The organism is Flavobacterium sp. GSB-24, from assembly GCF_027924665.1.
Lineage (GTDB): Bacteria > Bacteroidota > Bacteroidia > Flavobacteriales > Flavobacteriaceae > Flavobacterium.
Genome location: NZ_AP027043.1, coordinates 115,343 through 576,715, shown reverse-complemented (window position 1 = coordinate 576,715; position 461,373 = coordinate 115,343). Strand labels below are relative to the sequence as shown.

Here is a 461,373-nt window from a genome sequence, read left to right as displayed (position 1 = left end):
TTGGTTCAGTAACTTCTGCAGCTATTGGTTCTTCAGTTTCTTCTGTAATCGGTTCAGGAATTTCAGCAGTGATTTCTTCTTTAACTTCTGGTTCGTAAGATTCCTCAAGTTCAATGATTGCGGCAGGAGTTTCTATTTGAGCGGCAGCGGGAGTTATTTCCTCTTTATCAAAAATTGTTTCTAATTCTGAAGTAATATCATTTTGTCCGATTGTTGGTTTTGCAGCATCAAAATTTTCTTCTACAAACTTTAATACCGCTAATTTCTCATATAATTTCTGAGTTTCAAGATACAATTGATTGATATCGGACTTGTTTTTAAGTTTCAAAATTCGATGTGCAATGCTGATTAAATCGGCTTCCAATTTTTTTTTCATAACTGTTGAAATTATAGTGAATAAGGTATTTTAGTGTATTTAATGTCTGAATGTCTTTATTCTGAAAGAAATCCAAAAGATATTTTTTTATTTCTGTTAATAAGCGTTAGCTAATCTCCGATTTGATAAAAATTTTCTACTTTTGAAAAAATGTAAAACAGCACATTTTTACGTCGATTTATTACCAGTACAAAGTAATAAAAACTATTCATTTTTAAAGGCAGAAAAATACAAAATGTTTCTCGAAAATACAGTAAATCACAAAGAACAATTTGGTTGGATTGAAGTTATTTGTGGATCAATGTTTTCGGGTAAAACCGAGGAATTAATCCGCAGATTAAAACGTGCTCAATTTGCCAAGCAAAAAGTCGAAATTTTCAAACCCGCAATCGATACCCGTTATCATGACGAAATGGTAGTGTCGCACGACGCTAATGAAATTCGTTCCACTCCAGTTCCCGCAGCGGCCAATATTTTAATTTTGGCGCAAGGTTGCGATGTGATTGGTATTGACGAGGCTCAGTTTTTTGATGATGAAATTATCACGGTTTGTAATGATTTAGCCAATCAGGGAATTCGTGTAATTGTTGCCGGACTTGATATGGATTTTAAAGGAAATCCGTTTGGACCAATGCCGGGACTTATGGCAACAGCTGAGTATGTAACCAAAGTGCATGCAGTTTGTACCAGAACTGGAAATTTGGCCAATTATAGTTTTAGAAAAACAGATAATGATAAATTGGTTATGCTGGGTGAAACTGAAGAATACGAGCCACTTAGCCGTGCAGCGTATTTTAATGCAATGAAGAAAAATGAGGAAAAATAATTAATTCCATTTAATATTTACTTAGCAATTCGAGAAAAGAAATTATGAGAAAACAGAATCTTTTATTATTAATTATAATTGGTGTTGCTTTGGCCGCTGCAGCTTTTTTTCAATTTTATCTTTCTGAAAATGCTGATGAAGTAAATACCGAAGTAAAGGAATTAGTTGAAAAATACAATAAGAATTGCCCGCTGATAATTCAAGAAGGAATTCGTTTAGATAGCGTGACTTTGCCAGAGGAGAGGAATGTTCAATACAATTTAACATTAATGAATGTCGTTAAGGAAACTGCAGAAGTTAATGTAATTCAGGAAGAAATTGAAAAAAGTCTCGTAAGTACTGCAAAAGCAAATCCTGGACTTCAGGTTTTTAGAGATAATGACTATACGTTGGTTTATAGTTACAGTGATAAAAAGAAAGCATTTTTATTTACTGTAAAGATATTACCAGATCAATATAAATAATTTAGCGTTCTAGAGACGTTACTAAACCCGACAGATTTTTAAAACCTGTCGGGTTTCTTGTTTTAAAGAAATAGTAATATTTCATTCCGTAGGAATGTCTCATCGGTAGATATAATTTGATATGGGTGGTTTACGTTCCATAAGACGTTTGATTAGAGAACAAATTATTATTGAGGTTAATTTCGTAAAAACAGGTGTCCCTACGGGACACAATGCAATACATTGTTTTTTTGCTACCGATGAAATATTCCTACGGAATATAAACAATATAGGGATATTATTTTTGGTTAATTGATAAAACCTGTCGCGTTTGCTGCTTTAAAGAAATAGTAATATTTCATTCCGTAGGAATGTCTCGTCGGTAGATATAATTTGATTTGGGTGGTTTACGTTCCATAGGAACGTTTGATTAGAGAACAAATTATTATTGAGGTTAATTTCGTAAAAACAGGTGTCCCTACGGGACACAATGCAATACATTGTTTTTTTTGCTACCGATGAAATATTCCTACGGAATATAAACAATATAGGGATATTATTTTTGGTTAATTGATAAAACCTGTCGGGTTTGCTGCTTTAAAGAAATAGTAATATTTCATTCCGTAGGAATGTCTCGTCGGTAGATTATAATTTGATCTGGGTGAGTTTACGTTCCATAGGAACGTTTGATTATAGGATAAATTATTGTTGAGGTTAATTCCGAAAACAGGTGTTCCTACTGAACACAATTTATCACATTAATTTTTTTAGACCGATCAAATATTCCTGACGGAATACCGAATACAACATCATTTGAAATAATAAACAAAAAACCTAACAGGTTTTAAAACCTGTTAGGTTTGCTATTCTTGTAAAACTTTATTTTTCTTAATCTCTTAATGGTTAGAAAAAACAAAAAAAACTAAATCTTCTTTCTCATTCTTGCAACTGGAATATCAAGCTGCTCACGATATTTTGCAATCGTTCTTCTTGCAATTGGATATCCTTTTTCTTTTAAGATTTCAGCCAATTGATCGTCTGGAAGCGGTTTCTTTTTGTCTTCTTCTTCGATTGTATTCTTCAGAATTTTTTTGATTTCCAAAGTCGAAACATCTTCACCTTGATCATTTTTCATCGCTTCAGAGAAAAATTCTTTGATTAGTTTTGTTCCGTATGGTGTTTCAACATACTTGCTGTTCGCTACGCGCGAAATTGTCGAAATATCCAAACCAACCATATCCGCAATATCTTTCAAGATCATTGGTTTTAGTTTGGTTTCGTCACCATCTAAGAAATATTCTTCCTGATAATGCATAATTGCATTCATCGTTACAAATAGTGTTTCCTGACGCTGTCTAATCGCATCGATAAACCATTTTGCAGAATCTAGTTTTTGTTTGATAAATTGAACAGCATCTTTTTGAGCCGATGATTTATCACGAGAATCTTTATACGTCTGCATCATTTCCTGATAATCCTTAGAAACATGCAGGGAAGGAGCATTTCTCCCGTTTAAAGTCAATTCAAGTTCGCCATCAACAATTCTGATTGCGAAATCAGGAACCACATTTTCAGTTACTTTATTGTTTCCAGTATAAGATCCGCCCGGTTTAGGGTTTAGTCTTTCAATTTCGTGAATTGCTTTTTTAAGCTGTTCGTTAGAAACGCTGTATTTCTGTAGTAGTTTATCGTAATGTTTTTTCGTAAAAGCATCAAACTGATTTTCGATAATATCGATCGCTAGATCAACATATTCAGTTGGTGTTTTGTGTTTTAACTGAAGCAGTAAACATTCCTGTAAATCTCGTGCACCAACTCCAGAAGGTTCTAATTCGTGAATCACGGTCATCATTTTTTCGACCATTGCTTCATCAGTATAAATTCCCTGAGTAAAAGCCATGTCGTCTACAATATCTGGAACGCTTCTGCGGATGTAACCCATATCATCAATACTTCCCACAAGGAATTCGGCGATTTCGCGTTCTTCATCATTTAAAATAAAAGTATTTAACTGATTGATTAAATCCTGATGAAAACTAATTGGAGAAGCAAATGGAGTTTCACGTTCTTCGTCGTCACTGTAATTATTCACCTGAGTTTTGTAATCAGGTGTATCGTCGTCGCTTAAATATTCATCGATATTAATGTCGTCTGCTTCGATTCTGTCAGATTCTGCATCATCATAATCGTCGTAGTCTTCATTTGCGAATTCATCTGCTTCGTATTCATCTTCTTTTCCAGCTTCCAGAGCCGGATTTTCGTTCATTTCTTCTAATAAACGTTGCTCAAAAGCTTGCGTAGGCAATTGAATTAACTTCATCAGCTGAATTTGCTGTGGAGATAATTTTTGGGATAATTTTAAATTTAAAAATTGCTTTAGCATAAAAAAAGTTGCTAAGATACTAAGGCACTAAGGTGCTGAGTATCTTATATTGGCGAATTAATTCGCGGTTGAATTATTTTTTATTTATATTTTAAAAACTTAGAATCTTAGCACCTTAGTACCTCAGAATCTTAGATTAAAATTCCGCACTACCAGGAGTTCTTGGGAAAGGAATTACGTCTCTAATATTTGTCATTCCTGTTACAAACAATACCAAACGCTCAAATCCTAATCCGAAACCTGCGTGAGTGGCAGAACCAAATCTTCTGGTGTCTAAATACCAGTATAATTCTTCTTCGTCGATGTTTAAAGCTTTCATTTTTTCAACCAAAACATCGTAACGCTCTTCTCTTTCAGAACCACCAACGATTTCTCCAATTCCAGGGAAAAGAATATCCATTGCACGAACTGTTTCTCTTCCTGGTTCTGTGTTGTCGTTCAAACGCATGTAAAACGCTTTAATATTTGCTGGGTAATCGTATAAAATTACAGGGCATTTAAAGTGTTTTTCAACCAAGTAACGCTCGTGTTCAGATTGTAAATCAGCTCCCCATTCGTTAATTAAGTAGCTGAATTTTTTCTTTTTATTTGGAGTTGAATCTCTTAAAATATCAATTGCCTCAGTATAAGAAACACGTTTGAAGTTGTTTTCTAAAATGAAGTTTAGTTTTTCCAACAAACTCATTTCGCTTCTTTCAGCCTGTGGTTTTGATTTTTCTTCTTCTAAAAGTCTTCCTTCTAAGAATTTCAAATCGTCTTTACAGTTGTCTAAAGCATATTTGATTACGTACTGAATAAAATCTTCAGCCAAATCCATGTTGTCATCAAGATCATTGAAAGCAACTTCTGGCTCGATCATCCAAAACTCAGCCAAGTGACGAGAAGTGTTTGAATTTTCTGCTCTAAAAGTTGGTCCAAAAGTATAAATCTGACCCAAAGCCATTGCGAAAGTTTCACCTTCTAATTGTCCAGAAACCGTTAAGTTCGTATGTTTCCCAAAGAAATCTTTTTTGAAATCAATGTTTCCTTCTTCGTTTTTTGGAAGATTATCCAAAGGCAGAGAAGTTACCTGAAACATTTCTCCAGCACCTTCAGCATCAGCACCAGTAATAATTGGCGTATTTACATACACAAAACCTTTATCCTGAAAATATTTGTGAACTGCATAAGACAATACTGAACGCACACGCATAATTGCTCCAAAAGCATTTGTACGTACACGTAAATGTGCATTTTCGCGTAAAAACTCCAAAGAGTGTTTTTTAGGCTGCATTGGGAATTTCTCCGCATCAGAATCTCCAAGGATTTCAATTTTCGAAACCTGAATTTCGTATTTCTGACCTGCACCTTTACTTTCGACCAAAGTTCCAATTACAGAAACCGCAGCTCCAGTTGTGATTCTTTTTAAAATCTCTTCTGGTGTATTTTCAAAATCAACAACACATTGTATATTATTAATGGTAGAACCGTCATTAAGCGCGATGAACTGATTATTTCTAAAAGTTCTCACCCATCCTTTTGCATTAACCTCCTGAAGCGTCGTAGTACTGTTTAATAAGTCTTTAACCTTTGTGTGTCTCATTTTAATTTTAGATTTATAGATTGCTGATTTTAGATCAAAATAAAACCAGTGTTTTTTATATCGAATTGCAAATATAAAGGATAATAATTAATTTTTGAAGCGGATTCCTGCTCTTCACTGTATCTTTCTGTTTTTAAAGAAAAAACAGAAAGGATGCCGCTTCGATCAGGGCTAGAGCACTCGGTTTCAAAAGAAGCAATTTTAGTGAGATTTAGTATTTCTCTCATTTTTGTCATTTCGACGAAGGAGAAATCTCCGCAAGTAGCTCCGTCTAGTATTTCCTAGCTTTGCGGAATATATTGCGGAGATTTCTCCTTCGTCGAAATGACAAGATTGGATAAAACTTTTAAGATTAATATTATTCTTAAAATTATAACTCAAATATTTTATTAAACTTTTGTTCTAAACTTTTCATTTTTCGTTTAGGAAGCCATCTAGTATGTAATACTGAAAAGACAATAAATAAATTAAAGATTAAGTACACTTGGACAGGAACTTTTTCTATTAAAATAAATACTGAATTACATAAAATAAATACAATAAGTGGATAATATTTTAGCCAAATTATCTGAATTTTATGCGTTGGCTCAATAGTGTAATTAACAAATAAAGTTCTGTTTGTAATTCTGTAATTTCCTTTAATCATAAAAAATGTTGGCGATACAGCAGAATTTGTTGTTAAACGAAATGTTGAGTCGTCAAAATTTCCATAGAAAGGTTTTGAAAAACTTCCAAATATTCTAAATACACCAAATGGACTGATTAACTTAAGTTTTGGGTTTCCAATTACCGTATTTTCTCTGATTCGATTTCTGAATTCAGTAATATTAAGTTTTGATTCCATTCTTTATTTTGAATTCAATTCGTGTCAAAAAAAATTACTTCTCCAAACTCTCCAATTCCTCTTTCTTAGTTTTCTTCTTCTCAAAAGTTAAAACCAACGAAGGCAATACAACTAGGTTCGCAAACATCGCAAAAGCCAGCGTACAAGAAATTAATCCTCCAAGAGCAATGGTTCCGCTAAAGCTTGATAAGGTAAAAGTTGCAAAACCTAGAATTAAAACTACAGATGTGTAGAAAGTACTAATTCCAGTTTCTCTTAAAGCACTAAAAACCGATTTTTTTACTTTTCCATTACTTTGAAGCAAGTCATGTCGATACTTCGCCATAAACTGAATTGCGTTATCAACCGAGATTCCGAAGGCGATACTAAATACTAAAATCGTAGACGGCTTTAACGGAATTCCCAAATAACCCATTAGTCCAGACGTAATACAAAGTGGCAAAACATTTGTAATTACCGAAGCCATTACCATTTTGAACGAACGGAATAAATATAAAATTAGAACCGCGATCGTTAAAATTGCAAAGATTAAGGACTCGATTAAGTTTTCAACCAGATAAGAAGTTCCTTTTTGGAAAACCAATGCTTTTCCGGTAACAGTAACTTCGTAACGATCTTTTGGGAAAATTTCATCAATTTTAGAATTTAATTTTTTCTCGACTTTCGCCATTTCATCCGTTCCGATATCCTTCATGAAAGTTGTGATTCGGGCGTACTGGCCAGTCGAATCAACGTAAGCTTTCATTAAATTTTCTTTACTGTTTTTAGTTGCATTTTTAGCATAACTCAAAATAAAAGTCTGCTCCTGCGAAGTCGGCAGTTGATAATATTCAGGATTTCCATTGTAGAAAGCCTGTTTAGAATATTTAACCAAATTTACAATCGAAACTGGTTTTGCCAATTCTGGAATCTCAGAAATTGTATTTTGCAATTCGTCCATTTTACGAATAGTCGAAGCTTTCATAACACCTTTTTTCTTTTTGGTGTCAATCATAATTTCCAACGGCATTACACCATTAAACTCTTTTTCGTAAAATAAAATATCTTTAAAGAAAGAAGCGCTTTTTGGCATTTCACCAATTAAACTTCCTGAAACCTTCATTTGAGAAACTCCGATTACACTAAAAACCAAAAGCAAACCGTAAATGATGTAAACGTATTTACGTTTTGTTCTCACTAAATCTTCTACAACATTCAGCAAAGTCGAAATGTAGGTTTTAGTCAAATGGTATAAATGTTTTTCATTTGGCAATGGCATAAAACTGTATACAATTGGCACAATGAAAAGCGTCAATAAATAAACAGATATTACATTGATTGAAGTTACTAAACCAAATTCAAAAAGTAAATCGTTTCCAGTAATCATAAACGTAGCAAAACCAATCGCTGTTGTTAAATTCGTCATTAAAGTAGAAACCCCAATTTTTGAAATAACACGCTGTAATGCTTTAGCTTGATTATTGTGTAATTTAATTTCCTGCTGGTATTTATTGATCAAGAAAATACAGTTTGTAATTCCGATTACAATAATTAACGGCGGAATAATCGCAGTTAAAATCGTGATTTTATAACCAAATAATCCAAGGGTTCCAAACGACCAGATTACACCAACGATTAAAATACAAATTGAAATGAATGTCGCTCTAAACGAACGGAAAAAGAAAAAGAAAATCAAAGAAACGGTAAATAAAGCCGCACCGATGAACAATCCGATTTCGCCTTTCATATCGGCAGCATTGATCGTTCTGATGTATGGCATTCCTGAAACCTTAAGATCAATTCCAGTTGTTTTTTCGAATTTATCGATTTTCGGAACTAAATTTTCAAGGATAAAAGTCTTTCTTTCTGCGGTATTTACCAGTTTTTTATTGATGTAAATCGCAGAACGAACACTGCCGCTTTCTTTATTAAACAAAAGTCCTTCGTAAAACGGCAAATTATGAAACAAATCGTATTGAACGCTTTTTAAATAAGCTGGATCTAAAACTTTGCTTTGATCGATAAAAGGCGTTAAAACAAATTTTTCGTTAACCGTATCTTTTTCAAGCTTTTTTAAATCATTTAAGGAAACGACCAAATCAACTTCTTTAGATTTTTTTAAACCTGTCATCAATTCATTCCACGCCGCATAATTTTTTGGCGTAAAGAATTTAGGATCTTTAAAACCAATAACGACAAGGTTTCCTTCTTCACCAAATTTATCCAAGAATTTTTGGTATTCTTTATTCGCAATATGATCTTTAGGAAGCAAGTTTGCTTCGGTATAAGTCATAGCTAGGTTTTTCCATTGAAAACCAAGGAAAATCGTTAAAGCAGATAGGACAACTAGAATTGTAATTCTGTTCTTAAGTATAATTCGGGCCAATTTCTCCCAAAATCCAACTTGAATCGCGTTTTTCATAAAATCTTTAAAAATGGTTGCAAATGTAGTGAAAAGTGCTCGAAATCATAAATAATCGATTGTATTTTACTTAACGTTAACACAAAACCTCCAATTTATGGTTTGTGATATATTTCTTTCTTTTTGCGGTTTACTCATCAGCTTTTCTCATATTTGCACTAATTAAAACGAAGAATTTAAAAATTAGTATACGTGCTCAACCTGTTCAATATTGTTCTGGTTGCTGAAAAATAAAAACGATAACAAAATGCAGGATAACAATACCACAACTTTTATTTTCTTAGCAATTCTGCTGCTCTTGATCGTCATAATTTGTTTTATGATGTATCAATTAATGCAGACTAAAAAAGCAAAAGAAGATGCAGAAAAAAGTTTTTATGCTTTAGAGGTAAAGGTGAATGATCTGCAGCTGGAGAATCTGGAGTCAAAATTAAATCCGCATTTATTCAAGAATATTCTAAATTCAATTCAGTCGCATGCATATCAGACTTATTTTGCTTTAGATAAACTCGCCAATGTTTTGGATTATATTCTATACGAAAGCAAAAAGAAATTTGTAACGGCAAAAGAAGAGATTGATTTTGCGTTGAATTTAATCGAAATCAATAAAATCAAAATCAGTCCGCTTTTTGAATTAAAAGTTAAAACTAATATTAATCAAGATGATAAATTATACGATCAGCCACTATTGGCGCCGTTAATTTCTATTGATTTAATCGAAAATGCTTTTAAACATGCTGATCTTCAAAGTGCAGATGCTTTTATTTCTGTTGTTTTTGAGTTTAAAGACAATGCTTTTTTTATGACGGTTTCGAATAAAATCTCCGATAAAAAAGTGCTCAAAAAGGAGCGAAGCGGTTTTGGACATGCCACTCTGGAGCATCGTCTTCGAATTATTTATAAGAATAATTTCAAACTCGATAAGTTTATAGAAAACGATGTTTATATTGCTCATCTAAAAATTGATTTACTTGAATACAAAACTGAAATGCTTGCTTCTGGACGATGAGCTTCCTGGATTAACGTATCTTAAAATGCTTTGTGAACAAATTCCAGAACTGGAAATTGTAAAAACGTATAATAATCCGCAGAAACTTTTGTCTGATATTTCAGATCTGGATTTTGATCTCTTAATTTCTGATATCGAAATGCCAGGCATGGACGGTTTGCATTTGGCTGAAATGCTCGATGATAAATTGGTCATTTTTTGTACGGCTTATAAAGATTATGCCGCAGATGCTTTTAATATAGATGCAGTAGATTATATCACAAAACCTGTTAAATTGGAACGTCTGCAAAAAGCAGTCTCAAAAGCTTTTGAACGTTTTGATAAACCAGATTCGGCTAAAAAATTCATACAGTTGAATACAGATAAAGGAAAAACTTTGCTGTATTTTAATAAAATTCAATACATCAAAACGGCTGTAAGCGATAGCCGTGACAAAACGGTTCTGCTTTCTGACGGAAGTTTTCTGAATTTAAAAAACGTAAAATTCGACACCCTTTTAAACGAATTACCCGAAGCCGATTTCTGCCGAATAAACAAAAAAGAAATTGTGGCAGTAAAGGCAATAAAATTCTTTAATCATAATGAAATTGTATTGCATCATCTAGAAGAAAAAAATAAAAACACGACTTTAATTTTAAGCGAAACCTATCGTTCTGATTTTTTGAAGAAAGTGAAGATATAGAGTTATTTATGTGTTAGGCTGAGCGAAGTCGAAGCTTTGTTCTCGAAATAAAGCCTTAGATTCCATTCACATTTCTAGTAGATTTTTGTTGAGCTTTAGAACTTATTACAAAGTTTTTCCGACTTGTTACATACATTGAAAATTAGCAGGAAATTTGTTTTTTCACTTGAAGCTCACTTCTGATATTTGCGGCAATAAATTAAAAGAACGAGTTATGAATAACATTAAAAACTCTTTATTCTACGTAACAATTATTGGAGGTTTTACCGCTCTAATATATTGGATAATTTCAAAGGGCGCAGCATTAGAAGTTGGACGCGATATTGTCAAGAAAAAAATAGAAAGTAATCATTGGAATGACTTCCTTCATTCAATGATCGAAAATTTACAGCATCCGCTGGCTATTTTATTAGCACAAATCGTGACTATTATTTTAGTAGCACGTTTATTTGGATGGTTTTTTAGAAAAATCGGACAGCCATCTGTAATTGGAGAAATGATTGCCGGAATTGTTTTAGGGCCATCTTTGGTCGGAATGTACTTTCCAGAATTCTCTGCGGCTTTATTCCCAAAAGAATCATTAGGAAATTTACAATTCTTAAGCCAGATTGGTTTAATACTTTTCATGTTCGTTATCGGGATGGAACTTGATTTGAAAGTACTGAAAAACAAAGCACACGATGCAGTTGTTATCAGCCATGCCAGTATCGTAATTCCGTTTGCTTTAGGATTAACATTGGCTTATTTCATTTATCACACTTTTGCCCCAATTGGTGTTGAGTTTTCTTCTTTCGGACTATTTATGGGAATTGCCATGAGTATTACTGCGTTTCCGGTTCTAGCGAGAATTGTTCAGGAACGCGGTATGCAGAAAACAAAACTCGGAACTATTGCCATTACTTGTGCCGCTGCAGATGATATTACTGCATGGTGTATTCTTGCCGTTGTAATTGCTATCGTAAAAGCAGGCTCATTTACAAGTGCATTATACGTGATTGGATTGGCGATTTTATACGTGATCATAATGTTGAAAATCGTTCGTCCGTTCCTAAAACGTGTTGGAGATTTAAATTCAACAAGAGAAAGTTTAAATAAACCAGTTGTTGCTATTTTCTTTATTACACTTTTAATTTCAGCTTATGCTGCAGAATTAATTGGAATTCATGCTTTATTTGGAGCTTTCCTTGCAGGAGCAATTATGCCTGAAAATAATAAATTCAGAAATATATTTATTGAGAAAGTAGAAGACGTTGCCATAATTGTATTATTGCCTTTATTCTTTGTGTTTACAGGTTTGCGTACGCAGATTGGTCTTTTAAACGATCCTGAATTATGGAAAATTACTGGATTAATTATAGCGGTTGCTGTTGCTGGTAAATTTTTCGGAAGTGCGTTGGCAGCTAAATTTGTTGGACAAAATTGGAAAGATAGTTTGGCAATTGGAGCTTTGATGAATACAAGAGGTTTAATGGAACTTGTAGTTTTAAATATTGGATATGATCTTGGAGTTTTGTCAACAGAGATTTTTACCATGATGGTAATTATGGCTTTGGTAACTACTTTTATGACAGGCCCAGCTTTAGATTTTATAGGCTTTATTTTTAAAGACAAAGCGACGAATGTACCGCAGGAAATTGGAAGTAAGAGCAAATATAAAATCCTGCTTTCGTTTGCAACTCCAGAAAGAGGGAAAAAACTTTTAAAAATTGCCAACAGTTTGGTTAAAAAACAACCAGATAATTCAATTGTAACAGCAATGCACTTGTCTTTAAGTACAGAAATTCACTCTTTTGATGTGAAAGATCATGAACGTAAAATGTTAGTTCCGATTATCGAGGAATCCAACCGATTGAATCAAAATATTGTGAGTCTTTTTAAAGTTTCTAATGATATAGATACGGATATTATTGATTCGGCAAACCAAGGAGAATATGACTTATTATTGGTTGGTTTAGGACAATCTATTTTTGATGGAACTTTACTTGGAAAGATTCTTGGTTTTACAACCCGAATAGTAAATCCAGATCGTTTAATCGATAAATTCACAGGAAAAGAAGGATTGTTTGAAAATTCTCCTTTTGACGAAAGAACCCGTCATATTATTGCAAAAACGAGAATGCCGGTTGGTATTTTTATCGATAAAGATTTTGAAGAAATAAATCAGGTTTTTATGCCTGTATTCAGTAGAGAAGATGCTTTTTTAATTGATTATGCTAAAAAACTAATCAATAATAACGGTTCACAGATTACAGTTTTAGATGCCAGCGGTGAAGTAAAAAACACTCGTGATATTCAGGAAACTATCCGATCTATCGAACAGATTGCGCCAAATCATATTATGATTATGCATGATAGAACAATTAAAAAAGAATTTTTAGATGGTCAAGACTTAATGATTATAAGTTTAGACAGCTGGAAAAAATTAATTGAATCTCAAAGTACTTGGCTGAACAATACACCTTCAGTCCTGATTTTGAAACCATAATTTTTTTAAATATCAATTTTTTTATCCCGAGGCTTCGGGACCAAATTCCAATTTTTATGATTGGGATTTGGGATTTTTTTTTGATTCTTTCTTGCACGCATACCTTTGTCAAAGTTTTAAACTTTGATAAAGGTTTTTTTGTCATTTCGACGAAGGAGAAATCTCCACGAGTAACTCCATAACGAATATCCAATCTTTGTAGAGGTCCTTACGGAGATTTCTCGTTCCTCGAAATGACAGACTATCTGAAGATTTTTTTTAAGCATGTTTTTTGTCATCCTGACGAAGGAAGGATCACACTAGCGATTCGGCAAAGTAATTTCACATAAAGAATTGCCAATCTTTGTCGAGTTACGAGTGTGATCCTTCCTTCGTCAGGATGACAAACCTATCGTAAAAATTGGAATTTAACTCTTAAAGCCCAAGATCAAGTACATAAGAAATCTTAACTGCAATATTGTCTTCAAACTTCAATAATTGGTTTGGGCCATAACGATAGAATCCGCCAAGACCGAAACCTTTGTAGATTTTGTTTAGCTCAATTCCCGATTCAAAATAGCCTTTATCAAGTGTTTTGTAGTCTGGTCCAACATGTTGTTCTGGTTTTTCCATATTTCCCCAAGCCATTCTGGTTACTAAAACCAGCGACGGACGAACTTTTCTCATAATTTTAATACGGTCAAAACCATGCTTGATTTGAAACATAAGATATTGACTAGAGAAGAATTCATTAAAATACATGGTTTCAAAGGCATTTCTTCCTGCAAAAGTAATACGCTGAATAACAGTTTCTTTGGTTAAATTATTTGGAGAAGTATTATACAAATGAGTAATAGGAACATCTCCCATTGCATAACCTGCCTGCAAAAGCAAACTCGTCTTCTGGCGATTTAAATATTGTTTTTCGTATTCGGCTTTAAAATCTATTTTGCTGAAAGTAAAATCATTATCAAATACATTTGGTAATGACTGTGTGTATTGAAACGTAAACCTTGGAAATTTTTTATCTGTTTCATTTCGTCCCGTTGGAGTCTGCATAAACTCGCTGAAAGGCGCCCATACAATCGACAGCATTGCTGTAGTCATTACATAGCTGGAATATAATTTTCCGTTATGATTAAAAAGATAATCAAATTTAGGTTCAATATAATTTCGCGAAACTTCTAAAACTGCTTCAGTTTTCGGAATAAATTTAGTCTGGATATTACCTCGCCATCCTGAATATTCGTAAAAAGTACTAATATTAATTGGCCGCGGGTCATAAATTTTAAACACACGTTTGTCTACACTGAAAACGGTACTTGCAATTTCCCGTACGTCATCAGCATAATAACCATTCAGCCAGGTATTGGTATATTTATCTAATAAAACGCCGGCTCCCACACTGTATTTAAAAACACCATCTTTGGTTCCGTATGCCGTATAACTTTCAAGTCTGAAGTTTTTCGAAAAGCGATCATTTGTAATTCCGCCTAAACCAATTCGGAAACCTTCATAATTATTAAAACTTATAATCTTCTTTAAATCCAGATCAACAGGACCAATAGGATAGAAGCCATTAATAATTTTTCGGCCTATTCCTAAACGCTTTTCAACTCTATTGCTCACCGAAAGACTGTCTAGTAATAAATATGTTTTTTGGCTTTTTAAGTCAAGATTTTCTTTGCGGTAAGCTTCCCAAAACGATTCAGGTTTTTTGGCCGCATCGTCTTTAATTTCGATATAAAGCGATGGATTTTTTATAGCAGTATTGGTGTTGACACGAATATCGAAACTATTACTTTCTGAAAGTAAATAGGTGAAATCTGAAGCCACTTTTTTTCTGGGTTCAAAATTTTCTTCAACATCTCCGTCAAACTGAATCGTTCCTCCTAAAATTCTAATATCATCGTCATTTTTTCCTTTTACAATTTTGAATGTGGTATTGCTTTGAAACCAAATTTTTTCTTTCGGAATATATTCAAATTCGTGAATACCGCTAATATCCAAAACACCTTTAATTCGCATTACCGCTTTCGCAACAGCAAAATTTTCTTTATCAATATACAATACGCCTTCTAAGCCAGAAGATTTTCGCTTAAGTTTATTTTTGAAATAAATCATATACGTGTCGCGGCCTTTGATGCTGACAGTATCTAATAATTTATAATTATAACTCGATGGCGCTTGATTAGAAATCGGATTTTCATATTTCGTTTCAAACAATTCGTACTTCGGATCGTAAATGGAAATCGACTGGAGGTTAAATGCTAGAACTTCATAAATAGGCTGTTTAAAACCAGCTATTTTGGTGCCAAGAACAGTTTCTTTTAATTTGTTATTTCCAAATTGATATTCCGAAACTTTTTCGGTCTGAAATAAATGCTGTCTGCTTACAATTTCTTTAAACTTATAATCAGAAGAATCAACATTGATGATTTTTTTATTTAAATCTTTGTAAGATGCAGTAGAGTCGATTCTGCCGTCTATCGAATCTGGATTAGCGGTTACAATAAGTTTGTTGTATGTTTTGTACTCAAAATTATTGAGTTTTTTCTGCGGATCATTTAGCGGTTTATTGGCAATAACTTTTCGAATTATCGTCAATGCAGGATTTTCATTAGAAACCACAACTTCTTTCAAATCATCTGTCTGCTGTACAAGCGAAACGGCATAAAAAGTTTTATTGCTGATTAATGCAATGGTTTTGGTTTGAAAACCAACATAAGATACTGATATAGTTGTAGCAGATGTGCTGATTTTAAAAATAAACTTCCCGTCAACATCTGTAATAGTATTGTTGTTTTCTGAGGTGGTTATTGTGGCAAACGGAAGAGGTTTGTTGTTTGAATCGGTTACGATTCCGTTTATTTGAAATTGCGCTTGAAGAGTAAGCGTAAAAAACAAAGTCAAAAAACAAAATAGCTTCATACAGAATGATATAGTTTCAAAAACGAAAAGAATTTAATTTTCGTATGCAAAAATAACAATAAAAAAATCCGTCTGGTACTATTCACCAGACGGATTTTTTAAATATCTCAGATCTTTGATTACACTTTCATGATTTCGGCTTCTTTTAAAACCAATAATTCATCAATTTTTTTAATAAAAGCGTTTGTCAAGTTTTGAACTTCTTCTTCAGCAGATTTGCAAATGTCTTCAGAAGTTCCTTCTTTTTCTAATTTTTTGATTTCAGTATTTGCATCTTTACGAGAGTTACGAATACCAATTTTAGCATCTTCAGCCTCAGATTTTGCTTGTTTAGCCAAATCACGACGACGCTCTTCTGTCAATGGCGGTACGCTGATGATTACCATATCGCCATTGTTCATCGGGTTAAATCCGATGTTTGCAATTAAGATAGCCTTTTCAATTGCTTGCAGCATATTTTTTTCAAATGGCTGTAATGTAATTGTTCTAGCATCTGGAACGCTGATTTTAGATACCTGAGAAAGCGGTGTTGCAGATCCATAATAATCTACAAAAACACCTCCAAGCATTGCTGGAGAAGCTTTTCCTGCACGAATATTAAGAAATTCTTTCTCTAAGTGTGCAATAGTACCATTCATCGATTCTTCAGTACTTTCTAAAATAAAGTCTATTTCTTCAGTCATTTTTTTTTAGTTTTCAGTTTTCATTCTCAGTTTTCAGTTAAAGTCTTATTTATGCGACTGTAAACTGTTACTGATGACTATATATTAACTACAGTTCCTATGTTTTCGCCTTCGCAGATTTTCAACAAGTTTCCAATTTTATTCATATCAAAAACAACAATTGGTAATTTGTTTTCTTGACTAAGTGTAAATGCAGTAGTGTCCATTACATTTAAACCTTTTTTGATTACATCGTCAAACGAAATAAAGTCAAATTTTACTGCAGAAGCATTTTTTTCAGGGTCAGAATCATAAACACCATCAACACGAGTTCCTTTTAAGATAACATCAGCATTAATTTCGATTCCTCTTAAAACTGCTGCAGTATCTGTTGTAAAATATGGATTTCCGGTTCCAGCACCAAAAATTACGATTCTGCCTTTTTCTAAGTGGCGGTCTGCTCTTCTTTTAATGTATGGTTCTGCAATAGATTCCATTTTTAAAGCAGTCTGCAAACGCGTTTTCATTCCTTTATCTTCAAGAGCACCTTGTAAAGCCATTCCGTTAATTACAGTTGCAAGCATCCCCATGTAATCACCTTGAACTCTATCCATTCCAGAACTTGCTCCAGCAACTCCTCTAAATATATTTCCTCCTCCAATAACAATTGCAATCTCTACTCCTTTACTGTGAATCTGCTTAATTTCATCTGCATATTCGGCTAATCTTTTTGGGTCTATACCGTATTGTAAATCACCCATTAGCGCTTCGCCGCTAAGTTTTAGAAGAATTCTTTTATATTTCATGTGTGTGTCGCGTTAATTTGTGCAAATATAGACATATTCTGATTTTTAGAAATAATGTTTGTAAAATTATTTTAAGAAGGTTGTATTAATTAAATTTTTTATTTTTGTAGGAAATATTTTATTAGTATTTTCAAATTTAGATAGATGAAAGATATAAATAAATTAAGAGATAGATATATTTTACTATTTGGTGAAATTGATGGAGTTTCCACAGAAGACTTAAATAAAATTGAAAGTGAATTACAAATAAGTTTGCCTATTGACTTTAAAGAAATAGCAAGTTTTTGTGATGGCAGTATTTGGCTACATTCTTTTTTATTTGATGATTCAACTAATCTCATTGGGGAAACCCTAAGAATTAGAAAAGCTGTTGCTATACCAAACAGATTTATTGTGCTTGCTGAGCATGATATGAGCGTATTTCTAATGGATACAGAAAATAAGCCACCAATTTTATGGATTGATTCAATAGAAATTACCAAATTGGAAAAACAAGATTTTATATCTAAGCCATATATATGGGATGATTTTTCAGATTTTTTTGAATACTTGTTAGATGAGGAAGAAGAAGAGCGAAATTATTAATTGCATTTTTATTTCTTTTCAAATTTTTTGAATATTTAATACTATTGTTTTTAAATCTGACAAATGTCATTATCCTCGTCTTTCTAAATTTTGTATTTTTATTCTATCCTAAAAATCAAACCAATATGAAAAGCATCGTAGCCAAAGCATTATTCAACAGTCATTCTTATGCTGAATACAGAAAATTAGTAACCGATTTATTGTCTGAAGGAAAGTCGACAGGAAACGAACAATCGGAAAGCTTGACTAATTATTCCAAATTAAACGAAGCGAGAATGAACAGACTGGAGAAAACCATACAAATTGCAGAACCTATTATTGATAAACTACAACATTTAGACAATCATTATATATGGCTGGTACTTTCTGAAGGTTGGTGCGGCGATGCAGCGCAGATTCTTCCCATTTTAAATAAAATGGCTTTGGCTTCAAACAAAAAAGTGGATCTAAGAATAGCTTTGCGTGATGAAAATGATGATTTAATGAATCAATATCTCACAAATGGCGGAAGGGCAATTCCTAAAGTAATTGTTATTTGTAAAGAAGCCGGAATTGTTCGTGCCGATTGGGGACCAAGACCAAAAGGTGCCGCTGAATTAATGGCAAATCACAAAAGAGAGGTTGGCCCAATTGATGAAAAGATAAAAACAGATTTACAATTGTGGTATTTGGCAGACAAAGGAATCTCGGTTCAAGAAGAATTGCTGGAAATTATGGAGAATATTAAATATAATCGACTTTGATTTTGGTAATGTGTTGATAACAAATAATTTGGTTGATAAAATTATCTTAAAGTGTTTTTATTTTACTTCTTATTTTGTAACTTAGTAAATATAATCCCACTTCTATTATAACTTTCTGATTTACTCTTTTTATTGGTGTTTATTTATTGTCTAACATTAAAATACACTATTATGAAAAAGTTATTTGAAAGATTTTATGATTTCTTTTCTCAATTTTTATTTGGAGGGAAAAATGTGCCTCACTATTAACTCAATGAATCAGTATGAGATAATTGTACTATTTGTTTAAAGAGTTGGCACATTACTATTTTCAAATTTGTAATGTGCTATTTTTATTTTTTACTACAGGCTTTCCTCGAAAAGAGTAATATCAATCGCATTTTTTACATCGTAATTGCCAATTTTGGTGCGGCGTAATACAGTTAAATGTGAACCTGAATTCATCGCTTTCCCGAAATCGTAAGCTAGAGAACGAATGTAAGTTCCTTTACTGCAAACTACTCTAAAGTCGATTTCTGGCAGTGCAATTCTTGTAATTTCAAATTCGTGAATAGTGGTTTTTCTGCTTTCAATTTCTATAGATTCGCCAGCGCGTGCATGTTCATATAAACGAACACCATCTTTTTTAATAGCCGAAAAAATAGGCGGTTTTTGATCTATTTCTCCTAAAAACTGCTTTACTGTTTCGTGAATCAAAGCTTCATCGATATGATCTGTTGGAAAAGTCTGGTCGATTTCTGTTTCTAAATCGTATGATGGAGTAGTGGCTCCGATGTAAAAAGTTCCAGTATATTCTTTTGCCTGACCTTGAAGCTCCGAAATTCTTTTGGTGAATTTTCCAGTACAAATCAATAAAAGTCCAGTCGCCAGCGGATCTAAAGTTCCGGCGTGACCAATTTTGAACTTTTTAGGAAGTCCAACTTTATTAATTAAAAGGTATTTTAATTTATTGACAGCTTGAAACGAACTCCATTTTAATGGTTTGTCAATCAATAAAACTTGTCCGTCTAAATATTCTTCAGGTGTCATTATATGATGGTAAGCGGGTGAATGAAAAAGTGAATCAATAATAAAATGATTCCAGCTAAGATTCGGTAATAACCAAAAACTTTAAAGCCATTTTTAGTTAAAAATCCGATGAAAGTTTTAATGGCCAAAAGTGCTACAATAAAAGCAACAATGTTTCCGATAACAAGCATATTAATTTGCTCGTGAGACAATTCAAATCCTGCTTTGTAATAATCGTAACATTTTTTTGCTGTTGCGCCTAACATAGTAGGAACTGCTAAGAAAAATGAAAATTCAGCAGCAGAAGTTCTTGTTAGTTTTTGTGACATACCACCTACAATACTAGCACCGCTTCGTGAAACTCCAGGAATCATTGCCAGACATTGAAATAGTCCAATTTTAAAAGCTTTTGCGTAAGTAATCTCAGTTGAAACTTCAGGATCATTTGGTTTGTTGAACCATTCGTCTACTTTCAATAAAATAATTCCTCCAATTAGAAGTGAAATAGCAACCGTAACAGGATTTTCTAATAAGCCGTCAATAAAATCACTTAAAAGTAATCCTAAAACCACTGCAGGAATAAAAGCAACTAAAAGTTTAAAGTAGAAATCAAATGTTTGAAAGAAACGTTTGAAATATAAAATTACAACCGAAAGTATAGCACCAAGCTGAATTACAATTGTAAAAAGTTTAGTGAAATCGTCATGAGCGATTCCAAAAAATGAAGAGGCAATAATCATGTGTCCAGTTGAAGAAACAGGTAAAAATTCTGTAATTCCTTCAATAATGGCAAGAACGATAGCTTGTAATGTATTCATTTAAATTAGATTTTTAGATTTTAGTCCCGAAGCGTCGGGATAGACTTTTAGACTTTTCTAGAAAAGATTAATCTAATAATCTAAGATGTCTGAAAATTCTAAGTAGTCTAAGAAAGTCTATTTAGATTTTTTGAAAATAGAATAAATCGTAATTCCAAAACCGATTAACACAGTTGTCGGTGCTAAACGGATACGTCTAAAACTAAAAATATCTTCGTTAAAAACATTCGGATCTTTACTTCCTCCGCCAGACATTAGAATAAATCCTAATGCAATAACAGCAATACCAATTAATAAGATTTTATAATTGATGCTGTCAAAAAGGAATTCCTGTTTTGGCTGTTCCTGAGCTTGTTCTTTGTTATTGTTGTTGTTTTTCATTTTGTCATTGCGAGGTACGAAGCAATCTCACCCTCTTTTGAGTTTATTTTTATCTAAAGCAATCTAAAATTAATAAAGATCGTCAGTTCTTAAATTCAAGAAACGTTGTGTTGCAAAATGTGTGCTAATCCAAGTAATCAAAACACCTAATCCGAAAACAGCAACTAAAACCAAAGCGATTAAAACTTTGTCTTCTAAAATTCCTAAACCAGGGAAATTAGTTTCTACATAAATTAAAAGTGCAATCAAGGCGATAATTGCCAAACCAGCGCCCAGCATACCTAATTTTACACTTCGCATTACAAATGGTTTACGAATAAATGCTTTGGTTGCTCCAACCATCTGCATAGTTTTGATGATAAAACGATTAGAGTGAATTGATAAACGCAGTGAACTATTGATTAATAAAACAGCAATTATAGTAAGGAAACCACTGATTATTAAAATCCACATACTAACTTTTTTGATGTTGTCATTTACCAGATTTACCAATTGTTTGTCATAAACAATATCTTCAATCATCGTATTTTTTTTCAAATTACTTTCAATCTCTAAAATGCTGTCTCTTTCTACATAATCAGCTTTTAAGTGAATGTCGTATGAATTTAATAACGGATTTTCTCCTAAAAAAGTTAGAAAATCTTCTCCAATAATATCAGTGTGTTCTTTAGCTGCTTTTTCTTTAGAAACATAAGCAAAAGATCTAGCGAATGGTGCTCTTTTCAATTCGGTATTAAAAGCTTTGATGACGCTGTCATTAGCTTCATTTTTAAAGAAAACGGTCATGGCGATTTTTTCTTTAAAATCGTTGGCCAGTTTTTTAGAATTAATAATGAATAATCCCAGTACTCCCAAAAGGAATAAAACCAAGAATACACTTAATACAACCGAAAAATAAGAGGAAATTAACCTGCGCTTTTGAAATTTATCAAAGTTAGAACTCATAGTTTGCTTAAATTATGTGGTAAAAATAATAAAGAATTTCTTTATTTAAAGTTAATAACGAACTTTTATACTATAAATGTACAATTTGATATTGAATAAAAGTTTATTTAACTGCAAACAAGAATAAGTTTTTTTTAAGATTACTTATCTGAGGGCATAAAGCAGATTTTACCGCAAAGTGCGCAAAGTAATTTAAATTGTATAAAACACAAAGCTGCGCAAAGTTCTAGCGGCATAAAGCTTTGTGAACTTATATGTTTTGTATCTACCGCTAAATAAAAACCTTAGCGAACTTTGCGGTTGAAAAAAACGTTGAACCTTAAAATTTACTTTTCAAAAACTACATGAAATGCGACTCTATATTAAGTATTTTTAATAATTTGGGTAGTTATTTTGATATTTTATTTGTTTGTCTATGAAATGCTTTGGTACAAACCACAATAAATGTAAATTTGCGGCTAATTAACTAGTGAAAAGCCTTAGAACCTTAGTCACTTAGAATCTTAGTCACTTAGAAATGAAATACAATCCAAACGAAATTGACGCCAAATGGCAAAAATATTGGGCAGAAAATCAAACTTTTGCAGCAAAAAATAACTCTGAAAAACCTAAACATTATGTACTCGATATGTTTCCTTATCCATCTGGAGCGGGATTACACGTTGGGCATCCGCTGGGTTATATAGCTTCAGACGTTTATTCTCGTTTCAAAAGACATCAAGGTTTCAATGTTTTGCACCCGATGGGTTACGATAGTTTTGGATTACCTGCAGAACAATATGCAATCCAGACAGGACAGCGTCCAGAAGATACAACACGCGTAAATATTGACGGTGGTGTAGACAAAGAAGGAAAACAAATCGCAGGATATAGAAAACAATTAGATAAAATCGGGTTTTCATTTGATTGGAGTCGTGAAGTGCGAACTTCAAATCCTGATTATTACAAACATACACAATGGATTTTTATTCAATTGTTCAATTCTTGGTATTGCAAAAAACAAGGAAAAGCATTTGATATTTCAGAATTAATAACTGTTTTTGAAGAAAGCGGAAATGCATTAGTCGAAGCAGTTTGCGATGATAACGTAGTAATTTTTACTGCTGATGAATGGAATTCTTATTCTGATGATCAAAAAGAAAAAATCTTGTTGCAATACAGAATGACGTATTTGGCAGAAACCGAAGTAAACTGGTGTCCAGGCTTAGGAACTGTTTTGGCAAATGACGAAATTGTAAACGGAGTTTCAGAACGTGGAGGCTTTCCTGTTATAAGAAAAAAAATGACACAATGGAGTATGCGAATTTCTGCTTATGCCGAACGCTTGCTTCAAGGTTTAAATGATATTGATTGGAGTGAGTCTATAAAAGAGAGTCAGCGTAATTGGATTGGAAAATCTGTAGGTGCATTGGTAACTTTTAATGTGAAAGATCATAACGAAGTTATAGAAGTGTTCACTACTCGTCCTGATACTATTTTTGGAGTTACATTTATGACTTTGGCACCAGAACATGATTTGGTAGTTAAAATTACAACTCCAGAACAAAAAGCTGCTGTTGAAGCCTATATAGAAAAAACAGCAAAACGTTCTGAGCGTGAGCGTATGGCAGATGTAAAAACTATTTCGGGAGTATTTACGGGTGCTTATGCTGAACATCCATTTACAAAAGAACCAATTCCAGTTTGGATTGGAGATTATGTTTTGGCAGGTTATGGAACAGGTGCTGTAATGGCGGTTCCTTGCGGAGACGAAAGAGATTTTGCTTTTGCTAATTTCTTTAAAGGTCAAAACGGAATGCAGGAAATCAAAAATATCTTCGCTAATGTTGATATTTCAGAAGCTGCTTACGGATCAAAATACAACGTTGAAATCGCAAATTCTGATTTCTTAAACGGATTGAATTATAAGGAGGCAACTCAAAAAGCAATTGCTGAATTAGAAAAAATTGGTCAGGGAACTGGTAAAACAAATTACCGTTTGCGTGATGCTGTTTTTTCTCGTCAGCGTTATTGGGGTGAACCATTTCCAGTTTATTATGTAAATGGATTGCCAAAAATGATTGATGCACAGCATTTGCCAATTATTTTACCTGAAGTAGAGAAATATTTACCAACAGAAGATGGTTTGCCTCCATTAGGAAACGCAGCAGTTTGGGCTTGGGATACAAAACAAAACAAAGTTGTCGATACTGATTTAGTTGACAATGTTTCGATTTTTCCTTTAGAATTGAACACTATGCCAGGTTGGGCAGGAAGTTCATGGTATTGGATGCGTTACATGGATGCACACAACGAAAATGAATTTGCAAGCAAAGAAGCATTAGCTTACTGGGAAAATGTAGATTTATATATCGGAGGAAGCGAGCACGCAACAGGTCACTTATTGTATTCTCGTTTCTGGAACAAATTCTTAAAAGACAAAGGTTTTGCTCCAACTGAAGAGCCATTCAAAAAACTGATTAATCAGGGAATGATTTTGGGAACTAGTGCGTTTGTTTACAGATTAGAAGGAACAAATACTTTTGTATCTAAAAATAAAATTGGAGATCAAAAAGTTCAGCCAATTCACGCTGACGTTTCAATGGTAAATTCATCAGATGAATTAGATGTTGAAAAATTCAAAGCTTGGAGAGAAGATTATGCTGATGCTGAATTTATTTTAGACGAAAACGGAAAATACATTGTAGGCCGAGAAGTTGAGAAAATGTCGAAATCGAAATACAATGTAGTAACTCCAGATGATATTTGTGCAGAATATGGTGCTGATACATTACGTTTATACGAAATGTTTTTAGGCCCATTAGAGCAGGCAAAACCTTGGAATACTGCTGGAATTTCTGGTGTATTTGGTTTCTTGAAAAAATTATGGCGATTGTATTTTGATGATAATGGCTTAATCGTAAATAACGACGAACCAACAAAAGACAATTTGAAATCGTTACATAAAACCATCAAAAAAGTGGCTGATGATATTGAGAATTTCTCTTTCAATACTTCGGTTTCTCAATTTATGATTTGTGTAAACGAATTGTCTTCTCAAAATTGTCATTCAAGAGCAATTTTAGAGCCGTTAGCAATTTTAGTTTCGCCATATGCGCCTCATATTGCAGAAGAATTATGGTCGCAGTTAGGACATACGACTTCTATTTCTGAGGTTGCTTTCCCAATTTTTGATGAAAAACATTTAATCGAAACCAATAAAGAGTACCCAGTTTCTTTCAACGGAAAAATGCGTTTCACAATCGAATTGCCTTTGGATTTAACCAAAGAACAAATCGAAGAAATCGTAATGAAAGACGAAAGAACTCAAAAACAGTTAGATGGAAAAACTCCGAATAAAGTGATTATTGTTCCTGGGAAAATAATTAACCTAGTCGGTTAATTATTTTAAAATTCCAATATAAAAATTCCAAATTCCAATTTTACGATTGGGGTTTGGGATTTTTTTTGTTTTATAATTGCTGTTGTATGTCATTGCGAGGAACGAAGCAATCTCATTTAGTATGTTTTTTAGCTTGTTAGTGCGGTTGTTTCGTTCCTCAAAATGACAAGATTGTGGAAAAAACTTTGCGACCTTGCGCCTTTGTAAGCAAGACACCCTAGCGTTCCTTGCGTAAATCTTTGCGGTTAAAAACCCGAGCAAACATTGGCGTTTTAAATTTTTTTATTAAAAATTTAAAAACTTTTGTAACATTTTAATAGTCGTCGTATCAAAAGCATGGATCCGATTTAATTAACAACTTAAAACTATTAAAAATGAAAAAGTATATCATCTTAATTATCGCATTCTTATTCTCTGCATTATGTATCAATGTTTTTGCACAAACAAAATCATATCCTTTTGAGGTTATCAAAACAGGAAAAGGAAAACAATCTATAATATTTATTCCTGGTTTTGCTTCTTCTGGAGAAGTTTGGAACGAAACCAAAGCAGCTTTCGAAAAAGATTTTACATGCTATACACTTACAATGGCTGGATTTGCCGGAGTAAAACCACAACCTAATCCTTCATTCGAAAACTGGAAATCAGGAATTGCCAATTATATCAAAGACAATAAAATCGAAAAACCAATTTTAGTTGGCCACAGTATGGGAGGCGGGCTTGCGCTGGCAATCGCTTCAGATTATCCAGATTTAATTTGTAAAATTGTGGTTGTCGACGCGCTTCCGTGTTTGGCTGCTTTGAGCGATCCTTCTTTTAAATCAAAAGAAAATAATGACTGTTCGCCAATGGTTACTCAAATGGCAGCAATGAATGAAACGCAGTTTTATGATATGCAGAAACAAACGATGCCGAGACTTTTGCAAGATTCATCAAAATTAGAAATGGTTGTAGACTGGAGTGTAAAATCGGATCGAAAAACTTTTTCGGAAGTGTATTGTGATTTCTTTAATATCGATTTGAGAGAAAGAATCTCGGCGATAAAATGTCCGTCATTAATTTTATTAGAATCTTATTTTATAAATTTAAAACCGGCAATCGAAGGGCAGTATAAAAACTTGAAAACAGCTAATTTTCAATATGCGGATAAAGGTTTACATTTTATAATGTACGATGACAAAGATTGGTATTTGGCACAATTAAACTCTTTTATAAAATCTTAATATGGAATTCGAAGATATCTACAAAACATATTGGGATAGAATTTTTAGGCTTTGCATGGGTTTTGTAAACGATTATGACGCGGCGCAGGATTTGACTCAGGAAACGTTTATAATTGTCTGGCAGAAACTGGAAAACTTTAGAAATGAATCTTCTATTGGAACCTGGATTTTTAGGATTGCTTCTAACAATTGCCTGAGGCAGATCGAAAAACAGAAACGTTTTCCAAAATCAGAGCTGCCTGTTCATCTTTCAGAAGAAAAACAAGCCTCATTGGAACCTCAAATTCAGTTTTTATACAAATGTATTGCTGAATTACCCGAAACAGAACGTATTATTATTTCGCTGGAACTGGAAGATGTAAAGCAGACAGAAATTGCCAAAATTGTTGGACTTTCTGATGCAAATGTGCGAGTAAAAATTCACAGGATAAAAGAAAAATTGACCGAAAAATTTAAAGAAAATGGACAACGATAACAATATAGATTTTAAAGATTTATGGAAAAAACAATCTGTAAGTCAGCCAGATATGAGGGATTTACTGGCAAGAATAACCAAGTTCAAAAAGGCAGGATTAAGAAGTTTATGGATTGTTAATATATTGCTTTTGGCTACCTGTATGTTTATTGTTTGTATTTGGATATATTATCAACCGCAATTTATTTCGACTAAAATCGGAATTGTCATAACGATTCTGGCCATGGTGATTTATTTATTCACCTATAATAAATTACTGAGCAAGTATAAAAATATTGAAGCCACACAAACCAATCAAGAGTATCTTCAAAATTTAATTATAATTAAAAAGAAACAACAATTTCTGCAGACCAAAATGATGACTTTTTATTTTCTGGCGCTTACAGTTGGTATTTGTTTATATATGTATGAATATGCCAGTAGAATGACGCTTTTAGGAGCTGGTTTAACGTATGGTATTACTTTATCATGGATGTTGTTCAATTGGTTTTATCTTCGCCCGAAACAAGTCAAAAAACAGCAGGAGAAAATAAATAGTCTAATTGAGAAGTTTGAAGAAGTGAACAATCAATTAGAGTTATAAAAAAAGAAGCTTCGTAATATTACGAAGCTTTACTTTTTACCAAAAAACTAAAATCTAAATTTTAAAGTAACATTTATAGAGGAAAAACGTAAGGAGTAAGAGATAAAACAATTATTCCGTCGCTAGTTGCTGTTGCAGTTAGTTCGTTTTGCAATTTTCCGCCAACATAAATTTTACCAGTTAAAGTTTGTCCAGCAACTCCGCCATATCCACTTGCGCTTAATGATGCTCCCATAGATTTTGCTTCAGCTGTAAATTCTTTAGTCCAAGGAAGCTTAGTAATGTCTTCATTTAATGCGTTCCCGCCTTTTTCAAAATAAACAGTAGATAATGTTCCTGTGTAATTTCCAGTTATTTCATATTTTACATCTCTTGAAGCTGTTCCAGTGTTATTATCGTCATTGTCGCTGCTGCAAGAAACTGCTGTAAAAGCAAGAGTCAATACAATTGCTAAAGTTTTTAAAATCGATTTCATAATAAAATTCTTAAATTAATATTCATAGTCAAACAAAATTAGACCCTTACTAAAGAGATATCAATACCTGATAAAATGTATTTTTTATTACCTGATATCAGGTAAAAGAGCTAATTTTTTTTTGAAAGTCGCTAAGCTTTAATAACTTTGAGTAAATACCCATTTATGAAGAAAATCTACGCCTTTATCTTTTTTTTATTTTTTTCTGCTATTTCCAATTCACAAGTAATCCTTTCATTAGATGACGATACGGTTTACATTGACAGTATTGTTAAGTCTACAAAAAATGTAAAGTCCGACAGCATTAAAAGTTTGAACAGTTTTAGACTGTCCAAATTATTTTTAATGGTTCAGGATGCCAAAAAATCCAAAGAATACCTCGAACAAGGAAATCGATTAAAAACAAAATTTCCTTTCTTACGGGATATTTCGCTTTATTATAATGCTTACAGTTTTATTGAAAAAGGCGATATAGATGGTTTTGAAAAAGCCTTATTAGAAGCTAATGAAAAACTTAAAAAATACCGCTATAAAGAAGCTTATAGGATTCGGGCAATTATACTTCAGAATTATGGTATTATGCAGCAGCGCAAGAATAATGAAAATGCTTATATGCGCCTGTTGGTGAATGAAGCTATTCCTATTGCCAAAAAAAGCGGTGATTATGAATTAATCAGCGGTTTAAATAAAGCCGTTGCCATTATTTTCATGAATAATGGTGAAAGGGAAAAAGCTGCAGAATATCTCGATCAAGCCCAAAAATATATCGAAAATACTACTAAAAAGTCTCCGACGCTTGCAGAGTCTAAAATGGAAACTTATATCATAAATGCAGAGAATTTGGTAGAACTTAAACATTTTTATGATGCTAAAAGTATACTCGATAAAGCTTTTGTGACCTTAAAAAAATATCCAGAATCGAATTTGAATGATTCTTATTTTTATGCAGAAGGAATTTATTATGCTAAACAAAATAAACACAATGAAGCATTAATAAGTTTTGAGAAAGGCATAAATTCTTCTATAAAACATGGTAACTCTATCGCATTAAACAGATTAAAATTTGCGGAGTATGAAGTGCTTTTTAAACTCAAAAACTACGTTAAAGCTAAAAGTAATCTAGAATATCTGGTGCAAAACACACCATTTATTGTTGACAAAAAAAATTATTATAAAGAATTATCTAAAGTTTATAATGCGACAAAAGAATACTCCAAAGCCTATTCGTATTCGCATAAATACAATGTTATAAATGATAGTTTGAACGATGCCAATCTGAAAAATGAAATTATTGAACTCGAGGCAAAATATAAAAAAGCAGAAAGTGAGAAGAAAATCTCTTTACTGCAGTCAGAAAATGAAAAAGCAGTTTTACAAGTCAATAATAATCGATTAAACACAATGCTTTTTGCAGCGCTTTCGTTTTTGTTGTTCCTAACAGTTTTGTTTTTATGGATTTATAATAACTATCAAAAAAAGCTGAGTTTTCAGAAAGAAGTCAATTTACAGCAAGAATTATCAGCGCTTGAAAATCAACAGAAATTATCGATTTCAAATGCATTGATTCAAGGTGAAGAAATCGAACGAAAGAGAATTGCAAGAGATTTACACGATGGATTAGGAAGTATGCTTTCTGGCTTGAAAATGCATTTGAGTCTTGTCAACCGAGAAAATAACGAAAACAGTCCGAACATTAATGAAATGCTAAACGACTCGATTAAAGAGCTTCGTAATATTTCTCAAAATTTAATGCCCGAAAGTTTAATGAAATTGGGACTTGAACATGCGTTGAAAGATTTGTGTGTTTCTCATTCTACTTTAGAAACTGTCGTTGAGTTTCAGTATTTAATTAAAAAATCAAAATTTCCACAGCATTTTGAAATTATGATTTATCGCATAATACAGGAACTTCTAAATAATGCTTTAAAATATGCTAAAGCTTCACAAATTTTAGTTTCCTGTTCGCAGAATAAAGATGTGTTCTTTATTACTGTAGAAGACAATGGAGTAGGATTTAATGTAAAACACGCCGAAAAAAGAGAAGGTATGGGACTGCGAAATATTAAAAACCGCGTCGCATTTTTGAATGGGAAACTAGAAATTGATTCGGTTGTCAATAAAGGGACTTCAGTATATATTGAATTAAAAATTTAAATCCAGACTATATAAATGATACATAAAACAGTAATTGTAGACGATCATCCGATTGTGATTTCGGGAATAGCAGGTTTGTTGTCGGATTTGGATGCTATTAAGATCGTAGAAAAATTTGAGTCGGGAGTATCGCTTTTAGAATATATCGAAGACAATAAAGTTGATCTCATCTTAATGGATATTTTTCTGCCAGTTATAAATGGCGTTGATTTGTGTAAAACCATTAAACAAAAACATCCTAAAATTGTAATTATCGGCATGAGCAGTCAATCTGAAAGAAGCTTGGTAATGCAGTTTATTCAAAATGGAGGGAATGGCTATATCTTGAAAAATGCCTCTTTTGATGAATTTAAAAATTGTATTTATAAAGCTATTGAAGGTGAAATTGTTTTTAGTGAAGAAGTAAAAACCATAATCAGCCAGCCTTTATCTGAAGACTTAGAACGCATTCCAGGTTTAAGCAGAAGAGAACGTGATATTGCATTATTGCTTTCGCAGGGAAAATCGACTCAGGAAATTGCAGATGATTTGTTTTTGAGTTTTTTGACGGTTCAAACTCATCGTCGAAATATTCTTCAAAAATATAAAATGAAAAACGTAGCAGAATTGATTGCTTTTCTGCTTAAGAACAATATGTTAAACTGAGACAAATTCGGTAAATAAATGTCAAAATGACATTTTGTTAAAATGGTTCATAATTTGCAGTTTGTTTTGTAAATTTAAAAATCAATCTAAAAACACTAGAAAATATGGGATCTGGATATCTAATTATTGCTGGAGCTATAATGTTGTTCAGCTGGCTGGTAAGTTCTCAGCTAAAGAGCAAATTTGAATTATATTCGAAATTGCAACTAAGAAACGGAATGAGCGGTGCTGAAATTGCCGAAAAAATGCTTGCCGATAACGGAATTACAGATGTTCGTGTTATTTCGACACCAGGTCAGTTAACAGACCATTATAATCCTTCAGATAAAACAGTAAATTTAAGTGAAGCCGTTTATAATCACAGAAACGCGGCAGCTGCAGCAGTTGCAGCACACGAATGCGGTCACGCCGTACAACATGCAATTGGTTACGAATGGCTGACAATGCGTTCAAAATTAGTGCCAATCGTAAGCGTTGCTTCAAACTACGTGCAATGGATTTTAATTGCGGGAATCTTAATGATTAAGGTTTTTCCACAATTATTATTAATTGGGATTATAGTTTTCGCGGCAACAACCTTGTTTTCGATTATTACACTTCCTGTAGAATACGATGCGAGTAACCGTGCGCTGGCCTGGTTGGAAAATAAACAAATGCTGACACAAGAAGAGCAGGCAGGAGCAAAAGATGCTTTAAAATGGGCTGCAAGAACGTATGTAGTAGCTGCAATTGGTTCTATCGCCACGTTGCTGTACTATATCTCGATTTATTCGGGAAGCAGGAGAAATTAGTTAATTTAAATTTTCAATATTTTAAAATTCCAAATTCCAAATCTGTCAGGTTTGGAATTTTTTTATTCTTTCCGATAACGAATGAATCAGTAATACTTTTCGAATTTGGAATTTGGATTTTGAAAATTGGAATTTTAGATTGCTAAAGCTGAATCTGTCTATCAATCTGCTGATCTAAAGAAATAAAAGTTTCAGTTCTCGAAACACCTTCAATCGCTTGAATTTTGGTATTTAGCAACTGCATTAAATGTTCGTTGTCACGACAGATGATTTTAATTAAAACAGACCAGTTTCCAGTAGTATAATGGCATTCTAAAACTTCAGGAATTTTTCTAAGTTCTTTTACAGCTTCCGAATTTCGGGAAGCTTTATCCAAATAAACTCCAATAAACGCCATTGTGTTGTAACCTAAAACCTTTGGGTTTACAGTAAATTTAGACCCAGAAATAACGCCGGATTGCTCTAATTTTTTTAATCTCTGATGAATTGCCGCACCAGAAATTCCGATTTTATTGGCGATTTGCAAAATTGGTTTTCGGGCATCGTCCATTAAATACCGAAGAATTTCTTTATCGATACCGTCAATTTCAATTAAGAGGGAGTTGATTTTCATAACTTATAATTTGAAACTATTTTTTGTGATTTGGGTTTAGAATAGAAATCAAATGTAATTAAAATGGCTTGTAAATAGAAATTCCAATGTAAAAAACCCAAATTCCAATTTAAGAAAATCCAAATGCGTTCCAGTGGTTGAACCACTTATTGTGTTTGATTTATGAAGTCGTTAAAACAAAAAATCCAAATCCCAGTGATTAGTTGGAATTTGGATTTTTAAAAATTATATTTCTTAATGTTATTTTCCTTTGTTTGCTTCTGCAACGTATTTTTCTAAAGCCATTGTCATAGAAGGTGTTTCAGGAGTTGGAGCAAGAATATCAATTCTTAAACCATGATCTAAAGCTTCTTTTTGAGTTGTGCTTCCAAATACTGCGATTCTGGTGTCGTTTTGTTTGAAATCTGGGAAATTCTTAAACAAAGATTTAATTCCAGTAGGGCTGAAAAAAGCTAAAACGTCATAATAAACATCAGCTAAGTCAGACAAATCACTCATTACAGTTCTGTAAAAAATAGCTTGTGCCCAATCTACTTTAAGACTGTTTAATGTTATAGGAGCATCTGCATTTAATTGATCAGATGCAGGAAGTAAAAACTTTTCGTCTTTGTACTTCTTAATCAGCGGAGATAAATCCGCAAAATCTTTTGCTCCAACGTAAATTTTACGTTTTCTGTACACAACATACTTTTGAAGGTAAAACGCAACAGCCTCAGATTGACAGAAATACTTCAATCCTTCAGGAACTTTATAACGCATTTCATCAGCAACTCTAAAAAAATGATCTACAGCATTTCTACTTGTTAAAATGATCGCAGTGTAATGATTAAGATCGATTTTTTGTAATCGAATCTCTTTTGCGCTAACCCCTTCCACATGAATAAATGGTCTGAAATCAATTTTTATTTTGTGTTTTTGTTGGAGCTCAAAGTAAGGAGAATTCTCCACTTTAGGTTCAGGCTGTGACACCAAAATTGTTTTCACTTTCATATTATAAACATTTTCTAAGCACTCCCTTTTGTTATCCAATAATAAAGAAAATAATAAGGGGCTATTTCAAGAGCGCAAAGATATAAAATAAAATAAAATAACTTGCTGATAATTGCGTTTTGATATGTTTTAATTGAAATAAAGTAAGAGTATACACTAATACACAGGGAAATACCTATGATTATTATCGGTATGATTTGTGGAATATTATTGTAATAGAACAAAATAGCATTGATTGGAAGGATTAAAACGCCAATATATGTTCTGTAAGTTACTTTTTGTAAGTTAAAAAGTTCTACAAATTCATCAATGTTGAATGAAGTTGCTACGATTTTCTCGATTAAATACTTTCCTAAAATGAAATAAAGAAGGAAAGTTGCGATCTGAATAAACAAAACCCAATCAGTTTTAGAGGCCTGTCCAAAAATGTTCATCGTAAGCAAAATGAAAAATGCGTACGAAACAATTTGTACAAAAAATAAACCAACTGTAAAACTGCTTTTTAAATGGTTGTTGTCGCGATAAATTTTAGCATATTTATCAGAAAAAATAAGTTTACTAAATTCACTAAATCTAGATTCATAAGCAGATTTTGTCATGGCAACAACAGCAAAGGTCAGCACAAACAAAAGTGTTGCCCAGTCTTTGTTTTCCAGAATTCGAGGATGAAGTTGTTCAATCATAGCGTTACAAAATTAGTAATTTTTTGATGCAATACTTTTATTATATATTTATTATGAATCAAATGCTATAAAAAGTTTACTTTTGCGGTGAAATTACCGAGAAAAAATGAATGATAGTATTGTCATAATTCCCACATATAACGAAATTGAGAATATAGAAAGTATAGTAAGAGCAGTACTTTCGCAGCATAAATCTTTTAATCTGCTGATTATTGATGACAATTCTCCTGATCATACTGCAAAAAAAGTGATTGCATTACAGGAAGAATTTCCAGATAAGCTTTTTTTAGAACAAAGAACCAAAAAATCAGGTTTAGGAACAGCTTATGTTCATGGCTTCAAGTGGGCTTTAGAACGCAATTATCAATTTATTTTTGAAATGGATGCCGATTTTTCCCATAACCCAAATGATTTAGAAAAGCTGTACGATGCCTGCCATTTTGGTGGCGCAGACCTTGCAATTGGTTCTCGTTATGTAACGGGTGTAAACGTTGTAAACTGGCCTCTAAGCCGAGTTTTGATGTCTTATTTTGCATCGGTTTACGTGAAATTTATCACAGGAATGAAAATTCATGATGCCACTGCAGGTTTTGTATGTTACAAACGAGAAGTTCTGGAAAAAATCAATTTGAATAAAATAAAATTTGTTGGGTATGCGTTTCAAATCGAAATGAAATACAGAACATACTGTGCAAAATTTCAAATTACAGAAGTTCCTATTATCTTTACAGATAGAACAAAAGGAGTTTCTAAAATGAGTAATGCCATTATTAAAGAAGCTATACTAGGCGTAATTTCACTTAGATTAAGAAAATTAGTCAATTCATTATAAACCAACATCATGAATAGGATTTTAATAAAAAATGCCAAAATTGTAAACGAAGGGACAATTTTTGAAGGAGATGTTTTAATAGAAAATGATTTGATTGTTGAAATTGCCGACAGCATTTCGTTAAAAACATCAGATTGTATAGTAATCGATGCCGAGGGAAGTTATTTAATGCCGGGAGCAATTGACGATCAAGTACATTTTAGAGAACCAGGTTTAACGCATAAAGGAGATCTCGAATCTGAATCTCGAGCTGCTGTTGCTGGAGGGATTACTTCTTTTATCGAACAGCCAAATACGGTTCCTAATGCAGTAACACAAGAAATTTTAGAAGATAAATATCAAATTGCATCTCAAAAATCATTTGCGAATTATTCGTTTATGATGGGTGCAACAAATGATAACTTAGAGGAAGTTTTAAAAACAAATCCAAAAAACGTTGCCGGAATTAAAATTTTCTTAGGTTCGTCAACAGGAAATATGCTGGTGGATAACGAAGCAGTTTTAGAAAAGATTTTTTCTAGCACACCAATGCTAATTGCGGTTCACTGCGAAGATGAAACTACAATTCAAAATAATCTTGCTGCTTTTAAAGAGCAGTATGGAGAAGATGTTCCCGTAACTGCGCATAATTTAATTAGAAGTGCAGAGGCTTGTTATATTTCTTCTTCAAAAGCAGTTGCTTTGGCAAAACGCACAGGAGCAAGACTTCATATTTTCCATCTTTCAACTGCGAAAGAAATGGAATTGTTTACGAATAAAATTCCGTTAGAAGATAAAAAGATTACTGCTGAGGTTTGTGTGCATCATCTTTGGTTTACAGACGAGGATTATAAAACAAAAGGTAATTTCATTAAATGGAACCCAGCCGTAAAAACTGCCGAAGATCGTGCTGAACTTTGGAAAGCTTTGAACGACGGGCGAATTGATGTAATTGCTACAGACCACGCACCTCATACAAAAGAGGAAAAAATGCAGTCGTATTTAAAAGCACCTTCTGGTGGTCCGCTTGTACAGCATGCTGTTGTAGCTATGTTTGAAGCACATCATCAAGGTAAAATAAGCGTGGAGAAAATAGTGGAAAAAATGTGCCACAATCCAGCTAAAATTTTCAAAATTGAAAAAAGAGGTTTTATAAGAGAAGGTTATCACGCCGATTTGGTTATTGTAAATCCGAGCCTGCCTTGGAGTGTAAAACCAGAGAATATTTTATACAAATGCGGATGGTCGCCTTTTGAGAATTTTACTTTCAAATCTAGAATTACGCATACTTTTGTAAACGGAGAATTGGTTTATAATAATTTCAAAGTAAAAGATACGAGAGCCGGAAAACGATTATTATTTGACAGATAAAAAACGACTATGAAGAACTTTATAGTAATAGTATTGGTTTTGTTTCTTTCTATAAGCTGCAAAAAAGAGCTGGTAAAACAGCCTGCGAAGCTTATTGAAAGAGAAAAAATGGTTGATATCATGTATGATTTGTCGCTTCTTGAAGCAATGAGGTATCAAAAACCATTGTCTTTAGATTCGATAAACAGTGATCCAACAAAATTTATTTTACAAAAATATAAAGTAGACAGTCTGCAGTTTGTTCAGAATAATATATATTATGCTTCTGATTATGAAAGCTATAAAGATATGTTTGATGAGGTAAATAAAAGATTGGCTAAAAATCAAAGAGCAGCAGATTCTCTTGCAAAAATCGATGAGAAAAAAGCAGCAAAAGAGAATAAAAATAAGCCAAAGGAATTGAAGGAAGTTTCGAAAGATTCTATCAAAAAAAACATTCCAAAAATCAATATTGATTCTATAAAAATGGCGCAAAGAAAAAATAGAAGACAATTATAATTTTGAACTGTCTTTAATGTACTGATGAATATCAGTAAAAACCGTTCCTAGAGCGGTTTTTATTTTTTCATTACTATATAAATTCTTAGAGTAAGAGGCTTTTGCAGTTGCTTTGGTAATACTTCTTTCTCTAAAAAATAAGGTCGAAAATATTCCATCAGCAATCCATAAGAAATTCATAAAAAATGGTTTAGCATGGATATGAGGTCTTTTTGCTTTTAATGCATCTGCAACGGTATTTAAAAGATCTCTAAAAACAATGTTATCTGCAATTAATGTAAAACGTTCATTTTTAATGTCGCTTTTCATTAATTCAATAGTAGTTTTTATTACATCATCCACAGAAATAAATCCAGTACTTCCGAGTGTGTAAAACGGAAGGCCGTTAGAAACTTTTTGGTAGATTTTACTGCTTCCTTCTTCAAAAATCGTCATTTTGGGTGGACCTAAAATTACTCCAGGATTTACAATAATCACCTTTAAGCCTTCTTGCTGTCCGCGCCAAACTTCCATTTCAGCACCATATTTAGAAATGGCGTAATCGCTGTGTGGTTTTTCGGGATTCCAATCTGTTTCTTCGGTAATATGCGTTTCGTGTGCTGCAATATCGCCCAAGGCAGCGATTGAACTTATAAAACAAAATTTTTCTATGTTTTTGGCAATAGAAAAATTAACCATGTTTGCCGTTCCTTCGATATTTGTTTTTCTGAGTTTTTCTTCGTCTCTCGGATCAAATGAAATCAAGGCGGCACAATGATAAACCTGAGTGATGTCGATAAAAGCATTTTCTAAGGAAGGAACATCTAAAATATCAGCCTCAATCCAATTTATTTTTTCAAATAAATCTGGTTTTTTATAGAACTCAAAAACCGATTTTGTTTTTTCGATTTTACTTTTTGATCTATAAACAGCCCGAACATTTTCTCCATTTTCAATTAAATGAAGTAATAAATGTGCGCCGACTAAACCAGTTCCTCCAGTTACTAATATCATTTTGTAAAGATAAGTTTTTTGGTTTAAGGTGCAAAGGGACAAAGGTTCAAAGTTAAAAAGGTTTTGGTGTTGAAATAGATTTTGTAATTGACTTTTGCGATTGAAATTGATGTTGAAACTGAAATTGAAATTGAGTTTTACGATTGATATTGGAATTGCTTTTTGATATTGCCATTGCCATTGATTATATTTGCGCAAATTATTTTAAAAAATGAAGAATCTAGTTGAAGAATTAAAATGGCGCGGGTTATATCATGATAGTATGCCTGGAACGGAAGAACAATTACTAAAAGAGGCTACCACTGCGTATATTGGTTTTGATCCAACGGCAGATTCACTGCATATCGGGAGTATGGTTCAGATTATTTTATTGGTTCACCTAAAAAATTTCGGACACAGACCGATTGCTTTAGTGGGTGGGGCAACAGGAATGATTGGTGATCCTTCTGGTAAATCTGATGAAAGAAATTTGCTTGACGAAGAAGCTTTGGCTAAAAACGTTGCAGGAATTAAAAGTGTCTTGTCTCGTTTCTTAGATTTTAGTTCAACCGAAGCAAATGCACCAGTAATGGTGAATAACTACGATTGGATGAAAGAATTCTCTTTTATCGATTTTGCACGTGAAGTTGGAAAAAGAATTACTGTAAATTATATGATGGCTAAAGATTCTGTAAAAAAGAGATTTAGCGGTGAAGGTGAGGGAATGTCTTTTACAGAGTTTACATATCAGTTAATTCAAGGTTACGATTTTTATCATTTATATAAAAATAACAACTGCATCTTGCAAATGGGAGGTTCTGACCAATGGGGTAATATTACCACGGGTACAGAATTAGTGCGCAGAATGGGAGGCGAAAACGCAAAAGCTTACGCTTTAACAACGCCTTTGATTACAAAAGCAGACGGATCTAAATTCGGTAAATCTGAAGGAGGAAATGTTTGGTTAGATGCTGATAAAACTTCGGTATATAAATTTTACCAATTTTGGGTAAACACTACAGATGTTGATGCTGAGAAATATATCAAAATCTTTACTTTCTTAGATAAAGATACTATTGATGCATTAATTGAAGAGCATAAAACAGCTCCGCATTTAAGAGTTTTGCAAAAGAAACTGGCAGAAGAAATTACTGTTTTTGTTCACAATAGAGAAGAATTAGAAAAAGCAATTCAAGCTTCTAATATTTTATTTGGAAATTCAACTGCAGAAGATTTGAAAAAATTGGATGAAGCTACTTTTTTAGAAGTTTTTGATGGAGTTCCGCAAGCTGAAATCGCAAAAGCTGATTTAGAAAACGGATTGGATATTATTACTGTTTTGAATGAAAAAACAGGTTTTTTTAAATCGAACGGAGAAGCTAGAAGAGCTTTAACAGCTAATTCTATTTCTGTAAATAGAGAGAAAATAAAAGAAGATTTTGTATTAACATCAAATGATTTGATTAATAATCAATTTGTTTTATTACAAAGCGGAAAGAAAAATTATTTTGTGATTCGCGTTGTTTAATCTTTTAATCGAGTAGTTGTTTAATTGTTTAATCGGAATTTTGCGATTAAATAAGAGACATTTTTATAATGTCAGAAATCCGAATATTCGAAAAGAATATTCGGATTTTTTCGTTTAACGAACGATTCGTTCCGTAGGAATGTCTCATCGGTAGAATAAAAATTTGGATTTCGTTTTACGTTCCGTAGGAACGTTTGACTAACAGAGAGAGTATTGTATAATAACAAGTGCCCCTACAGGACACAATGCTAAATAATATTCTTTTTTCTACCGATGAGATATTCCTACGGAATATTAAAATTATGGTTGTTATGTACTGACCAAGTAAAAAGAGATTATTAGGACTGTATTTGTTCTGGATTGGTTAATTTATTCACTGAACCAAATTTATTTTTTTGGGACTTTTGCTCTTTAACTTCTACTATGAAAAAGTATATGTTTTTTTACTAAGTTTATCATCTTAAAACAAACATAAGATATGCTTCTAATTTTATTTATTTACTGGATTTGGAAAGGCTTTACTAATCTGGCCTTAGAATATGATAAGAACAAATGGGGTTATTTCGCTATTGGAATAATATCTTATTATGCAGGAACTCTTCTTGCTGGATTTGTTGTAGGGCTTCTGTCTGTTTTTATTGGAGGTTTAGATAGTATTGATGACAGTAGTTTTAGCAGTGCAGGATGGAATATACTTTTTGTACTTTGTGGAGTTCTGACTTGTTATGGAGTTTATAAATTATTAGAACACAAAGGTCAAAAAGAAAAACTACTACAGAAAAAAGAAGGTATAGAAAGTATTGGTGTAAGTGATGAAAATTGATTTTTGATTACGAGTTAATTGTTTAATCGAAAGTAAATATGATTAAACGGTTCAACAAATCAACGATTAAACTATAAAACCATCAAATTACAACCGCGAATATCAGAATTATCAAAACGTCCCAAAACCTCGAAAGAGTTGTTGGGATTTTTTTTGCCTAAATCTTGTGTGGCAATAAAGGAGCATGAATTAATATTTGCCAAATCAATAACATTGATTCCGCCAGTTTTTCCATCCTTCACATAAGTGAGAGCATCTTCTGGATCGCGAATTAAAATATTCATCCAAGACGGACATTCGAAAACACCTTCTCCTAAAGAATAGGCCTGCGCTAAAAGTTCTGTCATTCCGTATTCTGAATGAATAGAAGAAACGCCGAAACCTTTGCAAAGCTGTTCGTGCAATTCTTCTCGGATCATTTCTTTGCGTTTTCCTTTCATACCTCCAGTTTCCATTATAATGGTATTTTGAAGATTGAATTGATGTTTTTCGATCAAATCTAATAAAGCGTAAGTCACGCCAATTAAAATAACATTTTGACCCGAATTGTCCAGTTCAATTAGCTTTTGGGTAAGTTCTCCGTAGTTGTGTAAATAAAACCCACTTTCTGGCTGATTAGAGAGTTTAATTAAGTCATCGACCATATAGATTAACGAAGATCCTTCACGTTCCAAATAAGACGGCAAAAGGGCTAAAACTACATAGTCTTCTATATTGCCATAAAACTGAGAAAATCCTTTGCGATAACTTTCTTCGTAAAGCTTAACATCTGTTACCAAATGCCTGCTTGTAATCATTCCAGTAGTACCGCTGCTGGTAAAAGTTACTTGCGCGGAATCATTGTTTGAAACTACGTCGTGGCTTTTGAAAAATTGAATAGGTAAAAATGGAATTTGTTGTAATGACTTTACCTGTTGCGGATTAACTTTTAGGAAATCACAAAAATCGCGATAAACCTTATTGTTTTCGTGCTGAAAACGAAACACTTTTAGTGCTATTTTTTCAAATTGTTTCTGACTCGAAATCGTAAATATATCGCTGGCTGTGATCAAAACTTTTTTTTGCAAAGATATTTATTTTTTAGTCGCAGTCACAGTTTTCAGTTGCAGTTTGTAAACTGAGAACTATGACTGAAAACTAAAAAAGCTCCATTTGGAGCTTTTTCTATATCTTAACGGATAATGAGTTTTCGGGTTGCAGATGCGTTTTGTTCGCTTATCTTAATGATATAAACCCCTGAAGGTAATTCGGCAACATTTAATTCTCTAGAGGTTAAATGTGCTTGCAGTACTTTTTTTCCTAAAATATCAAAGACAATAACTTCTTTCTCTAAATCGTTCTTAGAGGATATGTACACTTTGCCATTAGTAACAGGGTTAGGGTACAAGCTTAGCCCCTCAATAGAAGTAGATTCTTGAGTTTTTGGTAATTGCTTGCTGTCTTGCGCCGAGACGCTCACAGTAAAGAAAAATGCCAATAAGAAAGTAATATAAAAGTAGTTTTTTGCCATCGCGTATATTTGGATATTGTAAATATACAAAAAAAATTACAAAAAGTGCGCCAAAAAAAAACATCCTAAATATTTAGGATGTTTTTAACATTATGTGTTCGAAGTTATTAAGAATGTTATTTTGATAATAACTTGGTTAGCAAAAAAAGCTGTCTGAAATATTTCGGACAGCTTTTTTGTTTTTTATGATCTAAATTTGGATTATTTAGTCCAGTTAGCCCAAGTTGGTAAGTCAGCACCAGCACCAGCACCAATTGCACCAGTAGTTGTTCCAGACAATTTAGGACCAGTTACATCAGTGATCTGAGCTCCAAAAGTATAGTTTGTGATAGTAAAGTTACCAGCAGCAATATTTGCAGTTGCACCAGCATCTGTAGATAATTTAGCAAGAGCAGCAGGCATATCGTTAGCAACATATAAGTTTGTGTAAGCTTGTTTTCCACCACCTTCTTTGTAGTTGATTGCTTTTTCATCAGCTGTAAAAGTAGCACCACCTTTAATGATAGAGATGTTAGTTATTTTAGCGTTAGTCATTGGAACAGCCCCACTTGGATCTTTAGCGTTAGTAGATCCTTCAACTCCTGCTTTACTTACACCTTTAATGTAAACGTTTGTAGCAGTACCTTGCCATCCGTCAGCAAAATCTAAAGAATCATCATAAGAGTTTATGATTGTTAAGTTAGTAGCATTTACTGCTCCACCGAAAAATTCGATTCCGTCATCACCACTTTCGAAAGTGTAGATGTCAGACACTATAGTTCCAGAACCTACTCCGAAGAAAGAAACTCCATTGTATTCTTTTTCAGAAGTGTATTTAGAACCTGTGTAAGAAATTTTCAAGAAGTTAATATTTCCAGAAGAATCTGAATTGTCATTTCCTCCGTAGCTTAAACCACCTACTTCAGAAGTACCATTGTCTCCAGTGTTTACTTTACCATTACCAGCGATAATTAATCCACCCCAGTCACTTTGAGCAGGAGTTGCTTTTCCAGATGTCATAATAACTGGTTTCGCAGCTGTACCATTGATGTTAATTTTAGCGTTTCTTTCTACAGCAATATATAAAGAAGTTGCTTCTGCAGTAGGAGAACTTTTAATTACTGTCCCAGCAGGAATTACTAAAGTAGCTCCACCTTTAACAACTAAACCTCCAGTTAAAGTATAAGTTTGAGTAGGATCTAAAGTTACAGTACCGTCTTTAATCTCTCCTTTTAAATCGTCAACTTTTAAAACAAAAGAGCTGTTGTTTGTGTCTTTGTTATCATCAGAACTACAGCTTGTTAAAGCAAGTCCTAATATTGCAGCCATTGCAAATAAACTTTTTTTCATTTTTGTTGTGTTTTATTGTTTTATTTATTTAAGGCAAAGTAAATGAACATATGTTTTTGCTGAGTTAAGACGATATTAACAATCTATTAAGTATGATGGGGTAAAACCGTACCGTCTTAATATAAAATTTACATTGCAATTTTGGATAAAAAAAAGGTGATTAGTATTGTCTAATCACCTTTTATAATTTATTGAAAATATCTCTCTTAGAAAGTGTAGTTTAAAGTAAGTCTTAGATCTGAACCAGCTTTGTATGAAGTCACTATAATGTCACCAATAGCTTCTTTTCCTGGTACTTTCCCTTGCTCTTGTACACGCTCGAAAGTTGGGTTTAAAATGTTGTTGTAAATAAGACCTAATTTTAAGCTTTTAGTCAAACTTGTGTTCAAGATAAAATCTAACTTATTCACAGCTTTGTCAACCATGTTTCCAACTCTTGAAGTTCCAATTACAGCAAGTTTATCTGAGAAATAAGAGTAAGATACTGTTGCTGAAATATCCTTACTTTCTGTAAATTGATTTAAGAATGAAATGTTAGCATTTGCTAAGAAGTTAGAAGCTCCGGTTAATTTACTTTCAGTAAATGTAAAGTTTGCTCCAAAATCATTTTCATTGTTTACTTTATCATTGCTTAGATCTTGGTTTGTGTATAAATATGATCCGTTTGCATCAAAAGAAAGTTTTGTTTTTAAGTTATCATTTTTTTCAATTTCAAAAATGTCTTTTCTAAATTCTACTTCAACCCCTGCTACTGTTCCTTTATCTCCTGTATTTGCATATGAAATGTCATTTGAAGACGAATTCAAGAACATTTCGTTGATTGGATTTTGAATGATTTTTCCAAATGCAGTTACGGAGATTAACTCACCTGCTTTCGGGAAAAATTCCCATCCTAAATCGAAATTATAATTTGTTGAAGCATATAAATTAGGGTTTCCTTCGTATGCTTGTGCTACATCTTCGTAAATAATTGGCACTTTTTCTTTAAACTGAGGAAGCGTATATGTTTTACTAGCAGAAAACTTTAAGTTTTGCTTGTCTGTTAATGTATACTTTGAAATTAAACTTGGTAAGATATTAAATTTAGAGTCATTTGAACTGTCTCCGCCTGGAACTGTTGTTGTGATATAGTAAACATTCTGAGTCAGTTGCTCTAATCTTGCACCTAATATCACACTCAATCTTTCAGTTAAAGAATATTGAACATTCAGGAATGCAGCATTGATATCTAAGTTTCCATTATATTCTTGGTGGATTCTATTTGAGTAAGATGAACCCCAGTGTGCAGGATCTAAATAGTTGTCTACGTGGTGAATATCTTCTTTAGGAAAAGAAATTGTGCTTCGGTCTGGGAAGAACGAATATTGTTCCATGTCGTAATCTACATCCTTAAATTTTCCTGAATAACCAACAGTTACCTTTCCCTTATAAATATCATCACTGCCTTTTTTGAAGTTATAAGTAAGCGCAACATTTGCAGCGATTTCATTTTCCTTTAAATCTTGAAAAAATCGGTGATTATTGATGTTCGAATTAGTAAAGAAAGTATAGTCTATCGCATTTGGAGCATATACAAAAGAGTTTTGCATACGATCTGGAATTGCACTGTTAGAAATACTGTATCCTACTCCCCAATTTAAATTCCACTGATCGTTGAATTTGTTTTTTCCTGTTAATTGGTTTACAATTAATTGAGTTCTTTCAAAAGTTCCACGTTTAATAAAACCAGTAATTTGTTGAGTAGCATCTCCGCCACCGTCAAAATTTTGATTTGTTCCTTCGTACTCACTGTAATCCTGATCACTTGAATTTAAGAATAAAGAAGTAAAGAAGATCGAGTTTTTATTATTGATTTTATAATCAGCTGTACCCATAACAGTTGTTGTAGTGTTATGTTTGTAAGCCGTTCTAACAAAGTCAGAAAAGATATCTCCGTCAGAAGTAATTCCTCCTCTGCTGTAACCTTCAGTATATTTGTTTTTTGCACTGAAAGATCCTGTGACAAATGTACCAATTGAACTTTCGTCATTGATATTAAATTTCTTTCCTCCAGATAATGTGTAAAAAGCATTTAATACATTTTTGTTCTCTTGTCTATCCCAGCTTGTTGTATAACTATAAGGAAGTAAAGGAGCATCAGGAATACCTACTTTTTTAAATCCAGTGTAAGACGGTCCGTCTTGCAGGTAAAAATGATCTTGTCCTAAAACATTTGTGTTTGCTCCAGTACCGATAGAAAAAGTAATAAAAGGGCTTCCGCTGAATTTTTTAGCGCTGATGTCAATATTAGCTCCTCCAAAATCGGCATAGTTTTGAGCTTCAAAAGTTTTGCTGATTCCAATATTATCTACAATGTTTGTAGAGAAAATTTCTAAAAGAATGTTTTTGTTTGCCGGATTGTTTGATGGTAACGGAAGACCATTTAAAGTAGTTACATTGTAACGGTCACCTAAACCTCTAACAAAGACATTTCCTGAGTCATCTTGTTTAGAAACTCCACTAACTTTTGCAACTGCATTAGCCACATCATTAACTCCTTTTCTAGCTATTTCCTCAGCACCAATTGCAGCTTTAAAAGAAACTGCGTTTTTTTGATCTAATAATAATGCCGATTCTTTTTGTTTGTTTACTGTTGCAGATTTTACAACTACATCCTTAAGTGTATAACTTCCAGAAGAAAGAGTTTGATTGATAACTACAGTTTCATTTGCTTTTACAGCAACTGGAGTTTCTACAGATTCATATCCTAAAAAACTAAAAATAAGAGTATAATTTCCTGGATTTACGCTCAACGAATATTTTCCGTCTACGTCAGTGTTTACGCTAATATTTGTACCTTTAACTAAAACATTAGCAAATGGTAAAACTTCATTGTTCATTTCTTTGTCGGTTAGAACTCCAGAAATTGTACCTTTGTTTTGCGCGATCGAAATCGTACAGATAAATAATGCAATAAAGAGAAATCTTAAATTGAATTTCATTTCAGTGTTGTGTTTAATTTATTTTTGTGCAAAGAAATAACTGCGCCGTGAAGTCCATGTTACGAACTTGTTATGTTTTTGTGTGCTAAAGATTATCAAATTGTTACCAGATTAAATTACCGTTAACACCAATTTTTAAAGGTTCTTTTGTTAGTATATTTACCCTGTGAAATAAAAAACATCGGATAAATAATTAAAAAGATTTGATGTAAAAATCTCAATTTTTGCTATTTATGAAAAAAACACAAACTAAGATTTTATTAGTTGACGACGAACCGGATATCTTAGAAATCGTTGGCTATAACCTTGCTCAAGAAGGCTACCAGATTGTTACAGCTTCTAACGGAAAAGAAGCTATAGCAAAGGCTCAGAAAGAATTGCCAGAATTAATTATTATGGATGTGATGATGGCAGAAATGGACGGAATGGAAGCGTGCGAGCATATTAGAAAAATTCCTGAATTAAATAATGTTATCATAACATTCCTTACAGCAAGAAGTGAAGATTATTCTCAAGTAGCTGGTTTTGACGCTGGTGCTGATGACTATATTACCAAACCTATTAAACCAAAATTATTGGTATCGAAAGTAAAGGCTTTGTTAAGAAGGTTAAAAGAACAAGAAGTGGTTTCAGATACTTTAAATGTAGGCGGAATCGAGATTAACCGTGAAGAATATAAAATCATAAAAGGCAATGTAGAAATTGCTTTGCCAAGAAAAGAATTCGAATTATTTTATTTATTAGCTTCAAAACCTGGAAAAGTTTTTAAAAGAGATGAAATTCTAGATAAAGTTTGGGGTAACGAAGTTGTAGTTGGAGGAAGAACAATTGATGTTCACATCAGAAAACTGCGCGAGAAAATAGGCGAAGACCTTTTTAAAACTATAAAAGGAGTTGGTTATAAATTTGAAGTATAAACAGTCAATAAAAATTTGAACCATATAAGTGATATAATTTCATTTAAATTATAGAACGTACTTTTGGTTATACTATACTAAGTTCATCTTTGTCAAAGTTCAAACTTTGATAAGATGAACTTTTTAAATTCTTATTTTTATGGTAAGAATTATGAGCTTTGAATTTAAATGAACTTATATCACTTATATGGTAAAACATAATAATCTCTTAATGGTTAAATATTATCAATGAAAATTAATTTTAAAAAAACATACAAATTTGCTATAAAATCGGCATTGTATATTAGTCTCTTCTCGACTGGATTTGTGCTGATTCTAATGTCTTTATTTTATAAAAACCAACTGAAACATCAAGTAGCTTTTGGGATAATTTTCATCATTGCGATTTACATATTCTCGTTCTTGGTTATACAATATCGTGTAGAACGTTTCATTTATAGAAGAGTAAAGAAAATTTACGATGAGGTTTCGTTATTAGAATCTACAACGCTTATCAATCAGCCAATTAATACTGATATGGAAACGCTTTCGCGAGAAGTGAAAAAGTTTGCAACCGATAAAAAACTCGAAATCGAAATGCTCGAAATTCGAGAACAATACCGAAGAGAGTTTTTAGGAAACGTGTCGCACGAACTTAAAACGCCTTTGTTTACCGTACAAGGTTATGTTTCAACTTTACTTGATGGCGCAATGGATGACAAACACATTCGCAAAAAATATTTAAAACGTGCCGAAAAAGGTGTAGAGCGTTTGATATATATAGTTGAAGATTTGGATATGATCACCAAATTAGAATCGGGCGATTTAGATCTAAATATGACCGATTTTGATATCGTTGAGCTCATTCAAAATGTTTTTGATTTATTGGAAATGAAAGCCGATAAAAAGAAAATCAAATTGGCATTTGAAAGTAAAAATGTGCAGTCAGTTATCATTCGCGGAGATCAGGACAGAATTCAGCAGGTTTTAGAAAACCTAATTGTGAACTCCATTAAATACGGAAAAGAAGGCGGTTTAACAGAAGTCGGAGTTGTAAACTTAACCAAGAAAAAAGTCTTGATTCGTATTAGTGATAACGGAGAAGGAGTTGAAAAACAAAATATCCCAAGACTTTTTGAACGTTTTTACCGAGTTGATAAAAGCGGAACCCGTTCTGAAGGAGGTTCTGGTTTAGGATTAGCGATTGTAAAACATATTATTGAAGCGCATAAAGAGAAGGTTTATGTAGAAAGTGAGTTCGGAATTGGTTCAGAATTCTCTTTTACGCTCGAAAAAGCATTTAAAAATCAAAAAATAGACGTTAAAAAATCGTAACGTCATTTTTGCTGAAAGCCCTAAAATGAAGGTGTTTAACAATAAATCAACATTTCGTTTTCGGCCATAACATTAAATTTTTATTATAGTAACATCTGGTTAATGATTTCTTAACATAGGTGCTCCATCTTTGCATCCTGAAATTAAGGGAATTACAGAACTAATGATAAAAAGAAAAATAGCAGCCATTTTATTGCTGATAACTTGTGCCGCTAATGCGCAGGAAACAAACAAACAAGAACTAAATAAACAGGATGTAAAAAACGAAGTAATGCGTATTTTAGATTCTATCAACAAAGCAAAACTTCCGGAGACTAAATCTGGAGGAGGAGTTGAAGAACATTGGTATGACAGAATCTCTTTAAGAGGTTATGCGCAAATCAGGTACAACGGACTTTTTTCTACAAACGACAAAGTTTCCTGCGATCAATGCGATAAATCCTGGGGAACAACTTCTACAGCTCCAGATGCAAAAGCAAACAATGGACTTTTTATCCGCCGTGCGCGTTTAGTGTTTTCGGGTCAGGTTCATCCAAATGTGTTTTTCTATTTCCAACCCGATTTTGCGAGTTCGCCAAGTACAGGAATTCAAAATTTTGTACAAATTCGTGACCTTTATTTTGATCTTTCTTTTGATAAGAAAAAAGAGTACCGAGTTCGTGTTGGGCAGAGTAAAATTCCATATGGATTTGAAAACATGCAGTCAAGTTCGCAGCGTTTGACTTTAGACCGTGCCGATGCTATAAATAGTTCAATAGCAAATGAGCGTGATTTAGGGATATTTTTTTACTGGGCACCAGCCGAAATTAGAGAGCGTTTTGCGATGCTGGTTAGAGATGGCTATAAAGGTTCGGGTGATTTTGGTGTATTTGCTTTTGGAGTTTACAATGGGCAGATTGCAAATAAACTGGACGGAAATAGAGATCTAAATGTGGTTGCAAGAGTAACGTATCCATTTGTAATTGGAAGTCAGATTATCGAACCAGGAATTCAGGCTTACACAGGAAAATGGGCTTTTACGGGAGAAATATCATCTGGAGTTATAGTAAACGATCCGCAGTATGTAAAAGACCAAAGGGTAGGAGCAACATTTGTTTTATATCCAAAACCATTCGGAATCCAGACAGAATATAACATAGGAAGAGGACCTCGATACAATCCACAAACCAATACAGTTGATGAAACAGATTTGAATGGAGGATACGTTTTATTAAACTACAAATGGGACATTAAAAAACAACATGTTTATCCTTTCGCCAAATTTCAATATTATGACGGAGGAAAAAAATACGAGAAAGATGCCAGAAGTTATGTGGTTAGAGATTATGAATTAGGTGTCGAGTGGCAGCCAATTAAAGCTTTCGAATTAACAGCATCTTATGTAATTGCAGACAGAACTTTTGAAGACAGTGCACTCCCAATAAATAGACAGAAAGGAAACGTTCTAAGATTACAAGTGCAGTTTAATTTCTAAAGAATAAAAATAAATCCCTGTTAATTAGTGATTTTGCGAATAAAAATCCGTTTAATCTGTGTTCTGATTTTGACGCAGATTAAACGGATTCTCTATAGTAAAGACATAGATAAATACGGATTTTTAATGAGAATTATTCTCGAAAACAGTAAATAAGGAATCCCAGTCGATATTATTTTCAAATTGGGACAATCCTTTAAACGACTTTACTTTTGATAAATCTTCAATAGTAAAGTCGTCCTGCATGGCATACGGTACTAAATTTTCCTCTTGAAGTTTTATCGCCAGATATTCTTGTTCATATTGACCAGGAGTTGGAATAAAAAAAGCTTTTTTACCCAATTTGGCTAAATCCATTACAGTAGTATAACCCGAGCGGCATAATACAAACTCACTTTCGTTAAAAGTTTGTTCCAGCTGTTTTGAGTTCATGAAATTATAATACGTTATATTTCCTGCCTGCCATTTTTCCTGTGATTTTTGAATAATTCCCTGTACAAAAACTACTTTACCAGGATATTTAGCAGCTTCTTTCTGCAGCTTTTCATCTAAGTAAGTACGCTGTGGCTCAGGTCCCGATAATATAATCATTAGATCATATATTTTAGGAGTATCCTTTTTCTTCATGCGGCTCAGCGGTCCAATATATTTTAAATTGAGGTCGTTGTTTTTAAGATGACCTAAATCTCCGGTAAGATTTACTTCATCATTTGTATCAGGAACCCAGCATTCAGTATATTTTTTAATAAAATGCTGATGACATTTACTCGTAAACCAAGTAGTATTGCCAGTCATCACATTCAATTGATGCGTCATAAAAACAGAAGGCACTTTTTTGCTGAAAACCCCTAATCTGTTGTCTGAGATTATACCATCAATACCGTATTTTTTGATCCAGCTATTGACCATTTTTTTCTCATCTAAAATAGCAGTAATCATTTTAGGAAGATTTTTGATCAGCTTCCATTTAAAGTTTTTACCATTCTTTGCATATTCAATATGATAAGAAGGCAGTTCTAAAGTTTGTATATAAGGAAACTCTTTTCGCAGCAAAGCCAAAGCAACACCATCTGAAGCGATAATGGGAATATAATTATTCTCCTGAAGCGCTTTAATGATAGGAATGCATCTAGTTGAATGGCCAAGTCCCCAATTTAATGGAGCTACTAAAATAGTTTTATTCGCAGAATAATCAATGCTCATTTTTAACGCTTTTTAAAAACGAAGATAAAGAAATATGTTTTCTATGTTATTTTAAGGATATTACTAAATTATTAAGTCAATATTTTTTTTAAGGTTCTAAGATGCTGAGGTACTAAGGTTCTGAGTATTTTTTTTATGAAAAAAAAGCCGAACAATAGTTCGGCTTCAAATAGTGTTTCTTAGATTCTCAGAACCTTAGTGCCTCAGCACCTTAGTCTCTCAGAACCTTTTAAACTAATCCTGAATGTAAGTTTTATTCCCATTTTTATTAATGTAGTATTTACCACCTCTTGGTCCAGTATATACTTTTTTACCATTATATTCACCTGTAACTTTATCTGGAACAGCTGGTGCTTTTTCATTTGTTTCCTTCAAAGTCTTTGCAGCTGATTTTTTTGTAGCGTCAGCTGTAGCTTTGTCTGCTGTTTTTTTAGCTTTGTCAGATTCAGTTGTTGCTTTTTTTGCATCGCTTTTAGCTTTAGCAGCTTCCTTGTCTGCAGTCTTTTTTGCTTTATCGGCAGTTTCTTTTTTTGCTTTTGCCGAAGCTTCTTTCGCATCGTCTGCTGCTTTTTTAGACTTTGAAGCTTCTTTTTTTGCATCAGCTGAAGCTTTATCTGCAGTTGATTTTGCTTTTTTTGCTGAAGCTTCCGTTTTGCTTTTCGCAGTTTTTGCTGTTGTTTCCTGAGCGTAGAAATTAGAGGAGAAAACAACTAAAAAACAGATTATTACTAATTTTTTCATAAGGTTATATGTTTAAATTCAAACTAAAATTAAACAATTTTTTGTCATCTTTTTCGCAGGTCATTAAAAATATGCACGAAGCTGAACATTTCCTGTATGAATCGTATTTCCTGTTTCGCTTTTACGGCCCTGATAATTTAAATTAACATCTAAGAAAGACGTAATATTCTTTTGCAGAAGAAGTTTCCAAACTAAATTTGATCCAGCCTGCAGTCCTTCAAGCATCTGAAAACCGACAGATGAAAATTCATTTCCATTAAATTTATTTTCATAAAAAGAAAATTCTCCATTTACGGTTACTTTCTTTTCGCCTGCATAAGAAAAAGAAGTTCCAATTCTATTTTGTTTTAAAGTTTCAAAATTGCCAATTTGATTCTTCTTGTTTTGAAGCTCATAAAAGAAATCCAATTTGGTGTTTTTAGAAAACAAATAACTAATTTTTGGGGCGAGCTGCCAGCCATTAATGTCGTAATTCTTCTCAGTAAAATCTTCAGAAACCAAATCAGTTTTTATGGTTTTGCTAAAAAGATTAAACAGCCAGCTTTTTTGATACAAATGAGTATATTGAAGCTGATGCGAATAATTGCGGACATTTTGCGAACCTATAGAAAGCAGGCTTTTGCCTTTATTTACAAGATAAGAATACGTAACAGAATGTTTTTGTCGGCCTCGATTGTAAAACAAACTGTTTCTAAAACTCGAATTCAATCCTAAAATATTTTCTTCAGAGGAATCAAAGGGATTAAGTTCCAGCTTTTCGCCTTCGCTTTTTACTTTTCGATCCATTATAAAAGAAGTCTGATTGTAGAAATAAGATAATATTTTTTTATAACCTTTCTCATTCTGCCATTGCAGCGGATTCAATGTCAAAGACTGCGAGAACTTATTTTGGTTCGTTTTAATATAAATCTGGTTCGGTAAAAAGATTCGAACATATTTCGCCTGATCTTGAAAAACCGCAATTTCAAATTCCTGTAATTCCTGAATTCCGTTTCCGTTATAATCATTCCAAGTATAAACTCCCTGTCCGGTTGGAACTTCAACATACGTAAATTCCTGCTGTGCAATAGTTCCAGAACTCGTTTCGTAAGCTGTTCCAATCTGCATTAATTGATTGAAAAAACGATCATTATATAAAACTCTAGAATTTAATGAAGGTTCGTTTTTTCTCGTATTATCTGTAAAATCTAAATTTCGATAACTTGCATAAACTGCTAAATCAGTTTTTTTGTTTTGAATCAATTTCGACTTTAAATAATAAGTCTGCGAATTATTAACGTGCTGCAATAGTCCGTTTTGTAAACTATCATTTCTCCTTTGTAAAAAGCCTATTTCGACAAAAACTTTAGTACTGTCGCCTCTTCCTGTAAAAACGCCATATTCTGAGAATCTTTGGCTTAAAGCTGAAAACTGATTGGTAATTTTATCTTTTTCCTGATTATCTTCTAATTGCATACTGCCTCCAATCCAGTTTTTACCAAAATGATATTTGGTTCGGGTTTGGTTTCGAATGAATTTTGAGGTTGAAGCAGTTGCATCAGAATTTAAAAAACTCCCATTGTTTTCGATCGTCCAGTTTTTTATTTTAAAAAGAGCCGTTGTTGTATGTCTGGATCCCGTGTAACTTTCGCTGAAATCTAATTTCTCAAACTGATAATTTATTAATCCTATATTAGAAGTTTCCTTTTTAGAATATAAATCAAAATTTAAACCTGTAACCAGCAGACTTTGATTGCCCAAAAGTGTTCCCGTTAAGTTCCAGTCGCGATTAAATTCAATATTATATAAACGCTCAACCGATTTGAAATTTTGCTGCACATATTGATAATTTCCAAAAACATCTAAATTCCAGCTTCTAGAAAAAAGTCGTTTTTTGATGTTTGTTTTAAAAGCAACGCCTTCATTATTGCCATCATCAATTTTAGAAAATAAATTTTGATCGTTATTGCTCACAGCCAATTCAAAATCGACTAAAGTTTTCTCGTCCGGATTATATTTCCCCAAGAAAGTGGCGACTTGAAGTTTAATTGGTGCTACAAGCTGTACAATTGGTTCATAATTTCCTTGCAGAACTCCATTAACAGGCGCAGCATATTGATAAATTCGTTCGACAGAATTGTTGTTTTGAATGATATAATTTCCAGCATTTGCACCAACAAGACTAAATCTTACATTGTACAGAACATCGGCTGGATTATTAGAATATTCATAAACTTCCACTGAATTTACCAATGTTTTTTTATACAAGATTTTGTTGTCGGCATAACTATCTTCGTAGGCAGAAGGCGCTTTCATTAAATTGATGTTATCTCCAGCTTCACTCAAAATCTGGACTTGTTCTGTAGAAAGATTTTGCTGCAAAGGTTGATTTTTCATGTCATTTTCAGAATAGACATAACCGCCAAAACTCCAGTTTTTATTTTCGTGTGTGGCACCGGCGTATGTTACCAATCGATTGTAATTTCTTTCAGAATATTGGTATTCTACATTAATCCTCATTTCTGAAGTTATGGTGAAAAGCGAAGTAAAAACAATTTCTCCAGCATTATAATCAATTACATAATCGTTGTTTTCGCCGCGTTTTAACAAAACACCGTTTACGTAAACACGTTCTGAACCTGAAATAACCAAAACATATAACTCACCGTTTTGACCTTTTAGTTTATACGGACCTTGATTTCCTTCTTGACCTATAAAAGTACTTTTAGCATATTGTCCTTTTACAAAAGCAACTGATGCAAAAACATTGGTTTTACTTTTTTCGGTATCAAAATCAAAGCTGGCAGAAATTCCTTGAACCTTTTTATTGAAACTTAAAAATTGTGTTTTGCGATTCTCTAAGAAAACATCGCCTGCGCGAATGTTCCAATCATCACTGAAAAGTTCCATGAAAATATTATCGAACTGATCCAGCTTTTGCGAATAACCGCCATCCTGCAGGGGAATATTATTGTCTTGAAGAGAAGCTCTCAAGCTGACTTTATCTGAAATTTTACCCGTAATCTGTAAATCTAAATTGGAATTTAAAACCGTGCTCTGATTATTCCCAACTGTAATGCCTCGCGTAATGCTTCCAGAAGTGTTCAAACCATCAAAAGGCGTTACTTTTTTAGCATTTGCATTATTATCAATTCGGTACAATTTTTCGGTTCCAACGTCGCTGCTTACAATCTGATCCGATTTGTAAAGACTGTATTCTTTGGTTAAGAAATCGGGATATTTTAGATAGTTGACAATTAAAGTGTCAGAGGCAGATTGGAATTTTTCATTTAAAAGTAAAAAGCCTTTTTGAAAATCAATTTTGTAGAAAGTCGAATCAATCGGTTCGTTTTTGATATTTAAAAGCTCGAAGAAACTGGAATTAATACTCACTTTTTCCAGCCGAATGGTGTCTTTTGAGGTTACTATTTTTTTGGTTTTGTACAGCGATTCAGTTTCCTGAGCCTGAAGCGCAGAAAACCAGATGAAAACCGTCAAAAACAGTAATTTTTTCAACATAATACTTTAACTCTGAAAAGTCAAAAGTAGTATTTATAATTGGGAAAAATAGAAACAGAAATTTTGAGTTTTTAAAATGATGAAGTGCTTTGTTTTTCTTCATTTTTTTCGTTTCTCAATAGTTTCTTATAAGTTATAAAAACTGCAATAAATGTTAAGAAAGGACCAATTGAATTTCTGAAATCTGAAAATGAAATGTCATTTACATTTTCTTTTTTTAATATAGGACTTAAGTCTATACCAATGAATATGATAATGAAAATAAGTAAAAGGACTATTATGAATTTTTTGGTTATCATATGATGAGATAAATTACTTTATACTTTGTGATAAAACTACTAAATATAATTAAAAAAAGGCTTCATCAATTAAGATGAAACCTTTTATAATGAATTGAAATAATTAACGCTTAGAAAATTAATTTAGTTCTTTAGTCACAATCTGCATCGTTTCGCGGCTGACTTGTTTTAATAAAACTTCTTTGTTGGCCTCAACAGTGTGAGCAGCGTCTTCATTAAAGTGACGGATAGTGTAAAGTGTTACATTTTCATTGAAATCAACTTTGAATTTTTTCGAAAGAATCGCATTCAAATCGTTGAAATTTCCAAATTTATCTTCCACACAAACAGAGAAACTAATCGCAGAATTCTGAATCAAGTTTACTTTGATTTTAAATTCGTGGAATAATCCAAAGATCTCACTGATATTTTCTTCCATTATAAAAGAAAAATCAATTGATGAAAGTGAAATTAAAAGCTGTTCCCTTTTTACAATAAAACACGGATTTTGTGGTTCCAAATCAACTCCTTTAGAAACACAAGTTCCTTTTAATAAAGGGTTGATAAAAGATTTTACGTATAACGGAATTTCTTTTTTCTGTAATGGCTGTAATGTTTTTGGGTGAATTACTGTTGCACCATAAAATGCCAATTCGATAGCTTCACGATATGAAATCTGGTTCAATAAACTCGCATTTTCAAAATAACGCGGATCGGCATTCATAACTCCAGGAACGTCTTTCCAGATTGTAACACTTTCAGCATTTAAGCAGTAAGCAAAAATTCCAGCAGTATAATCAGAACCTTCGCGTCCTAAAGTTGTAGTGAAATTGTTCTCGTCTGCACCCAAAAATCCCTGAGTAATATTTAATGTTTTTCTAGGAACATTTTTACTGATAAGCTGTTGTGTAGTTTCCCAATCTACTTCTGCATCTCTATAATTTGCATTGGTTTTGATGAAATTACGAACGTCAAGCCATTGCGTCTGAATTCCCATGAAATTCATGAAATGACTTAAGATATTAGTCGAAATTAATTCACCAAAACTTACTACTTGATCGTAAACAAAGTTATAGTTTGGAGATTTATTATGCGATAAAAAATATTCCAATTCAGCAAACTGCGCATTTACGGCAGCAAAAACCTCATGTTTTTCGTCTTCAAATAAATCTAATAATATTTGATTGTGATATTTTTTTATTTCTTGTACAGAAGAACTTAATTCTGCCGATTTGTCAAAATAATTTTTGATAACAACTTCAAGAGCATTTGTAGTTTTACCCATCGCCGAAACTACCAAAATTACATCTTCATAACCCACTTTCTGTAAAACGTCGTATACGTTTTTAATTCCATCTGCATCTTTTACCGATGCTCCACCAAATTTAAATACTCTCATTTTTAATTAATAGATTTTTAGATTTTAGATTTCAGATTCAAATCGAAACCTAGTATTTTTTAATTTTTTTGCCTGAATTATTTCAATTAAAAGGATTTAAATCTTTGTTAGTTCGCCACGAATTTCACAAATTGACACGAATTAATTAGTGAAAATTAGTGAAATTCGTGGCAAAAACCTTTTAAACTGTGCAAACTGCTTTTATAATTTTTCTAAGAACGAATTAACTCCAGCTTCATCCATTTGCACCACTTGCCAGTCTTCTAGAATTTTTGCGCCAGAATTCTTGTAAAAATTAACTGCAGGTGTGTTCCAGGCTAAAACATTCCATTCTACTCTTCTCACTCCATCTCTTTTACCTTGCTTCATGATTTCGGCATACAGAGCAGAACCTAAACCAGTACCGCGCATTTTCTCTTTTACAATTAAATCTTCAAGGTGTATTGTTTTTCCCTTCCAGGTAGAGTAGCGGTAATAGTATAAAGCAATTCCAACAATTTCTTTTTGTTTTTCGTCGTTTTCGATCTCTGCAACAAAAACATGAAAAAGTGGTTTTTCCCCAAAACCATCACGCACTAAATCCTCTTCTGTAATAACAACCGCTTCGGGTTCTTTTTCGAATATTGCCAGCTCCTGAATTAGCCCCAACACCGATTTCATATCTTCAGGATTTCCTTTTCTAATATTCATAATTGGTAAACGTTATTTTTTTGTCCTTTATAGTATTGCTTTTTCCTAATGCAGCATTTGTTTTCACCAAGACATGCAAGAGGCAATTTCATGTATTCGTATTTTTATCTACATATTATCAAAGAAAAACAGAGCTTTGATTGTTGCTTTGTGTAAAATATTAGCAAATATACAATAGTAGCAAACTAACAAAATAATTTTTAAATCATTCTCACAAAATAAGCGATATTTGTGACTTAAAATTAAAACTATAACGATTTAGCAATGGAAGAACGCAATAAAACACTGGGAGAGTTTATTATTGAGAACCAAAAAGCATTTCAGTATTCGTCGGGAGAGCTCTCGCGAATTATCAACTCTATTCGATTGGCAGCAAAAGTGGTCAATCATAAAGTAAACCAAGCGGGTTTAGTGGATATTATCGGCGCTGTAGGCGAGCAGAATATTCAGGGCGAAGACCAGCAAAAATTAGATGTCTATGCAAACGAAGTATTTATCCAGACGTTAATAAACCGTGAGATTGTCTGTGGTATTGCTTCTGAAGAAAACGACGATTTTATTACAGTTCAGGGGAGCGACAACTGTCATAATAATAAGTACGTGATCTTAATGGATCCGCTTGACGGATCTTCAAACATTGATGTTAATGTTTCTGTGGGAACTATTTTTTCTGTTTTCAGAAGAATTACTCCAATAGGAACTCCGGTAACTAGCGAGGATTTTTTACAACCGGGAATCAATCAAGTTGCAGCAGGCTACGTAATTTATGGAACTTCGACAATGCTGGTTTACACAACAGGTTATGGAGTAAATGGGTTTACGTTAAACCCAGCGATTGGAACATTTTATCTTTCGCATCCGAATATGAAGTTTCCGAAAGACGGACACATCTATTCGGTCAACGAAGGTAATTATGTTCATTTTCCGCAGGGAGTAAAAAATTACATTAAATACTGCCAGCGCGAAGAAGGAGACAGACCTTACACTTCTAGATATATAGGAAGTCTGGTTGCCGATTTTCATCGAAATATGATCAAAGGCGGTGTGTATATTTATCCGACAAGTTCAAAAGCGCCAAAAGGAAAATTACGTTTATTATATGAATGTAATCCAATGGCATTTCTTGCAGAACAAGCAGGAGGAAAAGCCACAGACGGCTTTGGAAGAATTATGGAAATCCAGCCGACCGAACTGCACCAAAGAGTTCCGTTTTTCTGCGGAAGTTATAATATGGTAGAAAAAGCTGAGGAATTTATGGCAGCTGAGTAAAGTATTCAGTTTTCAGTCTCAGTCTCAGTCACAGTTTTTGGAGACTGTTTAACTCTAGCTTACATTTCAAACCCGACAGGTTTCTAAAACCTGTCGGGTTTCTTTTGAGGAAAAGTTAGGATTCAGTTTAAAACAGAAAACCCGAAAGATTTTAAATCTCTCGGGTTTTTTATTTTATTTCAATTTAAGCATCAGTAAAAAACTGAATACTGTGATTGTAAACTGAATACTAAAAAATTACTTGTTCATATTTTCCATTTCGAAAAGGAAAGTATCTAAGTCTACTTTTTTGTCAACTAATGAAAGAGCTTTAGCAACAATGTAGTTTACGTTTCCTGGAGTAAATCCTAATGCTAATCCCATACGAGTTAACATAACTTCTTGCTGGTCTCCTAAATGATGATCTACATGAACCATTCTTGCTAAATCATATAAACGCTCCAAACGTTGAGTATATAAATAAGGTGGGTTTATTGGATGTTTCCACGGATCTTTAAGAATTTCTGTATATTCTTCTGCTGAAATTTCTAATCTTGAAGCTAATTTGTCCAAAAAGTCTTTTTCTTCTGGACTTACATGTCCGTCAGCGAAAGCTACACGCACAATTGCAGAGAAATGACCTCTGTTTCTTTGTTTGAATTCGTTATCAAATAATTCTGAAAATGGCATAATTAAATCGGTTTTTATGCAACAAATATAATCCTATTTTTAAATTATTGTTTTTAAATTTCTCATAAAATTTAACTTATTTTTATTGAATGAATTAAGTGCTTAGATCTTTAATTTTGAAAATTAATCGTAAGTTTACAACCCCTAATTATTTAATTATAGAATACCTATGTCACAATTTTGGATTTATTTTCAAATAGGATTAAAACATGTTTTGGATATTAATGCCTACGATCACGTTCTTTTTTTAATCGCCTTAACCGTTCCGTATTTATTTAAGGACTGGAAAAGAATTTTTCTCTTAGTTTCCTTGTTTACAATTGGACACACATTAGCTTTAATTCTTTCCGTTTACGGCATAATAGCGATAAAAGTAAATATTGTAGAATTTCTTATTCCAATTACAATTTTAGTAACCGCTCTGTATCATTTGTTTACAGCAGGAAAGACTTCTAAAAATGATGGTGTGAATCTGGTATTTTTCATAACTTTATTCTTTGGAATTATTCATGGTTTAGGTTTCTCTAATTATTTCAAAACAATATTAGGAGGATCTGCAACATCAAAATTGTTACCTTTGGGAGAGTTTGCTCTAGGAATCGAAGCTGCTCAATTGGTAGTTGTTTTTGTTGTGCTGGTAATTTCATATATAGTGCAGACTGTTTTCCGTTTTTCAAAACGCGACTGGGCACTAGTAATGTCGGCTTTTATTATTGGAGTTGTAATTCCGATGATTATTGAAAGTCCGATTTGGAACAGATAATATAAATGGAAGTAAAAAAACTGAATAAATACGATAAAGCTTATCTGCGAATTGCAAAAGAGTGGAGTCTGCTTTCGTATTGTAAACGAAAACAAGTTGGTGCCATTATAGTAAAAGACAGAATGATCATTTCTGATGGTTACAATGGTACGCCATCTGGATTTGAAAATTGCTGTGAGGATGAAAATGGTCTAACACGCTGGGACGTTTTACATGCAGAAGCAAATGCAATTCTAAAAGTAGCAAGATCGACACAATCTTGCGAAGGTGCAACCTTATACATTACACTTTCACCTTGCAAAGAATGCAGTAAATTAATCCATCAATCGGGAATAAAAAGAGTGGTGTACAAAGACGGATATCGTGACGATTCTGGAATTCAATTTTTAATAAAGGCAGGTGTTGAAGTAGAACATATTCCTGTTTTAGAAGAGTAATGAAATTTAACTCAAAATATTTACCAATAGTAATAGGAGCGACTTTTGCTCTTGGAACAATTGCGGGCAGCCTTATGAATGCTCCTGCAAGCGACCAGCTTTTGGCTAAAAATTACTCTAAAACTAAGCTTAACAAATTAATTGATTTTATCAATACAGAATATGTTGATAGTGTCAATACAGATTCGATTGTAAATCTTACAGTCGATAATATTCTTTCTAAATTAGATCCGCATTCTGTTTATATTCCGCCAAGCGAACAAGCAGAAGTTGCTGAAAGTATGAAAGGAGATTTCGTCGGAATCGGAATTAATTTTTATATGTATAAAGATTCTGTTGCGATTATAAAACCAATCGAAAACGGACCTTCAGCGAAAGCGGGACTAAAATCTGGAGACCGAATTTTATTTGCCGGGAAAACCAAATTATACGGTAGAAAATTACCTTCAGACAGCTTATTCTCAAAATTAAAAGGTTTGCAAGGTTCGGAAATCGAATTGACAGTTTTTAGAAAATCAGAACAAAAGAAATTAAAGTTTAAAGTAAAACGAGATATTATTCCAATTAAAAGCGTTGATGCTTCTTTGATGATTGGAAATAATGTTGGATACATCAAAATCAATCGTTTTGCCGAAACCACTTTTAATGAATTTAAAACTGGTTTAACAAGACTCAAACAAAAAGGAATTCAATCACTTGTAATTGATCTTCGTGACAATGGAGGCGGTTACATGGAAGAAGCAATAGCAATCGCAGATGAATTTCTAAAAGACAAACAGCTGATTGTTTTTACGAAAAGTAAAAATGGTACGACTGAAAAAACGTATGCAACAAAGGCAGGTAGTTTTGAAACTGGAAAAGTATATGTTTTAATTAATGAAAACAGTGCTTCTGCCAGCGAAATTTTAGCTGGAGCAATCCAAGATAATGACCGAGGTACAATTGTAGGCCGACGTTCATTCGGAAAGGGTTTAGTGCAACGTGAAATGGATTTTAATGACGGATCTGCCGTAAGATTGACTGTTGCGCGTTATTATACTCCAACTGGAAGATCAATTCAGAAACCCTATAAAAAAGGAAACGAAGAATATTTTAAAGAATCAGAATCTAGAATCGCTACTGGAGAATTATACGCAAAAGACAGTATCAAAGTGGCTGATTCTTTAAAATTCAAAACTCCTAAAGGTAAAATCGTTTACGGCGGCGGCGGAATTGTCCCTGACGTTTTTGTTCCGATGGAAGCTGAACATGGAAATGAAAATGTTGGTTATCTATTACAAACTGGAATTGTAGGCCATTTTGTTTTTGAAGAATTGGATAAAAATAGAGATGCTTTTGCAGGACTTAGTTTTGCTGCGTTTTTAAACAAGATGAAAACATCAGATGTTTATTTCAAAAAATTCAAAAACTATATTCTTATGACAGGTTTGGATTTAAAATTAGATAAAACCAAATCGCTTGTAAACCGATATATCACTGCCGAATTTGCGAGACAGTTGTATGGAGAATTGTATTATTATGATGTGATCTTGAAAGAGGATGCGATGATTAAAACAATTCTTAATCCTAAGAAGTAACTTCAATTTTTTATACGATGAAAATAGAAACCGTTATTAATGCAGAAATAGAACTTCTAACTGCTATTAAAAATTCGGATGTTTCTGCATTGGAGACAATCCTGCACGATGATTTATTATTCAATCTTCCAGATGGACAAACGATCACTAAAGAATTTGATTTGAATTCCTATCGCTCTGGAAAAATGAAAATAGATTTTCTAGAAGCTTCAGATCAAATTATAAATATAATAGACGATTCTGCTGTCGTTGCAGTTACTATTTCATTAAAAGGAAGTTTTGATAATAATCCAATAAATGGTGTTCTTAAGTACATCAGAGTTTGGAAACAGTTTGAAAGTAATTTAAAAGTCATTGCAGGAAGCTGTATCCAGCTGGCATAAATTTTGAAAAGAAATTTAATAATAACATAAAACAAAGCTTCGTAAACTTGACTTACTTTGTGACTAAAACTCAAATATGAAAAATTTAAAAAAAATAAGTTTCCTTGTACTTCTAATGGCTTTTGTAATCTCTTGTACAACTATGAAAAATGATACAAATGGTGCGGTTTCAGGAAAAGTAGAATCTATAGAATCTGGAAAAGACGGTTACACAGCAAAAATTACTACAGATAAAAAAGAAGTATATTTTGCGACAATCAGTATTGTAAACGTGGGCGGACCGCAAAATTACAAACAAGTAAAAATTGGTGACGTAGTTTCTGTAACAGGAGAAAAATGGAAAACCGACGATGAGAATCACATTAAAGTCACAGAAATCGTTTCGGTTAAATAATTATAAAGGCGCTAATTTTTATTGGTGCTTTTTTAGAAGTTAAGTGCAATTAATAAAAAGTAAAGATTTTGAGAAAAATATTCAATACTCTTTATCTAATAATAAATACTTTAATAGTAGCTTTTTTTAGTTTTTTCTGGATTGGGAGCTATGAACAAAAAATGGAAGTGTATAATGCACTTCCATTTTCTTTTATTTATCGATTCCTCGGATTAACAGCTATTGGTTTAACAGGAATCATTGTATTGATTTTGTTTAATTTGCTCATTGATAAGTTTTTCTCTAGAAATACTAATTTTAATGCTTTGAAAGAGTTATGTTTTCAAGGCCTTAAAATAACAGCATTGTTTGCTTTTCTGGGAACTACTGTAGTATTTTTTCTTTAAAAGAATTATCGAATACTATCGTGGGCATGAGTCTGCACACCGTTATTCCATAAGGTTAGAATATCAGTTGCAACAGCAGCACCGCTTCCAGCAGCGATAGCCAATTGGCTTCTCCAGCCGGCTAAAGTTCCAATCACATAAATGCCGTCGGCAACTTTATGGTCGTCGTTTTTAAGCTGAATTCGTTGTTTTTCTGGAAGTGCTTTTTTATGGGGTTCAACATATTGCATTAAACCTTCAATAGCAAATGTATTAGCAGACCCAATTCCGACAACTATATTTTTTGTCTTATAAGAATTTTTGTTGGTAACTACAGTAAATTCAGGATAACTGCCTTCAATTCGAATTACTTTCTCATTCGGAATTTGAGTAATATGCGGATAAGTTATCGCCAAATCCTGTGTGCTTTCAATTAGCAATTCAGAGCCTAATTTGCCTGGTGTAATACCATAAGCATTGTAAAAGATTGCTTCTTGTAAAGAAGAATTTTTCTGATGAGTAAAAATCCCGATTTTTTTGTCAGTAACAAAAGTTTTGTTTTTTGCGGATCCTAAGACAAGAGCACAAGACATACCAGATACTCCACCGCCAATAATTAAAACGTCAAACATGTTATCTGTTTTCATTCATTTTTTCCTCAATTCTTTTTGAAATCCTAAAGATCAAAAGAATAAGAACAGCACAAAATGAAGCTGCGATTCCAATAAAAGCTACAATACTGTCTCCTTGAAAAGGATTTTTAAAGTCTAATAGCGTAATATTAAAAACAATTAGAGCTAATGCTAAAAGCACTAAGATTGAAGTGAAAATTTTCATATGATTGTCTTTGTTTGTCTAAAATAATAAAAGTAGAACCTAAAGTGAAAATGAACTCCAAGTTGTATTTTAGAATATTTTACGGGGTAAATTTATAAAAATAAAATTTAGACAAACAAACCTTTAACATTAGCAGCGAATAATTTAACAGCAATTGCTAAAAGTATCACCCCAAACGTCTTACGAACTACTCCAAGTCCGTTTTCTCCTAACAAAGTTTCAATCTTTTTAGACGATTTTAGAACAACATAAACCAATATAATATTAAGTACAATCGCGATAATAATATTAATAGTATGAAATTGAGATCGAAGTGATAATAAAGTCGTCATAGTTCCTGCGCCGGCGATTAAAGGAAAGGCTAGAGGAACAATAGAAGCAGAACCTGGTTCTTCGTCACGATAAATTCTAATTCCTAAAATCATTTCTAATGCCAGAAAGAACAACACAAAAGAACCCGCAACGGCAAACGAATGCACGTCGATACCTATAAGGTTCAATAAGCCTTCTCCAACAAAAAGGAAAACAATCATAATAGCACCAGCCACAATAGAAGCTTTTTCAGATTCGATGTGTCCCACTTTTGCGCGTAGATTGACAATAATAGGAATTGAACCCACAATATCAATTACGGCAAAAAGCACCATACTAACTGTAATGATTTCTTTGAAGTCTATATCTAACATATCGCTTTGATTTTAAGGGATTAAAAACTGCTGCAAAAGTAGATAATAAAGTTAGGTGTTTTTTCAATACAATTCACTTTTGTTATAAAAACACGTTTTAGTTGTTAAAAAAGTGATATTTGTAACAAATGATTCTTTTTACCACAGAGATTCGCAAAGATTTTCCACAGAGTTACACAAAGATTTTAAAGTTAGATCTTGAAACCTTGTGAACTTAAAAAGTTCTGCTCCATAAAACTTTGTGTAACTCTGTGGAAACCTTTGCGTCCTCTGCGTTAAATTTTCCTTCAAACCTGTAGAAAAATTTGAAAGTATTTTATCTGCTTTCTTTGACTATCTTTGCACTTTATAAATTAGAGTATTTTAATATCATGTTTCAGTTAGGTAAAACTATTATTTCAGAAGATATTCTGGAGAAAGAATTTGTGTGCAACTTGTCTGCTTGTAAAGGGGCTTGTTGTGTTGATGGAGATGCGGGCGCGCCTTTAAATGAGGCTGAAACGAAAATCTTAGAAGAAATCTATCCAAAAGTAAAACCCTTTTTACGAAAAGAAGGAATTGCAGCAATCGAAGCACAAGGAACTTGGGTAACCGGAACCGATGGTGATCTTGAAACACCGCTTATTGATAATAAAGATTGTGCTTATGTGATTTTTGATGGAAAAACTGCGCTTTGCGGAATCGAGCAGGCTTACAACCAAGGAATTGTAGATTGGAAAAAACCAGTTTCTTGTCATTTATATCCAATTCGTGTAAAAGACTTCACAGAATTTGCTGCGGTCAATTATGATAAATGGGATATTTGCGATGATGCTTGTTCGTTAGGAAAAGAATTGGAAGTTCCAGTTTATAAATTTGTCAAAGAAGCGTTGATAAGACGTTTTGGAGAAGACTGGTATTTGGAGCTTGAAAAAGTGGCTGAAGAACATAAAAATTCTTAGAAAATCGGCTATTCTTATATAGTCTTTTTGACTATATATTTTGACTCAAAAGAATAAAGTTTTGACTCAAAAAAAACTTTTTAAAACTATTTTAAATCTCTTGCTTTTTATATTAAAAAGTCTATATTTTACGGGGCTTCACGAGATAACTCTTGTGTTTAAATAATTCATTTACAGTAAATTAGTTATTTGTATGAAAATGTTTCGAAAATTTAACGTTGTTAAAAACTACGTCAAATTGTGAATAAGTTTGGCTTTCATTTTTGACGTTAAATGACAATCTTTGTAGTCTACTGAATCAGTAAAAATTCAATAAAAAAATTAACAGAATCTGTCATGTCACAAATCGAACCAATATTACAAGAAAATAAAAACCGCTTCGTTATTTTTCCGATTAAACATCATGATATTTGGGAATGGTACAAGAAAATGGAAGCAAGTTTTTGGACTGCTGAAGAAATTGACTTACACCAAGATTTGACAGACTGGAATAATAAGCTGAATGATGATGAAAGATATTTCATTAAGCATATTTTAGCATTCTTTGCTGCTTCTGACGGAATCGTAAATGAAAACCTTGCTGAGAACTTTGTAAATGAAGTTCAATATGCAGAAGCGAAGTTTTTCTACGGATTCCAAATTATGATGGAGAATATTCACAGTGAGACTTATTCTTTATTAATAGATACTTACGTTAAAGACGAAGCAGAAAAAGCAGAATTATTTAATGCTTTGGAAGTTTTCCCTGCAATTGGTAAAAAAGCAGAATGGGCTTTAAAATGGATCGAGTCTGATTCGTTTGCTGAAAGACTTATAGCTTTTGCTGCAGTTGAAGGAATCTTTTTCTCAGGTGCTTTCTGTTCAATTTATTGGTTGAAAAAACGCGGTTTAATGCCAGGTTTAACTTTCTCTAATGAATTGATTTCGCGTGACGAAGGCGTACATTGTGATTTTGCAGTTCACCTTCACAATCACCATTTGGTAAACAAAGTGCCAAAAGAAAGAATTAAAGAAATTATTGTTGATGCACTAGATATCGAAAGACAGTTTGTAACTGAATCTCTTCCGGTAAGTTTAATTGGTATGAATGCTGGTTTAATGACACAGTATTTAGAGTTTGTTGCCGATAGACTTTTGGTTGAATTAGGATGCGAGCGCGTTTACGGATCAGCGAATCCATTCGATTTCATGGACATGATTTCTCTTCAAGGAAAAACTAATTTCTTTGAAAAACGTGTTGCCGAGTATCAAAAATCTGGTGTGATGAACACAGACAGCGATGCTCAGAAAATTTCATTTGATGCAGATTTTTAGACAACAAAAATACTTTTAGCATCTACTCTTCTAGAGGTGCTGAAAAAAAAGATTAACAGAATATTTTAAGGTTGAATCTCTTTCCCAAATCGCAGATTCAATGACAATTTTTGACGTATTTAAATTCGATTTTCGAATTTGAAACGAGTAACTATTGAGAATTCGGTAATTCTCAAAAAATAATTTAAAAACACGCAATGTTTAAGTGCTGGAAACCGTTTTTCTAGTGTCTTTCATTTTTTCAATAACTAAATTTAGTAAGCTTATGTATGTAGTAAAAAGAGATGGCCACAGAGAGCCCGTAATGTTTGATAAGATTACAGAAAGAATCAAAAAATTGTGCTACGGCTTGAATGAGCTTGTAGATCCGGTAAAGGTAGCGATGAGAGTTATCGAAGGATTGTATGACGGAGTTTCTACTTCTGAATTGGATAACCTTGCGGCAGAAACTGCAGCATCTATGACTATTGCTCACCCGGATTATGCACAATTAGCAGCTCGTGTGGCAATTTCAAATCTACATTCTAATACAAAAAAATCTTTCTCAGAAACGATGAAAGATATGTATCACTACGTAAACCCAAGAAACGGTCAAGACGCGCCGTTAATTGCTGATGACGTATATAAAGTGATTCAGGAAAATGCTGCTTTTTTAGATTCTCACATCATTTACACAAGAGATTTTAATTACGATTACTTTGGTTTTAAAACCTTAGAGCGTTCTTATCTTCTTAAAATAAACGGAAAAATCGTAGAGCGTCCACAGCACATGTTAATGCGTGTTTCTGTTGGTATTCACTTAGACGATTTAAAATCGGTTATTGAAACTTACGATTTAATGTCTAAAAAGTTCTTTACGCATGCAACGCCAACGTTGTTCAATGCAGGAACTCCAAAACCTCAAATGTCTTCTTGTTTCCTTTTGGCAATGCAGGATGACAGTATTGATGGTATTTACGATACATTAAAACAAACAGCAAAAATCTCGCAGTCAGCGGGAGGAATTGGACTTTCTATTCATAACGTTCGTGCAACAGGATCTTACATCCGTGGTACAAACGGAACTTCAAACGGAATTGTTCCGATGTTGAGAGTTTTCAACGATACGGCTCGTTACGTAGATCAAGGTGGAGGAAAACGTAAAGGAAGTTTTGCCATTTACATCGAAACTTGGCATGCTGATATTTTTGATTTCTTGGATTTAAAGAAAAATACAGGGAAAGAAGAAATGCGTGCGAGAGATTTATTCTTCGCGATGTGGACATCAGATTTGTTCATGAAACGTGTTCAGGAAGATTCAACTTGGACTTTAATGTGTCCTAACGAATGTCCAGGGTTATATGATGTTTACGGAGATGAATTCGAAGCTTTATATACAGATTACGAATTTAGAGGAAAAGGTAGAAAAACTATCCGCGCTCGTGAGTTGTGGGAGAAAATCCTAGAATCTCAAATCGAGACAGGAACGCCATATATGTTGTACAAAGATGCAGCAAACCGTAAATCGAACCACAAGAATTTGGGAACAATTCGTTCTTCGAACTTGTGTACAGAGATTATGGAGTTTACATCTAAAGATGAAATCGCAGTTTGTAACCTAGCTTCTATTTCGTTGCCAATGTTTATTGAAAACGGAAAATTCGACCACGAAGCGCTTTACAATGTTACAAAACGTGTAACTCGTAACTTGAACAAAGTAATCGACAGAAACTACTATCCAGTAAAAGAAGCTGAAAACTCAAACATGCGTCACCGTCCGGTAGGATTAGGAGTTCAAGGTTTAGCAGATGCTTTCATTATGTTACGTATGCCTTTTACAAGCGATGAGGCTAAAAAATTAAACCAAGAGATTTTCGAAACCTTATACTTCGCTGCAGTAACCGCTTCTATGGAAATGGCAAAAGAAGAAGGTCCATATTCTACATTTGAAGGTTCTCCAATGTCACAAGGAGAATTTCAATACAACATGTGGGGTATGAAAGATGAAGAATTATCTGGTCGTTGGGACTGGGCTTCATTAAGAAAAGAAGTAATGGAACACGGAGTTCGTAACTCATTATTGGTTGCGCCAATGCCAACAGCATCAACTTCCCAAATTCTTGGAAACAACGAAGCTTTTGAACCATATACATCAAACATTTACACACGTCGTGTATTGTCTGGAGAGTTCATCGTAGTAAATAAACATTTACTAGAAGATTTAGTAAAATTAGGTTTATGGAACGAAGATTTGAAACAAGAAATTATGCGTCATAACGGATCTGTTCAAAATATAGATAAGATTCCGCAAGACTTAAAAGATCTTTATAAAACAGTTTGGGAAATGTCGATGAAAGATATTATCGATATGTCTCGTCAAAGAGGTTATTTTATTGACCAGTCTCAATCATTGAACTTGTTCATGCAGGATGCCAACTATTCTAAATTAACGTCAATGCACTTCTACGCTTGGCAGTCAGGTTTAAAAACAGGAATGTATTACTTAAGAACAAAAGCGGCTGTAGATGCGATTAAATTCACATTAAACAATGATAAAAAAGAAGAAACAGCTCCATCATTAGTGACAGAAACTGAAGCAATCAGTGTTGAGGATTACAAAGCTATGCTTTTAAAAGCTCAAGCAGCAGATCCTGAAGATTGTGAAATGTGTGGAAGTTAATTTTAGATTTTAGATCTTTAAAAATATAAAAGCAGTTATTGTAATGATAACTGCTTTTTTTTATTTTATATTTGTTTTTTAATAGTAAAAATAATACAAATATCAAAATGCAAATTGATACGTATAATAGAATTGCAAAACAATTAAAAGAAGAATATTCTAAACTATCAGATTTTGAAATTTTATCACTAGCAATTCAAATACAGAGAAATCAAATTTTAGAGAATGGATTGGCAGTTAGCTCATCAGATAAATATCCGAGTGCGCTAGAGGCAATAGCTATTGCACTAGGATATGAAGAAAGTAATTCCGTTACTATTACTGATGTTTTACGAAATATTGTAAATAGGGAAGAAGCTTAATTATTTTTAAATGTTAGGATCAATTAGTTGCACTTTGGTGCAACTTTTATACATTTGTACTTTATGAGTTATAATCAAAAGATTAGAACTGTCATTTTTTTTAAAAATTATTTCAATGAATTTTTTGTCAAACAAAAAGAAAAAGTTCAACAAAAAATAGTTTGGACGATTAATTTAATTGAAGAGCTTGATAGAATTCCCGAAACGTATTTGAAATTTATTGAAAACACAGATGGACTTTATGAAATTCGAATACAACAAGCAAATGATATTTTTAGAATTTTTTGTTTTTTTGATGAGGGAAAATTAGTTGTATTAGCTAATGGATTTCAAAAGAAAACTCAGAAAACACCAAAGAAAGAAATTAAAAAAGCTTTAAAAATTAAAAAGGAGTATGAAAACGAAAAATAAGAACCTAACAACCTTAGAAGAGTTTAAAGAGCAACATTATGGAAAAATTGGAACACCAAAACGAGACGAACTAGAATCGGGATATGAAAATTTTAAAATTGGGGTATTGCTTCAGGAAGCCAGACTTCAAAAAGGAATGACTCAAGAAGAACTTGCATTAAAAGCGGGAACAACAAAATCGTATATTTCTAAGATTGAGAATAACGTAAAAGAAGTTAAATTTTCGACCCTGCAGAAAATTGTAGAGCTTGGTTTGGGAGGTCATTTAGAGCTGTCAATTAAATTATAATTTGAAATAAATGAATTTATTAGAAAGAATATTTCAGAATAAAAAAGAGTTTTACAATCTCGCTTTGGAATATTTTCAAAATATAAATTCAGCAATATATGAAGATACTAAATTCGATATGATTGTTTCAAAATCAATCTCTATTTTGATTGACCACGATTTTATTCCAACTCCTTGTATTGAGATCAAATTAGAACTTCGCAAGAATCAGATTAAGAGAGGTAATTATTTTCTTTATGTTAGTGAAAATAAAGAATTCATAGATGAGCTTCTAATAACATAACTCGTGGTTGAAACCACAGGCTGATTATGACTGCTCAATATTAAATAAACAATATCTCAAAAAAATCACCGTTCTAATATTACCAAAGACTTTTAAAACTTAGCACCTCAGAATCTTAGCGACTTAGCATCTTTTAAAATTAAACCTTTAAAAGAAAGTCAAGTCTTATTGTAATAATTTCTGAACGATGAAAAAAAGCAGTCTTTGGTCCCTTCGATTAGGTTTTTCAGGAAAACAAGCTTCAACAATTGAAAAACTCGGATTAGAAAAATTTCTAAAACATTCTTACGATTCAAAGTTTGACACAGAAATGCCAGCGTTTCTGCAAGATCAGCCTAAAAACACTTTAGAGCTTAAGCAAGTTCGGGAATTAGTCAAAAATTCAGATCCAGAAACCAAAAAGGAAATTCAGAAAAAAGAAAATCAAGCAACCGCCGCACTTAAAAAGTGGTGGATTGCCAAAATGCGTAATGACAAATTTCCATTACGCGAGAATATGGTTTGTTTTTGGCACAATCATTTCGTTTCCACTTCTCAAAAAGTAAAAATCAATTACTGGATTTACCAACACAATATGATTTTACGCGAAAATGCTTTTGGAAATTTTAAAGATTTAACCAAGCAGATTCTGAAATCGAATGCAATGGTGCGCTATCTCGATAATGGCGATAATAAAAAAGGTAAAATCAACGAAAACTTAAGCCGTGAATTACTCGAATTATTTACCATTGGAATTGGAAATTATACCGAAGATGATATTAAAAATGGCGCCAAAGCTTTGGCAGGTTTGAATATTGGCGATGACGGCGCTGTTTACAGAAAAAATATCGAAGATAATAGTGATAAAACCTATTTCGGGAAAACCGGAAATTGGAAAGCAGATGATTTAGTCGATATTATTTTCGAACAGAAAAACATTCCGTATCTCATTACTAGAAAAATTTTAAAATGGTTTGTATATGATAATCCGCCAGAAGAGTTAGTGGTGTATTACGGAGATTATTTTAGAAAACAAAAGTTTGAAATCGAGCCTTTGCTGACAAAGATTTTTACTGAAGAATTTAAAAAAGAGAATTCGGGAAATAAGATTAAAGACCCGTTGGTCTATATTTTACAGCTTTGCGATGAATTGCAGATTGAGAATGTTGATGATGCCGCAATTATGGCATTTATAAAACAGCAGGGAATGGATTTGTATAATCAGATCAATGTAAAAGGCTGGGATGGCGGAAATTCATGGCTGACTTCGCAGATTTATCTCCAAAGAAACAATACATCCGATTTATTATGCAGTGGCAAAAGCCTAAACAGAAAGGTTTTAAAAACTATGGTAAACGGCGTCGAAAAAGAAAAATCAGAATATGAAAAAACTGCGGTAAAAGTAGTTTTTGATTCGGATGGAAATAACAAAACCATTATCTCTGAATTGTCAGAAAGATTGTTGTTTTCTGTCAGCAATTCGGCTCAAAAAGACATGGAGAATCTTTTGAAATATGATTTCGATCCAAAAGATCCTCATGCCGATTTTGCTGTGGTCAGAGTTTTTAATTATATCACAAAACTGCCTGAATATCAATTAATCTAGAAAATAAGAATCATGAATAGAAGAAATTTTCTAACGTTAACAGGAACATTTACAGGCGGGATGCTTGTACTTCCTAGTTTTTTACATGCTTTTGGTTCGCAGCCCAATTTAGTAATTGGTGAGCAATGTATTGTTTTTGTGCAGTTGAATGGCGGAAATGACGGTTTGAATACTTTTATTCCGTATGATGATCCATTGTATTATGAGCTGAGAACAAAAATTGCATTGAATAAAGATGCAGTTGTGGGAAAAAATAACGGAATGGCTTTTCATCCGTCGCTAAGAAATTTTGCTCAAATGCAGCAAAATGGAGATTTAACTGTAATTCAGAATGTCGGTTATCCAGAACCTATTCGTTCGCATTTTAGAAGTCAGGAAATCTGGCAGACTGCGACAGATTCTAATAAATATATAAATGAAGGCTGGTTGGGAAGATTTTTAGATCTGCAATGCAACGGCCATCAGGCGACTGCGGGAATAAATTTAGATTCGATTGATAATTTAGCTTTAAAAGGAGTAGAGCCTAATTTTATAACGGTGAAAGATCCAGATCGATTTAAAGTGAAATCTAAAGAAGAAAATGTGACTTTGTCTAAAAATCCGCATTTAGATTTTGTTCGAAAAATTGCTAATTCTGTTACCGAAGGTTCAGATGAAATCCAGAAAGCTTTAGCAAAATCTAAAACGGAAATCAGTTATCCTAAAACAGAATTATCTAAAAACCTGGAATGGATTGCAAGACTAATAAAAGGAAACTTAAATTCAAAAGTATATTACACTTCACTTAACGGATTTGATACGCATGATAATCAGCTTTCAATTCACGAACGAAAATTGACAGATTTAAACGATTCGATCTATAGTTTTTATTCAGATCTAAAAGAAGCGCAGTTATTGCAGAATGTCACCGTTGTAGTTTTTTCTGAATTTGGGCGACGTGTAAAAGACAACGGAAACGGAACGGATCACGGAACTGCAGCGCCAATGTTTATTATTGGAGGAAATAATAAAGGAACGATTTTAGGAAAAAATCCAAATTTAGCCGACTTAGACAATGGCGATTTAAAACACGAAATAGATTTTAGAAGTGTTTATGCTTCTTTATTAAAAGAAAAAATGAATTTCGATTATTCTAAAATTGGGATTGCTAATAAGCCGGTTTCGGGATTGTTTGCATAATCGCAATCTTGTCATTTCGACGAAGGAGAAATCTCCGTTAGAAAACTCTACAAAGATTGGCGCTTTTGATTACGGATTTACTTGCGGAGATTTCTCCTTCGTCGAAATGACAAATAAACCGAATTTTGCTGGTAAATCATCTTCGAAATACTATTTAAATATAAAAAAACTTAGAACCTTAGCACCTCAGAATCTCAGAGCCTTAAAAAAACCAATTGTAAATATCTCATTTCAAGCCGATATTTTTATATTATCCTACAAAACCTCCTAAATTTGTTAAGAAATCCTTTTTTGTTTCATAAAATGCATTATTTTTTTTGGTGCAGTAAAAATAATTTATACATTCGCAGAGAATTTATTGAAAAACACAAACAAAATGTCTAATAACCGTTTTTATTTTAGCAACTCTTTTTATTTCTTCTTTAGTAGAAGTAAGGATTGTGCTATGGTTATTTGAGAAATATAAAATACAAATAAAACTAATATACAATCCTGATGCAAATCAGGATTTTTTTTTGAATATATGACAACGAAAATTGCAATACAAGGTATAAAAGGTTCTTTTCATCATCAGGTTGTGAAGGAGTATTTTTCTGAAAATGTGGCTATTGATGAGTGTTTGTCTTTTGAAGAATTAGTCGACAGCCTTCTTTCTGGAAAATCAGACCAAGCAGTTATGGCGATTGAAAATTCGATTGCAGGGCCAATTATTCCAAATTATGCTTTGATTGACAAGAATAATTTACACATTATTGGAGAGCATTATTTGAGCATTCACCAAAATTTAATGACTTTAAAAGGTCAGAAAATCGAAGACATAAAGGAAGTTCATTCGCACCCAATGGCACTTTTGCAATGCATGGATTTCTTAAAGCAATATCCAAACATCAAATTGGTTGAAGATAAAGATACAGCCGAAACAGCAAGAAGAATTCAGGAAAAACAATTAACCGGAATTGCTGCAATAGGAAGTAAAGTAGCTTCAGAAATGTATGATTTAGAAATCATTGCGCCGGAAATTCAAACGATCAAAAACAATATGACCCGTTTTGTGATTATCAAAAAGCAAAATTCATTTTTGCCAGAAAACGAAATCAACAGAGCTTCAATCAAATTTGAATTAGATCATAAAAGAGGAAGTTTAGCAGCAGTTTTAAACGTAATGAGCGACTGCAAACTGAATTTGACAAAAATTCAGTCACTTCCAAAAATCGAAACACCTTGGAAATATTCATTTTTCGTAGACGTAACATTCGAGAAATATGAAGACTTTGCAAAAGCAAAAGCATTACTGAATATAATGGCAGAATATTTAAAAGTTCTGGGAGAATACAAGAATACAAAACCTTTTATTGGTTAGATGTTATTAGTTAAAAGTTAGAAGTAAAAAAGAGCCTAAAGCCTAAAGCTTACGGCCTAAAGCAATATAAAAATGATTACAACAGCAAAACGATTAGATACAGTTGAAGAATACTACTTCTCATCAAAATTGAGAGAAGTTCGTCAATTGCAGTCTGAAGGAAAATCGATCATCAATATGGGAATTGGAAGCCCTGATTTGAGTCCGTCAAAAGCAGTAATTGAAGCAGTCGCTGCAGCAATTCAAGACGAAAACAGACATGGTTATCAAAGCTATCAAGGATTACCGGAATTGAGGCAGGCGATGGCAGATTTTTATAAAGATCAGTTTGGTGTTGAAGTGAATCCTAATAATGAGATTTTACCTCTGATGGGTTCGAAAGAAGGAATTATGCACATTTCGTTAGCATTTTTAAATGAAGGCGATCACGTTTTGATTCCGAATCCGGGTTATCCAACTTATACTTCAGTAACCAATTTGGTTCAGGCAGTTCCTGTTTATTATGATTTGAAAGAAGAAAATGGCTGGGAACCAGATTTTGAAGCTCTTGAAAAATTAGACCTTTCGAAAGTAAAAATTATGTGGCTTGGATATCCTCACATGCCAACAGGAGCGAGAGGAAGTTTAGCGTTATTTGAAAAATTGGTTGCTTTTGCTAAAAAACACAATATATTATTGATAAACGACAATCCGTATAGTTTTGTTTTGAATGATAACCCGATGAGTTTATTGCAGGTTGAAGGAGCGAAAGAGGTTGCTTTAGAATTAAACTCACTTAGTAAAACATTCAACATGGCAGGCTGGAGAGTCGGAATGGTTTTAGGAAATCCTGAAATTATTGATGCAGTTCTAAAAGTAAAAAGCAACATGGACAGCGGAATGTACTACGGAATTCAGAAAGGTGCGATTGTGGCTTTAAAATGTGATAAATCGTGGTTTGAAGACCAAAATAAAATCTACAGACGCCGCAGAGAATTGACTGAAAAGTTAGCAGAAAAATTAGGCTGCGAAGTGTATAAAGAAGGAGTTGGATTATTTGTTTGGGCAAAGCTTCCTGAAGGAATCGAATCATCAGAAAAGTTCATTGACGAAATATTATATGAGAAACACATTTTCATCACGCCGGGAACAATCTTCGGAAGCAATGGTGAAGGATATATTAGATTCTCATTGTGTGTGAAAGAGGAAAAAGTACAGGAAGCGATAGATCGATTTTAGTAATTGTAGATATCAGATTTTAGATTTTAGATTTTCAGGCTGAGCGTCTCGAAGCTTCGGGAAAAGCCTTTTTTAATTGGAATTTGGAATTTAAAATTTTGGAATTTAAAGAAATAGTATGAAAGTATACGTAATAGGAATAGGATTAATAGGCGGTTCGATGGTGCTGGACATCAAAGACCAACATCCTGATTCGACAATTTTTGGAATTGATAATAACGAAAAACATTTGCAGGAAGCAATTGATTTAGGAGTTATCGATGAAGCAGGAAGTTTTGAAGATTTGGCTGAAGCCGATTTTGTAATTGTTTCGGTTCCGGTTGATGTGGCGCTGACAGTTTTGCCTAAAGTTCTGGATTCGGTTGGAGATAAAACGATTGTTTTTGAAGTAGGTTCAACGAAAAAGCCAATTTGTGAAGCAGTAGCTAATCATCCGAAAAGAAGAAATTTTATCGCTACGCATCCGATAGCAGGAACGGAGTTTTCGGGACCTTCGGCAGCGATAAGAGGTTTGTTTAAAGGAAAGACAAACATTATCTGCGAAGTGGAAAAAACCACTTTTAAATTGCAGGAAAAGGCATTAAAGCTTTTCAGCGAAATAGGAATGAGGATTCGATATATGGACCCGACTTCGCACGACAAACACATTGCTTACGTTTCGCATTTATCGCACATAAGTTCGTTTATGCTTGGGAAAACGGTAATGAACAAAGAAAAAGACGAACAGGATATTTTTGATATGGCTGGAAGTGGATTTGAAAGCACCGTTCGTTTAGCAAAAAGTTCACCGGCAATGTGGACACCGATTTTTAAGCAGAACAAGGAACACGTTCTGGAAACATTAGAAGAATATATTTCAAATCTCAGTCGGTTTAGGGATTTGTTGAAAGATGAAAATTACAACGCCATTTTTGAAGAAATGGAAAGCACAAATAAGATAAAAGAAATACTAAACGGATTAACAACAACTAAAAAGTAAATTAGAATTAAAATGGAAAATAAGAAAGAAATGAGAAAGTGGTTAGAAGATTTCAATTTAAATCACCCACTTGTGATAGCTGGACCATGTAGTGCAGAGACTGAAGATCAAGTATTGAAAATTGCTCACGAATTAAAAGATTCAAAAGTTAGTGTTTTCAGAGCTGGAATCTGGAAACCAAGAACGCGTCCGGGAGGATTTGAAGGTGTTGGGGAAATTGGTTTAAAATGGTTGCAGAAAGCAAAAGCTGAAACTGGTTTATTAATGGGAACTGAAGTGGCAACTGCAGCTCATTGTAAACTAGCTTTAGAACACGATATCGACGTTTTATGGGTTGGTGCACGTACAACTGCAAATCCTTTCGCAGTTCAGGAAATTGCTGATACTTTAAAAGGAACAGATAAAATCGTTTTGGTTAAAAACCCAGTAAACCCAGATTTAGCTTTATGGTTAGGTGGTGTTGAGCGTTTACATATGGCTGGAATTGAGAAGTTAGGAGTTATCCACAGAGGTTTCTCTACTTACGAAAAAACAAAATACAGAAATATTCCAGAATGGCAGATTGCTATCGAATTGCAAAATAAATTTCCTGATTTACCATTAATCATCGATCCATCTCACATTACAGGAGATCGTAAAATGATTTTTGAAGTAACGCAAGAGGCTTTAGATTTGAACTACGACGGGATGATTATCGAAACGCACTACGATCCAGACAACGCTTGGTCTGATGCTGCGCAACAAGTTACTCCAGACGCTTTGAAACAAATCATTAAAGATTTGACTATCAGAAAAACGGATGATACTACAGATGAGTACAGCCAAAAAATGACAAAATTAAGAGCTAACATCGACGTACTTGATGCTAACTTATTAGAGTTATTAGGAAAACGTATGAAAGTTGCTGACGAAATTGGTCAGGTGAAAAAAGATGCAAACGTTGCAATTCTTCAAAACAACCGTTGGAACGAAATTTTAGGAAAAATGATCTTGGAAGGTGAGAAAAAAGGTCTTACTGAAGAGTTTGTTTTGAGAATGTTCAAAGCGATTCACCAGGAAAGTATTGGTCATCAAGAGAAAATTTTCAACGCATAATTTTGCTGAACCATATAAGTGATATAAGTTAATTTTAGTTTTTGAAAACAAGATCCCTAAATTTTCTTATAACATTAATTGAAGATAGATTGTTTTTTAAAATCTCCATTACTTTGAAAGAAGTTTTGGGGATTTTTGTTTTTAGATTATATCAACCAACGTTTGAATCTTAATGGCGGAACGTTTTTCTCAATCAATTCAGAAGGTTGAAACCTTGGGCTATGTTTAAAATTATTCATTTATCTTTGCAGGGATTTAGTTTTCAAATCTGAAATCTAATCCCGAAGTTTCGGGACAACAATCTAAAATTAAAGAATGACAGGAATCGTATATAAATCTACAGGAAGCTGGTATACCGTAAAATCTGAAAAAGGTGATTTTATTGAATGCCGTATGAAAGGGAAATTCAGAATGAAAGGTATCAAAAGTACCAACCCAATTGCTGTAGGCGATATTGTCGATTATGAATTAGAAGAAACTTCCGATGCCATTACGGGAACGATTTATAATATCCATGAAAGAAAAAATTATATCGTTCGTAAATCAGTTAACTTATCTAAGCAGATTCATATTATTGCATCAAATATTGATCAGGTTTTTTTATTGATTACGATTGATAATCCGCCGACAACGACGAGCTTTATCGATCGTTTTTTGGTTACTGCAGAAGCATACGGAATTGAAGCTATCCTGATTTTTAATAAAATTGATACGCTTAACGAGCAAACTTTAGACGATCAATTGTATTTACAGCATATTTATACCGAAATTGGATATAAATGTCTCAGAATTTCATCAACAGAAAATAAAGGCGTTGACCAGTTAAAGGAAATGATGATTGGAAAAGTAAGTATGTTTTCCGGACATTCTGGAGTTGGAAAATCAACTTTGGTGAATGCAATGGAACCAAGCCTGCATTTAAAAACAACAGTAATTTCAGAACAAAGCAAACAAGGACAGCATACGACTACTTTTGCCGAAATGTATGATTTATCTTTTGATGCGCGAATTATTGACACACCAGGAATTAAAGGTTTCGGAATTGTCGATATGGAGCCATCTGAAATCAGCGGTTATTTTCCAGAATTCTTCAAACTGAAAGACCAATGTAAGTTTAACAACTGTTTACACAAAGAGGAACCTCATTGTGCGATAAAAGCAGCTTTAGAAAAAGACGAAATCGCTTGGTCACGTTACAATAGTTATCTTAAAATCCTTGAAGGAGATGACGAGCATTATCGCAGCGATACTTATGGTGAAGATCGTGCAGCTAGTGATGAAACGAGAAAATAAAAAATCAATTTTTAAAATTCCAAATTCCAATTGTAAAGATGTACTGCTGTGTATCTAACGTCCAGAAATAAAATCCAAATAATCTTTTAATCATGGTGTAAAAGCCACTCCAGATAAATAATGAAAATAGTAATCCAAAGAGTTTCTCAAGCATCAGTAACTGTAGAAGGTCAAAAAACAGCAGACATTAAAAAGGGTTTATTAGTTTTAGTTGGAATTGAGGATGCCGACACTCAGGAAGATATTGACTGGCTTTCTGGAAAGATTATTAAAATGAGAATTTTTGGAGATGAAAATGATGTTATGAACTGCTCAGTTCAAGATATTGACGGCGATATTATTGTAGTAAGTCAGTTTACACTTCATGCTTCGACTAAAAAAGGGAACCGTCCATCTTATATAAAAGCAGCAAAACCAGATTTTGCAATCCCTATGTATGAAAACTTTGTAAAATCTCTAGAAAAAGAATTGGGCAAAAAAGTTCAAACAGGAATTTTCGGTGCCGATATGAAGGTTAATCTCTTAAATGATGGACCAGTTACCATAATAATGGACAGCAAAAATAGAGAGTAAAATTTTATTAAACATTTGTTAAGGATTTCTGAAAATAATATATATTTGACGAAAATACCTACTAATGAAAAACCTCTTTTGCGCGTTATTTTTTGTTATAATCACGGTTAATTCATTTGCTCAAAAGAGCGATTATTCCATTTTAAAAATTTCTGATAGTCTTAAAGAAAACGCCAATGCTGTTCTTCGTTTAGACCAGATAGATATTGTTATTGCTTCGCAACGAAGTATGAATATCAAAGTACAAAGAGTTGTTTCTGTTTTAAATAATAAGGGTTTAAACGATATTGATGCTTTTCAGAATTATGATAAAACAACTTCCATAAAAAGTATTGAAGCCGTTGTTTATGATGCCTTCGGAAACGAAATAAAAAAAATCAAACGAAAAGATTTTAAAGATCAAAGCGCCGTAAGCGGGAGTACCCTTTTTTCAGATAATCGAGTACTTTATTTAGATTATACTCCTATTTCTTATCCTTTTACAATTGTTTATACTAGTGAGGTAGAGACTTCAAACACCGCGTTTATACCACAATGGTATTTTTTAGGCGGTTATTATTTAAGTGTAGAAAAATGTGCGCTGAATGTTACTTTCCCAAAAGAGCTGGGGTTTAAAAAGAAAGAGTTCCGTTTTTCTGATTTTAATATAACAAAAACAGTTGATACAGATACCAAACTGAGTTATACAGCTGTTAATATCCTAGCTCAAAAGCAAGAAGATCTTAGTCCTTCTCAAACAGATCTTTTTCCTAAAGTCATGATGGGACTTGAACATTTTCATTTAGAAGGAGTCGATGGGACGGCTACCACTTGGGAAGCTTTTGGGAAATGGTATGGAGAAAAAATCCTAACTGGAACTACAACTTTACCAGAAGAAACTAAAGCAAAAATAAAAGCACTTGTTGGCAATGAAAAAGATCCTGTCAAAAAAGCAAAGATTATTTACGATTATGTTCAAAAAAAATCTAGATATGTAAATATTGCGGTAGGCATTGGCGGCTGGAAACCAATGCTGGCAACAGATGTAGATCGTTTAGGGTATGGAGATTGTAAAGCATTGTCAAATTACACAAAAGCACTTTTACAAGCCGTTGATGTTCCTTCATACAATACAATTTTATACGGAGATCGCTATAAATCGGATATTCAATCGGATTTTGTTTCCATGCAGGGGAACCACATGATTCTTGCTGTTCCAGATAAAGATAATTATATCTGGCTGGAATGTACCAGTCAAGATGATCCTTTTGGTTATCAAGGAACTTTTACAGACGATAGAAATGTTTTGGTAGTAAAGCCAGAAGGCGGTGAAATTGTTCGAACTAAAATTTATGACGATAAAGGAAATACTCAAACAGGAAAAGGAACTTATACAATTGATGAGAATGGAAATTTTTCTGGTACTTTAAAAATAGCTTCCCAAGGAAGTCAATATGCTGCTAAATCCAGAGTTGAGAATTTACAGCCAAATGAGAAAGAGGAACATTATAAAGAATATTGGGATAACATCAATAATTTAAAATTAGGTAAAATAACTTTTACTAATGATAAAGAGAATATTCTTTTTACCGAAGATGTTCAGTTAAGTGCATCAAATTATGGTGCTGTTTCTGGAAATAAAATGATTTTTGTTGTCGATGCATTCAACCAATATACCGGAAATGTAAAGCGCATTAGAAACCGTAAAAATCCATTTCAAATTCAGCGTGGCTATTTAGATACAGATGAAATTGAGATAAATCTTCCAGCAGGTTTTAGTGTCGAATTTCTGCCTCAAAATTATGAGTTAAAAGGAAAATTCGGAGAATATAAAACAGAAATCCTTAAAAAAGAAAACAACAAAATAACCTATAAAAGATCTATGTTCTTAAACAAAGGAAAATATTCAAATAAAGAATATGACGAATACCGTTTGTTTATGGAGCAGGTTTCTAGAAATGATAACGCCAAAATAATACTAACCAAGAATTAAAACTATAACCAAAAACAACCAATGAAAATTATTAAACTTTTTAGCCTGTCTGTGATTTTATTAATCGCTCCCAAAGCGATTTCACAGGATTTTAGATTAGGGAAAGTTTCTGTTGCAGAATTAGAACAGAAAGCACATCCTAAAGATACTTCAGCCGTAGCGGCAATTTTGTATAAAAAAGGAGTGTCTAGAATGGAATTTGACCAAAACGACGGTTTTTACATGCTGACTGATGTAGAAACTCGTGTCAAAATTTATAAAAAAGAAGGATATGACTGGGCCAATCAAGCAGTTTGGTACTACAATACTAACAATCTAAAAGAAAGAGTGTTTTTTTCAGACGCAGTTACTTACAATTTGGTAAATGGTAAAATTGAAAAAACAAAATTAAAAAGTGACGGATCTTTTGATGAAGTCCTTTCGAAATATAGAGGGCAAAAAAAGATTACAATGCCTAACATTAAAGAAGGTTCTGTAATAGAATTTCGATATACGGTAAGATCTCCGAGTGATGCAATGATTCGTGATTGGGATTTTCAATCTTCTGTTCCTGTAAATTATTCTGAGTTTAAAGTAGCATACCCAGAATATTATGTTTTTAAACCAAGACAGAAAGGATATGTTTTTCCTAAAATCACAACATTAAAAAATCCTAAATCGATAACTATTACTAGTAAAGAAAGAGGAGGAAATGGGATGGTGGCAAAAACTGAATTTTACTCTGATAAAGTAGATTATATAGAAACAGAAGTTACTTATGTAGCACAGGATTTCCCTGCCTTAAAAGATGAAAGTTTTGTCAATAATATTGACAATTACAAATCAAGTGTAGAACACGAACTTTCATTAACTCATTTTCCAAATAGACCAATTAAAGAATATTCTACCGATTGGAATTCTGTTGTTCGAACAATTTATGAATATGAAGATTTTGGTCCAGAGTTAAATAAAACAGGATATTTTGAAGAAGATCTAAAAAAATTATTAGCAGGAATTACTACACCTGAAGAAAAGATGTGGGTAATATTAAACCACGTAAAATCAAACGTAAAATGGAATGGTTATACAGGTTATGGCTGCGATAGCGGAGTTAAAAAAGCGTATAAAGAAAAAACGGGTAATATTGCTGATATCAATTTAATGCTAACTGCGATGCTGCGTCATTCTGGACTAACAGCAAATCCTGTTTTAGTAAGTACCCGCTCTAACGGAATTGCATTGTTCCCGAACAGAACAGCTTTTAATTATGTAATTGCTGCAGTCGAAACTCCAAATGGATATATTTTATTAGATGCAACTGATAAGTATTCAACACCAAACGTTCTTCCTTTTAGAACGCTGAATTGGATGGGAAGATTGATTCGAAAAGACGGAAGTTCAGAAGAAATAGATTTAATGCCTAAAAAAGCATCAAATGATATTGTTTTTATGAATTATGATATTGATGCCGAAGGACATGTTAAAGGAAAAACAAGAAGACAATGCTCAGATTATAATGCAATGATTACGAGAGAGAATTTCGAAAAATTAAAAGAAGAAGAGTATTTAGAGAAACTTGAAAATAATAGTGGTAAAATCGAAATAAGCGAATACTCAAGAACAAATGAAAAAGATTTATTAGCTCCTGCTATCGAAACTTACTCATTTACCGGAAATAATTTGTGCGAACTTATTGGCGGTAAAATTTATGTGAACCCAATGCTGTTTTTTGCTAAAGACAAAAATCCATTTAAGCAGGATGTTCGCGAGTATCCAGTAGATTTTGGATATCCGTTTTTAGATAAATACAATATTACAATTAAAATTCCAGAAGGTTTTGCTGTAGAAACGCTCCCAGCTGCAGTTGCTTATAACATGGAAAATAATTTAGGAAGTTTTAAATTTAATATTGCTGCAAACGATAATGTACTTCAATTAAGTATAGCTCATCAAATAAATGAAGCAATCGTTACCACAGAACAATACGAAATGCTGAAAGAATATTACAAAGGCATGATTGAAAAACAAACAGAAAAGATTGTTTTAAAACGTATTTAAGATGTTTAGATCTCTCTTAATTTGTATTGCTTTATTTTGGAATACTATAAATATCCAAGCTCAAAATTATGAGCTTGGAAAAGTAACTATTGCCGAATTACAAGAGAAAATACATCCTGTAGATTCTTCTGCGCCAGCTGCAATTTTATTTAAAAAAGGCAAAACTGTATTTAGTTACAATGATAAAACAGGATTTTCTGCCATTCACACTTATGAGTTCAAAATTAAAATTTATAAAAAAGAAGGCTTAAAATGGGCCGATCAAAAAGTGCATTACTATGTTGGTTACCAGAATTTGAATGAAGATTTATTAACCTTTTCAAATGCAGTTACTTATAATTTAGAAAATGGTAAAGTAGAAAAGACAAAGTTAGAAAGCCAAGGATCGTTCAAAAAGAAAATTAATGAATATTGGAATGAAAAAGGAATAACGCTTCCTAATGTAAAAGTCGGTTCTATCATAGAATATAAATATGTTTTAAAATCTGAAAATATCAGCGAGTTTCCTGATTTTGATTTTCAATTTAGCATTCCATTAAACTATTTTGAGTATAAGACAGAATTCCCAGAGTTTTACATTTACAAAACTATTTTAATTGGCGGACACACGATAGAAAATAATTCTAAACTTGTTAATGGAAGCCAGAATTTTACCAATGAATATGGACAAAGCCGCTGGATGTCCTACAAACAAATTGATGCATTTTATTCTGGTAAAAATATTCCAGCTTTAAAAGAAGAACCTTATGTAAATAATATTGAAAACTATAGAGGATCTATTCAGCACGAATTAGAGCGTGTTCGCATGCCAGAACAGCCAGTTAAAGATTTTACTATTACTTGGGAAGGAGTGGCTTCAACAATTTATAAAGAAGATCATTTTGGAAAAGAACTTAATAAAAACAATTTCCTTTTGGCAGATGTTCAAAAATTATTAGTCAATGTTGAATCTCAAACAGAAAGAATGAACATTATTTTTCAATTCGTTCAAAATAAAATGAACTGGAATGAAATTAATAGCTGCCTTACTGATAAAGGTGTCGAAAAAGCATACACAGATCAGACAGGAAACATTGCCGAAATTAATTTTATTTTACTTAATATGCTGAAATGGGCAGGTATAGAAGCTAATCCTGTTTTAGTAAGTACAATTGAAAATGGAGTGCCAGTTTATCCAACAAGAATGGGATTTAATTATGTAATTGTTGCAGCCGAAATAGACGGAAAACAAATCCTGTTAGATGCTTCTCGTAAATTTACATCACCCAATATACTTCCATTAAATATCTTAAATTGGAAAGGCAGATTAATCAAAAACGATGGTACTTCTAAAGAGATTGATTTAGTCCCTGTAAAACCTTCAAGAGAAGTTTCAAATTTGACTTTCAAAGTAAATGTAAATGGAAAAATAGACGGCAAAATTAGAATTCAGAAAACAGATTATGAAGCTTATAAGTTTAGAGTTCAAAACGGAAACAGAAATCAAAAAGATTATATTGAAAAACTAGAACAGCAGCTTGGCGATTTAAAGATTTCCGATTATCTCGTAACCAATAAAATTTCCAATTTATCCGATCCAATTGTGGAAACCTTTAGTTTTGAAACCGATAATTTTGTTGAAAATATAGGAGGAAAACTTTATATAAACCCAATGTTGTTCTACACACCATCTAAAAATCCTTTTTTACAAGAAACTAGACAAATGGGCATTTATTTCGGATATCCAAAACAAGAAAAAGTTTTAGTCAATGTAGAGATTCCAGAAGGTTATGTCGTAGAAACACTTCCTTCTCCTGCTAGGTTTTCACTCGAAGATAATTCTATAACTTTAGTGTTAAATGTTTTAAATGAAGGAAACAAAATTCAGTTTAGCTTTTCAAAAGACATTAACAATAGTATTTTTGCAGCCGAGCACTACAATACATTGAAAATTCTTTTTCAGAAAATGATTGCTAGTCAAAACGAAAAAATTGTTCTAAAAAAAGCTTAAAGATGGATTTAAAAAATGCCCAATTAGATGTTGATACCTGGATAAAAGAACATGGTGTTCGTTATTTTAACGAATTAACAAACATGGCTCAGTTAACAGAAGAAGTAGGTGAAGTAGCAAGAATTATTGCGCGCAGATACGGAGAACAATCAGAAAAGGAAAGTGATAAAAACAAAGATTTAGGCGAAGAACTAGCCGATGTCGTTTTCGTGGTTTTATGTCTGGCAAATCAAACAGGAATCGATTTACAAGCCGCTTTTGATAAAAAAATGGACTTAAAATCGGTTAGAGATAAAGATCGTCATAAAAACAACGATAAATTGAAATAATTGTGAAATATTACTCCTAAGTTTTGAATTATGAGTTTTGAATTTTGAATTATGAATGGGGAGTGGTAAATTGCGGGGCTGAATTATGTTTCTAATCATTCATAATTCAAAATTCACAACTTACAATTAAAAAAATGAATTTAAAATTAAGCACGAATTCAATATTCACTATTGATGATTCGCAACTAAATATCACCGGTTCTAAAAGTGAAACGAATCGCTTACTATTACTAAAAGCATTATTTCCAAATATCACTTTAGCCAATACTTCAAATTCCGATGACAGCGAAGTAATGCAGAAAGCACTTGCAGGAAATGACGAAATTGTAGACATACATCACGCAGGTACAGCAATGCGTTTTCTTACAGCTTATTTTTCTGTTAACGAAGGAAGAGAAGTGGTGTTGACAGGATCGAGCAGAATGCAGGAACGTCCAATCAAAATTTTGGTGGAAGCTTTGGCTCAATTAGGAGTTGAGATTTCATACGAGAAAGAAGAAGGTTATCCGCCAATCAGAATCAAAGGGAAAAAAGTTACTGCTTCAAAAGTAAAATTAGCTGCAAATGTAAGCAGTCAATATATTTCGGCACTTTTATTAGTTGCTTCAAAACTAGATAATGGTTTAGAATTGACTTTAGAAGGAGAGATCACTTCAATTCCATACATTAAAATGACTTTGGCTCTTTTGAATGATTTAAATATTCAAACTAGTTTTGAAGGAAACGTAATCAAAGTTTTTCCAAAAGAAGCAGTCGAATCAAAAGAAATGGTTGTAGAATCAGACTGGAGTTCTGCTTCTTATTTCTTTAGTTTAGTGGCGCTGTCGGATGCTGCCAAAATCACATTGAGCAGTTATAAAGAAAACAGCCTGCAGGGAGACTCAGAATTAGTTTCTCTTTATGAAAAAATGGGTGTGAAAACTACTTTCCAAAATAACAAAATGACTTTGGAGAAAGTTGCTGGATTCAATTATGAAGACGTAAATTTTGAATTGAACAATACACCAGATATTGCGCAAACAATTGTAGTGACTTGTTTAGGTTTAGGTATTGGATGTCACTTAACGGGTCTTCATACTTTAAAAATCAAAGAAACGGACAGGCTAGAAGCTTTAAAAATCGAGCTTACAAAATTAGGAGCCAATATTTCTGTAACTAATGACAGCTTGACTTTAGAGCGTTCTGGAAATATTAATCACGATGTACATATCGCGACATACAACGATCACCGTATGGCAATGGCTTTTGCTCCTTTAGCAATTAAAGTTCCAATTATTATTGATGATGCAGAAGTTGTTTCAAAATCCTACCCAGATTTCTGGAATGATTTAAAAGCTTTAAATTTCCAAGTTTCAGAATTGTAGAAATAATTGAACCATATAAGTTATATAAGTTCATTTAAATAAAAGTGCAATAAAACATAGCCTCTGGTTTCAACCAGAGGTTTTTTTATGTTCGAATTTGAGTATAATCGTAAAGTTTGTCATTTCGACGAAGGAGAAATCTTCGTAAGTAACTCCGCAACGAAAATCCAATCTTTGTCGAGCTACTTCCGAAGATTTCTCCTTCGTCGAAATGACAATAATACGTTGAACAGGTTTGTGTAAGAAAAAAAACATTTTAAATGGTCGCTAAAACCGCACAAAATCAAGGACTTTTGAAAATAAACGTCAAAACACTTGACAACGCCTATCTCACAATCGTATATTTGCAGGCGATTTAAAATTTTAGATAAAAAAGTCTAAGATTGATATTTTAAAATCTAACTTCAAATATGAAATTATCACACTTCAATTTCAATTTACCGAAAGAACTTTTGGCTGAATTTCCAGCAGAAAACAGAGATGAATCTCGTTTAATGGTAATTGACCGTAAAAAAAACACTATCGAACATAAAATGTTTAAAGACGTTATCAACTATTTTGATGATGGAGACGTTTTAATTCTTAATAATACAAAAGTTTTCCCTGCACGTTTGTACGGAAACAAAGAAAAAACTGGAGCTAGAATTGAGGTTTTCTTATTAAGAGAATTAAATTCTGAGCAACGCCTTTGGGACGTTTTAGTAGATCCTGCTAGAAAAATCCGTATTGGTAACAAACTTTATTTTGGTGACGATGATTCATTAGTTGCTGAGGTAATTGATAATACAACTTCTCGTGGTAGAACTTTACGTTTCTTATACGATGGCTCTTATGAAGAATTCAGAAACAAATTGACAGAACTTGGAGAAACTCCAATTCCTAAATACATCAACAGAGAAGTAACTGCCGAAGATGCTGAAAGATACCAGACTATCTACGCAAAAGAAGAAGGAGCTGTAGCAGCGCCAACTGCTGGTTTACACTTCTCAAAACACCTTTTGAAAAAATTAGAAATCAAAGGAGTAAATTTTGCTGAGGTAACTTTACACGTTGGTTTAGGAACTTTCAATCCAGTTGAGGTGGAAGATTTATCTAAACACAAAATGGATTCAGAGGAATTGATTATCAATCAACAAGCTTGTGATATTGTAAATGAGGCAAAAGCAAAGAAAAAACGTATTTGTGCAGTAGGAACAACTTCTATGCGTGCAATCGAAAGTTCTGTTTCTTCTCAAAATACTTTAAATCCGTACGAAGGATGGACAAATAAATTTATTTTCCCTCCTCATGATTTTAGTATTGCAAACTGTATGATTACAAATTTCCACACGCCAAAATCAACATTATTAATGATGATTTCTGCTTTCTGTGGTCATGATTTAATGAAAAAAGCATACGACGAAGCGATCAAAGAAGGATACAAATTCTATTCTTACGGAGACGCGATGTTAATTCTTTAATTAGAATTTATTTTACATAGAGACCCGACAAGTTTTTAAAACCTGTCGGGTTTTCTGTTTTTATAGTTTTATTTCAAGTTTCAGGTTTCAAGTTCGTTCTGCAGTTAACCGCAAAGTGCGCAAAGATTTTTTGCTCAGTTTGTGTTTGACAGGCGCTAAAGAACGCAAAGCTTTGCGAACTTAGCGTTTGTAAATGTCAACCTTGATAAAAATCTTTGCGCACTTTGCGGTTAACACAAAAAGCATATCAACTTGAAACCTGAAACTTGAAACAAAACAAACAAATTTTGTTATTTTAGCATCCAAAACAAAAACACAATGACTTTTCAAAATACACGCGAATTCGCGAAACAACTTGATGCTCAAGATGCATTAAATCATTATCAAAACGAATTTATTTTTCCAAAAGTGAATGATAAACGTGTCATTTATTTTACAGGAAACTCTTTAGGATTACAGCCAAAACGTACCAAAGCTTATGTTGATGAAGTAATGAATGACTGGGCAGAATTGGCTGTCGAAGGTCATTTTTATGCACAAAAACCTTGGTGGGATTATCAGGAAAGATTTGCAGAACCGTTGAGTAAAATTGTCGGCGCCCTTCCGTCAGAAGTTACTGTAATGAATACTTTGACAGTAAATCTCCATTTACTAATGGTTTCTTTTTATCAGCCAAAAGGAAAACGTTATAAAATTATCTGCGAAGAAAAAGCTTTTCCATCAGATCAATATATGTTTCAGAGTCAGGTTCATTTTCATGGATATAAACCAGAAGATGCTATCGTAGAAATTAAACGTCGCGAAGGCGAACACAATATTCGTCTTGAAGATGTTTTAGCAAAAATTGAAGAAGTTGGCGATGAACTGGCTTTGGTTTTAATAGGAGGGGTAAATTATTATACCGGACAAGTTTTCGATATAAAAACTATTACAGCGGCCGGACAAAAAGCGGGTGCAAAAGTAGGCTGGGACCTAGCACATGCTGCTGGAAATATCAAATTAGAATTGCATGATTGGAATGTAGATTTTGCAGCTTGGTGCAGTTATAAATATATGAACTCAGGACCTGGAAATGCTTCTGGAGTTTTTGTTCATGAAAAACATCATAACGATTCAGATTTACCGCGTTTTGCAGGCTGGTGGGGACACAATAAAGAACGCCGTTTTAAAATGGAACCCAACTTTGATCCAGTTCATGGAGCAGGAGGATGGCAGATTAGTAATCTTCCAGTCCTTTCTTTAGCACCATATTTGGCTTCTGTAGAAATGTTTGCTGAGGTTGGAATGGACGCCTTAATTGCAAAACGTGATCATATTACCTCTTATTTAGAATTTATTCTGCACGAAATTGACAAAGAAGTAAAAGGGAATTTTGAAATTATTACGCCTTCAAACCCTGCAGAGAGAGCTTCACAATTATCAGTTTTTCTTCATGGAGAAGGAAGAAGTTTGTTCGATTATTTAATGAAAAATGGAGTAATTACAGACTGGCGTGAACCAAACGTAATTCGTTTAGCTCCAGTTCCATTATATTGTTCTTATGAAGACATGTACGACTTCGGGCAAATTCTGAAAACAGGAATTTTAGGGAAGTAAAAGTTGATGAATCTCGCAAAGGCGCAGAGTCGGAAAGTTTAATCTTAAAGTTTGAATAGCGTCCAGCTTTAGCTGGATGACAATAAAACATAAATCAAAAGGGCTTTAGCCAAACTGTAAAAGTTTGGCTAAAGCCTTTTTTTATATTCCGCAAGAAAGTAGTGATGAGAAAAAAACTTTGCGGCTCTGCGCTTTTGTGCGATTAATAAATCAACTACAATAATTAATAATTAAATATCAAATCTTCTAATCTTCTAATCTTATAAACTTTCGAAAAAATTCTGTAACAATCATTATGGCAGATATTCCGTATTTTGTAATGTATAATTATTAAAACTATAATCATGAAAGGCTTATATATAATTTTAGCGGCGATTCTTTTAACTTCTTGTCAAAATCAAAGTAAACAAGATTTAAATAAAGCCAAGCAAGCCAGTATTGATTCAATGAAAGTTGAGATTAATAAACAACGCGTTATCGATTCAATGAAGACGGAAATGGCTAAGATAAAAGAAGAGCAAAAAGTTGAATCTGAAAAAGAGAAAGTTGTAGTGGTGCATCAGCAAGCTGCAAACGGAAATACAGCAACAACAACGACTACAACCAAAAAGAAAGGCTGGAGTGCAACTGCTAAAGGTGCTGTAATTGGTGCTGGAGTTGGTGCCGCAACCGGAGCAATCGTCAGTAAGAAAAAAGGCGAAGGAGCTATTATTGGAGGTTTGGCCGGTGCTGCTTTAGGAACAGGAACTGGTGCTGTTATTGACAGCAAAAATAAAAAAGAATAGATATTAAATCTTTATAATAAGAACGCCGATTTAGAATCCTAAATCGGCGTTTTGTTTTATGCTAATTCTAATGTGGGAATTTGAATGGCATTCAATTCTGATTTATAGAAATTGAATTGATTTCGTATTTTATCTTCTTCTTTTTTAAAATACAAAGTAGATGAAAGTAAATTTTGATAATATTCAATTCCTTCTAGAATATTTATTTTAAAAGAATTCCATTTTTTTAGTTGATTGGCCGTTAATTCGCCAGAAATAGTTTCGATTTCATTTCTAAAATAATCAACATACATTTTTAATTCCTTCACAAATAAATTCGGACGATCATTAGTTCTCAAAATCGATTTTCCTTGATAAATGTGCTGCAGCATATCTTTTAAAGAAACTTCTTGATCAAAATAAGCCAGATTTGGTCCCGGACAAATTACCACACCCTGCGACTGGCCTTTTATTTTAATATCATTTTCAAGATAAGAAGCATTTGCTAAACCAACGCATAAACAAGATTTCTCTGTTATTTTGATTTTGCTTTTTTCGAATTCTTCTGGAGATAGAGAATCTTTTTTTGCATCTAATTCTTGTAGTTTAATATCCTGATATTTTTTGGATGCCGTACAAATTCCGTGTGGATCGTATTCTTTACTTAAAGCCAAAAATTTCTTTGGGCAAGAACTTCCAGCCTTATTTTCTTCGATGCGTTTTTGCTTTAAAATTTCGTTTGTCGTGCCTCGTAAAGTGTTAAACGGAACTCCCAAAGGCGAAATGTGACTTAGGTAAAAATCGTCTTCTTTGGCATTCTTTAATAAACTTCTAGTTTCCTGATCTACAGATGTTGCTTCGGGAACTAATAAAAATGGAGATCCCCAGCCAACAGAATCGACTTTATATTCGTATAATAAAAATTCATGTTCTTCTGCAGTTCCAACACCGCCTTGAACTGTAATTTTTAATTCTAAAGGTGTTTCTGGAAAAACTTGATTTTTGAGCTGTAAAGCTTTAATCATTAAATCGTGAGCCGATTGTACCAATTGTTCTTTTTTCTGCTTGAATTCTTCTAAAATAGTGCCCAATAAGAGTCCATCAGTGGCAAAGGCGTGACCGCCGCAGTTTAATCCAGATTCGATTCGGTATTCAGAAACCCAAAGTCCTTTTTTGGCCAAGAAATTTCCCTGAATCATTGCCGATCTAAAATCGCTCACTTTTAAAATGATTTTCTTTTTAAGTTCGTTTTTTTCGTTTGGGAAAAAATCTTGAAAGTTCTCAAAGTAACCGAATAATCTCGGATTCATTCCAGCAGAAAGTACAACAGAAGATTCTAAATTACTTTTTGCAAAACCTCTTAAAGCGGCATGGGCATCATTAAATTCTACAGGAAGCTGTGCGTTTTTAACAAAATTATCTTTATCCAATTTTGTCATAATGTTTACGTCGATTTCGCCAGGAAAAAGATGCGTTTCGATATAATTCTGAATGTTTTCTTTAAAAGCAATTCCGTCATCCAGCAAATTTTGAAATCCTTTTTTAATGTCGGAAGTATTCGGCAGCATCGACATAAAGTTTTCAAGTGTCGTTTTGCTTTCGGCTAATTCCTTCTTAAAAATTTCGAATTTTTCTTTTACAATTTTGTCAACTAAATTTAAGTAAGACGTAATTCTTTCGGCCCGGTAATCGTGAAATTTCTGGGTAATTTCTTCGTAGGGAATGTTGAATTTAGTGCTGTAGAAATTACGCATTTTTTCAATTAAATCGTCATCGGCAATAGAAATAACAGACGAAATACCATATTGTGCAACACGAATTGGACTGTCAATCGTATAGGCAAGACCCATTACAGGAATATGAAAAGTATGTAAAGGTGTTTTTGTCATTTGTCTTTGGGTTAAAATAAAGACAAATATTGAAAAAATGATTTTTCTAAAACCTGATAATTGTCAGGTTTAATTTGTTGCCGCGAATTACACGAATTTCCACTAATTTTTATTCGAAATATTTTAAAAATAATTCGTGAAAATTAGTCTAATTCGTGGCAAAAAAAACTATATCAAAATCTTCTTCAAAGATTCTGCAATACTTCTCCATAAAAAGTTGTAGAATGATTTTTCCTGAATTCTTTCCAGTTCAACTTCAGCAGTTTTTGCTTTGTCTTTTGAATCATTTTTGACTAATAAATTGACAATTGCCGATTTGAGCTTGGCTTCTTTTTTAGGATCTTTTTTCTTGTAAAGTTTTACTTTTAGATCATCATAATCTAAAGAGGCGTTTCCTTTAGAAATATTATCATTTCCATAAAAATTAAATCGGTACTTATTAAAAACTCCTGTAAACGAGGCATTCATATACGGTTTACTGAATTGTCCCATAGCCCGAACATCAAAATTTGAAATTACACCTTGAATGTGAAATCCGTCATTTTTATCGAGAACGTTAAAACTCCAATCTACATCGAGAGGAGAGGTTTTCATGAAAATACATTTTACTTTAATTTTTACATCATTCGTTTTTTTCAAACCAAAACCACTTCGCAGATTAGTTGCCTGCAGATTGAATTTATCAAAGCTTAAAATTCCTGGACCTTTAGAGAAATCAATTTCTTCTTCGTAAACCAATTTCGATTTAAGAACTTGCAAAGTATCAATTTGAAGTGGGAATTTTATATTTCGCAATAAATGATTGTACAGGTATTTTTTACTCAAATCATCTTTCGGCATTTTGCCACGATAAATATTCGCATCAAAATGATTGATTACAACTGAATTTGCTTTAAAGAAAAAACGATCATTTTTAAAACCCCAATCCATTTTTGAAACTTGTGCCGAATCGAATTTTAGCGTATAAATATCTTTTTCTTTATCTAAACGTTTAATAAAATTTGGGCGGTTAAATTGCGGAATATTAGAGAAATTATTAATTTTTAGAAAGTTTTTCTCGGTGCTTATTTTACCAATATTAATATGATAAAAAGCACTTGGTCTGTAAAATAAACTGTCAATTACTAAAGTGTAGCTTTCATATTGCAGCGGAATTTTTTCTTTTAAAGTCGCATCCGTCAGCAAAATCCCTTCTAATTTCAAAATGATTTTCTTGATGCTGAAAATAGGTTTTTCGGTATCCAAAGAAACCACATCGACAGTTCCGTCATTGAGATAAATATTCGAAACTGCAATAATCTTACGAAAAGGTTCAAGAATTTCGCTTTTAATACTTTTGCTGTTATTGATAAGTTTCTCGCCTTTTTTATATAAAATCACTCGCGGTTTATTGATAATAATACTTTCGGCTTGAATAATATCACGGAAAGCTAAATCCCAAACATTAAAATGTTTGATTGTAATAGATTCTATTTTAGAAAAAAGTCCGTTTTTACTGTCTTTAGGCTGGTTTTTCGGGCTTACCAATAATGTCTGAGCATAGATATTTCGAGAAAAAAGAGAGACTTCAATTTTTTCGTAATTGATATTGTACGCTGTTTTATTTTTCTCGTGAATAATAATCGGAAGCTGTTTTTTAATCCAGTAATTCAAACCTATATTGGCAAAAACCATTAGCAGAAAAAGAGAAATTACACCGATTGCTATTTTTTTATATATGGACATTTATAGGATTGGTTTTAAATACATAAATTTAGGCTTTTAAAAAGAATGATTTTTACATTATTCTTCTTTTCGATTACATCATTTTACCAACTTATCGTTTATACCTTTTGCAAAATATGAGAAGATTTAAAAAATTTCTGCTGGTTTTATTAGTACTTATAATTATAATTGGAGTTGGTTTATGCGCTTATATTTTTCATTTAAAACCCAAGTACGAAGGAGAATTGCAGCTGAAAAATATCCAAGAAGAAACTACAGTTTATTTTGATGAATTTGGTATTCCTCACATCTATGCCAATTCTGAAAAAGATGCCATGACCGCGCTCGGCTACGTTCATGCGCAGGAAAGATTATGGCAGATGGAATTACTTCGCAGAATTGCACCAGGAAGATTGTCTGAAATCTTTGGTTCTGTTGCACTTAAAAATGATGAATTTTTTGCTGGAATTGGTATTGAAGAAGCTTCTGCGAAAGCGATTGCCAAATTAGACAAAAACAGTGAAAGTTATAAATTGGCAGAAGCTTATCTGGATGGAATCAATCAATATTTGGAGGAAGGAACAACACCAATCGAATTTACTTTGGTTGGCGTAAAAAAGCAAAAGTTCACTATAAAGGACGTTTACAATATATTTGGTTATATGTCTTTCAGTTTTGCAATGGCGCAAAAAACAGATCCTTTATTGACAGATATTAAAAATAAATATGGTGCCGAATATTTAAAAGATTTAGGAATTGAAGGTGAGTTTAATACTACCCAAATTAAAATTTCTAAAGAAAATACAGAAGAATATTCAGAGATTGCAAAATCTGTTGCGGCAATGCTGGATCAATCGCCAATTCCGCCGTTTATTGGAAGCAACAGCTGGGTTGTTGGTCCTCATAAATCTAAAAGTGGAAAAGTGATTTTTGCAAATGATCCGCATATTGGATTTTCGCAGCCTGCCACTTGGTACGAAGCTCATATTGTAACACCAAAACATGAATTATATGGTTGTTATCTTGCGGGAACTCCATTTCCGTTACTGGCACACAATCGTGATTACGCTTACGGTTTAACAATGTTCGAAAATGATGACATCGATTTTTATAAAGAAAAGAATAAAGCTGGAGATCCCACTCAATATCAAACACCTAGTGGTTTTGCAGCTTATGAGACCAGAAAAAAAGTAATCAAAGTTAAAGATACTTCAGATGTGGTCTTGACAATTAAATCAAGCCGACACGGACCAATTATGAATGATTTTTTGGAACGTTTGGAAAAGAAAACTCCAATTGCAATGTTGTGGACTTACACCCATCAGCCAATTCAGATTCTAGATGCAGTTTACGGACTTTCGCATGCGAAGAGTAAGGACGAATTTAAAAATGCCGTAAAACTTGTCGCGGCGCCGGGACTTAATGTAATGTATGGAGATGCTAAAGGAAATGTGGCTTGGTGGGCAACAGGAAAATTATATAAACACAAAGAAGGTGTAAATACACATTTGATTTTAGATGGATCGAGCGGAAATGATGATATTACCGAATATCTAGATTTTGATAAAAACCCATCATCAGAAAATCCGAAATGGGGTTATGTTTATTCTGCTAATAATCAGCCTGAAGCTATAGATAATGGATATTTGTACCCAGGATATTACCTGCCTGAAGATCGTGCAAAAAGAATTTCAAGTTTAATGGATGCGAAATCTGATTGGGATAAAGAGACCATTAGTAAAATGATTTATGACAATACCTCTGATGTTGCTGTTGAGGTAGTTAAGAATTTGATTTCGAATATTGATCTTAACTCAATTTCAGCAACAGAAAAAGAAGCCATAAAAGTTTTAAAATCATGGAAAGGAACCAACAATTTAGAGGATACTGCGCCAACGATTTATAATAAATGGATTTATTTATATCTAAAAAATACTTTTGAAGACGAAATGGGCGAGGAAAATTTCAATCTCTTTTTAGGAATTTCTGTTGGAAAACAAGTTATCGCCAATCAAATTAAAAATGAAAATTCGGTTTGGTGGGATAATATTAAAACTAAAAATGTAAAAGAAACTAGAAAACAAATTGTTTCAAAATCTTTTCATGATGCAATTATATCATTACAAAATCAGTTAGGAAATACTGTTTCTAATTGGAAATGGGGAGAAGTACATACCGTTGAGCACGAACATCCTTTAGGAAAAGTGGCAGCGCTTAGAAGATTATTTAATGTCGGGCCATTTAGTTCGCCAGGTTCAAATGAGGTAATCAATAATTTGTTTTTCGGATTTAATGACGAAGGAAAATATTATACAAAAGGCGGACCTTCAACCAGAAGAATTGTTGATTTCTCTGATGTCGAAAACAGCTGGAGTATTCTGCCTACGGGACAATCTGGAAATCCGTTTAGTAAACATTACGACGACCAAGCCGAAATGTACAACGCTGGAAAATTCAGAAAAATGAAATTGAATAAAGAAGAGATTATAAAAACTTCAACAAAGTTGGTTTTTAAACCGAAGGGATAGTTTTGTTTCAAGTTTCAAGTTTCAGGTTTTTTTACTCTTTGTAAAAGTTTAAAACCAAGATTTTGAAGAAATTTGTATTAAACAAAATAACCAGAATATTGTCATTTCGACGAAGGAGAAATCTCCGTAAGTAACTCCGCAAAGAGAGTTTAATCTTGGTCGGGCTTCTTGCGGAGATTTGCTCCGCCAGTCACTATTGCTCGAGTCTCCTTCGTCGAAATGACAAAAATGAGAAGACAACTTAAAATTGAATCTTTGTGTCAAAGTTTTAAACTTTGACAAAGAGTACAAAAACTTAGAATCTTAGCATCTTAGAACCTTAGCACCTTTTTATTTAGAAATATACTTCCCCTTCACAATATCAGCAGCAAAAATATTCAGATTATTAATAAGCACTTTATTATTAGTCATTACATTTTTAGTCTGGTAAGCGGTGTCTTTTTCATATGCTTTTAATAAAGTTTCCAGTTCTACTTCATCAAAAACAACAAAACTGTTGTAAATCGCATCCCTGAAATTTTTATAATTAATGCTTTGACTGATCTCCATTGTTTTCTGGTCATTCCAGCCTTCTTTTGCCGAAGTTTCGTTTATTTTCGATAAACAAAAATCAATCACATAATTTTTATAATGTGCTGCTTCGACGATTTTATCAATTATAATTCTGTTTTGCTGTGAAGGCATTGCTGGAGCTTGCGAATTGTTTTGTGATAAACAGTTTAAAGAAATAAATAAACATAAAAATACAGCCAGAAAGCCTTGTTTCTTAAAATTTTTCATAGGTTAAATTGTTATTTTGGGTCGGGCTAAAATAATATTTTTAAAGCTAAATTATCCAATTTGAATGTTAGAAATTGTAACAAAAAAAACTCCGATAAAAAAGATTTGAATCTATTTTATCGGAGATAATTTTAAAAGGATTTTTTAAATGTTATTTAGTTTTACTTTTTGAAAGTTCATCTAATACTTTTTTCCCGTTTTCATTTGAAGGATCTAATTCGACTGATTTTTTGTAATTCGCGATAGCTAATTTTTTATCACCATCTGCTAGATAAGCTTCACCTAAACTGTCAAAAGCATTTCCTGATTTTGGGAAAGTTTCAACGTTAATTTTGAAAACTTCAATTGCTTCTTTCTTTTTTCCGTTTTGTAATAACTGATATCCAACTCGATTCATATCTCCTTCTTTGATAGCGTATGTAGGATCATTTTTCAGTTTTTTATAAGTTTCGGTTCCAGTCGCTGCGCCTTTTTCATTATAGATATCCAATAAATCTAATGCCAGCGATTTTTTAGGCTGATCAAACGGCTGATTGTATAAAATAGCACGAATAGCAGTGTTCATTTCGCCTAAAACGGTTCCGCCTGTATTGTTTAATAAAACTACAAGATTCTTATCTGCAGGAATACGAGAAATGATTGTATTAAATCCGTTAATACCGCCTCCGTGCTCAATAATATTTAATTTACTGTTTTCTCCATTCGGAGCTTCATAAGTTGACCATCCATATCCATAAAAACCGCCCCACGCTTTAATATATGGTTTGTATAAAGATTCTATGGATTTTTCTGAAAGCAGTTTGTTTGTATAAAGCGCCTGATCCCACAAATACAAATCTTCTACCGTTGAGTACAAAGATCCAGCGGCATACGGAATGCTCATGTCAAGATATGCAGCGTTTACAATTTTTTTTCCCTGTTTTTCGTAACCAGCCGCTCTGTTTTTTAAAATGACATCGCTGTGGTCATAACCAGAATTAACCATTTTTAAAGGTGTAAAAATAATTTCCTGTAAATATTGTTCGTATGTTTTCCCTGAAATTTTTTCAATAATATAACCCAATAGAAAATAACCAGAATTGCTGTAATTGAATTTTTCGCCAGGCGTAAATTCAAGCGGCAGACTTGAAAACGTTTTTACGAATTCTTCTGGAGTATACGGATTTCGAGCTTTATCTTTAAAAAAGTTTGGCGCACTGGTATAATTCGGAATTCCAGACGTGTGTGTCAATAAGTGATGAATTGTAATTTTACCACCATTTTCTTTTGGATAATCTGGCAGATAAGTTGTGATTGGAACATCTAATTTCAGTTTTCCTTCTTCAGCTAGTTTTACTATTAAAAACGCTGTAAATTGTTTGCTGATAGAACCTAATCTGAATTTAGTATCAGGCTGATTTGGAACATCCCATTCCATATTGGCCAAACCAAAACCTTTTTTTAAGATTACTTTTCCATTTACGGCAACGAGAGCGGAGCCGTTAAATTGTCCGTATTCGTTGTATTTAGCTAAAAGCTGTTCAATTTGCTGTGCTTTATCTTGTGCAAAAGTGCTTAAAGCCGAGATTTGAAAAACTACAAAGAGTGCAATAAGTTTGATTGATTTTTTCATAATGATTGATAGTTGGTTGAAATAAATGATTCATTTTTGATTGATGATTGAAACCTGATAACCATTAGATATTCAGTGTTTTGTGTCGAAATTACGATTTTTTACTGAAATAAATGTAAGGTCTTAAAATGTTAGACGAGCGATTTTCGATTTGGTTTCACAATCAATCAATTTTTTTTCATTTAATTTAAAAAACGAATTCGAGCATAGACTAAAAGCTACTCTTTATACGGTCTATATTGGCTTTATTTCGTTTCGATATCGACTATTTTTCTTCCATTTTTTCCTAGGTAATGCACAACGATATCTTCATAAATTTTATAGCCGTCATCAACATTGGTAAAAATTACTAATCCTTGTTTTGTTTGTGGCAACAGTAAAAAAATAGTCTGAACACCTTTGTCTGCACCACCATGCGATAAAGCATAGTTTTCATTTCCTAAATCATAAATTTCAAAACCCAGACCAAAGTATTTGTCTTTTTTTGTTGAAACCTGATGTGATTTCATTGCTTCAAAAACTTTTTTGCTTAAACCGTCACCGTTCATAACGCTGCACAAAAATGTTCCGTAATCTTCAATAGTTGTTAGTAAATCGTCTGCGGCACTGGCAGTTTTATTTTTTGTTGGTTCATAGGCATTTCCTTTGTTGTCATAATTAATTGCATATCTCAAAAGATCGATTTTATTATTCCAAATAAGTTGAGAGTCATTCATTTTCAACGGCTCAAAAATTAATTCTGAAGCCAGCTGATCTAATGTTTTGTGAAATTTTTTCTCCAAGGCTTTTCGTAAATACTCAAAACCTTCTCCGGAATATTGGTATTTAGTTCCAGGTTTGAATTTGAAATCCAGTTTGTTAGAATCATTAAAAGACCTCCAATTCGGAAAACCAGTCTGATGACTTAAAACAATTCTGGTCGTCAATAATTTTAAATAGGGATCTTTTGCAATATCTGGATCTGTCCAATATTTATAAAGAGGTTCATCTAAATCCCATTTTCCAGAACTTACTAACTTTAAAGTTACAACAGCCGTAACCGGTTTAGTTAAAGATGCGACATTCCAAATCGTATTGTAAGGTGCCGAAACACCTTTTTGAAGTTCGCCAAAAACCTTTACCTGTTTTAGTTTACCATCCGTAATAATGCCGATTCCTAAAGTGGGAACATTATTTTCTTTAAGCCATTTTTCTGTTTCTTCAACATTGTCAAAAAGGCCAACTTTATTGGCTGTAGAACTTGTCATTTGATGATTGTAACTCAGCGATCGGGCTAATTTCCATTCTTTATTTTTTAAAAGCCAAAGATGAGTAAACTTGGCAAAGCTTCCTGCTTCTTCGGGTTTTTCAGCAGTGCTTTCAAAAAATCGATGCGTGCCCATTTGTATGGCGCCATACAAAACGCCTTTTTTGTAAAGCGGATAAATTTCAGTACTTCCATCAACTAATTCTCTGCGGTAATTGTATTTTCGGGGCGTTGCACAAATTCCGTTTTTTAAGTTTTTTAAAAATAGCGCCTTGTCCGAAATACTGTCTTTGTCGTGAAAAAACTCAAAATCGTCCGTGTATAAGTTCTCAAATTGTTTAATGTCGCAAGTATTAAAGCCAATATTAAAAAGAAGACTGTCTTTTGACATAATGGTCTTGTACAAAGCCGAGCTTTTTTCTTCCTGCGAGAATGCGATTTGAATTTGGATGAGAAGTACTCCAACTAAAAAAGTTTTTAGTTGAAAAAAAGTGTGATTGATTTTCATTTTGATTGATGAATGATGATTGATTTTGCAAAAGTAAGTCAATCATTATTTGCAAAATTGTATAAATGCGAATACTTATCTTTTTTGAGAAAGAAAATACGAATCGGGATCGAACGTTTTTGGAGTCGTTTTGGTGACATCTTTAAACTTTTTTATAAAATGCGACTGGTCAAAATATTTGTTGTAAAGAGCGACATCAGTTAGTTTTAATTTTTCTAAATCAGAATTCACCATTTGGTCAACCGATTTTCTGAACTTCAAAATCTGAATGTATTTTTTAATTGTAAGTCCAGTTGCGGTCTTAAATTTGATTTGCAGTAATCGCTGTGATAAATTTAATGTTTTGCTAATTTCCGAAACCGAAATTTCTTCGTTATTAAGTTTAATGATTTCACATATTTTTTCAACTAGATCTTTGTCTGGATTTGAAAAAGTCAATTCTTCAAAATATACATTAATTGTATCTAGCAAAGTTTTAATATCTAAATAAGTATGAATTTTAAAAGGTAATTCTTCGCCATTAATATGAACAATAGAATCTGTAAAATCGCCTAAATCATATTTCGGAAACATCGAAAGCGTCCAGCCATGAAACTGTATAATTGTAACTTTAGTTTTGTGCTGGATATTGACCAAAACTTTATTGGTCATTTGCGAACAAAAGTAAATGCCTTCGTTCATCTCGTATTTCTTTTTACTCGTATGAACTTCTATCGCATTTCCGCTTACAATGGCGAGATTAAAACAGCCGTTTGGTAAAACGAGTTTGTTTTCGATCAGGTCTTCGCCGATGCTGTTGTCCAGACACCAAATTTTATTAACGAACCTTTCCGTTTTTGGAGTTACGTAATGTTCTGAGTAGAGGTTCATTTTTTTCGATTTGCCAATATTTTGTTTAATAATTCTAATTATACTAAAGTAGTATTTTTAATTAAGATTTTTATTGACATTGGAATCTATAAAATATATTATACATGATTTAGTTATGAAAATAGATGCCGCATGAGGGATAGAGGCAGTATCCTTTTATGAAGAGAAACGGAATAAAAGATATAGCCGAAAGCCCGGCCCGAAGGGACATGCCCAAGTAAATATTAGACTTGATGGGCAAATATTTGGTTTATTTTAAAGCTTATGTGTAATTATTACTTATTTTTACGTTCTTATATATTAGATTTTCCCTGATGCAAACTTCACTAAAAATTGCAGTTGTAGGTTCTGGACTTGTAGGATCACTGCTGGCAATTTATCTTAAAAAAGCTGGTCACACCGTTCATGTTTATGATCGTAGTCCTGATATTCGAAAAATTAATTTTTCTGGTCGCTCAATTAATCTGGCAATGTCCAACCGAGGCTGGAAAGCGCTCGATGCAGTTGGTGTTGGAGATTCGGTAAGAGAAATTGCAATTCCGATGGACAAACGTGCAATTCATCTAGTAGACAAACTGAATTTTCAGAATTACGGACAAGAAGGCGAATCTATATACTCAATTTCCAGAGGAAAGCTAAACCGAAAAATGATTGATCTTGCAGAAGAAGCTGGAGCCGAATTTCATTTTGAACAGAAAATCTGGGATGTTACCTTAAGCGACGCGACGCTGCATATTGGCGAAAGCGAAAGAGGAGAGTGGGAGGAAAGAAAATACGATATGGTTTTTGGAGCAGATGGTGCTTTTTCTAGAATCCGCCACAGAATGCAGCGTCAGAGTATGTTTAATTATTCTCAGGAATTTTTAAACATGGGTTACAAAGAATTGAACATTCCAGCAAATGCAGACGGAACGCATAAATTAGACAAAAATTCTTTTCATATTTGGCCAAGAGGAGAGTACATGTTAATTGCGCTTCCTAATCTTGACGGAAGTTTTACCTGTACTTTATTTATGCCTTTTGAAGGTCAAAATTCTTTTGAATCACTTGTTGATCGAAAAATGGTAGAAGATTTTTTTGAGAAAAATTTCCCAGATTCTATTGAAGTAATTCCAGAACTGGCCAATGATTTCTTTAAAAATCCAACCAGTACTTTGGTGACCATGAAATGTTTTCCGTGGACTTACGAAGATAAAATTGCTTTGATCGGAGATGCCTGCCACGCAATTGTTCCATTTTACGGACAAGGAATGAACGCAGGTTTTGAAGATATTACGGTTTTAAATGAAATGATAGAGAAATTTGGAGACGACTGGAAAAAGATCTTTACCGAATATCAAATTTCCCGTAAACCAAATGCCGATGCAATTGCAGAACTTTCATATCGAAATTTCATGGAAATGAGTACAAAAACGGCAGATGAAAAATTCTTATTACAAAAGAAAATAGAAAAGATATTTTCAGATAAACACCCAGATAAATGGATTCCGCTTTACAGCCGTGTAACTTTTAGTGATCGTCCGTACGCAGAAGCTTTGGCTATTGGAGATTTCCAAAACGGAATTATGGAAGAAGTTTTAAAGCTGGATAACATCGAAAATATCTGGAATTCTCCCGAAGTCGAAAATAAAATTCTTGAATTGTTATCTAAATAATTTTAACAACAATGTCAATATCAATTACAATTTTCAATATTGTAATTGATATTTGTTTTTTGACATTGTGGTATTGTTTATTTCTTAAAGATTTTGGTTAAAACTCCAAAAACACCTCTAATAAAAGTAGCGCTTGTTACAACTTTCAAAACCGATTTTCCAACAACACTTGCTGTACTTGGTTCTGCTTTTGAAGATCTTGTAGGCGCTTGTTCTTCTTGCTCTGCTGTAGCTTGATTAGCGCTTTCAATTTTCTTGGTCAGTAGTTCGTAAGCACTTTCTCGGTCTATTTCTTCAGCATATTTTTTGACCAATTTCGATTTGTTGTTTATTTCATCAATTTCAGAAGCAGATAAAATATCCATACGGCTTTGTGGCGCACGCATCATTGTCGCAACAAGCGGAGTTGGAACACCTTTTTCGTTGAGCGCTGTAACCAAAGCTTCTCCAATTCCGAGACTTGTCAGTAATTCATCTGTTTTATAAAATTCAGAAGTTGGGTAATTGTCCGCTGTTTTTTTAATTGCCTGACGATCATTTGCCGTGAAAGCCCTAAGCGCATGCTGAATCTTTAATCCTAATTGAGCTAAAACGCCGCTAGGAACATCCATTGGATTCTGAGTTACGAAATAAACACCAACACCCTTAGAACGAATTAATTTTACAATAGTTTCAATTTGCTCTAACAATGCCTTACTGGCTTCATTGAAAATTAAATGTGCTTCGTCAATAAAAATCACTAATTCAGGTTGTTCTGCATCTCCTTTCTCAGGCATTTTTTGATAAATTTCCGCCAAAAGGCTTAACATGAAAGTAGAAAATAATTTAGGTTTGTCCTGAATATCCGTCAAGCGAATGATATTTACATAACCTTTTCCATTCTCATCAATTCTCATTAAATCATCAGTTTCAAATGATAATTCGCCAAAAAATATGTCGCCTCCTTGTTGCTCTAATTCGATAATTTTTCTAAGAATTGTTCCAGTAGTTGCAGTTGAAATTTTACCATAGCTTGCAGTAATTTCATCTTTGCCTTCTTCTGTAATATAATTGATAACTTTCTTAATGTCTTTTAAATCTAGTAAAGGCATTTGGTTATCATCGCAATATTTAAATATAACCGCTACAACTCCAGCTTGAGTATCATTAAGATCTAATATTCTAGAAAACAAAACAGGTCCAAATTCAGAAACCGTGGCACGCAGACGAACTCCGTTTTGTTTAGACAACGACATTAGTTCAACTGGAAATGAAGCTACATTATAAGGTATGTTTATTTTTGAATGTCGTTCTGTAATAAAACCTTCCTCTTTTCCTTCTTTAGCAATACCGCTAAAATCACCTTTAATATCCATCATTAAAACTGGAATTCCAGCATTCGAAAGCTGCTCAGAAAAAACTTGGATTGTTTTAGTTTTTCCTGTTCCGGTTGCACCAGCAATTAATCCGTGGCGATTTAAAGTTTTTAATGGAATTTTCACATGCGCTTCTGCAAGTGGCTCACCGTCAAGCATTGCGCCCCCAAGGATGATGCTGTCTCCCTTTGAAGAGTACCCTGTGTTTATAGCAGCAATAAAATTATCTTTTCTATTCATGTTTTTATTTGTAATTTAGATGGTTATATGAGTATTGCTTTGTTTTTGGGCATTTTTATTGTGGTTTTTTTTAGTAAGAAAAAGCTTTTTTTGATTGAAAATTTAATAAAAAAAAAATTCGCAGCTTTTTAAGAAGATATCAATGGAATCTTTGAATATTTACTAAAACGTTGTAATTTTTCTAATTATCTACCTTTTTTTTGTTTTATCTAAAAAATGATGGTGGCAATTTAATGAGATATTTTTTAAATTGAAGTTAAATTTCGGTCAATAAAATTAAAAAAAGTTTTTTTATTTAAACTAAACGTATAAATTTGCTCCTCTACAAGTTAAATATAACTAAAAAATAAAAATTATTTAAAACTATTAAAATTAAAAAAAATGGCAAACGTTAAAGTTAAAAAAGAAAGCACTTCAAATGGGGGAGGAATGATTACAGGAATCATTATTGTAGCGTGTATCTTAGTAGGGGTGTTTATTTGGAAAGTAATCATGGGGGATTCTGCTAACTTCGAAGGAGGTAATCCAGAAACAGGACATCCAATCAATACATTAGGACAAGTATATAAAGGAGGTTTCATCGTACCAGTATTATTAGGTATGTTTTTAATGGTTGTTGTTTTTTCTATTGAAAGATTTATTGTTATCGGTAAAGCTGCTGGAAAAACTAATCTTGACAAATTCATGAAAAGTGTTCAAGGTAGTATTAAAGAAGGAAACATCGAAGCTGCTATCGCTTCATGTGACAAACAACAAGGTTCAGTTGCAAACGCAATTAAATCTGCTTTGGTAAAATACCAAGATGTTAAAAAAGAAGGATTCAACAGCGAAGAAGCTTCAGAAGTAATCCACAAAGAAATTGAAGAGGCAACTTCATTAGAAATGCCAATGTTAGAGAAAAACATGACTATTATCTCTACTTTAGTATCTTTAGGTACATTAGGAGGATTATTAGGAACTGTATCTGGTATGATTAAAGCGTTTGGTGCGTTAGCTTCTGCTGGTACTCCTGACCAAGCTGCTCTTGCAACAGGTATTTCTGAGGCACTTATCAACACTGCAACAGGTATCTCTACTTCTATCTTAGCAATTGTTTCTTACAACTTCTTTACTGCTAAAATTGACGATTTAACTTACTCTATCGATGAGGCTGGTACTACAATCGTTAATACTTACAGAAAATTCAGAGGAAGTTTAAGACAATAATTAATTTTTGATATTTATATCAAAAAAATAAAATAAAAAGATAATGGCTAAAATAAAAATGAAAAAAAAGTCGACATCGACAGATATGACTGCGATGTGTGATGTTGCATTCCTTTTGCTAACGTTCTTTATTTTGACCGCTACTGCTAAAGTGCCAGAAGCACTTCCTGTAGATACTCCAGCATCTACTGTACAAACTAAATTGCCAGATACAGATTTGGCGATTATTACAGTAGGAAAAGGAAAAGTATTTTTTGACATCAAAGGTAGAGAGGTTCGTAAAAGAACTCTTGAAGGAATTGGTGCAAAATATGGTATTACTTTCTCTGAAGAAGATAAAGCCAAATTTGCATTAATGGACGATTTTGGTGTGCCAGTTACAGGTTTAAAGCAAATCATTGACATGAAAGCGGCGGACAGAACCAAAGCAAATCAGCCTGGAATTCCTTTGGATTCATTAGATAATCAATTAAAAGAATGGCTTTTAATCTCTAGAAGAGCTACAATTGATTTAGATGATAAAGAATTGCAGATTGCTATTAAAGGAGATGCTAAGGAAGAATATCCAAAAATTAAAAAAATTATGGATATTTTGCAAGATCAGAAAATCAATTCCTTTAACTTAGTTACAGGTACGAGAGGAAAAGACTTTTAATTAAAAAATATACACTAAAATGGCTGAATTAAATACCGGCGACGGTGGCGGTGGTAAAGGTGGTAAAGTAAGAAGCAAAAAGCAGAATTCTAAAGTCGATTTAACGGCTATGGTGGATTTGGCATTCTTATTGATCACATTCTTTATGTTGACCACTTCGTTGTCAAAACCACAATCGATGGATTTGTCGTTGCCAGATAAAGACGATGATCCTAATAAACCGAAAGTTGATACCAAAGTGGATGAAAATCGTACTATGACAGTAATGTTAGGTGGAGACAATAAAATGGTTTATTACATGGGGTTATTGGCTAGTCCTAAAGTAGGACCAAAAGACATAACTTATGGTAAAGATGGTATTCGTAGAGAATTATTAAAACAAAAAAAGAATGTTTTAGCTTATTCTGCTGCTTTAGGGAAACCTAAAAACGGTATCATTGTGATCATTAAACCAACTAAAAAATCAAATTACCGTAATTTGGTTGATATATTGGATGAGATGGCAATTTCAGGAGTAGATACTTATGCTATTGTTCCTGAGTTTTCACCAGAGGAAACGAAATTGATAGATAAAAAATAAGAGCAATCTTAAGTTTTATCAACTTAAAAATCAAGAGATATGAAATTAGATATTATAAAAAATCAGTGGCTTGATATCGTATTCGAAGGACGTAATAAGATATATGGAGCATACGAGCTGAGAAAATCGAACGGTAAAACAACTGTGAAAGCACTTGTGATCGGTTCACTTATTTTTAGCTTCGCAGTTGCTGCCCCTCTTATTGCAAGTTTCTTACCTGATTCTTCTGAAGAGGAAGTAAACAACGATATTAAGATTGCAACGGTAAAATTACCTCCAAAGAAAAAAGAGGAAATTAAACCAAATACACCACCACCTCCGCCACCTCCACCAAAAGTGGATCAAGTGAAATTCGTAAAACCAGTGGTTGCGAAGGCAGAGGAAGTTACTGAAGATCCACCAAAAATTGTGGATTTGAAAGACAAAAAAGTTGGTGCTGAAACTATCAAAGGAGATCCAGATGCAGTTTTAACTGTTGATGAACCAGTTGGCAAAGGACCAGTATCAGAGGTTGTACAAGAAGATAATACTGTATATAATACAGCAGGTATCGAAGTAAAACCAGATTTTCCAGGAGGAATTGATAAATTCTACAAATTCGTAGGAAACAATTACAAAACTCCAGAAGAAGAGGGTCTTAAAGGTAAAGTTTACGTTACGTTTGTAGTTGAAAAAGACGGTTCATTAACCGACATTAAAGTTTTAAGGGATATCGGTTACGGTACAGGAGCAGAAGCAATTCGTGTTCTTAAAAAATGTCCAAAATGGACTCCTGGCGAGCAAAATGGTAAAAAAGTTAGGGTACTATACTCTCTACCTATTACTATTCAATCTGCAGAATAATGTTAAAAGATATGCTTAATAATATTCAGAAGAAATCGCTCAAAGAGCGATTTCTTCTTGTTTTAGGAATACTGTTTTTTTTAATTTATCTTGTACTCGGTTTAATGATTATGTTTTGGAAAAAGCTGCCGCTTAACATGGAACCAAAATATAGATATGCTTTCGGTGGATTATTGATTGTATATTCTGGAATAAGATTTTTAAGATTAATTAATTCAAAAGAAGAATAATTATGTTGAAATATAGTAAGGCTTTAGGTTTGATTATTTTTGTCTTTTTGTTTGCCATGTGTAACCAAAAAAGCAAGAATGAAGCTGAAAAAGAAACCATTTTAAAAGGATCGCTAGATGTTGCTGTTGATGAAACAGTTAAACAAATAGTAGATGATCAGGTGGCTGTTTTTGAAGGTACTTACTATGATGCAAAAATTACAGTTAAACCAAAGTCAGAAGCAGAAGTAATAAATGATTTGTTGAATCAAAAAGCTAAAGTCGCGATAACGACCAGAGATTTAACAACAGAAGAAAAAGCTCGTTTTGAAAAAAGCAAAATTAATCCGCGTGTCACACCTTTTGCGCACGATGCGATTGCATTTATTTCCAGCAAAAACAATAATGATACACTAATTGCGTTGAAAAGTGTAATCGATTTTATACAAGGAAAGCCAGATTCTAAAATAAGGGGATTAGTTTTTGATAATCCTAATTCAAGTACAGTTCGCTATATGAAAGAATTAGCGAAAGTTAATGAGGTTCCTAAGACAGGAGTTTTTTCTTTTAAAACAAATAATGAAGTAATCAAATTTGTTTCTGAGAATGAGGGAATGGTGGGTGTTATTGGTGTTAACTGGTTGTATCAGCCGACACCTGATATGACGGAGGTCATCAAGAAAATAAATGTTTTAAGTGTAAAAGGATTAAATAGTGATAAATATTATAGTCCGACTCAAGATGACTTAGCATTAGGTAAATATCCTTTGGCACGTGATTTGTTTATTATCAATTGTCAAGGCTATTCAGGTTTAGGAATGGGATTTGCTTCATTTGTAGCCGGAGATATTGGTCAACGTATAGTTTTGAAGTCAGGATTATTGCCATACAAGACTCCTGGGCGTAAACTTAAAATAAGGAATGAAATTATAAAAGATAACGAATAAATTAATTACGATAAAGATGAATAAATTTAAAATTTTTAGTCTTGCATTAGTAGCTTCGGCGACTGCGGCAACAGCGCAAGACATCAACCAAGCAAAAAAAGCGATTGATGCAGAACAATTTGATAAGGCAAAAACAATCCTTAAATCAATCATCAAATCTAAACCTTCAGATGGTGAAGCAAATTTTGTTTTAGGGAATGTTTATTTAAATCAATCTGTTGTAGACTCTGCTAAAATCTATTATAATAATGGATTGCAAGCTTCGGATAAGAAAAACTTAAACTACATTGGTTTAGGACAATTAGATTTAGATGCTAAAAATGCAGCTGCAGCTCAGGCTAATTTTGCTTTAGCAACTAAAGACATGAAGAAAAAGGATGTAAATGAGTTTATTTATATCGCTAGAGCTTACATGAATTCTGATAATCCTGATTATAAAAGTGCTGTTGACGTTTTAAAACGTGCTTTACTAGTTGATCCTCAAAATGCTCAAGCACTTTTAGCTATTGGTGATGCATATTATGGATCTAATAATCAAAATGATGCTTATAAAGCTTATCGTGATGCTTTTACAGCTGACAATACTTTACTAAGAGCAAAAATGCAGTTAGGAGTTTTATTAAAAGGTGCTAAATCATATGATGAGGCAATTAAATCTTTCAATGAAGTTATTGCATTAGATGCTAATTACGGACCAGTTTACAGAGAACTTGCTGAAACGTATTACAAATGGGCAAGAAATAAACCTTCTACTGCTAAAGTTAATTTACAAAATGCAATTACAAACTACGAGAAATATTTAAGTTTAACTGATTATTCTCTAGATTCTAAAATGCGTCATGCAGATTTCTTAATCTTAGTGAAAGATTACAAACAGTTAGAAACTGTTGCAAACAAAATGATTGCACAAGATAAAGTTAATCCTAGAATTTACAGATATTTAGGATATGCTGCTTACGAAAATGGGAACGTTGATGTAGCTATTAAATCTATCGAGGATTTCATTAAAGCTCCAGGAAATAAAGTAATTGGAAGAGATTATTACTACTTAGGGTTAGCAAAAATTAAAAAAGGAACTGCTGCAGATGGTACAATTGATCAAGCTGCGTTTGATGCAGGTTTAGCAGATATTAAAAAAGCAATTGAATTAGAGCCTTTAGTAGTTGAGGAATTTGCTGATTTTGGAAAAGAATTGTTTGGTAAAAAACAATATAATCAAGCAGCATCTATTTTTGAACTGGGAGCAAATAATAAAGAATCTAAAAATTATTTAGATGATGCTGTTTATTATGGAATTTCTGTTTACTATGGTAATGCTGGTAAACCTCTAGAAAGCCGTGATAAAGTTGCTTTAGAAAAAGCAAATGCTACGTTTGATAAAGTTCTTGAAGCGTCTCCAACATACGATGAGGCTTATTTGTACAAAGGAAGAATCAATAGTGCATTAGACAAAGATGATTTGATTATCAAAAACTATGAAGAATACGTAACTAAAATTACAGCAAAAGGTGCAGAGGAAGTGGCTAAACCTGCAACGGCTAAAAAAATCGTTGAGGCTTACAATGCAATCGGAGCTGCTTATGCAAATACTGATAAAGTAAAAGCTTTGGAGTATTTTAATAAAACTTTAGTTTTAGATCCAGCAAATACTTACGCTGCACAATCAATAAAATCTTTAAAATAATCTAGATTTTTTAAAATAAATAGAAAACCGATAGTTCAATAAACTATCGGTTTTTTTGTTCCGTATATTATTGACTATCTTTGCATTCTTAAAATAATAAAATGTTACCAAAAGAAATACAATTAGAAGTAAATAAAGGAGCAATGCTTCCTTTGATGGAGGAATTTTATACCATTCAAGGTGAAGGCGCGCATACAGGCAGAGCTGCTTATTTTATTAGAATTGGAGGATGTGATGTGGGATGTCATTGGTGTGATGTAAAAGAAAGCTGGAATGCAGCAATTCATCCGCCAACAAGTATTGATTTAATTGTTGAAAATGCAGCAAAATATGCTGATACGGTTGTTGTAACTGGAGGTGAGCCTTTATCTTGGGATATGACGCTTTTGACAGAACGCTTAAAAGAAAAAAACTTAAAAGTTCATATAGAAACTTCAGGCGCTTTTGAATTATCTGGAACATGGGATTGGATCTGTCTTTCTCCGAAAAAGAATAAATTACCAACTCAGACTGTGTATGACAACGCTCATGAATTAAAGGTGATTATTTATAATAAGCACGATTTTATCTTTGCGGAAGAGCAGGCAGAATTAGTAAATGATGATGCAATCCTATTCCTTCAGCCAGAATGGAGTAAAAAAGAGGAAATGACTCCTCTTATTGTTGACTATGTTATGAATAATCCGAAATGGAGAGTTTCATTACAAACACATAAATATTTAAATATACCATAACAAAAAAAGCCTCTTTATTTGAAGAGGCTTTTTTGTATACATGAAGTAAACAAATGTATAAATGATATACATTTTGTTAATTCCAGTTTTTATATTTTTTTAAGCTAGTAATATGTGCTAAATGATGATTTCCATGCCAAGCATATGATCCGATAATCTTTTTGATTTTATTTTCTGAATTATCTGAAGGATGAACAAAAGTTTTCTCCAAATCAGATTCTGATAAATTTTTCATTATATAAGCTAATCTAAAATGAAGTCCTTTCAATAAATCAAGTGTCGGCTGTATTGGCATCGTTAGATTGTCATTCAATTCAGACCAAAGAACTTCATCATAAGCTTTAATCACTGGATTGTTTTCTGTTAAAGCCCATTTAATTCGAATGTAACAATTCATATGACTTTCTGCACAATGATGAATAACTTGTCTCACTGTCCATCCGTCTGGACGATATGGCGTGTCTAATTGTTCGTCGGTTAAATGAAGTGTTTCATTTTTTAATCTCTTTGGGAAACTTTCTATTTCTTCAATTTTTTCTGAAAGATATGTTACAGAGTAATCATTAGGAGCTATAAATTTTCCAATCGGATATTTTAATTTTTCTAAATCTAATTCGGTCATATTTTAATTGGTTTATTTTTTAAATAGAAAGTTTAGCTAAATAATCGTAATGTTCACCTTCGAGAATCAGCTCACAATTTAATCCATTCGCAATCGCAGCATTTTGAAGTGTGTTATAATCTAAATATAACCAATTAAAAGCTTCTTCTTTTTCGTTTTTGTAACTTAAATTAAAAACAAGTTCTCCATAATAATCATTTTCAGAAGGTATCCATTTGCCGCCATCTTCATCCTCATCAAACATATAAATGATATCGGAGCTGTCAATTAAAATTTGTCCGCCAGAATTTAGAAGCGATTTTAATTTTCCAAGATATTTATTGCAGTCCTTTAATTTACCAAAAATTCCAGTTCCGTTCATTAGAAGTAAAATGGTATCAAATTTTTCACCTTCAAAATCTAAAATGTTTTCAACTTTAGCATTTTTAATTCCTCTAAGAAGACAAGTTTCGATTGCTTTTTCCGAAATATCGATAGCAGTTACATCTAGATTACGTTCATTTTGTAGTGAGAGGGCATGGCTTCCCGCTCCGCAACCAACATCGAGTGTTTTTCCTTTTGCCAGTTGCAATGCTTTTTGTTCAATTAAAGGCATTTCATTATAAGAGCGAAAGAGATATTCAATGCTCATTTCATCTTCTTCAGAAATCGAAGTTTCTGTAATAATATCTTCAGGTGAATTATTGGTATAGAAATCAAATATCGCTTTTCCAAAAAGATCTTTCATTGTTTTAGTCAAAGTTTAAGGTTTCAAGTTTAAAGTTGCTTAATTTTGCACATCATCTTTAAATTCTAAACTTGAAACAGATTTTAAATAACTTAAGTAAGTTAGCCAAAGATAAGCATATCGAGAATAAAAAGTATTTCGATAAGCTCAAAAAGAAACAGCCGAAGAATTTAGATTACATTATGCAGGATTTGCACAATGCAGAATTTAAAAGAACCGATTGTTTGAAATGCGCTAATTGTTGTAAAACAACAGGTCCACTATTTACTTTGGCTGACATTGAGCGTATCTCAAAACACTTAAGACAAAAGCCACAGCAGTTTATTGAGCAATATCTTCGAATTGATGAAGACAAAGATTATGTTTTACAAAGCGTTCCTTGTACTTTTCTGGATAGCGAAAACTATTGTATGATTTATGATGTTCGCCCAAAAGCCTGTAGAGAATTTCCACATACTGATAGAAATAAGTTTCATCAAATATCTCACTTAACATTAAAAAACGTTGAAATTTGTCCAGCAGCTTTTAATATAGTAGAAGAGATGAAAAAGAAACTTCCATTATAGTAAAATTAAAAAATGTAATTATCTTAGAGAGAATAACATTTTCTCTTTTTAAAATGTACTTTTGAAAGAAGTAATAATAATTAAAGAAGCCCTGAATTTGAATTTAGAATATTTTATAGCCACAAGACTTATTACTGCCAAAAACTACAAAAGCAGTATTTCGGCGCCCATAATAAAAATTGCTATTTCTGCAATTGCAATAGGAATTATTATGATGATTGTTTCGGTTGCAACTGGAATAGGATTGCAGAAGAAAATCCGTGATAAAGTTTCGGCATTTAACGGACAGATTATAATTTCTAATTATGATAATAATAATTCTGAAGTTACTATAGTTCCAATTTCCAAGAAACAAGATTTTTATCCAAATTTTAAATCAGTTCCAGAAGTTAGTCATATACAAGCGATAGCAAGTAAAGCAGGAATTATTAGAACTGAAAATGCATTTGAAGGAATTGTGTTTAAAGGAGTAGGTGCCGATTATGATTGGAACAATATTAATGAATACATTGTAGAAGGAAAACTGCCTGATTTTTCAAAAGCATTAAATGAAGATGTTATTATTTCTAGATTTCTGGCAGATCGATTAAATTTAAAAGTAGGAGATCAATTCAATACATTCTTTATTAAAGAAGAGCAGGGAAAACTTCCTAATAGTCGTCGATTCAAAATTTCGGCCATATTTAATTCGGGGTTCCAGGATTTCGATGCAACATATATAATAGGAGATATTCGTCATATTCAGAGAATTAATAGATGGAATGAGGATCAAATTGGAGCATTTGAAGTTTTTGTAAAAGACTTTAACGATATAAAATCTGCAGGTGATCAGATTTATGAGCAGACGTCTTCGAATCTAGATACCAAAACCATTATAGAAAAGTATAGTTATATTTTTGATTGGCTTCAGTTGTTTGATTTCAATATCGTAATCATCTTGGCAGTAATGATTCTAGTTGCTACAATCAATATGGTTGTTGCTTTATTAGTACTTATTCTAGAGAGAACTCAAATGATTGGAATTTTAAAATCGATGGGAGCAAATAATTGGACAGTTCGCAAAATATTTCTTTACAATGCATTCTATTTAATCCTTCGCGGATTATTCTGGGGAAATTTAATTGGGATTTCAATTTTATTAATCCAGCAGCACTTTGGAATAATTCAGCTTAATCCTGAAAATTACTATGTAAATCAAGCTCCAGTTTATCTAAATTGGATTTATATACTTTTATTGAATTTACTAACTATCGCTATTTGTTTTTTAGTGTTATTAATACCATCATATATAATAACCAAAATATCTCCGGTAAAAGCAATTCGTTTCGATTAAAAATATAAATTAAAGTGTTCATACAACCCGACAGGTCTTAAACCTGTCAGGTTTATTTTTTCTACTTATTTACTAATAGTAAAAAAATCCGTCAGGCTGAGCGAAGTCGAAGCCTCTCATAGTGATTTGGAATTTGGAATTTTAAATTTGGAATTTGCTTTTAGATAAGAAGCATAATCCCGCTGTCCGTTCCAGCCTTCTTCTTTTTAAAGAAAAAGCAGAAGGATTTTCTCTGAATCCTCGGGACTGTCAGGGCTGGGGCATGTATTTTTAAAAGAACATTAGAATAAATAAGGAATATAAAATCTCTTAAAGTGCCGGCACAGGGCAGTAAAAATTAAAAACTCTGCAAAAATGGAATGTAATATAGGAGTTAAATTGAGGAAATGCTGTCCTGGCAAAGAAAAAACTGACAATGGTTCAAAAAAGCTGATAATGTAAATGGAGAGTTATCAGTGTGTTAAGAAAAACTTTCAAAAAAGATGGAAAAAATATAAAAAAAAGTCTTGCAGATGTAAATAAAGGTAGTACTTTTGCACCCGCAACAACGAAATGTTCACAGAAATACCGGCAGGAAAAAACTAATTAAAAGAGAAAAGAAATTTTCAAAAAAAGATTAGAAAAAGCTTGTGGGAATGGAAAACGGATATTACATTTGCACCCCCGCAGAACACGGGAAGTTCCTTGAGATACTGAGAGAAGAATTGGAGAAAAAGAGATTTAAAAATTTCAAAAAAAACTTTAATTTTTCTTGCAGGAAACAAAAAGAATTTTTAGTTTTGCACCCGCTTTGAAACACAGGCGGAATAATAAAGAAGACACGTTCGTAGACATATTGAATTGACAGCCGTTTTAACAGAGATGTTAGAACAAGAGAATAAGAGTAATAGAATTGTAAGATTCGAAAAGAACCGATAGATAAATCATCGCAGTATAATATTACAATATACGATGAAGAGTTTGATCCTGGCTCAGGATGAACGCTAGCGGCAGGCTTAACACATGCAAGTCGAGGGGTATAAGTCTTCGGATTTAGAGACCGGCGCACGGGTGCGTAACGCGTATGCAATCTGCCTTTCACAGAGGGATAGCCCAGAGAAATTTGGATTAATACCTCATAGTATTACGACCCGGCATCGGGATGTAATTAAAGTCACAACGGTGAAAGATGAGCATGCGTCCCATTAGCTAGTTGGTAAGGTAACGGCTTACCAAGGCAACGATGGGTAGGGGTCCTGAGAGGGAGATCCCCCACACTGGTACTGAGACACGGACCAGACTCCTACGGGAGGCAGCAGTGAGGAATATTGGACAATGGGCGCAAGCCTGATCCAGCCATGCCGCGTGCAGGATGACGGTCCTATGGATTGTAAACTGCTTTTGTACGAGAAGAAACACTGATTCGTGAATCAGCCTGACGGTATCGTAAGAATAAGGATCGGCTAACTCCGTGCCAGCAGCCGCGGTAATACGGAGGATCCAAGCGTTATCCGGAATCATTGGGTTTAAAGGGTCCGTAGGCGGTCTTGTAAGTCAGTGGTGAAAGCCCATCGCTCAACGGTGGAACGGCCATTGATACTGCTGGACTTGAATTATTAGGAAGTAACTAGAATATGTAGTGTAGCGGTGAAATGCTTAGAGATTACATGGAATACCAATTGCGAAGGCAGGTTACTACTAATGGATTGACGCTGATGGACGAAAGCGTGGGTAGCGAACAGGATTAGATACCCTGGTAGTCCACGCCGTAAACGATGGATACTAGCTGTTGGGAGCAATTTCAGTGGCTAAGCGAAAGTGATAAGTATCCCACCTGGGGAGTACGTTCGCAAGAATGAAACTCAAAGGAATTGACGGGGGCCCGCACAAGCGGTGGAGCATGTGGTTTAATTCGATGATACGCGAGGAACCTTACCAAGGCTTAAATGTAGATTGACCGTTTTGGAAACAGAACTTTCGCAAGACAATTTACAAGGTGCTGCATGGTTGTCGTCAGCTCGTGCCGTGAGGTGTCAGGTTAAGTCCTATAACGAGCGCAACCCCTGTTGTTAGTTGCCAGCGAGTCAAGTCGGGAACTCTAACAAGACTGCCAGTGCAAACTGTGAGGAAGGTGGGGATGACGTCAAATCATCACGGCCCTTACGCCTTGGGCTACACACGTGCTACAATGGCCGGTACAGAGAGCAGCCACTGGGCGACCAGGAGCGAATCTATAAAGCCGGTCACAGTTCGGATCGGAGTCTGCAACTCGACTCCGTGAAGCTGGAATCGCTAGTAATCGGATATCAGCCATGATCCGGTGAATACGTTCCCGGGCCTTGTACACACCGCCCGTCAAGCCATGGAAGCTGGGGGTGCCTGAAGTCGGTGACCGCAAGGAGCTGCCTAGGGTAAAACTGGTAACTAGGGCTAAGTCGTAACAAGGTAGCCGTACCGGAAGGTGCGGCTGGAACACCTCCTTTCTAGAGCCTCAATTGTTAGCACGAAGGTTATGAGTTAGAAGTTATGAGTGATGCGTCTTGACGCTTAACCCTTAACGTATAACATTTAACACAATGGCACGATGGGGAAAAAAGATGGTTTTCTTCAGGTATCTGAATTGGAGATTGTATTACTCTTGCTGTTAATTTAAAAGAAATGAAAATTAAGTAAAACAGAGTCTCGTAGCTCAGCTGGTTAGAGTACTACACTGATAATGTAGGGGTCGGCAGTTCGAGTCTGCCCGGGACTACTTTTTTAAGATTGTTAATTGTAAATTATAAATTACAAAAGACAGAATAAAAAAAGACTGTAAGCTTGATTAAAAGGAAATTTTAGGGGTTGAGGCCTTATGAGAACTAATTCATAACTCATAACTAATAACTCATCACTAAGAAAATGGGGGATTAGCTCAGCTGGCTAGAGCGCCTGCCTTGCACGCAGGAGGTCAACGGTTCGACTCCGTTATTCTCCACAGGTCCGAAAGGACAAAAGTTCATTGACATATTGAGATAAGAAAATAATAAGAAAGTAGAAAGCGTTTTTTACAATTTTATTGTAAAAAACAAAAAAAAACGGTCCTGATTAATTTTAGGATTGGTACAATAAGCAAAATAAGGGCGTATGGGGGATGCCTAGGCTCTCAGAGGCGATGAAAGGCGTGATAAGCTGCGAAAAGCTGCGGGGACGGGCACACACCGATTGATCCGCAGATACCTGAATGGGGCAACCCGCTATGCTGAAGGCATAGCACACCGATAGGTGGGCAAACCCGCTGAACTGAAACATCTAAGTAGGCGGAGGAGAAGAAAACAAAAGTGATTCCGTAAGTAGTGGCGAGCGAACGCGGATTAGCCCAAACCGGTGCTGTTACGGCAGTGCCGGGGTTGTAGGACCGCGGTATTTTATGTACAAGGAACCGGAAGCTTCTGGAAAGGAGCACCATAGAGGGTGACAGTCCCGTACGGGTAACAAGTATAATAGATAGCGGTATCCTGAGTAGGGCGGGGCACGTGAAACCCTGTCTGAATTTGGCGGGACCATCCGCTAAGGCTAAATACTCCTGAGAGACCGATAGTGAACCAGTACCGTGAGGGAAAGGTGAAAAGAACCGTGAATAACGGAGTGAAATAGATCCTGAAACCATACGCTTACAAGCGGTCGGAGCCCTTTCGTGGGGTGACGGCGTGCCTTTTGCATAATGAGCCTACGAGTTAACGTTGCTGGCAAGGATAAGTGTTTAAGACATGGATCCGCAGCGAAAGCGAGTCTGAATAGGGCGCTTTAGTCAGTAGTGTTAGACGCGAAACCGTGTGATCTACCCATGGGCAGGTTGAAGCTGTGGTAACACACAGTGGAGGACCGAACCGGTTGACGTTGAAAAGTCTTCGGATGACCTGTGGGTAGGGGTGAAAGGCCAATCAAACTCGGAAATAGCTCGTACTCCCCGAAATGCATTTAGGTGCAGCGTTATTTTAGTTATACAGAGGTAGAGCTACTGATTGGATGCGGGGGCTTCACCGCCTACCAATTCCTGACAAACTCCGAATGCTGTATAATGATTGATAACAGTGAGGGCTTGGGTGCTAAGGTCCAAGTCCGAGAGGGAAAGAACCCAGACCATCAGCTAAGGTCCCCAAATATATGCTAAGTTGAAAGAACGAGGTTTGTCTGCCCAGACAGCTAGGATGTTGGCTTGGAAGCAGCCATTCATTTAAAGAGTGCGTAACAGCTCACTAGTCGAGCGGACGAGCATGGATAATAATCGGGCATAAGCATATTACCGAAGCTATGGATTTACAGTTTACTGTAAGTGGTAGGGGAGCATTCTGACAGGGCAGAAGGTGTATCGTAAGGTATGCTGGACCGGTCAGAAAAGAAAATGTAGGCATAAGTAACGATAATGCGGGCGAGAAACCCGCACACCGAAAAACTAAGGTTTCCACAGCTATGCTAATCAGCTGTGGGTTAGTCTGGTCCTAAGGCGAACCCGAAAGGGACAGTCGATGGCCAACGGGTTAATATTCCCGTACTGCTTATTACTGTGATGGGGTGACGGAGTGATGAAAGCGCCGCGGACTGACGGAATAGTTCGTTAAAGTACCTAGCTATATTCTCTGCAGGCAAATCCGCAGAGAATGGTGAAATACGATAGTACTCGGAGTCTTCGGACAAAGAGATAGTGCGCCTAAGGGCTTCCAAGAAAAACCTCTAAACTTCAGGTAATAAGCACCAGTACCGTAAACCGACACAGGTAGTTGAGGAGAGAATCCTAAGGTGCTCGAGAGATTCATGGCTAAGGAATTAGGCAAAATAGACCTGTAACTTCGGGAGAAAGGTCGCCCCGAGCAATCGGGGCCGCAGTGAAGAGGTCCAGGCGACTGTTTATCAAAAACACAGGGCTCTGCAAAATCGTAAGATGAAGTATAGGGCCTGACACCTGCCCGGTGCTGGAAGGTTAAGAGGAGATGTTATCTTCGGAGAAGCATTGAATTGAAGCCCCAGTAAACGGCGGCCGTAACTATAACGGTCCTAAGGTAGCGAAATTCCTTGTCGGGTAAGTTCCGACCTGCACGAATGGTGTAACGATCTGGACACTGTCTCAGCCATGAGCTCGGTGAAATTGTAGTAACGGTGAAGATGCCGTTTACCCGCAGTGGGACGAAAAGACCCTGTGCACCTTTACTATAGCTTAGTATTGACCTTGGATAAATGATGTGTAGGATAGGTTGGAGACTGTGAAGGGGCGTCGCCAGGCGCTTTGGAGTCATTGTTGAAATACAACCCTTTGTTTATCTGAGGCCTAACCCCGCAAAAGCGGGGGACATTGCTTGGTGGGTAGTTTGACTGGGGTGGTCGCCTCCAAAAGAGTAACGGAGGCTTCTAAAGGTTCCCTCAGTACGCTTGGTAACCGTGCGTAGAGTGCAATGGCATAAGGGAGCTTGACTGAGAGACATACAGGTCGATCAGGTACGAAAGTAGAGCATAGTGATCCGGTGGTTCCGCATGGAAGGGCCATCGCTCAAAGGATAAAAGGTACGCCGGGGATAACAGGCTGATCTCCCCCAAGAGCTCATATCGACGGGGGGGTTTGGCACCTCGATGTCGGCTCGTCACATCCTGGGGCTGGAGAAGGTCCCAAGGGTTGGGCTGTTCGCCCATTAAAGTGGCACGCGAGCTGGGTTCAGAACGTCGTGAGACAGTTCGGTCTCTATCTACTGCGGGCGTTAGAAATTTGAGTGGATCTGATTCTAGTACGAGAGGACCGAATTGGACAAACCTCTAGTGTATCTGTTGTCCCGCCAGGGGCACCGCAGAGTAGCTACGTTTGGAAGGGATAAGCGCTGAAAGCATATAAGCGCGAAACCCACCACAAGATGAGATTTCTTTTAAGGATCGTGGAAGATGACCACGTTGATAGGCTATAGATGTAAAGGCAGTAATGTCATAGTCGAGTAGTACTAATAATCCGTAAGCTTATGTACACCCTTTTCTCCCGGCTGCGGCCGGGAGAAGAAACTTTCTAAAATATATTTACTTTTCTTTATCTCAGTATGTTAAAATATTTGCCTGTCGCGGGCAGTTATGAGTCTTGGGTTACAAGTCAGGAGTTGAAAAACAATAAACTCTAAACCAAAATCCAAAATCCATAACTAAAAACCTTAAGGTGGTTATTGCGGCGGGGCTCACCTCTTCCCATCCCGAACAGAGTAGTTAAGCCCGCCTGCGCAGATGGTACTGCAGTATTGTGGGAGAGTATGTCGCCGCCTTTCTTTAAAGAATCCTCATCATTTATTTGATGGGGATTTTTTTGTTTTGTATGCATTTTATTATTCTATCTTTTATTTTCTTTAATTATTAAATAATTTTGCATGTGTGTATATTTACTTTCTTTTTAATAATTTGGTCTTAAATCGCTTAAATTTAATATAACAGTGCTAACTAATAATGCTTTTATATTTTATCGAATTTTAGTTTTAAATTAGATTTCTAATAAAAAGAAGAAATGGAAAAACTAATTCAGATTATAAATGGTTTTCAAGAATTAGATTTCGAAACAGAAGAAGCGATAAAGAAATATTTTGTTCTTGAAAAATATAAAAAAAATGAATTGATTATTGAGCAAGGTAAGATCTGTAAAAAAGTATATTTTATTAGATCTGGAACTGTTCGAAGATTTAGTTTTGAGAACGAGATAGAAGTCACAAAGTGGATTTATACCGATGATCAGTTTGTAACATCCTTAAGTAGTTTTTTTGAGCAGAAACCATCATTTGAAAATTTTCAAACCTGTGAAGAGACTATTCTGTATTCGTTATCTTATTCTGATGAACAGATCTTATTAGAATATCCGCTTTTTTCAAAATTTCATATTAATCAATTGCGTCTTTATCTTTCTAAGATTAATGAATTTAATCATCTATTTCGTGTAATGACTGCACAGGAGAAATACTTATTTCTTTTGGATTCTTTTCCTCAAATAATCATCAAAGCAAAATTAAAACATATCGCTTCCCTAATTGGTGTTAGCCAGGAAACTTTAAGTAGAATTCGAGCTTCAATTTCTTGACATTACATCAAAAAATGCTATTTATTTTTTTTGAACTTTTGTAGTTTATAATTAAAAGTTTAAAAGTTGAAAAATAATAGGATTGGGAAAAGAGCGGTTATTGGGAAGAATGTTCATATTGGTGAATTTACTTCAATTGAAAATGATGTTATAATTGGCGACAATACTTGGATTGGTAATAACGTAAATGTTTTAAGTGGCACAAGGATTGGAGAAAATTGTGAAATTCATTCTGGTGCTATTTTAGGTGGAATTCCTAAAGATTTGAAATATAATAATGAATGTACTTTTCTAGAAATTGGCAATTATACTATTATTCGTGAATTTGTTACCGTAAATAAGGGAACTGCGTCAAAGTATAGAACTGTGATTGGCAATAATAATTTGATTATGTCTAGTGCGCATATAGGTCATGATTGTATTATTGGTAATAATTGTATCATAGGTTTTAGTGTTGGAATAGCAGGTGAAGTGAATGTTGGTGATTGGTGTAATATTAGCGGACTAACAGCTATTCATCAATTTTCTACTATAGGTGAGCATGCTATGGTTAGTGGTTTAAGCCGTGTTGTTAAAGATGTTCCTCCTTATATTCTAGCGGCACACGAGCCTTTGCAATACGCTGGGCTAAATACATTAGGATTAAAGAGAAGAGGCTTTGATTCTTCTAAAAGAGATGAATTGAAATCTATTTATAGAATTTTGTTTCAAGAGCGAAGAAATATTAAATTTGCTTTGCAATTAATTGAAAGTGAGTTTAAGCAGACTCTAGAGCGTGATAAAATTATGAACTTCATTAATGATTCTAAACGAGGAATTATTAAAGGTTACGAATATAGATCTTAATTTTAGTAAACTAAATTTTTAGGTATTATGACTAGTTACAGTGCAAATTCTAAAGTTGATTTTTATTTTGAGAAAGAAGAAAAATGGAAAGCTGAATTAGAACAATTGCGTGCTATTGTTTTGAATTGTCATTTAGCTGAAGAGTTAAAATGGGGAGTTCCTTGTTATACTTTCGAAAAGTCAAATATTGTTTTGATTCATGCATTCAAGGATTATTGTGCTTTACTGTTTTTTAAAGGTGCTTTGATGAAGGATCCAGATAAGATATTAATTCAGCAAACAGAAAATGTTCAAGCAGCACGTCAAGTTCGTTTTATTAATCTTAAAGAAATAGAAAGTAAAAAAGAGGTGCTTAAACAATATATTTATGAAGCTGCTGAAATTGAAAAAGCTGGTTTAAAAGTAGAACTGAAAAAAGTTTCTGAATTTGAGATTGCGCAAGAGTTTCAAGTTAAACTAGATAGCGATCCTGATTTGAAAAAGGCTTTTTATGCTCTAACTCCAGGCAGACAGAGAGCTTATTTGCTCCATTTTTCGCAGCCTAAACAATCTAAAACAAGAGAGGGAAGGGTAGAGAAGAATATCCCAAATATTCTTATTGGAAAAGGTTTAAATGACTAGAGAAAATCTTAAAAAAAATAAAGAGAAACGACCTTGATTAAAAGTGCTTTTTTTTGATTGTCATATGAATTTTAATAAAAATAAAGTGCCCGCGAACTTATAATTGTTTGTGGCTTACTAAATCTTATTTAGATTTGAATGTTAATTTGTAGAATTTGGGATGCTTGACTACTTAATAATTGGGTCTAATACTAATAGCAAAGAATATTATTTTAATGAATGCTGTCAAAACTGACACAGCCATTCTCTAACAACATTTTGAAATTCTTGACGGATCACGAGGAGTAGCTGCATTTGCTGTATGGAATAGTATATATAGATTCTAATAAGAATTTTATAGGTCATGGTTTTTTAGTGGTAGATTTTTTCTTTTGTCTCTCTGGTTTTGTGATAGACTACGCTTACGATGATCGCATGCTAAAATGGGAATTTTATAAATTTTTTGTATCCAGAATTTTTAGATTATATCCTTTTGTAATTGCAGGTTCTACTATAAAATTTTTAATTCATTTCTTATGTTTTAAAAGCAAAAAGAATTAGTATATTTGAAAGGGTAAAGTGTAGACTATACTCTATACTTTGTTGTTTTCTTTTAAAAAAAATAGAACTATGCTTGTAAACGAATTATCAAAAAAAACGGGATTATCAATTCATACTATTAGATACTACGAAAATTTGGGAATGATAAAGGGATTGACTGACGAAAAGGTGACATCTAATAACTATAAACACTACGATGCTAATACTATTGAGCGTTTAGAAATTATCATAGAAGCAAGAGAAGTGGGATTTACTCTAGCAGAAATAAAAAAAATATTGAAAAGCTGGTTCGAAAGCACTGATTCAAAACCGGAAACATTAGAACTTTTTCAAGCCAAAATAAAAGAGATTGATGATAAAATGAAATATTTCAAACAGACTAAAAGTCTTCTCGAAAAAGTATGCGAGAAAATAAAAAGCAATAAAGATTGATGGTTAAAGTTTAAAATGTGTAGAAAACCCCTTAAGAGCTTAAGGAGTTTTTTTTCGGATTTGATTTTTATTGTAAAATGATGAACTACTGTAAAGAGCACCATTTGATTAATTCGGGATACAATTTATCAATCTTATTTTCTTGTTTTTCTTTCTGAGACTTTTTAATTCCGTGTTAAATTCTTTCATTTTAACGAAACCTCTTTCAATCATTACGGCTTCTACTTCATTATTAATGTCCAAAAGTAGTTTATGTCATTCTTATAAATTTCCTCAGCATACAGTATAAAAACGGCAAAAAAAAACTCCTTAATTTCTTAAGGAGTTTCTTGGTGGGCGATGAGGGGTTCGAACCCCCGACCCCCTCGGTGTAAACGAGGTGCTCTGAACCAGCTGAGCTAATCGCCCTATTTTACTAGGTTGCTATCGTTTGTGATTGCGAGTGCAAATATACGCTAGTTTTTGAGTTCTGCAAAGAAAATCGAATAAAAAATAAAACTTTTTTAAAAATAATTTATATCTCGCTGTTTATGAATTTGTTATTAAAATGATTTTTTTGAAGTTCTTTCTAGATTCAAAGTATATTTTAGTTCAAAGGCAATTCGGCAACGACAAAAGTACTTCCGCCAACATAAATTAAATCATTTTCCGAAGCATTTTTTTTGGCTTCCGCGAAAGCGATGGCGACAGAATCGTATTTTTCTCCAATCAAATTGTGTTTTTTTGCTTCACTTTGTAAAGTTTCGGCTGGCAAAGCCCGTGACGAATCTGGATGGCAAAAATAATATTGCGCTTCTTTTGGGAAAAGTGGCAAAATAGAATCTAAGTCTTTATCATTTACAACACCGAAAACAATATGAAGTTTTTCAAATGCTTCCTTTTTAAGCTGATTCATTACAACTTCTAATCCATGTTTGTTATGCGCAGTGTCACATATTATTTTCGGGTTCTCTCCCAATTGCTGCCATCTGCCTTGTAAACCAGTATTTTTCACAACATTTAACAAGCCTTGTTTTAATTCTTCATTCGAAATCTTAAAATCAGTTTCATTATTAAGAATTGAAATAGTCTGCTGAACCGTTTTCTTATTGTGGAATTGATAATCACCAACCAAGTCAGACAAATAAATTTGATCAATTAAATCAGATGCAAAATAGATAGGAGCTTTATTTTCTTCAGCTTTAGCTAAAAAAACAGGTTTGGTTTCTTCGGTATATTCTCCAATTACAACTGGAACATTCGGTTTAATAATTCCCGCTTTTTCACCTGCAATCGCTTCCAATGTGTTTCCTAAAAACTGCGTGTGGTCTAAACCTATATTGGTAATTATCGAAACCAAAGGTGTAATGATATTTGTTGCGTCTAATCTTCCTCCAAGGCCAACTTCAATAATAGCAATATCAACTTTTTCAGTTGCAAAATAATCAAAAGCCAATCCAACCGACATTTCGAAGAAGCTCATATCATTGGCTTCAAAAAAAGATTTGTGCTTTGCAATGAATCCGCAGACAAAATCTTCGGAAATTTCTCTTCCGTTGATTTTAATCCTTTCTCTAAAGTCTTTTAAGTGTGGAGAAGTATACAATCCTACGTTGTAACCTGCCTCCTGTAAAACCGAAGAAAGCATATGCGAAGTAGAACCTTTTCCGTTTGTACCCGCAACATGAATGCATTTCAAATGATCCTGAGGGTTGTCAAGGTGAGCTGCTAATAACTTAATATTAGTCAAATCTTCTTTGTATGCTGAAGCACCTTGCAATTGGTACATTGGAAGTTGATCAAACATCCACTCGGTAGTCTCTTGATAGTTCATTTATTTTGGATAAAATGGTTGTTGATTGAAATAAATTTCGATTTTTGTAGTTTAATATTACAGCGAAAATTATCTTTATTGCAAATTTCAAATATTTTTTAGAATTAATTATTAAAAACCAGAATTAATATATGTTTAGTTTTATTCAATTACAAACAGATACAATCGCACAGGCTTCAAATGTAGTGATCGAAAAGATCGCTCCGCAAAATGAAATTTCAATGTTTGGCTTTATTATGAAAGGAGGAGTCTTCTTGATTCCGATTGCGATTCTATTGTTTTATACTATTTATGTAATCTTTGAACGTTATATGTACATCAGCCGAGCTTCAAAAATTGACGGCAGATTAATGCAGGATGTTGGAGATAAATTGCATTCTGGAAATATTGAATTGGCAAGAACAATTGTAGAAAGAAATAATACTGCTGCTGGAAATATTTTAAAAGAAGGAGTTTTGGTAATTGGACGACCAATTGCAGAAATCGAATCAAACATGGACCGCGCCGCAGACATCGAAATTGGCGAAATGGAAAGACGTCTTGGTCATCTTGGACTTATCGCTGGTATTGCGCCAACACTTGGTTTCATCGGAACAATTTCTGGGGTAATTAAAATTTTCTATAGTATTTCGGTTACAGAAAATATTAGTATCGGAAACATTTCTGGAGGTTTATATGAAAAAATGATCAGTTCTGGTTCTGGATTAATTGTTGGTATTATTGCTTATAGTGCTTACCACTTATTAAATGGAAAAATTGATGATTTTGCTTTAAAAATTCAAAAGCAGATTTTAGAATTTGTCAACATAATTCAAAGAGCATAAACTATGTCTATTAAACGAAAAAGAAGATTTCACGCCGAAGTAGCGACTTCATCTTTGAGTGATATTATGTTTTTCCTGCTGTTGTTTTTCTTAATTATCTCAACACTGGCAAATCCGAATGTTATTAAGATGACATTGCCAAAAGCGAAAGCGAATGAAAAAACCAATAAACAATTAATTAGTTTGTCGGTTACAGAAGATAAAAAGTTCTACATTGACAAACAAGAGGTTGATTTTGAAAACCTGGAAACAAGTTTAATGTCTAAAATTGGAACAGATAAAGAACAAACAGTTGTTGTTCGAATCCCTTTTAATTTGCAAGTACAAGATTTAGTAGATGTTTTGCAGATAGGAGTGAAGAACAACTTAAAGTTTGTAATTGCGACAAGTCCGAAGTAGATTTACAATTAGGGCGTGACCCCAATAAAAAAATGGGCAAATCATCATCATGTTGATTCGCCCATTTTTTTATTGAGGTCGGGCTATCCGCGCTACTTCGGTAGCTTGCTTCTATCCCTCACGCAAACACAACATAAATTTTACATAACAATATGTCATCCTGAGCGAAGTTGAAGGACATACAAGTAATTCCTCAAGGAGAATCACCAATCTTTGTAGAGCTTCTTGCGTGTCCTTCGACTTCGCTCAGGATGACAAACTAATTGTAAGTAATTAGATAGAAACTAAAAAAGGCTTTCTGAATTTTCAGAAAGCCTTTTTTATGTTAATTATAATTTTTGTAAATCTGTGCAATTCGTGTTTTAATCCAAACTAAAATTATAAATAATTTTTCCCACTTGTTTGGCTGCAGCATTTGCATCTGCCGACCATTTTGTGTTTAATGCTGCAATTTTAGCTTGTTCTAATAAACAACTTGCAGTGTTGGTTGTTCCTTTTACTCCAGCTGTAGCGCTTATCGTTTTTCCGTTTTGATCAACAGTAACTTCTACAACCACTTTTCCTTCTTCATTGCAAGTATATTTTGGAGCAGGTTTAGATAATGCCTTTCGTCCGTTTAAAGAATATCCAGATCCACCGCCAGAACCACCGCCGCTTCCAGCTCCGTAACCGCTTCCTGAGCCGATACCACTTCCAGTTCCGTTACCGCCTCCAGTTCCTCCGCCAGAACCACCACTTCCATAATAACCGTTAGAGTTTAAGCTTCCGTTGGCTTTTCCTTTATTTCCAGCTGCTTTATCATCTCCGTCACCACCTTTATTTGAACCTTTCATAATGCTTGCTAGTGCATCGTTTGTCGAATTAGAAACTTTTGGTTTTTCAGGAACAGGTTTTTGTACAGGTTTTTCAACTGGGACAGGTTTCTTAGGCTTTTCTTTTGTTGGAATTACGACGTCATTATCTGTAGTTGTATTTTCCTGCGTAATAATAGCTTCTTCTGGAGTTGATTTTGCAGGTGCTTGTTTTATATTGTTTTTAACATCCAGAACTTCACTTTTATAATTAGCACCAGAACCAAGATCACTATCGCCAAAATTTACAGTAACGCCACCGCCACCTCCGCCGCCATCTGCAAGTGCTACATTATTTTCTGGATTATAAGGAGGCCAAAAACGTATGAATAAAAGCAATAGAATTAGTACAGCATATATTGCTGTGGTGAGTAGTAATGATTTCTTTTGATCTGAAGAAATAGTGGAACTCATTTTGATTCTGAATTTTGAAATGTATTATTTTAAAAACGTTTAAAAGTACTAAAAATTGTTTAGAATGTGCGAGAGAATTTGACCTCAAAGTTCGCAAAGATTTGTGAAAAGAAACGCAAAGTTTCATTTGTCTCAAATTTTAGCAAATCTCCGATTAAGTTCGCAAAGCTTTGTGTAAATCTAGCTTTGCGAACTTAATATTTAGATATTGCTTGCGCTGTGAATTAAACTATCTTAGCGTGCTTTGCGTTAAAAAAAGGCTTGTAATTATAACGCAAAGTTCGCAAAGATTTGCGCAAAGAAACGCAAAGTTTAATTTATCTCAAATTTGAGCAAATCTCCGATTAAGTTCGCAAAGCTAGATTTACACTAAGCTTTGCGAACTTAATATTTAGATATTGCTTGCGCTGTGAATTAAACTATCTTAGCGTGCTTTGCGTTAAAAAATCTACGAGAAACAAAAAAAGGACCAAATTTAAATTTGATCCTTTTAATATTATAATAGAAAACTACACTAATTGTTTCAATGCAATTTCAAAAGCAGTTGCACTAATATTTGTTTTTGACGAATTCAAAGCGTGAGCTTTTACAATCGCATTTTTTATAATTTCAGAAGTATCGTTAAAAATAGCTTCGTCTGTCATTTGAACTTTTTTCTCCATGAAATAAGCGAAAACTCTCGCCATTCCGCAGTTTGAAATAAAATCCGGGATCAAACTTACTTTATGATCTACTTCTTCCATAATAGAACCAAAGAAAATTTCTTTATCAGCAAAAGGAACATTTGCACCGCAAGAAATAACTTCTAATCCATTTGCAATTAAGCTGTCAATTTGAGTTTGAGTTACCAATCTTGAAGCGGCACAAGGAGTGAAGATTTCAGCACCGATAGTCCAGATTTTAGAATTAATCTCTTCAAACGGAATCATATTATCGGCAACTAATTTATTTCCGTCTTTATTTAAAAACAAAGATCTGATTTCTTCAAAAGAAAAACCTTCTTCTTTAATCAATCCGCCGTCGCGGTCAATAATTCCGATAACTTTTGCTCCCATTTCAGCTAAATAAAAAGCTGCTGCAGAACCTACATTTCCAAAACCTTGAACGATTGCTTTTTTACCTTTTATGTCTCCGCCATAAGTCGCGTAAAAATGACGAACCGCTTCTGCAACACCAAAACCAGTAATCATATCTGCTACTGTATATTTTCGTGTAACGTCTGGTGAGAATTTTGGGTTTTCAATAACTTTAATTACACCTTGACGTAATTGACCAATTCTGTTGATTTTATCAGCTTCAGTTGGTTTAAAATGTCCGTTGAAAACACCTTCCTGCGGATGCCAAACACCACATTCTTCTGTCATCGGAATAACTTCGTGAATCTCGTCAACATTTAAATCTCCTCCAGTTCCGTAGTAACTTTTTAATAAAGGAGAAACCGCTTTGTACCAACGCTGCAAAACACCTTTTTTACGCGGATCGTTCGGGTCAAAATTTATTCCAGATTTAGCACCGCCAATTGCAGGGCCGGAAACAGAGAATTTAACTTCCATAGTTTTAGCCAGTGACAAAACTTCGTTCATGTCTAAACCTTTTCTCATTCTTGTTCCTCCACCCGCAGCTCCTCCACGAAGTGAATTAATAACAGTCCACCCTTCGGCTTCTGTTTCTGAATCTTTCCAATTGAAAACAATTTCAGGTGCCTTGTTTTCAAATTGTTGTAATAAATCTTTCATTTTGTTGTGATATGTTTATTTTGTGTAAATGTATAAAATAGAATAATGAGAATAATGTATTTGGATCCAAATTTATAAAACAAAAAATAAAGCCGAAAACAAATTGCTTTCGGCTTTAATATTATATTCTATTTTGGAAATTACATTCCTAATAAATTCTTTTTCAAAGTTTCATCAACTGGTTTATCAGAAAGCCAGATTCCAAATAATGCTTTTTTGAAATCAAATCCCTGGATTTTTCCCTTTAAAACTTCATTTTTATAAACATTTAAAGTTTGATCAAGCGGATTGTAAGCTAATATAAACACATCTTTTTCTGTAATAGCATCGCTTAAAAATGACTTGAAAGTTTCAATTCGAGGACGAAGTTGGTCAAGATTTGCACCAGCAGATTTTTCAAAACCTGCATTCATGGCTTTTGTTAATTTATTAGAAGAAACCATAGAAGATGTAATTTCAATTCTGATAGCCATTTCTGTGTCGCTATCAATAATAAATTGAGGATCTTGACTTAGTTGAGATAAATACAGTGCTTGCACGTAAACTTCTAACCACATTTTTGATCTTCCGCCTGCTCCATTAAGTTGTAATGTTTTACCCTGATATTCTATTTTTCTAGGAACTGTTACACCATTAACATCGATTTGGGTTTGTGCCGAAACGGTCGAAAATTGTAAGCTTAAAAGGAGAGTAAGTAATAGTAAAATCTTTTTCATGTTCTGTCAATTTTTTATTTTTTGGGTAAAAATAATGCTAATTTGTCAATTTTTGATGTATGTAGAGAATGTTTTTTTCGAGAAAAGATTTCATTTGAAATTTGTATAGTATTAAAAATCAAATTAGTAAGAGATATTTTACGTAGTTTTACGTATTTTAAGGATTGTTTAATCTTTCTTTCGGGAAGATTTGTCGATTTTTTCGTTGTTTTTTCGATTTAAATGGGAGAATTTGAATTTTAAATTTTAGAAAATTTGCTGCAATATTAATGCTCATTTGAAAGAAAACCTAAATTATTACGAAAACGTTATCGTTATCTTTGTAGATCTATTAATTTTATATGCGTGCATTGTAAAATTGACTTTTAAAAAGTATCTTTGGAAGCCTTGAATTAAAAATTCAGGCTCCGAAAAAACAAAAACAAAACTAACATCATCAACTAAAATGCATTATTTTTTGGTTGAAAAACATTTAAAGTAAACTACTATGGATTTTAATCTTACCGAAGAACATTTAATGATTCAGCAGGCAGCAAGAGATTTTGCTCAAAATGAATTACTGCCAGGAGTTATTGAACGCGACGAAAAACAAATTTTTCCAACAGAGCAAGTAAAGAAAATGGGAGAATTAGGTTTTATGGGAATGATGGTTGATCCTAAATATGGCGGAAGCGGCTTGGATGCTATTTCATACGTTATTGCAATGGAAGAAATTTCTAAAGTTGATGCATCTGCTTCAGTAGTGATGTCAGTAAACAATTCTTTGGTTTGCTGGGGATTGCAGGAATTTGGTACAGAAGAACAGAAACAAAAATATTTGCCAGGTTTGGCATCTGGAGAAATTCACGGGGCTTTTTGTTTAAGTGAGCCAGAAGCAGGAAGTGATGCCACTTCTCAAAAAACAACGGCAATTGATATGGGAGACCATTATTTGGTAAACGGAACTAAAAACTGGATAACAAACGGAAATACAGCATCGGTTTATTTAGTAATTGCACAAACACATCCTGAATTAAAGCATAAAGGAATTAATGCTTTGATTATGACTAAAGATATGCCAGGTTTCTCAGTTGGTCCTAAAGAGCAAAAAATGGGAATACGTGGTTCTGATACACATTCGCTAATGTTTTCTGATGTAAAAGTTCCGAAAGAAAATAGAATTGGAGAAGATGGTTTCGGATTTAAATTTGCAATGAAGACTCTCGCCGGAGGTAGAATTGGTATCGCTTCTCAAGCATTAGGAATTGCATCTGGAGCTTATGAATTAGCATTAAAATATTCTAAAGAACGTAAAGCATTTGGAACAGAAATCTGCAATCACCAAGCAATTGCTTTTAAATTGGCAGATATGGCTGTTAATATCGAAGCAGCACGTCATCTATGTATGAAAGCGGCTTGGGATAAAGATCAAAATAAAAATTACGATGTAAGTGGTGCAATGGCAAAATTATTTGCTTCACAAGTTGCCATGGATACAGCCGTAGAAGCAGTTCAAATTCATGGTGGAAACGGATACGTAAAAGAGTATCATGTTGAGCGTATGATGCGTGATGCAAAAATTACCCAGATTTACGAAGGAACTTCAGAAATTCAAAAAATTGTAATTTCAAGAGCAGTTATTGCTGGATAGATTTTCGATACATATATTTAAATACCCTTTCTGCTTTTAGTTTGAAAGGGTTTTTTTATGATTATTCTTTTAGTTTTCATAAGTTTATGCTTTCAAGTAAATCTCATTCTTTTTCAATACTAATTCTACACCAAAATATTATGAAAAAACTATACTTTCTACTTCCTTTTATTTTTTTAGCTTGTAAAACGAGTACTATAACAACGGTTGAAAAAGGATCTCAGTCAAATTCAAAACCAATTGCGGTTAACTATAAAGTCAGCGAAACTGAAATTTCAGATTTCTTAAAATATCTTTCTTCAGATGAATTGGAAGGACGTGAAACAGGAACTAAAGGAATTGAAAAAGCAGCCGTATTTTTAGAAGATTTTTTAAAGAAAAATAATGTCAAGCCCTATTTTAAAACCTATCGTGATACGTTGACTAATTTTAAAAGCCCAGCCTTTAATATTGTTGGAGTTATTGAAGGAACAGATCCAGAATTAAAAAAAGAATATGTTGTTTTAAGTGCTCATTACGATCATATTGGTATAGAGAAAAAAGAACAGGCAGATAAAATAAATAATGGAGCTAATGATGATGCTTCGGGTGTGACTTCTGTTGCAGCGATGGCGAAATATTTTAGCGAAACCAAATCTAATAAAAGAAGTATTTTAGTCGTATTTTTTGCTGGAGAAGAAAAAGGTCTGCTGGGTTCAAAAAGTTTAGTTGAAAAATTGAAAAAACAGAATTTTAATCTTTACACGCAATTAAATATCGAAATGATTGGTGTGCCGATGAAAAGAGATTATCTAGCTTATATTACAGGTTTTGATAAATCGAATATGGCAGATAAAATAAATGAATACACAGGAAAAAAGACAATCGGATTTTTGCCAAAAGAAGCAGAATATCAATTGTTTTATAGATCTGATAATTATTCTTTTTTTCAGGCTTTTGGAAAACCATGCCAATCCATAAGTACCTTCGATTTTGAAAACTTCGATTTTTATCATCATGTTTCAGATGAATTTAAGTTAATGGATATTCCACATATTACAGCATTTACTCAGGAATTATTGCCGGCAGTTACCAAAATAGCAGTTACTGAAACGCAAGAAATAACCATGAATAAATAAGAGGTCATTTTACTGCATTTGATTATTTTTGCTTCATGAAAAATATTATTGTTACCGGAACGAGTAGAGGGATTGGTTATGAACTAGCGTTGCAGTTTGCAAATGCAGGAAATCAGGTTTTGGCCATTTCAAGAAAAATACCAAAAACACTTTTGGAACACCAAAATGTAACTTGTTTGTCGATTGATTTAGCCGATGAAAAAGCTTTAGCAGAAGTAGATCAATTTCTTTCTTCGACTTGGAAAAAAGTAGATGCAGTTGTTCATAATGCAGGAGCTTTACTTTTAAAACCTTTTGCAGAGACTACACAAGCGGATTTTGAAAGCATTTACAAAGTGAATGTTTTCGCAGTTGCTAATCTTACTAGAATATGTCTGCCTTATTTGCAAAAGGGAAGTCACGTTGTCACGATAAGTTCAATTGGCGGCGTACGCGGAAGCCTTAAATTTGCAGGATTGGCTGCTTACAGTTCAAGTAAAGGAGCTGTTATTACTTTAACGGAGTTATTAGCAGAAGAATATAAAGAGCAAGGTATTTCGTTTAATGTACTGGCTCTAGGTTCTGTTCAAACTGAGATGTTAAACGAAGCTTTCCCTGGTTATCAGGCTCCAATTTCTGCTGAAGGAATGGCGACATACATTTATGATTTTACTCTTAACGGAAATAAATACTTTAACGGAAAAGTGCTTGAAGTTTCATCAACAAATCCGTAAATTAAATTCCAAAATAAAAAAAACAAATTCCAATTTTAAAACGTCTAACATCTAATAAATAACATTTAATTTTAAATTGAGCGACACTCTAGCTAAATATATTCCCGAACATGCGGTAAAACCCGTTTTTGATTTGATAGTTGCCAATCAGGTGCACTTGAAAATTGTAAACGAACGTCAGACTCGTCATGGTGACTATAGGAGAGGACCGAGCGGGAAACATGAAATTACAGTTAATGCGAGTTTAAATAAATATAGGTTTTTAATTACGCTGATTCATGAAATTGCACATTTGGTTGCTTTTGAAAAATTTGGGCGAAATATAAAACCTCACGGAAATGAATGGAAATATACGTTTCAGCGCTTAATGGTTCCGTTTATAAGACCAGAAATATTTCCAGGTCACATTTTGCCTTTACTGGCAAGACATTTTAAAAACCCTTCTGCAAGTAGCGATACAGACACCACTTTATCCTTAGCTTTAAAACAGTATGATAAAGAAAATGATAAAAATTACGTTTTCGAAATTCCTTACGGAAGTATTTTTAGAATCAAAAACGGTAAAGTTTTTAAAAAAATAGCTGTTAGAACAAAACGTTTTGAGTGTTTAGAAATCAGTTCTGGGAAAACTTACCTTTTTAATCCAAATGCAGAAGTTGAGTTGATTACTTTAAAATCTCAATAAAAAAAAACAAATCCCAATCATAGGGAAGAAATTTCAATAAAAAAATTCCAAATTCCAACTGTAGATCAGTATTGGAATTTGGAATTTTTTTATTGGAATTTTAAATAAAGGTTTTAACCCTTCAAATAAGCTTCTCTTACTTTTTTGAATAAGTTTGAAGAATAAACAAACTTCACAATATCTTTATTATCAGTTCTAAAGATTTCCTCTTTTGTTCCCTGCCAGGCTTTTAATCCTTTTTTTAAAAAAACAATATTCTCTCCAATTTCCATTACAGAGTTCATATCGTGAGTATTAATTACGGTTGTAATATTGTATTCTCTCGTAATTTCCTGAATCAAATTATCAATCAAAGTTGATGTATTAGGATCAAGACCTGAGTTTGGCTCATCGCAAAACAAATATTTTGGATTATTTACAATCGCGCGGGCAATAGCCACACGTTTCTGCATACCACCTGAAATTTCAGAAGGCAATTTTTTATGTGCTTCAACTAAGTTTACTCTTTCTAAAACAAAATCAACACGTTCTTTGATTTGTGCCTTAGAGTTATTTGTGAACATTCGCAATGGGAAAGCTACGTTTTCTGCAACTGTCATCGAATCAAACAAAGCACTTCCTTGAAAAACCATTCCAATTTCTGTTCTTAGCGCTCTTTTTTCATCTGGATCCAAGTCAGAATAAACTCTTCCATCGAATTCAATTGTTCCAGAATCTGGTGTGTGAATCCCTAATAACGTTTTAAGTAAAACTGTTTTTCCAGATCCACTTTGTCCAATAATCAAGTTGGTTTTTCCAGTTTCAAAAACGGTCGAAACGCCTTTTAAAACTTTACTATCACCAAATGATTTTTCTATGTTTTTTACTTCTATCATTATCCTAATAATAATTGAGTTAATATATAATTAAAAAGAATGATACAAACAGATGTCCATACAAACGATACCGTACTTGCTTTACCAACTTCTAATGCGCCACCTTTCATGTAATAACCATGAAAAGATGGAATAGTTGCCAATAACATTGCGAAAATTAAAGTTTTAATGAAAGCATAAGTAATATGGAAAGGAATAAATTCCATTTGCGCACCTTGAATGAAATCTTGGCTAGTCGAAAATCCTCCGTATGCACAAGCAAGCCATCCTCCAAAAATTCCTAAAAACATACTAATCCCGATTACAAAAGGGTACATTAATAAAGCTACGATTTTAGGGAAAACAAGATAGTTTAATGAATTAACACCCATAACTTCTAAAGCATCAATCTGCTCTGTAACACGCATTGTTCCGATACTTGAAGTAATGTAAGATCCCATTTTTCCAGCCATAATAACCGAAATAAAAGTAGGAGCAAACTCCAAAATTACAGATTGACGTGTAGCAAAACCAATTAAATATTTTGGAATTAAAGGATTAGTTAAATTAAGAGCAGTTTGAATGGCTACAACTCCACCAATAAAGAAAGAAATAAAGCAGACAATTCCAAGAGAGTCAATAATTAAATCATCGATTTCTTTGAAAATCAAATTTTTCATAACAGGCCATTTGGTCTGTTTATTGAAAATTTCTTTAAGCATTAAAAAATATCTTCCTATTTGGGATAAATAACGAATTAGCATCATAAGTTTTACAAATATTGGCTAAGGTAAAAAGAAGTTACGAGTTTTGGGTTATGAGTTCAAGTTTTTCGGTCGTTTTAGGGATCAAATTAACTTTTCTTTCATTTTTTGCAAACGATACTTTCTAATAAATTTAGCTTGTTCAGGGTTAACGAGTAAAGGAGTTTTTGCTTTTTTTGCTTTCAAAAAACCTTTAATATAATCTAAAAATAGGAATGGCTTTTTCTTCATCATCGCTAATTTTGCCGATGCAATTGCGGTAATCCAAAAACCATATCCTAAAGTATAAAAAGCTTCGCCTTGTTTATAACGAGCTGTTTTATTGTAATTTGCACCAGTTGGTTTCAAATGTTTTACATGTAAAGACTGGTCTGTAACGATTTTCCAGTTATAAAATTTACACAATAATTCATCTACAGTATCCCAGCCCATTGCAGGTTTTAACCCGCCAATTTGCTGAAAAGTTTCTTTTCTGTAGGCTTTCAGCGCGCCGCGAATGTGATCTTTATCGGTAAGGTTTTCTAAAACCCATTCGCCGTTTTTATCGATATAACAAAATCCGCCAACCATTCCGATTTTAGGATTAGACTCGAAATGTTTAATGATAGTTTCGAAATAATTTGGTGGAAAAATTAAATCTCCGTCTATTTTTACAATAATATCATAATTAGAATCCAAAGTTTCAAAACCTTTTTGAAAAGCCTGAATGACTTTGCTTCCCGGCATATGTATAGCATCTGAAGTTTTATTTACAACAGAAATAAACGGATTCTCCTTTGCAAAACTCAATACAACTTCTTCTGTCTTATCCGTAGAATTGTCGTTTACCACAACAACTTTTGATGGTAAAACAGTTTGTGAAACCAAAGATTGTAAAGTCAAGCCAATTAAATCTTGTTCATTATGCGCGGGAATAACGATGTAATACTTCATTTTAAATTCCAATTTTTTTAAATTCCAAATTCCAATTGATGAGAATAAATCCCAACTTTCTAAAATTCCAAATTCCAATTTTAACCATGTCAGTAAAATTGGAATTTGGAATTTAATATTGGAATTTTATTTTATTTTTTCAGCAGCAACAATATAATATCTTGGAGTGAAATATCTTAATAAGGGTCTGAATCCGAACTTTTTTACTGGATGTGTAAATTGCAGCCGATCTGTGATTTTCCATCCCGTTTTTTCTAAAAGCCAGTCTAACTGCCAGTCTTCAAATTCATGATAATGTCTGTCCCACATATCTGTTTTAGAGCGATAAGCTGGTGAAAACCATAAACGTAACGGAATTGAAATTAAAAGTTTATCACATTTTACGTTTTGTAAAATTGTATATGGATTTAGCAGATGTTCGAAAATTTCAAATGCTGTAAAAACAGTATATTCTTCTGTTTGTAAAGCCGTTTGATCGTTGTCTAAATCTTCTCCTTTTGTATTTTTTACCGTATATCCATTTTCTTCCATTATTTTAGAAAACGGATTTGGTACGCCAAAATCAAAAATGGTTTCTGATGTGTTAACGTGCTTTTGTAAAAATTCTAAAGTAAGTTTGAATCTTTTATTCGGAAACGTTTTTTCGTACATAGTAATGCGAGGAACGAAACAATCTCTCGTTCTTGATTTTAATTAGGTCGCAAATATACTAAAAAGTCCGCATTTTAAGATGCGGACTTTTTTAAGTTTTCAGTTTTGAGTCGCAGCTTACAGTTTGTCGAACTAATTATTGTGACTGATTACTGTGACTAAATACTAGTATCTATAAACAAATGCATTAACATTCATTCCAGCTCCAACAGAAGCAAAAATAACAACGTCTCCTTTGTTTATTTCGTGATTTTCTATTTTTCCCTGCAGAATTAAATCATATAAAGTTGGAACAGTTGCAACACTGCTGTTTCCTAAATCGTGAATGCTCATTGGCATAATATCTTTAGGTGATGTTTTATCGTATAGTTTGTAAAAACGTTCGATAATAGCTTCGTCCATTTTTTCGTTTGCCTGATGAATCAAGATTTTTTTAACATCGTCAATTCCAATACCGCTTTTGTCTAAACAGCTTTTCATAGCCAATGGAACCTGACTTAATGCAAATTCGTAAATTTTACGACCATACATTTTAATGTATTTGATATCTGGATCTAAGTCTGGATTATACGATTTTCCAAAATAAAGATAATTCGCTTCATCGTTGGCAAAAGTGGCGCTTTCATAAGATAATAAACCAGCTTCATCAGTAGAAGCTTCTAAGATTGAAGCACCAGCACCATCAGAGTAAATCATCGAATCACGATCATGATCGTCTACAACTCTAGATAAAGTTTCAGCACCAATTACTAAAACTCTTTTTGCCATACCAGATTTGATAAAAGCATTTGCCTGTAGAACACCTTCAATCCAGCCCGGACATCCAAAAAGAATATCATAAGCAACGCATTTAGGATTTTTAATACCTAATTTATTTTTAACACGAGTTGCTAAACTTGGTAAAATATCCGTTTGATGTGTTCCAGTTTTAACATCACCAAAATTATGGGCAAAAATAATATAGTCTAGAGTTTCAGCATCAATTCCTGCACTTGCTATTGCTTTTTCTGCAGCAAAAAAGGCTAAATCAGACGCATTATATTGTGGTTCGGCGTAACGGCGATTTTCAATTCCAGTAATACCTTTAAACTTTTTTATAACAACTTCGTTAGGGTAACCAAATGGAGTTCCATCTTCATTTAAAAAAATATGTTTATCAAAATCTGTATTCTTTACTTCTAAATTAGGAATGTAACTCCCAATACCAATAATTTTTATTTTCATTTCTTTCCTTAAATTATCCGATAAATTTCATGCTAAAGTATAAATAAAAATATGATAACTATCATAAAAAATACTATGCATGCATATAATTATGAATAAATGATTTTTTACAAGATATATTGTTTATTTTTTAATGATTTTTTAATTTTTCCGAGATTTCAAACGATTGAAGGAAAAGTGAGGAAAAAGTTTTTTTGTTTCAAGTTTCAAGTTGCAGTGTAACGTTAAACCTGAAACTTGAAACAAAATTAAAAAACAAAACCCGATAGTTTTTAAAACGTATCGGGCTTGAATATATTATAGTGAAACTAATTTCTTAGCTCTCCATATAAGCTTCAATAGGAGCGCAGCTGCAAATTAAATTTCTGTCTCCGTATGCATCATCTACACGACGAACAGATGGCCAGAATTTATTTTCAGCAATATAATCTAATGGGTAAGCTGCTTTTTCTCTAGTATAAGGGAAATCCCAAGAATCAGTAGTTAACATTGCTAATGTATGAGGTGCATTTTTCAATACATTGTTTTTATCATCAGCAGTTGCAGTTTCAATCTCTTTTCTGATTGAGATAAGAGCATCACAAAAACGGTCTAATTCTGCTAAATCTTCAGATTCAGTTGGCTCAATCATTAAAGTTCCAGCAACTGGGAAAGAAACCGTAGGAGCGTGGAAACCGTAATCCATCAAACGTTTTGCGATATCACCAACTTCAATTCCGTTTTCTTTAAATGCACGACAATCTAAGATCATTTCGTGAGCCGCTCTGCCGCATTCTCCTGTGTAAAGAATTGGGTAGTGATCTTCAAAACGAGATTTCATATAGTTAGCATTCAAAATCGCGTGCTCTGTAGCGCTTTTTAATCCTTCAGCACCCATCATTGTAATGTAGCCGTAAGAGATTAAACATACTAAAGCAGATCCGTAAGGTGCAGATGAAATAGCTGTAATAGCTTGCTCTCCACCAACTTTTAAGATTGGGTTTGTTGGTAAAAATGGAACCAGTTTTTCGTTCACACAAATTGGTCCAACACCAGGTCCACCGCCACCGTGAGGAATAGCGAATGTTTTGTGTAAGTTTAAGTGACAAACGTCAGCGCCAATTGTAGCAGGATTTGTTAATCCAACTTGCGCATTCATGTTGGCACCATCCATATATACTAATCCGCCGTTTTCGTGGATTAGTTTAGTGATTTCGATAATTGAAGATTCAAAAACACCATGAGTAGAAGGATAAGTTACCATTAAACAAGATAAATCATCTTTGTGTTCAATCGCTTTTTCTCTTAAATCTTCTACATCAATATTTCCTTCCGGAGTAGTCTTAGTAACAATGATTTTCATTCCCGCCATCGCTGCAGAAGCAGGATTTGTTCCGTGCGCAGATGAAGGAATTAAACATACATTACGGTGACCTTCGTTCCTTGATAAGTGGTAAGCACGAATCGCCATTAAACCAGCATATTCTCCTTGAGCTCCAGAGTTAGGCTGTAAAGTTGTTCCAGCAAAACCTGTAATTACATTTAATTGTTGCTCTAATTTTTTAAGCATCGTGATATAACCTTCTGCTTGTTCAACTGGTGCAAACGGGTGAATGCTGTTCCAGTTTGGCATTGATAAAGGTAACATTTCTGAAGCTGCGTTTAACTTCATCGTACAAGAACCTAATGAAATCATTGAGTGATTCAATGATAAATCTTTACGCTCTAATTTTTTGATGTAACGCATGATCTGACTTTCTGAATGATGATTGTTGAAAACATCATGCGTTAAGAAAGAAGATGTTCTTTCTAATGAAGCAGGTAATTGACTTGCAGTCGCTAATTCAGAAACAGTAAAAGTTTCTTTTCCTAAAGCTTCAGCAAAAATGGCAATAATTTGGTTGATGTCAGCAATTGAAGTCGTTTCGTTTAATGAAATCGAAATCGTGTCAGCATCAACATAAAAGAAGTTTACTTCGTTTTTCTCAGCAACAGCCTTTACTTTTTGAGCGTCAGCTTTTACCAAAATAGTATCAAAGTAAGCAGTGTTAGTTTGGAAAACGCCTAATTTATTTAAAGCTTCAGCAGTAGTAACTGCAGATGCGTGAACTTTGTTTGCAATATATTTTAATCCTTCTGGTCCGTGGTAAACCGCGTACATTCCAGCCATAACTGCTAATAGAACCTGAGCAGTACAAATGTTTGAAGTTGCTTTTTCACGTTTAATGTGCTGCTCACGAGTCCCTAACGCCATACGTAAAGCACGGTTCCCGTTTACATCAATAGAAACTCCGATAATACGACCTGGCATAGATCTTTTATATTCATCTTTAGTTGCAAAAAAAGCAGCGTGAGGACCTCCGTAACCCATTGGTACACCAAAACGCTGTGAAGTTCCAACAACTACTGCAGCTCCCATTTCTCCTGGAGAAGTTAAGGCAGCCAAAGATAAAATATCAGCAGCAAAAGCTACTTTAATTTCGTTTTCTTTTGCTTTAGCAACAAAAGCGCTGTAATCGTTTACCTGACCATATTTTCCTGGGTATTGTAAAATAGCTCCAAAAAACTCAGTTGAAAAATCAAAATTTTCGTGGTTTCCAACAACTAATTCAATTCCAATTGGAGTTGAACGTGTTTGAAGTACAGATAAAGTTTGTGGTAAAATTTCTTCAGAAACGAAGAATTTATTGGTATTGTTTTTCTTTTGATCACGAGTACGAACATCAAATAACAAAGCCATTGCTTCTGCAGCAGCTGTACCTTCGTCAAGTAAAGAAGCATTTGCAATTTCCATTCCTGTCAATTCGATAACAGTAGTTTGGAAATTTAAAATCGCTTCTAAACGACCTTGGGCAATTTCTGCTTGATAAGGTGTATAAGCTGTATACCATCCTGGATTTTCGAAGATATTTCTCTGAATTGGAGCAGGAACAATAGTTGGATGATAACCCAAACCAATATAAGATTTGAATACTTTATTTTTCTTTCCTAACTCTTGAATGTGATTTGCGAATTCATATTCCGTCATTGCAGGATCTAAATTCAAAGGCGCTTTTAAACGGATATCGTCCGGAAGGGTTTCATAAACAAGTTGTTCAATCGAATCAACTCCAATAGTTTTCAGCATGTGCTGAAGATCAGTTTCTCTTGGACCAATGTGTCTTAAAGCAAAAGCATCTGTTTTCATGTAGCTATCTAATGTTTTTAATTGATGTGTTCGTGCACCATTTTGCTGTACGAATCACATTTAAAAGTAAATGTGTTGTTTTTTTGTGGCGCAAAATTAAGTATTATTAATAATTTAATGGGTATTTTTAACTTCAATTTTTATCAAATTTCCAACTAAAGAGTTGATTTGTTACCAATTGATTAGATTTGAGGCATGAAACTTTTAAAACAAATTTTCGATTTTTATTTAAACAGCAGTATTCACGTGGCTTTATCGTGTTATGCTTTGGTTCGAATTACGTTTTATTTCTTTCATCTTCAATATGATGAGCCAATGGCTTTCTTTGTTTTTTTCGGAACAATTGTAGGATATAATTTTGTAAAATACGATGCTTTGGTTCGGGTAAAGAAAAAACCAATCGGAAATCAGCTAAAAATTATTGCTGTTTTAAGTTTTATTTCGCTGCTTTTAGTCGGCTATTATTTTTTTCATTTAAAAAGGATTACTCAAATCGTTTCGGTTGGAATTTTTGCGATAACCGCACTTTATACTCTGCCATTTTTTCCGAACAAAAAAAATGCGCGAAACTGGGCAGGCGTAAAAATTTATATTGTTTCACTTTGCTGGGTAGGAGCGACATTGGTTTTGCCCTATCTAAATGCTGAAGTTCCTTTTACAGCCAACTTTTTTATAAAATGCCTGCAGCGTTTTGTCTTGGTTTTTGTGCTGATTTTAGTTTTTGAGATTTTAGATTTAGCCAACGACGATCCGCATTTGCAAACCGTTCCGCAGACAATAGGCGTAAAACGAACTAAGATTTTAGGATTTTCGCTCCTAGTTCCGTTTTGGGTTTTAGGAATTTTGACTTTTACACTTCACGATCTTATTATCAACCTCGTTATGGTTGTGACCTTAATGTTGTTTATTCTGTTTGCCAATACAAACCGCTCGAAATATTATACTTCTTTTTGGGTCGAAAGCGTTCCGATTTTTTGGTGGCTGATGATTGCTTTTTTATAAATAATGGTATTTGCGTCTTTAATTTGGGCGTGCCCCTCCGGGTCGGGCTATCCGCTCCAAGTCCTCGCACTTCCTTCGTCAGGCTGTGGGCTATCCGCTTCTATCCCTCACGCAAACCGTAAAACAAGAAAATTCATTTTCAAAATTAGTATTTTCATTTAACGTTTCCCACGTTGAAACCTCGGGCTATGTTTGAAATGAATTGATTTAAAAATAAATTTCCATTTATCCTTTTTGAATTGCCTCCAGCTTTAGCTGGAGGTAAAAAGTGTCTCCAATCTGGCTTTAGCCAAATGATAAAGTTTGGCTAAAGCCAAAAGTATTCAACCTTATTTCTCCTCCAGCTAAAGCTGGAGGCAAGTCACTAGCTTCAAAAATCTGCTAAATCTGTGTGAAAAATAACTCTTCGATTATTTCAAGTCCAACTAATCTATTTTAGTTTTTTGCTTGGCAAGACCCTTTTATTTTCAATTCTGTTTTTCAGAAACCTGTTTCAGAACTTTATTTCTCTCTAAAAGAAAATTCGTTAAGTGCTTTTTCAGAAATAAAACATCAAATAATTTCCCGAAAATGCCAAAAGGAGTTTCATATTGCATTTTATCTTTCATGATTGTAATTCCCTTTTCTTCTTCAAAAAAATGTTCATGTTTAAAAGATTTAAATTTGCCGCGTTCCATTTCATCCACAAAATAATCATACAAATTCATTGCAGTAATTCTGCTTTTATGAGTCAAGTAAAAACCAAAATGTTTGCCTCGCCACGTAACTTTTTCGTTTAAATTTATCAAACCAGATATTACGCCGGCAATTGCTTTTTCATTTGATTCACTTGCAGATTGTTGATGAATATCGATATTTCTTGAGGCATCAAAAACGATTTGTTTGGGTGCGTTTATTTTGGTAATTAAGTTTATAGTTGTCATGATTTACATTTTTTTTACAGAATATTGTCATTTCGATCCCGAGGCTTCGGGAGAGAAATCTTCGTGAGAAGCTCGACAAAGATTGGCTTATTGGAACGGAGTTACTTGTGAAGATTTCTCTCCCGAAGCCTCGGGATCGAAATGACAAATAGTGCTTAAATTAAATTTTCAAAGGCCTCATCAATATCTCCAAACTTAAATTGAAACCCATTTTCCAAAAGTCGTTTCGGAATCACATTTCTACTTTTCAAAACCAATTCGGTTTCTGTTCTAATAAAGAAAGATCCGATTTCAAGAAAAAATTTACTCATCGGAATTCCAAAAGGAAAACCAACTGCTTTTCTCAGTTTCAGCATAAAATTATCATTTCTGATTGGCTTTGGAGAAACGACATTTATTATTCCGCCAAGTTCTTTCTCAATAATAAAATCAACAGCATTCGCAAAATCTTCTTCATGAATCCAGCTTATAAACTGATTGCCGCTTCCTTGTTTTCCTCCAAAACCAATTTTCGCCAAAGTTTTTAACGGAATAAAAGCACCGCCATCTTTCCCCAAAACAATTGAAGTTCGCAAAGCCGTTTTTAAAGTCTTTGGCGTTTCAGTTTTAAAGAAGGCTTTTTCCCAAGAAAGCGCCACATTTATCGAAAAATCATTTCCAATTTCGCCGTCAATTTCATCCATTTGTTTGTCTAATGAAAAACGATAAATGGTTGAGGTTGATGAATTCAGCCAATGTTTCGGCGGATTTTGGCAATTTAAAATGGCTTTATTTAGAATTTTGGTACTTTCAATTCGAGATAAAAGAATCTCTTTTTTATTTTCTTTAGTATACCGACAATCAACAGATTTTCCGGCAAGATTTATTAAAACCGCTGCGTTCTCCAATTCCTTTTCCCAGCCGGAAAAACTTTTGGCATTCCAATTTACATATTTAATTCCGTTAGTTATCTGAGATTTTCCTCTGGTCAGAATTACAATTTCTTCAAATTTATTTTTGAAATGATGGATTAAAACTTGTCCTAAAAATCCAGTCCCGGCGGTGATGATAAGTTTACTCATTTTTGATAGTTTTTCAGGTTAAACCTAACAGGTTTTTAAAACCTGTTAGGTTTCTGTAGAGAAATTAATTTAAAATAAAAAGCAAAGCAACAATTCGATATAAAATCCAGGTGTAAGATAAATAAAAGGGAAGTTTTAAAACTTTTACTCTTCTAAAATGTTCTGCACACATAATGAAAACCGTAATTCCAAACCAACCTAGAACACACATTTCCGGAAGATTGATAAACTGATTCAGAATCAAAATCGGAATTAAGATCAAAGATCCCATTAAAGAAACCGTCATTAAATTTCCTGCATAATTGATTATGGTTTTTTTATCGAATTTTAAAATAAACAAACTTTGAAAAGCAATCTGTCCAAAAGCCAAAATAATTTCTCGGGCAATATTTGATTTTGGTAAAATCGGAATCAAATTAGAATATCCAAATAAAACCAAACTCGTAATAGTTAACGCAAATCCAATAAAAAAGAATCTGTATTTGTAATTGAAATCAGGCGTGCACTCTAATTTGTTTTCTTCTTTTACAGTTCCCGGAATGATTACTTTTCGGTTATAAGAAACAAAAGAATACATTTTTTTCAGAACAAAATGAATCGGTTTTATAGTTGCGATTTTTTCTATTAAAGGAAAAGAAAATCCAATCACTTTTATCAAACTATCAATTCCGTAAGTGACTGTTTTTGTTTTATTATTAATCAACGCAATTTCATTTGGCGCTCGTTTTAAGTCTACAAAACTTTGTTCTTCATCAGAAAGTTGACAATAAGATTTTCTTCCATTTTCATCGAGCATTCCGCTTTTTACAAAGCCGGTTGTATATAAACTGCAAAGCGGACAATCTTCATCATAAAGTAAGGTTTGGTTTTCGAGCGTTTTCATGATTTTTGGTTTTAAGGGTTAATAATTTGATTAGTACATTTCTTCTAAAACAGGATTTGATTATAGTTTTCTTTCATTCTTTACTGTGATTTTTGAACCTTTTGCTAAGAAAACTGAAGTTGGTTTTTCGTCTAGAAGAAATCCAAAATCGTTTCCATAGATGTTTCCATTCTGCTTTTAAAAGTTAATATGGTCAATTTTTTTTATAGATTATTACTGAAATGTAAATAGCAAGTAAAAAAGGAATAGGAATTATACTGTAAGTGATTATGTCGGTATAACCAATAAAAGCATTAAAAAACCAAAGAATAAAAAAGATTGCAACAAAAGTTATATAGATAATAAGAGTTTTATCTTTTGGATTATCAACAAGCATTTTTACTCCTATTGAAAATTGAAGAACATTGTTGATAATAAAGCTAAAATTATAGCTCCTTCTCCAAATACAATAGCACTTAGTAAAATTGTGAAAGGAAGAGCTAGTGCGAATGTGTTGATTTTTTTTATAGTTCTCATTATTATTGATTGTTTTAAACTTTCAGAAAAAAATGAAAGTTTTGATTAAATTTTTTTATTTCATGATTTTTATAATCAAACGCCCTAACCAGTTTTCGTTGAATTCGGTCATTTTGTCTAACATATTATCTGCTTTTAAAACGAAATCATACAATTTGGTAGTCTGATCTATAAAGTGTTTTTCTTCTGCAGAATCTTTTGCTTCGATAGTCGAAACTTCTTTTAAGATTTTAAGCGCAGGCTTAATTTCTCTTTTGCTTCGTTCTCTTGAAATTTTTACGGCTAATTCGTCTAAATCTTTTTCGGCAGTAAAAAATTCTCTTCTTTCTCCCGCTTTGTATTCTTTATAAACAATTCCCCAATCCATTAAAGCTCTTAGGTTCATGCTGGCGTTTCCGCGTGAGATTTGCAATTCTTCCATAATATCTTCCATAGAAACAGCATCGTTTGAGACCATTAATAAAGCGTGGATCTGTGCCATCGTTTTATTAATTCCCCATTGAGAACCTAACGCTCCCCAGGTTTGTACAAACTTATTTTTTGCTTCTTTGAATTCCATGAAACAAATGTAAGTAAAAGTTTTTAAACTTTCAAAAATAAATGAAAGTTAATTTTGTAATTATAAAGTTATGTTAATTCAGGTCTTGAAATTTTTGATTAAATAATGATGCGGCTATTTTTGTAAAAATCACATTTATGGAATTATACTACACCTTTTCAGTACTTATCGTGCTGGCTTCTTTCTTCGCCTATTTAAATTTAAGATTTTTAAAACTTCCGGGAACGATCGGAATCATGATTATTGCCATGTTGGTTTCCGTTGGAATTCGTCTTTTAGGAGATTCTTATTTTCCTGCAACTACCAAACATTTTTTTGATTTGATAAAAGAATTCGATTTCAACGAAATTCTAATGGGGGCAATGTTGAACTTTCTTTTGTTTGCCGGCGCGCTTCACGTAAACATGTCAGATCTTAAAGAGCAAAAAGTTTCTATTATGATTTATTCTACAGTAAGTGTCGTATTGTCAGCATTAATTATTTCTATGCTGCTTTTTTATATAACGCCGCTTCTCGGAATAAAAATCCCTTATATATTTTGTTTGGTTTTCGGAACCTTAATTTCTCCTACTGATCCAATTGTGGTTTTGGGAGTTTTAAAAGAAGCTAAAGTTCCTAAAAGAATAGAAACTAAAATCGTTGGAGAATCCTTGTTTAATGATGGAGTAGCGGTTGTAATGTTTGCCGTTGTTCTTAAAATGGCAACCGACCCCACTTTTGATATGAGTTTTGCTTCTATCGCCTGGCTGTTTGCAAAAGAGGGAATCGGCGGACTTTTATTAGGAGCCGTTCTCGGATTTACAACATCAAAAGTCATGAAGAAAATCGATGATTATAAAGTTTCGGTCTTGATAACACTTTCGATTGTTATGGGAGGATTTTTGATTGCACAAAGTTTACACGTTTCGAGTCCGCTGGCAATGGTTGTTGCCGGATTGATTATTGGTAATTATGGCAAAAAAGTTGCGATGAGCGAAGTGACTCAAGATTATTTAGGGAAATTCTGGGAACTTATTGACGAGATTCTGAATGCTATTTTATTCTTGTTTATTGGCTTTGAATTATTATTACTGCCAGATTTAAATAAACAATTGCTGACAGGTTTTGTAGCTATCTTTATAGTACTTTTTTCGAGATTAACATCGATAGTTCTGCCTTGGAAATTCTTCGATATTTTTAAGTTCTTCGGAATCAAATCGGCCTATAACAAAGGTTCTTTGATGGTTTTGGTTTGGGGAGGAATTCGTGGCGGAGTTTCTATTGCACTGGTGCTTTCTATGCCTGAGGGAGAATATAAAAACCTTTTGTTGGAAGTAACTTATATTGTTGTACTGTTTTCAATTGTAGTGCAAGGACTGACTGTGGGGAAATTGGCCAAAAGAGTTTTAGAGAAAGAGTAGAAAGAACATAGAACATAGAATAAAGAGTAAAGACTTAAGATTTTTTATCTTTAGATTATAGACTAAATATTAAAAAAAAACCTGCAAGATGTTCTTGCAGGTTTTTTTATCGTTTGTCTTCTTTGGAATAATTTGATTCTCCATTAATATTAATTTCTCTGCCTAAAAAGCGAGGTTGTCGATTTCTCAAAACATCAAAAAAAGATTTGAAGATTGAACCATATTCTCTAAAGCAAACATATTTATAGCCAAGATATTCTCCTTTGTTCGCCGAATATCCAACAGATTTAATTCCGAGTTTTTGTCCGATGTAAATAGCGCGGTTTAGATGATATTCCTGAGATATTAAAGTAGCTCTTTTAATTTTAAAAATATGTTTGGCGCGATACATTGTAGAATAGGTATCGAAACCGGCATAATCAATAAATATCTTTGTTGTGTCAACTCCGTGATTAAAACAGTAATTTTTCATAACCGTTAATTCGTCATATTCTTCTCGGCCGTTATCGCCAGAAAGTAAAATTTTATTAATACGTTTTGCTTTCCAAAGCAGAATCCCGGCATCCAGACGGTCTTTTAAATATTTACTTGGTTGATCACCATTAATTCCCGCACCAAAAATAATTCCGACATCATTTTTAGGGAATCTTTTAAGCGAATAATAAATGTTCTTTTTCGTGGAAGATTTTACATAATAGTTTACAGAAACAATTGCAACTATTCCTAGAATTGCAAGATAAAGGAAGATTTTAAAATATTTTTTCAATTTATTTTTTGTAAGATTAAGATTTAAAATGCGAAGGTAACTAATTTTACTGTCAGACAAAATCAAATAAAAAAACCGAAGCAGAAATGCTTCGGTTTTGTCTAATATTCTAAGAAGTCTACAAAAGACCCGCTCTCTTCAATAAAGCTTCCGGTTTTGGTTCCTGACCTCTGAAACGTTTGTATAAAGTCATCGGATGTTCTGTTCCTCCTTTTGAAAGTACATTATCTTTGAATTTCTTCGCCACTTCTTCATTAAAGATTCCCTTTTCCTGGAAATATTCAAAAGCATCAGCATCTAAAACTTCTGCCCATTTGTAGCTGTAATATCCAGAAGAATAGCCACCTTGGAAGATATGCGAAAAAGCCGTACTCATTGCATTTTCTTTTACATCTGGATACAATTGTGTATTGGCAAATTGTTCCGTTTCAAAAGCTTTTAAGTCTGTAATATTAGTTGGATCTTGTCCGTGCCAAGCCATGTCTAAAAGTCCGAAACTTAATTGGCGTAAAGTTGCCAATCCTTCTTGGAAACTAGCACTTTCCTTAATTTTCTGTACATATTCAATCGGAATAATTTCTCCCGTTTCATAATGTTTAGCGAATAAAGCTAAAGCTTCTGGTTCGTAACACCAGTTTTCCATAATCTGACTTGGTAATTCCACAAAATCCCAATAAACAGAAGTTCCTGATAAACTTGGATAAGTGGTGTTGGCTAACATTCCGTGTAAACCGTGACCAAATTCGTGGAATAAAGTCGTTACTTCATTAAAAGTTAATAATGAGGGTTTTGTTTCTGTTGGTTTTGTAAAGTTGCAAACGTTCGAAATGTGCGGTCTTTCGTTTACACCGTCTTTTACATATTGTGATTTGAATGAAGTCATCCAAGCGCCATTTCTTTTTCCTTTTCTTGGGAAGAAATCAGCGTAGAAAATAGAAACTAAATTGTTTTCAGCATCTCTTACTTCATAAGTTGTTACTTCTTCGTGGTATTTGTCAATATCAAAAACCTCGGTAAAAGTTAAACCATATAATTTTTTTGCAACTGTAAAAGCACCTTCTAAAACTTTTTCTAACTGAAAATAGGGTTTTAGTTTTTCATCATCTAAATTAAAAAGCTGTTGCTTTAATTTTTCAGAATAATAAGCACCGTCCCATTTTTCTAATTGTTCAATCCCGTCTAATTGTTTCGCGAAAGCGGCCAATTCAGCGAATTCTTTTTGAGCTGCAGGTTTTGCTTTTGCCAATAAATCATTTAAGAAAGAGAAAACTTTCTCTGGACTTTCGGCCATTCTTTCTTCCAGAACGAAATGTGCGTGTGTTTTGTATCCTAATAAATTAGCTCTTTCAAAACGTAATTTTGCAATTTTTAGAACATTTTCCTGATTGTCAAATTCATTATTCTGAAACGCTTTTGCACCAAATGCAATTGCCATTTTTTTACGTAATTCGCGATTATCGGCATAAGTTAAAAACGGAACATAACTCGGATGATCTAAAGTAAAAATCCAGCCTTCTTTTTCTTGATTTTTGGCTAATAACCTAGCGGCTTCGATTGTTCCTTCCGGCAAACCAGATAAATCTTTTTCATCTGTTAAATGCAATTCGAAATTATTGGTTTCTGCTAAAACATTTTCGCCAAACTGTAAACTCAGTTTCGATAATTCTTTGTCAATTTCTCTTAACTGATTTTTTTTGTCTTCAGGTAAATTGGCACCGTTTCTAGAAAAACTTTTATATTTTTTGTCTAATAAAGTTGTTTGCTCTGGGTTGAGGTTCAAATTTTCTTTTTGATCGTAAACTGCTTTTACTCTCGCAAATAAATCGGCATTTAGGCGAATGTCATTTCCGAATTCTGAAAGCAGAGGTGAAACTTCCTGTGCAATTTTCTGCATTTCGTCATTCGTTTCAGCCGAATTCAAATTGAAGAAAATACTCGAAAGACGATCTAAAATATCACCAGAAAAATCCATCGCGACAATTGTGTTTTCAAAAGTCGGCGCGTCTGGATTATTTACGATTGCATCAATTTCGGCTTTAGCCAAAGCAATTCCTTCTTGAAAAGCTGGAACGTAGTCTTCGATTTTAATTTGAGAAAAAGGTGCGGTGTTATGTTTAGTTATAAATTTTGAAAGTAAAACACTCATTATGATATAAATTTTTTTATTAATTGAAGTCGAAATTTTTGAATTCCAAAGATAGCAATTTATAAAAATCTATTCATCTATATAAAATCGATTCTCGGCATAAAATCCTCTTAAATTGTGTTATAGATATGTTATTTATTCCTGCGGACGGTTTTAAAAGCGTAAATTGACAAAATAGGATTTGCATATAAAATGCCAGTCATAATTATAAAAATAAATAGGATGAATTATCAAGTTGTAATAAATAATATAGATACGGTAAATGAAGTAGAAGGATATTGGTCTGATGAAGATTTGATTGCCTTATTAGAAAAATTCAATTATCCTGACGGAGCGACAGCAGATAAATCGAGTCTGCCGGAATTATTAGAAATGGCAATTTCTGATTATGAGCCAAACGAAGCTGCGCAGATTGTTTTAGAATATAAATTAGGTGATCAATTAAGCGAAGGACAGATTGAGCAGATATCGAACAATATGTTGATTGATAAAGTTTGTGAAGAATATCCAGAAATACACATGCAAGGTACTTTATTTCATGTCAATCAATTGCTTTTTAAAGCTTACAACGGGAAATTTCCAAATGCAAAAGCCTCTGTTGTTCATTTTTCAATGACGCCTACTGATGGCGAAGCACAAAAGTTAACGCCCGAAAATGTATTGAAATTATTGAATAATGGTTTGTCCGATCGAAATCTTATCAAGAGATTATTCGAAAATCAAATTTCTCAAAATATTCCATTTCCGGAAGCCGAAAGTATTATTTGGGAACTGACAACAGAAGATAATATAAATTATGATTTGGTTACTTCGGAAAATTGGATCAATAAAGATGATATAGAGGAATCTGAATTTGAATCTGTTTTGGAAGAAGTTGAAGATGTAGCGTAATTTCAAAAAGATAAAATAATAATAAAAAAAGGCTTCGCGTAATGTGAAGCCTTTGTTTTTTTATCCTGCAAGGTTTTCAAAACCTTGTAGGTATTTTTGAGGGATTAAGCTTTATAATCAGACCTACAAGGTTTTGAAAACCTTGCAGGAACAGATACGTAATTTACTTTTTTAATCCTTCAGCCGCTTTATTAACCGCAGCTTTCAATTCTTCTTTATAAGAAATAATAGTATCCAGCACTTTTTTATCATGACTTCCGATGATTTGTGCCGCTAAAATTCCCGCGTTTTTTGCTCCGTTTAAAGCAACCGTTGCAACAGGAACTCCGCCCGGCATTTGCAGGATCGATAAAACTGAATCCCATCCATCAATAGAATTACTAGATTTTACCGGAACTCCAATTACAGGAAGTGGAGACATTGAAGCTACCATTCCTGGTAAATGTGCTGCACCGCCTGCACCGGCAATAATAACCGAAATACCGCGAGTATGTGCATTTTTACTGAAATCGAATAATTTTTCCGGCGTTCTGTGTGCCGAAACGATATCTACTTCAACCTCTACATTAAATTGTTTTAATATGTCGATGGCATCCTGCATAACTGGCATGTCTGAGATGCTTCCCATTATAATGGCTACTTTGCTCATTTTATTTTTTGTTTATTTTGTTTTGTTTCAAGTTTCAAGTTTCAGGTTTCAAGTTTCAAACTGATGACTGCGACTGAAAACTATTGTGAAATCACTTTAATAGTATTCTTAACATCCTCTGCAATACGTCTGGCTTCCTGCATATTTTCATTTACTATCGTTACGTGTCCCATTTTTCTGAAAGGACGAGTTTGTTTTTTACCGTAAATATGAGGAGTAACGCCATTCCATCCTAAAATAGTTTCGATGTTTTCGTAAACAACATTTCCAGAAAAACCTTCAGCGCCTACTAAATTTACCATTATTCCGGCCACTTTACTGTCTGTGTTTCCTAACGGAAGATCTAAAATAGCACGTAAATGATTTTCGAATTGTGATGTGTAACTTGCCTCAATTGAATAATGCCCAGAATTGTGCGGACGCGGAGCCACTTCATTCACTAAAATTTCGTCTTCGTTGGTTTGGAACATTTCAACAGCCAAAAGTCCAACGTGATTGAATTTTTCAGAAACATTTAAAGCAATTGCTCGGGCTTTTTCGGCTACTTTTTCGTCGATTCTTGCAGGGCATATTACATATTCAACCTGATTTGCTTCTGGGTGGAATTCCATTTCTACAACGGGATAAGTTTTAATTTCTCCAGATGGATTTCGTACCACGATTACCGCTAATTCATTTTTGAACGGAACCATTGTTTCTGCAATACATTCTACATTTGGTAAATCGTCCATGTCAGAAATCTGGCGAATTACTTTTACGCCATTTCCGTCGTAACCAAATTCGGTGCATTTCCATACAAACGGAATTGTGATTTCATTGTTTCCAACTGATTTTTGCAAATGCAGTGGACTTTCAAATCGTAAATAAGATGCAGTTGGAATATTACTTTCGGTATAAAAATCTTTTTGAGTTCCTTTATTCTGAATTCCTTTTAAAGTTTTTGGAGACGGATATACTTTTACACCTTCATTTTCCAATTGTGTCAAAGCTTCAAGATTTACCAATTCGATTTCGAAAGTCAAAACATCGACTTGTTTCCCGAAGTTGTAAACCGTTTCATAATCCATTAAATCGCCTTGAAAGAATTTATTACAGGCAATTTTACTCGGCGCTTCGTCACTTGGATCTAAAACATAAGTTTGTATGTCAAATTTTCTGGTGTCAGACAAAAGCATTTTACCCAATTGTCCGCCGCCTAATATTCCTAATTTAAAATCAGAAGAAAAATAATTCATTTTGTGTTGTGTTTTTGCAAAGATACCTTTTAATCTTTTTTTAGCCAAAATTTAGTTTTTTACCACAGATTTAAAGATTAGAAATGATTTTTTTAAGTTGCCACGAATTACACGAATTTTCACGAATTATTTTAGAAAATGAGTTAAATAAAAATTTGTGGAAATTTGTGTAATTCGTGGCGACTCAATTATTTTATTTTTTTCAAAACTTCTTTTGCGACGGCTTTATAAGCGGCGGAATGATCTCCGAAATCTTTGTCAATAATCACTTTTAATTCAGGATGAATCCAATCGTAATAATTTCCTAGAATGTATAAAGTTCTAATGGAATAGGCTTTTGTTGCGACTTTAACATCACTTATAAGCCAGTCAAAACTTGCTTCGATGCAGTCTTGAAGATTTTCTTCAGAAAGTTTAATGCAATTTTCGTTTTTCTTGTAATGTGATTTTATAAGAAGCTGTACCACTTTTGCAATTGGGCGAAGCGAACTTTCATCTTTTAAAACTTTCAAATTGGAACAGAAAAAATCGAGATGCGGCTGAAGCCAAAGTAATTCTTCGTAAGAAACAAATTCTAAAATCCAGCAGGCTTTATGATTGTTTTTGTCTGATGGCGTAAAACAAATTGAAACCAATTCACCAAAAAGTGATGGGTTTTCTAAAATATCCTGTGCAGCTATGAGACGATTTTCCCGATAAGCATTTACATAATCCAATTTTTTTTGCAATTCAGACGGCATCTTTGTGGTATTAAATACTCTGCTAAAATAAGTAATTTAGTGAGATAATTCCGAAATAATTTATTGGTAATCCGGGATAATAAAATCTTGGCTGTGCATTTCCTACTGCGGTCGCGTTAGTCAGAATCATCGAAGCGTACTTTTCGTTCGTGACATTATTTACGCCAGCATCAATATGAGCTTTTAAACCAGATAAAATTTCGAATTGATAACCCGTTTTTAAATTTAATAAAGAATAAGAATCAGAAAAATCTGCGTTAGAATCATTTAGCGGAATTTTATCGGTAAACTGAAAATCGGCTGTAAAGTAAAATCCTGAACTCGTATTTAAAATAAAACCAGTACTCGCCGTATTGGCAGGGACTCCAGTTAATTTGTTTCCAGAAAAATCATTTCCATTATCAACAAATTCCTTAAATTCATAATTTCCAATCGATGTTCCGATATAAGAATTTAGATTAAAAATTCGATTAATTGGCCAATTGTGATTGAGTGAAATTTCGATTCCTTCGTGAAAAGTTTTTCCAGCATTTACACCTTCGTATTGGTCGTCGCCAATTCTTTTCGCAACCAATAAATCTTTAATTTCCATTCGGTAAATCGCAATTTGTGTATATAGTTTTTTGTTGAAGAAATGAAGTTTTCCGCCCAATTCAAAATTGTAACCTGTCTCGGGTTTAATGTTTGGATTGATGTTTCCAGTTGAGGTTAAAGTTTCTTCGGTTGCAGGAAGAGAAAATCCTCGGCTTACAGAAAAGTAAAAAGTTCGAACTTCATTCGGTTTGTATAAAAAAGAAAGCTGCGGTGAAAAAATTCCATCATAACTGTATTTTTCCTTCGGATAATTCGCGGAAGCGGGAAAATCATTTTGAAGTTCAAATTTTGTTTTGTTGTAATTTAATCCTGCTTGAATTTCAAATTGATCGGAAAGTAAAGTTCTAATTTGCGAAAAAATATTGTAAAAATGTCTTTTTTGATCGGTTGCCGTAAGCTGATCGCCTTGTAAACTTCCATTTCCATTATTTTGCTGATAGAGATTTTCGAAAGTATTACCGCTGTAATTATCCCTGAAATATTCAATTCCGCCAATAAATTGATTTTTGATTTTTCCAATTGTAAAATCTCCCGAAAATTGAGTTCTGACACCTGATGCAAAAGTATATTGGCGTAAAATATCAAAAGGACGTGGTTCGTTGCTGTCTTTATAATTGATAAAAACAGAAGTCGAATTGTTGAGGTAATCGTTTATTCTGAAATCATAAGCCAATCCGCCGAGAGTCGATTTATATTCTTTAAATCCTTTTGAAGCGACCCAAGTTGGTGCGCCCGCCTGCGGATTATTTTCAAAAGTTGTTTTGTTAATTGAGCTCGGAATAAAAGCTTTTAAATAAGTATAATTAGAAAAATATGTCAGCTTGCTGTTTTTCTTTCGAAATAATTCCCCAGAAAGTGTAATTCCTTCCCGATTATAGGCGCTGTTTTCGCGCCAGCCATCTGTTTTTAAATTGTGATAATTCAGACTTACGGAAGCGCTTTTTTCATTCAAATCAAAACCGACTCTATTTTTCAGTAATCCAAAAGAACCAAAAACAGAACTTACTTCAGCTTGATATTGCCCATTTTTTAAGGTTTGTGGTGAAATTAAAATCGCACCGCCCAATCCTGCGCCATAAATACTCGAAAGCGGTCCTTTTATAACTTCAATCTGATTAATATTTTGAAGATCGATGTCGTCAATTACCGTTTCGCTGTTTCCAGATGTCAAAGGAATGCTTCCGTAAAAGGCTCTGATTTTATTTGTTCCGTAAGGAGTTCTGGCGCCAATGCCGCGAATCGAAATTCGGGTTGTAGTAATATTTGACGATTGCATAAAAACACCTGGAATAGTGTTAATGACATTACTGATGTCGGTAGTGTTATTTCGAAGTAATTCTTTTTCAGATAAAATGCCAATAGAAGCAGGGCTGTTTTGTAAATCTCGGTTAATATGGAGCGGACTTATTAAAACTTCATTCAGTTTTTGGGTTTTTACAGAATCAATATTTTGAACTTCTTTTTCCTGTGCTAAAATGTTTTTAGAAATAAAAAGAATAAAGAAAAAAAGAAGGTATTTTTTGGACGGCATAAATGGAATGGTTAAAATGCAGTTTTATTAACACATAGAAACATAGGTTTCATTGAGGCAAAAAGGCGTTTCACTTTTCCTAAAGTCACATAGCTATGTGTGAAAACGGGTTTTCTTTTTAATCTTAATCTACGAAACAAAATCTATGTCTCTATGTGTTTAATTTTTATAGTTTGGAATTTGGAATTTGGAATTTGGAATTTCTATTTTTAAAAACTTTATTTATTCGCAGTAACTTTCCAAATAGTATTTCCGCTGTCGTCATTTACCAAAAGCGATCCGTCATTCATAACCGTTACCGCAACTGGGCGCCCGTAAACTTCAGCTTTATTAGAATCAGAAATAAAACCAGTTAAGAAATCTTCTGGTTTTCCTGAAGGTTTTCCATCTTTAAAAGGAACAAAAAGCACTTTATATCCTGAAATTTTAGAACGATTCCAAGAACCGTGCTGACCTACAAAAGCACCGTTTTTGTATTTTGCAGGAAAAGCGTCTTTAGTGTAAAAAGCCAGTCCTAAAGATGCTGTGTGAGATCCTACCGGAACATCAGGAACAATTGCTTTTTCGACTAAATCTTTTCTTTCACCTTTCAATCGTGGGTCAGGAATACTTCCAAAGTAAGAATATGGCCATCCGTAGAAACCATCTCTTTTTACACTTGTAATATAATCTGGAACTAAGTCGTCGCCTAATTCATCGCGCTCATTTACAGCAGTCCATAATTCTTTGTTAGCTGGATTCCAATCCATTCCAACAGGATTTCGCAATCCCGAAGCATAGATTTTTTCGCCTGTTCCGTCAGGATTAATTTCTAAAATAGCGGCACGACGAACTTCTTTGTCCATTCCGTTTTCGCCCACATTACTTCCGGAGCCTACAGAAACATAGATTTTGCTCCCATCAGAACTTGCCAATAAATTTCTAGTCCAGTGGTTGTTGTAACCGCCGGCAGGAAGTTCAAGAATTTTTTCACCTTTTGTTTCCAATTTCAACGGATTGTTTTTGTAAGGATAACGATATAATCCGTCGGTATTTGCAATGTAGAAAAAGTCTTTAAGAACCAGCATTCCAAAAGGTTTGTTTAATCCAGATATAAAAACTTCACGAGTTTCAAACTTTCCGTCTTTATCTTTATCGCGTAAAACCGTAATTTGATTTTTGCTGGATCGCGTACCGCTTTCGACAACAAAAATATCTTGGTTGGGCGCAATATAAGTCCATCGCGGATTTTCAAATCCGTCAGCAAATTTAGTTACAGTAAAACCTTCTGGTGCTTTTGGTGTTTTGCCTTCAGACCAGCCTATAACTTTGCTATTGTTCGTTTTAGATTCAGTTGCGTAAGGCGGTGGAAGCGTTAAATCACCAATAGCAGTTTTTACAATAGTATTGGGTTGTTTGGCTAAAACTTCTTTTTCTTCTTTTTTAACTTGTCCGTTACATGCGGTCATTAGTGCCAATAATGATATAGAAAATAGTGGTAAGGATTTTTTCATTTGAATTCTTGGAGTTAAATATTTATATCACAACAATTTACTCAAATTAAAAATACCGTCAAAAAATAATTTGTAATTATTAACTGATATTTAACATTCGTAAAAAATATCGGTATACAGTTTATTTTGATAGAAGCAGTTAAGTTGTAATTCTGTATCTTTGTGCATTATTTTAAAAAGAAAAATAATGATACAACTTCACGATAAACAATTTGTTCCGTTTATTTCGGCTAAAGAAATTGATTTTGCTTTAACTAAAATAGTGGCTCAGGTAGAGGATGATTTTGGAGATGATACACCAATTTTTATTGGAGTTTTAAATGGCGCTTTTATGGTAGTGTCAGATTTTTTAAAGAAATACAAAAAACCATGCGAGGTTTCATTTATAAAAATGGCATCGTATGAAGGAACTGAAAGTACTAATTCTGTTAAAGAATTAATAGGAATCAATCAGGATTTGACTGGAAGAACGGTTATAATTATTGAAGATATTATCGATACAGGAAATACGATCGAAGAATTAAAACGTTTGTTTAAAGAAAAAAATGTAAAGCATTTTAAAATTGCCACTTTATTCTTTAAACCAGAAGCTTATAAAAAAGACATTAAGATAGATTACGTTGGAGTTCGTATTCCAAATAAATTTATTGTAGGTTACGGTTTGGACTACGATGGTTTAGGGAGAAACTTAACGGAAGTCTATAAATTAGCGGAATAAAAAAACACAACTATATATTCATTTAAAAACTTCTGACAAAAATTAGAAGTAACAACACTCATTTCAATTATGATTAACATTGTTTTATTTGGAAAGCCTGGAGCAGGAAAAGGAACTCAGGCAGAATTTTTAAAAGAAAAATATAATTTAACACATCTTTCAACAGGAGATATTTTTCGTTTTAATTTAAAAAATGATACAGAACTAGGTAAAAAAGCAAGAGTTTTTATGGATAATGGAGAATTGGTTCCATGCGAAGTAACAACTGCAATGTTAATTGATGAGGTAAAAAAACATCCTGATACAGCAGGATTTTTGTTCGACGGTTATCCAAGAACAATTAATCAGGCTGAGGCTTTAGATAAATTTCTGCCAACAATTGGGTCAAGCGTAACTGCAACAATCGCTTTAGAAGCAGATGACGAAATTTTGGTAAAACGTTTATTAGAAAGAGGAAAAACAAGCGGAAGAGCTGATGATCAAGACGAAGAAAAAATTCGTGTGAGATATCAAGAATACAATGAGAAAACAGCTCCGCTAATTGGATATTATAAAGAACAAAATAAGTTTCATGCCGTAGACGGTATCGGAACTATTGAACAAATTACAGAGCGCTTAACGTCAGTTATAGATAATTTGTAGAAGCTTTTTCCAGCTGTACGTTACAAGTCCTCGCTAAAAAAACTATTTTTCCAAACCCTAAAACGAGCTTCCGCTGGTCGCTGTTTTATGGCAGGAAAAATTAGTTTTTTTAGCTCCGGGCTTTTCACTTCCATCTGGGCTAGAATAAATTGAGAGTACAAATTGCATTTAACAAGACCATTTTATAACGAATCCCCTATCAATTGGAAATACTAATTATATTTTTTCTAATTCTCTTAAACGGAGTTTTCTCCATGTCCGAAATCGCTTTGATTTCTGCCCGTAAAAACAGGCTTGAAACAGCCGCGAAAAAAGGCAATAAAAGTGCTAAAACAGCACTCGATTTAGCCAATTCGCCAAACAAATTTTTATCTACAGTACAAATCGGAATTACCTTAATCGGAATTTTAACAGGTATTTATTCTGGAGATAAAGTAACTGCAGATGTTGAAATTTTCGTTGCCGGTTTTGCATTTTTAAAACCTTATGCACACTCAGTAGCTGTTGGAATTGTGGTTGTAATTTTAACTTTCTTCTCATTGGTTTTAGGAGAATTACTTCCAAAAAGAATCGGATTAAATTATCCAGAAGCAATTGCAAAAATGGTAGCAATGCCAATGAAAGTAATTTCGATAATTACAGCACCTTTTATCTGGCTTTTAACATCTTCGACAGATTTTCTATTGAATGTTTTTCAGATAAAACCAACCGCCGACGGAAAAGTTACAGAAGAAGAAATTAAAGCCATCATTAAAGAAGGAACTGAAGTTGGAGAAGTTCAAGAAATTGAACAAGATATTGTGGAACGTGTTTTTCATATCGGTGATAGAAAAGTAAACTCTTTAATGACGCATCGCAAGTCAGTCGATATGCTGCCATTAAAAGCAGATAAAGAAAAGATTAAAGAATTGGTGGTTCAGGATCTGCATACGGTTTACCCAGTTTATAATGATAATTACGATGATATAGTTGGAGTAGTAACTCTTAAAAATATCTTCGCTAGTATCGAAAATGATAATTTTGATTTATCAGCTATCGTTTCTGATGCGCCTTATTTAATGGAGCAGACAACAGCTTACAAAGCGTTGGAAAATTTCAAGAAAACTGGCGTTCATTATGCTTTAGTTTCAGACGAATATGGAGTTTTTCAAGGTTTGATCACGTTGAATGATATTCTGGAGGCTTTAGTTGGAGATGCATCTGAATTTTATAAAGATGAATTTCAGCTTATAGAAAGAGAAGATGGTTCTTGGCTGGTTGACGGGCATTATTCGTTACACGATTTCTTAACGTATTTTGAGTTAGACGAGTTGACAAACGATTACGAAGTAAACACTGTAAGCGGCATGATTATGACTGAGCTTTCTCATATTCCAAAAGAAGGAGAAAAACTAGTCTGGCAGAAATTCGTATTAGAAGTTGTCGATATGGACGGTGTAAAAATTGATAAAGTGCTTGTGAAAGCGCTTAAAGAGTAGAGAGAATTTGTTTCAAGTTTAAAGTTTCAGATTTCAGGTTAGCGCAACGCACTTAACTTGAAACTTGAAACCAGAAACTTAGAAACTACACATAAACAAACAAAAATGACAGAAGGGAATTTTGTAGATTACGTTAAGATATATGTTTCTTCCGGAAAAGGAGGAAAAGGATCTACGCATTTACATAGAGAGAAATTTATTGAAAAAGGTGGTCCGGACGGAGGAGATGGAGGCCGCGGAGGGCATGTATATTTAGTGGGGAATAAAGGACTTTGGACATTATTTCATTTAAAGTTTGCACGTCACATTAAAGCTGGACACGGTGGAGATGGTGGTGGAGACCGCAGTACAGGTGCAGATGGAGAAGATAAAATTATTGAAGTGCCGCTAGGAACTGTTGTAAAAGACAAAGAAACTGGTGAAACACTTTTTGAAATTACAGAACACGGAGAAAAACAAATTCTTGCAAAAGGAGGAAAGGGAGGTTTAGGAAACTGGCATTTTAGAAGTTCGACAAACCAAACGCCTCGTTACGCACAGCCAGGTTTACTTGGTGTGGAAATGGATGTAATTTTGGAACTTAAAGTTCTGGCAGATGTTGGTTTAGTTGGTTTTCCAAATGCAGGAAAATCTACTTTATTGTCTGTTTTAACTTCGGCAAAACCAAAAATTGCAGATTATCCTTTTACAACACTAAAACCTAACTTAGGAATTGTTGCGTATAGAGATTTCCAATCTTTTGTAATTGCAGATATTCCTGGAATTATTGAAGGTGCAGCAGAAGGAAAAGGTTTAGGACATTATTTCTTAAGACATATTGAGCGTAATTCGACTTTACTGTTTTTAGTTCCAGTTGATACGCCAGATATTAGAGCAGAATATGATATTTTAGTTAATGAATTAACTAAATACAATCCTGAAATGCTGGATAAAGAACGTCTTTTAGTAATTTCAAAATGCGATATGCTGGATGATGAATTAAAAGCAGAGTTAAAAGCAGAACTAGATGTAACATTCAAAGATGTTCCTTACATGTTTATTTCATCGGTTGCACAGCAAGGTTTGACAGATTTGAAAGATAAACTTTGGAAAATGCTTAACGAATAATACAATACGTACTATTCTATAAATATAAAACCCGACAATTTCTATTGTCGGGTTTTTACTTTTTGTGCAGAAACAAAAAGTAGAAAGGATTTTACTCGTAACTAAATCCTCCAATTTATAATGCGAAGTTTTTAGAAACTCCAATGTTTAAAGTTTTTCCAAAATCAAAACCTAAACGTTCTTGTCTTGGATCATTTTTTCCGTCAAGATTATCGTAGTTAATTCCTCCAATAGAAAAATTCAAACCAAAACCATTTTTCATATTGATAAATAAAGCAGGTGTTAAACTTGCATACATTCCTTTTGCATTGTTTAATGAAGTGTTTTGGTATCCAACACCTAAATCTGTGTAGAAAGAAAACATTTGAGAAAGTGGTGTTGAGTAACGTACAAAACCTCCAATTTTGTATTTTTCTGTTTTGTCCACCCCAGTAGTTTTTACATTCATGATTGAACCTTCTACTCCAGCTGTCCATTTTTCAGCAAATTGATATCCAACTCTTGGAGAGAATTCAAAATTTTCAAGTTTCGAATCACCAATTTTCTCAGAAGAGAATCCAACATTTCCGCCTAACAAGATTGAGTTTTTTTGCGCACTCGCAATAGTTGTAACTAGTATTACAACTGCTAGTAATAATTTTTTCATTTTTAATTTTATTTATTTGGAAGGCAAATTTAAATCAAAACATTTTGTAAGAAATATTTTAAGCTATAATTTTTTAATTGAAAGTTAATTTTTACAAATAATAATGAGTTTTAATTTTTAAAATCAATTTTTTGGAGATTTTTAATTCTTTCGCTGTGTTTATGGTGTTAAATTTAAACTTTGCTATCATCTTAATAAAATTATGAATTTCGCAAAATCAAGTATTATTTAATTTATTATGTTTTGTTTTTTGGAGTTATGTTTATTTTTTTTGCGAAAATGAGTTATATTCGCATCACTTAAACAAAATAACATGAAAAAAGTAGTTTTATTCTTGACCATGTGCCTTATGGCTTTTCCAGTAAGAGCCGATGAAGGAATGTGGTTCTTGATGTTTATCGAAAGATTGAACCATAGAGATATGGAGAAAATGGGCTTGCAATTGACAGCCGAAGAAATTTACAGCATTAACAATCATAGTTTAAAAGATGCCATTGTGCAATTTAATGGAGGTTGTACTGCTGAAATAGTTTCAAACAGCGGATTGGTATTGACTAATCACCACTGTGGATATAGCGCGATTGCAGAACTTTCAACAGCAGAACAAAATCATTTGAAAAATGGTTTCTGGGCAAAAAATCGTTCAGAAGAACTAAAGCCTAAATCTTTATACGTTCGTTTCTTTGTTCGTATGGATGATGTTTCTAAAAGAATTTTGTCTAAAGTAAACGATACAATGACAGAAACAGAAAGAAACAAAATCATTCAACAAGAGATTAGTTTAATTGAAAAAGAAAATAGCGAAAATGGAAAATACACTGTTTCTGTTCGTCCTTTCTTTCAAGGAAATGAATACTACTATTTCGTTTATCAAGATTATACAGACGTTCGTCTAGTGGGAACGCCACCAGAAAGTGTTGGTAAATTTGGAGGTGATACAGACAACTGGGAGTGGCCTCGTCAAACGGGAGATTTCTCTATGTTTAGAGTTTACGCTGATAAAAACGGAAATCCTGCAGCATATTCAAAAGACAACGTGCCATTGCAGCCTAAACACTATTTACCTGTAAGTATTAAAGGGGTAAAAGAAAATGATTTCGCAATGATTTTAGGATATCCAGGTAGAACAAACCGTTGGATGCCGGCTGGCGGAATCGAACAAAACATTAAATATGCTTATCCTGCTTGGGTTGAAGGTGCAAAAACCGGAATGGACCAAATGAAAGAGTATATGGATAAGGATGCAACTGTTCGTTTACAATATGCTTCTAAATATGCTTCGACAGCTAATTATTGGAAAAACCGTCAAGGTATGATTGATGCGTTGACAAAAGCTGGAACTGTAGAAACTAAAACAGAACAAGAAGATAAATTCTATGAGTGGGCAACTAAACCTGCTAATAAAGAAAAGTACGAGAATGTAATTCCGACTATCAACGATTATTACAGAGAAACAAACTTAAAAGCACGTCACGATAATTATTTGACACAGCTTTTACGTACTTCTAGTTATGCAACTGGACCAGCGAATTTAGGAAATGCATTAATTGCTTACTACAAAGAAAATGATGCTAAGAAAGCTGAAATGCTTCCTAAAATTAATGCATTGGTTGAAAGTATCTATGGTGAATTTTACGCTCCATTAGAAAAAGACGTTTTAACAGCACAATTAAATTTATACGCTTCTAAAGCTGCTGAGTATGGACTTGCTCCAGAAATTGCAAAAATGAAAACTGCTAATAATGGTGATTTTACTGCAGATGTGGCAAAAGCTACAGAAGTAAGTTATTTTACTAATAAAGAAAAAGTATTAGCGTTTTTAGCAGATCCAAAACCATTGGCAATTGTACACGATCCGTTGTATATTATTTCTAATGATTTATTGACGAAATACCGTTCTAAAACAGATGATCAGGCAAAAGCTGATGATGGTTTCGCAACTGCTTACCGTAAATTGGTAGAAGGTTTAAGAGAATCAAAATTAAATGCAATTAAATATCCAGATGCAAACTCTACTTTGAGATTAACTTACGGAAAAGTTCGCGCTTTACCTGCAGATACTCGTAATGAAGATGCTAAAATTAATAACTATACAACAATGGAAAGTATGGTTAAAAAATACAAAGCAGGAGATCAAGAATTTGACCTGCCAGCTCGTTTATTGGAATTGAACAAGAAAAAAGATTTCGGACAGTATGCTGATAAAGCTGGCTACATGCCGGTAAATTTCTTAACTGATAACGATATTACTGGAGGAAATTCTGGTTCGCCGGTTCTTAACGGAAAAGGAGAATTAATTGGAATTGCTTTTGATGGAAACATCGAAGCTATGGCTGGAGACGTAATTTTTGATCCTAAATTACAAAGAACTATCAACGTTGATATTCGTTATGTACTTTGGATTATTGACAAATACGCTGGAGCTAAAAATATTATTGATGAATTGACGATTGTGAAATAATCTCATTTTATTTATAAATTAAACCCGACAGGTTTCTTCTAACGCTTGTCGGGTTTTTTGTTAAATAATTTTAGTGCTAATCAATAATTTATTTTCAAAACCAAATAGAGCATACTATATTTCCTTATTTTTGAAGAATAATTAACCGGTTTAATCGTTGAATTGTGTATTCGTTTAATCGAATAAACGATTCAACATATAAACGATTCAACGTATTCAATGAAAACACATTTCATCGCCATTGGCGGAAGCGCTATGCACAACCTTGCATTAGCATTACATAATAAAGGATATCAGGTTACAGGAAGTGATGATGCTATTTTTGAACCTTCAAAATCAAGATTAGAGAAAAAAGGGATTCTTCCTGCAGAAATGGGCTGGTTTCCAGAAAAAATTACTTCGGATATTGATGCGATTATTTTAGGAATGCACGCAAAAGCTGATAATCCTGAATTATTAAAAGCGCAGGAATTAGGTTTGAAAATCTATTCGTATCCAGAATTTTTATACGAACAATCTAAAAATAAAACTCGTGTTGTAATTGGTGGTTCACACGGAAAAACTACTATTACTTCGATGATTCTTCATGTAATGCATTATCATAATATCGCTGTCGATTATATGGTAGGAGCACAGTTGGAAGGTTTTGATACAATGGTGCATCTTACAGAAGAAAATGATTTTGTGGTTTTGGAAGGTGATGAGTATTTATCTTCTCCAATTGATAGACGTCCGAAATTTCATTTGTATCAACCCAATATTGCCTTAATTTCTGGAATTGCCTGGGATCATATTAATGTTTTTCCAACCTACGAAAACTATGTAGAGCAGTTTGAAATTTTTATTGAAAAAATTACAAATGGAGGAATTTTAGTGTACAACGAAAATGATCCAGAAGTAAAACGTGTTTCTGAAGCAGCAACAAATCCGATTAGAAAAATTGCTTACAAAACTCCAGAGTATTCTGTCAATGATGGAGTAACATTATTAAAAACCCCAGAAGGCGATATGCCAATTGAAGTTTTTGGAGCACACAACTTGAATAATTTGGCCGGAGCAAAATGGATCTGCCAAAATATGGGCGTAGACGAAGCAGATTTTTACGAAGCTATTGCAAGTTTTAAAGGAGCATCTAAACGTTTGGAGAAAATTGCGGAAGGAAAAGGAAAAGTAGCTTATAAAGATTTTGCCCATTCGCCAAGTAAAGTAGCTGCAACTACTAAAGCGGTAAAAGAACAATATCCAAACAGAACTTTAGTGGCTTGTTTAGAATTGCATACGTACAGCAGCTTAAATGCTGAGTTTTTGAAAGAATATGAAGGAGCTTTAGAATATGCTGATGTTGCAGTAGTTTTTTATTCGCCAGATGCGGTGAAAATTAAACAATTAGAAGAAGTTACTTATGAGCAGATTGCAACTTCATTCAACAGAAAAGATTTAATTATTTATACAAATCCAGCTGAATTTAAGGAATATTTATTCCATTTAAATCTCGATAATTCTGCACTTTTATTAATGAGTTCTGGTAATTACGGAGGCTTAAACTTTGATGATGTAAAGGGGTTGATTAATTAGATAATTAGTCAATTTGAAAATTATGGAAGATGCCGATTGCTTTATGCAGTTGGCATTTTTTTGTGCTTAATTTAAATTTTCATATTTGAAGTTATTTGCAATTTTAACCATATCGAAAGTAGATTAAACTAGTATTAGTGTTTTTATTTTTAAATAATTAATATTTATTGAAAGATTTTTCTTCTTTTTAATATCTTCGTCCCTAATAAAATTATTCTAATTTATGGAAAAATCTAATTTTCCGATCACAGATTGGTCCGAAGATGACAAGCCTCGGGAGAAATTAATGTTGAAAGGAAAGGAAGTATTAAGTGATGCCGAATTAATTGCAATTTTAATTGGTTCTGGAAGTCGAAATGAATCTGCGGTTTCTTTAAGTAAGAGAATCTTATCAAGTGCAGGAAATCTGAATGCTTTAGGGAAATTGTCTATTTCAAGTTTAATGCAATTTAAAGGAGTAGGTGAGGCAAAAGCAATTTCTATTGTCGCGGCATTAGAATTAGGAAGAAGGCAAAGAAGTGAAGATGCGTTAATATTCAAAAAAATATCTTCTAGTAAAGCTGTTTTCGAGATAATGCAGCCAATTATTGGAGAACTTCCTCATGAAGAATTTTGGGTGCTTTTTCTTAATAATTCTAATAGCGTTATTTCAAAGTCTCAATTGAGTAAAGGAGGTATTACGGGAACTGTCGTAGACGTTAGATTAGTTTTTAAATTAGCCATGGAAAATGGGGCTACTGGTTTGATTTTGTGCCATAATCACCCCTCTGGAAACTTAAATCCTAGTGATGCAGACAAGCAAATTACCAAAAAAATAAAACTTGCGGGAGAAAGTCTAGATGTTAAAGTTTTAGATCATTTGATTATAACTGAATCAAAATATTATAGTTTTGTAGATGAAGGAATTTTTTAATACATGAATACCAAGATTACAGACATCTTTTTTGATTTAGATCACACACTTTGGGATTTTGATAAAAACTCAGAAATGGCTTTTGATCGTATTTTTAAAGAGAAATACGCGGAAATCCCTACCGCAGATTTTATTAAACAATATATTCCTATAAATCAGGAATGCTGGAGGTTATATCAAAATGATAAAATTACACATCAGGAATTACGTTACAATCGTTTAAAGTTTTCCTTTGATGCTTTAAATTATGTAATATCAGAAGAAAATATCTTTGAAATTGCTAATGATTACATTGAGTTTCTAACAGATAACAATTATCTTTTTGATGGCGCAATAGAAGTTTTGGAATATCTAAAACCAAAATACAAACTTCATATTATTACCAACGGATTTGCTAATGTGCAGGAAAAAAAAATAAATAATGCTTCGCTTGGAGGTTATTTTGCTACTATTACAAATTCGGAATTAGCAGGAGTTAAAAAGCCAAATAGTATTATATTTGATTATGCATTACAATTGGCCAATACTTCAAAAGAAAACAGTATTATGATTGGAGACGATTTTGAAGCCGATGTAAATGGCGCTTTAAATGCAGGCTTGGACGCTATTTTCTTTAATGAAAAAAAATTGGATGTTTCCGGAGATTATAAACAAATTAACCATTTATTAGAACTAAAAAAATATTTATAATGATGAAGATTAAACTTTTAATTACTGCAATTTTATGTTCAGTTGTTGGATTCGCGCAGTCTGTTAATGATTACAAAGCTGTAATTGTCCCTCTAAAATACGATTTTATAAAAACAGATAACCAATATCGTTTGGCAACTTTGAGTAAACAGAACTTACTTAAAGCAGGTTTCGAAGCTTTTTATACAAATGAACAACTGCCAGAAGGATATACAGATCGCTGTCAGGTTTTATACATTGATGTAACAAAAGATAGTGCTTTTTTGGTAACTAAACTTATTGTTCAATTCAAAGATTGTTTTGGTCAAGTTGTTTTTACCTCTGAAGTTGGAAGAAGTAAAGAAAAAGATTATGACTTAGCATACAGAGAAGCACTAGAGAATGCTTTTAAATCTGTTTATGCATTGCATTATAAATATAGCGGTACTCCCGTTACAACTTCTAAAACATCATCTGCCCCTGTAAGAACGAATGCTGCAACTGCAGCAGTTACAACAGTTGCCGCAGCTCAAGTTGTTGCTGCAACTCCATCTCCAGATTTAAAAGATCCAAATTTATTATATGCGCAACCAACAGAATCTGGTTATCAGTTAATAGATAAAACACCGAAAGTAGTAATGAAGCTTCTTAAAACTTCTCAAAGTAATGTTTTCATCGCCATAAAAGATAATGTTCAAGGTTCTTTAATCTTAAAAGAAGATGGACAATGGTACTTTGAATCGTACCAAAATGATAAATTGGTTTCAGAAAAAATTGTAGTTAAATTTTAAAATATAAAATACGGTTTAATAGCCATATTTATTTTTCCAACGGTTCTTTAAAAATTCTCGGTTGCTGTTCTCTCTAGAATTGTTTCCAGGATTGTAAAGAACCGTTTCTTTTATAGCATCTGGCAGGAATTCTTGTTCCGCAAAATTATTAGCATAATCATGCGAATATTTATATTCATCGCCATATCCTAATTCTTTCATTAATTTAGTTGGCGCATTTCGCAAATGAATTGGTACTGGTAGATCTCCAGTTTGTTTTACCAATTGCTGTGCATTTCCAATTGCCATATACGAAGCATTACTCTTTGGAGAAGTTGCAAGATAAATAGCGCATTGGCTTAAAATAATTCGGCTTTCAGGATATCCAATAGTTGTAACTGCCTGAAAAGTGTTATTGGCCATGATAAAAGCTGTCGGATTTGCATTGCCAATATCTTCGCTAGAAAGAATTAGCATTCTTCGAGCAATAAACTTCACATCTTCACCGCCTTCAATCATTCTAGCGAGCCAATAGACGGCACCATTGGGATCACTTCCGCGAATTGATTTTATAAAAGCTGAAATAATATCATAATGCTGTTCACCAGTTTTGTCATATAAAACAGTATTCTGCTGTACTAATTCTAAAACACGATCGTTGGTAATTGTTATTTCGTCACCAGCAGATGCATTAATGACCAGTTCAAAAATATTGAGCAATTTTCGGCCGTCACCACCTGATAGGCGTAATAAAGCCTCTATTTCTTTAAGATTTATGTTTTTTGTCAATAAATATGTATCAGTTTTCATTGCGCGTTTTAATAGCGCTTCTAAATCGGCTTTTGTAAAAGCATTTAGTATATAAACTTGACAACGTGACAATAATGCAGGAATCACCTCAAAACTTGGATTCTCTGTCGTAGCACCAATCAAAGTTATCCAGCCTTTTTCGACCGCAGCCAAAAGGGAATCTTGTTGTGATTTGCTAAATCTGTGAATCTCATCTATAAAAAGAATAGGATTTTTAGCAGTAAACAAGCCGCCACTTTGCTTTGCCTTTTCGATAACATCGCGAATATCCTTTACTCCAGAATTTATTGCACTCAAAATATAAAAAGGTCTTTTTGATTCTTGTGCAATAATTTGGGCAAGAGTTGTTTTTCCTGTGCCCGGAGGTCCCCAAAAAATCAAAGAGGGGATTATTCCTTTTGAAATTTGTTGTGTTAAAGAACCAGTCGGACCAACCAAATGGTGCTGGCTAATATAGTCTTCTAATTTTTGCGGGCGAATGCGTTCTGCTAATGGTGCTTCCATTCTACAAAATTACTATTTTTAGATTTAGATTTTATTTATTGAAAGTTAAAACAATTGATACTAAGAAGGATTGTTACAATCTGAGACATTTTTGGGTTTTTCTTATATGACAAAATATCAGTAAAATATTTTTGGATAGTTTTTTGAGCTCTAACAATTGTTATTGATAAAAATATGAGCGACACTAATTTTAAATTTTCAAATTCTGTTATTGGACTTCCTTTATTTTTTGTCCTTTTTTTGTGGATTATATACTGGATGCAGATTCGCTTTGATTTTGATTTTTATCGATACGGAATTTATCCAAGAGACTTTTTGGGTTTGCGAGGAGTTTTGTTTAGTCCTTTTATTCACGAAAATTTAGACCACTTATATAATAATAGTATTCCGCTTTTAATATTATTAGCAGCGATACAGTTTTTTTACCCGAAACAGACATTTGGAGTGATTGCTTACGGAATATTGTTTTCTGGATTAATTACCTGGGTTGTTGGAAGAGAAAATTTTCATATTGGTGCAAGCGGATTAATTTATGTTTTGGTAAGTTTTATTTTCTTCAAAGGAATTCAAACCAGATATTATAGATTAGTCGCTTTGTCACTAACTGTTATTTTGCTTTATGGTGGAATGATATGGTATGTTTTTCCTGATGTTGATCAATCTATTTCTTGGGAAGGACATTTGGCGGGGCTTATTACAGGTTTTGCTCTAACATTGTTTTACAGGACACCAGAATATGCAAAACCAATTGTTTACGACTGGCAGCGTCCAGATTTTGATCCAAATCAAGATCCGTTTATGAAGCATTTTGATGAAGATGGTAATTTTGTGAACATTTCGAATGATGAAGAAGAAAGCCATATAGAATATTTTTCGTCTAGTTTTCCAGTCAATTACATTGTTACAAAAAAAACTGAATTGGATGACGAAATTTAATTTGATAGTTTTCTTAGCTAAAAAAGATTAAATTTGTTAGTGTAACAGTTTAATTTCAAGCAACATGAAGAAAATAATATTTTTAATTTTATTGTTCTGTTTTGTTTGTAATAGCAAATCTAATGCTCAATGTGAGATTAAAAATAGGATACAGCCAGATGGTAGTATGCAATATTATTTTGATCCTGCTGTCTTTTATACGACAAAATCAAAGTCATTGAAAATTAATATCGTAACAGATAAGGAACATTACTTTGTAGCGTTACAGCCAACTCCTTTTCCAGACAAGAAAATTGGAAAAAAGATTAAAGACGATTTAATAATTCATCTAGCAGACAATAATATTTATAAGCTCGTTCATTATGATACCCAATACCAGAGAAATGATTCGATTATGCAGGTCCTTTATTTAATTGATGAAAAAGATATTGAGGCATTCTCGAATTATGAAGCTGTCATTGCAGAGATTAATATGCAGGGAACCGAATTTGTGAGAAGTTACCATTTCAAACTACATAAAGATGCAATTATTGAGCAGCTTAAATGCTTTTTGAAAAAAGAAGAAAATTAGTTATTCTTCTTCATCCTTCGGATTATGATTATTAACAATTCTCTTTTGAAGATTTCTGAGAAGGTTATTAAAGCTTATTGTTACTGATGCCGCATTAGTGATTTGGTTCCCACTATTTCTAGGTAAAAACTCATTGCAGTAGGTGAGCTCAATCTGAATGTCGTCTGAAAATAAATATCCTGCCCCAACATTTAGTCTATTGCGATCAAAAAAACTTTCTCCTGTAACTTTTGTTCCAGATTTTATATAAATTTCATCAGAAGCAACTGCATATATTACTCCTTCTCTTAAAACTTTGCTGTTTATTGGTTGTATGTATTTTATTTGTTGACGGTATCGAAATACATTTTCGTAGTCATCATCTTGATTTTTCATGTGACGAAATTCCGTTCGCATTCTAGTACTCAAAGTGTAGCCGGTTTTATGAAAGTAATAAATTCCCTGAAGAGCAAAACGCCATTCTGGAGATTCAAATTGTCCAATTTCAGGCACGTCTTTGTTATTGTAATGAGCTATAAAAGTTGAAAATTTCCATCTAGGCGAAAAGTAGTAATGAGCCCAGCCTCGTATAGATCTTTGAATTGTATTTTCGAATAAATTTGAAGAAGATTCAGTACTGCTGTATGCAGCACTTAAGTCTATTTCCGTAGACCATTTTTTGCTGAGAGTCTGATTAAATTGAATCTCATTCCAAAACTGATTGTATGTAGTGTTTTGTCCGTAGCTGTTTGTAATCATCAAGACTACAAACAAGCATCGGAGTATAGCAATTATTAATTTTGGATTAGATTTTGAAAGCATTAATTAAATTTTTAATTATTCATTCTAATCTTATTCTCAATTTTGATTTAGCTTCTTTGACGAACAGCTTCGTATAAAAATGCGCCACAAGCAACCGAAACATTTAAAGATCCTATTGAACCAAACATTGGTAGTTTTGCTTTCTCATCTACTATTTTTAAAACAGAAGGATTTATTCCTCGATCTTCAGACCCCATGATTATTGCTAATGGAGAATCTAGTGCTATATCATAAATATTTTGATCGGTTTTTTCAGTTGCAGCTACTGTTTTAATGCCAGAGCCCTGCAAATAGAATATTGCATCTTTTATATGTTCTACTTTACAAATCGGCACATTAAAAACAGCACCAGCCGAAGTTTTAACAGTATCACCATTTACAGGTGCAGAACCTGCTTTTTGTACAATGATACCGTTTACACCTGTACATTCTGCTGTTCTAATGATAGCTCCAAAATTTCGAGCATCAGAAATTTGATCTAATATTAAAAATAATGGTTTTTTTCCAGATTCAATAGTTGATTCCACAAGATGTTCCAAATCGATAAAACCGATAGGAGAGATGGTGGCAACTGCACCTTGATGATTATTTGGAGTAAGACGATTTAGTTTTTCTACAGGTACGTAAGAGAAGTTAATGTTAGCACGTTTCATTACCTTCATTAAATCTTTCATCAACTCACCAGAAATCTCTTTCTGAATGAAGACTTTGTCTACTTCTTTTCCTGCCTGAATTGCTTCTATGATGGCTCTAATGCCAAATATTTGATGTTCTTTTTCCATTAGGCAAATATAGGTATAATGTTTATATAAAAAAACCGCTCTGAATTAACAGAGCGGTTTAATATTGGCATACTTAAATATTAAGTATTAGTGTTCGTCTTCATAGAAACCAGTTCTCTTATAACCTTTGATCTCATAAATAGTTCCTGGATCATCTGAGAATTCAGCTTTAAAAGAGATTCCGTCAACTGTATGACCTCCAGTCGATGTAGCACCATTCTTAGTGATTTTACCTTCTGTTATATTCACATTGATATCGTATCCATCAACGCTACTTGCTAAATTACTTCCTGCAAATGATAATGCGCTAAGAGTTACAGGTGACTTAACTTTAAAGTCCCATACGTGACCATGATCATCAATCCACATCTCTTTTCCATCATTTGCTGATGTATTGTAAGTAGAAATAAGTGCATAGTCTGCTACTACAGTTCCATTAACTAATGTTTGAACGTACCAGTCTCCAGACATATCCTTTGTAGATGTTCCTCCTGGATTAGTATCGCCAACTTCATCACAAGCTGCAAACGACGTAAGCACAAGTACAGCTGCTAGAATACGTGTTATATTTTGTTTTAATTTTTTCATTTTAATATTTTTAGATTAACGTTTGAATATTCTATCAGCAGTACCGAAGAATGCAGTAGCAGTAATTGACCATTTCCAGTTGTTCTTGTCTGTAATTGTTCCAATGTTACTTTCTGCATCAATACCTGTATCTGAAGCGTCTGCCTTGAAAGGTGCGTAAACTTGTTTGTCATCTATATTATAGAATTCCATCTTTAATACGTTTGGGTCACCTACAGTATATCCAGTTGCGTTGTCTGTAAAATAGTGTCTGTCTCCACTTCCTACTCTAGTTACATTATTAGCGTTACCGCTTCTAAAAAAAGTACCTGTTAAATCAATTGTGCTTGGTTTGTTGCTCAATACAATTACAGTACGTGTAAGTGAAGCAGGAAAGCCATCGCTATTTACTGCAGAATATCTAAGTTTGTAAACTGTAGGTTTGCTAGTATCAACTGTACCGTCAATCGTTACTGGAAGAACTTGTCCGTTAGCTTCAGCTTCTACGCCAGCTTCTGTATATGTTTCTCCTTGCGTAAGAACAACTAGTGCATCACCATTCATTGTCAAGTTAGCGTATGCAGTTACTTTTGAAACTCCATCGGTAGATTCTTCACATGAAGTTAATAATAGTCCTGAAACTACCATTAAGGATATAAATATTTTTTTCATTGTTTTAATTTTTTTAGTTAACATCCCACCATACTGGAGCAGTTATTTTTGCTAAAGCTGGAGCGTTTGGATTTCTTGTTTTTACAGTATTTGGTAAAACAATTCTTCTAGGGAATAATCCACCTGTTACATTTTCAACAGATACTCTAAATTGTCCAGGGATGTAGTCTTCATCATCTTGAGGAACAGCAGATTCTTTAGGGAAGCCTGTTCTGTTTTGCTCTAAGAAAGATTCGTAACCATTTCCAGGGAAACTAGCAATCCATTTTTGAGTGATAATAGCCTCGATTTGAGCAGCTGTTCCTGTTGCTGGAAAAGCATATTTTCCTCCAGGAGCTAAGAAAGCTGCTGGGCTTCCAACCGCTGGAATAGTAGTTGTGCCAAGTAGAGATGGGCTATTGTATTTAGCGAAATTTGCTTCAACTCCTAAATCATATTTTGCTTTTGCTCCAGCACCACCATAATATCTTGTAAGTGCTTCAGCTTGTAAAAAATAGCTTTCTTCTGCGCTTAAGAAGTAAACTGGAGTTTTTGGATAAAGAGTTACTAATGAAAGTCCAGTCGCAGCATTTTCAAAATCACCTTGGTTATTTGGATTTCCTGGCCCATAATATTTATTTAAACGAGGGTCTAAATTTGACTGTAAATAAGTATATAAAGTTTTACTAGCTCTAAGGTTTAGAGTTGTGTTCAACTGTCTTCTGTCAGTTTCATATAATGGGTTACTTCTGTCTGCAGCATCTTCAAATTGAGTCATTGCGGCATCAACATCCAAGAATTGAGCACCAGAATTAATTAAGGTAGTAATTCCTGATTGAGCTAAAGCAGGATCAACTTGCGTTAATCTCAAATGTAATTTTAATAATAAAGTATTACCAAATTTCGTCCAGTTTTCCATGTTACCATTGAAAATGAAATCGTCTTTTGCTGGTGCCGTACCTACTGAAGAGCTTAGATTCTTTGATAATGCTAATTTTAAATCGTCTATCATCAAAGTATAAACTTCTTTTCCAGTATTGAATTTAGGTTGCAAAATACTTGCATTATTTGCTTCAGCATAAGGAATAGCATCATATAAGTCAGTCATTACTTGAGAAGCTTCTACTTCAAGTACAGTTGCAATTAAGTAATAATTCCAATTTCCTTCTTTTTCAGCTTGTGCTTTTACAACTCTAATGTCATTTAAAGCATCAAACATTGCAGTGTAGCCTGTTTGGTAATCATTGGTTCCAATACTATATTGATCAATGTCTTTGTATTGATTCGAAGTAGTGTTTTGTGTCCAAAATTGAGACCAGAATCCGCCAATAAGTGCGTAGTATGATCCTTGCGCACCTGCTAGACCTGCAATACCTGCAGGTAAAATAGTGCTATTAGCTTGTCCAGGAGGTAAAGAATCTGGATCTCTATTAATGTCAAATGTTTCATCACATGACACTAATAAGAAAAGTGCTGCTATTATTGTTGTTATTTTTTTCATTTTTCTATATATTATTTTAGAATGATAATTTTAAAACTCCACCTACTGATCTTTGTGATGGGTTAGATGCAAATTCTCCAAAATCAGAGATTACGCCTGTACCGTAAGTTCCAGTTTCAGGATCTGTATATGGGTTTGCTCCTGGAGTCCACATGAAAAGGTTTCTTGCGTAAACTCCAAGTGAAATTTTGTTTAATCCCATATTTTTAGTAACTGAAGAAGGGAAGTCATAATTAAAATTAATCTCTCTTAATCTAACAAAAGTTTTGTCAATTACGTGAGTTTTTTCAATACCAGGGTTGTTTGTAGTATTGTAGAAATTAGTAACAGTTTCGAATGTAAGCGGAGTTGTGTTTTCAGTATAAGTAACATTTCCTGCTGCATCTACATTTTCGTTAACTGAGTTAGGAACGATAAATGGGTTTCTATCATTATAAGTAGTTTCGATACCATTTCCTACGAAATGAGAAAGTCTTTTAGTATAGGAATAGAATTCTCCACCTTGTTTCCAGTCTAATGAGAAAGCTAAGTTAAAGTTTTTGTACTTGAAAGTATTTTGTAATCCCATTACGAAATCACGTTGTGAATTTCCAATTTTTTCAATATCGTCACTTACTTCGTACATACCAGTTGATGCATTTACAATATATTGTCCAGCTGCATTTGTTTTTGGAACTTGAGAATAGAAAGTACCGATTGGCTCTCCTTTAGTTGCTCTAAAAGTTACACCATAAGCACTTGTTAAATCAACATAAGAATTTCCTCCAGTTAATTCAGTAACCTCATTAAGGTTTTTAGTGAATGTATAAGTTAGGTTCCAAGAGAAATCCTTGTTTTTAATTGGGCTACCAGTTACAGAAAGCTCAATACCTTTGTTTACCACGTCTCCAGCATTAATAGCTTTAATTGTGTAACCTGTAGAAGGATCTAAAGGTAAGTTTACAATTACATCAGAAGTTGTTTTGTGATATAATGCGATATCATAACTAATTCTGTTTTTGAAGAAAGATCCCTCAGCTCCAACTTCATACTCTACAGTACTTTCTGGTTTTAAATCAGGATTTCCAAGTCTTCCAGAAGCTTCGAAGAAACTTACTCCTCCAAGTGGAGATGCTAGTATACCAAAGTTTGCAGCTGCAGAACCTGAAATATAAGAATCTTCAGTTACATATGGTGAAGTGTCATTTGCAATTTTAGATGCAGCACCTCTTAATTTTAAGAAAGTACTTCCGTTGTCAATTACAATTGCACCAAGTGATAAAGATGGGTAGAAATATGCGTTATTACTAGTTGGTAAAGTAGAAGTTTTATCTTCTCTTCCTGTAATAGTAGCAAAATATCTGTTCTTGAAAGCAAATTCAGCAGAAGCATAAACTGCACCAGTTCTTCTTAATGAGTTTGATTGTGTAATTACTGGTCTAAGAGCTGAGTTCGAAAGCTCGTAGAAACCTGGAATTCCTAAGTTAGTAACAGTATTGAATAATTGGTCAGATTCTCTTTTGTTGTAGTTCAAACCTCCCAAAAGATTTAATGTCCAGTCTTCGCCTAAGTTTGTGTTATAGTTTATGTTGAAGAAAGTATCGAATTCGCTGAATTCTGATCTTCCTTCTGTAACTCCTCCAACTACTGGGTTAGCACCAGCTACAGCCTGAGGAGTACCTGGAAGGTAATCTACGATCGCTCCGTAGCTTTTAAGTCTTTCAGTTCTATAGTTACCACCAATTTGCCATGTAGCTGTAATCTTATCAGTTAATTTATAACTTAAGTTAATGTTACCAAAAAGGTTGTTTCCAAATATTTTTGTGCTGTTCTCGTTAATTGAGAAATATGGGTTTGCAGCATAAGGAGTGAAATAATAATCTGGAGTATTAAAAGGATTATTTTTGTAATCTTTTAAATCTACAATACTTATATCACGTGGGATTTGTAATAAATCTTGTTGTAAAGTTGAACCTTGACCAGCATCATCACCTTGTCCTGTATTAATAGCGCTTTGGTTTTTGTATACATAATTAATAGAAGTTCTTAAAGTGAATTTTTTTCCTTTTAATCCTCCATTAAATCCTAATGATTGTTTTTGGTATAAGTCAGCATCAGTTGGAACAACTCCATCACTGTTTACATTTGAGAATACTAAAGAGAAATCTGAAGTATCACCGCCTCCACTAAGAGTTGCAGATTGTGTAGACAATACACCAGTGTTGTAGAAGTCTCTTACGTTATCCTTTAAAGCAACATAAGGCTTAAGTTGTTGAGTATTTTCATATATAGTTCCCCATGGTCTAACTTCTCCATTAAATGCAGGTCCCCAAGAACCATTCTCATTACTGTAAGTGTTAGCTCCTGAATAACCTTCTCCGCTCCATCCTTGTCCAAATTGGTTTTGCAAATGAGGAACTCTAGCTACTTCACTAAATTCTGTTGAAGCTAATAAGTCAACTTTAATTCCAGAGTTTGCTTTTCCTTTTTTAGTTGTAATGATAATTACACCACCACCAGCTCTTGAACCGTATAAAGCAGATGCTGCTGCTCCTTTAAGAACTGTCATACTCTCGATATTGTTCGGGTCAATGTCACTAATACCATTTCCAGCATCATAAGATCTTGTCGTAGTAGTAGTTCCAGTAGCGCTGTTGTTGATAGGTGTTCCATCAACTACATAAAGAGGACCATTGTTTCCTGTAATCGTGTTCAAACCACGAATAACTACTTTTGTAGAAGCTCCTGGTTGAGATGGAGCAGTAATATCAACCCCTGCAATTTTACCAGAAAGTGTCTCGAATGGGTTTGTGTTAACTACTTGAGTAAGCGCGTCTGCTTTTAAAGTTGTAGTTGCGTAACCAAGAGATTTTTTCTCTCTTTTGATACCGAAAGCTGTTACAACTACGCCTTCAAGTTCTTGAGCTCCTGCATCTGCTAGTTTTACATTTACAGTAGAAGAACTTGCTGCTACTTCTTGAGTTTTCATCCCAATGTAGCTAAATACCAAAATTTGGCTTGGTGATACTTTGATCGAAAATTTACCATCAAAGTCAGTTTGTGTTCCCGTTTTAGTTCCTTTAACTAATACACTAACACCCGGTAAAGGCATTCCTGCATTGTCAGAAACTGTCCCAGAAACAGCTCTTTCTTGCGCAAATGATAATTGCGCAACTAGTACTAGTAAAAGTACTAAGAATCCATTGAACTTTAGTTTCATTTTTAAATATTTTGAATTAGTATCGCAAAACTCTTAATAATTTGTTAACTTTCCTAATAAAAAAAATATTTTTTTCGTTAAACATCAAAATTTAACATTATAACATATGTTTATGATAGTGTTATATAATTGCAAATCCGAAGTTTTTTCTGCTCCATTCGTAAGGTTTATTTTTAATATCCCACTTGTTGTTTGTATACTAACGCCAATGCCAATTCCTATTAATTTTTTTAATTGATTTTTATTCGAATTGCTCGTTAAGTCTTGGTATAAGGCATAATCGATGATTGAGTTTATGTAGAAGCTTTGTGATAATAAATATCTATATTCTGTAAGAATCATTGAAGTGTAGTTAGCTTGAAGGCTATTTTCTAAAAAACCTCGAATAGAATTCATTCCTCCAAATCGAAATAATTCATTTGAAATATAGTTTTGACTCTTTAAGATATAATTTTGTGAATTTATGTTAATGAAATTTTTAGGATTGAGTTCAAAATTGTACTTAAAGTTTATGTTTGCAAAGAGCTGGTTGCTTATGCCTGCTGTTTGAGGATTGTTGTTGGTTGTTCGTTTTCCAAACCCAAGTGCGGTGTTGATAAATGTTTTATTTATGAATATAGGATTTCGAAAGTCTGCCTTTTGAAAGTCAAATGTAACTGTGGTAAACGAGTTGTTAAAATCGCTTATTGTTGAGTTGTTGGTGTTTTGAATATCACTAGATTCTGTGGATTGATATCCAATGTATAATTTTGAATTGTAATTCAAATAATATCCAAGATTGATATCTGTTTTGGTATTTTGAAAAGTGCTGTCTTGTTTGAATATGTTCAGTTGAGCTTTTATGCCTATTGGAGATTTAAATAAATATGGGATTTCGAGTTTGGTGTTAAAGGTTTTTTGTTGATTACCGTCACTCTTCCAATAAAGTGAAAATTTTTCCCCAGCCCGAAGTGTGTTAATTAATGATATGTCTAAATATCCATTTAGAACTAATTTTTTGTTTTCGTCATTTGAAAAGCCGATGTATCCATCGAAAGTATTTGCTTTTCGTTTTTCAATGTATGCGTAGACTTTAGTTGAGTCTTTTGTGAAAAGTATTTCTGGATATTTTGTTTGAGAAATAAATTCAAAGCTGTTGATATCGGCATGGATTTTTTTTATTATTTCTTGGTTGAAAGTTCTGTTGATATATTTCTTGTTTAATTGTTTTAATGCTCCTTTTGGGAAATAATCTTTAGAATTGAGATTTGTGTAATTTAGGATAATTGAATTTAAGGTTCTTTTTTTTTCAGAATCGAAATTTAGGTCAGCATAAATTATGGAATTCTTTTTCTTAATGTTTTCCAGTTTTATCTTTGTAAAAGCAAAACCTGCTTTTTCATTGTTTAAGATTTCTTGATTTAAAAAATTTTCTAGTTCTGAATAAGGGATAAACATGCTGTCTTTTGCTGTTTTTTTTGACTCGGAAAAAAAAGAGTTTATACCTATATATATATGTACTTCTTTTATCTTGTTTTTTAGATCGATTGTAGAGGTAAAAGTGCTGTCATTTATTTTGTAGGTTTCTAGTTTTTTAGAATCGGTATATCCCTGTTTTGTTAGTTCTTTTGAAACCAATTCGATTTCGTTATAAAGAGATTTTAAATTAGAGTGCTTTTTTGCGTATGGAATGGAGTCAATTGTTTGATTTTGTTTCTTATCAATTCCATTTATATTCAAATAAAAAGATTGTGCGAAACAACTTGAAGTAAAAAGAAAAAGAAGTATGTGTGTTAATTGTTTCAAATGCAATTGTTTTGTTGATTAAATGTAAAGCAAATATCTAATGTTTCTTTGTGAAATCATAGATATAAATAATGTTGTTGAAAATTAATGATTTAACGTTTGTATAGTGAAAAATATTTTATACATTTGCAACCCCGTAAAAAGCGGGAATTTAATAAACATAATAATTTTTAGTATTAATTATGCCAACAATTCAACAATTAGTAAGAACAGGAAGAACTCAGATAACTAAGAAGAGTAAATCGGTTGCTTTAGATTCTTGTCCTCAAAGAAGAGGGGTTTGTACGCGTGTTTACACTACTACACCAAAAAAACCAAACTCTGCAATGCGTAAAGTTGCGCGTGTACGTTTGACAAATGGTAATGAGGTGAATGCTTACATTCCTGGAGAAGGACACAATCTACAAGAGCACTCGATAGTATTAGTTAGAGGCGGAAGGGTAAAAGATTTACCAGGTGTTAGATATCATATCGTTCGTGGAGCGCTTGATACGTCAGGTGTTGCGGGAAGAACGCAAAGAAGATCTAAGTACGGTGCTAAACGCCCAAAAGAAGCAAAAAAGTAATTTAAAAACTTTTAAGAAAAAGACATGAGAAAAAGAGCGGCAAAGAAAAGACCACTTTTACCAGATCCAAGGTTTAACGACCAATTAGTAACGCGTTTTGTGAATAACTTAATGTGGGATGGTAAGAAATCTACAGCTTTTAAAGTATTTTATGATGCTATTGATATCATTGAATCTAAAAAGCAAAATGATGAGAAGACTTCATTAGAGATCTGGAAAGATGCTTTAACAAACGTTATGCCTCACGTAGAAGTACGTAGCCGTAGAGTTGGTGGAGCTACATTTCAAATCCCAATGCAAATTCGTCCAGACAGAAAAATTTCTATGGCAATGAAGTGGTTAATACTTTATTCAAGAAGAAGAAATGAAAAATCTATGGCACAACGTTTAGCTTCAGAATGTTTAGCTGCTGCTAAAGAAGAAGGTGCTGCAGTTAAGAAAAGAATGGATACTCACAAAATGGCAGAAGCTAATAAAGCATTCTCTCACTTTAGATTTTAATTCGTAAGAAATGGCTAGAGATTTAAAATATACAAGAAATATCGGGATTGCTGCTCACATTGATGCTGGTAAAACAACAACTACTGAGCGTATTCTTTTTTACACTGGAAAGTCGCATAAAATTGGTGAGGTGCACGATGGTGCTGCAACAATGGACTGGATGGCGCAAGAGCAAGAAAGAGGTATTACAATTACTTCTGCAGCTACAACTTGTACTTGGAATTTTCCAACTGAGCAAGGTAAGGCTCTTCCAGAATCATTGCCTTATCACTTTAATATTATTGATACTCCTGGGCACGTTGACTTTACTGTAGAGGTAAACCGTTCTCTACGTGTACTTGATGGATTAGTTTTCCTATTTAGTGCTGTTGATGGTGTTGAGCCTCAATCAGAAACTAACTGGAGACTTGCTGATCAATATAGAGTTCCTCGTATGGGATTCGTAAATAAAATGGACCGTCAAGGTGCTAACTTTTTAGCTGTATGCGGACAGGTTAAAGATATGTTGAAATCGAATGCGGTTGCAATTACTTTGCCTATTGGTGATGAAGCAGATTTTAAAGGTATTGTTGACTTAGTGAAAAATCAAGCTATCGTATGGCATGATGAGACTCAAGGAGCTACTTTTGATATCGTTGACATCCCTGCTGATATGGTTGACGATGTAAAACACTACCGTTCTATCCTTATCGAAGAGATTGCTACTTATGATGAGAATCTTTTGGATAAATACATGGAAGATGAAAACTCTATTACAGAGGAAGAAATCAACAATGCATTAAGAGCTGCTACAATTGATATGGCGATCATTCCAATGCTTGCAGGTTCTTCTTTTAAAAATAAAGGAGTTCAATTTATGTTAGATGCTGTTTGTAAGTATTTACCATCTCCATTAGATAAAGAAGGTATCGAAGGTATTCACCCTGATGATGCTGAATTATTAGAAGAAGATCAAACTAAAATCTTGCGTAAGCCAGATGTAAAAGAGCCGTTTGCTGCTTTAGCGTTTAAAATTGCTACTGACCCATTCGTAGGTCGTTTAGCTTTCTTCCGTGCTTACTCTGGTCGTTTAGATGCTGGTTCTTATGTTTTAAATACTCGTTCAGGTAATAAAGAGAGAATCTCTCGTATTTACCAAATGCACGCTAATAAGCAAAATCCAATCGAATATATTGAGGCTGGAGATATTGGTGCGGCTGTAGGATTTAAAGATATAAAAACTGGAGATACTTTGTGTGATGAAAAGAATCCAATTATTTTGGAATCTATGAAATTCCCAGAGCCAGTAATTGGTATCGCTATTGAGCCTAAAACTAAAGCTGACGTTGATAAAATGGGTATGGCTTTGGCGAAATTAGCTGAAGAGGATCCGACATTTACAGTTAGAACAGATGAAGCTTCAGGTCAAACTATTATTTCTGGTATGGGTGAGCTTCACTTAGATATCTTAGTTGATCGTATGAAACGTGAGTTTAAAGTTGAAGTGAACCAAGGTGAGCCTCAAGTTGAATATAAAGAAGCGTTTACAAGATCTGCTCAACATAGAGAAACTTACAAGAAACAATCTGGAGGTCGTGGTAAATTCGGTGATATCGTATTTAGAATCGAGCCTGCTGATGAAGTTGATGGTAAAGTTCCTGTAGGATTACAGTTTGTTAATGAAGTAAAAGGTGGTAACGTTCCTAAGGAGTATATTCCTGCTGTTGAGAAAGGTTTCCGTGAGGCTATGAAAACAGGTCCATTAGCTGGATATGCTGTTGATAGTTTGAAAGTAACTTTGTTAGATGGATCTTTCCACCCCGTGGATTCTGATGCTCTTTCTTTTGAATTAGCGGCAAGAATGGGTTATAAAGAGTCAGGACGTGCTGCTGGAGCTGTTATTCTTGAGCCAATCATGAAAATTGAAGTTATTACTCCAGAAGAAAATATGGGTGATATCGTTGGTGACTTGAACCGTCGTAGAGGTCAAGTTAATGATATGGGTGATAGAAATGGTGCTAAAACTATTAAAGCTGATGTTCCTTTGTCAGAAATGTTTGGATATGTAACTACATTAAGAACATTATCTTCTGGTAGAGCTACTTCAACAATGGAGTTTTCTCACTATGCAGAAACACCTTCTAATATTTCAGAAGAGGTAATCAAAAAAGCAAAAGGTAACGCTTAATTTTAAGAAAATGAGTCAAAAAATCAGAATAAAACTAAAATCTTACGATCACATGTTGGTAGATAAATCTGCTGAAAAGATCGTAAAAACAGTAAAAACTACTGGAGCAGTTGTAACAGGTCCAATTCCGTTGCCAACTCACAAAAAACTTTTCACTGTATTACGTTCTCCGCACGTTAACAAAAAAGCGAGAGAGCAATTTGAAGTAATGTCATACAAGAGATTGATTGATATTTATTCATCTTCATCTAAAACTATTGATGCTTTAATGAAACTTGAATTGCCAAGTGGGGTTGAAGTAGAGATAAAAGTATAATTTTTTTATTATATTTTATATATAAAAAGCGAGGCATTTCTGTCTCGCTTTTTTTGTTTTACTTTTTAGGTTTTGAAATTTGGATGCTTTCTTTTTTGTTGGCTTTTCGATTTATTGCTTTGCGTAATTCTCTTTGTTTTAGGGTGCTGGCGTTGTTTTGTATTTTTCTTTTATTAATTAATTGTTAAGTGCTGTTTTGATTATTATTAAAATAAAGGCTTGGAATTTTGGGCAAGAAAAAATCTCTTATATGATTCATTTGATGCTTGGATTTTGATTATGAGCGATTTAATTTTTGTAACCGTTTGGTATATTCAATTTTAATGTCTACTTTTGCACTCCCTGTTTGGAAATTTCTGTTATTTTCAAATTGAAGGGAATTTTAGTAATTAATAATTAATATTTATGTCTGGGTTAATTGGTAAGAAAATCGGCATGACTAGTATTTTTGACGAAAACGGGAAAAACATTCCTTGTACAGTAATCGAAGCTGGTCCATGTGTTGTTACCCAAGTCAGAACCAAAGGTGTTGACGGGTACGAAGCGTTGCAACTAGGTTTCGATGACAAAAACGAGAAACATTCTACTAAAGCGGCTTTAGGTCACTTTAAAAAAGCTGGAACTGTTGCTAAGAAAAAAGTCGTTGAATTCCAAGATTTCGCAACCGAACAAAAATTGGGAGATCTTATTGATGTTTCTATTTTTGAAGAAGGAGAATTTGTAGATGTACAAGGTGTGTCTAAAGGTAAAGGTTTCCAAGGTGTTGTTAAACGTCACGGTTTTGGTGGTGTTGGACAAGCTACTCACGGTCAACACAACCGTTTAAGAGCGCCAGGTTCTGTAGGAGCTTCTTCTTATCCATCTAGAGTATTCAAAGGAATGCGTATGGCTGGAAGAATGGGAGGAGAAAATGTAAAAGTTCAAAACCTTAGAGTTTTAAAAGTGGTTGCTGAAAAGAACTTACTTGTTATTAAAGGATGTGTTCCTGGACATAAAAACTCTTATGTAATCATTCAGAAGTAATGGAAGTAAAAGTATTAGATTTCAACGGAAAAGATACTGGTAGAAAAGTTCAACTTTCTGATTCAGTATTCGCAATTGAACCAAACAATCACGCTGTATATCTTGATGTTAAGCAATATCTTGCTAATCAAAGACAAGGTACTCACAAGGCTAAGGAAAGAGCTGAAGTAACTGGAAGTACACGTAAAATTAAAAAACAAAAAGGAACTGGTACTGCTCGTGCAGGAAGTGTTAAGAATCCTTTGTTTAAAGGTGGTGGAACAGTTTTCGGACCAAGACCAAGAAGTTATTCATTTAAATTGAATAAAGGCTTAAAAAGATTGGCTAGAAAATCAGCTTTCTCAATCAAAGCAAAAGAATCAAACATTGTTGTTCTTGAAGACTTTAATTTTGAAGCGCCAAACACTAAAAATTTCATTAACGTTTTGAAAGCTTTAGGGTTAGAAAATAAAAAATCTCTATTTGTGTTGGGTGAGTCAAATAAAAATGTATATTTGTCGTCACGCAATTTAAAGGCTTCAAGTGTCGTAACTAGCTCAGAATTAAGCACTTACGCAATATTAAACGCTAATAATTTAGTGCTTTTGGAAGGTTCTTTAGAGTTAATTGAAGAAAATTTAAGTAAATAATAGGAATATGAGTATCATAATTAGACCTATAGTAACGGAAAAAGTAACCAAAGAAAGTGAAGTTCTAAACCGCTTCGGATTCGTTGTTGACAAAAAAGCAAACAAAGTTCAAATTAAGAAAGCTGTTGAGGCTGCTTATGGAGTAACTATCGTTTCTGTTAACACAATGAATGTGAGACCAGATAGATCTACTAAATACACTAAAAGTGGTTTAATCAGTGGAAAGACAAATGCAATTAAAAAAGCAATTGTTCAAGTACAAGAAGGAGAAACAATTGATTTTTACAACAATATCTAAGATAGAAAAATGTCAGTAAGAAAATTAAAACCTATTACCCCAGGTCAGCGATTTAGAGTTGTGAATGGTTATGACGCCATTACAACTGATAAGCCGGAACGCTCTTTGATAGCGCCGATAAAAAACTCTGGAGGTAGAAATAGTCAAGGAAAGATGACCATGCGTTATACGGGTGGTGGTCACAAGCAGAGATATCGTATTATTGATTTCAAAAGAACTAAAGATGGAATTCCAGCTACAGTGAAATCAATCGAGTACGATCCAAATCGTACTGCATTTATCGCTCTATTAGCTTATGCTGATGGAGAGAAAACTTATGTAATTGCTCAAAACGGATTGAAAGTTGGTCAGAAATTAGTTTCTGGTCCAGAATCTCAACCTGAAATTGGTAATACATTACCTTTAAGCAGAATTCCTCTTGGAACTGTTATATCTTGTATTGAGTTACGTCCAGGACAAGGAGCTGTTATTGCTCGTTCAGCTGGAACTTTTGCTCAGTTAATGGCAAGAGACGGGAAATATGCAACAATTAAAATGCCATCTGGAGAAACAAGATTGATCTTGTTAACTTGTTCGGCTACAATTGGAGCTGTTTCTAATTCTGACCACCAATTAGTTGTATCTGGAAAAGCAGGTAGAACAAGATGGTTAGGAAGAAGACCTAGAACTAGACCAGTAGCGATGAACCCAGTTGATCACCCTATGGGAGGTGGTGAAGGACGTTCTTCTGGAGGGCACCCACGTTCAAGAAACGGATTGCCAGCTAAAGGTTACAGAACTCGTTCTAAGAAAAACCCGAGTAACAAGTATATCGTAGAACGTAGAAAGAAATAATAAGATATGGCACGTTCATTAAAAAAAGGACCTTTCGTTCATTATAAATTAGACAAGAAAGTTCAAGAAAACATTGAAAACGGAAACAAAGGAGTGGTAAAGACTTGGTCTAGAGCTTCTATGATTACTCCTGACTTTGTTGGACAAACTATCGCAGTTCATAACGGTCGTCAATTTGTACCAGTTTACGTAACAGAAAACATGGTAGGTCACAAATTAGGAGAGTTTTCACCAACTAGATCTTTTAGAGGTCATGCTGGAGCAAAAAATAAAGGTAAAAAATAAGAAGCAATGGGAGTTCGTAAAAGAGAAACAGCAGATGCGAGAAAAGAGGCTAATAAGTCTATTGCTTTCGCAAAATTGAATAACTGCCCTACTTCACCTAGAAAAATGCGCTTAGTAGCGGACTTGGTAAGAGGTCAGAAGGTAGAAAGAGCACTTAACATTTTAAGATTCAGTTCTAAAGAAGCTTCAAGAAAATTAGAAAAACTATTATTATCTGCAATCAATAACTGGGAGCAAAAAAATAGTGAAGGTAATTTAGAAGAGGCTGGATTATTTGTTAAAGAGATCAGAGTAGATGGTGGAATGATGTTAAAAAGACTTCGTCCAGCTCCACAAGGTCGTGCACACAGAATAAGAAAACGTTCTAATCACGTTACAATCGTGCTTGGAGCTATCAATAACACACAAAGCAATTCTTAAGCAGCATGGGACAAAAGACAAATCCAATTGGAAATAGACTTGGTATCATCAGAGGATGGGACTCAAACTGGTATGGTGGAAATGATTACGGTGATAAACTTGCCGAAGATCACAAAATCAGAAAGTATATCCATGCTCGTTTATCAAAAGCTAGTGTATCAAAAGTAATCATCGAGAGAACTTTGAAACTTGTAACCGTTACTATCACTACTGCTAGACCTGGTATCATTATCGGAAAAGGTGGACAAGAGGTAGACAAGTTAAAAGAAGAACTTAAGAAAGTTACTGACAAAGAGGTTCAAATTAACATTTTTGAAATTAAAAGACCTGAATTAGATGCTTATCTTGTGGCGACAAGCATCGCTCGTCAAATCGAAAGCCGTATTTCTTACAGACGTGCAATCAAAATGGCTATTGCTGCTTCTATGCGTATGAACGCTGAGGGTATCAAAGTTTTGATTTCTGGACGTTTGAATGGTGCTGAGATGGCTCGTTCAGAGGGTTTCAAAGAAGGTAGAATTCCTCTATCAACTTTCAGAGCTGATATTGATTATGCTTTGGCTGAAGCTCACACTACTTATGGTAGAATGGGTATCAAAGTATGGATCATGAAAGGTGAAGTTTACGGTAAGAGAGAACTTTCTCCGCTTGCTGGAATGGACAAAAAACAATCTGGTACAGGTGGTGGAAAAGGTGGAGATGCTCCTAGAGGCAAATCTAACTTTAACAAAGGCGGAAAACCAGACGCTCGTAAAAGAAAGTAAATTTTTAAACTAAAGAAAAATGTTACAGCCTAAAAGAACAAAATACCGTAAGGTACAAAAAGGTAAAATGAAAGGTAACTCTCAAAGAGGGCATGAACTTTCAAATGGAATGTTTGGTATTAAATCTGTACATGAAGATGGTATGTTCTTAACTTCTCGTCAAATTGAAGCTGCACGTATCGCTGCAACTCGTTACATGAAGAGAGAAGGACAATTATGGATTAAAATATTTCCAGACAAACCTATTACTAAGAAACCTCTTGAAGTACGTATGGGTAAAGGTAAAGGAGCAGTTGAGTATTGGGCTGCTGTTGTTAAACCAGGAAGAATTATGTTTGAAGTTGGAGGAGTTCCGTTATCAGTTGCAAAAGAGGCTTTACGTCTTGCAGCTCAGAAACTTCCAGTAAAAACTAAGTTCGTCGTTGCTAGAGATTTCGAAGCATAATTTATATTTATTATGAAACAATCAGAAATAAAAGATCTTTCTGCAGCGGAGTTGCAAGAAAAACTTAGTCAAACTAAGAAAGTATATGCTGACCTAAAAATGGCTCACGCTATTTCTCCAATTGCTAACCCACTTCAAATTAGAAGCGTTAGAAGAACAGTTGCAAGATTGGCTACAGAGTTAACTAAAAGAGAGTTACAATAATTGTATTCTGCTGAAAGATGGAAGAAAAAAGAAATTTAAGAAAAGAAAGAATAGGTGTTGTTACTTCAAATAAAATGGATAAATCTATTGTTATTGCTGAAGTAAGAAAAGTAAAACACCCATTATACGGTAAGTTCGTGTTGAAAACTAAGAAATATGTTGCACACGACGAAACAAACGACTGTAACATTGGAGATACTGTAAGAATTAGCGAAACGCGTCCTTTAAGTAAAACAAAATGTTGGAGATTAGTTGAAATCTTAGAAAGAGCTAAATAATTATGGTACAACAGGAATCAAGACTAAAAGTAGCAGATAACACGGGAGCAAAAGAAGTTTTAACTATCCGTGTTTTAGGAGGTACCAAAAGAAGGTATGCCTCTGTTGGTGACAAGATTGTAGTATCTATTAAAGATGCAACTCCTAACGGTAACGTTAAAAAAGGAGCTGTTTCAACTGCAGTTGTTGTGCGTACCAAAAAAGAAGTGAGAAGAGCTGATGGTTCTTATATCCGTTTCGATGACAATGCATGTGTTCTTTTGAACGCTGCGGGGGAAATGAGAGGAACTCGTGTTTTTGGTCCGGTAGCAAGAGAACTTCGTGAAAAACAATTCATGAAAATTGTATCATTAGCACCAGAAGTGCTTTAATTCGTTTTAAGATGATAAAGCTAAAAATTAAATCAGGAGATATCGTAAGAGTTATTGCTGGAGACCATAAAGGTGCTGAAGGTAAAGTTCTACGTGTTTACCGTGAGAAAAATAAAGCGATAGTTGAAGGTGTAAACATGGTTTCGAAACATACAAAACCAAGTGCTAAAAACCCTCAAGGTGGTATCGTTAAAAAAGAAGCTTCTATTCAAATTTCTAACATTTCACTAATTGATCCTAAAACTAAGGAAACAACTAGAGTAGGTATTAGAGTAGAAGGAGATAAGAAAGTAAGATTTTCAAAAAAATCTAATCAAGTACTATAGTAATGGCATATACACCTAGACTAAAAGAAGAATATAAGAGTAGAGTAATCTCTGCTCTTAAAGAAGAGTTCGGATATACAAACGTTATGCAAGTTCCAAAACTTGAAAAAATCGTTTTGAGCCGTGGAGTTGGTGCAGCTGTATCTGATAAAAAACTTATTGACTATGCTGTTGATGAGTTAACAAAGATCACTGGACAAAAAGCAGTATCTACAATCTCAAAGAAAGACGTTGCGTCATTCAAATTGAGAAAAGGGATGCCTATTGGAGCAAAAGTTACTTTACGTGGTGAAAGAATGTATGAGTTTTTAGATAGACTTATTACTTCTGCTTTACCACGTGTTAGAGATTTCGGTGGTATTAAAGCTACTGGTTTCGATGGAAGAGGTAACTACAATCTTGGAGTTTTGGAGCAAATCATTTTCCCAGAAATTGATATTGATAAAGTAAACAAAATCTCAGGAATGGATATTACTTTTGTTACTACTGCAAAAACAGATAAGGAAGCAAAGTCATTATTGGCTGAATTAGGATTACCTTTTAAAAAGAATTAAGACATGGCTAAAGAATCAATGAAAGCCCGCGAGGTTAAAAGAGAGAAAACGGTAGCTAAGTACGCTGAAAAAAGAAAAGCTTTATTAGAAGCTGGAGACTATGAAGGCCTACAAAAATTACCTAAAAATGCTTCACCAGTTCGTTTGCACAATCGTTGTAAATTAACAGGTAGACCAAGAGGTTATATCCGTCAATTCGGTATTTCACGTGTAACTTTCCGTGAAATGGCTAACAATGGATTAATTCCAGGTGTAAAAAAAGCCAGCTGGTAATTTAAAAAAAGTTTATAAATTGATTAAAGGTTCAGGAGGCAGAGTGCTTCCTGAAAACCATAATCGCAATCAAATACATATGTATACAGATCCTATTGCAGATTATTTGACTAGAGTTCGTAATGCTGTGGCTGCAAACCACAAAGTTGTTGAGATTCCAGCATCTAATCTTAAAAAAGAAATAACTAAGATCTTATTTGATCAAGGTTATATCTTAAGTTACAAATTTGAGCAGAACACAGTACAAGGTTCTATCAAAATTGCTTTAAAGTATGATAAAGATACTAAGGAGCCAGTAATTAAAGATATCCAAAGAATTAGTAAACCTGGTTTACGTAAATATGCAGGTGCTGCCAAATTACCAAGAATCCTTAATGGATTAGGAATTGCAATTGTTTCAACTTCAAAAGGTCTTATGACTGGAAAACAAGCGAAACAATTAAATGTAGGTGGTGAAGTAATTTGTTACGTATACTAATTTTAAAGACTAAATAAGATGTCAAGAATAGGTAAAAGCCCAATTGTAATCACTGCTGGTGTAACTGTAGAAGTTAAAGACGGTATTATTACAGTAAAAGGAAAAAAAGGTCAATTAGTTCAGGAGTTTTCGGACGTAAATGTAACTGTTGAAGGCGATCAAGTTTTAGTAGAAAGATCGTCTGATCATAAAGACCACAGAGCAAAACACGGATTATATAGATCTTTGATCAATAATATGATTATCGGTGTTTCTGAAGGTTTTACAAAAGAACTAGAATTAGTTGGAGTTGGTTATAGAGCTTCAAACCAAGGTCAAAAATTAGATTTAGCTCTTGGATATTCTCACAATATTGTTTTGGAAATTGCTCCAGAAGTATCTTTAGAAACAATATCTGAAAAAGGTAAGAACCCTATCGTAAAATTAACATCATTTGATAAACAACTTTTAGGTCAAGTTGCTGCGAAAATCAGAGGTTTCCGTAAGCCAGAGCCATACAAAGGAAAAGGTGTTAAATTTGTGGGTGAAGTATTAAGAAGAAAAGCAGGTAAATCAGCTTAAAAAATAAGATTATGTCATTAACAAAATCTGATAGAAGACAGAGAATTAAATTCAGAATTAGAAAATCGGTTAGTGGTTCTGCTGCAAGACCTAGACTTTCTGTTTTTAGAAGTAATAAAGAAATTTACGCTCAAATTATTGATGATGTAAATGGAGTTACTATATTAGCTGCATCTTCAAGAGAAAAAGAAATAGGAAAAGGTACTAACGTTGAAATCGCTGCTGCTGTTGGAAAATTAGTTGCAGAGAAAGCGTTAAAAGCTGGGATTGATACAATCACTTTTGATAGAGGTGGTTATTTATATCACGGTCGTATTAAATCATTAGCAGAAGGCGCAAGAGCCGCTGGACTTAAATTCTAATATATTATGTCTAAATACAAAAATGTAGAATTGGTAAAACCTAGTGGTCTTGAACTTAAAGATCGTCTGGTAAGTGTTAATCGTGTTACTAAAGTTACAAAAGGTGGTAGAGCTTTCGGTTTTTCTGCTATTGTAGTTGTAGGTGATGAAAATGGAGTGGTAGGTCATGGATTAGGAAAATCTAAAGATGTTTCTGAAGCAATTGCGAAAGCAGTAGAAGATGCTAAGAAAAATTTAGTTAGAATTCCTTTGAATGGTCAATCTGTTCCTCACGAACAAAAAGGAAAATTTGGTGGTGCACGCGTATTTTTAATCCCAGCATCTCATGGTACTGGAGTTATCGCTGGTGGAGCTGTTCGTTCAGTTCTTGAATCAGTAGGAATTCACGATGTATTGTCGAAATCTCAAGGATCATCAAATCCACACAACGTAGTAAAAGCAACTTTTGATGCTTTATTGCAAATGAGAAGTGCTCATACTGTTGCAAAACAAAGAGGTGTTTCTTTAGAAAAAGTTTTTAAAGGTTAATTCAAGGAAATTATGGCTAAATTATTAGTAAAACAAGTAAGAAGCAAAATCAACTGTCCTCTTTCTCAAAAGAGAGGTTTGGAAGCTTTAGGTCTACGTAAAATTGGACAAGTTGTGGAGCACGAGTCAAATCCTGCTATCCTTGGGATGATAAACAAAGTTAAACACTTAGTTTCTGTTGAAGAAGCTAAATAACAAATACTGTTATGAATTTAAGTAACTTACAACCTGCTGAAGGATCTACACACAATCAAAATAAAAGATTAGGTAGAGGAGAAGGTTCTGGAAAAGGTGGTACCGCTGCAAGAGGACACAAAGGGGCTAAATCTCGTTCTGGTTATTCTAAAAAGATTGGTTTTGAAGGAGGGCAGATGCCACTTCAAAGACGTGTGCCTAAGTTTGGTTTCACAAACATCAATCGTAAAGAATACGAAGGTGTTAATTTAGATACTCTTCAATTATTGGTAGATAAAGGTGCAATTACTGATTCTGTCTCAATGGCAGATTTCGTGGCAAATCGTCTAGCTACTAAAAATGAAATCGTTAAGATTTTAGGTAGAGGAGAGTTGAAAGCAAAATTAAAAGTAACTGCCCACAAATTTACTGCAACTGCAAAAGCGGCTATTGAAGCTGCTGGTGGAGAAGCTGTAACTATATAACTTATCTATTAAGATGAAGAAATTTATTGAATCAATAAGTAATGTTTGGAAAATCGAAGAACTAAAGAATAGAATCTTAATTACGTTAGGATTACTTTTAGTATATCGTTTTGGAGCACACGTTACGCTTCCTGGAATTGACGCAACGCAATTGACTGGTTTAGCGGGACAAACTAAAAATGGTCTAGGATCTATTCTAGACATGTTCACCGGGGGTGCTTTCTCTAAGGCTTCAGTTTTTGCTTTAGGTATCATGCCTTATATTTCTGCGTCTATTGTTGTTCAGTTGATGGGGATTGCGATTCCATATTTACAAAAACTTCAAAATGATGGGGAAAGTGGTAGAAAAAAGATTAATCAAATCACTCGTTGGTTGACAATCGCTATCACATTGGTTCAAGGTCCAACTTATATCTATAATTTATACAGAACATTGCCTAGTAATGCATTTTTGCTAGGCTTTAATTCTCCTGAATTTTTGTTCTCTTCTGTTATAATCTTAGTTACTGGTACAATTTTTGCTATGTGGCTTGGAGAGAAAATTACAGATAAAGGTATTGGAAATGGTATTTCATTGTTAATTATGGTTGGTATTTTAGCTCGTTTACCGCAAGCTTTTATTCAAGAGTTTACAACTCGTGTTACCAATAACAATGGAGGTCCAATGTTATTAGTTATTGAAATTATTGTGTGGCTGTTAGTTATCATTTCTTGTGTATTGCTTACAATGGCAGTACGTAGGATTCCTGTACAGTATGCTCGTCGTACAACTACTGGGGATTACGAACAAGATTTGGCAGGAGGTAATAGACAATGGATTCCTCTTAAGCTTAATGCTTCTGGGGTTATGCCAATTATTTTTGCTCAGGCAATTATGTTTATTCCTGCAGCTGTAGCTGGATTGTCTAAATCAGATACATCACAATCTATTGTTGGTGCATTTAGTAATATGTTTGGTTTTTGGTATAATTTTGTTTTTGCAACTTTAATTATTGTATTTACATTCTTTTATACTGCAATCACTGTACCTACTAACAAAATGGCTGATGATTTAAAGAGAAGCGGTGGTTTTATCCCGGGCGTTCGTCCAGGAGCTGAAACTTCTGATTTCCTTGATAAAGTGATGTCTTTAATAACTTTCCCAGGATCTTTATTCCTTGCTTTGATTGCTGTGTTCCCAGCTATTGTTGTAAGTATTATGGATGTACAACAATCTTGGGCGATGTTTTTTGGGGGTACCTCATTAATAATTATGGTTGGTGTTGCAATAGATACTATTCAACAGATCAATTCATACTTGTTAAACAAACATTATGATGGTTTAATGAAGACTGGTAAAAATAGAAAAGCGGTAGCTTAATATATTTATGGCAAAACAATCAGCAATAGAACAAGACGGATCAATTATTGAAGCATTATCAAATGCGATGTTCCGTGTAGAGTTAGAAAATGGACATATCGTAATTGCTCATATTTCTGGAAAAATGCGTATGCATTACATCAAATTATTACCTGGTGATAAAGTGAAACTAGAAATGAGTCCTTATGATTTGTCAAAAGCAAGAATTACTTATCGATATTAAAGGATATTCACTATGAAAGTTAGAGCATCAGTAAAAAAGAGAAGTGCCGAGTGCATTATCGTGCGTAGAAAAGGGAGACTGTACGTAATAAACAAAAAGAATCCTAGATTTAAACAAAGACAAGGATAATTATGGCAAGAATAGCAGGGGTAGATATCCCAAAAAACAAAAGAGGTGTTATTGCACTTACCTACATCTTCGGATTAGGGAAAAGTAGAGCTATTGAGATTTTGGAAAAAGCTCAAGTTAGCCAAGATAAAAAAGTTCAAGATTGGAATGATGATGAGATCGGAGCAATTCGTGAAGCTGTTTCATTTTACAAAATCGAAGGAGAATTACGTTCTGAAATTTCATTAAACATTAAACGTTTAATGGATATTGGATGTTACAGAGGTATTCGTCATAGATCTGGTCTTCCATTAAGAGGGCAAAGAACTAAAAACAACTCAAGAACAAGAAAAGGTAAAAGAAAAACTGTTGCTAACAAGAAAAAAGCAACTAAATAATAAGTAATATGGCTAAAGCAACTGCAAAAAAACGTAAAGTTATCGTTGAATCAACGGGTGAGGCTCATATTTCTGCCACTTTTAATAACATTATTATTTCTTTGACTAATAAGAAAGGTGAAGTTATCTCTTGGTCTTCAGCTGGTAAAATGGGTTTCAGAGGTTCTAAAAAGAACACTCCTTATGCAGCTCAAATGGCAGCAGAAGATTGCGCTAAAGTAGCACTTGAGGCAGGACTTAAAAAAGTGAAAGTTTATGTAAAAGGACCAGGTAACGGACGTGAGTCTGCTATCCGTTCTATTCATAACGGTGGAATTGAAGTTACAGAGATTATCGATGTTACTCCAATGCCTCACAACGGATGTCGTCCTCCAAAAAGACGTAGAGTTTAATTTTTTATTTTTATAGTATAAACAAGGTAGAACATAAATTATCGAAGGATTAGACCTGAATTCATAATTTCTACCTTAAAATTTTTTTTAAAATGGCAAGATATACTGGTCCTAAAACCAAAATCGCTCGTAAATTTGGCGAGGCAATCTTCGGAGATGATAAATCTTTCGAAAAAAGAAATTACCCACCTGGACAACACGGGATGGCTAAAAAAAGAGGAAAAAAATCTGAGTACGCTGTTCAGTTAATGGAAAAGCAAAAAGCTAAATATTCTTATGGAATTTTAGAAAAACAATTCAGAAATTTATTCGAAAAAGCATCAGCGACTAAAGGAGTAACTGGTGAAGTTTTATTACAATTATGCGAAGCAAGATTAGATAATGTTGTTTTTAGAATGGGAATTGCTCCATCTAGAAGAGGTGCGCGTCAAATCGTTTCTCACAGACACATTACTGTAAATGGAGAGGTTGTTAATATTCCTTCTTACCACCTTAAGCCTGGTGATAAAGTTGCAGTTCGTGAAAAATCTAAATCTTTAGAAGCTATCGAACGTTCTTTATCAAATTCAAGTCATGTTTATGAATGGATTACTTGGAACAATGATCTTAAAGAAGGAACTTTTGTTTCTGTACCTGCGAGACTTCAAATTCCAGAAAACATTAAAGAACAATTAATCGTAGAGTTGTACAACAAATAATAATTGACTTAGTCGAAATTTATGGCAATATTTAATTTTCAAAAGCCCGATAAAGTTATCATGATCGATTCAACCGATTTTGAAGGTAAATTCGAATTTAGACCTTTGGAACCTGGTTACGGATTGACAGTTGGTAATGCACTTAGAAGAGTTTTGCTTTCAGCATTAGAAGGTTATGCAATTACATCTGTTCGTATCGAAGGTGTAGATCATGAGTTTTCTACTATTTCAGGTGTTGTTGAAGATGTTACCGAAATTATCCTTAATCTGAAACAAGTACGTTTCAAACGTCAAATTGAAGATATCGATAATGAATCAGTTACTATTTCTGTTTCTGGTAAAGATCAATTAACAGCAGGTGATTTTCAAAAATTTATCTCAGGTTTTCAAGTTTTGAATCCAGACCTTGTTATCTGTAATTTAGATTCTAAAATCAAATTGAACTTCGATTTAACAATCGAAAAAGGTAGAGGATACGTTCCTGCTGAGGAGAACAAAAAACAAAATGCTGCAATTGGAACGATTTTTACAGATTCTATTTTTACTCCGGTAAAAAATGTAAAATATGCAATCGAAAATTTCCGTGTAGAGCAAAAAACAGATTACGAAAAATTGGTTTTTGAAATTAAAACTGATGGATCTATTAATCCAAAAGATGCTCTTACTGAAGCTGCTAAAGTTTTAATTCACCATTTCATGTTGTTTTCTGATGAAAGAATTACACTTGAGGCTGACGAAATTGCACAAACAGAATCGTATGATGAAGAGTCATTGCATATGAGACAATTGCTTAAAACTAAGCTTGTTGATATGGATTTATCTGTGAGAGCATTAAATTGCTTGAAAGCGGCTGAAGTTGATACACTTGGTGATTTAGTATCGTTCAATAAAAATGACCTAATGAAATTCCGTAATTTTGGTAAAAAATCTTTAACTGAACTTGATGAACTTGTTGCAGTGAAGAATTTAACTTTCGGAATGGATTTAGCTAAATACAAATTAGATAAAGAATAATTTACTTCATATTTTGCTCTCCATAGTGGATTGTAGCAAGATGAAGATAAAAAAAACACGTCATGAGACACGGAAAAAAATTCAACCACTTAAGCAGACAGACTGGACATAGAAAAGCTATGTTGGCTAATATGGCTTGTTCTCTTATTGAGCACAAACGTATTAACACTACTGTTGCTAAAGCTAAAGCGCTTAAACAATTCGTTGAGCCTTTAATCACAAAATCAAAAGAAGATACGACTCACAATCGTCGTATTGTTTTTGCATACCTACGTAGCAAATATGCTGTAACTGACTTGTTCAGAGATGTGGCTGCTAAAGTTGGAGACCGTCCAGGTGGATACACTCGTATCATTAAAGTTGGAAATCGTTTGGGAGATAATGCTGATATGGCAATGATCGAACTTGTTGACTTCAATGAACTTTACAACGGAGGTAAAAAAGAAGTTAAAAAAGCAAAAAGCCGTCGTGGTGGTAAAGCTAAAAAAGCAGAAGCTGCTACTCCAGAAGCTCCTGCTGCTGAATCAGAAACGACTACTGAAGCTTCTGAATAATTATGAAAGTAATCATTCTATAATATTAAAGGATAAACTAATTTTTAGTTTATCCTTTTTTTTTGATTTTTTGAAACCTCAAAAGTGTAACATATTTAAAATAATAGGTTTTATTTTTATGAGTGAAAGTTTTAAAAAATCTTGGAAGGGCTTCTTTAAAGAAGTAAATTTGCAAAATTTCTAATTACATTTAAAACCATGATTTTGGTTTTATAACTTGATAAAAAACAATACAAATTAAATAATGAAATACACAACACGAAAAAGCGCCATTTTATTACTTAGTGATGGAACAATTTTTCACGGAAAATCTATCGGAATTAGCGGTAAAACTTTTGGTGAAGTTTGTTTTAATACTGGAATGACGGGATATCAGGAAATTTTTACTGATCCTTCTTATTTCGGACAAATAATGGTTACGACTAATCCGCATATCGGTAATTACGGAATCAATGATTTAGAAGTAGAGTCAGAGAGCGTTAAAATTGCTGGTTTAGTTTGTAAAAACTTTAGCTTTAACTATTCTAGAGAAGGTGCTTCTGGAAGCTTAGAAGATTACTTTACAAAACAAAATCTTATTTGTATTTCTGATGTTGATACCAGAGCTCTTGTTAGTTATATTCGTGATAATGGAGCTATGAATGCAGTTATCTGTACAGATGGAACTTCTGTTGAAGACTTGAAGAAAGAATTAGCAAATGTTCCTGATATGGAAGGACTGGAATTGGCTTCTAAAGTGTCTACAAAAGAACCATACTTTGTAGGAGATGATAATGCTACATATAAAATTTCAGCACTTGATCTTGGAATTAAAAAGAATATTCTAAGAAATCTTGCGAAAAGAGATTGTTATATTAAAGTTTTCCCATACGACTCAACATACGAAGATTTAACAGGGTTTAATCCTGATGGTTATTTCTTATCAAACGGACCTGGTGATCCGGATCCGCTTTTTGGTGCGATCGAGGTAGCAAAAAGAATTATTGCTGATGATAAACCTTTATTTGGTATTTGTTTAGGGCATCAGGTAATTGCACTTGCTAATGGAGTGAAAACTTATAAAATGTTTGGCGGGCACAGAGGTATAAATCATCCAGTAAAAAATCTTATTACAGGGAAAGGTGAAATTACTTCTCAAAATCATGGTTTTGCTGTAAAAAGAGAAGCTTTAGAAGGTCACCCTGAATTAGAGCTTACTCATATACACTTAAATGATGATACAGTTGCAGGAATGAGAATGAAGAATAAGAATTGTTTCTCAGTACAATACCATCCAGAAGCTAGTCCAGGACCACATGATTCTTCATACTTGTTTGATCAATTTGTAGAGAATATTAAACTTGCTGGGTCTAAAACGATGTAGTTAATAAATAAAGGTGTTTAATAACTAAAATGCGTTTATAGTATTAAATATTTTTATAATTTCGGAAAAAAAATATAATTTATTAATAAAAAACAAAAATAATGAGTATTATAATTAAAGTTCACGCAAGACAAATTCTTGATTCTAGAGGGAATCCTACTATTGAAGTTGATGTAGTAACTGAAAATGGAGTTTTAGGTAGAGCTGCTGTTCCATCTGGAGCATCAACTGGAGAGCACGAAGCTGTTGAATTACGTGATGGAGGTAAAGCTTATCTAGGTAAAGGTGTTTTGAACGCAGTGAATAATGTAAATACTGTTATTGCTGAAGAATTAGTTGGAACTTCTGTTTTCGAACAAAACACAATCGATCAATTAATGATTGATTTGGACGGAACTCCAAACAAATCTAAATTAGGAGCTAATGCAATTTTAGGAGTTTCTTTAGCTGCTGCAAAAGCTGCTGCTAACGAGCTAGGTCTGCCATTATACAGATATGTAGGTGGTGTTTCTGCTAACACATTGCCAGTTCCAATGATGAACATCATTAATGGTGGTTCTCACTCTGATGCTCCTATTGCATTTCAAGAGTTTATGATTTTCCCAGTAAAAGCAACTTCTTTTACACATGCTATGCAAATGGGAACTGAAATTTTCCATAGTTTGAAAAAAGTATTACATGATAGAGGTTTAAGTACAGCTGTTGGTGATGAAGGAGGTTTTGCTCCAAACTTAGCTGGTGGTACCGAAGATGCTTTAGATACAATCAAACTTGCTGTTGAAAAAGCTGGATATACTTTCGGTGACGAAATTATGATTGCTCTTGACTGTGCTGCTTCAGAATTTTATGTAAACGGTAAATACGATTATACAAAATTTGAGGGAGAAACTGGAAAAATCAGAACTTCTGAAGAGCAAGCTGATTATTTAGCTGACCTTGCTTCTAAATATCCAATTATTTCTATCGAAGACGGTATGTATGAAGATGACTGGGATGGATGGAAATATTTAACTGAAAAAATTGGAAACAAAGTACAATTAGTAGGTGACGATTTATTTGTTACAAATGTTGCTCGTTTGTCAACTGGTATTGAAAAAGGAATTGCTAATTCAATCCTTGTAAAAGTTAACCAAATTGGTACTTTAACAGAAACAATTGCAGCTGTAAACATGGCGAAAAATGCTGGTTACACATCTGTAATGTCTCACCGTTCAGGAGAAACTGAAGACAATACAATTGCAGATTTAGCTGTGGCTTTAAACTGTGGTCAAATTAAAACTGGTTCAGCGTCTCGTTCAGACCGTATGGCGAAATACAACCAATTATTGAGAATCGAAGAAGAATTAGGAAGTACAGCATATTTTCCTGGTTTAAATGCTTTTAAAATCAAATAATTATAAAAGTTATATATTGAAATGAAACCATCTGTTTTTGCAGATGGTTTTTTTTGGACTTTTAACAAATTCATAGCAGTATTCTTTTTTTAATTAGTCTTAAATTCATTAGATTTGGTAAATTATTATTTAAAGAATTATTTCCAAGATATTATGTCAAAAATAGCTACATTAGAAATAGATGGTAAAAAGATTGAACTTCCGGTAATCACAGGAAGTGAAAACGAATCAGCTATCGATATTAACAAATTACGTGATTTAACTGGTTTTATTACAATTGACCCAGGTTATAAAAATTCTGGATCTTGTAAAAGCGAAATCACTTTCCTAGATGGAGAATTAGGAATTTTACGTTACAGAGGATATTCAATCGAAGATTTGGCAGAGAAAGCTAGTTTTTTAGAAGTGTCTTATCTTTTGATTTTTGGAGAATTACCAACAGCTCAAGAATTAGAGCAGTTTGAAAATGGTATTAAAAAACATACTTTGGTAAACGAAGAGATGAAAAATATCATAGATGGTTTTCCAAAAACAGCTCACCCAATGGGCGTTTTATCTGCTTTAACAAGTGCTTTAACAGCATTTAATCCTAAAGCTGTAAATGTTGATAACGAAAAAGAAATGTATGAAGCCATTTGTAAAACAATGGGTAAATTTCTTGTAATTGCTACATGGACATACAGAAAATCTATGGGATATCCATTAAATTATTACGATAACACAACTGGTTATGTTGATAATTTTATGCAATTAATGTTTAAATTACCTACAGGACCTTACTCAGCAAATCCAGTAGTTGTGGATGCTTTAGATAAATTATTTATTCTTCATGCAGATCACGAACAAAACTGTTCTACATCTACAGTAAGAATGGTAGGTTCTTCTCACGCTGGATTATTTGCTTCAATTTCTGCTGGGGTTTCTGCACTTTGGGGGCCTCTTCACGGTGGAGCAAATCAGGCAGTTCTTGAAATGTTGGAAGAAATCAACAAAGACGGAGGTGATACTGATAAATTTTTGGCGAAAGCAAAAGACAAAAATGACCCATTCCGTTTAATGGGATTCGGTCACAGAGTTTACAAAAACTTTGATCCAAGAGCAAAAATCATCAAAAAAGCAGCTAAAGAAGTATTAGAAACTTTGGGTGTTGAAGATCCGATTTTGGAAATTGCTAAAAAATTAGAAGCAGCAGCTCTTGAAGATGATTACTTCAAATCAAGAAACTTATATCCAAATGTTGATTTTTACTCTGGAATTATCTACAGAGCTTTAGGGATTCCAACTGACATGTTTACTGTTATGTTTGCAATTGGAAGATTACCAGGTTGGATCGCTCAATGGAAAGAAATGCGTGAAAACAAGGAGCCAATTGGAAGACCTAGACAAATTTACACAGGACACCCTTTAAGAGACTTTAAGTCGAATAAATAAAAAACTAAAGCTTCACTTAACTGTGAAGCTTTTTTTATCTTTGTCCAAAATATAATAAAGTTATGTTGCAATTAAATGTAAAGAACGAAACGTCAAGACTGCGTGCCGTAGTTTTGGGTTCTGCCGTTCATAATGGGCCGACTCCATCTATAGAAGAAGCCTATGATCCTAAATCATTGGAACATATTAAAGCAGGAACATATCCTATCGAAAAAGATATGACTGCTGAAATGGATGCTTTTAATGCTGTGTTTCAAAAGTATGATGTAACTGTTTACCGCCCCGAATTGATAGAAAATTACAATCAGATTTTTGCAAGAGATATTGGATTTGTAATTGATGATGTTTTTATAAAATCTAATATTTTACCAGACCGCGAGCGTGAACTGGATGCCATTCAATATGTAATTGATCAAATAGATCCTTTAAAAGTCGTGCGTCCGCCGGAAGAAGTTCATATCGAAGGCGGAGATGTCATGCTCTGGAATGATCATATTTTTATAGGTACTTATAAAGGAAGCGATTATAAAGATTATATAACTGCAAGAACAAATATGCATGGCGTCAATTTTATAAAAGAATTATTTCCAAGTAAAATTGTAAAAGAATTTGATCTGGTTAAATCCAAATTAGAAGCCCGCGACAATGCATTACACTTAGACTGTTGTTTTCAGCCGGTTGGAAAAGACAAAGGAATAATTTATAAAAGAGGTTTTCGTGAAGAAGCAGATTATCTGTATTTGGTAAATTTATTCGGGAAAGAAAATTTATTTCATATCGAAAGAGAAGAAATGTACAATATGTTTTCCAATGTATTTTCGATTGATAAAGATATTGTGGTTTCTGAGAAAAATTTTACCCGATTAAATAACTGGCTTCGTTCAAACGGATTTACTGTGGAAGAAATTCCGTATGCTGAAATTGCAAAGCAGGAGGGTTTATTGAGATGTTCAACACTTCCATTAATTAGAGACTAGAAAAATAAGTTTCAAGTTTCAGGTTTCACGATTAAAACTTGAAACCTGAAACCTGAAACAAAAAAGATAAATAAAATGAGACAAACAACAAATGCAATCGTAATGATTCGTCCAGTTGCTTTTAGAATGAATGAGCAGACGGCTGTAAATAATTATTACCAAAAAGTATTAGACGGATTATTGCCAAGCACCGTTAACGCTAAAGCCCAGCAGGAATTTGATGCTTTTGTTGAGAAACTGAGAGCTGTTGGCGTTGATGTAACGGTTATTGAAGATACTTTAGAAACAGATACCCCGGATAGTATTTTTCCAAACAACTGGGTTTCATTTCATGAAAATGGCGATGTTGCGCTTTACCCAATGTTTGCTGAGAACCGCCGCCAGGAACGCCGCGAAGATATTTTAGATACTCTAGAAGAAAAAGGATTCGAGATCACCAATATAATGGATTATACTTCTGCAGAAGAAGATGGTATTTTCTTAGAAGGAACAGGAAGTTTATTATTAGACAGAGCCAATGGAAAAGCATATTGCGCCTTATCGCCAAGAGCAGATGAAGAATTGTTTATAGAATTCTGTGAAGATTTTGATTATGCCCCTGTAATTTTTGAAGCTTTTCAGACTGTTGACGGCGAGCGTAAACTAATTTACCATACAAATGTAATGATGTGTCTGGGCGAGACTTTTGCTGTTATCTGCGCAGATTGTATTGACGATAAAAAAGAACGTAAAATGGTTCTGGATAATCTTAAACAGGATCAGAAAGAAATCATTTTAATAACCGAAGCCCAGGTAAATAATTTTGCTGGAAATATGTTAGAAGTCAGAGGAAACGATGATAAGCGCTATATTGTCATGAGTGCGTCGGCGCATCAAAGTTTAACTTCTAAGCAAATTGCTCAATTAGAAAATCATGCTGAAATTTTAAGTTCAAGTTTAGATACAATCGAGGCTTGCGGCGGCGGAAGTGCCAGATGTATGATGGCTGAAGTTTTCTTGCCTAGAAGTTAGAAACATAAAAGATTAAAAAAGGGATAAAATCAAAAATATGATTTTATCCCTTTTTTATTTCAATTATATTTTTTTTACATCAAATTTCCTTTGATAATATTTACTATTGAACTTACGATATACTGAATTCCAATTGAAATTACTATAAAACCAACAATTCTAGAAATAGCAACTATACCAGAAGCTCCTAGAATTCTAGCTAAATAATGAGCGCTTTTTAGTATTACAAAAATTGCTACTGCAATTGCTAATATAGCCAATGATGAAATTATTATTTCATGGATTTCATGGTGTTCTTGATAAAAAGCAATTAAAAGTGACATTGAACCAGGACCAGCAAGCATCGGAATTGCTAAAGGCGTTAGAGCAATGTCATTTCTTTGTTGTGCTTCATTTTCAATTTTTTTATTGATTCCTCGTTTTTTATTGAATTTTCCTGAGAGCAGAGAAAAGCCAGAATTCACAATAACAATTCCGCCGGCAATTCTTAAAGCATCAATGCTGATTCCAAAAAAAGTCAATACATATTGTCCTATGAAATAGGAAACCAATAATATTATGAAAACATTAATAGCAGTCCAAAGTGAGATTCGGGATCTTTCTTTTTGTGAATCGTGTTGGGTTAGTCCGACAAAAATAGGTACGGTTCCAATTGGGTTTAGTACAGAGAACAAAGCAGCAAATAAGTAAATAAATAATTCCATATTGGTTTGGGTTAATAAAGTAAAAGTAGTTATTTTTTGATGTTTTTATAAGAAATAATGTTAGGATAATGTTTTTAATTGTTGTTGATTCTGAGTCAAAGACATAAAGATTAAATGGTTCTTTTTGATTACTTTTGCAATCTAAATGAAAACAATGAAAAGTAAAAAAACATTAGTTATAGGAGCATCGACAAATCCAGAGCGTTATTCATACAGAGCTGTAAATATGCTCGTAGGAAAAGGACATTCTGTTTTAGCGATTGGTCAAAAAGCAGGAGAGGTAGCCGGAGTAAAAATTCAGACTAAAGCAATACCAGTAAAAAACATTGATACAATTACTTTATATCTGAATCCAGGTCGTCAGAGAGATTATTATAATTATATAATTGAAGCAAAACCAAAAAGAGTTGTCTTTAATCCAGGAACTGAAAATCCAGAATTATATCAGTTATTAGAATTGAATGATATTCAAGTAGAAGTAGCTTGTACACTGGTTTTATTAGCAACAAATCAATATTAAAATACTTAGCGGTTTACTTTGCAACGAGATTCACTTTGATCAAATAGATATTGTTTTATAATTAATTTGCAGTATTTATTGGTATTCAATTTAATTGTACCAATGCCAGCTAAACCATTAAAAGTATTACTTTTGTCGTCATGGAATTTTCATCAAAATTAATTGAAAAAGCGGTTAACGAAATGTCGCAATTACCAGGAATTGGTAAACGTACAGCACTTCGATTAGTTCTTCATCTGCTTAAACAGCCCAAGGAACAAACCTCTTTTTTGTCTCAAGCATTATTAAATATGCGTGAGGATATTAAGTTTTGCGAAAGCTGTCATAATATTTCTGATACTAAAATTTGCGAAATATGTGCCAATCATCTTAGAAATCATGAGACAATATGTGTTGTTGAAGATATTCGAGATGTAATGGCGATAGAAAATACTGGCCAGTTTAAAGGAATTTATCATGTCCTTGGAGGGAAAATTTCACCTATTGAAGGAGTTGGGCCAAATCAGCTAAATATTTCGAGTTTGGTTGAAAAGGTGAAATCTGGGAAAGTGGTTGAAATTATTTTTGCTCTAAGTTCAACAATGGAAGGAGATACAACGAATTTTTATATTTATAAACAAATTGGAAATTCGGATATTGTAATCTCAACAATTGCAAGAGGAATATCTGTTGGAGACGAGTTAGAATATGCTGATGAAGTAACACTAGGAAGAAGTATTTTACACAGAGTTCCTTTCGAAAAAACTTTTAAAAATAATTAACCCCCAAATAATAATTACGTTTTTTCTATAGATTAAAGGAAAAACTATATTTGTGCTAAAATTAGACTAATGACAAAAAACAGCTTTTATCTATTCTTATTAATCTCGGTATTATTTACGTCTTGCATTCCGATTAAAGATTTAGTTTATCTTCAGGATAAAAGTACTTCAAGTGAGCAGAGTTCTATTGCTGCAGTAGAATCAAAACCATACAGATTACAGGTTAATGATGTTTTAAGTGTTACTATAAAAGCAATTGATCCCAAGTTGGTTTCTATTTTTAATACAACCAATACGGTCGATGGTGCCCAAACCTCAAAATCGGAATCTGGTCTATATTTTGACGGATTTACAGTTGATGATCACGGAAATATAAGAATGCCAATTTTAGGGGAAATAAATGTAATTGGTTATACTCTTGATGAAGTTCGTGTAAAAATTGAAAAGAAATTACTTGAAGAATATTTCAAAAGCGAAGCTAATATTTTTGTTACCGTAAAATTAGCAGGATTTCGATATACAATTAACGGAGAAGTTGGAAGTACAGGCACAAAAACATTATTTAAAGATAATGTAACTATTCTAGAAGCTATTGCCAATGCTGGAGATATTACTACTGTAGGTAATAGAAAGTCAGTAACTGTAATTCGTCAAACGCCCACAGGTGTGCAAATGAACGATATTGATCTAACAGATATAAATGTGATGAAATCACCCTATTATTATTTACAGCCAAACGATTATATCTATGTAAAACCGTTAAGGCAAAAAACATGGGGAACTGGTCAAACAGGTATACAGTCAATTGGAACCATCATTACATTGTTATCTTTAGCAACAACAGTTTATCTTATTATCAAAAATTAAAAGATTTAGAAAATGTTAGATATTAAAGATTTTTCCATTTTTGAGAATCATTCCAATTTTGATTTTAAGGGATTTTTGTTAAAAATTGCCAGTTATTGGAAATGGTTTTTAATTAGTTTAATTATTGCATTTACAATAGCTTATCAAGTAAACATTCGTAAAGAGAAAATTTACGGAATGCAGACTATGATTTCTATTAAAGAAGAAAGTAATCCGTTTTTTACTTCAAATACAAGTTTAGTTTTTAACTGGGGGGGAATCTCAGATCAGGTAAATGGAATTTCTACTATTCTAAAATCGAGATCTCATAATGAATTGGTAGTTGACAAACTGCAATTTTATATCGATTATTTAGAGCAGGGAAAATATAATTTTATTGATTCTTATGGAGCTGTTCCTTTTTATATAGATATTGATAAATCAAAAGGACAGTTAGCCAATACATTAATAAGCATTAAGTTCTTGAGTGAAAATGAATATCAAATTCAAATTCCGTTTGAAGGTAATTCTGTTTCCTTAATTACATATAGTACAAATACTTATAGCAATACTTCTGTACAACCGGGAAATTTTTCAAAAAGATATAAAGTAGGAGAACATGTTAATCTTCCTTTCTTAAACTGGAAACTTCAAATAAACGATAATCCAGGTTTCTATAAAGGGAAAGAATATTTTGTCAAATTCAATGATTTTGACGGAACTGTGGCCGCATATAGAGGAATAAATGTTGAAGGTGATAAAGGAAGTGGTTCATTGCTGACATTGTCGATGCAGGGAACAAATAAAGCTAGAATGGTTGATTATTTAAATTCGACTGTGAAAATGCTTATCAAAATTCAGTTAGATGGTAAAAATCAATTTGCAACAAATACTATTCGATTCATTGATAGCACTCTAGTTGCGATGGAATCCCAGTTGAAACAAACTGGTAATGAACTGAAATCTTTTCAAAAAGATAAAAACATTTTTCAAATAGAAGATGGCGGTTCTAAAGTTTCAGACAAAATAATGAATTTTGATGTTGAGAAAGATGAAGTAACTCGAAAAATAGCATATTACAATTCGTTAAAATCATATTTAAACAGCAGTAATGATTATTCTAGATTACCAGCGCCTTCAGTAGCAGGAATTGAAGATCCAAATATTGTCGCGAGTGTTTCAAAGTTAATTGCGCTTTCCACTCAAAGATCAGAAATGGCTTATGCTGTAAAAAGTGAAAAAATCTTTAAAGATTTTGACAATCAAATGGAAGCTGTAAAAAATGTGCTTCAAGAGAATATTGCGACAGCAAAAACGTCATTACTTTATGATTTGTCATTAGTAAATGCGAAAATTGGCCAAGCAGAAAGCACTGTTCGAAAACTTCCTGCTGAACAGCAAGAACTGCTTAAAATCAAAAGGAAATATGATTTAAATGATAATATCTATACTGAATTTCTTCAAAAGAGAAATGAAGCAGAAATTGTAAAAGCTTCTAATTTATCAGATATCCATTTTATTGATCCGGCAAAAGATATTGGAGGAGGCTTAATTGGGCCTAAAACTTCTGTGAATTATGTAATGGCTCTATTTTTAGGGACTTTAATTCCTTTATTGTTTGTTTTTGCAATATTCTTCATTAATAATTCTATTCAGAATACAGAAGATATTAGTAAATTAACTCAAATACCATTGCTTGGAGTAATTGGTATAAATAAAGACTCAAAAAGTTTAGCGGTATTCGATAAACCTAAGTCTGCTCTTTCTGAGGCTTTTAGAGGAATACGATCTTCTCTTCAGTTTTTATATAAAAAACAACAAGTAAGCGGATCAAAAACTTTAATGATTACTTCTTCAATTAGTGGTGAAGGAAAAACATTTTGTTCTATAAATATTGCAACAGTTTTTGCGTTAAGTGAAAAGAAAACTGTAATTGTTGGTTTAGATTTAAGAAAACCTAGATTAGCAGATGAGTTTGAATTGACAACACCTTTAGGAGTTGTTAATTATTTAATTAAGCAAAATAGTTTAGAGGAAATTACCAATTCAACTCAAATTCCAAATTTAGATGTGATCCTTTCTGGTCCAATTCCGCCAAATCCTTCTGAGCTTATATTAAGTGATGCTATGAAGGAATTAATTGATGAATTAAAGCAGAAGTATGATTATGTAATTTTGGATACACCTCCAGTCGGTTTAGTTGCCGATTCATTAGAATTAGTTCAGTTTGCAGATGTAACATTGTATATTGTTAGACAGAATTATACCAAAAAGGAAATGATTACGTTGCTAAATACGAGAATCAAGCGTGGAGAATTAAATAATGTTAGTATTGTATTAAATGGCTATGAAAATAAAGCTAAATACGGTACAGCTTACGGGTATGGATATGGCTATGGTGCTTATTCAAACGGTTATCATGAAGAGGAAGTGAAAATTGGTTTTTGGCAAACACTTTTAAATAGATTTAGAAAAAGCTAATCTTTTGGTTAATGGAAAACACAGCAAAAAATATAATTTTAATTACAGGTGGAGCTGGATTTATCGGTTCAAATTTGACGGAGTATTTTTTAAAATGTGGTCATAAAGTAATTTGTTTAGATAATTTTTCGACTGGGCATCGCCATAATTTAAAAGATTTTTTAGATAATCCTGATTTTAAATTAATTGAAGGAGATATTCGAAATCTTGAAGATTGTAATGTGGCTGTTGAAGGAGTAGATTACGTTCTGCATCAAGCAGCTTTAGGATCTGTTCCTCGATCAATAAAAGATCCTATCACTACAAACGATGTAAATGTTTCTGGTTTTTTAAATATGCTTACTGCGGCTCGTGATGCAAAAGTAAAACGTTTTGTATATGCTGCTAGTTCTTCAACTTACGGAGACTCTGAAGGATTGCCAAAAGTAGAAGAGGTAATTGGAAAACCATTATCTCCTTATGCTATTACTAAATATGTGAATGAATTATATGCTGAAATCTTCAGTAAAACATATGGATTAGAAACAATTGGATTGCGTTACTTTAATGTTTTCGGAAGAAAGCAAGATCCCAATGGAGCTTATGCAGCTGTAATACCGAAATTCGTCATGCAATTCATGAATTACGAAAGTCCGATAATTAATGGTGACGGAAATTATTCTCGTGATTTTACATATATAGATAATGTGATTCAGATGAATGAGCTGGCAATGACGAGTCAAAATCCAGAAGCAGTTAATTCTGTTTATAATACAGCGTTCGGAGATAGAAACACATTAAATGATTTAGTTAAATATTTAAAAGAATATTTATCTGAATTCGATCCAAAGATAAATGACGTTCAAGTTGTTTATGGAGAAAATAGAGCTGGCGACATTCCACATTCGCTGGCAAGTATTGAAAAAGCAAAAAAAGTACTAGGCTACAATCCAAAATATTCTTTACAAGATGGATTAAAAGAAGCTGTTGAGTGGTATTGGAATAATTTAAAATAAACTAGATCAAGATAATAATAGATCAAATGAAAATTACAAAAATTTGCTGCATTGGTGCAGGATATGTTGGTGGGCCTACAATGGCAGTAATTGCTCAAAAATGTCCACATATTCAAGTTACAGTTGTCGATTTAAATGAACAAAGAATTGCAGACTGGAATGATCCAAATCCTGAAAATATTCCAATATATGAGCCGGGACTTTCTGAAATTGTTTCGGAAGCAAGAGGAAGAAATTTGTTTTTTTCTACTGATGTTGATAAAGCAATAGACGAAGCTCAAATGATATTTATTTCGGTAAATACGCCAACCAAAACTTATGGAAAAGGAAAAGGTATGGCAGCAGATTTAAAATATATCGAATTATGTGCAAGACAAATCGCGAGAGTTGCAAAGCAAAATAAAATAGTTGTTGAAAAATCGACTTTACCAGTTAGAACGGCTGAAGCAATTAAAAGTATTTTAGATAATACAGGAAATGGAGTTCAATTCCAGATTTTATCTAATCCTGAATTTTTGGCAGAAGGAACAGCAGTTACAGATTTATTAAATCCTGACAGAATTCTTATTGGTGGAGATACAACTCCAGAAGGTCAAGAAGCAATTCAAGCACTAGTTGATGTTTATGCAAATTGGGTAAATATAGACAAGATTTTGACAACAAATGTTTGGTCTTCAGAATTGTCTAAACTTACTGCAAATGCATTTTTGGCACAACGAATTTCGTCCATCAATGCAATGTCGGAATTATGCGAAAAAACAGGTGCAGATGTAAATGAAGTTGCGAGAGCAATTGGGATGGACAGCAGAATTGGTCCAAAATTTCTAAAAGCTTCGGTAGGTTTTGGTGGCTCTTGTTTTCAGAAAGATATTCTGAATTTGGTTTACATCGCAAAATCATATGGATTAAATGAAGTTGCAGATTATTGGGAGCAGGTAATTATTATGAATGATCATCAAAAAAGAAGATTTTCGAATAAAATTGTTCAAACATTATATAATACAGTAGCCGATAAGAAAATTACATTTTTAGGCTGGGCTTTCAAAAAAGATACAAATGATACTAGAGAATCTGCTGCGATTTATGTTGCGGATGACTTAATCAATGAACAAGCTAAAATTTCAGTTTACGATCCAAAAGTTTCAAGAAATAAAATGCTTTCCGATTTAAATTATTTAGAAACAAGAATAGCAGATGAAAATGCAAATGCTTTAAATGTTTTCGATAATGCCTATGAAGCCTGTAAAAATTCTCATGCTATTGCAGTCTTAACAGAATGGGATGAGTTTACAACGTACGATTGGAAAAAAATTTATGACTCTATGCATAAGCCCGCATTTGTTTTTGACGGAAGAAATATTTTAAATGGTAAAGAATTAGAATCAATTGGCTTTGTTTATAATGGAATAGGTTCTTAAATTGATTTTGTAGTGAAGTGAAAGTGGAAAATGTGAAGTAGTAGTGAGTTTTACTTCGTTATAAATAAAAAAATGAATTGGTACGTAGTCTATACAAAACCTAAATGGGAAAAAAAAGTTGCAGATAAGCTGAGTCAATTGGGTATAGAAACCTATTGCCCTCTAATTACTCAAGTTAAACAATGGTCAGATCGAAAGAAAAAGATTGAAGTTCCACTTTTTAATTCGTATGTTTTTGTTCAGTTATCAGATTCTGAAAGGAATTCGGTTTTTCAGGTAGCAGGTGTCGTGAGATATCTATTTTGGTTAGGCAAACCAGCTATTGTAAAAGATCAAGAAATAGAAATTATAAAAAAGAGCCTTAAAGCTCCTAATATTAGTGATGTAACTGTTTCGGCAATTCAAGTGGGAGATAAAATCAAATTAGAATCAGGGGCATTTAGTAATCAAAATGCAATTGTACAAGAAATATCTAATAGTTATTATACTCTTGTATTGGAAACATTAGGATGTGTTTTGAAAATAAAATATAAATAACAGCGTTATCAAAGTAAATTAACAGAAGAGAGAATCTTTTTTAGATTTTTTTCTTCTGTTTTTTTATAAAGTAATTATTTACACCCTGATTAATAACGCATTGGAATTAAGTGCTTTTTTATTAACAATTACTTTTTAAGTAATACGGGAAACCGTATTGAAAAAGTAGAGTTATTGTACTATATTTGCCGAAAATGATTAATTTAGGTATCTGGGTCAAAGATTTGTGACTCAGAACGGCGAAGCCGTGAGTTTTAGTGACCTAAATAAATTAAAAAAAATGGAATTAAAAAATAAAGTAAAAATTGCGGTTATTGGTTTAGGATATGTTGGATTGCCTTTAGCTCGATTATTTGCTACAAAATATTCAGTTGTTGGGTTTGATATAAATGAATCAAGAGTTAATTCTTTAAAATCCGGAACAGATACAACCTTAGAGGTTGAAGATGATGTTTTACAAAATGTCCTAGTTGATTCACCAGATCAAGAAATAGGTTTATATTGTACAACTTCATTACATGATATTGCAAATTGTAATTATTATATAGTTACGGTTCCTACACCTGTCGATAAAAATAATCGACCAGATTTAACACCATTGTATAAATCTAGCGAGACGGTTGGAAAGGTTTTAAAAAAAGGAGATGTTGTCATTTATGAATCTACAGTCTATCCAGGTGTTACAGAAGAACAATGTGTGCCAGTTTTAGAACAAGCTTCAGGTTTAGTATTCAATGAAGATTTTTACGCAGGATACTCTCCAGAAAGAATAAACCCAGGAGATAAGGAACATACCGTTGAAAAAATTTTAAAAGTGACTTCAGGTTCAACTCCAGAAATAGGTTTAAAAGTTGATGCTTTGTATAAATCAGTAATCACTGCAGGAACTCATCTAGCTCCATCAATTAAAGTTGCAGAGGCCGCAAAAGTTATTGAAAATTCACAACGTGATATCAATATTGCTTTTGTAAACGAACTAGCTAAAATATTCAATTTAATGAATATTGATACTCAAGAAGTATTAGCAGCAGCTTCAACAAAATGGAATTTTTTACCCTTTAAACCAGGCCTTGTTGGCGGACATTGTATAGGAGTAGATCCTTATTATTTAGCACAAAGAGCACAAGAATTTGGTTATCATCCCGAAATAATTTTAGCAGGAAGACGTTTAAATGACAGCATGGGAGAATATGTGGCTTCACAAATAGTTAAGCTAATGATAAAAAAAGGCATTTCTGTTAATGGAGCTGAATTGCTAATGCTTGGTATTACTTTCAAAGAAAATTGCCCAGATGTTAGAAATACTAAAATTGTTGATGTTGTAAAAGCATTAAAAGAATATGGAATTTTAGTAACAATATATGATCCACTTGCAAATGCAAATGATGTAATAAAAGAATATAATTTAATAACATTAGGCTCTCTTCCCAACAATAAATTTGATGCGATAGTTCTAGGTGTTTCTCATTCGGAATTTTTAGAGTTAGATTTTGCTGAATTGCAAAAATCAAATAGTTTATTGTATGATGTAAAAGGAGTTTTAGGTAATATAGCCGATAACAGGTTATAATATTTGAAGCTTTTTTAATTTAAAAAAGAAAAATGGAAAATAATAATTCAATTATACATGTAGTTTTAACAGGTGGTGTAGGAAGCAGATTATGGCCACTTTCTCGTAAGAGCCAGCCAAAACAATATTTAGAAATATTTGAAAATAAATCTTTATTTGAAATGACTGTTGAACGTAATAGTCATTTAGCAAATAAAGTAATGGTCGTAGGTAATGTCGACAATCATCATTTGAGTGGTAAAGTAATGGATAAAACCAATACAACTTATTTGAATATTGTTGAGGCTACTCCAAGAAATACAGCAGCTGCCATAGCATTTGCGGCTTTTGCATCAGATCCTGATGATGTTTTAATTATAACTCCTTCTGATCATATTATTGATAAAATGGATGATTATAACAATGCTATCCAAGAAGCAGTTTCAAAAGCTAAAGAAGGTTTCATAGTAACATTTGGAATTATACCTACAAAGCCAGAAACAGGTTATGGTTATATTGAATCGAAAGGTGATAAAGTCGTATCATTTCGTGAAAAACCTAATGAAACAACTGCAAAAGAATTTATTGCAAAAGGTAATTTTTTATGGAATAGCGGCATGTTTTGTTTTAAGGCAGGAGTACTGTTAGATGAGTTAAAGCAATTTCAGCCAGATGTTTATGAAAAATCCAAAGCAGTTTGGGAAGCATCGAAAGAAGGATTTTTAGATTTGGAACTATCAATGCAAATTCCGTCCATTAGTATCGATTATGCTGTGATGGAACGCAGTAAAAAAATTAAAGTCGTTCCTGCTTCTTTTTCATGGTCAGATTTAGGTTCTTTTGAATCGGTTTATGATTATTTAATTCTGAAAGGGCATCCAGTTGATAAGAACGGTAATATGGTTATTGGTTCTGGGAAGCACACAACTTTTCTGGGACTAAAAAATACTATTTTTGTTTATACAGATACCGCTAATTTAATTTTGCAAAAAGAAAACTCACAAGATGTAAAAGATATCTATAGTGAATTAGAAAAAATAAATTCAGATTTATTAAATTAATAAAATTAAAATGAAAAAAATTCTTATAACTGGCGGCGCTGGTTTTATTGGTTCTCATGTAGTAAGACGTTTTGTTAATAAATATCCAGATTATCAAATCTTTAATTTGGATGCCTTGACTTATGCTGGGAATCTGGAGAATATAAAGGATATTGAAGATAAATCAAATTATACTTTCGTAAAAGGAGATATTGTAGACGAAAATTTTATAAACAATCTTTTTACAACACATAATTTTGATGGTGTTCTGCACTTGGCCGCAGAATCTCATGTTGACCGCTCTATAGAAGATCCATTAGCTTTTGTGAAAACTAATGTTATTGGAACCATGAATTTATTAAATGCAGCTAAAAATCAATGGAAAGATAATTTTGAAGGAAAAAGATTTTATCACATTAGTACAGATGAAGTATATGGTTCATTAGGAGCCGACGGACTTTTTACAGAAACAACTCCTTACGATCCAAATTCACCGTATTCAGCATCAAAAGCTAGCTCGGATCATTTTGTGCGCGCTTATGGAGAAACTTATGGCTTACCATATGTCTTGACAAATTGCTCAAACAATTATGGTTCATATCATTTTCCTGAAAAACTAATACCGCTTTTTATAAATAATATTATTAATAATAAACCTTTGCCAGTTTACGGAGACGGAAATTACACTCGTGATTGGTTGTTTGTAGAAGATCATGCAATTGCTATAGATTTAGTTTTTCACCAAGGGAAAAATCACGAAACTTATAATATTGGGGGATTTAACGAATGGAAAAATATTGATTTGGTTAAATTATTATGCCAGATTATGGATCAAAAATTAGAAAGAGAACCTGGAACATCCCAAAATTTAATTACATACGTGAAAGACAGACCTGGTCACGATTTAAGATATGCTATCGATGCTTCAAAAATAAATAAAGAGCTAGGATGGAAGCCATCTGTAACTTTTGAACAAGGTTTGGAAAAAACTATAAATTGGTATCTTAATAATGAAGAGTGGCTGCAGAATGTAACATCTGGCTCTTATAAGGAATACTATGAAAAACAATATTCATAACAACTATTTTAAATGCTTATTTTTTTAAGATTAACTTAAATCACATGAAAAAAATAATATACGTTCTTATTCTGTTTCTTACTTTTTTGTTCTCTTTTAATGCAAGTGCACAAGATATTCTTAAATCGAAAGATTTAAGTACAATAAAAGTTGACTATTTATCGGATGATGACTTGGCTAAAATAAGTGCGCAGCTGAAAAGTAATAATGCTACTATTGATCAAGTAGAATCTATGGCACTTTCTAAAGGAATGAGTCAAACAGAATTTAATAAGCTGAGAATTAAACTTAGTGAATTTGAGAAGAAAAATTCTAAAGGGAACGCAAAGGATAAAGATAATAAATCCAAAATAGGAACCAAGGATTCAGGAAGAAAGCAGGAAGAAATTAAAAATGAAAAAGTTAAAGATTCAGCTAATGCCTTAATTTTTGGCTCAGAATTGTTTGACAATCCTACGCTAAATTTTGAACCAGATTTGAAATTAGCAACACCAATGAACTATGTTTTAGGGCCTGGAGATGAATTGCAAGTGAGTGTATATGGAGTTCAGGAATATAATGCAAGCATACCTGTTAGTGTTGAAGGTAAAATTACAATTGATTATGTCGGACAAATTTCTGTGTCAGGGATGTCAATTGAAGCGGCTACTCAAAAAATTAAGGCAGCTATAGCAAGAGTATATAGTACAGTTTCGTCTGGACAATCTCAAGTAAGTGTAAGTTTAGGACGTATTCGTACTATTAAAGTTACCGTTGTTGGAGGTAAACAGCCAGGTAACTACTCTATCTCTTCTTTAGCAACAGTTTATAATGCATTGCATTTGGCTGGAGGACCTGGGAAAAATGGAAGTTACAGAAACATTGAATTAATTAGGTATAATAAAGTTTATAGAAATATTGATATCTACCGCTTTTTAGTAAAGGGAGATCAATCTGACAACGTTAGTTTAAAAGATAATGATGTAATTAGAATTCCTGCTTACAGTCAAAGAGTTACAGTTGAAGGGGAAGTTAAGCGTCCAGGGATTTTTGAAATGAAAAAAGGAGAAAAATTCTCTGATCTATTGAATTTTTCATCCGGATTTAACGAATTTGCATACACTGCATCTGTAAATGTCTTGCAAAAAACGGGTAAAGAATTTAAGGTTCATGATATAAACGAGAGTGAATATAGTACTTATCAACCACAATCCGGAGATGTATTTCGAGTTACTAAAATTCTAAACCGTTTTGAAAATCGTATCAAAATTGAAGGTGCAGTTTTTAGGCCAGATTATTATTCGTACACTGAAGGAATGAGAATTTCTGATCTTATTACAAGAGCAGAAGGCTTGAAAGAGGATGCTTATACCAAAAGAGCAAGAATTATTCGTTTAAAAACAGATTTAACAACAGAAATTGTAAATGTAGATTTAAGTGCAGCGCTTTCTGGGGATTTAAGTGCCGATCTTGAATTGAAAAGAGAAGATATTGTAACGGTTTACTCAATATTAGATTTTAGAGAAGAATATAAAGTAACCATAGATGGAGAAGTAAAAAATCCAGGAGAATATGAATACTTTGATAATTTAACACTTAACGACTTAGTAGTTCAGGTAGGAGGTTTAACTGGTTCAGCTTCTAAAAGAGTTGAAATTGCCAGAATGGTAAAATCTGATGAAATTGATGACGCAGATCCTAAACGCATTGAATTGGTTGAACTGGAAATTACAGCAGATAATAATGAGCAAATAAAAAACTTTGTTTTAAAACCATTCGATGTTATTAATATAAGAAGAATGGCGGTTTATGAAAAACCTGAAATGGTTTCTATTACTGGCGCAGTAAGTTACCCAGGTAAGTACGTTTTAGCGAATAAGAAAGAAACAGTTTATAATGTGGTAATGAGAGCTGGTGGACTAACTTCTATTGCTAATCTAGATGGTATGAAAATCAAACGACCAATTAAAAAAGAACAAATTGAACAATTAGAACGAGTTGATCTAAATTTATCAAAAAGTGATACAATCAAAGAAAAATTAAGCAAAAAATTAAGTGAAGATTTAAAATACGTAACAATTCCTGTGAATTGGGAAAAAATTGTAAAGGATAAAAATCATTATTCGAATGTTACATTATTTCCTGGAGATGAGATAGATGTAGCGGTATATAATGAGGGTGTAAAAGTGACAGGAAATGTATTGTTGACTTCCGAAATACCATATAGAAGTGGAAAAGGTTTTAAATATTATATCAATTCTGTTGGTGGTGTAGATAGTAAGGGATGGAAGAGAAAAGCATATATAATTTATCCAAATGGAAAAGCTGATGTAACAACTTCATTTTTATTTTTCAGATCATATCCTAAGGTTGAGCCAGATTCACAAATTGTTGTTCCAGAGAAGCCTGAGAGAAAAAAAATGAGTGCTGGAGAGTGGGCTGGTCTTGGAACTGCGTTTGCTAGTTTGGCATTGTTAATCGTGACAGCATTTAAATAATTTTATGGAAGACAAAAGAAGTGAAAACGAAGAAATTTCTTTAAAAGAATTGATAGGAAGAATAAGGTATTTAGCTGTCTATTTGAGTTCAAAATGGATACCCATTGTTTTAGCAGTTATTGTTGGAGCAGGTTTAGGATTGGCATATTCTTATATTAAAAAGCCTGTTTATACTGCTACATTATCCTTTGCTTTAGAAGATGAAAAAGGAAGTGGTGGATTAGGAGGCGCTTTAGGTCTAGCTAGTTCTTTCGGTTTAGATTTGGGAGGAAGTGGTGGTGGAATATTTACCGGTTCAAATTTAACAGAGCTCTTTAAGTCAAGAACAATGGTTGAGAAAACGCTTTTGTCTCCAGTTAAGTTGAATGGAAAGGAGATTTCTCTAGCTGAAATGTATATTCAGAATAATGAATGGCGTAAGGCTTGGACAGAAAAGCCTTTTTTAAATAATATTCAATTTTTACCTAATGATGATCGCCAGAAATTTACAAGAGTTCAAGATAGTATTTTGGGTATAATGTATGATAATTTATCTAAAACTGGTTTATCAGTTGGTCAAAAGGACAAAAAAATATCAATTATAAATATAGATGTGTCTTCAACCAACGAGTTATTCTCAAAATATTTTTGTGAAGCTTTGGCTAAACAGGTAGGAACATTTTATATAGAAACTAAAAGTAAAAAAGCCAGAATGAACATGGCTATTTTAGAACGTCAAGTTGATTCTATTCGCAGAGAATTGAATGGTGCAATTACTGGAGTAGCAGTTGCAAATGACAATACTTTTAATTTAAATCCTGCATTGAATGTTCGAAGAGCACCATCGGCGAGAAGACAGGTTGATGTTCAAGCTAACACAGCAATATTGACAGAATTAGTTAAACAATCTGAATTAGCGAAAGTTACTTTGCGTAAAGAAACACCTTTAATTCAAGTTATTGATAAGCCTATTTTACCATTGCCTAAAGAGAAATTTGGGAAGCTAAAGGGATTAATCTTAGGAGGGATTTTGGCTGGGTTTTTAGTATCGGTGGTTTTAATTTGTAGGAAAGTGATTGGCCACCTATTAAATTAATTTTGATAATGAACATATGAAGCAAAAAATAATAAATTTCCCTAAGATTTATGATCCAAGAGGGAATCTTACATTTTTACAATACCCAGATCAAATTCCATTTGAGATAAAAAGATCATTTTGGACTTATGATGTGCCTGGAGGTGAAATTAGGGGTGGGCATGCATATAAAAATCAAAAAGAAATTATTGTTGCTCTAAGCGGAAGTTTTGACGTAATAATTACTAATCCCGATGGCTCAACTGAGAAAATTTCATTGAATAGAAGTTATTACGGATTATATCTTCCTGCAAAAACTTGGAGACATATGGAAAATTTTTCAACCAATTCTTTGGCATTACACGTCTCAAGCGAAGCCTTTTCCCATAATGATTATATTAGAGATTTTGAGGAATTTAAACGAGAGTTAGAAAATGAGTAATAGAAAAACTGTTTTCGATTGCAATCTATTGTACCTGGAGCAGAAAGGAGATAGAAATGGACATATAACAGCTATTAATAATAGTATTGAAATTCCTTTTGATATAAAAAGGATTTTTTACTTATACGATATTCCTGGTGGAGAATCTCGTGGAGCTCATGCACACAAGGAATGTCATCAATTTTTGGTTGCAGCTAGTGGTAGTTTTGAAGTCTTGTTAGATGATGGGGTAACGAAGAGGCAGGTACTTTTAAATAGATCTGATTTAGGATTACATATTCCTCCTGGTATTTGGGCTTCCGAAATTAATTTTTCTTCTGGATCAATATGTTTGGTTTTAGCTTCACACACATACTATGAAAAAGATTATATTAGAGATTATCAAGATTTCTTAAATTACATAAGAGAAAATGACTAAAATTCATCCTTTATCAGACGTTCAATCACAATACATAGGCGAAAATACTATGATTTGGCAATATTGTGTGATACTTAAGGATGCAATTATTGGAGATCATTGCAATATTAACTGTCAGGTATTTATTGAAAATGATGTCAAAATTGGAAACTATGTAACGATTAAACCAGGTGTGCAAATTTGGGATGGTGTTACTTTAGAAGATCATGTTTTTATAGGCCCAAATGTTACTTTTACAAATGATTTGATACCTCGGTCAAAACAATACCCCGAAGCCTTCGAAAGAACTATAGTAGAAAAGGGAGCTTCTATTGGAGCCAATGCCACAATAGTGGCTGGAAATATCATAGGAGAATATGCTTTAATTGGCGCAGGTAGTGTGGTTACAAAAAATGTGCCTCCATATACAGTATGGTTCGGAAATCCAGCACAACAAAAAGGAATGATAGATAGTAAGGGAAATATTACCTACTTTAAGAAATGAATTAAAATTGCACACTTTCTAATATATATATAAATTTATTTAAATGATATTTCCCCTCTCGCTTATGATACTTTAAAAATATCATTTATTATAATCACAACATTAATAGTAAGTACTCTTGCGTTTGAATTCGTTGAAAAAACACTTAATAAAAAAATAAAGAACTATTTTATATGATTAAATTTCTTGATTTACAAAAAATAAATCTTGCCCACCAAAAAGAAATAGAAGAAAGATTATTGAATACTTTTCGTTCAGGATGGTATTTGTTGGGAAATGAAGTAAAAGCTTTTGAAGACAATTTGGCAACATTTATCGGCGTTAATCACGCGATAGGTGTGGCAAATGGCTTAGACGCTTTAAGATTGATTCTAAGAGCATACATTGAACTTGGAGTTATGAAAAAAGGGGATGAAATTATAGTTCCTGCAAATACCTATATTGCCTCAGTATTGGCAATTTCAGAAAATGGTCTTGTACCTGTTTTTGTCGAGCCAGATATTGATACTTATAATATTGATGTTGCAAAAATAGAAGAAAAATTAAATAAGAATACTAAAGGAATTCTTATTGTACACTTGTATGGTCGTGTGATTTTTTCTGAGCAATTGCAAGATCTTGCGAAAAAACATAATTTGAAAATTATCGAAGATAACGCGCAGTCTATAGGATCAAAATGGAAAGGAAAGAGAACAGGTAGTTTAGGAGATGCTGCGGGTTTTAGTTTCTACCCAGGTAAAAATTTAGGAGCACTTGGAGATGCAGGTGCAGTAACGACAAATGATGAATTGCTAGCAAAGACAATTCGTGCATTGGCTAATTACGGATCTAATCAGAAATATATCAATATCTATCAAGGTTTAAATTCGAGATTAGATGAAATTCAAGCTACTGTTTTAGATGTAAAGCTAAAATATATTGATGCAGATAATTCTAGAAGAAGGGAAATAGCTAATAAATATATTTCAGGTATAAAAGCAGCAAATATTAAGCTTCCATCACTACCAGATACTGCAGAAGAGCATGTTTGGCATCTGTTTGTTATACGTACAAATGAAAGAGAAAAAATTACGGATTACCTTAATGATAAAAATATCCAAACTTTGGTTCATTATCCTATTCCTCCGCATAAACAGGAAGCATATAGCGAATTAAATCATCTAAGTTATCCAATTACTGAGCAAATTCACGATGAAGTTTTAAGCTTACCTATAAGTCCTGTAATGAGTGATGAAGAGGTAGAATATGTGATTGCAGAACTAAATAATATATAGTTAATAATTTTAAATGAAAAAGTATATCAAGAAGAAAATTTTATCTTTTTTAGATAAAAAAGGATTTCAGAGAAAACCTGTTTGGGAAGAACCACAAGTGGTTCTGTACGATCAAATGAAAAGTGTTTTTACTCCTCAAAATGATAAAATTATTTCTATAATTTTTTCGAAAGATAGAGCTATGCAACTTGATGGTTTTTTGGCTAGTTATTTTGAGAATGTTAAAAATTACTCCGAGATAAAAGTTTTATTCCATGTAAGCAACGAAGCACATAAAAAATCTTATTCTGATTTACAAAAAATTTATACTGATTTTCCAGTAGAATTTATTCAGGAAACAAACTTCAGGAATAATCTAATTGATACAATAGAAAAATCTTCGGAAGATCGCCTCATTTTTTATGTAGATGATATGCTTTTTTCTCAAGAGATTGACTATGATTGGATAAAAACTGTAGATCCTTTAATTGATATTGTGTGCCTTTCTAGAGGTAAAGATCTTAATTACAGTACGGTTTTAGCTAAGAAAATTGAGGTTCCTTCCTTTAGCAAAATTTCAGAAAATTTATATAAATTTAAATGGGATGAGATTAAAGAATTTTCAGACTGGACATATCCAATTGGGGTATCGGGATATATGTTTTCTCGTTTAGAAATTTTGGAAATGATAAAATCTACCAATTTTAAAGCTCCTAATTCTCTAGAGCATAATTTACAAGCGTTTTTACCTTATTTTACTAAACGTGGAGGCGTTTCTCTCGAAAATGTTGCAACTCCTTGTGTACATACTAATTTAACACAAACAGAAGGTTATAATAATATTTTGGGACATTATTCACTAGAAGAGCTATTGGATTTATGGAATACAAATAAAAGAATTAATCATAGTGAGTTTATAGGACTAAAAGTTTCGGAAGCTGAAGTTAAGAAGTATAATTTTATTAATAGAGCGGAATAATTGTAATAGCAGTGAAGAAATTAATGAATATGAACATGAAAAGTCTTTTAAGAAAAATCTACAGAACTTTTATTCCAGCACCTAAGAAAAAAATTAGTGGTAGTGCTACAATTGATAATTGTGAAATTAATGATTTTGTAAAGATATCTCAACATTCTTATTTCTACAATTCAAGTATTCAGTCTTACACCTATTTTGCGGGATTTAATAGTGTGATGAATGCCTCTGTTGGAAAGTTTTGTTCTATTGGAGATTTCAGTATAATTGGCGCAGGGAATCATCCAGTAGATTTTATTTCAACTAGTCCAATTTTTTATTCTCCTCATGCACAATGTGGTATTACATTTTCTGATGATACATATTTTGATGAAATGAAAAAAACTACTATAGGAAATGATGTATGGATAGGGGCTTACTCTATTGTAATGAGTGGGGTAAAGATTGGAGATGGTGCTATTATTGCTTCAGGTTCTTTTGTAAATAAAGATGTTGAACCTTATTCCATTGTAGGTGGTACACCAGCAAAACTAATACGTAAGAGGTTTGATGACGTTGAAATAAACAAATTACTGAAATTGAAATGGTGGGATAAACCTGAGCATTGGCTAAGAGAAAACTTTAAGTTATTTCATGATAAAGCTAATTTACATCAATTTTTTTAAATAATTTTTAATGACTGAAGAAGATAATGTTGATTATAAAAGCACTTTAAAAAATACAGTTGCTTTTGGGGGCTTGCAGTTCATAAATATCTTGATTTCTATAGTAAAGGGAAAATTTTTAGCAGTTTTTTTAGGTCCCATAGGATTAGGTATCAATAATGTTTTGCTTAATAGTTTAAATATGATTACTACGGCAAATGATTTAGGATTGGATCTAAGCGCGGTAAGAAGTATTTCGGAAAATTTAGATAATGAGAATAAAGTAATTCGAACAGTTACAATTGTTCGAAAACTTTTTTTATGGACCGGAATTTTGGGTGCATTGTTTACGATCTTATTTTCTAGTTTTCTAAGTTTTTGGACTTTTGGCACTTATGATTATACATGGTCATTTGTTTTTTTATCGTTATATGTATTATTTACAACTATTACGAAAAGTCAACAAACTATATTACGAGGAATTAGAAAAATTGATTATATTTTAAAATCAGGTCTTATCGGATCTATTGCGGGATTAGTAATCTCTATTCCGTTATTTTATTTTTATGGTGAAAAAGGTATAGTGCCTACATTAATATTGACATCTTTTGTAATTTATATTACATCTTTGTATTTTTTTAAGAAAGTAAATCTACAAAATATAAAAGTCAAAAACTCAGAAGTTATAGCGGAAAGTAAGAGCATGGTTAAGCTCGGAATAATGCTTATGATTTCTATTTTTATTGGAATGACTGTTAAGTATCTAATTAGTATTGGTATAGGCAGAATTGGAAATTTCAAAGATGTTGGACTATATACGGCCGCTACTTCTATTTCTGGGCAATATATAGGATTTATATTAGCAGCACTAGGTGCCGATTATTTTCCAAGATTAGCAGCAGCTCACACTAATGTAAATAAACTGAATAAAGTTGTAAATGATCAGGCTGAAGTAGTTTTATTGTTGGCTACACCTATTCTTATTATTATGATTATTACCGCACCACTAATGATAAGAGTCATATTAACTAAAGAGTTCATGCCTATAGTATCTTTTATTCGGTTTATAGCTTTAGGTTCATTTTTTCAATTATTTTCTTATTGCTTAGGATACATATCATTCGCAAAGAATGATAAACGTACTTATTTGTTTTTAGAAGCGGGTTTTGGAGCTTCATTACATTTGGTAGCGACTCTTGTATGTTACTATATATGGGGTATAGATGGATTTGGCTATGGTTTTGTGATTATTTATGTAATTTACACTTTAGTGATTTCTGTGATTACATTTAAATTGTATCAATTTCGTGTGTTTAAAGAAACATTAAAGTTTTTTACTGTTAATTTTGCATTTATCTTATCTACGTTCTTGCTTTTCTTAATTTGGAATAACGTTATATCTTATTTATTAGGTACCGTTATACTATTCGCTAATATTGCATACTCTTATAAACAATTGAACAAAAAATTGAACATTTTAGAATTTGTAAGATCTAAATTAAAAAAAAGATAAATTAGACATACATCGAAAATATGTCAGTCTAATATATAAAGACATTAAAGTAACTTAGGTTATGGTTGTATATCAATTTATAACAAAAATATTTATTTAGGAGAATACAAATTTCAAGAAAAATTTAATTTTTTACTATCATTAGATAAAACCAAACAATTAAATTCTAATAGCATATACTAAATATAAATCATGCTGTTGCAAGCTTTTACTTATATGAAAAATTATATTATATTTTTTTAAGAGATGTTAGAAAGAAATAACGAATTGCCACTTGTATCGATTATTGTACCGGCTTATAATCATGAGAAGTATATTGAAAACTGTATTGATAGTATTATTAATCAAAGTTACAAGAACATTGAAGTTATCATTATAAATGACGGATCTACTGATAGAACATTAAGTAAGCTTTCTTCTTACAAAAACTTTGAGCAGGTAAAAATAATTAACCAAGAAAATAAAGGCTTATGCAAAACACTTAATCTTGGTCTTTCTTTAACAAAAGGAAAGTACATTTCCATATTAGCATCAGATGATTATTTGATTAATGATAAGCTTGAAAAGCAAGTAGCTTTTTTAGAATATAATCCTCAATATGGTATGTGCTGTGCAAAAGCATATGAAGTTGATGACGCAGGTAAAAATTTGGGTACAGTTGGAGCTGTAGTTGATGAAAACGAATTATCGTTTCAAAATCTTTTAGACGGAAATAAGATAGCTATATTAACGGCATTACTAAAAAGTAATGTGTTTGATGAGGTTGGAGGTTTTGATGAGGGTTTATATATGGAAGATTGGGATATGTGGCTTAGGGTTTCAAACAAATATAAAATAGGCTTTTTAAACGAATTTGTGGCCTATTATAGAAAACATGAAACAAATATTTCTAGTAAGATTAATCTAATGGAAAGATGCAAAATTCAAACTATAAAAAAATGGAGAAATTTAGATAACTATCCGATAGTTTATAAGCGTCAAATATTAAGATCCTTTAATGAATTAGCCGGAAAAGATAAAATTAACGCATTTAAATTTATAAAAGAAGTGATTCCATTTTGGTATGCTCCCTATTTTTATAGAGGGTTTTTAAAATTATTGGTTAAATGGTAAATAAAAAAAATATTTTATTAATCACTTCTGCTCAATATGGTTACCATACTGATAGTTATTTTTACGCAGATTTATTATCAAAATACTATAACGTGTTTTATTTGGGCTACGATCATGGAGGTGAATATTTTGAGACTAAAAATGTTCATGTTTTTCATGTACCTTTTAAATTAGGTAAAATTAAAAGCAGAATTGCAATGATGAAGCTGGCATCAACTTTACATAAAAAAGAAACTTTTACACATACAATGATTTTTTATTTTACATTTTCTAGTTTGTTTAAGTTTTGTTTAGGAGATTCTATCCAGATTATGGATATTAGAACAAGTTTTGTTTTTAATAGTAAATTAAAAAGATATGCGTATAATCGACTAATGTGCTTGGAAACTAGTCTTTTTAAACATGTTACAATTATTTCAAAAAGTTTGCAAAAATATTTGAGAATTACTAAAGAGGCGCATGTTCTGCCATTAGGAGCACCCGATTTCATTACTAATGAAAAAGAATTCAGTTCGTTAAAATTAATGTATGTGGGAACATTTTATGATAGAAATATTGAACAAACAGTATTTGGATTTCATCGATTTTTAATCGGTTCTGGTTTTCCCAAAGATGTTAAATATACGATAATAGGATTTGGTAGTGAAGAGGAAAAAATAAAAATAAATAATGCTATAAAGGATAATAATCTAGAAGAATATATAGATTTCAAGGGAGAAATACGTTATCCGGCTTTAACTAGTTATTTTTTAGAAAGTAATGTTGGCATTTCCTTTATCCCGCTTACTTCATATTATGACTGTCAACCACCTACAAAAACTTTTGAATATCTTTTAAACGGTATGGCAGTATTAGCTACGAAGACAAGTGAAAATGCGTTGGTTATCAATAGATCGAATGGCGTTTTAATTGGAGATTCCACACAAGAATTTTCAGAAGGTTTAGTAGAACTTTATAGATTAAGAAAGACTTTTAATAGTAACTTAATTAAACAAAAAGCAAGTAAATTTACTTGGGAATATATTGTGGAAAATAATTTACATCTATATTTAGAGTCATTACAGAAATAATATTTAAAATATGTTAATATTCATAATATTATTTTGCTTGTTAATACCTGGGTGTTTTTTTTTCAAGAAAAGCATTTATAGTGGTCTTTTCTTGTTCGGTGTAATCATTGTTTTAGCTTTATTTGCTGGATTTCGAGGTCAGATTGATAATGATTACAATAGCTATTTAGCTATGTTCGAAATGATAAAAAAACCATCTGAATATTTTACAGATTATTCGACATTTTCTTATTTAGAACCTTTTTACTATCTTATTCCAGCTGTCTATAAGCTTTTACCATTCGACTCCTATGTTCTGCTTTTTGTTTTTTTTGCATTTTTAGGGGTAGGATTTAAATTATTATCAATATGGAAGTTGAGTGATAACATTGGCCTTGCGGTCATTACTTATTTTTCTTTCTTTTTTCTTTTACATGAAATGACTCAAATCAGAATCGGAATAGCTTCTGGTATAATGTTAATTTCTATATCAATGATTAAGGAAAGAAAAATATTTTTATTTGTAATGACAATTTTATTTGCGACTTGCTTTCATTATACGTCACTTTTGTTTTTGCCAATTTATTTTCTTGATTCTGAAAAGATAAATAAGAAATTATGGACGGGAATTTTGACGGTTCCCTTTATACTATATGTATTAAAAATAGATTTTATTCAGTTAATTTCAATTTTAAGTTTTGGTATTTTTGCTGAAAAACTAACTGTATATCAAAGCATGTTTGAATTGGGTCAATTTTCTGATAAAGTAAATATTTTAAATGTTCGGATACTATTACAGATATTTTTAACAAGTTTATTTCTTTACTATGCGGATTTTCTTCAGAGTAAAAACAAATATGCAGTCTTATTGTTAAAACTTTCAGTGCTGTCGCTTACTTTCTTTATTCTATTTGCAAGTCTGCCAGTTTTTGCTTTTCGTTTTCAGGAATTATTTGGCGTAGTTCAGATTGTTCTTTATCCATTTATTTTTTATATCGTTAAGGAAAAATATATTGGGATATTTGTTGTTATCTTCTTAGCATTACTAACTTTGTTGTTCAATTTATATTATCTACAATTGCTTAAACCTTATTTTTAATGTCAGTATCAATTATTCTAGTAAATTATAATACAAAAGATTTTACTCTACAATGTATAAATTCAATATATAATCATACGAGAGAGGTTGATTTCGAAATCATTGTTGTTGACAATAATTCTACTGATCAATCCGTAGAAGCAATTCAAGATCAATTCAAAGACGTTATTGTAATAAAAAATACTGAAAATAAAGGATTCGGTGCGGCTAATAACATAGGTATTAATTATGCTACTAAAAAATATGTTTTTTTATTAAACACTGATACTGAGTTAATAAGTAATTCCATAATGGAATTATTCAACCGAATGGAATCCAAAGAATGTCAGCATATCTTGTGTTCAGGTGTTAATATCATTTATCCGGATTTTGAACCACAAGAGTCGTACGGTAATTACCCCTCTTTAAAAGGGATTTTTCTTGGAATGTCTGGATTAAAGGTTTTTTTTCGTAAATATTATGATCGTTATTTAGCAACTGGTAAAATTTGTGATTTCAATAATGTTAAGGAAGTTGATCACATTGTTGGTGTGGCAATGTTTATTAATAAAGAAAAATTAATTAATCAAGTTGGTTTATTTGATGAAGATTTCTTTTTATATTTTGAAGAAACTGAATTATGTTACAGGATAATAAAAAACAATTTTAAAATTTGTTTGTTTCCTGATCTAAAAATTATACATCATTTAAGTAAATCCATGTCGTCTAATTTAAAAAAACATATTTATTTTGAAAGGAGTAGATATCTATATTTTAAGAAAACTGGAATGAAATTTCCTGGTCTGATAAAGGCGGTTTCATTTTTGTCATTTCTCAGGTATAGTATAACACAAAGAGATATTAAATATATCTATTCAATTAAGCAATTGTATGAAAAATTATAAAGGGGTACTTGGGATTAATTTATTAAATTTCAACTCTGATAAATTAGCCGGCGCAGGATATTTTATTAAGCGAATATTTTATCAGTTACAACTTGAAAACTTCAACAAAAGAATTGTAATTTTCGTTCCTAATAACTTAGACGTATCAAAGGTTTTTGATCTAGATTGTAATAAATTAGATTTTGAAATTGTTAAAATCGCAGGAATTAATTCGTTTATTAAAAGAATAATTTTTGAGCAGACATTATTTATTTCTTACTTAAGGAAATTGGATTATTACTATAGTCCAACGCCTGCATTACCGATTTTATTAAAAGTATTTTTGCCTAATATTAAGAGTATTGTTACTATTCATGATTTAATACCCTTTTATTTTCCTAAAAAATATCCTTTTTTTAGAAGATTATATGTGAAATTGATCACAAAATTAGGAGCTAAGTTTGCTGATACAATTATTACAGTTTCGAAATCTACTAAAAAGGATTTAATCTCACATTTTGACATTAGCCACGATAAAATAGTTATTGTTTATAATTTTATTCCTGAATTGATTAAGGAAGAAGAATCTATTATTAATAAATATTTTGTTACGGTATCTACAATTGAGCCAGGCAAAAATTTGATTAATATTATTAAGGCTTTCTATGAATTTCAACGCTCAGATAAGGGCAAAGATTTTCTTTTTTACATTTGTGGTAAAGATGGATGGGATAGTAAGAATATATATAGTCTTGTTGATGAACTAGGTCTGCAAGACAAGATTGTCTTTACTGGATATTTAGAAGAAGATAAAAAAAATGATCTTATAAAAGGAAGCTACGCAATGATTTATGTTAGTTTTTATGAAGGATTTGGGATTCCACCGCTTGAAGCAATGTACTATTCTAAGCCATCTATTGTTTCAAACAATTCTTCATTACCAGAAGTCGTTGGTTTGACAGGTCTATTATGTAATCCTAATAATTCTGTAGAAATTTGTTCAGCTATGAAAGAAATGCTTCTTCAAAGGAGCAGTTTAATAAAAAATATTCCATCGCAATTAGAGTTTTTTGACCCTTCTAAACAATTAGAAATATTTATCAATGCGATTTATGTTAAATAGAGATCTTTCCGTTGTTCTATCTGTTTATTTTAAAGAAAACCCTACTTATTTGAGGCAATCCTTGGAATCGGTTATTAATCAAACATTAAAACCAAAAGAAATCGTTTTAGTAAAGGATGGAGCATTAACGTCAGAATTAGATTCTGTAATTGAAGAATATGAACGAAATTATTCGAAAGTTTTTAAAGTAATAGCCTTGCCTGAGAACAAAGGCCTTGCAAATGCACTTAATGTTGGAATAAATAATGCAAAATATTCATTAATAGCAAGAATGGATTCTGATGATATTTGCTTTAATGATAGGTTTGAGAAACAGATAAATGCTTTAAATGAATTCAATTTAGATATAGTTGGTGGACAAATAATAGAATTTGGTAGAGATATTAATGATGTAATATCACATAGGATAGTACCTTGTGAACATTCTGATATAGTAAAATTACTTAAATTTAGATCTCCATTTTCGCACCCAACTGTTTTGTTTAAGAAAGAAGTTTTTAATGTTTTAAAAGGATATGATTCATCAATTTTTCCCGAAGATTACGATTTTTTTGTAAGAGCTTATTTGGGAAAATTTAAACTTGGAAATATTCCAGATGAAGTTTTATGGTTTAGAATAGGAGAAAATAGATCTGAAGCAATAAAAAGAAGATGGGGAGTTAAGTATGCAAAAAATGAATTTAATCTTTATAGAAAATTCTTGCGAATTAGTTTTTTTAATTATTCCGATTTTTTTAAGGTGGTTTTCTTTAAGATTCCAATTAGAGTAATGCCTTTTTTTATGTTTAAATTTATTTACTACAAAATTGCAAGATAGTGATAAATAATATACAAAATAAAAGTGTGATTATTACCGGTTTATCTGGATTTGTAGGCTCAAATCTTAAACTCTATTTAAAAGACTCATATAAAATTGTACCATTAAGTACACGTTATTTGCCTAATCAACAATTTGAAATTAATACAGATGTGATCATTCATCTTGCTGGTAAGGCACACGATTTAAAAAAAGTTTCTGTACCTCAAGATTATTACGATAGTAATTTTGAATTGACTAAACAGTTATTTGATGCTTTTTTAATTTCAGGTTCAAGTGTTTTTATTTTTATGAGTACAGTAAAAGCAGTTGCAGATGAAGTAAAAGGCGTTTTGAAAGAAGATGAAATTCCAAATCCAAAAACACATTACGGTATAGCAAAGCACCAGGCAGAAAATTATATATTGAATAAGAAATTGCCAGATGGTAAAAGGGTTTTCATACTTAGACCTTGTATGATTCACGGTCCTGGTAATAAAGGCAATCTGAATTTATTGTATCAATTAGTTTCAAGAGGTTTACCATGGCCACTAGGCGCATTTGAAAATAAAAGATCTTTTTTGAGTATAGAAAATCTTTGTTTTGCTATTAGAGAGTTGATGGAAAACGAGAGAATACCTTCGGGGATTTTTAATGTAGCAGATGATGATCCATTGTCTACCAATGAATTATTGGAATTGTTAGGGGTAAGTTTAGGAAAAAAAAAGAGAATATTAAATTTACCACGAAAAGTTATTAATTCGATTGCTAAATTAGGAGACGTCTTGCGCTTGCCATTAAATAGAGAACGTTTACAGAAGCTAACAGAAAATTACATTGTTAGTAACGAAAAGATTGTAAAAGAATTAGGGAAATCTTTTCCCGTAAAGTCAAAAGAGGGGTTGTTGAAGACTTTTGAGTCATTTAAAAAAATAAAAAAAATAAAAAAATGAAAGTTGCACTTATAACGGGAATTACAGGACAAGATGGTTCATATTTAGCAGAACTATTATTAGAGAAAGGATACATGGTTCATGGTGTTAAGAGAAGAGCTTCTTCTTTCAATACACAACGAATAGATCATATATATCAAGATCAACATGAAGCTCACGTAAATTTTAAGTTGCACTATGGAGATTTGACTGATTCTACTAATGTCATTAGAATTATTCAAGAAGTACAACCTGATGAAATCTATAATTTAGGGGCTATGAGTCACGTAAAAGTGTCTTTTGATTCTCCTGAATATGTTGCTAATGTCGATGGAATTGGTACGCTAAGAATTTTGGAAGCGGTTCGTATTTTAGGTTTAGACAAGAAAACTCGTATTTATCAAGCTTCAACATCTGAATTGTATGGTGGTTTAGCTGAAAATAAAAATGAAAAAGGACTTTATGATGAACAGTCACCTTTCTATCCACGTTCACCTTATGGGGTTGCAAAAATTTACGGTTTTTGGATTACAAAAAATTATAGAGAAGCATATAATATTTTTGCTTGTAACGGTATTTTATTTAATCATGAGTCACCAAGAAGGGGAGAAACTTTTGTAACTCGTAAAATAACAATGGCCACAGCTGCTATTGCTTTGGGAGAACAAGATTGTTTATACTTAGGAAATTTAGATGCTCAACGTGATTGGGGACATGCGAAAGATTACGTAGAAGCTATGTGGCGTATTTTGCAACAAGATGTTGCAGAAGATTATGTAATTGCTATGGGAGAAACTACCTATGTACGTGATTTTGTTAAAATGTCATTTGCAGAAGTTGGAATTGAGATAGAATTTAAAGGAGAAGGAGTAGATGAGAAAGGATATGTTGCATCATGCAATAATCCTGACTATCAAATTCAGATAGGTAAACAAGTAATTTCTGTTGATCCACAATATTTCCGTCCAACAGAAGTTGATTTACTTATTGGTGATCCTACTAAATCAAAAACAAAATTAGGATGGGTTCCTAAATATGATTTGGCTGGGTTAGTGAGAGAAATGATGATATCCGATCTTGAATATGTTAAAAGAGAAAAGATGTTAAATGAAGTAAGATCTGCAATTAGGTACTAATTTAAATAAAATCAGAAAAATTTATATTCTTGATTTACAATTGTAATTATGAATTTAAAAGATAAAATATATATAGCTGGACACCGTGGAATGGTGGGCTCGGCTATTTTGCGTCAACTGAAAACAAAAGGATATACCAATTTTGTTTTGAAGACTTCTTCAGAGTTAGATTTAAGAAAGCAGCAAGATGTTGCAGATTTCTTTGCTGAAGAAAAACCTGATTATGTTTTTTTAGCCGCTGCTAAAGTTGGAGGAATTATAGCAAATAATACTTACAAAGGAGATTTCATTTACGAAAATCTGATGATACAAAATAATATAATTCATCAATCTTACTTAAACAATGTAAAGAAGTTGATGTTTTTAGGTTCTTCATGTATTTATCCTAAAATGGCTCCTCAGCCATTAAAGGAAGAATACATGCTTACAGGAGAACTAGAGCCTACAAACGAACCTTATGCTATTGCAAAAATTGCAGGAATAAAAATGTGTGATGCATACAGGGATCAATTTGGATGTAATTTTATTTCTGTTATGCCAACAAATCTGTATGGACCTAATGATAATTACGATTTAAAGAATTCTCATGTTCTTCCGGCAATGTTAAGAAAATTTATTACTGCAAAACGCAATAATGATACTTCCGTAACAATTTGGGGAACTGGAAGTCCAAAAAGAGAATTTCTGCATGCAGATGATCTCGCCGAAGCTTGTTTGTATTTAATGGAAAATTACAATGAACAAGGATTAGTAAATATCGGAGTAGGAGAAGATATCTCAATTTTAGATCTAGCTATTTTGGTTAAAAAAGTAGTTGGTTTTGAAGGTGAAATTTTAACAGATACTTCTAAACCAGATGGTACGCCTCGTAAATTAATGGATGTCTCTAAATTAAATGGTTTTGGCTGGAAAGCAAAAACAAGTTTAGAAGAAGGAATTCAGAAAGTTTACGATGAAATTAAAGATATTAATTGGGAATAATTTCATAAAATGGAATATACAATTTTAGGAATTATTTTAATGATCATAATGCTGCTTTATTTTAAAGTGGCAGATCGTTTTAATATAATAGATAAACCTAATCAAAGAAGTTCTCATACAGAAATAACTTTAAGAGGAGGAGGGATTATTTTTTGGTTTTCAGCGCTAATCTATTTTGTTCAGCATATTCAAACAAATTATTTCTTCTTTACAGGAATAACACTTGTGAGTTTAGTTAGTTTTTGGGATGATATTCAAAGTTTACCAAATAAGATTAGAATTTCAATTCATTTTCTTTCTATCACTTTGATTTTTATTGATTTAGGTTTGTTTGATTTTTTTCCAATTTGGGGGACATTTATTGTATACATTTTAACTATCGGTTTAATAAATGCTTATAATTTCATGGACGGAATTAATGGTATTACTGGTATCTATACTTTAACTGTGATGGGATCTCTGCTGTATGTAAATTCAAATATTCAGCTATTTTCAGACGGAAGTTTTATAAAATATGCAATGATTGCAAGTTTGGTCTTTTTGTTTTTTAATTATAGAAAAAAAGCAAAATGTTTTGCAGGAGATGTTGGGAGTATTGCCATAGCATTTTGGGTAATTTATCTCGTTTTAAAACTAATTCTCGCAACAAATTCATTGATTTGGCTCTTATTTCTAGCAGTATATGGAGTTGATGCTATTTGTACTATTATGCATCGTTTGTATTTGAAACAAAATATATTTGAAGCACATCGTTTACACTTTTATCAAATTCTAAGCAATGAATATAAAATACAGCACAGATTGGTAGCGCTGTTATATGGATTAATTCAAGCTGCAATCTCATTATTAGTTGTAAGCCTTTATCAAAAAAATAATGATTTAATTATTTTTATAATAGTAATTCTGCCTTTACTTATTATTTATTCGTTTAAGTTTTATTTGTTAAATAAAAGTAATTTGAGATTAAAAGCATGAAACCAAAAGTAATTCAGGGAGGAAAGTTTGAAGATCAGAGAGGTAGTATTTCTTTTGTGAATGATTTCAGTTTTTCGGAAATCGAAAGGTTTTATATTATAAGTAACTCGAAGGAGAATCCAATCCGTGCTTGGCAAGGACATAAATTAGATGCGAAAAATTTTTATTGTCTTTCAGGATCCTTTAAAATTCATTTTATCAAAATTGATAATTGGGATAGTCCTTCTAAAGATTTATTTATTGAGACCGTTCATGTTTCGGAATCGGATAGTAAAATAGTTCATATTCCTGCAGGTTATGTAAATGCTGTCGAGTCTTTACAAGAAAATTCAAAATTAATGTCATTTTCTACATTGCCACTGGCAAATGTAAGTGAGGATGATGTGCGTTACCCGTCAGATTATTGGCCAATTTAAAATGAGTAATAAAAGAATTTATTTGTCGTTGTCTGAGGGGAGTGGTTTTGAGCAAGAATATATTCAAAATGCCTTAATGTCAAATTGGATTACTTCTGGAGGACCATATGTTGATCAATTTGAAAATAAACTTCAGGATTATTTTGACAATGGATCATATGTAGCTGCATTAAATTCTGGAACATCTGCCATACATTTGGCATTAGTATTATTAGGAGTTGAGAGTGGAGATGAAGTAATCTGTCAGAGTATGACGTTTTCTGCTTCTGCAAATCCAATTCTGTATCAGAATGCAATTCCAGTATTTGTTGATAGTGAACCTGAAACCTGGAATATTTGTCCACAGAATCTAGAGGATGCTATAAAAGATCGAATACAAAAAGGTAAGAAGCCAAAAGCTATAATTGCTGTTCATTTATATGGGATGCCTTATAAAGTTGATGAAATTCATAGTGTTGCAGATCGTTATGGTATTCCAATCATTGAAGATAGTGCTGAAGCTTTAGGTAGTAGCTACAAACAAAAAAAATGTGGCACTTTTGGTTCTTTAGGAATTCTATCATTTAATGGCAATAAGATTATTACAACATCAAGTGGAGGTGTGATTATTTCTAACTCTAAAGAAATAAAAGAAAAAGCAATTTTTTTTGCAACACAATCAAAAGATCCAGTTACACACTATCAGCATAGCGAAATAGGCTATAATTATAGAATGAGTAATATTTGTGCTGGTATAGGTCTTGGACAAATAAAAGTATTAGAGGATAATATTAAATCAAGAAGAGAAAACCATTTTTTTTACAGAGAAATTTTTAAAGAAATTAAAAAAGCAGCACTTTTTGATAATTTTAATGACGATTTTTTTTCCAATTACTGGTTAAATACAATTTTGTTAGAAACAAAAGAAGACAGGGAAATTTTAAGACTTGCTTTTGATGAATCAAATATAGAATGTCGTCCATTATGGAAACCAATGCATTTACAACCTATTTTTGAAAAATATCCTTATTATGGAAGTAATGTGGCCGAAACATTATTTGAAAAGGGATTATGTCTGCCATCTGGATCAAATTTAACAAATGAAGATAAAACTAGAATTAAGAAAGTTATATTTAACTTTTTTAAATAATTTGAATATTTAAAATGAAAATCGAGAAAACATTTATTAAAGACTTAGTAATTGTAGAACCAACTGTGTTTGGAGATGAGAGAGGCTATTTTTTTGAATCTTACAGTAAAACTAAATTTGAAGATTTAGGTATTAATATAGAATTTGTTCAAGATAATCAATCCTTTTCAAAAAAAGGAACCTTAAGAGGACTACATTATCAAAATCCGCCATTTGCACAAACTAAATTGGTTCGTGTTTTAGAAGGTGAAATTATTGATGTCGCAGTAGATTTGAGAAAGGATTCCCCTACTTATGGAAAATCTTTTAGTATTCTATTATCTGCAGATAATAAAAAACAACTTTTGGTACCACAAGGTTTTGCACATGGTTTCTCAGTTATAAGTGAGACTGCATCAGTGATGTATAAATGTGATCAGTTTTATAATAAAGCTTCTGAAGGAGGAATAAAATATGATGATCCATCACTTAATATTGATTGGGGAATGAACTTAGATGAGGCTATTGTTTCAGAGAAAGATCAAATTCTACCTTTTATTGATAACTGTAATAGCCTGTTTTCATGGAAAGAATTCTTGTAACAGGAGCAAATGGGCAATTAGGATCGGAATTAAACGTAATTGCTAAAAAACATTCAAACTACGAATGGGTATTCGCTGATAGAACCAATATAACTTTAGATGATTTAGATTTACTTCAAAATCAATTAGAGGAAATTAAGCCAAATGTTATTCTTAATTCTGGAGCTTATACTGCTGTTGATAGAGCTGAATCAGAAAAAGATTTAGCCTTTAAAGTAAATCATTTGGCAGTAGAGTTAATGGCAAAATATGCTAAAGAAAATAACGTCAAATTAATTCATGTTTCTACAGATTATGTTTTTGACGGTACTTCGTCCATCGCTTTAAATGAAGAAGCTGAAACTAATCCTATAAATATTTATGGAGAAAGTAAATTGGCTGGTGAAATCGCTTGTTTAAAAGAAAATCCAGATTCAATTATTATTAGAACATCTTGGGTTTACAGCAAATTTGGAAACAATTTTGTAAAAACGATGCAGCGATTAATGCAAGAGAGAGAAGAAATTAAAGTTGTAAATGATCAGATTGGCTCACCAACATATGCTGCCGATTTAGCTCAAGCAATGATTAACATTATTGAATCACCAAAATGGATTCCTGGAATTTATAATTATTCAAACGAAGGTGAAATTAGCTGGTACGAATTTGCACTAAGTATAAAAGAACTTGGAAGTTATAATTGCAAAGTAGGAGGGATTCCATCCTCATCTTATCCAACTCCAGCAAAAAGGCCAAGCTTTTCATTGTTAAATAAAGAAAAAATAAAAGCAATTTATAATTTAAATATTCCAAATTATAAGGAAAGCTTAAAAAAAATGTTTGTTTAAAATCTTAGATTAGAATTCTAGAGGTTTGAAAAATTAAACATCTAAAAATCTACAATCTACAATCTAAAATTAAGTTTATGAAAGGAATAATATTAGCTGGAGGTTCTGGCACAAGATTGCACCCATTAACATTAGCAGTAAGTAAACAATTAATGCCGGTTTATGATAAACCTATGATCTACTATCCGTTGTCAACTTTAATGATGGCAGGAATAAATGAGATTTTAATTATTTCTACTCCTCATGATTTGCCACATTTTAAAAAACTTTTGGGAGATGGAAGCACAATTGGGTGTAAATTTAGTTATGCCGAACAGCCAAATCCAAACGGACTTGCACAAGCTTTTGTAATTGGTGAAGAATTTATCGGTAAAGATAAAGTAGCTCTAGTTTTAGGAGACAATATTTTCTTTGGAACTAATATGCAGCAATTATTAAAGGATAATGCTAATCCAGATGGCGGAGTTGTTTTCGCTTACCACGTTTCCGACCCTGAAAGATATGGGGTGGTAGAATTTGACGAGAATAAAAATGCTATTTCTATTGAAGAAAAACCTTTAGAACCTAAATCTAATTATGCTGTACCAGGATTATATTTCTATGATAACTCTGTTGTAGAAATCGCTAAAAATATTAAGCCAAGTGCGCGAGGTGAATATGAGATTACAGATGTAAATAAAGTTTATCTTGAAAAAGGTCAGTTAAAAGTGGGAATATTAAGCAGAGGAACAGCATGGCTTGATACAGGAACTTTTAATAGTTTAATGCAGGCAGGTCAATTTGTTCAGGTTTTAGAAGAAAGGCAAGGCCTAAAGGTTGGATGTATTGAAGAAATCGCTTGGAGGCAAGGCTTTATTAATGATGAACAGCTTGAAGGGTTAGCTTTACCATTGGTTAAATCAGGTTATGGTAAGTATCTCATAGATTTTTTAAAACAAAAGAAAAAAGGTGTTAAAATTTAATTTACATCTATAAATAATTATTTAAAACCTTTAATTTGTATTTTTGTATATGTACAAATATTACAAGATTTAAATAAAGCTCAATTGAATACAGATAAACCAAATAATATAACTTCTTTGTTGTATAAAACTTTTTCGCCAAGAAATCTTAGGGCAAACATCAATAATCTGAGCTATCTACCTAGGTGGATTATCATTGCTATTGATGTAATGGTTTTGTTTTTTTCATTTTCATTTACTTATTTACTATTTGAAGGTACTGCCATAGGTTATATTATTACTTCACATGATTTTTATTTTGTCGCAAGTTTAATCCTAGTAAATATATTTTTCTTCTGGCTTTTTAGAACCTATTCGGGAATTATTAGGCATTCCTCTTATATTGATGCAATAAAACTGCTTTTTTCTCAAATGTCAGTTCTAGTTTTCTTCTTATTTATAAATTTAGTCTTTGAATTGTATACGGGACATAAAGCTTTTTTAAATACTGCTCTTTTTATTAATTTAGTTTTGTCTTTTTGTGGACTGTTTTTATATCGTGTTGTAGTTAAACAGACATTTGAAATGTATTTCTCTGAAAAAGCTACAACTAAACTTGTTAGAACTGTAATTTATGGTACAGATGCCAATGCAATATCAGTAGCAAATGCATTAAAATTTGAAACTCCCTCTCGATTTAAAATCGTGGGATTCGTAGATAAGAACAATCAGAATGCATCTAAACGTATGCTGGATCTTCCTATTCTAATTTTAAGGAAAAAACTTCCTGCATTAATGAGATCTGTTGCTGCGGAAGGTGTAATCATCGCAGATAAAAGTTTGAGCAAGGAGGAGCAATTAATTATAGTTGATCAATGTTTAGAATTTAATTACAGAGTTTACACTGTTCCATTAATTTCGGATTGGGAAAATCAAAAGGAAATTTCTCAAAAAGTTAAGAATATTCAGATTGAAGATTTATTAGAACGAAAACCGATTGTTCTAGATAGTAAATCAATTTCTAAACAATTAAAAGATAAAACAATTTTGATTACTGGAGCGGCTGGTTCGATCGGAAGTGAAATTGTAAGACAGGTTCTAAACTTTAATCCAAAGAATGTCATTATTCTGGATCATGCAGAAACACCGTTACATAATTTGTGTTTAGAGACTCAAGCTATGAATTTGAGTGCAAAGATTGTAGCAGTAATTGCTGATGTTAGAAGCAAAAAAGCCTTAGAAAAAGTATTTAAAAGTTATAACCCACATGTTGTTTTCCACGCGGCGGCATATAAACATGTGCCTTTAATGGAAGAAAATCCTTCTCAGGCTATTCAAACCAATATTAAAGGAACTAAAAATTTAGCAGACTTATCATGTAAGTACAATGTTAAAAAATTTGTTATGGTTTCTACCGATAAAGCTGTTAACCCAAGTAATGTAATGGGGGCAAGTAAACGTATTGCTGAAAAATATGTGCAGTCTTTATTCTTAAAAAACCAAAAAGAAAACGTTGAGGGTGGTACAAAATTTATAACAACTCGTTTTGGAAATGTTTTAGGGTCAAATGGTTCTGTCGTTCCTTTATTTACAAAGCAAATTGCCGAAGGTGGACCAGTTACTATTACTCATCAAGATATTATTCGCTATTTCATAACAATTCCTGAAGCTTGTCAACTTGTATTGGAAGCGGGAGCGATGGGGAACGGTGGCGAAATTTATATATTTGATATGGGTAAACCTGTCCGTATAATTGATTTGGCTAAGAAAATGATAAAATTGGCTGGTTTTATACCAGATAAAGAAATAAAAATAAAAATTGTAGGTTTAAGACCTGGTGAAAAGTTATACGAAGAATTATTAAATGATACTTCTAAGACTCTTCCAACATATCATAATAAAATCATGATTGCTCAGGAAATACAAGATGAGTATGAAAATTTACATAATGATGTTGATGAACTTATTGGAATTGCAGATTTTTATGAAAATGACGACATAGTATCTAAAATGAAAAAAATTGTTCCAGAGTTTAAGAGTATGAATTCTACTTTTGAGGTTTTAGATAAATAATTATCATTAATAATATAAATTAAAATAGAGCAAAAGGTGTTTTTTAAACACCTTTTGGTATTTTTAAATAATTGCTAAAATGTTAAAAATCTTGTTAATTTTAGAGGTAAGTAAGATTTCTTCTAATAGTTCTATCTAATGGATAAGTCTAATATTGAAAATGAATGGTTGTTTGAAATAACACCAAAAAATAAATTTTTCTCTCTTAATTTTAAAGAAATCTGGCAATACCGTGACCTTCTATTGCTTTTTGTAAAAAGAGATATAATTACAGTATATAAACAAACAGTTTTGGGACCGCTTTGGTACTTAATTCAGCCTTTGTTCACCTCCATTACATTTACTATAATATTTAATAATGTTGCAGGTATTAAGACGGGAAGTATTCCTCCGTTTTTGTTTAATCTTGCAGGTATTATGGTTTGGAATTATTTTACAGCTTGCTTGACAGGAACATCAGATACTTTTAAGTCTAATGCGGGAATATTTGGGAAAGTTTATTTTCCAAGAATTATAACTCCTTTATCTATAGTAATTTCAAATTTAATTAAGTTTGGAATTCAATTTGGAATATTTATTTTCTTTTACATTTTCTTTTATTTTCAAGGAGCCCATTTACAGTTAAATATATCTATATTATTTTTCCCAATTTTAATTTCATTTATGGGAATTTTAGGGTTAGGTTTGGGGATGATGATTTCTTCGATGGTTACAAAATATAGAGATTTAAATAATTTAGTTGGTTTTGGAGTACAGCTTTTAATGTATGTATCTGCCGTAATGTATCCAATGGAATTGATAAAAGAAAAACTTCCAAAATTTGGTTGGATTGTTGAATACAATCCTTTAGCGTATGTGATAGAAACTTCTCGATATATGCTTTTAAATATTGGTAACGTATCAATTTTAGGGTTAGTATATACAATGGCAGTTACAGTAGTTGTTTTTTTTTCTGGATTGTTGGTTTTTAATAGAACAGAAAAAAGCTTTATAGATACCGTATAATGAAAGATATAATATTAAAAGCCGAAAATATTTCTAAACAATATCGTTTAGGACAGGTAGGAACAGGTACTCTGAGTCATGATTTTAACCGATGGTGGCATAAAATTCGAGGAAAAGAAGATCCGTATTTAAAAGTAGGAGACACAAATGATCGTAGTACAAAAGGAACTTCAGATTATGTTTGGGCTTTGCAAGACATTAATTTTGAAGTTGAACGAGGAGAAGTTTTAGGGATTATTGGAAAGAATGGGGCTGGAAAGTCTACACTTTTAAAAATTCTGTCAAAGGTTACAGCGCCAACAACAGGAAGTATCAAATCTAGAGGACGTATTGCTTCTTTATTAGAAGTTGGGACAGGATTTAATGGAGAAATGACAGGACGAGAGAATATATTTCTTAACGGTGCCATTTTAGGAATGACCAAAAAAGAAATTACTTCAAAACTTGATGAAATTATCGAGTTCTCAGGATGTGAGCGTTATATAGATACGCCAGTAAAAAGATATAGCTCTGGGATGACAGTTCGTTTAGCATTTGCTGTTGCAGCTTTTTTAGAACCTGAAGTATTGGTTGTTGATGAGGTTTTGGCAGTTGGTGATGCTGAATTTCAGAAAAAAGCTATTGGCAAAATGCAAGATATTTCCAGAGGAGAAGGAAGAACTGTTTTGTTTGTGAGTCATAATATGGCAGCAGTAAGAAGTTTGTGCACTAAGGGTATGGTTTTAATTAATGGTAAAGTTGCAATGACTGGAAGCGTAGAAAATGCTGTTAGTTATTATTTAAGTCATGGATCAGAATCAATGAATAAGAAAGTTTTTTCATCTGAATATGATAAAAAAGAATTTACGATTCATGAAATCAGTTTAAATGCTGTAGGAAAATTATCCGAAGATCCATTGGATGAGTATCAAAAAATTGATATCAATACATTATTTACTTTAAAAGATGATTCAAGAAAATTACATTTAACTTTTGTTTTAAATAACGATTTTGGAGAGGCTCTATTTACATTTTCACATGTAAATGGAGATTTGAAATTAAATAAAGGATTAAATAAAATTAAATGCAGCCTGCCGGAAGGCTTTTTAAACATAGGGACATATTATCTTTCTTTATACGTAATTGAAGATTCAAAAGCGACAATATTTGTTGAAAAAGATATTATTTCATTTATTATTCAAGAAGGCGAAAGACCTTTAGGTTCTTGGATGGGAAGAGAGCCGGGGTTTATTAAACCAAAATTTGATTGGTCAATTGAAGTCAATTAATTAACATGGAAAACAAAATTAAAAAGTCAGCAAAATTAATTTTAAAAAAATTGGGCTATAATCTATCTAAAATAAATCCTTCAAATACTATTGATTTGAATAATACAAATGAAAAAGATTATTTATTATTCAATTTTTATAATACTTTAAAAGCATTTAATTTTCAACCCAAACATATTGTTGATGTCGGTGCAAATCATGGTACATGGACTAGAGAAGCACTAATGCATTTTCCAAATTCATATTATACTTTGCTTGAACCCCAAGAATGGTTAAAAAAGTCATTTCAAGATATTTTAGATGATAATCCTAAAGTACAGTTTTATCCTGTTGGAGCTGGTGAGAAAAATGGGTCTTTTCTTTTTACAATTGTGGATAGGGATGATAGTTGTTCTTTTAGATACACTAAAGAAGAAGCGATTGAATCTGGATTTAAACAAATTGAAATTCCAGTATTAACATTAAATGAATTACTTTCACAAAGAGAGATTCCTGTTCCAGACATTATAAAAATAGATGCAGAGGGATTAGATATTGAAGTTTTAAAAGGAGCGAGCAATTATTTTGGAAAAACTGAAATATTTATGGTAGAAGCTGGTGTTGTTAATAAAAAGTTTGATAACAGTTTTCTCAAATTAATAAATTTTATGGATGAAAATGGTTATAGATTATTTGAGTTAACAGATCTCAATCGACCATTTTCTATAAAAGTATTATGGCTTGTTGAACTTGTTTTTGTAAAAAAAGATGGAATTATTGACTCACAAAGAATCATATAATGATCAACGTAACAAAAACTTTTTTACCGCCTTTAGAAGAATATAACAAGCAATTAAAACGAGCTTGGGAAAAACAATGGCTTACAAACCGCGGAGAACTTGTATTAGAGCTAGAGCAAAAACTAAAGGAATATTTAAATATTTCTAATATTATCGCAGCTAATAACGGTACTGTACCATTGCAAATAGCGTTAAAGTTATTAGGAAACTATGGTGAAATAATTACTACACCATTTAGTTATGTTGCTACATCTGCCGCTATTGTGTGGGAAAATTGCACTCCTGTTTTTGTTGATATTCATCCTGAATATTTAAGTATTGATGAAACTAAAATAGAAGAAGCTATAACAAGTAAAACAACAGCTATTCTAGCTACTCATGTTTTTGGTAATCCTTGTAATGTTCAAATTATAGAAAATATAGCAAAAAAATATAACCTTAAAGTTATTTATGATGCAGCGCACGCTTTTGGAGTATCTTATTTAGGAAAATCGTTATTTGAGTATGGTGATGTAAGTACTTGCAGTTTTCATGCAACAAAATTATTTCATACAGGTGAAGGAGGTGCAATGTTTACAAATGATATTAATTTATATGACAAGTTGTTTAACAGTCATAATTTTGGGCATAATGGTCCTTTGTCATTTTATGGATTAGGTATAAATGGAAAAATGTCAGAATTGCAAGCCGCTATGGGACTGTCTATTTTACCTTATATTGAAAACATAATTTCTGAAAGAAAAAAAGTTGTTGATTTTTATAATTCAAATTTAGATTTATCCCAGATTCAAATTTTGAAAATAAGGCAAAATACGCAATGGAACTATAGTTATTATCCTGTTATTTTTAAAAGCGAAGAGGTGTTGTTAAGGGTAGAAAAGAGATTAAATGAAAACCAAATTTTCCCAAGACGATATTTTTATCCCTCATTAAATACTATTGAGTATTTAAAAGGCACTCCAATGCCAATTTCAGAGAGTATAGCAAATCGAGTTTTATGTTTACCGTTATTTTTTGGATTAGAAATAACTACTTTAGAAATAATAACAAATCTAATAAATAGAAATATTTTAAAATAAAATGAAAATAACAATTGGTCAGATTGTTGAGAAAAAGAAAGTATTTGATATGCAGTCAGTAGTGGACTATGCAAGATTAACAGGAGATTACAATCCAGTTCATTTTGATGATATATATGCGTCAAAAACAATTTTTAAAAAACCAATTGTGCATGGACCTCTTATTCTCACAATGGTAACAACTATGTTTGCTAATGAATTACCTGGACCAGGCAGTGTTTATTTAAGTCATGATGTTAAATATTTTTCTCCAGTTTATTACAATGATGAAATCACAGCTAGATTAGAAGTTATTGAAATTAACAATAAGAATCATATTTTTATCAAAACAACTTGTTTTAATCAATTGGGTAAAATTATTTTGGATGGAATAGCAAGATTAAAAATATATTAAGATGGCTTTTTTAAGTAGAGAAGATTTAGAAAAAATAGGATTCAAAAATTTAGGAAAAAATGTTTTAATATCAGATAAAGCATCGATTTATAGACCTCAAAATATATCAATAGGAGAAAATGTAAGAATTGATGATTTTTGCATTATATCTGCAGGAGAAAAGGGTATCGAAATAGGTAACCACGTCCATATAGCATGTTATGTTTCTTTAATAGGAAATGAATTAATTAAGATCAATGATTTTGTAGGTATAAGTTCTAAAACTTCGGTATATTCTAGTAGTGATGATTATTCAGGGGACTATTTAACAGGTCCAACTATTGAAGATGAGTTTAAAAATGTAGATAATCGCCCAGTGATTTTTGAAAGTTATAGTATAATTGGCTCTGGGTGTGTTGTTTTACCAGGAGTTACTATTGGAGAAGGTGTTGCTGTCGGAGCAATTTCATTAGTTGCAAAAAATTTAGATTCTTGGTGTATTTATGTTGGAACTCCAATAAAGTATATTAAGAAAAGAAGAAAAAATATGCTGCAATTTTTACCGTTATTAAAATGAAGATGCCGCCACTTGTAAGTGTAGTTATGATTACTTACGGACAAGAAAACTATATTCGTAAGGCAGTAGAAAGTATTTTAATGCAGAAGTGTGATTTTGCAGTAGAATTTGTTTTAGCAAATGATTGTTCTCCTGATGGAACACACCATGTGATTGAAGATATAATTAAAAATCATCCGAATGGTTCTTGGATAAAATATTTTAGACACGAACATAACTTAGGAATGATGAGCAATTTTATTTTTGCTTTAAAACAATGTAGTGGTTCTTATATAGCAATGTGCGAAGGTGACGATTATTGGACAGATCCATTAAAATTACAAAAACAAGTAAGTTTTTTAGACGCTAATCCTGAATATGTTCTTTGTTTTCATCAGGTAGATCTTCTTAATTTAAATGGTGATATTGTCGATGATTTTATCACTAAAGTTCCTGAAGATTATGAAACTATTGAAACATTAGCTAGCTTAGGTAATTATATTCACACTCCTTCGGTTGTGTTTAGAAATATAATAAGAAAATTTCCATTTGAATTTGAATTGTCTCCTATTGGTGATTATTTTTTATATCTAATGCTTGCAGAACATGGAAAACTAAAGTTTTTACAAGAAAAAATGGCTGTTTATAGACATGGAGTTGGTGTTTTTTCAAGCACATCAGAAATAGCAATTACTAAAAATAATTTAAAATTATTTACTTGTTTATTATCTTATTTAAATAATGAAGAGACCAAGAAAATTATACTTAAACGTCATTTTAAAATACTTTCATATCTAGAAGAATCAATTCATAATAATTATTCAAATAGCTTTGTGTCGAATCATTCTTTTTTTAGATTTTTAAAAATTATTAGATCAGATTATAAATCACCAAAAAAAATAGCAAGAACAATTTTGAATAATTTGCTCAAAAGATGAGAGTCAATAATTTTGATTTTTTAAGATCTTTGTTTGCATTATTAGTTGTCATTGCACATTGCTATCCATTATCAGGAAATGATGTGAGTTCTCAGTGGATTTTTGAAATTACAAATAAACAAATTGAATTATCGAATATTGGGTTAAATGGTTTTTTTATTATAAGTGGATATTTAATTTTTCAAAGTTTAGTTCATAGCGAAAATTTGATAGAATTTTACTTTAAAAGAATTTTACGCTTATTTCCAGCTTTAGTTGCGATTCTTTTTCTAACTACTTTTTTAGGGTACTTTGTTTATGATGGTCCATCACTATACTTTTATAATAGGGATATTTATACATATTTTCTTAGAAATATTTCAATTTTCAATTTGCAATATGGTATAAAAGGTATTTTTGAACATAATCCTTATCCTTCTGCAATAAATGGTTCTTTATGGACTATCGCTTACGAAGTAACAATGTATATTTTTATTTCAGGATTATTTTGGTTTAGGAAGAACACAAAACTTGTACAAATTTTAATATTTATATGTTTTGGCCTAATGTTTATAATTTATGTTTTTTTAAGTGATAAAATAAAGAGTTATAGCTTATTTGATCTTCAAGGTTCACATTTATTAAATCTAGGAACTTTTTTTGTTTGTGGTAGCTTATTAGCATCCCTAAAAATAGAACATTTCAAGAATAAAAAATATTTGTTTTTAATTGCATGCTTAATCCTTATTCTCTCTATATATTTTCAATTTTATAATCAAGTAAAGCATATTGTTTTGCCCATCTTAATTTTAATAATAGCTTTAGAACCTTTACTAATAATTAGTTCTTTTGGAAAAATTGGAGATCCGTCATATGGAATTTATATTTACGGATTTCCTATTCAACAAACATTAATTTATTACTTCAGGATGAATACATTGTGGTTAATAATTACTTCTGTTATTATATCAATATTTTGCGGATATATTTCTTGGCATATGATTGAGAAGTTTTTTTTAAAATATAAGGATAGTTTAAAATTAAGAGCGATGCTATGCTAGCTATTATTGTTCCCTACTATAAAATTTCTTTTTTTGAAGCGACTTTAGAATCTCTAGCAAATCAAACTGATAAGAGATTTAAAGCTTATATTGGTAATGATTCGAGTCCACAAAGTCCCGAAAAAATACTTGAAAAATATCAAAATCATCTTGATATTAAATATGTCCGTTTTGATAATAATTTAGGAAGGGAAGACTTAACAAAACAATGGGAACGTTGTATTGAACTAACTAATGATGAAACTTGGATTATGATTTTGGGGGATGATGATATATTGCAAGAGAATGTGGTAGAGTCTTTTTTTGATAACTTAAAAGAAATTGAAAAATCAAAAAGCAATATCGTAAGATTTGCAACGCAAACATTTGATAATACTCAAAATAGAGTTTCTAAAATCTTTACAAATCCAAGACTAGAAAAAGCATCTGAATCTTATTATCGTAAATATTTAGGTTTATCAAGAAGTTCTCTGTCAGAATACATTTTTAAAAAAGACGTTTATTTAAAATACAAATTTAAAAATTACCCTCTTGCATGGCATAGTGATGATTATGCGTGGATAGAATTTGCAGAAGATTTTCCGATTTATTCAATTAATGAAAGTGTAATTTCTATAACAGTATCTGATGAGAGTTTGACAGGAATGACTAATAATTTGATTATAAAAAATAATGCAGAAATTCAGTTTTATATAGATTTAGTAACCAACAAATTAAAACTATTTAAAAGAAAGCAACGCGCTAACCTATTGCTTCAGACAGAAATATCATTAAAGAAGTATCGTAAAATAACTTCGGTCGAATGGAGTAAGTTATCAATACTTTATATTTCTAATCTATTATTTTTTCAATTTTTTAAATTAGTCAGAAGATTTATAAAAAGTCATTTTATTCAAATTTCTTCTAAAAATATTTAATTAAAATGAGTGAATTGATATCTATAATAATCCCGATCTTTAATAGAAGTCATGTTATAAGTCAAACGCTTGACAGCATTTTAAGACAAACTTATCAAAATTGGGAATGTATTATTGTAGATGATCGTTCAACAGATAATACTAAAGAAGTTATAGCAAAATATCTTAATAAAGATTCTAGGTTTAAGTTTTATCAGCGACCAGATAATATGCTAAAAGGTCCAAATTCTTGCAGAAATGTTGGCTTTCAATATTGTAGTGGAAAATGGATAAATTGGTTTGACAGCGATGATATTTATTTGGATACAGCTTTAGAAGAATTTATTAAAAATGTAGAATCAGATGTAGATGTGGTTGTTGGTAAGTTGGTTAAATTAGATTCTGTTACAAAAGAAGTAGTAGGTCATAATAGAATCTTTTCTGAAAATTTGCTAGAAAATTACTTCACAGGATTTGTTAGTTTTTATGTTTGTGGACCATTGTGGAATAAAGAGTTTTTAAATAAACAAGAACAATTATTTGATGAGAATATTCGATATTTAGATGATTGGGACTTTAATCTGAGAATGCTTTATCAAACCCCTAAAATTAAATTTATTGACAGGATATTATTCGAGTATAATATTGATCCAGCTTCATTGTCAAATGAGATTTACAAATTAGATTCAACAGAGATTAATTCGGAAATTTATGCTCGTGAAAAGCAATTACAAATAATCCAAGAGAATAAATTAATAGATTATTCAATTTGCTTGAAATATGTAAGAGAACGGTATAAAATAATTTTGCGCGATATTTTGGTTTCTGGTAGAAGGCACAATGATAAAAGAAGATTACTATTTACAATACTAAAAAAAGATCTTAAATTAAAAAATCTTTTTTTCTATAAAATAATATTAGGGTATTTATCTTTTTTAATTTTTAAAAAAGGCTACTTTTTCTTTAAATAATTACAGAATGATACCTAAAATTATACACTATTGCTGGTATGGAAATGGAGAATATTCTGAGATTCAGAAAATGTGCTTTGCATCGTGGAAAAAATATTTACCAGATTATCAATTTATGTTATGGAATGAGAGCAATTCGGATATGCAGCAACCATTTGTCAAATTAGCATACGAAAATAAAAAATACGCATTTGTTTCGGATTATGTGAGATTAAAGGCTGTATATGATCATGGAGGGATTTATCTAGATACAGACATGTTCGTTCTTAAGAACTTTGATGATTTATTAAATCATTCATTTTTTATAGGAGCGGAAAATAAAGATTTAATTAGTGCAGGCATTTTTGGAAGTGAAAAAGGTCACGATTATATAAAAGAATGTTTTAAATATTATGAAGATCCTAATCCTCAAGAATGGCAATTAAAGTTAGCCATTCCAAGAATTTTAACGAGAGGATTTGAGTCTTATATAAATAAACAATTTAATGTTTTTGATAAAATAGTAACAGAAAAAGAATTGGTAGTTTACACTCCTGAATTTTTTTATCCGTTACCTTTTGATGTAAATAAACCTTTTCAAAAAGATTTTTTGAAATATGCAACACCTAGATCGATCGCAATTCATTTATGGGAAGGATCTTGGATAGATTATGATTTTTTTCAGTTAATTAGAAGAGGAGATTATAGTGTTGCTATGCATAAAATCGATTTTAAAAAAAAGTTAACTTATAAATTTTTAATAAAGTCTATCAAAGCTTTAATTTATTCATTTAAGAATTAGATGGTATCAATAGTAATTAGAAATAAAAATGAAGCTCATTTATTAGAATCAACGCTTAAAATTTTGCGAGAAGTTTATGCTCAAGATATCGATGAGATAATAGTTGTAGATAATAAATCAACAGATCAAAGTGTTGATGTTGCAAAGAGTTATAATTGTAAAATTATAACTATTGAGGATTTTACTTACGGTAAAGCAATTAATCTGGGAATTGAAAATACAAAAAATAATTTAGTTTTACTATTAAGCTCACATGCAGTACCTGTAGGGAACTCTTTTTTTATAAATTCAGTCAAAGAGTTTACTTCTAATTCAAAATTAGCTGGAATGCGCTATATTAATTCGTATTCTAATTATATAAGAGCAAGCAAAAATGATTTTTTTATAGAAGATGGTTTAAACTTCGGATTGATGGCAGCTTGTGCTATGATAAATAAGAAAGTATGGAGAGATTATAAATTCGATGAAAAACTTGTTTTTAGTGAGGACAAAGAATGGTCAGTAAGAGTCTTGAATGATGGATATCAGATTAAAGATTTTAATGAAACTTTTTTCTATTCTATCAAACGAAATGAGAAGAATAATTTAAATCGTTGGAAAAATGAAACAATTGCCCATTATCAATTGCATCAGCTTGAGTATTCATCACTTTTAAAAATTATTGCCGTTTTCTTTAAAAAAATTGCTTTGGATATTCCTAAAAATTGTGCTAAAAATGTAATTAAAGAAATTAAATTACTTTTTATTAAAGTTGAAATTCGAAACATATTACAAAAAAAATAAATATGAATTTTCCATTAGTTTCAGTAATTATTCCTTGTTTCAATTCTTCACAATTTGTAAAAGAAACTATAGAATCGGTACTTTCTCAAACATATCAAAATTTTGAAATAATAATAGTAGATGATGGTTCTGAAGATCAATTATTTTCGATTATCAAAAAATATCTTGAGAATTCAAATATAAAATATTTTGAAAAAGAGAATGGGTTTTAGATTCTTATTCATTTCCTGAACTTCTTATAAATAATATGATTTTTTGCAGTGCGGTTTTTAAAAGAGAAGATTTTATAAAAGCAAAAGGTTATTCAGAAAAATTAAAGTTTGGTTTGGAAGACTGGGATTTATGGATTAGACTTTTAAATTCAGATGCTAAAGTGTTTAAAATTCCAGAAATTTTGTTTTTCTATAGAAAACACTATGGAACATCTATGAGTGATAAATTTTCTGACATTGAAAAACATAATCAAACCATGAATATGATTTTTGATAACAATAGAGAAATTTATAATGACTATTTTGAAAATCCGATAAAAGTAGCCTGGGATTCTGCACGATATAAAAAAATTATATTAAAAATAGAAAAATCCAAATTTTATAATTTTGAACTAAAAATTAAGAGGATATTCAGAAAAATTTATACATACAAAACTGAAAAATAAAAGCTAGTTAAAAGAATATATTTTTCAAAAAAGGTTTGATAAATTTTAGTTTAAGTAAGATCAATCCATTAGCTAAAAAACAACTTAATTTTTTGACGGATCGATTTGTATTATTTTATAATTAAATAAAAAGTCTTTCAAAGGTAAATAATGATGCAAAAATTTAAAGTAAGTATATTTATACTCACCTACAATCAAGAGAAATATATAAGTCAAACTTTAAAAAGTATCCTGACTCAAAAAACTGATTTTGATTTTCAGTTAGTAATTGGAGAAGATTGTAGTACAGATTCGACAAGACTTATTTGTGAAAAATTCGCGTTAAATAATCCAGAAAAAATTAAATTATTACCATTACTTGATAATAACATTGGTTTGATCAAAAATTATATACGTACCATTAGAGAGTGTGACGGAAAATATATAGCAATTTGTGATGGAGATGATTATTGGATTGACGAGAAAAAACTCCAAAAACAAGTTGATTTTTTAGAAAACAATCCGCAGTTTTCTATTATTTATACGAGTATTGAACTCCTGTTTAAAGACGGAAGTAAAAAAAAGTGGTTTCCAATCATAAACAAAGCAGATACGCAATTCGAAGATTTAGTCTTTGGTAATCATATTCCATCAGTTTCTTCAATGTTTAGAAATATTCAGAATTATAATAATAAATTTCCGTCTTGGATTTTAAAATATCCTTTTGGTGATTGGCCAACATATTTATGGACTATTAAAAATGGAGGTCAGATTCATTTCTTAGATGAAGTAACTGCTGTATATCGAATCGATGCAGGAATCTCATCCGAGATGAGAAGAATAAATTCTAATATTGTAAAAATCAATATTAATATTCTGCAAGATATTCTAAATGATAATGAATTTGTTTCAAAAAAAGAAGTTGTTACTCAAGCCATAAAAAACTTAAATAAAGGTCTAGTTTCAAGATACAATAGAGAACGTAAATATTACATGGGATTTATTCAATTTTTAAAAAACACAAAACACATGGGAAGTAATTTCTCTGATTTTAAAATGTATTTTTATTCTATTTATAAAAGTTTAATATGATAACCTTAGTTCTTACAAACAGAGATCGGGATTTACGAATTGTACAAAAATGTTTAAAATCTTTAAGTTTACAATCGAATAAAGAATTTAAGGTCTTTTTGATCGACTATGGCAGTGAAAAAGATTATATAGCGAAATTAAAAGAGTTAATTCAAGAATTTACTTTTGTAGAATTAATAATCTGTCCAGTTAAAGGACAATTATGGAATAAATCTCGAGCGATCAATATTATATTAAGAAAAACAATTTCTCCTTATTTTTTAGTTGGTGATATTGACTTAATGTTTCACCCTGATTTCATTCAAATTGCTAAAGAATTAGCAAATCCAAATGAAGTTCATTATTTTCAATATGGTTTTCTATCTCTTAAAGAATCTTTAAAAGAAAAAGAATTTGATGCTTTTGAAGTTGATTTTAAAGGAAGTAATGAAGTTACTGGAACAACTCTTTTTCCAACAGAATTGTTAAAATCAGTAAATGGATATGATGAGTTCTATCATGGTTGGGGAGCAGAAGATACTGATATTCATTTAAGGCTGCAGCATTTAGGATTTTCAATAATTTTCAATGATGCAAAAATTCTTTTGAAACATCAGTGGCATCCAAAAATATATCGAAGCAAAAATAGTAGCAATCCATTTCATTCGTCTCTAGAGAGAATCAATCAATCGTACATGCATTTTAGCAACCAATCTCGACGATCGAAAGTTAATATTCATAGCGAATGGGGAATATTGCCACTAGAATCAGATCGGCAAAAAATATTAAATGAAGTAACTGATCATAAATTTGTTTTAGATAGTGAAGATATTAAGCTTTCTGCAGTCTTAAAGCAATTGCAAAATTTCACAAACGAAACGGTAGAGATAATAATAAGAAGTGTAACTATAAAAGAAAGACTTAAGCAAAGTATAAAGAAGTTCTTAGGAAAAAAAAGTAAAACTTATCTAGATTTACAAACAGTAAATGATCGAATTTTAGAAGAGATTGTTTTACTATATAGAAATAAACCTTATTCATATTCTTTTCAGAGAAAAAATAGTTTAATTCAACTAAAAATTAAATTTTAGCGATGAAAATTTTAATGGTTTCAATACCTAACCACCATTTTTTTCAATGGGTTGATCAATTGCAGGAGAGCGGACATGAGGTATACTGGTTTGATATTTCAAGTAGTACTGATAAAGCTCAAAGAACTAAATGGCTGAATCAAATTAATAATTGGAAAATAAGATGGGATTTTCCGGGAAGAAAAACCATTAAAATACGATTTCCTAAAGTTTATAAAATAATTCAAAAATTTGATGAAGTAAAGACGTCAGATTATTTTAGAGGTATTTTAAATCAGATTAAACCTGATATTGTGCATAGTTTTGCAATGCAACTTTCATGTCTTCCAATCTTGGATGTAATGAATGAATATCCTAAAACAAAATGGCTTTATTCATCTTGGGGAAGTGATATTTTCCTGCATGAGAAATTAGGTATTACGAAAGAAAAATTTGCAGAAGTTCTAAAAAGAGTAGATTATTTAATAACAGACTGCGAAAGAGATCACCAAATAACATTACAAAATGGTTTCATCAATAAATTTTTAGGTGTTTTTATGGGTAATGGTGGAATTAGAATCAATGAAAATTTCATATTAAATTCAAATCAAAGAAATATAGTGCTAATAAAAGGTTACGAAGATGGAATTGGTAAAGCTTTGCAAATAATAGAAGCAATAGAGTTGCTGCCAATAAAATTGTTTGAAAACTTTAAAATAGTGATTTATAGCACAGATGTTTCCGTAAAAGAAAAAGTAGAAAAATCTAATTATTTTAAATGTTTAGATATTAAAATTTACTTAAGAGGAGAATTCATTTCTAATGATCTTTTACTCGAAATAATGGGAAGAAGTATTTTACATGTTGCCAATAGTATATCTGATGGATTACCTACAAGTGGAGTAGAAGCTATGGGAATGGGGGCTTTTCCAATACAATCTAATCCAGGAAATGTTTCAGAAGAATTTATTATACATGGGAAAAGTGGATATCTAATAACAAATCCATTTGATACTGAGGAAATTGCTGAGCATATCCAAAATGCTTTAAAAAATAAAGAATTAAGAGAAAATGCAAAGTTGTATAACGTTAATTTTGTATATCAGAATTTTAATAGAGATCATCTTAAAAAACAGATAATTAAGCTATATGAAAAAGTTTATGAGGAGTCTAATTAAGTTGTTTAGTACAGTCAAAAATATTGATCAAAAATTAGATGAACGTCAAATAGAAAATATCAAGCTCAGATCAGAGAAAAAAACCGATTTACAAAGATGGCAAAATGATGATCAACTTTATAGGGACTGGGACGAAAGAACCATTTTACTTGCATCTTATATTAAGCCAAGAGCTAGTATAATAGAATTTGGAGCCGGAAATATGATTCTTAAAAATTATTTGGACAATTATAAAATTTACATCCCTACTGATATTGTTGCTAGATTCAATGAAACTGTTGTGTGTGATTTAAATCAAGGAGTTATTTCAGCAGTAAAAAAATGTGACACTGCTGTCTTTAGCGGAGTTCTAGAATATGTTTATGATATTAACAAGGTTTTTGAAGAATTAGGACCAACAATAAAACAAATTGTTTTGTCTTATTGCTGCACAGATATTGTAAAATTGTCTAGGGATAAAAATGGTTGGCTGAGTGATTATACTAAAAGTGATTTAGAAGAAATTTTTAAAAAATATAATTTTGAAATTATAAATTATGCGGAATGGAGAAAGCAGTCAATTTTTAATCTGATAAAGAAATCAAATACTTCGGGATCACAAAACTAAGTATTAGTCTGAAACAGACTAATTTTTTTAAATAATAAAGTTATGAAAAAAACAGCCATAATTCCACTTCGTAAAAATTCAAAAGGGATCCCAGGAAAAAATAAAAAGAAGATGCTTGGAAGACCACTTTTTTCATGGGTTCTAACAGAAGCTATTTTCTCAGAATTAGATGAAGTTTACATTTTTACAGATGATCAAGAAATTATAGATTATATTAAAAGAGAATATTTTTGGACCCCAAAAGTAAAAACTCTTTTACGAAATGATGAAAATGCTTCTGATACAGCATCTACAGAAAGTGCTATGCTCGAATTCGCAGAATTGATAAATAATGATTTTGATATTTTATGTTTATTACAGGCAACCTCACCAATTACAAAAGCTCAAGATATTAATGCAACGTTAAACGAAATTCTTGTTAATAAAAAAGAATCGGCTTTGACAGTCGTAAATACACATCGATTCACATGGAATTCAGATGGAACTCCTCAAAATTATGATGTTTTTAAAAGACCAAGGCGCCAAGATTTTGATGGATTGTTGATTGAAAACGGAGCCGTATATGCAACAAATAAAGAAGCTTTTTTAAATTCAAAAAATAGAGTTAGCGGTTCAATTGGTCTAGTAAAAATGGCCGAAGAGTCTCTTGTAGAGATTGATAGTTTGTCAGATTGGGATATTATTGAAAAACTCTTGGCAGATCGTCAGAAGAAAAAGAAAGTACACCAACGTATTGACTATTTGGTTTTAGATGTTGATGGCGTTTTTACTGATGGATGTGTTTATTATGACGCAAATGGCGAAATGGCAAAAAAATTCGACATGCGCGACGGAATGGGATTAGAAATATTAAGACAAAATAATATTGAAGTTGTGGTAATGACCTCAGAAAATTCTGAGTTAGTTGCGCAGAGAATGAAGAAATTGCAGATTAAACATACTTTTTTAGGAATAAAAGATAAGTTTTCGTTTTTAACACATTTTCTTTCCGAGAGAAATAGTAGTTTTGGCGCCGTTTCATATGTGGGAGATGATGTAAATGATTTGGCCAATATTTGCAGTGTCGGATGGTCGTTTACACCTGCAGATGCAATAGAAATTGTTAAAGCAAATGCAGATTATATTTTGACACATCAATCTGGCGCTGGTGCAATAAGAGAAACTTGTGAAATTTTAATAAAGTACAACAAACGTTATGAAGGAATTTAAGAAACCTTATGTGATTGCAGAAATTGGATGTAATCATAAAGGTGAAATGGAAATAGCCAAAGAGTTAATTAAAATAGCCAAAATCTTCGGAAACGCAGATGCAGTTAAATTCCAAAAGCGTAATAATAAAGAGCTTCTAACAGAAGAACAATATAATGCGCCACATCCAAATTTCTCTAATTCATATGGTGAAACTTATGGAGAACACAGAGAATTTTTAGAATTTGATCTTGAGCAGCACAGAGAATTAAAAACGTATTGTGATGAAATCGGAATTACATATTCCACATCAGTTTGGGATACAACATCTGCAAAAGAAATTGCTTCGTTAAATCCAGATTTTATTAAAATTCCTTCTGCCTGCAATAATAATTTTGAAATGCTGGGCTGGCTAAGTGACAATTATTCAGGTGAGATTCATATTTCTACTGGAATGACTACTAAAGAAGAAACAGATACTTTAGTTGAATTCTTTACACAAAAACAACGAAACAAAGATTTAGTTTTATACAATTGTACATCAGGATATCCCGTTCCTTTTGAAGATGTATGTCTTTTGGATATTAATATTTTAAAACAAAAATACGAACATAAAGTCAAACATATTGGCTTTTCAGGACATCATTTGGGTATTGCCGTTGATATTGCAGCTTATACTTTAGGAGCCAATATTATAGAAAGACATTATACTTTAGACAGAACTTGGAAGGGTACAGATCATGCGGCTTCTTTGGAACCAATGGGATTGCGTAAACTTACTCGTGATTTAAATGCAGTTTATCAAGCATTAGCTTTTAAGTCCTCTGATATTTTACCAATTGAACAAATTCAAAGAGATAAACTAAAAAACAAAAAGGTTTAATAATATGTTTTTCTCAAATACAATTAGGCTTTTTTGGTGGAATGAAAAAATCATTCAAGGTAAAAAAAGAGAAAATTATGGAGATCTTGTTGGAAAATATCTAGTAGAAAAAATCTCTTCAAAAAAAGTTGTTTTTGCGTGGCCAAAAAAGTTCTCATTGCTAGATTACATAATTCCAATTTATGTAACTGTCGGAAGTGTTTTGGCAAATGCAAATCATAAATGTATTGTTTGGGGAAGTGGAATTATAGATCAAAATATAAAAATAAAAAAGGCAGTTTTTTTAGCTGTACGAGGTCCGCAAACAAGAAAATTTCTTTTAGATCTTTCTTATGATGTTCCTGAAGTTTATGGAGATCCAGCATTATTATTGCCGAGATATTTTAATCCAACAATAGAAAAAAAATATAAATACGGTTTTATACCTCACTATAATGATTATAGACTAGTTCAAAATTGGTTTACAGATAATCCAGAAGTACTGCTTATAGATTTAATGACAAATGATATTGAAGCAAAAACAATAGAATTTCTCCAATGTGAAAAAATTGTATCATCTTCCCTTCATGGAGTTATAGTAGCTCATGCATATAATATTCCCGCTGTTTGGCAGAAGTTTTCAGAAAAAGTATTCGGAGATGATATTAAATATCAAGATTATTTTGAATCTGTCCAGCTGCCTTTTGTTAAACCTGAAATTAGACTTGAAAAATTTTCTAATTCAGAATTAGAAAATCTTTTTAAAGAACTTCCGAATCTTCCTAAACGAGAAATTATAGATCAATTATGCGATGGACTTTTGAATGTTTGTCCTTTTAAAAAATAATACTTTATTAAACTGCAGATTTTTTTAGCCTCTTATTTTAAATGAAAAAAAACATATTTATCTTTTTGCCAGACGGCGTTGGACTTAGAAATTTTGCCTTAACTTCTTTTAAAGAAATAGGAGAGAAAAGTGGGTTTGATATTACTTATTGGAATAATACTCCATTTTCTATTACCGAAAAGTTAGGTTTCAAAGAGTTGCAGATTAAAGAGAAATCCCTACATCCTTTAACTTTGGTTTACAGTCGTTCTCGTAAAAGAATGGAGTTGAATTTTTTTGATAAAAAGTTTAATGAAGTTGTTTACAATACATATAATTTTCCTCAATCTTACAAAGGCCTAAATAATTTAGTTAAAAGTTTAATGGTAGATGCATTAACAGCTTTTGGATCTAATAAAAAAGGAATAAATTTTGTTCGAAATCAAATAAAAAAAGCAGAACGCACTACAAATAAATATAGAGAAAGTAAAAAACAGCTAGAAGCTCATAAGCCAGATTTTGTCTTTTGTACCAATCAGCGTCCAACACAAGCAATTTCATCAATTTTGGCAGCTCAAGATTTAGGAATCCCAACGGGAACGTTTATTTTTTCTTGGGACAATCTTCCAAAAGCAACAACTCTTGTAGAAACAGATTACTATTTTGTGTGGAGTGAATACATGAAAAAAGAGGTTTTAATGTATTGCCCATATGTAAATGAAAATCAAATTTTTGTAACGGGAACTCCACAATTTGAAAGTCATTTTGACAAAAGCCTTTTGCAGTCAAAAGAAGATTTTTATAAATCTCATAACCTAGATCCTAATAAAAAATACATCTGCTATTCTGGCGATGATATTGTTACATCTCCTTTAGATCAATATTATCTTGAAGATTTGGCATTGTCTGTTAAAGAGTTAAATAAGGACGGATATTCTTTAGGAATTATTTATAGAAAATGTCCTGTAGATTTTACAAATCGCTATGATGAGGTTTTAAAAAAATATAAAGATGTAATTACGAGTATAGATCCTTTATGGAGCCCAGTTGGACAAAGCTGGGATGAAATTATGCCTACTAAAGAAGATTTTGCACTGCAGGCTAATATTTGTGAATATACTGAATTCGTTGGCAACATTGCGTCTTCAATGGTCTTTGATTTTTCTGCTCATGATAAATCATGTCTGTTTTTTGATTACGAGCAACCTCAATTAAAAAAAGGAATTCGAGATATCGGACAAAATTACAAGTATATTCATTTTAGATCAAAACCATCAGAAGATGCGGCTTTGTGGGTGAGAGATAAAAAAGATCTAACCTCAATTGTTAAAGATATAATTGATGGAAATATTTCTAGTGTAAAAGAAAGTAAAAAATGGTTTGAAATTATTGTTGGACCAAATCCTACGCAGGCTTCACAAAACATTTGGGAAAGCTTAAATGCCATTTTAACAAAGTAATATTTTATGTTTTTTAATTCTTTGGCATTTGCCATATTTTTACCAATAGTTTTTTTTCTTTATTGGTTTGTATTCAATAAAAACAAAAGCACACAAAATGCTTTATTAATTGTTGCGAGTTATTACTTCTATTCTTGCTGGGACTGGAGATTTCTTTTCTTATTAGTATTTTCTACTTTTTTAGATTATTTCACTGGAATTCAGATTGAAAAAAGTAATTCAGAAAAAAGCCGGAAATTTTGGTTTTGGCTTAGTATTTTAGTGAATTTAGGTTTCTTAGGAATTTTTAAATACTATAATTTCTTTGCAAATTCTTTTGCAGAAATATTTACCGCTTTTGGTTTCAAAGCAAGTCCAATTTTATTAAATGTAATTTTGCCTGTCGGAATTTCATTTTATACTTTCCACGGATTATCTTATGTTATAGATATTTATTACAAAAGAATAAAAGCAGAATATAACTTTATTGATTATTCCTTATTTGTGAGTTATTTTCCGCTTTTAGTGGCCGGACCAATAGAAAGAGCTACTCACTTACTGCCTCAGGTAAAAGTTAAAAGAGAGTTTAACTATGAAACAGCCAAAGAAGGAATTTATCAAATTATTTGGGGTTTAGTTAAAAAAGTGGTTATAGCAGATACTTGCGCAGTTTATGCAAATGCTATTTTTGACAACTATCCTTCAATGAATTCATTTTCTCTAATTCTAGGAGCCATTTATTTTGCTTTTCAGATTTACGGAGACTTTTCAGGATATTCAGATATAGCACTCGGAGTTTCTAAATTATTTGGTTTAGATTTATTGCGAAACTTCAATTATCCTTATTTTTCAAGAGATATTGCAGAGTTTTGGCGTCGCTGGCATATTTCGCTTTCATCTTGGTTTAGAGATTATTTATACATTCCTCTGGGCGGAAGTAAAGGCGGACTTTGGATGAAAATAAGAAATACTTTCATTATTTTTATTGTCAGCGGTTTTTGGCATGGAGCCAATTGGACTTATATCGTGTGGGGATTTATTAATGCTGTTTATTTCCTTCCATTATTATTATCTAATACCAATAGAAACAATATAGATTCAGTTGTTTTAAAATGGAATTTAGATTCTATAAGAGTATTATTCAGCATACTTACTACTTTTTTATTGACTTGCGTTGCTTGGGTCTTTTTTAGAGCAAAAACGATTACGGATGCTGTTTTATATTTAAAACGAATATTCACCACTCGAGATTTTGCTTTTCAGTATTTAGATAATGAGCGCTATAATTATGAATTATTATTAATGATTGGTGTATTTGTTTTGGTTGAATGGAATAACAGAATGAAAGTGGAACCCATTTCAGGAAAAAGAAGCTTATTAAAAATGGCATTAGCAATTTTAGCTATTATCGCTTTTGGAACCTATTCTGATTATAAAGAATTTATTTATTTTCAATTCTAATGAAGAAGTTTTTACTCTATATATTCAAAATTTTAATTGTAACGATTTTGGTTGCTGTTCTTTTAGACGGATTATATACTTATGTATTTATGCAGTCAAAAAATAGAGGAAAAATCGAAGCCGTAGTAAATTCGAAAAAAGAAAAATATGATGTCGTTATTTTAGGCTCTTCAAGGGCTAATAATCATTTCGTATCACAAATGTTTGAAGAAAAAGGATTAAAGACCTTTAATTATGGAATGAGTGGTGGACATTTGTTTGAAGCTTCATTGATGTTAAAATTAATGATTGAAAGAAAATACGAAATCAAAAATGTAATTCTAGAGGCAGATCTTAATCTTTCAAATGATCAAGAATCTGAAGGAGTTGCAGCAAAATTTTTACCGTATATTCATTGTTCAAATGCGATAAAAGAACATTTTTTGACAGAAGAAAATTTTAATGAGTTATACTATATCCCTTTTTACAGATATATAAAATTCGATTCTAAAATTGGTTTCCGTGAAGTTTATAAAATCGCTGAAAATGAAAAAACAAATGCTTTAGATAATTTAGGATTTTATCCGTTAGAGAAGCACAAAAACGGAAATATGAAGAACAATATCGTCAATCTAAATCCGTTGCCTCATAATAAATACTATGAGGAGATTAAGCATATTTGTAAAAAAAACAACATCAATTTTATCGCAGTTATGACACCAATGTGCGAAAACGTGGTTGGAATGAATTATTTTGATAAAGTAAAAAAAGCTTATCCTGAAATTCACAATTATGAAAATGTAGTGGTCGAAAATAAATACTTTTCTTCATGTGGACATATGACAAGTGAAGGCGCTAGATTATTTACTGGTAGAATAATTAACGATTTTTTCAAGAAGTAAAATTCCTTTTTTAGAAAACTACTGTAAATGATAACATTTAGTAAAATAGGGAAGAAAGGAAATTTAGGGAATCAGCTTTTTCAAATTGCATCCACAATTGGATTAGCGAATAAAAACAATCGCGAATTCTCTTTTTTACTTTGGAAATATCAAAGCTCATTTAAAAATAAATTACCTGTTTTAGCATCTGATCTGACAGATTTTGTAAATTTTGAAGAAGAAGAATACAATCATTATGAGTGGAATTTTGAAGCTAAGAACTATGATTTAAGTGGATGGCTTCAAACCGAAAAATATTTTGATAGAGAACTAACCAAACATTATTTTGAGTTTTCAGATTCTTTGGTAGAAAAAATAAGTTCACTATATCATAAAGCTTTTGAAAAACGTACAATCTTGATATCTATACGCAGAGGAGACTTTGTCGATCATAAAGATTATTTTCAAACTCCAATAAAATATTACCTAAATAGCTTAGTTGAATTTTTTCCAGAATGGGATTCTTACAATCTTATTATTTTGAGTGATGACATAAATTATTGCAAATATCATTTTTCATTTTTGGAGAATGCTTTTTTTGGAGATGGATTAAATGAAGTAGAACAACTTTGTTTAGGTACTATGTGTAATGATTTTATAATTAGTAATTCTACTTTTTCGTGGTGGACTGCCTGGCTGGGAGAGAAAAGTGATTCAAAAATTATTCGACCTTTAAAAAATTTTGACGGACAGAAACGCCTAAAACTAAACGACAAAGACTATTATCCTGAAAGATGGATAAAATACAATCATTTGGATCAAAAAATTCAATTGAAAGATTTAGCATTCATTATTAATGTTGCTGGGAATAAGGAAGAGCTGAAAATATATTTATCCAATTATTTTGACGCAGAGTTTGTCTCGGATGATAATATTCAATCTCCAAAAATTACTTTTGCAATAAATAAGGATTATTTTATATCTCCTGTTTTAATTTACTTTTCGTGGCTAAAAATTAAAAAATCAAATATCACTTTGGTGACTATTAACATAATCAAAACTTTTAAAGTTTCGAAAGCTTTAAATTATAGTGAATATTCAGTACAGAAAGATTTTGGTTTTTTCTCAAGAATTTTTTCATTTCCTCAATATAATAAAGAAAAGGAAAATTATAATAGCGGGATTTATTTAAAACAAACTAAACTTATAGATTCAAATGAAAGTTTAGTTAAAAATGAACTTTTACTATATTGCTCCGCGGTTAGATTTCTTAACATAGGAGGCTACGAATTTAGTTTTAAAAGGTTTCTAAAAAGAAAAGAAAATCAGTTGAAACGAAGCGTAAAGAAAATATTGAATATAAAAAAATGAAATCAAATTTACATGTTGCCTATATTGTATCTCACTATCCTCATAAAGCTTTCGGACATGATGGCGGAATAGGTACAAGCGTTTATACTTTAGTTGAAAAACTGAGAAAATCCAATGTGCAAGTTTCTGTTTTTGTATATGGGCAAAAAGAAAAATTTATTATAGAAGAAGAAAATGTTACCATTTACAGTTTAGATAATAAAAAAGGCAGGTTTTTTAATTTTTATTTCAATAGAAAAAAGATAGAAAATTTTATTAATAAAATTATTGAAGAAAAGAATATAAATATAATTGAAGCTCCTGATTGGACAGGAATTACAGCTTTTATGAATTTTAAAATTCCTTTGATAATTCGGTTTCATGGAAGTGATGCCTATTTCTGTCATTTAGAAAACAGAAAACAAAAACGCAAGAATTTCTGGTTTGAAAAACTGGCGATAAATAGGGCAGAAGCATTTATTGCTCCAACTAAATTTGCAGGAGAAGTTTCGAAAGATCTTTTTCATATAAAAGGAAAAGAAATTAAGATGATTCACTATGGTTTGGATCTTCAAAATTTTGAAAATGAAACACCAGAAGAGTTTGAAAAAGATTTGATTTTATATGCTGGTACTCTAATTAGGAAAAAAGGAGTTCTAGAACTTCCACATATTTTTAATAAAGTGCGTGAAGATTTTCCAAATGCCAAATTAGTTTTAATTGGCGGAGATTCTTTCGACTTAAAAACAAATTCAAAATCAACTTGGGATTTGATGAAAAGCTTATTTACTGAAGAGGATCTGAAAAATGTAACCTATTTAGGTAAAATTCCATACAGTGAAATTCAAAATTATATTAAGAAAGCAAATGTATGTGTGTTTCCAACCTTTGCTGAAACTTTAGGAATGGTAACTATCGAATCTATGGCAATGCAAAAAGCAGTTGTCAATAGTGATATTGGATGGTCGCAAGAACTTATTGTAGACGAAGAAAGCGGTTTTTTAGTTCATCCTTCTAATCATGATTTATACGCAGAAAAAATAAAGAAAGTTTTGAGTGATAATCTCTTTGCTCAACAACTTGGTAAGTCAGCAAGATTAAACGTTGAAGAAAAATTTGATATAAATAATATTGTGATTGAAAATATCAACTTTTATCAAAAAAGATTAAACCTAAAAAAATAAAAAAGTGATAATTGTTTATCATCAAAAAAATAAGGTTGTTGAGGTTGAAACAAAAGACGCCAAAGTACCTTTTGAGAAGAATAGTATTACTGAAAACCTAATTGAGCTTGCAGAAAAATTTCCGCAAACTTTGATTATTTGGTGCCATATTTCATTCAGATCAAATCTTAATATTCTTGAATTTAAGAATATTTTTCATCATGAAAAAATAATGGCATCGTATAATTTGTCTTCAAATTATTTTATATCAAAGGAGATTGGATATGTTGAAACATCACCTTTTTTAAACATCAATAAAAAGGTTAATTATCCAACTTGGCAAATGAGCAGTCATGTTGGGGGAGTTCATGCTTCTATTTTATTGATGCTAAAAAATGAAGTGCAAAAAGATAAAAACTTTGATTATTTTTTAAACTCAATTGCAAAATTAGCAATGCCTCTGGGGCTGTTTTGTTATTCAGAGCCAATGTTAATAAAAGAGTTTTCAGAGTCATTATCAAAACAAAGTGAAAGTAAATTTCTTTTATTTCGATTTGTCAAACAGCATTATAAAACAAGCTGGGTTTTTTTATTGTTTTTGAATTTATTTCTTTATGAGCGAAAATTTACAGTTTTCCCTCTCTTATTTAGTTTGTTCTATAAAAAAAGAAATCTAGATAGCAGTATATTAGAACAAATTGAAATACAATCAAGCAAAAAAGTAGTAGAAAAAGGAACTTTAGATATTATAATTCCAACAATCGGACGTAAAAAATATTTGTATGATTTTTTAAAAGATTTATCATTACAAAGTTTTTTGCCACAAAATGTAATCATCGTAGAACAAAATCCTGTTAATGAATCTGTTTCGGATCTATCTTATATAGAAAAAGAAAGTTGGCCTTTTTTTATCAAGCATATTTTTACTCACAAAACAGGTGCATGTAATGCACGAAATCTAGCTCTCAAAAACGTAACTAGCGAATGGGTTTTTATGGCTGATGATGACATTAGAATTGATTATGGTTTTTTAAAGCAAGCTTTTGAACTAATCAAAAAAGAAGGTCTTGAACAGGTAACTTTTGGATGTTATGCGTCTGACTACCCGCAAGGTAAAAAAAACAAACAAAAATCTCAGTTCACTAGCTTTGGCTCAGGATGTAGTATTTTAAAAACGAAAAATATTGAAAACATCTTTTATAATACTAATTTTGAATTTGGTTATGGTGAAGATAGTGATTATGGAATGCAGCTCAGAAATTTAGGATTTGACATTACCTATTTGCCTAAGCCAGAAATAATTCATCTTAAAGCACCGATTGGCGGTTTTAGAGGAAAACTTACTCTTCCTTGGCAAGAAGATAAAATACAGCCAAAACCTTCTCCGACTGTAATGTTATATAATCTTTTAAATTTAACAAAGGAGCAGTTAAACAGCTATAAAACGACTTTGTTTTTTAAATTTTACAGTGTTCAAAAAATTAAAAACCCATTTAGATATTATGCTAATTATCAAAGGCAATGGAATAAAAGTTTATATTGGGCCAACAAACTAAATAGTCAAAAATGAAAGTTTCGTTAATTGTCTGTACTTACATGCGAGCTGAATCCTTATTTAAATTACTCGAATCGGTAAGTATTCAAGATAAATATCCAGATGAAATTTTAGTAATTGACGGATCATTAAATGATAAAACAGAATTTATTCTGAAGGGACATGACTTTAAAAACCTGAAATATTTTAGAGTAAAAGATGAAGATAGAGGGTTAACTAAACAACGTAATTTTGGAATTTCAAAAGTTGATCCACAATCTGAAATTGTTTGTTTTTTAGATGATGATACGATTTTAGAGCCTAAGTATTTTGAAGAAATTATTAAAACATTTCAAAGTGATGACGAAATTGTTGGAGTAGGAGGAGTTGCAGTTAATGAAAATAAATGGAAGATTCAAGAGAGAAATCATTCTTATAGCCGTAAAAAGTTTTATTTGTTTGAAGGATATTTTTATAAGGAAGGCTTAAGAAATGTTGTTAGAAATTATCTTGGTCTTGCTTCTAACCTTGGACCAGGTAAAATGCCTTTATACTCTCATGGAAGAACTTGTGGATTCCCTTTAACAGGAAAAACATATGAGGTTGACTTGCTAATTGGAATGTCTATGGCTTTTAAAAAAAGTGTCTTTGAAAAAATTAAATTTTCAAAATTCTTTGAAGGATATGGTTTATACGAAGATGCAGATTTTAGTTTAAGAGCTTTACAGTTTGGTAAAAATGTAATTAATACCAATGTAAAATTAAGTCATTTTCATGCTCCAGAAGGTAGGCCAAATCTATTTAAATATGGGAAAATGGTAGTTAGAAACGGATGGTATGTTTGGAGAATTAAGAATCCGAAACCAAATTTACTGGCACGATATAAATGGAATGCCATTACCATTTTACTCACAATAATTCGTCTCAGTAACACTCTAACAGAAAAGAATAAAAAAAGTGCATTTACTGAATCTTTTGGAAGAACTATTGGACTAATAGGTTTATTGTTTAATAAACCCAACGTTTAAGATTTATAAATGAAGTTTTTAATAATAACTCACGTTGATCATATTGAGAAAGCCAATAATCTATATGGCTATGCTCCTTATGTTCGTGAAATGAATATTTGGCTTAAATATATTGATGAATTAATTATTGTCGCTCCTTTAAGCTCGAAGAGAAACTTAACGGAAGTTGATACTTTTTATAATTTTCAAAATATTGATTTTAGGGAGATTCCCAGCTTTAATTTTAAGAAGTTATCTGATGCTTTGATTTCTTTACTTAAACTGCCGATTATTTTTTGGAAAATTTTTTGGGCAATGAAAGAATCAGATCATATTCATTTACGTTGTCCGGGAAATGTCGGGCTTATAGGTTGTCTGGCTCAAATATTTTTTCCAAAAAAAATAAAAACAGCCAAATATGCTGGTAACTGGGATCCTAGAAGTAAACAGCCATTTTCATATCGTCTTCAGAAATGGATTCTTAATAATACATTTTTAACCCGAAACATGCAGGTATTGGTTTATGGCGATTGGGAAAAGCAGTCTAAAAATATAAAATCATTTTTTACAGCAACTTACTCAGAGTCGGAAAAAGAAATTATTACCAAAACAGGTTTAAAATCATCAATAGATTTTATGTTTGTTGGAAGTTTAGTTTCAGGAAAAAATCCATTGTATGCAATAAAACTAATTGAAAAGCTACTTGAAAAAGAAAGAAAGGTTGTTTTGAATATTTACGGTGAAGGTTCAGAAAAAGAAAATTTACAAAACTATGTTCAACAAAATCATCTTCAAGATTTTATTGTTTTTCATGGAAATGAAAGTAAAGAAACTATCAAAGAAGCATACCAGAAAAGTCATTTTGTAATATTGCCATCAAAAAGTGAAGGCTGGCCAAAAGCTATTGCAGAAGCCATGTTTTGGGGATGTATTCCAGTGGCAAGTAAAGTTTCATGCGTTCCTTCTATGCTTGATTTTGGAAATAGAGGTATTTTGCTAGAAATGGATTTAAATCAAGATGTAAAGCAGATTGAGAATTTAATCGCTGTCGAAAATAATTATAAGTTAAAAAGTACATTGTCGCAGGATTGGTCACAGTATTATACTTTAGAACTTTTCGAATCCGAAATTAAAAAACTTTTGTTTAAATGAGAATTGTTCAAATTATTGATTCTTTGGAAGCAGGAGGAGCTGAAAGAATGGCGGTCAATTATGCAAACGGATTAGCTAAAGAAATAGAATTCTCCGGACTAATCGTATCTAGAAAAGAAGGTTTACTTAAAAGTGAAATAAATGAAAAAGTTTCATATCTCTTTTTAAAGAAAAGGAAAAAGATTGATTACAAGGCAGTTTTTAGACTTCGTAATTATTTAAAAAGTAATAAAGTTACATTCATTCATGCGCATAGTTCTTCTTTTTTTATTGCAGTTTTAGTAAAATTAACTTTGCCAAGAATCAAAATTATATGGCATGATCATTACGGAATTTCGCAGGATTTGTCTTCAAGGAAAAATTTAAGTTTAAAAATTGGTTCTATATTTTTTAGAGGTGTTATTTCAGTAAATTCAGATTTGAGAGATTGGGCGCAATCTTATTTATGGTGTTCAAATTTTATTTATTTACCTAATTTTATTATTGATTCTTTTGCGACTAAAGAGCGAGTTTTGTTAAAAGGTAAGGATGAAAAAAGAATTATTTGTGTGGCGAATCTACGACCGCAAAAAAATCACCACTTACTTGTTAACGCTGCCAATATAATTAGAAATAAATTTCCCGATTGGACCTTTCATTTATTTGGAAAGGATTTTCACGATACATATTCAGAAGAACTCAAAAAAAAGATCAACTTGTTAAAACTTGATGAAGTTGTTTTTTTATATAGTTCAACAGATAATGTTGATTCAGCAATTCAGCAATGTCAAATTGGAGTTTTGCCTTCTCTATCTGAAGGACTTCCTTTGGCTATTTTAGAATATGGACGTCATGCTCTTCCTGTAATAGCAACGAATGTTGGAGAGATCTCAAAAGTAATAATGTCACAGAAAGAAGGTTTAATAGTAGAATCAAATGACGTGATTCAATTTGTAGAAGCAGTTGAAAAACTTATTCTTAATGAAAATTTAAGAAAACAACTAGGAGAAACCTTAAATCATAAAGTCCAATTGAATTTTAGTGAAAAAAATATCATTGCAGAGTATCTTTTATGGTTGAAATCTTTAACTATTTTAGCTGTTTAAAATAATCCAGGGAATAAATGAAAAACAAAAAATGGTCTTATGAATTTCTTCTAATAATTCATGCAGCAATTGCGATAGTTGTTTTTGCTGTGCCTTTTTTATCCAAAATATACAGTGTAATAATTCCTATTGTTGGATTTTATATAGTTTATAAAACAAGAAACAAGAATAATGAAGTTTTATTAGTTACAGCTTATTTAGTTGGTGCTGAGGTTTTTTTAAGAATGACAGGTGGAAACTTTAACAATGAGTATGTAAAGTTTAGTGTGATTTTCTTCATGTTGATGGGAATGTTTTACAGTAATTTTTCTCGGAATGGATTTATCTATTGTTTTTTCCTAATTCTATTAATACCAGGTATTTTATTTACTGTTGCAGCCTCAGATCCTTCGATAGATATTAAAAAAGCTTTGTTTTTTAATTTATCAGGTCCTGTATGTCTGGCAATATCTGCAATATATACAATGAAAAGAGGGATGCTTTTTTCTGATTTGCAAAATATCATGGTTGCACTGGGATTGCCAGTTGTAACCACAACCGTCTATTTGTTTTTATACAATCCAAGTGTTAAAGATGTGATAACAGGAACACAGTCAAATTTTGAAACTTCAGGAGGATTTGGTCCGAACCAAGTTTCAACCATTTTAGGATTAGGAATGTTTGTCTTTTTTACCCAATTCATATTGTTTTCGAAATCAAAAAGAGCAATACTATTAAATGGATTTTTATTGGTTTTCATAACTTATAGAGGAATAGTTACATTTTCAAGAGGCGGTATTATTACTGCTGTAGGTATGATTGTTTGCTTGTTATTTTTACTATACAGAAACTCAAATGCAAGAGGCAGAGGTAAATTTATTTTGATTTTTGTCGTAACCGCTTTAATGGGATTAGGTATTTGGACATATTCTTCTATTCAAACTTCTGGATTGATTGAAAAACGATATGCTAACAAAGATGCTCGAGGAAGAGAAAAAAAGGACAGGTTAGGCGGGCGAGAAGAAATTATGGATGCAGAAATAAAGCTGTTTCTAGATGATCCAATTCTAGGTGTTGGGGCTGGATTAAGTAAGTCCAGAAGGTTAGAGTATTTAAAAGAAGAAGCTGCGTCTCATAATGAAATTACAAGAATGCTTTCTGAACATGGTATATTTGGAATTTTTGGTTTACTAATACTATTTATAACTCCTTTTGTACTTTACATAAATAATCGACAGCACCTCTATTTTTTATCCTGTGTTGTTTTTTGGCTGTTAACTATCAATCATGCTGCAATGAGAATTGCTGCGCCAGCATTTATATATGCGCTGAGTCTTCTATCGGTAAAGATTAAAATTCCCGAAAAAGCAGAAAATTTAGTAGATTAATTTAAAATTTTTTACAATACATTTGCCTCAAGTTTAAGCCCCTAACAAACTTTAAAAAAATGTTTTCAAAAAGAAAAATGCATTTTGAAATTTCAGAAAGAAAGGTTCTACTTTGTCTTTTTGATGCAGCGTTTATATTTACAGCACTCTTTTTACTTAGTGTGCTTTTCGATTATCAGTATTACACTTTAAATGAAAAAAGATTTTATAAATCTTTTTTACTTATTGGTTACGTGTATGTTTTTGGAGCTATTTTTGAAATGTATAATCTCCAGACGGCAAGTAATCAATTTCAGATTTTGCGAAGTGTAATTTTAACTTCTCTTACCGCTGTTACTGTATATTTACTTACACCGGTTTTATCGCCAGAACTTCCAAAGCAGCGAGTAGTGATCGTAATCTTTTATTTTGCTGTTCTAAGCTCATTACTTTTATGGCGATTTTTCTATGTGTATTTCCTGGCATCACATCGGTTTGGACAAAATGTAGTTTTAATTTGCGATCAAAATGAAGTCGACGAATTAGTTCTTGGACTTGAAAATGTCGATCCACATTATAAAATTATTGGTTTTGTAAATTCAGATTCTAGTTTAAATGAAGTATCAGATTTTCATTATGTAAAAGAAATAAAAAAAGAAGATTTAGAAGCATTTGTAACGCAGCATGATGTTTCTGAAATTATAATTGCATCACAAAAAACCGATGGTATCACAGCCGATTTATACCAGCAGCTGCTTCATTTGTTAGAAAACGGCAATGTTATTCGTGAATATACTCAAGTATATGAAAGCAAAACGCAGAGAATCCCAGTGCATTATATTGGGCGTGATTTCTACCGTTTTTTTCCATTCAGCCGAAGTAATAATAATAGACTATATCTGTTGTTGATTCGTATTATGGAATTCTTTTTCTCTTTTATAGGACTTTTATTTTGTGTGGTTTTTATTCCGATTATTTGGTTTTGCAATCTTTTAGGAAACAAAGGAAGTCTTTTTTATACGCAGGAAAGAGTCGGTAAAAACGGTGTTGTTTTTAAGATTTACAAGTTTAGGACAATGACCGAGAATTCTGAAGTAGGTGGAGCAGTTTTTGCAGCCCATAATGATAAAAGAGTTACTCCTTTTGGTAAATTTATGCGAAAGTCAAGGATAGATGAACTGCCGCAGTTTATAAATGTTTTAAAAGGCGATATGGCAGTCATTGGGCCAAGACCCGAGCGTCCGTTCTTTGTCGAAGAAATTGCCAGCGTTATGCCTTTTTATGAGACACGACATGTTATTAAACCAGGACTTACAGGCTGGGCGCAGGTAAATTATTCTTATGGAGAATCTATCGACGAAAGTTTAATTAAACTTCAATACGATTTATATTATATCAAACACAGGAGCGTTTTTCTCGATTTAAGCATCACTTTCAAAACCATTACAACAGTTTTGTTTTACCGAGGCCAATAATTTTAAATTATAATTGGAATTGGCTTTTTGTTTCTGATTGCAGTTCTTACTAAAACTACAGCGCTGGTAATAATCAATGGCAGAGTAATAAAGAAATGAGCCTTATTAATCAAAAACAAAAAGTAGACTACTAAAAGAACGAAATTTATAAGTGAAGATCTATATGTCCATTTTTTGTTTTTGAAAATAGAAAACAGAACTAAAACCAATAAAAGCGGACTAAAAAGTAAAACGTTATAATTCATCGCCAGTTCTTGGTGAAAAGAATAAAATCCCATCACAACAAAGAAAATTCCCATTAAAGATAAAATCAGAAAATAGATTTTGTCTACTGTTTTATTTCTTGCCAAAATCACAAAAAGCAAAATAAATAAATAAGTATAAATGTTATTCCACCATGATTTTGGAGTCTCTTTTGTAAATTCCAATAATGTTTTGCTTTTACTAACTAATGGCTGATTTTGAAATGTAGTTTTTTCTAAGCTGTTTTTCAATTCAAAAGGAAGAAAAATTCTCGTTCCCATTTGGTCAACCTTCGTTCCAAAAATTATACTTGTTCCCAATTGATCGTAAAAATGTCCGTCAAAATAAGGGAAAAGAATAGAACGATATGTTTTATCTGTATCTTCTTTTTTGGTAATTACATTTTGGTTTAATGATTTATTGATTACATCAACAACCATCGAAGTGCAATTTTTATCAATAAATTTATAAGTGTAATATCTTTCTTCAGAGAATAAAGCCTTATTTAAATTGTCAAATAATTTTTGTTTTAAAGGCAGTGAAATTTGAAGATCTTGTTCGTAAACACTTCTTTTATCAGAACTGTATTCGTTTATAAAATCAGCATAAGGGTGTGTGATAATAAAATATTGCAAATCACCTTTAGCAAACTTGGCAACAAAATTTGGTGTTCTAAAATCAAAAGCACCATAATTGTAAACAATATCAATATTATTTGCAGGATCAGCAACACGAATAGCTGTATGACCAAAATAAGAGTAAGTTTCGTTTCCAAGACCGCAAGTAAGAATACTTATTTTAGCATCTGGAGATAAAGGTAAACTCTGGCTAAAACCAATAAAACTTGATAAGAAGAATAAAATAAAAAGTGTTTTTTTGAAAATGACAGTTTTCATGATTTAATTTTTTTAAAAGATTTTATGGTTTTATAACTATCTAAAGATTCCTAAATCTACTTTCAACGAAAAAATATTAGAATACAATGCGGTACTTTGGTTTCCTAAATCTGTTAAGGCATAATCTATCTGAATGCCTTTGTATCTAAAACCAAGACCAATATTAGGTTGAAAATTTACTTTTTCAGTATTGTCCAACTGCGTTACATTTTGAAAATTTCCAGCGCCGGCTCTTACGAAGACCAAATCGGTGTAGCCAAATTCAAATCCAATTGCGGGATCTATACTTACAACTTTTGATGAAATGATATCATTCGTTTGTTCAAATCTCATATTTAAATTTGCAGAAGTAACCAAACTGCATTCATTATGAAAATCAAATCTTTTTGAAACTCCTAATTGTGCTTTTGGCAACGTAATCTCTGTGCTTTCTGGTAATGTGTTGTTTTCTCCTGGAATAGCATTTGCGATTTTTGCATATTCTTCTTCGTCAATATTCCAAACATTATAAGTTGTGGTAATGTCGCGAAGCATTAAACCAAATTTCCAGTCATTTCTTTCAAATTGAAGTCCAATATCAAATCCAAATCCCCACGAATTGGCAAATTTCCCAATTATTCTTCGAATAACTTTTGCGTTAACCCCATATTGAAATCCCTCCACAGGAAGTTTTCTCGCATAAGAAAAAGTAAAGCCGTAATCTGCAGTAGAAAATAAGCTGATTCTGTTATAATCGATATTTCCTTGATTGTCGATTAATTGTGTGGTATCCATAATATCATCAACTCCAAAACGAATCATCGAAATTCCCCAAGCACTTCGTTCATCAATGGGACTTGCATAACCGATATAATCATATTGCGCAATATTGGCAAAATAACTCGCATGCATCAATGCAACTTGATGATCTTCAAGATGAGTTAAACCTGCTGGATTCCAGTAAACTGCATTAACATCATTTGTAGAAGCCGTTACCGTGCTTGACATTCCAAGAGCTGCTGCGTCTACTCCAATATTCATAAACTCATTCGAATATTTTCGAATAGTTTGAGCATATGGTGAAGTAAAACTCCAAAAGAATATAAATGCTAAAAGTTTTTTCAAAAGTTCTTTTTTTGCAGACTTAGGCCTGTTTTAATTTTTATCAAAAATATAATATTTTACTCATCTATTAAGTTCGTTCTCTTAAATATTCTAAAAGTCGAGCTGAGAAATAAAAAACTATGAGAAAAACTCGTTTTGCATCCAGTTATTATGCTAAATTTGTTCTCTGCCATTATCAAAATTTCAAACTATGAATATCAAAAAGCACATTCCAAATCTAATCACATTAATTAATCTTTTCTGCGGTTGTGTCGCAATTGTTTTTGTCTCTCAAGGAGATTATTTAATGGCTTTTTACATGGTTTGTTTAGGAATCTTTTTTGATTTCTTTGATGGTTTTTTTGCTAGATTATTCAAAGTTTCGAGCCCGCTTGGATTACAGTTGGATTCTTTGGCAGATATGGTTACAAGCGGTGTAACTCCAGGATATGTAATGTACAGCATGTTTGCTAATAGTGGACATGAATTAGGAACAAGCCCAGCGATTCCTTTTTTAGGATTTATCGTGACTTTGGGATCTTGCTATCGTCTGGCAAATTTTAATATCGATACACGCCAGACGGATTCCTTTATTGGACTGCCAACGCCGGCAAATGCATTGTTTATTTTAAGTCTTCCTTTGGTAATATCATTTTCAGATTCTCTGATGATATTAGAAATTTTAACTAATCAATGGGTTTTATTGCTTATAACATTATGCAGTGCTTATATTTTAAATGCTGAGATTCCGTTGTTCTCTTTAAAAATTAAAAAATTCAGCTTAAAAGAAAACGCACTTCAAATTGTGTTTTTGACAATTTCAGTGTTATTAGTTGTTTTGCTGCATTACATTGCAATTCCGTTGATTATTGTTTTCTACGTTGTATTGTCAATTATTAACAATCTGTTTTTGAAGAAGTAGTTCAATTTTCATGGCCAGAAAAACGACTTATCGTAAAACATATTCAAGGAAACCAGCTGGAAGATCATTTTTAAGCAGGCTTTTTAGAGGACTTTTATTAATTTTCTCCGCGCTTTTATTCATTGGAATCATTTATCATTATCGTAACGGATTGGCCTATTATTTAGGGTTTAAATCTGAAAAAGTTTTAGATGAAGACGCGGTTGACAAACATCTTTCTGATGTGCGAAATATTCGGGTTCTTGAAAATCATAAAGGAAAAGTTATTGGAATTGATGTTTCTGAATTTCAAGGAAAAGTAGATTGGGAAGAAGTTGAAATTTTAGACGAAAAATATCCAGTTCAATTTGTTTTTATTCGTGCAACAGCAGGAAATGATCGTGTAGACAGACAATTCAAAAAGAATTGGGAAGGCGCAAAAGAAAACAAAATTATGCGCGGTGCCTATCATTATTACCGCCCAAACGAAAATTCTATCGAGCAGGCCGATCTTTTTATAAAAACTGTTAAGCTTCAAAAAGGAGATCTTCCGCCAGTTTTGGATATTGAAAAATTACCTAAAAATCAGTCTTTGGACAGTTTAAAAGTGGGATTAAAACGCTGGCTGACTAAGGTTGAAAAACACTATCAGGTTCGCCCAATAATTTATTCTGGAGAACGCTATTATTCTGATTTTCTAAAAGAAGAATTCAGTGAATATCTTTTCTGGATTGCCAATTATAATTTCTACAGAGAAAAGATTGAAGATGACTGGCTTTTTTGGCAGTTTACAGAAAAAGCGTCTTTACCGGGAATAAAACACAGAGTGGATGTTAATATTTACAACGGCGATTTAGAGCAATTGCAGTTTATTACTGTCGAGTAAAAGATGAAAAGTGAAAGGTAAAAAGTAATTTACATTTCACTTTTTACCTTTCACCTTTCACATATAATGTTCTTAAAACTCTAATTTTTTCTTACGAAGCTCAAAGTTTTGTCCTAGATAAACCCGGCGAACCATTTCGTCTTCTACCAATTCTTCTGGAACTCCTGCTTTTAGAATTCCTCCTTCGAACATTAAATATGTTTTATCCGTAATAGCTAAAGTTTCCTGAACGTTGTGATCGGTAATTAAGATTCCGATATTTTTGTTTTTTAACTGTGCTACAATTCTCTGAATATCTTCAACCGCAACTGGGTCAACACCTGCAAAAGGTTCATCCAATAAAATAAATTTTGGATCGGTCGCCAATGCGCGTGCGATTTCAGTACGACGACGTTCACCTCCAGAAAGTAAATCTCCTCGGTTGGTACGAATGTGTTCTAAACTAAATTCTTCAATTAAACTTTCCATTTTAGCAATCTGCTCTTCTTTAGAAAGTTTTGTCAATTGTAAAACACTCAAGATGTTATCTTCAATACTTAATTTTCTAAAAACAGAAGCTTCTTGTGCCAAATAACCAATTCCTTGCTGCGCACGTTTGTACATCGGATAATCGGTAATATTCAAATCATCAAGGTAAATGTTTCCCTGATTTGGTTTTACTAATCCAACAATCATGTAAAAAGACGTTGTTTTTCCCGCACCATTTGGACCCAAAAGCCCCACAATTTCCCCTTGATTTACTTCAACAGAAATTCCTTTTACAACACTTCTTCCTTTATAGGTTTTGATTAAATTATCGGCTCTTAGCTTCATTTTTTTTAATTAGATAATTTGAATTAGATAATGAGATAATGAAAAAACGATCTCAAATTCAATTTTATAATTTGATTTGAAAGACAAAATAAATTTAAAATAATCGATTTGATAAATCAATTAACAAATTATTGCGTTTTTCAAATTTAGAATTTGTGCTTCAAAATTAAATAATTAACGTATTTCAGGAGAAATTATCTAATTATCAAATTGGCACATTTTCTAATTATTTCCCTGCTTCTTCTAAAGCTTCCCAAAATTCGTAAGCTCTTCTTAAGTGAGGAATAACGATAGTTCCTCCCACAAGAGTTGCAATTCCCATCGCTTCCATCATTTCTTCTTTAGAAACACCTTCTTTATAACTTGTTTCTAAGTGATATTTTACACAGTCATCACATCTTAAAACGGCAGATGCAACTAAACCTAAAAGTTCTTTTGTTTTTACATCTAGAGCTCCTGGCGCATAAGCATTGGTATCAAGATTAAAAATTCGCTTTACAATTTTGTTATTGTCAGCAAGCAGTTTTTCGTTCATTTTAGAACGATAGTCGTTAAATTCTTGAATGATATCAGACATTGTTTTCTTTTAATTTATTTCTATATACAACCTTCGAAATTAGGATACTAACCTCGTAAATAATTAACATTGGAATTGCCACAATTGTTTGGCTTACAACGTCTGGCGGTGTAACAATAGCAGCAATAATTAAAATAAGTATTACGGCGTATTTCCAGTACTTTCTTAAAAATTCAGGAGTTACCAAGCCTAATTTAGTTAAGAAATAAATGGCGATTGGTAATTCAAAAAATATGGCACTTCCAAGAATACTTGTTTTTACCATTCCCATATAAGATTCAAGTGTAAATTGGTTTTTTACAACATCACTTACAGAGAAAGTGGCAACGAAATTTACCGACATAGGAATTACGACAAAGTATCCAAACAATACTCCTAAAAAGAAAAGTAAAGAAGAAACAAAGATGAATACTTTTGCATTTTTTCTTTCTTTCTCATACAGGGCAGGGCTGATAAATTTCCAAATTTCCCACAATATGTAAGGAAAACTCAAGATAAAACCTGCCAAAAGACACATCCATACAAAAATATTGACCTGACCTTCCATTTCGGTATTCTGAATAATAAAATTCAGCTCTGTAATACAAATACTTTCTGCGAAATTCAATTGATGCGATAAATCGCAGAACCATACGTAAGTAAAAAATGTAGGTCGAATTGGACCTAAAATAATTTGATCAAATAAATAATCACTTATAAAATAAGTAACAAATGCCATAATGCATATTGCAATTGTACTTCTAACTAATAACCATCTAAGTTCTTCAAGATGATCCAAAAATGACATCTCGCCAAGATTTTTCTTTGCCATTATACGATTCCTTCTTTTAAAATGTCATGTAAATGTAAAACTCCTTTGTATTCTCCATTATCAGCAACAATCAGTTGTGTTATAGAGAAATCTTCTAAAATATTTAATGCATCAACTGCCATAGTCTCTGAAGAAACTACTTTAGGGTTTTTAGACATAATATCCCTTGCAGTTAAGTCCGCAATAGTATCTACGTCATTTAGCATTCGTCGGATGTCTCCATCAGTAATAATTCCAATAATTTTATTGTCTTCAATTACTGCCGTTACACCTAATCTCTTTTCTGAAATTTCGAAAATAGCTTTTTTGATCGAAGTATCTGGTGTAACTGCTGGTTTTAACGAATGTTCTATCATGTCTTTTACACGAAGCAAAAGTTTTTTCCCTAAAGCACCGCCTGGGTGATAAACTGCAAAATCCTCAGGTTTAAAATCTCGCATTTCCATTAAACAAACCGCTAAGGCATCGCCCATTACGAGTTGTGCTGTAGTACTGTTTGTTGGAGCTAAATTAATAGGGCAGGCTTCTGTGTTAACTGTAGTATTTAAAATATAATCGGAACCTTTTGCTAAGAATGAAGTTATATTTCCTGTAATCGCAATCAAGGTATTTCCAAATCTTTTTAATAATGGAACCAAGACTTTGATTTCTGGACTGTTACCGCTTTTAGAAATGCAAATAATAACATCTTCATTTTGTATCATTCCTAGATCACCGTGAATCGCTTCGGCAGCGTGCAAAAACATAGAAGGAGTTCCTGTAGAGTTAAAAGTTGCAACCATTTTTTGAGCAATGATCGCGCTTTTTCCGATTCCTGTAACGATTAGACGACCTTTAGTTTCGTAGATGCGCTGTACTGCTTCGTAGAAATTTTCGTCTAGAAAATCAATTAGTTTTGTAATTGCTTCACTTTCAGAGAGTATTGTTTTTTTGGCTATCGCCAATATATTTTCTTTTGTGATCAAATCAGAATATTTAAAATTTGTATGTATAAAAGAAAGTTGTATCTTTATGTGTTGCAAATTTATACAAAATACAGTTAATATAGAGAATGAATTCAAACGAAATTGAAATACATAAAGAATTAAAGAAGTATTTCGGCTTTAGCCAATTTAAAGGCTTGCAGGAGCAAGTCATTACGAGTATTTTAGGTAAGAATAATACTTTCGTAATTATGCCGACAGGCGGTGGAAAGTCTCTTTGTTATCAATTACCCGCTTTAATTCAGGAAGGAACAGCAATCGTTGTTTCTCCACTGATTGCTTTGATGAAAAATCAGGTCGATGCTATTCGAAGTCTTTCGTCAGAAAATGGAATAGCGCACGTATTAAATTCCTCTCTTACCAAAACAGAAATAGCTCAGGTTAAAAAAGATATTACTTCGGGATTAACCAAACTTTTATATGTAGCCCCAGAATCTTTAACAAAAGAAGAATATGTGTCTTTTTTACAAAGCGTGCCAATTTCTTTTGTTGCCATTGATGAAGCGCATTGTATATCAGAATGGGGACATGATTTTAGGCCAGAATATAGAAATCTGCGACATATTATTAAGCAATTAGGTAAAGTGCCAATTATTGGACTTACTGCTACTGCAACTCCAAAAGTTCAAGAAGATATTCTTAAAAATTTGGACATGTCTGATGCTAATACTTTTAAAGCATCATTCAATAGACCGAACTTATATTATGAAGTTCGAACAAAAACTAAAAACATTGAGTCGGATATTATTCGATTTATCAAACAACATAAAGGCAAATCTGGAATTATTTACTGCTTAAGCCGTAAAAAAGTAGAATCTATTGCCGAAGTTTTACAAGTGAACGGAATTAGTGCTGTTCCTTATCATGCAGGTTTAGATGCAAAAACCCGCGCCAAACATCAAGATATGTTTTTGATGGAAGACGTAGACGTGGTAGTTGCAACGATTGCTTTCGGAATGGGAATCGACAAACCAGACGTTCGTTTTGTAATTCACCACGATATTCCAAAATCATTAGAAAGCTATTATCAAGAAACAGGTCGTGCAGGACGTGATGGCGGAGAAGGACATTGTTTGGCTTACTACTCCTATAAAGATGTAGAAAAGTTAGAGAAATTTATGTCTGGAAAACCAGTTGCCGAACAAGAAATTGGTTTTGCACTTTTACAGGAAGTTGTGGCTTACGCCGAAACCTCAATGTCACGTAGAAAATTCCTGCTCCATTATTTTGGTGAAGAATTCGACAGCGAAACAGGAGAAGGCGCAGATATGGATGATAACGTTCGTAATCCTAAAAACAAAATTGAAGCCAAGGAACAAGTGGTTAAATTGCTGGAGATTGTTCGCGACACCAAACATATTTACAAATCAAAAGAAATTGTGTTTACTTTAATAGGACGCATCAACGCCGTTATTAAAGCGCACAAAACAGATACACAGCCGTATTTTGGTTCTGGTTCAGACCACGACGAAAAATATTGGATGGCATTATTAAGACAAGTTCTGGTTTCAGGTTATTTGTCTAAAGATATTGAAACTTACGGTGTAATTAAAATTACGCAGGAAGGTTTGGATTTTATCCAAAGTCCAGTTTCGTTTATGATGTCGGAAGACCACGAATACAGTGAAGCTGATGACGAAGCAATTGTTGCGTCATCAAAATCAACTGGTACAGCCGATGAAGTTTTAATGGGAATGCTGCGCGAACTTCGTAAAAAAGTAGCTAAAAAATTAGGTGTTCCTCCTTTTGTTGTTTTTCAAGATCCTTCACTTGAAGACATGGCTTTAAAATATCCAATTTCATTAACTGAATTATACAATATTCATGGTGTTGGAGAAGGAAAAGCAAAAAAATACGGAAGCGAGTTTGTTGCTTTAATCAGCCGCTATGTTGATGACAACGATATTATTCGTCCAGACGATTTAGTTGTAAAATCTACAGGAGTAAATTCTGCCAATAAATTATATATCATTCAAAATATCGATCGAAAATTACCGCTAAGCGATATCGCTTCTGCAAAAGGTTTGTCGATGGATGCTTTAATTAAAGAAATGGAGCAGATTGTTTATTCGGGAACAAAACTGAATATCAAATATTGGATTGATGATATGCTTGATGATGATCAGCAGGAAGAAATTCACGATTATTTCATGGAATCAGAATCGGATAAAATCGAAGACGCGCTAAAAGAATTTGATGGCGATTATGACATTGATGAATTGCGTTTAATGCGTATTAAATTTATTAGTGAAGTAGCGAATTAAAAAATAATAATTTTCAATTTTGTAAATTCCAAATTCCAAAAAAAACAAATAGTAAAATATAAATTCCAAATTCCAAGTTTTCGAAACAACTGGAATTTGGAATTTTTTTATTGGAATTTTAACCTTCAAAAACTTCCCCTCGATGCGGTTTCAAAGCATCTCTCACCTGAATCATATTTGGTTCTTCAACAACCATAAATGCTGTTGCATGCATGTCGTTTATGATGTTAAAACCAGTGATATTTAAAGGTAGTTTTTCGATAATAATATATTCTTTTAAATGAACTTCGTGATGTTCTGCAGTTTTCGCAGAAGCCGGACCACGAAAATCCCAAATCAGTTTTATTTTTCTAGACATTTTTTTTCTTAAGGTACTAAGGTTCTAAGTTGCAAAGGTACAAAGTCTATTTGGAAAAGAAAGTTCTGAGGTTCTGAGATGCTCAAATTCTGAGTTATTTCTGTAGAGACGCGTTGCAGTGTTCTTTAAAGTAATCTGAGACTCAGTAATTAACCGCAAAGTACGCTAAGATTTAATTTTCTTACTTATAGAAAAAACACAAAGTTCGCAAAGCTGCATCAACACAAAGCTTTGCGAACTTTGTTTTTGTAAAACCATACCTAAAAAAACTTAGCGCACTTTGCGGTTCATTACATAAAGTCATTTCAAAATACTACTTTTGCATGTTCTTTTCATAGAAAGAAAAGCTAATAGAATAAAAAAGAAAAAATGCCTAAAGAACTTTTACTTCAAGTTACACCAGAAATTGCTGCAAACGAATCATTGCTGAAAGACCATTTGTCTAGACAAATTAAGGTTTCTACAACAGAAATTCAGCATGTTTCTATTTTGAAACGCTCGATTGATGCACGTCAAAAGGCAATTAAAATCAACTTAAAAGTTCTTATTTATTTAAAAGGCGAACCTTTTCAGGAAACCAAAATCGAACTTCCAAGATATAAAGACGTTTCCAATGCTCAAGAAGTTATTGTTGTCGGCGCTGGTCCGGCTGGACTTTTTGCAGCATTGCAATTAATTGAGTTAGGTTTAAAGCCAATTGTACTCGAACGTGGAAAAGATGTTCGCGGACGTCGACGTGATTTAAAAGCAATAAACCGAGAACATATTGTAAACGAAGATTCTAATTATTGTTTTGGTGAAGGAGGAGCAGGAACATATTCTGATGGAAAATTATATACTCGATCTAAAAAGCGCGGCGATGTAACTAGAATTCTGGAGCTTTTAGTAGCTTTTGGAGCTTCAGAAGATATTTTGGTAGAAGCGCATCCACATATTGGAACCAATAAACTTCCTAAAATTATTGAAGATATTCGTGAAAAAATTATCGAGTTTGGCGGTCAGGTTTTGTTTGAAACCCGAGTAAGTGATATTCTGGTAAAAAACAACGAAGTTGAAGGAATTGTAACTCAAAATGGAGATAAAATTCACGCCAATAAATTGATCTTGGCAACAGGACATTCGGCACGAGATATTTTTGAATTATTAGATAAAAAGAAAATTTTAATAGAAGCCAAACCTTTTGCTTTAGGAGTTCGTGCAGAACATTCACAAGAATTAATAGACAGTATTCAGTACAGCTGTGATTATCGCGGTGAACATTTGCCACCAGCGCCATATTCTATCGTAAAACAAGTAAACGGTCGCGGCATGTATTCTTTCTGTATGTGTCCAGGAGGTGTAATCGCTCCTTGTGCAACAAGTCCGGGTGAAGTGGTTACAAACGGCTGGTCGCCATCTAAGCGTGATCAGTCAACTGCAAATTCTGGAATTGTTGTCGAATTGAAATTAGAAGATTTTAAACCTTTTGCAAAATTCGGCGCTTTGGCTGGAATGGAATTTCAAAAAAGTATCGAACAAAAAGCATGGCATTTAGCGGGACAAACTCAAAAAGTTCCAGCACAACGAATGATTGATTTTACGCAAAGTAAAGTTTCATCAGATATTCCGAAAACATCTTATGTTCCGGGAACTACTTCGGTAGAAATGGGGCAGGTTTTTCCGGGATTTTTAACGCAAATTATGCGTCAGGGTTTTCAGGATTTTGGAAAATCAATGCGCGGTTATTTAACCAACGAAGCAATTTTACACGCGCCAGAAAGCAGAACTTCATCGCCGGTAAGAATTCCGAGGGATCCTTTAACCTTAGAGCATTTGCAAATCAAAGGATTATATCCGTGTGGTGAAGGAGCGGGTTACGCCGGTGGAATCATTTCTGCAGCAATTGACGGTGAAAAATGTGCGTTAATGATTGCTGAATCCTTGAAATAAGTATTCTTATTATTTTGTAGTAAAATTATTATATATTTATAAGGTTTTTAAACTTTTAAAATATAATAGAATGACACCACAAGATATTGAGAAGAAATATGGATTTGAATATCCAGAATTATATAAGCAATTATATATAGACAGAATGCTTGATATGTCTGAATCCGGGCCTAATTGGTATTCCGAAGTTTATCCAAAATTAAAAGATAATCCTCCATTATTGTTGCATACTTATGATTTTAAATTAATGAATTTGAAAAATGTTGAAGATGAAATAAATGAATTAAGTGATCCCGAAAATTATCGAAAAATCAACAAAGAATTTAGATTTATTCCATTTGGTAGGAGTTATGGTGGAGATCATTATTGTTTCTTTCTTAACGATGAAAATAATGGAAATATTCCAATAGTTTTTGTTTGGCATGATTTAAACGAAGTGGAATACTTAGCAAAAAATTTACAAGACTTTATATTTCGAGCATTATTAACTGATATGGCATATATAGATGAAGATATATCAGATAAAGAATTTAAGTATAATCTTGAAATGACATTCAAGTCTCATGAAAAATATCTAACGGAACAGCAGAAGGAACTTTTATTGAATTTCTTAAATCTTGAGATTAAAGATTACGAGATTATATATCCATATAGTAAAGAAAATGCTAGAGGACTATTAACTTATGAAGAAAAAGATAAAATACTTGTAGAGGTTATATCATTTGACAAAATGGCTACTAGTTTTGAATATTCTACAGAGTAAAAAATACTTTAATCATCTAGAATCCTTGAAATAATTGACCTCGAGATTTCTTGTGTAGTAAAAAGATTGTTATCTTAGTGATTTGATTTTAATCGAATAGCCCCCAAAGATGACCATACAAGAAATTGAAACAAAACACGGATTTGAATTCCCGCTTTTATACAAACAATTAGAAGCCGACGGCATGCTCAATATTGGAGAATATGGGCCAAATTGGTATGCGGAAGTTTATCCTACTTTAAAAGATAATCCGCCATTACTTTTGCATTCTTACGATTTCGAATCTCTGAATTTGAAATCTGTTGCCGAAGAAATCGAAGAACTTAGAGATCCGGATAATTATCGAAATATAAATTCTGAATTTAAATTTATTCCTTTTGCAAAAAGCGGAGGTGGAGATCATTATTGTTTTTTTCTAAATGAAGAAGACAACGGAGAAGTGCCAATTGTTTTTGTCTGGCATGACATGAACGAAGTTAATTATCTGGCAAAAAATCTACAGGATTTTATCTTTAAAGTTTTATTGATAGACATGTCGCAGCAGGATGTTTACAACGAACTCAGCGATGAAGAATTTAGAAGTGATCTGGAATCTGTTTTTAAATCGCATAAAAGATATTTAAGTACTCGTCAAAGATTTATTTTAGAAGATATTTTAAAGCGTGAAATTATAGATTACGAAATAAATGTCTCTCCAAAAATAAAAGAATCAGCAAGAGGATTGTTAACGGATGTAGAATTAGAATCAATTGTGAATGATGTTATTCCTTTTGATAAAATGAATCAAAGTTTTAAATACTCAAATGACTAAGATTTACCTATAAATTTATAAGCGCCTTCCATGATAAATATCTTTTCCAATTTATTTAATAGAAATAACGATCCGAAATCTATAATTTCTTTTGATGTTATTAATTCTATTTACGGTTATTTGTATCACGAATCAAATAGTGTTGAATTCAAAATGAAAGGAATTTACGATCCTGTTTATGTAAATCTTTATTCATTTCCGTATTCATTAGATCATGAAGAAGCCAAGGCAGAAATTCAAAAAGCTGGTTTCAATAATGCTTATGAAGTTTTAAATGAACTTTACAAAAAGATTGACATTGGAGCGCTTTCAGAAGAAACAATGCAGCAAGGATTAGAATACGATTTTATTCATATTCAATTTTATTCTGAACCAGGTCCAGAAGTGAAAAAATATTTGAAACGTGTTATTAATAATTTTATTATTTTCTTCTGTTGTACTAATAGTTTGGAAACAAACGATTTCAAAATTTTATATTCCAGTACGCACTTTTTAGATTATACGAAAGGATTGTTAGATACGGAAAAACTGGATATTGATAATCCTAAAAATGAAACACAGGAAATAGGAATTAGGGATTTTAAAAAAGTGCTGCAGGGAATCTGCCAATATTTAAATCTTGAAATTCCAGAAACTATAGAACTTCCTTCCTCTGAAAATCTGTTAGCAAATGAACCCGCAACAGAATCAGATTTTGAAGAGTTTATACAATTGGTTTCAAGAGGAAATATCGAAGAAAAAGAACTAAAAAAGCAATCTAAAAAGCTTTTCAAAAATTATAAAAAAGAAGCAAAAGAATATCACAGTATGGTAGAAGATCATTTTGCCTTTTTTGAAAGTATTGATGCCTGGAACAGCGACTGGAAATTTGATCCCGAAGATGCAGAATATTTTATTTCTAATTTAATTGGTGAAGATTTTACTTTCGAATATCCAGAAGAAACCTATAGTCATGATTTGTTTCCCTACATTCAATCCGAATTAGAAAAATCAAATCTCGAATTATTGACGTATGAAACTTTTGGCGATAATTATTTGTTTTTTGTTGCCAATAAAGATGAAGTCGAAAGAATTTTAGAGTTATCTGAATTGACGAAGATTGAAGTTAATCAATTGTAGTTAATATTTGTCATTCTGACGAAGGATCACACAAGAAATTCGAGAAAGATTGAAGACATTAATTGCAGGAGCTCCTAGTGTGATCCTTCCTTCGTCAGGATAACAAGATTGTACTGAAAACTGAGACCGAAAACTGAAAACTAAATATCAAGGAATCAAAATAATCTTTCCTGTACTTTTTCTGCTTTCTAAATAATCGTGCGCCAATTTTCCCTCTGATAATTTAAAAGAGGTGGGTTGAGAAAGTTTGATTTTTCCATCAATAATCCAATTGAATAATTGATTGGATCTTTTGATTCTTTCTTCTTTAGAATTTAAATAACTCCATAAATCGCCGCCAGTTAAAGTTTTCGAAGTATCCATTAACATTCTCGGGTTTACAGGTTCTGGATCGCCGCCCGCCATTCCGAAGAAAACAACTTGACCGCATTCTTTCGTTACTTCAAAGCTGTAAGTTAAAGTGCTTCCGATGCTGTCATAAACCGCATCAACGCCTTTTGGGATTACTTTAAAAATCTCCGATTTCCAATCTTCACCGTAAAGAAAAACGTGATCTGCACCTTGTTCAAGAGCAATTTTTGCTTTGTCTGAAGATGAGGTTAACCCGATAACATTGGCTCCTAGAAATTTGCTGATTTGTGTTAGAATTTGGCCAACACCGCCGGCAACTGCATGAATTAATACTGTTTCGCCTTCTTTAGTTTTGTGACTGTCAGTAGCTAAATAATGTGCCGTTAAGCCTTGTAATAAAACAGAAGCTGCGGTTTCAAAAGAAATAGCTTCTGGAAGAGGAAGTACATGATTGATACTGACTGCAACCAACTCTGCATTAGCAAAAGGAACATCGGCGAAAGCCACACGATCACCGATTTTATATTCGGGATGATTATTGGTATCAACAACAATTCCGGCGCCTTCATAACCCGCAATAAATGGCGGATTTCCTTTTAAATGATAATTTCCTTTTCGTCTGTAAACATCAGCAAAATTTAATCCAATCGCTTTCATTTCGACTAAAATCTCATCAGTTTTTAAAAATGGATTTGATATTTCTATATATTCTAAAACATCAGAATTTCCAAATTTGGAAAAAGTAAGTGCTTTCATCTTTTATTTGTTTAAGAATGTAAAGTTCGGGAAAAAATCAAATAAAAAAAGCCTCAAAATAATGAGGCTTTTTTTTGATTTTTTGTTCTACAGAAATCCTTTAATCATTGTGATCTAATAAATCAAATTCTTCACTTTCTGTTAATTCATTAACCTTGTAAATTAAATCTGAAACCAACTCAGAAATATTTATATACTCTCCATTTTCTATTCTCTTTAAAATCATCGTTGACGGGAAAACGTTTATAGCGAATGTTTTATATTGTAAGCAATAATCTCTACCATATTCATCTCGTATTATTGCCCAATGAAAATCATTGTGTTTGTATTGAATGTAGTCGCCTAAAGCAATTCCTAGAGATTCAAGTTCGTAGCTTTGGTCTGCTTGAAATATTTCCTTGTCAATAATTTCTTGTAATAAATGAATTGTTTTTTCTGTGTTGTGATAATTGTCTATTTCCTCAGTCTTAATATTTAGAATAGTAGCAATTCGTTCATTTATATGTATGAAATTTTCATATCTCGGTTCAAATATATTTTGAGTTTCAAGATTAATTTCTGTTATCGAAGGAATGAAACCAGTGATTTCTTGTAATAGATCTTCGAGACTTTCTTCATTATTCTGGCTATATTCTGCTGTTGTAGTAACGCTAATAATTATAAGATGATTTAGATACCCGACTTCAAAATAGTATATAGATAAATCTTCTTTTTTATCTTCTGTTATGTATCCGTAGAAACTTTTTTGATCTTCAATATTAACTTTAATTCCTTTTTTATTTGCCTCTTCAATTGTTCTGTTAAACATTGGTTGTTTATCAGAACCGTTTTTAGATTCAACAGTAATGATACTAATTCTGATTGTAGCAAAATCCTTTTCAAGGTCGTACAGAATTATTGTATCATCATTTTCTAACTCGGAATTATAATTGTTTGATACTTTTATTGATATTAGCCCATCTCCAATTTCAAATAATCTCATGTGCAAAACTTTTATTTGAAGCTAAAATACTACTTTTTGTTTAAAATGGTTTAATTAATTTATCATTGAGTTTTGCTTCATTGGTTAATTCGTTGCAAAAGAAAAACCTAAATCTTAGGAAACTTCATATCATTAAAATTGCTTTTCTGTTTGGCTAAAGCTTCAACATCCTGCCATTTTCTTGGAGATTCGGCAGAAAGATTTTCGTATGAATCTTTTGTGATCAAAATATCATCTTCGATACGAACGCCGATGTTCCACCATTTCTTATCACATTTACTATTTGCAGGAATATAAATTCCAGGTTCAACAGTAAAAATCATATTTTCTTTCAGAGCGCTCATATAATTTCCTTTGTCATGAACATCTAAGCCAAGAAAGTGCGAACAGCTGTGCGGATAATAAATTCTCGCATCTTTTGGATCTGTAATAATACCCAATTTGATAAGACCGTTTGCAATAACTTCTCTGGATATTTTGTTTAAATCCTGAAAAGGAGTTCCTGGCTTGCAAATTTTAAAAACGGCTTCCTGCGCTTCATAAACCAAATCATAAATTGCTTTTTGTTCTGGAGTGAATTTTCCGTTTGCCGGAACTGTTCTCGTAACATCGGCAGAATAACCGTGATATTCAGAACCAACATCCATTAATAACAATTGATTGTCAATTTTTACAGCGTTGTTTTCTCCATAATGCAAAATACAGCCATTTGCTCCAGCGCCTACAATTGGAGGATAGCCTTCGCCTTCGGCGCCATAGTGTCTGTGAATATAAGCATGAATTCCGTCAGCTTCATTTTCACTCATATCTGGACCAACTGCTTTCATAACTTCATTGTGGGCAATGCAGGAAAGTTTAACCGATTTTCGCATTAATTCTATTTCTTCTCGAGTTTTTATTTCTCTTAAAGAATTAGTGATGTTAGCATAAGTTTCTGTTGAAGTTTTATCATCATTTACAATGCCTGCTTTTGTTTTAAAAACTTGAATTAAGTTAAATAAATCTGCTGGATCGTACGTGTTATCATGAATTCCAGTAGAAGATTCGTCATAAATAATTTTATCAAATTTCTTGAAATCAAGTTCAAAGTCTTTTAAATCTTTTCCGTTGTAAACTTTTTCAAATCCTAATTTAGATTTTGCACCTTCAACTCCTAAGCGTCTTCCTGTCCATGTTTCCTTTTGCGCATTTCTTTCTCTCACAAAAAGAACTTCGCTATATTTTTCAGTTCCTTGCGGTTCTTTAAAAAGTAATAAAACAGCATCTGGTTCTTTATATCCTGTTAAATAATACATATCAGGATTTTGATGAAAATTGTAATTGATGTCTCTTGAAAAAACTCTTTCGGGATACGAAAAAATTATTGCAGCAGAATTGGCCGGCATTAAAGCCCTAAAAGCATCGCGGCGTTCTTTGTGAAATTCTTTCGAGAGATAATCTGTTGGAAGATTTTCCTGTGATTGTACTTGAGACAAACTGAATAATAAGGTAAACAATACGAGAAATTGTTTCATGTTTTTGGTTTTTGATTGATGTTTTTGGTTTTTTGATTCCTGCAAATTACAAAAAAAATGCAATCCTAAATTGGAATTTAAATATTTGGCTAAGAGAATTTTAAATAAAATAATGTAACTTAGAGTTAGAAAATTACATTTTATAGTCCAATTTAAACCTAATAAATCTGACAACTGGGCACGAATATTGAGAAAAGAATATGTAGAGAATAATTTTAATCTTTAAAAAACAAATTACAATAATCTTTAAAAACACATTTATGAAAAAATACACACTCGCAGTCGTTTCTGTTTTAACCTTATTATTGACTTCTTGTATGGCATCAAAAGACACTAAAGGCGCAGCAAATTTATATGATACAACTTGGGAATTAGAATATATTTCGGGACCAAGAATTGCTTTTGAAGGATTGTATCCAAATAAAAAACCGCAGATTACTTTTGACCAAAAAGAAACAAAAGTGTATGGTAATAATGGATGCAACGGATATAGCGCACCTTATACATTAAACGGAAAATCATTAACTTTTGGAGAGCCTGGACCAACTACTATGATGTTTTGTGAAGGCGGCGGAGAACAGCAGTTTTTACAGCAAATGAAAAAAATTACTAGTTATTCTATTGAAGATGGAAAACTAAATTTAATTCAGGGCGACGTGCCGATGATGCGATTTAAAAAAGTAGCTAAAAAATAGTTTTAAAATAAATCTAAAAGAAAAGGGAAATGAGTTAATTCATTTCCCTTTTCTTTATGGATTTTTATTTCTTTTTGAGTTTGTCTTTAAAGACCTTTTCAAATTTTTCTAATTTTGGCTGAATCACCATTTTGCAATACGGCTGGTTTTTGTTGTTTGCATAGTAATTTTGGTGATAATCTTCGGCTTTGTAGAAAGCTTTAAAAGGTTCTACTTTAGTCACAATCGGGTTTTTGTACACTTTTGCTTTATTCAATTCTGCAATAATGCTTTCGGCAGCTTTTTTCTGTTCGGCATTTTTATAAAAAATTACAGAACGATATTGAGTTCCAACATCTGCACCTTGGCGATTTAAAGTCGTTGGATCGTGAACGGTAAAAAAGACTTTGAAAATTTCATTAATATCAGTCACGTTTTTATCGTAAGTAATCTGAACTACTTCTGCATGACCTGTTTGTCCCGTGCAAACTTCCTCATAAGTCGGGTTGGCAACATTTCCGCCAGAAAATCCAGAGACAACAGATTTTACTCCGTTTAAATCTTCATAAACTGCTTCGACACACCAATAGCAGCCTCCGCCAAGTGTAATCGTTTCGAGATTAGAAGCTTTTTTATTTTGCGAAAAGCCATTCAGTGAAAGCGCCAAAAAACATATTAAAAGTATATTTTTCATAGATCAATTATTTAGGGTCTGGAACAAAATCAAGAGCGATCGAATTCATACAGTAGCGTTTTCCTGTAGGAGCGGGGCCATCATCAAACAAATGTCCTAAATGTCCGCCGCAGCGACCGCAAAGCGCTTCAATTCTTTCCATTCCAATAGAGTTATCTTCTTTAAAAACAATACTCTTTTTATCGTCTTGTTCAAAGAAGCTCGGCCATCCGCAGCTGCTGGAGAATTTCGCCGTAGATCTAAAAAGTTTATTACCGCAAGAAGCGCAGTAGTACGTTCCTTTTTCGTCTGTGTTCCAATATTTTCCTGTAAAAGGTCTTTCGGTATCTGCTTCACGCATTACCGCATAAACATCTGCTGGTAAAACTTTTTTCCATTCCGCATCACTAACATTCAATTTAGTAGTGTCGGTATTAGAGTAATAAGGATTTCCAGATTTATTAATTACATTTTCCATAGAAGTAGATTTTGTCTGCTTTTTAGTATTTTGTCCGCACGCCTGCAAAATAAAAAGCGGTAATAAAAAGCAAAGGCTGATAAATTGAGTTTTTGATTTCATAAACAAATTAATAAAGTTTAAGGTATTCAATCAGGTTTTTTGTGAGGCTTTAAAATTTCTATCTCAAAGATACGATGAGATTTGCCTCAAAAAGCTGACTTTGAAATAATTCAGATTTTTTTAAGTGTGTTTTAACTTTTTATTAGTTACGTAAAATAATACTATCTAGTTTTTATGTCTTAATTTTAACAGCTTTTAATTTTTGAATACAATTTATTAGGTTGTAAATCAGAAAAATAGAAATGTATTCTGAATTTAGATTTTTTACAATCTTAATTAGGATTTTTAAGCCATTTCTTTTTTCGTATTTTTGTTTGATTAAGAAGCACTATGACAGAAGAAAACGTAATACTAGTCAATCAAAATGATGAGCAGATTGGTTTAATGCCAAAATTAGAAGCACACGAAAAGGCGCTTTTGCACCGTGCATTTTCAGTTTTTGTTTTAAATGAGCAAAATGAAATAATGTTGCAGCAGCGTGCGAATCAAAAATATCATTCTCCTTTGCTGTGGACTAACACTTGCTGCAGCCATCAGCGTGAAGGCGAAACTAATATTGAAGCAGGAAGCAGAAGGCTGTTTGAAGAAATGGGATTTAAAACAGATTTGAAAGAGCTGTTTCATTTTATTTACAAAGCGCCTTTTGACAATGGATTGACAGAACATGAGCTGGATCACGTAATGATTGGATATTACAATGAAGATCCGAATATCAATACAGAAGAAGTAGAAGATTGGAAATGGATGAAAATTGAAGATGTAAAAACCGATATTCAGAAACAGCCCGAAATATATACCGTTTGGTTTAAAATAATTTTTGATGAATTTTATCATTTTTTAGAAGCTCATAAACTTTAATCCAAACTAACCAAAAACCTAGAATGAGAGTAACCATATCAAGAAAAGCACATTTTAATGCTGCACATCGACTACATCGAAAAGATTGGTCATTTGAAAAAAACGATGCTGTTTTTGGAAAATGCAACAATGCTAATTTTCATGGTCACAATTATGGTTTAACAGTAAGTGTTACAGGAAAAATTGACCCGGAAACTGGTTTTGTTTTAGATGTGAAAGTATTAGCGGATATTATACGCGAAGAAGTAGAAATTCCGTTTGATCACAAAAATCTAAATCTGGACGTCCCAGAATTTTTAGATTTAAATCCAACTGCAGAAAATATAGCAGTTGTGATATGGAATAAAATTAGAAAAAGAATTCAGCCAGAATTTGATTTAGAAATCGTGCTGAATGAAACCGACCGCAATTTTGTAACTTATAAAGGAGAATAAAAAATGTCATTAAAAATAGGAGATATAGTTCCGAATTTTACTGCGAAAGACAATCATGGAGAAATTTTCGAAAGCCAGAGTGTTTTAGGAAGAAAACCACTGGTGATTTATTTTTATCCAAAAGATAATACGCCTGGCTGTACAACAGAAGCCTGTAGTTTTCGGGATCAATATGAAGACTTCAAAGATTTGGGTGCTGAGGTAATCGGGATTAGCAGTGATAGTGTAAAATCACATCACAAATTTGCTGCTAAGCATCAATTGCCTTTTATTTTACTGTCAGATCAAGATAAAAGATTAAGAAAGCTTTTTGGTGTTCGAAACAATTTGTTCGGACTGCTGCCGGGACGTGTCACATATATTATTGATAGAAATGGTTTGGTAATTTCGATATTTGACAGCGTTAATGCTGCGAAACATATACCGAGAGCCTTAGAAACCGTTAAAGAATTAGTATCATAAATTAGAAAAATAGAATTAATTAAACTTAGATATTAGCCTAAAACCTTAAAAAAAAATGAGCCAAAATTTATACCCTTTACAATTTGAACCGATTTTGAAAGAAAGAATCTGGGGAGGAGAAAAACTAAAAACAATTCTGAATAAACCAATCGTTTCTACAATTACTGGCGAAAGCTGGGAATTATCTACTGTAGAAGGAGATGTAAGTGTGGTTGCAAACGGAAATCTAAAAGGAAAATCTTTGATGGACCTTATTGACGAAACTCCAGATGCAATTTTAGGAACTAAAGTTTACGAGCGTTTTGGAAAACAATTTCCGTTGCTTTTTAAATATCTTGATGCAAGAGAAGATCTTTCTATTCAAGTGCATCCAAACGATAAATTAGCGAAGGAACGTCACAATTCATTTGGAAAAACAGAAATGTGGTACGTAATGCAGGCAGATGCAGATGCAAGAATTATTGTTGGTTTTAAAGAAAATTCAAGTAAAGAAGAATACTTAAAACATTTGCATGACAATACTTTGGTTTCGATCTTAGACGATGTGAAAGCAAAATCTGGTGATGTTTTCTTTTTAGAAACAGGAACTGTTCACGCAATTGGAGCAGGTTTGGTTGTTGCCGAAATTCAGCAGACTTCTGATATCACTTATCGTTTATACGACTTTGACAGGTTAGATGCCAACGGAAATAAAAGAGAACTTCACGTAGATTTAGCACTAGATGCAATCAACTATAATAAAGTAGATACTCAAAAGAAATACGATTCTAAAGCAAATACATCTAATACAGTTGTTGACTGCCCGTACTTTACAACCAATTTTATTCCGTTAGAAGATAAAGTAAATGTGTCTAAAAATGGAGAAACATTTACAGTATATATGTGTATTGAAGGAAGCTTCGAAATCGAATATGACGGATTTAAACATACTTACATTAAAGGAGATACTGTGTTGGTTCCAGCTGCGATAAATGCATTTAATTTAAGCGGAAAAGCTTCAATTTTAGAAATTTACATTTCATAGCACGTAATTTCAGGATTATGTGTACTTTTGCAGACGCAAATTAAAATTATATTAAAAATGGCAAACGTTAAGAATTTAAAGAAAGACATCAACTTCGTATTAGGAGATATTATTGAGGCAGTTTACTTGTTTGAGATGTCAACAACAGGAAATCCAACTCCAGAAACGAATGCTTTGATCGATGAGGCTATTGCTGCATTCGATACTTTGATTACAAAAGTGAACGCAAAGAACGTTGAAAATAAAAAAGCACACTTCAAACAAATCAATGTTGAATTAGAACAAACTGCTAATCAATTGATTGAAAAAATCAACGCTTTATAAGCAAAAAAAAGTGTAAAAAAGTGCAAATTTATTTTGGGAAAACGAAAAACCGCTTTATATTTGCACCCGTAATGAGGCCGATGTAGCTCAGCTGGCTAGAGCAGCTGATTTGTAATCAGCAGGTCGTGGGTTCGAGTCCCTCTATCGGCTCAACGGAAACCATCACAGAAATGTGATGGTTTTTTTAATTATAGAGAGAGGTGTGAAATTTTTTTTGGAATATTAAAAAACAATTTTATCTTTGCACCCGGAAAATAGGCCGATGTAGCTCAGCTGGCTAGAGCAGCTGATTTGTAATCAGCAGGTCGTGGGTTCGAGTCCCTCTATCGGCTCAAAAAACCATTCACTTTGTGAATGGTTTTTTTATTTACGGAAATTCCAAATTCCAAGTTTCAGGTTTCAGGTTGGAATTTGGAATTTCTATTTTTGGAATTTCTATTTAAGAATATTTTTCCTATGTTTGTTAGATAACCTAAAAACATTTACCTAATGGAAGAAATTTCAGCATTTGAAAAATTTGAATTGCAGTTAGACTCTACTGCAAAAGACTTTTTAAAGGAAACAGCCAAATGGGCTTATTTCTTATCAATTATCGGTTTTATCGGAATTGGATTTTTACTTTTATTTGCCATTTTTGCTGGAACTATATTTTCTACTATGGGAAGTTCGATGCCAGGAATGGGAGCTTACGGCAGTTCTTTTGGAGCAGCAATAGGCGCTGTTTATTTTGTAATGGCAGCTCTTTATTTCTTTCCGGTATATTATCTTTTTAAATTTAGCTCAAATGCTAAAAAGGCTTTTAGAGATAATGATTCAGTAGCATTGACAGAATCATTTGGTTATCTAAAATCGCATTATAAGTTTTTCGGTATTTTAATGATCATCCTTTTGGCGATATATGCGCTTTTCTTTGTTTTTGCTATCCTTGGAGGCATAATGGGGAGATAGTGCTAAATAAAGCTTATTTTGAAGTCATAAAAAAAGCCCTGAATATTTTCAGGGCTTTTCTATGAATATTGTAATCAGAAATTATTTTGGTGTTTCAGCTTGCTGTTGTTTTTTTAAATCTCCAACATACTTTGTTAACTTCTTTCCGTAAAGTGATTTTGCTACTTTTGGTGTCATTGATTTTTGAATTGTATCTAAAAATCTTAAATTAATATCATAAATCTCTGCTAAAGCAATATATGGAGAAACTTCATGATCTTTATTGTTTAAAGCAAAGTTTGTAGCATACAAGTATTTTCTTTTAATATTGTTTTCTTGTAATTTAGTTATACTATCCACTGCTTTTAAATCTTGTCTTTTAATTGCTTTAAAACGTGGTTCTACCAAAGAAAGATTCTCATCTATAAAACGGCTGTTTATTTTAGAATACTGCTCGTATAACTCTTGATTTTTAGATCCTGTGATTTTAGCACCAGAGATATAGTTGTCTAAGTTAGTTTCAATATTGATATTTCCAGGCTCAGCAAAAAATAAAATATTGTTATCTAAAGAATTAGTTACACCACGATCTAAAAACAGGTATAACATTTCTGGTGAATCTAATGTGATATTGCTTTCAAAAGCAGAATTCCCGTCTATTTTAATACTGTCAATAGCAACAAGAGAAGTGTCAACGATTCTTTGGATATATAAAGTTCCGTTTTTTAATCCTTTTATGTTTCCGGTAATATGTACGTTACCAGTAGATTCTTTTTTGCTGCAAGCTGCAAGTAGGGCAAGAGTAACAAAAGCAATTAATGTTTTTTTCATTGGTGGTTTATTAGATTTGGGTGCAAAATAAAGAAAATAGTTTAAATGTAAAGAGAGTGCTGTTTTATTTTTTAGAAAAAAAATAAATCCCAATCTATTTCTAAATTGGGATTTACAGTATAGTGTGAAAAGGTTTTACATCGATAAACTATATGAAGTGCCGTTTTCGTGTGTATAAGTGTAAAGGGCATCACAGTCATTATTTCCATAATCTATTACGCCGTTTAAGATACCGCCTTGAATTTTTAATTGTCCTTTAGAAATAAAAAGACAAGAGTATTTTTTAACTAATGTTTCTTTTACCGTCAAGGTTAGTGTTGTTCCGTTTGAAGCAGTTACTGTGTGACTTCCGTCTGTTATTTCATAAACATTGTCAGATAAAACAAAAGGAGTGTCAACACCAGCAATTTGTCTAGTAGTATAAGTTCCTGAATTTGTATAAACTCCTCCTTTTAGATCTGTAAGTTTACCATTAGTTACTTTTCTAGTCCATTGTGGTATAGTAGCAACAGTTGTTGTATTGGTGTATTCGATTGTTCCTTCTAATTTGATGTTATTGATAGAATAATCTATTCTTTCAATTGTCATTTTGCTTCCAGTTGTAATTACAGATCCAGAAAGTGTTATTTTAAGTTTTCCTTTTCTTGTTAAGTTATTCTCGTCTTTACATCCAGTAGTTCCGAAATCTACTGTAAAAACTTTAGGATATTCTCCTCCGTTTGGTGTAGTTACAGAAATTGCGGCGCAAATGCCTGCAGGAGTTTCAGTTGTTTTTCCTGTAGTAGATGATGAAGTAACTAAAAGTCCTGTATTAAGGTCCATTTCGTTAGAAGTGTCAACTGCAATTGATGCTCCGACATTGGATAAATCTGTCGAGGGCGGTGTATTATCTGTATCATTGCTTGAGCAAGAAACATATAAAAGTGCTGATGCACAAATTGTTGTTAGTAGGATAGCTGTTTTTTTCATAATAGTTTTTTTGTTTTTGTGTTAGATAAAAGGCAGTCAAATGTAATAAAAAATGAATTGCAATAAAAAATCCTGTAAAGAGAATTACAGGATATTATAACGATTTTGTAAAAGAAAAATTATAATTAACAAATTAAGAGTGAACGAATTGTTTCAAACTGATTTATAATAATCACTTTTTGCTTTTCTGATTTTCTTATATTCCTCCCAATTAAAGCGGTTTAAAAAATCAGCGGCATGCTGCGCCCCGCGAATGAAAAGATCAATTTTGGCATCATCTGTCAGGTTAAAATTTAACCAGTTATGGGTTCCAGTGTCAATGTAGCCAATGAGGTTTTTGAAATCTGGATTTTTTCTTAAAAACTCAGCATCGTAACCGTATCGTGCTGTGTCAAACATTGAACTTATAAGATTTGGGAATTTTTCATTTTTATTAATTTCATTTTTGTCATAACCCAGTTTAATGCCAAAAGTAGGCGAAGCGGGGACGTTTAAATTTTCGTGGAAAATATCAATGGGAAAATTGGATATAATTCCTCCATCCATAAACATCACTTCAGAAGGAACAGAAGTGCGAAGGCAGGTCGCTTCGTTCCATTTGTTCCAAGCATCAACTCCGGTTGGAATATTTTTAATTTTAAAAGGAGTAAAAAATAACGGAATCGACATTGATGCCCGAACAAAGTCTGCGGGATTTTGAACTTCTGGATTCGAATAAAATAAATCGATCATTTTTGGGAAGATTATTTTGCTTTCTGTGGTAATATCAGCAGCTATTATTGCCATTTCACTCCAATGATCTACACGTTTGTATTCTTCTTTGGTTCCATTATGACCTAATCGAAATAACTTGTTTTCGTCTGAAACTCCTTTTTCTCTTAGAGTTTTTAAATCACCATAATTTTTTATGCCTTTTTGCGACAGTAAATTGGTCATCCATTGGTGAAAATTGTTTCCTGGATTCAATCCTAAATCATCTTTAAAATTGTCAACCACTTGATAACCTTTTAAGATAAGTTTTAAGTTTCCTGCATCGCTCAATAAAGCGTCGATAAACTCGCGAGCATCATGATCTCCATCTACAAAATCATATAAATTTTTATTGCACAAACATTCTAAAATCCATTCCGATTTTTCTAAGTCAGAAGTTCCTGCGGCCGCCATCAGCATAGTGTTAATGCTTCCTGCAGAAGTTCCTGCTAAACTAAGGAAGCGTATTCCCATTTTTTCCAGAACATATACATAACCAATTAAAGCAATTCCAAGTACGCCGCCGCCTTCCTGTACAAGATCAACATATTGGTAATTATTATTGTCTGTAATATCCGAGAAGTTTTTGCCTTTAATTTGTTCTTTTAAATCTTTAATAATTGCTAGAATTGCTCCATTCTCCGTAAATTTTCTTTTATCCATGATTTCTAGAATTTATAAATTATAATTAATCCATTGATTTTCAAATTTATATAAACGGACTCTGTTCGAAAAGGGGAGAATCACCCTTTTTTAAAAGTGATTTTGGAGCAAAAAAAATCCCGCAAAAATTAATTTGCAGGATTTTCAAAAATATTCTTTTCGAATGATTATTTAATCATCTCAAAACTTCTTTTTACGAAAGCTGTAAGAGCTTCTCCTTTTAATAGGTTTTGCGATAATTTAGCCAAATCTAAAGCTTGTTTTACCAAGTGCTCTTGATGTGTTTTATCTTCAGTATTTAAAATGCTTGAAGCCAAATCAGAATTAGTGTTTACAACCAAATTATACATTTCTGGCATATTACCCATTCCGAACATTCCGCCTCCGCCTGTCTGGCTCATTTCTTTCATTCTACGCATAAATTCTGGCTGCGTGATGATAAATGGAGCCGCCTGGCTGTCCATAGCTTCCAATTGTACGCTGTAAGCTTTTGGAATATAAGCTTCTAATGAAGTTTTTAAAGTTTCTTTTTCTTCATCAGATAATTTTGAAATTGTGTTTTCGTCTTTCTTGATTAAATTATCAATATGGTCAGAGTCAACACGAACAAAAGTTAATCCGCTGTTATCGCCTTCAATTTTTTGAATTAAATGCGAAATAATTGGAGAATCTAAAAGCAATACTTCGTAACCTTTATCTTTTGCTGCTTGAATGTAAGAGTGCTGAGCATCTTTATTTCCTGCATAAAGAATTACTAGTTTACCATCTTTATCAGTTTGGTTTTCTTTCAGTTTTTCTTTTAATTCATCTAAAGTAAAGTAAGTATCATCTACAGTTGGGTATAAAACAAATGCACCCGCTTTTTCGTAGAATTTATCTTCAGAAAGCATTCCGTATTCTAAAACGATTTTAATATCGTTCCATTTAGCTTCAAAATCAGCACGGTTTTCATTAAATAAAGCTTTCAATTTATCAGCTACTTTACGAGTAATGTAGTTTGAAATTTTCTTAACAGCTCCATCTGCTTGTAAGCCAGAACGAGAAACGTTTAATGGGATATCTGGAGAATCGATTACACCTTTTAACATTGTCAAGAATTCAGGTACAATTCCTTCTACGTTATCGGTAACGTAAACTTGGTTTTGGTACAATTGAATTTTATCTTTCTGGATTTGCATATCATTTCCTAATTTCGGGAAATACAAAATACCAGTTAAGTTAAACGGATAATCTACATTTAAGTGAATGTTGAACAATGGTTCTTCGAACTGCATTGGGTATAATTCTCTGTAGAAGTTTTTGTAATCTTCATCAGATAATTCAGAAGGCTGTTTTGTCCAAGCTGGATTAGGGTTATTAATGATATTATCAACTTCGATAGTTTCATTAACATAATCTTCTGGAGCATCTTCTGGTTTTGGAAGCGTTTCTGTTCTAGTTCCGAATTTAATTGGAATAGGCATAAACTTGTTATACTTATTCAATAAACCACTGATTTTTGAATCGTCTAAAAATTCAAGAGAATCTTCTGCGATGTGAAGAATGATTTCAGTTCCGCGTGAAGTTTTGTCAGCTGGTTCCAAAGTAAATTCAGGGCTTCCGTCACATGTCCAATGTGCAGCTGGTTCGTCTTTGTATGATTTTGTAAAAATCTCAACTTTTTCAGCCACCATAAATGCAGAGTAGAAACCAAGACCAAAATGTCCGATAATTCCAGAATCTTTAGCAGAATCTTTGTATTTGTCTAAGAACTCTTCAGCTCCTGAAAAAGCAACTTGATTGATGTATTTTTCAACTTCATCAGCTGTCATACCCAGACCTTGATCGATAATGTGGATTTTTTTACCTTCTTTGTCCACTTTAACTTCAATGATCGGATTGCCGTATTCTACTTTAGCTTCGCCAATGCTGATAAGATGTTTTAATTTTAACGTAGCATCGGTACCGTTAGAAACAAGCTCACGTAAGAAGATTTCATGGTCGCTGTATAAGAACTTTTTAATTAATGGAAAAATGTTTTCTACTGAAACATTAATTTTACCTGTTGCCATATTTTTTAATTTTTATTTTAATGTGATGATTTTCACTTATTCAAATAGAATACCAATTGTTTTTTGGGTGACAAAATGTCGGAAATGTTAATTTTGAAAGAAAATAATTAGATTTTAGAACATTAAATATCTCTACGAATCGTATATTTGTGGTATAATAATTGTTAAACTTGTAAGTATTAACTTAAACAAAATGTATAAAATGAAGAAAGTAATATTCATTTGCTTGATTGCCACGATGTTTTTTGCGTGTAAATCAGCTTCGTCAACAACAGCTTCGTCTGAATCAACAACGCTTTCAACTAAACTTGACAAGAAAACGCAAGTAGCTTTAAAAGGGAATTGGGTTCTTACCAATGTGTCTTATCCAGGTTCAGATTATATTAAAGTAAATTCATTTGATCTTGCAGATTCAAAATGTTTTATTGGTAGTACTTGGAGTTTTATTTCTAATAATAATAAAGGAACAATGGCTTTAACATCGCCAAGTTGTACTGGGTTTTCTTCTCCAATTGTATGGAGTATCAACAATCAAGGTATGTTTGTACTTAAAATTCTTGATGCTGGCGAAAAAGCTAAAAAAGTAAGAGATGGTTATTTACTTAAAGTAGGAGGTGTTACCGAAACTTCATTTCAATTAATCGATAACATCAATGTTGGAGGTCAGGTTAAAGATGTGACTTACCAATTTCAAAGAGCCAATTAATATTTAAAGATATAAAAATATGAGAAAGATAACTGTTTTAAGTTTATGTAGTTTACTTGTTCTAACTAGTTTTTTTACTAGTTGCGATTCAGTAAAAAATGCAAATAATACACAAAAAGGTGCTGGAATTGGTGCTGTTGCCGGAGGTGTAATCGGTGCTGTTTTAGGTAACAATTTAGGAAAAGGCGGAAACGCTGCTTTAGGTGCTGCAATTGGAGCTGCTGTTGGTGGTGGAACTGGTGCACTTATTGGAAACAAAATGGATAAACAAGCTCGTGAAATCGATCAAGCTTTACCAGGAGCTTCTGTAGAAAGAGTTGGAGAAGGAATTCACTTAACTTTGAATGAAAATTCTGTTCGTTTTGATACAAATAAATCAACTCTAACATCTCAGGCAAAAGCTAACTTAGATAAATTAGTTCCAGTATTCAATGAATATGGAGATACAGATATTCAGATTTTTGGATATACTGATAATACAGGTAAACCAGAATATAACTTAACACTTTCAGGACAAAGAGCGGCTTCTGTGCAGGCTTATTTAGTTGCTAAAGGATTAAAATCTAGCCGTTTCAAAACTTCAGGTTTAGGAATTGCAGATCCAATTGCAACAAATGATACTCCAGAAGGTAGAGCTCAAAACCGTCGTGTTGAATTCTCTATCACAGCAAATGACAAAATGGTAAATGACGCTAAAGCGGAAGCTGGAAAATAATTTCAAAACAAAATAAAATATAAAAAAAGCTGTTTCATAATTGAAGCAGCTTTTTTTTGACTTTAGAAATTAAACATTGTAAATTTGACATCTCATATTACAACTCATGCTTGACATTCAAAATATATCTTTTTCGTATACAGATAAACCCGTTATAAAAGACATTTCATTTACTATTGAGAAAGGGCAGAATATTTCTATTATCGGCGAAAGCGGCTGCGGAAAAAGTACGCTTCTTAAACTGATTTATGGTTTATACGATTTAGATGAGGGAAAGATTTTTTATGGTGATAAACCTGTTTTAGGGCCAAAATTTAATTTGATTCCTGGAATGCCTTATATGAAATATTTGGCGCAGGATTTCGATTTGTCTCCATATGAAACAGTGGCCGAAAATGTTGGAAAATTTCTTTCTAATGGATTTGCCAATATGAAAAAACTTCGTGTTCAGGAATTATTGGAGATGGTAGAAATGGAACAATTTTCTAATGTAAAAACAAAATTTCTGAGTGGAGGACAACAGCAGAGAGTAGCTTTAGTTAGAGTTTTGGCTTTAGAGCCAGAAGTAATTTTATTAGACGAACCGTTCAGTCAGATTGATGCTTTTAGGAAAAATGCACTTCGCCGTAATTTGTTTCGATATTTGAAACAAAAAGGAATTACGTGTATCATTGCAACACACGATAGTACAGATGCTTTGTCATTTGCAGATCAGGCAATTGTAATGCGAAACGGAGAAGTAATTGTAAAAGATGATCCAGCAAAAATTTACGAAGACCCAAAAATAAAATATGTAGCTTCTCTTTTTGGAGAAGTGAACGAGATTCCTACTCATTTGTTGTTATCATATGAAGACGAGACACATAAAACTCTTGTCTACCCGCACCAATTTAAAATGGTTTCAGAATCTAAGTTGATGGTAAAAATCAGAAGAACTTATTTTAGAGGAAGTCATTATTTAATTGAAACTGTTTATAAGAGACAATTAATTTTCTTTGAAAGTGAAATAGATTTACCCCTTGAACAGGAAGTGTATTTAGCTTTAAATTATTTATAAAATAACCCGATAGAATTTTATTTTCATTGTTTCCCAGATCAATAAGAATATTTAATATTCCGTAAAAAAAAGGTTATTATATATTGTGTCCTGTAGGGACAACTGTTTTTGTCGGAATAAATGTGTTTGTCTAATTAATCAAACGTTCCTGCGGAACGTAATATTTTTCGATTCATAATCGGGTTCTACCAATCAGACATTCTCACGGAATGTTTTTAATAGAAAATAATTTAGATTAAACCCGACAGTTTTTTTAAAACCTGTCGGGCTTATTTTTTGGAATTAAGAAGGCATTAATTCTTTAAATATTTCTCTAAAAACTGATCTTGTTCCCAAAGCAGGTGCAAAATATTTTCTTTTGCAACATAACTATGTGATTCTTTTGGCAGAATAACCATTCTTGCTGGCGCTCCCAAGCCTTTTAAAGCTTGAAAATAACGTTCCGTCTGCAATGTAAATGTTCCTGGATTATTGTCGGCTTCACCATGAACCAATAAAATTGGAGTTTTCATTTTTTCTGCATTCATAAAAGGAGACATTGTATTGTAAACTTCAGGTACTTCCCAATAATTACGCTGTTCACTTTGAAAACCAAACGGAGTCAGAGTTCTGTTGTAAGCACCGCTTCTTGCAATTCCGCAGGCAAATAAATTAGAATGTGTCAATAAATTTGCTGTCATAAATGCACCATACGAATGTCCGCCCAAAGCAACTTTTTTACGATTTATATAACCTAAAGCATCAACTGCATCAATTGCGGCCGCGGCATTATCTACTAATTGCGAAATAAAATTATCATTTGGTTCTGTATTTCCTTCTCCAATGATAGGAAAAGCCGCATCATCTAAAACAACATATCCTTTAGTTACCCAATAAACAAACGATCCATAATACGGGAATGTAAATTCATTTGAATTTTGAGTAGACTGCGAAGCACTGTTTCTATCTTTGTATTCAGCTGGATAAGCCCAAATTAATAATGGAAGTTTTTCTTTTTTGGTTTTATCATAACCAGCAGGAAGATATAAAGTTCCAGAAAGTTCCAACCCGTCTTTACGTTTGTATTTTATTACTTCTTTACTAACATTTTTAATGCTTTCAAACGGGTTTTTGAAAGCAGTAATTGGCGTTAAACTATTCTGTTTTTTGATGTTTCTAAAATAGTAATTTGGATATTCAGTTTTTGATTGAATTTGAACTAAAACTTTTCCAGTTTTATAATCTTCAATTTCTAAAATCTCCTCTTTTTTATCTTTGTAAGTCGACGTGTAGATGCGCTTTGTTTGTAAAGTCTTCGCATTAAATTCATCAATAAAAGGGAATTGTCCTTCTTTAGTATAACCATCGCCAATTCTGTAAAGGTTATCTTTTTCAAGCGCCAGAACATATTTATTATATTCGTTTTTTCTGGTTTCAAAAACACCGGGATCTGAATATACATCTTGTGAATTTCGATCTGTAATTACTTTTGGCTGCTGACTTGGATTTGATGGATTTATTAAATAAGTTTTCGTGTTTCTAGTATCATACCATTCATCAGAAACAACAGCAAGATTATCATTCCCCCAAATAATGTCGTTAAAACGCTGTGGTGTTTTTACTAATGAAGAAGGTTGTTTTTCGAAAGGCGCATCCCAAAGAAAAACTTCATCTCTAAAGTCAACTTTATTGGCAGGATCTCCTTGGTCTAATGCAGTTACATACATTAAAGTCGATGGTTTGTCATTTCTCCAAGCCATTTCTCTCTTACCTTTTCTAACTGCCATAAAACCTTTTGGCATAATTTCGTTTAAAGGAACTTCGTTTACGACTTTAATCTCTTTTCCATTTATATCATAAACAGTAGTTGTGGAAGGAAATCTGTTTAAAGGCACAACATACGAAAAGGGTTTCTGAATGGTTGTTAACATAATGTAGTTACCATCTGGCGAAATTCTCTCTCCCGCAAACATGGCAGCTTCTTTAAACAAAACAGCCTCTCCGTTTAATTTCACTTTATACAATTCAGATGTAATGCTGTTTTCAAAATTAATCTCATCGTTTTTGTTTTTCAACATGTCAGGATACGTTCTGTTTTGAGATTTTTCTCCAGAAGTATTAGAAACTATTGGTCCTGTTGGTAAATCTTTTTTAGAATCTAAAAGAGCTGGTCGGTTTTTAGGAAGCATTTTTACCAAAATCGTTTCATTGTCTGAAAACCAGCTGAAAGGATTTCCAAGATTTGCATTTACAGTTGCTCCTGTAAGTTTTTTAGCTTGCGCCGAAGCAACATCTAAAACCCAAAGCTCTACACCAGAATTTGTGGTGTGAGAGAATAAAATCTTTTTATCATTTGGCGACCAAAGTATATTTGTGATTTTCGGATTTTCTGGCAGACCTGCAACCTGAATTTCGTCTTTACTGCTTACTTTTCGCAGCTTAAGATTATTGAGATAAGTTACAGTACTCGAAATATTAGTAATAGGATTAATTCTTAAACCGGCTAAACGAACCTCTTCCTGATTTAAATCATCAAGTGTTTTATAAGTGTTTCGATACATCAAGAGCATGTTTTCTTTTTTGGTATCCATAGATACTGTTGGAGCTCTTTGATAATCGGCTAGATCTAAAATAGATTTAGAAGGCTTTTGGTAGGTTAAATTCTCTTGGGCAAAAGAGGAAAAACCAAAGCTGAAAAGTAAGAACAAAGTAACCTTTAATTTCATAATTTGAATTTTATGGGTTTAAAAATAGTATTCAAAATGTTTGTCTAAGATATTTATATCCTGTTACATTTTGGATAGTATTTTTCATTTTATTCAAAAATTCAGTCTAAAGCTTATCTTTTTGAGAAGTAATTGTATTTAAGCAGTCTTATAATTAAAGTATATAAAATTGCTAATAACGAAAAAAAGAGTAATTTGTACTCTTATATTTTAAAGTATACGTAAATTTGCATTCTAAATTTTCAAACAAATAACAATACAATATGTATCATTCAAAAATAGCAGGCTTAGGATACTATGTTCCTTCAAATGTGGTGACTAACGATGATTTGTCTAAGATAATGGATACCAATGATGAATGGATTCAGGAAAGAACAGGAATTCAGGAAAGAAGGCACATTATTCGTGGAGAAGACACCACAACTTCGATGGGAGTTAAAGCAGCTAAAATTGCAATCGAGCGTTCTGGCGTTGCCAAAGAAGATATTGATTTTGTAGTTTTTGCTACACTAAGTCCAGATTATTATTTTCCAGGACCAGGAGTTTTGGTGCAAAGAGATTTAGGTTTAAGAACTGTTGGTGCTTTAGATGTTAGAAATCAATGTTCTGGTTTTGTTTATGCAATTTCTGTTGCAGATCAATATATTAAAACTGGAATGTATAAAAACATTTTAGTTATTGGTTCAGAGGTTCATTCAACAGGATTAGATATGACAACTCGCGGACGTGGTGTTTCGGTGATTTTTGGAGATGGGGCAGGAGCAGCAGTTTTAAGCCGTGAAGAAGATTTAACAAAAGGAATTCTTTCTACTCATTTGCATTCTGAAGGACAGCATGCCGAAGAATTGGCTTTGCAGGCTCCCGGAATGGGCGCACGCTGGGTAACGGATATTTTGGCTGATAATGATCCAAACGACGAAAGTTATTATCCGTACATGAATGGACAATTTGTGTTTAAAAATGCTGTAGTTCGTTTCGCAGAAGTAATCAATGAAGGATTAGAAGCAAATGGTCTTCAGGTTTCAGATATTGATATGTTGATTCCACATCAGGCGAATTTGAGAATTTCACAATTCATTCAAAACAAATTCAAATTGACAGATGATCAAGTTCATAATAACATTCAAAAATACGGAAATACAACGGCGGCGTCTATTCCTATTGCTTTGACAGAAGCTTGGGAAGAAGGTAAAATCAAATCTGGAGATACTGTAGTTTTAGCGGCTTTCGGAAGTGGATTTACTTGGGCAAGTGCTATTATTAAGTGGTAATTTAATTCATCTTACATTATATTTAAAACCTGCTCTTTTTGGAGCAGGTTTTTTTATACCCACTTGTCAGGCTGAGCGAAGTCGAAGCCTCATCCCAATAGAAAAGCCCTTCGACTTCGCTCAAGGTGACATTCGAATAGCATTACAAAAGAAAAGTTCGAACAGTTTGTCAGGCTGAGCGAAGTCGAAGCTTCATCCCAATAGAAACGCCCTTCGACTTCGCTCAAGGTGACATTCGAATAGCATTACAAAAGAAAAGTTTGAACAGTTTGTCAGGCTGAGCGGAGTCGAAACCCAGTTTTTATTGGCAACTTTTAACTTCTTCCTAAATATTGTTGCTTGAGTACAAGGTGCACTAATAGGAGTGGGCTTCGACTCCGCTCAGCCTCACAATTGGCGGCTAACATTAAAAAAAAAGAAATATTTTCCTACTTTTGAAGTTTGGTTAATTGATATAACTTAAATAAAATGAAAAGATATTACGTCTACATATTAAAATGTTCTGATAATAGTTATTATACGGGATTTACAAATAGTATTGAACGAAGATTTGATGAACATAATTACGGATTGAATAAAGAATGTTACACTTTCAATAAAAGACCTTTGGAGTTGGTTTTTTGTACAGAGTTTAATGATGTAAATCAAGCCATTGCATTTGAGAAACAAGTAAAAGGCTGGAGCAGAAAAAAGAAAGAAGCAATCATAAATGATAAGTGGGAAGATTTGAAAAAATTTTCACAATGTTTAAATAAAACAAGTCATAAAAATTTTTATAAAAAGGACGTTTAGTAGTAAATTAGCCTTCGACTTCGCTCAGGATGACAGTCGGGTTACAAGTTGTAAAAATATTTTTGCTGAGCCAACTGAATTGAAGTCCTTTTAATAATCAAATCCAATGAAAAAAAATCAACTCGAAATAGCTTGTTTTAATTACGAATCTGCACTAATTGCACAAGAAAATGGCGCGGACAGAATTGAACTGTGTGAAAACATGAAACTTGGAGGAACAACGCCAAATTCTATATTGGTGGTAAAAGTCCGTGAGAGCTTAAATATTAAAATGCATGTAATTATTAGACCTCGAGGCGGCAATTTTGTTTATTCTGATGATGAACTTATAGAAATGAAACAAGATATAAAACAATTTAAAAAATTGGGAGTCGATGGTTTTGTTTTCGGAATTTTGAAAGAAAACGGAAAAGTAAATAAAAAACAAAATAAAGAATTAGTGCATTTGGCACATCCGCTTTCTTGTACATTTCACCGTGCTTTTGATGTTGTAAAAGATGTAGAGAAATCACTTGAAGATGTGATCGACTGCGGTTTCAAAACGATCTTAACTTCTGGTCAGGGCATAAATGTTACAGAAGGAATCTGGACTTTAGAGAAACTTCAAAAACTTGCTGGAGATAGAATAGAAATCATGCCTGGCGGCGGCTTAAGATCTTCAAATATAAAATTATTACAAGAAAAACTAGACATCACTTTTTATCATTCATCAGCAATAACAGATGATTCTGAGATCGCAAACCCTGAAGAGATAAAGGAACTTCGTAACTTTTTATAGTATTTTAATAAACAAAAAAAGTCTGGAGTGGCATCTCCAGACTTTTTCTCTACAAAAAATTATTCAAAAATTATTTAAAAAATCTTTTTTGGAAGGGCTGTTAGAACATTCCGCCTCCATCTTTATTAGTATTGTCTTCTCTTTGTTTACGTTGAAGGTTTTTGATTTTAGCACCTCCAAAGTTGTATGTCAAACCTACATAAACAGTTTGGCTTTCCCATTTAAACTGACCTGCCTGCGGATAAGGAGACATAGTATCAAAAGCATATTTCATGGTGTTGAAAACGTCATTAAAACGTACACTAATATTCATTTTGTTGTCTAACAAAGTGTAACGTGATCCAATATCCATTTTATACATTTCGTGGCTGTTGTTTTGCAATCCATCAACGGCACCTCTGTAAAAACCAAATAGTAAAAAGCTTAAACGTTTGTTTACTTTAAAATTTGAATTCATACGCCCATTAAAAGCGGCAACAGTAACCGTTTTCTGCTCTGGCTCACTTTGACCGCCTGCTACGTATTTATAAACAATTCCTTCTTGATTAATGCTAGAAAAATCAATCGATGGTTGAATGTCCCACCATTTTGTAATTTTATAATTGAAAGAAGCTTCAAATCCATAAGACGTATTATGATCAAAGTTTGTATAAGACATAATTTGCTTTTCTTTACTTGCGTCTGCAGGATCTGGATATAAAATTCTGCTGATCTGGTCATTAATGCTTCTCACAAAAACACCAGCAGTAAAACTTCCTTTTTCGAATGTTTTAGTATAATTTACTTCTACAGAATTTGTAAACTGAGGTCTTAATTCAGGCTTTCCTAATGAAGTAACTAATGGAGTAGCAAACTCTCGAATTGGTTTTGTCTGTTCTAAACTTGGACGGTCAACACGACGGCTGTAGCTGAATTGTAAAGTATTCTTTTCGTTTAAATTATAAGTTAAATATGCAGAAGGATACAATGTAATGTAATCGTCATCAAATTTATCCTTGCCATGATTTAAGTTAGTTTCAACTTTATAACTCTCAAAACGAGCACCTACCTGATAGCTTAATTTTTTAAATTTCTGACCAAACGTTACATAAGCAGAATAAATATCAGTATCATAAGTGTAATTCGAAGTCTGAGCTTCTACAGGAAGTAGAGGATTCCCCGTAATATAATCATTCCCAGTTCTTGTAATTCTTGCTTCTGCTCCAGCTTCAAGAGTTGTTTTTTCGTTTAACGGATTAACATAGTCAATATTTACAGTGCTTAGTTTACGAGTTCCTTTCAAGAAATCATTGTACACAACATTTGAACTTGTATTATCAGTATTAGTTGTTTGAGTATCAAAAGAAGCGTTTTGAGTTTCTTTATTATCGCTGTAATTTGCTTCAAAATCTAAAGTATGACCTTCTTTTTTAAAGATATGTTTGTATGCTAAATTGTAAGTTCCAACTTGGTCTGGTCCCCAATATCTTGATTTTTGAAAAATATTCGAAATGTCTGAATTCGTTACATTGTTATAGTCGATGTCAGTATCTACAAAACCTTTTCCTGTATTTTTATTTTGGTTAGTGTAAATAGACAATGTGTTATGATCATCAATTAAATAATCCATTCCTATTTTGTATAAATAAGAATCATTATCATTGATCACGTCAATTTTTTGAACAATATCTTGATCAAATCTTCTAATTAATCCATCATTATAATACGTTCCAAAATTTTGTCCCACATTACCAAAGAAATTTACCTTTCCTGTTTTGTAGTTCAAATCTAAAGACTGATTGTATTTTGCAGTTTGTCCAAAAGTGATACCGCCGCTGTAACTTCCGTTAAAACCAGTATTGGCATTTTTGTGCAAAATAATATTGATAATTCCAGACATTCCCTCTGGATTGTATTTTGCACTTGGATTGGTAATTAACTCAATTTTTTTGATAGAAGTTGACGGAATTTGCTTTAATAACTGAGCAGGGTCAATATTAGAAGGACGTCCGTCAATTAATACACGAACATTATCATTTCCGCGAAGCGAAAGTTTTCCATCCTGATCCACATTCACAGAAGGAATATTATTCATAATGTCAGAAGCAGAAGCACCAGCCGTAGTTAAATCTTTACCAACATTAACCACTTTTCTATCGATTTTTTGTTCGATTGTAGAACGTTCAGCAACAATATTTACGCCTTTAAGCTGTGTTGCCTCTTCTTCAAGAGAAATATTTACAGTCGCAGCTTTTTTGTTTTCGCTTAAAATAACAGATCCAATATATTTTCTAAATCCGATGTATTGAATTTCGATTGTATAGCTTTTCAAAGCAATGTTTTTAAATGAAAAGTCCCCATTGTCATCTGTATTCACACCAGAAACAATTTTTCCATTTTCTTTAATTGAAACAGTTGCATAAGAAATTGGTGCACTGTTTGACTTTTCGGTAATTTTTCCAGAAATACTTCCTGTATTCTGAGCTTGTGCTGTTGCGATTACCCCCAATAACGCGAACAGAAAGAATTTTAATTTCATGATTTTCTTGTTGATTATTTTGATTTGATTGATGATGATTTTGTTTGTTAGTTTTTTTCTTTGTTTTTTTTTGATGCTTCAAAATAAATTTGAAGTCTCTATTAAGACTCTTTTGTGTTGGATATGTTACAAGAAATTGTGAAAAAAAACACAAAAAAAATCTCGTGCCCTGTTTTGTAGGAGATTATGCTTTTGATTTTTTGATAATTTTAACAATTGAAAATGCAGGTTTTTTATCAAATTCAAACTCTTTTCCTGAATTTTATATGTTTTTGATTTTCTCTAATTGATGAATAAGCAGTATCTTTGCTCACTTTAAAATAAGTTTACATGTCATTACCACAAATTCTTACACCTTCTATACAAAAAGCAATACAAGCATTATTTGATGTTACGATTGATAAAATTGAGTTTCAAACTACTAGAAAAGAGTTTGAAGGCGATATTACAATGGTGATTTTTCCGCTGCTAAAAGTGATTAAAAGTAATCCAGCCGAATTAGGAAATAAAATTGGAAATTATTTAGTTGAAAATGTTTCTGAAGTGGCGCGCTTTAACGTAGTTTCAGGTTTTTTGAATATCGTAATTTCAGATAGTTATTATTTAAATTTCTTTAACGGAATAAAAGATAACAAGCAATTTGGGTATGTAACTCCAAACCCTGCAGAGAAAGCCGTGATGGTAGAATATTCTTCACCAAACACCAATAAACCACTGCACTTAGGTCATGTTCGTAACAACTTGTTAGGATATTCTGTTGCCAAAATTTTAAAAGCATCTGGCAAAAAAGTATACAAAACTCAAATTATCAACGATAGGGGAATTCATATTTGTAAGTCAATGCTGGCTTGGGAAAAATTCGGAAACGGAGAAACTCCAGAATCTTCTGGTTTAAAAGGAGATAAATTGGTTGGTAAATATTACGTAGAATTTGACAAAGCATATAAATCTGAAATTAACGGTTTAATTGAAACTGGTAAAACAGAAGAAGAAGCTAAAAAACAAGCGCCGATTATTATAGAAGCGCAAGATATGCTTAAGAAATGGGAAGCTGGAGATGAAGAAGTTATTGCGCTTTGGAAAAAAATGAACGAATGGGTTTATGAAGGTTTTGCAACTACTTATACCAATCTTGGAGTTAATTTTGATAAATATTACTACGAAAGCAACACTTACTTATTAGGAAAAGATGTTGTTCAAGTTGGTTTAGATAAAGGTGTTTTCGAAAAAGATCCAGACGGTTCAGTTTGGATTGATTTGACAGATGAAGGTCTTGACCGTAAAATTGTATTACGTTCTGACGGAACTGCTGTTTATATGACACAGGATATTGGAACTGCAATTCAGCGTGTAAAAGATATGCCAGATGTTGGCGGAATGGTTTATACCGTTGGGAATGAACAAGATTATCATTTTAAAGTATTGTTCTTAATCTTGAAAAAACTAGGTTTTGACTGGGCTTCAAGCTTATATCATTTATCATACGGAATGGTTGATTTACCTTCTGGAAAAATGAAAAGCCGTGAAGGAACTGTTGTAGATGCAGATGATTTAATGCAGGATATGACCGATACAGCAAAACAAATCTCTGAAGATTTAGGAAAACTAGACAGCTATTCTGACGAAGAAAAAGCGAAATTGTACAAAACAATTGGTTTAGGAGCTTTGAAATATTACATTTTAAAAGTAGATCCTAAAAAACGTATTTTGTTTAATCCAGAAGAGTCTGTTGATTTTGCTGGAAATACAGGGCCGTTTATTCAATATACATACGCGAGAATTCAGTCAATAATTCGTAAAGCAGATTTTGATTTTACAGCTAAAACTGAAATCGAAGAACTTCATGAAAAAGAAAAAGAATTGGTAAAACAAATCGAACTTTTCCCAGAAGTAATTCAAAATGCGGCTCAAAATCATAGTCCAGCTTTGATTGCTAATTATACTTACGATTTAGTAAAAGAATATAATTCGTTCTATCAATCTGTTCATATTTTAGGAGAAGTAGATTTAACTAAAAAAATATTCAGAGTTCAGCTTTCTCAAAAGGTAGCTGAGGTAATAAAATCTGCATTCCATTTATTAGGAATCGAAGTGCCGGAGAGAATGTAATTATTTATAAATATTTAAAAGAGCCGATAACTATTCAGTTATCGGCTCTTTTTTTTTGCGGTAAAGTTTAGAGAAAATCAAAGTTATTATTACCAAAAGGTTAAGAATTTTGGTGAATGAATTTTCGTGTAAAAAATAGAAAATATCATTTGGATATATGGTTTTTATAATTATGTTTACAGTAAGAAATTTATTGATAATTGTAGTTGATAAAGCTAACGAATATAAGCTTTTTTCCATTTTTACTGTTAAAAAAATAATCGAGGAAGCTGAAAATCGTAAGAGTAGGCAAAATTTTAAACCCAAAAACATGATTAAAAAACCTTTACTATTAATGATGCTCTTTTTTGTTTTTACAGCAATGAACGCACAAGATTTAATTGCTCCATCTTATGGATTTTCACACAACAAAACAGCTTACATCACTTTGGCTGACGGAACTGAAATTAGCGGAACTATTCGTGATATCGACAGAGACAAGGGATTGATTGAATACATTAAATTGCAAGACGCAGCAGGAAAAAAACACAAACTAAAACCAGAAGATATTAAGTTTATGTATTTGCCGCCAAGCGGATTGGATAACTTGACTAAAAAACTAGACTTTATTTCAGATTATCAAAAGTGGAGCGATGATAAATTGAACCAAGAATATATAAAAGAAGGTTACGCATATTTTGAAACTGCTGATGTAAAAATCAAAAAGAAAAATTCAAAATTATTAATGCAGCTTTTAAACCCTGGATTTAGTAAAGAATTTAAAATCTACTGTGATCCGCACGCAAAAGAGACTGCTTCTTTAGGAGTTGGCGGTGTAAAGTTTATTGGAGGAGATGCTAAATCTTATTATGTTGCCAAAAAAGATTCACCGGCATTTTTGCTTAAGAAAAAAGAATATAAAAAAGAATTTGTGCCATTATGGGGAGGTTGTGAGAAAGTAATTGCTGCAAATCCTGAGCCAAAATGGACAGACTTGACAAAGCATGCCATCTCATATTCTGAGTGTGCAGAAGCAAAATAATATTGTTTGAAAGATTCATCTTTAAATTTAAAATTCAAAAAAAGCCGATAGTTAAAACTATCGGCTTTTTGTTTTTAAAACAACCCCTAAAAAATCAAAAGTATCAGAATAAGACATTTTTCTATCTCAATAAAGATTAGGTATATGAATTAATGATTTTTCGTGTTAATTTTGCGCTCGAAAAAAAGATAATTTTTGAAGCTTTCACTCAACTGCTTTCAATTTTTACAGACAATACAGTAGTTAGTAATGTTACAACCAATGTGTGGTGGGATAAAAATTAAACAATTTTGTAGAGCATAAAAAAAGCCGGAAGTTTTGAGACTTCCGGCTTTTTTAATAACAACTAATTCTAATTACTTAACAAATTTGTCAATGATTTTATCTGTTTCTGCTTTAGCAGTATCTGGTTTTAAATCAAATAATAGAGAGTAAAGTGCTTTTCTGTCAACTTTAGCTTCTAAGTTCAAATCTTTATTTCTGTCAAAAAGAGTCTGCCATTTGTCGCGAACATTTTTCCAAAGTGCATTGTTTTCTTTCCACCATTTTTGAGCAGCAATACATTTCACATCTGGAACTTTAGTGTAAACATCAAATCCTTTTTCTTGCGCTAACAAAACATCTTTTCCTGCATCGTCACGAACCAATTTATCGTTGTCTTGCTCATGGTTCCATCCTGTAGCAGTGATTTCGTGAATATTTCTTCTTTTTAAAACATTGTAATCGTTACGTTTTGTCTGCTCTCTTCTAGGAAGCGGAGCATCTGCAACGTTTGCCCAGTAATCTTGTCCATCAACATGTACCCAAGTTGAAGATCCTTCATATCTCGGACTGTCATCTACTTGATATACTTTTTGAGTCCATTGCCCCTTAACCGCTTTTTTGTCTAGCTTTTTGTATTTCCAAGAAGTTCCTTTGTCAAAAGAATACAAGTCTGTGTTTTCGTATAGCCAGTCTTGCCTCCAGTGTTTTATAATCATATCGTCACTTACAATTAGTAAATGCTGCATAACAATTTTGTTAGGAGTATCTTCTAATAATTCCACCCATTCTAAAGCAGATTCGTGTTTTGTTTCAGATGGTTTATAAGTAAGAGAATCTTTTGGATATGAGAAGGTTTCTGTAAAATTAAATTTCACTTCATAACAACCGCACATAGATTTAATCGATTTTATGTCTTGTTGTTTTTTGTCCTGACTAAAACCAAGACCACATGTTAAAGCCATAGCGGCTGACAAAAAAAGGCTTTTTGAAATCATAACTTATTGTTTTGTTTTAAATTTTGGCAAATATATAAATTTTATTTAGAACAATTAAAAATAGTTATATATTTGCATCTATTATTAAGACTGAATAAAAATAATGAAAATAAATTTTACCCTTTTTGCTGGACTTCTTTTTTGTACTTGTTCTTTTGCTCAGCAAAAAGACACTATTAACTCACAGGAAAAATTATCAGAAGTTGTTGTTACAGGACAATTTGAGCCACAATCTATAAAAAAATCTGTGTTTAATGTTCGAGTGATTTCAAGTAAGGATATTAAAAATTTAGCAGCAAATAACTTGGCTGATGTTTTAAATCAATATTTAAATATTACGGTTAGACCAAGTGGCACAAGTGGTCGTTCTACAGTTTCTTTATTTGGTTTAGATGCTCAATACTTTAAAATTCTAGTAGATAATGTTCCGTTAGTAAATGAAGCTGGTTTAGGGAATAATACAGATTTATCACAGATTAATTTAAACGACGTTGAACGAATAGAAATAGTTGAAGGTTCGATGGGAGTAATTTATGGGGCTAATGCTGTAAGTGGTGTTTTGAATATTATTACTAAAAAATCTTCTGAATATAAATGGAATATAACGGCGTCGGTTCAAGAAGAAACAGTAAAAGATGAATATGCTCTTTTTGATAAAGGACGTCATATACAATCTATTCGAGCAGCGCATACTTTCAATGAAAATTGGTTTGTAAGTATTGGTGCAAATCGCAATAATTTTCAAGGTTTTCTAGATGATAAAAATGGAAAAGACTATTTTGAGAATGATCAGACTAGAGGTTACAGATGGCTTCCGAAAGATCAGTTGAATGGAAATGCACTAATCTCTTATTCGAAAAATAATTTTAAAATATTTTACAAATTTGAATATTTAGATGAAGACGTTGATTATTATAATTCAACAGTACAGTCAGGCTACAACTCACAATTAGGTTCTTATCGCTATGCTAATGATAAACGATATTTAAGTAATAGGTACTTCCATAACTTAAATGCTTCTGGAAAAATGTTTACCAGATTAAATTATAATGTCTCTCTTTCTCATCAAAAGCAAGAAAGAAATGTAGAAGATTTTTGGTACTATTTATATACTAAAAGTGAAGCAAATAGAGTAACAGCTAAAGACCAATCGATGGAAGTTCTTTACTCTACAGGAACAGTAAATAATTTTTTCACGAATAAAAAAATAGATTTACAGATTGGTTATGAGTTTGTAAATAATCAAGGCTTTGCTTTAGTCCAAGAAGGAAATAATATTTATTCTCCCGTTCGTAAAACACTGGAAAACTACGATTTTTTTGTATCATCTGAAATCATGGCAACATCAAGATTTTCTGTTCGTCCAGGTCTGCGTTTTTCTGCTCAGTCTCAGTTTCAAGATCAATATGCGTCTTCGCTTGGAATAAGATATTTGTTTGATAACGGACTTGAACTTCGTGGTTCTTACGGCACTTCATTTAGAACACCAACTTTTGATGAGCTTTACACCAAACAAATTTTTGATGGTCACTTTTTTACAGGAAATGAAAATCTTATTCCAGAAACTAGTACTTCGTACGAAGCAAGTTTAAAAAAATCAGGATCTTTTAATTCTGGTTTGAGATATGCCGGCACATTTGCAGGAAGTTTTCTGGATGTAAATGATAGAATTGACATGGCCTTAGTACGATTTAATCCAGATACAGGAAATCCAGAATATCAATATATTAATATAAGTAAATATAAGATGTGGAATTTTTCTGCCATGAATCAATTCACAATTGATAATTTTAATTTTAACATAGGGGCAGCTGTTATTGGGGTTTCAAGAAAAATTGAAAATGAAGTTTTCGCTTCAGATGATAGATTTTTATATTCTTTCAATATTAATAGTAGTGTTTCTTATCAGCTGCCAAAATGGAATACTATAATTTCTGCCTACTACAAATTCAATGGAAAAACTCAACAATTTATAGAAGGAACTTCTTCTTACATTTTGTCAGATATTGATCCAAGTCACTGGCTGGATGCTTCTATTCGTCAAGGATTTTTCAAAAATCAACTGGAAGCTACAATCGGAGCAAGAAATATTTGCAATATAACTAATGTTAGACAGACCAATACCAATCAAAGTGCTGGCCACGCTGGTTCATCTGAATTAATGCTGGCATACGGACGGTCATACTTTATCAAATTGACTTATAATCTAAATCTTTAATAAATAACTTTTAATACCATGAAAAAAACATTTTTACTTTTATCATTCGCTTTACTGACACTTGGAGCTTGTTCAAGTGATGACGATACTACTCCAGAAGTTCCTTCTGTAGGTGCTACTATTCCTGCTTCTGTAGGAGGTGCAAATCAGCCTAATCAATTGTATTTAGATTTAAGTACAGGAGAATCTAAATCTATAAACAGACAAAGTTGGGATTTCGGATTTTCAAGTGGTTCGGATTTTAGAGTAGTAATTAACGGATCTCTAAAAATGGCTGTGAAAAAATTATCGACTTCTGATATAACTTTAGCTCAAGAAATTGATGCGAATGTGACTGTAGGTGCAGGAACAACTGCTTCTTCAAATGGTTATGTAGATAATCCTACGGGAGTTTTAGCTGGAGCTGGAGCAGGAATTGGAACGGCAATTGCTGAAATTTCTGCAACAGATGCTGATAACAAAGTTTATTTAGTAAACTTAGGATATGCTGTCTCAACTGCAAAGCCGGCGGCAGGTTCTGTTAGTGTTGATGGAGATGCTAGAGGATGGAAAAAGGTTAGAATTTTAAGAAATGGTAATGGCTACAAAATTCAGTATGCTGACTTAGCTTCTACTACTTTTACTGAAAAAACAATTGCTAAAGAAGCTGATTTTAATTTTGCTTTTTTCTCATTAACAACAGGAAATACTGTTTCTGTTGAACCTCAAAAAACAAAATGGGATCTTAACTTTACCACATTTACAAATTATTTAAATGCAGGAACGGAAGTAACTTATGGATATTCTGATTTCATTGTGACTAACATGAAAGGTGGAACTCAAGCTTATCAAGTATTGACTGCAGATAAAACTTACGAAGCTTTTACAAAGACAGATGTTGTAGAAGGAAACTTTACTGTTTCTGCTACAGATCAAAGAATTATTGGGGCAAACTGGAGAAGTGGTGGAGGACCAACTACTTTACCAAGCATCAGAACAGATCGTTTTTATGTAATTAAAGATATTGCTGGTAATTACTACAAAGTAAAATTTCTTGCAATGACAAATGATGCAGGGGAAAGAGGGCATGCTACTTTAGAGTATGCTATTTTGAAATAGTTTTAAATGGGAAATCTAAAAATATAAAGATTATTTCATTCTAAAATTATAATGTATCGCATTAAATTTAGTTAATCATTAGCTTTGTTTTTTTTATTTTTTTTTGATAAAGAGGTTAGATTTATCTAGCCTCTTTTTTTTGATCTAGTTTCTTACTAAAATGAATTAGAAACAAAATGTTATTCTATCTTTGCACAAATTTTTCCTGCAATAAATTAACGATAACTTAATTGGTTTAATTTTTGTACAGCAGTTCTTCATATTTTATAATTATAAAGTGAATACAAAATCTTATTTTTTTCAGTCTTTTGCGATTGTAGCGTTAGCGCTGGTTGCCTTTATTGGATTCAAACAAATCCTTCCAGATAAAATATTTTCAGAAAGTAAACTAGATTCTAAAAACATATTAATCGATAGTCTGCTTTTAGAATCTGTGGCCAAAGATTCTCTTTCTTTGGATGATGATAGTATTGCTGAAAGCGAAAAAAAGCTAAACAACCAAAAAATTGTTTATGATGAAACTGAGGGAATCGAATTTCCTGCAGAAACTTTTGAGAATTATAAAGGTTTTCAATATCTGATTCCTTTTTACGAAAAATTATATCAGTTAGAGAAAAATCCGCAGAACAAAGTTAGAATTGCTTACTATGGAGATTCTATGACAGATGGAGATTTAATCGTTCAAGACGTTCGTGCCAATTATCAAGAACGTTTTGGAGGAAATGGAGTTGGATTTGTTCCTATCACTTCAGAATCTGCGGCATCTAGAGGTTCTGTAAAATCTACTTATTCTAAAAACTGGAAAACACAATCATATTTAAATGTCAAAAAACCAACGAGCCCTTTTGGAATTAACGGACATGTGTTTTTTGCAAACGATCTATCAAATCCAACTTGGGTTCAATACGAAGCAGGACTTAAAAAATATTCTACTTCATTAGATAATGCAACCTTATTTTACGGTCGTTCCTCTAAAACAGGAAAAGTTAATTTTATTATAGGTAAAGACACTATTAAAAAGAATCTTTCGCCGAATAATTTAGTAAATACATTAAAGGTTTCTTCTGGAAGCTTAAAAGCTTTTAAAGCGAATTTTGTACATGCAGATTCTATTCCGATTTACGGATTTAATTTTGATAACGGAATTGGAGTTCATGTTGATAATTTCTCTCAAAGAGGAAATTCGGGACTTCCAATATCAATGTTCAATGCAGATGTCATGAGAGCTTTTAATAATAATCTGAATTATGATTTAATTATTCTGCATTACGGAACAAATGTTTTGAATTACGGAACCAAAAATTATTCTTGGTACGAAAAAGGAATGACTAAAACGGTAAATAAAATAAAAGAATCTTTTCCAGGTGTTTCCATCCTGATTGTTTCCACAGCCGATAAATCGACTAAATATGAATTGGAAATGAAAACCGATTCTGCAGTAGTTCCATTAATGAAAGCTCAAAAACATTATGCACTTGAAACCGAATCTGGATTTGTAAATTTATATACTTTAATGGGCGGAGACGGATCGATGATAAAATGGGTGGATGAAACTCCGGCAAGAGCCAATAAAGATTACACGCACTTTAACCAGCGCGGCGCAAAAGCAATTGGTAATTTGTTGTACGGACAATTAAACAAAGGATACGAAGAATATAAAGTACTCAGAGAAAAGAGAGATTCTAATACGAATAAGCAGAGAACCGTAAGGAAAGCTAAGGCCGATTCCGTTTCCGTAACAAAAGACAGTGTATGATAAATAAACTTATTGTTTTCTTTTGTTGTCTTTTTTTCTTGAATAATGAAAAGACTTCAAAAACAGATGTACATCCAATACATAAAAGCATGATTCAGAAAATTGATACTGCAGCGGCCGACGCACCTTTAGAAGGGCAATTTTATAATGCGAAAGTATTAAAAAGTTTTTTTCAGAAATTAGAAAAAAATGAAGATCAGAAAAATCAGAAAATCAATATTGTACATATTGGAGATTCGCACATTCAAGGTGATTTGATGACGAATGAGATCAGAAAGAACTTGCAACAAAAATTTGGCAATGCAGGACGTGGTTTAGTATTTCCATATCAATTAGCTAAAACAGACGGATCTTATAATGAGCGTTTCAAATCGAATCGAGTTTGGGAAAGCTACAGAAATATTTATCCCTTTAAAAATAATCCAGTTGGATTAAGCGGGATTGGACTTTGGAGAGATTCTGGCGGATTTGTAATGGAAATGAATATAAAAGATCCTGCTTATAAATTTAATACCATAAAAATTATAACTCCAAAAAATCAGAATATGTTTGATTTGGCGGTTTCCTCTAAGGTTAATTCAATTCAAACCACTGAACGAAAAGTTATAACGCATAAAATTAAAAAAGGCGAAGTACTTGGAACCATTGCAGATAAATATAATGTTTCGGTCGCTGAAATAAAAAGAGACAATCGTTTAAAGTCAAATAATATTCGTGCGGGGAGAACTTTAAAAGTTTCGACTAATGAAACAAGGGCAAAAACAATTTCTATGTCTGAGTTTGTTCCTTTACCGCTAGAATCAGATTCGTATTCACATTATTACAATTCCGACAATGCTTTAAGCCGAATTTTTTTGATTCCGAATAAAGAAGCTTCAAATTATGAGTTAAACGGACTTGTTTTAGAAAAAGATTCCCCTGGGATTCTATACAGTGGTATCGGAGTAAATGGAGCCAAGTTTTCAGATTATAATAAATATCCGTTATTTTTTGAACAACTAAAAGCATTGCATCCAGATTTGCTTGTTTTTTCATTAGGAACAAATGAAAGTTATGAACATTTAGATTCAGGAAATTACATTAAAGAATTGCGAGAGTTTATAAATAATATCAAAGCGCAGAAAATAGATGCACCGATAATAATTATGACACCGCCGCCATCTTTGCTAAGAAGAAAGCCTAATACCTATATTGATGATTACACCAGACAAATTATTGAGATAGCTCAAAAAGATGGTTTTGCAGTTTGGGATTTGTACGATGAATTTGGTGGAATGAGTGGCATCAAACAGCTAAAAGTGCAAGGGTTAATTGGACCGGATTGGGTTCATTATTCCAAAAAAGGATATGAGAAACAAGGGAATTTGTTTACGCAGGCGTTTTTAAAAACATACGATAATTTTAAATTAAAGAATTAAGTTGACAACAATAGATAGCATTAATAATTGGTTCATTCAAAATTTTGGTGCAATTACAACAGAACAAGTTAAAAGCTGGTTTGTTTACAATCCAGACGAAAAACTTTTATTTAATACCGGTTTATTCCTAGGCCTATTTTTAGTTTTCTATTTTGTGTATGGTTTTTTACGCAAAACATTTTATTTGAGATTAACTTATGTTATTCTCTTCTCATTATTCTTTTATTACAAATCAAGCGGTATTTATTTTCTGCTATTATTGCTTTCATCTGTTGTAGATTATGGTTTGAGCCAGATAATTTACAAGGAAAGCAGAGATGGCGTAAAGAAACTTTATTTGGTTATTAGTGTGATTTTAAATTTAGCACTTTTAGGCTATTTCAAATACATGAACTTTTTAATTGTGACATACAATGATATGTTTCATGGTAATTTTGCACTTCATAATGTTTTTCTTCCTGTCGGAATTTCGTTCTACACTTTTCAATCGATGAGTTATATAATCGAGATTTATAGAGAAGAAATCAAGCCTACAAAAAATTATATCGAATATTTATTCTTCGTGTCGTTTTTCCCGCAGTTAGTTGCTGGACCTATTGTGCGTGCAAAAGATTTTTTACCTCAGATTTACCAAAAATTAAACCTAACAAAACAAGATGTAAACAATGCTTTGTTTTTGATTATTGGAGGTTTAATTAAGAAAACAGTAATATCAAATTATATTTCGGTAAACTTTGTCGATCGTGTTTTTGATACGCCGATGACTTATACATCATTTGAAAATTTAATGGCTTCTTATGGATACGCCATTCAGATTTATTGTGATTTCTCTGGATATTCAGATATGGCAATTGGTATTGCGCTATTACTTGGATTTAAATTACCAGTCAACTTTAGAACGCCGTATAAGTCAACTTCGATTACCGATTTCTGGAGAAGATGGCATATCTCACTTTCGACTTGGTTAAAAGACTTTTTATACATTTCTATTGGAGGAAACAGACAAGGTTCTTTCGCAGGATATTTATTCCCAAGTTTATTTTTCTTTGGATTGTTGCTTTGGGGAATTTCAAATTATAATGAAAGTATAATTCCGCTGATAATTGCAGGAAGCAGTATTTTGATTTTCTGTTTATCATTTTTACTTTCAAGCAAAATAAAACAAACCTTAGTAACCAATTTTAATTTGTTTACTACAATGCTTTTGGGAGGTTTGTGGCATGGAGCAGGAGCGCAGTTTATAGTTTGGGGAGCACTTCACGGATTAGCTTTGGCAGTTCATAAAATTTTCATGGAATTCTTTCCTTCGAAAAAAGACAAAAGCCCAAATTTCTTGTGGAGATTTTTCTCTATTCTAATCACCTTTCATTTTGTGGTTTTCTGCTGGATCTTTTTCCGCGCCAGAGATTTCGAAACAGCTTTACAGGTGATTAATAATATTGGCCAATTAACATTTGAACCAGAACTTTGGAAAACAATTATTTTAGGTTATAAAAATGTATTCGGATTAATGCTGTTTGGTTACGTATGGCACTTCTTGCCAGAATCTTTTACTAACGGAATGAAATCTATTTTTGATAAAACTCCATTGTTAGTAAAAGCAATAATTCTGGGATTTGTTTACTGGATTGTTTACGCAACAGCGGTAGCAGGATCACAGCCGTTTATTTACTTTCAATTTTAATTTTAAAGGTTCAAAGGGACATAGTTACAAAGGCGCAGAGGTTTTAATCTTTGCGCTTTTTTTGTTTGCCACGAAGATGCTGAAGCACGAAGTTTTTTTTCACGCAGATTTAGCAGATTTTGGCAGTTTTTGTTAAATAGAAATCATTACAATCTGCTAAATCTGCGAGAGAGAAAAATAATTCGGGAAAGTAGTGCAATTCGTGGCGAAAATAACTTTCCGCCTTAGGTATCTGCAAGATTTTTATCTTAATTAAATCTTTAAAAGAAAAACTTTGCGCCTTTGTGTCTTTGTGGCTATGAACCTTAAAAATAAATTGCCTGAAATATCTAATTAGATTATCTTTGCACTTCAAATAAAGAAAATGATATGTTTGATAATTTAAGTGATAAGTTAGATAAAGCGTTCCATATATTAAAAGGACACGGTAAAATTACAGAAGTAAACGTTGCCGATACCTTAAAAGAAGTTCGTCGTGCTTTACTTGATGCCGATGTTAACTTTAAAATCGCTAAAGATTTTACGGCTAAAGTAAAAGAAAAAGCAATTGGTCAGGACGTACTTACAACCTTACAGCCAGGACAATTATTAGTTAAACTGGTAAAAGACGAGTTGACAGAATTAATGGGTGGAGATGTTGCTGGTATTAACTTATCTGGAACTCCAACTGTTATTTTAATGTCAGGACTTCAAGGTTCTGGTAAAACGACTTTCTCAGGAAAATTAGCCAACTTCTTAAAAACAAAGAAAAATAAAAAACCACTTCTTGTAGCGTGTGATATCTACCGTCCGGCGGCGATTAATCAGTTGCATGTTGTTGGAGATCAAATAGGTGTTGAGGTTTACTCAGAACCAGAAAATAAAAATCCTGTAGAAATTGCTCAAAACGCAATTAAGCATGCCAAAGCAAACGGATTCAATGTTGTTATTGTCGATACAGCAGGACGTTTGGCAGTAGATCAGGAAATGATGGATGAAATTGCACGTGTTCACAAAGCAATTCAGCCGCAAGAAACATTGTTCGTTGTCGATTCTATGACAGGACAAGATGCTGTAAATACAGCGAAAGCATTCAACGATATCTTGAATTTTGATGGAGTTATTTTAACGAAATTAGATGGAGATACTCGAGGTGGAGCAGCACTTTCTATTAAATCTGTTGTAAATAAACCAATCAAATTCGTAGGTACCGGCGAGAAAATGGAAGCAATTGACATTTTCTACCCAGATCGTATGGCTGAGCGTATCCTTGGTATGGGAGATGTTGTGTCTCTTGTAGAAAGAGCTCAGGAACAATTTGATGAAGAAGAAGCTAGAAAACTTCAAAAGAAAATCGCTAAAAACGAATTCGGTTTTGACGACTTCTTAACGCAGATCCAGCAAGTTAAAAAAATGGGTAACATGAAAGACTTGGTAGGAATGATACCAGGTGCTTCAAAAGCCATGAAAGATGTTGAGATCGAAGATGATGCTTTCAAACATATTGAAGCAATTATCTACTCGATGACGCCAGCCGAAAGAAGCAGACCAGCTTTAATCGACGTAAAAAGAAAAGCCAGAATCGCAAAAGGTTCGGGGACTAAAGTCGAGCAAGTAAATCAGTTAATGAAGCAGTTTGACCAAATGAGCAAGATGATGAAGATGATGCAGGGGCCAGGCGGAAAAAATCTGATGAAAATGATGGGAGGCATGAAAGGAATGCCTGGTGGTATGCCGAGATAAAATAAAAGTTTAAGGTTTAAAGTTTCAAGTTATACGCTGGAATTTTAGACCTTAAATTTTATAATTGAATTAATATAAGAGATTAACTTCTCACTTTTAACTTAGAACATTTAACTTTTAGAAAACAATGCAGCTACTAGACGGTAAAAAAACATCTAACGACATTAAAAACGAAATTGCAGCCGAAGTTCAATCTATAAAAGCAGCTGGAGGAAAAGTGCCTCATTTAGCGGCAGTTTTAGTTGGAAATAATGGCGCAAGTTTAACTTACGTAGGAAGTAAAGTAAAATCATGTCAGGAAATCGGATTTGATTCAACTTTAGTAAGTCTGCCAGAAACCATTACCGAAGAAGAACTGCTGGAAAAAATAAAAGAGTTAAACGAAGATGATAATCTAGACGGATATATCGTTCAGCTACCGTTGCCAAAACATATTGATGAGCAAAAAATCTTATTAGCAATCGATCCAGATAAAGACGTTGACGGATTTCACCCAACGAATTTTGGAAGAATGGCACTTGAAATGGAAAGTTTTATTCCAGCAACACCATTCGGCATTATGGAATTGCTAGAGCGTTACAAAGTAGAAACTGCAGGAAAACATACCGTTGTAATTGGAAGAAGTCATATCGTAGGACGTCCTATGAGTATTTTAATGAGCCGCAAAGGAAATCCAGGTGATTCTACAGTTACGTTAACTCACAGCCGTACAAAAGACTTAGCCGAATTCACTAAAAACGCCGATATCATTATTACAGCTTTAGGTGTTCCAGAATTTTTAAAAGCCGATATGGTAAAAGAAGGAGTAACAGTTATTGATGTTGGAATTACACGCGTAGAAGATGCTTCAAACGCAAAAGGATACGTTATCAAAGGCGATGTTGATTTTGACGGCGTAAGCAAAAAAGCGTCGTTTATTACGCCAGTTCCAGGTGGAGTAGGACCAATGACAATTGCTATGTTACTTAAAAATACACTATTAGCAAGAAAAATGAGAAGCGCAAAAAATAAGTAATTTTGTTTCAAAATAATAAAGAGCCTGTTCAATTGAACAGGCTTTTTTTGTGATAAGCTTTCTAACACCATAGTTATGTGAATTGATACAAATGAAATGCCTTTTCAAAACTAGCATATCTATGATTCTATGTGTTTAAAAACCACTTAAAAGCACCATTTTAATATATTATTAATACTTTAAAGTTTCGGTTCTTAAAAATAAAGGATACTTTTGCACCACTTAAAAAACACTTCTCCAAATGGACGATTATTATTATTCGTTAGTATTAAATTAAGCAGCTTTTGAAAATTTCAAAATGTTGCGATAAAATCCTGTATTTTGAAATGAAAGCCTTTTACACAAACAACAACGGATTGATCGAAATCCCAAAATGGACTTCTAATTGCTGGATTCATATCGAATCTCCAACAGAAACAGAAAAAAACTACTTACTAGAAGAACTTCAAATTCCCGAAGCATTTTATAATGATATTGAAGATATCGACGAAAGACCTCGTATAGAAGTCGAAGATGGCTGGACATTGATAATCATGCGAATCCCCATTAAAAGTGGTGATATCAAAATACCTTTTCATACAGTGCCTCTCGGAATAATTTTTAAAGACGATATCTGTGTCACAATCAGCTTTTATAAAACAGAAATAATAAAAGATTTCGTTGCTTATTCGCAACGTAAAAACATCGAAATCGAAGATAATTTCAATTTGGTGCTAAGATTACTTTTATCATCAAGCGTTTGGTACTTAAAATATCTGAAACAAATCAATCAAAAAATAAAATTGGCAGAAGATAATTTAGAGAAATCTATTAAAAACGAAGAATTACAGGCCCTGCTTCAAATCGAAAAATGTTTTGTATTCTTTATAACCTCTTTAAAAGCAAATGACGTTTTATTTCAAAGAATTAAAAATCTAAAAGCCCACAAAGCCAATTACGATCCTGAATTACTAGAAGATGTCGAAATCGAATTAAATCAGGCGCAGGATACGGCCAATATTTACAACAACATCCTAACTGGAATGATGGACGCTTATGCTTCGGTTATTTCAAATAACATGAACAATATCATGAAGCAGATGACCTCCATTTCGATCATATTAATGATTCCAACCCTAATCGCCAGTTTGTACGGAATGAACGTGCCAAACGGATTAGAAGAAAGCAAATACGGAATCTGGATTCTGCTTTTAGTTTCCATTATTTTATCTTCTTTCGGAGTGTTTTTATTCAAAAGAAGAAGATGGTTTTAATTTAAAATTCAAAATAGTAAAAGTCTGTTCGTTAAGAATGGGCTTTTTCGTTTTTATAATTTGGGCGTGACCACGTTTGCAAAAAGGCGCACCAATCTTTGTGCGTATGTGCGCCTTTCTGCAAACCCGGTCGGGCTATCCGCGCTACTTTGGTAGCTTGCTCCTATCCCTCACGCAGCTTTGCGAATAATAGACCTAACAAGTTTTAAACCCTGTTAAGTCTTGTTGAAATAAAAAAAATCATTTTTTCATTTGTCAATTCAAAATAAATAATAACTTTGTATCGCAAAGTACTTTAATTATGAATCAAAAGCACCAAGAAGATTTAGCACATATTCGTTCCATGATGGAGCGCTCTTCAAGATTTATATCATTAAGCGGACTTTCAGGAGTTTTCGCTGGTCTCTCGGCTTTAATTGGCGGAATCTATGTTTACCAGTTGTTCAAATCAAATGGAATGGATTATCTAAATGATGAACATAGATTATATTCAGCTAATCTTGTTTCAGAGTTGTTCTGGATCGGAATTACAATTTTAGTATTTGCATTTGCATTTGGAATCTTTTTCACCATTCGAAAAAGCCGAAAATACAATTTGCCAATCTGGACTTCAGCAACAAAAAAGATGTTGTTCAATCTAGCTGTTCCGCTTTTAGCTGGGGGAGTGTTTTGCTTGGCAATGATGTACCACGGTTACTTTGGTTTAGTGGCACCATCGACATTAATATTTTACGGATTAGCCGTTATAAACGCAGAAAAATATACATTTTCAGATATTAAATATCTAGGTTTTTCGGAACTGATTTTAGGATGTATTTCACTTTTTTATATAGGATATGGTTTGATTTTCTGGATTTTAGGATTCGGAATCCTGCATATTGTATACGGATTAGTGATGTTCAAAAAATACAAATAACCCAATGGGAATTATTGATAAACTAAATAAAGATTTTGAAAGCCGTGTCAGACTGGGTATTATGTCCGTTTTGATGGTTAACGACTGGGTAGATTTTACCGAGATGAAGACACTTTTAAATATCACTGATGGTAATTTAGCGAGTCATTCCTCTGCTCTTGAAAAAGCGGGTTATATAGAAGTAAAAAAAGAATTTGTTGGCAAAAAGCCCAAAACATCCTATCAAGTGACAGATTTAGGGCGCGCTGCCTTTAAAGAGCATTTATCTTACCTTGAAAAATTAATGAAATCATAATAACTCTATTTTTTTATCTAAAAACTTTGAATTACAAAGTACTTTTAAATTTATCAATCATGAAAAAACATCAAATTATCTTAGCTTGTACAGCAGTTTTTATACTGCTTTTTTACAACGAATCTGTTGGAATCAATATTTCTATTTTCGGTGTAGTTCTTACGCTCTTGATTAGTTATTTCTTTCAGGAAAAGTTTGTCGACAGATCACATTTAGTTCTTGTAATGACGTCTATCTTGTCTTGTTTCGCCTTTGCATGGTACGGGGATGTAGCGTCATTTTTTGCTTTAGCTTTATCAATCCTCTTTTTACAATTCAAAACCCAAGATGGAGAACTTAAAATGATTCAGGTTTTCCCTCTAATAGTCTTAAACGGATTTACTTCTATTGGCCGAATTTTTATCTTTAAGCAATGGCTTCCAGAAAGAAAAATCCATAATGATTTTGCTAAAAAACTAGTTGCCTTTGTTCTTATTCCAGTGATCTTCTTAGGATTGTTTTTTATTGTTTATTCTTTTGGAAGTGATCATTTCTCTTCATTATTTACAGATTATGAATTAGACATTAATTTACCACAATTAATTGCAATGTGCATTTTGGGATTTTATATCTCGTTCAGTTTTTGGAATTATTGGGTGCCCGATGTTTGTTACGAGTACAATCCAAAATTAAATAATGATTTTACCAATATTTCTGAAGTAAAAAATCAAAGCACATTTTCGTTTCTAGATCTTGATTTTGAGAGAAAAAGCGGTGAAATCACATTGGTTTTATTGAATATCATGCTTTTGGTTTTTATTGGAACTTACAATTATGAGCAATTTTTTGAAGTGGTGGAAAAGACAAATTTAAGTTCAGATATACATGAGCGTGTAAATGCAGTGATCTTTTCAATTCTTATGGCTGTTGGCGTAATTTTGTTTTACTTTAAGGGTGGTTTTAACTTTGATGAGAAAGCCTCTTCTCTGAAAAAATTAGCAAAATTTTGGATTACCTTAAATGTGATTTTAATTATAAGTGCCATTATCAAAAACTCAGAATACGTTTCTTTCTATGGCCTAACTTATAAGAGACTGGGAGTTTATGCTTTTCTAATTTTGGCAATTATTGGATTAGTTGTTTCACTTCAAAAAATTCGCAATCAGAAAACGAATGCTTACCTTTTCAATCAAATGATTTGGTATTTCTATGGAACAATTCTGTTATGCAGTTATGTAAATTGGGGAAGTCTCATTACAAACTATAATATTTCTGTAAACAAAGGAGTAGAGCCCGTTTTTTTAAGCGGATTAAATTTTAATGACGATGCGCGACGCGAATATCTTAGAAAAAATAATTTAGATGGAAAATATGCAGAAGCAGTAAGAGAAGAATTGATTTCAAATTATCAAAATGCAAACTTTTTATCTAAAGCTTTGTATTATGAGTTTTTGAATGAAAAGAATAAGTAAATGAGGAGGGTTTCTATTTTTTCAATATTGTTTATTGTTTCATTTGTTACAAATTCTCAGAATTTAAGATATCGAAGTGTTGATTATTACTTTTCTCTTTTTGAAAAAGCTGAAATTAAAAAAAGTCAAGAAAAAGGGCTTTTAGACCAGAATTTAAAACTTAGTAAAAAATATAAAAAGAATGGAGAAAACAAATTAAACGAAGCTGGGCAAAATTTATATTTAGATATTAAAGTGAATCTTTTAAAGTCATATTTTAAAGATTATTTGTATCAGCAAGATGTAAATTATAAAAATGAAACATATGTTTTATATTTTTCTATGGCTGGTTTCGATGATACGGAATGGTGTATTCTAAAATGGCAAAGAGGAAAATGGAAAAATTTAGAAAAAATTGACAAGCAGGTAGTGGAAAATGCTAGAAATAAAAGAGGTGAAAATGCTAATTTTAATTTTGTGTGTTTCAATTATGATGAAGGTCCAAAAAATGTAGATGGAGTTAAGATTTTTATAAAAAATCATTATCTAATAATGCAAAGAGGAGGGCTTTATCATTCTTTGATTGATCTAGATCATGATAAGGTTTTAATTAATGAAGAATCTCCTATGCACGCAAGTGATTCTAAGAATAAAGCAGAAATGAATATTTGGATAAAGAAAAATATTCATGATAAGATTGATAAAATTATAAGCCAATAAGCCCAAAAGTCCCATTCTAGCAAAGAATGGGACTTTTGATATTTAATTATCTCCTCTTTTTTTAAATCGAGGATCATGCTTAGAAATAAACGTTGTTCTTCGACTTGAATTTTGATTTGAACTTTGATTTAAATTTTTATTCAGGTTTTCCACTTTAGGAAAACTTGCTTCTTCAGTTTTACTGGAAGGCTCGATTAACTGATTTAATTCTTTTATTTCCTCATCAGTTAAATCGCGGTAACGCCCGACAGGAACATCTAAAGAAATATTGATAATTCGGATACGTTTAAGCGCCGTTACTTCGTAACCGAGATATTCTGCCATTCTTCTAATTTGACGGTTTAATCCCTGCGTTAAAATGATTTTAAAGGTATACTTGCTAATCTGTTCTACTTTACATTTTTTGGTAACCGTATCTAGAATCGGAACACCATTTCCCATACGCTGAATAAAACGATCTGTAATAGGTCTGTCGACAGTAACGGTATATTCCTTTTCGTGATTGTTTCTGGCGCGTAGAATTTTGTTGACGATATCACCATCATTGGTCATAAAAATTAATCCCTCACTGGCTTTATCCAATCTCCCGATTGGAAAAATACGTTTCGGGTAATTAATATAGTCTACGATATTATTTTTAACTTCAAGATTGGTTGTACACTCAATTCCAACAGGTTTATTAAATGCCAGATAAACCAATTTTTCATGTTTTTCGACAATTAGTTTGCCGTCAATACGTACTTCGTCATTTGGAGAAACTTTAGTCCCCATTTCTGGCACAGCGCCATTTATTGTTACGCGTCCTTCTTCGATTAATTTATCGGCTTCACGACGAGAACAATAGCCCGTTTCGCCAATAAATTTATTAAGACGTTTTAGATTTTCTTCCATAATGCAAAAGTAGCTAAAATTTAGGACTTCTTAGATTGTTAGACTTCTTAGAATTTTAGATTTTGTTAAGCAAAACTTAGAATCCTAGCAACTCAGAATCTAAAAAAACTTTGTTCCTATGAACCTTTGCATCTTTGTGCATTTTCTCAGTCATGAAAAATGGAACTATCGTCAGGAGTTTCTTTTCTTTCAAACATTCCATAATCGCGAACTACAGCTGCAATTCGTAAATGATAATCTTTAAAAATTCCATTTCTTCCTTTTGATTGCGCTAGACGATGCATTTCGAGATTTCGCCATTGCTGAATACTTTCTTCATCTCTCCAAAAAGATAAAGACAAAATTTTTCCAGGATCATTCAAGCTTTGAAATCTTTCTATAGAAATAAAGCCATCAATAGTATTCAATTCAGGACGCAGACTCGCAGCAATATCTAGATATTCTTCTTTTTTTCCTTCGTTGGGAATGACTTCAAAAATTACGGCGATCATTTTTTTGGAGTTATAAGTTATTGGTTGTAAGTTATTGGTTATGCGTTATATGTGAAATGTGAAGAAAACCTTTGCTACTTTGTGTCTTTGTTACTTTGACCCTTCAGAAGAAAACAAAAACTCAATAACTTTCTCATACAATTCATCATCATGCATTCCGTGGCCTAAACCGCTTGTTTCGATGAACTGACTGTTTTTCCAATTACTGGCTATTTTTTTTCCTTCTTCAAAAGCAACAATTTTATCTGAAGTATCATGAGCAATAAAACCTGGAATAGTAAATTGGGATGCAAATTTTTGTCCGGAAAAATCTTCAAATTTAAAGTTGAATCGATTTATGAATTTGCCTTCTAAAAGAGACAGCATTTTAGAGTTCAGACTCAGCATTGAAATATAATTATCAATCAAAGTTTTGAGATCTGACGGGGCACCAAGAATTACCATTTTATTAATACTCGTATTCGGAAATAAATACTGATGATATATGCAAGCTGCGCCGCCGATAGAATGCCCGATAATAATTGTGGGCTGGTATTTTTCAACCGCTTTATTAATAAACTCCGCATAAAGCGGCACATTAAATTCTTTTCCACTGCTTTGTCCGTGTGCTGGTGCATCAATTGCAATAATAGTGCTTCCAGATTTTTGGAGATGCGGTAAAGTTTTTTTCCAGCGCGAAGCATTACTTTCCCAGCCGTGAACTAATAAAATTTTGGTTTCATTTCCTTTCCAGATATAGGTTTGAAAATGATGTTCGTTATGATGAAAAATTTCTGTTTCGGTATTTCGTAGAATTTTCGGAAGTGTTTCTTTTTGTAGTCTGCCAACTCTCGGCTGGCTAAAAAGTGCATAAGAAAGTTCGGTGGCTCTTTGCGGACGCACATAACTCAAAAAGTTAATGTATGATCCAACAGATTTTAATGTAATAAAACGAATTCCTTTTTTAATTTTCAAAACTTAAATTTTTAGTAAAGGTAAAAAAATATGACTGTACGCCTGCTAAAAAAAGTTTTGCCACAGATTAAAATGATTTTAAAGATTTAATCTCAAAATATCGAGATATTTTAAATCTGTGTAAATCATTTTAATCTGTGGCAAATAAATATAAAAAAAAGTCCCGATTGAATCGGGACCGTTTATTTAGAATTTTGAGAACAATTGTTCCATTTTTTCTTTTTCTTCTTCAGCTAAAGCGCTGTCAACTAAAATTCTTCCAGAGTGCTCATCTGTGATGATTTTCTTTCTTGAAGCAATTTCTACCTGTGTTTGAGGTGGAATTGTAAAGAAAGATCCAGCAGAAGCTCCTCTTTCGATAGAAACTACAGCTAAACCATTACGTACACTGCTTCTGATTCTGTTGTAAGCAGCTAATAATCTATCTTCAATTTGTCCAGCAAATTCAGCAGATTTCTCAGTCAAGAAAATTTCTTCTTTTTGAGTCTCAGCCATAATTGCGTCCAATTCAGATTTTTTATGTTTTAAATGAGAGCTTTTAGCATCAAGTTTTTCTTTTAAATTAGAAATAACCTCTTTTTTGTGCTCAATAGAAGCTTTCATTTCTTTTATTTGCTTTTCAGCCAATTGAATTTCTAATTCTTGAAATTCAACCTCTTTTGTCAAAGAATTAAACTCTCTGTTGTTACGAACAGTTTCTTGTTGTTTAGTGTATTTTTTGATAACCTCTTTATGCTCTTCAATAGCAATTTTCTTTGCTTTGATTTGCTCTTCAATTACTTCAAGTTCACCTTTCAGTTTCTCTGAACGTGTGCTTAAGCCCGCAACTTCATCTTCCAAATCTTCAACCTCTAAAGGAAGTTCTCCTCTAACGTTTCTGATTTCGTCAATTCTAGAGTCAATAAGCTGTAAATCATATATTGCTCTTAACTTGTCCTCAACACTTAATTCTTTCGTATTCGTCATATTCTATAAGTACTTAACTGGATTTGTATTTTCTTCCGATAAAATGATCGCAAAATTAAGAATTTTTTTTCGAAGATAATCAACAATATAATTTTTTGTATAGCGTTCGCTCTCAAAATGACCAATATCGGCTAAAAGTAACTTGTTTTCGGCCTCATAAAATTGATGGTATTTTAAATCGGCGGTCAAAAAAGCATCAGCTCCAGCCTGAATTGCATTTTTTATGGCAAAACTTCCAGAACCTCCCAGCACGGCAACTTTTTTAATTTTTTTTCCTAAAAAAGCAGAATGACGAATTCCGTCGGCAATCATTTTTTCTTTTACTAAAAGAAGAAAATCTTTTTCGTCCAGTTCATTTTCAAATTCACCAACCATTCCTAAACCTATATTTTGATGTGAATTTTGCAGATCATAAATTTCATAAGCGACTTCTTCATAAATATGATTGGCAAAAAGTGCTTTTAAAATTCTAGATTGAAGATGTTTTTCAAAAACGACTTCGATTTTAATTTCTTCTCCCGTATGCAGTTTTCCTTTTTCTCCAATTACAGGATTGCTTTGCTCATTTCCTTGAAAAGTAAAAAAACCTTGAGTATTAAAACTGCAATTGTCATAATTTCCGATATTGCCCGCTCCAGCTTCAAATAATGCATTTCGAACTTTGTCAGCATTATCCGGAACAGTAAAAGTGACTAATTTTTGAATGAAATTGTTTTTTGGAACTAATATTTTTGTGTTTGCTAATCCTAATGCGTCGCAGAAAATTTTATTTACACCTTGAGAGTGATTATCTAGTGCAGTGTGAATTGCATAAATGGCAATATCATTTTTTATAGCTTTTAAGATTGCGCGCTCAACATAATTTTTACCAGTAATTTTTTTAATTCCAGAAAATAAAATCGGATGAAAACAAACTACAAGATTACAATTTTTAGTAACAGCTTCTTCAATGACATTTTCTAAAGCGTCGTGACAAACTAAAACCCCTGTGCATTCAGTTTCTGAATTTCCGACTAAAAGTCCAACGTTGTCAAAATCTTCTGCATAGGCGAGAGGCGCCATTTCTTCTAGAACTGATATTATGTTTGATATTTTCATTTTGTGATTTCAAATTTTGATTTAACTATAAACAATTATAGTATGAGGCAATAAATTTATACTTGTACAAAATTACTACATTTGTAATATAAAATTTGTAAGTCATGACAACAATAAAAATTAACGAACATACAAAGACAGGAAAAGCATTTATGGCAATGTTCGAAGCTTTTTTTAAAGGCGTTGAGGGCATTGAAGTTGTTGAAACAGATAATTATGGACAAGTTAAAGAGGAGGAAAGTATTTATAGTGCCGAATTTATTGAAAAAGTTAAAAAAGCAGAAGAGAATATTAAACAAGGAAAAACGACAAGATTAAATCCAGATGATATATGGGGAAGTATTTTGTAGAATTTGACGATATTGCTCGTAAAGATTTGAAAAATCACTATAAATCAGGAAATAAAGCTACCATAAAAAAGATTGAAAAAATACTTTTAGAACTAACTGAAACCCCTTTTTTGGGAGAAGGACAACCAGAGGAGTTGAAGTATAACCTTAATGGATATTGGTCTAGAAGAATTAATCAAAAAGATAGAATGATTTATCGTGTAGAAGAAGAGATTGTCACCGTTATTATAGTTTCTGCAATGGGTCATTACTCAGATAAATAATTCTATGAACTTACTTCGAAAAATACTTTTCCCTTTCGCTATTTTGTATGGTTTTATTACCAGCATTCGTAATTTTCTATTTGATAAAGGAATTCTAAAAGCAACTTTCTTTGATCTTCCTGTAATTGCAGTTGGAAATTTAAGTGTGGGCGGAACTGGTAAAACGCCGCAAATTGAGTATTTGATTCGTTTGTTATCAGATAAATATAAAGTTGCGACTTTAAGCCGTGGTTATAAAAGAAAGTCGGAAGGTTTTGTTTTGGCTGATGAAAATTCAAATGCTGAAATATTGGGCGACGAACCTTTTCAGTTTTATCAAAAATTTCCAAATGTTCAGGTTGCTGTCGATGCCAATCGTACAAACGGAATTCAGCAATTACTCTCACAAAAGGAAAAACCAGAAATTATTTTGCTTGACGATGCTTATCAACACCGAAAAGTAAAAGCAGGTTTTTATATTCTGCTAACTGCTTATGGAGATTTATATGCAGATGATTTTATGCTGCCAACAGGAAATCTTCGAGAAAGCAGGAGCAGATCAGAAAGAGCCAGCATTGTTGTGGTTACAAAATGCCCTAAAAATTTATCTGAAGAAGAACAAAATGCGATTAGGTTAAAACTAAAATTAAGCTCTTCACAGCAAGTCTTTTTTACTTTTATAGATTATGATGAAGAGATTTATAGTAAAAATGAAAGAATTGCAGTTAGTGAAGTCAAAGCTGAATCTAAATTGCTTTTGGCTGGAATTGCAAAACCAAAACCATTTTTTGACTTTTTAAAGAATGAAAATGATGAATGCCTAACTTTTCCAGACCATCATCATTTTGCTGATGCCGATTTAGAGTCGATTCAGTCTAAAGCAAATGGAAGAAAAATAATTACAACCGAGAAAGATTACGTTCGTTTAAAAGATTCTAAAATAGTTTCTCAATTGTATTATCTGCCCATAAAAAGTACTTTCATAAATCACCAGCAAAATTTTGATGCTGCCATTTTAGACTATGTGAAAGAAAACTTAGAATCTTAACACCTCACTATTTTAGCTAATCAAAAAACTTAGCAATAGTGGTATAAAATTCGTCTGGAACAAAAGGTTTAGTAATTACGTCATTCATCCCAAAAGAAAGAAGCATGTCACGATTTTCGTCAAGCGAAATTGCCGTCAATGCAATAATTGGAGTTGTTTTGTCAAATTCACGAATCAATTTGGTTGCCGTTGTGCCATTAATTCCAGGAAGATGTACATCCATTAAAACCATGTCAAAACGTTTGATTTTTAGAAGTTCAACAGCCTCTTCGCCATTATCTACAATTTCGCAGCTAATGTTTTTGTTTTCAAGCATTTTTCTGGTAATCATCTGATTGATTTTGTTGTCTTCAATCAATAAAATAGATTTGTGTTTCAATTGTTTATCGCTATAAGGTTTCGCTTCTTCAATTACTTCCAATGGTTCGTTGTTAATTTTAAAATTTAATTTGAAAGTAAAAGTAGAACCTTTACCCACTTCGCTTTTTAATTTTATTTCTCCTCCGAGTAGTTCAATCAGTTTTTTTACGATTGTAAGACCAAGACCAGTTCCTCCGTATTTCCTGTTAACCTCGATAGATCCTTGAGAGAAACTTTCGAAAACACTTTGAAGTTTGTCTTCAGGAATTCCAATTCCAGTGTCAACAATTTCAAAGTAGACAGTTGCATTTTCTTCTTCTTGGGAATATAATTTTGCAATAACATTTACATGTCCATTTTGGGTAAATTTTAAAGCATTATTGATTAAGTTTAATATGATTTGAGATAATTTGGTAGGATCTCCCATTAAATTATCAGGAATCGATTTGTCTATTTCTAAATTGAAATAATTTTTGTTGGCAGTAGCTAACTCTTTTAATGAACTTTGAATATTAAAAAGAAGCTCTTTTAGATTGAAACTGATATTTTCAATTTCAACTTTAGTCGAATCAATTTTATTTACCTCTAAAATTTCATTGATAAAAGTGGTTAAATAATTACCTGAAAATTTCAAAGATTCTAAATATTTCAACTGGTTTTTCTTGGGATTATCTTCTAGCAATAGATGTGTAATTCCGTTAATAGCGTTCAGTGGAGTTCTTAATTCGTGGCTTACTGTCGACAAAAATTCAGATCGTGCTTTCGAAGCTTTTTCAGCTTTGTTTTTAGCTAAAATCAATTCTTTGTTTTTTTCGCGAAGCAGTAAATTATTCTGATTTCTAATGATATTATTTTTGTATAAAGCCAAACTCAAAAGTGACAAAATCGAAATCAGTGCTATTGCCAAAATGCTGACTAACTTAGAATACCGATAGGTTTTCATCTGAATTTTTTCTTCGCTCTCTCTTTTTATGGTATTATTTAAAGATTGATTTTTTTTAAATTTTTCAAATTCATTTAAATCAACTTTCGCATTTTTTAATTTTAAGATATAATTTTCCAGCTGATAGTGCTCGTCTAAATACGAATACGCCAAATCATAATTTTTCTTTTGCTTGTAGTATTGACTAATTGCTAAAACAATTTTAGATTTTTTTTGAAAATCATTGATTTTAGCATTGTAGTCTAAAGCTTTGTCAAAATATATTATCGCAGAATCATTCCTTTGCAGCTGTGTTTCTATCAAACCAAGCTGATAATAAGAATCTACCTTGGTTTTAATAATTGAAGGATTATCCGGCTGTTTTGTGATTCTTTTAAAATTATTTGCTGCCGTAACAAAATCTTTGTTGGTCTTTAAAGCCAGCGCTCTTTGATAGTCTAAAGCATGCGCATGATCTGCAATATTAAGTTTTTTTAATAAATCTTCGGCTTTTGCGTAATAAACAGCTGCGGTTTTGTAATCGCCTTTTGCGCTATTAGCTGCTCCAATATAATTTAATGCTAAAACTTTTAGGCAGCTCGGTTTTAGGGTGTCGAATAAAGAAACAGTCTTGTGAAAATTCTTTAAAGCATCTTCAAATTTACCTTTATTGTAAAAGATTTTACCAAGCTTAAAAGTCTGATTGGCTAGATTTTCTTTTTTGCCATTTACTTCACAATAATTAATAGATTTTTGAGTGTAAATAACAGCCTGATTGTACTTTTTATTGTTAAGATTACTGTTAGCAAGCTTGTTGTAATAGGTAACGCTATCCGTATTCTTTTTGGCTTGAGAATACAAAAACGAATTAAGAAAACAAACAACAATAAAAAGACAGTATTTCATGTATGGCAATGCTTTTACAATGAACCTTATTTTTTTCTTATTAGTAAAATTAAATCTATCAATCTTGATGAATAGCCAATCTCGTTATCATACCAGCCTACTACTTTTACCATTTTATCGATAACCGAAGTCAACTGTGCATCAAATAAACAAGAATGTGTGTTGCCAATTACATCGACCGAGACAATAGGATCCTCGGTGTAATCTAATATTCCTTTTAAATTTGTTTTTGAGGCTTCTTTAAATGCTTTATTTATTTCTTCAATGCTTACGGCACGTTTTACATTGAAGGTTATATCTGTTAATGAACCGTCGGGAACTGGTACTCGAATACCGCATCCTCCCATTTTGTTGTGCAATTTAGGAAAAATTTTTGTTAATGCCTTAGCTGCGCCAGTAGTTGTTGGAACAATCGACTGACTAGCACCTCTTGCACGTCGTAAATCCTTATGGGGCTGGTCATGAAGACTTTGATCTGTAGTGTAAGAATGTATAGTTGTAATGTAAGCCTGCTCGATTCCGCATAATTCTTCAATAATTTTAATCATTGGAGCGGCATTATTCGTGGTACAGCTTGCATTAGAAACTATGTCTTCGTCTCCATCCAAAATAGATTCATTTACACCAAGAACTACAGTTTTTATAGTGTCTACTTCAGATGGCGCAGAAAGAATTACTTTTTTGGCACCTGCTTCTAAATGCGCATTTAATTCTTCGTGCGTTTTATATTTTCCTGTTGATTCAATTACAATATCAATTGAATGCGATTTCCAATCTAAATTTGAAATTTTCTTTTCGTGAAAAAAGAAAAAATGTCTGCCATCTACAATAATACTATTTTCATCATGACTTACATCAAAAGGCAGAACACCATGAATACTGTCATATTTAATTAAATGTGACATGGTTTTGTTATCTGCAATATCATTTATGGCAACGACTTCAATTTCAGGATGATTTAAAAGCAGGCGAAATAAATTTCTGCCGATTCTTCCAAATCCATTAATGGCAATTCTTGTTTTCAATTTTTTGTTTATTCGTTTCATTGATTAATCGTTTAATCGGTTTTACAATTAAACGATTAAACAATTAAACTTTTTATAAAATATGTTTTTGTGCTTTGTAAGAAGAACGTACCAGTGGTCCGCTTTCTACATGTCTGAAACCTAACGCAAGACCGAATTTTTCATATCGTTCAAATTGCTCAGGTGTAATAAATTCTTTTACCGGAAGATGTTTTTTACTTGGTTGTAAATATTGTCCAATAGTTACCACATCAACATTTGCATTTCGTAAGTCAGTCATCGTTTGAAAAACTTCTTCTTCAGTTTCTCCAAGACCAAGCATAATTCCAGATTTAGTTCTGTTAATGCCTTTTTCTTTTAAATAACGAAGCACTTCTAAACTTCTATCATATTTTGCTTGGATACGAACTTCACGGGTCAAACGTCTTACTGTTTCCATATTATGAGAAACTACCTCAGGATTTGCCTCAACGATACGATCGATGTTTCTTTCAATTCCTTGAAAATCTGGGATTAAAGTTTCAAGAGTTGTGTTTGGATTCATTCTTCGAATGGCTCTAACGGTTTCCATCCAAATGATAGAACCTCCATCTTTTAAATCATCTCTATCCACACTTGTAATTACAGCGTGTTTGATATTCATGATTTTAATAGATCGAGCTACTTTTTCAGGTTCATCCCAGTCTACCGTTTCTGGTCTACCGGTTTTTACGCCGCAAAATCCACAAGAACGAGTACAAACATTTCCTAAAATCATGAAAGTTGCAGTTCCCTCACCCCAGCATTCGCCCATATTTGGGCAGCTTCCCGAGGTACAAATTGTGTTTAAGCTATATTTATCGACCAAACCTCTAAGTTCAGTATATTTTTGTCCAATTGGCAGTTTTACTTTTAACCACTTAGGTTTTGCCGTAGGTATATTTGCAGAGACTGTTTCCATATATCAATTTTCAAAGCACAAAGATACGGAATGTAGTTTATTTGATGATGCTAATTTTGTTTTCGTTTACTTTTCGTGTCTTCTGCTAGTATTTCATAATATGAAGTTTAAATGTAAAAAGTCTGTTTTTAAAATAGATTTTTAGGTTTATATTTTTAATCCTGCTCAAGATTTTGATGTTTGGCTAAACTTTATGAATTTTAAAATTCCACCTTAATCTATTACAAATTTGGCTTCTTGGGATAACTCAGGATTTATGCTGTACTATTTTTGTTGTTAATTTAATAGTTTTAAAAATATGAAAAAGGGATTTATTGTATTAGGAATTTTATTGACAGTGTTTGGCTTTGCTAAAATGGATGCCCAAATTCTTTCAGATAAGGCTATGGGAGCTTTAGGCAAAGGTGTTTCAGGCTTTACTTTTAGTGATGCTGACGCGGCAGCTTTAGCCGCAAGATCTATTGCTGAAATGGATGCAAATAACCCTGTTGCAGGACCAACAGATGGTTATACACTTCGATTAAACCGTTTATTTGGAAAACATACTTCCAGTGAAGGTGTTAATTTAAATTATAAAGTTTATTTAGTAAAAGATATTAATGCTTTTGCTTGTGCAGATGGAAGCGTTCGTGTATTTGCAGGTTTAATGAATATTATGGATGATAACGAATTACTAGCTGTTATCGGCCATGAGATTGGGCATGTTGTGAATCATGATACTAGAGATGCAATTAAAGCAGCATATAAAAAAGAGGCTTTATTAGATGCAGCTTCATCCCAGTCAGGAAAAATTGAGACTATTACGGCATCTCAATTAGGAAAATTAGGAAGCGCAATGATTGATAGCAAGCATAGTAGAAAACAAGAATCTGAAGCAGATACATTCTCATATGATTTCATGAAAAAACATGGTTACGATGTTAATGCGGTGGAATCAGCATTTAGAATTCTCCAAAATTTAAGTGAAGGATCAGAGGCATCTTTTCTTACCAAGATGGTTAGCTCTCATCCAGACGCTGGCAAAAGGGCAGATGATGCTAAAAAAAGAGCAGTAAAAGATGGTTTATATCAACCTTATGTACAGCAGAAAATTGTAAATACTGCACCTGTAACAGCTACAAAAGCAACAACAAAAACAACTGCAAAGAAGACAACAACAAAAAAGAAGTAATTTTAATATAATTAATTTACAAACCGGCAGATTCTATAGAATTTGCCGGTTTTTGTTTATAGCGTTAAGAATAAATGGATTTATGACATTTTAAACTCATTAAAAATTCATATATTTATTTATTGAAAAAACAAATTTTTGTGTGAAATGAAATAGCATTTTGTTATTTACATTTGTTGTTAAATTGTAATTTTTAAAAACATGAAAAAAAAATCTATAATAGCAGGACTTTTATTTGCTGTATGTGGTTTAACAAAAACGACAGCACAAATTAATTTTGGAGATAAAGCAATAGGAGCAGTTCAAAAAGGAGTAACCGCTTTTACCTTAACAAATGCAGATGCTGCGGCTTTATCTAAAGAAGCAGTTGCAAAAATGGATACTGAAAATGAAGTTGCGGGTCCAAACGATGGTTACACTTTAAGATTAAACAGGATTTTTGGAAAACACGCAGCTGGTGATGGGTATACATTAAACTATAAAGTATATAAAGTTAAAGACGTGAATGCTTTTGCTACTGCCGACGGAAGTGTACGTGTATTTTCTGGATTAATGGATATTATGGATGATAATGAATTATTGGCAGTTATTGGTCACGAAATTGGCCACGTAGCCAATAATGATTCAAGAGATGCAATGCGAGCAGCATATCAAAAAGAAGCATTAATTGATGGTGTTTCTTCTCAATCTGCAAAAATTACAGCAATAACAGATAGTCAGTTAGGGAAAATTGGAAGTGCTTTAATTGATAGCAAACACAGTAGAAAACAAGAATCTGAGGCAGATTTGTTTGCATATAACTTCTTAAAGAAAAACGGTTACAATGTAAATGCTGAAGAATCTGCATTCAGAATTTTAGCCAAAATGAGCGAAGGATCTGAGGCTTCTTTTATCGACCGAATGATGAGCTCGCACCCTGATGCTAAACAAAGAGCAGAAGATGCAAAGAAGAGAGCAGAAAAAGATGGTTTATACAAGCCTTATGTGCAGCAGAAAATTGTAAATACAGTTCCAGTCGCAACTAAAAAGGCAGCTACAACAAAGAAGACAACAACTAAAAAGAAATAATATTTCTTCTTAAAAAATAATAAACCCGGCAGATTTTAAATTTGCCGGGTTTTGTTTTATCCCAATACGTGAAAAGCAAGGATTTTTTGTACTTCGTAAACATTAACCGATTTGTTAAATTGTTTTACTATACTTGGCTGTTGTTCGCTTGAAATCCAAATTTTTAATTCGGCATCAAGGTCAAAAGTTCCTGCAGTTTCTACGCTAAATCTTGTGATGTTTTTGTAGGCAATAGATTTATATTCGGTTTTGCTTCCAGTAATTCCTTGCACATCAACTAAAATCAGTCTTTTGTTGGTAAAGATGAAAGTATCACGAATAAGTTTAAAACCCATTTCGATTTCTTCATTAGTAGTTAAAAGCTGTCCGTATTTTTTAATTAAATCTTCTTGGCTTACAGCACCTGCATTTCCAAGAATAGCAGAAAATATTCCCATTATTTGTTCTTTTATTAGTTAAATCAATTGTCTTTAGAAGTAGTAAAAGTAATTGATTTTGCTAATTTTTTATGTTTGATTTAAATTTAATTATCAGTGGCGTTAATATAATTGCAATTAGAAATGAAGCAATAAAAGACACGACAAAATTCCCAATATTTAAAGCCTTTAGATTTATGATAAATCTAATGAATAAGATTGATGCAGTAAATAAAATTACAGTAATCCAATATAATTTGTTAGTACAGCTTTTTAGGTTATCATTTTGTGGAAGATTAAACAAGGCGGCAATAATTATTATACATCCGATAAAAGTGCTAGCATGTTGTGCTAGTTTCCAAAAAGGAATTTCTGTTCCAAAAAACGAGATTGTATTTCTGAGAGTATCAATTTGATTTACAAAATAACCGTGATTGTGTGTAAAAGCATCCCAAAAAATATGAGAGATTATACCAATCAATGAAGAAATTAAAACGACATGCCAATTTTTTTTAAAGTAGATATTCCAATTAAAATCGGTATAAATTAATATTCTGCTTTTGATAAACGATGGAAGATTTTGAAATAAGAGATTTCTCGTAAGATTATGAAAGATAAAAGCAAGTAATATGGCAAGTGGTAAATCAAACCAAAAAATACCTGCTAGAGTATGACTGTACAGGCTTCTGACTTTCATTCGTAAAAAATATTCAAAATCTGGAGTTAAACTTCCAATAATTAAAGCGGTTAGAGAAACCATGTTTTTGGTAAATACCTTAAAGGAAGAATAATTGCGGGATGAGAAAAGGTAAAAGGCATTAAATCAAATTTTTAATTTAGAAATTATTCAAAAAGACCTGTAAACTTTCTTCTGATAATTCGAAATTAAAGATAAATAAAAAAGCAGAACCTAAGTTCTGCTTTTTTCTGTTTGTTATTCCACTACCGTTTGTACCGTAATTGGAAGATTGTATGCTGTTCTCACAGGTTCTCCATCTAGAATACCTGGTTTCCATTTTGTTTTTAATGATTTTAAAACTCTAATAGCTTCTTTACCTACTCCGTACCCAGGATCATTTCTCACAATAATATCAGTAAGAGATCCGTCTTTTTCCACTACGAAAGAAACATATACTTTTAATGTTTTTTCCATATCCAATTCTGGTCTGCGGAAATTGTTTCCTACATATTTGTAGAACTGGGCGATTCCACCTGGAAATTCAGGTTGTTTGTCCAGAATAGCAGTTGAAACTGGCCCATCGCTTTTAGGTGTTACAGAAGCAGCATCACCATTCCCGCCACCGCCTCCACTAACTGGAATTGGGTTAACAGAAGTACCACTTCCGTTAAGGTTTTCTACAACTGGAACATTCTCAGTGTTTGGTGCAATTTTTTCGACCGCATCTTGTGTTTTAGTTACCACTGGATTGATTAATTGCGATGCGTCTGTTTTGCTCGCTGCAGTTTGCTCTACTACCGGTGCTGGTGGTGCTGGTGGTGGAGGTGCAATTATTGGGTCAATTTTTACAACAACCAATGGATCTTTGTAAATAGGATCTGTTTGAGCCGAATTATGGTCTGCTGGTGTCCTAAATTTGTTAATGACTACAGATGCACTTCCTAAAGCCGTTAATAACAGTAAACCCATAAATAGAGCTGTAACAGAATTTTTAGAATTCTCCTGACGTAATTGATATGCGCCGTACTCTTTGTTTTTGTTTTCGAAAACAAGATCTGTCCACTTGTTTTCATAGATACTTAATTTAGACATAATTTTTGGGTTTTAAGGTTAAGTAACTTTAAATCATACGCAGAAAAGGTTTAGGTTTGAGCTAACAACGCAAAAGTTGTAGTTTTAATGTGTGGTAAAATTATTTTTTTAAGAATAAATATACGAATAGTATATTTATATTTACCTAAAGATAATAAATTATCTATTACGTTCGATAATTTCTGCCAATAATTTTTTAGCACGTAAAAGTTTAACTTTTACACTGCTTAAAGGTTCGTCTATCTTAACAGCAATTTCCTGATAAGACATTTCTTGAAAATAACGAAGCTGAATTACTTCTTGGTAGTGAGGTTTGAGTTCTTTAATGCATAAGAGCAGACGAGAAAGATTCTGTTCTTTAATTAAAGCATCTTCGGCAGAGGGAGTAGGGTCGGCTATATTATAAGCCTGCTGATCTTCGTTGTCTGTTATTTCGATAAAAAGATTAGTTTTCTTTTTTCGTAACAAATCAATATAAACATTTTTAGCAATGGCAATGAGCCAGGTGTTGAATTGAAATTCAGAATTATAAGAAGCAATTTTATCAAAAGCTTTAGAAAAAGTTTCTATAGTAATATCTTCTGCCGTGGTTTCGTTTTCTGTTCGCTTAAGCATAAAAGCATACACCTCATTCCAATAATGATCTAATAAAAAAGTAAAGGCGATTTGATCGCCTTTTTTTGCTTTTTCTATTTTAGAATTTATTTCCAATATACCGGTTTTGAAAAGATATTAGTTATAAAGATATTAATTTGCGTTAATATAAGCGCTATCTCAACAACTGGAAACCAAATTTTAAGATCATTTTCTTTGAGTTTTCCTGCCGAACACCCAATTACTGTCCAAACAACGGTGTAGCGTGTTGCTAAAATTGCTAATACGGCAATCCATTGAAATTGAAAAGCCAGCAGAATTACAACTAATAAAAAGAAGAATAATTGTGAGATGAAGAATAATCCCAGCTGCATTTTGTCAAAAAACTTATAATGCTCTGCTGTAGAAATATGTCTTCTTTTCTGAGTAAACCATTCTTTGTACGTTTTTTTAGGTTTTGAATATGTAAAACTTTCAGGTGTATAAGAAATAGTTGTGTTGGTTTTGTTTGCGGCTTGATTAATAAATAAATCATCATCACCAGAACGAATCTGAATGTGATCGATAAAACCATTTACATTAAAAAACTCTTCTTTTTTGTAAGCTAAATTTCGTCCCACACCCATGTACGGAAGTCCTAATTTTGCCCATGAAAAATATTGAACAGCTGTGAGGATAGTTTCAAAACGAATAACTTTGTTTAAAAACGAACGCTCTACTTTTTCGTAACCCCCATAACCCAAAACAATCGTTTTGTTCAGGGTAAAATGCGAAGTCATAGATGTAATCCAATCTTTAGAAGTTGGGAAACAATCAGCATCAGTAAACAGTAAATAATCTTTTTTTGTGGCTTTAATTCCAAGTGTTAAAGCATATTTTTTATTTCCCCAAAAAGCTTCATTGTTTTCTACTTTTACTAAACGAATATTGGGGAATTCCTTTTCAAATTCTTCAAATACTTCTAAAGTTTCATCGCTTGATGCGTCGTCAATTAAAACAATTTCAAAATCAGGATAATCTTGCTGTGCTAAAAGCGGAATATATTTTTTTACATTCTCTTCTTCATTTTTAGCGCAGACAACTACAGAAACGGGAAGTTTTTTTGGTGTAATCTGCTGGGGTTTAGCAAAAGCAAATTTTCCAAAAATTCCTAAATAGTAGAAAAGTTGAATAAAAACAATAGCAATAAAAAAGTAAAATAAAGTTATAAGCATATAGTTTTAATGTCTGTTAATAGCTGAAATTTGCGAGAACAAAGGTAGTTATGAATTAGTAATTTTCAATGATTAAAGCCAATTTACTTTCGGCATTTTGACATTTCTTTTGCAACAGCAATAGACTGAGGGTTTTCAGTTTTTTCTAATTCAGTAATAATATTTTTATAATTATGATCGTCGCGATTTTGAGAAAGTTTTTTTGTGGCTTGAATTTCCTCAATTTCTATTTCAAAACCAAAAATTCCTCGTGCTTCGCGCATTGTTTTTGCAGATAAATCTTCAACGCGAACAGGATTTTCTGAGTTTGCTTCGTATTTATCAACTAGTTTTTTAAGCTGCTCTACAGAAGTTTCGTAATCTACAATTTTGATTTTTCCGTAAACATGTACGGCTATGTAATTCCAAGTTGGAACATTTTCGTGATCGTACCAGGAAGATGAAATGTAACTGTGCGGACCTGTAAAAACTGCTAAAACCTGATCGTTTTCTGCAAAACCTTCGGACTGTGGATTCAGTTTTGAAATATGACCCTGTAAAATTTCTTTTCCATCGGCATTGATTTCAAGTTCTATCGGAATATGCGTTGCGCATAATTTTCCGTGAGTCTGATTAATAAGAATGCCAAAACTATTGTCTTTCAGAAAAGTTCTGATTTCTTCTGGATTCTCATTTTTGTATAAATCGGGTGTATACATTTTATGTGATTTTATATCAAAGACTTTCTAAAACAAATTGCCTCTGGTCGATCAATATATTTTCCGTAATTCGGAGTTACTTTATATCCTTGTTTTTGATAAAATTGAGTTGCTTGGTTGTTTTTTACTCGTGTTTCTAAAACTAACTCTTTAAAACCAATCGTTTTAGCTTTTTCTTCTAAAAATTCTAAAATATTCTGGCCAATTTTCTTTCCGCTAAATTTAGAATACATTCGTTTAACTTCGCCTATGTTTTCTTCAATAGGTCTAATGGCGCCGCACCCAACAATTTCATTATCTATTTCCGCAACAACAAATACAAATTTTGGATTGTCAATCTGCCAGTCTGTAAAAGAATTCTTCCCATCACTTCCAAAACGTACAAATAGATTAGCAGACAATTCATCAATAATCTTTTGAACTTTCTCGTCGTTTGGATCAGCTGTTTTAATCAGAATATTTTCGTTCATTTTTATTTATAAGTGCGATCCATTTTTTGTCACATCGAGCGGAGTCGAGATTTTATCAGTAAAAGGACTACGACTTCGCTCAGTCTGACAGAAATAATAATTAGTGCAAATTTGTGAAATTTGTGTTTTATATCACATTCACTTCAGCTTCAATATGAATTCCAAAAGTGTCAAAAACTGTCTTTTGTACCTCTTTAGAAACCGCTAAAATTTCTTGTCCAGTTGCATTGCCATAATTTACTAAAACCAATGCCTGATTTTTATGGACCCCAGCATCGCCAAAACGTTTTCCTTTAAAACCAGCCTGTTCTATAAGCCAGCCTGCAGGAACTTTTACTTCATTTTCGGAGACTTCATAAAACTTCATTTCAGGAAATTTCTGATGGATTTTCTCGAAATCAGATTTCAATAAAATCGGATTTTTAAAGAAACTGCCGCTGTTTCCAAGTTCTTTTGGGTCTGGTAACTTGCTTTGTCTAATAGCAATTACAGCATTACTGACATCTTTTAAAGTTGGCTCAGTAATATTGTTTTTTGACAATTCTGCCAAAATATCTCCGTAAGAAGTATTGATTTTATGATTGCGTTTAGTCAATTTAAAGACAACAGAAGTAATAATGAACTGGTCTTTTACTTCGTGTTTAAAAATACTTTCACGGTAGCCGAAATTACATTCATCATTAGTGAATGTTTTCATTTCCTGAGTTTCCATATTCATCGCTTCGCAAGAGACAAAAGTGTCTTTAATCTCAGTTCCATAAGCGCCAATATTTTGTACTGGAGTCGTGCCTACATTTCCTGGAATTAGAGACATGTTTTCTAATCCTCCAAAATTATTATCGATAGTATAAATAACGAAATCATGCCAGGTTTCACCAGCCTGACTTTCGACCCAGACAAAATCTTCATCTTCTTTAATTGTTTTTTTGCCTTTTAAGTCGATGTGAATCACAAGAGCATCAATATCCTTAGTCAAAAGCATATTACTGCCACCACCTAAAATGAATTTTTTTTCGTTTTTGTTTTCCTGTAAAACTGTTTTTAACTCAGCAATAGAATGAACAGCAACGAATTTTTTAGCACTGGCTTCAATGCCAAAAGTATTGTAGTTTTTTAAAGAAAAATTGGATTGGATTTCCATAAATAAAAGGCTTTTTTTACTGAGTTCAAAAGTAAGGATTATAATTTGTTTGAATTGTTTTTTGTATTAAAATCAGATACTTTAAAAGTGTTTTTTTGTTAAATAAAAAAGCCTCCAGATTTGAAGGCTATAAATATTCTAAGTTCTTTTTAAGTTTTATTTTGTAGATAACTTTTCAGAAATAGTGATGGAATTGTCACCAATCAATTTAGAAGCTATTTCCATTTTCTGTTTTCCAAAAGTTTCGTCAAATGAGGTTCTGTTTTCCTTGTCTATATAAGTAACAGTAGTCTTTTTTTTAGATTTGTCTAAAATAGTTTTAATTGTATTTTTCATAGCAATACATTTTAATGTTACAAAAGTATAAAAATTTATTTTAGGTGGCTTCTTAATTCAAATGTTATAAAATTATATAAATTACTTTTAGCAGGATTATAAATTTCATATTCAATCTTCTCAATATTGATTATTGAATCCGGTCGTTTCCCACTCTTACTATTTTCTTTAATTCGTAGGTCACGAATTATTCCTCCTTTTATAATGAAGCAGCTTTCAATTGCGTCTAAATTATTACTTACGCCTATTTTGTATAATCTGTGTTTTGCAGAAGTATTTCCAAAAAAGGTCAAAATTGAATTAGGATGGGTTGATAAGAAATCTAAAGCGCATGTAAAAACCGTTTTTAGTACTTTGTCTTTATCATTTTTGTTGTTATTTCTGGACATGTCAGAAATTGATTCGATCCCATTTTTATCAATTATGATATTTCCAAAGCCTAAATTATAATATTTTTCTAATCCGGGCTGTGGATATTTTAGGATCGCAATTCTTTTCGGGATTTGCCTCAAACCCATGCTTACGAAATCATATTTTGTGTGCATAGGGTTAGCATCAACTTCTTCAAATTCGTATGATCCATTTATTAATTCTTCCATTACGGTAATAAAAATGGCAAATTTAAATAAAATATAAATTATTTCTTGTTAAATTAAAATTAAAAGACGTGTGGTTTTTAATATGATGTTAGATGTGATTATTTGAATCTAGCATACAGCAGCTCATGATATTTCTCAGAAATAATCTTCATGTTAATATCATAATTCGCATTTTCTTCTACAAATTTTCTATTTCGAATAACAGCTTCATTTCGAGATTCAGGATTTTCAAAAGACCAAATTAATTCTTCGGCTAGCATTTCGATGTTATCAATTTCAACTAATTGTCCATTTTCTCGATGCGTAATCCAGCTTTGATTTCCGGGAATATCAGAAACTACGGGATAACAATTACAAGCCATTGCTTCAAATAAAGAGGCCGAAACGCCTTCAGTAATGGGCATACTGATATAAATATTAGATCGCTGTAATAATTGTGGGAGTTCAGTATTCGGAATTCTTCCTGTAAAAATTACTTTATTTTTGATTTGTAATTCTTTCGCTAAATCTTTTAAAAATTGCAATCTTGTTCCGTCGCCAACAATAGTAAGCGAAAAATCAATTCCTTTTTGATTCAAAATTCCAAATGCTTTTAAAATAGAATCGTGTCGATATTCTGGCATTAAAGAGCGTGTTACGATCGCTTCAATTTTGTTTGAATTATTGATGGAAGGAGTGAAAATCGACAAATCAATTCCTTTTGGGAGAACTAAAACTTTATTCATGTCAACTCCAGATGCTTTCATGTGAATTGCCATGACAGGTCCCCACGCGTGAATTAAATGCGCTTTCTTAAAAGCATATTTCTGAATGAATTTTTTTAATGGATACAAAACAGATTCTTCCGGCCATAAATCAGTTCGGCCTTGCTGCGCGATGGCGATAGTTTTAGATCCTGAAATTGCTGCAAGAAATCCATAACTGGTGGTTCTCTCGGCAATAACCATGTCTGGTTTTTCTTTTTTGATGATTTTCCGAATTGAAATAGGAGAGAAGAAATATTCTAAGATACGTTTGAATCTGTTGACTTTGGAATTATTTGGTGTTTGAAGTTCCCAAGTTATAATTTCAAAATCGCCAAATTGTTTCAAACCTTTCATCCAGGTTATAGCATCGGCGCGGTAAGATTCTCCAAGAAAAAGTATTTTTCTTTTCATTCGGTAAATGAATTTTTTTCGCCACGAATTTCACAAATTTTCACAAATTAATTCGTGTCAATTCGTGAAATTCGTGGCGATTTATCTGTTTTATTCTTCAGTCTCTAAGGCGCGATTGATAAATTCGTTTAAAGGTTTTAAAGCAATTAGTTTTTTGCTCATTTTAGAAACAAAATCTTTTTGAGTTACTTCAGAAATATCATAAACTTGAGTTGCTGTAAAACTTTTCAATTTTAAAAATTCTATTGCAGGATGATCTTTTTCGTAACCGCGAGGCATACTTTTAAGCGAATTATTTTCATTTATATCCAAACTTCCGAATTCTTTTTTGAAATCTTTATTGTTTAAAATTTCGTGTAAATCATCATAGAAAAAAGCAATTTCTTTTCGGACTTTCTTCAAATCTTCTGCGTCTGGAGAATAAAATCCGCCTGCAATAAAACTTGCACCTTTTTCGATGTGGACATAATATCCAGAACGGTTTGCGCCTTTTGCTCCAGCAGACATCCAAACGCCTAAATGTGATTTATAAGGAGATTTGTCTTTAGAAAAACGAATATCGCGGTTGATTCTAAAAGTACAATTTTTAACTTCTAAAAATTTTAATGAAGGATCAAGTGGTTTCATAACATCAAGAAAATCACTTACCAATTGATGATAATCTTTCTTGAAAACTTCATATCGTTTTTTATTTTCCTGAAACCATTCTCTGTTATTGTTTCTTTTTAAATCGTCTAAAAATTGCAATGATTCTTTTGTAAGCATATTTGATGTTTTTATTGCAGTTGATGTTGTGGCTAATTTACTGATTTTAGTTCGCCGCGAATTACACGAATTTACGCTAATTTTTAATTATTTATGACTCAGCTTTGACAAAGTGCAAAACCTTTTCAAAACTTAATTCGTGAAAATTCGTGTAATTCGTGGCAAACCAAAAAAATTACAAATTAAATATCTTATAAGTTTGATGCGTAGATTTTACAATAGCTTCTGTTCGTTCTGGGTGTGTATCAGAAATAAAAAGCTGGCCAAATGTTTCGCTGTTTACCATTTCTACAATTTTAGCCACACGAGTTTCGTCTAGTTTGTCAAAAATATCATCAAACAGAAGAATGGGTTTTACACCGCTTTGCTTTTTTAGAAATTCAAATTGAGCCAGTTTCAAAGCAATCAAAAAAGATTTCTGCTGTCCCTGCGAACCAAATTTTTTTATCGGATGTGAATCAATTTCAAAAGATAAATCGTCTTTGTGAATTCCAACAGTCGTATAATGAAGCGCACGATCTTTATTGATATTTTCCTGTAAAAGCGTTAATAAATCTTTTTCGAACAAATGACTTTCATAAACCAATTGTACACTTTCTTCAGATCCAGTTATGGCTTGATGATGTATATTAAATATAGGTATAAATTGTTCTAAGAAATCTTTTCGTTTCTCAAAGATCGATTTTCCATATTCATTAAGCTGTTCATTATATATAGATAAAGTATCATTATCAAAAGTGTGATTAAGGGCAAAATACTTTAAAAGCGCATTTCGCTGTACAATTACTTTTTGATACTGAATAAGCTGATGAAGGTATGTTGAATCTAACTGCGAAATAACGCTGTCCATAAATTTACGGCGCGTTTCGCTTCCTTCAATAATCAAATCTCGGTCGGCGGGCGAAATAATTACTAACGGAATAAAACCAATATGATCTGAAAATTTATCATAGGCTTTTCCATTTCGCTTTAAAACTTTTTTCTGTCCCTTTTTTAAACTGCAGACAATCTGTTCTGTTCTTTCGTTCTTTTCCAGTTCGGCATCAATCACAAAAAACTCCTCGCCATGCTTGATATTTTGAACAGCCAACGGATTAAAGTAACTTTTTCCGTATGCTAAATGATAAATAGCGTCGAGTACATTGGTTTTTCCAATACCATTTTTTCCCACGAAACAATTGATCTTGATATCGAAATCAAAACTGGCTTCAGAAAAGTTTTTATAATTAAATAAAGAGATTTTGTTTAAATGCATTTTTTAGGGACTCAGTCGATAAATATTACTGTTTTTGAGCAGTAAAAATTTGAGGGTGCAAATTACCGAAAAATATCAATATAATAGACTTTAGCGCTGTTTCAAACGGATTTATTTTATTGCTTCCGCGAAAGGGCAAGTTCATAACAAAAATATTTTTTTTAAAATAGTGATAAAATTGAAATTTTTTACGTCGGTTTCAATAAAAATTTTATTTTTGCCGTTCACTAAATAATTTTTAAATGGCAACTTACAATAAAAGAGGATATAAGACACCAAAAGAGAAGGAAGTTAAAGAAGTTAATGAAGAAGCACAGGTAGTTATTGACGAAAAAGACAGCACTACAGCTGGCGTTTTCTCAAAATTAGATGAGACAGCTTCAAAAACTGAGGATTGGGTGGCTAAAAATCAAAAAATCATTATTGGTTTAGTTGCAGGTATTGCTGTTGCTACAATTGGATACTTGGCTTACCAAAAATTTATTGCTACTCCTAAACAAGAAGAAGCGGCTAGTGAAATGTTTGTTGCACAGCAAAATTTTGAAAAAGCAGTAAATGGTGTTTCTAGCGATTCATTATACAAATTATCATTAAACGGTTCAGAAGGTAAATTCGGATTTATTAAAATCGCTGACGAATATTCTGGAACTGATGCTGGAAATTTAGCAAACTACTATGCTGGTATGGCTTACTTAAATACTGGTAAATTTGATGAGGCAATTAAATATTTAGGTGAATTTAAATCTGAAGATGTAATCTTAAATGCTTTGGCTAAAGGTGCAACTGGAGATGCTTATTCTCAAAAAAATCAGCAAAAAGAAGCGCTTGATTTTTATGTAAAAGCTGCTGAGTCTAACAAAAATGATTTTACAACGCCTCGTTTCTTATTAAAAGCTGGAAAAACTGCTCTAGCTTTAGGTCAAAAAGAAGATGCATTGAAGTATTTTAATGATATTAAAGATAATTACGACAGTGCTCCAGAAGCAGCATCTGTTGATGCCTTAATTGGATTAGCGCAATAAAAATTTTAGACTTTAGATTTTAGATTGTAGATTTGTAGTTACAAATCTATCCCGAGGCTTCGGGACTAAATTAAAAAATCTAAAATATAACAGATGGCTACTGAAAATAAAAATCTATCAGAATACGATAAAAACACAATCCCAAACGCGAAAGACTTTCGGTTTGGGATTGTTGTTTCTGAATGGAATGATACTATAACAGAAGGACTTTATAATGGTGCTTTTGATGCGTTAATTGATTGTGATGTTCCTGCCCAGCAAATTATCCGCTGGAATGTTCCAGGAAGTTTTGAATTAATTTACGGAGCAAAAAAAATGCTTCAAACACAAAATGTTGATGCCGTTATCGTAATTGGATGTGTAATTCAAGGAGAAACCAAGCATTTTGATTTCGTTTGCGAAGGAGTTACTCAAGGAATTAAAGATTTGAATGTTCAAACTGATATTCCGGTTATTTTCTGTGTTTTAACAGATAATAATATGCAGCAGTCAATTGACAGAAGCGGAGGAGCTCACGGAAATAAAGGAACAGAAGCTGCAATTGCCGCAATAAAAATGGCGTATATTCGTCAGCAGGCGTCAATAGCTCATGCTTATAACCAGCCTTTGCTGTCTTCTGGTGCAATTCAAATCGAAGATACGCCAAGAAAAATAGAGAAGGAATAAAACACATTTGTTTTAAAAAAGCATAAAAAAACCTATACTGCTAAAAGTGTAGGTTTTTTTATGCTTTTTTTGTGATTGTGTTAAGTCGCATCGAATTCGGAATTATATTACATTTGAGTTGATTTTTAATTTATTTTCTATGAAAAAATATCTACTTTACGTTTTTATTTTATGCTTCAGTCTAAGTTATGCTCAAAATAAAATCAATGAAAATTTGAAAAGAGAACTTGATTCAATTATGAAATCAGATCAAATTCTTAGGGAATATATCAATTTTGATACTTCTGAGGATCGAAAAAAAGAAATCGTAAAAGACCTTAGTCGTGAAAATGATCCGAATTTTAGAAAGGGCATTTGGCTAGAGATGAAAAAACGAGATTCTCTTAATTTGATTAAGGTTGAAGAACTTATAAAACTATATGGTTATCCAGGAAAAAGCTTAGTTGGCGAACCAACCAATATTGCTGCGTGGTATGTTATTCAACACAGTTCTAAAATTGGAGAATATTTGTCAATGATTGAGAAAGAAGCGAAAAAGAAAGAGATACCTTTTACCTACTTTGCTAAAATGCAAGATCGTTTTTTAACGCAACAAGGAAAAGAACAGATTTATGGAACGCAAGGTCAGATGAAACAAATAACGAATAAAGAAACAGGAAAAAAAGAGTTTTTTAATTACGTCTCGCCAATTGAAAACCCTACTAGAGTTAACGATCGAAGAAGGAAAGCGGGTTTTACAACTACAGTTGAGGAAAATGCAAAAGAAATGGGAATGGAATACAAGGTTTATACCTTGGATGAAATAAAGAAAATGAACTAGTTCTTTTGTGTCTAACGCGCAATCATTCTGTTTTATAGACTGTTGTAGTTTTTGTTTTTTTTATGATTATTCTTATTCTAAAACCCAATCAAAATTCACTAAATTTGTACTTCTTGGTTTATAGAAACTAATCTAAACTTTAAAATTATTTTTGCTTAATGTCGAGTATTATTCAATTGCTTCCTGATCACGTTGCTAACCAAATTGCTGCTGGAGAAGTGGTTCAAAGACCCGCTTCAGTTGTAAAAGAATTGTTAGAAAATGCTGTTGATGCCAAAGCAACTGATATTAAATTGATAATAAAAGATGCTGGTAAATCACTAGTACAAGTTATCGATAATGGTATTGGAATGACGGTTACAGATGCGCGTTTGTGTTTTGCGCGCCATGCAACTTCCAAAATACGCCAGGCCGAAGATTTATTTTCGCTTGGCACCAAAGGTTTTCGTGGAGAAGCTTTGGCTTCTATCGCTGCGATTGCGCACATGGAAATGAAAACCAAACAAGATCAAGATGAACTTGGAACTCATATTGTAATCGAAGGAAGTAAATTTGTCTCGCAAGAAGTGGCAGTTCTTCCAAAAGGAACTTCATTTGCAGTTAAAAACCTGTTTTTTAATATTCCGGCTCGTCGTAATTTCTTAAAATCAGATACAGTTGAGTTTCGCCATGTAATGGACGAATTTCAGCGTGTGGCTTTAGCGCATCCAAATATTCATTTTAGTTTTTACCACAATGGAAGTGAGATGTACAATCTTCCTGCTGCGGGATATCGCCAGCGAATTGTAGGTATAATGTCTGGTAAAACCAACGAAAAATTGGTTCCAGTAAATGAAGATACCGAAATTATAAATGTGCAGGGTTTTGTTTGTAAACCTGAATTTGCTAAGAAAAATAGGGGAGAGCAGTTCTTTTTTGTAAACGATCGTTTTATAAAAAGTGGTTATCTGCATCACGCAGTAATGTCTGCTTATGACGGATTATTGAAAGATGGTGCGCAGCCTAGTTACTTTTTGTACCTGCAAGTACCGCCAAATACAATTGATATCAATATACATCCCACTAAAACTGAAATTAAATTTGATGATGAGCAGGCTTTGTATGCTATTTTAAGAGCTTCGATCAAACATAGTTTAGGACAGTTTAATGTGGCTCCAGTTTTAGATTTTGACAGAGATTCTAATTTAGATACGCCATATCATTACAAAGATGTTGAAGCAGAAGTGCCTACTATTCAGGTTGACGGAACTTTTAATCCGTTTACAGATGATAAAACCAATCAGCATTATAGTAAAGCTAGTTCTGGATCTAATTATAGTTCAGGTTCTTCTTCGTCATCGTCTTCTGGTTCTTCCTATTCAGGCTCTTCCTACTCGGGTTATTCAAAAAGAGTAGAGCCAACGGCAAGCTGGGAAAGTTTATATGTGGGTTTAGATACAGAAAATCCTGAAACGATAGAGAGTTCGCCTTTTACATTTGAGAACGAAGAAGTAACTTCTTCTTTATTTAATGATGATGAGGTAGAGCAGGCAACACACAAAACATATCAAATTCATAAAAAATACATTGTTTCGCCAATAAAATCAGGAATGGTTATTGTTGATCAACAGCGAGCGCATCAACGTATTTTGTATGAACAATTTTTGTTGAATATGACTGTAAATCAAGCATCAAGTCAGCAATTGCTTTTTCCGCTTGATTTGTTTTATTCAGCTTCTGAAATGGAATTAATTGAAGAATTAAAACCTTCATTAGAAACAACAGGATTTGTTTTCGATCAGACAAAATCAGATCATATTGTAATTTCTGGAATTCCAGTAAATATTACCGAAAGCGAAGTTTCTCTTGTAATCGAGCAGTTATTGAGCGATTTACAGGACGGAATCCCAGCAAATAGTTACAGTCAAAATGATACAATTGCCAAATCAATGGCAAAAAGTTTAGCGGTTAAAACTGGATCTTATTTAACCGAAAAAGAACAAGATAATTTAGTAAACGGTTTGTTTGCTTGTAAAGATCCAAATATTTCACCTTTTCAAAAACCGACCTTTATCACCATGCGTGTTGAAGATATAGATAAAAAGTTTGCCTTATGATGAACATGACTCCAGTGGTTAAACAACTGCTAATTATTAATATTATATTTTTTATTGGTTCTCAGTTAGTGCCGGTTTCTTATGAGTATCTGGCAATGTTTTTTCCTGAAAATCCTAATTTTAAAGTTTGGCAGCCAATAACACATATGTTTATGCATGGTGGTATTATGCATATTGCATTTAATATGTTTGCATTGGTTTCTTTTGGATCTGCTTTGGAGCATTTTTGGGGAGGAAAAAAATTCATCTTCTTTTATATTTCTTGTGGTTTAGGCTCAGCTTTACTTCATACTCTTGTGAACTATTATTTTTTTCAGGATACAATGAGTACTTTGACAGCAAATGGTTTTAATAAAACGCAGATTTTACAACTTTTAAGTGAAGGAAAAATTGATACTAGATGGCAGAGTTTGGTAAGTGTGGCTCAATTTGAAGGATTTACGAGTGCTTATATAGGAACAGTTGTGGGAGCATCAGGCGCTATTTACGGTTTACTAACGGCTTTTGCATTTATGTTTCCTAATGCTGAACTAGCACTAATGTTTATCCCTATTCCAATTAAAGCAAAATACTTTGTTCCGGGGCTTTTGTTGATTGACTTGTTTTTAGGCGTTAAGGGGACTTCCTTGTTTGGCGGTGGAGGTACTGGAATAGCGCACTTTGCACACGTTGGTGGTGCTATTACTGGTTTTTTAATGATGTGGTACTGGAAAAAAAATCAGTTTAACAGTAATCGTTGGAATTAATTTTTAACTTTAAGTTTAAATTCTAAACCAAAAGAAGTTTTTATGAATATTCTAGACGATTTGAAATTACAATATAGATTGGGAGGCATAGCCATGCGCGTTATTTATTGGAATATCGCATGTTTTATAATCTCATTAATATTTTTCTATCAATTTTCAATTGGTCAATTTGATTTTCCAAGCTGGATTGCGTTATCGTCAGATCCTCAGGTTTTCATGTTCAAACCTTGGACTTTTTTAACCTATGCATTTTTTCACGATGGGTTTTTCCATTTGTTGTTTAATATGATGGTTTTGAACTTTGCAAGTTCATTGTTCTTAACTTATTTTACTCAAAAACAATATTTAGGATTGTATATTCTGAGTGCTCTTTTTGCGGGAGTTGCTTTTGCATTAAGTTTTTATTTGTCAAATATCAGCGGTTCTATTGTTGGTGCATCTGCAGCCATAATGGCAATTTTAGTTGCGGCAACAACTTATTCTCCGCTAATGAATGTCCGTTTGTTTTTGTTCGGAAACGTTAAGTTATGGCATATTACGGCTGTAATTTTAGTTTTAGATTTAATGCAGTTTCGTTTAGGGAATATGGGTGGGCATATATCGCATCTTGCAGGTGCTTTTTTTGGATTTATCTATATTAAATTACTCCAAAATGGTACAGATTTAAGTATCATTGTTTCTAAAACATTAGATTTCTTTGCAAATCTTTTTAGAAAATCTCCTTCGACCCCATTTACAAAAGTTCATAAAAATTACAAAAAACCTACAGAAAGATCAACATCAAGAATTGTTACGAAAGATAAGACGCAGCAACAAATTGATGAGATTTTAGACAAGATCAGCCAATCTGGTTATGACTGCCTGACAAAAGAAGAAAAAGAGTTTTTATTTAAAGCTGGAAAATAACTTGTAGGAAGAAAAAATATGAAAAACCTTTCTTGGTTTAATAAGATAATGTTCTTTTTGAATATAGTCCTGACTGTGCTTACGTTTAGTGTCTATATTTTACCTTTTTTAGCACCTAAGAGCTTTCCGCTTTTATCGGTGCTTACTTTGTTTATGCCGGCCTTTTTTGTTGCAAATGGGTTATTCTTCGTTTATTGGGCAATTCAATTTAAAAAGCGTCTTATTTTGTCTGGTTTGGTATTGCTGACTGGAATTACCTTCATTAATAAATTTTATAAATTTTCTGCAAAAGAATATGTTCAAGACGAAAAAGACTTTTCTGTGATGAGCTATAATGTCCGCCTTTTTAATGTTTTTAAATGGCTGGATCGAGATGATATTCCATCAAATATTAAAGCTTTTATAGATGAAAAAGATCCAGATATTCTTTGTATTCAAGAGTACTCAAACTCGGCGCATATTGATTTAAAGGTGTATCCGCATCGTTATATTTTTATAGATGGAAAACAGATTAAAACAGGTCAGGCTATCTTTTCAAAATTTCCTATTATAAACGAAGGAAATATTATCTTTCCTAAATCAGATAATAATGTGGTTTATGCTGATATTAAGCGCGGAAAAGATGTGATTCGTGTTTATAATATGCACTTACAATCTATTAAAATTTCTCCAGATGTAAGTGAAATTTCAGATGATATTGATAATGTAAATCAGAAGAAATCACAACGTATTTATGCCAGAATAAGTAAAGGTTTTACGCAGCAGCAGGAACAGGCAGAGATTTTTAAAGAGAATATTAAGCAGTGCAAAACTCCGTTTATTATCTGCGGCGATATGAATAACAGTCCTTTTTCTTATGTATATCGAAGTATTAAGGGAAAGCAAAAAGACGCCTTCGAAGAAGCAGGAAAAGGTTTTGGAGCTACCTATAAATTCCGTTATTACCCTGCTAGGATTGACTACATTTTTACAGACAGTAAAATGAAAGTAAAACAATTTGAAAGCTTCTCAGATTTTGAAAACTCAGATCATTATCCTATTATGACGAGGCTTTCGATGGAATAAAATAGATGAATTTCCAATTTTTTAAAACCCAAATTTCAAAGATGAAAATTGGATTTTCTATTTGATATCTAGTTTCTGAGTTTTCAAATAATCCATTGCAAATTTACCTTCATTAAAAAGTAAGTCTAAAACACTTAAGTTGTTTATGAAACCATGTTTGTCGTCAAATACCTGACTGTATTTTTCGAAAGAGTTTGTGTCTTTTTTTCCGTTCGCTAAATATCTAAAATCAGCGAAATCTGGTGTTTCATGAAAATATTCTGTTGTTTTCCCAAATTCAAATTTCATTCGAAGACATTTTGTTACAATGTCCAAAACTTCAAAATTCAGATCCATTAAAAAAGTATGTTTTTTTTCGAATATAGGCACGATGTCATCCTCGAAGTATTCGAAGAAGGGCGAGCTTCTATAAGCTGCTTCCAGCGATTTAAAATGCTGTTTCTGCCAGTCAAATTCATTTTCAATCAAAATGTCTTTTGTCTTTTGATGTGCTTCTTTGGAATGTTTAACAGGAATATTTAATAATTGAATTCCGTTTGGACTATAGATGTAAGTTCTATTTCTATTAGTTTGTTTCTGAAAATTATCCTCCATTTCAAATGTGATTTTTTCAGATTGCGCTATTACTGCAAAATGACTAATAGATGGAAAATAAGTCGGAAGTATTAAGGAATTCATTGTGATTTTAGTTTAATCGGTAAATCGCTTAATCGTACTTTTTTGAGAAACGATTAAACGATTTACCAGTTTAACGATTTAATGTTTTTATTTTTTTAAATGTTTCAGGTTTCAAGTTTCAAGTGTTGTCGAACTTGAAACTTGAAACCTGAAACAAAAACAACTTTTTTTTAATTATGCTTTATTCTCTCTTCTTTTTCTCCATACAAAATCTCCAACGAAGTATAATGCAAGAGCTATTAAGAAATATTTGAAGTAAGATTGTGGCTGTCCTTCACCATCAACGGTAGTGAAAACTCTATTCCATCTAATTTTATTGATGCCTTTTCCGTTCGTATCCCAGCTCATCCAGATGAATACTGGTTTTCCTACGATGTGATTTTCTGGAACGTAGCCCCAATAACGGCTGTCTTCAGAATTATGACGATTGTCTCCCATCATCCAGTAATAATTCTGTTTGAAGGTATATGTCGTTGCTGGTTTTCCGTTAATTAAAAATTTAGAACCTTGTAATTCTAATTTATTTCCTTCGTAATTCGTGATAATTTCTTTGTAAAAAGGAAGTGATTCATTGTTTAACGCAACCGTTTTTCCTGCTTCAGGAATGTAAATTGGTCCCATGTTATCTTGACTCCACTTATTAATATGAGGAAAAATTCTGTTATCGTCTGTTTTGTCAATTTTACGTATCACCGCAGTAACGCCAGGAGTATTTTTGAATCGCTCAGCTCCAGCTTCTGTTAATGATCCTAAGTAAAGCGTATCTCTTTTTTCTGTTGTAAAACCAGCAGGATCAGTGATGTCTAATTCTTTAAATAATGATTCGAAATCAATTGGAGTTTTTCCATCTAAGGCTACAGAATAAGAATATTGTGGTTTAGCTCTTTCTGGTAAAACCAATTTTTTTCCATTAATAAAAACAAAACCATCTTTTATTGATAAACTGTCTCCAGGAATACCAACACATCTTTTCACGTAATTTGATTTCTTGTCAATGGGTTTGATAACCCCTGGTCTTCCTTTTGGTTCAAAGAAATAATGAACGGTATCTACCGGCCAGTTAAAGACAACTATATCGCATCGTTTTATTTTTTGGATAGCTGGAAGTCTGAAATATGGTAATTGCGGCCAGCTTAAATACGATTTACTTTTAGTTAAAGGAATAGAGTCATGAACCATTGGTAATGCTACCGTAGTCATTGGTACTCTTGGCCCGTAATTTAATTTACTCACAAATAAGAAATCACCAATTAATAAAGATTTCTCTAAAGATGATGTCGGAATTGTATAAGGTTGTACAACATAGGTATGTACTAAAGTTGCTACGATAATTGCAAAAAGTAAAGAACTAATTGTGTCTCCAGTTTTGTTTTCAGGAGTTAATTTACGATCTGCACGATACTCTAATTTTTGAGTATAATTTACATAATAAATATAAAAACCTAGAGTGAAAAGGCCTAGAAAAGTATCCAAAGTAGATCTTTTACCAAATGTTCTTAAAGTTTCTACCCATACAACAGGAAACATAATTAAGTTGATGATTGGGATAAAAAGTAATAGTGTCCACCAAGTCGGGCGTCCGATAATTTTCATTAAAACGATAGAATTGTATACCGGAATTGCTGCTTCCCAGCTTTTTCTTCCTGCTGCCTGATACAGTTTCCATGTACCAAGAAAATGAATTATTTGAACAGCTAAGAAAAATACGAACCAAGAGTAAAGTGTCATAATATTGTATTTTTAAGTTTCAAATTCAGGATTGAATGTTTTTAATTAATCCAAAACTTTATTCGATTTATTGTAAGTTTAGTACATCTTTCATAGTGAAAATTCCTTGTTTGCCTGCAAGCCATTCTGCTGCAATAACAGCGCCAAGAGCAAAACCTTCACGATTGTGAGCAGTATGTTTTATTTCGATACTATCAATAACAGAATCGTAGTTTACGGTGTGTGTGCCAGGAACTTCTCCAATTCTTTTTGCTTCTATATGAATTTCATTTGATTGAGCTTCTTCTAAAGTCCAATTAGCATAATTACTGTTTTCAATTACGCCTTTTGCTAGAGAAATTGCAGTACCGCTCGGAGCATCAAGTTTGTGGATGTGGTGAATTTCTTCCATTGAAACTTTATAAGAATCAAACTGATTCATGATTTTGGCTAAATATTCATTTAATCCAAAGAAAATATTTACACCTAAACTAAAGTTTGAACTCGAAATAAAACCGCCTTTTTTCTCATTGCAAAGAGCAATCATTTCGTCGTAATGTTCCAGCCATCCAGTTGTTCCAGAAACTACAGGAACATTAGCATTAAAAGATGCTGAGATATTATTAACTGCTGCTGATGGAACACTAAAATCTATGGCAACATCCGCTGTTGAAAGTCCGTCATAGCTATTAAATTCATCTTTCTTTAAAACTATTTCATGACCTCTTTCTAAAGCAATTCTTTCGATTACTTTCCCCATTTTTCCGTATCCTAAAAGCGCAATTTTCATTATAATTATTTTTTTATTGATTTTTAAATAGACGTTACTCTATTAAAACTTGTAGTTAAAGGTTAGTCCAACGTTTGGTTTAAATGTTACATCGTCGGGATAAATTTCTGGACGCATTGATAGTCTTTCGTTTACGTTAAACTGAATCAAAGCGGCATCGACATTGGCATCAATTATGTTTAGTACATAAAAACCAACAACAAATAAGGCAGATAAGTCTCTGTTTCTTTGATAAAACTTTTGCCCGGCAATTAGTCGGTTGTCGTCCAAAAATTGATAATTATCATCGTTATAGCCTTCTAATCTTCGTTTGTAGGCGTCACGATAATCGTGGTATTTTTTATTGTTGTCTATGTAAAAGTACAAACTTGTTCCGATTGCTCCGTAAACCAATGGAATTTTCCAGTATTTTTTATTGTAAGCCTGCCCTAAGCCTGGTAAAATTGCAGAATAAAAGGCTGCTTTTGCGGGTGTTAGCGGATCTATTTCTTCTAATGCAGTAGTGTCTTTTACGACCAAAACCGTGTCTTTTTTTACCTGGGCAAAAAGAGAAACGGTTCCTGTTAGAAAGAACAATAGACCGATGGGGACAATTTTATTCACTATCCGTTTATTAATTTTATAATTCTGTTAAAGTCTGCTTCAGAATTGAATGGAATTGTGATTTTTCCTTTTCCGTTGCCAGCGACTTTAATATCAACTTTCGAACCAAAATAATCGTTAAAAGTATTTTTTTGAGTTTCTCTTACCACAAACGCAGAATCTGTTTTAGGTTTTCCTTCTGCTTTTGGCTGCTGCCCCTCGTGATAATTTTTTACCAGAGCTTCTGTTTCACGAACAGATAAATTCTGGCTTACAATTTTTTGGTAGATATCTGTTTGAACATCAAGGTCTTCAATGTTGATAATTGCTCTACCGTGTCCCATGCTTATAAAACCGTCACGAATACCAGTTTGGATAATCGGATCTAATTTTAAAAGACGTAAATAGTTGGCAATTGTCGAACGTTTTTTTCCAACTCTTTCACTCATTTGTTCTTGAGTTAATTGAATTTCATCGATCAAACGCTGGTATGATAATGCAATCTCAATTGGATCTAAGTCATGACGCTGAATATTTTCAACCAAAGCCATAACCAACGATTCGTTGTCGTTTGCAATACGAATATATGCTGGAACATGAGTTAATCCTATTAAGGTAGAAGCACGAAGACGGCGTTCTCCTGAGATTAACTGATATTTATTGAAATCTAATTTACGAACAGTAATAGGTTGAATTACACCAAGTTCTTTAATAGAAGTGGCTAATTCGCGTAAAGATTCTTCATTAAAATTGCTTCTAGGCTGAAACGGATTTATTTCGATAGCACTTATTTCAAGCTCAATAATATTTCCAACAACTTTGTCAGCATTTTTGTCTTCTACTGATGTAATGTCGTTTTCCGGATCTTTTAATAATGCTGATAATCCTCTTCCTAAGGCTTGTTTTTTAATTGCTTTTGTCATAAAAACTATTTGCTGTTTTTCTTTATAATTTCTTGAGCTAAATGAATGTAGTTTACGGCACCTTTACTGGTAGCGTCATAATTAATGATGCTTTCACCAAAACTAGGCGCTTCACTTAATTTTACATTTCGCTGAATTACGGTATCAAAAACCATATCGTTAAAGTGTTTTTGAACCTCTTCTACAACCTGATTAGATAAACGTAGTCTTGAATCGTACATAGTTAGCAATAAACCTTCGATGTCAAGATCAGGATTGTGTATTTTTTGAATACTTTTAATAGTGTTCAATAATTTTCCTAATCCCTCAAGAGCAAAATACTCACATTGAATAGGAATAACTACAGAATCTGCAGCTGTTAAAGCATTCAAGGTTAACAAACCTAAAGAAGGCGCACAGTCGATAATGATATAATCATATTCATCTTTCACGCTTTCTAATGCTTTTTTAAGCATATATTCACGGTTTTCTTTGTCAACCAATTCAATTTCGATAGCCACAAGGTCAATATGAGCAGGGATCACATCTACGTTTGGGGCTGTACATTTTAAAACGGCTTCTTTCGGTGTTATACTGTGTTCCAGAATTTGATAAGTTCCAGCTTCAACTGTTTCTACGTCAATTCCGAGACCAGATGTAGCATTGGCTTGAGGATCAGCATCGATCAACAATACTTTTTTTTCTAAAACACCTAATGAGGCAGCAAGATTTACTGATGTAGTAGTCTTTCCAACGCCTCCTTTTTGATTAGCAATAGCAATGATTTTGCCCATTTATTTTCTGAATTTTGAACCGTAAAAATACAATTATTTATGGTTTTTGAAAATCTATTTTGTTAACATTTATGAAAGTTTGTTTAACCGTTGTTTGGTGGGTGTTTGCAGAAATTAATTTTAGTTTTCAAAAGAGTTATTAAAGATGTTTCTTATTTATTTAATTCTCTTTTTTGTGATTAAAGCTTTGAAATCATTTAATTCTAAACAAAACCTATATCTTTTTATATTTAAGATTTTGGTTTTAAATATAGTTTTGAAATAATGAGTCGGCTAATTTTTTAAAATCTCGATTGTTACATAAACTACACCGCTCTTTTTATTGGAAGCAATATCCATAAAAGCTCTTTTACTGAGGTCAATTTCTCTTCCTTTCACAAAAGGTCCCCGATCTATAACTTCAACTAAGACAAACTTTTTATTTTTTTCGTTTGTGATTTTTAGTTTTGTTCCAAAAGGAAATGTTTTGTGCGCTGCGGTAAAATCATTATTGTTGAATTTTCTACCGCTCGCTGTTTTTCGCCCATTAAATTTATCATGATAGTAAGAAGCGTGAGCATTTGTCTTATATAATACGCTTTTTGTTGATAATAAGCAGGAATCAATTGGAATGATGTTTTTTTGCTGTGCGATTCCAACTATAGAAAAAATTAAGGCAATACATAATATAATCTTTTTCATTTCATTTTCTTTTTCATTGCCGGCAAAAAAAAGCTATTAAAGAAAAACAGATATGTTCTAGAAGGTTTATTTATGTCAGAAAAAGACAAATTTTTTAGATTTTGTAGTGTTTTTGATGAGAAAATTTAGAATAGGAATGAACAGAAAGCTTTAGGATTATTGCTATTTTGGGCTTTATAAAAACTATCACTATTACAATCTATCAAACCACAAAAATGAATATTCTTATGAGTAAAAAAGTAATCTCATTATTTACACTATTTACATTTATGCTGCTGTTATGCAGTTTTTCATCTTATTCAGATAATTACAAAATAGAAGGGAATAAAAAAATCGAACGTAAAATTGTTTACAACAAAAAGAAACATAATATAAGTTTATCATGGTCGGCTTTTGGTTCTTCTGGAAATTATATCATTACAAGAGGAGGAAGTCGTTTAGCATCTGATTTTGTGACTGTGGGTTCAACTTCTAAACTGACATTTATAGACAATAAACCCAATACTGATAAATACGAGAACTATTATAAGGTTACTCGTAATTCGATAACAGTCATAATTTCATTAGAAAATCAAATGTTTGGTGATAATATGTATTTCTATGATAGAAAATACGAAAAGGCAGAAACAGCACGAAAAGATATTAATTCACATTTTGGATCTATTGGTCTAGGCGGATCAAATGGCGAATGGACAACAAAACGTCAGGCATATTATTTCAAAACAAATGTCAATGGACAAACTTACGATTCTGGCGGATCGGGTTCTGCGTCATCGGCAGAAGCTAACTCGATAGAATTAGGGTTTTACTCTCACATTGGAGGTTTAGGAAAAGTTCCGTCAGATGTTAAACTAGGGTCTATCTTTACGAAACCTCATCTTTCGGGTGGAGCAAATGCTACTTGTACTTTTTGGCGTTCTGTAGAAAATGTTGAAGTAATGCGAGATTTTGCTTGGACAGTCTCTCAATCAACCAGTGCACGAAGAATGCTGATTGAAAGTACTTCAAAATATATTTCAGATATTGGCGACACGAATTTTTGGGGCAGCGGCGGTTTTATTGCCGATACTCATTATACATCATCCAGGCCAAATTGGGGTGGACAGCAACAGTGGTATACCAGAAATGCCATTTTTCCTTCTGGCTCGGGAGCTATGGGCGGTTCGTATAATATGGTTTGGCAAGGCTGTGTTAATGCTCCAAAGGCAGATGAGGCTAATTCTCCAATTCCTGCTACACCTATTATTAGAGAAAAACCTTTTCTATTTATAGATAAGGACGGCGAGTACAAAGTATTTGTTCCTGCATGGCAAAAAGATAGAGTAGGAATTTCTTGGTCTACAGCAGATATGGGTAAAGGCGAAATTCAAGATTTACTTACTAATTGGTATGTTGCCAAAGAAGGTGATACTGATCTGGAAATTAATAATGCGCTAAAAGCTGGTAAAAATATATTTTTCACTCCAGGACATTACTCACTGAATGCTCCTATCCAAGTCAACAGAAAAGACGCTATACTTTTAGGTGCCGGTATAGCTTCTGTAACACTTGAACCGACTGAGAAAAATATTTGGGGATGTATTTATGCTGATGACAAAAATGGAATTATCATTGCAGGACTTCTTATGGATTCCTTTAATAGTACAACTTATCAAATTCGAATTGGAAACGAAGGAGCAAATGCAGACCATTCTGCAGATCCAATCCTGCTTACAGATATTACTTGCAGAGTAGGTGGTGTTCAATCAAAGAATATTCAGATACATGCTTCTATGCAAATTAACAGTAATAATGTGGTGGGTGATCATTTCTGGCTGTGGCGTGCCGATCATGGTTCGCAGAAAGGTGGTGATGCACGCTGGTTAAGAGATCGATGCAAGAACGGACTTATTGTTACTGGAGATGATGTTACACTTTATGGTTTGTTTACAGAACACTATCAAGAATATGAGGTATTATGGTTGGGAGAACGCGGCAGAACTTTTTTCTTTCAAAACGAACCGCCTTATGATGCGCCGAATCAAGCAACCTGGAGCAGTCAAGGAGGAAGGGTTGCTGGTTACGCAGCGTTTAAAGTATCTAATACGGTAAAAGAACATCAAAGTATTGGAATGGGATCTTATGCTGTTTTTACGGGAACAGATGGTAATGTGAATAAGAAAAATGGTTTTGAAGTGCCTAATAGTCCAAATGTGAAACTCGAAAAAATGTGTACCACTCGTTTTGCCGGTCCGGGTAATATTCAAAATGTTATTAATGGAATTGGCGGCAGCACCGCAACTGGTGCAAAACGCGTAGCATTATATAATAATGGAGAAGGAACACAGCCTTTTGATGAAGAATTTAATTTGCCTAATGAGGAATCTTATCCTGCTTATATTGTGATGGAGAAGTAAAAGAAAAAATATTCTTAAATAAAAAAAAGCTCTAACAGAAGTTAGAGCTTTTTTTCGTCAGGGTTGGCAGGATTCGAACCTGCGGTCTTCCTGATTTTCAATCGGGACGCAATAACCGTTGCGTGTTATTTATATTTGAGATTGATGCAAAAAAAAAGTCTTTCCAAATAAATGAAAAGACTTTTGTCGGGGTGGCAGGATTCGAACCTGCGGTCTTCCCGATTTTCAATCGGGACGCGATAACCTTTTAGCGTATTTATAATTGAGATGGAAGCAAAAAAAAAAGTCTTTCCAAATAAATGAAAAGATTTTCATCGAGGTGGCAGGATTCTAACCTGCGGTCTTCCCGATTTTCAATCGGGACGCGATAACCGTTGCGTGTTATTTATATTTGAAATTGATGCAAAAAAAAAAGTCTTTCCAAATAAATGAAAAGACTTTTGTCGGGGTGGCAGGATTCGAACCTGCGGCCTCCTGCTCCCAAAGCAGGCGCGATAACCGGGCTACGCTACACCCCGATGATGTATTGTGGTACTGCCCGAAAGCGGATGCAAAGATATAAATAATTTTTGTTTACAAAAGGAAAAAATGAAAATAAATAAAACTTATTTGAACATAGTTATTTAGGATTTATTTTAGCCTTAATTTTTTATAATAAAGTTTACATTTGCATCACAAAAAAACTATACACGTTATGTCAGATACAATAGAAAAAATTAAATGCCTTATTATAGGTTCTGGCCCTGCAGGTTATACTGCAGCTATTTATGCAGCCAGAGCAAACATGAATCCGGTTTTATATCAAGGAATGCAGCCTGGAGGTCAGTTGACTACAACTAATGAAGTAGAAAATTTTCCAGGGTATGTTGATGGAGTTACAGGACCAGAAATGATGGTTCAGTTACAAGAACAAGCAAAACGTTTTGGCGCAGATATCCGTGACGGCTGGGCAACAAAAGTTGATTTTTCTGGCGATATTCATAAAGTTTGGATTAATGATTCAATCGAATTACACTGTGAAACTGTTATTATTTCTACGGGTGCTTCAGCTAAATATTTAGGATTACCATCAGAACAACACTATTTAAATATGGGCGGCGGAGTTTCTGCTTGTGCTGTGTGTGATGGTTTCTTCTACAGAAATCAAGAAGTAGTAATTGTTGGAGCAGGTGACTCAGCTTGTGAGGAAGCCCATTACTTATCTAAACTTTGTAAAAAAGTAACAATGCTGGTTAGAAGTGAAAAATTCAGAGCTTCTAAAATCATGGAAGAAAGAGTACGTAAAACAGAAAACATTGAGATTTTAATGAATCATGATACTGTTGAAGTTCTTGGTGATAATAATGTAGTACACGCTATTAAAGCATTAAACAAAACAACTGGTGAAACGATCGAAATTCCAGCAACTGGTTTCTTCGTAGCAATTGGACACAAACCAAATACAGACATTTTTAAAGATTACATTACACTAGACGAAACTGGATATATCGTAAATACTCCAGGAACATCAAGAACAAATGTTTCAGGTGTTTTTGTAGCTGGTGATGCTGCAGATCAAGTATACCGTCAAGCTATTACTGCTGCAGGAACAGGATGTATGGCAGCTTTGGACGCTGAGAGATATTTGGCTTCTAAAGAATAAATTTTTTAGTTTCAAGTTTCAAGTTTTCTTTTGTTTCAGGTTATTGGAGCGCTGAAATCTTTACAATAAAAAAAATCCCAGCCTAATTTAGACTGGGATTTTCTTCTTTATATTAATGTCTTAATTTCAACTTGAAACTTGAAACAAGAAAGACTTGAAACAATAAGTTTATTTAACCTTTTTGAACAATTTCGCTTCTTCAGAAAAACGAGTCAATTCGATTTTTGGATTTCCAAAAAGAGAAAGTTCTGCCTTATCTCCGATAGCCAATGAAAGTGTTGTTTCGGCAAAAATAGTTCCTACAGCATAATTTTCTGCAGTAACATTTGCATCTTTCAGTGTGAATTTTGTTCCTGTAAATACAGAATTATTGTCTAATCTAATTGTAGCTTTTTCAGCAATACCTTCAATCGCAGCATTTGCTTTTTGGTACAAATCACATTTGAATTTTATAGCCGAAACCAAAGTTTTAACAGATGCATTTTTACTTAGTTGTAAACTTCCATCATCTGCTTTTAAATTTAATTCTGTTTTAGATTTGTCATCTGCAATTAAAGCGAATTTCTTAGCATTAACATTCAAAAACAATTTAGAAAAGTCAAGACAATTCATCGTGATGTCGTCTAATTGTAATTCTTGAATAGCATAAACGATAGCTTCATTTTTAGTAATAACTTTATTCAATGAACTAGTATAAGTAACTCGAACAGATAATTTTTTAAAAATAGACGATTCTTTGTTAGTGTATAGTCGAAGCGTTTTTTCTCTTAAATCCATTCCAACAATATCATGTAGATTATCATCGGCTTCAATTTTAATTTCATTTTTCTCTCCGCGTTCCAAATAAACTTCCAAATTATCATCGACTTCAATGGCGTCAAAACTACCAACTTCTTTTATCGAAGTCGTTACAACTTTAGAACCTTTAATTTTTTCTCTTTTTTGTGCAAAAGTTAATGTTGTAACCAATAATAATAGGAGCAGCGCTGTACTTTTTTTCATTAATTCTAGATTTGATTTTGACAAATATAAAAAAATCATCCACTTTTGATGAATGATTTCTTTTATATTTAACAGTTACTACTTTTTAGCTTTTGTTAATGTTTCCTCCAGAGCTTGCTGATTTTTCAACTGTTTTTGGAGAACCGCTATAATCGATGTTTCCTCCGCTTGAAGCTTCTGCTTTTAAACTTACTATCGGATGTATAGAAACAGTACCGCCGCTTGAAGCCTCTGCATGAATATCGTTTGCCATTAATTTAGCCGCATCAATACTTCCGCCGCTTGAAACCGAAGTGTTAAGATTTAAAGCTTTGCCTTCAATAGTTACAGAACTTCCGCTTCCAGAATCTACAGAGATCTTATCTGATTCAATGTTTACTTGCATCGATGCTGCGCTTGAAGCTTCTAAAATTATATCTTGCCCTTCAATAACATTTTTACTTTGAACAGATGATGCACTTGAAGCCTCTATTTTGTCAACAACCGGCATTTTTACGGTTACTTTTTTCATTGTAATGTTGCGGAAAGAATTGTATTTGCAACTAATTACCAATGTTCCGTTTTCTACTTTAGTTTCAATTTCTTTTTGAAGATTATCATCGGCTTCAACCGTAATTTCTCTAGAATCAGATTGTTCGATTACTACGTCAATAGCATTACTGACTCTTATATTCTTAAAATCACCTTGAACAGTTCTTTTTTCGGTTGTAACATTCCCGCTTCCTTCGATTGTGTTCATATTAAAATTGCAAGAAGCAAATAATAAGGCAGTAACAGCAGCAATTATAAATTTCGTAATATGAATGATTATTTTTATCATGGCTTTAGTTTATTTTGATTATAACTCCGTTTTTGTCAGTGGTTAGCTTTCCTTTAGTTTTTTTTCCGTTTAAAACTTCTTTTCCATTAATTTTAACCGAAACTTCATTTATTGTGTCGTTTTCAATAGTATTTACTTCGTCAGAATCATTGTCATCATTATCGTCTGCAGGACAATTTAAACATCTCACTTTTGATCCTTCAACTTTATAATTGTAATCTCCATCATAATTTAGATTGAAGAAATCATCGTCAGAATTATAGTAATCTCTTATTGAAGAATCTGGTTTAATTAATTGTCCGTCTGGAACGTACAAATAAACATCTACTTCTTGTCCTCTAAATTTGTTTTTAACATCTGTCAGAAAATAATTATCCAAAATTAATTGATTTCCGCTAATTTGAAACTTATAATTAATTTTTTCTGCTCTTTTTTTAGCGTTTGTAAAAGAATTTCCTCTTGCACTTTTTTCTATTTGAATAAAAGGAGTAGTTTCATCTGTATGTAAGATATGTAAGCGAACATCATTTGAATAAATTAATTCATTGTTTGCCGAGTCTTGTACAAATTCAAAATCTCTGTAATTATTTAGACTTTTTGTGTAATAGTCACTGTATTTAAACTTAATATATAATGTGTCAGCGGCTTTGATTCCAAAAAGCTTTTTCTCTACGACTTTGTTATCATAAGAAATTTCAGTTGCTTGTTTAATTCCGATACTAATTACAATTGCAATTGCAATAATCCAAACAGCTAAAAGAGTATACTTTGTAATATTTCCAATTGATTTTAAATTCGGAGATAACAATTTGAAACCTAAAAGTGTTAAGAAGAAAAACGGAATTCCGACAGCAAAAAGCATCAATAAACCAAATGACCAGATTGGATATTCTGTAAAGTTTCCAGCTTCTACAAAGTTTTGCCAAGGGAAATCAATAAAAATGTTTGTTCCTAAAGTAAAAACACCAATCAATAACATGATTAAAGTTGAAATTCCAGCTATGATTAGGACAACTCCTAAAAACTTAGCAAAAATTTTAAAAACCGTCATGATAAAGTCTCCAAATGAACTACTTATTCTCCCAGCTCCCGACTTTACTTGGTTTCCCATTTTGTCATAATCTGCATTTTTGAATTTTTCAGATAATGAATCAATTTCTTCACGCACTTTTTTTTCGATGTTCGAAATAGTTACTGGCTCTCCAGTCATTTCTAATTTTTCTGAAGTTGTAACTGCTTCAGGCGTTACAATCCAAAGAACAAAATAAGCTAAAATTCCAGTTCCAAAACCTGCAAAAACGAAGATTAAGAATATAATTTTAATCCAAACAGCATCAATTCCAAAATAATGTCCTAGCCCTGTAGCGACACCTCCAATTAAACCTTTTTCTTTATCGCGGTATAATTTTTTGTGTTTTCTTTGCCCAAAATCATTGTAAGATTGATTGGTGCTTTCTTCGTCCTCAATTCTATAATCTTCAGGTTGTCCCATCACCGTAATCACTTCGTCAACATCTTTCAGTCCAACAACATGTTTCTCGCTTTTTTGTTTTTCTGATAATAATTCAGAAACACGCATTTCGATATCTTTAATAATTTCATCTTGTCCAGAAGAGTTGTTAAGTGATCGTTTTATTGCGTCAAAATAGCGTGTTAATTTTAAGTATGCGTCTTCATCGATATGAAAAAACATCCCGCCTAAGTTAATATTTACTGTTTTGTTCATGACTTATTGATTTTGATTGGTGATTAAGTTTACAGCGTCGGATAATTCTGTCCAAGTACCGCTAAGTTCGTTTAAAAATGTTTGTCCTATTTCGGTTAATCCATAATATTTTCGTGGTGGCCCAGAGGTCGATTCTTCCCAGCGATAATTTAGTAAACCGTCATTTTTTAATCTAGTTAACAACGGATAAACGGTTCCTTCTACAACTAGTAATTTTGCGTTTTTTAAAGTGTCTAATATTTCAGATGTATATGCGTCTTTTTCTTTTAATACAGATAAGATGCAAAACTCAAGAACACCTTTGCGCATCTGTGCTTTTGTGTTTTCAATGTTCATAATTTCATTTTGTTTTTTTTTGATTGAACAATTCGTTTTTTGATTGATGATGATTGATTGATGATTGATTTCGAAACTTATATGATTTGATTGATGTTTCGACTATAACTTTTAATTTTTTAATGTCACTTTATAAAAGGAATCGTGAGCGGATATTTGTATAATTCTCCGTTTGAAGCTTTTATAGAAGCATAAATCACTAAAAAGAATTCAACAAATTTTAGTAATCCAAAAAGCACTACAGCTGTAATTCCTACACTTAGCATTCCAATATGGGCTTGGAAATTAAAGTTTCTGATGTGAATATTGTGGTCATTGAAAACAGCTTCCACTGGAATATTCTGCAAGAAAACAGTTAAGAAAATTGGTATAGCAATAAGTGCTAAAATCAAAGTATAAAGCAATAAGCTTAACTGAAAGTTCAAAGTCTGTTTTCCGTGATGATCTACAAATTCAGATTTATCTTTATAGTTTGTCCAAATTAATAGCGGAAAAATATAGTTCCCAAACGGAATTATATATTGACTTAAAGTACTCAAATGAGTAAATGTTGCTGTGTTCTTTTCTGATGTTTTTTCCATGATGAGTGGTGTTGTTGTTTCCATGATTAAAAGTATATAGTAATTTCTTATGCAAATATATGTCTAAAAGACAGTATCTTGTTTTACATAGTACCAAATATTAACAAAATATTAACAATTATAAACTTTTAAAATGCGGTTTAAATTGTTGAAAATCATTTCTAAGTATTGATTTTATTGAGGTTTTTTCCATATTTAAAGAATATATTGTGCGTGCATAGTTTTTTTGTATTTTTACATAAAAAATATATCACATGGCAGTTTCAGTTTCCAAACTCAACAAATTTGTATTATTCAAATTACCATCTGCATACATTTGCGGTGTACGTGTAAAAGCAATCGACAAAGACCAATGTGTGGTTAGTGTTAAGCACAGATGGATCAATCAGAATCCGTTTAATTCTATGTACTTTGCTGTTCAGGCAATGGCGGCAGAATTGACAACTGGAGCTTTGGTGATATCACAAATTCAAGAAAGCGGTAGAAAGATTTCAATGTTAGTAGCCAATAACAAAGGAAACTTTACTAAAAAAGCAACGGGCAGAATTACATTTGTCTGCAATGACGGACATTTAATTGCGGATGCCATTAAAAAAACAATTGAAACAGGAGAAGGGCAGACTTTCTGGATGAAATCTATTGGAACTAATGAAGAAGGAGTTCAAGTTTCTGAGATGGATTTTGAGTGGAGTGTAAGATTGAAATAGTTTTTTAAGATTTTGCCACGAATTCCACGAATTATCTTATACAAATGCATTAAGAATTTCTAATTAGTATAAATTAGTGAAATTCGTGGCGAAAGAAGACCATAAAAAAAGGCCTCAAACATTTGAGGCCTTTTTCTTTGAAATCGAGTTTCACTTATTTTTTCGCACAACAAGATTTTTTATCTTTTTTATCTGTTGTTTTTTTACAGCACGATTCTTTTTTAGCTTTTTCTTTTGCTGCTGGTTTTGTTTCTTGAGCGGTTACTCCAATTGAAAATAAAGCAACAGTCAAAATTGTAATTACTTTTGTCATTTTGTTTAAAATGTTTATGTTAGAAAGATTATAATTGGTAAGTCAAATATAAATTGATTTTCTTCCTGTAAGAATAGTTTTAATGTTAATGTTTTTGTAAAATGAATACTAATCTTCAGAATAAAACTGAGAAACCCAATTATCAAAATCCGCTTTGTATTTTTCTTGCGCGCTTTCCAGAATTGGTTCTGTTTCGTCTATTGGATCTAGATTAAAGTTTTCTTTTAACCAGCTAATATACTCTTGTAGATTTTCGCTTTCTTCATAATCTTCATCTTTATAAAAGTAAGCTTCTTCGTGATCAACGCTGATTTCAGTATCAAAAGTTAGTAGTTGCATAAAATCAAAAATGTTTTTTGCAACAATATGATAACCGCCTTCGTCACCAAAAACCACTACAGGTAATTCGTTTAAAGATTTGTTCGAGTCATTATTCCATAAAACGTACATAGAACCCGATCCGTTTGCTTGTGCAAAAGGCATAAGTTTATCTAAAAAAGCTTCATCTTCAGACCAGCTTGAAATTCCAGATTTATCATCTTTATAAAGACCGAAACCTTGAGAATAATTTTCATATCCTAGTTCGTCGTTTATTTCGAAAAACAGTTCTAATTCGTTTGTAATTTGGTTGTTAAAATTCTTTTTGAAATCTTCTAAAGTCATAGTTTTATTAATTAGGAGGTTAAATTTTAGTTTCAAATATACAATTTTCAATCACTTTCGAAGTGAAATTTAATAATTCAAATTCACCCCAAATCCAATTCCCATGTCGCTGTCATAATGTGTTGTAATTCCGAAATTTCGGGCAACTATATATTTTAACCCAGCCATATATTCTTTATCCGTATTCCACATTAAATTCATTCGCAGTCTTTGCGAAAGTGGAATATCTTTTCGTTCAAATTGCAAACGAACATTTCCATCGGTATAAACTTCAACTTGTGCTTTTATAAGCATTGGCAGTGTATATTCAAGACCGGCGCTAAAAACCGAACGATTGTCTTTGGTGTTTTTTTGACCAAAAATATTCTGTTCCTGTTCATCCATTCCCATTTTTCGGTATCGCCAGTCAAAACCTATAAAAGGCATTAACCATTGATTCTTTCCAATGTAACGTCCAATATGTGTTTCGGTTTCATAACCGTGTTTGTCGTTGTAACCCAATCTCCATTCCGTTCCGATGCTCCAACGTGTGTTACTGAACATCGCTTCACCATCATTTCCGTTACTGGCAAAATCATTTTCTGCCATAAAATGAAACATACGATCGTCCATTTTCAACATTTTGAAAGCCATTTCAGGATGATGAATCAACGGATTTGGTGCTGAATTTTCGTAACTGAAAATTCTACCCATTCCAGCCATCATATGATATAAAATATGACAGTGGAAAAACCAGTCACCATTAGCATTTGCCTGAAACTCGATTGTGTCGGTTTCCATCGGCATAATATCGATGACATTTTTTAGCGGTGAATAATCGCCATGTTCGTTTAATATTCTAAAATCATGTCCGTGTAAATGCATCGGGTGGCGCATCATCGAACCATTGTATAAAACAATACGAACGTTCTCTCCTTTTTTAATTAAAATCTTATCGGTTTCAGAAACTACTTTATTATCCAAACTCCACACATAACGATTCATATTTCCAGAGAGCGTAAAGCGCAATTCTTTTACAGGTGCATCTTTTGGAAGATTGGTTTTAAAAGGCGATTTCAGCATTCCGTAATTCAAAGTCACAATTTCGGAGGTTTCAGTGCTGTCACTTTTCATTTCCATCCCTTCCATATTATGACCAGAATGATTCATGGGTTTAGAATTTTCGTCTTCGCCCGAAATTTCGGGATACATTACGGCATTCATGTCCATTTTATTCAATGACATATTCATACCCATATCATTCATTTCGCCGTTCATTTTCATCATGTCGTTCATCATTTTCATGCCTTCAAAATATTTAAGTTTCGAAAGATGATGAATGGGCTGTTTTTCTCCATTTCCTAAAAATAAAGAAGCAGATCCTGTTCGATCTTCGGCTGTAGCCAAAAAAGCAAAAGATTTATGATCTTCTGGAATTGTAACCACAACATCGTAGGTTTCAGAAACGGCAATAATTAAACGATCGACTTCTACAGGTTCAACATCATTTCCATCACTAGCTACAACGGTAATTTTTCCTCCACCATAAGTCAGCCAGAAATAACTGGAAGCGCCGCCATTGGCAATTCGTAAACGTACTTTTGAGCCGGGTTTAAAATTAGAAAGTTGTTGCTCGTTTTTACCATTTAGAAGAAACTTTTCATAATAAACATCACTTACATCCATGGCATTCATTCGCTTCCATTCGTTGGTAACCTTGGTTGAAAAATGTCCTTGTTTTACCGCTTCGGCGTAACTTTGCGTTGTTCCTTTTTTGATAGCAAACCAATCGTTGGCATTGTGCAGCATTCGCTGAATATTCTCAGGTTTCAAATCCGACCACTCGCTTAAAATAACTGGAATTGTCGGTAAATCGTCGATTCCCTTTCTGATTGTTGAATCGTCTTTTTTCTTATTGATGATAAAAAGTCCGTATAAACCAATTTGTTCCTGTAATCCCGAATGACTGTGATACCAATAGGTTCCATTCTGAATAATCGGAAAAGAATATTTATGAGTTGTTCCAGGCTCAATCGGCATTTGAGTTAAATACGGAACGCCATCTTCTTTATTGGGAAGAAATAATCCATGCCAGTGCATCGAAGTGCTTTCTTTCTTAAGTTCGTTATGAACATAAATTTCGGCAATATCACCTTCAGTAAAAGTCAAAGTCGGCATCGGAATTTGTCCGTTAACAGCAATCGCTCGTTTTTCTTTACCCGAAAAATTGACAATTGTATCGCGAACGTATAAATCGTATCGCACCACTTTTTGTGCCTTTAGCTGGAAAGCAATTAAAAAAAGTACAAGTATATATTTGATCTTACTCATAAATTATAATTTTAAATTTCTTAATCGCAAAGCATTTACAATTACCGATACTGAACTCAAACTCATTGCAACTGCGGCCAACATCGGCGAAAGCAAAATCCCTAAAAACGGATATAAAATTCCAGCAGCAATTGGTACGCCTAAAGTATTGTAAATAAAAGCAAAAAATAAATTCTGTTTGATGTTTGACATTACAGCATGGCTGAGGTTTTTTGCTTTTACAATTCCGTTTAAATCGCCTTTTACCAACGTGATTTTTGCACTTTCAATCGCAACATCAGTTCCAGTTCCCATTGCAATTCCGATATTGGATTGCGCCAAAGCAGGAGCATCATTGATTCCGTCACCTGCCATTGCCACAATTTTTCCTTGTGCTTGAAGGCGTTCGATTTCTTTTAATTTATCTTCCGGAAGGCAATCGGCTTTGAAGGAACTTAGATGCAAATGTTCAGCAACGGCTTTTGCTGTATTGTGATTATCGCCCGTCATCATGATAACTTCAACACCTTGAGCGATTAATTCTTTAATTGCTTTTGCACTGTTTTCTTTGATGGCATCGGTAATTGCAACAAAACCTAAAACTTCTTTTTCAATAGCAATATATGAAATGGTTTTTCCTAAATTCTGTTCGGAAATAACTTTTTGTTCTAAATCATCAACAACAGAAACTCCAATTTCTTCCATTAATTTTCTATTTCCTAAAGCGACTTTTTTGTTTTCTATCGTTCCTACAACACCTTTTCCCGCTATGGTTTCAAAACCCTGAACTTCTTTCAGAGAACTATTTTTTGCTTTCGCGAAAGAGACTACGGCCTGCGCCAAAGGATGTTCGCTATGTTGATTTAAAGAGGCTATATTTTCAAGCAGAAAATCTTCGTCATTATGAATTGCAAATATTTTTTCTACAGATGGTTTTCCTTCAGTAATTGTTCCTGTTTTATCGGTAATTAAAACATCAATTTTGTTCATGTTTTCTAAGGCTTCGGCATTTTTGATTAAAATTCCGTTTTGAGCACCTTTCCCGACACCGACCATTACCGACATTGGAGTTGCTAACCCAAGTGCGCAAGGACAGGCAATAATTAAAACAGCAATAGCATTGATTAAACCGTAAACGTAAGCGGGTTCTGGACCAAATTTTGCCCATGCAAAAAAGGTTACAATCGAAATAATAACAACTGTAGGAACAAAATATTTAGAAACGCGATCGGCTAATTTCTGAATGGGAGCGCGAGATCTGCTGGCATCATTTACCATTTGAATGATTTGTGACAACATCGTTTCTGAACCAACTTTTTCTGCAAGCATTACAAACGATTTTGTACCGTTTATAGTTCCAGAAATCACCGCATCGCCTGTTTTTTTATCTACAGGAATTGGTTCTCCAGTAATCATCGATTCGTCTATACTGCTTTCTCCAGAAGTAATTTTTCCGTCGACTGGAATTTTCTCTCCAGGTTTTACACGCAGTAAATCGCCTTTTTTAATATTGTGAATAGAAATTACTTTATCATTTCCATTTTCGACCAAAGTCGCTTCTGTCGGCGCTAATTTCAATAATTCTTTTATGGCTCCATTAGTTTGTCCGTGTGCTTTGGCTTCTAATAATTGTCCTAATAAAACTAAAGTGATAATTACGGTCGCAGCTTCAAAATACAAATGAATCGTTCCGTGATGCGATTTGAACTCTGCTGGAAAAATATCTGGGAAAAGCATTCCAACAATACTAAAGAGAAAAGCAACGCTGGTTCCTATTCCAATTAAAGTAAACATATTTAAGTTCCAAGTCACAATAGATTTGTAAGCGCGAACGAAAAACATCCATCCTGCATAAAACAAAACAGGAATCGAAAATAAAAGCTGAACCCAATTCCACTTTTCGATAGACATTATATTGTAAAGTGGATTATTGGGAATCATTTCTGACATAGAGATAATGAAAATTGGAAGCGTAAACAAAATCGCAATTTTCATTTTTTTCAATAAATCAGAATAAGTTTTGTTTTCTTCACTTTCAGAAGCCTGCATCGGAACTAAATCCATTCCGCAGATCGGACAGTCACCTGGCTCGCTCGAAACAATTTCTGGATGCATTGGACAAGTAAATTGTGTTGCAGTTACAGCAACTTGTGGTACTAAATCCATTCCGCAGACTGGACAATCTCCGGGTTTGTTGTATGTTTTGTCGCCTTCGCAATGCATGGGACAGTAATAAATACCATTTGCGCTGTGCTGATGTACTTTTTTAGTTTCTGTTTTATGATGATTGTGATTCTCTTTTTTGTGACCAGAACAGCAAGATTTAGCAGCTTCGCCATGATTTTTAGGAGAATCCATTTCAATAGTATAATTTCCCGCCGCAGTTAAAACTTTTTGGAATTTTTCGGTTGGAACATGTTTGTCCATTGTTATGGTTGCAGTTGGTGGATTCAGAGTTACTTCTGCCTTAACGCCTTCAACTTCATTTAAAGTTTTTTCGACTTTGGTTCGGCATCCATTGCAAGACATTCCTGAAATTATATATTGATGAGTCATTGTATTGGTTTTTAAGTATTACAATGCAAATTTCCAAACTATTGACGAGTTCGGTTTGTAAAATTTTGAGAATGATTTGTAATATTTACTAAATGCTGTTTTTTTAACGCAAAGAGCGCAAAGGTTTACGCAAAGCACGCGAAGGGTTATTTTTTTAAGATTTAAAAGTTCTCAAAGCTTTAGCTTTATGAACTTTGCGCATAAAAGTTAGCCACAGATTAAAAAGATTAACACAGATTTGAAAATCCTTTTAATCTTTTTAATCTGTGGCTAATAAACTTTGTGTAAACCTTTGCGCTCTTTGCGGTTAAATAACTACAAGTTCTCGATCTGGATACGCTTTTTATCTTTCAATTGTTTGAACGAAGTAGGAGTAAAGCCCGTAATTTTTTTGAATTGATTGCTCAAATGTGCCACATTACTGTAATTTAAAATATCAGCAATTTCACTGAGAGAAAGCTCATTGTAAATCAACAATTCTTTCACTTTTTCGATTTTCTGACTAATGAAATACTTTTCAATCGTCGTATTTTCAATTTCCGAAAATAAGTTGCTCAGCGAATTATAATCCTGATTTAGATTTTCGGCTAAATAATCGGACAAGTTGATTTTTAAATCATTGTTTTTATGATGAACCAAATCGATGATTAGATTTTTTATTCTTTCGACGGTTTTTGTTTTTTTATCGTCAATTAAATCAAAACCTAAAACTTGAAGGTTTTCTAATAGAACTTCTTTTTGCTCGTCGCTGATTTCTTTTTCCAGTTCGACTTCACCCAATTCAACAGCAATAGTTTGAAGTCCGAGTTTTTCGAACTCAGACTTCACAACCATTTTGCATCGGCTGCACACCATATTTTTGATGTAAAGCTTCATATTATTTAATCGTTTCTACCACATTTCCGCAAGTCAGCATAGAAGAACCATAATATGGGTTTTTAACTGCTTTTTCTTTGCTCAACCAATCAGCATCTGCCATTGGGCAGTATTGTTTGTAAATTGGCTGTTCTGGACTAGAAACTTTTATAAGGTCATATGTGTTTTTAGATAAAGATTTAAAAGTCTCACGTTGTTTTTTAAGATCTGTTGTTGCCGAAATATTTTTGGCATCAGCAGTAAGTTTTTTTACAACTTTCATCCAAACCGTGTGCTCATTACTTTTTAATTTATCCATTTTTACCGCAGTAATGGCATTTAGTAAATCTTTGGCTTTCGCCGAAGTTAATTTGCTGTCACTTTTTATAAGTGCATCCTTTACGGTAAAATAAGCGTCATACACATTTTGCAATTGAGAATCTACAGCTTCAATTGCTGTTATTTCAGATTTAGCTGTGTTAGCTTGAATGTTATTTGCAGAAAATAATAGAGTGACTGCTGCTGTGATAGCTATGATAGATTTTTTCATTGTTGTTATGTTTTAAAAAGGATTAAGAATGTCCATTTGTTAAAAATTCGTTTTAAAAAAGACCCAATATGGGCTGTCAAAAATAGAATAGTTATATTTTCGGCTTCAGCCAAATAGAAGTAAAGCCAGAAGAAATAGTTACTTCAGGATAAAATGAAAAAGTATTTTTTAGAGAAAAATTAAATACATCGTTAGGTAAATTAAAATCATTTGAATTTAAAATAATGTATTGTAATGCTGAGGTATTGCAGCCTGTGTGAGTGCATTTTCCGTTGCAATTGTGTTTTTCTTTTTTGGTGTTTTTGTTTTCACAGCATTTTTTAGAACAGATGTTTTCCTTTTTAGAAGTCATTTCCATGTTGTGACCACTATTGCATGCATAATTAAAACTCGGAGTTAAAAGGAAACTGAGTGTCATTAAAAACATGAATATGTGGATTTTTCTAGGCAAGGAAATTATTTTTTGAAATACAAATTTAACTAAAAATACTCGAGTAAATCATTTTTTAAGATTTTGATAACTAGAGTTTTTTAAAATCAGTTGGTTTCATGTTTTTGCGTTTTTTAAAATAATTAGTTAGATGACTTTCATCGGTAAAACCAAATTCATATGCAATTTGTTTGATCGGTAATTGATTGTTATGGAACCTTTTCTCGATTAAAGTTGTTCTCAGATTATGAATGTACTCGCGATAACTGATACTGAAAGTCCTTTTAAAATAAGCACTGAAATAAGTCTGGGCAATATTAAAATGATCTGCAATAACTTTTATCTGCACCAATTTGGGCTGGTAAATATTTTGATGAATATAATTGGCAATCTGTTCATTGTCTAAATGCGTCGATTTCATCTGCAGATTCATACCGCGAATCGTTTCTTTAATCAAACCAAAAATGGAAAGGATCTGGTAAAAAACAATCGGCGAAGAGGTGACATCTATATATTTACCATAGGTAACGATGTTTTCAACAGTATTTTTCAGGATAGTTTTACAGGGTTCGTCAAACTTCAAAACCGTTTCTTTGAGAATTTTATCCCGCATAAAACTTTCTGGTGTATTCACGAGGAATTCATCGCAGGTTAGATTTTGTTTGGAGTTGAAATAATTATCTGTGAATTTGATAAAAGTAAATTTGGTGCTCTTTTTAATATCAAAATAGTGTTTGTCGTCTGGCGAAATTACAAATAGATCTCCCGCTTTATAGGGTAGTAGGTTGTTATTTAGGTGATGAATTCCGCTTCCTTTTTTGATGTAAATAATCTCATAATAGGTATGAGTATGCGGAGGCAGATGAAACTTTTCTTCCTCAAATTCATCCAGAACAAGGGTTTTAAATTGATTTAATTTTGGCATAACTTAAATATACAATTTTATATCACAAATATACAATTTCTATCACTGCTAATGATGTTAATTTTGCAACGTAGAAATTTATTCCTTTCTACTTTTAATGAAATGAAGAAAAGTCTTATTGCACTCTCTTTAGGAGGGTTAACTATTGGAATCACAGAATTTGTAATGATGGGCTTGCTGCCTGATATTGCTTCGGATATGAAGGTTTCAATTCCGGTGGCAGGATATCTAATTTCCTCTTACGCTCTTGGAGTTGTTATTGGTGCTCCCTTATTAGTAATCGCCGGAAGAAATTATGCGCCTAAAAAAATGCTTTTAATATTAGCTTTAATGCTGGCTGTTTTTAATGCTTTGTCTATTATTGCTCCAGATTATAATTTTCTATTTGCCTCTCGATTTCTTTCTGGTCTGCCGCACGGAGCATTTTTTGGAGTAGGAGCGGTAGTCGCAAGCCGTTTGGCAGATAAAGGAAAAGAAGCGCAGGCAATTTCTATCATGTTTGCCGGATTGACTATTGCGAATTTAATAGGTGTCCCAATCGGAACTTATATTGGACACCACTTTATTTGGCGTTATACCTTTGTATTAATTGCTTTTGTTGGTTTGCTGACCTTTTTAGCTATTTATTTATGGATGCCGAATCTGGAAAAGGGTGAAAGTGTGAATATGAAAACACAACTCCAATTTTTTAAGAAAACAGAAGCATGGTTAATTATCGGAATTACAGCGATTGGTTTTGGCGGTTTATTTGCTTGGATCAGCTACATTGCCCCGCTATTAATTAATGTGTCAAAATTTTCGCCAGAAGATGTTTCTTATATTCTGATTTTAGCCGGATTAGGAATGGTAGTTGGAAATTTTGCAGGTGGTAAACTAGCAGATAGATTTTCTCCAGCGCCAACAACGCTAGCATTGCTTCTGGTTATGTCAGTTGACTTGATTTTGGTTTACTTTTTCTCCTTTAATCAATATTTTTCATTATTTCTAACTTTCCTAACAGGAGCGATATCATTTTCGGTTATTGCGCCAATTCAAATGCTGATGATTCGTACTGCAAAAGGCGCAGAGATGATTGCTTCGGCATCGCTTCAAGGAAGTTTTAATATTGGAAATGCATTAGGAGCTTTTTTAGGCGGACTGCCTTTGGCTGCAGGACTAAGTTATTCTTCTCCCAATTTAATTGGAGTAGGAATGTCAATTATCGGAATGATTATAACGTTCATTTTGATGAAGCTACATCGCAAGCAATTAGCTGTACAGCACATTTAATAAATCTTTATAATTTTTTAAAGCCCTTAACTTTTGTTTAAGGGCTTTTTTTGTGCTTTAAACGCAGTGGTCTTAAATGAGAATTTTATTTCTAACCCTTTTATAATGCGTTTAAGTCAGAAAATACATTTTAAATTCTAACGGGTTTTCGATTAAAAATTAATTTTTTTTTCGCCTTAGGCTCAATTTTAAGTGTAAAAATAACACCTAATAATTTCATAATTAATATTCATGTAATCGATTGTTTTTTTTATAAAAATCGAATCAAATGAACAATTAATAATAATATATTTAATATTTTATCTTGACTAAAATTATACATGTCATATAAAAAAACATTAAAATTTCGGATATATAATTTTTTTTATGAATTTTTTATGAATTTTTATTTTTCGTTTAAAAAAAATATCTATGTTTGTGTAATCGATTACAACAATTTTTTTTAAGATACGAAATCGATTAAGTACTAAAGGCTGATAAAAGATAAACAGTACACCATTACTGAATACTGGAAAATTCACCGCAAATAAAAATCTGTAATAATTAAAGAGAATAAATTGAACGTAACCACAAAAAACCACTTAAACTAAAAACGAAAAAAAATTAATTAACTTAAACAATCAACCATGAACTTTAAAGATCTATTAAACAAAGGAGCAGATTTTTGCTTTAAACTTGTTTTCTTACTGTGCTTATTGATCGGCAGTCAACTACATGCGCAGGGTACAACGATAGAGGGAACCGTGAAAGATGCTGCAGGACTTTCTTTACCAGGCGTAAATGTCTTGGAGAAAGGAACTAAGAACGGGACTTCTACTGACTTTGACGGTCACTATAAAATAAAATTAACCAACCCGAAAGCTGTCTTAAGTTTTTCTTTTATAGGATTTAAAAGTGTTGACGTTTCGACAGAAGGAAAATCTAAGGTAAATGCTACTTTGACTGAAGATTCTAATAACTTAAATGAGGTTGTTGTAATTGGATACGGAACATCTAAAAAATCTGATTTAACTGGAGCTGTTGCTACTTTTTCAGGAAGTGAAGTTAGAAAGATTCCAGTTCCAAACGTGGCAGAGGCTCTAACAGGCCGTATAGCTGGGGTTCAAGTAACTTCTTCTGAAGGATCGCCTGATTCTGAAGTTAGAATTAGAATTAGAGGAAACGGTTCTCTTACACAGGATGCATCTCCTTTGTATATAGTAGATGGTTTTCCAGTAAATAGTATAAATGATATTTCTTCTTCTGATATTGAGAATATGACAATATTAAAAGATGCTTCATCTACAGCGATTTATGGTTCAAGAGGTGCTTATGGGGTAATTATTATTACAACTAAAAAAGGTAAAGACGGAAAGATTGCTGTGAACTATAATATGTTTTATGGCATGAAAAAAATCGCAAATACTTTTGATGTTTTATCTCCGGAAGATTATGTTAAATGGAATTACGAATATGCTTTGCTTAAAGATAATACTGATTTAAGTTCTTATGAAAAATACTTTGGTAATTGGCAGGATTACGATATGTATAAAGGGATGAAAGGAAACAATTGGCAGAAACAAACTTTTGGACGTACTGGAGAGGTTCAAAGCCGTGATTTGTCTATAAGAGGGGGTACAGAAAAAATGAACTTCAATTTTAATTATGCTCATTATGACGAAGATGCTATAATGATTGGTTCAGGATATAAAAGAAACAATTTGTCTCTTTCGTTAAATTCTAAAGCTTCTGATAAAATTGATCTTTCTTTCACGGTACGTTATTCAGATACCGAGATTGATGGTGGAGGTTTAAACGAACAAAATGAAGTTTCTTCTGCAGATTCACGTTTAAAACATAGCGTGGGTTATGCGCCAATTCCACTTCCTGGTTTAACTACAGATGATACTGATGAAGCAGTTTCTGGTTATTTAGTCAATCCATTTGTAGCTATTGCAGATACAGATCGTCAGCAATTTAGAAAGAACTTTAATACTCTAGGTAGTTTTTCATGGAAGTTAACTGATAAACTGGTATTTAAAAGTGAACTTGGTTTAGATAATTATAATTATCAAGATTATCGTTTTTTCGGACGCTCTACTTATTATGTTAATAATAATCCTGCAGCCGAAAGACAAGGTATGCCAGCCTTAATGATGGGAGATAGAAAAGATACTCGTTTCAGAAATGCTAATACATTAAATTACGACTTCAAAAAATCCCTCGGTGAAGATCATAGCTTGAGAATTCTATTAGGAGAAGAGTCTATTAATTACGAAAGAAATGATGTTAGTAGTGTTATACAAGGCTTTCCATTGTTCTTTAACTTTGATCAAGCTCAAAAGTTAACAACTCAAGGAACTCCAATATCTGTTGATAATTACTATGCACCAGATGATAAATTACTTTCTTTCTTTGGTCGTGTAAATTATGACATTAAAGATCGTTACCTTTTTACAGCAACTTATCGTGCAGATGGTTCTAGTAAATTCTTAGGTGACAATAAATGGGGATTCTTTCCTGCAGCAGCAGCAGCTTGGAAAATTTCTGGGGAAGAATTTATGAAAAATGCTTCGTGGGTTAATTTACTTAAATTGAGAGTAAGTTATGGTGAAGCAGGTAACAATAATATTCCAACTGGACAAATGGTGCAGAGTTTCTTTTCATCTACCTCAACTTGGATTAATGGAGTTGATAATTATTGGGCTGCTTCTAAAACAATGGCAAATCCTGATTTGAAATGGGAGACAACCGTAACGCAGAATTTAGGATTAGATTTTGACTTGTTTAAAAATAAGGTAACCGGATCTGTTGAGATCTATAAAAATATCACAAAAGATTTATTAATGAATTTTCCAACTCCAGGAAGCGGTTATGATTTTCAATACAGAAACATGGGAGAAATTCAAAATTCTGGTGTAGAGGCGACTTTAAACTTAAATCTTATAGAAAAACCAAAGTATGGATTAAGTCTATCTTTTAATGCTGGATTTAATAAAAACCGCATCAATTCTATTGGTGTAATGGATAATTATGGATTTCCTTCAGGTTGGGCCTCTACTGCAATTGGAAATGATTATTTAGTGAATGTTGGACAACCTGTCGGTATTATGTACGGATATAAAAGTGCAGGACGTTATGAAGTATCTGATTTTACATATGATGGAACAAAATACACTTTAAAACCGTATTTCTTGCCAGATGGTGTTACAAGAAATCCAGAAGGAGTTGCAAGCGCATCAACAGTTGTAGGGACAATAGCACCAGGTTCTATGAAATTACAAGATGTTAATAATGATGGTGTCGTTGATGTAAATGACCGCACAATTATTGGAAATGCAAATCCAAAAAGTACCGGAGGTATAGTTTTAAATGCAAATGCTTATGGATTTGATCTTTCGGCAGCATTCAATTGGAGTATTGGGAATGACGTTTACAACGCTAATAAAGTTGAATTTACTACTTCAAACCCGAATGGACAATATAGAAATTTAACTTCAGAAATGGCAGATGGACAAAGATGGACAAATTTAGATCCTGCAACAGGACAATTAGTAACAGATCCAGCAGCATTAACTGCGCTTAATGCTAATACAACCATGTGGTCTCCATATATGGCTAGATATGTTTTTAGTGACTGGGCAGTAGAAGATGGTTCATTCTTAAGATTAAATACATTGACTTTAGGATATACCTCTCCAAGTTCCTTAACTTCTGCATTAGGAATATCTAAATTGAGATTTTATTTTACTGCAAGTAATGTTTTCACTATTACGGGTTATTCTGGACCAGATCCAGAAGCTTCTACAAGAAGAAGTTCGGCTCTTACACCGGGTGTAGATTACTCTGCATACCCGAGAAGCAGACAATTGATTTTTGGTTTAAACCTTAATTTTTAATTAAACAAAATTTCACAAGATGAAACATAAAATATTTATAGCAGGATTAATTTTAGCAAGTATTTTTACTTCCTGTTCAGACGATTATTTAGATGGAGAGGCAAAATCAACATTAAATGAAGCTTTAATTTTTTCTACCCCTGGATTAGCTGAAGGTGCAATAGATGGAATTAAAATTCCATTTGCAGAAACTAACTCTTACAGAGGTCGTTTTCTTCCTTTTTATGGTTTAAATACAGATGTTGAATGGTATAACTCTTCTCAGACTGTTAGTGATGCATCAGATTTATGTACTTATGATCCAAAACCAGAGAATTCTCAAATGAATACCACAAATAATGCCTGGGCAATGATGTACTCGGGAATTGAGCGTGCTAATGTTTGTATTCGTGGTTTGCGTGCATATGGTGATCCTCGTCCAGGTACTGAGTTAGGGTATTTGCTGGGAGAAGCATTAACGTTAAGAGCGATCTATTACGCAGATTTAGTAAAAGCTTGGGGAGATGTTCCTGCTCGTTTTGAGCCTATTGAATCAGCAACAATTTATATTCCTAAATCTAGTCGTGATGTTGTTTATAAACAAATTATTGCCGATTTAGGAGAAGCATCAACTTTAGTTCCTTGGCCTGGAGAAACTCCAGCTACAAGTAGTGTAGAAAGAATTAATAAGGCATTTGTAAAAGGTTTTCGTGCACGTTTAGCACTAGCCGCTAGTGGTTATCAGCAATATCCAGACGGTATAAGAAGAAGTACAGATCCAGAATTATCTGTTGCAAATATGTATGCATTGGCTTTATCAGAAGCTCGTTCTGTTATTTCAAGTGGAAAGGCTCATTTAGAATCTTCATTTGAAACATTTTGGAAAAAATACAATCAAGAATATTTAGTAGCGGGAGGAGAATCTTTATGGGAACTTCCTTTTTCAGATGGTAGAGGCCGTATGTTATTTACTTTTGCTGTTCGTCACACCACAAACGATCAATTCCATGCTAATGGAGCTAATCGTGGAGGAACTGCAGGACCGCTTCCTACTGTATTTTATGATTACGATCAAGCAGATACAAGAAGAGACGTAACTTGTGTTCCGTACAAATATGGAACAGCTGTAAACAACATTGCTAAGCAAGAATTAGGAGCGCTAAACACTTGGTATTTTGGAAAATATCGTTACGAGTGGATGACTCGTTTTGTTACTTCAACAAACGATGATGGAGTGAATAAAATTTACATGCGTTATGCAGAAGTTCTTTTGATTGCCGCTGAAGCAGCAAACGAATTAGAAGGTCCAGGTGCAGCAGCTCCATACTTAAAGGAAATAAGAAGAAGAGCTTTTCCTGCTGCAGTTCAATCAGTAAAAGTTGATAATTATGTAGATCAATTGACCAGCAAAGAAGCAATGTTTAATGCGTTGGTTGAAGAAAATAAATTTGAATTTACAGGTGAAATGGAGCGTAAGCAAGCGCTTATTCGTTGGAATTTGTTAAAAGTAAAATTAGACGAAGCTAAAGTAAATATGAAAAATTTAGCTGATCGTACTGGACGATATGCTGATGTCCCTGCCACTCTTTATTATAGATATAAAGCAGATAATGTAAGCTTGGAGATTTATGGTCTTAATCGTGGTGAAAGTACTAACCCTGGTACAGGTTATTCATCTATTCCGTGGACTTGGACGGGCGCAACTGCAGATACTAAGATAAATACTTTGTATAAACCAGGTATGAATCCAAATGATAGACAATTCTGGCCAATCTGGCAGGTTTTTATTGAATCTAGTAATGGAAAATTAGTTAACGATTACAATTATACTAAGTAAATCTCAAGAAAGAGTATCATTAATTTATTAAGACATTATGTTTATGAAAACAAAATATATATTTAAAGGATTAATAGTTATGCTATTGCTGGCACTGTCTTTTTCAAGCTGTGAAAGTTATAACGAAGCTTTAATAAATGAATTGGATGTAAGCAGAGAATTTTCACCAATTGGACTGAAGGCTACAGTTAGAAATCAAACTACAGTAGAATTAAATTGGACTGTTAAAGAAGATGCAGATCATTATGTAGTAGAATTTAGCGCAGATGATCCAGATTTTAAAACGATTTTTAAAACAGTAAATGTTGCTCCAACAGAACTACCTGTTCAAGTAGCGCTAGAAGGAGAAACAGTTTATTCTATTAGAGTGAAAGCAGTAAGTGCAGCAGGTTTAGAAGATTCTAAATGGTCTATTACTTCAGCGACGACTTTGTCTGAACAGCTTTTCTTAGCTTCGATTGATGGTGATATTGAAGCAAAACAAGTTACTTTAAGATGGACGCCAAACAGCAACGTTACACAAATTGTTGTTAACCCTGGAGCAATAACACATGTTATTACACCAGCCGAAAAAACTAGCGGTGTAGCTGTAGTAACAGGATTGACAGGAGAGACTTCTTATACAGCAGATTTGTTTAATGGTACTAAGAAAAGAGGAAATAAAGCTTTTACAACTGCAATTGATATCGGAACTGGTATTTTAGTTAAGAAAACAGATGATTTAATGCAAAAAATTGCAGACGCAGCTTCTGGAGCAGTTCTAGTTTTAGAGCCAGGAGTTTACACAGCCGATAATCAAACGGGAGCAATTACGTTAAATAAATCAATTACTTTAAGAGGATTACGCTCTTATGACAAACCAAAACTTCATGTGAATTTCGTATTAACAAATGGTTCAGCTAATCTAAGTTTAATAGATTTAGATTTAAAAGGTGACAAAGGAGCTGCCGGTGCTGCTGTTTCAGTTGTTAAATACAATGATAACAATGTTACATATGGTGCGCTTTTAATAAGCGGCTGTAATGTTCATGACTATGGAGTATCATTGATTAGTGCAAACTTAGCCGCTTCTAAAATTGCTTCTGTTATAGTAGAGAATACTTTTGTAACAAATGTTCTTACAACTGGAGGAGAATTTATAGATGTTAGAGGCTCGCAAGTAGCTCAGCTTACTCTTAAAAACAGTACGTTTAATAATTGCGCAACAGCGAGGTATTTTATTCGTATGGATGCAGGACTTACTGGTTTAACATCAAATGTGTTAATTGATGCTTGTACTATTTCTAATCCAAATATGCTTGCTACTAATGGTAACGCAATTTTATACACAAGATTTGTTACAACTGCGGGAATAATTGTACGCAATACATTGTTTGCAGCTACGCCGGCACCTTACACAAGAGAGGCAGCAACACCAAATCCGACATTTACAAATAACAACTATTTCAATTCACCAAACTTAAATAGTACGGTTAATGCACTTGCAAATAACAGACCAGATTTGTCTGCTTCTGCAACAGCATTAGATCCTCAATTTGTCAATGCCGCAAGTGGAGATTTTACACTTAAAAATCAAGCTTTAATTGATAGAAAAGTTGGAGATCCATATTGGTATGGTGGTAGATAACTAGAATTCATGGTTAATAAATAGGAAAAGCGGTATACAAGTAAAATTGTATATCGCTTTTTCGTTATTATTCTGATTTTCCAGATTTTGCTGTAACTGAAAATTGTCACTGAATACTAAAAAAATTATTCAATAGCAAAATCAAATTTTTGCAATAAAATTTAGTTTCCATATTATCTGGTAAAAGGTGTTGAAGGCGTTTTGATTTTTATTCTAATTCGATGCATTCAAAAATGCCATTGTTCAGAATTAAATGTGGAATATCAAGTTCACTGTCAACCCTTAAAATATTATCGCAGTCTTCAAGATCAAAATTCCATAAAGTATTTGGCAATAATTCATGAAGCAGAACAGAAGCCGACTCAAATTTTGATGGACTGTCAACAGAAGTTTTAAATACATAAATCATAATTTGCTTTTTTGAACTGGCAAATTTCTGAAAAAAGTAAAGCTGTTTGTTAGGATTCTTTAATCAATAATTAGGACTTATCAATCATTTTTCGATAGCGAATGGGTGAAATTCCTTCTGCTTTTTTGAAAAAACGGCTAAAGTAAGACTGGTCTTCAAATCCCACTTGCACTGCGATTTCACCTATAGAAAGTGACGTTTGAAACAGTAAATATTTGGCTTCTAATAATATGTTGTCGTCAATCCATTTTACTGCCGATTTTCCAGTTACTGTTTTGACACATTTATTCAAATGGTTAGGTGTTACGTTTAGCAATGACGCGTAATAATTAACCTGATGCTGTGTTTTTATTTGATCATGAATAAGTTCCTTAAATTTTCCTGTTATTACCTCAGCGGCCGAAATCCCTTTAGAAGTTTTAACAGCATTTTTATTCATTTCATAAAACAAAGTAATCAAATACGACTGAACGATATTCAAATCTGTAAATGCAGTCTCTGAATATTCTTTTTTCAATCGATCCAAAATATTGGTAATAGGATTTATTTCTGGAGGAGTAAGTGTAATTTTAGGATTCCCAGATATTTTTAAAAAATCAAAATCATTCAGCAATTCACGGCTGCCGTATTTTCGAATTAAAATATCGGGATGGAATTGACAGACATAGCCTTTGTGTATATTGTTAACATTGTCAAGCGAAAAAATCTGACCCGCAGGTATCATAATCATTTCATTATCGGTCGTTGTATATTCCTGATAACCCAGTTTCATGACATGTCTTCCTGATGAAATGAAAATTAAGGTATGACAAGAATGTTTAGAAGGCGGAACAGGATGCTGCATCTGCATTACTTCTTCAATCTCAAGACAAAAGAAATGATCAGAATTTGATTTGAAAAGCAAATGTATCGGATTGTCTTCTCCTAAAAATTTCTCCCGAAATCCTTTTGCTTCGTAGGTCTTTATTTTTTCGACTCCCTTTGTTTTCATGCTTAATAGTATAATCTAAAATCAAGCAGTTTGCACAAATTATAGTGTTTCATATAAAGATCTTCGACAACCTCAAAAAGATTATCGTTCTCTTGATACAAACTGAAGAATGCTTTATCAATCGTACTGCAGCTCGCAATTTTATTATAAGTAGATCCGTAACCAGAAATAGCTCTTGCGCCCGTAATATCTAGAAAATATTGAGCTTCATCTTCATTTAAATCTAAAACTTTAAGATTTGCAAAATGAATAATTTTACCTTTCATTTTTCCTTCAAAAAGTTCGGCAATTTCTTCTAAACTGTAATAATAGTCATGAAGGCAAATGTTATTTTCTTGTCCCGGCATTGCCAGATAGATGATTTCATAATCCTTGAAATTATGATCTTCATAAAGTAAAATATTCAAACTTTCTTCTAAACCTTCAATCGTGTCGCAAGTTTTATGAATGCTCGAAATGCCTTGATCGATTGCCAGTTCTTCCAGACATTTTACCACATGTGTCGGGCTGATGTCGTCTATATCTTTAACACCTTCAAGGCAGAAAATAAATTTTTCATTATCCATACAGTTGCGCTTTCTGATTTTTTAAGGATTGAAATTCTTTGTTTTTTGATTTTAACAAAAGTATTTTTTCTAACTTAAAATCTACCATAGAAAACAGAATTTAACGTGTTTTTTAGAAATTCACCAGAAGCTTTATTACGTAATCTTTTAACCGTATTTTTGTGAACTGAAAATTACCATTAAGCATGATACAAATTAATCAAACGGCATCTTTTGCCATTGAAGACATATTATTCTCATTTGCCCTAGAATCTGAAGCAGCCGAAGTTTTTAAAGGCCATAATACTTTAATTACTGGAATCGGAAAAGTAAATGCGGCTTACGAATTGACAAAAGCAATTCAAAAGAAAAAGCCTTCGATAATTATAAATCTTGGATCGGCGGGAAGCAGCTGTTTTCAAAAAGGCGAAGTTATCTGTTGTACCAGATTTGTGCAGCGTGATATGGATGTTCGCGGATTAGGTTTTGCATTATACGAAACGCCATTATCTGGTTTGCCTCCAGTTCTAGAATATGGTTTGTTAATGGATAATTTAAATGAAGGAATCTGCGGAACCGGCGATAATTTCGAAATGGGTCATTGTTCAGATGCTTACCAAGTGGTCGATATGGAAGCTTATGCTTTAGCCATGATCGCCATGAAAGAAAACATTCCGTTTTTATGCCTCAAATATATTTCTGATGGAGCCGATGATAATGCTGCAGAGGACTGGACGGTTCAGGTGCATAAAGCGGCTATTGCTTATGGTAAAATTTTGGGATTGATTGAAGAGACAGAAGTTGTTTTGTAGTTAAAATGCCCCAAAAGAATATAACCTTTTTGTGACAATTCAGATATATTTTTGCAGCATTTTAATTGCAAACCTTTAAAACTAGTGGTACAACTTTGTTGATTCTCGTTGTACATGCGAAGTCAGAAGACTTCGAACAGCTTTCATGAGTAGATTTCTAATAGCAAGGCTGATTTCCTGATGCATTTCATGAACTTTTCTGATAGTGGAGGCTTGAACATTATTGCACTTGGAAGAAATGCAAGAACTCTATTCAGAGAATTTTCAAAATCTTGAATCAAAGAGTATGTGAAAAAAAAATCTTGCAGACATTCTGATTCAAGGGAGAAAATAAATTATTACGTTTAAACAAAATAAGAAAAAGACAATTCGACGAAGTATTTAAAAAATTACATACTATAAAGTATCTTGATCCTTAGCCCAAGCAGGCAACTCTTTACTCTTAACTATTGGATCATTATTTTTCACTCCATATTTTATCGTAAAATACTTCTTTTTAAAAAATCCGTGACTCTTCGCAAAATAAAAATTAGGAAAAATTGATATATATTTATTATAATTTAATGTAGCTTCGTTATATTTTGCTATCACATTATTATATTTAATATCTAATTCTTGTAATTCTTGTAAAATTTTATAATCACTAGTTTGATTCGAAATACTATCAACCGAATATCTTCTCAAAATTTTCAAGTATTCCTTATTTATATCGTACTGTAATTTAACGAATTGTATTGAGCAATTCTCTTTATATAACTTATGTTTTTCTTTGTTTGTATGTAACGCATCTTCTAAAGTATCATTTAAGTCTTTATTAGTAGAGTATAATAAGGTTTCTAGCAATTTTTGTCGCTCATTACTATAATTGTATAGCTCTGACCATTTTTCAGTTGCGAATTTATTTTTATCAGTTAAATTTTCAACTACTGCATTTTTATAAAAATGAACTGATAGAAAAATAATTATTACTACACTAACAATTATTATAAATAAGTATTTAAAAGTATTTTTCATTTTTTGATTATCAATTTATTTTAACTATTTACCAATATAATATCCCCGTTGGCACAAGCGTCTCACGCGTTCACACACAGTGAGGTTGATTAATATGAATTTCTCAGGCCATTATAAATTAAATAAATAAACTTTTTCAAGATGAGACAAGATGAGTATTTTTAATGATTTCCTTTATCATTTTTAAAGCTTCAGTAGATGTTTTACGAATGATAATTTTATTCTTTTTGTCCTTTATCAAAGCTGTAAATTGATTATCTTCTATATTAATATCGACAATAGTTCCACCATATTTTAAGGTGGTTTCTGCAATTGCAATGGGAAGATTTGTTGCACCCGAAGTCCCTAGAATAAATAATATTCCTGAATTTTTAGCAATTTTTAAAGAACTGAATTTTTTATTTGTTTGCTCATCATAATATTCATCAAACCATAAAATATTCGGTCTCATCCAGCTTCCGCAATTTTTACATTTTAAAAGCTCAATTTCTCTTTCAGTTAGGTCTTCATCTATTTCTTTTCCTTTTATTTCTTCTGGCAGATTTACGATTCCTTTACAACCATTAGAACATTTTATTTCTCTATTGTTACCATGAATTTCGAAAATTCTTTCGGTTCCGCTTTGTCTGTGTAAGTTATCAATGTTTTGAGTAATAAGATGAAATCGGTCTTTTAAGATACTTTCAATTTCCACCAATTCATAATGACTTTCATTAGGTTTAGCATTTTGAAACATTTTCTTTCTGAATAAAGAATATTGCCAGACTTCTTCTGGATGCTCTTTAAAATATTTAAAAGTACCAAACTCCTCTGGTTTATGAAATTGAGTGCCTTTAACCCAAATGCCATCAACACCTCTATAAGTTGGGATGCCGCTTTCTGAAGAAAGTCCAGCTCCTGTCAAAAAGGTAAAAAGATTTCTTTTATTTTTAGTTGAAACGTATTTTATTATATTTTCTAATTGGTCCATTTTTAGTTTTGAAAAGCAGTTTTTTTTTGATTAAATATAAATTAAAAATCAACATGTAAGTATTTCGATTTTGATTCATTAAAAAATAGACTTTTGAAAATGATTGCCCTAGCCCAGATAGGCGCGGCATCCTTTTATGGCGGGGTTCGCCATAAAAGATATAGCAGATAGCTGGAATTAGCTTCAAATTATAAAAAACGACTTCAAACCTGCGCAAAAGTACATCTACACCCCTTAAAAAGAAAAAACTGCCACCTCTTTTTTTTGCATAAGCTCTATTTTGCAAAGCATTCGATTGATTTTTTTCATAGGTTTATTGCAATTAAATTACTCGAGCTTTTATTAAATTTCGTTTATGAAAAACATTAAAAACGGCATCTTAAGTTTTATTCTTTTTTTTGCAATTGCTGTGAGTTCGTATGCTCAAAGTTCAGATTTGTATTTTGATCATATTAATTATGATACCCGTTTTTCCCAAAGTATGATTTCGAGTATTCATCAAACCAAAAAAGGATTTATCTGGATCGGAACAGCGAATGGTTTGATTAGTTATGATGGCTATGATTTTCTGCGATATGTGTATAATAAAGATATTCTCAACAGCATCAGCAACAATCATGTTAATGTAATTTTAGAAGATAATAAAAGAGAAATTTGGATAGGAACCAATAACGGCTTAAACCTTTTTAATAAAAACGAAAAGAGTTTTCTAAGAGTTGATGTTCAGAAAATCAAAGGCGGACGAAACTATATTTCATCTATAATTCAAGACGATCAAGACAGGATCTGGATTGGGACTTTTGGCGGTATCAAACGTCTGGACAGACAAAAATATTTGCTGGAAGAAATCTCAAACGATCATAATTCTCCATTTAGGAAAAGCAGGGTTTTGTCTTTGTTTTACGATCGTAATTACGGCGTTTTAGTCGGTACTTCTAAAGGTTTAGAATGTTTTGATCCTAAAAATGGTTCTAAGAAAGCTTTGCCAAAAATTTGGAGTGATAATGGAGCTTTGTTAAAATCTAAAATCTGGAAGATTCTAAAAGAAAAAAATGGCGATGTATGGTTTGCAACCGAAGCCAATGGCGTGTTCCATTTTGATGCAAGTCAGAATTCAATAACCAATTTTCTGCTAAATACGAGTAACAGAAAAAGTTTATCGTCAAATTGGGTAAATGATATTGTTGAGGTTGATGCCAATACAATCTGGTTTGCTACAAAAAACGGACTATGTGTTTACAAGAAAGACAGAAATGAATTTACGAAATACGGTCATAATGCGCTGGAGAGTTACAGTCTTTCAGACGATGATGTGAAATGTTTTCTTAAAGATCGACATAATGATATTTGGATTGGAACCAACGGCGGCGGTGTCAACTTTTTTCAAAAAACCAACACCAATTTTACCAATGTAAGAGAAGTTATAAAACCCAATTTCGGATTAAATACTGCTTTTGTAAATGCAGTGGCACGAGAAAATGACGGATCGGTTTGGGTGGGAACCAACGGCGGCGGTTTGAATTATCTTGATTTTAAAAACAATAAAAGTACTTCGTATGCTATTGAAAGTTATGATTTTGACAAAAGCGTAAATATGATAACTGCTTTGGTCAATCAAAACGAGCAGTATTTGTTTTGCGGAACTTTCAACGGATTATTTAAGTTCAATAAAAACAGTAAAACTTTTCAATTTATATCGCTTTCGCGAAAAGATTCTAAGGAACGAGAACGTCCAATTACGTCTCTTTTGATGGATAACGGCGATTTGTGGGTCGGTACAAATGGCAACGGATTAAAAAAAGTAATGCCAGATGGAACGGTTGAAATTTACATGGCAGATGGAACTTCCAATTCACTGAGCGATAATTTCATTACAGATATTGTCAACAGGAAAGACGGACTTTGGATTGCCACGCAATATGGCTTAAACTATTTTGATAAAAAATTAAAACAAGTTACCAAAGTATTTAAAACAGGTTCTAAAAATGGATTGTCGAACAACAGTTTAACCGTCATGTTTACCGATTCTAAAAATAGATTTTGGATTGGTGCCGAAAGCGGAGGCGTGAATTTATTTGACGAACGAAAAGGCCGTTTTTTCGAGATCAACCGATCAATGGGTTTTACGGATGAGACCATAAAAAGCATTTCAGAAGATTCTGAGGGAAATATCTGGATTAGCGACAATAACCTGCTTTATAAAATAAAAACCAAAAAGCTAAGTCCAGCTTTTAGAATTTCTGATTTTGAGATTACGTCGTATTCTTCCAAAGATGGCTTAAAAGTCAAACAGTTTTCAAACAACTGCAGTTTAAAGCTCAATGCAAAAGAATTGGTTTTTGGATGTTCGAATGGTTTGGTGCTTTTTAATCCTTCGAAATTAATTAAAACAGAAGATAAAGCGCCAATTGTCCTGACGAAGCTTATCGTTAATAACGAAGAAATTAAACCAGGAAATAAAGAAGTTACACTGGAAAAACGAATTAGCGAAACTTCAGAAATCACTTTAAAACACGATCAAGGATATATCGGAATAGAATTTAGTGCGATGAATTTTATTTCGCCAGAAAAAAGCGAATATGCTTATAAATTAGAAAGTTCGTTTAATAAAGACGATTGGCATATTATCGGTTCGCAGCATTATATCAATTTAACGAATTTGAATTCTGGAACGTATCTGCTTAAAATAAAAACTTCAAATGGCGGCGGAGAATGGAACCCGACAATTAAAACCCTAAAAATTATTATGCTGCCGCCGTGGTGGAAAACGTGGTGGGCTTATATTCTATATCTAGGATTATTGGCCGGCGCCGCAGTTTTATTATTCCGTTTTTTACGAAACCGAGAATTATTAAAACAAACCTATTATTTGGATCAGGTGGAGAAAGAAAGACAAGAAGAATTGTATAAAATGAAACTCGATTTCTTTACGAATGTTTCGCACGAAATTAGAACGCCTCTTACGCTTATAAGCGGACCCGTTGAAGAACTTTTGAGCGGTGCCGAAAAGAATTCGAATCTGGAACATAAATTAAAAACCATTAAAAGTAATTCTGACCGTTTATTAAAATTGGTCAATGAACTAATGGATTTTAGAAAAGCCGAAAAAGGCAGTATGAAAATCTATTGCGAACAGCAGGATATTGTTTCGTTCTGTTTTGATATTTACGAATCGTTCCGCGGAATTGCCGTTGAGAAAAAGATTGATTACAAATTTGTACTTAATATTAATACCGCGCTGCTTTATTTCGATAAAAACCAGATGGAAAAAGTGATTTATAATCTCCTTTCGAATGCATTTAAATTCACTAGTAAAAATGGAAAAATCACTTTGGCTGTAGAGCAAAAGGAAGATTCTGATTCTATCGAAATAAAAGTAAAAGACAATGGAATTGGTATTCCAGAAAATAGAAAAAAGAAAATCTTCAAAAACTTTTTTCAGTTAGACGAACGCGGCAGCGCCAATTTAGGCAGCGGTATTGGTCTGGCTTTGAGTAAAAGTATTGTAGAACTGCATCACGGAGAAATAAACGTACAAACAGAAGCCGATGCCAATTTCAATACGATCTTTACTATTACATTAAAGAAGGGTAAAGAGCATTTTAAAAAATCGCAGATTGTTGAAAACACAATTAAAATAGATGAAAACGCCAATCCGATTTCTGATATTAAAACCGAAATTGATATTTATGAACCGGAATATCTGGACGAATCTGATAACAGTACAAAAAAGACAGTTCTCGTAATTGAGGACAACGAAGAAGTACTTTCGTTTATAAACGATATTTTATACACCGATTATAAAGTGCTGCGATTTACAGATGCCATAAAAGCTTTGGAATATATGGAGAAAGAAATTCCAGATCTTATCCTGACAGATGTTATGATGCCCGAAATGGATGGTTTTGAATTGTGTAAAATTTTAAAAACGAGTCAAAATACCAATCATATTCCAGTGATACTTTTAACGGCAAAATCTTCTACTTTAAATAGAATTGAAGGACTTTCGACAGGTGCAGATGCTTATATTTCGAAACCTTTTAGTATTGAAGAATTAAAATTAACCATTGCCAATTTATTATCTGCCAAAGAAATAATGCGTCAAAAATACGGCGAAGGTTTTATTGCAGATGCTGAGCAGGAAAATGTAAACACACCCGAAGGCCAATTTGTAAAAAAACTAACTCAGATCATAGAAGCCAATCTCGATAATACAGATTTTGATGTAAATGATTTAGTAAATGAAATAGGAATGAGCAGAACTGTTCTTTATAAAAAAGTACAAATGCTGACCAATCATTCAGTAGCAGGATTTATCAAAAACATGCGTTTAAAGAAAGCGGCAAGTCTTTTAGCCAATACCAGTTATTCCGTTTCCGAAGTAACGTATATGGTTGGTTTTAATGATCGAAAACACTTTAGTAAAGAATTTAAAAAGTTTTATAATTTATCTCCTACTGAATATAAAAGTTCGCAGGGACGTATCCAATCGTAAAGTTTTTTAGCCACAGATTTTTTGGATTAGCGCAGATTTTTAAAATCATTTTAATCCTGAAAATCTGTGGCTAATCATATAAATGAGCTTTATGGATAATACTGCCTAATTAAACCATTGAGTTATTGCTTTTAAAAATTTCCCACAATTCATTTGTTTTTTCTTGATTAGGAATTCCGTCACTGCCACTTCTTTTGCAATTTTTATCTAGATAATTTAAAAACTTAGGATCTAAAGATGGTAATCTAAAATCTGTCTGTTTTTTAACTGAAAGAATTGAATCAATTGTAATTGTTCTAACGTCGGATTTACCAACACAATGACCTCTAAAGTAGAGTAGCTTTATGGGGTCATATGGGTTGGGTAATTTTCTAAATTCATCAAATACGGAATTATCTTTAAATAAATCCCAACAAAATACAGCATGAATAAGGCCAGGATCAAGACTTCTGGCACCATATAAATTGAAAGTATCGTCTTTTTGAAAATCGATTGTTCTAAAATCATTTAAAGAAATTACATTTTTTAAAAGATCAGGTTCTATTATGCCAACAATATTTAATAAATCGTGCTTATAACATATTAGGTTGATCCAGTTTTCATTAAAACCTATTGCTTTATTCCATTCTTCCATTCTCGATAGAAAATCTTTGAAAAGTAATACTCCAGAGGTATCTATAGTAGCCCTCTTTCCTCCAATAATTTTTTCTTAATTCATTAAGTTCTTCTTGAAAATCTTTCATGTTTTATTTCTCATACAAATAGTGTGACAATGTACGTAAAATTTAAAAAGAGCTTTACGGACTTTGCGGTTAAAATTTTAATTATAAAAAATTGAAATTAAGTACCCAATAATTTTTTAAGGTTTTTATTACGAATACCGTTTTTTAAGGCTTTTTCACGTGTTAAATTCGCAAATAAACACATTGACGCCCCCAAATGCGAATGTTTTTCTCCCCTGTAAACTTCATTTATTAGTCACATTTGCAACATAAATCATGACTGATTTCTATCTAACTAACCAAAAAAATAACTTATGAAAAAAAACAAACATGTAAAGATGTTTTTTCTTGGAGGAAATTATCTAAAACTAGTTTTATTGCTTTTTATGTGTATTCTCTCAACCACAGTGAGTGCACAAGAAAGTTCGATTACAGGAAAAGTAGTCGATAAGGCCGGACTCCCGCTTCCGGGTGTAAATGTACATGCCAAAGGAACGTCAAAAAGTACACAAACTGATTTCGATGGGAATTTTACAATCAGTGTCCCGGCAAAAAGTACGTTAGTTTTTTCTTTTATCGGAATGGATGAAGTTTCTGTTGATACCGAAAACAAGAAAAATTTAAAAGTAGTATTAAAAGAAAGTTCTCAAGCTCTTGACGAAATTATCGTTGTAGGTTACGGCACGAAAAAGAAAAGTGACGTAATTAGTTCTGTTGCATCGGTAAAACCAGGAGACATGACCAAAGTAGCAACTTCTGATGTTGGTGAAATGCTTAGAGGTAAAGCAGCAGGAGTTCAGGTAAGTTTGGCCGATGGCGGACCGGGAAGTTCTTCTTCAATCCAAATTAGAGGAAAAAAATCTATTAACGGAAGCAACGAACCAATTGTAATCGCCGATGGAATTGTAATCGGAAATATTAATGATATTAATGCGAATGATATTGCTTCTTTAGAAATCTTAAAAGATGCGGCTGCACAATCTATTTATGGAGCAAGAGCATCCAACGGAGTTATTTTGATTACTACCAAAAGAGGAAAAACAGGAAAAGCAAAAATCTCTTATAATGGTTTTTCTGGTGTTCAAACTGTCAATAGAAACTTTGATGTTTACAGTGGAGAAGAATTTGCGCAACTAAAAAGAGAAGCATACAGAACTAGTAATAATGGCGTTTACAGACCAGATAATCAGGTTTTCACTCCATTAGAATTAGAATCTGTTCAATCTGGAAAATATATTGATTGGGAAAAATTGGTTTTGAGAACAGGCGTAACCAATAACCATAGTTTGAGTATTTCATCTGGAACAGATAAAACAAGTATATTTTCAAGCATCAACTACATTAATACTTCAGGAGTAGTTCCAAATTCAGACTATGATAAAGTAGCAATGAGGGTAAATGTTGATCAAAGAGTTAGAGATTGGTTAAAAGTAGGAATGAATGTTTCGCTTCAATTCTCAGAATCAAATCGTCCGAATGTGGGTAACATTTTAAATAATGCTATAAATACATCGCCGTTAGGGCAGGTTTATAATCCAGACGGCTCTTTCCGTTATCTTCCGGGAGGAATTCAGGAAACACCAAACCCGCTTATTGATGTTTATGAAACCAACACAAATGAATTGAATAGAAATGATATCATGAATGTCTTTCTGGATATTAATCTGGCAAAAGGTTTTACCTATAAATTGAATGCCAGCCGAAGATCGTGGAATTATAAAGCTTTGTCATTTAATACCTCAAAATCGCTTTCTGGAATTGCTAACTCAGGACAGGGAAGCGGCAGCATTACCTATAAAGACAATGTAGAATATCAGTTAAGTAATATTTTGCATTACAACTTCAACTTAGCCGAAAAAAATCATTTTAATGCAACTGGGGTTTATGAAATTACCTCATCGGAGTACAGTGATTTTAGTAATTCAGCGAGCAGAATTCCAAGTGATATTTTAGGAATTTATGGTTTAGAAAGTGCTTTCTTAAATACACCTTTAATTGGAGGAAACGAAAGATCTCTTATTTCGTTTGCAGGAAAATTAGAATATGATTTTGACAGTAAATATTATTTCACAGTTTCAGGAAGAGCCGATGGATCTTCAGTATTTGGAGCGAATAATAAATGGGGATTTTTTCCAGCGGTAAATGCAGCATGGAATGTTTCTAATGAAGAGTTCATGAAAGAACACGTTCCGGTTATCAGTAATTTAAAATTAAGAGCAAGTTATGGTAAAGTAGGTAACCAGCCAAAAGATCCTTACCAAAGTATGGCAACTGCTGTGCAGAGAGATTATATTATTAATGGTGTAAAAGTTTCAGGATATGTGCCAGGCACGCAATTATCGAATCCCGATTTAAGATGGGAAACCTCAACACAACTCAACCTTGCAGCCGATTTTGGTCTATTCAAAAACAGATTAACAGGTACAGTTGAGGTTTATAATACTGACACTTCAGATTTGCTGATTTATGAAACATTAAATGCCAACACGGGATATACTTTGAAACTTTCAAATATTGGAAAAGTAAACAATAAAGGTCTGGAGGTTACTTTGAACGGAGACTTAATTAAAAAGAAAGATTTCAGATTAAATGTTGGAGCAACTTTCACTAAGAATAAAAACAGCATAGTAAGTATCTACGGAAAAGATGCAGATGGCGACGGAAGAGAAGATGATGCCGTTGGAAACTTATGGTTTATTGGAAAACCAATTGATGTTTATTACCGATACAAAGCAGTTGGAATTTATCAGGAAGGCGAAAATATTCCGCTCGTTACAGGAACAACTTTGTATCCTGGAGATATCAAATTATATGACGCAGATCCGTCAAATGGTGCCAATCCAAATCCGGATCAGGACAGAGTGATCACTTCCAAAATGCCGGATTGGTTTGGTACTTTCTCTGTGGCTTTAGAATACAAACAATTCGATTTCTCAGCAGATATTTATACAGTTCAAGGCATTACAAGAGACAATCCATTTTTATATGATTATGTAAGAGGAGGATCTTTAAGAGGTGTGAAAAACGGTATCAAACAAGACTATTGGACACCAGAAAATCCGGGAGGAAACTGGCCAAGACCAAGAGATGGAAATGATCCGCCTTACATCAATACTTTAGGATTACAAGACGCTTCATACATTCGTCTTCAAAACGTTTCGGTTGGATTTAAATTTCCAGAAAGTACAATTAAATCTTTAGGATTAAGCAATATGAGACTTTATGTAACAGGAAGCAACTTGGTTACCATTACAGATTACCAGTCTTATAGTCCAGAAAAAGAAATATACGATTATCCTGAACCTGTTACTTGTGTTATTGGCTTACAAGTAGGTTTTTAACGCAGCTTAAGACATTCATAAAATAAAAAATAACAAGATCATGAAAAATATAAATTTTCTATTTGTTTTGATATTCGGGCTTTCTTTAGGACTTACTTCGTGCGAAGATTTTCTAGAGGAAACGGTAAAAGATCAAGTTTCTGTAGATTATGTCTACAGTTCTCCAGCAGGATTAGAAGTTGGAGTTAATGCACTATACAACCAGATGCGTTTCTATAATCTGCCTTCTGGAGACAACAGTGATTTGTGGGCCAATGTATTCTTTATGGTAGCCACAGATTTAGGGTTGCACAGAACGTGGAATACACCATACGGTACAGGTCATAATCCGCAGTCGTTCACAGGTTCGAAATGGATTCAGGGCTATAAGATTATCGACAGATGTTCGGCAATTATCACTGCGGCAAGATCAATTCAAATGGATGAAGCGACTAAGAAAAGATTAGTAGCGCAGGCAAGAGTTATTAGAGGTGAATTGTATTTGGATTTAAAACAAATGTATGGCGGTATTTTAATCGATACAATTCCAACAACACCTCAAAATATTAACGATCCAGTAGAATACAAAGTAGCAAGCGACGCAGATGTTTACAGATTAATCGATGCTGATTTGGATTATGCAATTGCCAATCTTCCTTTTAAAGTAGATCCAGGACGTTACGGGCAGGGTGTTGCACGACATATTCGTGGTAAAAGTGCTTTATGGCAGCAAGACTGGGCAGGTGCGGCGGCGCAGTTTGATGCTATTATCAATGACGGAACTCACGGTTTAGTTGCACTTGCAGATGTTTGGGGACAAAACGGAAATCATAAAGAATCTCTTTTTACCTATCAAAAAGACTTTTTATTAGGTCCTGATGATAATTTAGCCGGGGGCGGCGGTTCTTGGCTGAGCAGTGTTTTTACTCATAGAACTTATGAATTGAATACCAGCGAATTGGTTCAGGATGTGGCGTACGGAGGTCAGGCTTTAGGCTGGTTTTACCCAAATAATTATTTGAAATCACTTTATGATCAAACAAACGACTTGAGGTTTAAAACCTATTATTATTCCGATAATTATCAGGATTACAAAATCAATGTTCCAGGAAATCCAAAATTCGGACAGCCAATTACAAATCCGGCAATCGCGGCTCCAAATGGAAATTACAGAGCTTGGCATTGGAGTTTGAAAAAATACCACGATACGGAAAAACTGCCAATGACTTCAAACAGTTACAAAGATTATATGTATTACAGATTGGCAGAAACGTATTTGTTGGCTTCTGAAGCTTATCACAATTTAGGAAACGATACCAAAGCCCTTGCGTATTTAAATAAAGTGAGAAGAAGAGGTTATACCGGAAATCCTGAAAGTACCGTAACCACTTTTGATTTAACAGCTTGGACTTTAAATAATTATTTAGACGAATCGGCTAGAGAATTAGCATTTGAAAACAACAGATGGTTTCTCTTAAAAAGACTTGGACTTTTGGTAGAAAGACAGAATTTATATTTCCGTTCAAGTCCGTCTGGAACTATTACCGGAGAAGTGCCCTTAAAAATGACTCCTGCAATGATCAATATGCCGATTCCACAAAGTCAAATCGATTTGATGGGAAAACCAGAAGGATTTAATGTAGGATACAATTAATATTTAGCACATAAAAACATAGATTGAACGCCTTTTTCAAGTTTGAAAAAACGATGTTTTATATGTTTTCCAAAGAGTTAAGGTTAAAGTTAGTAATCCCGATCCGGGAAACAAAGTAAAATTTGATTTCCGGATCAAACTAAAAAAAACACGATGATAAATAAACAATATATTTTAGGTCTATTAACTGTTTTGCTATTTGCTTCTTGCAGCAACGACGAAAAAGTAGTTTTTATAAATGCAGATGAAGACGGCGGTACAGGCAATCCAAATCCAATTACTCAAACCTTAAAAGAAAAAGCAAAGTTTAAGGTTGGTGCAGCGGTTAAAATGAAAGATTTACAAGGAGAAGCCAATTATAAAAATGCAGTTTTAAAACATTACAGCCAGATTACGGCTGAGTTCGAAATGAAAATGGCTAGTATCTGGTCATCTTCAACAGCCTATAATTTTACAGCCGCCGATTATTTAGTTGGTTTTGCAAAAGACAATAATATGGAAGTGCACGGACATACTTTAGTCTGGTACGATTCCTTTCCAGAATGGTTTAAAAATGCAAAATACGATTCCATTGCATTTGAGTCAAAAGTCAAAATTTACATTACAGATGTTGTCGGTCGTTACAAAGGCAGAGTAAAAAGCTGGGATGTTGTAAATGAAGTTTTTGCCGACGGCGGAGCTTTAAGAAATGAAACCGTAATAAAACCAATTTTTAATGACCCAATAGGTTTTTACGGCAGATGTTTTAAATATGCAAAAGCTGCAGATCCAGATGCTAAATTATTTTACAACGATTACAGTGTAGTTCTGGATGGTGGAAAAAGAGCTGCCATTAAAAAAATGGTAACCAGATTCAAAGCAAACGGAATTCCAATCGATGGTGTAGGAGATCAATTTCACTATTCAACAGATACAAACAGACAAACCATGAAAACTGGGTTTACTGATATGGCTTCCACAGGATTGTTAATTCATATTTCAGAATTAGACATCAAAGTAAACACAGCTAAATCGGACTCGTATGTTTTTACAGATGCCGAAGCACAAAAACAAGCTGAAACCTATAAATACATCACAACGATGTACGAAGAATTGCCTCAAACCCAAAAATTCGCCATCTCAACTTGGGGCGTAACCGACAAATATACTTGGTTAACCGGTTTTTGGCACTCAAAAGAGTACCCGTTACTCCTAGATGCCGACTATAATAAGAAACCAGCTTATCAAGGATTTTTAGATGGATTGAAATAGAGTTTTTAAGAGTGTAGAATATAGAGAATAGAAAATAGAGAATAGAGAATAGAGGCAAGAAGCAAGATCTGAGATTTAGAAAAATCTTTTCTCTATGTTCTATAATCTATATTCTGAAAAGAAGCAGATTTTGCTGAAAAGTCTTGCTTCTTGCCTCTTACCTCTACCACCTCTCAAAAAAAATTAACCAAAAAACACAAAACCATGACTATAAAACTAAATCATATCGCTAAATTGAAATATTTCCTTTTAGTACTTTTTGCAAGTTTGTTTTCCTGTGAAGATGATGTACGCGAAGTATATCTTTATAAAAAAGGAGAATTAAAAGCAGAATCCACCAATACCTCTGTTAAAGCAGGACAAACCATTACGTATACCGATTCGTCGACAAAAGTACGTGCTGTAAAATGGACTTTTCAAGGCGGCTCTCCAGGTTCTTCTATCGAGCCGAATGTTGAGGTAAAATATGCAAAAGGCGGTACTTTTACAACCACTTTAGAAATTACATTTGTAGACAATACCACTCAAAAGAAAACTTTTAATGTTGAGGTTGAAGCGCCTGCGACTCCGCCAATTGTTATTCCGGCTGATGCCCTTAAAATTTATTCTGAAAATCCTGATTTCACAAAAACAGCTCCTGTCCTAAACTGGGTTTCAAGCAATCAATTTGTAATTAAAGAAGTTGCAGCTGATGGTTATGAAGGAGCTTTTAGAAATTTTTCTCTTCCAGCAGCACCGCCTGCAGCAGAAGCTAAATGGGCGATGGCAATTCTATCGTTTGTAAATTTCACGGATATTTCTTCTTACACGCATATCAATATGGCGGTAAGAACTACCAGCACTGGAAAAATCAGATTTAGAATGAAAGATGCTTCCAACACTGGATATGTTGAATTTGATGCCACAAGTAATTTATACGGACTAAAAAGAGACGGCAGCTGGAACATGGTTAAAATTCCAATCGCTGATTACAAAAAACAAAATCCGTCATTAGACTTGACAAAAATCAAAGATATTTTGGTTTTAAGAAGTGTTGATCCAGAAGATGTAAGAGCTTTAAATAACTACATTTTTGATATTGATCATATCTATTTATCTAAATAAATTTTTTAAACACATAGAGACATAGGTTTTTTAGACTTGAGAGAGTTTAAAAGAAACTAGTTTCTCACACATAGAAAATCTATGTTTATGTGAGCGCCTTTGTCAATTCAAAGAGAATCTATGTTTCTATGTGTTAACATATTAAAAAACAAATTTAATGAAGCATTCCATTTATGTATTGTTCTGTTTTATAAGCCTCATTACTGCAAATGCACAGAATAACATTACGTACCAAAAAGTAGAAGCCAGACAAAATGCATTAGATCCAAAATGGGTTGCGTATGATGCCAAAACAATTGACAAGCTGCCTGGATTTAAAATTAAAAAGCAAGAACCGATTTCTATTTACGGCGGATCTAAAGTCTGGCAGAGAGAAGCGACGGGATTTTTTAGAACAGAAAAGGTAAACAACAGATGGTGGATTATTGATCCAGAAGGCTATCCGTTTATTTACAAAGGTGTTGCAGTTTTTAACGCAGGACGCTCTGTAAATCAGCAGAAAGCATTCGATAAAAAATACGGAAGTCCAGAAAATTGGTTAAAGCAAGAAACAAAATTACTCCGTGATAATGGTTTTAATGGAGTAGGCGCGTGGTCGAATATAGATTTGGTTCGAAAAGCTGAAAATCCGTTGGTTTATACCATAATTATTTCGCCAATGGGTATGTATCATTCCGATCATATTAAAAAATACGGCGGAAAATACAAAGAAGCCAGCTGGCAAAATTACCGTTTTGATCTCGTAATGGTTTTCGATAAAGAATTTGATGCCTACGTAGAAAAATCCGTAAAAGACGTTTCTCAATATAAAAATGATAAGTATTTGATGGGTTATTTTACTGATAATGAACTGCCTTGGTATAACGACGCATTAGATAAACATTTAACTTTATTGGCCAAAGATGAACAAGGATATATTGCAGCAAAAGATTGGCTGGACAAAAGAAAAGGTTTTAATGCTTCCATTTCAGATGTAAATCAGGAAGATAGAATGGCGTTTACCGCTTTTTATTTTGAAACTTATATGAAGAAAGTCACAGAAGCACTCCGAAAAGCAGATCCGAACCATCTTTATTTGGGATGTCGTTTCAATCAGGATAAGGAACAGGAATTGACAAATCCTGAGATTTTTAAAGTGGCTGGAAAATACATGGATATCATTTCAATAAATCATTATAGAAAATGGGAGCCAAGTCAGGAATTAATGAACAATTGGGGAGAATGGTCTGGAAAGCCTTTTTTAATTACAGAATGGTACACCAAAGGAGAAGATTCTGGGCTGCCCAATAATACCGGCGCGGGCTGGCTGGTTCGAACACAGAAAGAAAGAGGACTTTTTTATCAGAATTTCACTTTGGAATTACTTAAAAATAAAAATTCTGTCGGCTGGCATTGGTTCAAATATATGGATAACGATCCAGAAGATTTAACTACCGATTATTCCAACCGAGATTCCAACAAAGGAATTGTCAACAGCAAATTCGAACCGTATCAGCCTTTGTTAAAAGAAATGAAAGTGATTAATGATAATGCTTATGAGCTGACTCGTTATTTTGATAAAAGATAATTTTTTAGCGAAATCGTAATCAATACAATCGCAAAATATTATTCGCAATATTGTCATTTCTATCCCGAGGCTTCGGGAGAGAAATCTTCGCAAGTAGCTCCTCAAAAGGATTTCTACTCTTTGTCGATGCAGCAATGAAGATTTCTCTCCCGAAGCCTCGGGATAGAAATGACAAGATTGTGGTTTTCTTCGCGAAGAACAGATTTAATCTAGTGATGTGTTTAAATTAATTAGACCTATATAATTAAAAATAAAAACTATGAAAAAAATTGTAATGCTGTGCTGTACTTTTCTGCTGATGGGGAAAGCAATGGCGCAGGAAATTCCGTTAGTTTCCAACATTTCATCGAGGAACAATATTACCTTAAACGGAAAATGGAGTTATATCGTAGACCCGCTCGAAAACGGATATTACGATTACCGTTTAATGCCGTTTAAAAACAACGGATTCTTCGAAAATAAGAAATGGAATACCACAGATTTAACCGAATATAATTTTGCGACTTCTGCCACGATGGATATCCCGTCTGACTGGAATAGTAAAGACGAAAGATTGTTTTTTTACGAAGGAACAGTTTGGTTTCAGAAAGACTTCAATTACCAAAAGAATTCTCAAAGCAAAGGTATTCTTCATTTTGGAGCAGTCAATTACGACGCTAAGGTTTATGTAAACGGAAAACTGGCAGGAACTCACGTTGGCGGTTATACACCATTCAATTTTGATGTAACCGATTTATTGGTGGACGGCAATAATTTTGTGGTAGTAAAAGTCGACAACAAACGCCATAAAGATAATGTCCCGACCGTAAATATGGATTGGTGGAATTACGGCGGTATTACAAGAGACGTGACTTTAGCGCAAGTCCCGAATACTTATATAGAAGATTATTTGGTACAATTGGACAAAAAAGAAAAAGGAAAAATTTCCGGCTGGATAAAGTTGAATAGTGAAACAGCGAACCAATCTGTTTCGGTTTCGATTCCTGAATTAAAAATCAAAAAGAACGTTACTACTGATGCCAAAGGAATGGCGTATTTTGAAATTAAAGCCAATCCTATTTTATGGACGCCAGAAAAACCAAAATTATATGAAGTAAAGATTAGCAAAGCCGATGAAAATATCGCAGATCAAATTGGTTTTAGAACTATAGAAACCAAAGGAAAAGAGATTCTGTTAAACGGAAAAAAGGTCTTTTTACGCGGTATTAGTATTCACGAAGAAGCGCCTTTCAGATCTGGAAGAGCTTGGTCAGAAGAAGATGCTGTTACTTTATTGACTTGGGCAAAAGAATTAGGCTGTAACTATGTTCGTCTGGCGCACTATCCGCATAACGAAAAAATGGTAAAAGAGGCTGAAAAAATGGGATTGATGATCTGGTCTGAAGTTCCAGTTTATTGGACCATTTCATGGACGAATCCAGACACTTACGCGAATGCAGAACGTCAATTGCACGATATGATTTACAGAGATAAAAATCGCTGCGGCATTGTAATCTGGTCAATTGCAAATGAAACGCCGCATGGAGATGACAGAGATATTTTCTTAAGTAAGTTGGCCAAATATGCTCGTACACAAGATAATTCTCGTTTAATCAGTATGGCGATGGAAGTAACCAAAAGTCCGAACAATGTTAATACACTTCACGATAATATGAACGAATATGTAGACATTGTGAGTTTCAACCAATATTTAGGCTGGTACAGAGGAACCAACGAATCGTGCAAAGACATGCAATGGGTAATTCCGTATAACAAGCCGGTTATCATCAGCGAATTTGGAGGCGAAGCTTTGCAAGGTCGTCACGGCGATAAAAAGGAACGCTGGAACGAAGAATATCAAGAAGAATTATATATTCAAAACACACAGATGTTCAATCGTATCGAAGGTTTAGCAGGAGTTTCTCCCTGGATTTTAGTCGATTTCAGATCACCAAGAAGACAATTGCCAAACATTCAGGATTTCTTCAACCGTAAAGGTTTAATCTCCGATCAAGGAATTAAAAAGAAAGCTTTTTATGTAATGAAAGATTGGTACACTCAGAAAGAAGCCGAATATAAATAAGAGTTTTAGATAAAGTGAAAAACCTTCGAAGTCAGTTTTGATTTTGGAGGTTTTTTGGTTTTTTGAAAGATGTTTTAAATATCATTCCTAAAATTTAAACAATTCAATGTATTCTATTTGTAATGCATCGCATACTTTCTCGAGAGTAGAAAGCGTCGCATTTGCATTTCCTTTCTCCAATCTAGACATATTACTTTTTTCAAAATTGCATTTGGATGCCAATTCTTGTTGGGAAATATTTTTTTGTGTTCTAATTTCTACAATTCTCTTTCCTACTTTCTGTTGTATGGTTTCGCTCATTTCGAATTATCTTTTATGATAATTCAAAATTTGTTATATATTTGCAATTATAGGTTATCGTATATGATAACTAATAAAAATGATTAAAATTGAACTCATGGAAACACAACAAAAAGCCGTAACAGAATTATTAGAAGTAATGAATAAAGGAAACTATTTTATTAAACTCAAACCTAATAATGATTCTTTTTCCGCAACGCTGAATGTGTCTTGTTACAGTGAATTAAATATAATGGTTACCGCTTTATTAAAAGCAAGTATAACAATGCTCCAAAGCGAAAATTCTACAAAGCCTTTCTCTGATGCTATGATTTTGGTTGAACTAGCGCTGCAGTTACTTCCGAATGATGAAATGGAGTTGTTGGATGAGGTTTTTAGAGTTGGGTTAGATATTAAAAAATAATGCTTCGATATGATTGTTTTTTACTCTAGGGTTTAATGATTTTAAAGAGAGATACTTAGTAATAATAAGCATCGCTGTTGAGGTTCTTTTGGCGGATGAAGAGGTTCCGCTTTAAATTAGTTAGAATCCGAGTAAATATTAGTCCTTTTATTGTGTTTAAAACTAGGCACTGAAAAAAAAAGTGTACCTCAATTGAACGAATTTCTTTGTATAAGGATAGGTTAAAAACAGCATTAATATACAAGAAATATATGGAATTTCCAGAACTTTCAAAATTTAAAATTGATATTTCTTTGCCAATTGATGTATTTTGAAGGTATTTTTAAAGCATTATTATAGGAGTTTTTGAATAATTAGAGTTGTGATGATTTCAATCTATTTCAAAATTTTTATTTTATGATTCATCTGATTCTTTGTGAATGCAAAATGTTTTGGTAAACGAATAAAAACTAGATTTCAATTTATTATAATATTCTTTTCTGATTTTCCAGTAACTGTTTGTATATTCACTACAATGAAGGCTTGGAAAATGATAGTCAAGAATAAAAATTGCAGATGAATTAATATTTCATTCTGACTGGGGAATTCAATATACCAATTAAAAATTTGGGTATCTTTTTGACTCTTATAAAAATATCGCAAGAAGTATGAGCCGCAAAGGAGACTGCAGGGATAATGCAGTTGCTAAAAGTTTTTTCAAATCTTTAAAAACGGAATTGGTTTATCGAAGTAAACTAATTTCTAGAGAAGTGATGGAACTTGAAATTTTTGAATACATCGAAATTTGGTACAATAAAAAAAGTAGGCATTCGGCTTTGAACTATAAAACCATTGAAGAATTTAATAAACTAACTAATTACAAAAATGTAGCTTAACTTTTTCTCCAGTTTTTGTTTGCATATATATATAGTATTAATTAAGTCATAAGTGATCGAATAAAATTCTCATTGCTAATTAAAGCTAACTCAAGAATTGATTCCCAATAATTCATTCCAAATACATTCCGATTTAGATTTGCTGTTTGTGTTGTCATTGCTATTATTTCTTCCATTGAGAGATGATCTATGTAAGGCTTGATTTTATTTTGAAGTGGAGTTATTACTTTATCACTATTTCTAGAAAATCTTTCTAGTAAATGAAGTCTATTGTAATGACTTTCAATAAGATTAAATAGATTTTCATCAATCCCAAATCTATTTTCCAAATAAAATCTTAGTCCAAATGTATCATTATTGTATTCAATATCTACAAACAAATATTGCGAATCTGGAAGTCTATCTAAATAAAGATTTAAATATAATCGTCTACCATTTTCTCTCCAAAATTGACTTTTATAGCTATTGCAGATTGTACAGCTAGGAAAAAGATTAAGAGGGTTTACAACAAATTCGCAAAACTCTTCTTTAGGTAAAATATGATCAAATGAATTGATCTCACTTAAAGTGCAATTTTGACACGTATTCATTATACGCCCTGTATTTGTTGTGGTGATTTCAGTTCTGAGATTTTGAATCAATTTACTTTTATAGTTATATAATTTTAGTAAATCGCTTTTATTATTATGAGGATATGTATTTGGAATACTAGTTTCAAGAATATTTCTATCAAAATTTATTTGATAAGTACTGTATAAAACTTCAACTTCATCTTCTAAAGCAAGTAAACGAGTTTTGTAATCGGGATCGATTCTAGTTGTTTTTTTGTTTTCTACAATAAGTTTATGGAAATCAAATGAGTTTCTCGTTGTGGTATCTAAATTTCTCATTTATTGTTGTGTCTTGCTTTTAATATACAATCTTGTATTCAAACTTAGAGGCATTTCATCAAATTGAAGTAAAGAAATAATTTCTTCAAACGACATTCCTATGAAAGCTTTTTCATCAATTATTTTTTTATACTGTTTTGGAATTTCTCGGTTACCAAAAACATCATCCGTTAAAGTTGTTAAATTTTCTCCAAACGACTCTATCCCAATTCTTCTAATATCTGGAATGTTTCCATTGCGCTCAATTATATAAACATTTTTAGATAATAATTCTTGAATTATTAATGGTGAGTGAGTTCCAATTATACAATACGATTGAAATTCATTTACTAGCTCATAAATAGTATTAATTAGTTGAGAAATAGCGTTTGGATGTAAATGAGTTTCGGGTTCATCGTAAAGGATTAAAGAATCCAATCTAATATGTGCTGTTATTTCTGTTATGATATACAATAAAATATTTTGACCAGAGCTTAATCTATCTTTAATTCGATTAAAACCTTCTATGTCAACCTTAAAAGTATTATAAAATGATGTGATGGATTCACGTTTGATTAAAAATTCATTCAAAATTTCTGGTTCAATGAAATTAGATAAAATTGTTCTCCATTTGTCAATTCTTTCGCTTTCCTCTATCTTCTTCCACGTATTATGAAACCTTAAAACTAAACCTCTTTCAGTAATAAATTCACCTTTCTCATTTTTCAAGCCACAATACAAATAATTAAATTTAGACGTTTTTTCTGGGATTTTAAATCGATCAAAAATGCTATATGAAACAGAAATCATTTTGCTGAATATAGGAACTCTTGGATAAAAATATTCCTCTTCACTTTTTGAAATATTAAGAGGTAAAGAAGTTAAAAGTTGTGTCTTCCCTGTGCCGTTTTTACCTATTATAGCATAAATCCTATTAGAAAGAATATCGCTATCACTAAAATCAAATTTAACATTAATTGACTCTTTTGAATATTTTGGTGTAAACTTATAATCAAATGAAAATAGATTTTTTAAATCATAATTATTAATGACATATTTAGCTAGTCTTAATGTTCTTTCGGCATCATCTTCTCTAATTAAAGATTTTTTAAAACCATGGAGATGGTCAAATTTTTCGAGTTTTTCAGAAAAAAAAGCACAATCTCCAATTGCATAAAGTATATCTTCAAAACTATACGGAAAAAAAGACTTTAAATTAGTATAAAATTCCATATCCTGTCCTAAAGAACAGTAGTTTGATGATAGCATTAAAAAATTTGAAGGAATAACTTTTATTGTTTCTTGTTCTTCATTACACATTATTTTAACGTTGCCAATTTTTGTTTCAACATCATTTTTTCTGTAATATAGAGTAAATGATGTTTTATTATAAAAATCGTCCCAATTAAAATATTTCAAAATGAGGTATTCATTTTTGGAATTATCAAATAGCCTCTTTTCCCCAAATCTGCCGTTAGCAACAAGGAATACAATATCATTTCTTTTTATGTCAAGTGGAATGTCTTCAACCTCTTCTTGAGGGTAAACTCTGTAAACTGGTTTTCCTGTTTCATTATAGTCAAAAAGGGCCAATTGTAATTTGTCTCTGCTAAGAATACTGTTAACCTGTATAACATACAATAGAATATCATCCTCATCTTTTCTGTAAACTGGAGATACAACAGCCTCAATAAACTTTATAAACACATCATTGTCTTCATATATTTTCAGTCTAATCTCAAATAAATACTCTAAATCCCAATCGTTATTATTGATCATATGCTGATAAATATCCCCAGCAGCATTTGGGTATCTGGAATCTTCAGATGGCATTGTTGAAATATCCCAAATACTTTTTAGGAAGTCAAAATTATTATTTGTCCAAGTATTATGTTGATCACCCAAAAAATCGGTTTGACTTTTTATAAGAATATCTAATATTTCTTTTTTATTTCTATTTGAAATTTCCATAAAGGCTAAATAGTAATCATTGTAGTTCGCTAATATAATTAATAAATGAAAGAACTGGTTTGTAATTTTGAACTGTTTGACTGTACTAAAATATGTATTTTTGAAAAATATAGAATTAAAAATATTTTATAAGTTACGTATTGTTGCTAGTTTATTAAGCATTTTCTCTTGTTTAGAAGGATAATTAAAAAAAATATTCAAAAATATAATATGAGTATTTGAAATTTTATTTTTGGACTGGAATTTTAAACTGAGAAGAGTTACACTAAATCGTCTTCTCTTCTCCTCGCAATAAAAGTAGCAAGTTTAGCACTAATCATAATATCCATAGAAATCAAGTATTTTATCGAAGGGATCAAAAAGAAAAGCCGCAACCAAATTTGCATTCCTATCTCGTTTATCCATTTTTTTCTTTATATCGTAATATTCTATGTTTGTCTTGTCATATTTTGTCGTATCTATTGTAAGTACTGTAACATATAAGTCATCTTTCACATTGAGTATCATTTTACTTTTTGCCTCTAGATATATTTTATTAATCTTATTATTGTCAGTGTAAGATTCTCCATACTGTATTAAATGCAGTTTGAATTTTTTATAATATTCTTGATTTGATTTAAATTTTGAATGTGTCGCCAGCGAATCGCATACTTTTACGTCCTTTTTATAGTCAGTCAAATTTAAATTTTTGAATGAATCTAGAAGCTTAATATTTATTTCTTCTTTGTACAATTTACTTTTTAGAGAATCTTTTTTGCTGACTTTGGATTTATCTTGCAGACATAATAGCGAGTCCAATATAATACTGTTGCGCAGATTATCATTAACTTTTTTCTTAATGCAGAGATTATGAAGTCTGACATCAACAAACTGTGCATTAAAATAATTAATTAAACCTTGTTTTTTTTCTATTCCTATCAGCATAAAATATTTTTCGTCCGCATATATTCTGGATTGAGACAGTTTTGAATTGTTGTAAGTATATTCACGGGATGGCGTAAGTTGAGCAAGGTCCAGCGCGAATTTACCATCAAAATCAGATTCAGAAAAAAACCAAACGATACCAAACATAAATAGGAAGAATGAAATGTAGTTTAAAACAATTAAAATTACTTTCTTCCAGAAATTTACATTTAATATTAAAGGAAAAACAATCATAAATGAAATCCAAACAAAAAGAATAGAGTTGTCAAAAAGTAAATAAATAAACTCGGAATCACTGTATCTTGCAAATTTTAGAAGTAAAAGAAATATAGGGACAAATTGAAATTTTAAAATTAATAAAATCTTAAATAAGCTAAGCCATTGAAAACGGAAATTAAGGAGCAAAGATGCAATTCTGTACGGACCGATGAAAATTAAAAATGGAAACACAGTCAGGATAACTTCAATTAATGCTATTTGTACAGAGGTGTAAGTATTTTGTTCATACAATAGTATTAGCAGGGTAAAATATACCAAATGTAGAATAATGAAATCATAACTTTCGTTACTTGTATCCACAGCTTTTCTCCAAGCATTTACTGGTTTACGTAAAGATTAGCATAATTCGAAAGGTGTTCACCTAACTGTTTTAAGGATATTTTTTTAAGTAAATCTTCTATCAAATTTTATTTTTTTTTACAGTGATTGATTATTTTGTGCTTTTTAGTAAAATTCTAAAATTAAATTTCTTATTGCCCAAGTATAAATACCTGAATTTTTAGAAATGATACGCTTTAGCCGCCAGATTCTAATATTGCAATTTAGCAAAATTGATTGCAAAATATTCCAACAATAAAATAATAAGTTTTGAAATTTTTAGTTAAATTCCCTCCTTTTTTTTCTCAAGAGCGGGATGAAAGTTTTCAATTGCACCAGAAATCAAGATGCTTTAGGTTTCTCGCTGATGAAAGATGACTAATCTGCCAGGAGGCATTACTTTCAAAATGGCTCCATGGGGAAATGCCTTCATCTATTTTAGACGCTAATTAGCCACGAAAGCGGTAATGCGCATAAATTGACATGCAGGCAACCGCATATTGTTTGGCAAGTTTTTTATTTCCTTTTACTACAATAAAATTTTCATCATTTTCTTGGCTTGCGCCTTTTGTAAAATTATGTGAACCAGTAATGATAATTCCTCAAAACAAGCTGAGACCATATTAAGAAGCGGCGATGCAGATTTTATATTCGTTGGAAGAGAATTGCTTAGGAATTCTTACTTTGCTCTTAACGTAGCAAAAGATTTACATTGTCCAGTCGAAATTCCAAAAGAATATGCATTTGGGTTTAAGTAGAATTACTGTAATTGAGTTTCTATAAGCAGAATTACTTTTAGTTTGGTGTTATTCCATTCTTAAAATAGTCAAAAAAAATAAGAATAGAAATTATCAAATTTCAAGTCTGTTAGGATAGAATGATATGGTAACGGTTCCTGAAACATCGGAATAATCCCTGTGAATAAATGCATTCATAAGGCCTTCTCTTAATGCTGATTTAGGGAAAGCAGAATCTTCACGATGCCAGCGATTTTCATTAAATTTACTCGCAGAAGCGAGATTGACATCAAAAAATAGAATTATATCTTCAATATTTTTAAAAAGATTTCCTTCGAAAAATTTATAGATGAGAATATGCCTCATATCAAAGACGACGATTCTATCGAAGACGAGTTTGAAAAATTCTGGCAGGATCAAAAAGTTTTAGCTTTAGCAAAATTATGTGAGGAAGAGCATTTAGATAAATTACAATTCAAAGCTTTAATTGATGCTTATGTTTACAGTGGAAGAGAACCCATAAAAGATGAAGTTTTTCAATGTTTGGATAATAGGCCAAGTATTTTGCAAGCACGTGCAATTGGCGATCGAATTATTTCTAAAATGAAGGAGTTTGTTGAAGTTTTTGTTAAGGGGATGACTGCTTAAATTAAATTAGTAAAATAAATAAAATATGAAGTTTTTAGTTATTTCGGGTGCACCGCAGACAGGAAAAACCACAGCAATCAATAAAATTGCAGAATGGCTAACCATTGGTCTTACAACAGATATTGATGGAATTAAATTTCCGTCTTTTCTTCCTAATCCAAAAGGTAAATATGAAGATTTTTCTATTGTCATTAATCGACATGGTAAAAAAATAATTATTCATTCCGCAACAGATAATAAACCGTGGATGGACAAGCTGATAAAAAAAATAAAAGAAAATCCCGATACAGATGTTGTTATAACTTCATGTAGAGATATTTACTGGGAAAGAGACTATTTTACAGATAATGTTAGGCCTTTTGCCAGTTTCTTTTTAGAATCGCCTTTAGCTAAAATTACTCGTAAAAATGAATTTTTACACGCTGATAATCTTTATAAGTATAATTTATTTCTTATGCATCAACATATCTTGACAAATAATCCGTATAATTTGTAGAACATAATATTTAAGTGGATAATTAAAAAAACTTCAATTTTTTTTTGGAGTTTTTTTACCTCATTTCCTAATCTTAGGCTTCTCCATTAAAACACCAAAAGTTGCTTATTTTGGCGAAAAACTAAAATTGAACTTTGTGTATCAGTTTGATATAAAAGATTGGAAAACACAAAAGCCCTAAACATTCTCGTTTAAGGCTTTTGTATTTTTATGGATAACCATTTTACTTCACCAAATAATCAACTTGATCAGCTTCGCAAAGTCTAAAATAACCCATTGCATAATTATTGGCATTGTTGGTATTGATTATATTCCCGCGAATGTTTCCAGGAGGAACAGAAAACGGATTTGAATTTGAAGCTTCTAAAATTAATTTCATGTAATTGAAAAAGTTTTTAGAAACACCCCTGTGTGTAATTTTTACCGTATTTCCTGACTTCATATCTTCATCGGAAAACCTTGTACTGATTTCATTTCCATTATAAAATTCATCGTTTGTGATTTCGTATTCTGGAAAAATTAAAAACTCACTTTGATAATCGGTTAAATAAAAATTCACTTGATCTGCTGGATCAGTATAATAAAAAGTTAGTTCGATCACATCTTCTCCGCCAAAATCTGGAACAATGGCTTGTTCTACTTTAGTAATTGGCGTTACAGAAGTTAGTTTTTCAGTTGCTGTAAAACTTTGTCCTTCGGCTTCAACAAATAATTTATAATCCATATCGATTACTGGAACAAAATTATTGCATTTATAAACCCCCGCTTCAGATTCAGTAAAAGTAAAAACGTCACCATTACTATTTTCAACACGCACTTGAGCTCCCGAAACTTTTGGTGTTGTATCGTTGTAATAAGGAGCCGTTTTACTGATTTTTATAGTTTGCTCGTTTCCGGCAGTTCCTTTTTTCCAGATAATTTCAGCATCAATTACCAATCTTGTTTCGCCAGTTTCCAAATCAAGGTTTACAACATCTTCACAAGAAGTAAAAGACAAAGCCAGGAAAAGTGTTAGTAATGCCAGCGCTTTGTTCATTGTACTATATTTTTTTAATCTGTTCATCGCATTAAAATTTAAAATTATAAGAAATTCCAGGTACAATTCCGAAGATCGAAAGTCTTCTGGTTTCATTTGCTCCTGTATCGTCATTAGTTGTAAAACTCATAGAAGCAGCATTTTTTCTGTTGTAAATATTATAAAGGCTGAATACCCAATAGCTTTGCCATCCTTTCTTTTTGTCTGGTTTTGGAGTGTAAGTTGCGGCAACATCCAAGTGGTGGAAAAGAGGTAATCTGTTTTCGTTTCTTAAAGAATAATTAGGAACATTGATGCCGCCAAATTCATAATATCCATTGGCATACGTAACCGGCTGACCCGACTGTAAAGTGAAATTTCCATTAAAAGACCATTTCGGATTCAGTTCGTAACTTCCTACAACACTTAAATTATGAAGTTTGTCATATCCAGATAAATACCAATCGCCATTTGCAATTCCTGGTTCTTCAGGCGTTCTTCCAACGGTTTTTTGTTCTGCTCTAGATAAAGTATAAGAAACCCATCCTGTGAAATTACCAGCGTTTTTTCTAAATAACAATTCCAGTCCGTAAGATCTGGCTTTACCGTTCAGGATTACTTGTTCAATATTATTGTTGGCCAAAACATCGGCTCCATCAATATAATCGATACGGTTTTGAACTTTTTTATAGAATAATTCTCCTTCAAAAGAATAATCACCGTCTTTAAAATTTTGGAAATAACCCATGGCGTATTGGTCCAAAAGCTGAGGTTTAGTAAAAGGGCCGCTTGGAGTCCAGATGCTCATAGGCAGGGGAGACTGTGTGTTTGATAAAATATGAATGTACTGCGCCATTCTATTATAACTTGCCTTTACAGAAGTTTCATCATTAAAAGCATAAGACAAAGCAGCTCTTGGTTCAAAATTATTAAAGGTGCTTATGGCTTGTCCTTTTTTGTAATTTATTGTTCCCGTTGGAGTTCCTTCCTCATAAATTTTATAAAGCGGATTAAATACTACAGCCTGACCATTTTCATAAGTACTGATTTCTTCGCCGCCTAAACGATAAAATGAACTGTAACGAAGTCCGTAACGGAAATTCAGTTTTTCTGTAATTTGATTTTCAAAATCGATATAAGCAGAAGTTTCTAATGCATATTTTTTATCCAGCTGTTTGTAATTGAACTGAGAATCTGAACTTGTTGGCTGTACAACTCCCGGATTGAAGTTATAGTACAAACCATCAATTCCGTAATTGATTTTGAATTTTTCTGATGTTTGGTAATTCCAAGCATATTTTAGTCCGTAACTGCTGATGCTGCTTTCCCATTCGAAATTTTCTGTAGAAAGTCCTAAGTTGAATTTATAGTCACTATAAAAACCAGAAAGATTACTGTTTAAACGATCAGAAAATTTATGTTTCCAGCTTAAAATACCCATTGTACTTCCGTAAGTACTCGAAAAACGTTCGTTGATATCGAATAAATCATTTCCTAAATAACTAGAAAAAGAAAGCGTATTATTAGGATTAAAACGGTAATTGAATTTAGCATTCAAATCATAAAACATGGCAGAGTTTTTATTATCTGCCAGTTTCATGAACAAATGCGCATACGAAGCACGCCCGGAAAGGATGAACGAACTTTTCTCTTTTTGTATTGGCCCTTGAACCAAAAGTCGGCTGGAAATAATTCCGATTCCTCCGTTAACTTTATAATTTTCAAAATCGCCGGTTTGCTGTGTAACGTCTAAAACAGAAGAAACACGTCCTCCAAATTTTGATGGAATTCCGCCTTTATATAAATCTAAACCATTAACAATGTCAGCATTAAAAATCGAGAAGAATCCAAACATATGCGAATCAGCATAAACAGGAGCACCGTCTAAAAGAATCAAATTCTGATCGGCTGCACCACCGCGGACATTAAAACCAGAAGAAGCTTCTCCGGCATTCGTAACTCCAGGTAAAGTTAAGATCGATTTTAAAGGGTCTGGTTCGCCCATTGCCACAGGAATTTTTTTAATTTCCTGCATCGAAAGTCTGTTCACACTCATTTGAGTGGTTTTAACATCAACAGCTTTATTATTCATTACAATTACTTCACCTAATTGCTGACTGTCTGATTCTATATTGAAATTTAGGGTAGTATCATCATTAATATTTATCTGTCTTTCCTTATTCTGAAAACCAACATAACTAATCGAAACGGTGTAAGCTCCATTCGGAACTTCGATGCTGTATTTTCCATTGATATCCGTTACAGTGCCGGTCTGTAATTCTGTGATATAAACGTTGGCGCCAATAACAGGTTGTTTTTCATCATCAAGAATCTGACCTTTTAGCCTGCTTTTTTTTTTGGTCGTCGTTTTAGGACTTTGAGCTTTCTGTTTCACAAAAATATTATTGCCTGCTATAGAAAATTGTAAAGAGGCAGTTTTATTTAATTCTGAAATAAGTTTTTCAATAGTAGTCTGCTTAAAAGTATTTTTTTGAGTAAAATATTTTTTCCCAGTATCGATTTGATCTGTAAAAGCAAATTTATAATCGGTTTGATTTTCAATTTGCTTGAAGAATTCTTTTAAAGTGACATTTTGATCTACAGTTATCGTAACGCTTTGAGCGGACATACATAAGCTGAATAAAAAAAAGCATGCTGAAATTATATGCTTCATGAAATTTTGTATTTTTGAATATTATTAAATGGATTAACTTCGTGTTATCCTGATTAAGAGGAGGATGTGTAGTTTCGCGGCTTACATCCTTTTTTGTTTATTATTGAAAAGTAATCTGTTTTAGATCTTCATTTATTTCAAAATTTAGGTTATACATTTCTGCTATTAATTGTACAATTGTATTTAAATCTTCTTTTTTGTTGATTCGAATGGTAATTTTTTGAGTAGAATATTCTTGAGGGATATTTACTTTGTAACCATAATTTTCTTCGACATAAGTTCCTAAAGCGCTTAATTTAGCATTGTCAAAATCTATAAAACGGCTGAAGACGGTAACTGCCGCAGTTTGATTTCCGTAAATAAATTTCTCGCCAGGTTTTAATATCCATTTTTGTTCTTGACCGTTTACGTTCATCTGGACACTTCCTTCATACAATTCAACCGTTACTTCTTTTTGATTCGATTCTTTCACTATAAAAGAAGTTCCTAAAACCGTTGTTGTAGTCTCATTACAAAAAACCTGAAAAGGATGCTGTTTGTCTTTTTTAACTTTAAAATAAGCTTCACCATCAATTTCAATTTTTCTGTTTAAAGCAAAATTGTCTCCATAAGAAATTTTAGAATTTGGACTTAATTCTACTTTTGAATTATCCGGCAGGACTACATATTTTATTTTCTGAGTAGTATTCTCAATTACATTTCCTGCCAGAACAGCTGTTTCTGTTACAGAATTATTGTTAAAATAAATTCCAGTTCCGATAAGAACAAAAAGTAAAACAGATGCCGCTGCATAATAGCGCCAAAGTTTAATTTTTCGTTTTTTAGGAAAAGCTTTTGCTTGGAATTCTTCCCAAGAAGCTTCTTTTGTGCTTTCTGAATGAGAAGCTGGAGTTTCATTCCATAACTTTTTAAACTCTTCGTCTAAATTTTCCTTTTCCATTTTTTTCGGTGTTAGAGTTTCTGGCAATAAAATCCTTGTTTATTAAAAACACCATAAACCATTTCCTTAATGTCTCTGTTGGTTTCGATTCTTAGAATTCTCTCGCGATTTTTGAAATCAAAATATATAATACAATCGGAAATAATGAACTGCAAAAGCACCACAATTAAACTGGCATCTTTTTTAGTTCTAACATTTGTTTTATACGCTTCAATGTGCATTTTTTGTTCTTGTTTTTATATATAACAAACGAGAACAGAAAAGTTCCTAATGGTTTTCGATTTTTTTTCGAATAAATTTACTGGCGAGATAAATATGATTGGCAATGGTCTTTTCAGAAAGATCCGTGATTGCTGCAATCTCCTTATAGCTAAGGTTTTCCAGTTTGTGTAAAGTAAATATTTTTTGTTGCTGTTCTGGAAGCTGATTAATGAAGCTTTGTAGTTTTTCTTGTCTTTCTTCGAAAATTCCTAAATCAGAATCTTGTTCTTCCAAGATATCAGCTTGAAAAGTGTCAAGCTGAACTATTTTATTTTCTCTGTTAATGTGATTGAGAATAATGTTTTTGCAGATAGTGTACAATTGCTTGTCCAATAGAACATCTTCGTTAAGTAATTCTCTTTTATTGTAGAGTCGTAAAAAACTTTCTTGAACAAAGTCCTCGGGCGTAAGGACTGTCAGATTAAAACGCTTGGCAATATTTATCAGTTTATCGTAGTAAGTGAAGTAAACCTCTTTAAAAGCGGCTTCATTCCCTTTTTTCAAACTAAGAATAAACTTTTTATTGTCCATAACGAAAATATCGCGACTTGTTTAACTAATAACAACTCATTGGTCTTACTATTATTGCATTCAAAAAACACGAATTTGATATCAAGAATGTAATAAGTTACAAAGAACCGTAATTTAATTTTATATTTTGACGCTGTTATTGGAAAATGTTACAGTAAATCGAGTTCTTTTTTATTTCTAATAAAAAGTATTGGCAGCAAGTTATTGATTGCTTATTTCTCACCATCAATATCTTCGACAGCAGAAATTTGGTCCAGTATATTGGTCTGGTTAGGCGAAATGTAGTTTTTTACTTCAGCGGGAGTTTCTTTCTTAAACAGAAGATCCAATGCATTGTAAAGTTTTAATAAAACATCTTTGTCTTCTTTTGCAATATCTAAGGCAGTATTAAAATTAAAAACATAATTATTCGAATTGCGTACTTCTACTTTGATTGTTTTAGATGTGATCTTAAATTTTACTATGTCCATATGTTATAAAATTACCTCTGCAAAATAACTATTTTAATGGCAGTTTTTATGGTTATTTTTTTGATTTTTTAATTACAAAGAATTTTTATTTTCTTGTTTTAATTTTAGCAATACTTCCATTGCTTTTAGAGCGTCATTTTTATCAATAAATATATGGTCGTGTAAATAGGCAGCAACTACATTGCAGCTAATATTGGCATTTCCTAGTGCCTGAGAAAATGCAGCGGTCAAACCTACAGCAGCTAAAGAAGAATGAACTTCTAAAGTAATCCAAGAAGCGATGTAGGAGAAAGTAAGATTAAGCTCTTCTGCAAAACGCTTTTCTAGGACAACAGTAATTCCTTCTTTCTCTTTAAATAGAAACAAAATTTTTGAAAAGGCGATATGGTCTATAGAATCTACTTTTGTAAAAACATATTCTCCTGCATTAAGAACAGGATTAAGATTCTCTAGAATAGTGTTTAAATTTATTTCGCCTTCCATAAAATTAAGACTCTTTTTTTTATAAAATAATAAAAAACCCTTAAACATTTCTGTTTAAGGGTTTTACCTTTTTTGTAGCGAGGACGGGAGTTGAACCCGTGACCTCAGGGTTATGAATCCTGCGCTCTAACCAACTGAGCTACCTCGCCTGGACTGCTATCATGAATTCCTGATTGCGGGTGCAAAGATAGAAATAATATTAAAGCGTACAAGAATATTTTGAAGAAAAAAAAATATTTTTAAAAACGCATTGTTTTTGGACATATATTCTTATATTTCGAAAAAATTAAAAGTAGCACATGGATTCAAAAATACGTTACGAAATCGAGTTTCCGATCAATTCTTCGCCGCAATTATTGTATCAATATATATCAACTCCGTCAGGTTTATCAGAATGGTTTGCTGACAATGTTAATTCAAGAGGTGAATTTTTTACTTTCATCTGGAATGATTCGCAGGAAAAAGCACGCTTGGCTTCAAAAAAAACAGGAGAAAAAGTTAAGTTTAAATGGGTAGATGAGAGCAGTAAGGATACTGAATACTTTTTTGAACTTCATATTTTAGTCGATGAATTGACTAAAGATGTATCGCTTATGGTGGTCGATTTTGCTGATAGAGAAGAAATCGGCGAAGCTAAACAATTGTGGGAGAATCAAATCTCAGATCTAAAACATCTTATAGGATCTGTTTAGTAAAAGTCTATTTTATACCTTATATTTGCCCTGAACAAAATTCAGGGTTTTTTTATGATTAATTTTAACGGAAATATAGCGCAGGAAGATAGTAACATATTAACTCAAAACCGCGCTTTTCTATACGGTGACGGCATTTTTGAAACAGTAAAAATAATCAATGGAAAAATCTTGTTTCTTGAAGATCATTATTTTAGATTAATGGCTTCTATGCGCGTGGTTAGAATGATGATTCCAATGAATTTTACAATGGAATATTTCGAAGAGCAAATCCTTAATTTAGTAAAAGAGCAAGGTATTTCCTCTTCGGCTAGAGCAAGAATAACTGTTTTTAGAAATGACGGAGGTTTATATCTTCCTAAAACCAATGAAATTTCTTTTTTAATCAAAGCAGCGCCACTTGAAAACACTTCCTACGCAGTTAATACAAACGAATATGAAGTAGATTTATATAAAGATTTCTATTTAACGAAACAATTATTATCGTCTCTTAAAACGACTAATAAGATGATTCATATTACAGGAAGTATTTATGCCCACGAAAATGATCTTGCTAATTGCCTTTTGCTAAATGACAGTAAAAATGTGGTAGAAGCACTTCAAGGGAATATTTTTATGGTAACAGGAAAAAAACTAATAACGCCTCCAGTTTCAGAAGGTGCTTTAAACGGAATAATGCGTAAACAAATTTTGGCATTAGCCAAGAAAGTAGAAGGCATAGAAGTTTCTGAGGAAATAATTTCACCGTTTGATCTTCAAAAAGCAGATGAATTATTCCTGACAAATGTAATCATGGGAATACAGCCGATAACCAAATATCGAAAAAAGGAGTTTAAAACTAATCTGGCTCATTTATTAGTGCAGAAATTAAATGAATCCATTTCTGAAAATTAATTCAGATATGGATTTTCCGGTGCATTAGACCAAATAAGGTAGTCGCCTCCAAGTTCAATAATCTGCTCTTTCCAAAAATGAGTAGTAGATTTACCGATAATTTTATTCTTGTAATTATTATCAGCAATAATCCAAGAGTTTCCCTGCATCTCATTTTCGAGCTGATTTTCGTCCCAGCCGGTATAGCCTAAGAAAAAACGAATATTATTTTTACTAATAGATCCGTCATTTATTAAGTCTTTGGTTGACTCAAAATCACCTCCCCAATAAATTCCATTAGAAATCTCAACACTGTTTGGGATTAATTCTGGAATATTATGAATGAAATAAAGGTTGTCTTGCTCTACAGGGCCTCCGTTATATATCTTGAAGTTGGCTTCAATTTCAGGTATTAAATCATTAATAGTATATTTTAATGGTTTATTAATGATAAAACCTATTGATCCTTCTTTGTTATGGTCTGCTAATAAAATTACCGATCTGTTAAATGATAAATCTCCAATTATTGAAGGCTCGGCAATAAGCAGGTGTCCTTTTTTTAATTTTTCTGAAATCATACGGTTACAATTTTTATTAAATTTAATCATAAAAAAATTAAAATCACAAAAAAAATCGTTAAACCGCATAAAAAAACCTTCCACAAGGAAGGTTTTAATTATATTATAAGTTTAGAGAACTTTCTTACTTAGTTCACTGCACCTTCTAATTCAGCACCAGCTTTGAATTTTACAACATTTTTAGCTGCGATCTTGATAGTTTTTCCTGTTTGAGGGTTTCTACCGTCTCTAGCAGCTCTTGAAGATACTGACCATGATCCAAAACCTACTAATGAAACTCTTCCACCTTTTTTCAAAGTAGTTCCTACATTACCTAAAAAAGACTCTAAAGCTAATTTCGCCGCAGCTTTTGTGATTCCTGCATCAGCAGCGATAGCATCGATTAATTCTGATTTGTTCATAATAATTAGTTATTAATTGTTGGTTAAAAAAAATTGTTAATACACAAATTTAGTAGGAAATCCGTTGCGTGCAAGTGTTTTCTTTAATTTTAGCAAAAATTGTTGATAACTTGCTTTTTTTGTTCATAAAGAGTGTTGTTTATCGATCAAAAACAGGTGCAAACCCCTGTTTTACTGACCTTAATACACTTTTGCAACATCTGAAAAACTGACTCCATTTAATATTTCTGAAGCAAGCATTCTCTTTTTTCCTGGAAATTGTAGACTTAATAACTGAATAAAGCCATCTTTTATTGCAATCTTGATTTCTTTTTTAGTACTAATTAATTTTCCAACCTCGTAAGAATGGGCTTCCGAAATCAATTTTGCCTCATATATTTTAATGTTCAGTTCTTCATTTTGGTCTTTTAAAAAACACCAAGAAGCAGGATACGGGCTCAAGCCTCGAATTAGATTATTGATTTCTGCTCCAGATTTTGTCCAATCTATTTTGCAGTTTTCTTTATTCAATTTATAAGCAGTTTTGATTTCTGCATTATCTTCTTGAATAGTAGTAGTTACATTTCCGTTTTCAATAACTTTCAAAGTATCAATTACGGTAGAACTTCCTAAATGCATTAATCTATCGTGTAATTGTCCTGCATTTTCTTCTGGTTCAATTGCGATTTCAGAATTTAAAATCATGGCGCCAGTATCAATTTTGTCATCAATAAAGAAAGTTGTAACACCAGTTTTAGTTTCTCCATTAATAATCGCCCAGTTAATAGGAGCAGCACCACGATAATTTGGAAGTAAGGAAGCGTGAAGATTAAATGTTCCTAAGCTTGGCATTTCCCAAACTACTTTTGGCAGCATTCTAAACGCAACTACAATTTGTAAATTGGCATTTAAAGCTTTCAATTCTGCTAAGAAATTTTCGTCTTTTAAATTAGTTGGCTGTAATAAGTTCAAATTGTTGGCAAGCGCATATTCTTTTACAGCCGAATATTTTATTTTTTGTCCGCGTCCTGCTGGTTTATCTGCAGCTGTTATTACGCCGACAACATCATAGTTGTTTTTTATAATGGTATCCAAAATGCCTACAGCAAATTCTGGAGTTCCCATAAATATAATTCTCAATTTCTCCATTATGATTTTAAAGTGTATTTATTATTCGCTTGTATGATAATATGATTGTTTTCGAGTAATTCCTGAAGAGCCGAAATAATGTCTTTGGTGTCCATTTTTATTTGGTTTTCAATTTCTCTCGAAGTCAAAGAAGCAGTTTTTAGTAAAGATAGAATCTTATCAGCAATCGAATCGGCTTCTGTTATTTTTCCTTTTTGGGTAATGCAGTACGAACAAATACCGCAGTTTTCATTCGTTTCTTCACCAAAATAATCCAAAACCAATCTGTTTTTACAGGTTTTAGTGTCTTTTATATAATGCAAAACAGACAAAAGCTGTTCTTTTTTAACTTGATTTTGTTTTTCTAAATATTTCGAAACTCTATTTATAGTATGATCGTCTTCGCGGACTTCATTAAATAATATAGTAGCGTCGTTGTTTTTAGACTTGTATTCTATAATTTCTTTTTCTTTTAATTTTTCTAAAAGTGCTGTAACCTGCTCTTCAGAACGATTCGATTTTTTAGCAATCAATCCCAGATTCAGATTTGATTTTACCTCATATACTCCTGGATAAGTTCGCAAAATTGCCAATATAATTTCCTCGTCATTAGGATTCAAACTCATGTATCGAATAACTTCTTTGGATTCAATCAAAAACTGAATGTTGATTTTTTCCGAGAATTCCTGAGACATGGTAATAATTCCCTGCTGATTCAAAAATTGTAATGCATTGTATGTTTTAAGGGTAGGGAAGTCGTACTTGTTGCAAAAATGATTCAGTTTAAACGAAAAAGAATCATCTAAACCTTCTCCGTAAGCAATTTGAAAATAGTTGCAAAGTTTGACATACATTGTTTTCAGAAACTTCTTGTCGGGAAGGATACTTAAAAACTGCTGCTCCGTTTGTGTTGCATCAGAATTATTGTGGAGTAAAACCGAAAAAGCTTTTTCGCCATTTCGTCCCGCTCTTCCAGATTCTTGGTAATAATTTTCTAAATTTTCTGGAAGCTGGGTATGTATAACGGTTTTAACATTGTCTTTGTCAATTCCCATTCCAAAAGCATTTGTAGCCACGATAACCTGTGCTTGCTCAGACATCCACAACTGCATGTTTTTGTCTTTTTCTTTAGACGAAAGTCCGCCGTGATAATACGTCGCCGTAAATCCTAAAGATTGCAATTGCGAAGAAATGTTCAAACAAGACTTGCGGTTTCGGACATATATTATAGAAGGCTGCGGATTTTTTTTAAGAATTTGTTCCGTGCGGTATAATTTATCTTCGACTTCAAAAACCATGTAAGCAATGTTTTTTCGCTCAAAAGATTGTTGAAAATGTCTCGGATTTTTTAATTCTAACTGCGTTCTAATGTCTTCAATAACCCTAGGAGTTGCTGTCGCCGTTAAAGCTAAAAAAGGAATCTTCGGAAAGAATTTCTTCAATTCCGAGATTTTAAGATAGGCGGGTCTAAAATCATGTCCCCATTGCGAAACACAATGTGCCTCGTCAATAGCGATTAAATTTATAGGAAGATTTTTAATTCGCTCCAAAATCCAATCCGATTGTAAACGCTCTGGCGAAAGATAAAGGAATTTATAATTACCAAACTGGCAGTTGTCCAAAAGATCTATGATTTCTTCAGTATGAATACCTCCTGTAAGAGCAATTGCTTTAATTTCTCGCTTATGCAAATTCATTACCTGATCTTTCATCAAGGCAATAAGAGGAGAAATTACCAAGCAGATTCCTTCCTGCATCATCGCGGGCACCTGAAAACAAATCGATTTTCCGCCCCCGGTCGGAAGCACAGCAAAAGTATCCTGTCCTTCAAGAACAGAATCGATAATTTCTTTTTGCAACGGTCTAAAACTGTCGTGTTTCCAGTATTTTAGAAGAATATCCTGTGCTCCGAGCATTGCTTTAGTTTTAAAGTTAAAAATTCAGAAAACAGGTTCTAGTTTTACAGCTAAAAACGCGTCGCTAAATTTTATCTAAGATATAAAGAATTCTGTTTTCAACCGTATCTTTTGGAACTTCAATCAATTCGTAACCATATTTTTTATAGGTTTCAATAAGATGTTCCTGAATTTTAACCGCTTGTTCAAAATTTTCGTAACGCTCTGTATCGCTTTGGTAAATTTCTTCCCAAGGCGGCAGAATAAAAGTTTTAGAATATTTATAATCCTCACAAGCCTTTGTAAAACGCTCTGGATATTCATCTCCAATATAATCCATGTAGGCTACAACATCGGGAATTCCTCTGTCTATAAAAACTACATTATCAGGTTCTTCAAGAGCATTTTGGTATTGTTCGATGCGGCCTTCCAGAAGCATTTCGCTAAACAAAAGCGGTTGTTCTAAAAACAGTTGTTCGATACCTTCCTGCTGCGCTTTCATGGTTACCTGTCTTGAGATTTCAGGATAGCAGCAAAAGCCACGAGCTACCAATTCGTTAATAAGTGTTGATTTTCCAGTACCAGGACCGCCAAGTAAGACTATGATTTCTTTTTGCACTATTCTAAAAATAAAGCGCAAATTTACCTAAACTTATTCGTAATTAAAAAGAATATTTATCCGAAACGAAAGATTTGATATTTTGATAAACAAAAGTTCTTATTTTAAAGTCCCGATAGGGACGATATATTTATAGAAAAAATATACACGATAAATATAAAGCTCCAGCGGAGCGACATAATTTTAATAGTTTAGATGTCGCTCCGCTGGAGCTTTTGATTGGTGTGAAAATTGAATTTGCTATACATATTTTGTTCCGCTGGAGCAATTTTGGAATAAATTAAATTGATTTATAAATTGCCGTTGGTTTTAACCAACGAATTTAAAGGCTTTTTATATTTTGGCTTTAGCCAAATATTTGCCACCATTTTCTTTTGACTTTAGGAAGAACGACTCTTTGGTTGTCTTCAATTTGTTTTCCATTAAAATCGAGAACATATTCGTTCGATTCAAAATCAATTAGACGTATTTTATCACTTTCAATATTAAAAGGGTTTTTGCCTTCAAGATTTACCCAGATATCTCTTCCTCCGAAGCGCCAAACTATTTCTCCTTCTTTTGTAATTCTAAATATTTCTACCTCGCCATAAATAATAAAATCCTTTTCTAATTTGTAAATACCAAAGTTTGTGGCAAAATCAAATTCTTTATACCAGACAATTTCAAGTGAAGGAATTTGTAAACAATATAATGTATTACAAACGCGAATCCATATTTTTTTATCTTCAATAATAAATGAATTCTCATAAATTCCGGTTGCTCCTCCAGTTGCGCATATTATTGCGCTTGAAATTTCTGCTTCATTTTTTTTAATAACAATTGCATGCTTGCTGGTTGAGTAAAAATTTTTCTCTTGATATTTTCCTTCGAAATAAACTTTTTGATAATGAAATGAATTTTCTGGTGAATTCAAAGTGTAATTTTGGTCGTCAAAAACTTCTATTTCAAAATTATTATAATCAATTTTCATATTTTGGTTTAAAATTAATTACTCACAAAACAAATATTTCCCAGAACCTTTTCCTTTTTTAGAAGGAACAATCAAATGCGATTGAAACTTTTTACCGTTTAAAACATCATTCACAAAATCAAGAACATACTGCTGTCCTTCATGGAAAAGATAGCTGGAGAATTCGTGTCCGCCCTCACAAAAAGTAATTAGTTCAACATCTTTATGTAAATCCTGCATATGATTGTAAACGGCATAAGAACCAAAAAGAATCAGCCAGCCCGAAGCATTTGTCGGGCAAGAGCGATGCGAACCAGCATTATACGGAACTGTATCGTCATTACTTCCATGCGCTAATAACATCGGAATTGCTTTTTCTTTTGTAATCAAATTGATGTCCTGAATCGCTCCCGAACCTCCAATAAAACCTTTATATTTAAAATTTTCAGGCAGATTGTTTTTATACAAATTCATTAATTTATAATCCCAGAACGAAGCATGAAAACCAATTTCTGCCCCAGCGCTGATTCCAGAAATAAATATTTTAGAATTATCCAGATTGTATTTGTCTGCATTTTTGATTAGATATGAAGTTGCCTGCCACATATCACTCACGCCAATCTGGATTGCTTTTATTTTTTCGGTTAAAGTTCCTTTGCATCCAAAATCTTTTCCTTTCATATATAGACTGTACGAAATACTGGCAACGGCATAGCCATTTTGAGCCATAAATTTTCCGAACTCTTTTTCGCTTGTACGCTCTCCGCCAGAAAATCCGCCGCCAAAAGCGAATAGGATCAACGGAATTTTTTCAGTAGATTTTTTCTTCGGCAGATATAAATCTAAGTCTAGTTTTAAAGTATCGTTCTGGAAATAAGTCAGCGTTTTGACTTCTTGCGCTTGGCTATTGTAAAAAGTACAGATTGTAAAAAGGAAGAAGATAATTTTTTTCATTGTAAGGTATTTTAATTTTGCAAAGTCGAAGAGTTGCGAAATATTTCAAATATAAAGGTTTGTCAAGAATTTCCCGAATTTTTGCGAATTTAAATTTTGAAACCAGTCAAAAACTAGTGCAATTTAATGAAGAGATTTGCAATAATATAATTAGTGTAAATTAGTGAAATTCGTGGCCAAAAAACAGCTGTCTTTTCAATAGAAAAAATCTAAAATCTAAAATCTAATATCTGAAATCAAAAACGTATATTTGCGTTTATTTTTAATTACGAATGGAGAACGATAAAGAAAAAAATACCGCCGAATTTTACGAAAGATTAAAATTAGAGCTAGATAACGCAAACACTTGGCCAGCAGAATATTTGTATAAATTTATTGTGCCATCTGTTGCGGATAATGTGGAGCGAGTTGAAAAAGCTTTTGATAGAATGGGAGCGGTTATTAAAACAACAAAATCTAAAACGGGTAAATTTACCAGCGTTTCTGTAGATGTTACTATGAACAGTTCAGATGATGTGATTAGTAAATACAAAGAAGTTTCTACAATAGAAGGTATAGTTTCATTATAACTTATGGTCGAAAAATATAAAAAAGAAGTCGCAAATGACGTTGTTTTTAACTTAGAATATAATTCTGAAAGACAGCGTTTGATTATTCCGGAATATGGTCGTCATTTACAAAAATTGATCGATCAGGCTACCGCAATAGAAGATGATGAAACACGCAATAAAGTCGCGAAATATATCATTCAGGTTATGGGAAGTTTGAATCCGCATTTGCGCGATGTACCAGATTTTCAGCATAAACTTTGGGATCAGCTTTTTATAATGTCTGATTTTAAACTGAACGTAGAATCGCCATATCCAATTCCGTCAAGAGAAGTTTTGGAGCTAAAACCAGATGTGTTGCAATATCCGCAGAACTTTCCAAAATACAGATTTTATGGTAACAATATCAAATACATGATCGATGTTGCTAATAAGTGGGAAGATGGAGAAATGAAAAATGCATTGGTTATGGTAATTGCCAACCACATGAAAAAATCTTTCTTAAGCTGGAACAAAGACACAGTGAAAGATGATGTGATTTTTGAGCATTTATATGAATTGTCTGGTGGAAAAATAAACTTGCTTCACAGCACAGAAGAATTGTTGAATACAACAGATTTAATGCGTACCAACAAACGCATGTCTAATAAAACAGCATCTGTTGGACAGCCAAAAATTCAAAACAACAAAAACAATAAAGGAGGCCAAAAAAAAACATTTCAAAAAAACAATAATCAAAAATAGAAGAAGTTGCTAAGATACTAAGCGTCTAAGTTGCTAAGATTTTAGCTAAACCTTAGAACCTCAGAATCTCAGAACCTTAGAACCTTAAAAAAAATCTATGGGAATTTTTAAAATCGAAGGAGGAACTCCTTTAAAAGGAGAAATCACTCCGCAAGGAGCAAAAAACGAGGCATTACAAATTTTATGTGCCGTGCTTCTAACGGGGGATAAAGTAAAAATTAATAATATTCCCGATATTATTGACATCAATAAATTAATCACTCTATTGGGTAATTTAGGGGTTAAAATTCAACGTAACGAACCAGGTTCTATCACTTTTCAAGCCGATGAAGTTAATGTTGGATATTTAGAAACCGAAGCTTTCAAAAAAGAAGGAGGAGCACTTCGTGGTTCTATTATGATTGTTGGACCGCTTTTGGCTCGTTTCGGAAAAGGTTATATTCCAAAACCAGGAGGAGATAAAATTGGCCGTCGTAGATTAGATACACACTTTGAAGGTTTTATTAACCTTGGAGCAAAATTCAGATATAATAGAGAAGATCATTTTTACGGAGTAGAAACTCCAGAAGGAGGACTTCAGGGAACAGATATGCTTTTAGACGAGGCTTCTGTAACCGGAACGGCAAACATTGTAATGGCTGCTGTTTTAGCAAAAGGACAAACTACAGTTTACAATGCTGCGTGCGAACCATATTTACAACAATTGTGTAAAATGCTAAACTCTATGGGTGCTAAAATCACTGGAGTTGGTTCGAACTTATTGACTATTGAAGGTGTTGAAAGTCTTGGAGGATGCGAACACACTATTCTTCCGGATATGATCGAAATTGGTTCTTGGATTGGTCTTGCGGCTATGACAAAAAGTGAAATCACGATCAAAAATGTAAGCTGGGAAAATTTAGGTTTGATTCCGAATACATTTAGAAAATTAGGAATTACAATTGAAAAACGTAACGACGATATTTACATTCCAGCTCACAAAGACGGATACGAAGTAAAAACCGATATCGACGGTTCTATTTTAACAATTGCAGATGCACCTTGGCCAGGATTTACACCTGACTTATTGAGTATCGTTTTGGTTGTGGCAACTCAGGCAAAAGGAGATGTTTTAATTCATCAAAAAATGTTCGAAAGCCGTTTGTTCTTTGTGGATAAGTTAATCGATATGGGAGCGAAAATCATGTTATGTGACCCGCATAGAGCTGTGGTTATGGGGCATAATTTTGAATCTCAATTGAAAGCAACAACTATGTCATCTCCTGATATTCGTGCGGGAATTTCATTATTGATTGCGGCACTTTCTGCAAAAGGAACAAGTACAATTCAAAATATAGAACAAATTGACCGTGGATACGAACGTATCGACGAGCGTTTAAGAGCAATCGGTGCAAAAATCGTGAGAGCTTAAAGAAAGTTAGCCGCAAATTCACGAATTTAAATCTTCAAAAGATTATCAAATATTCGTGAATTCGCGGCGAAAAAAATAGTCTAAATGACAAATGAACAAAAAGCTATAAAAGCTACTCTATTTAGTATAGCTGGAAATACCTGCCTGGCCCTAGTAAAAGGTCTCGCAGGTTTTTTTGGCAATTCATACGCCTTGATTGCAGATGCCATCGAATCGACTACGGATATATTTTCCTCTTGTCTGGTGTTATTCGGAATTAAATATTCTAATAAACCGGCAGATGAAAATCATCCATACGGGCACGGTCGTGCAGAACCTTTAATTACATTTTTGGTGGTCGGATTTTTAATTACTTCGGCAACAATTATTGGTTATGAAAGTATTGCCAATATTGGCACTTCACACGATTTACCTAAATCTTGGACATTATATGTTTTAGGAGCCATTATTGTGTGGAAAGAATATTCTTTTCGTTTGGTAATGAAACGCAGTAAACAAACAAATAGTTCGGCATTGGCTGCTGATGCGTGGCATCATAGAAGTGATGCCATAACTTCTGTGGCAGCGTTTATCGGAATTTCGATTGCGCTTATTATGGGAAAAGGCTACGAATCTGCAGATGATTGGGCAGCACTTTTTGCTGCGTTTTTTATTCTGTATAACAGTTATAAAATTTTCAGACCTGCTCTTGGCGAAATCATGGATGAAAACCTAAATGATGATTTAGTAGAAGAGATTCGTGTAGTATCTTTGACAGTTCCCGGAATCTTGGGAACAGAAAAATGTTTCATTCGTAAAGCAGGAATGCGCTATCACGTAGATTTGCACGCAATAGTTTCAGCTGCAATTTCAGTAAAAGAGGGACACGATTTATCACACCAATTGCAAGATACATTAAAAGAACAAATTCCGCAGTTAGGAAATGTTTTAATCCATATAGAGCCAGATGATTATCATTGTTAGAGGTTCTGAGGTGCTAAGGTTCTAAGATGCTAAGTTTTTTATATACATACCTTTGTCAAAGTTTAAAACTTTGACAAAGATTAAATTTAAATCCGTTTATTCTCCTTCGGGAATAAACGGATTTTTTTTGTGATGTTTGTCAGTTTGAGCGACGTCGAGAACATTCAATTATTTTACTTAGTATTTTAGCATCTTAGAACCTCAGAACCTTAGTCCAACACATTCAAAATCTTCAATCCAAACACAACACCATTTTGTTGAATGCCTCCTTGATAAGAATGTACGTAATCCACTCTAAACAATTTAAATTTACCGAAACCTAAATTATCCAAACCAACAGTGAATTCCGTGTAAGGTTTTCGATCTGGAATCGCCAGTGAGTGAAAACCAATATTCATCGTAGATTTTAACAGATTTAGTAATGGAATCTTATTCATAATAAACCCTGTGTCATTGTGCTCTAGATGCATTTCAAAATAGCTGTCATTTGTGCTATTGGCGTAGTATGGCATTAAATTAAAAACATTTAAATAGCGGCCGCTTGTACCGATATGAGTTTGGTTTCCGTTGAAATGTCTGTAATCTATAAAAGAAATATTTTCAGCATTAAAGAATTTCCCGGCTCTAAAATTAGTGCCTAAAAGACCTTTATTTCCAAGTCGTAAATCATATTGTACAGAAGCACCGATTCTTTCAAATTCGTATTTCTTTTCGCTTGCAGCAAAAGCTTTTTCGAAACCTAAAACTACAGTCGGATATTTATCATCTTTAAAATTATATCTTCCGTCAGGTCTTGAAATATATTTATTTCCAAAGTTAATTCTGGCATTGAGACCAACTTTAAACAAATTATGCTGTTCAAATGGCGCCGTAGTAAAATCATTTGGTGCAAGAGGATTGTTTGAAGAATATAGATCATCCCTTTTAAAGAAAGAATAATCAGTTGTATTGAAGAGAGGTTTTCGCTGTTCATAAGCCACTTTTGCAAACAGATTAACGCCATTTAAAACGCCTTGCGAATAATTTACCTGTGCATATTCTAAGTTATACAACTTCATATAATTGTCTTTAAAAAATAAAGAACTTATAGAATTGACCAATTTAGTAATAGGTTCCGCACTATTAAACTGTGCAACTTTTGTTCCTCCCGTAACTCCCAATGTTGCATAATTTATATTGTTGAATTTATGACTAAATTGTCCAACAACTCTAAATCGCTGATCTGAAAAACCATAATTGAAAGTAGTACCAATCGAAGTTGATTTTCCTTCTTCTTCATTTTCTTTTTTAAATGAAAAACCAGAATCCAAATTAAATCCCTGAACGGTATTAAAACTCAAAGAGGAAATATTCAGTAAACCTTGATAATTGAAAGAATATTTTTTGAACGTATTTTTATAGTCATAGCCCATTAAAATATCCCAAACTTTAAACTTATTATTTTTAGCATCAGTAGAATCCGTATATCTTTTTGATTTTCGAATTACTAAGAGGCTGTCTTTTTTACTATAATCAGTGCTTTCTTCAATAGTTAACGGAATTGGTCTGATTTCGTTCCAGAATGCGTCATCTTTTTTATTGGCATTTGCTTCAAAAGAAACAATTTCATTTCCAAAAGTTTTCTTCTCGAAAGAAGATGGAAATTCATAATTAGAATAAACATAATTGAAGTTCCCAGAAAATTTTACTCCAAAAATACCCGCATTAAACGAAAGTGTCTGTGCATTTTTAGACCAGATTTTATTTTTTGCATTATAGCTGAAACTCTGTTTTAGATTCATTACTTCGGTAAACTCATTTTTCATGCGATAGCCTTTAATTTCTAAGTCTATAGCATAAATAGCAAAACTGTCATCAACAATATAAATGTAACCTTCAAATACAGGTTCTTTGTCGCGTTTTGGAATCACTTTAATTTTATAAATCTGCTGTTTATTATCGTCGTAAAAGCTACTTTCGAGTTTGTATTTGTAGTAATTAAAAGCATTGTCTGCAATAGGAGAAATCATTTTAACATCAAAGTCGAGTGTATTATCATAAAAATCGTAAGTTGATAAAGCAGCAGTATTGTAGCTGTATCCACGATTGTTTCCTGAAATTTTCGAAGCTATAATTCTCTCCTTTAACTTCTCAGGTTTTTCAAAAGTAATTTTAGAAACAGTTTCAGATAAATATAAAATTCCTGTTCCGGTAGAATCTAAATTGGAAGCCATGTCCTCACCAAGATCAACTTTTTGACCTAAGATTTTTTTAGGAAGATCTTTAACCTTAAACATTCCTTTAGAATAAAAGTCGGCTGTATATCTTCCTGTTTTGTCGGAGTTTTCTTTTTTATTGGCAATAGCACTTTTTATAATGGCATTTGCAGGATTATTTTTAGGATCAATCACAACTTCATTTAGAGAGAAGCTTTCTTCCTCCATTTTTATATCTAAAGTTGTATTTGAATCTGGAGAAATTGTGATTTTCTGTGTTTTAAAACCTAAATACTGAAAGACAATTCGGTTTTTACCAATTTCTTTAACCTGCAATTGATATTTGCCTTGTTCATTCGAAGTGGTTCCTCGATAAGTCCCTTCTTCAAAAATAGAAACAAACGGCAGTGGATTTCCCTTTTCATCGGTTACAGTTCCTTTGATTTGGGCAAAATTGGAAATTGAAAAAATTAAAAAGGCAAATAATGTAAAGTTTTTCATGTAAGTGGTTTCTCTTACAAAAATAAAATAACTTGAAAATGAGCTTATTAATAATATGTTAAATTAAAGAGATTCAATTTTGTTTGCACTGTCAGGCTGAGCGGAGTCGAAACCACTTTCCTATACCATACTGTGGTGGTGATGTTTAGTTTAAAATTATAAAAACGACTGAATTGCCAACTCATAACTTTTCAAGCCAAAACCTAAAATAACACCTTTAGCATTTCCAGATAAATAAGATTGATGTCTGAAACTTTCGCGAGCATAAGTATTAGAAATATGAACTTCGATTACAGGAGTTGTCACAGCTTTCATCGCATCGCCTAAACCAATTGAGGTATGAGTGTAAGCGCCCGCATTTAAAATAATTCCGTCGTATGTAAAACCGCATTCTTGAATTTTTCCAATCAATTCTCCTTCAATATTACTTTGGTAATATGAAAGTTCAATATTTGGAAACTTTTGTTGCAGCGTCTCAAAATAATCTTCAAAAGTCTGGCTTCCGTAAACTTCTGGTTCGCGTTTTCCTAAAAGATTCAAATTGGGTCCATTGATAATGCAGATTTTCATATTTATTTTTTTGTGTAATTATGTGTTGACATTGCCATTGATTTGCCATTGCCATTGAACTTTGTAAAAATAAAAAAACCGCTCCAATTAATAGAGCGGTTTTTATAAAAGTATGTGATATATTTTAGAACATGTATCCAGCTGAAAGTTGGAATACAGAGTTTTTAAAATCAGCTTCTTCTGAAATCTCAGTCAAACCTATTCCGTAGCGAGCTTGAACAAAAAGACCTCCAACAACTTTTAATCCTAAACCTGCGTTAAGAGAAAAGTCAAATGTTTTTGGATCTGCAACGTCAAATTCCTTTTTATTAGATACAAGGAATGAAGCTTGTGGGCCAAGTTCTAAACTAAGTGATTTAGTCATGTAGATTTTCGCCATTACAGGAATAGCAATATATCCCATTTCGTTTTTGAAATCCTGTACAGCACTTTTGTATTCTGCTCCTTGTGTAGTGTACAAAAGCTCTGGCTGAATTGAGAATTTTTCTAATAATTTAAGTTCTGCTACAAGACCTGCATGGTAACTTGTAATACCTTCTTTGTCAACAGAAATTCCATCAAAGTCAGAACCTCCAGTTTGGTTCGCAAAGTTAACCCCTGCTTTCACCCCGATTTGTACAAATTGAGCGTTGATTGTAGCTGATGTTGCAATGAACAAAACAGCCGCTAAAAGTATTTTTTTCATAAAAAATGTTTTTAAAGTTTGGTATTTTAAACGTTATTTAAAATTCAAAACTACATATTTAGCATTTTATTGCCTTATATTTTGGATTAAATAATTAATAAAATTCCCACCGAAACTCATTTTTCTTAACAAAAAAACATTGAAAAGTCTTTTAGATACTTGATTATCAGATTTCTATTTAGTCCTTTTTTTCTGTCTTATTCTGATACTTTTTAAACTTATTGTGGATTAGATTTTGTAAGTCTAATCTTAGTTTTGTGTTTTGTAATTAAAAAATATAAAACATGAAAAAATTAATTTTAGCTGCTATTGCAGTAATGGGATTTAGCGCTGCTAATGCACAAGATTCTGGGTCATATGGATTTTCTAAAGGAAACATTCTTTTAGAAGGTAATTTAGGTTTTTCAACAAACAATGACAAAAACACAGATGTTAAAACTAATTCTTTTGAATTTAATCCAAAGGCTGGTTATTTTTTAACAGATAAATTTGCTCTTGGACTTGATTTAGGGATTGGTTCTGATAAGAAAAAAGTAGCTGGAACAGATGCTGATAAAAACTCAAATTTCAATGTTGGAGTTTTTGGACGTTATTATTTCCTAGATCTTGGTCAAAGATTTAAAACTTATGCGGAAGCTGGTGTTGGATTAAATACCGGAAAAGAGGGTGAAGCTAAATATTCAGGAGTTGGAATTAATGCAGGATTGGGAATCAATTATTTTGTATCTAACAGTTTTGCGATTAATTTTGGATTAACTGATATTTTGGATTATGGTACTAATAAGTATAAAGGAGGTAAAGCGGTTTCTGATTTTAATGCAAATTTAAATGTTTTTAACAACTTCTTCAGTACTGCTACATTTGGTTTGACATACAAATTCTAATAAAAAATAATAAGTTAGTTTTTTTAAAGCCTTTCTCATTTTGAGAGAGGCTTTTTTTATCTAATAAAGCTTCATATTAATTCAGGAAGTAGTTTATTGTTTAATAAGTTTATTAAATCCTTTTTCTGTCTTATTCTACTGTTTTTTAAGCTTATTGAGGATTGTCTTTTTGTAAGGCTGACCTTATTTTTGGTTTTTGTAATTAAAATATGTAAAAACATGAAAAAGATTATTTTAACTGCTATTGCAATAATGGCATTTGGATTTGTGAATGCGCAAAAATTTGGAGTTAAAGGAGGAGCTAATTTATCAACTTTAATAGGGAATATTGAAAATGAAACTCCAAAGTTTGGTTTCAATTTAGGAGGTTTTGTTGAATTTAAGATTGGAAATAAATTTTTTATTCAACCAGAACTCTTGTATTCTACTCAAGGAGGGAAATATGAACAATCTAGTGTTGATTATTTGTATAAACAAGAAATTAAGTCAAGTTACCTTAATGTGCCAGTAATGTTTAAGTATTATGTTATGGAAAAATTAAGTGTCGAGGCTGGACCTCAAGTCGGTTTTTTATTAACGGCTAAAGGTAAGTATGAAATAAAAAATGAGGTAGACTTTTTTTCTTCTGGATACAGAAGTGTTAAAGATATATATCAACCACAAAATATTGGTTTAAATATTGGAGCTGGTTATGATTTAACAAAAAATCTTTCAGCTGGAATAAGATATCAATTCGGGATGTCGAATGAAGTTAGATATTATTCTAGTGTTGGAGATTTAAAACAAATAAGAATGCGTGATGACGTTCTTTCTGTTTCTGTTGGATACAAGTTCTAAAAAAGAATAATAAGTTAGTTTTTTAAGCCTTCCTTTTGGAAGGTTTTTTTTTTTATCACATTTTAGATTAAACTCTAAGTGATGTTAATTTAACAACTTATATACATAATACTATTTTATTTGTTAAATTCCAAATTAGTTTTTATGAAGAATATTTTTATATTTGATCATTAAAATTTAACCAAAACAAATTAAAATGAAGAAAATTATTTTAGCTGCTATAGCGGTAATGGCATTTGGATTTACGAATGCTCAAGAAACAAGATTTGGGATAAAGGGAGGTGTTAACCTTTCTACTTTAACAGGCGAATATGAAGATGACACTAAATCATTAGTAGGTTTTACTGTTGGTGGTTTTGCTGAAATTAAGGTTATCGAACGACTAGCAATTCAACCTGAGCTTTTATATTCTGCTCAAGGTGCTAGATTTGAAGATGCTTTTGGAAAATATGATGCAAAACTTAATTATTTGAATATTCCTGTGCTTGCTAAGTTCTATATTACTAAGCAATTTACAGTTGAAGCTGGTCCTCAGATCGGTTTTTTATTGTCTGCTAAAATTGATGGAGAAGATGCAAAAGATTTTTATAAATCTGCTGATTTTGGATTTAATTTTGGAGCTGGTTATAATTTTACTGATAATTTTTCTGCTGGTATCAGATATACAGTTGGTCTTTCAGGGGTTTACGATAATGATAATGATGATCTTGAAGAATATATTGATAGCTCAAAAAACAGTAATTTATCGATTTATGCAGCTTATAAATTTTAATATTTCAAAATAAAAATATTTCAAAAACCTTCCTGATTCAGGAAGGTTTTTTTATGTAGAAAAATCACTTACTTTGTAAATATGAATTGGAGCAGATACATAAAAGATTATCAGTCGTATTTGAGGATAGAAAGAGGTTTGTCGAAAAATACAATTGAAAACTACGGATTTGATATTGAGCGGTTATGCCTTTTTTTAGAAACCAATCAAATTGATGTTTCTCCAATAAAAATTTCAGACGAAACATTACAGCAGTTTATATATTCTGTAGCAAAGGAAGTAAATCCGAGATCGCAGGCGCGTATCATTTCGGGATTAAAAAGCTTCTTTAATTATCTTGTTTTTGAGGATTATCGAAATGATAATCCGTTAGAGTTAATTGAAGCGCCAAAGACTGGTCGTAAATTACCTGATACTTTATCACTTCAAGAAATCGATGCGCTTATTGAAACTATAGATTTGAGCAGCAATGAAGGTGAAAGAAATAGAGCAATGCTTGAAACTCTTTACGGATGCGGACTTAGGGTTTCTGAGTTGATCTCTCTTAAAATTTCTGATTTGTTTTTTGATGAAGGTTTTATAAAAATTACCGGGAAAGGAAATAAAGAAAGATTTGTTCCAATTGGTCCATTGACTCAAAAATATATTGATATTTATAAAAATGCTGTTCGTTCGAATTTAAATATTAAAAAAGGAGCAGAAGATACTTTGTTCTTGAATAGAAGAGGAAATCAATTGACTAGAGCTATGGTTTTTACAATTATTAAAGATCTAGCTCAGAAAATGGGATTAAAGAAAAATATCAGTCCGCATACATTACGTCATTCCTTTGCAACACACTTATTAGAAAACGGAGCAGATTTAAGATCTATTCAATTAATGCTGGGTCACGAATCAATCACAACAACAGAAATTTATGTTCATTTAGATCGCAGCTTTTTAAAAGAAGTGATGCATAGTTTTCATCCTAGAAAATAATTTTATCATTATTGCGTTTATTTTGTCGTAAAAATTAATATATTGTGTTAAATTTTTGTTTTAATAAAAACAATTTAGCCTCATTTTGTGATTTTAATTTGTTTTTTTAGAATAAAAAGTATGAATATTTTATTTACATAAAAAGAAGTATATGGTTTTTGATTTATATGGAAATGACGATTGCTTAGAGGTAAATAATTTTTATAAGAAATTGTTGGCCGAAATGCCTGACTTGCTTTTTCAGTTTATTATTGATACTGATAATAATTATTCATTTCCTCTTGTAAGTAAGTCAGCTGATGAAATATTTGAACTTTCTGCATTAGATTTTACCAATGATATAAAATTTATAATTTACGATCGAATTGTACCACAAGACCGTGATTATTTTTTTCAGTCTTTGGTCAAAGCTAGGAGAGAAATAAAACCATGGGAAATTGAATTTAGGGCAGTTTTGCCTAAAAAAGGAATTCGCTGGTTTAAAATAACTTCGAAAACAGAATCGACTATAGATGGTAAAGTGATCTTTTATGGTCATGTTTCGGATATTACAGAGTTAAAAGATAAAGAAGAAAAACTTCGCATATCTGAAGAACGCTTTCAATTTGCTCTCGATGCTTCAACTGCGGGCATTTGGGATTGGGATATGGTGACTAATAGTGTTTTTTATTCCTCTTTATCGCTGAAAATTTTAGAATTAGAATCTACTGATATTTTTGATGATCCAGAACGCTGGGATAAAATTGTGCACCCTGATGACCTTCCGAAATATTACTCGGATATTCAGGAACATTTTGATAATAAGATTCCGTATTATGAAAATTACCATCGCGTAATGACTTCAAGTGGTAATTACAAATGGATTTTAGACCGCGGTAAAGTGATTAAAAGGGATGAAAATGGAAAACCGTTGCGTGTAATTGGAACACATACGGATGTTTCTGCTCAAAAAGAAAAAGAGCTAGAACTCATAAAAACGATGAAACTATACAGCGATCAAAATAGTCGTTTGTTAAATTTTTCGCATATTGTTTCTCACAATTTAAATACGCAGGCAGGAAATATAAAATCGATCCTGGATTTTATTGATGCCGATGTAAATAAACAAACAGTCGAAGAAATGCTGGAGCATTTGCGTACTGTTTCTAATGATTTGAATGAAACAATTTCAAATCTTACACAGATTGTAAAAACGCAGAGCAACATCAATATTGCAGTTGTACCGCTAATGTTGTGTGAGTATATCGAAAAAACAATTTCGACTATTAAAGGTTATGATAAACAGCGTAAAGTGACAATTATTAACAATGTGCCGAAATATTTGACGATTAATTTTAATCCGGCTTACATGGAAAGTGTTTTATTGAACTTTACAACAAATGCAATTAAATATGCGCATCCAGATCGTGATCCAGTAATAACTTTTGATTTTGCTATAGAGCCAGAAGGGTTTAAATCTCTTAAAATTACAGATAACGGACTTGGAATTGATTTAAAGTTATACGGAGATTTATTGTTTGGAATGTATAAAACTTTTCACAAACATGACGAAGCACGTGGAATTGGACTTTATATTACAAGAAATCAAATAGAAGCGATGAAAGGAACAGTTTTAGTAGAAAGTGAAGTGGGAGTAGGAACGAGCTTTAAAATTGTTTTTAATGATGTTTAAGATTGAAATAAATGATAAAAAAGAAAGGCTGTCGTAATCGACAGCCTTTCTTTTTTATATATAATCTTTCTTTTCTGTTATTTCGCAATATTTACAGCCCTAGTTTCTCTAATAACTGTAACTTTTACTTGGCCAGGATAAGTCATTTCTGTTTGGATTTTTTGTGAAATCTCGAAAGATAAGTTTGCCGCATTATCGTCTGAAACTTTTTCACTTTCTACAATTACACGAAGCTCTCTACCTGCTTGAATTGCATAAGCGTTTTTAACACCGCTGAATCCGTAAGCTACATCTTCAAGATCTTTCAAACGTTGGATGTAAGAATCTAATACCTGACGTCTTGCACCTGGTCTTGCTCCAGAAATAGCATCACAAACTTGGATAATCGGCGATAATAAAGATTTCATTTCGATCTCGTCGTGGTGAGCTCCAATCGCATTACATACTTCTTCTTTTTCACCATATTTTTCAGCCCACTGCATACCTAAAAGTGCGTGTGGTAAATCGCTTTCTGTATCTGGCACTTTTCCAATATCGTGTAGTAAACCTGCTCTTTTAGCTAGTTTTACATTCAATCCTAATTCTGCAGCCATGATACCGCAAAGTTTAGAAACCTCTCTCGAGTGTTGTAGTAAGTTTTGTCCGTAAGAAGAACGGTATTTCATTCTACCTACAACTTTGATTAATTCTGGGTGTAAACCGTGAATTCCTAAGTCGATTACTGTACGTTTTCCAACCTCAATAATTTCGTCGTCGATTTGTTTAGCAGTTTTAGCAACAACTTCTTCGATTCTCGCTGGGTGAATACGTCCGTCAGTTACTAATTTATGCAATGACAAACGAGCAATTTCTCTACGCACAGGATCGAAACAAGAAAGGATAATAGCTTCTGGTGTATCGTCAACAATGATTTCAACTCCAGTTGCAGCTTCAAGAGCTCTAATATTACGTCCTTCACGACCAATAATTCTACCTTTTACATCATCAGATTCGATATTGAAAACAGAAACGCAATTTTCAACTGCTTCTTCAGTTCCAACTCTTTGGATAGTATTGATGATAATTTTCTTAGCTTCTTGTTGTGCAGTAAGTTTAGCCTCTTCAATTGTTTCTTGAATATGAGACATTGCTTTAGTTTTAGCTTCAGCTTTTAAACCTTCAACTAATTGTTCTTTTGCTTCTTCAGCAGAAAGACCAGAAATTACTTCAAGCTGCTGTAATTGGCTTTTGTGAAGTTTATCTACTTCAGCTTGTTTTTTGTCTAAAATTTCAATTTTATTATTGTACTCAGCAGTTTTAGCTTCAAAGTCATCGTTTACTTTTTTAGCTTTAGAAAGTTCATTTGAAACTTGAGATTCTTTATCACGTACGCGTTTTTCTACTTCAGCAACTTTTTTATCTCTTGCTAAAATAACTTGTTCGTGTTCTGATTTTAATTCGATAAAGCGTTCTTTTGCCTGAAGAATTTTATCTTTTTTAATATTTTCAGCTTCTAAATTAGCGTCTTTTAAAATTGAAGCTGCTTCTTTTTTAGCGTTTTTAATTAGGTTTGAAATATTACTTTTCTCGATAATTTTAGCTATTGCGAATCCTGCTGCAATACCTACAATACCAATGATGATCGTTATGATGTCCATGTTTATTAGGGTTTATATATAAAAAAAGCCTACATTAATTGCTTGAATAAACTCGTAAAGACAAGTTTTGAGCTAACTCACTGTTCAAGTTTCCCGGTCAAAGCTGGGCATACTATAGTAGCGACGATTTGCTCATTCTAAATTGTTAGTGTTGAGTTTACCAATTGTGAACTAATGTAGGCAGTATCTTAGTTTCTTGTAAAGAACGTTTAATTTTCGAGATATTGATCTAAAAGCAGATTTAATTTTTTAATTCGCTCAATGGTTTCTTCTCCATCGATTGCGTTATCAATTTGTTTTTGTTCTACTTGCGATGCAAATTGCAATGCGCACATAGCTAGAACATCTTGTTTGTCACGAACTGCGTAATTTTCTTCGAACTGCTTAATCATAGCATCAATTTTTTTAGAAGCGCTTCTAAGGCCTTCTTCCTGAGCTGGTTCAACCGTTAACGGGTAAACGCGGTCGGCAATTGATATTTTTATTTTAAGCTTTCCGTCCATATTTACTAATCTGATAATTGCGCTATACAGTAATCGATTTCGCGAATTAATGAATTTATTTTAAGCTTTGTCTCTCTCTTGTTATTGTCGCTGCCAAGCAACGAATTGGCTATCTTAAGTGTTTCATTTTGCTTTTTCAAAGCTTCAATTTCTTCAGATTGTTTCTGGATAATTTGCGCAGCTTTGGCTAGTTCTAATCGTAGTGCTTGATTATTTTTCTCCAAACCTTTTGATTTTTCAAAAAGCTTTTCGACTTTATATTCAAGAGTATCAATTATTTCTGCAATTACACTCATTATACATCCTATTCATTACTTAATCCTACAAAGTTAGTATTCCTTTTTATTAATGCAATTTTTTATCGAATTTTTTACATTAAAAAGAGACAAATAAATGAAATTCAGTATATTGTGTTACAATGTTTGTTTTTTAGGTTTTTACCTGTTAATTTTTTATTTTAGCAAAAATATTTTTATATGAAATTATCTATACTTGCCCTTTTATCTTGTCATTTTCTATTTGCTCAAACACAATATCCTAAAGATTATTTTCGTGCCCCGCTCGATATTCCAATGCAGATTTCTGGGAATTTTGGGGAGTTAAGACCCAATCATTTTCATGCGGGTTTTGATTTAAAAACAAATCAAAGAGAAGGATTGAGTGTTCATGCAATTGCAGATGGTTATGTATCGAGAATTAAAATTTCGACTTTTGGAAACGGAAAATGCATTTACATTACACATCCAAACGGTTATACTTCTGTTTATGGTCATTTACAAACTCCTGTAGGTCCAATTTTGGATTATGTAAAAAATACACATTACAAAGAAAAAGCATATGAAATTGAAATGTTTCCAAAGCCAGATGAACTTCCTGTTACAAAAGGAGAAATAATTGGACTTTCTGGTAATACTGGCTCTTCAGAAGGACCACATCTTCATTTTGAAATTCGCGATACTAAAACGGAATTCGTAATCAATCCGATTTTCTTTGGCTTTGACCAAAATATAAAAGATTCTAAAAAGCCTACTTTGTCAAGTTTGTATGTTTATCCGCTGGATAATGCAACTGTTAATCAGTCTAAACAGCCTTTGTTGCTTAGCATGGCGCTGCAAAAAGATGGGACTTATCTGGCTTCAAAAGTAAAAGCAAACGGAAAAATTGGTTTCGGAATCAATGCAACAGATACTGATGATGTTTCATTTAATAAAAATGGTGTTTTTAATGTTTCAACTTTTTTAAACGGAAATCCGAATTACAATTATCAGTTTAATACGTATTCGTTTGATGAAATGCGTTATATCAATGCTTTTATCGATTATGCGAGGTATAAAAAAACAAGTCAGAGAGTTCAGAAGCTCTTTATGAAAACGCCTTTCGCTTTAAGCATAATTAAAACAGATTCGCAGTATGGAGTTATCACGCCAGAACCAAACTTGACTTCGAATTACAGAATTGAAGTTTCAGATTATTTCGGAAATTTAAATTCGATAACAGTGCCAATTGAATACGACACGGCAACACCGCTCGTGCAGGCAGAACCTGTTACAGGACCGTATTTTGTGCGATACAATAAAGATTCTAATTTCGAAAAAGATAATATGTCTGTGTTTATTCCTGCGGGAACTTTTTATGAGGATTTTAATATGAATTTCGATGTTAGAAATAATAAGATCTATATTCACGACGATACCGTTCCTGTTCATTCAAACTTTACGATTACAATAAAAGATGATTCTTATCCTGAAAATTTACGCGATAAACTTTACATAGGAAAAGGAAATAGTTATAATGGAACTATTAGAAAAGAAAATGTTTTTACAGCAAAAGCAAAAATATTGGGGCAGTATGGTTTAGTTCTGGACACAATTGCTCCAGTTGTAAAAATCACTAAACCAGTTGAAGGAAAATGGATTAGTGATCAGAAAAAAATTGAGTTTGTAATTAGCGATTCTTTATCTGGAATTAAGTCCTATAATGGTTATTTAAACGGAAGCTGGGTTTTGTTTGAATATGAAAATAAAAACAGAAAAATTACACATACTTTTGATGATCAATATTTGACAGAAGGCGAGAACTTTTTAAAAATAGAAGTTGTTGATAATGTAGGAAATACTACTATCTTTGAAACTCATTTTTTTAGAAGTCAAAAATAAAACCGTAATCTTTGAATAACTATAGGTTTATATTCGCTTTTCTTTTTTTATTCTTCAGCTGTATTTCATTAGCTCAAAATGCTTTTGTTAAAGGTGTAATTTTAGATACAGAAAAACATCCTGTTCCAAGCGTAAATATTTCTTGGCAGGGAAATTCAGTGCAATCAGATTCAAGTGGTTTTTTTGAAATCGCAATTCCTTCAAACAAAAAAGTTTCCTTGATATTTACCCACGTTTCTTTAAAGGCGATGAGTTTAACGGTTAGTTTAAAAACCAATGAAGTTTTTATTTTTAATCCGATAATGAATAATTCGCAGGAACAAATGGGAGAGGTTTTTGTTTCTTCGGGAAATAGAAAACGTGTTCAGGGAATTGCAACGATTGATACCGAAACCATAAAAAAAATTCCTGGTGCAAATGCAGGAATTGAAAATATTTTAAAAACGCTTCCAGGTGTCAATTCGAATAACGAATTAAGCACGCAGTACATGGTTCGAGGCGGGAATTATGATGAAAATCTGGTTTATGTAAACGAGGTCGAAGTCTATCGTCCGTTTTTAATTCGCTCGGGTCAGCAGGAAGGTTTAAGTTTTACGAATACAGATCTGGTTCAAAATGTTGATTTTTCTGCAGGCGGATTTCAGGCCAAATTTGGAGATAAATTATCGTCCGTTTTAGATATTACTTATAGAAAGCCAACACAGTTTGGCGCTTCTTTTGAAGCGAGTTTTCTTGGCGGAAGCGCTTCTGTAGATTTGGTGTCTAAAAACAAAAAATGGTCTGCAGTTACTGGAGTTCGTTACCGAAACAATAGTCTGCTCGTAAATAGTCAAGATACACAAACGAATTATACGCCAACTTTTGCAGATGTTCAGACGAATATTAATTATGATATTTCTGAAAAATGGCAGATGAGTTTTTTAGGGAATATTTCGCAGAATAAATATTTATATCAGCCATTAACCCGTGAAACAAAATTTGGTACCGTTGATCAGCCAATGGCGCTTGCTGTTTATTATGAAGGTCAGGAAAAAGACCAATATGATACTTATTTCGGTGCTTTAAAAACAACTTATAAAGTTTCTCCGTCGCTGACTTTAAAATTAATTGGATCTTTATTTCATACAACAGAAAAAGAACATTTTGATATTCTGGCCCAATACCGTTTAGGAAATGTAGATGCTGAAGATCCTGCAAATCCATCTGCTATTGATTTTACACGCGGAATTGGTTCGCAGTTAAATCATGCTCGTAACGATTTGGATGCGTTAATTGCAAATATCGAGTTGAAAGGTTCGAAAGACTGGAAAGATAGTCAATTGGAATTTGGTTTAAAATATACCAGAGAATCTATACGAGATAGAGTGGGAGAGTGGGAGATGATTGATTCAGCAGGGTTTTCTATAAATCCGCCTTTGGTAATTCTGCCAGAAAACAATCAGCCATACACTCCTTATACTGGTCCTCTTTTGCCGTATCAAGATATTCGTGCGACAAATTTTAATACAATCAGTCGCTTTTCTGGATATGCGCAATGGAATCAACAATCTGAAATTGGTTCCAGTAGAATTTGGTATCATTTAGGAGCGCGTTTTCAAAGCTGGAATGTTTCAGGAGCTGTAGAAGAAGGGAAAAACCAGAGTGTTATAAGTCCGCGCGCGCAATTTGCCATAAAACCAGATTGGGATCGGGATATGGTTTTCAGAATTTCTGGTGGATTGTATCATCAGCCGCCATTTTATCGAGAACTTCGCGATTTGGACGGCGTTGTGAATCCGAATGTGAAAGCTCAAGAAGCTGTTCATGTGGTTTTGGGGAATGATTATAATTTTAAGATGTGGAATCGACCTTTTAAATGGGTTACAGAAGTTTATTATAAATCGCTTTCTGATGTCAATGTGTATTCGATTGACAATGTTAGAATTCGATATGTGGCCAATAATAATGCGAAAGCATACGCGCAAGGTCTTGATTTTAGGTTGAATGGAGAATTCGTGCCGGGAACAGAATCTTGGGTAAGTTTCGGATACATGAAAACTGAAGAAAACTACGAAAACAAAGGTTATATCGCCCGCCCGACAGACCAGCGTTTAAAGTTTGCAATGTTGTTTCAGGATTATATGCCGAATATTCCAAGTGTAAAAGTATATCTGAATTTGGTTTACAATACGGGTCTGCCAGGCGGCGCGCCGTCATACACGGATCCTTATTTGTACCAAAACCGATTAAACGATTATAGAAGAGCGGATATTGGTTTTGCAAAAGTTTTCGTAGACAGCAGTACGCAGAATACTAAAACAAGCTGGCTGAAAAACTTCAAAGAATTAGCAGTAGGATTAGAAATTTTCAAT

General features: G+C 32.7%; 431 protein-coding genes, 7 tRNA genes and 3 rRNA genes (2 of these 441 only partly in view). 277 read left to right on the top strand and 164 right to left on the bottom strand.

Annotated features, from left to right (window positions below):
• On the bottom strand, positions 1-376 hold the 5' portion of the coding sequence (locus QMG60_RS02785; RefSeq protein ID WP_281866801.1) for a hypothetical protein. The gene continues 692 nt to the left of window position 1, outside the view; 376 of the gene's 1,068 nt are visible here — the first part of the coding sequence; it begins with the start codon at positions 374-376; the stop codon falls past the left edge of the window.
• Positions 377-611: 235 nt separating this feature from the next.
• On the opposite strand from QMG60_RS02785, the gene QMG60_RS02780 reads away from it, so the two are divergent.
• Positions 612-1,202 (top strand): thymidine kinase, encoded by a 591-nt coding sequence (locus QMG60_RS02780; protein ID WP_057115959.1) that lies wholly within the window; start codon positions 612-614, stop codon positions 1,200-1,202.
• 44 nt (positions 1,203-1,246) lie between these two features.
• Positions 1,247-1,666: a hypothetical protein gene (locus tag QMG60_RS02775; RefSeq protein WP_281866800.1), complete on the top strand. Its 420-nt coding sequence runs from the start codon at positions 1,247-1,249 to the stop codon at positions 1,664-1,666.
• 901 nt (positions 1,667-2,567) lie between these two features.
• Here QMG60_RS02775 and rpoN read toward each other — a convergent pair.
• The 4 genes from rpoN to QMG60_RS02755 form a co-directional block, all read right to left on the bottom strand.
• The gene (gene rpoN, locus QMG60_RS02770) at positions 2,568-4,028 is read right to left on the bottom strand and encodes an RNA polymerase factor sigma-54 (protein ID WP_057115138.1); all 1,461 of its coding nucleotides are present in this window, start codon (positions 4,026-4,028) and stop codon (positions 2,568-2,570) included.
• A gap of 136 nt (positions 4,029-4,164) precedes the next feature.
• Positions 4,165-5,610 (bottom strand): asparagine--tRNA ligase, encoded by a 1,446-nt coding sequence (gene asnS, locus QMG60_RS02765; RefSeq protein WP_281866799.1) that lies wholly within the window; start codon positions 5,608-5,610, stop codon positions 4,165-4,167.
• Between the two features lie 370 nt (positions 5,611-5,980).
• Positions 5,981-6,454 (bottom strand): hypothetical protein, encoded by a 474-nt coding sequence (locus QMG60_RS02760; protein ID WP_281866798.1) that lies wholly within the window; start codon positions 6,452-6,454, stop codon positions 5,981-5,983.
• A gap of 34 nt (positions 6,455-6,488) precedes the next feature.
• A complete protein-coding gene (locus QMG60_RS02755) occupies positions 6,489-8,855 on the bottom strand; it encodes an MMPL family transporter (protein WP_281866797.1) in 2,367 nt (788 codons plus the stop codon).
• A gap of 247 nt (positions 8,856-9,102) precedes the next feature.
• On the opposite strand from QMG60_RS02755, the gene QMG60_RS02750 reads away from it, so the two are divergent.
• The 3 genes from QMG60_RS02750 (at position 9,103) to QMG60_RS02740 (ending at position 13,031) form a co-directional block, all read left to right on the top strand.
• Positions 9,103-9,864, top strand: a complete 762-nt coding sequence (locus QMG60_RS02750; RefSeq protein WP_057115958.1) for a histidine kinase — start codon at positions 9,103-9,105, stop codon at positions 9,862-9,864.
• Entirely contained in the window at positions 9,827-10,546 is a 720-nt protein-coding gene (locus QMG60_RS02745) for a LytTR family DNA-binding domain-containing protein (RefSeq protein ID WP_057115135.1), read from the top strand. The genes QMG60_RS02750 and QMG60_RS02745 overlap by 38 nt, the downstream gene beginning before the upstream one ends.
• 214 nt (positions 10,547-10,760) lie before the next feature.
• Positions 10,761-13,031: a cation:proton antiporter gene (locus tag QMG60_RS02740; protein ID WP_281866796.1), complete on the top strand. Its 2,271-nt coding sequence runs from the start codon at positions 10,761-10,763 to the stop codon at positions 13,029-13,031.
• Between the two features lie 414 nt (positions 13,032-13,445).
• Here the strand turns inward: QMG60_RS02740 and QMG60_RS02735 are convergent, their stop codons facing one another.
• From QMG60_RS02735 to pyrH, 3 genes are all read right to left on the bottom strand, one after another.
• Positions 13,446-15,941, bottom strand: a complete 2,496-nt coding sequence (locus QMG60_RS02735; protein WP_281866795.1) for a DUF5686 family protein — start codon at positions 15,939-15,941, stop codon at positions 13,446-13,448.
• Positions 15,942-16,060: 119 nt separating this feature from the next.
• A complete protein-coding gene (gene frr / locus QMG60_RS02730) occupies positions 16,061-16,624 on the bottom strand; it encodes a ribosome recycling factor (protein ID WP_057115132.1) in 564 nt (187 codons plus the stop codon).
• 77 nt (positions 16,625-16,701) lie between these two features.
• Positions 16,702-17,409 carry a UMP kinase gene (gene pyrH, locus QMG60_RS02725; RefSeq protein ID WP_057115131.1) on the bottom strand — a complete coding sequence of 236 codons (708 nt, stop codon included), beginning with the start codon at positions 17,407-17,409 and terminating at the stop codon, positions 16,702-16,704.
• 144 nt (positions 17,410-17,553) lie between these two features.
• Between pyrH and QMG60_RS02720 the strand changes: the two genes are divergently transcribed.
• Together QMG60_RS02720 and QMG60_RS02715 are read left to right on the top strand one after the other, a co-directional pair.
• Positions 17,554-17,994 (top strand): SMI1/KNR4 family protein, encoded by a 441-nt coding sequence (locus QMG60_RS02720; protein WP_281866794.1) that lies wholly within the window; start codon positions 17,554-17,556, stop codon positions 17,992-17,994.
• A gap of 125 nt (positions 17,995-18,119) precedes the next feature.
• Positions 18,120-18,737 (top strand): thioredoxin family protein, encoded by a 618-nt coding sequence (locus QMG60_RS02715; RefSeq protein WP_134142634.1) that lies wholly within the window; start codon positions 18,120-18,122, stop codon positions 18,735-18,737.
• A 342-nt stretch (positions 18,738-19,079) separates the two neighbouring features.
• Here QMG60_RS02715 and truB read toward each other — a convergent pair whose 3' ends face one another.
• From truB to QMG60_RS02695, 4 genes are all read right to left on the bottom strand, one after another.
• On the bottom strand, positions 19,080-19,766 hold the full coding sequence (truB, locus tag QMG60_RS02710; protein WP_281866793.1) for a tRNA pseudouridine(55) synthase TruB: 687 nt from the start codon (positions 19,764-19,766) through the stop codon (positions 19,080-19,082).
• Positions 19,766-20,563 carry an undecaprenyl-diphosphate phosphatase gene (locus tag QMG60_RS02705; RefSeq protein ID WP_281866792.1) on the bottom strand — a complete coding sequence of 266 codons (798 nt, stop codon included), beginning with the start codon at positions 20,561-20,563 and terminating at the stop codon, positions 19,766-19,768. Before QMG60_RS02705 ends, truB begins: the two co-directional genes overlap by 1 nt.
• Positions 20,564-20,680: 117 nt before the next feature.
• Positions 20,681-20,944: a DUF3098 domain-containing protein gene (locus QMG60_RS02700; protein ID WP_281866791.1), complete on the bottom strand. Its 264-nt coding sequence runs from the start codon at positions 20,942-20,944 to the stop codon at positions 20,681-20,683.
• A gap of 69 nt (positions 20,945-21,013) precedes the next feature.
• Positions 21,014-21,889 (bottom strand): permease-like cell division protein FtsX, encoded by an 876-nt coding sequence (locus QMG60_RS02695; protein ID WP_057115125.1) that lies wholly within the window; start codon positions 21,887-21,889, stop codon positions 21,014-21,016.
• A 517-nt stretch (positions 21,890-22,406) separates the two neighbouring features.
• Here QMG60_RS02695 and leuS point away from each other — a divergent pair.
• From leuS to QMG60_RS02675, 4 genes are all read left to right on the top strand, one after another.
• Positions 22,407-25,271 (top strand): leucine--tRNA ligase, encoded by a 2,865-nt coding sequence (gene leuS / locus QMG60_RS02690; protein ID WP_281866790.1) that lies wholly within the window; start codon positions 22,407-22,409, stop codon positions 25,269-25,271.
• A gap of 374 nt (positions 25,272-25,645) precedes the next feature.
• Positions 25,646-26,494 carry an alpha/beta hydrolase gene (locus QMG60_RS02685; RefSeq protein WP_281866789.1) on the top strand — a complete coding sequence of 283 codons (849 nt, stop codon included), beginning with the start codon at positions 25,646-25,648 and terminating at the stop codon, positions 26,492-26,494.
• Between the two features lies 1 nt (position 26,495).
• A complete protein-coding gene (locus QMG60_RS02680) occupies positions 26,496-26,969 on the top strand; it encodes a sigma-70 family RNA polymerase sigma factor (protein ID WP_281866788.1) in 474 nt (157 codons plus the stop codon).
• Positions 26,956-27,552: a hypothetical protein gene (locus tag QMG60_RS02675; protein WP_281866787.1), complete on the top strand. Its 597-nt coding sequence runs from the start codon at positions 26,956-26,958 to the stop codon at positions 27,550-27,552. Before QMG60_RS02680 ends, QMG60_RS02675 begins: the two co-directional genes overlap by 14 nt.
• A gap of 73 nt (positions 27,553-27,625) precedes the next feature.
• Here QMG60_RS02675 and QMG60_RS02670 read toward each other — a convergent pair whose 3' ends face one another.
• Positions 27,626-28,027, bottom strand: coding sequence for an MmpS family transport accessory protein (locus QMG60_RS02670; protein ID WP_057115119.1), 402 nt, complete (start codon positions 28,025-28,027; stop codon positions 27,626-27,628).
• Positions 28,028-28,192: 165 nt separating this feature from the next.
• Between QMG60_RS02670 and QMG60_RS02665 the strand changes: the two genes are divergently transcribed.
• From QMG60_RS02665 to QMG60_RS02655, 3 genes are all read left to right on the top strand, one after another.
• Positions 28,193-30,181, top strand: a complete 1,989-nt coding sequence (locus QMG60_RS02665; protein ID WP_281866786.1) for a sensor histidine kinase — start codon at positions 28,193-28,195, stop codon at positions 30,179-30,181.
• Between the two features lie 15 nt (positions 30,182-30,196).
• On the top strand, positions 30,197-30,826 hold the full coding sequence (locus QMG60_RS02660) for a response regulator transcription factor (RefSeq protein WP_057115117.1): 630 nt from the start codon (positions 30,197-30,199) through the stop codon (positions 30,824-30,826).
• Positions 30,827-30,930: 104 nt separating this feature from the next.
• On the top strand, positions 30,931-31,617 hold the full coding sequence (locus QMG60_RS02655) for a zinc metallopeptidase (protein ID WP_281866785.1): 687 nt from the start codon (positions 30,931-30,933) through the stop codon (positions 31,615-31,617).
• 142 nt (positions 31,618-31,759) lie between these two features.
• Here QMG60_RS02655 and QMG60_RS02650 read toward each other — a convergent pair whose 3' ends face one another.
• The 3 genes from QMG60_RS02650 to QMG60_RS02640 all read right to left on the bottom strand — a co-directional run bounded on the left by QMG60_RS02650 (position 31,760) and on the right by QMG60_RS02640 (position 33,903).
• Positions 31,760-32,230 carry an Lrp/AsnC ligand binding domain-containing protein gene (locus tag QMG60_RS02650; protein WP_012022648.1) on the bottom strand — a complete coding sequence of 157 codons (471 nt, stop codon included), beginning with the start codon at positions 32,228-32,230 and terminating at the stop codon, positions 31,760-31,762.
• Between the two features lie 240 nt (positions 32,231-32,470).
• Complete coding sequence (locus QMG60_RS02645) at positions 32,471-33,220, bottom strand: uroporphyrinogen-III synthase (protein ID WP_012022647.1); 750 nt, start codon at positions 33,218-33,220, stop codon at positions 32,471-32,473.
• Between the two features lie 14 nt (positions 33,221-33,234).
• Positions 33,235-33,903 (bottom strand): DUF4271 domain-containing protein, encoded by a 669-nt coding sequence (locus tag QMG60_RS02640; RefSeq protein WP_281866784.1) that lies wholly within the window; start codon positions 33,901-33,903, stop codon positions 33,235-33,237.
• 106 nt (positions 33,904-34,009) lie between these two features.
• Between QMG60_RS02640 and QMG60_RS02635 the strand changes: the two genes are divergently transcribed.
• From QMG60_RS02635 to QMG60_RS02625, 3 genes are read left to right on the top strand one after another with little or no spacing between them, the layout of a single operon-like run.
• Positions 34,010-34,735 carry a polyprenol monophosphomannose synthase gene (locus QMG60_RS02635; protein WP_281866783.1) on the top strand — a complete coding sequence of 242 codons (726 nt, stop codon included), beginning with the start codon at positions 34,010-34,012 and terminating at the stop codon, positions 34,733-34,735.
• A gap of 9 nt (positions 34,736-34,744) precedes the next feature.
• Positions 34,745-36,085: a dihydroorotase gene (locus QMG60_RS02630; protein WP_281866782.1), complete on the top strand. Its 1,341-nt coding sequence runs from the start codon at positions 34,745-34,747 to the stop codon at positions 36,083-36,085.
• 9 nt (positions 36,086-36,094) lie between these two features.
• A complete protein-coding gene (locus QMG60_RS02625; protein ID WP_281866781.1) occupies positions 36,095-36,583 on the top strand; it encodes a DUF4296 domain-containing protein in 489 nt (162 codons plus the stop codon).
• Here the strand turns inward: QMG60_RS02625 and QMG60_RS02620 are convergent.
• The gene (locus QMG60_RS02620; RefSeq protein ID WP_281866780.1) at positions 36,578-37,576 is read right to left on the bottom strand and encodes an NAD-dependent epimerase/dehydratase family protein; all 999 of its coding nucleotides are present in this window, start codon (positions 37,574-37,576) and stop codon (positions 36,578-36,580) included. The two genes, QMG60_RS02625 and QMG60_RS02620, sit on opposite strands and share 6 nt — an antisense overlap.
• Positions 37,577-37,787: 211 nt before the next feature.
• Between QMG60_RS02620 and tyrS the strand changes: the two genes are divergently transcribed.
• Both tyrS and QMG60_RS02610 read left to right on the top strand, forming a co-directional pair.
• Complete coding sequence (gene tyrS / locus QMG60_RS02615) at positions 37,788-39,083, top strand: tyrosine--tRNA ligase (protein ID WP_281866779.1); 1,296 nt, start codon at positions 37,788-37,790, stop codon at positions 39,081-39,083.
• A gap of 478 nt (positions 39,084-39,561) precedes the next feature.
• A complete protein-coding gene (locus QMG60_RS02610) occupies positions 39,562-39,906 on the top strand; it encodes a hypothetical protein (protein WP_057115109.1) in 345 nt (114 codons plus the stop codon).
• 71 nt (positions 39,907-39,977) lie between these two features.
• Here the strand turns inward: QMG60_RS02610 and QMG60_RS02605 are convergent, their stop codons facing one another.
• The 4 genes from QMG60_RS02605 to QMG60_RS02590 form a co-directional block, all read right to left on the bottom strand.
• Positions 39,978-40,958: an acyl transferase gene (locus QMG60_RS02605; protein ID WP_281867921.1), complete on the bottom strand. Its 981-nt coding sequence runs from the start codon at positions 40,956-40,958 to the stop codon at positions 39,978-39,980.
• A gap of 119 nt (positions 40,959-41,077) precedes the next feature.
• A complete protein-coding gene (locus tag QMG60_RS02600; RefSeq protein ID WP_281866778.1) occupies positions 41,078-41,416 on the bottom strand; it encodes a T9SS type A sorting domain-containing protein in 339 nt (112 codons plus the stop codon).
• Positions 41,417-41,617: 201 nt separating this feature from the next.
• Positions 41,618-42,745 (bottom strand): hypothetical protein, encoded by a 1,128-nt coding sequence (locus QMG60_RS02595; protein WP_057115106.1) that lies wholly within the window; start codon positions 42,743-42,745, stop codon positions 41,618-41,620.
• Between the two features lie 206 nt (positions 42,746-42,951).
• Entirely contained in the window at positions 42,952-45,726 is a 2,775-nt protein-coding gene (locus QMG60_RS02590; RefSeq protein WP_281866777.1) for a TonB-dependent receptor, read from the bottom strand.
• Positions 45,727-45,959: 233 nt separating this feature from the next.
• Here QMG60_RS02590 and QMG60_RS02585 point away from each other — a divergent pair, with 233 nt between their 5' ends.
• From QMG60_RS02585 to QMG60_RS02575, 3 genes are all read left to right on the top strand, one after another.
• On the top strand, positions 45,960-46,643 hold the full coding sequence (locus tag QMG60_RS02585) for a response regulator transcription factor (protein ID WP_017496206.1): 684 nt from the start codon (positions 45,960-45,962) through the stop codon (positions 46,641-46,643).
• 228 nt (positions 46,644-46,871) lie between these two features.
• Positions 46,872-47,957, top strand: coding sequence for an ATP-binding protein (locus QMG60_RS02580; protein ID WP_281866776.1), 1,086 nt, complete (start codon positions 46,872-46,874; stop codon positions 47,955-47,957).
• Between the two features lie 163 nt (positions 47,958-48,120).
• On the top strand, positions 48,121-49,431 hold the full coding sequence (locus tag QMG60_RS02575; RefSeq protein ID WP_281866775.1) for a porin: 1,311 nt from the start codon (positions 48,121-48,123) through the stop codon (positions 49,429-49,431).
• Positions 49,432-49,554: 123 nt separating this feature from the next.
• On the opposite strand, the gene QMG60_RS02570 is transcribed toward QMG60_RS02575, so the two are convergent.
• The 5 genes from QMG60_RS02570 to QMG60_RS02550 form a co-directional block, all read right to left on the bottom strand.
• Positions 49,555-50,634, bottom strand: coding sequence for a glycosyltransferase (locus tag QMG60_RS02570; protein ID WP_281866774.1), 1,080 nt, complete (start codon positions 50,632-50,634; stop codon positions 49,555-49,557).
• A 234-nt stretch (positions 50,635-50,868) separates the two neighbouring features.
• The gene (locus QMG60_RS02565) at positions 50,869-51,375 is read right to left on the bottom strand and encodes a hypothetical protein (protein WP_281866773.1); all 507 of its coding nucleotides are present in this window, start codon (positions 51,373-51,375) and stop codon (positions 50,869-50,871) included.
• A 63-nt stretch (positions 51,376-51,438) separates the two neighbouring features.
• Positions 51,439-54,873, bottom strand: a complete 3,435-nt coding sequence (locus QMG60_RS02560; protein WP_281866772.1) for a hypothetical protein — start codon at positions 54,871-54,873, stop codon at positions 51,439-51,441.
• 417 nt (positions 54,874-55,290) lie between these two features.
• Entirely contained in the window at positions 55,291-56,550 is a 1,260-nt protein-coding gene (locus QMG60_RS02555; RefSeq protein ID WP_281866771.1) for an aspartate kinase, read from the bottom strand.
• Positions 56,551-56,751: 201 nt separating this feature from the next.
• Positions 56,752-57,240 (bottom strand): GNAT family N-acetyltransferase, encoded by a 489-nt coding sequence (locus QMG60_RS02550; protein WP_057115096.1) that lies wholly within the window; start codon positions 57,238-57,240, stop codon positions 56,752-56,754.
• 264 nt (positions 57,241-57,504) lie between these two features.
• Between QMG60_RS02550 and fbp the strand changes: the two genes are divergently transcribed.
• Complete coding sequence (gene fbp, locus QMG60_RS02545; RefSeq protein ID WP_057115095.1) at positions 57,505-58,509, top strand: class 1 fructose-bisphosphatase; 1,005 nt, start codon at positions 57,505-57,507, stop codon at positions 58,507-58,509.
• A 237-nt stretch (positions 58,510-58,746) separates the two neighbouring features.
• Here fbp and QMG60_RS02540 read toward each other — a convergent pair whose 3' ends face one another.
• Positions 58,747-59,178, bottom strand: a complete 432-nt coding sequence (locus tag QMG60_RS02540; protein ID WP_057115094.1) for a TerB family tellurite resistance protein — start codon at positions 59,176-59,178, stop codon at positions 58,747-58,749.
• A 169-nt stretch (positions 59,179-59,347) separates the two neighbouring features.
• Here QMG60_RS02540 and QMG60_RS02535 point away from each other — a divergent pair, with 169 nt between their 5' ends.
• The 6 genes from QMG60_RS02535 to QMG60_RS02510 all read left to right on the top strand — a co-directional run bounded on the left by QMG60_RS02535 (position 59,348) and on the right by QMG60_RS02510 (position 63,118).
• On the top strand, positions 59,348-59,941 hold the full coding sequence (locus QMG60_RS02535; protein ID WP_057115093.1) for a HupE/UreJ family protein: 594 nt from the start codon (positions 59,348-59,350) through the stop codon (positions 59,939-59,941).
• Between the two features lie 5 nt (positions 59,942-59,946).
• Positions 59,947-60,378, top strand: a complete 432-nt coding sequence (locus QMG60_RS02530) for a dCMP deaminase family protein (RefSeq protein ID WP_008465062.1) — start codon at positions 59,947-59,949, stop codon at positions 60,376-60,378.
• Positions 60,378-61,955 carry a S41 family peptidase gene (locus QMG60_RS02525; RefSeq protein WP_057115092.1) on the top strand — a complete coding sequence of 526 codons (1,578 nt, stop codon included), beginning with the start codon at positions 60,378-60,380 and terminating at the stop codon, positions 61,953-61,955. The genes QMG60_RS02530 and QMG60_RS02525 overlap by 1 nt, the downstream gene beginning before the upstream one ends.
• 17 nt (positions 61,956-61,972) lie before the next feature.
• On the top strand, positions 61,973-62,338 hold the full coding sequence (locus QMG60_RS02520; protein ID WP_057115091.1) for a nuclear transport factor 2 family protein: 366 nt from the start codon (positions 61,973-61,975) through the stop codon (positions 62,336-62,338).
• A gap of 76 nt (positions 62,339-62,414) precedes the next feature.
• Complete coding sequence (locus QMG60_RS02515) at positions 62,415-62,732, top strand: hypothetical protein (protein WP_281866770.1); 318 nt, start codon at positions 62,415-62,417, stop codon at positions 62,730-62,732.
• A gap of 68 nt (positions 62,733-62,800) precedes the next feature.
• Positions 62,801-63,118 (top strand): hypothetical protein, encoded by a 318-nt coding sequence (locus tag QMG60_RS02510; protein WP_281866769.1) that lies wholly within the window; start codon positions 62,801-62,803, stop codon positions 63,116-63,118.
• Between the two features lie 5 nt (positions 63,119-63,123).
• Here the strand turns inward: QMG60_RS02510 and QMG60_RS02505 are convergent, their stop codons facing one another.
• The 3 genes from QMG60_RS02505 to QMG60_RS02495 form a co-directional block, all read right to left on the bottom strand.
• Positions 63,124-63,729 (bottom strand): FAD-dependent oxidoreductase, encoded by a 606-nt coding sequence (locus QMG60_RS02505; protein WP_281867920.1) that lies wholly within the window; start codon positions 63,727-63,729, stop codon positions 63,124-63,126.
• 1 nt (position 63,730) lies between these two features.
• A complete protein-coding gene (locus tag QMG60_RS02500) occupies positions 63,731-63,934 on the bottom strand; it encodes a hypothetical protein (RefSeq protein WP_057115089.1) in 204 nt (67 codons plus the stop codon).
• Between the two features lie 107 nt (positions 63,935-64,041).
• The gene (locus tag QMG60_RS02495) at positions 64,042-64,620 is read right to left on the bottom strand and encodes a MarC family protein (protein ID WP_281866768.1); all 579 of its coding nucleotides are present in this window, start codon (positions 64,618-64,620) and stop codon (positions 64,042-64,044) included.
• Between the two features lie 371 nt (positions 64,621-64,991).
• Here QMG60_RS02495 and QMG60_RS02490 point away from each other — a divergent pair, with 371 nt between their 5' ends.
• From QMG60_RS02490 to QMG60_RS02380, 23 genes are all read left to right on the top strand, one after another.
• Entirely contained in the window at positions 64,992-65,561 is a 570-nt protein-coding gene (locus QMG60_RS02490; protein WP_057115087.1) for a DUF3109 family protein, read from the top strand.
• A 336-nt stretch (positions 65,562-65,897) separates the two neighbouring features.
• A complete protein-coding gene (locus tag QMG60_RS02485) occupies positions 65,898-66,875 on the top strand; it encodes a ribonucleotide-diphosphate reductase subunit beta (RefSeq protein WP_057115086.1) in 978 nt (325 codons plus the stop codon).
• A 265-nt stretch (positions 66,876-67,140) separates the two neighbouring features.
• A complete protein-coding gene (locus QMG60_RS02480; RefSeq protein ID WP_281866767.1) occupies positions 67,141-69,534 on the top strand; it encodes a ribonucleoside-diphosphate reductase subunit alpha in 2,394 nt (797 codons plus the stop codon).
• Between the two features lie 107 nt (positions 69,535-69,641).
• On the top strand, positions 69,642-69,896 hold the full coding sequence (locus QMG60_RS02475) for a histidine kinase (RefSeq protein WP_281866766.1): 255 nt from the start codon (positions 69,642-69,644) through the stop codon (positions 69,894-69,896).
• 63 nt (positions 69,897-69,959) lie between these two features.
• Positions 69,960-70,307, top strand: a complete 348-nt coding sequence (locus QMG60_RS02470; RefSeq protein ID WP_281866765.1) for a type II toxin-antitoxin system RelE/ParE family toxin — start codon at positions 69,960-69,962, stop codon at positions 70,305-70,307.
• A complete protein-coding gene (locus tag QMG60_RS02465; protein WP_113676624.1) occupies positions 70,291-70,596 on the top strand; it encodes a helix-turn-helix transcriptional regulator in 306 nt (101 codons plus the stop codon). The genes QMG60_RS02470 and QMG60_RS02465 overlap by 17 nt, the downstream gene beginning before the upstream one ends.
• Before the next feature lie 10 nt (positions 70,597-70,606).
• Positions 70,607-70,879, top strand: a complete 273-nt coding sequence (locus QMG60_RS02460) for a hypothetical protein (RefSeq protein ID WP_281866764.1) — start codon at positions 70,607-70,609, stop codon at positions 70,877-70,879.
• A 187-nt stretch (positions 70,880-71,066) separates the two neighbouring features.
• A complete protein-coding gene (locus QMG60_RS02455; RefSeq protein ID WP_281866763.1) occupies positions 71,067-72,464 on the top strand; it encodes a DUF1800 domain-containing protein in 1,398 nt (465 codons plus the stop codon).
• A gap of 12 nt (positions 72,465-72,476) precedes the next feature.
• Positions 72,477-73,643: a DUF1501 domain-containing protein gene (locus QMG60_RS02450; RefSeq protein WP_281866762.1), complete on the top strand. Its 1,167-nt coding sequence runs from the start codon at positions 72,477-72,479 to the stop codon at positions 73,641-73,643.
• Between the two features lie 523 nt (positions 73,644-74,166).
• Positions 74,167-75,003, top strand: a complete 837-nt coding sequence (locus tag QMG60_RS02445; protein ID WP_134142596.1) for a prephenate dehydratase — start codon at positions 74,167-74,169, stop codon at positions 75,001-75,003.
• A 72-nt stretch (positions 75,004-75,075) separates the two neighbouring features.
• The gene (locus QMG60_RS02440; protein WP_281866761.1) at positions 75,076-76,221 is read left to right on the top strand and encodes an aminotransferase class I/II-fold pyridoxal phosphate-dependent enzyme; all 1,146 of its coding nucleotides are present in this window, start codon (positions 75,076-75,078) and stop codon (positions 76,219-76,221) included.
• 118 nt (positions 76,222-76,339) lie between these two features.
• Positions 76,340-77,200, top strand: coding sequence for a prephenate dehydrogenase (locus QMG60_RS02435; protein WP_057115077.1), 861 nt, complete (start codon positions 76,340-76,342; stop codon positions 77,198-77,200).
• Between the two features lie 12 nt (positions 77,201-77,212).
• Complete coding sequence (locus QMG60_RS02430; protein ID WP_068842266.1) at positions 77,213-78,295, top strand: bifunctional 3-deoxy-7-phosphoheptulonate synthase/chorismate mutase type II; 1,083 nt, start codon at positions 77,213-77,215, stop codon at positions 78,293-78,295.
• A gap of 315 nt (positions 78,296-78,610) precedes the next feature.
• Entirely contained in the window at positions 78,611-79,588 is a 978-nt protein-coding gene (gene rsgA / locus QMG60_RS02425) for a ribosome small subunit-dependent GTPase A (RefSeq protein ID WP_281866760.1), read from the top strand.
• A 120-nt stretch (positions 79,589-79,708) separates the two neighbouring features.
• On the top strand, positions 79,709-80,161 hold the full coding sequence (dtd, locus tag QMG60_RS02420; RefSeq protein WP_281866759.1) for a D-aminoacyl-tRNA deacylase: 453 nt from the start codon (positions 79,709-79,711) through the stop codon (positions 80,159-80,161).
• A 64-nt stretch (positions 80,162-80,225) separates the two neighbouring features.
• Positions 80,226-82,133, top strand: coding sequence for a DUF3857 domain-containing protein (locus QMG60_RS02415; RefSeq protein ID WP_281866758.1), 1,908 nt, complete (start codon positions 80,226-80,228; stop codon positions 82,131-82,133).
• A 21-nt stretch (positions 82,134-82,154) separates the two neighbouring features.
• The gene (locus QMG60_RS02410) at positions 82,155-84,170 is read left to right on the top strand and encodes a DUF3857 domain-containing protein (RefSeq protein WP_281866757.1); all 2,016 of its coding nucleotides are present in this window, start codon (positions 82,155-82,157) and stop codon (positions 84,168-84,170) included.
• Position 84,171: 1 nt separating this feature from the next.
• Positions 84,172-86,160, top strand: a complete 1,989-nt coding sequence (locus QMG60_RS02405; RefSeq protein ID WP_281866756.1) for a DUF3857 domain-containing protein — start codon at positions 84,172-84,174, stop codon at positions 86,158-86,160.
• A gap of 2 nt (positions 86,161-86,162) precedes the next feature.
• A complete protein-coding gene (locus tag QMG60_RS02400) occupies positions 86,163-86,489 on the top strand; it encodes a nucleotide pyrophosphohydrolase (RefSeq protein WP_012022600.1) in 327 nt (108 codons plus the stop codon).
• Between the two features lie 134 nt (positions 86,490-86,623).
• The gene (gene aroA / locus QMG60_RS02395; protein WP_281866755.1) at positions 86,624-87,853 is read left to right on the top strand and encodes a 3-phosphoshikimate 1-carboxyvinyltransferase; all 1,230 of its coding nucleotides are present in this window, start codon (positions 86,624-86,626) and stop codon (positions 87,851-87,853) included.
• 410 nt (positions 87,854-88,263) lie between these two features.
• Positions 88,264-89,313: a tRNA preQ1(34) S-adenosylmethionine ribosyltransferase-isomerase QueA gene (queA, locus tag QMG60_RS02390; RefSeq protein ID WP_057115071.1), complete on the top strand. Its 1,050-nt coding sequence runs from the start codon at positions 88,264-88,266 to the stop codon at positions 89,311-89,313.
• A 318-nt stretch (positions 89,314-89,631) separates the two neighbouring features.
• The gene (gene kynU / locus QMG60_RS02385; protein ID WP_281866754.1) at positions 89,632-90,909 is read left to right on the top strand and encodes a kynureninase; all 1,278 of its coding nucleotides are present in this window, start codon (positions 89,632-89,634) and stop codon (positions 90,907-90,909) included.
• A 344-nt stretch (positions 90,910-91,253) separates the two neighbouring features.
• Entirely contained in the window at positions 91,254-91,694 is a 441-nt protein-coding gene (locus tag QMG60_RS02380) for a YMGG-like glycine zipper-containing protein (protein ID WP_281866753.1), read from the top strand.
• Between the two features lie 56 nt (positions 91,695-91,750).
• Here QMG60_RS02380 and QMG60_RS02375 read toward each other — a convergent pair whose 3' ends face one another.
• Entirely contained in the window at positions 91,751-93,562 is a 1,812-nt protein-coding gene (locus QMG60_RS02375) for a hypothetical protein (RefSeq protein ID WP_281866752.1), read from the bottom strand.
• Between the two features lie 168 nt (positions 93,563-93,730).
• The gene (locus tag QMG60_RS02370) at positions 93,731-95,287 is read right to left on the bottom strand and encodes a hypothetical protein (protein WP_281866751.1); all 1,557 of its coding nucleotides are present in this window, start codon (positions 95,285-95,287) and stop codon (positions 93,731-93,733) included.
• 116 nt (positions 95,288-95,403) lie between these two features.
• On the opposite strand from QMG60_RS02370, the gene QMG60_RS02365 reads away from it, so the two are divergent.
• Positions 95,404-97,794 (top strand): penicillin acylase family protein, encoded by a 2,391-nt coding sequence (locus QMG60_RS02365; RefSeq protein WP_281866750.1) that lies wholly within the window; start codon positions 95,404-95,406, stop codon positions 97,792-97,794.
• 330 nt (positions 97,795-98,124) lie between these two features.
• Here QMG60_RS02365 and QMG60_RS02360 read toward each other — a convergent pair whose 3' ends face one another.
• The 4 genes from QMG60_RS02360 to QMG60_RS02345 all read right to left on the bottom strand — a co-directional run bounded on the left by QMG60_RS02360 (position 98,125) and on the right by QMG60_RS02345 (position 102,810).
• Complete coding sequence (locus QMG60_RS02360; protein ID WP_134142583.1) at positions 98,125-98,574, bottom strand: hypothetical protein; 450 nt, start codon at positions 98,572-98,574, stop codon at positions 98,125-98,127.
• Positions 98,575-98,725: 151 nt separating this feature from the next.
• Positions 98,726-100,186 (bottom strand): serine hydrolase, encoded by a 1,461-nt coding sequence (locus tag QMG60_RS02355; protein WP_281866749.1) that lies wholly within the window; start codon positions 100,184-100,186, stop codon positions 98,726-98,728.
• 245 nt (positions 100,187-100,431) lie between these two features.
• Entirely contained in the window at positions 100,432-101,940 is a 1,509-nt protein-coding gene (locus QMG60_RS02350) for a class A beta-lactamase-related serine hydrolase (RefSeq protein ID WP_281866748.1), read from the bottom strand.
• A gap of 75 nt (positions 101,941-102,015) precedes the next feature.
• Complete coding sequence (locus QMG60_RS02345) at positions 102,016-102,810, bottom strand: AraC family transcriptional regulator (RefSeq protein ID WP_281866747.1); 795 nt, start codon at positions 102,808-102,810, stop codon at positions 102,016-102,018.
• 314 nt (positions 102,811-103,124) lie between these two features.
• On the opposite strand from QMG60_RS02345, the gene QMG60_RS02340 reads away from it, so the two are divergent.
• Entirely contained in the window at positions 103,125-104,465 is a 1,341-nt protein-coding gene (locus QMG60_RS02340) for an NAD(P)/FAD-dependent oxidoreductase (protein WP_281866746.1), read from the top strand.
• 77 nt (positions 104,466-104,542) lie between these two features.
• On the opposite strand, the gene QMG60_RS02335 is transcribed toward QMG60_RS02340, so the two are convergent.
• A complete protein-coding gene (locus QMG60_RS02335; RefSeq protein ID WP_281866745.1) occupies positions 104,543-106,060 on the bottom strand; it encodes a helicase HerA-like domain-containing protein in 1,518 nt (505 codons plus the stop codon).
• 381 nt (positions 106,061-106,441) lie between these two features.
• On the opposite strand from QMG60_RS02335, the gene QMG60_RS02330 reads away from it, so the two are divergent.
• The 8 genes from QMG60_RS02330 (at position 106,442) to QMG60_RS02295 (ending at position 112,918) form a co-directional block, all read left to right on the top strand.
• Positions 106,442-107,266 carry a MotA/TolQ/ExbB proton channel family protein gene (locus QMG60_RS02330; protein ID WP_008464979.1) on the top strand — a complete coding sequence of 275 codons (825 nt, stop codon included), beginning with the start codon at positions 106,442-106,444 and terminating at the stop codon, positions 107,264-107,266.
• 43 nt (positions 107,267-107,309) lie between these two features.
• Positions 107,310-107,921 (top strand): biopolymer transporter ExbD, encoded by a 612-nt coding sequence (locus tag QMG60_RS02325; RefSeq protein WP_134142576.1) that lies wholly within the window; start codon positions 107,310-107,312, stop codon positions 107,919-107,921.
• Between the two features lie 19 nt (positions 107,922-107,940).
• Positions 107,941-108,501 (top strand): biopolymer transporter ExbD, encoded by a 561-nt coding sequence (locus QMG60_RS02320; RefSeq protein WP_134142574.1) that lies wholly within the window; start codon positions 107,941-107,943, stop codon positions 108,499-108,501.
• 39 nt (positions 108,502-108,540) lie between these two features.
• Positions 108,541-109,344, top strand: a complete 804-nt coding sequence (locus QMG60_RS02315; protein ID WP_057115057.1) for an energy transducer TonB — start codon at positions 108,541-108,543, stop codon at positions 109,342-109,344.
• The gene (locus tag QMG60_RS02310; RefSeq protein ID WP_057115056.1) at positions 109,344-109,574 is read left to right on the top strand and encodes a hypothetical protein; all 231 of its coding nucleotides are present in this window, start codon (positions 109,344-109,346) and stop codon (positions 109,572-109,574) included. The genes QMG60_RS02315 and QMG60_RS02310 overlap by 1 nt, the downstream gene beginning before the upstream one ends.
• Before the next feature lie 2 nt (positions 109,575-109,576).
• Positions 109,577-110,500: a substrate-binding domain-containing protein gene (locus tag QMG60_RS02305; RefSeq protein WP_281866744.1), complete on the top strand. Its 924-nt coding sequence runs from the start codon at positions 109,577-109,579 to the stop codon at positions 110,498-110,500.
• 16 nt (positions 110,501-110,516) lie between these two features.
• Positions 110,517-112,184 (top strand): tetratricopeptide repeat protein, encoded by a 1,668-nt coding sequence (locus QMG60_RS02300; RefSeq protein WP_134142572.1) that lies wholly within the window; start codon positions 110,517-110,519, stop codon positions 112,182-112,184.
• 101 nt (positions 112,185-112,285) lie between these two features.
• Positions 112,286-112,918, top strand: a complete 633-nt coding sequence (locus QMG60_RS02295) for a 7-carboxy-7-deazaguanine synthase QueE (RefSeq protein ID WP_057115053.1) — start codon at positions 112,286-112,288, stop codon at positions 112,916-112,918.
• 76 nt (positions 112,919-112,994) lie between these two features.
• Here QMG60_RS02295 and QMG60_RS02290 read toward each other — a convergent pair whose 3' ends face one another.
• Complete coding sequence (locus tag QMG60_RS02290; protein ID WP_281866743.1) at positions 112,995-113,540, bottom strand: YfiT family bacillithiol transferase; 546 nt, start codon at positions 113,538-113,540, stop codon at positions 112,995-112,997.
• Positions 113,541-113,559: 19 nt separating this feature from the next.
• Positions 113,560-114,267 carry a class I SAM-dependent methyltransferase gene (locus QMG60_RS02285; protein ID WP_281866742.1) on the bottom strand — a complete coding sequence of 236 codons (708 nt, stop codon included), beginning with the start codon at positions 114,265-114,267 and terminating at the stop codon, positions 113,560-113,562.
• 71 nt (positions 114,268-114,338) lie between these two features.
• Here QMG60_RS02285 and QMG60_RS02280 point away from each other — a divergent pair, with 71 nt between their 5' ends.
• The 11 genes from QMG60_RS02280 (at position 114,339) to QMG60_RS02230 (ending at position 125,653) form a co-directional block, all read left to right on the top strand.
• A complete protein-coding gene (locus QMG60_RS02280) occupies positions 114,339-114,833 on the top strand; it encodes a YkgJ family cysteine cluster protein (RefSeq protein ID WP_281866741.1) in 495 nt (164 codons plus the stop codon).
• Between the two features lie 97 nt (positions 114,834-114,930).
• Entirely contained in the window at positions 114,931-116,166 is a 1,236-nt protein-coding gene (locus tag QMG60_RS02275) for an FtsX-like permease family protein (RefSeq protein WP_281867919.1), read from the top strand.
• Positions 116,167-117,114: 948 nt separating this feature from the next.
• Positions 117,115-118,628 (top strand): 16S ribosomal RNA (locus QMG60_RS02270).
• A gap of 195 nt (positions 118,629-118,823) precedes the next feature.
• Positions 118,824-118,897: transfer RNA gene (locus QMG60_RS02265), tRNA-Ile, on the top strand.
• A 148-nt stretch (positions 118,898-119,045) separates the two neighbouring features.
• Positions 119,046-119,119: transfer RNA gene (locus tag QMG60_RS02260), tRNA-Ala, on the top strand.
• Positions 119,120-119,247: 128 nt separating this feature from the next.
• Positions 119,248-122,129 (top strand): 23S ribosomal RNA (locus QMG60_RS02255).
• Positions 122,130-122,307: 178 nt separating this feature from the next.
• Positions 122,308-122,417: ribosomal RNA gene (rrf, locus tag QMG60_RS02250) — 5S ribosomal RNA — on the top strand.
• Together the 16S, 23S and 5S rRNA genes with 2 tRNA genes alongside form the textbook arrangement of a ribosomal RNA operon.
• A 233-nt stretch (positions 122,418-122,650) precedes the next feature.
• Positions 122,651-123,214, top strand: coding sequence for a Crp/Fnr family transcriptional regulator (locus tag QMG60_RS02245; RefSeq protein ID WP_281866740.1), 564 nt, complete (start codon positions 122,651-122,653; stop codon positions 123,212-123,214).
• A 66-nt stretch (positions 123,215-123,280) separates the two neighbouring features.
• Complete coding sequence (gene lpxA / locus QMG60_RS02240; RefSeq protein ID WP_281866739.1) at positions 123,281-124,060, top strand: acyl-ACP--UDP-N-acetylglucosamine O-acyltransferase; 780 nt, start codon at positions 123,281-123,283, stop codon at positions 124,058-124,060.
• Between the two features lie 27 nt (positions 124,061-124,087).
• Complete coding sequence (locus QMG60_RS02235) at positions 124,088-124,681, top strand: DUF1801 domain-containing protein (RefSeq protein WP_281866738.1); 594 nt, start codon at positions 124,088-124,090, stop codon at positions 124,679-124,681.
• A gap of 609 nt (positions 124,682-125,290) precedes the next feature.
• Positions 125,291-125,653: a MerR family transcriptional regulator gene (locus QMG60_RS02230; protein WP_057114993.1), complete on the top strand. Its 363-nt coding sequence runs from the start codon at positions 125,291-125,293 to the stop codon at positions 125,651-125,653.
• A 330-nt stretch (positions 125,654-125,983) separates the two neighbouring features.
• Here QMG60_RS02230 and QMG60_RS02225 read toward each other — a convergent pair.
• Both QMG60_RS02225 and QMG60_RS02220 read right to left on the bottom strand, forming a co-directional pair.
• Positions 125,984-126,061: transfer RNA gene (locus tag QMG60_RS02225), tRNA-Val, on the bottom strand.
• 178 nt (positions 126,062-126,239) lie between these two features.
• Positions 126,240-127,466, bottom strand: a complete 1,227-nt coding sequence (locus QMG60_RS02220; protein ID WP_281866737.1) for a folylpolyglutamate synthase/dihydrofolate synthase family protein — start codon at positions 127,464-127,466, stop codon at positions 126,240-126,242.
• Positions 127,467-127,597: 131 nt separating this feature from the next.
• Here QMG60_RS02220 and QMG60_RS02215 point away from each other — a divergent pair, with 131 nt between their 5' ends.
• Positions 127,598-128,290, top strand: coding sequence for a MotA/TolQ/ExbB proton channel family protein (locus tag QMG60_RS02215; RefSeq protein ID WP_057114972.1), 693 nt, complete (start codon positions 127,598-127,600; stop codon positions 128,288-128,290).
• 3 nt (positions 128,291-128,293) lie between these two features.
• On the top strand, positions 128,294-128,689 hold the full coding sequence (locus tag QMG60_RS02210) for a biopolymer transporter ExbD (protein WP_008464192.1): 396 nt from the start codon (positions 128,294-128,296) through the stop codon (positions 128,687-128,689).
• 362 nt (positions 128,690-129,051) lie between these two features.
• Here the strand turns inward: QMG60_RS02210 and QMG60_RS02205 are convergent, their stop codons facing one another.
• The 3 genes from QMG60_RS02205 to QMG60_RS02195 form a co-directional block, all read right to left on the bottom strand.
• On the bottom strand, positions 129,052-129,954 hold the full coding sequence (locus QMG60_RS02205; protein WP_281866736.1) for an energy transducer TonB: 903 nt from the start codon (positions 129,952-129,954) through the stop codon (positions 129,052-129,054).
• Positions 129,955-130,463: 509 nt separating this feature from the next.
• Positions 130,464-131,690 carry a Glu/Leu/Phe/Val dehydrogenase dimerization domain-containing protein gene (locus tag QMG60_RS02200; RefSeq protein WP_134142809.1) on the bottom strand — a complete coding sequence of 409 codons (1,227 nt, stop codon included), beginning with the start codon at positions 131,688-131,690 and terminating at the stop codon, positions 130,464-130,466.
• Positions 131,691-131,830: 140 nt separating this feature from the next.
• Positions 131,831-132,406: a chalcone isomerase family protein gene (locus QMG60_RS02195; protein ID WP_057114969.1), complete on the bottom strand. Its 576-nt coding sequence runs from the start codon at positions 132,404-132,406 to the stop codon at positions 131,831-131,833.
• 487 nt (positions 132,407-132,893) lie between these two features.
• On the opposite strand from QMG60_RS02195, the gene QMG60_RS02190 reads away from it, so the two are divergent.
• The 4 genes from QMG60_RS02190 to QMG60_RS02175 all read left to right on the top strand — a co-directional run bounded on the left by QMG60_RS02190 (position 132,894) and on the right by QMG60_RS02175 (position 136,552).
• Entirely contained in the window at positions 132,894-134,036 is a 1,143-nt protein-coding gene (locus QMG60_RS02190; RefSeq protein ID WP_134142812.1) for an acyl-CoA dehydrogenase, read from the top strand.
• Between the two features lie 140 nt (positions 134,037-134,176).
• Positions 134,177-135,154, top strand: coding sequence for a M20/M25/M40 family metallo-hydrolase (locus tag QMG60_RS02185; RefSeq protein ID WP_281866735.1), 978 nt, complete (start codon positions 134,177-134,179; stop codon positions 135,152-135,154).
• A gap of 35 nt (positions 135,155-135,189) precedes the next feature.
• Positions 135,190-135,867 (top strand): SDR family oxidoreductase, encoded by a 678-nt coding sequence (locus QMG60_RS02180; protein WP_134142815.1) that lies wholly within the window; start codon positions 135,190-135,192, stop codon positions 135,865-135,867.
• 76 nt (positions 135,868-135,943) lie between these two features.
• Positions 135,944-136,552, top strand: coding sequence for a SprT-like domain-containing protein (locus QMG60_RS02175; RefSeq protein WP_134142816.1), 609 nt, complete (start codon positions 135,944-135,946; stop codon positions 136,550-136,552).
• A gap of 113 nt (positions 136,553-136,665) precedes the next feature.
• On the opposite strand, the gene QMG60_RS02170 is transcribed toward QMG60_RS02175, so the two are convergent.
• The 6 genes from QMG60_RS02170 to gcvP form a co-directional block, all read right to left on the bottom strand.
• The gene (locus tag QMG60_RS02170; protein ID WP_057114964.1) at positions 136,666-137,427 is read right to left on the bottom strand and encodes an ATP-binding cassette domain-containing protein; all 762 of its coding nucleotides are present in this window, start codon (positions 137,425-137,427) and stop codon (positions 136,666-136,668) included.
• On the bottom strand, positions 137,427-138,173 hold the full coding sequence (locus QMG60_RS02165) for an ABC transporter permease (protein WP_053470782.1): 747 nt from the start codon (positions 138,171-138,173) through the stop codon (positions 137,427-137,429). Before QMG60_RS02165 ends, QMG60_RS02170 begins: the two co-directional genes overlap by 1 nt.
• Before the next feature lie 81 nt (positions 138,174-138,254).
• Positions 138,255-139,103 (bottom strand): glycosyltransferase family A protein, encoded by an 849-nt coding sequence (locus tag QMG60_RS02160; protein ID WP_281866734.1) that lies wholly within the window; start codon positions 139,101-139,103, stop codon positions 138,255-138,257.
• Positions 139,104-139,229: 126 nt separating this feature from the next.
• Positions 139,230-139,754, bottom strand: coding sequence for a methyltransferase (locus QMG60_RS02155; protein ID WP_057114963.1), 525 nt, complete (start codon positions 139,752-139,754; stop codon positions 139,230-139,232).
• A 165-nt stretch (positions 139,755-139,919) separates the two neighbouring features.
• Positions 139,920-140,978: a ketoacyl-ACP synthase III gene (locus QMG60_RS02150; RefSeq protein WP_057114962.1), complete on the bottom strand. Its 1,059-nt coding sequence runs from the start codon at positions 140,976-140,978 to the stop codon at positions 139,920-139,922.
• A gap of 316 nt (positions 140,979-141,294) precedes the next feature.
• Entirely contained in the window at positions 141,295-144,144 is a 2,850-nt protein-coding gene (gene gcvP, locus QMG60_RS02145) for an aminomethyl-transferring glycine dehydrogenase (RefSeq protein ID WP_281866733.1), read from the bottom strand.
• A gap of 195 nt (positions 144,145-144,339) precedes the next feature.
• On the opposite strand from gcvP, the gene QMG60_RS02140 reads away from it, so the two are divergent.
• A complete protein-coding gene (locus QMG60_RS02140) occupies positions 144,340-145,146 on the top strand; it encodes a hypothetical protein (RefSeq protein WP_281866732.1) in 807 nt (268 codons plus the stop codon).
• 467 nt (positions 145,147-145,613) lie between these two features.
• Here the strand turns inward: QMG60_RS02140 and QMG60_RS02135 are convergent, their stop codons facing one another.
• From QMG60_RS02135 to QMG60_RS02120, 4 genes are all read right to left on the bottom strand, one after another.
• On the bottom strand, positions 145,614-146,069 hold the full coding sequence (locus tag QMG60_RS02135; RefSeq protein WP_281866731.1) for an SRPBCC family protein: 456 nt from the start codon (positions 146,067-146,069) through the stop codon (positions 145,614-145,616).
• 155 nt (positions 146,070-146,224) lie between these two features.
• The gene (locus QMG60_RS02130; protein ID WP_281866730.1) at positions 146,225-147,130 is read right to left on the bottom strand and encodes a TIGR01777 family oxidoreductase; all 906 of its coding nucleotides are present in this window, start codon (positions 147,128-147,130) and stop codon (positions 146,225-146,227) included.
• A 64-nt stretch (positions 147,131-147,194) separates the two neighbouring features.
• Entirely contained in the window at positions 147,195-148,013 is an 819-nt protein-coding gene (locus QMG60_RS02125; protein WP_281866729.1) for a hypothetical protein, read from the bottom strand.
• Positions 148,014-148,584: 571 nt separating this feature from the next.
• Positions 148,585-149,088, bottom strand: coding sequence for a MarR family transcriptional regulator (locus tag QMG60_RS02120; RefSeq protein ID WP_281866728.1), 504 nt, complete (start codon positions 149,086-149,088; stop codon positions 148,585-148,587).
• A gap of 137 nt (positions 149,089-149,225) precedes the next feature.
• Between QMG60_RS02120 and QMG60_RS02115 the strand changes: the two genes are divergently transcribed.
• Positions 149,226-150,488, top strand: coding sequence for a sodium:proton antiporter (locus tag QMG60_RS02115; RefSeq protein WP_281866727.1), 1,263 nt, complete (start codon positions 149,226-149,228; stop codon positions 150,486-150,488).
• A gap of 106 nt (positions 150,489-150,594) precedes the next feature.
• On the opposite strand, the gene QMG60_RS02110 is transcribed toward QMG60_RS02115, so the two are convergent.
• Both QMG60_RS02110 and QMG60_RS02105 read right to left on the bottom strand, forming a co-directional pair.
• The gene (locus QMG60_RS02110) at positions 150,595-151,254 is read right to left on the bottom strand and encodes an ElyC/SanA/YdcF family protein (protein WP_281866726.1); all 660 of its coding nucleotides are present in this window, start codon (positions 151,252-151,254) and stop codon (positions 150,595-150,597) included.
• Between the two features lie 118 nt (positions 151,255-151,372).
• Complete coding sequence (locus tag QMG60_RS02105) at positions 151,373-153,400, bottom strand: M3 family metallopeptidase (protein ID WP_281866725.1); 2,028 nt, start codon at positions 153,398-153,400, stop codon at positions 151,373-151,375.
• A gap of 222 nt (positions 153,401-153,622) precedes the next feature.
• Here QMG60_RS02105 and QMG60_RS02100 point away from each other — a divergent pair, with 222 nt between their 5' ends.
• Positions 153,623-154,291 (top strand): hypothetical protein, encoded by a 669-nt coding sequence (locus QMG60_RS02100; RefSeq protein WP_281866724.1) that lies wholly within the window; start codon positions 153,623-153,625, stop codon positions 154,289-154,291.
• Between the two features lie 163 nt (positions 154,292-154,454).
• Here QMG60_RS02100 and purE read toward each other — a convergent pair whose 3' ends face one another.
• The 5 genes from purE to QMG60_RS02075 form a co-directional block, all read right to left on the bottom strand.
• On the bottom strand, positions 154,455-154,940 hold the full coding sequence (gene purE, locus QMG60_RS02095; RefSeq protein ID WP_012022518.1) for a 5-(carboxyamino)imidazole ribonucleotide mutase: 486 nt from the start codon (positions 154,938-154,940) through the stop codon (positions 154,455-154,457).
• A gap of 80 nt (positions 154,941-155,020) precedes the next feature.
• Positions 155,021-156,175 (bottom strand): 5-(carboxyamino)imidazole ribonucleotide synthase, encoded by a 1,155-nt coding sequence (locus tag QMG60_RS02090; protein ID WP_281866723.1) that lies wholly within the window; start codon positions 156,173-156,175, stop codon positions 155,021-155,023.
• A gap of 188 nt (positions 156,176-156,363) precedes the next feature.
• Positions 156,364-156,915: a hypothetical protein gene (locus QMG60_RS02085; RefSeq protein ID WP_281866722.1), complete on the bottom strand. Its 552-nt coding sequence runs from the start codon at positions 156,913-156,915 to the stop codon at positions 156,364-156,366.
• A 22-nt stretch (positions 156,916-156,937) separates the two neighbouring features.
• Complete coding sequence (locus tag QMG60_RS02080) at positions 156,938-159,040, bottom strand: TonB-dependent receptor (RefSeq protein WP_281866721.1); 2,103 nt, start codon at positions 159,038-159,040, stop codon at positions 156,938-156,940.
• 218 nt (positions 159,041-159,258) lie between these two features.
• Positions 159,259-160,533 (bottom strand): sorbosone dehydrogenase family protein, encoded by a 1,275-nt coding sequence (locus tag QMG60_RS02075; RefSeq protein ID WP_281866720.1) that lies wholly within the window; start codon positions 160,531-160,533, stop codon positions 159,259-159,261.
• Between the two features lie 187 nt (positions 160,534-160,720).
• Here QMG60_RS02075 and hpt point away from each other — a divergent pair, with 187 nt between their 5' ends.
• From hpt to obgE, 4 genes are all read left to right on the top strand, one after another.
• Entirely contained in the window at positions 160,721-161,251 is a 531-nt protein-coding gene (gene hpt, locus QMG60_RS02070; protein ID WP_230406421.1) for a hypoxanthine phosphoribosyltransferase, read from the top strand.
• A gap of 69 nt (positions 161,252-161,320) precedes the next feature.
• Positions 161,321-161,893 (top strand): adenylate kinase, encoded by a 573-nt coding sequence (locus tag QMG60_RS02065; protein ID WP_057124310.1) that lies wholly within the window; start codon positions 161,321-161,323, stop codon positions 161,891-161,893.
• Between the two features lie 254 nt (positions 161,894-162,147).
• Complete coding sequence (locus QMG60_RS02060) at positions 162,148-163,371, top strand: hemolysin family protein (protein ID WP_230406420.1); 1,224 nt, start codon at positions 162,148-162,150, stop codon at positions 163,369-163,371.
• A 105-nt stretch (positions 163,372-163,476) separates the two neighbouring features.
• Positions 163,477-164,478 carry a GTPase ObgE gene (gene obgE / locus QMG60_RS02055; RefSeq protein ID WP_057114945.1) on the top strand — a complete coding sequence of 334 codons (1,002 nt, stop codon included), beginning with the start codon at positions 163,477-163,479 and terminating at the stop codon, positions 164,476-164,478.
• Between the two features lie 115 nt (positions 164,479-164,593).
• Here obgE and QMG60_RS02050 read toward each other — a convergent pair whose 3' ends face one another.
• Positions 164,594-165,124 carry a porin family protein gene (locus QMG60_RS02050; protein WP_281866719.1) on the bottom strand — a complete coding sequence of 177 codons (531 nt, stop codon included), beginning with the start codon at positions 165,122-165,124 and terminating at the stop codon, positions 164,594-164,596.
• 313 nt (positions 165,125-165,437) lie between these two features.
• Here QMG60_RS02050 and QMG60_RS02045 point away from each other — a divergent pair, with 313 nt between their 5' ends.
• From QMG60_RS02045 to QMG60_RS02025, 5 genes are all read left to right on the top strand, one after another.
• A complete protein-coding gene (locus QMG60_RS02045; protein ID WP_281866718.1) occupies positions 165,438-167,585 on the top strand; it encodes a S46 family peptidase in 2,148 nt (715 codons plus the stop codon).
• A gap of 219 nt (positions 167,586-167,804) precedes the next feature.
• Positions 167,805-169,160, top strand: coding sequence for a Mur ligase family protein (locus QMG60_RS02040; protein WP_281866717.1), 1,356 nt, complete (start codon positions 167,805-167,807; stop codon positions 169,158-169,160).
• 223 nt (positions 169,161-169,383) lie between these two features.
• A complete protein-coding gene (gene radC, locus QMG60_RS02035) occupies positions 169,384-170,073 on the top strand; it encodes a DNA repair protein RadC (RefSeq protein ID WP_281866716.1) in 690 nt (229 codons plus the stop codon).
• Between the two features lie 3 nt (positions 170,074-170,076).
• Positions 170,077-170,763, top strand: a complete 687-nt coding sequence (locus QMG60_RS02030) for a YjjG family noncanonical pyrimidine nucleotidase (protein WP_134142838.1) — start codon at positions 170,077-170,079, stop codon at positions 170,761-170,763.
• On the top strand, positions 170,763-171,533 hold the full coding sequence (locus tag QMG60_RS02025) for a hypothetical protein (protein ID WP_134142840.1): 771 nt from the start codon (positions 170,763-170,765) through the stop codon (positions 171,531-171,533). Before QMG60_RS02030 ends, QMG60_RS02025 begins: the two co-directional genes overlap by 1 nt.
• A 15-nt stretch (positions 171,534-171,548) precedes the next feature.
• Here QMG60_RS02025 and QMG60_RS02020 read toward each other — a convergent pair whose 3' ends face one another.
• Positions 171,549-172,826 (bottom strand): replication-associated recombination protein A, encoded by a 1,278-nt coding sequence (locus tag QMG60_RS02020; RefSeq protein WP_281866715.1) that lies wholly within the window; start codon positions 172,824-172,826, stop codon positions 171,549-171,551.
• Positions 172,827-173,000: 174 nt separating this feature from the next.
• On the opposite strand from QMG60_RS02020, the gene QMG60_RS02015 reads away from it, so the two are divergent.
• The gene (locus QMG60_RS02015; RefSeq protein WP_281866714.1) at positions 173,001-173,762 is read left to right on the top strand and encodes a rhomboid family intramembrane serine protease; all 762 of its coding nucleotides are present in this window, start codon (positions 173,001-173,003) and stop codon (positions 173,760-173,762) included.
• Positions 173,763-173,826: 64 nt separating this feature from the next.
• Positions 173,827-174,333: a hypothetical protein gene (locus QMG60_RS02010; RefSeq protein ID WP_281866713.1), complete on the top strand. Its 507-nt coding sequence runs from the start codon at positions 173,827-173,829 to the stop codon at positions 174,331-174,333.
• On the opposite strand, the gene QMG60_RS02005 is transcribed toward QMG60_RS02010, so the two are convergent.
• From QMG60_RS02005 to QMG60_RS01975, 7 genes are all read right to left on the bottom strand, one after another.
• The gene (locus QMG60_RS02005) at positions 174,334-175,134 is read right to left on the bottom strand and encodes a DUF2490 domain-containing protein (RefSeq protein ID WP_281866712.1); all 801 of its coding nucleotides are present in this window, start codon (positions 175,132-175,134) and stop codon (positions 174,334-174,336) included. It lies immediately after the preceding gene.
• 47 nt (positions 175,135-175,181) lie between these two features.
• The gene (gene rlmB / locus QMG60_RS02000) at positions 175,182-175,916 is read right to left on the bottom strand and encodes a 23S rRNA (guanosine(2251)-2'-O)-methyltransferase RlmB (RefSeq protein WP_057114932.1); all 735 of its coding nucleotides are present in this window, start codon (positions 175,914-175,916) and stop codon (positions 175,182-175,184) included.
• An 87-nt stretch (positions 175,917-176,003) separates the two neighbouring features.
• On the bottom strand, positions 176,004-176,456 hold the full coding sequence (locus tag QMG60_RS01995) for a lipid-binding protein (protein WP_166669336.1): 453 nt from the start codon (positions 176,454-176,456) through the stop codon (positions 176,004-176,006).
• Positions 176,457-176,519: 63 nt separating this feature from the next.
• Positions 176,520-177,155 (bottom strand): DUF5011 domain-containing protein, encoded by a 636-nt coding sequence (locus QMG60_RS01990; protein ID WP_166669337.1) that lies wholly within the window; start codon positions 177,153-177,155, stop codon positions 176,520-176,522.
• Positions 177,156-177,168: 13 nt separating this feature from the next.
• Positions 177,169-178,635 (bottom strand): SusD/RagB family nutrient-binding outer membrane lipoprotein, encoded by a 1,467-nt coding sequence (locus QMG60_RS01985; protein ID WP_134142849.1) that lies wholly within the window; start codon positions 178,633-178,635, stop codon positions 177,169-177,171.
• Between the two features lie 16 nt (positions 178,636-178,651).
• Positions 178,652-181,834 (bottom strand): SusC/RagA family TonB-linked outer membrane protein, encoded by a 3,183-nt coding sequence (locus QMG60_RS01980; protein WP_134142851.1) that lies wholly within the window; start codon positions 181,832-181,834, stop codon positions 178,652-178,654.
• A gap of 84 nt (positions 181,835-181,918) precedes the next feature.
• The gene (locus QMG60_RS01975) at positions 181,919-183,619 is read right to left on the bottom strand and encodes a hypothetical protein (protein WP_281866711.1); all 1,701 of its coding nucleotides are present in this window, start codon (positions 183,617-183,619) and stop codon (positions 181,919-181,921) included.
• 182 nt (positions 183,620-183,801) lie between these two features.
• Between QMG60_RS01975 and rpsL the strand changes: the two genes are divergently transcribed.
• The 37 genes from rpsL to QMG60_RS01790 all read left to right on the top strand — a co-directional run bounded on the left by rpsL (position 183,802) and on the right by QMG60_RS01790 (position 207,384).
• Entirely contained in the window at positions 183,802-184,185 is a 384-nt protein-coding gene (gene rpsL, locus QMG60_RS01970; RefSeq protein WP_007136570.1) for a 30S ribosomal protein S12, read from the top strand.
• Positions 184,186-184,209: 24 nt separating this feature from the next.
• A complete protein-coding gene (gene rpsG, locus QMG60_RS01965) occupies positions 184,210-184,686 on the top strand; it encodes a 30S ribosomal protein S7 (protein WP_017495022.1) in 477 nt (158 codons plus the stop codon).
• Between the two features lie 10 nt (positions 184,687-184,696).
• A complete protein-coding gene (fusA, locus tag QMG60_RS01960; protein ID WP_057114923.1) occupies positions 184,697-186,853 on the top strand; it encodes an elongation factor G in 2,157 nt (718 codons plus the stop codon).
• Positions 186,854-186,863: 10 nt separating this feature from the next.
• Positions 186,864-187,169: a 30S ribosomal protein S10 gene (gene rpsJ / locus QMG60_RS01955; protein ID WP_007803605.1), complete on the top strand. Its 306-nt coding sequence runs from the start codon at positions 186,864-186,866 to the stop codon at positions 187,167-187,169.
• 405 nt (positions 187,170-187,574) lie between these two features.
• A complete protein-coding gene (gene rplC / locus QMG60_RS01950; protein ID WP_057114922.1) occupies positions 187,575-188,192 on the top strand; it encodes a 50S ribosomal protein L3 in 618 nt (205 codons plus the stop codon).
• On the top strand, positions 188,192-188,821 hold the full coding sequence (gene rplD / locus QMG60_RS01945) for a 50S ribosomal protein L4 (RefSeq protein WP_057114921.1): 630 nt from the start codon (positions 188,192-188,194) through the stop codon (positions 188,819-188,821). The genes rplC and rplD overlap by 1 nt, the downstream gene beginning before the upstream one ends.
• 7 nt (positions 188,822-188,828) lie before the next feature.
• Positions 188,829-189,119: a 50S ribosomal protein L23 gene (rplW, locus tag QMG60_RS01940; RefSeq protein ID WP_012022489.1), complete on the top strand. Its 291-nt coding sequence runs from the start codon at positions 188,829-188,831 to the stop codon at positions 189,117-189,119.
• Positions 189,120-189,128: 9 nt separating this feature from the next.
• Positions 189,129-189,953: a 50S ribosomal protein L2 gene (gene rplB, locus QMG60_RS01935; RefSeq protein WP_035650459.1), complete on the top strand. Its 825-nt coding sequence runs from the start codon at positions 189,129-189,131 to the stop codon at positions 189,951-189,953.
• A gap of 6 nt (positions 189,954-189,959) precedes the next feature.
• The gene (rpsS, locus tag QMG60_RS01930; RefSeq protein WP_007803626.1) at positions 189,960-190,238 is read left to right on the top strand and encodes a 30S ribosomal protein S19; all 279 of its coding nucleotides are present in this window, start codon (positions 189,960-189,962) and stop codon (positions 190,236-190,238) included.
• A gap of 6 nt (positions 190,239-190,244) precedes the next feature.
• Positions 190,245-190,658, top strand: a complete 414-nt coding sequence (gene rplV / locus QMG60_RS01925) for a 50S ribosomal protein L22 (RefSeq protein WP_007803631.1) — start codon at positions 190,245-190,247, stop codon at positions 190,656-190,658.
• Between the two features lie 5 nt (positions 190,659-190,663).
• On the top strand, positions 190,664-191,422 hold the full coding sequence (gene rpsC / locus QMG60_RS01920; RefSeq protein WP_008464292.1) for a 30S ribosomal protein S3: 759 nt from the start codon (positions 190,664-190,666) through the stop codon (positions 191,420-191,422).
• A gap of 19 nt (positions 191,423-191,441) precedes the next feature.
• A complete protein-coding gene (rplP, locus tag QMG60_RS01915) occupies positions 191,442-191,867 on the top strand; it encodes a 50S ribosomal protein L16 (RefSeq protein WP_017495016.1) in 426 nt (141 codons plus the stop codon).
• A 12-nt stretch (positions 191,868-191,879) separates the two neighbouring features.
• Positions 191,880-192,071 carry a 50S ribosomal protein L29 gene (gene rpmC / locus QMG60_RS01910; RefSeq protein WP_008464297.1) on the top strand — a complete coding sequence of 64 codons (192 nt, stop codon included), beginning with the start codon at positions 191,880-191,882 and terminating at the stop codon, positions 192,069-192,071.
• A gap of 17 nt (positions 192,072-192,088) precedes the next feature.
• Positions 192,089-192,349, top strand: coding sequence for a 30S ribosomal protein S17 (gene rpsQ / locus QMG60_RS01905; RefSeq protein WP_007803646.1), 261 nt, complete (start codon positions 192,089-192,091; stop codon positions 192,347-192,349).
• 2 nt (positions 192,350-192,351) lie between these two features.
• The gene (rplN, locus tag QMG60_RS01900; RefSeq protein ID WP_007803649.1) at positions 192,352-192,720 is read left to right on the top strand and encodes a 50S ribosomal protein L14; all 369 of its coding nucleotides are present in this window, start codon (positions 192,352-192,354) and stop codon (positions 192,718-192,720) included.
• Between the two features lie 11 nt (positions 192,721-192,731).
• The gene (rplX, locus tag QMG60_RS01895; RefSeq protein WP_007803650.1) at positions 192,732-193,046 is read left to right on the top strand and encodes a 50S ribosomal protein L24; all 315 of its coding nucleotides are present in this window, start codon (positions 192,732-192,734) and stop codon (positions 193,044-193,046) included.
• A 2-nt stretch (positions 193,047-193,048) separates the two neighbouring features.
• Positions 193,049-193,600, top strand: a complete 552-nt coding sequence (rplE, locus tag QMG60_RS01890) for a 50S ribosomal protein L5 (protein ID WP_012022484.1) — start codon at positions 193,049-193,051, stop codon at positions 193,598-193,600.
• A gap of 3 nt (positions 193,601-193,603) precedes the next feature.
• Positions 193,604-193,873 (top strand): 30S ribosomal protein S14, encoded by a 270-nt coding sequence (gene rpsN, locus QMG60_RS01885; RefSeq protein ID WP_031456037.1) that lies wholly within the window; start codon positions 193,604-193,606, stop codon positions 193,871-193,873.
• Between the two features lie 79 nt (positions 193,874-193,952).
• Positions 193,953-194,351, top strand: a complete 399-nt coding sequence (gene rpsH / locus QMG60_RS01880) for a 30S ribosomal protein S8 (protein ID WP_008464306.1) — start codon at positions 193,953-193,955, stop codon at positions 194,349-194,351.
• A gap of 18 nt (positions 194,352-194,369) precedes the next feature.
• On the top strand, positions 194,370-194,912 hold the full coding sequence (gene rplF / locus QMG60_RS01875; RefSeq protein WP_057114920.1) for a 50S ribosomal protein L6: 543 nt from the start codon (positions 194,370-194,372) through the stop codon (positions 194,910-194,912).
• An 11-nt stretch (positions 194,913-194,923) separates the two neighbouring features.
• Positions 194,924-195,274 (top strand): 50S ribosomal protein L18, encoded by a 351-nt coding sequence (rplR, locus tag QMG60_RS01870; RefSeq protein ID WP_057114919.1) that lies wholly within the window; start codon positions 194,924-194,926, stop codon positions 195,272-195,274.
• A gap of 3 nt (positions 195,275-195,277) precedes the next feature.
• Positions 195,278-195,802 (top strand): 30S ribosomal protein S5, encoded by a 525-nt coding sequence (rpsE, locus tag QMG60_RS01865; RefSeq protein WP_085949269.1) that lies wholly within the window; start codon positions 195,278-195,280, stop codon positions 195,800-195,802.
• Positions 195,803-195,814: 12 nt separating this feature from the next.
• Positions 195,815-195,997, top strand: coding sequence for a 50S ribosomal protein L30 (gene rpmD, locus QMG60_RS01860; protein ID WP_008464315.1), 183 nt, complete (start codon positions 195,815-195,817; stop codon positions 195,995-195,997).
• A gap of 11 nt (positions 195,998-196,008) precedes the next feature.
• Complete coding sequence (gene rplO, locus QMG60_RS01855; protein WP_057114918.1) at positions 196,009-196,461, top strand: 50S ribosomal protein L15; 453 nt, start codon at positions 196,009-196,011, stop codon at positions 196,459-196,461.
• A 13-nt stretch (positions 196,462-196,474) separates the two neighbouring features.
• Complete coding sequence (gene secY / locus QMG60_RS01850) at positions 196,475-197,821, top strand: preprotein translocase subunit SecY (RefSeq protein WP_007803669.1); 1,347 nt, start codon at positions 196,475-196,477, stop codon at positions 197,819-197,821.
• 7 nt (positions 197,822-197,828) lie between these two features.
• The gene (gene infA / locus QMG60_RS01845) at positions 197,829-198,044 is read left to right on the top strand and encodes a translation initiation factor IF-1 (RefSeq protein ID WP_007136545.1); all 216 of its coding nucleotides are present in this window, start codon (positions 197,829-197,831) and stop codon (positions 198,042-198,044) included.
• Between the two features lie 12 nt (positions 198,045-198,056).
• The gene (gene ykgO / locus QMG60_RS01840; RefSeq protein WP_002987490.1) at positions 198,057-198,173 is read left to right on the top strand and encodes a type B 50S ribosomal protein L36; all 117 of its coding nucleotides are present in this window, start codon (positions 198,057-198,059) and stop codon (positions 198,171-198,173) included.
• A gap of 2 nt (positions 198,174-198,175) precedes the next feature.
• Complete coding sequence (gene rpsM, locus QMG60_RS01835) at positions 198,176-198,550, top strand: 30S ribosomal protein S13 (protein WP_008464322.1); 375 nt, start codon at positions 198,176-198,178, stop codon at positions 198,548-198,550.
• A gap of 8 nt (positions 198,551-198,558) precedes the next feature.
• Positions 198,559-198,942, top strand: coding sequence for a 30S ribosomal protein S11 (gene rpsK, locus QMG60_RS01830; protein ID WP_026727866.1), 384 nt, complete (start codon positions 198,559-198,561; stop codon positions 198,940-198,942).
• Positions 198,943-199,034: 92 nt separating this feature from the next.
• The gene (gene rpsD, locus QMG60_RS01825) at positions 199,035-199,640 is read left to right on the top strand and encodes a 30S ribosomal protein S4 (protein WP_008464326.1); all 606 of its coding nucleotides are present in this window, start codon (positions 199,035-199,037) and stop codon (positions 199,638-199,640) included.
• Positions 199,641-199,661: 21 nt separating this feature from the next.
• Positions 199,662-200,654, top strand: coding sequence for a DNA-directed RNA polymerase subunit alpha (locus QMG60_RS01820; protein ID WP_008464329.1), 993 nt, complete (start codon positions 199,662-199,664; stop codon positions 200,652-200,654).
• 62 nt (positions 200,655-200,716) lie between these two features.
• Positions 200,717-201,208, top strand: coding sequence for a 50S ribosomal protein L17 (rplQ, locus tag QMG60_RS01815; protein ID WP_057114917.1), 492 nt, complete (start codon positions 200,717-200,719; stop codon positions 201,206-201,208).
• A 244-nt stretch (positions 201,209-201,452) separates the two neighbouring features.
• Entirely contained in the window at positions 201,453-202,571 is a 1,119-nt protein-coding gene (gene carA, locus QMG60_RS01810) for a glutamine-hydrolyzing carbamoyl-phosphate synthase small subunit (RefSeq protein WP_281866710.1), read from the top strand.
• A 101-nt stretch (positions 202,572-202,672) separates the two neighbouring features.
• The gene (eno, locus tag QMG60_RS01805; protein WP_057114915.1) at positions 202,673-203,965 is read left to right on the top strand and encodes a phosphopyruvate hydratase; all 1,293 of its coding nucleotides are present in this window, start codon (positions 202,673-202,675) and stop codon (positions 203,963-203,965) included.
• Between the two features lie 153 nt (positions 203,966-204,118).
• Positions 204,119-205,396: a citrate synthase gene (locus QMG60_RS01800; protein WP_134142853.1), complete on the top strand. Its 1,278-nt coding sequence runs from the start codon at positions 204,119-204,121 to the stop codon at positions 205,394-205,396.
• Between the two features lie 62 nt (positions 205,397-205,458).
• Entirely contained in the window at positions 205,459-206,373 is a 915-nt protein-coding gene (locus QMG60_RS01795; protein ID WP_281866709.1) for an amidinotransferase, read from the top strand.
• Positions 206,374-206,448: 75 nt separating this feature from the next.
• Entirely contained in the window at positions 206,449-207,384 is a 936-nt protein-coding gene (locus QMG60_RS01790) for an arginine deiminase-related protein (protein ID WP_281866708.1), read from the top strand.
• A 74-nt stretch (positions 207,385-207,458) separates the two neighbouring features.
• Here the strand turns inward: QMG60_RS01790 and QMG60_RS01785 are convergent, their stop codons facing one another.
• The gene (locus QMG60_RS01785) at positions 207,459-208,088 is read right to left on the bottom strand and encodes a MarC family NAAT transporter (RefSeq protein ID WP_057114913.1); all 630 of its coding nucleotides are present in this window, start codon (positions 208,086-208,088) and stop codon (positions 207,459-207,461) included.
• 154 nt (positions 208,089-208,242) lie between these two features.
• Here QMG60_RS01785 and QMG60_RS01780 point away from each other — a divergent pair, with 154 nt between their 5' ends.
• From QMG60_RS01780 to QMG60_RS01450, 67 genes are all read left to right on the top strand, one after another.
• On the top strand, positions 208,243-208,608 hold the full coding sequence (locus tag QMG60_RS01780; RefSeq protein WP_057114987.1) for a CoA-binding protein: 366 nt from the start codon (positions 208,243-208,245) through the stop codon (positions 208,606-208,608).
• A gap of 140 nt (positions 208,609-208,748) precedes the next feature.
• Complete coding sequence (recR, locus tag QMG60_RS01775) at positions 208,749-209,369, top strand: recombination mediator RecR (RefSeq protein WP_057114912.1); 621 nt, start codon at positions 208,749-208,751, stop codon at positions 209,367-209,369.
• A 69-nt stretch (positions 209,370-209,438) separates the two neighbouring features.
• Positions 209,439-210,236, top strand: a complete 798-nt coding sequence (locus QMG60_RS01770; protein WP_281866707.1) for a polysaccharide biosynthesis/export family protein — start codon at positions 209,439-209,441, stop codon at positions 210,234-210,236.
• 12 nt (positions 210,237-210,248) lie between these two features.
• Positions 210,249-212,696 carry a tyrosine-protein kinase family protein gene (locus QMG60_RS01765; RefSeq protein ID WP_281866706.1) on the top strand — a complete coding sequence of 816 codons (2,448 nt, stop codon included), beginning with the start codon at positions 210,249-210,251 and terminating at the stop codon, positions 212,694-212,696.
• An 11-nt stretch (positions 212,697-212,707) separates the two neighbouring features.
• On the top strand, positions 212,708-213,691 hold the full coding sequence (locus tag QMG60_RS01760; protein WP_134142199.1) for an SDR family oxidoreductase: 984 nt from the start codon (positions 212,708-212,710) through the stop codon (positions 213,689-213,691).
• A gap of 26 nt (positions 213,692-213,717) precedes the next feature.
• Positions 213,718-215,109 carry a UDP-glucose 6-dehydrogenase gene (locus tag QMG60_RS01755; protein ID WP_134142200.1) on the top strand — a complete coding sequence of 464 codons (1,392 nt, stop codon included), beginning with the start codon at positions 213,718-213,720 and terminating at the stop codon, positions 215,107-215,109.
• 72 nt (positions 215,110-215,181) lie between these two features.
• The gene (locus tag QMG60_RS01750; protein ID WP_057114907.1) at positions 215,182-215,646 is read left to right on the top strand and encodes a UpxY family transcription antiterminator; all 465 of its coding nucleotides are present in this window, start codon (positions 215,182-215,184) and stop codon (positions 215,644-215,646) included.
• A 280-nt stretch (positions 215,647-215,926) separates the two neighbouring features.
• Complete coding sequence (locus tag QMG60_RS01745) at positions 215,927-217,216, top strand: nucleotide sugar dehydrogenase (protein ID WP_281866705.1); 1,290 nt, start codon at positions 215,927-215,929, stop codon at positions 217,214-217,216.
• 32 nt (positions 217,217-217,248) lie between these two features.
• Positions 217,249-218,256 carry a mannose-1-phosphate guanylyltransferase gene (locus QMG60_RS01740; protein WP_134142203.1) on the top strand — a complete coding sequence of 336 codons (1,008 nt, stop codon included), beginning with the start codon at positions 217,249-217,251 and terminating at the stop codon, positions 218,254-218,256.
• A gap of 10 nt (positions 218,257-218,266) precedes the next feature.
• The gene (gene rfbB, locus QMG60_RS01735) at positions 218,267-219,313 is read left to right on the top strand and encodes a dTDP-glucose 4,6-dehydratase (RefSeq protein ID WP_281866704.1); all 1,047 of its coding nucleotides are present in this window, start codon (positions 218,267-218,269) and stop codon (positions 219,311-219,313) included.
• A gap of 44 nt (positions 219,314-219,357) precedes the next feature.
• Positions 219,358-221,790 (top strand): SLBB domain-containing protein, encoded by a 2,433-nt coding sequence (locus tag QMG60_RS01730; RefSeq protein WP_281866703.1) that lies wholly within the window; start codon positions 219,358-219,360, stop codon positions 221,788-221,790.
• A gap of 4 nt (positions 221,791-221,794) precedes the next feature.
• Positions 221,795-222,865, top strand: a complete 1,071-nt coding sequence (locus QMG60_RS01725; RefSeq protein WP_281866702.1) for a Wzz/FepE/Etk N-terminal domain-containing protein — start codon at positions 221,795-221,797, stop codon at positions 222,863-222,865.
• Positions 222,866-222,881: 16 nt separating this feature from the next.
• Positions 222,882-223,286 (top strand): FdtA/QdtA family cupin domain-containing protein, encoded by a 405-nt coding sequence (locus QMG60_RS01720; RefSeq protein ID WP_281866701.1) that lies wholly within the window; start codon positions 222,882-222,884, stop codon positions 223,284-223,286.
• Positions 223,279-223,704 (top strand): FdtA/QdtA family cupin domain-containing protein, encoded by a 426-nt coding sequence (locus QMG60_RS01715; RefSeq protein ID WP_281866700.1) that lies wholly within the window; start codon positions 223,279-223,281, stop codon positions 223,702-223,704. Before QMG60_RS01720 ends, QMG60_RS01715 begins: the two co-directional genes overlap by 8 nt.
• Positions 223,697-224,188 carry an acyltransferase gene (locus QMG60_RS01710; RefSeq protein ID WP_281866699.1) on the top strand — a complete coding sequence of 164 codons (492 nt, stop codon included), beginning with the start codon at positions 223,697-223,699 and terminating at the stop codon, positions 224,186-224,188. The genes QMG60_RS01715 and QMG60_RS01710 overlap by 8 nt, the downstream gene beginning before the upstream one ends.
• A 173-nt stretch (positions 224,189-224,361) precedes the next feature.
• The gene (locus tag QMG60_RS01705) at positions 224,362-225,462 is read left to right on the top strand and encodes a DegT/DnrJ/EryC1/StrS family aminotransferase (protein ID WP_281866698.1); all 1,101 of its coding nucleotides are present in this window, start codon (positions 224,362-224,364) and stop codon (positions 225,460-225,462) included.
• Positions 225,463-225,475: 13 nt separating this feature from the next.
• Positions 225,476-226,420: a hypothetical protein gene (locus QMG60_RS01700; RefSeq protein WP_281866697.1), complete on the top strand. Its 945-nt coding sequence runs from the start codon at positions 225,476-225,478 to the stop codon at positions 226,418-226,420.
• Between the two features lie 35 nt (positions 226,421-226,455).
• Positions 226,456-227,082 carry a CatB-related O-acetyltransferase gene (locus tag QMG60_RS01695; RefSeq protein WP_281866696.1) on the top strand — a complete coding sequence of 209 codons (627 nt, stop codon included), beginning with the start codon at positions 226,456-226,458 and terminating at the stop codon, positions 227,080-227,082.
• 10 nt (positions 227,083-227,092) lie between these two features.
• Positions 227,093-228,574 (top strand): oligosaccharide flippase family protein, encoded by a 1,482-nt coding sequence (locus QMG60_RS01690; RefSeq protein ID WP_281866695.1) that lies wholly within the window; start codon positions 227,093-227,095, stop codon positions 228,572-228,574.
• A gap of 246 nt (positions 228,575-228,820) precedes the next feature.
• Positions 228,821-229,687 carry a glycosyltransferase family 2 protein gene (locus tag QMG60_RS01685; RefSeq protein WP_281866694.1) on the top strand — a complete coding sequence of 289 codons (867 nt, stop codon included), beginning with the start codon at positions 228,821-228,823 and terminating at the stop codon, positions 229,685-229,687.
• Positions 229,681-230,757, top strand: a complete 1,077-nt coding sequence (locus QMG60_RS01680; protein ID WP_281866693.1) for a glycosyltransferase — start codon at positions 229,681-229,683, stop codon at positions 230,755-230,757. The genes QMG60_RS01685 and QMG60_RS01680 overlap by 7 nt, the downstream gene beginning before the upstream one ends.
• A gap of 10 nt (positions 230,758-230,767) precedes the next feature.
• Complete coding sequence (locus QMG60_RS01675) at positions 230,768-231,835, top strand: EpsG family protein (RefSeq protein ID WP_281866692.1); 1,068 nt, start codon at positions 230,768-230,770, stop codon at positions 231,833-231,835.
• Entirely contained in the window at positions 231,835-232,719 is an 885-nt protein-coding gene (locus QMG60_RS01670; RefSeq protein WP_281866691.1) for a glycosyltransferase family 2 protein, read from the top strand. Before QMG60_RS01675 ends, QMG60_RS01670 begins: the two co-directional genes overlap by 1 nt.
• Positions 232,706-233,821 (top strand): glycosyltransferase family 1 protein, encoded by a 1,116-nt coding sequence (locus tag QMG60_RS01665; protein WP_281866690.1) that lies wholly within the window; start codon positions 232,706-232,708, stop codon positions 233,819-233,821. Before QMG60_RS01670 ends, QMG60_RS01665 begins: the two co-directional genes overlap by 14 nt.
• Positions 233,811-234,638 carry a glycosyltransferase gene (locus tag QMG60_RS01660; RefSeq protein WP_281866689.1) on the top strand — a complete coding sequence of 276 codons (828 nt, stop codon included), beginning with the start codon at positions 233,811-233,813 and terminating at the stop codon, positions 234,636-234,638. The genes QMG60_RS01665 and QMG60_RS01660 overlap by 11 nt, the downstream gene beginning before the upstream one ends.
• On the top strand, positions 234,638-235,570 hold the full coding sequence (locus QMG60_RS01655) for an NAD-dependent epimerase/dehydratase family protein (RefSeq protein ID WP_281866688.1): 933 nt from the start codon (positions 234,638-234,640) through the stop codon (positions 235,568-235,570). The genes QMG60_RS01660 and QMG60_RS01655 overlap by 1 nt, the downstream gene beginning before the upstream one ends.
• Entirely contained in the window at positions 235,567-236,685 is a 1,119-nt protein-coding gene (gmd, locus tag QMG60_RS01650; RefSeq protein ID WP_281866687.1) for a GDP-mannose 4,6-dehydratase, read from the top strand. Before QMG60_RS01655 ends, gmd begins: the two co-directional genes overlap by 4 nt.
• 48 nt (positions 236,686-236,733) lie before the next feature.
• Entirely contained in the window at positions 236,734-237,666 is a 933-nt protein-coding gene (locus QMG60_RS01645; protein ID WP_134142230.1) for a GDP-L-fucose synthase, read from the top strand.
• A gap of 9 nt (positions 237,667-237,675) precedes the next feature.
• Positions 237,676-238,641, top strand: coding sequence for a glycosyltransferase family 4 protein (locus QMG60_RS01640; RefSeq protein ID WP_281866686.1), 966 nt, complete (start codon positions 237,676-237,678; stop codon positions 238,639-238,641).
• Positions 238,638-239,057 (top strand): WxcM-like domain-containing protein, encoded by a 420-nt coding sequence (locus tag QMG60_RS01635; RefSeq protein WP_134142233.1) that lies wholly within the window; start codon positions 238,638-238,640, stop codon positions 239,055-239,057. Before QMG60_RS01640 ends, QMG60_RS01635 begins: the two co-directional genes overlap by 4 nt.
• A 1-nt stretch (position 239,058) precedes the next feature.
• Positions 239,059-240,186: an aminotransferase class I/II-fold pyridoxal phosphate-dependent enzyme gene (locus QMG60_RS01630; protein WP_281866685.1), complete on the top strand. Its 1,128-nt coding sequence runs from the start codon at positions 239,059-239,061 to the stop codon at positions 240,184-240,186.
• A 14-nt stretch (positions 240,187-240,200) separates the two neighbouring features.
• The gene (gene rfbC / locus QMG60_RS01625; RefSeq protein ID WP_281866684.1) at positions 240,201-240,767 is read left to right on the top strand and encodes a dTDP-4-dehydrorhamnose 3,5-epimerase; all 567 of its coding nucleotides are present in this window, start codon (positions 240,201-240,203) and stop codon (positions 240,765-240,767) included.
• Positions 240,749-241,594 (top strand): dTDP-4-dehydrorhamnose reductase, encoded by an 846-nt coding sequence (gene rfbD, locus QMG60_RS01620; RefSeq protein WP_134142237.1) that lies wholly within the window; start codon positions 240,749-240,751, stop codon positions 241,592-241,594. Before rfbC ends, rfbD begins: the two co-directional genes overlap by 19 nt.
• Positions 241,595-241,671: 77 nt before the next feature.
• Positions 241,672-242,556, top strand: coding sequence for a glucose-1-phosphate thymidylyltransferase RfbA (rfbA, locus tag QMG60_RS01615; RefSeq protein WP_281866683.1), 885 nt, complete (start codon positions 241,672-241,674; stop codon positions 242,554-242,556).
• A gap of 84 nt (positions 242,557-242,640) precedes the next feature.
• Complete coding sequence (locus tag QMG60_RS01610) at positions 242,641-244,608, top strand: nucleoside-diphosphate sugar epimerase/dehydratase (RefSeq protein ID WP_281866682.1); 1,968 nt, start codon at positions 242,641-242,643, stop codon at positions 244,606-244,608.
• 138 nt (positions 244,609-244,746) lie between these two features.
• Positions 244,747-245,613 (top strand): ABC transporter permease, encoded by an 867-nt coding sequence (locus QMG60_RS01605; RefSeq protein ID WP_134142241.1) that lies wholly within the window; start codon positions 244,747-244,749, stop codon positions 245,611-245,613.
• The gene (locus tag QMG60_RS01600; RefSeq protein WP_281866681.1) at positions 245,613-246,881 is read left to right on the top strand and encodes an ABC transporter ATP-binding protein; all 1,269 of its coding nucleotides are present in this window, start codon (positions 245,613-245,615) and stop codon (positions 246,879-246,881) included. The genes QMG60_RS01605 and QMG60_RS01600 overlap by 1 nt, the downstream gene beginning before the upstream one ends.
• Positions 246,882-246,886: 5 nt before the next feature.
• Positions 246,887-247,660 (top strand): FkbM family methyltransferase, encoded by a 774-nt coding sequence (locus QMG60_RS01595; protein WP_281866680.1) that lies wholly within the window; start codon positions 246,887-246,889, stop codon positions 247,658-247,660.
• Positions 247,660-248,739 (top strand): DegT/DnrJ/EryC1/StrS family aminotransferase, encoded by a 1,080-nt coding sequence (locus QMG60_RS01590; RefSeq protein ID WP_281866679.1) that lies wholly within the window; start codon positions 247,660-247,662, stop codon positions 248,737-248,739. The genes QMG60_RS01595 and QMG60_RS01590 overlap by 1 nt, the downstream gene beginning before the upstream one ends.
• Position 248,740: 1 nt before the next feature.
• Positions 248,741-249,133: a MaoC family dehydratase gene (locus tag QMG60_RS01585; RefSeq protein WP_281866678.1), complete on the top strand. Its 393-nt coding sequence runs from the start codon at positions 248,741-248,743 to the stop codon at positions 249,131-249,133.
• A gap of 1 nt (position 249,134) precedes the next feature.
• Complete coding sequence (locus QMG60_RS01580) at positions 249,135-249,689, top strand: acyltransferase (protein WP_134142249.1); 555 nt, start codon at positions 249,135-249,137, stop codon at positions 249,687-249,689.
• Positions 249,690-249,691: 2 nt separating this feature from the next.
• Positions 249,692-250,606: a glycosyltransferase gene (locus QMG60_RS01575; RefSeq protein ID WP_281866677.1), complete on the top strand. Its 915-nt coding sequence runs from the start codon at positions 249,692-249,694 to the stop codon at positions 250,604-250,606.
• Positions 250,603-251,646 (top strand): acyltransferase, encoded by a 1,044-nt coding sequence (locus tag QMG60_RS01570; RefSeq protein WP_134142252.1) that lies wholly within the window; start codon positions 250,603-250,605, stop codon positions 251,644-251,646. The genes QMG60_RS01575 and QMG60_RS01570 overlap by 4 nt, the downstream gene beginning before the upstream one ends.
• A complete protein-coding gene (locus tag QMG60_RS01565) occupies positions 251,640-252,563 on the top strand; it encodes a glycosyltransferase (RefSeq protein ID WP_281866676.1) in 924 nt (307 codons plus the stop codon). The genes QMG60_RS01570 and QMG60_RS01565 overlap by 7 nt, the downstream gene beginning before the upstream one ends.
• A 5-nt stretch (positions 252,564-252,568) precedes the next feature.
• On the top strand, positions 252,569-253,513 hold the full coding sequence (locus tag QMG60_RS01560) for a glycosyltransferase (RefSeq protein ID WP_281866675.1): 945 nt from the start codon (positions 252,569-252,571) through the stop codon (positions 253,511-253,513).
• A 7-nt stretch (positions 253,514-253,520) separates the two neighbouring features.
• Complete coding sequence (locus tag QMG60_RS01555; RefSeq protein WP_281866674.1) at positions 253,521-254,294, top strand: glycosyltransferase; 774 nt, start codon at positions 253,521-253,523, stop codon at positions 254,292-254,294.
• The gene (locus QMG60_RS01550; RefSeq protein ID WP_281866673.1) at positions 254,295-255,077 is read left to right on the top strand and encodes a glycosyltransferase; all 783 of its coding nucleotides are present in this window, start codon (positions 254,295-254,297) and stop codon (positions 255,075-255,077) included.
• Between the two features lie 2 nt (positions 255,078-255,079).
• A complete protein-coding gene (locus QMG60_RS01545) occupies positions 255,080-255,289 on the top strand; it encodes a glycosyltransferase (protein ID WP_134142259.1) in 210 nt (69 codons plus the stop codon).
• 35 nt (positions 255,290-255,324) lie between these two features.
• Positions 255,325-255,735 (top strand): galactosyltransferase-related protein, encoded by a 411-nt coding sequence (locus tag QMG60_RS01540; protein WP_134142260.1) that lies wholly within the window; start codon positions 255,325-255,327, stop codon positions 255,733-255,735.
• A gap of 150 nt (positions 255,736-255,885) precedes the next feature.
• Complete coding sequence (locus QMG60_RS01535) at positions 255,886-256,806, top strand: glycosyltransferase (RefSeq protein WP_134142262.1); 921 nt, start codon at positions 255,886-255,888, stop codon at positions 256,804-256,806.
• Positions 256,803-257,876, top strand: a complete 1,074-nt coding sequence (locus tag QMG60_RS01530) for a galactosyltransferase-related protein (protein ID WP_281866672.1) — start codon at positions 256,803-256,805, stop codon at positions 257,874-257,876. Before QMG60_RS01535 ends, QMG60_RS01530 begins: the two co-directional genes overlap by 4 nt.
• A 2-nt stretch (positions 257,877-257,878) precedes the next feature.
• Entirely contained in the window at positions 257,879-259,033 is a 1,155-nt protein-coding gene (locus QMG60_RS01525; protein ID WP_281866671.1) for a glycosyltransferase family 4 protein, read from the top strand.
• Positions 259,005-259,640: a hypothetical protein gene (locus QMG60_RS01520; protein WP_281866670.1), complete on the top strand. Its 636-nt coding sequence runs from the start codon at positions 259,005-259,007 to the stop codon at positions 259,638-259,640. The genes QMG60_RS01525 and QMG60_RS01520 overlap by 29 nt, the downstream gene beginning before the upstream one ends.
• A 42-nt stretch (positions 259,641-259,682) precedes the next feature.
• Positions 259,683-260,849: an acylneuraminate cytidylyltransferase gene (locus tag QMG60_RS01515; RefSeq protein ID WP_281866669.1), complete on the top strand. Its 1,167-nt coding sequence runs from the start codon at positions 259,683-259,685 to the stop codon at positions 260,847-260,849.
• Complete coding sequence (locus QMG60_RS01510) at positions 260,836-261,711, top strand: N-acetylneuraminate synthase family protein (RefSeq protein ID WP_057114869.1); 876 nt, start codon at positions 260,836-260,838, stop codon at positions 261,709-261,711. Before QMG60_RS01515 ends, QMG60_RS01510 begins: the two co-directional genes overlap by 14 nt.
• A gap of 4 nt (positions 261,712-261,715) precedes the next feature.
• On the top strand, positions 261,716-262,537 hold the full coding sequence (locus QMG60_RS01505; RefSeq protein ID WP_057114868.1) for a polysaccharide pyruvyl transferase family protein: 822 nt from the start codon (positions 261,716-261,718) through the stop codon (positions 262,535-262,537).
• A gap of 41 nt (positions 262,538-262,578) precedes the next feature.
• Complete coding sequence (locus QMG60_RS01500) at positions 262,579-263,976, top strand: UDP-glycosyltransferase (protein ID WP_281866668.1); 1,398 nt, start codon at positions 262,579-262,581, stop codon at positions 263,974-263,976.
• Positions 263,977-263,982: 6 nt separating this feature from the next.
• The gene (locus tag QMG60_RS01495) at positions 263,983-265,416 is read left to right on the top strand and encodes an MBOAT family O-acyltransferase (RefSeq protein ID WP_281866667.1); all 1,434 of its coding nucleotides are present in this window, start codon (positions 263,983-263,985) and stop codon (positions 265,414-265,416) included.
• Complete coding sequence (locus tag QMG60_RS01490) at positions 265,416-266,297, top strand: hypothetical protein (protein ID WP_281866666.1); 882 nt, start codon at positions 265,416-265,418, stop codon at positions 266,295-266,297. Before QMG60_RS01495 ends, QMG60_RS01490 begins: the two co-directional genes overlap by 1 nt.
• Before the next feature lie 27 nt (positions 266,298-266,324).
• On the top strand, positions 266,325-267,647 hold the full coding sequence (locus QMG60_RS01485) for an alpha-1,2-fucosyltransferase (protein ID WP_281866665.1): 1,323 nt from the start codon (positions 266,325-266,327) through the stop codon (positions 267,645-267,647).
• Positions 267,644-268,810 carry a glycosyltransferase family 4 protein gene (locus tag QMG60_RS01480; RefSeq protein ID WP_281866664.1) on the top strand — a complete coding sequence of 389 codons (1,167 nt, stop codon included), beginning with the start codon at positions 267,644-267,646 and terminating at the stop codon, positions 268,808-268,810. The genes QMG60_RS01485 and QMG60_RS01480 overlap by 4 nt, the downstream gene beginning before the upstream one ends.
• 4 nt (positions 268,811-268,814) lie before the next feature.
• Positions 268,815-270,359: a glycosyltransferase family A protein gene (locus QMG60_RS01475; protein ID WP_281866663.1), complete on the top strand. Its 1,545-nt coding sequence runs from the start codon at positions 268,815-268,817 to the stop codon at positions 270,357-270,359.
• A complete protein-coding gene (locus QMG60_RS01470) occupies positions 270,356-271,351 on the top strand; it encodes a glycosyltransferase (protein WP_281866662.1) in 996 nt (331 codons plus the stop codon). The genes QMG60_RS01475 and QMG60_RS01470 overlap by 4 nt, the downstream gene beginning before the upstream one ends.
• 9 nt (positions 271,352-271,360) lie before the next feature.
• The gene (locus QMG60_RS01465; protein WP_281866661.1) at positions 271,361-272,482 is read left to right on the top strand and encodes a glycosyltransferase; all 1,122 of its coding nucleotides are present in this window, start codon (positions 271,361-271,363) and stop codon (positions 272,480-272,482) included.
• Positions 272,479-273,567 carry a glycosyltransferase family 4 protein gene (locus QMG60_RS01460; protein ID WP_281866660.1) on the top strand — a complete coding sequence of 363 codons (1,089 nt, stop codon included), beginning with the start codon at positions 272,479-272,481 and terminating at the stop codon, positions 273,565-273,567. The genes QMG60_RS01465 and QMG60_RS01460 overlap by 4 nt, the downstream gene beginning before the upstream one ends.
• Before the next feature lie 17 nt (positions 273,568-273,584).
• Entirely contained in the window at positions 273,585-274,934 is a 1,350-nt protein-coding gene (locus QMG60_RS01455; protein WP_281866659.1) for an O-antigen ligase family protein, read from the top strand.
• Between the two features lie 59 nt (positions 274,935-274,993).
• Complete coding sequence (locus QMG60_RS01450; RefSeq protein ID WP_134142292.1) at positions 274,994-276,388, top strand: sugar transferase; 1,395 nt, start codon at positions 274,994-274,996, stop codon at positions 276,386-276,388.
• Between the two features lie 2 nt (positions 276,389-276,390).
• Here QMG60_RS01450 and QMG60_RS01445 read toward each other — a convergent pair whose 3' ends face one another.
• Together QMG60_RS01445 and QMG60_RS01440 are read right to left on the bottom strand one after the other, a co-directional pair.
• Positions 276,391-277,527, bottom strand: a complete 1,137-nt coding sequence (locus QMG60_RS01445; protein WP_281866658.1) for a DUF4105 domain-containing protein — start codon at positions 277,525-277,527, stop codon at positions 276,391-276,393.
• Between the two features lie 36 nt (positions 277,528-277,563).
• A complete protein-coding gene (locus tag QMG60_RS01440) occupies positions 277,564-278,547 on the bottom strand; it encodes a PorV/PorQ family protein (protein WP_281867918.1) in 984 nt (327 codons plus the stop codon).
• A 274-nt stretch (positions 278,548-278,821) separates the two neighbouring features.
• On the opposite strand from QMG60_RS01440, the gene QMG60_RS01435 reads away from it, so the two are divergent.
• Positions 278,822-279,532: a CDP-alcohol phosphatidyltransferase family protein gene (locus tag QMG60_RS01435; protein WP_281866657.1), complete on the top strand. Its 711-nt coding sequence runs from the start codon at positions 278,822-278,824 to the stop codon at positions 279,530-279,532.
• A gap of 10 nt (positions 279,533-279,542) precedes the next feature.
• Positions 279,543-280,397: a glycoside hydrolase family 25 protein gene (locus tag QMG60_RS01430; RefSeq protein ID WP_281866656.1), complete on the top strand. Its 855-nt coding sequence runs from the start codon at positions 279,543-279,545 to the stop codon at positions 280,395-280,397.
• Positions 280,398-280,469: 72 nt separating this feature from the next.
• Here QMG60_RS01430 and lptB read toward each other — a convergent pair whose 3' ends face one another.
• The 4 genes from lptB to QMG60_RS01410 all read right to left on the bottom strand — a co-directional run bounded on the left by lptB (position 280,470) and on the right by QMG60_RS01410 (position 283,563).
• The gene (gene lptB, locus QMG60_RS01425; protein WP_029272155.1) at positions 280,470-281,210 is read right to left on the bottom strand and encodes an LPS export ABC transporter ATP-binding protein; all 741 of its coding nucleotides are present in this window, start codon (positions 281,208-281,210) and stop codon (positions 280,470-280,472) included.
• Positions 281,211-281,436: 226 nt separating this feature from the next.
• The gene (locus QMG60_RS01420; protein WP_057114852.1) at positions 281,437-281,787 is read right to left on the bottom strand and encodes a carboxymuconolactone decarboxylase family protein; all 351 of its coding nucleotides are present in this window, start codon (positions 281,785-281,787) and stop codon (positions 281,437-281,439) included.
• Positions 281,780-282,598 carry a twin-arginine translocase subunit TatC gene (tatC, locus tag QMG60_RS01415; protein ID WP_057114851.1) on the bottom strand — a complete coding sequence of 273 codons (819 nt, stop codon included), beginning with the start codon at positions 282,596-282,598 and terminating at the stop codon, positions 281,780-281,782. The genes QMG60_RS01420 and tatC overlap by 8 nt, the downstream gene beginning before the upstream one ends.
• The gene (locus QMG60_RS01410; protein WP_057114983.1) at positions 282,598-283,563 is read right to left on the bottom strand and encodes a KpsF/GutQ family sugar-phosphate isomerase; all 966 of its coding nucleotides are present in this window, start codon (positions 283,561-283,563) and stop codon (positions 282,598-282,600) included. Before QMG60_RS01410 ends, tatC begins: the two co-directional genes overlap by 1 nt.
• An 86-nt stretch (positions 283,564-283,649) precedes the next feature.
• On the opposite strand from QMG60_RS01410, the gene recQ reads away from it, so the two are divergent.
• The gene (recQ, locus tag QMG60_RS01405) at positions 283,650-285,845 is read left to right on the top strand and encodes a DNA helicase RecQ (protein ID WP_057114850.1); all 2,196 of its coding nucleotides are present in this window, start codon (positions 283,650-283,652) and stop codon (positions 285,843-285,845) included.
• Between the two features lie 118 nt (positions 285,846-285,963).
• Here recQ and QMG60_RS01400 read toward each other — a convergent pair whose 3' ends face one another.
• Positions 285,964-286,203 (bottom strand): hypothetical protein, encoded by a 240-nt coding sequence (locus QMG60_RS01400; RefSeq protein ID WP_281866655.1) that lies wholly within the window; start codon positions 286,201-286,203, stop codon positions 285,964-285,966.
• A gap of 369 nt (positions 286,204-286,572) precedes the next feature.
• On the opposite strand from QMG60_RS01400, the gene QMG60_RS01395 reads away from it, so the two are divergent.
• From QMG60_RS01395 to QMG60_RS01380, 4 genes are all read left to right on the top strand, one after another.
• Complete coding sequence (locus QMG60_RS01395; RefSeq protein WP_281866654.1) at positions 286,573-288,132, top strand: FAD-dependent protein; 1,560 nt, start codon at positions 286,573-286,575, stop codon at positions 288,130-288,132.
• A gap of 70 nt (positions 288,133-288,202) precedes the next feature.
• Positions 288,203-288,895 (top strand): SMI1/KNR4 family protein, encoded by a 693-nt coding sequence (locus QMG60_RS01390; RefSeq protein ID WP_281866653.1) that lies wholly within the window; start codon positions 288,203-288,205, stop codon positions 288,893-288,895.
• A 109-nt stretch (positions 288,896-289,004) separates the two neighbouring features.
• The gene (locus QMG60_RS01385) at positions 289,005-289,706 is read left to right on the top strand and encodes an SMI1/KNR4 family protein (RefSeq protein WP_281866652.1); all 702 of its coding nucleotides are present in this window, start codon (positions 289,005-289,007) and stop codon (positions 289,704-289,706) included.
• 30 nt (positions 289,707-289,736) lie between these two features.
• A complete protein-coding gene (locus QMG60_RS01380; RefSeq protein WP_281866651.1) occupies positions 289,737-290,825 on the top strand; it encodes a hypothetical protein in 1,089 nt (362 codons plus the stop codon).
• A gap of 147 nt (positions 290,826-290,972) precedes the next feature.
• Here QMG60_RS01380 and QMG60_RS01375 read toward each other — a convergent pair whose 3' ends face one another.
• From QMG60_RS01375 to QMG60_RS01365, 3 genes are all read right to left on the bottom strand, one after another.
• The gene (locus QMG60_RS01375; protein ID WP_281866650.1) at positions 290,973-291,932 is read right to left on the bottom strand and encodes a quinone oxidoreductase; all 960 of its coding nucleotides are present in this window, start codon (positions 291,930-291,932) and stop codon (positions 290,973-290,975) included.
• Between the two features lie 100 nt (positions 291,933-292,032).
• Entirely contained in the window at positions 292,033-292,914 is an 882-nt protein-coding gene (locus QMG60_RS01370; protein ID WP_281867917.1) for a DUF3806 domain-containing protein, read from the bottom strand.
• Positions 292,915-293,021: 107 nt separating this feature from the next.
• Positions 293,022-294,428: an aminopeptidase P N-terminal domain-containing protein gene (locus tag QMG60_RS01365; protein WP_281866649.1), complete on the bottom strand. Its 1,407-nt coding sequence runs from the start codon at positions 294,426-294,428 to the stop codon at positions 293,022-293,024.
• A gap of 260 nt (positions 294,429-294,688) precedes the next feature.
• Between QMG60_RS01365 and QMG60_RS01360 the strand changes: the two genes are divergently transcribed.
• Positions 294,689-295,123: an META domain-containing protein gene (locus QMG60_RS01360; protein WP_057114843.1), complete on the top strand. Its 435-nt coding sequence runs from the start codon at positions 294,689-294,691 to the stop codon at positions 295,121-295,123.
• Between the two features lie 64 nt (positions 295,124-295,187).
• Here the strand turns inward: QMG60_RS01360 and msrA are convergent, their stop codons facing one another.
• Both msrA and msrB read right to left on the bottom strand, forming a co-directional pair.
• Complete coding sequence (msrA, locus tag QMG60_RS01355) at positions 295,188-295,796, bottom strand: peptide-methionine (S)-S-oxide reductase MsrA (protein WP_281866648.1); 609 nt, start codon at positions 295,794-295,796, stop codon at positions 295,188-295,190.
• Positions 295,797-295,803: 7 nt separating this feature from the next.
• Positions 295,804-296,355: a peptide-methionine (R)-S-oxide reductase MsrB gene (msrB, locus tag QMG60_RS01350; RefSeq protein WP_057114841.1), complete on the bottom strand. Its 552-nt coding sequence runs from the start codon at positions 296,353-296,355 to the stop codon at positions 295,804-295,806.
• Between the two features lie 330 nt (positions 296,356-296,685).
• Between msrB and idi the strand changes: the two genes are divergently transcribed.
• From idi to QMG60_RS01310, 8 genes are all read left to right on the top strand, one after another.
• Complete coding sequence (idi, locus tag QMG60_RS01345; RefSeq protein WP_281866647.1) at positions 296,686-297,213, top strand: isopentenyl-diphosphate Delta-isomerase; 528 nt, start codon at positions 296,686-296,688, stop codon at positions 297,211-297,213.
• 23 nt (positions 297,214-297,236) lie between these two features.
• Entirely contained in the window at positions 297,237-297,647 is a 411-nt protein-coding gene (locus QMG60_RS01340; protein ID WP_134142318.1) for a 6-carboxytetrahydropterin synthase, read from the top strand.
• Between the two features lie 3 nt (positions 297,648-297,650).
• Positions 297,651-298,109, top strand: a complete 459-nt coding sequence (locus QMG60_RS01335) for a peroxiredoxin (RefSeq protein ID WP_281866646.1) — start codon at positions 297,651-297,653, stop codon at positions 298,107-298,109.
• A 55-nt stretch (positions 298,110-298,164) separates the two neighbouring features.
• On the top strand, positions 298,165-299,133 hold the full coding sequence (locus tag QMG60_RS01330; protein WP_281866645.1) for a type I phosphomannose isomerase catalytic subunit: 969 nt from the start codon (positions 298,165-298,167) through the stop codon (positions 299,131-299,133).
• Between the two features lie 57 nt (positions 299,134-299,190).
• Positions 299,191-299,457, top strand: coding sequence for a hypothetical protein (locus QMG60_RS01325; protein WP_012022371.1), 267 nt, complete (start codon positions 299,191-299,193; stop codon positions 299,455-299,457).
• A 76-nt stretch (positions 299,458-299,533) separates the two neighbouring features.
• Positions 299,534-299,607: transfer RNA gene (locus QMG60_RS01320), tRNA-Thr, on the top strand.
• A gap of 108 nt (positions 299,608-299,715) precedes the next feature.
• A tRNA-Thr gene (locus QMG60_RS01315) sits at positions 299,716-299,789 on the top strand.
• A 157-nt stretch (positions 299,790-299,946) separates the two neighbouring features.
• Positions 299,947-300,405, top strand: a complete 459-nt coding sequence (locus tag QMG60_RS01310) for a DUF5362 family protein (protein ID WP_057114836.1) — start codon at positions 299,947-299,949, stop codon at positions 300,403-300,405.
• An 81-nt stretch (positions 300,406-300,486) separates the two neighbouring features.
• On the opposite strand, the gene QMG60_RS01305 is transcribed toward QMG60_RS01310, so the two are convergent.
• The 4 genes from QMG60_RS01305 to htpG form a co-directional block, all read right to left on the bottom strand.
• Positions 300,487-301,215, bottom strand: a complete 729-nt coding sequence (locus tag QMG60_RS01305) for a DUF4369 domain-containing protein (RefSeq protein WP_057114981.1) — start codon at positions 301,213-301,215, stop codon at positions 300,487-300,489.
• 135 nt (positions 301,216-301,350) lie between these two features.
• Complete coding sequence (locus QMG60_RS01300; protein WP_134142325.1) at positions 301,351-302,184, bottom strand: hypothetical protein; 834 nt, start codon at positions 302,182-302,184, stop codon at positions 301,351-301,353.
• Between the two features lie 153 nt (positions 302,185-302,337).
• On the bottom strand, positions 302,338-303,597 hold the full coding sequence (locus QMG60_RS01295) for a patatin-like phospholipase family protein (protein ID WP_281866644.1): 1,260 nt from the start codon (positions 303,595-303,597) through the stop codon (positions 302,338-302,340).
• Positions 303,598-303,764: 167 nt separating this feature from the next.
• Positions 303,765-305,648 carry a molecular chaperone HtpG gene (htpG, locus tag QMG60_RS01290; protein WP_057114833.1) on the bottom strand — a complete coding sequence of 628 codons (1,884 nt, stop codon included), beginning with the start codon at positions 305,646-305,648 and terminating at the stop codon, positions 303,765-303,767.
• A gap of 202 nt (positions 305,649-305,850) precedes the next feature.
• Between htpG and QMG60_RS01285 the strand changes: the two genes are divergently transcribed.
• From QMG60_RS01285 to QMG60_RS01275, 3 genes are all read left to right on the top strand, one after another.
• A complete protein-coding gene (locus tag QMG60_RS01285; RefSeq protein ID WP_057114980.1) occupies positions 305,851-306,354 on the top strand; it encodes a lipocalin family protein in 504 nt (167 codons plus the stop codon).
• Positions 306,355-306,373: 19 nt separating this feature from the next.
• Entirely contained in the window at positions 306,374-307,069 is a 696-nt protein-coding gene (locus QMG60_RS01280) for an OmpA family protein (protein WP_057114832.1), read from the top strand.
• 106 nt (positions 307,070-307,175) lie between these two features.
• Entirely contained in the window at positions 307,176-308,126 is a 951-nt protein-coding gene (locus QMG60_RS01275) for an ABC transporter ATP-binding protein (protein ID WP_281866643.1), read from the top strand.
• 293 nt (positions 308,127-308,419) lie between these two features.
• On the opposite strand, the gene QMG60_RS01270 is transcribed toward QMG60_RS01275, so the two are convergent.
• Complete coding sequence (locus tag QMG60_RS01270) at positions 308,420-310,831, bottom strand: prolyl oligopeptidase family serine peptidase (RefSeq protein WP_281866642.1); 2,412 nt, start codon at positions 310,829-310,831, stop codon at positions 308,420-308,422.
• Positions 310,832-311,094: 263 nt separating this feature from the next.
• On the opposite strand from QMG60_RS01270, the gene QMG60_RS01265 reads away from it, so the two are divergent.
• The 3 genes from QMG60_RS01265 to QMG60_RS01255 all read left to right on the top strand — a co-directional run bounded on the left by QMG60_RS01265 (position 311,095) and on the right by QMG60_RS01255 (position 313,672).
• Positions 311,095-312,102, top strand: a complete 1,008-nt coding sequence (locus QMG60_RS01265; RefSeq protein WP_057114829.1) for a beta-ketoacyl-ACP synthase III — start codon at positions 311,095-311,097, stop codon at positions 312,100-312,102.
• A 468-nt stretch (positions 312,103-312,570) separates the two neighbouring features.
• Complete coding sequence (locus QMG60_RS01260) at positions 312,571-312,894, top strand: GIY-YIG nuclease family protein (RefSeq protein WP_281866641.1); 324 nt, start codon at positions 312,571-312,573, stop codon at positions 312,892-312,894.
• Between the two features lie 106 nt (positions 312,895-313,000).
• The gene (locus tag QMG60_RS01255) at positions 313,001-313,672 is read left to right on the top strand and encodes a copper homeostasis protein CutC (RefSeq protein ID WP_281866640.1); all 672 of its coding nucleotides are present in this window, start codon (positions 313,001-313,003) and stop codon (positions 313,670-313,672) included.
• 100 nt (positions 313,673-313,772) lie between these two features.
• Here the strand turns inward: QMG60_RS01255 and QMG60_RS01250 are convergent, their stop codons facing one another.
• Positions 313,773-316,190 (bottom strand): TonB-dependent receptor, encoded by a 2,418-nt coding sequence (locus tag QMG60_RS01250; RefSeq protein WP_281866639.1) that lies wholly within the window; start codon positions 316,188-316,190, stop codon positions 313,773-313,775.
• A 330-nt stretch (positions 316,191-316,520) separates the two neighbouring features.
• Between QMG60_RS01250 and argS the strand changes: the two genes are divergently transcribed.
• Together argS and QMG60_RS01240 are read left to right on the top strand one after the other, a co-directional pair.
• A complete protein-coding gene (gene argS, locus QMG60_RS01245) occupies positions 316,521-318,299 on the top strand; it encodes an arginine--tRNA ligase (protein WP_281866638.1) in 1,779 nt (592 codons plus the stop codon).
• Positions 318,300-318,609: 310 nt separating this feature from the next.
• On the top strand, positions 318,610-319,320 hold the full coding sequence (locus QMG60_RS01240) for a hypothetical protein (protein ID WP_281866637.1): 711 nt from the start codon (positions 318,610-318,612) through the stop codon (positions 319,318-319,320).
• 356 nt (positions 319,321-319,676) lie between these two features.
• Here QMG60_RS01240 and QMG60_RS01235 read toward each other — a convergent pair whose 3' ends face one another.
• Positions 319,677-320,579, bottom strand: coding sequence for a DUF6607 family protein (locus tag QMG60_RS01235; RefSeq protein WP_281866636.1), 903 nt, complete (start codon positions 320,577-320,579; stop codon positions 319,677-319,679).
• A gap of 103 nt (positions 320,580-320,682) precedes the next feature.
• Here QMG60_RS01235 and QMG60_RS01230 point away from each other — a divergent pair, with 103 nt between their 5' ends.
• From QMG60_RS01230 to QMG60_RS01175, 12 genes are all read left to right on the top strand, one after another.
• Complete coding sequence (locus tag QMG60_RS01230) at positions 320,683-322,797, top strand: TonB-dependent receptor (protein WP_281866635.1); 2,115 nt, start codon at positions 320,683-320,685, stop codon at positions 322,795-322,797.
• Positions 322,798-322,815: 18 nt separating this feature from the next.
• On the top strand, positions 322,816-323,895 hold the full coding sequence (locus QMG60_RS01225) for an HmuY family protein (protein ID WP_281866634.1): 1,080 nt from the start codon (positions 322,816-322,818) through the stop codon (positions 323,893-323,895).
• A gap of 277 nt (positions 323,896-324,172) precedes the next feature.
• Positions 324,173-325,651: an SGNH/GDSL hydrolase family protein gene (locus QMG60_RS01220; protein WP_281866633.1), complete on the top strand. Its 1,479-nt coding sequence runs from the start codon at positions 324,173-324,175 to the stop codon at positions 325,649-325,651.
• Positions 325,648-327,069, top strand: coding sequence for a GDSL-type esterase/lipase family protein (locus QMG60_RS01215; RefSeq protein ID WP_281866632.1), 1,422 nt, complete (start codon positions 325,648-325,650; stop codon positions 327,067-327,069). Before QMG60_RS01220 ends, QMG60_RS01215 begins: the two co-directional genes overlap by 4 nt.
• A gap of 1 nt (position 327,070) precedes the next feature.
• The gene (locus QMG60_RS01210) at positions 327,071-328,753 is read left to right on the top strand and encodes an MBOAT family O-acyltransferase (RefSeq protein ID WP_134142351.1); all 1,683 of its coding nucleotides are present in this window, start codon (positions 327,071-327,073) and stop codon (positions 328,751-328,753) included.
• Positions 328,754-329,122: 369 nt separating this feature from the next.
• Positions 329,123-330,475, top strand: coding sequence for a signal recognition particle protein (ffh, locus tag QMG60_RS01205; RefSeq protein WP_057114816.1), 1,353 nt, complete (start codon positions 329,123-329,125; stop codon positions 330,473-330,475).
• 127 nt (positions 330,476-330,602) lie between these two features.
• Positions 330,603-331,490: a tetrahydrofolate dehydrogenase/cyclohydrolase catalytic domain-containing protein gene (locus tag QMG60_RS01200; RefSeq protein WP_134142353.1), complete on the top strand. Its 888-nt coding sequence runs from the start codon at positions 330,603-330,605 to the stop codon at positions 331,488-331,490.
• 326 nt (positions 331,491-331,816) lie between these two features.
• The gene (locus QMG60_RS01195; RefSeq protein ID WP_057114814.1) at positions 331,817-332,743 is read left to right on the top strand and encodes a magnesium transporter CorA family protein; all 927 of its coding nucleotides are present in this window, start codon (positions 331,817-331,819) and stop codon (positions 332,741-332,743) included.
• Positions 332,744-333,044: 301 nt separating this feature from the next.
• Positions 333,045-333,659 carry a hypothetical protein gene (locus QMG60_RS01190; protein ID WP_281866631.1) on the top strand — a complete coding sequence of 205 codons (615 nt, stop codon included), beginning with the start codon at positions 333,045-333,047 and terminating at the stop codon, positions 333,657-333,659.
• 4 nt (positions 333,660-333,663) lie between these two features.
• The gene (locus QMG60_RS01185) at positions 333,664-333,954 is read left to right on the top strand and encodes a transcriptional regulator (RefSeq protein ID WP_057114812.1); all 291 of its coding nucleotides are present in this window, start codon (positions 333,664-333,666) and stop codon (positions 333,952-333,954) included.
• A 59-nt stretch (positions 333,955-334,013) separates the two neighbouring features.
• On the top strand, positions 334,014-335,405 hold the full coding sequence (locus QMG60_RS01180) for a DUF4173 domain-containing protein (protein ID WP_281866630.1): 1,392 nt from the start codon (positions 334,014-334,016) through the stop codon (positions 335,403-335,405).
• 27 nt (positions 335,406-335,432) lie between these two features.
• Positions 335,433-336,104 (top strand): hypothetical protein, encoded by a 672-nt coding sequence (locus QMG60_RS01175; protein WP_281866629.1) that lies wholly within the window; start codon positions 335,433-335,435, stop codon positions 336,102-336,104.
• A gap of 42 nt (positions 336,105-336,146) precedes the next feature.
• On the opposite strand, the gene rluF is transcribed toward QMG60_RS01175, so the two are convergent.
• The 5 genes from rluF to QMG60_RS01150 all read right to left on the bottom strand — a co-directional run bounded on the left by rluF (position 336,147) and on the right by QMG60_RS01150 (position 340,504).
• Positions 336,147-336,995, bottom strand: coding sequence for a 23S rRNA pseudouridine(2604) synthase RluF (gene rluF, locus QMG60_RS01170; RefSeq protein ID WP_281866628.1), 849 nt, complete (start codon positions 336,993-336,995; stop codon positions 336,147-336,149).
• 146 nt (positions 336,996-337,141) lie between these two features.
• On the bottom strand, positions 337,142-337,486 hold the full coding sequence (locus QMG60_RS01165; RefSeq protein WP_281866627.1) for an antibiotic biosynthesis monooxygenase: 345 nt from the start codon (positions 337,484-337,486) through the stop codon (positions 337,142-337,144).
• Between the two features lie 90 nt (positions 337,487-337,576).
• Positions 337,577-338,440, bottom strand: a complete 864-nt coding sequence (locus QMG60_RS01160; protein ID WP_134142363.1) for an alpha/beta fold hydrolase — start codon at positions 338,438-338,440, stop codon at positions 337,577-337,579.
• Positions 338,441-338,626: 186 nt separating this feature from the next.
• Positions 338,627-339,406 (bottom strand): C4-type zinc ribbon domain-containing protein, encoded by a 780-nt coding sequence (locus tag QMG60_RS01155; protein ID WP_057114806.1) that lies wholly within the window; start codon positions 339,404-339,406, stop codon positions 338,627-338,629.
• A 3-nt stretch (positions 339,407-339,409) separates the two neighbouring features.
• Complete coding sequence (locus QMG60_RS01150) at positions 339,410-340,504, bottom strand: Nif3-like dinuclear metal center hexameric protein (protein ID WP_281866626.1); 1,095 nt, start codon at positions 340,502-340,504, stop codon at positions 339,410-339,412.
• A gap of 104 nt (positions 340,505-340,608) precedes the next feature.
• On the opposite strand from QMG60_RS01150, the gene QMG60_RS01145 reads away from it, so the two are divergent.
• Genes QMG60_RS01145 through lpxK form a run of 3 tightly spaced genes read left to right on the top strand, consistent with a single transcriptional unit; the run spans position 340,609 to position 342,144 of the window.
• Positions 340,609-340,854, top strand: a complete 246-nt coding sequence (locus QMG60_RS01145) for a DUF2683 family protein (protein WP_281866625.1) — start codon at positions 340,609-340,611, stop codon at positions 340,852-340,854.
• Positions 340,836-341,117, top strand: coding sequence for a Txe/YoeB family addiction module toxin (locus QMG60_RS01140; protein ID WP_281866624.1), 282 nt, complete (start codon positions 340,836-340,838; stop codon positions 341,115-341,117). The genes QMG60_RS01145 and QMG60_RS01140 overlap by 19 nt, the downstream gene beginning before the upstream one ends.
• Before the next feature lie 4 nt (positions 341,118-341,121).
• Positions 341,122-342,144, top strand: coding sequence for a tetraacyldisaccharide 4'-kinase (lpxK, locus tag QMG60_RS01135; RefSeq protein ID WP_281866623.1), 1,023 nt, complete (start codon positions 341,122-341,124; stop codon positions 342,142-342,144).
• Positions 342,145-342,160: 16 nt separating this feature from the next.
• On the opposite strand, the gene QMG60_RS01130 is transcribed toward lpxK, so the two are convergent.
• The 3 genes from QMG60_RS01130 to lipA all read right to left on the bottom strand — a co-directional run bounded on the left by QMG60_RS01130 (position 342,161) and on the right by lipA (position 346,297).
• Positions 342,161-344,332 carry an ATP-binding protein gene (locus tag QMG60_RS01130; RefSeq protein ID WP_057114801.1) on the bottom strand — a complete coding sequence of 724 codons (2,172 nt, stop codon included), beginning with the start codon at positions 344,330-344,332 and terminating at the stop codon, positions 342,161-342,163.
• 26 nt (positions 344,333-344,358) lie between these two features.
• Positions 344,359-345,357 (bottom strand): type I glyceraldehyde-3-phosphate dehydrogenase, encoded by a 999-nt coding sequence (gene gap, locus QMG60_RS01125; protein WP_057114977.1) that lies wholly within the window; start codon positions 345,355-345,357, stop codon positions 344,359-344,361.
• A 73-nt stretch (positions 345,358-345,430) separates the two neighbouring features.
• A complete protein-coding gene (gene lipA, locus QMG60_RS01120) occupies positions 345,431-346,297 on the bottom strand; it encodes a lipoyl synthase (RefSeq protein ID WP_281866622.1) in 867 nt (288 codons plus the stop codon).
• Positions 346,298-346,595: 298 nt separating this feature from the next.
• Here lipA and QMG60_RS01115 point away from each other — a divergent pair, with 298 nt between their 5' ends.
• Together QMG60_RS01115 and QMG60_RS01110 are read left to right on the top strand one after the other, a co-directional pair.
• The gene (locus QMG60_RS01115) at positions 346,596-347,468 is read left to right on the top strand and encodes a M48 family metalloprotease (protein WP_281866621.1); all 873 of its coding nucleotides are present in this window, start codon (positions 346,596-346,598) and stop codon (positions 347,466-347,468) included.
• A 201-nt stretch (positions 347,469-347,669) separates the two neighbouring features.
• Positions 347,670-348,536, top strand: a complete 867-nt coding sequence (locus QMG60_RS01110; protein WP_281866620.1) for a M48 family metalloprotease — start codon at positions 347,670-347,672, stop codon at positions 348,534-348,536.
• A gap of 56 nt (positions 348,537-348,592) precedes the next feature.
• Here the strand turns inward: QMG60_RS01110 and QMG60_RS01105 are convergent, their stop codons facing one another.
• The 13 genes from QMG60_RS01105 to QMG60_RS01045 form a co-directional block, all read right to left on the bottom strand.
• The gene (locus QMG60_RS01105) at positions 348,593-348,973 is read right to left on the bottom strand and encodes a PH domain-containing protein (protein ID WP_179007952.1); all 381 of its coding nucleotides are present in this window, start codon (positions 348,971-348,973) and stop codon (positions 348,593-348,595) included.
• Positions 348,974-349,034: 61 nt separating this feature from the next.
• Positions 349,035-349,712: a DUF4184 family protein gene (locus tag QMG60_RS01100; RefSeq protein ID WP_281866619.1), complete on the bottom strand. Its 678-nt coding sequence runs from the start codon at positions 349,710-349,712 to the stop codon at positions 349,035-349,037.
• A gap of 174 nt (positions 349,713-349,886) precedes the next feature.
• Positions 349,887-350,723, bottom strand: coding sequence for an energy transducer TonB (locus QMG60_RS01095; RefSeq protein WP_057114795.1), 837 nt, complete (start codon positions 350,721-350,723; stop codon positions 349,887-349,889).
• A 159-nt stretch (positions 350,724-350,882) separates the two neighbouring features.
• Positions 350,883-351,434 (bottom strand): sigma-70 family RNA polymerase sigma factor, encoded by a 552-nt coding sequence (locus tag QMG60_RS01090; protein ID WP_057114794.1) that lies wholly within the window; start codon positions 351,432-351,434, stop codon positions 350,883-350,885.
• Positions 351,425-352,531, bottom strand: coding sequence for a glycosyltransferase (locus tag QMG60_RS01085; RefSeq protein WP_281866618.1), 1,107 nt, complete (start codon positions 352,529-352,531; stop codon positions 351,425-351,427). The genes QMG60_RS01090 and QMG60_RS01085 overlap by 10 nt, the downstream gene beginning before the upstream one ends.
• A gap of 83 nt (positions 352,532-352,614) precedes the next feature.
• The gene (locus QMG60_RS01080) at positions 352,615-353,229 is read right to left on the bottom strand and encodes an FMN-binding negative transcriptional regulator (protein ID WP_281866617.1); all 615 of its coding nucleotides are present in this window, start codon (positions 353,227-353,229) and stop codon (positions 352,615-352,617) included.
• An 11-nt stretch (positions 353,230-353,240) separates the two neighbouring features.
• A complete protein-coding gene (locus tag QMG60_RS01075; protein WP_057114791.1) occupies positions 353,241-353,699 on the bottom strand; it encodes a GNAT family N-acetyltransferase in 459 nt (152 codons plus the stop codon).
• Between the two features lie 127 nt (positions 353,700-353,826).
• A complete protein-coding gene (gene murB, locus QMG60_RS01070) occupies positions 353,827-354,840 on the bottom strand; it encodes a UDP-N-acetylmuramate dehydrogenase (protein WP_281866616.1) in 1,014 nt (337 codons plus the stop codon).
• 156 nt (positions 354,841-354,996) lie between these two features.
• The gene (locus QMG60_RS01065) at positions 354,997-355,176 is read right to left on the bottom strand and encodes a hypothetical protein (RefSeq protein WP_057114789.1); all 180 of its coding nucleotides are present in this window, start codon (positions 355,174-355,176) and stop codon (positions 354,997-354,999) included.
• Between the two features lie 35 nt (positions 355,177-355,211).
• Positions 355,212-355,775, bottom strand: a complete 564-nt coding sequence (locus QMG60_RS01060; RefSeq protein WP_057114788.1) for a hypothetical protein — start codon at positions 355,773-355,775, stop codon at positions 355,212-355,214.
• 98 nt (positions 355,776-355,873) lie between these two features.
• A complete protein-coding gene (locus QMG60_RS01055; protein ID WP_281866615.1) occupies positions 355,874-356,932 on the bottom strand; it encodes a glycosyltransferase in 1,059 nt (352 codons plus the stop codon).
• A 90-nt stretch (positions 356,933-357,022) separates the two neighbouring features.
• Entirely contained in the window at positions 357,023-357,697 is a 675-nt protein-coding gene (locus QMG60_RS01050; RefSeq protein ID WP_281866614.1) for a DUF2461 domain-containing protein, read from the bottom strand.
• Positions 357,698-357,872: 175 nt separating this feature from the next.
• Complete coding sequence (locus tag QMG60_RS01045; RefSeq protein WP_134142390.1) at positions 357,873-358,952, bottom strand: DNA replication/repair protein RecF; 1,080 nt, start codon at positions 358,950-358,952, stop codon at positions 357,873-357,875.
• Between the two features lie 242 nt (positions 358,953-359,194).
• Here QMG60_RS01045 and QMG60_RS01040 point away from each other — a divergent pair, with 242 nt between their 5' ends.
• From QMG60_RS01040 to QMG60_RS01010, 7 genes are all read left to right on the top strand, one after another.
• Positions 359,195-359,974, top strand: coding sequence for a tetratricopeptide repeat protein (locus tag QMG60_RS01040; RefSeq protein WP_057114784.1), 780 nt, complete (start codon positions 359,195-359,197; stop codon positions 359,972-359,974).
• A gap of 93 nt (positions 359,975-360,067) precedes the next feature.
• Positions 360,068-360,640: a 6,7-dimethyl-8-ribityllumazine synthase gene (ribH, locus tag QMG60_RS01035; RefSeq protein ID WP_134142394.1), complete on the top strand. Its 573-nt coding sequence runs from the start codon at positions 360,068-360,070 to the stop codon at positions 360,638-360,640.
• A 139-nt stretch (positions 360,641-360,779) separates the two neighbouring features.
• Positions 360,780-361,460, top strand: coding sequence for a DUF6624 domain-containing protein (locus QMG60_RS01030; RefSeq protein WP_134142396.1), 681 nt, complete (start codon positions 360,780-360,782; stop codon positions 361,458-361,460).
• Positions 361,461-361,618: 158 nt separating this feature from the next.
• A complete protein-coding gene (mutL, locus tag QMG60_RS01025; RefSeq protein ID WP_281866613.1) occupies positions 361,619-363,556 on the top strand; it encodes a DNA mismatch repair endonuclease MutL in 1,938 nt (645 codons plus the stop codon).
• The gene (locus QMG60_RS01020) at positions 363,553-364,302 is read left to right on the top strand and encodes a rhomboid family intramembrane serine protease (protein WP_134142400.1); all 750 of its coding nucleotides are present in this window, start codon (positions 363,553-363,555) and stop codon (positions 364,300-364,302) included. The genes mutL and QMG60_RS01020 overlap by 4 nt, the downstream gene beginning before the upstream one ends.
• A gap of 42 nt (positions 364,303-364,344) precedes the next feature.
• On the top strand, positions 364,345-365,208 hold the full coding sequence (locus QMG60_RS01015; RefSeq protein ID WP_281866612.1) for a rhomboid family intramembrane serine protease: 864 nt from the start codon (positions 364,345-364,347) through the stop codon (positions 365,206-365,208).
• A gap of 18 nt (positions 365,209-365,226) precedes the next feature.
• Positions 365,227-366,273 carry an endonuclease/exonuclease/phosphatase family protein gene (locus tag QMG60_RS01010; protein WP_057114780.1) on the top strand — a complete coding sequence of 349 codons (1,047 nt, stop codon included), beginning with the start codon at positions 365,227-365,229 and terminating at the stop codon, positions 366,271-366,273.
• Between the two features lie 57 nt (positions 366,274-366,330).
• Here the strand turns inward: QMG60_RS01010 and QMG60_RS01005 are convergent, their stop codons facing one another.
• From QMG60_RS01005 to QMG60_RS00975, 7 genes are all read right to left on the bottom strand, one after another.
• The gene (locus QMG60_RS01005) at positions 366,331-366,951 is read right to left on the bottom strand and encodes a WbqC family protein (RefSeq protein ID WP_134142404.1); all 621 of its coding nucleotides are present in this window, start codon (positions 366,949-366,951) and stop codon (positions 366,331-366,333) included.
• Positions 366,952-367,125: 174 nt separating this feature from the next.
• Positions 367,126-368,679, bottom strand: a complete 1,554-nt coding sequence (gene lepB / locus QMG60_RS01000; RefSeq protein WP_057114778.1) for a signal peptidase I — start codon at positions 368,677-368,679, stop codon at positions 367,126-367,128.
• A gap of 67 nt (positions 368,680-368,746) precedes the next feature.
• Positions 368,747-369,448: a 4-hydroxy-tetrahydrodipicolinate reductase gene (dapB, locus tag QMG60_RS00995; RefSeq protein WP_057114777.1), complete on the bottom strand. Its 702-nt coding sequence runs from the start codon at positions 369,446-369,448 to the stop codon at positions 368,747-368,749.
• 42 nt (positions 369,449-369,490) lie between these two features.
• The gene (locus QMG60_RS00990) at positions 369,491-370,051 is read right to left on the bottom strand and encodes a DUF5683 domain-containing protein (RefSeq protein ID WP_057114776.1); all 561 of its coding nucleotides are present in this window, start codon (positions 370,049-370,051) and stop codon (positions 369,491-369,493) included.
• The gene (locus QMG60_RS00985) at positions 370,051-370,953 is read right to left on the bottom strand and encodes a ParB/RepB/Spo0J family partition protein (protein WP_057114775.1); all 903 of its coding nucleotides are present in this window, start codon (positions 370,951-370,953) and stop codon (positions 370,051-370,053) included. Before QMG60_RS00985 ends, QMG60_RS00990 begins: the two co-directional genes overlap by 1 nt.
• 5 nt (positions 370,954-370,958) lie before the next feature.
• A complete protein-coding gene (locus QMG60_RS00980) occupies positions 370,959-371,726 on the bottom strand; it encodes an AAA family ATPase (protein WP_057114774.1) in 768 nt (255 codons plus the stop codon).
• A gap of 273 nt (positions 371,727-371,999) precedes the next feature.
• Positions 372,000-372,407, bottom strand: a complete 408-nt coding sequence (locus QMG60_RS00975; protein ID WP_281866611.1) for a septal ring lytic transglycosylase RlpA family protein — start codon at positions 372,405-372,407, stop codon at positions 372,000-372,002.
• 227 nt (positions 372,408-372,634) lie between these two features.
• On the opposite strand from QMG60_RS00975, the gene QMG60_RS00970 reads away from it, so the two are divergent.
• Positions 372,635-374,803: a hypothetical protein gene (locus QMG60_RS00970; protein WP_281866610.1), complete on the top strand. Its 2,169-nt coding sequence runs from the start codon at positions 372,635-372,637 to the stop codon at positions 374,801-374,803.
• Positions 374,804-375,246: 443 nt separating this feature from the next.
• Here the strand turns inward: QMG60_RS00970 and QMG60_RS00965 are convergent.
• Positions 375,247-375,321 (bottom strand) — tRNA-Pro (locus QMG60_RS00965).
• Positions 375,322-375,497: 176 nt separating this feature from the next.
• Here QMG60_RS00965 and trxB point away from each other — a divergent pair.
• Positions 375,498-376,445, top strand: a complete 948-nt coding sequence (trxB, locus tag QMG60_RS00960) for a thioredoxin-disulfide reductase (RefSeq protein WP_057117692.1) — start codon at positions 375,498-375,500, stop codon at positions 376,443-376,445.
• 168 nt (positions 376,446-376,613) lie between these two features.
• Here trxB and QMG60_RS00955 read toward each other — a convergent pair whose 3' ends face one another.
• The 5 genes from QMG60_RS00955 to QMG60_RS00935 all read right to left on the bottom strand — a co-directional run bounded on the left by QMG60_RS00955 (position 376,614) and on the right by QMG60_RS00935 (position 380,934).
• On the bottom strand, positions 376,614-377,447 hold the full coding sequence (locus QMG60_RS00955) for a DUF2807 domain-containing protein (protein WP_057117693.1): 834 nt from the start codon (positions 377,445-377,447) through the stop codon (positions 376,614-376,616).
• Between the two features lie 85 nt (positions 377,448-377,532).
• The gene (locus tag QMG60_RS00950; protein WP_134142412.1) at positions 377,533-378,267 is read right to left on the bottom strand and encodes a head GIN domain-containing protein; all 735 of its coding nucleotides are present in this window, start codon (positions 378,265-378,267) and stop codon (positions 377,533-377,535) included.
• A gap of 4 nt (positions 378,268-378,271) precedes the next feature.
• The gene (locus QMG60_RS00945; RefSeq protein WP_057117695.1) at positions 378,272-379,993 is read right to left on the bottom strand and encodes a PspC domain-containing protein; all 1,722 of its coding nucleotides are present in this window, start codon (positions 379,991-379,993) and stop codon (positions 378,272-378,274) included.
• 3 nt (positions 379,994-379,996) lie between these two features.
• The gene (locus tag QMG60_RS00940) at positions 379,997-380,329 is read right to left on the bottom strand and encodes a PadR family transcriptional regulator (protein WP_008464689.1); all 333 of its coding nucleotides are present in this window, start codon (positions 380,327-380,329) and stop codon (positions 379,997-379,999) included.
• A 125-nt stretch (positions 380,330-380,454) separates the two neighbouring features.
• Positions 380,455-380,934 carry a DUF4870 domain-containing protein gene (locus QMG60_RS00935; RefSeq protein ID WP_281866609.1) on the bottom strand — a complete coding sequence of 160 codons (480 nt, stop codon included), beginning with the start codon at positions 380,932-380,934 and terminating at the stop codon, positions 380,455-380,457.
• A 230-nt stretch (positions 380,935-381,164) separates the two neighbouring features.
• Here QMG60_RS00935 and QMG60_RS00930 point away from each other — a divergent pair, with 230 nt between their 5' ends.
• Entirely contained in the window at positions 381,165-381,617 is a 453-nt protein-coding gene (locus QMG60_RS00930) for a DUF4442 domain-containing protein (RefSeq protein ID WP_281866608.1), read from the top strand.
• A gap of 154 nt (positions 381,618-381,771) precedes the next feature.
• On the opposite strand, the gene QMG60_RS00925 is transcribed toward QMG60_RS00930, so the two are convergent.
• From QMG60_RS00925 to QMG60_RS00890, 8 genes are all read right to left on the bottom strand, one after another.
• A complete protein-coding gene (locus QMG60_RS00925) occupies positions 381,772-381,930 on the bottom strand; it encodes a hypothetical protein (RefSeq protein WP_281866607.1) in 159 nt (52 codons plus the stop codon).
• 108 nt (positions 381,931-382,038) lie between these two features.
• Positions 382,039-382,593: a hypothetical protein gene (locus QMG60_RS00920; RefSeq protein ID WP_281866606.1), complete on the bottom strand. Its 555-nt coding sequence runs from the start codon at positions 382,591-382,593 to the stop codon at positions 382,039-382,041.
• A gap of 69 nt (positions 382,594-382,662) precedes the next feature.
• A complete protein-coding gene (locus tag QMG60_RS00915) occupies positions 382,663-384,903 on the bottom strand; it encodes a multicopper oxidase domain-containing protein (protein WP_281866605.1) in 2,241 nt (746 codons plus the stop codon).
• A 3-nt stretch (positions 384,904-384,906) separates the two neighbouring features.
• Positions 384,907-387,438 (bottom strand): heavy metal translocating P-type ATPase, encoded by a 2,532-nt coding sequence (locus QMG60_RS00910; RefSeq protein ID WP_281866604.1) that lies wholly within the window; start codon positions 387,436-387,438, stop codon positions 384,907-384,909.
• A gap of 315 nt (positions 387,439-387,753) precedes the next feature.
• Entirely contained in the window at positions 387,754-388,314 is a 561-nt protein-coding gene (locus QMG60_RS00905) for an AraC family transcriptional regulator (protein WP_281866603.1), read from the bottom strand.
• A 1-nt stretch (position 388,315) separates the two neighbouring features.
• Complete coding sequence (locus tag QMG60_RS00900; RefSeq protein WP_281866602.1) at positions 388,316-388,843, bottom strand: DUF3347 domain-containing protein; 528 nt, start codon at positions 388,841-388,843, stop codon at positions 388,316-388,318.
• A 91-nt stretch (positions 388,844-388,934) separates the two neighbouring features.
• Complete coding sequence (locus tag QMG60_RS00895) at positions 388,935-389,261, bottom strand: hypothetical protein (RefSeq protein ID WP_281866601.1); 327 nt, start codon at positions 389,259-389,261, stop codon at positions 388,935-388,937.
• 103 nt (positions 389,262-389,364) lie between these two features.
• The gene (locus QMG60_RS00890) at positions 389,365-390,198 is read right to left on the bottom strand and encodes an AraC family transcriptional regulator (protein WP_057117704.1); all 834 of its coding nucleotides are present in this window, start codon (positions 390,196-390,198) and stop codon (positions 389,365-389,367) included.
• A gap of 102 nt (positions 390,199-390,300) precedes the next feature.
• On the opposite strand from QMG60_RS00890, the gene QMG60_RS00885 reads away from it, so the two are divergent.
• The 4 genes from QMG60_RS00885 (at position 390,301) to QMG60_RS00870 (ending at position 398,788) form a co-directional block, all read left to right on the top strand.
• Positions 390,301-391,467: an MFS transporter gene (locus QMG60_RS00885; protein ID WP_281866600.1), complete on the top strand. Its 1,167-nt coding sequence runs from the start codon at positions 390,301-390,303 to the stop codon at positions 391,465-391,467.
• 626 nt (positions 391,468-392,093) lie between these two features.
• Positions 392,094-395,345, top strand: coding sequence for a TonB-dependent receptor (locus QMG60_RS00880; protein ID WP_281866599.1), 3,252 nt, complete (start codon positions 392,094-392,096; stop codon positions 395,343-395,345).
• Positions 395,346-395,364: 19 nt separating this feature from the next.
• Positions 395,365-397,161 (top strand): RagB/SusD family nutrient uptake outer membrane protein, encoded by a 1,797-nt coding sequence (locus tag QMG60_RS00875; RefSeq protein ID WP_057117707.1) that lies wholly within the window; start codon positions 395,365-395,367, stop codon positions 397,159-397,161.
• A gap of 43 nt (positions 397,162-397,204) precedes the next feature.
• Positions 397,205-398,788, top strand: a complete 1,584-nt coding sequence (locus tag QMG60_RS00870) for a DUF4957 domain-containing protein (RefSeq protein WP_281866598.1) — start codon at positions 397,205-397,207, stop codon at positions 398,786-398,788.
• Between the two features lie 208 nt (positions 398,789-398,996).
• Here the strand turns inward: QMG60_RS00870 and QMG60_RS00865 are convergent, their stop codons facing one another.
• From QMG60_RS00865 to QMG60_RS00855, 3 genes are all read right to left on the bottom strand, one after another.
• Positions 398,997-399,197: a hypothetical protein gene (locus QMG60_RS00865; protein WP_113676362.1), complete on the bottom strand. Its 201-nt coding sequence runs from the start codon at positions 399,195-399,197 to the stop codon at positions 398,997-398,999.
• 70 nt (positions 399,198-399,267) lie between these two features.
• The gene (locus QMG60_RS00860; protein WP_281866597.1) at positions 399,268-400,188 is read right to left on the bottom strand and encodes a helix-turn-helix domain-containing protein; all 921 of its coding nucleotides are present in this window, start codon (positions 400,186-400,188) and stop codon (positions 399,268-399,270) included.
• Between the two features lie 2 nt (positions 400,189-400,190).
• Positions 400,191-400,754 carry a DUF6642 family protein gene (locus QMG60_RS00855; RefSeq protein ID WP_134142434.1) on the bottom strand — a complete coding sequence of 188 codons (564 nt, stop codon included), beginning with the start codon at positions 400,752-400,754 and terminating at the stop codon, positions 400,191-400,193.
• Between the two features lie 185 nt (positions 400,755-400,939).
• On the opposite strand from QMG60_RS00855, the gene QMG60_RS00850 reads away from it, so the two are divergent.
• Positions 400,940-401,545 (top strand): nucleosidase, encoded by a 606-nt coding sequence (locus QMG60_RS00850; RefSeq protein ID WP_281866596.1) that lies wholly within the window; start codon positions 400,940-400,942, stop codon positions 401,543-401,545.
• Between the two features lie 396 nt (positions 401,546-401,941).
• On the opposite strand, the gene QMG60_RS00845 is transcribed toward QMG60_RS00850, so the two are convergent.
• Both QMG60_RS00845 and QMG60_RS00840 read right to left on the bottom strand, forming a co-directional pair.
• Positions 401,942-402,559 (bottom strand): hypothetical protein, encoded by a 618-nt coding sequence (locus tag QMG60_RS00845; RefSeq protein WP_281866595.1) that lies wholly within the window; start codon positions 402,557-402,559, stop codon positions 401,942-401,944.
• A 136-nt stretch (positions 402,560-402,695) separates the two neighbouring features.
• Positions 402,696-403,529 (bottom strand): Sir2 family NAD-dependent protein deacetylase, encoded by an 834-nt coding sequence (locus QMG60_RS00840; protein ID WP_281866594.1) that lies wholly within the window; start codon positions 403,527-403,529, stop codon positions 402,696-402,698.
• Positions 403,530-403,884: 355 nt separating this feature from the next.
• Here QMG60_RS00840 and QMG60_RS00835 point away from each other — a divergent pair, with 355 nt between their 5' ends.
• Complete coding sequence (locus tag QMG60_RS00835) at positions 403,885-408,024, top strand: hybrid sensor histidine kinase/response regulator transcription factor (protein WP_281866593.1); 4,140 nt, start codon at positions 403,885-403,887, stop codon at positions 408,022-408,024.
• Positions 408,025-408,133: 109 nt separating this feature from the next.
• Here QMG60_RS00835 and QMG60_RS00830 read toward each other — a convergent pair whose 3' ends face one another.
• Positions 408,134-408,658, bottom strand: coding sequence for a hypothetical protein (locus QMG60_RS00830; protein ID WP_281866592.1), 525 nt, complete (start codon positions 408,656-408,658; stop codon positions 408,134-408,136).
• Positions 408,659-409,060: 402 nt separating this feature from the next.
• On the opposite strand from QMG60_RS00830, the gene QMG60_RS00825 reads away from it, so the two are divergent.
• From QMG60_RS00825 to QMG60_RS00800, 6 genes are all read left to right on the top strand, one after another.
• Complete coding sequence (locus QMG60_RS00825; protein WP_281866591.1) at positions 409,061-412,087, top strand: TonB-dependent receptor; 3,027 nt, start codon at positions 409,061-409,063, stop codon at positions 412,085-412,087.
• 40 nt (positions 412,088-412,127) lie between these two features.
• Positions 412,128-413,720, top strand: coding sequence for a RagB/SusD family nutrient uptake outer membrane protein (locus tag QMG60_RS00820; RefSeq protein ID WP_281866590.1), 1,593 nt, complete (start codon positions 412,128-412,130; stop codon positions 413,718-413,720).
• A gap of 153 nt (positions 413,721-413,873) precedes the next feature.
• Entirely contained in the window at positions 413,874-414,971 is a 1,098-nt protein-coding gene (locus QMG60_RS00815) for an endo-1,4-beta-xylanase (RefSeq protein WP_281866589.1), read from the top strand.
• A 204-nt stretch (positions 414,972-415,175) separates the two neighbouring features.
• Positions 415,176-416,075 carry a PKD domain-containing protein gene (locus QMG60_RS00810; protein ID WP_281866588.1) on the top strand — a complete coding sequence of 300 codons (900 nt, stop codon included), beginning with the start codon at positions 415,176-415,178 and terminating at the stop codon, positions 416,073-416,075.
• A 157-nt stretch (positions 416,076-416,232) separates the two neighbouring features.
• A complete protein-coding gene (locus QMG60_RS00805) occupies positions 416,233-417,642 on the top strand; it encodes a hypothetical protein (protein WP_281866587.1) in 1,410 nt (469 codons plus the stop codon).
• 259 nt (positions 417,643-417,901) lie between these two features.
• Complete coding sequence (locus QMG60_RS00800; protein WP_281866586.1) at positions 417,902-419,704, top strand: glycoside hydrolase family 2 TIM barrel-domain containing protein; 1,803 nt, start codon at positions 417,902-417,904, stop codon at positions 419,702-419,704.
• 87 nt (positions 419,705-419,791) lie between these two features.
• Here QMG60_RS00800 and QMG60_RS00795 read toward each other — a convergent pair whose 3' ends face one another.
• A complete protein-coding gene (locus tag QMG60_RS00795; protein ID WP_113676352.1) occupies positions 419,792-420,004 on the bottom strand; it encodes a helix-turn-helix transcriptional regulator in 213 nt (70 codons plus the stop codon).
• A gap of 97 nt (positions 420,005-420,101) precedes the next feature.
• On the opposite strand from QMG60_RS00795, the gene QMG60_RS00790 reads away from it, so the two are divergent.
• Both QMG60_RS00790 and QMG60_RS00785 read left to right on the top strand, forming a co-directional pair.
• On the top strand, positions 420,102-420,407 hold the full coding sequence (locus tag QMG60_RS00790) for a hypothetical protein (protein ID WP_281866585.1): 306 nt from the start codon (positions 420,102-420,104) through the stop codon (positions 420,405-420,407).
• Positions 420,408-421,054: 647 nt separating this feature from the next.
• Entirely contained in the window at positions 421,055-421,282 is a 228-nt protein-coding gene (locus QMG60_RS00785) for an IS3 family transposase (protein ID WP_281866584.1), read from the top strand.
• Positions 421,283-421,323: 41 nt separating this feature from the next.
• Here QMG60_RS00785 and QMG60_RS00780 read toward each other — a convergent pair whose 3' ends face one another.
• The 4 genes from QMG60_RS00780 to QMG60_RS00765 form a co-directional block, all read right to left on the bottom strand.
• Positions 421,324-422,172 (bottom strand): hypothetical protein, encoded by an 849-nt coding sequence (locus QMG60_RS00780; protein WP_281866583.1) that lies wholly within the window; start codon positions 422,170-422,172, stop codon positions 421,324-421,326.
• Entirely contained in the window at positions 422,173-424,122 is a 1,950-nt protein-coding gene (locus QMG60_RS00775; RefSeq protein ID WP_281866582.1) for an AAA family ATPase, read from the bottom strand. It abuts the gene before it with no gap.
• A 312-nt stretch (positions 424,123-424,434) separates the two neighbouring features.
• Positions 424,435-425,193 carry a hypothetical protein gene (locus tag QMG60_RS00770; protein WP_281866581.1) on the bottom strand — a complete coding sequence of 253 codons (759 nt, stop codon included), beginning with the start codon at positions 425,191-425,193 and terminating at the stop codon, positions 424,435-424,437.
• Positions 425,194-426,494: 1,301 nt separating this feature from the next.
• Positions 426,495-426,746, bottom strand: a complete 252-nt coding sequence (locus tag QMG60_RS00765; RefSeq protein WP_281866580.1) for a hypothetical protein — start codon at positions 426,744-426,746, stop codon at positions 426,495-426,497.
• Between QMG60_RS00765 and QMG60_RS00760 the strand changes: the two genes are divergently transcribed.
• Together QMG60_RS00760 and QMG60_RS00755 are read left to right on the top strand one after the other, a co-directional pair.
• Positions 426,738-427,028, top strand: coding sequence for a hypothetical protein (locus QMG60_RS00760; RefSeq protein WP_281866579.1), 291 nt, complete (start codon positions 426,738-426,740; stop codon positions 427,026-427,028). The genes QMG60_RS00765 and QMG60_RS00760 overlap by 9 nt on opposite strands.
• A gap of 25 nt (positions 427,029-427,053) precedes the next feature.
• Positions 427,054-427,524 carry a hypothetical protein gene (locus tag QMG60_RS00755; protein WP_281866578.1) on the top strand — a complete coding sequence of 157 codons (471 nt, stop codon included), beginning with the start codon at positions 427,054-427,056 and terminating at the stop codon, positions 427,522-427,524.
• A 223-nt stretch (positions 427,525-427,747) separates the two neighbouring features.
• Here QMG60_RS00755 and QMG60_RS00750 read toward each other — a convergent pair whose 3' ends face one another.
• The 8 genes from QMG60_RS00750 to QMG60_RS00715 all read right to left on the bottom strand — a co-directional run bounded on the left by QMG60_RS00750 (position 427,748) and on the right by QMG60_RS00715 (position 434,047).
• Positions 427,748-428,587: a DUF4249 domain-containing protein gene (locus QMG60_RS00750; RefSeq protein WP_281866577.1), complete on the bottom strand. Its 840-nt coding sequence runs from the start codon at positions 428,585-428,587 to the stop codon at positions 427,748-427,750.
• Between the two features lie 4 nt (positions 428,588-428,591).
• Entirely contained in the window at positions 428,592-431,168 is a 2,577-nt protein-coding gene (locus QMG60_RS00745) for a carboxypeptidase-like regulatory domain-containing protein (protein WP_281866576.1), read from the bottom strand.
• Between the two features lie 145 nt (positions 431,169-431,313).
• The gene (locus QMG60_RS00740) at positions 431,314-432,153 is read right to left on the bottom strand and encodes a FecR family protein (RefSeq protein WP_281866575.1); all 840 of its coding nucleotides are present in this window, start codon (positions 432,151-432,153) and stop codon (positions 431,314-431,316) included.
• Positions 432,154-432,164: 11 nt separating this feature from the next.
• Positions 432,165-432,374, bottom strand: coding sequence for a hypothetical protein (locus QMG60_RS00735; RefSeq protein WP_057117728.1), 210 nt, complete (start codon positions 432,372-432,374; stop codon positions 432,165-432,167).
• 46 nt (positions 432,375-432,420) lie between these two features.
• On the bottom strand, positions 432,421-432,945 hold the full coding sequence (locus QMG60_RS00730) for a sigma-70 family RNA polymerase sigma factor (protein ID WP_281866574.1): 525 nt from the start codon (positions 432,943-432,945) through the stop codon (positions 432,421-432,423).
• A gap of 212 nt (positions 432,946-433,157) precedes the next feature.
• Positions 433,158-433,415 carry a hypothetical protein gene (locus tag QMG60_RS00725; RefSeq protein WP_057117730.1) on the bottom strand — a complete coding sequence of 86 codons (258 nt, stop codon included), beginning with the start codon at positions 433,413-433,415 and terminating at the stop codon, positions 433,158-433,160.
• A gap of 72 nt (positions 433,416-433,487) precedes the next feature.
• Entirely contained in the window at positions 433,488-433,898 is a 411-nt protein-coding gene (locus tag QMG60_RS00720; protein ID WP_281866573.1) for an ACT domain-containing protein, read from the bottom strand.
• A 75-nt stretch (positions 433,899-433,973) separates the two neighbouring features.
• Positions 433,974-434,047 (bottom strand) — tRNA-Met (locus tag QMG60_RS00715).
• 150 nt (positions 434,048-434,197) lie between these two features.
• Here QMG60_RS00715 and QMG60_RS00710 point away from each other — a divergent pair.
• Positions 434,198-434,590, top strand: coding sequence for an START-like domain-containing protein (locus tag QMG60_RS00710; protein WP_281866572.1), 393 nt, complete (start codon positions 434,198-434,200; stop codon positions 434,588-434,590).
• 54 nt (positions 434,591-434,644) lie between these two features.
• Positions 434,645-435,484, top strand: coding sequence for an aminotransferase class IV (locus tag QMG60_RS00705; protein WP_281866571.1), 840 nt, complete (start codon positions 434,645-434,647; stop codon positions 435,482-435,484).
• Here the strand turns inward: QMG60_RS00705 and QMG60_RS00700 are convergent.
• The 7 genes from QMG60_RS00700 to QMG60_RS00670 all read right to left on the bottom strand — a co-directional run bounded on the left by QMG60_RS00700 (position 435,481) and on the right by QMG60_RS00670 (position 441,966).
• Entirely contained in the window at positions 435,481-436,041 is a 561-nt protein-coding gene (locus QMG60_RS00700) for a YqgE/AlgH family protein (protein WP_057117838.1), read from the bottom strand. The genes QMG60_RS00705 and QMG60_RS00700 overlap by 4 nt on opposite strands.
• Positions 436,042-436,169: 128 nt before the next feature.
• A complete protein-coding gene (locus tag QMG60_RS00695; RefSeq protein WP_008464760.1) occupies positions 436,170-436,442 on the bottom strand; it encodes an HU family DNA-binding protein in 273 nt (90 codons plus the stop codon).
• Positions 436,443-436,622: 180 nt separating this feature from the next.
• A complete protein-coding gene (fmt, locus tag QMG60_RS00690; protein WP_057117734.1) occupies positions 436,623-437,570 on the bottom strand; it encodes a methionyl-tRNA formyltransferase in 948 nt (315 codons plus the stop codon).
• Entirely contained in the window at positions 437,570-439,465 is a 1,896-nt protein-coding gene (locus tag QMG60_RS00685; RefSeq protein WP_281866570.1) for an ATP-dependent DNA helicase RecQ, read from the bottom strand. Before QMG60_RS00685 ends, fmt begins: the two co-directional genes overlap by 1 nt.
• 64 nt (positions 439,466-439,529) lie before the next feature.
• On the bottom strand, positions 439,530-440,063 hold the full coding sequence (locus tag QMG60_RS00680; protein ID WP_057117736.1) for an ATP-binding protein: 534 nt from the start codon (positions 440,061-440,063) through the stop codon (positions 439,530-439,532).
• Positions 440,064-440,409: 346 nt separating this feature from the next.
• Positions 440,410-441,033: a hypothetical protein gene (locus QMG60_RS00675; RefSeq protein ID WP_281866569.1), complete on the bottom strand. Its 624-nt coding sequence runs from the start codon at positions 441,031-441,033 to the stop codon at positions 440,410-440,412.
• A gap of 18 nt (positions 441,034-441,051) precedes the next feature.
• Complete coding sequence (locus QMG60_RS00670; RefSeq protein ID WP_281866568.1) at positions 441,052-441,966, bottom strand: alpha/beta hydrolase fold domain-containing protein; 915 nt, start codon at positions 441,964-441,966, stop codon at positions 441,052-441,054.
• A gap of 272 nt (positions 441,967-442,238) precedes the next feature.
• On the opposite strand from QMG60_RS00670, the gene QMG60_RS00665 reads away from it, so the two are divergent.
• The 4 genes from QMG60_RS00665 (at position 442,239) to QMG60_RS00650 (ending at position 445,632) form a co-directional block, all read left to right on the top strand.
• On the top strand, positions 442,239-442,535 hold the full coding sequence (locus QMG60_RS00665) for a DUF493 family protein (protein WP_026727611.1): 297 nt from the start codon (positions 442,239-442,241) through the stop codon (positions 442,533-442,535).
• A gap of 3 nt (positions 442,536-442,538) precedes the next feature.
• A complete protein-coding gene (locus QMG60_RS00660; protein ID WP_281866567.1) occupies positions 442,539-443,258 on the top strand; it encodes a DUF4290 domain-containing protein in 720 nt (239 codons plus the stop codon).
• Between the two features lie 97 nt (positions 443,259-443,355).
• A complete protein-coding gene (murA, locus tag QMG60_RS00655; protein ID WP_057117740.1) occupies positions 443,356-444,669 on the top strand; it encodes a UDP-N-acetylglucosamine 1-carboxyvinyltransferase in 1,314 nt (437 codons plus the stop codon).
• 84 nt (positions 444,670-444,753) lie between these two features.
• On the top strand, positions 444,754-445,632 hold the full coding sequence (locus QMG60_RS00650; protein ID WP_281866566.1) for a cation diffusion facilitator family transporter: 879 nt from the start codon (positions 444,754-444,756) through the stop codon (positions 445,630-445,632).
• A 209-nt stretch (positions 445,633-445,841) separates the two neighbouring features.
• Here QMG60_RS00650 and QMG60_RS00645 read toward each other — a convergent pair whose 3' ends face one another.
• The 3 genes from QMG60_RS00645 to QMG60_RS00635 all read right to left on the bottom strand — a co-directional run bounded on the left by QMG60_RS00645 (position 445,842) and on the right by QMG60_RS00635 (position 449,583).
• Positions 445,842-448,328: a DUF5686 and carboxypeptidase regulatory-like domain-containing protein gene (locus QMG60_RS00645; RefSeq protein ID WP_281866565.1), complete on the bottom strand. Its 2,487-nt coding sequence runs from the start codon at positions 448,326-448,328 to the stop codon at positions 445,842-445,844.
• 156 nt (positions 448,329-448,484) lie between these two features.
• On the bottom strand, positions 448,485-448,898 hold the full coding sequence (gene aroQ, locus QMG60_RS00640) for a type II 3-dehydroquinate dehydratase (protein ID WP_057117743.1): 414 nt from the start codon (positions 448,896-448,898) through the stop codon (positions 448,485-448,487).
• 124 nt (positions 448,899-449,022) lie between these two features.
• Positions 449,023-449,583, bottom strand: a complete 561-nt coding sequence (locus tag QMG60_RS00635; protein ID WP_281866564.1) for a porin family protein — start codon at positions 449,581-449,583, stop codon at positions 449,023-449,025.
• Between the two features lie 284 nt (positions 449,584-449,867).
• On the opposite strand from QMG60_RS00635, the gene QMG60_RS00630 reads away from it, so the two are divergent.
• From QMG60_RS00630 to QMG60_RS00610, 5 genes are all read left to right on the top strand, one after another.
• Complete coding sequence (locus QMG60_RS00630) at positions 449,868-450,467, top strand: outer membrane beta-barrel protein (RefSeq protein ID WP_057117745.1); 600 nt, start codon at positions 449,868-449,870, stop codon at positions 450,465-450,467.
• Between the two features lie 219 nt (positions 450,468-450,686).
• A complete protein-coding gene (locus QMG60_RS00625) occupies positions 450,687-451,304 on the top strand; it encodes a porin family protein (RefSeq protein WP_281866563.1) in 618 nt (205 codons plus the stop codon).
• Positions 451,305-451,500: 196 nt separating this feature from the next.
• Entirely contained in the window at positions 451,501-452,076 is a 576-nt protein-coding gene (locus QMG60_RS00620; RefSeq protein ID WP_057117747.1) for a porin family protein, read from the top strand.
• Positions 452,077-452,157: 81 nt separating this feature from the next.
• On the top strand, positions 452,158-453,054 hold the full coding sequence (xerD, locus tag QMG60_RS00615) for a site-specific tyrosine recombinase XerD (RefSeq protein ID WP_281866562.1): 897 nt from the start codon (positions 452,158-452,160) through the stop codon (positions 453,052-453,054).
• Positions 453,055-453,205: 151 nt separating this feature from the next.
• Positions 453,206-454,726 carry a PAS domain-containing protein gene (locus tag QMG60_RS00610; protein ID WP_281866561.1) on the top strand — a complete coding sequence of 507 codons (1,521 nt, stop codon included), beginning with the start codon at positions 453,206-453,208 and terminating at the stop codon, positions 454,724-454,726.
• A 77-nt stretch (positions 454,727-454,803) separates the two neighbouring features.
• On the opposite strand, the gene rny is transcribed toward QMG60_RS00610, so the two are convergent.
• The 3 genes from rny to QMG60_RS00595 form a co-directional block, all read right to left on the bottom strand.
• The gene (rny, locus tag QMG60_RS00605; protein WP_057117750.1) at positions 454,804-456,363 is read right to left on the bottom strand and encodes a ribonuclease Y; all 1,560 of its coding nucleotides are present in this window, start codon (positions 456,361-456,363) and stop codon (positions 454,804-454,806) included.
• Positions 456,364-456,572: 209 nt separating this feature from the next.
• Positions 456,573-456,866 (bottom strand): cell division protein ZapA, encoded by a 294-nt coding sequence (locus QMG60_RS00600; protein WP_057117751.1) that lies wholly within the window; start codon positions 456,864-456,866, stop codon positions 456,573-456,575.
• 5 nt (positions 456,867-456,871) lie between these two features.
• Entirely contained in the window at positions 456,872-457,162 is a 291-nt protein-coding gene (locus QMG60_RS00595) for a hypothetical protein (RefSeq protein ID WP_095952164.1), read from the bottom strand.
• Positions 457,163-457,342: 180 nt separating this feature from the next.
• On the opposite strand from QMG60_RS00595, the gene QMG60_RS00590 reads away from it, so the two are divergent.
• Positions 457,343-459,022, top strand: coding sequence for a M23 family metallopeptidase (locus QMG60_RS00590; RefSeq protein ID WP_281866560.1), 1,680 nt, complete (start codon positions 457,343-457,345; stop codon positions 459,020-459,022).
• An 11-nt stretch (positions 459,023-459,033) separates the two neighbouring features.
• Positions 459,034-461,373, top strand: the 5' portion of a protein-coding gene (locus tag QMG60_RS00585) for a carboxypeptidase-like regulatory domain-containing protein (protein ID WP_281866559.1). It continues 126 nt past the right edge of the window; 2,340 of the gene's 2,466 nt are visible here — the first part of the coding sequence; its start codon is at positions 459,034-459,036; the stop codon falls past the right edge of the window.

Bases quoted from the DNA above. Each gene is read 5' to 3' on its own strand.
- QMG60_RS02780 (WP_057115959.1), top strand. From the start codon at position 612: ATGTTTCTCGAAAATACAGTAAATCACAAAGAACAATTTGGTTGGATT.
- QMG60_RS02775 (WP_281866800.1), top strand. From the start codon at position 1,247: ATGAGAAAACAGAATCTTTTATTATTAATTATAATTGGTGTTGCTTTG.
- rpoN (WP_057115138.1), bottom strand. From the start codon at position 4,028: ATGCTAAAGCAATTTTTAAATTTAAAATTATCCCAAAAATTATCTCCA.
- asnS (WP_281866799.1), bottom strand. From the start codon at position 5,610: ATGAGACACACAAAGGTTAAAGACTTATTAAACAGTACTACGACGCTT.
- QMG60_RS02760 (WP_281866798.1), bottom strand. From the start codon at position 6,454: ATGGAATCAAAACTTAATATTACTGAATTCAGAAATCGAATCAGAGAA.
- QMG60_RS02755 (WP_281866797.1), bottom strand. From the start codon at position 8,855: ATGAAAAACGCGATTCAAGTTGGATTTTGGGAGAAATTGGCCCGAATT.
- QMG60_RS02750 (WP_057115958.1), top strand. From the start codon at position 9,103: ATGCAGGATAACAATACCACAACTTTTATTTTCTTAGCAATTCTGCTG.
- QMG60_RS02740 (WP_281866796.1), top strand. From the start codon at position 10,761: ATGAATAACATTAAAAACTCTTTATTCTACGTAACAATTATTGGAGGT.
- QMG60_RS02735 (WP_281866795.1), bottom strand. From the start codon at position 15,941: ATGAAGCTATTTTGTTTTTTGACTTTGTTTTTTACGCTTACTCTTCAA.
- frr (WP_057115132.1), bottom strand. From the start codon at position 16,624: ATGACTGAAGAAATAGACTTTATTTTAGAAAGTACTGAAGAATCGATG.
- pyrH (WP_057115131.1), bottom strand. From the start codon at position 17,409: ATGAAATATAAAAGAATTCTTCTAAAACTTAGCGGCGAAGCGCTAATG.
- QMG60_RS02720 (WP_281866794.1), top strand. From the start codon at position 17,554: ATGAAAGATATAAATAAATTAAGAGATAGATATATTTTACTATTTGGT.
- QMG60_RS02715 (WP_134142634.1), top strand. From the start codon at position 18,120: ATGAAAAGCATCGTAGCCAAAGCATTATTCAACAGTCATTCTTATGCT.
- truB (WP_281866793.1), bottom strand. From the start codon at position 19,766: ATGACACCTGAAGAATATTTAGACGGACAAGTTTTATTGATTGACAAA.
- QMG60_RS02705 (WP_281866792.1), bottom strand. From the start codon at position 20,563: ATGAATACATTACAAGCTATCGTTCTTGCCATTATTGAAGGAATTACA.
- QMG60_RS02700 (WP_281866791.1), bottom strand. From the start codon at position 20,944: ATGAAAAACAACAACAATAACAAAGAACAAGCTCAGGAACAGCCAAAA.
- QMG60_RS02695 (WP_057115125.1), bottom strand. From the start codon at position 21,889: ATGAGTTCTAACTTTGATAAATTTCAAAAGCGCAGGTTAATTTCCTCT.
- leuS (WP_281866790.1), top strand. From the start codon at position 22,407: ATGAAATACAATCCAAACGAAATTGACGCCAAATGGCAAAAATATTGG.
- QMG60_RS02685 (WP_281866789.1), top strand. From the start codon at position 25,646: ATGAAAAAGTATATCATCTTAATTATCGCATTCTTATTCTCTGCATTA.
- QMG60_RS02680 (WP_281866788.1), top strand. From the start codon at position 26,496: ATGGAATTCGAAGATATCTACAAAACATATTGGGATAGAATTTTTAGG.
- QMG60_RS02675 (WP_281866787.1), top strand. From the start codon at position 26,956: ATGGACAACGATAACAATATAGATTTTAAAGATTTATGGAAAAAACAA.
- QMG60_RS02670 (WP_057115119.1), bottom strand. From the start codon at position 28,027: ATGAAATCGATTTTAAAAACTTTAGCAATTGTATTGACTCTTGCTTTT.
- QMG60_RS02665 (WP_281866786.1), top strand. From the start codon at position 28,193: ATGAAGAAAATCTACGCCTTTATCTTTTTTTTATTTTTTTCTGCTATT.
- QMG60_RS02660 (WP_057115117.1), top strand. From the start codon at position 30,197: ATGATACATAAAACAGTAATTGTAGACGATCATCCGATTGTGATTTCG.
- QMG60_RS02655 (WP_281866785.1), top strand. From the start codon at position 30,931: ATGGGATCTGGATATCTAATTATTGCTGGAGCTATAATGTTGTTCAGC.
- QMG60_RS02650 (WP_012022648.1), bottom strand. From the start codon at position 32,230: ATGAAAATCAACTCCCTCTTAATTGAAATTGACGGTATCGATAAAGAA.
- QMG60_RS02645 (WP_012022647.1), bottom strand. From the start codon at position 33,220: ATGAAAGTGAAAACAATTTTGGTGTCACAGCCTGAACCTAAAGTGGAG.
- QMG60_RS02640 (WP_281866784.1), bottom strand. From the start codon at position 33,903: ATGATTGAACAACTTCATCCTCGAATTCTGGAAAACAAAGACTGGGCA.
- QMG60_RS02635 (WP_281866783.1), top strand. From the start codon at position 34,010: ATGAATGATAGTATTGTCATAATTCCCACATATAACGAAATTGAGAAT.
- QMG60_RS02630 (WP_281866782.1), top strand. From the start codon at position 34,745: ATGAATAGGATTTTAATAAAAAATGCCAAAATTGTAAACGAAGGGACA.
- QMG60_RS02625 (WP_281866781.1), top strand. From the start codon at position 36,095: ATGAAGAACTTTATAGTAATAGTATTGGTTTTGTTTCTTTCTATAAGC.
- QMG60_RS02620 (WP_281866780.1), bottom strand. From the start codon at position 37,576: ATGATATTAGTAACTGGAGGAACTGGTTTAGTCGGCGCACATTTATTA.
- tyrS (WP_281866779.1), top strand. From the start codon at position 37,788: ATGAAGAATCTAGTTGAAGAATTAAAATGGCGCGGGTTATATCATGAT.
- QMG60_RS02610 (WP_057115109.1), top strand. From the start codon at position 39,562: ATGCTTCTAATTTTATTTATTTACTGGATTTGGAAAGGCTTTACTAAT.
- QMG60_RS02600 (WP_281866778.1), bottom strand. From the start codon at position 41,416: ATGGCAAAAAACTACTTTTATATTACTTTCTTATTGGCATTTTTCTTT.
- QMG60_RS02595 (WP_057115106.1), bottom strand. From the start codon at position 42,745: ATGAAAAAAAGTTTATTTGCAATGGCTGCAATATTAGGACTTGCTTTA.
- QMG60_RS02590 (WP_281866777.1), bottom strand. From the start codon at position 45,726: ATGAAATTCAATTTAAGATTTCTCTTTATTGCATTATTTATCTGTACG.
- QMG60_RS02585 (WP_017496206.1), top strand. From the start codon at position 45,960: ATGAAAAAAACACAAACTAAGATTTTATTAGTTGACGACGAACCGGAT.
- QMG60_RS02580 (WP_281866776.1), top strand. From the start codon at position 46,872: ATGAAAATTAATTTTAAAAAAACATACAAATTTGCTATAAAATCGGCA.
- QMG60_RS02575 (WP_281866775.1), top strand. From the start codon at position 48,121: ATGATAAAAAGAAAAATAGCAGCCATTTTATTGCTGATAACTTGTGCC.
- QMG60_RS02570 (WP_281866774.1), bottom strand. From the start codon at position 50,634: ATGAGCATTGATTATTCTGCGAATAAAACTATTTTAGTAGCTCCATTA.
- QMG60_RS02565 (WP_281866773.1), bottom strand. From the start codon at position 51,375: ATGAAAAAATTAGTAATAATCTGTTTTTTAGTTGTTTTCTCCTCTAAT.
- QMG60_RS02560 (WP_281866772.1), bottom strand. From the start codon at position 54,873: ATGTTGAAAAAATTACTGTTTTTGACGGTTTTCATCTGGTTTTCTGCG.
- QMG60_RS02555 (WP_281866771.1), bottom strand. From the start codon at position 56,550: ATGAGAGTATTTAAATTTGGTGGAGCATCGGTAAAAGATGCAGATGGA.
- QMG60_RS02550 (WP_057115096.1), bottom strand. From the start codon at position 57,240: ATGAATATTAGAAAAGGAAATCCTGAAGATATGAAATCGGTGTTGGGG.
- fbp (WP_057115095.1), top strand. From the start codon at position 57,505: ATGGAAGAACGCAATAAAACACTGGGAGAGTTTATTATTGAGAACCAA.
- QMG60_RS02540 (WP_057115094.1), bottom strand. From the start codon at position 59,178: ATGCCATTTTCAGAATTATTTGATAACGAATTCAAACAAAGAAACAGA.
- QMG60_RS02535 (WP_057115093.1), top strand. From the start codon at position 59,348: ATGTCACAATTTTGGATTTATTTTCAAATAGGATTAAAACATGTTTTG.
- QMG60_RS02530 (WP_008465062.1), top strand. From the start codon at position 59,947: ATGGAAGTAAAAAAACTGAATAAATACGATAAAGCTTATCTGCGAATT.
- QMG60_RS02525 (WP_057115092.1), top strand. From the start codon at position 60,378: ATGAAATTTAACTCAAAATATTTACCAATAGTAATAGGAGCGACTTTT.
- QMG60_RS02520 (WP_057115091.1), top strand. From the start codon at position 61,973: ATGAAAATAGAAACCGTTATTAATGCAGAAATAGAACTTCTAACTGCT.
- QMG60_RS02515 (WP_281866770.1), top strand. From the start codon at position 62,415: ATGAAAAATTTAAAAAAAATAAGTTTCCTTGTACTTCTAATGGCTTTT.
- QMG60_RS02505 (WP_281867920.1), bottom strand. From the start codon at position 63,729: ATGTTTGACGTTTTAATTATTGGCGGTGGAGTATCTGGTATGTCTTGT.
- QMG60_RS02500 (WP_057115089.1), bottom strand. From the start codon at position 63,934: ATGAAAATTTTCACTTCAATCTTAGTGCTTTTAGCATTAGCTCTAATT.
- QMG60_RS02495 (WP_281866768.1), bottom strand. From the start codon at position 64,620: ATGTTAGATATAGACTTCAAAGAAATCATTACAGTTAGTATGGTGCTT.
- QMG60_RS02490 (WP_057115087.1), top strand. From the start codon at position 64,992: ATGTTTCAGTTAGGTAAAACTATTATTTCAGAAGATATTCTGGAGAAA.
- QMG60_RS02485 (WP_057115086.1), top strand. From the start codon at position 65,898: ATGTCACAAATCGAACCAATATTACAAGAAAATAAAAACCGCTTCGTT.
- QMG60_RS02480 (WP_281866767.1), top strand. From the start codon at position 67,141: ATGTATGTAGTAAAAAGAGATGGCCACAGAGAGCCCGTAATGTTTGAT.
- QMG60_RS02475 (WP_281866766.1), top strand. From the start codon at position 69,642: ATGCAAATTGATACGTATAATAGAATTGCAAAACAATTAAAAGAAGAA.
- QMG60_RS02470 (WP_281866765.1), top strand. From the start codon at position 69,960: ATGAGTTATAATCAAAAGATTAGAACTGTCATTTTTTTTAAAAATTAT.
- QMG60_RS02465 (WP_113676624.1), top strand. From the start codon at position 70,291: ATGAAAACGAAAAATAAGAACCTAACAACCTTAGAAGAGTTTAAAGAG.
- QMG60_RS02460 (WP_281866764.1), top strand. From the start codon at position 70,607: ATGAATTTATTAGAAAGAATATTTCAGAATAAAAAAGAGTTTTACAAT.
- QMG60_RS02455 (WP_281866763.1), top strand. From the start codon at position 71,067: ATGAAAAAAAGCAGTCTTTGGTCCCTTCGATTAGGTTTTTCAGGAAAA.
- QMG60_RS02450 (WP_281866762.1), top strand. From the start codon at position 72,477: ATGAATAGAAGAAATTTTCTAACGTTAACAGGAACATTTACAGGCGGG.
- QMG60_RS02445 (WP_134142596.1), top strand. From the start codon at position 74,167: ATGACAACGAAAATTGCAATACAAGGTATAAAAGGTTCTTTTCATCAT.
- QMG60_RS02440 (WP_281866761.1), top strand. From the start codon at position 75,076: ATGATTACAACAGCAAAACGATTAGATACAGTTGAAGAATACTACTTC.
- QMG60_RS02435 (WP_057115077.1), top strand. From the start codon at position 76,340: ATGAAAGTATACGTAATAGGAATAGGATTAATAGGCGGTTCGATGGTG.
- QMG60_RS02430 (WP_068842266.1), top strand. From the start codon at position 77,213: ATGGAAAATAAGAAAGAAATGAGAAAGTGGTTAGAAGATTTCAATTTA.
- rsgA (WP_281866760.1), top strand. From the start codon at position 78,611: ATGACAGGAATCGTATATAAATCTACAGGAAGCTGGTATACCGTAAAA.
- dtd (WP_281866759.1), top strand. From the start codon at position 79,709: ATGAAAATAGTAATCCAAAGAGTTTCTCAAGCATCAGTAACTGTAGAA.
- QMG60_RS02415 (WP_281866758.1), top strand. From the start codon at position 80,226: ATGAAAAACCTCTTTTGCGCGTTATTTTTTGTTATAATCACGGTTAAT.
- QMG60_RS02410 (WP_281866757.1), top strand. From the start codon at position 82,155: ATGAAAATTATTAAACTTTTTAGCCTGTCTGTGATTTTATTAATCGCT.
- QMG60_RS02405 (WP_281866756.1), top strand. From the start codon at position 84,172: ATGTTTAGATCTCTCTTAATTTGTATTGCTTTATTTTGGAATACTATA.
- QMG60_RS02400 (WP_012022600.1), top strand. From the start codon at position 86,163: ATGGATTTAAAAAATGCCCAATTAGATGTTGATACCTGGATAAAAGAA.
- aroA (WP_281866755.1), top strand. From the start codon at position 86,624: ATGAATTTAAAATTAAGCACGAATTCAATATTCACTATTGATGATTCG.
- queA (WP_057115071.1), top strand. From the start codon at position 88,264: ATGAAATTATCACACTTCAATTTCAATTTACCGAAAGAACTTTTGGCT.
- kynU (WP_281866754.1), top strand. From the start codon at position 89,632: ATGACTTTTCAAAATACACGCGAATTCGCGAAACAACTTGATGCTCAA.
- QMG60_RS02380 (WP_281866753.1), top strand. From the start codon at position 91,254: ATGAAAGGCTTATATATAATTTTAGCGGCGATTCTTTTAACTTCTTGT.
- QMG60_RS02375 (WP_281866752.1), bottom strand. From the start codon at position 93,562: ATGACAAAAACACCTTTACATACTTTTCATATTCCTGTAATGGGTCTT.
- QMG60_RS02370 (WP_281866751.1), bottom strand. From the start codon at position 95,287: ATGTCCATATATAAAAAAATAGCAATCGGTGTAATTTCTCTTTTTCTG.
- QMG60_RS02365 (WP_281866750.1), top strand. From the start codon at position 95,404: ATGAGAAGATTTAAAAAATTTCTGCTGGTTTTATTAGTACTTATAATT.
- QMG60_RS02360 (WP_134142583.1), bottom strand. From the start codon at position 98,574: ATGAAAAATTTTAAGAAACAAGGCTTTCTGGCTGTATTTTTATGTTTA.
- QMG60_RS02355 (WP_281866749.1), bottom strand. From the start codon at position 100,186: ATGAAAAAATCAATCAAACTTATTGCACTCTTTGTAGTTTTTCAAATC.
- QMG60_RS02350 (WP_281866748.1), bottom strand. From the start codon at position 101,940: ATGAAAATCAATCACACTTTTTTTCAACTAAAAACTTTTTTAGTTGGA.
- QMG60_RS02345 (WP_281866747.1), bottom strand. From the start codon at position 102,810: ATGAACCTCTACTCAGAACATTACGTAACTCCAAAAACGGAAAGGTTC.
- QMG60_RS02340 (WP_281866746.1), top strand. From the start codon at position 103,125: ATGCAAACTTCACTAAAAATTGCAGTTGTAGGTTCTGGACTTGTAGGA.
- QMG60_RS02335 (WP_281866745.1), bottom strand. From the start codon at position 106,060: ATGAATAGAAAAGATAATTTTATTGCTGCTATAAACACAGGGTACTCT.
- QMG60_RS02330 (WP_008464979.1), top strand. From the start codon at position 106,442: ATGGCAAACGTTAAAGTTAAAAAAGAAAGCACTTCAAATGGGGGAGGA.
- QMG60_RS02325 (WP_134142576.1), top strand. From the start codon at position 107,310: ATGGCTAAAATAAAAATGAAAAAAAAGTCGACATCGACAGATATGACT.
- QMG60_RS02320 (WP_134142574.1), top strand. From the start codon at position 107,941: ATGGCTGAATTAAATACCGGCGACGGTGGCGGTGGTAAAGGTGGTAAA.
- QMG60_RS02315 (WP_057115057.1), top strand. From the start codon at position 108,541: ATGAAATTAGATATTATAAAAAATCAGTGGCTTGATATCGTATTCGAA.
- QMG60_RS02310 (WP_057115056.1), top strand. From the start codon at position 109,344: ATGTTAAAAGATATGCTTAATAATATTCAGAAGAAATCGCTCAAAGAG.
- QMG60_RS02305 (WP_281866744.1), top strand. From the start codon at position 109,577: ATGTTGAAATATAGTAAGGCTTTAGGTTTGATTATTTTTGTCTTTTTG.
- QMG60_RS02300 (WP_134142572.1), top strand. From the start codon at position 110,517: ATGAATAAATTTAAAATTTTTAGTCTTGCATTAGTAGCTTCGGCGACT.
- QMG60_RS02295 (WP_057115053.1), top strand. From the start codon at position 112,286: ATGTTACCAAAAGAAATACAATTAGAAGTAAATAAAGGAGCAATGCTT.
- QMG60_RS02290 (WP_281866743.1), bottom strand. From the start codon at position 113,540: ATGACCGAATTAGATTTAGAAAAATTAAAATATCCGATTGGAAAATTT.
- QMG60_RS02285 (WP_281866742.1), bottom strand. From the start codon at position 114,267: ATGAAAGATCTTTTTGGAAAAGCGATATTTGATTTCTATACCAATAAT.
- QMG60_RS02245 (WP_281866740.1), top strand. From the start codon at position 122,651: ATGGAAAAACTAATTCAGATTATAAATGGTTTTCAAGAATTAGATTTC.
- QMG60_RS02235 (WP_281866738.1), top strand. From the start codon at position 124,088: ATGACTAGTTACAGTGCAAATTCTAAAGTTGATTTTTATTTTGAGAAA.
- QMG60_RS02230 (WP_057114993.1), top strand. From the start codon at position 125,291: ATGCTTGTAAACGAATTATCAAAAAAAACGGGATTATCAATTCATACT.
- QMG60_RS02220 (WP_281866737.1), bottom strand. From the start codon at position 127,466: ATGAACTATCAAGAGACTACCGAGTGGATGTTTGATCAACTTCCAATG.
- QMG60_RS02215 (WP_057114972.1), top strand. From the start codon at position 127,598: ATGTTTAGTTTTATTCAATTACAAACAGATACAATCGCACAGGCTTCA.
- QMG60_RS02210 (WP_008464192.1), top strand. From the start codon at position 128,294: ATGTCTATTAAACGAAAAAGAAGATTTCACGCCGAAGTAGCGACTTCA.
- QMG60_RS02205 (WP_281866736.1), bottom strand. From the start codon at position 129,954: ATGAGTTCCACTATTTCTTCAGATCAAAAGAAATCATTACTACTCACC.
- QMG60_RS02200 (WP_134142809.1), bottom strand. From the start codon at position 131,690: ATGAAAGATTTATTACAACAATTTGAAAACAAGGCACCTGAAATTGTT.
- QMG60_RS02195 (WP_057114969.1), bottom strand. From the start codon at position 132,406: ATGAAAAAGATTTTACTATTACTTACTCTCCTTTTAAGCTTACAATTT.
- QMG60_RS02190 (WP_134142812.1), top strand. From the start codon at position 132,894: ATGGATTTTAATCTTACCGAAGAACATTTAATGATTCAGCAGGCAGCA.
- QMG60_RS02185 (WP_281866735.1), top strand. From the start codon at position 134,177: ATGAAAAAACTATACTTTCTACTTCCTTTTATTTTTTTAGCTTGTAAA.
- QMG60_RS02180 (WP_134142815.1), top strand. From the start codon at position 135,190: ATGAAAAATATTATTGTTACCGGAACGAGTAGAGGGATTGGTTATGAA.
- QMG60_RS02170 (WP_057114964.1), bottom strand. From the start codon at position 137,427: ATGATAGAAGTAAAAAACATAGAAAAATCATTTGGTGATAGTAAAGTT.
- QMG60_RS02165 (WP_053470782.1), bottom strand. From the start codon at position 138,173: ATGATGCTAATTCGTTATTTATCCCAAATAGGAAGATATTTTTTAATG.
- QMG60_RS02160 (WP_281866734.1), bottom strand. From the start codon at position 139,103: ATGAAGTATTACATCGTTATTCCCGCGCATAATGAACAAGATTTAATT.
- QMG60_RS02155 (WP_057114963.1), bottom strand. From the start codon at position 139,754: ATGTACGAAAAAACGTTTCCGAATAAAAGATTCAAACTTACTTTAGAA.
- QMG60_RS02150 (WP_057114962.1), bottom strand. From the start codon at position 140,978: ATGAAAATAAAAATTATTGGTATTGGGAGTTACATTCCTAATTTAGAA.
- gcvP (WP_281866733.1), bottom strand. From the start codon at position 144,144: ATGAAAACAGATGCTTTTGCTTTAAGACACATTGGTCCAAGAGAAACT.
- QMG60_RS02140 (WP_281866732.1), top strand. From the start codon at position 144,340: ATGAAACTTTTAAAACAAATTTTCGATTTTTATTTAAACAGCAGTATT.
- QMG60_RS02135 (WP_281866731.1), bottom strand. From the start codon at position 146,069: ATGACAACTATAAACTTAATTACCAAAATAAACGCACCCAAACAAATC.
- QMG60_RS02130 (WP_281866730.1), bottom strand. From the start codon at position 147,130: ATGAGTAAACTTATCATCACCGCCGGGACTGGATTTTTAGGACAAGTT.
- QMG60_RS02125 (WP_281866729.1), bottom strand. From the start codon at position 148,013: ATGAAAACGCTCGAAAACCAAACCTTACTTTATGATGAAGATTGTCCG.
- QMG60_RS02120 (WP_281866728.1), bottom strand. From the start codon at position 149,088: ATGGAATTCAAAGAAGCAAAAAATAAGTTTGTACAAACCTGGGGAGCG.
- QMG60_RS02115 (WP_281866727.1), top strand. From the start codon at position 149,226: ATGGAATTATACTACACCTTTTCAGTACTTATCGTGCTGGCTTCTTTC.
- QMG60_RS02105 (WP_281866725.1), bottom strand. From the start codon at position 153,400: ATGAGTGTTTTACTTTCAAAATTTATAACTAAACATAACACCGCACCT.
- QMG60_RS02100 (WP_281866724.1), top strand. From the start codon at position 153,623: ATGAATTATCAAGTTGTAATAAATAATATAGATACGGTAAATGAAGTA.
- purE (WP_012022518.1), bottom strand. From the start codon at position 154,940: ATGAGCAAAGTAGCCATTATAATGGGAAGCATCTCAGACATGCCAGTT.
- QMG60_RS02090 (WP_281866723.1), bottom strand. From the start codon at position 156,175: ATGAATTATTTTTCTTCTGATTTTAAATTAGGAATATTAGGCGGCGGA.
- QMG60_RS02085 (WP_281866722.1), bottom strand. From the start codon at position 156,915: ATGCCGTCTGAATTGCAAAAAAAATTGGATTATGTAAATGCTTATCGG.
- QMG60_RS02080 (WP_281866721.1), bottom strand. From the start codon at position 159,040: ATGCCGTCCAAAAAATACCTTCTTTTTTTCTTTATTCTTTTTATTTCT.
- QMG60_RS02075 (WP_281866720.1), bottom strand. From the start codon at position 160,533: ATGAAAAAATCCTTACCACTATTTTCTATATCATTATTGGCACTAATG.
- hpt (WP_230406421.1), top strand. From the start codon at position 160,721: ATGATACAACTTCACGATAAACAATTTGTTCCGTTTATTTCGGCTAAA.
- QMG60_RS02065 (WP_057124310.1), top strand. From the start codon at position 161,321: ATGATTAACATTGTTTTATTTGGAAAGCCTGGAGCAGGAAAAGGAACT.
- QMG60_RS02060 (WP_230406420.1), top strand. From the start codon at position 162,148: ATGTCCGAAATCGCTTTGATTTCTGCCCGTAAAAACAGGCTTGAAACA.
- obgE (WP_057114945.1), top strand. From the start codon at position 163,477: ATGACAGAAGGGAATTTTGTAGATTACGTTAAGATATATGTTTCTTCC.
- QMG60_RS02050 (WP_281866719.1), bottom strand. From the start codon at position 165,124: ATGAAAAAATTATTACTAGCAGTTGTAATACTAGTTACAACTATTGCG.
- QMG60_RS02045 (WP_281866718.1), top strand. From the start codon at position 165,438: ATGAAAAAAGTAGTTTTATTCTTGACCATGTGCCTTATGGCTTTTCCA.
- QMG60_RS02040 (WP_281866717.1), top strand. From the start codon at position 167,805: ATGAAAACACATTTCATCGCCATTGGCGGAAGCGCTATGCACAACCTT.
- radC (WP_281866716.1), top strand. From the start codon at position 169,384: ATGGAAAAATCTAATTTTCCGATCACAGATTGGTCCGAAGATGACAAG.
- QMG60_RS02030 (WP_134142838.1), top strand. From the start codon at position 170,077: ATGAATACCAAGATTACAGACATCTTTTTTGATTTAGATCACACACTT.
- QMG60_RS02025 (WP_134142840.1), top strand. From the start codon at position 170,763: ATGATGAAGATTAAACTTTTAATTACTGCAATTTTATGTTCAGTTGTT.
- QMG60_RS02020 (WP_281866715.1), bottom strand. From the start codon at position 172,826: ATGGAAGCACCATTAGCAGAACGCATTCGCCCGCAAAAATTAGAAGAC.
- QMG60_RS02015 (WP_281866714.1), top strand. From the start codon at position 173,001: ATGAGCGACACTAATTTTAAATTTTCAAATTCTGTTATTGGACTTCCT.
- QMG60_RS02010 (WP_281866713.1), top strand. From the start codon at position 173,827: ATGAAGAAAATAATATTTTTAATTTTATTGTTCTGTTTTGTTTGTAAT.
- QMG60_RS02005 (WP_281866712.1), bottom strand. From the start codon at position 175,134: ATGCTTTCAAAATCTAATCCAAAATTAATAATTGCTATACTCCGATGC.
- rlmB (WP_057114932.1), bottom strand. From the start codon at position 175,916: ATGGAAAAAGAACATCAAATATTTGGCATTAGAGCCATCATAGAAGCA.
- QMG60_RS01990 (WP_166669337.1), bottom strand. From the start codon at position 177,155: ATGAAAAAAATATTTATATCCTTAATGGTAGTTTCAGGACTATTATTA.
- QMG60_RS01985 (WP_134142849.1), bottom strand. From the start codon at position 178,635: ATGAAAAAAATAACAACAATAATAGCAGCACTTTTCTTATTAGTGTCA.
- QMG60_RS01980 (WP_134142851.1), bottom strand. From the start codon at position 181,834: ATGAAACTAAAGTTCAATGGATTCTTAGTACTTTTACTAGTACTAGTT.
- rpsL (WP_007136570.1), top strand. From the start codon at position 183,802: ATGCCAACAATTCAACAATTAGTAAGAACAGGAAGAACTCAGATAACT.
- rpsG (WP_017495022.1), top strand. From the start codon at position 184,210: ATGAGAAAAAGAGCGGCAAAGAAAAGACCACTTTTACCAGATCCAAGG.
- fusA (WP_057114923.1), top strand. From the start codon at position 184,697: ATGGCTAGAGATTTAAAATATACAAGAAATATCGGGATTGCTGCTCAC.
- rpsJ (WP_007803605.1), top strand. From the start codon at position 186,864: ATGAGTCAAAAAATCAGAATAAAACTAAAATCTTACGATCACATGTTG.
- rplC (WP_057114922.1), top strand. From the start codon at position 187,575: ATGTCTGGGTTAATTGGTAAGAAAATCGGCATGACTAGTATTTTTGAC.
- rplD (WP_057114921.1), top strand. From the start codon at position 188,192: ATGGAAGTAAAAGTATTAGATTTCAACGGAAAAGATACTGGTAGAAAA.
- rplW (WP_012022489.1), top strand. From the start codon at position 188,829: ATGAGTATCATAATTAGACCTATAGTAACGGAAAAAGTAACCAAAGAA.
- rplB (WP_035650459.1), top strand. From the start codon at position 189,129: ATGTCAGTAAGAAAATTAAAACCTATTACCCCAGGTCAGCGATTTAGA.
- rpsS (WP_007803626.1), top strand. From the start codon at position 189,960: ATGGCACGTTCATTAAAAAAAGGACCTTTCGTTCATTATAAATTAGAC.
- rplV (WP_007803631.1), top strand. From the start codon at position 190,245: ATGGGAGTTCGTAAAAGAGAAACAGCAGATGCGAGAAAAGAGGCTAAT.
- rpsC (WP_008464292.1), top strand. From the start codon at position 190,664: ATGGGACAAAAGACAAATCCAATTGGAAATAGACTTGGTATCATCAGA.
- rplP (WP_017495016.1), top strand. From the start codon at position 191,442: ATGTTACAGCCTAAAAGAACAAAATACCGTAAGGTACAAAAAGGTAAA.
- rpmC (WP_008464297.1), top strand. From the start codon at position 191,880: ATGAAACAATCAGAAATAAAAGATCTTTCTGCAGCGGAGTTGCAAGAA.
- rpsQ (WP_007803646.1), top strand. From the start codon at position 192,089: ATGGAAGAAAAAAGAAATTTAAGAAAAGAAAGAATAGGTGTTGTTACT.
- rplN (WP_007803649.1), top strand. From the start codon at position 192,352: ATGGTACAACAGGAATCAAGACTAAAAGTAGCAGATAACACGGGAGCA.
- rplX (WP_007803650.1), top strand. From the start codon at position 192,732: ATGATAAAGCTAAAAATTAAATCAGGAGATATCGTAAGAGTTATTGCT.
- rplE (WP_012022484.1), top strand. From the start codon at position 193,049: ATGGCATATACACCTAGACTAAAAGAAGAATATAAGAGTAGAGTAATC.
- rpsN (WP_031456037.1), top strand. From the start codon at position 193,604: ATGGCTAAAGAATCAATGAAAGCCCGCGAGGTTAAAAGAGAGAAAACG.
- rpsH (WP_008464306.1), top strand. From the start codon at position 193,953: ATGTATACAGATCCTATTGCAGATTATTTGACTAGAGTTCGTAATGCT.
- rplF (WP_057114920.1), top strand. From the start codon at position 194,370: ATGTCAAGAATAGGTAAAAGCCCAATTGTAATCACTGCTGGTGTAACT.
- rplR (WP_057114919.1), top strand. From the start codon at position 194,924: ATGTCATTAACAAAATCTGATAGAAGACAGAGAATTAAATTCAGAATT.
- rpmD (WP_008464315.1), top strand. From the start codon at position 195,815: ATGGCTAAATTATTAGTAAAACAAGTAAGAAGCAAAATCAACTGTCCT.
- rplO (WP_057114918.1), top strand. From the start codon at position 196,009: ATGAATTTAAGTAACTTACAACCTGCTGAAGGATCTACACACAATCAA.
- secY (WP_007803669.1), top strand. From the start codon at position 196,475: ATGAAGAAATTTATTGAATCAATAAGTAATGTTTGGAAAATCGAAGAA.
- infA (WP_007136545.1), top strand. From the start codon at position 197,829: ATGGCAAAACAATCAGCAATAGAACAAGACGGATCAATTATTGAAGCA.
- ykgO (WP_002987490.1), top strand. From the start codon at position 198,057: ATGAAAGTTAGAGCATCAGTAAAAAAGAGAAGTGCCGAGTGCATTATC.
- rpsM (WP_008464322.1), top strand. From the start codon at position 198,176: ATGGCAAGAATAGCAGGGGTAGATATCCCAAAAAACAAAAGAGGTGTT.
- rpsK (WP_026727866.1), top strand. From the start codon at position 198,559: ATGGCTAAAGCAACTGCAAAAAAACGTAAAGTTATCGTTGAATCAACG.
- rpsD (WP_008464326.1), top strand. From the start codon at position 199,035: ATGGCAAGATATACTGGTCCTAAAACCAAAATCGCTCGTAAATTTGGC.
- QMG60_RS01820 (WP_008464329.1), top strand. From the start codon at position 199,662: ATGGCAATATTTAATTTTCAAAAGCCCGATAAAGTTATCATGATCGAT.
- rplQ (WP_057114917.1), top strand. From the start codon at position 200,717: ATGAGACACGGAAAAAAATTCAACCACTTAAGCAGACAGACTGGACAT.
- carA (WP_281866710.1), top strand. From the start codon at position 201,453: ATGAAATACACAACACGAAAAAGCGCCATTTTATTACTTAGTGATGGA.
- eno (WP_057114915.1), top strand. From the start codon at position 202,673: ATGAGTATTATAATTAAAGTTCACGCAAGACAAATTCTTGATTCTAGA.
- QMG60_RS01800 (WP_134142853.1), top strand. From the start codon at position 204,119: ATGTCAAAAATAGCTACATTAGAAATAGATGGTAAAAAGATTGAACTT.
- QMG60_RS01795 (WP_281866709.1), top strand. From the start codon at position 205,459: ATGTTGCAATTAAATGTAAAGAACGAAACGTCAAGACTGCGTGCCGTA.
- QMG60_RS01790 (WP_281866708.1), top strand. From the start codon at position 206,449: ATGAGACAAACAACAAATGCAATCGTAATGATTCGTCCAGTTGCTTTT.
- QMG60_RS01785 (WP_057114913.1), bottom strand. From the start codon at position 208,088: ATGGAATTATTTATTTACTTATTTGCTGCTTTGTTCTCTGTACTAAAC.
- QMG60_RS01780 (WP_057114987.1), top strand. From the start codon at position 208,243: ATGAAAAGTAAAAAAACATTAGTTATAGGAGCATCGACAAATCCAGAG.
- recR (WP_057114912.1), top strand. From the start codon at position 208,749: ATGGAATTTTCATCAAAATTAATTGAAAAAGCGGTTAACGAAATGTCG.
- QMG60_RS01770 (WP_281866707.1), top strand. From the start codon at position 209,439: ATGACAAAAAACAGCTTTTATCTATTCTTATTAATCTCGGTATTATTT.
- QMG60_RS01765 (WP_281866706.1), top strand. From the start codon at position 210,249: ATGTTAGATATTAAAGATTTTTCCATTTTTGAGAATCATTCCAATTTT.
- QMG60_RS01760 (WP_134142199.1), top strand. From the start codon at position 212,708: ATGGAAAACACAGCAAAAAATATAATTTTAATTACAGGTGGAGCTGGA.
- QMG60_RS01755 (WP_134142200.1), top strand. From the start codon at position 213,718: ATGAAAATTACAAAAATTTGCTGCATTGGTGCAGGATATGTTGGTGGG.
- QMG60_RS01750 (WP_057114907.1), top strand. From the start codon at position 215,182: ATGAATTGGTACGTAGTCTATACAAAACCTAAATGGGAAAAAAAAGTT.
- QMG60_RS01745 (WP_281866705.1), top strand. From the start codon at position 215,927: ATGGAATTAAAAAATAAAGTAAAAATTGCGGTTATTGGTTTAGGATAT.
- QMG60_RS01740 (WP_134142203.1), top strand. From the start codon at position 217,249: ATGGAAAATAATAATTCAATTATACATGTAGTTTTAACAGGTGGTGTA.
- rfbB (WP_281866704.1), top strand. From the start codon at position 218,267: ATGAAAAAAATTCTTATAACTGGCGGCGCTGGTTTTATTGGTTCTCAT.
- QMG60_RS01730 (WP_281866703.1), top strand. From the start codon at position 219,358: ATGAAAAAAATAATATACGTTCTTATTCTGTTTCTTACTTTTTTGTTC.
- QMG60_RS01725 (WP_281866702.1), top strand. From the start codon at position 221,795: ATGGAAGACAAAAGAAGTGAAAACGAAGAAATTTCTTTAAAAGAATTG.
- QMG60_RS01720 (WP_281866701.1), top strand. From the start codon at position 222,882: ATGAAGCAAAAAATAATAAATTTCCCTAAGATTTATGATCCAAGAGGG.
- QMG60_RS01715 (WP_281866700.1), top strand. From the start codon at position 223,279: ATGAGTAATAGAAAAACTGTTTTCGATTGCAATCTATTGTACCTGGAG.
- QMG60_RS01710 (WP_281866699.1), top strand. From the start codon at position 223,697: ATGACTAAAATTCATCCTTTATCAGACGTTCAATCACAATACATAGGC.
- QMG60_RS01705 (WP_281866698.1), top strand. From the start codon at position 224,362: ATGATTAAATTTCTTGATTTACAAAAAATAAATCTTGCCCACCAAAAA.
- QMG60_RS01700 (WP_281866697.1), top strand. From the start codon at position 225,476: ATGAAAAAGTATATCAAGAAGAAAATTTTATCTTTTTTAGATAAAAAA.
- QMG60_RS01695 (WP_281866696.1), top strand. From the start codon at position 226,456: ATGAAAAGTCTTTTAAGAAAAATCTACAGAACTTTTATTCCAGCACCT.
- QMG60_RS01690 (WP_281866695.1), top strand. From the start codon at position 227,093: ATGACTGAAGAAGATAATGTTGATTATAAAAGCACTTTAAAAAATACA.
- QMG60_RS01685 (WP_281866694.1), top strand. From the start codon at position 228,821: ATGTTAGAAAGAAATAACGAATTGCCACTTGTATCGATTATTGTACCG.
- QMG60_RS01680 (WP_281866693.1), top strand. From the start codon at position 229,681: ATGGTAAATAAAAAAAATATTTTATTAATCACTTCTGCTCAATATGGT.
- QMG60_RS01675 (WP_281866692.1), top strand. From the start codon at position 230,768: ATGTTAATATTCATAATATTATTTTGCTTGTTAATACCTGGGTGTTTT.
- QMG60_RS01670 (WP_281866691.1), top strand. From the start codon at position 231,835: ATGTCAGTATCAATTATTCTAGTAAATTATAATACAAAAGATTTTACT.
- QMG60_RS01665 (WP_281866690.1), top strand. From the start codon at position 232,706: ATGAAAAATTATAAAGGGGTACTTGGGATTAATTTATTAAATTTCAAC.
- QMG60_RS01660 (WP_281866689.1), top strand. From the start codon at position 233,811: ATGTTAAATAGAGATCTTTCCGTTGTTCTATCTGTTTATTTTAAAGAA.
- gmd (WP_281866687.1), top strand. From the start codon at position 235,567: ATGAAAGTTGCACTTATAACGGGAATTACAGGACAAGATGGTTCATAT.
- QMG60_RS01645 (WP_134142230.1), top strand. From the start codon at position 236,734: ATGAATTTAAAAGATAAAATATATATAGCTGGACACCGTGGAATGGTG.
- QMG60_RS01640 (WP_281866686.1), top strand. From the start codon at position 237,676: ATGGAATATACAATTTTAGGAATTATTTTAATGATCATAATGCTGCTT.
- QMG60_RS01635 (WP_134142233.1), top strand. From the start codon at position 238,638: ATGAAACCAAAAGTAATTCAGGGAGGAAAGTTTGAAGATCAGAGAGGT.
- QMG60_RS01630 (WP_281866685.1), top strand. From the start codon at position 239,059: ATGAGTAATAAAAGAATTTATTTGTCGTTGTCTGAGGGGAGTGGTTTT.
- rfbC (WP_281866684.1), top strand. From the start codon at position 240,201: ATGAAAATCGAGAAAACATTTATTAAAGACTTAGTAATTGTAGAACCA.
- rfbD (WP_134142237.1), top strand. From the start codon at position 240,749: ATGGAAAGAATTCTTGTAACAGGAGCAAATGGGCAATTAGGATCGGAA.
- rfbA (WP_281866683.1), top strand. From the start codon at position 241,672: ATGAAAGGAATAATATTAGCTGGAGGTTCTGGCACAAGATTGCACCCA.
- QMG60_RS01605 (WP_134142241.1), top strand. From the start codon at position 244,747: ATGGATAAGTCTAATATTGAAAATGAATGGTTGTTTGAAATAACACCA.
- QMG60_RS01600 (WP_281866681.1), top strand. From the start codon at position 245,613: ATGAAAGATATAATATTAAAAGCCGAAAATATTTCTAAACAATATCGT.
- QMG60_RS01595 (WP_281866680.1), top strand. From the start codon at position 246,887: ATGGAAAACAAAATTAAAAAGTCAGCAAAATTAATTTTAAAAAAATTG.
- QMG60_RS01590 (WP_281866679.1), top strand. From the start codon at position 247,660: ATGATCAACGTAACAAAAACTTTTTTACCGCCTTTAGAAGAATATAAC.
- QMG60_RS01585 (WP_281866678.1), top strand. From the start codon at position 248,741: ATGAAAATAACAATTGGTCAGATTGTTGAGAAAAAGAAAGTATTTGAT.
- QMG60_RS01580 (WP_134142249.1), top strand. From the start codon at position 249,135: ATGGCTTTTTTAAGTAGAGAAGATTTAGAAAAAATAGGATTCAAAAAT.
- QMG60_RS01575 (WP_281866677.1), top strand. From the start codon at position 249,692: ATGCCGCCACTTGTAAGTGTAGTTATGATTACTTACGGACAAGAAAAC.
- QMG60_RS01570 (WP_134142252.1), top strand. From the start codon at position 250,603: ATGAGAGTCAATAATTTTGATTTTTTAAGATCTTTGTTTGCATTATTA.
- QMG60_RS01565 (WP_281866676.1), top strand. From the start codon at position 251,640: ATGCTAGCTATTATTGTTCCCTACTATAAAATTTCTTTTTTTGAAGCG.
- QMG60_RS01560 (WP_281866675.1), top strand. From the start codon at position 252,569: ATGAGTGAATTGATATCTATAATAATCCCGATCTTTAATAGAAGTCAT.
- QMG60_RS01555 (WP_281866674.1), top strand. From the start codon at position 253,521: ATGATACCTAAAATTATACACTATTGCTGGTATGGAAATGGAGAATAT.
- QMG60_RS01550 (WP_281866673.1), top strand. From the start codon at position 254,295: ATGGTATCAATAGTAATTAGAAATAAAAATGAAGCTCATTTATTAGAA.
- QMG60_RS01545 (WP_134142259.1), top strand. From the start codon at position 255,080: ATGAATTTTCCATTAGTTTCAGTAATTATTCCTTGTTTCAATTCTTCA.
- QMG60_RS01540 (WP_134142260.1), top strand. From the start codon at position 255,325: ATGATTTTTTGCAGTGCGGTTTTTAAAAGAGAAGATTTTATAAAAGCA.
- QMG60_RS01535 (WP_134142262.1), top strand. From the start codon at position 255,886: ATGATGCAAAAATTTAAAGTAAGTATATTTATACTCACCTACAATCAA.
- QMG60_RS01530 (WP_281866672.1), top strand. From the start codon at position 256,803: ATGATAACCTTAGTTCTTACAAACAGAGATCGGGATTTACGAATTGTA.
- QMG60_RS01525 (WP_281866671.1), top strand. From the start codon at position 257,879: ATGAAAATTTTAATGGTTTCAATACCTAACCACCATTTTTTTCAATGG.
- QMG60_RS01520 (WP_281866670.1), top strand. From the start codon at position 259,005: ATGAAAAAGTTTATGAGGAGTCTAATTAAGTTGTTTAGTACAGTCAAA.
- QMG60_RS01515 (WP_281866669.1), top strand. From the start codon at position 259,683: ATGAAAAAAACAGCCATAATTCCACTTCGTAAAAATTCAAAAGGGATC.
- QMG60_RS01510 (WP_057114869.1), top strand. From the start codon at position 260,836: ATGAAGGAATTTAAGAAACCTTATGTGATTGCAGAAATTGGATGTAAT.
- QMG60_RS01505 (WP_057114868.1), top strand. From the start codon at position 261,716: ATGTTTTTCTCAAATACAATTAGGCTTTTTTGGTGGAATGAAAAAATC.
- QMG60_RS01500 (WP_281866668.1), top strand. From the start codon at position 262,579: ATGAAAAAAAACATATTTATCTTTTTGCCAGACGGCGTTGGACTTAGA.
- QMG60_RS01495 (WP_281866667.1), top strand. From the start codon at position 263,983: ATGTTTTTTAATTCTTTGGCATTTGCCATATTTTTACCAATAGTTTTT.
- QMG60_RS01490 (WP_281866666.1), top strand. From the start codon at position 265,416: ATGAAGAAGTTTTTACTCTATATATTCAAAATTTTAATTGTAACGATT.
- QMG60_RS01485 (WP_281866665.1), top strand. From the start codon at position 266,325: ATGATAACATTTAGTAAAATAGGGAAGAAAGGAAATTTAGGGAATCAG.
- QMG60_RS01480 (WP_281866664.1), top strand. From the start codon at position 267,644: ATGAAATCAAATTTACATGTTGCCTATATTGTATCTCACTATCCTCAT.
- QMG60_RS01470 (WP_281866662.1), top strand. From the start codon at position 270,356: ATGAAAGTTTCGTTAATTGTCTGTACTTACATGCGAGCTGAATCCTTA.
- QMG60_RS01465 (WP_281866661.1), top strand. From the start codon at position 271,361: ATGAAGTTTTTAATAATAACTCACGTTGATCATATTGAGAAAGCCAAT.
- QMG60_RS01460 (WP_281866660.1), top strand. From the start codon at position 272,479: ATGAGAATTGTTCAAATTATTGATTCTTTGGAAGCAGGAGGAGCTGAA.
- QMG60_RS01455 (WP_281866659.1), top strand. From the start codon at position 273,585: ATGAAAAACAAAAAATGGTCTTATGAATTTCTTCTAATAATTCATGCA.
- QMG60_RS01450 (WP_134142292.1), top strand. From the start codon at position 274,994: ATGTTTTCAAAAAGAAAAATGCATTTTGAAATTTCAGAAAGAAAGGTT.
- QMG60_RS01445 (WP_281866658.1), bottom strand. From the start codon at position 277,527: ATGAAAACTGTCATTTTCAAAAAAACACTTTTTATTTTATTCTTCTTA.
- QMG60_RS01440 (WP_281867918.1), bottom strand. From the start codon at position 278,547: ATGAATATTGGAGTAGACGCAGCAGCTCTTGGAATGTCAAGCACGGTA.
- QMG60_RS01435 (WP_281866657.1), top strand. From the start codon at position 278,822: ATGAATATCAAAAAGCACATTCCAAATCTAATCACATTAATTAATCTT.
- QMG60_RS01430 (WP_281866656.1), top strand. From the start codon at position 279,543: ATGGCCAGAAAAACGACTTATCGTAAAACATATTCAAGGAAACCAGCT.
- lptB (WP_029272155.1), bottom strand. From the start codon at position 281,210: ATGAAGCTAAGAGCCGATAATTTAATCAAAACCTATAAAGGAAGAAGT.
- QMG60_RS01420 (WP_057114852.1), bottom strand. From the start codon at position 281,787: ATGTCTGATATCATTCAAGAATTTAACGACTATCGTTCTAAAATGAAC.
- tatC (WP_057114851.1), bottom strand. From the start codon at position 282,598: ATGGCAAAGAAAAATCTTGGCGAGATGTCATTTTTGGATCATCTTGAA.
- recQ (WP_057114850.1), top strand. From the start codon at position 283,650: ATGAATTCAAACGAAATTGAAATACATAAAGAATTAAAGAAGTATTTC.
- QMG60_RS01400 (WP_281866655.1), bottom strand. From the start codon at position 286,203: ATGTCTAGAAAAATAAAACTGATTTGGGATTTTCGTGGTCCGGCTTCT.
- QMG60_RS01395 (WP_281866654.1), top strand. From the start codon at position 286,573: ATGCCTAAAGAACTTTTACTTCAAGTTACACCAGAAATTGCTGCAAAC.
- QMG60_RS01390 (WP_281866653.1), top strand. From the start codon at position 288,203: ATGACACCACAAGATATTGAGAAGAAATATGGATTTGAATATCCAGAA.
- QMG60_RS01385 (WP_281866652.1), top strand. From the start codon at position 289,005: ATGACCATACAAGAAATTGAAACAAAACACGGATTTGAATTCCCGCTT.
- QMG60_RS01380 (WP_281866651.1), top strand. From the start codon at position 289,737: ATGATAAATATCTTTTCCAATTTATTTAATAGAAATAACGATCCGAAA.
- QMG60_RS01375 (WP_281866650.1), bottom strand. From the start codon at position 291,932: ATGAAAGCACTTACTTTTTCCAAATTTGGAAATTCTGATGTTTTAGAA.
- QMG60_RS01370 (WP_281867917.1), bottom strand. From the start codon at position 292,914: ATGAGATTATTTGAAATTGGAGATGGGCTAATATCAATAAAAGTATCA.
- QMG60_RS01365 (WP_281866649.1), bottom strand. From the start codon at position 294,428: ATGAAACAATTTCTCGTATTGTTTACCTTATTATTCAGTTTGTCTCAA.
- QMG60_RS01360 (WP_057114843.1), top strand. From the start codon at position 294,689: ATGAAAAAATACACACTCGCAGTCGTTTCTGTTTTAACCTTATTATTG.
- msrA (WP_281866648.1), bottom strand. From the start codon at position 295,796: ATGAAAAATATACTTTTAATATGTTTTTTGGCGCTTTCACTGAATGGC.
- msrB (WP_057114841.1), bottom strand. From the start codon at position 296,355: ATGAAATCAAAAACTCAATTTATCAGCCTTTGCTTTTTATTACCGCTT.
- idi (WP_281866647.1), top strand. From the start codon at position 296,686: ATGACAGAAGAAAACGTAATACTAGTCAATCAAAATGATGAGCAGATT.
- QMG60_RS01340 (WP_134142318.1), top strand. From the start codon at position 297,237: ATGAGAGTAACCATATCAAGAAAAGCACATTTTAATGCTGCACATCGA.
- QMG60_RS01335 (WP_281866646.1), top strand. From the start codon at position 297,651: ATGTCATTAAAAATAGGAGATATAGTTCCGAATTTTACTGCGAAAGAC.
- QMG60_RS01330 (WP_281866645.1), top strand. From the start codon at position 298,165: ATGAGCCAAAATTTATACCCTTTACAATTTGAACCGATTTTGAAAGAA.
- QMG60_RS01325 (WP_012022371.1), top strand. From the start codon at position 299,191: ATGGCAAACGTTAAGAATTTAAAGAAAGACATCAACTTCGTATTAGGA.
- QMG60_RS01310 (WP_057114836.1), top strand. From the start codon at position 299,947: ATGGAAGAAATTTCAGCATTTGAAAAATTTGAATTGCAGTTAGACTCT.
- QMG60_RS01305 (WP_057114981.1), bottom strand. From the start codon at position 301,215: ATGAAAAAAACATTAATTGCTTTTGTTACTCTTGCCCTACTTGCAGCT.
- QMG60_RS01300 (WP_134142325.1), bottom strand. From the start codon at position 302,184: ATGAAAAAAACAGCTATCCTACTAACAACAATTTGTGCATCAGCACTT.
- QMG60_RS01295 (WP_281866644.1), bottom strand. From the start codon at position 303,597: ATGGATAAAAGAAAATTTACGGAGAATGGAGCAATTCTAGCAATTATT.
- htpG (WP_057114833.1), bottom strand. From the start codon at position 305,648: ATGGCAACAGGTAAAATTAATGTTTCAGTAGAAAACATTTTTCCATTA.
- QMG60_RS01285 (WP_057114980.1), top strand. From the start codon at position 305,851: ATGAAGAAAGTAATATTCATTTGCTTGATTGCCACGATGTTTTTTGCG.
- QMG60_RS01280 (WP_057114832.1), top strand. From the start codon at position 306,374: ATGAGAAAGATAACTGTTTTAAGTTTATGTAGTTTACTTGTTCTAACT.
- QMG60_RS01275 (WP_281866643.1), top strand. From the start codon at position 307,176: ATGCTTGACATTCAAAATATATCTTTTTCGTATACAGATAAACCCGTT.
- QMG60_RS01270 (WP_281866642.1), bottom strand. From the start codon at position 310,831: ATGAAATTAAAGGTTACTTTGTTCTTACTTTTCAGCTTTGGTTTTTCC.
- QMG60_RS01265 (WP_057114829.1), top strand. From the start codon at position 311,095: ATGTATCATTCAAAAATAGCAGGCTTAGGATACTATGTTCCTTCAAAT.
- QMG60_RS01260 (WP_281866641.1), top strand. From the start codon at position 312,571: ATGAAAAGATATTACGTCTACATATTAAAATGTTCTGATAATAGTTAT.
- QMG60_RS01255 (WP_281866640.1), top strand. From the start codon at position 313,001: ATGAAAAAAAATCAACTCGAAATAGCTTGTTTTAATTACGAATCTGCA.
- QMG60_RS01250 (WP_281866639.1), bottom strand. From the start codon at position 316,190: ATGAAATTAAAATTCTTTCTGTTCGCGTTATTGGGGGTAATCGCAACA.
- argS (WP_281866638.1), top strand. From the start codon at position 316,521: ATGTCATTACCACAAATTCTTACACCTTCTATACAAAAAGCAATACAA.
- QMG60_RS01240 (WP_281866637.1), top strand. From the start codon at position 318,610: ATGATTAAAAAACCTTTACTATTAATGATGCTCTTTTTTGTTTTTACA.
- QMG60_RS01235 (WP_281866636.1), bottom strand. From the start codon at position 320,579: ATGATTTCAAAAAGCCTTTTTTTGTCAGCCGCTATGGCTTTAACATGT.
- QMG60_RS01230 (WP_281866635.1), top strand. From the start codon at position 320,683: ATGAAAATAAATTTTACCCTTTTTGCTGGACTTCTTTTTTGTACTTGT.
- QMG60_RS01225 (WP_281866634.1), top strand. From the start codon at position 322,816: ATGAAAAAAACATTTTTACTTTTATCATTCGCTTTACTGACACTTGGA.
- QMG60_RS01215 (WP_281866632.1), top strand. From the start codon at position 325,648: ATGATAAATAAACTTATTGTTTTCTTTTGTTGTCTTTTTTTCTTGAAT.
- ffh (WP_057114816.1), top strand. From the start codon at position 329,123: ATGTTTGATAATTTAAGTGATAAGTTAGATAAAGCGTTCCATATATTA.
- QMG60_RS01200 (WP_134142353.1), top strand. From the start codon at position 330,603: ATGCAGCTACTAGACGGTAAAAAAACATCTAACGACATTAAAAACGAA.
- QMG60_RS01195 (WP_057114814.1), top strand. From the start codon at position 331,817: ATGAAAGCCTTTTACACAAACAACAACGGATTGATCGAAATCCCAAAA.
- QMG60_RS01190 (WP_281866631.1), top strand. From the start codon at position 333,045: ATGAATCAAAAGCACCAAGAAGATTTAGCACATATTCGTTCCATGATG.
- QMG60_RS01185 (WP_057114812.1), top strand. From the start codon at position 333,664: ATGGGAATTATTGATAAACTAAATAAAGATTTTGAAAGCCGTGTCAGA.
- QMG60_RS01180 (WP_281866630.1), top strand. From the start codon at position 334,014: ATGAAAAAACATCAAATTATCTTAGCTTGTACAGCAGTTTTTATACTG.
- rluF (WP_281866628.1), bottom strand. From the start codon at position 336,995: ATGGAAGAAAATCTAAAACGTCTTAATAAATTTATTGGCGAAACGGGC.
- QMG60_RS01165 (WP_281866627.1), bottom strand. From the start codon at position 337,486: ATGATCGCCGTAATTTTTGAAGTCATTCCCAACGAAGGAAAAAAAGAA.
- QMG60_RS01155 (WP_057114806.1), bottom strand. From the start codon at position 339,406: ATGACGAATACGAAAGAATTAAGTGTTGAGGACAAGTTAAGAGCAATA.
- QMG60_RS01150 (WP_281866626.1), bottom strand. From the start codon at position 340,504: ATGAAAATATCAAACATAATATCAGTTCTAGAAGAAATGGCGCCTCTC.
- QMG60_RS01145 (WP_281866625.1), top strand. From the start codon at position 340,609: ATGACAACAATAAAAATTAACGAACATACAAAGACAGGAAAAGCATTT.
- QMG60_RS01140 (WP_281866624.1), top strand. From the start codon at position 340,836: ATGGGGAAGTATTTTGTAGAATTTGACGATATTGCTCGTAAAGATTTG.
- lpxK (WP_281866623.1), top strand. From the start codon at position 341,122: ATGAACTTACTTCGAAAAATACTTTTCCCTTTCGCTATTTTGTATGGT.
- QMG60_RS01130 (WP_057114801.1), bottom strand. From the start codon at position 344,332: ATGAAATACTGTCTTTTTATTGTTGTTTGTTTTCTTAATTCGTTTTTG.
- lipA (WP_281866622.1), bottom strand. From the start codon at position 346,297: ATGGAAACAGTCTCTGCAAATATACCTACGGCAAAACCTAAGTGGTTA.
- QMG60_RS01115 (WP_281866621.1), top strand. From the start codon at position 346,596: ATGAAAAAGGGATTTATTGTATTAGGAATTTTATTGACAGTGTTTGGC.
- QMG60_RS01110 (WP_281866620.1), top strand. From the start codon at position 347,670: ATGAAAAAAAAATCTATAATAGCAGGACTTTTATTTGCTGTATGTGGT.
- QMG60_RS01105 (WP_179007952.1), bottom strand. From the start codon at position 348,973: ATGGGAATATTTTCTGCTATTCTTGGAAATGCAGGTGCTGTAAGCCAA.
- QMG60_RS01100 (WP_281866619.1), bottom strand. From the start codon at position 349,712: ATGGTTTCTCTAACCGCTTTAATTATTGGAAGTTTAACTCCAGATTTT.
- QMG60_RS01095 (WP_057114795.1), bottom strand. From the start codon at position 350,723: ATGTCTAAATTAAGTATCTATGAAAACAAGTGGACAGATCTTGTTTTC.
- QMG60_RS01085 (WP_281866618.1), bottom strand. From the start codon at position 352,531: ATGCTTATAACTTTATTTTACTTTTTTATTGCTATTGTTTTTATTCAA.
- QMG60_RS01080 (WP_281866617.1), bottom strand. From the start codon at position 353,229: ATGTATACACCCGATTTATACAAAAATGAGAATCCAGAAGAAATCAGA.
- QMG60_RS01075 (WP_057114791.1), bottom strand. From the start codon at position 353,699: ATGAACGAAAATATTCTGATTAAAACAGCTGATCCAAACGACGAGAAA.
- murB (WP_281866616.1), bottom strand. From the start codon at position 354,840: ATGGAAATCCAATCCAATTTTTCTTTAAAAAACTACAATACTTTTGGC.
- QMG60_RS01065 (WP_057114789.1), bottom strand. From the start codon at position 355,176: ATGAAAAATACAATTAAAACTATTTTAGACAAATCTAAAAAAAAGACT.
- QMG60_RS01060 (WP_057114788.1), bottom strand. From the start codon at position 355,775: ATGGAAGAATTAATAAATGGATCATACGAATTTGAAGAAGTTGATGCT.
- QMG60_RS01055 (WP_281866615.1), bottom strand. From the start codon at position 356,932: ATGAAAAGAAAAATACTTTTTCTTGGAGAATCTTACCGCGCCGATGCT.
- QMG60_RS01050 (WP_281866614.1), bottom strand. From the start codon at position 357,697: ATGCTTACAAAAGAATCATTGCAATTTTTAGACGATTTAAAAAGAAAC.
- QMG60_RS01045 (WP_134142390.1), bottom strand. From the start codon at position 358,952: ATGCATTTAAACAAAATCTCTTTATTTAATTATAAAAACTTTTCTGAA.
- QMG60_RS01040 (WP_057114784.1), top strand. From the start codon at position 359,195: ATGGCAACTTACAATAAAAGAGGATATAAGACACCAAAAGAGAAGGAA.
- ribH (WP_134142394.1), top strand. From the start codon at position 360,068: ATGGCTACTGAAAATAAAAATCTATCAGAATACGATAAAAACACAATC.
- QMG60_RS01030 (WP_134142396.1), top strand. From the start codon at position 360,780: ATGAAAAAATATCTACTTTACGTTTTTATTTTATGCTTCAGTCTAAGT.
- mutL (WP_281866613.1), top strand. From the start codon at position 361,619: ATGTCGAGTATTATTCAATTGCTTCCTGATCACGTTGCTAACCAAATT.
- QMG60_RS01020 (WP_134142400.1), top strand. From the start codon at position 363,553: ATGATGAACATGACTCCAGTGGTTAAACAACTGCTAATTATTAATATT.
- QMG60_RS01015 (WP_281866612.1), top strand. From the start codon at position 364,345: ATGAATATTCTAGACGATTTGAAATTACAATATAGATTGGGAGGCATA.
- QMG60_RS01010 (WP_057114780.1), top strand. From the start codon at position 365,227: ATGAAAAACCTTTCTTGGTTTAATAAGATAATGTTCTTTTTGAATATA.
- QMG60_RS01005 (WP_134142404.1), bottom strand. From the start codon at position 366,951: ATGAATTCCTTAATACTTCCGACTTATTTTCCATCTATTAGTCATTTT.
- lepB (WP_057114778.1), bottom strand. From the start codon at position 368,679: ATGACACTTTACTCTTGGTTCGTATTTTTCTTAGCTGTTCAAATAATT.
- dapB (WP_057114777.1), bottom strand. From the start codon at position 369,448: ATGAAAATTGCGCTTTTAGGATACGGAAAAATGGGGAAAGTAATCGAA.
- QMG60_RS00985 (WP_057114775.1), bottom strand. From the start codon at position 370,953: ATGACAAAAGCAATTAAAAAACAAGCCTTAGGAAGAGGATTATCAGCA.
- QMG60_RS00980 (WP_057114774.1), bottom strand. From the start codon at position 371,726: ATGGGCAAAATCATTGCTATTGCTAATCAAAAAGGAGGCGTTGGAAAG.
- QMG60_RS00975 (WP_281866611.1), bottom strand. From the start codon at position 372,407: ATGAAAAAGATTATATTATGTATTGCCTTAATTTTTTCTATAGTTGGA.
- QMG60_RS00970 (WP_281866610.1), top strand. From the start codon at position 372,635: ATGAGTAAAAAAGTAATCTCATTATTTACACTATTTACATTTATGCTG.
- trxB (WP_057117692.1), top strand. From the start codon at position 375,498: ATGTCAGATACAATAGAAAAAATTAAATGCCTTATTATAGGTTCTGGC.
- QMG60_RS00955 (WP_057117693.1), bottom strand. From the start codon at position 377,447: ATGAAAAAAAGTACAGCGCTGCTCCTATTATTATTGGTTACAACATTA.
- QMG60_RS00950 (WP_134142412.1), bottom strand. From the start codon at position 378,267: ATGATAAAAATAATCATTCATATTACGAAATTTATAATTGCTGCTGTT.
- QMG60_RS00945 (WP_057117695.1), bottom strand. From the start codon at position 379,993: ATGAACAAAACAGTAAATATTAACTTAGGCGGGATGTTTTTTCATATC.
- QMG60_RS00940 (WP_008464689.1), bottom strand. From the start codon at position 380,329: ATGAACATTGAAAACACAAAAGCACAGATGCGCAAAGGTGTTCTTGAG.
- QMG60_RS00935 (WP_281866609.1), bottom strand. From the start codon at position 380,934: ATGGAAACAACAACACCACTCATCATGGAAAAAACATCAGAAAAGAAC.
- QMG60_RS00930 (WP_281866608.1), top strand. From the start codon at position 381,165: ATGGCAGTTTCAGTTTCCAAACTCAACAAATTTGTATTATTCAAATTA.
- QMG60_RS00925 (WP_281866607.1), bottom strand. From the start codon at position 381,930: ATGACAAAAGTAATTACAATTTTGACTGTTGCTTTATTTTCAATTGGA.
- QMG60_RS00920 (WP_281866606.1), bottom strand. From the start codon at position 382,593: ATGACTTTAGAAGATTTCAAAAAGAATTTTAACAACCAAATTACAAAC.
- QMG60_RS00915 (WP_281866605.1), bottom strand. From the start codon at position 384,903: ATGAGTAAGATCAAATATATACTTGTACTTTTTTTAATTGCTTTCCAG.
- QMG60_RS00910 (WP_281866604.1), bottom strand. From the start codon at position 387,438: ATGACTCATCAATATATAATTTCAGGAATGTCTTGCAATGGATGCCGA.
- QMG60_RS00905 (WP_281866603.1), bottom strand. From the start codon at position 388,314: ATGAAGCTTTACATCAAAAATATGGTGTGCAGCCGATGCAAAATGGTT.
- QMG60_RS00900 (WP_281866602.1), bottom strand. From the start codon at position 388,843: ATGAAAAAATCTATCATAGCTATCACAGCAGCAGTCACTCTATTATTT.
- QMG60_RS00895 (WP_281866601.1), bottom strand. From the start codon at position 389,261: ATGACACTCAGTTTCCTTTTAACTCCGAGTTTTAATTATGCATGCAAT.
- QMG60_RS00890 (WP_057117704.1), bottom strand. From the start codon at position 390,198: ATGCCAAAATTAAATCAATTTAAAACCCTTGTTCTGGATGAATTTGAG.
- QMG60_RS00885 (WP_281866600.1), top strand. From the start codon at position 390,301: ATGAAGAAAAGTCTTATTGCACTCTCTTTAGGAGGGTTAACTATTGGA.
- QMG60_RS00880 (WP_281866599.1), top strand. From the start codon at position 392,094: ATGAACTTTAAAGATCTATTAAACAAAGGAGCAGATTTTTGCTTTAAA.
- QMG60_RS00875 (WP_057117707.1), top strand. From the start codon at position 395,365: ATGAAACATAAAATATTTATAGCAGGATTAATTTTAGCAAGTATTTTT.
- QMG60_RS00870 (WP_281866598.1), top strand. From the start codon at position 397,205: ATGAAAACAAAATATATATTTAAAGGATTAATAGTTATGCTATTGCTG.
- QMG60_RS00865 (WP_113676362.1), bottom strand. From the start codon at position 399,197: ATGATTTATGTATTTAAAACTTCTGTTGACAGTCCATCAAAATTTGAG.
- QMG60_RS00860 (WP_281866597.1), bottom strand. From the start codon at position 400,188: ATGAAAACAAAGGGAGTCGAAAAAATAAAGACCTACGAAGCAAAAGGA.
- QMG60_RS00855 (WP_134142434.1), bottom strand. From the start codon at position 400,754: ATGGATAATGAAAAATTTATTTTCTGCCTTGAAGGTGTTAAAGATATA.
- QMG60_RS00850 (WP_281866596.1), top strand. From the start codon at position 400,940: ATGATACAAATTAATCAAACGGCATCTTTTGCCATTGAAGACATATTA.
- QMG60_RS00845 (WP_281866595.1), bottom strand. From the start codon at position 402,559: ATGAAAAATACTTTTAAATACTTATTTATAATAATTGTTAGTGTAGTA.
- QMG60_RS00840 (WP_281866594.1), bottom strand. From the start codon at position 403,529: ATGGACCAATTAGAAAATATAATAAAATACGTTTCAACTAAAAATAAA.
- QMG60_RS00835 (WP_281866593.1), top strand. From the start codon at position 403,885: ATGAAAAACATTAAAAACGGCATCTTAAGTTTTATTCTTTTTTTTGCA.
- QMG60_RS00830 (WP_281866592.1), bottom strand. From the start codon at position 408,658: ATGGAAGAATGGAATAAAGCAATAGGTTTTAATGAAAACTGGATCAAC.
- QMG60_RS00825 (WP_281866591.1), top strand. From the start codon at position 409,061: ATGAAAAAAAACAAACATGTAAAGATGTTTTTTCTTGGAGGAAATTAT.
- QMG60_RS00820 (WP_281866590.1), top strand. From the start codon at position 412,128: ATGAAAAATATAAATTTTCTATTTGTTTTGATATTCGGGCTTTCTTTA.
- QMG60_RS00815 (WP_281866589.1), top strand. From the start codon at position 413,874: ATGATAAATAAACAATATATTTTAGGTCTATTAACTGTTTTGCTATTT.
- QMG60_RS00810 (WP_281866588.1), top strand. From the start codon at position 415,176: ATGACTATAAAACTAAATCATATCGCTAAATTGAAATATTTCCTTTTA.
- QMG60_RS00805 (WP_281866587.1), top strand. From the start codon at position 416,233: ATGAAGCATTCCATTTATGTATTGTTCTGTTTTATAAGCCTCATTACT.
- QMG60_RS00800 (WP_281866586.1), top strand. From the start codon at position 417,902: ATGAAAAAAATTGTAATGCTGTGCTGTACTTTTCTGCTGATGGGGAAA.
- QMG60_RS00795 (WP_113676352.1), bottom strand. From the start codon at position 420,004: ATGAGCGAAACCATACAACAGAAAGTAGGAAAGAGAATTGTAGAAATT.
- QMG60_RS00790 (WP_281866585.1), top strand. From the start codon at position 420,102: ATGGAAACACAACAAAAAGCCGTAACAGAATTATTAGAAGTAATGAAT.
- QMG60_RS00785 (WP_281866584.1), top strand. From the start codon at position 421,055: ATGAGCCGCAAAGGAGACTGCAGGGATAATGCAGTTGCTAAAAGTTTT.
- QMG60_RS00780 (WP_281866583.1), bottom strand. From the start codon at position 422,172: ATGAGAAATTTAGATACCACAACGAGAAACTCATTTGATTTCCATAAA.
- QMG60_RS00775 (WP_281866582.1), bottom strand. From the start codon at position 424,122: ATGGAAATTTCAAATAGAAATAAAAAAGAAATATTAGATATTCTTATA.
- QMG60_RS00770 (WP_281866581.1), bottom strand. From the start codon at position 425,193: ATGTTTGGTATCGTTTGGTTTTTTTCTGAATCTGATTTTGATGGTAAA.
- QMG60_RS00760 (WP_281866579.1), top strand. From the start codon at position 426,738: ATGCCTCATATCAAAGACGACGATTCTATCGAAGACGAGTTTGAAAAA.
- QMG60_RS00765 (WP_281866580.1), bottom strand. From the start codon at position 426,746: ATGAGGCATATTCTCATCTATAAATTTTTCGAAGGAAATCTTTTTAAA.
- QMG60_RS00755 (WP_281866578.1), top strand. From the start codon at position 427,054: ATGAAGTTTTTAGTTATTTCGGGTGCACCGCAGACAGGAAAAACCACA.
- QMG60_RS00750 (WP_281866577.1), bottom strand. From the start codon at position 428,587: ATGAACAGATTAAAAAAATATAGTACAATGAACAAAGCGCTGGCATTA.
- QMG60_RS00745 (WP_281866576.1), bottom strand. From the start codon at position 431,168: ATGTCCGCTCAAAGCGTTACGATAACTGTAGATCAAAATGTCACTTTA.
- QMG60_RS00740 (WP_281866575.1), bottom strand. From the start codon at position 432,153: ATGGAAAAGGAAAATTTAGACGAAGAGTTTAAAAAGTTATGGAATGAA.
- QMG60_RS00735 (WP_057117728.1), bottom strand. From the start codon at position 432,374: ATGCACATTGAAGCGTATAAAACAAATGTTAGAACTAAAAAAGATGCC.
- QMG60_RS00730 (WP_281866574.1), bottom strand. From the start codon at position 432,945: ATGGACAATAAAAAGTTTATTCTTAGTTTGAAAAAAGGGAATGAAGCC.
- QMG60_RS00725 (WP_057117730.1), bottom strand. From the start codon at position 433,415: ATGGACATAGTAAAATTTAAGATCACATCTAAAACAATCAAAGTAGAA.
- QMG60_RS00720 (WP_281866573.1), bottom strand. From the start codon at position 433,898: ATGGAAGGCGAAATAAATTTAAACACTATTCTAGAGAATCTTAATCCT.
- QMG60_RS00710 (WP_281866572.1), top strand. From the start codon at position 434,198: ATGGATTCAAAAATACGTTACGAAATCGAGTTTCCGATCAATTCTTCG.
- QMG60_RS00705 (WP_281866571.1), top strand. From the start codon at position 434,645: ATGATTAATTTTAACGGAAATATAGCGCAGGAAGATAGTAACATATTA.
- QMG60_RS00700 (WP_057117838.1), bottom strand. From the start codon at position 436,041: ATGATTTCAGAAAAATTAAAAAAAGGACACCTGCTTATTGCCGAGCCT.
- QMG60_RS00695 (WP_008464760.1), bottom strand. From the start codon at position 436,442: ATGAACAAATCAGAATTAATCGATGCTATCGCTGCTGATGCAGGAATC.
- fmt (WP_057117734.1), bottom strand. From the start codon at position 437,570: ATGGAGAAATTGAGAATTATATTTATGGGAACTCCAGAATTTGCTGTA.
- QMG60_RS00685 (WP_281866570.1), bottom strand. From the start codon at position 439,465: ATGCTCGGAGCACAGGATATTCTTCTAAAATACTGGAAACACGACAGT.
- QMG60_RS00675 (WP_281866569.1), bottom strand. From the start codon at position 441,033: ATGAAAATTGATTATAATAATTTTGAAATAGAAGTTTTTGACGACCAA.
- QMG60_RS00670 (WP_281866568.1), bottom strand. From the start codon at position 441,966: ATGAAAAAAATTATCTTCTTCCTTTTTACAATCTGTACTTTTTACAAT.
- QMG60_RS00665 (WP_026727611.1), top strand. From the start codon at position 442,239: ATGGAGAACGATAAAGAAAAAAATACCGCCGAATTTTACGAAAGATTA.
- QMG60_RS00660 (WP_281866567.1), top strand. From the start codon at position 442,539: ATGGTCGAAAAATATAAAAAAGAAGTCGCAAATGACGTTGTTTTTAAC.
- murA (WP_057117740.1), top strand. From the start codon at position 443,356: ATGGGAATTTTTAAAATCGAAGGAGGAACTCCTTTAAAAGGAGAAATC.
- QMG60_RS00650 (WP_281866566.1), top strand. From the start codon at position 444,754: ATGACAAATGAACAAAAAGCTATAAAAGCTACTCTATTTAGTATAGCT.
- QMG60_RS00645 (WP_281866565.1), bottom strand. From the start codon at position 448,328: ATGAAAAACTTTACATTATTTGCCTTTTTAATTTTTTCAATTTCCAAT.
- aroQ (WP_057117743.1), bottom strand. From the start codon at position 448,898: ATGAAAATCTGCATTATCAATGGACCCAATTTGAATCTTTTAGGAAAA.
- QMG60_RS00635 (WP_281866564.1), bottom strand. From the start codon at position 449,583: ATGAAAAAAATACTTTTAGCGGCTGTTTTGTTCATTGCAACATCAGCT.
- QMG60_RS00630 (WP_057117745.1), top strand. From the start codon at position 449,868: ATGAAAAAATTAATTTTAGCTGCTATTGCAGTAATGGGATTTAGCGCT.
- QMG60_RS00625 (WP_281866563.1), top strand. From the start codon at position 450,687: ATGAAAAAGATTATTTTAACTGCTATTGCAATAATGGCATTTGGATTT.
- QMG60_RS00620 (WP_057117747.1), top strand. From the start codon at position 451,501: ATGAAGAAAATTATTTTAGCTGCTATAGCGGTAATGGCATTTGGATTT.
- xerD (WP_281866562.1), top strand. From the start codon at position 452,158: ATGAATTGGAGCAGATACATAAAAGATTATCAGTCGTATTTGAGGATA.
- QMG60_RS00610 (WP_281866561.1), top strand. From the start codon at position 453,206: ATGGTTTTTGATTTATATGGAAATGACGATTGCTTAGAGGTAAATAAT.
- rny (WP_057117750.1), bottom strand. From the start codon at position 456,363: ATGGACATCATAACGATCATCATTGGTATTGTAGGTATTGCAGCAGGA.
- QMG60_RS00600 (WP_057117751.1), bottom strand. From the start codon at position 456,866: ATGGACGGAAAGCTTAAAATAAAAATATCAATTGCCGACCGCGTTTAC.
- QMG60_RS00595 (WP_095952164.1), bottom strand. From the start codon at position 457,162: ATGAGTGTAATTGCAGAAATAATTGATACTCTTGAATATAAAGTCGAA.
- QMG60_RS00590 (WP_281866560.1), top strand. From the start codon at position 457,343: ATGAAATTATCTATACTTGCCCTTTTATCTTGTCATTTTCTATTTGCT.